The sequence below is a fragment of the Pseudomonas sp. AC112 genome (assembly GCF_979253545.1).
In genome coordinates this window covers 5,172,452-5,626,963 of record NZ_CEEDCM010000001.1, presented here as the reverse complement: position 1 = coordinate 5,626,963, position 454,512 = coordinate 5,172,452, and the positions used below count along the sequence as shown (strand labels likewise).

Annotated in this window: 431 protein-coding genes, 2 tRNA genes and 8 pseudogenes (2 of these 441 only partly in view); 241 read left to right on the top strand and 200 right to left on the bottom strand. The window is 60.2% G+C overall.

From position 1 onward, the window contains the following. The 3 genes from AC0IYN_RS26270 to AC0IYN_RS26260 all read left to right on the top strand — a co-directional run. A protein-coding gene (locus AC0IYN_RS26270; protein WP_078048430.1) for a hypothetical protein crosses the window boundary here: on the top strand, positions 1–228 show its 3' portion. The gene continues 318 nt to the left of window position 1, outside the view; the window shows 228 of its 546 coding nt (coding positions 319–546); its start codon lies beyond the left edge, outside the window; it ends in the stop codon at positions 226–228. Positions 229–313: 85 nt separating this feature from the next. Next, complete coding sequence (locus AC0IYN_RS26265; protein WP_078048431.1) at positions 314–526, top strand: hypothetical protein; 213 nt, start codon at positions 314–316, stop codon at positions 524–526. A gap of 11 nt (positions 527–537) precedes the next feature. Continuing rightward, positions 538–672, top strand: coding sequence for a hypothetical protein (locus tag AC0IYN_RS26260; protein ID WP_256578575.1), 135 nt, complete (start codon positions 538–540; stop codon positions 670–672). Here the strand turns inward: AC0IYN_RS26260 and AC0IYN_RS26255 are convergent. Together AC0IYN_RS26255 and AC0IYN_RS26250 are read right to left on the bottom strand one after the other, a co-directional pair. Further along, positions 663–2,015 carry a cation:proton antiporter gene (locus AC0IYN_RS26255; protein WP_214497035.1) on the bottom strand — a complete coding sequence of 451 codons (1,353 nt, stop codon included), beginning with the start codon at positions 2,013–2,015 and terminating at the stop codon, positions 663–665. The two genes, AC0IYN_RS26260 and AC0IYN_RS26255, sit on opposite strands and share 10 nt — an antisense overlap. Before the next feature lie 58 nt (positions 2,016–2,073). Beyond that, on the bottom strand, positions 2,074–3,000 hold the full coding sequence (locus AC0IYN_RS26250; protein WP_406598913.1) for a LysR family transcriptional regulator: 927 nt from the start codon (positions 2,998–3,000) through the stop codon (positions 2,074–2,076). 113 nt (positions 3,001–3,113) lie between these two features. On the opposite strand from AC0IYN_RS26250, the gene AC0IYN_RS26245 reads away from it, so the two are divergent. The 6 genes from AC0IYN_RS26245 to AC0IYN_RS26220 all read left to right on the top strand — a co-directional run bounded on the left by AC0IYN_RS26245 (position 3,114) and on the right by AC0IYN_RS26220 (position 9,515). Beyond that, the gene (locus AC0IYN_RS26245) at positions 3,114–4,097 is read left to right on the top strand and encodes an aldo/keto reductase (protein ID WP_471844027.1); all 984 of its coding nucleotides are present in this window, start codon (positions 3,114–3,116) and stop codon (positions 4,095–4,097) included. Between the two features lie 138 nt (positions 4,098–4,235). Further along, a complete protein-coding gene (locus AC0IYN_RS26240; RefSeq protein ID WP_471844025.1) occupies positions 4,236–6,230 on the top strand; it encodes an aminotransferase class I/II-fold pyridoxal phosphate-dependent enzyme in 1,995 nt (664 codons plus the stop codon). 25 nt (positions 6,231–6,255) lie between these two features. Then, positions 6,256–7,110: a transporter substrate-binding domain-containing protein gene (locus AC0IYN_RS26235; RefSeq protein ID WP_457239888.1), complete on the top strand. Its 855-nt coding sequence runs from the start codon at positions 6,256–6,258 to the stop codon at positions 7,108–7,110. Next, entirely contained in the window at positions 7,110–7,814 is a 705-nt protein-coding gene (locus AC0IYN_RS26230) for an ABC transporter permease (RefSeq protein WP_078048437.1), read from the top strand. The genes AC0IYN_RS26235 and AC0IYN_RS26230 overlap by 1 nt, the downstream gene beginning before the upstream one ends. A 7-nt stretch (positions 7,815–7,821) precedes the next feature. Next, a complete protein-coding gene (locus AC0IYN_RS26225; RefSeq protein ID WP_099492028.1) occupies positions 7,822–8,520 on the top strand; it encodes an ABC transporter permease in 699 nt (232 codons plus the stop codon). Beyond that, a complete protein-coding gene (locus AC0IYN_RS26220) occupies positions 8,517–9,515 on the top strand; it encodes a DMT family transporter (RefSeq protein ID WP_457266657.1) in 999 nt (332 codons plus the stop codon). Before AC0IYN_RS26225 ends, AC0IYN_RS26220 begins: the two co-directional genes overlap by 4 nt. Here AC0IYN_RS26220 and AC0IYN_RS26215 read toward each other — a convergent pair. Then, positions 9,471–10,010 (bottom strand): annotated as a pseudogene (locus AC0IYN_RS26215) (TetR/AcrR family transcriptional regulator); the annotation flags it as partial. The gene AC0IYN_RS26220 and the pseudogene AC0IYN_RS26215 overlap by 45 nt on opposite strands. A gap of 90 nt (positions 10,011–10,100) precedes the next feature. Between AC0IYN_RS26215 and AC0IYN_RS26210 the strand changes: the two are divergent. Next, the gene (locus tag AC0IYN_RS26210; protein WP_471844021.1) at positions 10,101–11,099 is read left to right on the top strand and encodes a M14 family metallopeptidase; all 999 of its coding nucleotides are present in this window, start codon (positions 10,101–10,103) and stop codon (positions 11,097–11,099) included. Here AC0IYN_RS26210 and AC0IYN_RS26205 read toward each other — a convergent pair. Further along, positions 11,061–11,918, bottom strand: a complete 858-nt coding sequence (locus tag AC0IYN_RS26205; protein WP_457239891.1) for an AraC family transcriptional regulator — start codon at positions 11,916–11,918, stop codon at positions 11,061–11,063. The two genes, AC0IYN_RS26210 and AC0IYN_RS26205, sit on opposite strands and share 39 nt — an antisense overlap. 143 nt (positions 11,919–12,061) lie before the next feature. Here AC0IYN_RS26205 and AC0IYN_RS26200 point away from each other — a divergent pair, with 143 nt between their 5' ends. Further along, positions 12,062–12,859: an alpha/beta fold hydrolase gene (locus AC0IYN_RS26200; protein WP_471844019.1), complete on the top strand. Its 798-nt coding sequence runs from the start codon at positions 12,062–12,064 to the stop codon at positions 12,857–12,859. A 151-nt stretch (positions 12,860–13,010) separates the two neighbouring features. Here the strand turns inward: AC0IYN_RS26200 and AC0IYN_RS26195 are convergent, their stop codons facing one another. Then, on the bottom strand, positions 13,011–13,799 hold the full coding sequence (locus tag AC0IYN_RS26195) for an aldolase (RefSeq protein ID WP_471844017.1): 789 nt from the start codon (positions 13,797–13,799) through the stop codon (positions 13,011–13,013). 3 nt (positions 13,800–13,802) lie between these two features. Further along, the gene (locus tag AC0IYN_RS26190) at positions 13,803–14,507 is read right to left on the bottom strand and encodes a haloacid dehalogenase type II (RefSeq protein WP_471844015.1); all 705 of its coding nucleotides are present in this window, start codon (positions 14,505–14,507) and stop codon (positions 13,803–13,805) included. 115 nt (positions 14,508–14,622) lie between these two features. On the opposite strand from AC0IYN_RS26190, the gene AC0IYN_RS26185 reads away from it, so the two are divergent. Next, the gene (locus tag AC0IYN_RS26185) at positions 14,623–15,468 is read left to right on the top strand and encodes a LysR family transcriptional regulator (protein ID WP_457239895.1); all 846 of its coding nucleotides are present in this window, start codon (positions 14,623–14,625) and stop codon (positions 15,466–15,468) included. Here the strand turns inward: AC0IYN_RS26185 and AC0IYN_RS26180 are convergent. Genes AC0IYN_RS26180 through AC0IYN_RS26170 form a run of 3 tightly spaced genes read right to left on the bottom strand, consistent with a single transcriptional unit; the run spans position 15,454 to position 18,398 of the window. Then, complete coding sequence (locus AC0IYN_RS26180) at positions 15,454–16,683, bottom strand: EAL domain-containing response regulator (RefSeq protein WP_457239896.1); 1,230 nt, start codon at positions 16,681–16,683, stop codon at positions 15,454–15,456. The two genes, AC0IYN_RS26185 and AC0IYN_RS26180, sit on opposite strands and share 15 nt — an antisense overlap. Positions 16,684–16,692: 9 nt before the next feature. After that, positions 16,693–17,076 carry a response regulator gene (locus AC0IYN_RS26175; RefSeq protein WP_406598924.1) on the bottom strand — a complete coding sequence of 128 codons (384 nt, stop codon included), beginning with the start codon at positions 17,074–17,076 and terminating at the stop codon, positions 16,693–16,695. After that, entirely contained in the window at positions 17,061–18,398 is a 1,338-nt protein-coding gene (locus AC0IYN_RS26170) for a sensor histidine kinase (RefSeq protein ID WP_406598925.1), read from the bottom strand. The genes AC0IYN_RS26175 and AC0IYN_RS26170 overlap by 16 nt, the downstream gene beginning before the upstream one ends. A gap of 325 nt (positions 18,399–18,723) precedes the next feature. Between AC0IYN_RS26170 and AC0IYN_RS26165 the strand changes: the two genes are divergently transcribed. The 5 genes from AC0IYN_RS26165 to xylB are packed head-to-tail and all read left to right on the top strand — an operon-like array spanning position 18,724 to position 24,684. Next, complete coding sequence (locus tag AC0IYN_RS26165) at positions 18,724–20,256, top strand: sugar ABC transporter ATP-binding protein (protein ID WP_471844012.1); 1,533 nt, start codon at positions 18,724–18,726, stop codon at positions 20,254–20,256. Further along, entirely contained in the window at positions 20,249–21,226 is a 978-nt protein-coding gene (locus AC0IYN_RS26160; RefSeq protein ID WP_095016223.1) for an ABC transporter permease subunit, read from the top strand. Before AC0IYN_RS26165 ends, AC0IYN_RS26160 begins: the two co-directional genes overlap by 8 nt. A gap of 34 nt (positions 21,227–21,260) precedes the next feature. Beyond that, entirely contained in the window at positions 21,261–22,193 is a 933-nt protein-coding gene (locus tag AC0IYN_RS26155; protein ID WP_457266653.1) for an ABC transporter substrate-binding protein, read from the top strand. 21 nt (positions 22,194–22,214) lie between these two features. After that, positions 22,215–23,216, top strand: coding sequence for a LacI family DNA-binding transcriptional regulator (locus AC0IYN_RS26150; protein ID WP_457247701.1), 1,002 nt, complete (start codon positions 22,215–22,217; stop codon positions 23,214–23,216). Between the two features lie 7 nt (positions 23,217–23,223). Further along, positions 23,224–24,684 carry a xylulokinase gene (gene xylB, locus AC0IYN_RS26145; protein ID WP_471844007.1) on the top strand — a complete coding sequence of 487 codons (1,461 nt, stop codon included), beginning with the start codon at positions 23,224–23,226 and terminating at the stop codon, positions 24,682–24,684. A 475-nt stretch (positions 24,685–25,159) separates the two neighbouring features. Here xylB and AC0IYN_RS26140 read toward each other — a convergent pair whose 3' ends face one another. Together AC0IYN_RS26140 and AC0IYN_RS26135 are read right to left on the bottom strand one after the other, a co-directional pair. Beyond that, positions 25,160–26,011, bottom strand: a complete 852-nt coding sequence (locus AC0IYN_RS26140) for an NmrA family NAD(P)-binding protein (protein ID WP_471844004.1) — start codon at positions 26,009–26,011, stop codon at positions 25,160–25,162. 96 nt (positions 26,012–26,107) lie between these two features. Beyond that, positions 26,108–26,551, bottom strand: coding sequence for an Lrp/AsnC family transcriptional regulator (locus tag AC0IYN_RS26135; RefSeq protein ID WP_078048456.1), 444 nt, complete (start codon positions 26,549–26,551; stop codon positions 26,108–26,110). A gap of 109 nt (positions 26,552–26,660) precedes the next feature. Here AC0IYN_RS26135 and AC0IYN_RS26130 point away from each other — a divergent pair, with 109 nt between their 5' ends. Then, positions 26,661–27,563, top strand: coding sequence for a DMT family transporter (locus AC0IYN_RS26130; protein ID WP_457247698.1), 903 nt, complete (start codon positions 26,661–26,663; stop codon positions 27,561–27,563). Here the strand turns inward: AC0IYN_RS26130 and AC0IYN_RS26125 are convergent. The 3 genes from AC0IYN_RS26125 to fabF all read right to left on the bottom strand — a co-directional run bounded on the left by AC0IYN_RS26125 (position 27,541) and on the right by fabF (position 31,303). Beyond that, positions 27,541–29,520, bottom strand: coding sequence for a peptidase U32 family protein (locus AC0IYN_RS26125; protein ID WP_368945513.1), 1,980 nt, complete (start codon positions 29,518–29,520; stop codon positions 27,541–27,543). The genes AC0IYN_RS26130 and AC0IYN_RS26125 overlap by 23 nt on opposite strands. A gap of 70 nt (positions 29,521–29,590) precedes the next feature. After that, positions 29,591–29,971 carry a RidA family protein gene (locus AC0IYN_RS26120; protein WP_471843999.1) on the bottom strand — a complete coding sequence of 127 codons (381 nt, stop codon included), beginning with the start codon at positions 29,969–29,971 and terminating at the stop codon, positions 29,591–29,593. A 63-nt stretch (positions 29,972–30,034) separates the two neighbouring features. Then, entirely contained in the window at positions 30,035–31,303 is a 1,269-nt protein-coding gene (gene fabF, locus AC0IYN_RS26115; RefSeq protein WP_457238960.1) for a beta-ketoacyl-ACP synthase II, read from the bottom strand. 107 nt (positions 31,304–31,410) lie between these two features. On the opposite strand from fabF, the gene AC0IYN_RS26110 reads away from it, so the two are divergent. From AC0IYN_RS26110 to AC0IYN_RS26100, 3 genes and pseudogenes are all read left to right on the top strand, one after another. Then, positions 31,411–31,899 carry a winged helix-turn-helix transcriptional regulator gene (locus tag AC0IYN_RS26110; protein ID WP_457266648.1) on the top strand — a complete coding sequence of 163 codons (489 nt, stop codon included), beginning with the start codon at positions 31,411–31,413 and terminating at the stop codon, positions 31,897–31,899. A 114-nt stretch (positions 31,900–32,013) separates the two neighbouring features. Further along, a pseudogene (locus tag AC0IYN_RS26105) lies at positions 32,014–32,781 on the top strand (PAS domain-containing protein); the annotation flags it as partial. A gap of 3 nt (positions 32,782–32,784) precedes the next feature. Continuing rightward, entirely contained in the window at positions 32,785–33,369 is a 585-nt protein-coding gene (locus AC0IYN_RS26100; RefSeq protein WP_370737450.1) for a methyl-accepting chemotaxis protein, read from the top strand. A gap of 46 nt (positions 33,370–33,415) precedes the next feature. Here AC0IYN_RS26100 and AC0IYN_RS26095 read toward each other — a convergent pair whose 3' ends face one another. After that, complete coding sequence (locus AC0IYN_RS26095; RefSeq protein ID WP_078048463.1) at positions 33,416–34,738, bottom strand: OprD family porin; 1,323 nt, start codon at positions 34,736–34,738, stop codon at positions 33,416–33,418. Positions 34,739–35,126: 388 nt separating this feature from the next. Between AC0IYN_RS26095 and AC0IYN_RS26090 the strand changes: the two genes are divergently transcribed. Continuing rightward, positions 35,127–36,041: a LysR family transcriptional regulator gene (locus AC0IYN_RS26090; RefSeq protein WP_099492049.1), complete on the top strand. Its 915-nt coding sequence runs from the start codon at positions 35,127–35,129 to the stop codon at positions 36,039–36,041. On the opposite strand, the gene AC0IYN_RS26085 is transcribed toward AC0IYN_RS26090, so the two are convergent. Together AC0IYN_RS26085 and AC0IYN_RS26080 are read right to left on the bottom strand one after the other, a co-directional pair. Beyond that, the gene (locus tag AC0IYN_RS26085) at positions 36,026–36,799 is read right to left on the bottom strand and encodes an SDR family NAD(P)-dependent oxidoreductase (RefSeq protein ID WP_471843994.1); all 774 of its coding nucleotides are present in this window, start codon (positions 36,797–36,799) and stop codon (positions 36,026–36,028) included. The genes AC0IYN_RS26090 and AC0IYN_RS26085 overlap by 16 nt on opposite strands. A gap of 185 nt (positions 36,800–36,984) precedes the next feature. After that, entirely contained in the window at positions 36,985–37,854 is an 870-nt protein-coding gene (locus tag AC0IYN_RS26080; RefSeq protein WP_457238956.1) for an isocitrate lyase/PEP mutase family protein, read from the bottom strand. A gap of 203 nt (positions 37,855–38,057) precedes the next feature. Here AC0IYN_RS26080 and AC0IYN_RS26075 point away from each other — a divergent pair, with 203 nt between their 5' ends. Together AC0IYN_RS26075 and AC0IYN_RS26070 are read left to right on the top strand one after the other, a co-directional pair. Further along, positions 38,058–39,497, top strand: coding sequence for an ATPase domain-containing protein (locus AC0IYN_RS26075; RefSeq protein WP_457238955.1), 1,440 nt, complete (start codon positions 38,058–38,060; stop codon positions 39,495–39,497). 23 nt (positions 39,498–39,520) lie between these two features. Then, a complete protein-coding gene (locus AC0IYN_RS26070; RefSeq protein ID WP_406599692.1) occupies positions 39,521–39,883 on the top strand; it encodes a response regulator in 363 nt (120 codons plus the stop codon). Positions 39,884–39,901: 18 nt separating this feature from the next. Here the strand turns inward: AC0IYN_RS26070 and AC0IYN_RS26065 are convergent, their stop codons facing one another. After that, the gene (locus AC0IYN_RS26065) at positions 39,902–40,033 is read right to left on the bottom strand and encodes a DUF2256 domain-containing protein (protein WP_471843990.1); all 132 of its coding nucleotides are present in this window, start codon (positions 40,031–40,033) and stop codon (positions 39,902–39,904) included. An 85-nt stretch (positions 40,034–40,118) separates the two neighbouring features. Here AC0IYN_RS26065 and AC0IYN_RS26060 point away from each other — a divergent pair, with 85 nt between their 5' ends. Beyond that, complete coding sequence (locus AC0IYN_RS26060) at positions 40,119–40,730, top strand: dTMP kinase (protein WP_457247693.1); 612 nt, start codon at positions 40,119–40,121, stop codon at positions 40,728–40,730. A 617-nt stretch (positions 40,731–41,347) separates the two neighbouring features. Next, positions 41,348–41,431 carry a hypothetical protein gene (locus tag AC0IYN_RS26055; RefSeq protein ID WP_436799978.1) on the top strand — a complete coding sequence of 28 codons (84 nt, stop codon included), beginning with the start codon at positions 41,348–41,350 and terminating at the stop codon, positions 41,429–41,431. A gap of 189 nt (positions 41,432–41,620) precedes the next feature. Here AC0IYN_RS26055 and AC0IYN_RS26050 read toward each other — a convergent pair whose 3' ends face one another. Further along, positions 41,621–42,505: a DUF4238 domain-containing protein gene (locus tag AC0IYN_RS26050; RefSeq protein WP_471843988.1), complete on the bottom strand. Its 885-nt coding sequence runs from the start codon at positions 42,503–42,505 to the stop codon at positions 41,621–41,623. Between the two features lie 264 nt (positions 42,506–42,769). Between AC0IYN_RS26050 and AC0IYN_RS26045 the strand changes: the two genes are divergently transcribed. After that, positions 42,770–43,090, top strand: coding sequence for a hypothetical protein (locus tag AC0IYN_RS26045; protein WP_471843986.1), 321 nt, complete (start codon positions 42,770–42,772; stop codon positions 43,088–43,090). Between the two features lie 530 nt (positions 43,091–43,620). Next, positions 43,621–44,592: a hypothetical protein gene (locus AC0IYN_RS26040; protein WP_471843984.1), complete on the top strand. Its 972-nt coding sequence runs from the start codon at positions 43,621–43,623 to the stop codon at positions 44,590–44,592. Positions 44,593–44,718: 126 nt separating this feature from the next. Here the strand turns inward: AC0IYN_RS26040 and AC0IYN_RS26035 are convergent, their stop codons facing one another. Then, positions 44,719–46,167 carry a hypothetical protein gene (locus AC0IYN_RS26035; protein ID WP_471843982.1) on the bottom strand — a complete coding sequence of 483 codons (1,449 nt, stop codon included), beginning with the start codon at positions 46,165–46,167 and terminating at the stop codon, positions 44,719–44,721. 106 nt (positions 46,168–46,273) lie between these two features. Beyond that, entirely contained in the window at positions 46,274–47,389 is a 1,116-nt protein-coding gene (locus AC0IYN_RS26030) for a HEPN-associated N-terminal domain-containing protein (RefSeq protein WP_471843980.1), read from the bottom strand. A gap of 401 nt (positions 47,390–47,790) precedes the next feature. Here AC0IYN_RS26030 and AC0IYN_RS26025 point away from each other — a divergent pair, with 401 nt between their 5' ends. Both AC0IYN_RS26025 and AC0IYN_RS26020 read left to right on the top strand, forming a co-directional pair. After that, a complete protein-coding gene (locus AC0IYN_RS26025) occupies positions 47,791–49,860 on the top strand; it encodes an ATP-dependent nuclease (protein WP_460154488.1) in 2,070 nt (689 codons plus the stop codon). Next, on the top strand, positions 49,857–51,860 hold the full coding sequence (locus tag AC0IYN_RS26020; protein WP_471843977.1) for a UvrD-helicase domain-containing protein: 2,004 nt from the start codon (positions 49,857–49,859) through the stop codon (positions 51,858–51,860). Before AC0IYN_RS26025 ends, AC0IYN_RS26020 begins: the two co-directional genes overlap by 4 nt. 509 nt (positions 51,861–52,369) lie before the next feature. On the opposite strand, the gene AC0IYN_RS26015 is transcribed toward AC0IYN_RS26020, so the two are convergent. The 7 genes from AC0IYN_RS26015 to AC0IYN_RS25985 form a co-directional block, all read right to left on the bottom strand. Then, a complete protein-coding gene (locus AC0IYN_RS26015; protein WP_471843975.1) occupies positions 52,370–52,900 on the bottom strand; it encodes a hypothetical protein in 531 nt (176 codons plus the stop codon). A gap of 43 nt (positions 52,901–52,943) precedes the next feature. Then, positions 52,944–54,089, bottom strand: a complete 1,146-nt coding sequence (locus AC0IYN_RS26010) for a Shedu immune nuclease family protein (protein WP_471843973.1) — start codon at positions 54,087–54,089, stop codon at positions 52,944–52,946. Then, positions 54,079–56,301 (bottom strand): hypothetical protein, encoded by a 2,223-nt coding sequence (locus AC0IYN_RS26005; protein WP_330512574.1) that lies wholly within the window; start codon positions 56,299–56,301, stop codon positions 54,079–54,081. Before AC0IYN_RS26005 ends, AC0IYN_RS26010 begins: the two co-directional genes overlap by 11 nt. 1 nt (position 56,302) lies before the next feature. After that, the gene (locus tag AC0IYN_RS26000) at positions 56,303–60,502 is read right to left on the bottom strand and encodes a DEAD/DEAH box helicase (protein WP_471843970.1); all 4,200 of its coding nucleotides are present in this window, start codon (positions 60,500–60,502) and stop codon (positions 56,303–56,305) included. After that, positions 60,499–63,285 carry a hypothetical protein gene (locus tag AC0IYN_RS25995; RefSeq protein WP_471843968.1) on the bottom strand — a complete coding sequence of 929 codons (2,787 nt, stop codon included), beginning with the start codon at positions 63,283–63,285 and terminating at the stop codon, positions 60,499–60,501. The genes AC0IYN_RS26000 and AC0IYN_RS25995 overlap by 4 nt, the downstream gene beginning before the upstream one ends. A gap of 53 nt (positions 63,286–63,338) precedes the next feature. After that, on the bottom strand, positions 63,339–65,030 hold the full coding sequence (locus AC0IYN_RS25990; protein WP_198719733.1) for an HsdM family class I SAM-dependent methyltransferase: 1,692 nt from the start codon (positions 65,028–65,030) through the stop codon (positions 63,339–63,341). 564 nt (positions 65,031–65,594) lie between these two features. Continuing rightward, a complete protein-coding gene (locus AC0IYN_RS25985; protein WP_471843965.1) occupies positions 65,595–65,891 on the bottom strand; it encodes a helix-turn-helix domain-containing protein in 297 nt (98 codons plus the stop codon). An 85-nt stretch (positions 65,892–65,976) separates the two neighbouring features. Between AC0IYN_RS25985 and AC0IYN_RS25980 the strand changes: the two genes are divergently transcribed. After that, positions 65,977–66,420: a hypothetical protein gene (locus AC0IYN_RS25980; RefSeq protein ID WP_471843963.1), complete on the top strand. Its 444-nt coding sequence runs from the start codon at positions 65,977–65,979 to the stop codon at positions 66,418–66,420. Between the two features lie 25 nt (positions 66,421–66,445). Here the strand turns inward: AC0IYN_RS25980 and AC0IYN_RS25975 are convergent, their stop codons facing one another. From AC0IYN_RS25975 to AC0IYN_RS25965, 3 genes are all read right to left on the bottom strand, one after another. Continuing rightward, a complete protein-coding gene (locus AC0IYN_RS25975) occupies positions 66,446–67,606 on the bottom strand; it encodes a tyrosine-type recombinase/integrase (protein WP_471843961.1) in 1,161 nt (386 codons plus the stop codon). A gap of 291 nt (positions 67,607–67,897) precedes the next feature. Beyond that, positions 67,898–68,374 (bottom strand): hypothetical protein, encoded by a 477-nt coding sequence (locus AC0IYN_RS25970; protein WP_471843959.1) that lies wholly within the window; start codon positions 68,372–68,374, stop codon positions 67,898–67,900. 149 nt (positions 68,375–68,523) lie between these two features. Next, a complete protein-coding gene (locus AC0IYN_RS25965; RefSeq protein ID WP_406599695.1) occupies positions 68,524–69,273 on the bottom strand; it encodes an SDR family NAD(P)-dependent oxidoreductase in 750 nt (249 codons plus the stop codon). A 106-nt stretch (positions 69,274–69,379) separates the two neighbouring features. Here AC0IYN_RS25965 and AC0IYN_RS25960 point away from each other — a divergent pair, with 106 nt between their 5' ends. Next, positions 69,380–69,739, top strand: coding sequence for a winged helix-turn-helix transcriptional regulator (locus AC0IYN_RS25960; protein ID WP_078048471.1), 360 nt, complete (start codon positions 69,380–69,382; stop codon positions 69,737–69,739). A 60-nt stretch (positions 69,740–69,799) separates the two neighbouring features. Here AC0IYN_RS25960 and AC0IYN_RS25955 read toward each other — a convergent pair whose 3' ends face one another. Together AC0IYN_RS25955 and AC0IYN_RS25950 are read right to left on the bottom strand one after the other, a co-directional pair. Then, positions 69,800–70,525 (bottom strand): methyl-accepting chemotaxis protein, encoded by a 726-nt coding sequence (locus AC0IYN_RS25955; protein ID WP_457238963.1) that lies wholly within the window; start codon positions 70,523–70,525, stop codon positions 69,800–69,802. Between the two features lie 132 nt (positions 70,526–70,657). Beyond that, positions 70,658–70,798 (bottom strand): annotated as a pseudogene (locus AC0IYN_RS25950) (HAMP domain-containing protein); the annotation flags it as partial. Between the two features lie 832 nt (positions 70,799–71,630). Here AC0IYN_RS25950 and AC0IYN_RS25945 point away from each other — a divergent pair. Continuing rightward, complete coding sequence (locus AC0IYN_RS25945) at positions 71,631–72,839, top strand: multidrug effflux MFS transporter (protein ID WP_406599696.1); 1,209 nt, start codon at positions 71,631–71,633, stop codon at positions 72,837–72,839. On the opposite strand, the gene AC0IYN_RS25940 is transcribed toward AC0IYN_RS25945, so the two are convergent. The 8 genes from AC0IYN_RS25940 to AC0IYN_RS25905 form a co-directional block, all read right to left on the bottom strand. After that, positions 72,809–73,117: a DUF971 domain-containing protein gene (locus tag AC0IYN_RS25940; protein ID WP_406599697.1), complete on the bottom strand. Its 309-nt coding sequence runs from the start codon at positions 73,115–73,117 to the stop codon at positions 72,809–72,811. The genes AC0IYN_RS25945 and AC0IYN_RS25940 overlap by 31 nt on opposite strands. Beyond that, complete coding sequence (locus tag AC0IYN_RS25935; protein ID WP_457238952.1) at positions 73,114–74,058, bottom strand: HEAT repeat domain-containing protein; 945 nt, start codon at positions 74,056–74,058, stop codon at positions 73,114–73,116. The genes AC0IYN_RS25940 and AC0IYN_RS25935 overlap by 4 nt, the downstream gene beginning before the upstream one ends. Further along, complete coding sequence (locus AC0IYN_RS25930; RefSeq protein WP_078048476.1) at positions 74,055–74,885, bottom strand: ABC transporter ATP-binding protein; 831 nt, start codon at positions 74,883–74,885, stop codon at positions 74,055–74,057. Before AC0IYN_RS25930 ends, AC0IYN_RS25935 begins: the two co-directional genes overlap by 4 nt. Next, positions 74,885–75,667, bottom strand: coding sequence for an ABC transporter permease (locus tag AC0IYN_RS25925; protein ID WP_406599698.1), 783 nt, complete (start codon positions 75,665–75,667; stop codon positions 74,885–74,887). The genes AC0IYN_RS25930 and AC0IYN_RS25925 overlap by 1 nt, the downstream gene beginning before the upstream one ends. 13 nt (positions 75,668–75,680) lie before the next feature. After that, positions 75,681–77,087, bottom strand: a complete 1,407-nt coding sequence (locus AC0IYN_RS25920; protein ID WP_471843954.1) for an ABC transporter substrate-binding protein — start codon at positions 77,085–77,087, stop codon at positions 75,681–75,683. Positions 77,088–77,207: 120 nt separating this feature from the next. Next, on the bottom strand, positions 77,208–77,453 hold the full coding sequence (locus AC0IYN_RS25915) for a 4Fe-4S dicluster domain-containing protein (protein ID WP_471843952.1): 246 nt from the start codon (positions 77,451–77,453) through the stop codon (positions 77,208–77,210). Between the two features lie 123 nt (positions 77,454–77,576). Next, positions 77,577–79,307, bottom strand: a complete 1,731-nt coding sequence (locus AC0IYN_RS25910) for a fumarate reductase/succinate dehydrogenase flavoprotein subunit (RefSeq protein ID WP_471843950.1) — start codon at positions 79,305–79,307, stop codon at positions 77,577–77,579. Then, on the bottom strand, positions 79,304–80,059 hold the full coding sequence (locus AC0IYN_RS25905) for a GntR family transcriptional regulator (protein ID WP_457238949.1): 756 nt from the start codon (positions 80,057–80,059) through the stop codon (positions 79,304–79,306). Before AC0IYN_RS25905 ends, AC0IYN_RS25910 begins: the two co-directional genes overlap by 4 nt. Before the next feature lie 184 nt (positions 80,060–80,243). On the opposite strand from AC0IYN_RS25905, the gene AC0IYN_RS25900 reads away from it, so the two are divergent. Next, positions 80,244–81,101 carry an SDR family oxidoreductase gene (locus tag AC0IYN_RS25900; RefSeq protein WP_406597545.1) on the top strand — a complete coding sequence of 286 codons (858 nt, stop codon included), beginning with the start codon at positions 80,244–80,246 and terminating at the stop codon, positions 81,099–81,101. A gap of 185 nt (positions 81,102–81,286) precedes the next feature. Here the strand turns inward: AC0IYN_RS25900 and AC0IYN_RS25895 are convergent, their stop codons facing one another. Both AC0IYN_RS25895 and AC0IYN_RS25890 read right to left on the bottom strand, forming a co-directional pair. After that, on the bottom strand, positions 81,287–82,201 hold the full coding sequence (locus AC0IYN_RS25895) for a site-specific integrase (protein ID WP_093513243.1): 915 nt from the start codon (positions 82,199–82,201) through the stop codon (positions 81,287–81,289). A 108-nt stretch (positions 82,202–82,309) separates the two neighbouring features. Next, positions 82,310–83,134: a M949_RS01915 family surface polysaccharide biosynthesis protein gene (locus tag AC0IYN_RS25890; protein WP_078048483.1), complete on the bottom strand. Its 825-nt coding sequence runs from the start codon at positions 83,132–83,134 to the stop codon at positions 82,310–82,312. Between the two features lie 401 nt (positions 83,135–83,535). Between AC0IYN_RS25890 and arnC the strand changes: the two genes are divergently transcribed. The 15 genes from arnC (at position 83,536) to AC0IYN_RS25815 (ending at position 100,753) form a co-directional block, all read left to right on the top strand. After that, entirely contained in the window at positions 83,536–84,561 is a 1,026-nt protein-coding gene (arnC, locus tag AC0IYN_RS25885; protein WP_061436935.1) for an undecaprenyl-phosphate 4-deoxy-4-formamido-L-arabinose transferase, read from the top strand. Between the two features lie 2 nt (positions 84,562–84,563). Beyond that, the gene (gene arnA, locus AC0IYN_RS25880; RefSeq protein ID WP_471843946.1) at positions 84,564–86,555 is read left to right on the top strand and encodes a bifunctional UDP-4-amino-4-deoxy-L-arabinose formyltransferase/UDP-glucuronic acid oxidase ArnA; all 1,992 of its coding nucleotides are present in this window, start codon (positions 84,564–84,566) and stop codon (positions 86,553–86,555) included. After that, positions 86,555–87,439: a 4-deoxy-4-formamido-L-arabinose-phosphoundecaprenol deformylase gene (gene arnD, locus AC0IYN_RS25875; protein WP_100490635.1), complete on the top strand. Its 885-nt coding sequence runs from the start codon at positions 86,555–86,557 to the stop codon at positions 87,437–87,439. Before arnA ends, arnD begins: the two co-directional genes overlap by 1 nt. Continuing rightward, entirely contained in the window at positions 87,436–89,091 is a 1,656-nt protein-coding gene (arnT, locus tag AC0IYN_RS25870) for a lipid IV(A) 4-amino-4-deoxy-L-arabinosyltransferase (protein WP_457238947.1), read from the top strand. Before arnD ends, arnT begins: the two co-directional genes overlap by 4 nt. Continuing rightward, positions 89,088–89,435, top strand: coding sequence for a 4-amino-4-deoxy-L-arabinose-phosphoundecaprenol flippase subunit ArnE (gene arnE, locus AC0IYN_RS25865; protein WP_078048487.1), 348 nt, complete (start codon positions 89,088–89,090; stop codon positions 89,433–89,435). Before arnT ends, arnE begins: the two co-directional genes overlap by 4 nt. Next, entirely contained in the window at positions 89,432–89,833 is a 402-nt protein-coding gene (arnF, locus tag AC0IYN_RS25860; protein ID WP_406597542.1) for a 4-amino-4-deoxy-L-arabinose-phosphoundecaprenol flippase subunit ArnF, read from the top strand. Before arnE ends, arnF begins: the two co-directional genes overlap by 4 nt. Then, complete coding sequence (locus AC0IYN_RS25855) at positions 89,830–91,221, top strand: UDP-glucose dehydrogenase family protein (protein WP_406597541.1); 1,392 nt, start codon at positions 89,830–89,832, stop codon at positions 91,219–91,221. The genes arnF and AC0IYN_RS25855 overlap by 4 nt, the downstream gene beginning before the upstream one ends. Positions 91,222–91,224: 3 nt before the next feature. Further along, entirely contained in the window at positions 91,225–92,847 is a 1,623-nt protein-coding gene (locus AC0IYN_RS25850; protein WP_458375260.1) for an ArnT family glycosyltransferase, read from the top strand. A gap of 168 nt (positions 92,848–93,015) precedes the next feature. Next, positions 93,016–93,252 carry a hypothetical protein gene (locus AC0IYN_RS25845; protein ID WP_406597539.1) on the top strand — a complete coding sequence of 79 codons (237 nt, stop codon included), beginning with the start codon at positions 93,016–93,018 and terminating at the stop codon, positions 93,250–93,252. Between the two features lie 175 nt (positions 93,253–93,427). Continuing rightward, positions 93,428–94,138 (top strand): HPP family protein, encoded by a 711-nt coding sequence (locus tag AC0IYN_RS25840; protein WP_406597538.1) that lies wholly within the window; start codon positions 93,428–93,430, stop codon positions 94,136–94,138. A gap of 157 nt (positions 94,139–94,295) precedes the next feature. Further along, complete coding sequence (locus tag AC0IYN_RS25835) at positions 94,296–95,915, top strand: acyl-CoA dehydrogenase family protein (RefSeq protein ID WP_406597537.1); 1,620 nt, start codon at positions 94,296–94,298, stop codon at positions 95,913–95,915. A 1-nt stretch (position 95,916) separates the two neighbouring features. Beyond that, positions 95,917–97,536: a cytochrome P450 gene (locus tag AC0IYN_RS25830; RefSeq protein WP_406597536.1), complete on the top strand. Its 1,620-nt coding sequence runs from the start codon at positions 95,917–95,919 to the stop codon at positions 97,534–97,536. After that, a complete protein-coding gene (locus tag AC0IYN_RS25825) occupies positions 97,526–98,377 on the top strand; it encodes an alpha/beta hydrolase (protein WP_406597535.1) in 852 nt (283 codons plus the stop codon). The genes AC0IYN_RS25830 and AC0IYN_RS25825 overlap by 11 nt, the downstream gene beginning before the upstream one ends. Positions 98,378–98,494: 117 nt before the next feature. Then, entirely contained in the window at positions 98,495–99,598 is a 1,104-nt protein-coding gene (locus AC0IYN_RS25820; protein WP_471843939.1) for an enoyl-CoA hydratase/isomerase family protein, read from the top strand. 3 nt (positions 99,599–99,601) lie between these two features. Further along, positions 99,602–100,753, top strand: a complete 1,152-nt coding sequence (locus AC0IYN_RS25815) for an acyl-CoA dehydrogenase family protein (RefSeq protein WP_100490632.1) — start codon at positions 99,602–99,604, stop codon at positions 100,751–100,753. A 76-nt stretch (positions 100,754–100,829) separates the two neighbouring features. Here AC0IYN_RS25815 and AC0IYN_RS25810 read toward each other — a convergent pair whose 3' ends face one another. The 4 genes from AC0IYN_RS25810 to AC0IYN_RS25795 are packed head-to-tail and all read right to left on the bottom strand — an operon-like array spanning position 100,830 to position 104,716. After that, positions 100,830–101,603, bottom strand: coding sequence for an enoyl-CoA hydratase (locus AC0IYN_RS25810; protein WP_078048495.1), 774 nt, complete (start codon positions 101,601–101,603; stop codon positions 100,830–100,832). A gap of 11 nt (positions 101,604–101,614) precedes the next feature. Next, entirely contained in the window at positions 101,615–102,742 is a 1,128-nt protein-coding gene (locus AC0IYN_RS25805; RefSeq protein WP_100490631.1) for an acyl-CoA dehydrogenase, read from the bottom strand. Positions 102,743–102,751: 9 nt separating this feature from the next. After that, a complete protein-coding gene (locus AC0IYN_RS25800; protein ID WP_406597533.1) occupies positions 102,752–103,936 on the bottom strand; it encodes an acetyl-CoA C-acyltransferase in 1,185 nt (394 codons plus the stop codon). A gap of 12 nt (positions 103,937–103,948) precedes the next feature. Beyond that, positions 103,949–104,716 (bottom strand): SDR family NAD(P)-dependent oxidoreductase, encoded by a 768-nt coding sequence (locus AC0IYN_RS25795; protein WP_406597532.1) that lies wholly within the window; start codon positions 104,714–104,716, stop codon positions 103,949–103,951. Positions 104,717–104,931: 215 nt separating this feature from the next. Between AC0IYN_RS25795 and AC0IYN_RS25790 the strand changes: the two genes are divergently transcribed. The 4 genes from AC0IYN_RS25790 (at position 104,932) to AC0IYN_RS25775 (ending at position 110,285) form a co-directional block, all read left to right on the top strand. Continuing rightward, the gene (locus tag AC0IYN_RS25790) at positions 104,932–105,825 is read left to right on the top strand and encodes a bestrophin family protein (RefSeq protein WP_406597531.1); all 894 of its coding nucleotides are present in this window, start codon (positions 104,932–104,934) and stop codon (positions 105,823–105,825) included. A 76-nt stretch (positions 105,826–105,901) separates the two neighbouring features. Beyond that, positions 105,902–106,960: a tetratricopeptide repeat protein gene (locus tag AC0IYN_RS25785; RefSeq protein ID WP_406597530.1), complete on the top strand. Its 1,059-nt coding sequence runs from the start codon at positions 105,902–105,904 to the stop codon at positions 106,958–106,960. Between the two features lie 146 nt (positions 106,961–107,106). Continuing rightward, positions 107,107–108,609: an ATPase domain-containing protein gene (locus AC0IYN_RS25780; RefSeq protein WP_471843934.1), complete on the top strand. Its 1,503-nt coding sequence runs from the start codon at positions 107,107–107,109 to the stop codon at positions 108,607–108,609. Next, positions 108,606–110,285, top strand: a complete 1,680-nt coding sequence (locus AC0IYN_RS25775; RefSeq protein ID WP_406597528.1) for an ATP-binding protein — start codon at positions 108,606–108,608, stop codon at positions 110,283–110,285. The genes AC0IYN_RS25780 and AC0IYN_RS25775 overlap by 4 nt, the downstream gene beginning before the upstream one ends. A gap of 37 nt (positions 110,286–110,322) precedes the next feature. Here the strand turns inward: AC0IYN_RS25775 and AC0IYN_RS25770 are convergent, their stop codons facing one another. The 7 genes from AC0IYN_RS25770 to AC0IYN_RS25740 all read right to left on the bottom strand — a co-directional run bounded on the left by AC0IYN_RS25770 (position 110,323) and on the right by AC0IYN_RS25740 (position 125,281). Then, a complete protein-coding gene (locus AC0IYN_RS25770) occupies positions 110,323–114,159 on the bottom strand; it encodes a hypothetical protein (protein ID WP_471843931.1) in 3,837 nt (1,278 codons plus the stop codon). A 117-nt stretch (positions 114,160–114,276) separates the two neighbouring features. Then, the gene (locus tag AC0IYN_RS25765) at positions 114,277–118,560 is read right to left on the bottom strand and encodes a hypothetical protein (RefSeq protein WP_471843929.1); all 4,284 of its coding nucleotides are present in this window, start codon (positions 118,558–118,560) and stop codon (positions 114,277–114,279) included. Between the two features lie 141 nt (positions 118,561–118,701). Continuing rightward, positions 118,702–119,079: a response regulator gene (locus AC0IYN_RS25760; RefSeq protein WP_078048504.1), complete on the bottom strand. Its 378-nt coding sequence runs from the start codon at positions 119,077–119,079 to the stop codon at positions 118,702–118,704. Positions 119,080–119,157: 78 nt separating this feature from the next. Further along, complete coding sequence (locus AC0IYN_RS25755; RefSeq protein ID WP_457267292.1) at positions 119,158–120,351, bottom strand: hybrid sensor histidine kinase/response regulator; 1,194 nt, start codon at positions 120,349–120,351, stop codon at positions 119,158–119,160. After that, positions 120,345–120,950, bottom strand: coding sequence for a chemotaxis protein CheB (locus tag AC0IYN_RS25750; protein WP_406597524.1), 606 nt, complete (start codon positions 120,948–120,950; stop codon positions 120,345–120,347). Before AC0IYN_RS25750 ends, AC0IYN_RS25755 begins: the two co-directional genes overlap by 7 nt. Then, positions 120,947–121,777, bottom strand: a complete 831-nt coding sequence (locus AC0IYN_RS25745) for a CheR family methyltransferase (protein WP_371857052.1) — start codon at positions 121,775–121,777, stop codon at positions 120,947–120,949. Before AC0IYN_RS25745 ends, AC0IYN_RS25750 begins: the two co-directional genes overlap by 4 nt. After that, the gene (locus tag AC0IYN_RS25740) at positions 121,778–125,281 is read right to left on the bottom strand and encodes a response regulator (RefSeq protein ID WP_457267293.1); all 3,504 of its coding nucleotides are present in this window, start codon (positions 125,279–125,281) and stop codon (positions 121,778–121,780) included. Between the two features lie 251 nt (positions 125,282–125,532). On the opposite strand from AC0IYN_RS25740, the gene AC0IYN_RS25735 reads away from it, so the two are divergent. From AC0IYN_RS25735 to AC0IYN_RS25715, 5 genes are all read left to right on the top strand, one after another. Continuing rightward, complete coding sequence (locus AC0IYN_RS25735; protein ID WP_471843923.1) at positions 125,533–129,336, top strand: hypothetical protein; 3,804 nt, start codon at positions 125,533–125,535, stop codon at positions 129,334–129,336. Positions 129,337–129,555: 219 nt separating this feature from the next. Further along, positions 129,556–129,921: a response regulator gene (locus tag AC0IYN_RS25730; protein ID WP_406597521.1), complete on the top strand. Its 366-nt coding sequence runs from the start codon at positions 129,556–129,558 to the stop codon at positions 129,919–129,921. Between the two features lie 328 nt (positions 129,922–130,249). Beyond that, positions 130,250–131,650 carry a DUF1254 domain-containing protein gene (locus AC0IYN_RS25725; protein WP_406597520.1) on the top strand — a complete coding sequence of 467 codons (1,401 nt, stop codon included), beginning with the start codon at positions 130,250–130,252 and terminating at the stop codon, positions 131,648–131,650. A gap of 126 nt (positions 131,651–131,776) precedes the next feature. Beyond that, complete coding sequence (locus AC0IYN_RS25720) at positions 131,777–133,324, top strand: J domain-containing protein (protein ID WP_471843920.1); 1,548 nt, start codon at positions 131,777–131,779, stop codon at positions 133,322–133,324. Next, positions 133,321–134,304 (top strand): DUF3829 domain-containing protein, encoded by a 984-nt coding sequence (locus AC0IYN_RS25715; RefSeq protein ID WP_471843918.1) that lies wholly within the window; start codon positions 133,321–133,323, stop codon positions 134,302–134,304. Before AC0IYN_RS25720 ends, AC0IYN_RS25715 begins: the two co-directional genes overlap by 4 nt. Before the next feature lie 3 nt (positions 134,305–134,307). Here the strand turns inward: AC0IYN_RS25715 and AC0IYN_RS25710 are convergent, their stop codons facing one another. Then, positions 134,308–134,979 carry a DUF3313 domain-containing protein gene (locus AC0IYN_RS25710; protein WP_471843916.1) on the bottom strand — a complete coding sequence of 224 codons (672 nt, stop codon included), beginning with the start codon at positions 134,977–134,979 and terminating at the stop codon, positions 134,308–134,310. A 153-nt stretch (positions 134,980–135,132) separates the two neighbouring features. Further along, positions 135,133–135,627, bottom strand: a complete 495-nt coding sequence (locus AC0IYN_RS25705) for a hypothetical protein (RefSeq protein ID WP_406597516.1) — start codon at positions 135,625–135,627, stop codon at positions 135,133–135,135. 359 nt (positions 135,628–135,986) lie between these two features. Between AC0IYN_RS25705 and ccoN the strand changes: the two genes are divergently transcribed. From ccoN to AC0IYN_RS25690, 3 genes are all read left to right on the top strand, one after another. Beyond that, complete coding sequence (gene ccoN, locus AC0IYN_RS25700) at positions 135,987–137,414, top strand: cytochrome-c oxidase, cbb3-type subunit I (protein ID WP_406597515.1); 1,428 nt, start codon at positions 135,987–135,989, stop codon at positions 137,412–137,414. Between the two features lies 1 nt (position 137,415). Beyond that, on the top strand, positions 137,416–137,625 hold the full coding sequence (locus tag AC0IYN_RS25695; protein WP_457238931.1) for a cbb3-type cytochrome c oxidase subunit 3: 210 nt from the start codon (positions 137,416–137,418) through the stop codon (positions 137,623–137,625). 89 nt (positions 137,626–137,714) lie between these two features. Then, complete coding sequence (locus tag AC0IYN_RS25690) at positions 137,715–138,407, top strand: aspartate/glutamate racemase family protein (RefSeq protein ID WP_457238930.1); 693 nt, start codon at positions 137,715–137,717, stop codon at positions 138,405–138,407. Here the strand turns inward: AC0IYN_RS25690 and AC0IYN_RS25685 are convergent. From AC0IYN_RS25685 to AC0IYN_RS25670, 4 genes are all read right to left on the bottom strand, one after another. After that, a complete protein-coding gene (locus AC0IYN_RS25685; RefSeq protein ID WP_406597512.1) occupies positions 138,404–138,916 on the bottom strand; it encodes a GNAT family N-acetyltransferase in 513 nt (170 codons plus the stop codon). The genes AC0IYN_RS25690 and AC0IYN_RS25685 overlap by 4 nt on opposite strands. Positions 138,917–138,977: 61 nt before the next feature. Further along, positions 138,978–140,042: a DUF1176 domain-containing protein gene (locus tag AC0IYN_RS25680; RefSeq protein ID WP_457267300.1), complete on the bottom strand. Its 1,065-nt coding sequence runs from the start codon at positions 140,040–140,042 to the stop codon at positions 138,978–138,980. 53 nt (positions 140,043–140,095) lie between these two features. Next, a complete protein-coding gene (locus AC0IYN_RS25675; RefSeq protein WP_471843911.1) occupies positions 140,096–141,235 on the bottom strand; it encodes a glycerate kinase in 1,140 nt (379 codons plus the stop codon). A gap of 91 nt (positions 141,236–141,326) precedes the next feature. Beyond that, a complete protein-coding gene (locus AC0IYN_RS25670; protein ID WP_099492093.1) occupies positions 141,327–142,433 on the bottom strand; it encodes a sugar diacid recognition domain-containing protein in 1,107 nt (368 codons plus the stop codon). A 162-nt stretch (positions 142,434–142,595) separates the two neighbouring features. Between AC0IYN_RS25670 and AC0IYN_RS25665 the strand changes: the two genes are divergently transcribed. Then, positions 142,596–143,906 carry an MFS transporter gene (locus AC0IYN_RS25665; RefSeq protein WP_406597509.1) on the top strand — a complete coding sequence of 437 codons (1,311 nt, stop codon included), beginning with the start codon at positions 142,596–142,598 and terminating at the stop codon, positions 143,904–143,906. Between the two features lie 766 nt (positions 143,907–144,672). On the opposite strand, the gene AC0IYN_RS25660 is transcribed toward AC0IYN_RS25665, so the two are convergent. Continuing rightward, complete coding sequence (locus AC0IYN_RS25660; protein ID WP_457248530.1) at positions 144,673–145,377, bottom strand: SDR family oxidoreductase; 705 nt, start codon at positions 145,375–145,377, stop codon at positions 144,673–144,675. A 100-nt stretch (positions 145,378–145,477) separates the two neighbouring features. Here AC0IYN_RS25660 and AC0IYN_RS25655 point away from each other — a divergent pair, with 100 nt between their 5' ends. The 3 genes from AC0IYN_RS25655 (at position 145,478) to rarD (ending at position 148,549) form a co-directional block, all read left to right on the top strand. Next, positions 145,478–146,380: a LysR family transcriptional regulator gene (locus AC0IYN_RS25655; RefSeq protein WP_406597126.1), complete on the top strand. Its 903-nt coding sequence runs from the start codon at positions 145,478–145,480 to the stop codon at positions 146,378–146,380. An 81-nt stretch (positions 146,381–146,461) separates the two neighbouring features. Next, positions 146,462–147,472: an aldo/keto reductase gene (locus AC0IYN_RS25650; RefSeq protein ID WP_406597125.1), complete on the top strand. Its 1,011-nt coding sequence runs from the start codon at positions 146,462–146,464 to the stop codon at positions 147,470–147,472. A 195-nt stretch (positions 147,473–147,667) separates the two neighbouring features. Beyond that, entirely contained in the window at positions 147,668–148,549 is an 882-nt protein-coding gene (gene rarD / locus AC0IYN_RS25645) for an EamA family transporter RarD (protein WP_471843907.1), read from the top strand. A 55-nt stretch (positions 148,550–148,604) separates the two neighbouring features. On the opposite strand, the gene hppD is transcribed toward rarD, so the two are convergent. Next, positions 148,605–149,681 carry a 4-hydroxyphenylpyruvate dioxygenase gene (gene hppD / locus AC0IYN_RS25640; RefSeq protein ID WP_406597123.1) on the bottom strand — a complete coding sequence of 359 codons (1,077 nt, stop codon included), beginning with the start codon at positions 149,679–149,681 and terminating at the stop codon, positions 148,605–148,607. Positions 149,682–149,926: 245 nt separating this feature from the next. Beyond that, positions 149,927–150,850, bottom strand: coding sequence for a DMT family transporter (locus AC0IYN_RS25635; RefSeq protein ID WP_471843904.1), 924 nt, complete (start codon positions 150,848–150,850; stop codon positions 149,927–149,929). Between the two features lie 77 nt (positions 150,851–150,927). Here AC0IYN_RS25635 and AC0IYN_RS25630 point away from each other — a divergent pair, with 77 nt between their 5' ends. The 3 genes from AC0IYN_RS25630 to AC0IYN_RS25620 all read left to right on the top strand — a co-directional run bounded on the left by AC0IYN_RS25630 (position 150,928) and on the right by AC0IYN_RS25620 (position 153,986). Then, positions 150,928–151,797: a LysR family transcriptional regulator gene (locus tag AC0IYN_RS25630; RefSeq protein ID WP_471843902.1), complete on the top strand. Its 870-nt coding sequence runs from the start codon at positions 150,928–150,930 to the stop codon at positions 151,795–151,797. 81 nt (positions 151,798–151,878) lie between these two features. Beyond that, positions 151,879–153,420 carry an EAL domain-containing protein gene (locus tag AC0IYN_RS25625; protein ID WP_471843900.1) on the top strand — a complete coding sequence of 514 codons (1,542 nt, stop codon included), beginning with the start codon at positions 151,879–151,881 and terminating at the stop codon, positions 153,418–153,420. 200 nt (positions 153,421–153,620) lie between these two features. Further along, entirely contained in the window at positions 153,621–153,986 is a 366-nt protein-coding gene (locus AC0IYN_RS25620; RefSeq protein ID WP_406597119.1) for a histone-like nucleoid-structuring protein, MvaT/MvaU family, read from the top strand. A 111-nt stretch (positions 153,987–154,097) separates the two neighbouring features. Here the strand turns inward: AC0IYN_RS25620 and AC0IYN_RS25615 are convergent, their stop codons facing one another. Next, positions 154,098–154,634 carry a DUF4946 domain-containing protein gene (locus tag AC0IYN_RS25615; RefSeq protein WP_406597133.1) on the bottom strand — a complete coding sequence of 179 codons (537 nt, stop codon included), beginning with the start codon at positions 154,632–154,634 and terminating at the stop codon, positions 154,098–154,100. Between the two features lie 196 nt (positions 154,635–154,830). On the opposite strand from AC0IYN_RS25615, the gene gloA reads away from it, so the two are divergent. Beyond that, on the top strand, positions 154,831–155,352 hold the full coding sequence (gene gloA / locus AC0IYN_RS25610; protein ID WP_025856006.1) for a lactoylglutathione lyase: 522 nt from the start codon (positions 154,831–154,833) through the stop codon (positions 155,350–155,352). A gap of 54 nt (positions 155,353–155,406) precedes the next feature. Here gloA and ahpF read toward each other — a convergent pair whose 3' ends face one another. The 3 genes from ahpF to AC0IYN_RS25595 all read right to left on the bottom strand — a co-directional run bounded on the left by ahpF (position 155,407) and on the right by AC0IYN_RS25595 (position 158,741). Next, positions 155,407–156,972: an alkyl hydroperoxide reductase subunit F gene (gene ahpF, locus AC0IYN_RS25605; RefSeq protein WP_078048531.1), complete on the bottom strand. Its 1,566-nt coding sequence runs from the start codon at positions 156,970–156,972 to the stop codon at positions 155,407–155,409. A 128-nt stretch (positions 156,973–157,100) separates the two neighbouring features. Continuing rightward, positions 157,101–157,664, bottom strand: coding sequence for an alkyl hydroperoxide reductase subunit C (gene ahpC / locus AC0IYN_RS25600; protein WP_010210361.1), 564 nt, complete (start codon positions 157,662–157,664; stop codon positions 157,101–157,103). A 144-nt stretch (positions 157,665–157,808) separates the two neighbouring features. After that, positions 157,809–158,741, bottom strand: coding sequence for a site-specific integrase (locus AC0IYN_RS25595; protein WP_406597118.1), 933 nt, complete (start codon positions 158,739–158,741; stop codon positions 157,809–157,811). 170 nt (positions 158,742–158,911) lie between these two features. On the opposite strand from AC0IYN_RS25595, the gene AC0IYN_RS25590 reads away from it, so the two are divergent. Next, positions 158,912–159,919, top strand: a complete 1,008-nt coding sequence (locus AC0IYN_RS25590; RefSeq protein ID WP_471843895.1) for a DNA-binding protein — start codon at positions 158,912–158,914, stop codon at positions 159,917–159,919. Here AC0IYN_RS25590 and gorA read toward each other — a convergent pair whose 3' ends face one another. Then, entirely contained in the window at positions 159,920–161,278 is a 1,359-nt protein-coding gene (gene gorA, locus AC0IYN_RS25585) for a glutathione-disulfide reductase (protein WP_457267266.1), read from the bottom strand. It abuts the gene before it with no gap. Positions 161,279–161,383: 105 nt separating this feature from the next. Then, positions 161,384–162,223 (bottom strand): UTP--glucose-1-phosphate uridylyltransferase GalU, encoded by an 840-nt coding sequence (gene galU, locus AC0IYN_RS25580; RefSeq protein WP_003173830.1) that lies wholly within the window; start codon positions 162,221–162,223, stop codon positions 161,384–161,386. Positions 162,224–162,533: 310 nt separating this feature from the next. On the opposite strand from galU, the gene AC0IYN_RS25575 reads away from it, so the two are divergent. Together AC0IYN_RS25575 and AC0IYN_RS25570 are read left to right on the top strand one after the other, a co-directional pair. Next, entirely contained in the window at positions 162,534–162,719 is a 186-nt protein-coding gene (locus AC0IYN_RS25575; protein WP_029294643.1) for a hypothetical protein, read from the top strand. A 142-nt stretch (positions 162,720–162,861) separates the two neighbouring features. Then, positions 162,862–163,143: a hypothetical protein gene (locus AC0IYN_RS25570; RefSeq protein WP_078048535.1), complete on the top strand. Its 282-nt coding sequence runs from the start codon at positions 162,862–162,864 to the stop codon at positions 163,141–163,143. 9 nt (positions 163,144–163,152) lie between these two features. Here the strand turns inward: AC0IYN_RS25570 and AC0IYN_RS25565 are convergent, their stop codons facing one another. The 4 genes from AC0IYN_RS25565 to AC0IYN_RS25550 all read right to left on the bottom strand — a co-directional run bounded on the left by AC0IYN_RS25565 (position 163,153) and on the right by AC0IYN_RS25550 (position 165,568). Beyond that, a complete protein-coding gene (locus AC0IYN_RS25565; RefSeq protein WP_457248536.1) occupies positions 163,153–163,383 on the bottom strand; it encodes a hypothetical protein in 231 nt (76 codons plus the stop codon). Between the two features lie 75 nt (positions 163,384–163,458). Continuing rightward, complete coding sequence (locus AC0IYN_RS25560; RefSeq protein WP_406597114.1) at positions 163,459–164,382, bottom strand: c-type cytochrome; 924 nt, start codon at positions 164,380–164,382, stop codon at positions 163,459–163,461. Further along, positions 164,379–165,026, bottom strand: coding sequence for a c-type cytochrome (locus AC0IYN_RS25555; RefSeq protein WP_406597113.1), 648 nt, complete (start codon positions 165,024–165,026; stop codon positions 164,379–164,381). The genes AC0IYN_RS25560 and AC0IYN_RS25555 overlap by 4 nt, the downstream gene beginning before the upstream one ends. A 188-nt stretch (positions 165,027–165,214) precedes the next feature. Continuing rightward, positions 165,215–165,568: a hypothetical protein gene (locus tag AC0IYN_RS25550; RefSeq protein ID WP_406597112.1), complete on the bottom strand. Its 354-nt coding sequence runs from the start codon at positions 165,566–165,568 to the stop codon at positions 165,215–165,217. Between the two features lie 212 nt (positions 165,569–165,780). Here AC0IYN_RS25550 and AC0IYN_RS25545 point away from each other — a divergent pair, with 212 nt between their 5' ends. From AC0IYN_RS25545 to ada, 4 genes are all read left to right on the top strand, one after another. After that, on the top strand, positions 165,781–166,083 hold the full coding sequence (locus tag AC0IYN_RS25545) for a DUF1883 domain-containing protein (RefSeq protein WP_003191319.1): 303 nt from the start codon (positions 165,781–165,783) through the stop codon (positions 166,081–166,083). A 25-nt stretch (positions 166,084–166,108) separates the two neighbouring features. Next, positions 166,109–166,276, top strand: coding sequence for a hypothetical protein (locus AC0IYN_RS25540; protein ID WP_406597111.1), 168 nt, complete (start codon positions 166,109–166,111; stop codon positions 166,274–166,276). A 4-nt stretch (positions 166,277–166,280) separates the two neighbouring features. Continuing rightward, positions 166,281–166,946, top strand: a complete 666-nt coding sequence (gene alkB / locus AC0IYN_RS25535) for a DNA oxidative demethylase AlkB (protein ID WP_457248539.1) — start codon at positions 166,281–166,283, stop codon at positions 166,944–166,946. A 75-nt stretch (positions 166,947–167,021) separates the two neighbouring features. Beyond that, entirely contained in the window at positions 167,022–168,074 is a 1,053-nt protein-coding gene (gene ada, locus AC0IYN_RS25530; protein WP_406597110.1) for a bifunctional DNA-binding transcriptional regulator/O6-methylguanine-DNA methyltransferase Ada, read from the top strand. A gap of 78 nt (positions 168,075–168,152) precedes the next feature. Here ada and AC0IYN_RS25525 read toward each other — a convergent pair whose 3' ends face one another. Further along, positions 168,153–168,746, bottom strand: a complete 594-nt coding sequence (locus AC0IYN_RS25525) for a CGNR zinc finger domain-containing protein (RefSeq protein WP_406597109.1) — start codon at positions 168,744–168,746, stop codon at positions 168,153–168,155. A gap of 173 nt (positions 168,747–168,919) precedes the next feature. Between AC0IYN_RS25525 and AC0IYN_RS25520 the strand changes: the two genes are divergently transcribed. From AC0IYN_RS25520 to AC0IYN_RS25485, 8 genes are all read left to right on the top strand, one after another. Next, positions 168,920–169,798: an alpha/beta fold hydrolase gene (locus AC0IYN_RS25520; RefSeq protein ID WP_471843885.1), complete on the top strand. Its 879-nt coding sequence runs from the start codon at positions 168,920–168,922 to the stop codon at positions 169,796–169,798. Positions 169,799–169,907: 109 nt separating this feature from the next. Beyond that, positions 169,908–170,966 (top strand): NAD(P)H-dependent flavin oxidoreductase, encoded by a 1,059-nt coding sequence (locus tag AC0IYN_RS25515; RefSeq protein WP_471843883.1) that lies wholly within the window; start codon positions 169,908–169,910, stop codon positions 170,964–170,966. A gap of 85 nt (positions 170,967–171,051) precedes the next feature. Continuing rightward, positions 171,052–171,843 carry a molybdate ABC transporter substrate-binding protein gene (modA, locus tag AC0IYN_RS25510; RefSeq protein WP_457267275.1) on the top strand — a complete coding sequence of 264 codons (792 nt, stop codon included), beginning with the start codon at positions 171,052–171,054 and terminating at the stop codon, positions 171,841–171,843. Then, a complete protein-coding gene (modB, locus tag AC0IYN_RS25505) occupies positions 171,844–172,524 on the top strand; it encodes a molybdate ABC transporter permease subunit (protein WP_046034197.1) in 681 nt (226 codons plus the stop codon). Between the two features lie 5 nt (positions 172,525–172,529). Next, a complete protein-coding gene (modC, locus tag AC0IYN_RS25500) occupies positions 172,530–173,609 on the top strand; it encodes a molybdenum ABC transporter ATP-binding protein (protein WP_458375285.1) in 1,080 nt (359 codons plus the stop codon). 78 nt (positions 173,610–173,687) lie between these two features. Further along, a complete protein-coding gene (locus AC0IYN_RS25495) occupies positions 173,688–174,725 on the top strand; it encodes a DNA topoisomerase IB (protein ID WP_406597104.1) in 1,038 nt (345 codons plus the stop codon). Between the two features lie 124 nt (positions 174,726–174,849). Beyond that, a complete protein-coding gene (locus AC0IYN_RS25490; RefSeq protein WP_471843879.1) occupies positions 174,850–176,472 on the top strand; it encodes an ABC-F family ATP-binding cassette domain-containing protein in 1,623 nt (540 codons plus the stop codon). Positions 176,473–176,541: 69 nt separating this feature from the next. Further along, positions 176,542–177,246 carry a YoaK family protein gene (locus AC0IYN_RS25485; protein ID WP_078048546.1) on the top strand — a complete coding sequence of 235 codons (705 nt, stop codon included), beginning with the start codon at positions 176,542–176,544 and terminating at the stop codon, positions 177,244–177,246. A 143-nt stretch (positions 177,247–177,389) separates the two neighbouring features. On the opposite strand, the gene AC0IYN_RS25480 is transcribed toward AC0IYN_RS25485, so the two are convergent. The 4 genes from AC0IYN_RS25480 to AC0IYN_RS25465 all read right to left on the bottom strand — a co-directional run bounded on the left by AC0IYN_RS25480 (position 177,390) and on the right by AC0IYN_RS25465 (position 179,206). After that, on the bottom strand, positions 177,390–177,743 hold the full coding sequence (locus AC0IYN_RS25480; protein WP_471843877.1) for a hypothetical protein: 354 nt from the start codon (positions 177,741–177,743) through the stop codon (positions 177,390–177,392). 172 nt (positions 177,744–177,915) lie between these two features. Then, positions 177,916–178,227, bottom strand: coding sequence for an AzlD domain-containing protein (locus AC0IYN_RS25475; protein WP_457239531.1), 312 nt, complete (start codon positions 178,225–178,227; stop codon positions 177,916–177,918). Further along, positions 178,224–178,919, bottom strand: coding sequence for an AzlC family ABC transporter permease (locus tag AC0IYN_RS25470; protein WP_078048548.1), 696 nt, complete (start codon positions 178,917–178,919; stop codon positions 178,224–178,226). The genes AC0IYN_RS25475 and AC0IYN_RS25470 overlap by 4 nt, the downstream gene beginning before the upstream one ends. A gap of 71 nt (positions 178,920–178,990) precedes the next feature. Further along, positions 178,991–179,206, bottom strand: a complete 216-nt coding sequence (locus AC0IYN_RS25465) for a hypothetical protein (protein ID WP_025856028.1) — start codon at positions 179,204–179,206, stop codon at positions 178,991–178,993. A 177-nt stretch (positions 179,207–179,383) separates the two neighbouring features. Here AC0IYN_RS25465 and AC0IYN_RS25460 point away from each other — a divergent pair, with 177 nt between their 5' ends. From AC0IYN_RS25460 to AC0IYN_RS25415, 10 genes are all read left to right on the top strand, one after another. Then, complete coding sequence (locus tag AC0IYN_RS25460; protein ID WP_406597101.1) at positions 179,384–179,740, top strand: metalloregulator ArsR/SmtB family transcription factor; 357 nt, start codon at positions 179,384–179,386, stop codon at positions 179,738–179,740. A gap of 19 nt (positions 179,741–179,759) precedes the next feature. Continuing rightward, positions 179,760–181,043, top strand: coding sequence for an arsenic transporter (locus tag AC0IYN_RS25455; RefSeq protein ID WP_471843875.1), 1,284 nt, complete (start codon positions 179,760–179,762; stop codon positions 181,041–181,043). 13 nt (positions 181,044–181,056) lie between these two features. After that, positions 181,057–181,527 (top strand): arsenate reductase ArsC, encoded by a 471-nt coding sequence (locus tag AC0IYN_RS25450; protein WP_406597099.1) that lies wholly within the window; start codon positions 181,057–181,059, stop codon positions 181,525–181,527. 11 nt (positions 181,528–181,538) lie between these two features. Further along, on the top strand, positions 181,539–182,225 hold the full coding sequence (gene arsH / locus AC0IYN_RS25445) for an arsenical resistance protein ArsH (protein WP_406597098.1): 687 nt from the start codon (positions 181,539–181,541) through the stop codon (positions 182,223–182,225). 50 nt (positions 182,226–182,275) lie between these two features. Then, complete coding sequence (locus AC0IYN_RS25440) at positions 182,276–183,067, top strand: AraC family transcriptional regulator (RefSeq protein WP_471843872.1); 792 nt, start codon at positions 182,276–182,278, stop codon at positions 183,065–183,067. A 74-nt stretch (positions 183,068–183,141) separates the two neighbouring features. Then, positions 183,142–183,753 (top strand): LysE family transporter, encoded by a 612-nt coding sequence (locus AC0IYN_RS25435; protein ID WP_406597096.1) that lies wholly within the window; start codon positions 183,142–183,144, stop codon positions 183,751–183,753. 318 nt (positions 183,754–184,071) lie between these two features. Next, positions 184,072–184,365 (top strand): hypothetical protein, encoded by a 294-nt coding sequence (locus tag AC0IYN_RS25430; RefSeq protein ID WP_471843870.1) that lies wholly within the window; start codon positions 184,072–184,074, stop codon positions 184,363–184,365. Positions 184,366–184,587: 222 nt separating this feature from the next. Then, positions 184,588–187,302, top strand: a complete 2,715-nt coding sequence (gene mgtA, locus AC0IYN_RS25425; protein ID WP_406597095.1) for a magnesium-translocating P-type ATPase — start codon at positions 184,588–184,590, stop codon at positions 187,300–187,302. Positions 187,303–187,367: 65 nt separating this feature from the next. Beyond that, positions 187,368–187,715, top strand: coding sequence for a DUF2493 domain-containing protein (locus AC0IYN_RS25420; RefSeq protein ID WP_406597094.1), 348 nt, complete (start codon positions 187,368–187,370; stop codon positions 187,713–187,715). A gap of 18 nt (positions 187,716–187,733) precedes the next feature. Continuing rightward, complete coding sequence (locus tag AC0IYN_RS25415) at positions 187,734–188,555, top strand: hypothetical protein (protein ID WP_471843868.1); 822 nt, start codon at positions 187,734–187,736, stop codon at positions 188,553–188,555. 604 nt (positions 188,556–189,159) lie between these two features. On the opposite strand, the gene AC0IYN_RS25410 is transcribed toward AC0IYN_RS25415, so the two are convergent. Continuing rightward, positions 189,160–189,858 (bottom strand): tellurite resistance TerB family protein, encoded by a 699-nt coding sequence (locus tag AC0IYN_RS25410; protein ID WP_471843866.1) that lies wholly within the window; start codon positions 189,856–189,858, stop codon positions 189,160–189,162. A gap of 125 nt (positions 189,859–189,983) precedes the next feature. On the opposite strand from AC0IYN_RS25410, the gene AC0IYN_RS25405 reads away from it, so the two are divergent. Further along, on the top strand, positions 189,984–190,511 hold the full coding sequence (locus tag AC0IYN_RS25405) for a DinB family protein (RefSeq protein ID WP_457247609.1): 528 nt from the start codon (positions 189,984–189,986) through the stop codon (positions 190,509–190,511). On the opposite strand, the gene AC0IYN_RS25400 is transcribed toward AC0IYN_RS25405, so the two are convergent. Then, the gene (locus AC0IYN_RS25400; protein ID WP_406597090.1) at positions 190,483–190,956 is read right to left on the bottom strand and encodes a GFA family protein; all 474 of its coding nucleotides are present in this window, start codon (positions 190,954–190,956) and stop codon (positions 190,483–190,485) included. The genes AC0IYN_RS25405 and AC0IYN_RS25400 overlap by 29 nt on opposite strands. 199 nt (positions 190,957–191,155) lie before the next feature. On the opposite strand from AC0IYN_RS25400, the gene AC0IYN_RS25395 reads away from it, so the two are divergent. The 6 genes and pseudogenes from AC0IYN_RS25395 to AC0IYN_RS25370 all read left to right on the top strand — a co-directional run bounded on the left by AC0IYN_RS25395 (position 191,156) and on the right by AC0IYN_RS25370 (position 193,466). Beyond that, positions 191,156–191,437 carry a hypothetical protein gene (locus AC0IYN_RS25395; RefSeq protein ID WP_099492121.1) on the top strand — a complete coding sequence of 94 codons (282 nt, stop codon included), beginning with the start codon at positions 191,156–191,158 and terminating at the stop codon, positions 191,435–191,437. A gap of 264 nt (positions 191,438–191,701) precedes the next feature. Beyond that, positions 191,702–191,788 (top strand) — tRNA-Leu (locus tag AC0IYN_RS25390). Between the two features lie 163 nt (positions 191,789–191,951). Then, positions 191,952–192,246, top strand: a pseudogene (locus tag AC0IYN_RS25385) (Arm DNA-binding domain-containing protein); the annotation flags it as partial. A gap of 97 nt (positions 192,247–192,343) precedes the next feature. Further along, complete coding sequence (locus AC0IYN_RS25380; RefSeq protein ID WP_471843863.1) at positions 192,344–193,087, top strand: hypothetical protein; 744 nt, start codon at positions 192,344–192,346, stop codon at positions 193,085–193,087. Further along, a complete protein-coding gene (locus AC0IYN_RS25375) occupies positions 193,087–193,218 on the top strand; it encodes a hypothetical protein (protein ID WP_457247606.1) in 132 nt (43 codons plus the stop codon). The genes AC0IYN_RS25380 and AC0IYN_RS25375 overlap by 1 nt, the downstream gene beginning before the upstream one ends. Beyond that, positions 193,215–193,466 (top strand): hypothetical protein, encoded by a 252-nt coding sequence (locus tag AC0IYN_RS25370; protein WP_457247605.1) that lies wholly within the window; start codon positions 193,215–193,217, stop codon positions 193,464–193,466. The genes AC0IYN_RS25375 and AC0IYN_RS25370 overlap by 4 nt, the downstream gene beginning before the upstream one ends. Positions 193,467–193,997: 531 nt before the next feature. Here AC0IYN_RS25370 and AC0IYN_RS25365 read toward each other — a convergent pair. Further along, entirely contained in the window at positions 193,998–194,369 is a 372-nt protein-coding gene (locus AC0IYN_RS25365; RefSeq protein ID WP_406597034.1) for a hypothetical protein, read from the bottom strand. 255 nt (positions 194,370–194,624) lie between these two features. Here AC0IYN_RS25365 and AC0IYN_RS25360 point away from each other — a divergent pair, with 255 nt between their 5' ends. Beyond that, complete coding sequence (locus AC0IYN_RS25360; RefSeq protein ID WP_406597033.1) at positions 194,625–195,014, top strand: hypothetical protein; 390 nt, start codon at positions 194,625–194,627, stop codon at positions 195,012–195,014. 535 nt (positions 195,015–195,549) lie between these two features. Here AC0IYN_RS25360 and AC0IYN_RS25355 read toward each other — a convergent pair. Then, positions 195,550–195,912 (bottom strand): hypothetical protein, encoded by a 363-nt coding sequence (locus tag AC0IYN_RS25355; RefSeq protein WP_406597032.1) that lies wholly within the window; start codon positions 195,910–195,912, stop codon positions 195,550–195,552. Between the two features lie 555 nt (positions 195,913–196,467). On the opposite strand from AC0IYN_RS25355, the gene AC0IYN_RS25350 reads away from it, so the two are divergent. Together AC0IYN_RS25350 and AC0IYN_RS25345 are read left to right on the top strand one after the other, a co-directional pair. After that, positions 196,468–197,481 carry an alpha/beta fold hydrolase gene (locus AC0IYN_RS25350; protein WP_406597031.1) on the top strand — a complete coding sequence of 338 codons (1,014 nt, stop codon included), beginning with the start codon at positions 196,468–196,470 and terminating at the stop codon, positions 197,479–197,481. Positions 197,482–197,657: 176 nt separating this feature from the next. Further along, a complete protein-coding gene (locus AC0IYN_RS25345) occupies positions 197,658–197,939 on the top strand; it encodes a hypothetical protein (RefSeq protein WP_099492123.1) in 282 nt (93 codons plus the stop codon). A gap of 98 nt (positions 197,940–198,037) precedes the next feature. Here AC0IYN_RS25345 and AC0IYN_RS25340 read toward each other — a convergent pair whose 3' ends face one another. After that, the gene (locus tag AC0IYN_RS25340; protein WP_406597030.1) at positions 198,038–198,235 is read right to left on the bottom strand and encodes a hypothetical protein; all 198 of its coding nucleotides are present in this window, start codon (positions 198,233–198,235) and stop codon (positions 198,038–198,040) included. A gap of 233 nt (positions 198,236–198,468) precedes the next feature. Here AC0IYN_RS25340 and AC0IYN_RS25335 point away from each other — a divergent pair, with 233 nt between their 5' ends. Then, positions 198,469–199,074, top strand: coding sequence for a cysteine hydrolase family protein (locus tag AC0IYN_RS25335; RefSeq protein ID WP_078048565.1), 606 nt, complete (start codon positions 198,469–198,471; stop codon positions 199,072–199,074). Between the two features lie 59 nt (positions 199,075–199,133). On the opposite strand, the gene AC0IYN_RS25330 is transcribed toward AC0IYN_RS25335, so the two are convergent. From AC0IYN_RS25330 to pstS, 6 genes are all read right to left on the bottom strand, one after another. Continuing rightward, positions 199,134–199,724: a hypothetical protein gene (locus AC0IYN_RS25330; RefSeq protein WP_406597029.1), complete on the bottom strand. Its 591-nt coding sequence runs from the start codon at positions 199,722–199,724 to the stop codon at positions 199,134–199,136. After that, positions 199,724–200,422 carry a hypothetical protein gene (locus tag AC0IYN_RS25325; protein ID WP_078048567.1) on the bottom strand — a complete coding sequence of 233 codons (699 nt, stop codon included), beginning with the start codon at positions 200,420–200,422 and terminating at the stop codon, positions 199,724–199,726. Before AC0IYN_RS25325 ends, AC0IYN_RS25330 begins: the two co-directional genes overlap by 1 nt. Before the next feature lie 29 nt (positions 200,423–200,451). Further along, positions 200,452–201,213 carry a phosphate ABC transporter ATP-binding protein PstB gene (gene pstB / locus AC0IYN_RS25320; protein ID WP_217649954.1) on the bottom strand — a complete coding sequence of 254 codons (762 nt, stop codon included), beginning with the start codon at positions 201,211–201,213 and terminating at the stop codon, positions 200,452–200,454. Positions 201,214–201,289: 76 nt separating this feature from the next. Next, complete coding sequence (pstA, locus tag AC0IYN_RS25315; protein ID WP_078048569.1) at positions 201,290–202,183, bottom strand: phosphate ABC transporter permease PstA; 894 nt, start codon at positions 202,181–202,183, stop codon at positions 201,290–201,292. Further along, positions 202,183–203,148, bottom strand: coding sequence for a phosphate ABC transporter permease subunit PstC (gene pstC / locus AC0IYN_RS25310; protein ID WP_078048570.1), 966 nt, complete (start codon positions 203,146–203,148; stop codon positions 202,183–202,185). The genes pstA and pstC overlap by 1 nt, the downstream gene beginning before the upstream one ends. Before the next feature lie 73 nt (positions 203,149–203,221). Further along, positions 203,222–204,250, bottom strand: a complete 1,029-nt coding sequence (pstS, locus tag AC0IYN_RS25305) for a phosphate ABC transporter substrate-binding protein PstS (protein WP_406597027.1) — start codon at positions 204,248–204,250, stop codon at positions 203,222–203,224. Between the two features lie 186 nt (positions 204,251–204,436). Here pstS and ppk2 point away from each other — a divergent pair, with 186 nt between their 5' ends. Beyond that, positions 204,437–205,354 carry a polyphosphate kinase 2 gene (ppk2, locus tag AC0IYN_RS25300; RefSeq protein ID WP_406597026.1) on the top strand — a complete coding sequence of 306 codons (918 nt, stop codon included), beginning with the start codon at positions 204,437–204,439 and terminating at the stop codon, positions 205,352–205,354. Positions 205,355–205,516: 162 nt separating this feature from the next. Continuing rightward, complete coding sequence (locus tag AC0IYN_RS25295; RefSeq protein ID WP_471843856.1) at positions 205,517–205,966, top strand: hypothetical protein; 450 nt, start codon at positions 205,517–205,519, stop codon at positions 205,964–205,966. A 16-nt stretch (positions 205,967–205,982) separates the two neighbouring features. Here AC0IYN_RS25295 and treS read toward each other — a convergent pair whose 3' ends face one another. The 3 genes from treS to AC0IYN_RS25280 all read right to left on the bottom strand — a co-directional run bounded on the left by treS (position 205,983) and on the right by AC0IYN_RS25280 (position 211,972). Beyond that, the gene (gene treS / locus AC0IYN_RS25290; RefSeq protein WP_406597024.1) at positions 205,983–208,046 is read right to left on the bottom strand and encodes a maltose alpha-D-glucosyltransferase; all 2,064 of its coding nucleotides are present in this window, start codon (positions 208,044–208,046) and stop codon (positions 205,983–205,985) included. A gap of 43 nt (positions 208,047–208,089) precedes the next feature. After that, positions 208,090–211,116 (bottom strand): YobI family P-loop NTPase, encoded by a 3,027-nt coding sequence (locus tag AC0IYN_RS25285; protein WP_471843854.1) that lies wholly within the window; start codon positions 211,114–211,116, stop codon positions 208,090–208,092. An 82-nt stretch (positions 211,117–211,198) separates the two neighbouring features. Then, a complete protein-coding gene (locus tag AC0IYN_RS25280; RefSeq protein WP_457247598.1) occupies positions 211,199–211,972 on the bottom strand; it encodes a PAS domain-containing protein in 774 nt (257 codons plus the stop codon). Between the two features lie 187 nt (positions 211,973–212,159). Here AC0IYN_RS25280 and AC0IYN_RS25275 point away from each other — a divergent pair, with 187 nt between their 5' ends. The 5 genes from AC0IYN_RS25275 to AC0IYN_RS25255 are packed head-to-tail and all read left to right on the top strand — an operon-like array spanning position 212,160 to position 218,584. After that, on the top strand, positions 212,160–213,779 hold the full coding sequence (locus AC0IYN_RS25275) for an APC family permease (RefSeq protein ID WP_406597022.1): 1,620 nt from the start codon (positions 212,160–212,162) through the stop codon (positions 213,777–213,779). 14 nt (positions 213,780–213,793) lie between these two features. Next, positions 213,794–214,720 (top strand): 4-hydroxyproline epimerase, encoded by a 927-nt coding sequence (locus AC0IYN_RS25270; RefSeq protein ID WP_471843850.1) that lies wholly within the window; start codon positions 213,794–213,796, stop codon positions 214,718–214,720. A gap of 42 nt (positions 214,721–214,762) precedes the next feature. After that, positions 214,763–215,710: a dihydrodipicolinate synthase family protein gene (locus AC0IYN_RS25265; protein ID WP_406597020.1), complete on the top strand. Its 948-nt coding sequence runs from the start codon at positions 214,763–214,765 to the stop codon at positions 215,708–215,710. A gap of 60 nt (positions 215,711–215,770) precedes the next feature. Continuing rightward, positions 215,771–217,342, top strand: a complete 1,572-nt coding sequence (locus AC0IYN_RS25260) for an aldehyde dehydrogenase (NADP(+)) (RefSeq protein ID WP_458375300.1) — start codon at positions 215,771–215,773, stop codon at positions 217,340–217,342. A 3-nt stretch (positions 217,343–217,345) separates the two neighbouring features. Further along, positions 217,346–218,584, top strand: coding sequence for an NAD(P)/FAD-dependent oxidoreductase (locus tag AC0IYN_RS25255; RefSeq protein ID WP_406597018.1), 1,239 nt, complete (start codon positions 217,346–217,348; stop codon positions 218,582–218,584). 39 nt (positions 218,585–218,623) lie between these two features. Here AC0IYN_RS25255 and AC0IYN_RS25250 read toward each other — a convergent pair whose 3' ends face one another. The 5 genes from AC0IYN_RS25250 to AC0IYN_RS25230 form a co-directional block, all read right to left on the bottom strand. After that, the gene (locus tag AC0IYN_RS25250) at positions 218,624–219,547 is read right to left on the bottom strand and encodes an ADP-ribosylglycohydrolase family protein (protein WP_406597017.1); all 924 of its coding nucleotides are present in this window, start codon (positions 219,545–219,547) and stop codon (positions 218,624–218,626) included. A gap of 37 nt (positions 219,548–219,584) precedes the next feature. Further along, positions 219,585–220,565, bottom strand: coding sequence for a GlxA family transcriptional regulator (locus AC0IYN_RS25245; RefSeq protein ID WP_471844825.1), 981 nt, complete (start codon positions 220,563–220,565; stop codon positions 219,585–219,587). Positions 220,566–220,911: 346 nt separating this feature from the next. Further along, positions 220,912–221,520, bottom strand: coding sequence for a LysE family translocator (locus tag AC0IYN_RS25240; protein WP_078048582.1), 609 nt, complete (start codon positions 221,518–221,520; stop codon positions 220,912–220,914). A gap of 268 nt (positions 221,521–221,788) precedes the next feature. Next, positions 221,789–221,944, bottom strand: a complete 156-nt coding sequence (locus tag AC0IYN_RS25235; protein ID WP_406597016.1) for a hypothetical protein — start codon at positions 221,942–221,944, stop codon at positions 221,789–221,791. A 123-nt stretch (positions 221,945–222,067) separates the two neighbouring features. Next, positions 222,068–222,532, bottom strand: coding sequence for a hypothetical protein (locus tag AC0IYN_RS25230; protein ID WP_406597134.1), 465 nt, complete (start codon positions 222,530–222,532; stop codon positions 222,068–222,070). An 88-nt stretch (positions 222,533–222,620) separates the two neighbouring features. Here AC0IYN_RS25230 and AC0IYN_RS25225 point away from each other — a divergent pair, with 88 nt between their 5' ends. Further along, positions 222,621–223,232: a phospholipase D family nuclease gene (locus AC0IYN_RS25225; RefSeq protein ID WP_471843845.1), complete on the top strand. Its 612-nt coding sequence runs from the start codon at positions 222,621–222,623 to the stop codon at positions 223,230–223,232. 64 nt (positions 223,233–223,296) lie between these two features. Then, a complete protein-coding gene (locus AC0IYN_RS25220) occupies positions 223,297–224,058 on the top strand; it encodes an SDR family oxidoreductase (protein ID WP_095016381.1) in 762 nt (253 codons plus the stop codon). Positions 224,059–224,072: 14 nt separating this feature from the next. On the opposite strand, the gene AC0IYN_RS25215 is transcribed toward AC0IYN_RS25220, so the two are convergent. Next, positions 224,073–224,786, bottom strand: coding sequence for a CerR family C-terminal domain-containing protein (locus AC0IYN_RS25215; protein WP_406597013.1), 714 nt, complete (start codon positions 224,784–224,786; stop codon positions 224,073–224,075). A gap of 99 nt (positions 224,787–224,885) precedes the next feature. Between AC0IYN_RS25215 and AC0IYN_RS25210 the strand changes: the two genes are divergently transcribed. From AC0IYN_RS25210 to AC0IYN_RS25180, 7 genes are all read left to right on the top strand, one after another. Beyond that, on the top strand, positions 224,886–225,995 hold the full coding sequence (locus AC0IYN_RS25210; protein WP_406597012.1) for an HlyD family secretion protein: 1,110 nt from the start codon (positions 224,886–224,888) through the stop codon (positions 225,993–225,995). Further along, positions 225,988–227,556, top strand: coding sequence for a DHA2 family efflux MFS transporter permease subunit (locus tag AC0IYN_RS25205; protein ID WP_457247593.1), 1,569 nt, complete (start codon positions 225,988–225,990; stop codon positions 227,554–227,556). Before AC0IYN_RS25210 ends, AC0IYN_RS25205 begins: the two co-directional genes overlap by 8 nt. Then, on the top strand, positions 227,556–228,974 hold the full coding sequence (locus AC0IYN_RS25200; RefSeq protein ID WP_471844823.1) for an efflux transporter outer membrane subunit: 1,419 nt from the start codon (positions 227,556–227,558) through the stop codon (positions 228,972–228,974). Before AC0IYN_RS25205 ends, AC0IYN_RS25200 begins: the two co-directional genes overlap by 1 nt. A gap of 39 nt (positions 228,975–229,013) precedes the next feature. Continuing rightward, positions 229,014–229,544: a GNAT family N-acetyltransferase gene (locus tag AC0IYN_RS25195; RefSeq protein WP_457238264.1), complete on the top strand. Its 531-nt coding sequence runs from the start codon at positions 229,014–229,016 to the stop codon at positions 229,542–229,544. Then, complete coding sequence (locus AC0IYN_RS25190; RefSeq protein WP_471843842.1) at positions 229,545–229,817, top strand: hypothetical protein; 273 nt, start codon at positions 229,545–229,547, stop codon at positions 229,815–229,817. A 512-nt stretch (positions 229,818–230,329) separates the two neighbouring features. Further along, the gene (locus AC0IYN_RS25185; RefSeq protein ID WP_177026657.1) at positions 230,330–230,506 is read left to right on the top strand and encodes a DUF3606 domain-containing protein; all 177 of its coding nucleotides are present in this window, start codon (positions 230,330–230,332) and stop codon (positions 230,504–230,506) included. A 124-nt stretch (positions 230,507–230,630) separates the two neighbouring features. Further along, positions 230,631–230,840: a hypothetical protein gene (locus AC0IYN_RS25180; protein WP_137200848.1), complete on the top strand. Its 210-nt coding sequence runs from the start codon at positions 230,631–230,633 to the stop codon at positions 230,838–230,840. A gap of 3 nt (positions 230,841–230,843) precedes the next feature. On the opposite strand, the gene umuC is transcribed toward AC0IYN_RS25180, so the two are convergent. Continuing rightward, positions 230,844–232,118, bottom strand: coding sequence for a translesion error-prone DNA polymerase V subunit UmuC (umuC, locus tag AC0IYN_RS25175; RefSeq protein ID WP_471843839.1), 1,275 nt, complete (start codon positions 232,116–232,118; stop codon positions 230,844–230,846). Then, positions 232,111–232,536, bottom strand: coding sequence for a LexA family protein (locus AC0IYN_RS25170; protein ID WP_242173459.1), 426 nt, complete (start codon positions 232,534–232,536; stop codon positions 232,111–232,113). Before AC0IYN_RS25170 ends, umuC begins: the two co-directional genes overlap by 8 nt. 101 nt (positions 232,537–232,637) lie before the next feature. Between AC0IYN_RS25170 and AC0IYN_RS25165 the strand changes: the two genes are divergently transcribed. Beyond that, positions 232,638–233,381, top strand: a complete 744-nt coding sequence (locus AC0IYN_RS25165) for an SOS response-associated peptidase family protein (RefSeq protein WP_471843837.1) — start codon at positions 232,638–232,640, stop codon at positions 233,379–233,381. Positions 233,382–233,478: 97 nt separating this feature from the next. Here AC0IYN_RS25165 and AC0IYN_RS25160 read toward each other — a convergent pair whose 3' ends face one another. From AC0IYN_RS25160 to AC0IYN_RS25130, 7 genes are all read right to left on the bottom strand, one after another. Then, the gene (locus AC0IYN_RS25160) at positions 233,479–233,994 is read right to left on the bottom strand and encodes a lysis system i-spanin subunit Rz (RefSeq protein ID WP_471843835.1); all 516 of its coding nucleotides are present in this window, start codon (positions 233,992–233,994) and stop codon (positions 233,479–233,481) included. Continuing rightward, a complete protein-coding gene (locus AC0IYN_RS25155) occupies positions 233,991–234,416 on the bottom strand; it encodes a structural protein (protein WP_406597086.1) in 426 nt (141 codons plus the stop codon). Before AC0IYN_RS25155 ends, AC0IYN_RS25160 begins: the two co-directional genes overlap by 4 nt. Positions 234,417–234,474: 58 nt before the next feature. Then, positions 234,475–234,849, bottom strand: a complete 375-nt coding sequence (locus AC0IYN_RS25150) for a hypothetical protein (RefSeq protein ID WP_406597085.1) — start codon at positions 234,847–234,849, stop codon at positions 234,475–234,477. Continuing rightward, positions 234,846–236,258 (bottom strand): hypothetical protein, encoded by a 1,413-nt coding sequence (locus AC0IYN_RS25145; RefSeq protein WP_471843832.1) that lies wholly within the window; start codon positions 236,256–236,258, stop codon positions 234,846–234,848. The genes AC0IYN_RS25150 and AC0IYN_RS25145 overlap by 4 nt, the downstream gene beginning before the upstream one ends. A gap of 994 nt (positions 236,259–237,252) precedes the next feature. Continuing rightward, the gene (locus AC0IYN_RS25140; protein ID WP_471843830.1) at positions 237,253–240,819 is read right to left on the bottom strand and encodes a TipJ family phage tail tip protein; all 3,567 of its coding nucleotides are present in this window, start codon (positions 240,817–240,819) and stop codon (positions 237,253–237,255) included. A gap of 231 nt (positions 240,820–241,050) precedes the next feature. Beyond that, the gene (locus AC0IYN_RS25135; protein WP_471843828.1) at positions 241,051–241,644 is read right to left on the bottom strand and encodes a tail assembly protein; all 594 of its coding nucleotides are present in this window, start codon (positions 241,642–241,644) and stop codon (positions 241,051–241,053) included. A 55-nt stretch (positions 241,645–241,699) separates the two neighbouring features. Further along, entirely contained in the window at positions 241,700–242,122 is a 423-nt protein-coding gene (locus AC0IYN_RS25130; RefSeq protein ID WP_471843826.1) for a hypothetical protein, read from the bottom strand. A 186-nt stretch (positions 242,123–242,308) separates the two neighbouring features. Here AC0IYN_RS25130 and AC0IYN_RS25125 point away from each other — a divergent pair, with 186 nt between their 5' ends. Further along, a complete protein-coding gene (locus tag AC0IYN_RS25125) occupies positions 242,309–243,289 on the top strand; it encodes a hypothetical protein (RefSeq protein ID WP_471843824.1) in 981 nt (326 codons plus the stop codon). Positions 243,290–243,378: 89 nt separating this feature from the next. Here AC0IYN_RS25125 and AC0IYN_RS25120 read toward each other — a convergent pair whose 3' ends face one another. The 14 genes from AC0IYN_RS25120 to AC0IYN_RS25055 all read right to left on the bottom strand — a co-directional run bounded on the left by AC0IYN_RS25120 (position 243,379) and on the right by AC0IYN_RS25055 (position 254,043). Continuing rightward, positions 243,379–244,134 (bottom strand): C40 family peptidase, encoded by a 756-nt coding sequence (locus AC0IYN_RS25120; protein WP_471843822.1) that lies wholly within the window; start codon positions 244,132–244,134, stop codon positions 243,379–243,381. A gap of 2 nt (positions 244,135–244,136) precedes the next feature. Continuing rightward, positions 244,137–244,889, bottom strand: a complete 753-nt coding sequence (locus AC0IYN_RS25115; RefSeq protein ID WP_471843820.1) for a phage minor tail protein L — start codon at positions 244,887–244,889, stop codon at positions 244,137–244,139. Between the two features lie 11 nt (positions 244,890–244,900). After that, on the bottom strand, positions 244,901–245,239 hold the full coding sequence (locus tag AC0IYN_RS25110) for a phage tail protein (RefSeq protein ID WP_099491173.1): 339 nt from the start codon (positions 245,237–245,239) through the stop codon (positions 244,901–244,903). Continuing rightward, positions 245,239–248,316: a phage tail tape measure protein gene (locus AC0IYN_RS25105; RefSeq protein WP_471843818.1), complete on the bottom strand. Its 3,078-nt coding sequence runs from the start codon at positions 248,314–248,316 to the stop codon at positions 245,239–245,241. The genes AC0IYN_RS25110 and AC0IYN_RS25105 overlap by 1 nt, the downstream gene beginning before the upstream one ends. A 27-nt stretch (positions 248,317–248,343) precedes the next feature. Continuing rightward, entirely contained in the window at positions 248,344–248,616 is a 273-nt protein-coding gene (locus AC0IYN_RS25100; RefSeq protein WP_106578038.1) for a DUF1799 domain-containing protein, read from the bottom strand. Positions 248,617–248,663: 47 nt separating this feature from the next. Then, positions 248,664–249,044 carry a phage tail assembly chaperone gene (locus AC0IYN_RS25095; RefSeq protein ID WP_471843815.1) on the bottom strand — a complete coding sequence of 127 codons (381 nt, stop codon included), beginning with the start codon at positions 249,042–249,044 and terminating at the stop codon, positions 248,664–248,666. A gap of 3 nt (positions 249,045–249,047) precedes the next feature. Further along, a complete protein-coding gene (locus AC0IYN_RS25090) occupies positions 249,048–249,704 on the bottom strand; it encodes a phage tail protein (protein WP_063030564.1) in 657 nt (218 codons plus the stop codon). A gap of 72 nt (positions 249,705–249,776) precedes the next feature. Then, the gene (locus tag AC0IYN_RS25085; RefSeq protein WP_471843813.1) at positions 249,777–250,193 is read right to left on the bottom strand and encodes a phage tail terminator-like protein; all 417 of its coding nucleotides are present in this window, start codon (positions 250,191–250,193) and stop codon (positions 249,777–249,779) included. Next, positions 250,190–250,786, bottom strand: coding sequence for a hypothetical protein (locus AC0IYN_RS25080; RefSeq protein ID WP_471843811.1), 597 nt, complete (start codon positions 250,784–250,786; stop codon positions 250,190–250,192). Before AC0IYN_RS25080 ends, AC0IYN_RS25085 begins: the two co-directional genes overlap by 4 nt. Beyond that, on the bottom strand, positions 250,783–251,151 hold the full coding sequence (locus AC0IYN_RS25075) for a hypothetical protein (RefSeq protein ID WP_471843809.1): 369 nt from the start codon (positions 251,149–251,151) through the stop codon (positions 250,783–250,785). Before AC0IYN_RS25075 ends, AC0IYN_RS25080 begins: the two co-directional genes overlap by 4 nt. A 17-nt stretch (positions 251,152–251,168) precedes the next feature. Continuing rightward, positions 251,169–251,672 carry a DnaT-like ssDNA-binding protein gene (locus tag AC0IYN_RS25070; RefSeq protein WP_471843807.1) on the bottom strand — a complete coding sequence of 168 codons (504 nt, stop codon included), beginning with the start codon at positions 251,670–251,672 and terminating at the stop codon, positions 251,169–251,171. A 58-nt stretch (positions 251,673–251,730) separates the two neighbouring features. Beyond that, on the bottom strand, positions 251,731–252,306 hold the full coding sequence (locus AC0IYN_RS25065; RefSeq protein WP_471843805.1) for a hypothetical protein: 576 nt from the start codon (positions 252,304–252,306) through the stop codon (positions 251,731–251,733). A gap of 49 nt (positions 252,307–252,355) precedes the next feature. Next, entirely contained in the window at positions 252,356–253,324 is a 969-nt protein-coding gene (locus AC0IYN_RS25060; RefSeq protein ID WP_471843804.1) for a major capsid protein, read from the bottom strand. An 11-nt stretch (positions 253,325–253,335) separates the two neighbouring features. After that, the gene (locus tag AC0IYN_RS25055; protein WP_471843802.1) at positions 253,336–254,043 is read right to left on the bottom strand and encodes a hypothetical protein; all 708 of its coding nucleotides are present in this window, start codon (positions 254,041–254,043) and stop codon (positions 253,336–253,338) included. Positions 254,044–254,182: 139 nt separating this feature from the next. Here AC0IYN_RS25055 and AC0IYN_RS25050 point away from each other — a divergent pair, with 139 nt between their 5' ends. Further along, complete coding sequence (locus AC0IYN_RS25050; protein WP_471843800.1) at positions 254,183–254,671, top strand: hypothetical protein; 489 nt, start codon at positions 254,183–254,185, stop codon at positions 254,669–254,671. On the opposite strand, the gene AC0IYN_RS25045 is transcribed toward AC0IYN_RS25050, so the two are convergent. Genes AC0IYN_RS25045 through AC0IYN_RS25030 form a run of 4 tightly spaced genes read right to left on the bottom strand, consistent with a single transcriptional unit; the run spans position 254,664 to position 259,197 of the window. Then, entirely contained in the window at positions 254,664–255,752 is a 1,089-nt protein-coding gene (locus AC0IYN_RS25045) for a minor capsid protein (RefSeq protein ID WP_471843797.1), read from the bottom strand. The two genes, AC0IYN_RS25050 and AC0IYN_RS25045, sit on opposite strands and share 8 nt — an antisense overlap. After that, entirely contained in the window at positions 255,727–257,187 is a 1,461-nt protein-coding gene (locus AC0IYN_RS25040; RefSeq protein ID WP_471843794.1) for a DUF4055 domain-containing protein, read from the bottom strand. Before AC0IYN_RS25040 ends, AC0IYN_RS25045 begins: the two co-directional genes overlap by 26 nt. Then, positions 257,187–258,674 (bottom strand): terminase, encoded by a 1,488-nt coding sequence (locus AC0IYN_RS25035; RefSeq protein ID WP_325438230.1) that lies wholly within the window; start codon positions 258,672–258,674, stop codon positions 257,187–257,189. Before AC0IYN_RS25035 ends, AC0IYN_RS25040 begins: the two co-directional genes overlap by 1 nt. 1 nt (position 258,675) lies before the next feature. After that, positions 258,676–259,197: a hypothetical protein gene (locus AC0IYN_RS25030; RefSeq protein ID WP_325438229.1), complete on the bottom strand. Its 522-nt coding sequence runs from the start codon at positions 259,195–259,197 to the stop codon at positions 258,676–258,678. 91 nt (positions 259,198–259,288) lie between these two features. Here AC0IYN_RS25030 and AC0IYN_RS25025 point away from each other — a divergent pair, with 91 nt between their 5' ends. Beyond that, positions 259,289–259,723: a hypothetical protein gene (locus AC0IYN_RS25025; protein ID WP_325438228.1), complete on the top strand. Its 435-nt coding sequence runs from the start codon at positions 259,289–259,291 to the stop codon at positions 259,721–259,723. 92 nt (positions 259,724–259,815) lie between these two features. Here the strand turns inward: AC0IYN_RS25025 and AC0IYN_RS25020 are convergent, their stop codons facing one another. From AC0IYN_RS25020 to AC0IYN_RS24960, 13 genes are all read right to left on the bottom strand, one after another. After that, positions 259,816–260,160 (bottom strand): hypothetical protein, encoded by a 345-nt coding sequence (locus AC0IYN_RS25020; protein WP_471843790.1) that lies wholly within the window; start codon positions 260,158–260,160, stop codon positions 259,816–259,818. Then, positions 260,157–260,495 carry a hypothetical protein gene (locus AC0IYN_RS25015; protein ID WP_003218335.1) on the bottom strand — a complete coding sequence of 113 codons (339 nt, stop codon included), beginning with the start codon at positions 260,493–260,495 and terminating at the stop codon, positions 260,157–260,159. The genes AC0IYN_RS25020 and AC0IYN_RS25015 overlap by 4 nt, the downstream gene beginning before the upstream one ends. Before the next feature lie 146 nt (positions 260,496–260,641). After that, on the bottom strand, positions 260,642–260,947 hold the full coding sequence (locus AC0IYN_RS25010; RefSeq protein WP_471843787.1) for a hypothetical protein: 306 nt from the start codon (positions 260,945–260,947) through the stop codon (positions 260,642–260,644). Positions 260,948–260,953: 6 nt separating this feature from the next. After that, a complete protein-coding gene (locus AC0IYN_RS25005; RefSeq protein WP_471843784.1) occupies positions 260,954–261,142 on the bottom strand; it encodes a zinc finger domain-containing protein in 189 nt (62 codons plus the stop codon). A gap of 121 nt (positions 261,143–261,263) precedes the next feature. Continuing rightward, on the bottom strand, positions 261,264–262,118 hold the full coding sequence (locus tag AC0IYN_RS25000) for a hypothetical protein (RefSeq protein ID WP_471843782.1): 855 nt from the start codon (positions 262,116–262,118) through the stop codon (positions 261,264–261,266). After that, entirely contained in the window at positions 262,115–262,660 is a 546-nt protein-coding gene (locus AC0IYN_RS24995; RefSeq protein WP_471843780.1) for a hypothetical protein, read from the bottom strand. Before AC0IYN_RS24995 ends, AC0IYN_RS25000 begins: the two co-directional genes overlap by 4 nt. Next, a complete protein-coding gene (locus AC0IYN_RS24990; protein WP_471843778.1) occupies positions 262,657–263,232 on the bottom strand; it encodes a recombination protein NinG in 576 nt (191 codons plus the stop codon). Before AC0IYN_RS24990 ends, AC0IYN_RS24995 begins: the two co-directional genes overlap by 4 nt. Beyond that, complete coding sequence (locus AC0IYN_RS24985; protein ID WP_471843776.1) at positions 263,229–263,699, bottom strand: hypothetical protein; 471 nt, start codon at positions 263,697–263,699, stop codon at positions 263,229–263,231. The genes AC0IYN_RS24990 and AC0IYN_RS24985 overlap by 4 nt, the downstream gene beginning before the upstream one ends. Next, a complete protein-coding gene (locus AC0IYN_RS24980) occupies positions 263,696–264,478 on the bottom strand; it encodes a hypothetical protein (protein ID WP_471843774.1) in 783 nt (260 codons plus the stop codon). Before AC0IYN_RS24980 ends, AC0IYN_RS24985 begins: the two co-directional genes overlap by 4 nt. Position 264,479: 1 nt before the next feature. Next, on the bottom strand, positions 264,480–265,457 hold the full coding sequence (locus tag AC0IYN_RS24975) for a phage replication protein (protein WP_471843772.1): 978 nt from the start codon (positions 265,455–265,457) through the stop codon (positions 264,480–264,482). A 1-nt stretch (position 265,458) separates the two neighbouring features. Next, positions 265,459–266,259 carry a Rha family transcriptional regulator gene (locus AC0IYN_RS24970; RefSeq protein ID WP_471843770.1) on the bottom strand — a complete coding sequence of 267 codons (801 nt, stop codon included), beginning with the start codon at positions 266,257–266,259 and terminating at the stop codon, positions 265,459–265,461. A gap of 67 nt (positions 266,260–266,326) precedes the next feature. Next, complete coding sequence (locus AC0IYN_RS24965; RefSeq protein ID WP_192096413.1) at positions 266,327–266,749, bottom strand: phage regulatory CII family protein; 423 nt, start codon at positions 266,747–266,749, stop codon at positions 266,327–266,329. 81 nt (positions 266,750–266,830) lie between these two features. After that, positions 266,831–267,043, bottom strand: a complete 213-nt coding sequence (locus tag AC0IYN_RS24960) for a transcriptional regulator (protein ID WP_178964894.1) — start codon at positions 267,041–267,043, stop codon at positions 266,831–266,833. Between the two features lie 82 nt (positions 267,044–267,125). Between AC0IYN_RS24960 and AC0IYN_RS24955 the strand changes: the two genes are divergently transcribed. From AC0IYN_RS24955 to AC0IYN_RS24875, 17 genes are all read left to right on the top strand, one after another. Further along, complete coding sequence (locus tag AC0IYN_RS24955) at positions 267,126–267,791, top strand: LexA family protein (RefSeq protein WP_192096506.1); 666 nt, start codon at positions 267,126–267,128, stop codon at positions 267,789–267,791. Positions 267,792–267,852: 61 nt separating this feature from the next. After that, entirely contained in the window at positions 267,853–268,371 is a 519-nt protein-coding gene (locus tag AC0IYN_RS24950) for a hypothetical protein (protein ID WP_471843767.1), read from the top strand. After that, positions 268,368–269,123 carry a DUF1828 domain-containing protein gene (locus AC0IYN_RS24945; RefSeq protein WP_471843765.1) on the top strand — a complete coding sequence of 252 codons (756 nt, stop codon included), beginning with the start codon at positions 268,368–268,370 and terminating at the stop codon, positions 269,121–269,123. The genes AC0IYN_RS24950 and AC0IYN_RS24945 overlap by 4 nt, the downstream gene beginning before the upstream one ends. Before the next feature lie 107 nt (positions 269,124–269,230). Further along, a complete protein-coding gene (locus AC0IYN_RS24940) occupies positions 269,231–269,806 on the top strand; it encodes a hypothetical protein (protein ID WP_192096405.1) in 576 nt (191 codons plus the stop codon). 166 nt (positions 269,807–269,972) lie between these two features. Continuing rightward, positions 269,973–270,224: a DUF1654 domain-containing protein gene (locus tag AC0IYN_RS24935; protein ID WP_192096403.1), complete on the top strand. Its 252-nt coding sequence runs from the start codon at positions 269,973–269,975 to the stop codon at positions 270,222–270,224. Between the two features lie 415 nt (positions 270,225–270,639). Further along, positions 270,640–270,840, top strand: a complete 201-nt coding sequence (locus AC0IYN_RS24930) for a hypothetical protein (RefSeq protein WP_471843762.1) — start codon at positions 270,640–270,642, stop codon at positions 270,838–270,840. 797 nt (positions 270,841–271,637) lie between these two features. Next, positions 271,638–271,781: a hypothetical protein gene (locus AC0IYN_RS24925; protein ID WP_471843760.1), complete on the top strand. Its 144-nt coding sequence runs from the start codon at positions 271,638–271,640 to the stop codon at positions 271,779–271,781. 167 nt (positions 271,782–271,948) lie between these two features. After that, entirely contained in the window at positions 271,949–272,212 is a 264-nt protein-coding gene (locus tag AC0IYN_RS24920; protein ID WP_471843758.1) for a hypothetical protein, read from the top strand. 189 nt (positions 272,213–272,401) lie between these two features. After that, positions 272,402–272,686: a hypothetical protein gene (locus AC0IYN_RS24915; RefSeq protein WP_471843756.1), complete on the top strand. Its 285-nt coding sequence runs from the start codon at positions 272,402–272,404 to the stop codon at positions 272,684–272,686. A 19-nt stretch (positions 272,687–272,705) separates the two neighbouring features. Further along, positions 272,706–273,143 (top strand): hypothetical protein, encoded by a 438-nt coding sequence (locus AC0IYN_RS24910; RefSeq protein ID WP_471843754.1) that lies wholly within the window; start codon positions 272,706–272,708, stop codon positions 273,141–273,143. Then, a complete protein-coding gene (locus AC0IYN_RS24905; RefSeq protein ID WP_471843752.1) occupies positions 273,140–273,331 on the top strand; it encodes a hypothetical protein in 192 nt (63 codons plus the stop codon). Before AC0IYN_RS24910 ends, AC0IYN_RS24905 begins: the two co-directional genes overlap by 4 nt. Beyond that, a complete protein-coding gene (locus AC0IYN_RS24900) occupies positions 273,328–273,522 on the top strand; it encodes a hypothetical protein (protein ID WP_463886903.1) in 195 nt (64 codons plus the stop codon). The genes AC0IYN_RS24905 and AC0IYN_RS24900 overlap by 4 nt, the downstream gene beginning before the upstream one ends. A gap of 186 nt (positions 273,523–273,708) precedes the next feature. Beyond that, positions 273,709–274,494, top strand: coding sequence for a phage recombination protein Bet (gene bet / locus AC0IYN_RS24895; RefSeq protein WP_471844820.1), 786 nt, complete (start codon positions 273,709–273,711; stop codon positions 274,492–274,494). Then, entirely contained in the window at positions 274,491–276,116 is a 1,626-nt protein-coding gene (locus tag AC0IYN_RS24890; RefSeq protein WP_471843750.1) for a YqaJ viral recombinase family protein, read from the top strand. The genes bet and AC0IYN_RS24890 overlap by 4 nt, the downstream gene beginning before the upstream one ends. Continuing rightward, positions 276,113–276,355 carry a hypothetical protein gene (locus tag AC0IYN_RS24885; protein ID WP_471843748.1) on the top strand — a complete coding sequence of 81 codons (243 nt, stop codon included), beginning with the start codon at positions 276,113–276,115 and terminating at the stop codon, positions 276,353–276,355. Before AC0IYN_RS24890 ends, AC0IYN_RS24885 begins: the two co-directional genes overlap by 4 nt. Next, positions 276,352–276,822 (top strand): hypothetical protein, encoded by a 471-nt coding sequence (locus AC0IYN_RS24880; RefSeq protein ID WP_471843746.1) that lies wholly within the window; start codon positions 276,352–276,354, stop codon positions 276,820–276,822. Before AC0IYN_RS24885 ends, AC0IYN_RS24880 begins: the two co-directional genes overlap by 4 nt. A 69-nt stretch (positions 276,823–276,891) precedes the next feature. Beyond that, positions 276,892–277,377 carry a hypothetical protein gene (locus AC0IYN_RS24875; protein WP_471843744.1) on the top strand — a complete coding sequence of 162 codons (486 nt, stop codon included), beginning with the start codon at positions 276,892–276,894 and terminating at the stop codon, positions 277,375–277,377. Positions 277,378–277,434: 57 nt separating this feature from the next. On the opposite strand, the gene AC0IYN_RS24870 is transcribed toward AC0IYN_RS24875, so the two are convergent. The 3 genes from AC0IYN_RS24870 to AC0IYN_RS24860 form a co-directional block, all read right to left on the bottom strand. Beyond that, the gene (locus tag AC0IYN_RS24870; protein ID WP_471843742.1) at positions 277,435–277,695 is read right to left on the bottom strand and encodes a hypothetical protein; all 261 of its coding nucleotides are present in this window, start codon (positions 277,693–277,695) and stop codon (positions 277,435–277,437) included. 89 nt (positions 277,696–277,784) lie between these two features. Continuing rightward, a complete protein-coding gene (locus tag AC0IYN_RS24865) occupies positions 277,785–278,015 on the bottom strand; it encodes a hypothetical protein (protein WP_471843740.1) in 231 nt (76 codons plus the stop codon). 114 nt (positions 278,016–278,129) lie between these two features. Next, positions 278,130–278,738, bottom strand: coding sequence for a hypothetical protein (locus AC0IYN_RS24860; RefSeq protein ID WP_471843738.1), 609 nt, complete (start codon positions 278,736–278,738; stop codon positions 278,130–278,132). A 31-nt stretch (positions 278,739–278,769) separates the two neighbouring features. Here AC0IYN_RS24860 and AC0IYN_RS24855 point away from each other — a divergent pair, with 31 nt between their 5' ends. Then, on the top strand, positions 278,770–280,515 hold the full coding sequence (locus tag AC0IYN_RS24855) for a DNA cytosine methyltransferase (RefSeq protein ID WP_471843736.1): 1,746 nt from the start codon (positions 278,770–278,772) through the stop codon (positions 280,513–280,515). Between the two features lie 783 nt (positions 280,516–281,298). Here the strand turns inward: AC0IYN_RS24855 and AC0IYN_RS24850 are convergent. Continuing rightward, positions 281,299–281,517, bottom strand: a complete 219-nt coding sequence (locus AC0IYN_RS24850) for a hypothetical protein (protein ID WP_471843734.1) — start codon at positions 281,515–281,517, stop codon at positions 281,299–281,301. Positions 281,518–282,073: 556 nt separating this feature from the next. Between AC0IYN_RS24850 and AC0IYN_RS24845 the strand changes: the two genes are divergently transcribed. Together AC0IYN_RS24845 and AC0IYN_RS24840 are read left to right on the top strand one after the other, a co-directional pair. Further along, positions 282,074–282,403 (top strand): hypothetical protein, encoded by a 330-nt coding sequence (locus AC0IYN_RS24845; RefSeq protein ID WP_471843732.1) that lies wholly within the window; start codon positions 282,074–282,076, stop codon positions 282,401–282,403. Continuing rightward, positions 282,400–283,050 (top strand): ASCH domain-containing protein, encoded by a 651-nt coding sequence (locus AC0IYN_RS24840; RefSeq protein WP_471843730.1) that lies wholly within the window; start codon positions 282,400–282,402, stop codon positions 283,048–283,050. Before AC0IYN_RS24845 ends, AC0IYN_RS24840 begins: the two co-directional genes overlap by 4 nt. A gap of 301 nt (positions 283,051–283,351) precedes the next feature. On the opposite strand, the gene AC0IYN_RS24835 is transcribed toward AC0IYN_RS24840, so the two are convergent. Continuing rightward, a complete protein-coding gene (locus AC0IYN_RS24835; protein ID WP_471843728.1) occupies positions 283,352–283,543 on the bottom strand; it encodes a hypothetical protein in 192 nt (63 codons plus the stop codon). A 254-nt stretch (positions 283,544–283,797) separates the two neighbouring features. Here AC0IYN_RS24835 and AC0IYN_RS24830 point away from each other — a divergent pair, with 254 nt between their 5' ends. Then, positions 283,798–284,040, top strand: coding sequence for a DUF4224 domain-containing protein (locus AC0IYN_RS24830; protein ID WP_471843725.1), 243 nt, complete (start codon positions 283,798–283,800; stop codon positions 284,038–284,040). A gap of 1 nt (position 284,041) precedes the next feature. Next, positions 284,042–285,091, top strand: coding sequence for a phage integrase (locus AC0IYN_RS24825; RefSeq protein ID WP_471843722.1), 1,050 nt, complete (start codon positions 284,042–284,044; stop codon positions 285,089–285,091). Between the two features lie 100 nt (positions 285,092–285,191). On the opposite strand, the gene AC0IYN_RS24820 is transcribed toward AC0IYN_RS24825, so the two are convergent. Both AC0IYN_RS24820 and pvdQ read right to left on the bottom strand, forming a co-directional pair. Continuing rightward, positions 285,192–285,265 (bottom strand) — tRNA-Cys (locus AC0IYN_RS24820). A gap of 212 nt (positions 285,266–285,477) precedes the next feature. Further along, positions 285,478–287,763 carry a bifunctional acylase PvdQ gene (gene pvdQ / locus AC0IYN_RS24815; protein ID WP_471843719.1) on the bottom strand — a complete coding sequence of 762 codons (2,286 nt, stop codon included), beginning with the start codon at positions 287,761–287,763 and terminating at the stop codon, positions 285,478–285,480. Positions 287,764–288,000: 237 nt separating this feature from the next. Between pvdQ and AC0IYN_RS24810 the strand changes: the two genes are divergently transcribed. Beyond that, complete coding sequence (locus AC0IYN_RS24810) at positions 288,001–288,381, top strand: fe2+ zn2+ uptake regulation protein (protein WP_406597007.1); 381 nt, start codon at positions 288,001–288,003, stop codon at positions 288,379–288,381. 15 nt (positions 288,382–288,396) lie between these two features. Here the strand turns inward: AC0IYN_RS24810 and AC0IYN_RS24805 are convergent, their stop codons facing one another. The 6 genes from AC0IYN_RS24805 to AC0IYN_RS24780 form a co-directional block, all read right to left on the bottom strand. Continuing rightward, on the bottom strand, positions 288,397–288,585 hold the full coding sequence (locus tag AC0IYN_RS24805; protein WP_010210250.1) for a hypothetical protein: 189 nt from the start codon (positions 288,583–288,585) through the stop codon (positions 288,397–288,399). A gap of 122 nt (positions 288,586–288,707) precedes the next feature. Next, positions 288,708–289,454 carry an ABC transporter permease gene (locus tag AC0IYN_RS24800; protein ID WP_457247610.1) on the bottom strand — a complete coding sequence of 249 codons (747 nt, stop codon included), beginning with the start codon at positions 289,452–289,454 and terminating at the stop codon, positions 288,708–288,710. Positions 289,455–289,465: 11 nt separating this feature from the next. After that, positions 289,466–290,665: an ABC transporter substrate-binding protein gene (locus AC0IYN_RS24795; protein ID WP_471843716.1), complete on the bottom strand. Its 1,200-nt coding sequence runs from the start codon at positions 290,663–290,665 to the stop codon at positions 289,466–289,468. Next, entirely contained in the window at positions 290,652–291,455 is an 804-nt protein-coding gene (locus AC0IYN_RS24790) for an ABC transporter ATP-binding protein (protein ID WP_471843714.1), read from the bottom strand. Before AC0IYN_RS24790 ends, AC0IYN_RS24795 begins: the two co-directional genes overlap by 14 nt. Further along, positions 291,452–292,513 (bottom strand): acyl-CoA dehydrogenase family protein, encoded by a 1,062-nt coding sequence (locus tag AC0IYN_RS24785; protein ID WP_471843712.1) that lies wholly within the window; start codon positions 292,511–292,513, stop codon positions 291,452–291,454. Before AC0IYN_RS24785 ends, AC0IYN_RS24790 begins: the two co-directional genes overlap by 4 nt. A gap of 34 nt (positions 292,514–292,547) precedes the next feature. Further along, on the bottom strand, positions 292,548–293,108 hold the full coding sequence (locus AC0IYN_RS24780; RefSeq protein WP_078048611.1) for a carboxymuconolactone decarboxylase family protein: 561 nt from the start codon (positions 293,106–293,108) through the stop codon (positions 292,548–292,550). 102 nt (positions 293,109–293,210) lie between these two features. Here AC0IYN_RS24780 and AC0IYN_RS24775 point away from each other — a divergent pair, with 102 nt between their 5' ends. After that, positions 293,211–294,122, top strand: a complete 912-nt coding sequence (locus AC0IYN_RS24775; protein WP_457247539.1) for an AraC family transcriptional regulator — start codon at positions 293,211–293,213, stop codon at positions 294,120–294,122. 42 nt (positions 294,123–294,164) lie between these two features. Beyond that, complete coding sequence (locus tag AC0IYN_RS24770; RefSeq protein ID WP_457247538.1) at positions 294,165–294,884, top strand: calcium-binding protein; 720 nt, start codon at positions 294,165–294,167, stop codon at positions 294,882–294,884. Positions 294,885–294,908: 24 nt separating this feature from the next. Here AC0IYN_RS24770 and AC0IYN_RS24765 read toward each other — a convergent pair whose 3' ends face one another. Next, positions 294,909–295,826 carry a LysR family transcriptional regulator gene (locus tag AC0IYN_RS24765; RefSeq protein ID WP_471843708.1) on the bottom strand — a complete coding sequence of 306 codons (918 nt, stop codon included), beginning with the start codon at positions 295,824–295,826 and terminating at the stop codon, positions 294,909–294,911. Between the two features lie 119 nt (positions 295,827–295,945). On the opposite strand from AC0IYN_RS24765, the gene AC0IYN_RS24760 reads away from it, so the two are divergent. The 21 genes and pseudogenes from AC0IYN_RS24760 (at position 295,946) to AC0IYN_RS24660 (ending at position 321,905) form a co-directional block, all read left to right on the top strand. Next, positions 295,946–296,941: an aldo/keto reductase gene (locus tag AC0IYN_RS24760; protein WP_471843706.1), complete on the top strand. Its 996-nt coding sequence runs from the start codon at positions 295,946–295,948 to the stop codon at positions 296,939–296,941. 134 nt (positions 296,942–297,075) lie between these two features. Then, positions 297,076–298,209: pseudogene (locus AC0IYN_RS24755) on the top strand (HAMP domain-containing protein); the annotation flags it as partial. Positions 298,210–298,224: 15 nt separating this feature from the next. Then, the gene (locus AC0IYN_RS24750) at positions 298,225–299,070 is read left to right on the top strand and encodes a methyl-accepting chemotaxis protein (RefSeq protein ID WP_370737448.1); all 846 of its coding nucleotides are present in this window, start codon (positions 298,225–298,227) and stop codon (positions 299,068–299,070) included. A gap of 90 nt (positions 299,071–299,160) precedes the next feature. Beyond that, entirely contained in the window at positions 299,161–299,619 is a 459-nt protein-coding gene (locus AC0IYN_RS24745) for an SRPBCC family protein (protein ID WP_078048616.1), read from the top strand. 109 nt (positions 299,620–299,728) lie between these two features. Continuing rightward, positions 299,729–300,175, top strand: coding sequence for a DUF411 domain-containing protein (locus AC0IYN_RS24740; RefSeq protein WP_457238258.1), 447 nt, complete (start codon positions 299,729–299,731; stop codon positions 300,173–300,175). Then, positions 300,172–300,615: a YqaA family protein gene (locus tag AC0IYN_RS24735; RefSeq protein ID WP_406597001.1), complete on the top strand. Its 444-nt coding sequence runs from the start codon at positions 300,172–300,174 to the stop codon at positions 300,613–300,615. The genes AC0IYN_RS24740 and AC0IYN_RS24735 overlap by 4 nt, the downstream gene beginning before the upstream one ends. A 46-nt stretch (positions 300,616–300,661) precedes the next feature. Further along, entirely contained in the window at positions 300,662–301,663 is a 1,002-nt protein-coding gene (locus AC0IYN_RS24730) for an alpha/beta fold hydrolase (RefSeq protein WP_406597000.1), read from the top strand. A 26-nt stretch (positions 301,664–301,689) separates the two neighbouring features. After that, positions 301,690–302,643, top strand: coding sequence for a D-2-hydroxyacid dehydrogenase family protein (locus AC0IYN_RS24725; protein WP_471843702.1), 954 nt, complete (start codon positions 301,690–301,692; stop codon positions 302,641–302,643). Between the two features lie 645 nt (positions 302,644–303,288). Next, positions 303,289–304,842 carry a glycogen synthase GlgA gene (glgA, locus tag AC0IYN_RS24720; RefSeq protein WP_078048621.1) on the top strand — a complete coding sequence of 518 codons (1,554 nt, stop codon included), beginning with the start codon at positions 303,289–303,291 and terminating at the stop codon, positions 304,840–304,842. A 20-nt stretch (positions 304,843–304,862) separates the two neighbouring features. Further along, complete coding sequence (treZ, locus tag AC0IYN_RS24715) at positions 304,863–306,608, top strand: malto-oligosyltrehalose trehalohydrolase (RefSeq protein ID WP_471843699.1); 1,746 nt, start codon at positions 304,863–304,865, stop codon at positions 306,606–306,608. Then, on the top strand, positions 306,605–308,689 hold the full coding sequence (malQ, locus tag AC0IYN_RS24710; protein WP_457266525.1) for a 4-alpha-glucanotransferase: 2,085 nt from the start codon (positions 306,605–306,607) through the stop codon (positions 308,687–308,689). The genes treZ and malQ overlap by 4 nt, the downstream gene beginning before the upstream one ends. Further along, positions 308,686–311,436 (top strand): malto-oligosyltrehalose synthase, encoded by a 2,751-nt coding sequence (locus AC0IYN_RS24705; RefSeq protein WP_471843697.1) that lies wholly within the window; start codon positions 308,686–308,688, stop codon positions 311,434–311,436. Before malQ ends, AC0IYN_RS24705 begins: the two co-directional genes overlap by 4 nt. A gap of 23 nt (positions 311,437–311,459) precedes the next feature. Next, complete coding sequence (locus AC0IYN_RS24700; RefSeq protein ID WP_471843695.1) at positions 311,460–311,732, top strand: DUF2934 domain-containing protein; 273 nt, start codon at positions 311,460–311,462, stop codon at positions 311,730–311,732. A gap of 118 nt (positions 311,733–311,850) precedes the next feature. After that, positions 311,851–314,010, top strand: a complete 2,160-nt coding sequence (glgX, locus tag AC0IYN_RS24695; protein WP_069023686.1) for a glycogen debranching protein GlgX — start codon at positions 311,851–311,853, stop codon at positions 314,008–314,010. A gap of 1 nt (position 314,011) precedes the next feature. After that, positions 314,012–315,010, top strand: a complete 999-nt coding sequence (locus AC0IYN_RS24690; RefSeq protein ID WP_457247532.1) for an acyl-CoA dehydrogenase — start codon at positions 314,012–314,014, stop codon at positions 315,008–315,010. Then, entirely contained in the window at positions 315,007–315,765 is a 759-nt protein-coding gene (locus AC0IYN_RS24685; RefSeq protein WP_457238254.1) for a PIG-L deacetylase family protein, read from the top strand. The genes AC0IYN_RS24690 and AC0IYN_RS24685 overlap by 4 nt, the downstream gene beginning before the upstream one ends. Next, complete coding sequence (locus AC0IYN_RS24680) at positions 315,762–316,361, top strand: SAM-dependent methyltransferase (protein WP_406598778.1); 600 nt, start codon at positions 315,762–315,764, stop codon at positions 316,359–316,361. The genes AC0IYN_RS24685 and AC0IYN_RS24680 overlap by 4 nt, the downstream gene beginning before the upstream one ends. After that, positions 316,358–317,017: a glycosyltransferase family 2 protein gene (locus AC0IYN_RS24675; protein WP_406598779.1), complete on the top strand. Its 660-nt coding sequence runs from the start codon at positions 316,358–316,360 to the stop codon at positions 317,015–317,017. The genes AC0IYN_RS24680 and AC0IYN_RS24675 overlap by 4 nt, the downstream gene beginning before the upstream one ends. Before the next feature lie 180 nt (positions 317,018–317,197). After that, positions 317,198–317,959, top strand: a complete 762-nt coding sequence (locus AC0IYN_RS24670; RefSeq protein ID WP_406598780.1) for a PIG-L deacetylase family protein — start codon at positions 317,198–317,200, stop codon at positions 317,957–317,959. Between the two features lie 247 nt (positions 317,960–318,206). Then, on the top strand, positions 318,207–320,741 hold the full coding sequence (locus tag AC0IYN_RS24665) for an autotransporter family protein (protein ID WP_471843691.1): 2,535 nt from the start codon (positions 318,207–318,209) through the stop codon (positions 320,739–320,741). Between the two features lie 132 nt (positions 320,742–320,873). Continuing rightward, positions 320,874–321,905 carry an alpha/beta fold hydrolase gene (locus AC0IYN_RS24660; RefSeq protein ID WP_471843689.1) on the top strand — a complete coding sequence of 344 codons (1,032 nt, stop codon included), beginning with the start codon at positions 320,874–320,876 and terminating at the stop codon, positions 321,903–321,905. Here the strand turns inward: AC0IYN_RS24660 and AC0IYN_RS24655 are convergent. Further along, a complete protein-coding gene (locus AC0IYN_RS24655; RefSeq protein ID WP_471843687.1) occupies positions 321,883–323,310 on the bottom strand; it encodes an amino acid permease in 1,428 nt (475 codons plus the stop codon). The genes AC0IYN_RS24660 and AC0IYN_RS24655 overlap by 23 nt on opposite strands. 58 nt (positions 323,311–323,368) lie before the next feature. Further along, positions 323,369–324,403 carry a histone deacetylase family protein gene (locus tag AC0IYN_RS24650; protein WP_471843685.1) on the bottom strand — a complete coding sequence of 345 codons (1,035 nt, stop codon included), beginning with the start codon at positions 324,401–324,403 and terminating at the stop codon, positions 323,369–323,371. A gap of 120 nt (positions 324,404–324,523) precedes the next feature. Between AC0IYN_RS24650 and AC0IYN_RS24645 the strand changes: the two genes are divergently transcribed. The 3 genes from AC0IYN_RS24645 to AC0IYN_RS24635 all read left to right on the top strand — a co-directional run bounded on the left by AC0IYN_RS24645 (position 324,524) and on the right by AC0IYN_RS24635 (position 329,024). Then, entirely contained in the window at positions 324,524–325,015 is a 492-nt protein-coding gene (locus tag AC0IYN_RS24645) for an Lrp/AsnC family transcriptional regulator (RefSeq protein ID WP_471843683.1), read from the top strand. A gap of 184 nt (positions 325,016–325,199) precedes the next feature. Next, a complete protein-coding gene (locus tag AC0IYN_RS24640; RefSeq protein WP_471843681.1) occupies positions 325,200–327,362 on the top strand; it encodes a TonB-dependent siderophore receptor in 2,163 nt (720 codons plus the stop codon). Between the two features lie 168 nt (positions 327,363–327,530). Further along, positions 327,531–329,024, top strand: coding sequence for a methyl-accepting chemotaxis protein (locus AC0IYN_RS24635; protein ID WP_458375325.1), 1,494 nt, complete (start codon positions 327,531–327,533; stop codon positions 329,022–329,024). Between the two features lie 24 nt (positions 329,025–329,048). On the opposite strand, the gene AC0IYN_RS24630 is transcribed toward AC0IYN_RS24635, so the two are convergent. Beyond that, on the bottom strand, positions 329,049–329,714 hold the full coding sequence (locus tag AC0IYN_RS24630) for a TIGR02466 family protein (protein WP_406598787.1): 666 nt from the start codon (positions 329,712–329,714) through the stop codon (positions 329,049–329,051). Between the two features lie 264 nt (positions 329,715–329,978). Between AC0IYN_RS24630 and AC0IYN_RS24625 the strand changes: the two genes are divergently transcribed. Both AC0IYN_RS24625 and AC0IYN_RS24620 read left to right on the top strand, forming a co-directional pair. Beyond that, entirely contained in the window at positions 329,979–331,319 is a 1,341-nt protein-coding gene (locus tag AC0IYN_RS24625; RefSeq protein WP_406598788.1) for an MFS transporter, read from the top strand. 314 nt (positions 331,320–331,633) lie between these two features. Next, complete coding sequence (locus tag AC0IYN_RS24620) at positions 331,634–332,086, top strand: thiol-disulfide oxidoreductase DCC family protein (protein ID WP_406598789.1); 453 nt, start codon at positions 331,634–331,636, stop codon at positions 332,084–332,086. A 92-nt stretch (positions 332,087–332,178) separates the two neighbouring features. Here the strand turns inward: AC0IYN_RS24620 and AC0IYN_RS24615 are convergent, their stop codons facing one another. Beyond that, entirely contained in the window at positions 332,179–333,339 is a 1,161-nt protein-coding gene (locus tag AC0IYN_RS24615; RefSeq protein WP_457247526.1) for a saccharopine dehydrogenase family protein, read from the bottom strand. A 71-nt stretch (positions 333,340–333,410) separates the two neighbouring features. After that, a complete protein-coding gene (locus tag AC0IYN_RS24610) occupies positions 333,411–334,178 on the bottom strand; it encodes a pyrroline-5-carboxylate reductase family protein (protein ID WP_457247525.1) in 768 nt (255 codons plus the stop codon). A gap of 129 nt (positions 334,179–334,307) precedes the next feature. On the opposite strand from AC0IYN_RS24610, the gene AC0IYN_RS24605 reads away from it, so the two are divergent. From AC0IYN_RS24605 to AC0IYN_RS24580, 6 genes are all read left to right on the top strand, one after another. After that, on the top strand, positions 334,308–334,661 hold the full coding sequence (locus tag AC0IYN_RS24605; protein WP_457238245.1) for a VOC family protein: 354 nt from the start codon (positions 334,308–334,310) through the stop codon (positions 334,659–334,661). A gap of 69 nt (positions 334,662–334,730) precedes the next feature. Then, entirely contained in the window at positions 334,731–335,291 is a 561-nt protein-coding gene (locus AC0IYN_RS24600; RefSeq protein WP_457247524.1) for an ATP-binding protein, read from the top strand. Positions 335,292–335,458: 167 nt separating this feature from the next. Further along, entirely contained in the window at positions 335,459–336,079 is a 621-nt protein-coding gene (locus AC0IYN_RS24595; RefSeq protein WP_471843676.1) for a LysE family translocator, read from the top strand. A gap of 29 nt (positions 336,080–336,108) precedes the next feature. Further along, positions 336,109–336,828, top strand: a complete 720-nt coding sequence (locus tag AC0IYN_RS24590; protein WP_471843674.1) for an SDR family oxidoreductase — start codon at positions 336,109–336,111, stop codon at positions 336,826–336,828. A 15-nt stretch (positions 336,829–336,843) separates the two neighbouring features. Next, a complete protein-coding gene (locus AC0IYN_RS24585; protein ID WP_406598796.1) occupies positions 336,844–337,236 on the top strand; it encodes an ester cyclase in 393 nt (130 codons plus the stop codon). Positions 337,237–337,270: 34 nt separating this feature from the next. Beyond that, complete coding sequence (locus AC0IYN_RS24580; protein ID WP_406598797.1) at positions 337,271–337,753, top strand: VOC family protein; 483 nt, start codon at positions 337,271–337,273, stop codon at positions 337,751–337,753. On the opposite strand, the gene AC0IYN_RS24575 is transcribed toward AC0IYN_RS24580, so the two are convergent. Beyond that, on the bottom strand, positions 337,750–338,646 hold the full coding sequence (locus AC0IYN_RS24575) for an SGNH/GDSL hydrolase family protein (RefSeq protein ID WP_471843671.1): 897 nt from the start codon (positions 338,644–338,646) through the stop codon (positions 337,750–337,752). The genes AC0IYN_RS24580 and AC0IYN_RS24575 overlap by 4 nt on opposite strands. A gap of 208 nt (positions 338,647–338,854) precedes the next feature. On the opposite strand from AC0IYN_RS24575, the gene AC0IYN_RS24570 reads away from it, so the two are divergent. The 4 genes from AC0IYN_RS24570 (at position 338,855) to AC0IYN_RS24555 (ending at position 344,060) form a co-directional block, all read left to right on the top strand. Continuing rightward, the gene (locus AC0IYN_RS24570) at positions 338,855–340,246 is read left to right on the top strand and encodes a hypothetical protein (protein WP_406598799.1); all 1,392 of its coding nucleotides are present in this window, start codon (positions 338,855–338,857) and stop codon (positions 340,244–340,246) included. A 294-nt stretch (positions 340,247–340,540) separates the two neighbouring features. Further along, positions 340,541–341,404 (top strand): 4-hydroxy-tetrahydrodipicolinate synthase, encoded by an 864-nt coding sequence (dapA, locus tag AC0IYN_RS24565; RefSeq protein WP_457247520.1) that lies wholly within the window; start codon positions 340,541–340,543, stop codon positions 341,402–341,404. Between the two features lie 116 nt (positions 341,405–341,520). After that, positions 341,521–342,897, top strand: a complete 1,377-nt coding sequence (locus AC0IYN_RS24560) for a pyridoxal-phosphate dependent enzyme (RefSeq protein ID WP_406598801.1) — start codon at positions 341,521–341,523, stop codon at positions 342,895–342,897. Then, a complete protein-coding gene (locus tag AC0IYN_RS24555) occupies positions 342,894–344,060 on the top strand; it encodes a cystathionine gamma-synthase (protein WP_457238237.1) in 1,167 nt (388 codons plus the stop codon). Before AC0IYN_RS24560 ends, AC0IYN_RS24555 begins: the two co-directional genes overlap by 4 nt. A 45-nt stretch (positions 344,061–344,105) precedes the next feature. Here AC0IYN_RS24555 and AC0IYN_RS24550 read toward each other — a convergent pair whose 3' ends face one another. Next, the gene (locus tag AC0IYN_RS24550; protein ID WP_457238236.1) at positions 344,106–345,155 is read right to left on the bottom strand and encodes an SDR family oxidoreductase; all 1,050 of its coding nucleotides are present in this window, start codon (positions 345,153–345,155) and stop codon (positions 344,106–344,108) included. 112 nt (positions 345,156–345,267) lie between these two features. Here AC0IYN_RS24550 and AC0IYN_RS24545 point away from each other — a divergent pair, with 112 nt between their 5' ends. After that, positions 345,268–346,185: a LysR family transcriptional regulator gene (locus AC0IYN_RS24545; protein WP_471843667.1), complete on the top strand. Its 918-nt coding sequence runs from the start codon at positions 345,268–345,270 to the stop codon at positions 346,183–346,185. A 53-nt stretch (positions 346,186–346,238) separates the two neighbouring features. Here the strand turns inward: AC0IYN_RS24545 and AC0IYN_RS24540 are convergent, their stop codons facing one another. Further along, the gene (locus AC0IYN_RS24540) at positions 346,239–348,443 is read right to left on the bottom strand and encodes an OsmC domain/YcaO domain-containing protein (protein WP_458375340.1); all 2,205 of its coding nucleotides are present in this window, start codon (positions 348,441–348,443) and stop codon (positions 346,239–346,241) included. A gap of 162 nt (positions 348,444–348,605) precedes the next feature. Here AC0IYN_RS24540 and AC0IYN_RS24535 point away from each other — a divergent pair. Continuing rightward, positions 348,606–348,878: pseudogene (locus AC0IYN_RS24535) on the top strand (PAS domain-containing protein); the annotation flags it as partial. Between the two features lie 318 nt (positions 348,879–349,196). Then, positions 349,197–350,171, top strand: a pseudogene (locus tag AC0IYN_RS24530) (methyl-accepting chemotaxis protein); the annotation flags it as partial. 301 nt (positions 350,172–350,472) lie between these two features. Here the strand turns inward: AC0IYN_RS24530 and AC0IYN_RS24525 are convergent. Further along, entirely contained in the window at positions 350,473–351,129 is a 657-nt protein-coding gene (locus tag AC0IYN_RS24525) for an O-methyltransferase (protein WP_471843664.1), read from the bottom strand. Between the two features lie 111 nt (positions 351,130–351,240). Between AC0IYN_RS24525 and AC0IYN_RS24520 the strand changes: the two genes are divergently transcribed. The 3 genes from AC0IYN_RS24520 (at position 351,241) to AC0IYN_RS24510 (ending at position 353,325) form a co-directional block, all read left to right on the top strand. Further along, positions 351,241–351,873 (top strand): TetR/AcrR family transcriptional regulator, encoded by a 633-nt coding sequence (locus AC0IYN_RS24520; RefSeq protein ID WP_471843662.1) that lies wholly within the window; start codon positions 351,241–351,243, stop codon positions 351,871–351,873. Between the two features lie 28 nt (positions 351,874–351,901). Continuing rightward, complete coding sequence (locus tag AC0IYN_RS24515; protein ID WP_471843660.1) at positions 351,902–352,702, top strand: suppressor of fused domain protein; 801 nt, start codon at positions 351,902–351,904, stop codon at positions 352,700–352,702. A gap of 89 nt (positions 352,703–352,791) precedes the next feature. After that, positions 352,792–353,325, top strand: a complete 534-nt coding sequence (locus tag AC0IYN_RS24510) for an SUKH-4 family immunity protein (RefSeq protein ID WP_471843658.1) — start codon at positions 352,792–352,794, stop codon at positions 353,323–353,325. A 136-nt stretch (positions 353,326–353,461) separates the two neighbouring features. On the opposite strand, the gene AC0IYN_RS24505 is transcribed toward AC0IYN_RS24510, so the two are convergent. After that, the gene (locus AC0IYN_RS24505; protein ID WP_457238282.1) at positions 353,462–354,046 is read right to left on the bottom strand and encodes a DUF6630 family protein; all 585 of its coding nucleotides are present in this window, start codon (positions 354,044–354,046) and stop codon (positions 353,462–353,464) included. A 716-nt stretch (positions 354,047–354,762) separates the two neighbouring features. Continuing rightward, the gene (locus tag AC0IYN_RS24500; RefSeq protein ID WP_457238228.1) at positions 354,763–356,166 is read right to left on the bottom strand and encodes an XAC2610-related protein; all 1,404 of its coding nucleotides are present in this window, start codon (positions 356,164–356,166) and stop codon (positions 354,763–354,765) included. A 128-nt stretch (positions 356,167–356,294) separates the two neighbouring features. On the opposite strand from AC0IYN_RS24500, the gene AC0IYN_RS24495 reads away from it, so the two are divergent. Together AC0IYN_RS24495 and AC0IYN_RS24490 are read left to right on the top strand one after the other, a co-directional pair. Further along, positions 356,295–356,855 carry a cysteine hydrolase family protein gene (locus tag AC0IYN_RS24495; RefSeq protein ID WP_406598812.1) on the top strand — a complete coding sequence of 187 codons (561 nt, stop codon included), beginning with the start codon at positions 356,295–356,297 and terminating at the stop codon, positions 356,853–356,855. Between the two features lie 2 nt (positions 356,856–356,857). Beyond that, positions 356,858–357,943: an NAD(P)/FAD-dependent oxidoreductase gene (locus tag AC0IYN_RS24490; protein WP_471843655.1), complete on the top strand. Its 1,086-nt coding sequence runs from the start codon at positions 356,858–356,860 to the stop codon at positions 357,941–357,943. A gap of 209 nt (positions 357,944–358,152) precedes the next feature. On the opposite strand, the gene AC0IYN_RS24485 is transcribed toward AC0IYN_RS24490, so the two are convergent. Beyond that, the gene (locus AC0IYN_RS24485) at positions 358,153–358,584 is read right to left on the bottom strand and encodes an HIT family protein (RefSeq protein ID WP_471843653.1); all 432 of its coding nucleotides are present in this window, start codon (positions 358,582–358,584) and stop codon (positions 358,153–358,155) included. A 92-nt stretch (positions 358,585–358,676) separates the two neighbouring features. Continuing rightward, positions 358,677–360,176 carry an FAD-dependent oxidoreductase gene (locus AC0IYN_RS24480; protein WP_471843651.1) on the bottom strand — a complete coding sequence of 500 codons (1,500 nt, stop codon included), beginning with the start codon at positions 360,174–360,176 and terminating at the stop codon, positions 358,677–358,679. A gap of 50 nt (positions 360,177–360,226) precedes the next feature. On the opposite strand from AC0IYN_RS24480, the gene AC0IYN_RS24475 reads away from it, so the two are divergent. Beyond that, on the top strand, positions 360,227–360,724 hold the full coding sequence (locus AC0IYN_RS24475) for a MarR family winged helix-turn-helix transcriptional regulator (protein ID WP_406598816.1): 498 nt from the start codon (positions 360,227–360,229) through the stop codon (positions 360,722–360,724). 52 nt (positions 360,725–360,776) lie between these two features. On the opposite strand, the gene nirD is transcribed toward AC0IYN_RS24475, so the two are convergent. Beyond that, complete coding sequence (gene nirD, locus AC0IYN_RS24470; RefSeq protein WP_406598817.1) at positions 360,777–361,139, bottom strand: nitrite reductase small subunit NirD; 363 nt, start codon at positions 361,137–361,139, stop codon at positions 360,777–360,779. Next, on the bottom strand, positions 361,139–363,679 hold the full coding sequence (gene nirB / locus AC0IYN_RS24465) for a nitrite reductase large subunit NirB (RefSeq protein WP_471843649.1): 2,541 nt from the start codon (positions 363,677–363,679) through the stop codon (positions 361,139–361,141). The genes nirD and nirB overlap by 1 nt, the downstream gene beginning before the upstream one ends. 505 nt (positions 363,680–364,184) lie before the next feature. Here nirB and AC0IYN_RS24460 point away from each other — a divergent pair. From AC0IYN_RS24460 to AC0IYN_RS24450, 3 genes and pseudogenes are all read left to right on the top strand, one after another. Further along, complete coding sequence (locus tag AC0IYN_RS24460; RefSeq protein ID WP_471843647.1) at positions 364,185–368,159, top strand: molybdopterin-dependent oxidoreductase; 3,975 nt, start codon at positions 364,185–364,187, stop codon at positions 368,157–368,159. A 138-nt stretch (positions 368,160–368,297) separates the two neighbouring features. Beyond that, positions 368,298–369,392 (top strand): annotated as a pseudogene (locus tag AC0IYN_RS24455) (cache domain-containing protein); the annotation flags it as partial. 87 nt (positions 369,393–369,479) lie between these two features. Then, positions 369,480–370,247, top strand: a complete 768-nt coding sequence (locus AC0IYN_RS24450; RefSeq protein ID WP_371857077.1) for a methyl-accepting chemotaxis protein — start codon at positions 369,480–369,482, stop codon at positions 370,245–370,247. Here AC0IYN_RS24450 and AC0IYN_RS24445 read toward each other — a convergent pair. From AC0IYN_RS24445 to AC0IYN_RS24425, 5 genes are all read right to left on the bottom strand, one after another. Continuing rightward, entirely contained in the window at positions 370,237–371,031 is a 795-nt protein-coding gene (locus tag AC0IYN_RS24445; RefSeq protein WP_471843645.1) for an alpha/beta fold hydrolase, read from the bottom strand. The two genes, AC0IYN_RS24450 and AC0IYN_RS24445, sit on opposite strands and share 11 nt — an antisense overlap. A 78-nt stretch (positions 371,032–371,109) precedes the next feature. Further along, on the bottom strand, positions 371,110–372,012 hold the full coding sequence (locus AC0IYN_RS24440; RefSeq protein ID WP_406598821.1) for a LysR family transcriptional regulator: 903 nt from the start codon (positions 372,010–372,012) through the stop codon (positions 371,110–371,112). 610 nt (positions 372,013–372,622) lie between these two features. Then, positions 372,623–373,417, bottom strand: a complete 795-nt coding sequence (locus AC0IYN_RS24435; RefSeq protein WP_471843643.1) for a nucleotidyltransferase domain-containing protein — start codon at positions 373,415–373,417, stop codon at positions 372,623–372,625. Beyond that, entirely contained in the window at positions 373,414–373,893 is a 480-nt protein-coding gene (locus AC0IYN_RS24430; RefSeq protein WP_471843641.1) for a P-loop nucleotide/nucleoside kinase family protein, read from the bottom strand. Before AC0IYN_RS24430 ends, AC0IYN_RS24435 begins: the two co-directional genes overlap by 4 nt. 48 nt (positions 373,894–373,941) lie before the next feature. After that, on the bottom strand, positions 373,942–374,970 hold the full coding sequence (locus AC0IYN_RS24425) for a UV damage endonuclease UvsE (RefSeq protein ID WP_471843639.1): 1,029 nt from the start codon (positions 374,968–374,970) through the stop codon (positions 373,942–373,944). A gap of 250 nt (positions 374,971–375,220) precedes the next feature. On the opposite strand from AC0IYN_RS24425, the gene AC0IYN_RS24420 reads away from it, so the two are divergent. From AC0IYN_RS24420 to AC0IYN_RS24405, 4 genes are all read left to right on the top strand, one after another. Further along, positions 375,221–375,544 (top strand): hypothetical protein, encoded by a 324-nt coding sequence (locus AC0IYN_RS24420; RefSeq protein ID WP_457238222.1) that lies wholly within the window; start codon positions 375,221–375,223, stop codon positions 375,542–375,544. Between the two features lie 88 nt (positions 375,545–375,632). Further along, entirely contained in the window at positions 375,633–376,058 is a 426-nt protein-coding gene (locus tag AC0IYN_RS24415) for a DUF2231 domain-containing protein (protein ID WP_406599222.1), read from the top strand. Beyond that, the gene (locus tag AC0IYN_RS24410; RefSeq protein ID WP_406599223.1) at positions 376,055–377,347 is read left to right on the top strand and encodes a PQQ-dependent sugar dehydrogenase; all 1,293 of its coding nucleotides are present in this window, start codon (positions 376,055–376,057) and stop codon (positions 377,345–377,347) included. The genes AC0IYN_RS24415 and AC0IYN_RS24410 overlap by 4 nt, the downstream gene beginning before the upstream one ends. 70 nt (positions 377,348–377,417) lie before the next feature. Beyond that, positions 377,418–378,338 (top strand): bifunctional helix-turn-helix transcriptional regulator/GNAT family N-acetyltransferase, encoded by a 921-nt coding sequence (locus tag AC0IYN_RS24405; protein ID WP_248481257.1) that lies wholly within the window; start codon positions 377,418–377,420, stop codon positions 378,336–378,338. Between the two features lie 37 nt (positions 378,339–378,375). Here the strand turns inward: AC0IYN_RS24405 and AC0IYN_RS24400 are convergent, their stop codons facing one another. Both AC0IYN_RS24400 and AC0IYN_RS24395 read right to left on the bottom strand, forming a co-directional pair. Then, on the bottom strand, positions 378,376–379,779 hold the full coding sequence (locus AC0IYN_RS24400; protein ID WP_406599225.1) for an MFS transporter: 1,404 nt from the start codon (positions 379,777–379,779) through the stop codon (positions 378,376–378,378). A 143-nt stretch (positions 379,780–379,922) separates the two neighbouring features. Continuing rightward, positions 379,923–380,453, bottom strand: a complete 531-nt coding sequence (locus tag AC0IYN_RS24395; RefSeq protein ID WP_457238220.1) for a GNAT family N-acetyltransferase — start codon at positions 380,451–380,453, stop codon at positions 379,923–379,925. A gap of 191 nt (positions 380,454–380,644) precedes the next feature. On the opposite strand from AC0IYN_RS24395, the gene proP reads away from it, so the two are divergent. The 3 genes from proP to AC0IYN_RS24380 all read left to right on the top strand — a co-directional run bounded on the left by proP (position 380,645) and on the right by AC0IYN_RS24380 (position 385,417). Then, entirely contained in the window at positions 380,645–382,147 is a 1,503-nt protein-coding gene (proP, locus tag AC0IYN_RS24390; protein WP_406599227.1) for a glycine betaine/L-proline transporter ProP, read from the top strand. Between the two features lie 50 nt (positions 382,148–382,197). Further along, positions 382,198–382,701 carry a GAF domain-containing protein gene (locus AC0IYN_RS24385; RefSeq protein WP_406599228.1) on the top strand — a complete coding sequence of 168 codons (504 nt, stop codon included), beginning with the start codon at positions 382,198–382,200 and terminating at the stop codon, positions 382,699–382,701. A 139-nt stretch (positions 382,702–382,840) separates the two neighbouring features. After that, entirely contained in the window at positions 382,841–385,417 is a 2,577-nt protein-coding gene (locus AC0IYN_RS24380; RefSeq protein WP_471843633.1) for a bifunctional diguanylate cyclase/phosphodiesterase, read from the top strand. A 17-nt stretch (positions 385,418–385,434) separates the two neighbouring features. On the opposite strand, the gene AC0IYN_RS24375 is transcribed toward AC0IYN_RS24380, so the two are convergent. After that, positions 385,435–386,256 carry an AraC family transcriptional regulator gene (locus AC0IYN_RS24375; RefSeq protein ID WP_457238217.1) on the bottom strand — a complete coding sequence of 274 codons (822 nt, stop codon included), beginning with the start codon at positions 386,254–386,256 and terminating at the stop codon, positions 385,435–385,437. A 98-nt stretch (positions 386,257–386,354) separates the two neighbouring features. On the opposite strand from AC0IYN_RS24375, the gene AC0IYN_RS24370 reads away from it, so the two are divergent. Together AC0IYN_RS24370 and AC0IYN_RS24365 are read left to right on the top strand one after the other, a co-directional pair. After that, positions 386,355–387,566 (top strand): MFS transporter, encoded by a 1,212-nt coding sequence (locus tag AC0IYN_RS24370; RefSeq protein ID WP_406599231.1) that lies wholly within the window; start codon positions 386,355–386,357, stop codon positions 387,564–387,566. Positions 387,567–387,675: 109 nt separating this feature from the next. Next, positions 387,676–388,842 carry a GGDEF domain-containing protein gene (locus AC0IYN_RS24365; RefSeq protein WP_457247503.1) on the top strand — a complete coding sequence of 389 codons (1,167 nt, stop codon included), beginning with the start codon at positions 387,676–387,678 and terminating at the stop codon, positions 388,840–388,842. Between the two features lie 561 nt (positions 388,843–389,403). Here the strand turns inward: AC0IYN_RS24365 and AC0IYN_RS24360 are convergent. After that, on the bottom strand, positions 389,404–389,826 hold the full coding sequence (locus AC0IYN_RS24360; protein WP_406599233.1) for an MAPEG family protein: 423 nt from the start codon (positions 389,824–389,826) through the stop codon (positions 389,404–389,406). Further along, positions 389,819–390,124 (bottom strand): DUF2834 domain-containing protein, encoded by a 306-nt coding sequence (locus AC0IYN_RS24355; RefSeq protein ID WP_471843629.1) that lies wholly within the window; start codon positions 390,122–390,124, stop codon positions 389,819–389,821. The genes AC0IYN_RS24360 and AC0IYN_RS24355 overlap by 8 nt, the downstream gene beginning before the upstream one ends. Positions 390,125–390,207: 83 nt before the next feature. On the opposite strand from AC0IYN_RS24355, the gene AC0IYN_RS24350 reads away from it, so the two are divergent. Together AC0IYN_RS24350 and AC0IYN_RS24345 are read left to right on the top strand one after the other, a co-directional pair. Continuing rightward, positions 390,208–390,996 (top strand): helix-turn-helix domain-containing protein, encoded by a 789-nt coding sequence (locus AC0IYN_RS24350; RefSeq protein WP_406599235.1) that lies wholly within the window; start codon positions 390,208–390,210, stop codon positions 390,994–390,996. Positions 390,997–391,051: 55 nt separating this feature from the next. Then, positions 391,052–392,761: an amidase gene (locus tag AC0IYN_RS24345; RefSeq protein WP_471843626.1), complete on the top strand. Its 1,710-nt coding sequence runs from the start codon at positions 391,052–391,054 to the stop codon at positions 392,759–392,761. Between the two features lie 169 nt (positions 392,762–392,930). Here AC0IYN_RS24345 and AC0IYN_RS24340 read toward each other — a convergent pair whose 3' ends face one another. Further along, positions 392,931–393,401, bottom strand: a complete 471-nt coding sequence (locus AC0IYN_RS24340; protein ID WP_078048700.1) for a RidA family protein — start codon at positions 393,399–393,401, stop codon at positions 392,931–392,933. After that, on the bottom strand, positions 393,398–393,616 hold the full coding sequence (locus AC0IYN_RS24335; RefSeq protein ID WP_406599237.1) for a DUF6434 domain-containing protein: 219 nt from the start codon (positions 393,614–393,616) through the stop codon (positions 393,398–393,400). The genes AC0IYN_RS24340 and AC0IYN_RS24335 overlap by 4 nt, the downstream gene beginning before the upstream one ends. 247 nt (positions 393,617–393,863) lie before the next feature. Here AC0IYN_RS24335 and AC0IYN_RS24330 point away from each other — a divergent pair, with 247 nt between their 5' ends. Continuing rightward, positions 393,864–394,295, top strand: coding sequence for a nuclear transport factor 2 family protein (locus AC0IYN_RS24330; RefSeq protein ID WP_016979456.1), 432 nt, complete (start codon positions 393,864–393,866; stop codon positions 394,293–394,295). A 28-nt stretch (positions 394,296–394,323) separates the two neighbouring features. Here AC0IYN_RS24330 and AC0IYN_RS24325 read toward each other — a convergent pair whose 3' ends face one another. Beyond that, entirely contained in the window at positions 394,324–395,649 is a 1,326-nt protein-coding gene (locus AC0IYN_RS24325; protein WP_457248612.1) for an aminotransferase-like domain-containing protein, read from the bottom strand. 91 nt (positions 395,650–395,740) lie between these two features. Between AC0IYN_RS24325 and AC0IYN_RS24320 the strand changes: the two genes are divergently transcribed. Continuing rightward, positions 395,741–396,631 carry a DMT family transporter gene (locus AC0IYN_RS24320; RefSeq protein WP_406599239.1) on the top strand — a complete coding sequence of 297 codons (891 nt, stop codon included), beginning with the start codon at positions 395,741–395,743 and terminating at the stop codon, positions 396,629–396,631. On the opposite strand, the gene AC0IYN_RS24315 is transcribed toward AC0IYN_RS24320, so the two are convergent. Beyond that, positions 396,628–397,194 (bottom strand): YceI family protein, encoded by a 567-nt coding sequence (locus AC0IYN_RS24315; protein WP_406599240.1) that lies wholly within the window; start codon positions 397,192–397,194, stop codon positions 396,628–396,630. The two genes, AC0IYN_RS24320 and AC0IYN_RS24315, sit on opposite strands and share 4 nt — an antisense overlap. A gap of 123 nt (positions 397,195–397,317) precedes the next feature. Here AC0IYN_RS24315 and AC0IYN_RS24310 point away from each other — a divergent pair, with 123 nt between their 5' ends. Both AC0IYN_RS24310 and yghX read left to right on the top strand, forming a co-directional pair. Continuing rightward, the gene (locus AC0IYN_RS24310) at positions 397,318–397,812 is read left to right on the top strand and encodes a PaaI family thioesterase (protein ID WP_406599241.1); all 495 of its coding nucleotides are present in this window, start codon (positions 397,318–397,320) and stop codon (positions 397,810–397,812) included. 44 nt (positions 397,813–397,856) lie between these two features. Continuing rightward, positions 397,857–398,744 (top strand): YghX family hydrolase, encoded by an 888-nt coding sequence (gene yghX / locus AC0IYN_RS24305; protein ID WP_406599242.1) that lies wholly within the window; start codon positions 397,857–397,859, stop codon positions 398,742–398,744. A gap of 63 nt (positions 398,745–398,807) precedes the next feature. Here the strand turns inward: yghX and AC0IYN_RS24300 are convergent, their stop codons facing one another. Together AC0IYN_RS24300 and AC0IYN_RS24295 are read right to left on the bottom strand one after the other, a co-directional pair. After that, a complete protein-coding gene (locus tag AC0IYN_RS24300; protein WP_406599243.1) occupies positions 398,808–399,992 on the bottom strand; it encodes a DUF2252 domain-containing protein in 1,185 nt (394 codons plus the stop codon). Between the two features lie 76 nt (positions 399,993–400,068). Then, complete coding sequence (locus tag AC0IYN_RS24295; RefSeq protein WP_457240252.1) at positions 400,069–400,947, bottom strand: LysR family transcriptional regulator; 879 nt, start codon at positions 400,945–400,947, stop codon at positions 400,069–400,071. A 127-nt stretch (positions 400,948–401,074) separates the two neighbouring features. On the opposite strand from AC0IYN_RS24295, the gene ampC reads away from it, so the two are divergent. Next, complete coding sequence (gene ampC, locus AC0IYN_RS24290) at positions 401,075–402,229, top strand: class C beta-lactamase (protein WP_457240253.1); 1,155 nt, start codon at positions 401,075–401,077, stop codon at positions 402,227–402,229. A gap of 48 nt (positions 402,230–402,277) precedes the next feature. Here ampC and AC0IYN_RS24285 read toward each other — a convergent pair whose 3' ends face one another. Further along, positions 402,278–403,225, bottom strand: a complete 948-nt coding sequence (locus AC0IYN_RS24285; protein ID WP_471843619.1) for a polyprenyl synthetase family protein — start codon at positions 403,223–403,225, stop codon at positions 402,278–402,280. A 298-nt stretch (positions 403,226–403,523) separates the two neighbouring features. On the opposite strand from AC0IYN_RS24285, the gene idi reads away from it, so the two are divergent. After that, positions 403,524–405,071 (top strand): isopentenyl-diphosphate Delta-isomerase, encoded by a 1,548-nt coding sequence (gene idi / locus AC0IYN_RS24280; RefSeq protein WP_406599247.1) that lies wholly within the window; start codon positions 403,524–403,526, stop codon positions 405,069–405,071. Between the two features lie 12 nt (positions 405,072–405,083). Here idi and dctM read toward each other — a convergent pair whose 3' ends face one another. The 8 genes from dctM to AC0IYN_RS24240 form a co-directional block, all read right to left on the bottom strand. Beyond that, positions 405,084–406,364, bottom strand: coding sequence for a C4-dicarboxylate TRAP transporter large permease protein DctM (gene dctM, locus AC0IYN_RS24275; protein ID WP_406599248.1), 1,281 nt, complete (start codon positions 406,362–406,364; stop codon positions 405,084–405,086). After that, positions 406,364–406,996 (bottom strand): TRAP transporter small permease, encoded by a 633-nt coding sequence (locus tag AC0IYN_RS24270; protein WP_406599249.1) that lies wholly within the window; start codon positions 406,994–406,996, stop codon positions 406,364–406,366. The genes dctM and AC0IYN_RS24270 overlap by 1 nt, the downstream gene beginning before the upstream one ends. Before the next feature lie 175 nt (positions 406,997–407,171). After that, positions 407,172–408,155, bottom strand: coding sequence for a TRAP transporter substrate-binding protein (locus AC0IYN_RS24265; RefSeq protein ID WP_078048720.1), 984 nt, complete (start codon positions 408,153–408,155; stop codon positions 407,172–407,174). Positions 408,156–408,394: 239 nt separating this feature from the next. After that, the gene (locus tag AC0IYN_RS24260; RefSeq protein ID WP_406599250.1) at positions 408,395–409,210 is read right to left on the bottom strand and encodes an HpcH/HpaI aldolase/citrate lyase family protein; all 816 of its coding nucleotides are present in this window, start codon (positions 409,208–409,210) and stop codon (positions 408,395–408,397) included. A 123-nt stretch (positions 409,211–409,333) separates the two neighbouring features. Then, entirely contained in the window at positions 409,334–410,527 is a 1,194-nt protein-coding gene (locus tag AC0IYN_RS24255; protein WP_252992442.1) for a CaiB/BaiF CoA transferase family protein, read from the bottom strand. A 9-nt stretch (positions 410,528–410,536) separates the two neighbouring features. Beyond that, complete coding sequence (locus AC0IYN_RS24250; protein WP_471843615.1) at positions 410,537–411,886, bottom strand: MmgE/PrpD family protein; 1,350 nt, start codon at positions 411,884–411,886, stop codon at positions 410,537–410,539. 10 nt (positions 411,887–411,896) lie between these two features. Beyond that, positions 411,897–413,060 (bottom strand): acyl-CoA dehydrogenase family protein, encoded by a 1,164-nt coding sequence (locus AC0IYN_RS24245; RefSeq protein ID WP_078048724.1) that lies wholly within the window; start codon positions 413,058–413,060, stop codon positions 411,897–411,899. Positions 413,061–413,089: 29 nt separating this feature from the next. Beyond that, positions 413,090–413,908, bottom strand: coding sequence for an HTD2 family dehydratase (locus AC0IYN_RS24240; RefSeq protein WP_471843613.1), 819 nt, complete (start codon positions 413,906–413,908; stop codon positions 413,090–413,092). A 226-nt stretch (positions 413,909–414,134) separates the two neighbouring features. Between AC0IYN_RS24240 and AC0IYN_RS24235 the strand changes: the two genes are divergently transcribed. The 4 genes from AC0IYN_RS24235 to AC0IYN_RS24220 all read left to right on the top strand — a co-directional run bounded on the left by AC0IYN_RS24235 (position 414,135) and on the right by AC0IYN_RS24220 (position 418,265). Continuing rightward, positions 414,135–415,025 carry a LysR family transcriptional regulator gene (locus tag AC0IYN_RS24235; protein ID WP_406599253.1) on the top strand — a complete coding sequence of 297 codons (891 nt, stop codon included), beginning with the start codon at positions 414,135–414,137 and terminating at the stop codon, positions 415,023–415,025. A 33-nt stretch (positions 415,026–415,058) separates the two neighbouring features. Further along, complete coding sequence (locus tag AC0IYN_RS24230) at positions 415,059–415,547, top strand: GFA family protein (RefSeq protein WP_406599254.1); 489 nt, start codon at positions 415,059–415,061, stop codon at positions 415,545–415,547. 94 nt (positions 415,548–415,641) lie between these two features. Next, entirely contained in the window at positions 415,642–417,456 is a 1,815-nt protein-coding gene (locus AC0IYN_RS24225) for a serine hydrolase domain-containing protein (RefSeq protein ID WP_457267953.1), read from the top strand. 17 nt (positions 417,457–417,473) lie between these two features. Then, positions 417,474–418,265 carry a MipA/OmpV family protein gene (locus AC0IYN_RS24220; RefSeq protein WP_457240242.1) on the top strand — a complete coding sequence of 264 codons (792 nt, stop codon included), beginning with the start codon at positions 417,474–417,476 and terminating at the stop codon, positions 418,263–418,265. 596 nt (positions 418,266–418,861) lie between these two features. Here AC0IYN_RS24220 and AC0IYN_RS24215 read toward each other — a convergent pair. Further along, complete coding sequence (locus AC0IYN_RS24215) at positions 418,862–420,145, bottom strand: ATP-binding protein (protein ID WP_457240243.1); 1,284 nt, start codon at positions 420,143–420,145, stop codon at positions 418,862–418,864. Next, a complete protein-coding gene (locus tag AC0IYN_RS24210) occupies positions 420,146–420,853 on the bottom strand; it encodes a winged helix-turn-helix domain-containing protein (protein WP_457240244.1) in 708 nt (235 codons plus the stop codon). A 157-nt stretch (positions 420,854–421,010) separates the two neighbouring features. Between AC0IYN_RS24210 and AC0IYN_RS24205 the strand changes: the two genes are divergently transcribed. After that, positions 421,011–422,210, top strand: a complete 1,200-nt coding sequence (locus AC0IYN_RS24205) for an MFS transporter (RefSeq protein WP_471843609.1) — start codon at positions 421,011–421,013, stop codon at positions 422,208–422,210. Here AC0IYN_RS24205 and AC0IYN_RS24200 read toward each other — a convergent pair. Further along, positions 422,166–422,768 (bottom strand): MiaE family protein, encoded by a 603-nt coding sequence (locus tag AC0IYN_RS24200; protein WP_457240246.1) that lies wholly within the window; start codon positions 422,766–422,768, stop codon positions 422,166–422,168. The two genes, AC0IYN_RS24205 and AC0IYN_RS24200, sit on opposite strands and share 45 nt — an antisense overlap. Positions 422,769–422,919: 151 nt before the next feature. Between AC0IYN_RS24200 and AC0IYN_RS24195 the strand changes: the two genes are divergently transcribed. Beyond that, positions 422,920–423,783 carry a universal stress protein gene (locus AC0IYN_RS24195; RefSeq protein WP_457240247.1) on the top strand — a complete coding sequence of 288 codons (864 nt, stop codon included), beginning with the start codon at positions 422,920–422,922 and terminating at the stop codon, positions 423,781–423,783. A 48-nt stretch (positions 423,784–423,831) separates the two neighbouring features. Here the strand turns inward: AC0IYN_RS24195 and AC0IYN_RS24190 are convergent, their stop codons facing one another. Next, positions 423,832–424,302 (bottom strand): DUF1289 domain-containing protein, encoded by a 471-nt coding sequence (locus AC0IYN_RS24190; protein WP_457248619.1) that lies wholly within the window; start codon positions 424,300–424,302, stop codon positions 423,832–423,834. A gap of 397 nt (positions 424,303–424,699) precedes the next feature. On the opposite strand from AC0IYN_RS24190, the gene acnB reads away from it, so the two are divergent. Beyond that, on the top strand, positions 424,700–427,309 hold the full coding sequence (gene acnB / locus AC0IYN_RS24185) for a bifunctional aconitate hydratase 2/2-methylisocitrate dehydratase (protein WP_457240248.1): 2,610 nt from the start codon (positions 424,700–424,702) through the stop codon (positions 427,307–427,309). Positions 427,310–428,197: 888 nt separating this feature from the next. Here the strand turns inward: acnB and AC0IYN_RS24180 are convergent. Next, positions 428,198–429,475 carry a serine/threonine transporter gene (locus AC0IYN_RS24180; RefSeq protein WP_457238769.1) on the bottom strand — a complete coding sequence of 426 codons (1,278 nt, stop codon included), beginning with the start codon at positions 429,473–429,475 and terminating at the stop codon, positions 428,198–428,200. Positions 429,476–429,758: 283 nt separating this feature from the next. Between AC0IYN_RS24180 and AC0IYN_RS24175 the strand changes: the two genes are divergently transcribed. From AC0IYN_RS24175 to AC0IYN_RS24155, 5 genes are all read left to right on the top strand, one after another. Then, positions 429,759–430,352: a TetR/AcrR family transcriptional regulator gene (locus AC0IYN_RS24175; RefSeq protein ID WP_457238770.1), complete on the top strand. Its 594-nt coding sequence runs from the start codon at positions 429,759–429,761 to the stop codon at positions 430,350–430,352. Positions 430,353–430,535: 183 nt separating this feature from the next. Next, a complete protein-coding gene (locus tag AC0IYN_RS24170) occupies positions 430,536–431,060 on the top strand; it encodes a cysteine hydrolase family protein (protein WP_457247962.1) in 525 nt (174 codons plus the stop codon). Positions 431,061–431,113: 53 nt separating this feature from the next. Further along, a complete protein-coding gene (locus AC0IYN_RS24165; RefSeq protein ID WP_471843604.1) occupies positions 431,114–432,067 on the top strand; it encodes a 2-hydroxyacid dehydrogenase in 954 nt (317 codons plus the stop codon). Positions 432,068–432,196: 129 nt separating this feature from the next. Beyond that, positions 432,197–433,264 (top strand): phosphotransferase family protein, encoded by a 1,068-nt coding sequence (locus tag AC0IYN_RS24160; RefSeq protein ID WP_471843602.1) that lies wholly within the window; start codon positions 432,197–432,199, stop codon positions 433,262–433,264. Positions 433,265–433,273: 9 nt separating this feature from the next. Next, a complete protein-coding gene (locus tag AC0IYN_RS24155; protein ID WP_010210056.1) occupies positions 433,274–434,041 on the top strand; it encodes an SDR family oxidoreductase in 768 nt (255 codons plus the stop codon). Here AC0IYN_RS24155 and AC0IYN_RS24150 read toward each other — a convergent pair whose 3' ends face one another. Further along, positions 434,042–434,485: a carboxymuconolactone decarboxylase family protein gene (locus tag AC0IYN_RS24150; RefSeq protein WP_099491571.1), complete on the bottom strand. Its 444-nt coding sequence runs from the start codon at positions 434,483–434,485 to the stop codon at positions 434,042–434,044. 154 nt (positions 434,486–434,639) lie between these two features. Here AC0IYN_RS24150 and pdxR point away from each other — a divergent pair, with 154 nt between their 5' ends. The 3 genes from pdxR to AC0IYN_RS24135 all read left to right on the top strand — a co-directional run bounded on the left by pdxR (position 434,640) and on the right by AC0IYN_RS24135 (position 436,938). Further along, positions 434,640–436,073 (top strand): MocR-like pyridoxine biosynthesis transcription factor PdxR, encoded by a 1,434-nt coding sequence (pdxR, locus tag AC0IYN_RS24145; protein ID WP_457238774.1) that lies wholly within the window; start codon positions 434,640–434,642, stop codon positions 436,071–436,073. A gap of 85 nt (positions 436,074–436,158) precedes the next feature. Further along, positions 436,159–436,440 carry a putative quinol monooxygenase gene (locus AC0IYN_RS24140; protein ID WP_078048743.1) on the top strand — a complete coding sequence of 94 codons (282 nt, stop codon included), beginning with the start codon at positions 436,159–436,161 and terminating at the stop codon, positions 436,438–436,440. A 96-nt stretch (positions 436,441–436,536) separates the two neighbouring features. Continuing rightward, positions 436,537–436,938: a cupin domain-containing protein gene (locus AC0IYN_RS24135; protein WP_406598056.1), complete on the top strand. Its 402-nt coding sequence runs from the start codon at positions 436,537–436,539 to the stop codon at positions 436,936–436,938. A 122-nt stretch (positions 436,939–437,060) separates the two neighbouring features. Here the strand turns inward: AC0IYN_RS24135 and AC0IYN_RS24130 are convergent, their stop codons facing one another. Continuing rightward, positions 437,061–437,690, bottom strand: a complete 630-nt coding sequence (locus AC0IYN_RS24130; protein WP_406598055.1) for a DNA-3-methyladenine glycosylase I — start codon at positions 437,688–437,690, stop codon at positions 437,061–437,063. A 217-nt stretch (positions 437,691–437,907) separates the two neighbouring features. Between AC0IYN_RS24130 and AC0IYN_RS24125 the strand changes: the two genes are divergently transcribed. From AC0IYN_RS24125 to AC0IYN_RS24115, 3 genes are all read left to right on the top strand, one after another. After that, entirely contained in the window at positions 437,908–439,233 is a 1,326-nt protein-coding gene (locus tag AC0IYN_RS24125; protein WP_406598063.1) for a C4-dicarboxylate transporter DctA, read from the top strand. Between the two features lie 168 nt (positions 439,234–439,401). Continuing rightward, on the top strand, positions 439,402–440,103 hold the full coding sequence (locus AC0IYN_RS24120; RefSeq protein WP_406598054.1) for a FadR/GntR family transcriptional regulator: 702 nt from the start codon (positions 439,402–439,404) through the stop codon (positions 440,101–440,103). 17 nt (positions 440,104–440,120) lie between these two features. Beyond that, positions 440,121–440,813, top strand: coding sequence for a GntR family transcriptional regulator (locus AC0IYN_RS24115; RefSeq protein ID WP_078048747.1), 693 nt, complete (start codon positions 440,121–440,123; stop codon positions 440,811–440,813). Between the two features lie 110 nt (positions 440,814–440,923). Here AC0IYN_RS24115 and AC0IYN_RS24110 read toward each other — a convergent pair whose 3' ends face one another. Then, positions 440,924–445,783, bottom strand: a complete 4,860-nt coding sequence (locus AC0IYN_RS24110) for an NAD-glutamate dehydrogenase (RefSeq protein WP_471843598.1) — start codon at positions 445,781–445,783, stop codon at positions 440,924–440,926. Between the two features lie 489 nt (positions 445,784–446,272). Between AC0IYN_RS24110 and AC0IYN_RS24105 the strand changes: the two genes are divergently transcribed. From AC0IYN_RS24105 to AC0IYN_RS24070, 8 genes are all read left to right on the top strand, one after another. Then, complete coding sequence (locus tag AC0IYN_RS24105) at positions 446,273–446,623, top strand: hypothetical protein (RefSeq protein ID WP_406598052.1); 351 nt, start codon at positions 446,273–446,275, stop codon at positions 446,621–446,623. A gap of 305 nt (positions 446,624–446,928) precedes the next feature. After that, positions 446,929–448,566 (top strand): S8 family peptidase, encoded by a 1,638-nt coding sequence (locus tag AC0IYN_RS24100; RefSeq protein ID WP_406598051.1) that lies wholly within the window; start codon positions 446,929–446,931, stop codon positions 448,564–448,566. Between the two features lie 199 nt (positions 448,567–448,765). Beyond that, positions 448,766–449,725, top strand: a complete 960-nt coding sequence (locus tag AC0IYN_RS24095; RefSeq protein WP_003174327.1) for an AAA family ATPase — start codon at positions 448,766–448,768, stop codon at positions 449,723–449,725. A gap of 5 nt (positions 449,726–449,730) precedes the next feature. Continuing rightward, positions 449,731–450,663 carry a DUF58 domain-containing protein gene (locus AC0IYN_RS24090; RefSeq protein ID WP_095016502.1) on the top strand — a complete coding sequence of 311 codons (933 nt, stop codon included), beginning with the start codon at positions 449,731–449,733 and terminating at the stop codon, positions 450,661–450,663. Further along, positions 450,660–451,154: a DUF4381 domain-containing protein gene (locus AC0IYN_RS24085; protein ID WP_025857779.1), complete on the top strand. Its 495-nt coding sequence runs from the start codon at positions 450,660–450,662 to the stop codon at positions 451,152–451,154. The genes AC0IYN_RS24090 and AC0IYN_RS24085 overlap by 4 nt, the downstream gene beginning before the upstream one ends. After that, positions 451,147–452,235 (top strand): vWA domain-containing protein, encoded by a 1,089-nt coding sequence (locus AC0IYN_RS24080; protein WP_078048750.1) that lies wholly within the window; start codon positions 451,147–451,149, stop codon positions 452,233–452,235. The genes AC0IYN_RS24085 and AC0IYN_RS24080 overlap by 8 nt, the downstream gene beginning before the upstream one ends. After that, the gene (locus AC0IYN_RS24075) at positions 452,232–453,971 is read left to right on the top strand and encodes a tetratricopeptide repeat protein (protein ID WP_406598049.1); all 1,740 of its coding nucleotides are present in this window, start codon (positions 452,232–452,234) and stop codon (positions 453,969–453,971) included. The genes AC0IYN_RS24080 and AC0IYN_RS24075 overlap by 4 nt, the downstream gene beginning before the upstream one ends. Next, positions 453,968–454,512 carry the start of a BatD family protein gene (locus tag AC0IYN_RS24070; protein WP_406598048.1) on the top strand. The gene runs 1,096 nt beyond the window's last position, so the window shows 545 of its 1,641 coding nt (coding positions 1–545); its start codon is at positions 453,968–453,970; the stop codon falls past the right edge of the window. The genes AC0IYN_RS24075 and AC0IYN_RS24070 overlap by 4 nt, the downstream gene beginning before the upstream one ends.

The window sequence follows — 454,512 nt, the reverse complement described above, 5'->3', positions numbered from 1 at the left end:
GAAATCATCGACCACTGGCACTACAAGCAGAGCGAACTACTGCGCAGTGAACCGGTGATGGGCATGGCCTACGATGAATCGCCGCTGTTCTCCGAAATGGAGTCGTCCCACAAGGGCTACCGCAAGTCGCTGCTGTTCTCCATGCGGGCACCGTGGCTGTTCATGGTGTTCTGGCTGGTGCTGGGGATCTACGCGTTCTATATCCAGGTCGACAATCCGATCCGGTAAGCAATCGGACGGAACTTCGCCGGTCAGCCCGGCGCCTTACCTTCAGGCCCTGCTGATTTCCCACCGGCCTAAATTGAGGTGACCCATGAGCACAAGCAAAGACCCCCAACTCGATAACCGTAACGATCCGGCCATCGACGGCGGCGAACCGGCCCCGGGTACCGCTGCAGAAGCGCCCAAGGACCCGGTTCCAGCCAAAGACCCCAAGGCCAAGGAAAACGACTACAGTCCAGACTTCAAGCCCGAGCGCGAGCCCAAGCCTGAAACCGATGCTGATATCGACACCCAAGGCGGCTAGAGGAGACGGTCATGTCCAAAGAACTCGACGACGAACTCAACGATCCGGGCAATGAAGACCCGGGTTCCCTGATGGATGATGCAGAAGTGCCGCTCAACGACCTGGATGAGGCGGCAGACGTAGGCAATACCGAGCGTCAAGACTGAGCGTTCGCCTTGGCTCGTCGTTCATACCACACCAGCATCGGCTGGGTACTCAGGCCATGAACGACGATGCTCAGGGCAATCACTGACAAGGTCAGGTTGACCGCCACCGCGCTGCTGGTGCCGATCAAACCGTGGTTGAGCGCGTAGAACAGGTAGTAAATGCTGCCGATCCCGCGAATACCAAACCACCCCATCAGCCCGCGCTGCCGCAGATCGATCAGGCGGCCCCAGGGCATTGCCAGCACGCCCAGCGGGCGGATCACGCAGAACAGCAACGCCGCCACCGGCAGTGCACGCCAATCCCAATGGCTCGCCAGCACGATGCCCAGCACCGTCACCAGGAACACCTCCATTGAACGCTCCACCAGGCTGCCGAATGAGAGCATGTCGCCCATCATCACGCCGGCGGCGATCTGTGTGTCTTTCAGTTCGCTGACATCGCCTTGCAGTGCGCGTTCTGGCTCAACCTCCAGGTGGCCCACCACCGGCAGCGCCAGATGCTCCGAGGGTGTCTGCGAATTCCCGGTGGAGCGGAACTCCGCCTGGCGCAGGCCAAGCCCCGCCGCAAACACCGACAGGAAGCCATAACCGCCCACCGCCTCGGCGACGACATAGGCCAGCGCGATCAGCGCCAGCGTCAGGTAGTCATTGGGCGAGAGCGTGCTGTCACTGTTGGTGATGCGCATCCACAGTGTTACACGGCCAATGCCGCGGCCCATCCAGTAGCCGATCAGCAACCCGGCCGGCACAGCCCAAAGCAGGTTCTTCAACACCCAGCCGCCCAGCCAGTCCCCGTCGAAACCGCCGTGCTGCATGAACAGCAGGGCAAAGATCACAAAGGGGAAGGCCGTGCCGTCGTTCAAACCGGCCTCACCGGACAGGCCAAAACGCAGCGCGTCATAGTCCTGGGCGTTATTGACCTGCACCAGGCCTGCCAGTACCGGATCAGTCGGCGCCAGGATCGCGCCCACCAGCAGCGACACGCCCCACGACAACGCAAACAGGTAATGCAGCGCCAGGCAGATGCCGAGGATGGTCAGCAGCATCACCGGCCCGGCCATGCCAAATGCAATGCGCCAGGTCCGGTGCTTGAGCGGCAGGCGCAGTTTCAACCCGCTGACAAACAGCGAAAATAACACCGCGACTTCCGTCAGGTGTTCCATCCAGCGTGCGGAGTTCTTGATGTCCAAGTGCAGCAGGTCGACGCCCAGCGGGCCGATCCCCACACCCAGCAGCAGGCACACCGCCGAAGTGGTGACTGGCATCCAGCGCAGGTAGGAGGAGGTGAGAGCAAGCGTGAGCAATACGGCGCCCAGAACGGCCATCCATAGAATAAAAGTCATCGAGCGTGTACCGAGGCCGTGGTCTGTTCAGGTTGGAGGACCGTGGCCGGTCACGGGTTCAATGTGATTGGATCAACTGCGAACCGATGGTTTTCAGGCGAATCATGTCCATCAACTGCCGCAACCCCGGCTGCGACTGGCGCCGGCTCGGGTAGTACATGCACAAGGGTTCACCCAGGCAGGCCCAGTCGGACAGCACCTCCACCAAGCGCCCATCCTTGAGTTCCTGCTCGACGCGGTTGGACAGGCAGTAGGCAATGCCCACGCCTTGCAGCGCAGCGTTGACGATGGTCTCGGTGTCGGCCGCGCTGAAGTGGCCAGGCACATCGATACGCTGCTGACGCGCGCCGTTGCCCAACTCCCACTTGAAGGTGGTCTTGTCGCCCAGGTACATGCGGATGCAGGCGTGTTGCAACAGGTCTTTGGGCACCTGGGGCATGCCACGGCGAGCCAGGTAGGCGGGCGAGGCGACCATGATCCAGCGCAACTCACCGGTCAGCGGCACCGCGACCATGTCCTGGGGCACGGTGGCGCCGTAGCGGATACCGGCGTCGTAGCCCTCGGCGATGATGTCGATCATCTGGTCTTGCACGATCAGGTCCAGGCGCAGTTGCGGGTAGGCGGCGCAGAAATCCCCGAGAATTGGCGCCAGCAGCAACATCGCCGCATCCCGTGGCACGTTGAGGCGCAGGCGGCCGATGGGGGCTTCGCGGTACAGCTCCAGGGTGTCGAGGCCGTCCTTGATGGTGGCAAAACCCTGGGTGAGTTTTTCTGCCAGCAGCGAGCCGGCATCGGTGGGTTCCACGGCCCGGCTGGTGCGATACAGCAGCTTTACCCCCAGGCGGGTTTCCAGGTTGCGCATGGTGTGGCTCAACGCCGAAGTGGTCACGCCCAGTTCGTGGGCGGCATGGCGAAAGCTGCGGCGGCGGATGATGGCCATGAACACGTTGAGATCAGCCAATTCGGAACGGTTGAAGGCAGCCATTTCAAGTCTCTTATGCAGGAGTTCGGCTGCATGCGGCGTTGAGCCCGATTCAACCGTGGATGACTTAGAGTAATTGTTTTTCTAAGCATTATTGCCGCCGACAGGATTTTTTTATGCACGTTGAGACCATCAGAATTGCCGGCATCGACCAAGCGGTCTCGCGGATTGCCCTCGGCACCTGGTCCATGGGCGGGCACTTGTGGGGTGGGGCGGACAATGAACAAGCCATCCGCACCCTGCGCCATGCCTTGGCAATCGGTATCAACCTGATCGACACCGCGCCGTTGTACGGCTTTGGCCTGTCCGAAGAACTGATCGGCAAGGCCCTGCGCGGCGTGCGCCACAGTGCGGTGATCGCTACCAAGGCCGGCCTGCAATGGGACAGTGGTAGTACCCGGCGCAACGCCACGGCCCAGCGCATTCGCAAAGAAGTCGAAGACTCCCTGAAACGCCTGGAAACCGACTACATCGACCTGTACCAGATCCACTGGCCCGACCCCTTGGTCGCTCAGGAAGAAACCGCCGAAGAACTGGAGCGCTTGCGCCGCGAAGGCAAGATTCTGGCGGTCGGTGTGAGCAACTATTCCTCCGCGCAAATGGACGATTTCAGCCAGCACACCGCGCTGGCCACGGTGCAGCCGCCCTACAACCTGTTCGAACGCGCCATCGACAGCGAGATCTTGCCGTACGCCAAGCAGCATTCCCTGGTGGTGCTCGCCTACGGCCCGCTGTGCCGGGGCTTGCTCAGTGGCAGCATGCACTCGGCCACACGTTTTGCCGGTGATGACGTGCGCAAGCTCGACCCCAAGTTCAAGGCGCCACGCTTCGACCAATACTTGGCCGCCGTGGCCGCGCTGGACCTGTATGCCCGTGAGTGCCACGGCAAGTCGGTGCTCGCCCTGGCCCTACGCTGGGTACTGGACCAAGGCCCGACCATCGCGCTGTGGGGCGCCCGGCGGCCGGAACAGTTGAAAGGCTACCAGGAAGCCTTCGGCTGGCACCTCACGCCCGAAGACCTGACGCATATCGACCGTATCCTGGCCAGCACGATAAAAGATCCGATCGGCCCGGAATTTATGGCCCCGCCCAAGCGTTAACGACCTCTTTGGACCATAAACGACACGGCCGCAAACTTACCCATTGAACGACTGTTCAGTTTGAACTATGTTGACCGCATCCGCCCGTTTGCCATCCGACGGGTTCGCGCTGTTTCTTCTTGAACGAGAGGCTCTGGCATGCGGTTTTCCCCCTTCGTCGATCGAATTGCAGGGCAGGGCGTCGCCGCCTGGGACATCCACCACGCTGCCTACCAGGCCGCCAGCCAGGGCGAAGACATCATCATCCTCAGCGTCGGCGACCCGGACTTCGCCACGCCAGGATTCATAACCGATGCCGCCGTAAGTGCCCTGCGTGAAGGCGACACCCACTACACCGAGATCCCCGGCCGCCCGGCACTGCGCGACGCCATTGCCGCGCGCTACAGCAAGACCCTGCAACGCCCACTGGATGCCGCCAACGTCATCACCGTCGCCGGTGCGCAGAACGCATTGTTCGTGACATCGCTGTGCCTGTTGCAGGCCGGTGACGAGGTGCTGGTGCTCGACCCGATGTACGTCACCTACGAGGCCACGCTCAAGGCCAGCGGCGCAACGCTGGTGCGTGTGCCGTGCTCGCCGGAGTCGGGTTTTCGCCTGGACGCGCAGTTGCTGGCTGCGGCCATCACACCCCGCACACGGGCGATTTTCTTCTCCAACCCGAACAACCCGACCGGCGTGGTGCTGAACCCGCAGGAGTTGCAAGCCATCGCCGACCTGGCCATCGCCCACGACCTGTGGGTGGTGGTGGATGAGGTCTATGAAAGCCTGGTGTTCGACGGCGAATACCACAGCCTTGCCGCGCTGCCGGGCATGGCCGAGCGCTGCGTGGTGATCGGCAGTTTGTCCAAGTCCCACGCCATGACCGGTTGGCGCATCGGCTGGATCATCGCTGCGCCGCAAATGGTCGCCCATGCTGAAACCCTGGTGTTGAGCATGCTCTACGGGCTGCCCGGCTTTGTAATGGAGGCCGCGACCGCTGCAGTGCTGGCCCATGACCAAGTGACCCAGGGCATGCGCGAGATTTATCGGCGCCGGCGCGACCTGGTGGTGGAGGGGCTCAGTGCTTGCCCAGGCATCAAGGTGCAAGCGCCGCAAGCCGGGATGTTTGTGCTGGTGGATGTGCGTGATACCGGCCTGGGCTCGCTGGATTTCGCCTGGCGCTTGTTTCGCGAAGCCGGGGTGTCGGTGCTGGACGCCGCCGCGTTCGGCGAGCCCGCCCAGGGCTTCGTGCGGTTGTCGTTCACCCTCGGGGAAGCGCGTTTGGCCGAAGCCTGCCAGCGCATCGCGCAGTTCGTCGCCAAGCTGGCCGGTGAGCCGCGTATCGCCGCAGCACCCAGAATCGAGGTGGTGCAACCGGCGCAAGCAAAGAAGATGATCGAGGTCATCGACCTGCATAAACGCTTCGGCAATATCGAGGTGCTCAAGGGCATTTCGCTCACGGCCCACGAAGGCGATGTGATCTCGCTGATCGGCGCCAGTGGATCGGGCAAAAGTACCCTGCTGCGCTGCATCAACATGCTTGAAGTGCCGGACCAGGGCAGCATTCATGTGGACGGCGAGAGCATCAAGCTCAACTACGGCCGCCCTGGCGCACCGCTGGTGGCGGACGCCAAGCAACTGGTGCGCATCCGTTCGACCCTGGGCATGGTGTTCCAGAACTTCAACCTGTGGCCACACCGCACCGTGCTGGAAAACCTTATCGAAGCCCCCACCCAGGTGCTGCGCGAAAGTCGCGCCGAAGCCATCGAACGCGCCGAAGCCTTACTCGACCGCGTCGGCCTGGCCGCCAAACGCAATGAGTACCCGGCGTTCCTTTCCGGTGGCCAGCAACAGCGCGTGGCGATTGCCCGTGCGCTGGCCATGCGGCCCAAAGTCATGCTGTTCGACGAACCCACCTCGGCCCTCGACCCGGAGCTGGTGGGCGAAGTTCTGCGGGTGATCCGCTCCCTGGCCGAGGAAGGCCGCACCATGATCTTGGTCACCCATGAAATGGCATTCGCTCGGGATGTGTCGTCGAAAGTGGCGTTCCTGCACCAAGGCATGATCGAAGAAACCGGCTCGCCGGATGCGGTGTTTATCGACCCACGCAGTGAGCGTTGCCGGCAGTTCGTCAACGCGCATCAAACTCGCTAACTCCAGAAAAAGACGGGGCAAAATCATGAAATCCAAGCGTATGGCAACGTGGTTGAGCAGTGCAGTGTTGATGGTGGTCGCAGGTTTCACCTGGGCGGCGGAAAAGCCCATCGTGTTTGCGGTGGCGGCCGAACCCTATCCGCCCTTTACCGTGAAGGGCGGCAATGGCCAGTGGTCCGGCTTTGAGGTGGACCTGATCCACAAACTCTGCGAAGGCATGAAAGCCGAGTGCCAGATCAAGGAAGTGGCGTGGGACGGCATCATTCCCTCGCTGCTGGCGAAGAAGATCGACGTGATTTTCTCCTCGATGTCGGTGACCGATGAGCGCGAAAAACAGATCGCCTTCAGCCGTGCCTACTACGACTCCCTGCTGGGTGTCGCCGGGCCCAAGGGCAGCGAAGTCGAGATCTCTCCGGCGGGCCTCAAGGGCAAGTTGATCGGCGTGCAGATCTCCACCGTCAGTGCCAATTACCTGAAGAAGTACTACGAAAACATCGCCGACCTTAAGTACTACGACACCCAGGAATCGGCCAACGCCGACCTGATCGCCGGCCGTATCGACTACATGATGGCCGACGACACCGCCATCGCCATGATGGTCAAGACCCCGGAAGCCAGCGGCTTGGCGCACATTGCCAGCGTGCCCTACGACCCGATCATCGGGCGCGGCGTCGGCGCCGGTTTGCGCAAGGAAGACACCGCGCTCAAGGCCCGGCTGGACAAAGCCATCGGCGAGTTGCTGGTGAGCAAGGACTATGATGACCTGTCGCAGCACTATTTCGGCTTGTCGGTGAGCCCGTGCAAACGCGGTGACACCCCGGCGTTTGTCAGCAAGACCTGTGACAGCCCGTACCAACAAGTCGCCCAGAAGAGCGAATGATGTTCGACCTTCTCAGCTTTGGCGAACAAGGGTGGGGCAATGCGCTGCTCAAGGGGTTATGGATGACCCTGCAGATCTCCGCCGGCGCCTTCGCGGTCGGCTTGCTGATTGGCCTGGTGGTGGCGTGCGCCAAGCTCAGTGCGCCGCGCCCCATCGCGCTGCTGATGCGCGGCTACACCACCGTGTTTCGCGCGGTGCCGGAGTTGCTGCTGATCCTGCTGCTGTATTACGCAGGCTCCATGGGCCTCAACGCGTTGATGCTGTGGATGGGCTTCGAGCAAGTGAATATCAGCGGCCCGCTGGTGGCGATCCTGGTGCTGGGCCTGGTACAGGGCGCCTATGCCTCGGAGATTTTCCGCGCGGCGATCCTGGCGATTCCCCACGGCCAGATCGAAGCGGCGCGGGCCTTCGGCCTCAGCGGGCTGGGCCTGTTCCGGCGGGTGACGCTGCCGATCATGGCGCCGTTCGCCCTGGCGGGCATGTCCAACCTGTGGATCAACCTGATCAAGGACAGCGCCTTGATCAGCGTGGTCGGCACCAACGAATTGCTCTATACCGCCAAGCAGGCGGCCGGCTCCACGCGCCAGTACCTGCTGTTCTACCTCACGGCCGCCGCCTTGTATTACCTGGTGACGCTGGCTTCCAACTACCTGTCCGGGCGCCTGGAGCGACGTATCCGTCGCTGGATGCCGGTTGTCGAGTGAGCGGCCCATGCCTGAATGGATAAGTTATTACGCCGGCTTGATCGCCAAGGGGTTGCAGACCACCTTGTCGTTGCTGGTGGTGTCGGCGGTGCTCGGATTTGCCCTGGCGGTGCTGGTCGCGCTGGCGCGGTTGTCGCGGCGCAAGTGGCTGGCGCGCGGGGCGCTGGCCTACACCAGCGTGCTGCGCGGCACGCCGCTGCTGATCCAGATCTACATTTTCTACTACGGCCTGGGCAGCCTGTTCGCGCAGTTCCCGATGATTCGCGGCAGCTTCCTGTGGCCGTACCTGCGCGACGGTTACTGGTACATCGTGTTTGCCCTTGTGCTGTCGGTCGGCGCCTATGTGGGCGAGGTGATTCGCGGAGGCCTGCTGGCCGTGCCCAAGGGTGAAATGGAAGCCGCCTCGGCCTTCGGCATGACCCCGCGCCAGGCGCTGCTACGGGTACGCCTGCCACGGGCGATGCGCCTGTTGCTGCCGACCCTGGCCGGGGAGACGGTGATGCTGCTCAAGTCCACCGCGCTGGCCTCGACCATTGCCGTGGTCGACCTGCTGGGTGCGGCCAACGTGGTGCGCGCGCAGACCCTGCAAATCTACCAGCCATTGCTGCTGGTGGCGGGGGTCTACCTGTGCCTGACCTTCCTGATTGAAGCCGTCTATGCGATTGCCGAACGGCGCGGCACGCCACTGCGCAGGTCGGCCGGATGAAACAGGACCGCTCGCTGCAAGGGATTGCCCTGTGTTCCCTGGCCTACGCATTCCTGGCGTTGCAGGATGCGGTGATCAAATGGCTGGTGGCCGATTACTCGGTGTTCACTATTCTGTTCTGGCGCAGCCTGGTGGTGGTGTTCGCCTGCGTGATTGCGGGGCGCATGGGCCTGTTGCGGCGCGCGTGGACGTCGGTCAGCCGCCGCTTGCTGATCATTCGCGGGCTGTTATCGTTGCTGGCGTGGTTGCTGTACTACACCGCCGCCAAGGACCTGAGCCTGGCGGAAATGACCACGCTGTATTTCTCCGCGCCGATCATGGTCACGCTGCTGGCGGCGCTGATCCTCAAGGAACGCGCCAGTCGCGGCCAGTGGGTCTCGCTGATCATCGGCTTTGTCGGCGTGGTGATCGCCTGTCGCCCCAGCCATCTGCTCGATCCGGTGCCCATCGCGCTGACGTTGGCCGCCGCCTTGTGCTGGGCGTTTACCTATATCCAGTTGCGCCAGGTCGACCCGAGCACCTCGGTACTGGAGCAGATGCTGATCACCAACGTGGTGTTTGTGCTGTGCATGGCCGTGACCTTGCCTTGGACCCATACGCCGTCGCCCACGCCGGCGTGGCTTGGCATGCTGGCGGCAGGCCTGGTGGGCGGTATCGGCCAGTTCCTGTTGTTTGCGAGTTTCCGTCGTGCCACCGCGACGTTGCTGGCGCCGTTCGAATACACCGGGTTGATCTGGGCGTTCCTGCTCTCAAGCCTGGTGTGGGGCACGCTGATGGAGGGTTCGCTGATCGTCGGCGCGGTGTTGATTGCCATCAGCGGCACCCTGGCCATGCTCAGCGCGCGGCACTCGGCGTCACAAGATGTGGTCGGCGCCGAATGCGCCGTGACGCAACCCCTGTACCCAGCAGCGGCAGATGTGCAGGCCGTTGGCGGGGCTGAAGGTGCCGGGGTTGAGGCACCCCTCGAGCCAGAGTCCGTCGAGCATCGCCGATAGGCCAATGGCCGCCAGGTGGCTGTCGTGGATCACCAGGTGTTCGCTGCGGGCCAGGTCGTCCAGCAGTTGTTGGATCAATGCCAGGTAGGCGTGGTAGCTGTTTTCGTGGGACTGGTTCACGTGGGGCGAGTGGCGGATCAGGCTCCAGAACACCACCCACACGCCGAGCAGATCGGGGTCCATGACCCTCGGTGAGAACGAGGCTGTGAGGAAGGCGTCCAGCCGTGCGGCGGCGCCATCCGCCAGCTCGACCTGTTCCCACAGGGCGGTGGTCAGCTCGTTGGCGAGCTTTTGGTAGGTCTCGGCGATCAGCGCGTCGATGCTGCCGAAATGGTGGTTGAGCAACCCCACCGACACCCCGGCTTCGGAAGCGATACGCCGCACGGAAATCCCGGCGTGCCCGTCACGGGCCAGGCAGGTGAGGGTAGCGGCGATCAACAGGTCGCGGCGTTCGTCGGGGTCGGCACGGCGCAGCTTGGAAGGTTCGACAGTCATGGACAGGCCTTTGATGAAACACCACAGCGCTCAGGTTAGTTGAACACGTGTTCAATCTCTACCGATTAATTGATGAGAGGAGGGCAAGGCATGGCAAAAGACCTTTCGTGGCTGGAAACCGGTGACGCCGGCAACGCGCTGCACGTTGGCGCCTGGCGTTTCGACGGTGACGGCAGCGGGCCCAGGGTGCACCTGCAAGCGGGTGTGCATGCGGATGAAATCGCCGGCATGTTGGTCCTGCATCAGTTGTTGCCGCGCTTGCAGGCGTGTCAGCACCAAGGCCGCCTGAAGGGCAGCGTCACGGTGGTGCCCCAGGCCAACCCGTTTGGTATCGGCCAGTTCCGCCAGGGCCGTTTGCTCGGGCGTTTCCATGAAGCCACCGGGCAGAATTTCAACCGTGCCTTCGACCATTCCCTGGCCATGGAACGCCCAGCGAGCAACCTGGCGCAGTGGCAGAAACGCCTGGTGCAACTGGCCGCCGAGGCCGACCTGGTGCTGGACCTGCACACCGATGACGAGGCGTTGCCGTACCTCTACATCCATCGCAGCTTCTGGCCCGACCAAGGCCTGGCGCTGGCGGCGGCGTTGCAAGTGGACCTGGTGATTGTCTGGGACGAGGGCGGCGATGGCTCCTTTGAAGAAACCATCATCAACCATGCATCGCCGCAACTGGCGGCCACCCTTGAGCTGCGCGGGCAAGCAGACGTCAGCGACGCCCTGGCGCAACAGGACGTCGATGGCCTGTGGGCCTGGTTGTGCATCAACGGCGTGATCGATGAGGTGGCGAGCATCGCCGAATGGCCAGGCGACGTGGTCGACATGGGCTGCATGGAAACCCTCCTCGCGCCCTGTGCCGGGGTGCTGGTGTTCGAGAAAGGCTTGGGTGATTACGTCGAAGAAGGGCAGCGTTTCGCGCGCATCATCGGCCGCCCCGGTGACCCCGCCTCGGAAGTGACCCTGCACGCAGCCCAGGCCGGGCGCATGGTCACCGCCCACCGCGAACGCCTGGTAGCCCAGGGCGCGGTGGTTGCCAAGTTCACCGGCACGCGCTTATCCGACAGCTACAGTGGCGGCGTGCTCGACCCGTAGCGGCGCCTGCAATTGCAGCCACTCACGCGGGCTGGTGCCGACCTTGCGCCGAAACGCACGGGCCAGCGCCGAGGGGCTTTCGTAGCCGACTTCATCGGCAATCAGGGCGATGGGCCGGCCTTCGCGCAGGCGTTTCTGCGCCAGGCTCACGCGCCAGCTCAGTACATAGTCGGCTGGGGTCTGGCCGACTACCTTGTGGAAATGCGCGGCAAAACTGGCGCGGGACATGTTCGACTCCACTGCCATTTCCTGCACGGTCCACGGGCGTTCGGGGTGGTTGTGCAGCAGGGTCATGGCCCGTGCCAGGCGCAGGTCTGCCAGGCCCGACATCATGCCGGTGGTCATGCTGTGATAGGCCATCATGTGGCGCAGGAACTGGATCACCATCAGCTCGAACAAACGGTTCATCACCGCCTCGCGGCCACAGTGTTCGGCAAAGGCTTCGCTGAACAGCCAGTCCAGCGTACCGGCGATCATCGGGATCTGCTTGAGCGGCATCACGATGGTGTCGGTCAGCGCTACGGACAACGGGTTATCCAGCCCACCGTCAAAACGCAGGGACGCCGCCACCACCTGGGCACGGTCAGCCTTGGTCGCCAGCAGGCGATGGGGCAGGGGACGCGGCACCAGCACCAGGCTGGGCTCGGGGATACGCAGGGTGGCGTCGGGCATTTCCAGGCTGGCCTGTCCATCCTTGAGCAGATAGACCCGGCCACGCTGCTGCACGTCGCGGGTGTCGAGGGCGCCGTGCAGGGGCCCGCTATGAAAGGTATCGGCACCGATGCCGAAGTGCACCAGCAGTGTGGACAAACGATCCATGACTCACCTGAATTGAAAGAGCGACCTTGTTTAGACGATCTGCGCCATATCGTCGACTATTAGCCTCCATTTGTAAAACATGCTTCGGCATCATGGCCTCACGTTCAACGCCTTGAGCGCCAACCCCAACGGAGCAAACGTCCATGAAAACCTTCAAGTTCTCCCGCGTCGCCGCCCTGATCACCGCTGCACTCGCCCTGGGTGCCAGCACCGCCAGCTTCGCCGCCCCGCAAAAAGCCACGGTGGTGCTGGTGCACGGCGCGTTCGCCGATGCATCCAGCTGGAACGGCGTGATCACCGGTCTCAAGGCCGAGGGCTACCCGGTAGTCGCCGTGGCCAACCCGCTGCGCAGCGTCAAGACCGACTCGGACTATGTGGCCGACATCGTCGAACACACCCCGGGCCCGGTGATTCTGGTCGGCCACTCCTACGGTGGCTCGGTCATCACCAACGCCGTGCATGGCAGCAACAAGGTCAAGGCCCTGGTCTACGTGGCCGCCTTCGCCCCAGAAAAAGGCGAGACCGCGTTCGAACTGTCCGGCCGCTACCCCGGCGGCACCCTGGGCCCGACCCTGGACAAACCCGTGGTCTCCAAGGACGGCGTGACCGACCTGTACATCCAGCAAGACAAATTCAACAGCCAGTTCGCCGCCGACGTGGCAGCCAAGGACGCCCAACTGATGGCCGCCGGCCAACGCCCGATCACCGAGGCTGCCCTGAAGGAACCGTCCGGCGACCCGGCCTGGAAAACCGTACCGTCCTACTTCATATACGGTTCAGCCGACAAAAATATTCCCGAGGCCGCACTTAAATTCATGGCCGACCGCGCGGGCTCCAAGGAAACCGTGGATGTGAAAGGTGCGTCGCACGTGGTGATGGTGTCGAACCCGGCGCGGGTGGTAGCGATCATCAACGACGCGGCCAAGGCCAACGCGCAATAACCCATCACTGTAGACGCTGGCTTGCCGGTGATGCCGGCGGCACGGTGCAACAGGCAGACCGAGTCGATGCCATCGCAGGCCAGCCAGCGCCTACATTTGAACCGAGAACGGCTTGCCATATCGGTTGCTGCCTAACGGATAGGTACCCAGGTCACTGATCAAACCGCGACCCCATCCCCCTCAACCGCCGCATGGCACTGTCCAAATGCGCCCGCGCACTCGCCGGATCACCCTCACGCATCTGCTCATACGCCACCTGCGCCACCGTCGGGTCAATCGGCTTGAGCGCCCGCCCACTTGCCATCGCCTTCAATTGCACTTCAGCCGCGCGCTCCAGGTAGTACAAATCATCCCAAGCCTCGGCAATATTCGGCGCAGCCACCATCACCCCATGATTCTTCAAGAACAGAATATCGGCATTGCCCAACGCCGCCGCAATGCGCTGGCCCTCGCGGTTATCCAGGGCCAAGCCGTTGTAGGCCTCATCCACTGCCGTGCGCCCATAAAACTTCAACGCCGTCTGCCCCAGCCACAGCAAGGGCGGCCCTTGCAGCAGGCACAGCGCGGTGGCGTTGGGCATATGGGTATGAAAGGCGGCCTTGATGCGCGGCTGGCATTGATGCAACGGGGCATGGATATAAAACGCCGTGGCTTCCGGCGTGCCATCGCCGTCGATCACGTTGCCGGCAAAATCACACACCAACAGATGGGATGCCGTGATTTCCTCGAACGCATAGCCGAACGGATTGACGAAAAACAAGTCGTCATGCCCCGGCACCGTCGCCGAAAAGTGATTGCAGATACCTTCTTCCATGCCATGCAGCGCGGCCAGTTGCAGGCACGCGGCAAGCTCCACCCGCGCGTCGATGGCGGCAGGTGTGTCGAGGTTGAAGCGCCCGGCACGCGGGCCCAGGGAGGAGGGCGTGAACGTATGGGCCATGGTTCACCACCCCAGGGACTTGAACAGTTCGGGCACGCCGTCGAGGGTCGGCAAGATGGCATCCGGGGTGTAATCGGCGAGCAATTGCCGGCCGGTGCCACGGTCGATCCACACGCAGCGAAACCCCATGTCCCGCGCGGCGGCGTGGTCCAGGTGCGGGCTGGCGCAGATGTGCACCACCTGGTCGAGGCTCACGCCAAGCTGCCCATGGGCATGGTCGAACAGGCGACGGTCGGGCTTGTAGGCCCCCGCCTGCTGGGCGGTGATGACCCGGTCGATATAGCCGCCCAATTGCGCCACATTGCCGGCGATCACGTCATCGTCGGTATTGGAGACAATACACAGCTTGTAGCCCAGTGTCTTGAGCTGCCTGAGGGTATCCACCACTTCTGGAAACGGAGGCATGGCACTGATGCTGTCGGTGAGGATCGCACCGTCCTGCGCGTTGGCCGGCAGGCCCAGTTCCTCCAAGGCGAGCTGCAAGCCCAGGCCGGCGAGGGTGCGGAAATTGCGGTGCGGCGGGGTTTGCTCCAGGGCGTGTTCGTGGTGGTCGTAGACGCTGATCAGGGTTTCAGGGTCGACCTGATGCGCGCCTTTTTCATCGAGGATCCGGTCGACGGCGGCGCGCAGGCCTTCATCCCATTGGATCAGGGTGCCGTAGCAATCAAAGGTCAGCCACAACGGGCGAGGGGAGTGTTCGAACGGCATGGGGCACCTTTAGCAAAGAGTGGGCGAGCGCTTGAGCATAGGAAACCTGGCAGTCAGTTGGAAATTAAATTAACCTCTGCATCACAGTTGAATTATCGATATGTAGGTCGCCGCCATGTTTGATCTCGAACTCCTGCACACCCTGGTTTGCGTGGTAGATGAAGGCAGCTTTACGCGTGCCGCCGAGCGCGTACACCGCACCCAATCCACCGTGAGCCAGCAGATTCGCAAGCTCGAAGAAAGCGTCGGGCAAGTGCTGTTGGTGCGCGACCGCTCCGGCCAGCAAGTCAGCGCCACCGAGCACGGCGAGTTGCTGACCCATTACGCGCGGCGCCTGTTGAACCTGTCCCGGGAAGCCCGCGACGCCCTGAACACCGAGGCCAGCGTGGTGCCGGTACGCCTGGGCGTGCCCGAAGATTTTGATGCTACGCGCATGGCGTCGGTGCTCTCGGGCTTTGTCCGCGCACGCCCCGAAGCGCGACTGGAGACGGTCAGCGGCATGAGCACCGACCTGCGACGGCAACTGGACAGTGGTGAAATCGACATCGCTTTGGTCAAGCGCGAAGCCGGCAGCGGCGAATGCCATGCCAGTTGGCCGGAGCCACTGGTGTGGGTGTGCGGCCAAAGCCAGGACCTGCAGGCCGAAACCTTGCCCCTGGCGCTGTTCCCCCAAGGCTGCATCTACCGCCAGCGTGCCATCCGCACCCTCGACAAGGCCCGGCGCAGTTGGCGCGTGGCGTTTGGCAGCCATAGCCTCACCGGCATCCAGGCCGCGGTGACGTCCGGGTTGGGGATCAGCATCCTGCCGAAAAGCGCCGTGCTGCCCAGCCACCGGATCTGCACGGAGCTGCCGCCGGTACCGCCCTCGGAACTGGCGCTGGTCAGCGGTGCGCAGCGGTTGAGTGCAACCCACCAAGGGTTGATCGAGTGTTTGCGCGAGGATATTTCAAAGGCTCTCTAAGCGCTCCAGCAACAGGCGCTCCAAGGTGTCCACCGGCAACGGCCGACTGAACAGATACCCCTGGATCTGATCACAGCCGGCCTCTTTCAAGAACGCCAGTTGTGCCTGGGTTTCCACGCCTTCGGCCACCACCCGCAGGTTGAGGCTGTGGGCCAGTTCTATGATGGTGCGGGTGATCGCCGCGTCCTGGGGGTTGCTGGTGACTTCGCGGATAAACGCGATGTCGATCTTCAACGTGTCGATGGGAAACCGCCGCAGGTACGCCAGGCTCGAATAGCCGGTGCCGAAGTCATCGATGGAGATCTTCACACCCATGGCGTGCAAGCGTTGCAGGCTGGCGATGGTGTGCTGGGTGTTTTCCATCAGCGAGCCTTCGGTCAGCTCCACTTCCAGCCAATGCGGCTCGACCCCGGTTTGCGCCAGGGTGTGGGCGATATCGGCAATCAGGTCGCCTTCGATCAATTGATTGCCGGAGACGTTCACCGAGACTTCCACCGCACCGATGGCGCCGCGTTGCCATTCGGCAATCTGCTCGCAGACCTGTTCGATCACCCAGCGCCCCACGGGCACGATCAAGCCGATGTTTTCCAGGATCGGCACAAACACCGCCGGGGACACCGCGCCGTAGTCCGGCCTTTCCCAGCGCAGCAGTGCCTCCAGCGCGCATATGCGGCCAGTGGCAACCTCGACCTTGGGCTGGTAATGCACGCTAAATTCCTCGCGCTCGACCGCCAGGCGCAAGGCGTTTTCCAGATCCTGGCGGGTCAGGTCATGCACGTTCATGCCGGTTTGCTGTGGCGTGAGTTCGCGTGAAGGGTCCGCGCGATCGCCGCGCGCCTTGAGCCGCAACAGGTTGCGCACCCGCAGCCACAACTCGACACGCTCCACCGGTTTGCTGATGAACTCCTCGGCACCGGCCTCCAGCCCGCTGACCCTGGCGCTCGGTTCACTGAGGGCCGACAGCATGATGATCGGTATGCCCGCCGTGGTTTCATCACCTTTGAGCTGGCTGGCGACTTCGTAGCCGTCCATGCCTGGCATCATGATGTCCAGCAGGATCAGGTCGGGTGGCCGTTGCGCCACCAACTGCAAGGCCTCTTCACCACTGCCGGCGGTCAGGGTCTGGTAGCCCTCGTGTTGCAGCAGGGTTTCCAGCAGCTTGCGCACCTGGGGTTCATCATCAACGATCAACAGCGTTGCGGGTTGGCTGGCCATGGAGAGGACTCATAGGAGAGGGCGGATGGGCTGTTGCAGCAAGGTGTCGATCACCTGATACAGCTCTTTGTAGCGCAGTGGCTTGATGATGTAGGCGTCGCAACCGGCCAGCCGGGTTTTTTCGCGGTCTTCTTTCATCGCCATGGCCGTCAAGGCGATGACCGGGATGTGCGCGGTGAGTGGGTCGCGCTTGAGCAGGGCGGTGGCGGCCAGGCCGTCCATGCCCGGCAGCTGGATATCCATCAGGATCAGCGCCGGTTGCTGTTCGCGGGCCAGGGTCAGGCCGGTCTCGGCATCGGGCGCCCACAGTACGCTGTGACCCGCATTCACCAGCAACAGGCGCGCCAGGCGCATGTTGGCTTCATTGTCTTCAACGATCAGGATGCTGGCCATTCGGCCTCCAGGGCGCGGTGCAGCGGCAGCCAGACCACAAACCGCGCGCCCTGGCCTTCGCGGCTGGCCACGGCAACGCTGCCGCCATGCAGGTCGGTCAGGCGCTTGACCATCGCCAGCCCCAGGCCCGTGCCTTCGAATTTGCGTGCCAGGCTGCTGTCGATCTGGCTGAACGCCTTGAACAGCTTGTCCATATCGTCTTCGGCAATGCCGATCCCGGTGTCGCTGACGCTTAGCTCAAGGAATTGTCGATGGGGGCTGGCGGGCAACTCAAAGGTGTACACCGGCCAGTCGCCTGGGATCTGCCCGACCTGTTCGCGGGTTACCTGGCGCACTGTCAGGGTCACTGAGCTGCCGTGCTCGCTGAACTTCACCGCGTTGGCCAGCAGGTTGTAGACGATCTGTTTGGTCTTGCGCAGGTCCAGCGCCAGACAACCGAGGTCCTCGGGGCTTTCCAGCTTCAATTGGATGCGTTGCAGGGCTGCCTTTTCGCGCACGATCAGCAGGCTGTTGGCCAATAAACCCGCCAGTTCCACCGCTTCCAGCTCCAGCGCCATCATCCCGGCCTCGACCTTGGACAGGTCGAGAATGTCATTGATCAACGACAGCAGGTGCTGGCCACTGGTGAAGATGTCGCCGATGTATTCGCGCTGGGTCTCGCTCATGTCGCCAACCAGGCCGTCCTTGAGCGCCTCGGAAAAACCGATCACCGCATTCAAGGGTGTGCGCAGCTCATGGGACATGGTCGCGAGGAACTCGGACTTCATGTGGCTGGCGTGCTCCAGCTCCAGGTTCTTTTCTTCCAGGGCGCGTTCGAAGCCCTTACGCTCGGCTTCCTCCTGCTTGCGCGCGGTATTGTCGGTGCCGATCAGCAGGTAGCCGATGATGGTGTCATGCCGGTTGCGCAGGGCGGTCACCGAGACCATCGCCGACAGGCGACTGCCGTCCTTACGGATGTAGGTCAGCTCGTAGATGTCTTCAATGCCCCGGGAGGCCTTGAATACCAATGCCTCGAAACCCGGCGTGATCGGCGTGTCCAGCTCCAGGCTGAGGGCAGCGGCGCGGGTGATCAGTTCGACAGGGTCGGAGATGTCGGCAGGGGTGATGCGGTTGACCACATCGGCGGCGGCATAGCCGAGCATGCGTTCGGCGCCGACGTTGAAAATCTGGATCACGCCTTTCTCGTCGGTGGCGATGCTGGAGAAGTAGGCACTGTTGAAAATCGCGTCTTGCAGGGCGCCGGTCTTGAGCAGGGTTTTCTGCCGTTTGAATTCGACGATTTTTTCAGCGCGCGACTGCGGTTCGGGTAACGGTGTGTCCATCGCTTGGGCGTTCCGTGACGTTCAGGCCCGCCGTCGTCATTAGGCGAGGGCGCAGAGCATGCTCACAGAAGATCGCTTTGGGGGCGATGAGGAGGAGATGAGATGCTTGGACAATAGCAGAGATTGTGGCGTTTTGATGGCGGGGTGCGGGTTATTTCCCTCCGAACGGATATCTTCGTGCAAATAATCAGGTTTTTCGGATTTACGCTGGATGAAACGTTTCATCTGACGATAAATGGTCAACGCAAGCGCTTGCGTAAGGAAATGTTTCTACATTAGAGTCGGGCCACGCGATTACAAAAATAATAAAACCAGGAGCTCATTCATGAGCCTTGAACCCTTGCTTGAGATGCAGGGCATCAGCAAAACCTTCAACGGTTTGCGCGTGCTCAAGACGGTCGGCCTGAAAGTCTACCCCGGCGAAATCCACGCCTTGATGGGGGAGAACGGCGCCGGCAAATCGACGTTGATGAAGATCCTCTCGGGCGCCTACCAAGCCGATCCCGGCGGTGAAATCCGCATTGCCGGCCAACTCATCCCCACCTTCGACCCCGCCACCGCCAAAGCCCTCGGCATTGCCGTGATCTACCAGGAACTGAGCCTGTGCCCGAACCTGAGCGTGGCCGAGAACATCTACCTGGGCCGCGAACTGCGGCGCGGCTGGACCATCGACCGCAAGGGCATGGAAGCCGGTTGTAGCGAAGTGCTGCAGCGCCTGGGTGCGGAGTTCACCCCGGCAACGCGGGTCAGCAGCCTGTCGATCGCCGAGCGCCAACTGGTGGAAATCGCCCGCGCCTTGCATGCCCACGCCAAGATCCTGGTGATGGACGAACCCACCACGCCCTTGTCATCCCGCGAGACCGACCGTTTGTTCGCGTTGATCAAGCAGCTGCGCAGCCAGGGCCTGGCGATCATCTATATCAGCCATCGCATGGCCGAGATCTATGAGTTGTCCGACCGTGTGTCGGTGCTGCGTGACGGCCAATACATCGGCGAACTGACCCGCGAGGCGCTGTCGGCCGAAGTGCTGGTGAAAATGATGGTGGGCCGCGACCTGTCCGGTTTCTACAAGAAGGAACACGCCGCCTATAACCCCGGCAACGTGGTAATGCGCGTGCGCGACATGGCCGATGGCAAGCGCGTACGACACTGCAGTTTCGACTTGCATGCCGGTGAAGTGTTGGGCATTGCCGGGCTGGTCGGGGCAGGGCGCACCGAACTCGCGCGCCTGATCTTTGCCGCCGACCCACGCACCTCGGGCACCCTGGAAGTGGTCGGCAAGCACGTCACGCACTTGCGCACGCCGGCAGATGCGATTCGCGCCGGCGTCGTCTACCTCACCGAAGACCGCAAGGCCCAGGGCCTGTTCCTGGACATGAGCGTGGCGGACAACATCAATGTCTGCGCCTGCGTACCGGATGCTTATGCCGGCGGTGTGCTGGATCGCGGGCATGCCGCGCAGCGCGCCGCCGACGCGATCAAGTCGCTGTCGATCCGGGTGGCCTCGGGCAAGGTCAATGTGGGTGCCTTGTCCGGCGGGAACCAGCAGAAGGTGCTGTTGGCCCGGCTGCTGGAGGTCAAGCCGCACGTGTTGATCCTCGACGAGCCCACACGCGGCGTCGACATCGGCTCCAAGTCCGAGATCTACCGCATCATCAATCAACTGGCCCAGGCCGGCGTCGGCATCGTGGTGATCTCCAGCGAGCTGCCGGAGATCATCGGCACCTGCGACCGCGTGCTGATCATGCGCGAAGGCCAGTTGGTGGCTGAAGTCGGCGGCGCGTCAGGCCAGGTTATTTCCCAGGAACGCATTATTGACCTCGCCACCGGTGGCGATCAGGTGGTTGCCCATGGCTGAGTTGACTATCGCAACAACAGGTAAGGCTGAACGCGCACGCGAGTTGATGCGCACGGTGGGCATGCTGCCGGTGCTGATCCTGCTGCTGGTGGGCTTTGCCCTGGCCAGCGAGAACTTCCTGACGGTGCAAAACCTGTCGATCATCACCCAGCAGGCCTCGGTGAACGTGGTGCTGGCGGCCGGGATGACTTTTGTGATCCTCACGGCGGGCATCGACCTGTCGGTGGGCGCGATCCTGGCTGCTTCGGCGGTGGTCGCGCTGCAAGCCTCGATGTCGCCGCAGTTCGGCATGTTCGGGATCGCCGCCGGTATCGGCTTTGGCCTGTTGCTGGGCTTGGTCAACGGCGGGTTGATCGCTTTCATGCGCCTGCCGCCGTTTATTGTCACCCTCGGCGCGCTGACGGCCATGCGTGGTCTGGCGCGGCTATTGGCGGATGACAAAACCGTATTCAACCCGGACCTGCCGTTTGCCTTTATCGGCAATGACTCGGTACTCGGCGTGCCCTGGCTGGTGATCATTGCCGTGGCGGTGGTGGCGCTCTCGTGGTTCATCCTGCGGCGAACAGTGATGGGCGTGCAGATCTACTCGGTGGGCGGCAACCCGGAAGCGGCGCGCTTGTCTGGGATCAAAGTGTGGAAGGTGCTGCTGTTTGTCTACGCCATGTCCGGCGCGCTGGCCGGGTTGGGCGCCGTGATGAGCGCGTCGCGGCTGTTCGCTGCCAATGGCCTGCAACTGGGGCAATCCTATGAGTTGGACGCGATTGCGGCAGTGATCCTTGGCGGCACCAGTTTTACCGGCGGCGTCGGCACCATCGGTGGCACGTTGATCGGTGCGCTGATTATCGCCGTGCTCACCAACGGCCTGGTGTTGCTGGGCGTCTCGGACATCTGGCAGTACATCATCAAGGGCATCGTGATCATTGGCGCAGTGGCGCTGGATCGCTACCGCCAGTCCGGTGCGCGGACCTGATTTCACTCCTACAACAATCATAAGAGAGACCCGCATGAACCTAAAACGCATGTTTCCCGTCATTGCCTTGGCTGCCCTGATGTCCCACGTCGTCGAAGCCCGTGAACTGAAGGCGCTCGGCATCAGCATGGGCTCGCTGGGCAACCCGTATTTCGTGACCCTGGCCGACGGCGCCACCGCACGGGCCAAAGAGTTGAACCCCAGCGTCAAGGTCACCTCGGTGTCGGCCGACTATGACCTGAGCAAGCAGTTTTCGCAGATCGATAACTTTATTTCGTCCAAGGTCGACCTGATCCTGATCAACGCCGTCGACCCGTCTGCGATGGCCTCGGCGATCAAGAAGGCCCGTGACGCCGGCATTGTCGTGGTCGCCGTGGATGTGGACGCCAAGGGCGTGAACGCCACCGTGCAGACCGACAACGTCGAGGCCGGCAAGCTGGCGTGCCAGTACCTGGTGGACAAGCTTTCCGGCAAGGGCAATGTGATCATCCAGAACGGCCCGCAAGTCACCGCCGTGACCGACCGTGTCAAAGGCTGCAAGGCGGCACTGGCCGCCGCGCCGGATATCAAGGTGCTGTCCGATGACCAGGACGGCAAAGGCTCCCGCGAAGGCGGACTGAACGTGATGCAGGGCTACCTCACGCGCTTTCCGAAAATCGACGGCCTGTTCGCGATCAACGACCCGCAAGCCATCGGCAGCGACCTGGCGGCCAAGCAGCTCAAGCGCAGCGGCATCATCATCACCTCGGTGGACGGCGCGCCGGACATCGAGAACGCGCTGAAAACCGACTCGCAGATCCAGGCATCGTCCAGCCAGGACCCGTGGGCCATGGCGCAGACCGCAGTGAATGTGGGCAATGACATTCTCAACGACAAACCCCCGGCCGAAGCGGTTACCCTGCTTACGCCAAAATTGATCACCCGTGACAACGTTGCGACGTACAGCGGTTGGTCGAGTAAACATTGATCTAGCCAGAGGAACAGCGTCGTGGTCACCATGGATGACGTGGCAAGCAGGGCGGGGGTGTCGCCGTCGACGGTGTCCCACGTGTTGAACGGCACCCGCAAGGTCAGCCCGGCCACGGTGCAAGCGGTGCAGCAAGCGATCCAGGCATTGGGCTACATCCCCAACACCCTGGCACGCTCGCTGGCCCGTTCGAGCACCAGCACGATTGGCGTGGCGATCTCGGCGCTGTCCAACCATTACTTCAGCGAGACGGTGCACGCGATTGAAACCGAGTGCGCCAAGCACGGCTACATGATGCTGTTTGTCGACACCCACGACGACCCGGTGCAGGAACTGCGGGTGGTCACGGCGCTGCACCATCGGCGGGTCGACGGGATCTTGCTCGCACCGTCCACCGGCTCCAGTGCACTGGAGTACCTGCGAGCCAACGAGGTGCCCACGGTGCTGGTGGACCGCATGATGAGCGAGCAATTCGATCAGGTCGGGGTGGAGAACACACAGTCTACCCAGGCCTTGGTCGCGCACCTGATTGAACACGGGCACCGGCGCATCGGCTTTATCGCAGGGCGAGCGGGGCTGGGGACTACCGATGAGCGCGTCGCCGGTTACCGTGCAGCATTAGCGGCGGCGGGCCTGGCGTTTGACCCGCAGTTGCTGGTCAACGGTGGCTCCAACAGTGAGCCGGCACATGCGGCTACGCGGCAGTTGCTGGCCTTGACGGCGCCGCCCACGGCGATCATGGCGGGCAATAACCTGATGACGCTTGGCGCCATGCATGCCCTGCGCGATGCGCGGATAGACGTGCCGGCGCAGATGGCGCTGGTGGGGTTTGATGATTTTGACTGGGCGGACTTTTTCGTGCCGCGCCTGACCTTGATCGCGCAGCCGGTCCAGGCCCTTGGCGCCCAGGCCGTGAACCTGCTGTTGCAACGCATGGCCTTGCCCGGCGCGCCGACCCACAGCGTGCGCCTGGCGCCGAGCCTGCAAGTGCGTAATTCATGTGGCTGTATTGGACTGGAATGACCCGCGTATGAGCAACCCCGTATCCCTCGGCATCGACCTCGGCACCTCGGAACTCAAGGCCATCCTCATGGACCTCGACGGCACGGTGTTGGCCCATGCCGGCGTGCGCCTGAATGTATCGCGGCGCCACAGCGGCTGGTCTGAACAGGCACCGCAAGACTGGTGGCAGGCGTGCGTGCAGGCGCTGGCCGAATTGCGTGGGCACGAGGCGTTTGCCCGCGTGGCCTGTATTGGCCTGTCCGGGCAGATGCACGGCGCAGTATTGTTGGACGCGGACAACCGCGTGTTATACCCGGCCATCCTGTGGGACGACTCCCGTGCCATCGCCGAGGCCGAGCAGTTGGGCGCAGGCTTTGCCGACGTCACCGGCAGCCTGCCCATGGCCGGCCTGACCGCGCCGAAGCTGCTATGGCTGCAACAGCATGAGCCAGAGGTGTTCAAGGCCATCGATTGTGTGCTGTCGCCCAAGGACTACCTGCGGTTGCGCCTGAGTGGCGAGCGCATCAGCGAGATGTCCGATGCAGCCGGCACCTTGTGGCTGGATGTAGCCCGACGTGAATGGTTCGCCCCCCTATTGCGCGCCACGGGCCTCTCGCCCGCGCAAATGCCCCGGCTGGTCGAAGGCGGCGCCGCAAGTGCCGTGCTGACGGTGCAGGGGTTAGGCTTGTCGCCCTCGGTAGTCATCGCCGGCGGCGGTGGTGATAACCCGGTGGCGGCGGTCGGTATCGGTGCGATCAATGCGGGGGATGGATTTATCACCCTCGGCACCAGCGCCGCCATTGTCGCCATCACCGACCACTCTGCCGGCAACCCGGCGAGCGCGGTGCACAGCTTCTGCCATGCCTTGCCCAACCGCTGGTACACCATGGGCGCCATGCTGGCCGGCGCCAGTTGCCTGCGCTGGGTCACGCGGCTGACAGGCACCCTGGACGAGCAGACATTGCTGGACCAGGTGCAGGCGCAATTACCGATCGAACAGACCGTGCCGCTCAGTACACCCTTGTTCCTGCCGTACCTGGCCGGTGAACGCACCCCCCATAACGACCCGCTGCTGCGCGGTGGCTTCATGGGCCTGGGCCACGACTGCACACCCGCGATGCTCGGTTATGCCGTCATGGAAGGCGTGGGGTTCGGCCTGCTGGACGCACTGCGCGCCGTGCAATCGGCCGGCGCCGACGTGGGCGCGTGCGCACTGGTGGGCGGTGGTGCACGCAGCGGGTATTGGGCCCAGTTGCTGGCGAATATCCTGCAACGCGAAATCTTCACCCTGCACGGCAGTGAACTGAGCGCCTGCATTGGCGCCGCGAAGCTCGGGTTTCTGGCGATTGACCAAGGAGAGGCGCTGGTGCAGGCGGGGATGCCAGTGAAAGCGCGATACGTGCCGGACGCCAGGCAGCAAGCCGTGTTGGAAGCGCGCTACCGCAAATTCCAAGGGCTGCTGGCCGCGGCCAAGGCACTGCACGACTGAGCAAGGATACTTTGCAGGCGGGCTTGCCTGCGAAGGCCTCTCCACACCGAAACCACGATGCGAAGCGAGCCGCTCTTGATCTTGCTTTTGATCCTAGGCGCCCCGTCAAACACGCTGGCCGGAATTCGACAGGGATTTGGGGGGTAAACCGGCAGGGATGCCGGTTTAGCCGCCCCGCGCCATGGATGGCGCGTGGCGGCGGCCCCCCAAATACCTGTCGGATTACGGGCACACCGAGCCTAGGCGAGGTGCCGAGTGTTGGGGCAAGAGCCTTTTGCTTACTTTTGGGCTTTTCAAAAGTGAGCCGCTGTAAGAGCGGAACCATAAGCAGCCGTTACCCAAATAACGGATATGTACACCGCACCACCGCCTTCGCAGGCAAGCCAGCTCCCACATTTTTGGATTGCGGGGGTGACAGTTAGATTGTGGCGGCTGTCAGGTCGCCAGCGGCGCAAGTCCAACACCGTACCCAGAACTATGCAGACACCAGCCCACCCAAGACAGTCAACAGCGTCGTATTACCCTTGAGCACCTGGCCATGCTCAAAACAAATCCACCCCTCATTGAACCCATCCACCATGCGCATACGTGGCATCGGGTTCTGCGCACCGTGCGAACGCAGCAGGGTTTCCCAAGTATCACGCGCAACCACCTCGGCGCGAACGTCGCGGCCCAGCAATTGCGCCAGGGTAAACGCGATATCGTTCGGGCTCACCCATTGGCCCTCAAGCTCCACCACACGGTGACCGGCCCACGCCTGTTGCAATAACTGCGCAGCGACCGTGCCGATATCCGCCGTGGCGACCATTGGCACAGCCTTGTCCAGCGGTTGCAGGAAGCTGTGGATCACCCCGGTTTCACGGGCGGTCGTCACGTCGTACAGCGCGTTCTCCATGAACCAGGCCGGGCGCAGGAAGGTCACGGGGATGTCGAGCGCGCCCAGGGCGTGTTCCATCAAGGTCCGCTGTGTCAGCAGGTTGAGCGGCTCGGCCTGGGCACCGATGGTCGACAGGCACAGCACCTTCTGCGGCGCGGCGGCCTGCAGGGCCTGGGTGACCGCACTGATCACAGTGCGGGCTTCGGGAAAGCCGGGCTGCGGGTCGAAGCCGGGTGGCGGCAGGATGAATACCCCGGTCGCGCCCTTGAACGCGGCGGTCAGCGCCTGGGCGTCTTCCATGTGGGCGAATACCACTTCGCAACCCTGGTCAGCCCAGTAGGCCGCCTTGCCCGCATCGCGCACCACGGCGCGAACGGGTTGGCCTGCCTTGATCAGATTGTGCGCCAGGGCGCCGCCGACTTTGCCTGTGATTCCGGTAATGACATACATGAGCTGCTCACCTGTTGGTCCAAAGAGTGGCGCCAGGATAAAGACCGCCCAGTGATGACAGAATACCTATTCAGGCATTGCGCTGATGACTCGAAATCACGAATCCCCCAGGGGCGGCAAGCGCCGTTTCACCGGGGTTTTCTTGACGATGGCCGTGTTGGTTTCGGCATAGGCGTTGAGTTTATCGAGCAGGCTGTCCAGGTGATCCATGGTGCGCACATGCAGCCGCGCGATAAAGCAGTCGTCGCCGGTGACCTTGTCGCACTCAGTGAATTCCGGGATCGCCTGGATCTGCCGCTCCACCTCATGCAATTTGCCGGGCAACGGGCGGATGCGCACGATGGCCTGGAGCAGATAGCCGAAATGCTTGGGGTCGATGTCGACGGTGTAATGGGTCAACACGCCGCGTTCTTCAAGGCGGCGCAGGCGTTCGCCGACACTGGGTGAGGACAACCCGGTAATCCCGGCCAAGGCCTTGAGGGACAGGCGCGAGTCGTCCATCAAAGCCGCGATCAGTTGCTGGTCGATGGTGTCAATCATGGTGTTCACCTAATAAGTAAAGGCAACCCTGGCCTTTGGCCTTTTTTAGTCGCTGGAGCCGGTCCCAAGCAGATTGCCATAATTGAGCCTCACTTGAGGAGCCTCAAACATGGACACATCCATCCGTCGCGGGTCGTGGGAAATGGTCGCCGCCATGCTGATCTCGGGCACCATTGGCTGGTTTGTACTGGTGTCAGGCGTGTCGGTGATCGAAGTGGTGTTCTGGCGCTGCGTGATCGGCGGGCTGACGCTGTTGCTGGTCTGCGCGTTGCTCGGTTACCTGCGCCTGGACCTGCTCAGTTGGGCCAAGCTGGGCCTGGCGATGCTCAGTGGCGTGGCGATTGTCGGCAACTGGTTGCTGCTGTTCGAATCCTATTCGCGCGCATCTATTGCTATCAGCACGGCGGTGTACAACGTGCAGCCGTTCATGCTGGTGATGCTGGCGGCGGTGTTCCTGGGTGAAAAGATCACCGTGCAGAAACTGGCGTGGCTGAGCGTGGCGTTCCTGGGGATGTTGGCGATTGTGACTGCCCATGGCGATCAACAGACCGGCGACGATTACCTCACAGGCATCGCGTTGGCGTTGGGCGCAGCCTTCCTGTATGCGATTGCGGCGCTGATCATCAAGCGCCTGAAAGCAGTGCCGCCACATTTGATGGCGTTGATCCAGGTGACCACCGGCGCACTGTTACTGGCGCCGCTGGTGCCGTGGAATAGCCTGCCGGTCACGACCAATGCCTGGGCGGCACTGGTGACGCTCGGCGTGGTGCACACTGGCCTGATGTATGTCTTGCTGTACGGCGCGATCCAGAAATTGCCGACAGCCCTGACCGGCGCACTGTCGTTTATTTACCCGATTGCGGCGATCTTCGTCGATTGGATCGCCTTCGGGCATCGCCTGGGCTGGCTGCAATGGCTGGGGGTGGTGGCGATCCTGCTGGCGGCCGCCGGGTTGCAGCGGGGCTGGTGGTGGCCCCGCTCCCAGCGTGTCAGTGCGTACCCTGGAAAATGATGTTTTCCGGGTTGAAATGTTCGACCACGCTGCCCGGCTGCGGCAGGCCGAGGATATGCCCCTTGATCTTGCCCACCACGTGCATCTCGCAGGGTTTGCAGTCGAACTTCAGGGTCAGCACTTCATCGCCGTGGATCAACTGCATCGGCGCGACCTTGGTCTTCACGCCCGTGACCCCCTTGGCCTGTTTAGGGCACAGGTTGAACGAGAAGCGCAGGCAGTGCTTGGTGATCATCACCGGGACTTCGCCGGTTTCTTCGTGGGCTTCGAAGGCAGCGTCGATCAGCTTCACCCCGTGGCGGTGGTAGAAGTCGCGGGCTTTCTGGTTGTAGACGTTGGCCAGGAACGACAGGTGCGCGTCCGGGTATACCGGCGGCGGCGAGGTCTCGGCCTTGCGGCCACCGCGTGGGTGAGCGGCGACGCGGGCAGCGGTCAGCGCCTCGATCACTTCGCGGCGCAGGGCCTTGAGCTGTGAGTTGGGGATGAAGAACGCCTGTGGCGCATCCAGCTGGATATTGGTCGCGTGGTACTCGGTGGTACCCAGTTGGCCGAGCAGGTCGCGCAAGGTGTCCAGCGCCTGTTCCGGCTTGTTGGCCACGCCGAACGGGCCGGGCAGGGTGATGCTGGCGCTGATGCCTTCTTCGCTGGTGGCGGTGACGTCCAACTGCTCTTCGCGCAGACGTGCGGTCCAGGTCAGGCCGATACGGCGCTCGGATGAGGTCTTGAGCAACGCCTGTTGCCAGTTGTGGTCCAGGTTACGGTTCAACGGGTGGTTCGGGCGCAGTTGATGCAGGCCCGCCGGCATTTCATTCGGCTCGACGCGGTAGCGGTAGCGCTTCTCGCCGTCTTCCTCGAACTCGCCTTTAGGCTCGGCGATATTGGCGCGGAAACCCACCACTTCACGCTTGACCAGCACGTTCAGGCCATCGCCGTTGGACAGCGGCTCATGGGTGACCACCTGCAGGTCGCGCTTGCCGGCTTTTTCCACCACACCCACCGGCAGGCCGGTGAAGGTCGGAGTATCGAAGGCGCCGATGTCGACCTTGCGGTCAGTCACGAAATAGTCGGTGCTGCCACGGTGGAAGGTCTTTTCCGGGTCGGGCAGGAAGAAATGCGCGGTGCGGCCGCTGGAAGCGCGGGCCAGGTCCGGGCGGTCTTCAAGGATCTCGTCGAGACGCTGGCGGTAATAGGCGGTGATGTTCTTCACATAGCCCATGTCCTTGTAGCGGCCTTCGATCTTGAACGACCGCACCCCGGCTTCGACCAGCGCGCGAATGTTGGCGCTCTGGTTGTTGTCTTTCATCGACAGCAGGTGCTTTTCAAAGGCCACGACGCGACCTTGATCGTCTTTGAGCGTGTACGGCAGGCGGCAGGCCTGGGAGCAGTCGCCACGGTTGGCGCTGCGGCCGTTCTGCGCGTGGGAGATGTTGCACTGCCCGGAGAACGCCACGCACAGGGCGCCGTGGATGAAGAATTCGATGGCGGCATCGGTTTCGTCGGCGATGGCACGGATCTCTTGCAGGTTCAGCTCACGGGCCAATACCAACTGCGAGAAACCGGCCTGGTCGAGAAACTTGGCGCGGCCCAGGGTACGAATGTCGGTCTGGGTGCTGGCGTGCAGCTCGATGGGCGGAATATCCAGTTCCATCACGCCCAGGTCCTGCACGATCAACGCGTCGACGCCAGCGTCGTAGAGCTGATGGATCAGCTTGCGCGCGGGTTCCAGTTCGTTGTCATGCAAGATGGTGTTGATCGTGGTGAACACGCGCGCGTGGTAACGGCGGGCGAATTCCACCAGTTGAGCGATGTCGCTCACATCGTTGCAGGCGTTATGGCGCGCGCCGAAGCTCGGGCCGCCGATGTACACGGCGTCGGCGCCATGCAGGATAGCCTCGCGCGCGATGGCGACATCGCGGGCAGGGCTGAGCAATTCCAGGTGATGCTTGGGCAAGGACATAGTTTTTTTAGTCAGGCTTGTCACGGTTGAGGCGGGCATTGTAGCTGTGAAATGCCTGACCGGCACCCACTCAGGCCTGAGCGGCCATCGCGGTGACTTCCACGCGCATGCCATCGACCGCCAACGCCGCCACGCCAACTGCCGCGCGCACGGGCCACGGCTTGGCGAAGAAGCGTTTGTAGACCTCGTTAAAGGCAGCGCGGTCGGCCATGTCAGTCAGATAAATGGTCAGGTGCATCACCCGGTCCATGGAGCTGCCGGCCTTTTCCAGGGCGACTTTCAGGGCTTGCAGGGTGCATTCGCTTTGCAGGGTGATGTCGCCCAGTTCCAGGCTGCCATCGGCGCGGGTCGGAATCTGGGTGGACACCAGGATGCCGTTGAAGCCAATCACATCAGAAGAGATCGAGTCGTCATCGGGGTCCGGGGTGTAGTGCAGGTCGTGGTTGGCCATGGGCGCCTCTGGTTGGCAGTTTCAGAAGGCGCCATGGTCCCCGAAAATGACGGTAGGGGCAAACTACGCCCAGCGGCGGAACAGCACGCTGGCATTCACACCGCCAAAACCGAAGCCGTTGGACAGGGCGTATTCAATCGGCATCGGCCGGGCCTGACCGCGCAGCAGGTCCAGGCCGTCGGCGAGGGCGTCGGGGTTTTCCAGGTTGAGCGTGACCGGTGCCACCTGGTCGCGCAGGGCAAGTACGGTAAAGATCGCTTCGATACCGCCCGCCGCCCCGAGCAAATGGCCGGTGGCGGATTTGGTCGAACTGATCGCCGGGCTGCCGCTGGCACCGAAGACCGTCCTGATGGCGGCCAATTCACCTTTGTCACCCACTGGGGTCGAGGTGGCGTGGGCGTTCAGGTACTGCACCTGGTCGGCATCGATACCGGCCTGACGCAAAGCCTGCAGCATCGCGCGGCGTGCGCCGTCGCCGTCTTCCGGGCCAGCGGTCATGTGATAGGCGTCGGCGCTGGTGCCGTACCCCACCAATTCGGCAATCGGCTGTGCACCGCGCGCCAGGGCGTGCTCCAGTTCTTCGATCACCAGGATGCCGGCGCCTTCGCCCATGACAAACCCGTCACGTGCCTGGTCGAATGGTCGCGAAGCCTGCGCCGGGCGGTCATTGAAGTCACTCGACAATGCCCGCGCCGCCGCAAACCCGGCCAGGCTGACGCGATGGATCGCCGCTTCGGCGCCCCCACACACCGCCACATCGACTTCACCGGCACGGATCATCCGTGCCGCGTCGCCAATCGCCTGCACGCCTGCCGCACACGCGGTCACCGGCGCGCCCAAAGGCCCCTTCAAGCCGTAGTTGATCGACACATGCCCAGCGGCCATGTTGCTCAGGAAGGAGGGGATGGTGAACGGTGACAACCGCCGTGGGCCCTTGCTGTCGGTGGTGCGCACCGCATCGGCAATCGCCGGGAAACCGCCGACACCCGAGGCGATGATGGTGGCGGTGCGTTCCTGCGCTTCGGCCGTAACGGGTGCCCAGCCGGCCTGTTTCAAAGCTTCATCTGCCGCCGCCAGGGCGAACAGGATAAAGCGGTCCATCTTGCGCTGCTCCTTGGCCGCCAACAGCCGGTCGGGGTCGAACCCGGCTTGCGGATCCTGTTGCACGCTTTGCACCTGGCCGCCGATGCTCACGGCCAGGTCTCCGATCAGTTCTTCCGGCAGGCGACGAATGCCCGACTGCCCGGCCAGCAGGCGTTGCCAGGTTGACTCCACGTCAGCGCCGAGCGGCGTCAGCGCGCCCATGCCTGTCACAACGATGCGTTTACTCATGATCAATCGACTCCGGTTGCGTTGAGGGAACAGACCCTGTGGACGTTACTATCATCATGAAAGTAACATGGCATCACGTAAATAGGCACCGGCCCAAGGAAACGCCCATGCAACGCAAGTCCCTCACCCGCGACGAATGCCCCATCGCCCGCAGCCTCGACCGGGTAGGGGAGTGGTGGAGCATCCTGATCATGCGCGACGCGCTGCAGGGCCTGCGCCGCTTCGATGAATTTTCCCGCAGCCTGGGCATTGCGCCCAATATGCTCACGCGCCGCCTGAACGCGTTGGTGGAGGCCGGCATGCTGGAGCGCCAGGCCTACAGTGAGCGGCCGCCGCGCTATGAATATGTGCCGACGGCAAAGGGCGAGGATTTCCGCATGGTGCTGATGTCGCTGGTGGCCTGGGGCAACCGCCATTACGCCGAGGAGGGCACCAGTGTGGAGTTGGTAGAGCGTGCGACAGGCACGCCCGTGCAGCCTATTTTGGCGCGTGCCGACGGCCAGCAAGTACCGCTTGATCAGTGCGTGTTGCAGGCCGGCCCGGCGGCGAGTGCCGGCATGCGCGAACGCCTGGCGTTGCTTGATGCAAAGCGCTGATCACGCGGGTATTTGACGCCAGAAAATAATCCTGGGAGGGCGCGTAAAGTCGCGTATTTCCCAGCCGATAGCGAGGCGAGACACAGGGTTCTCCGCACGGCTGAGGGTACGTCCATGTTCAACACAGCACTCAAGACAGCACTGTCGGCCAGGACGGCCGAAGTCACCGAGTACAAAGGACTGATCGCCGCACTGGAACGCTCGATGGCCGTGGTCGAATTCGACCTGAACGGCAAGGTATTGCGGGCCAACGACAACTTCCTCAAGACCCTGGGTTACAGCGCCAGTCAATTGGCCGGTAAATCCCACCGTGATTTTTGCCCGCCGGCGTTGACCGGCAGCCCGGCCTACAGCCAGTTCTGGAGTGATTTGAAGGCCGGCAAGTTTGTGTCCGGCACCTTCAAGCGCGTGGACGGCAACGGCAATACGATCTGGCTGGAGGCCAGTTACAACCCGGTGCTGGATGAGCGCGGCCAGGTATTGAAGGTGGTCAAGTACGCGCTGGACGTGACCAGCAAGATCGAGCAGGAGGCCGCCACCCGCAGCAAACTCACGGCCCTGGACCGAGCGATGGCGGTGATTGAATTCGATTTGAGCGGCCAGGTACTCGACGCCAACGCGAATTTCCTCAACGTGATGGGCTACAGCCTGGCGGAAATCAAAGGCAAACAGCATCGCCTGTTTTGCGAGCCGGCGCTGATCAACAGCCATGAATACGCCGACTTCTGGCGGCGCTTGAACAACGGCGAATTCTTCACGGGCCAATTCAAGCGCCTGGGCAAACATGGGCATGTGGTGTGGCTGGAGGCGAGCTACAACCCGGTGTATGACGGCGACGGCAAGCTGATCAAGATCGTCAAGTTCGCCAGCGACATCACCGAGCGCGTGGAAAAATTCGAAGAAGACTCCCGTGGCGCGTCGCGGGCCTACCATATCTCCTCCGAGACCGAGCGTTTTGCCGAACATGGCACCCAGGTGATCCAGGAGACTGCCAGCGAAATGCGCCGCATCGCCGACAACATCGGCGCTTCTGCACGGCTGGTGGGGCAACTGGGCGATCGTTCCGAGCAGATCACCGCCATCGTCAACACCATTCGCGGGATCGCCGACCAGACCAACCTGTTGGCGCTCAATGCGGCGATCGAGGCAGCGCGCGCGGGGGATCAAGGGCGGGGCTTTGCGGTGGTGGCCGATGAAGTCCGGCAACTGGCCGGGCGCACCAGCCGCTCGACGGCGGAAATTGCCGAGATGATCGGCATGATCCTCTCGGAAACCCGTGACGCGGTGACCAGCATGAACGCCACCCAGGAAGGCGCGCAACGCGGCGTCAGCCTGGCTGATCAGGCCGGCTCGGTGATCCTGCAGATTCGCACCAGCACCAGTGACGCGGTGGAGGCGGTGAGCATGTTTGCGTCGAAGCTGGATGAGTCGGAAGTCATTCCCAAGACCGCCGTGGGTTGGGTGGGCTGATGTAACCCGGTGGTGAGGGAGCTTGCCCCCTCACCACAAAGGCTACTTACAGCAGGGTAAACGGATAGTCGACGATCAACCGCAGCTCATTGAGATCACCATCGCGCTGGTCGGCGTTCGACGCCACGATCGCATCACGCAGGCGCAACGACAGGTTTTTCGCCGGACCGCTCTGGATCACGTACTTGGCTTCCACATCCGTCTCGTGGTGGGCGCCATCGGCACCGTAGTCACCTACGTAGGCGCTGTGGTCCGGTGTGTGGGTACCATTGATGTCCGAGCCGTTGATGTAGCGCGCCATGAAACTCAGCCCCGGCACGCCATAACTGGCCACGTTGAGGTCATAACGGATGCCCCACGACTGCTCGCCCGGGCCGTTGAAGTCGCCCCATTGCACCGAGTTGGCCAGGTACACCGAATCACCGCCTTCGCCCGCACCGTTGTTGCCGGTGCCGATGTAGTCGAACGGCGTGTCGCCATGCACTTTCTGGAACGACAGCGTCAGCGTGTGCGCCTGCAGGAACGAGTAGGCTGCCGCTACCGAGTAGGTGGTGTTGTTGATCGCCCCGGCCTTGGCGCTGCCCGTGTCGAGGGTGCGGTACAGGTTGCCGTCCAGCGCCAGGGACTGGTCATGCGCCAACGCAATCACGTAGTTGAGGTTGGTGTAGTACTGGCGCCAGATGTCTTCCAACTCGCCGGCATACAGCGTGGCGCTCAGGGACGGGGTAAAGGTGTATTTGCCGCCGACAAAGCTTGCGCTGTTGGCGGCGATGTTGGCGTAGGTCGCGTAGATATCGTGGTCATGGTTGCTGGTCATGCCGCTGTTGGTGCTGGTGAAGTGCCCGGCTTCCAGGTCCAGGCCGGCGATTTCGCTGCTGGTCAGGTCGAAACCGGTGGCGGTCTGCGGCAACAGGCGCGTGCCACCGGTGGCGAAGACGGGCGCGGTGGGCTGCATGTCACCGAATTTGAGTTGGGTCTTGGACACTTTGATTTTCACGGCAGCGCCGACCGAGCCGTAGGCGTCTTCGGGATCGCCGTGCCGGTCGGTCGGCAGGTTGCCGGTGCCCGCGTATTCATGGGTGGCATCCAGTTTCAGCCCGCCGTAGGCATAGGCATCCACCCCGAAACCAATGGTGCCCTGGGTAAAGCCCGAGGCGTAGTTGAGCATTGCGCCTTGGGTCCAGTCGCGGTTGTCAGCCCGACCGCCTTCACGGTTGCGGTTCATGTAGTAGTTGCGCAGCAGCCCGGTGATGCTGCTGCCCTCGATAAACCCCTTGGCATCTGCCTGGTCGCTGACGGACTCTGCAAAGGCCATTTGGCTGATACCGGCACACACCGCCAGTGCTAACAGGCTCGACTGTTTAATCATGTTGTGACTTCCCCGGAATAATGAACGCGCGCACAGAAACACCGCACTTATTGGATGGTGCATAACGTTGTATGGGCAGATGTTTGCAGGTGAGCTGTTACGGTTTTTTATTGTGTTCGGCATGCTTGCCGAGGTTGATTCTAAGCCCAGTCTGCGCGGCCTGTAGCGGTCTTCCGGATGAAACTCGATTAATTAAACTTCACGGTATTTAACCCGCCGCGGGTGTAGCGTTGGGCCTGTCTTAGCCGCTCTGCTTGGACAAAATCCTTTGGTTGCCGCCGCAGACTCTGCGGCGGTTTTTTTTGCGCGGGCGGTATTTTCAGTGGGCGGCTTAGTTGAACTCACTTATGCTGCGCAACACTGTTGGCTTAACCCATCGAGACATTGTATGAGCCTGAAATCCACCCACTTGCCGGCGCTGATCGCGTTCGAATGTGTGGCCCGTCATCTGAATTTCGCGCGGGCGGCAGCCGAGATGGAGGTCACGCCCACGGCCATGTCCAAAACCATCAAGCAGCTTGAAGCGCAATTGGGTGTGCGCCTGTTCAACCGCACCACCCGCAGCGTGGCGCTGACCGAGTCCGGCAGCCAGCTGCTCGACACCCTGGCACCGGCACTGGAGCAGATTCGCTTCTCGGTGCAGCAAGTGCACGACACCGCCAGCCGCCCTTACGGCGCGTTGAAGATCAACAGTTCCTACGTGGCCTATGCCTCGCTGATCGAGCCGCATGTGGCGGCATTCCTCACGCAGTACCCGGATATCACCTTGGATATCGCCCTCGATAATGGCTTGAGCGACATCATTGGCGAAGGTTTCGATGCCGGCATTCGCCTGGGCCAGGCCTTGCAGCGCGACATGATCGCCGTGCCGCTGGGCACGTCGCAGCCGATGGTGGCCGTGGCGGCGCCCGCATACCTGGCGCGCTCGGCACCGCTGGACACACCCGAAGACCTGCTGGCCCACGACTGCATCCACCAGCGCCTGAGCAGCCGCGGGCCGTACATGGATTGGACGTTTCGCATCGGCAAGGCCACTGTCGCGATCGAGGTAAAGGGGCGCCTGGTGCTGGATGAAATGCGCACCACCTTGTCGGCTGCGCGCTTGGGTTGCGGCGTGGCCCTGGTGTTCCGCCCGTTTGCCCAGGCGGATATCGCCAGCGGTGCACTGGTGGCGTTGCTGGAACACTACGCGGCGCCCGCCGAGACCTTCCACCTGTATTACGCCAACCGTGCGCAAATGCCCGGAAAGCTCCGGGCATTTATCGACTTCTTCCAAACCCGTAACCGTCAGGCCACCGAGTAGCCGCCATCTGCCAGCAAGGCATGGCCGGACACGTAGCTGGCATCTTCCGACCCTAGGAACGCGACCACCGTCGCCATCTCTTCGGCCGTGCCAAACCGGCTGGCCGGGGTGCTGGCGGCGAAAGCGTGCTGGGCATCCACCGACGGCCAGATCCCGCGATGGTGGAACGGCGTCTCGATCAGGCCCGGGCACAGCGCATTGACCCGCACGCCCTGCTTGAACCATTCGATGGACGCGGTCTTGGTCATACCGACAATGGCGTGCTTGGTGCCGATATACAGCGCGGCATTCTCGAAACCGATCACGCCGCCCATGGACGCGTTATTGATGATGCTGCCAAAACCCTGTTCGAGCATTACCTTGGCTTGGTACTTCATACAGTTGAAAACCCCGCGCACATTCGGCTCGAACACCAGGTCGAAGCGTGCATTGTCCTGTTCGATCAGCGGCGCGAACACGCCTTCGGTGCCGGCATTGTTGAAGGCGATGTCCAGCTTGCCATAGGTGTCCACGGCAAATTTGACCATGGCGATGATGTCGGCTTCGCGGGTCACGTCGACGACGATAGAGGACGCGGTGCCGCCATTGGCAGTGATCTGCGCAACCACTTCGTCCAGCTCGCTCTGACGGCGGGCAGCAGCCACGATCTGCGCGCCGCGCTGGGCCAGGACGACAGCGGCCGCGCGACCAATGCCGGAACTGGCGCCGGTGATCAGCGCGACTTTGCCTTCGAGTTGACGGGTTTTGGAAAGGGTCATGGGAAGCTCCGTTTGTGTGCTGCGCAAGGCGGTGTGCTTGCGCTTTGGAGCACAGGTTACGGAGCATGATTACCACTGATAATCCACGCAAATACACACGAGTTATGTGCTATGGGTTCACAGTGCTCAACGACGCATAATGGCTGGAGGAGGAGGGCGTTGCACCCCTCGTCCCGGCTTGCGTATTACTCTTTGACGTCCATGAACTCTTCAGCCCAGGCCACGTAGTTTTCCGGCAGGGTATAGGTGTGCGTCAACTCGGTAGCACTGAGGTTATCAGTGCTGTGGGTCAACTGGCGCTGGGCACGCAGGCTGTCGTAGGTCGCCTTGATCGCGGCAAAGTAGGCACCATGGCCGGCAACCACCACACGTACACCGAGGCTGGCCAGACGCTTGGCGTCATTGAGCTTGGGGTTGCCATACGTCACCAGCATCAGCGGCACGGTCAGGTTCTCGGCGATCTTCTCCAGGTGCTCGAAGTCAGCCACACCCACCATGCAAATCCCATCGGCACCGGCTTTCTGATACGCCAGGGTGCGCTCGATCACAGCCTCGGTCGGCAACACACCGGCATTGGTGCGGGCAATGATCGACAGCGCTGGATCAACACGGGCTTCCAACGCAGCACGGACTTTGCCGATGCCTTCTTCAATGGAAATCAGGTCGGTGGACTTGCGCCCGAATTGGGCGGGCAGCAACGTGTCTTCAATGGTCAACGCGGCCACACCGGCACGCTCAAGCTCTTCGACAGTGCGCATCACGTTCAGCGCATTACCGTAGCCATGGTCGGCATCGGCAATGAACGGCAACTGGGCCACACGGCCAATACGGGTGGCTTGCTCAACGAACTCACTCAGGGTAATCAACGCGAAATCGGGCGCGGCCAGAACCTGCAACGAAGCAACGGAGCCACCGAGGATACCGACTTCGAAGCCCAGGTCTGCGGCGATACGCGCGGACATCGGGTCAAAGACGGACGCGGTTTCAACGCAGGTTGGGGTAGCAAGCAATTCACGGAATTTGCGGCGCAGGGCTGAGTGAGAAATCTTTGGCATGGGCTTTCCTGGTTCTGGTCATCGTCTTGTGACGATCAATGTCTATTCGTGGTGGAGCGAGATTAACATGCAGAAGAGCGGGGGATGATGACGTTTCAGCATTAGGGGGTATGGAGAGGCGGGAATGGCTCCAGAGCACAAATGGGGTTAGCATTCCGCTTCACTCGGCTTAAACAGCCTGTTTTTCAGATCAGGGTCGTATCGTGGAAAAGCTAAAACGCCTTCAAAGTGGAATCGAAGGGCTAGACGCTCTGCTCAAGGGTGGCCTGGTAGCAGGTGCTTCATACATCATCCAAGGGCGCCCAGGGTCTGGAAAAACGATCCTTGCCAACCAGCTTGGGTTCCATCATGCGAACAATGGAGGAAGGGTTCTGGTCGCCACGCTGCTGGCCGAATCACACGACCGTCTCTTTCAATTCCTTTCGACTCTGAGCTTTTTCGACGCCTCCAAGGTTGGCGCCGAAATCCAATTTGTCAGTGCGTTTGACACGTTGGAAAACGACGGACTGGACGAGGTGGTGAAACTGCTGCGGCGCGAGATAAGCCGTCAAAAGGCCACAGTGATGGTGGTAGACGGCTTGCTCAATGCGCGCTCCAAAGCAGATTCGCACATCGATACCAAGAAATTCATTTCCGAGTTGCAAGGGCACGCCGCTTTCGCAGGTTGCACAGTGCTGTTTCTCACCAGTTCCCGTCTAGACGACGGCAGCCCTGAGCACACCATGGTTGATGGGGTGATTGAGATGGGCGAGGAGCTGTTCGGCACTCGGTCAGTGCGTCGAATTCAGCTTCGTAAAACTCGCGGCAGCTCAGCAATGACCGGTCTTCACGAGTGTGAGATCACCGAAAATGGCTTGGTGGTTTACCCGCGACTCGAAAGTCTCTACAGCCACCCGTCGTCTCCCGACAGCGCCGACATGACCCGTATCGCCAGTGGGATTGAATCACTGGACGACATCTTAGGCGGGGGGCTGCACAGTTCCAGCGTGACTCTGGTAATCGGCCCCTCCGGTATTGGTAAAACCACCCTTGGCCTCAAATTTCTGGCTAAGTCGACTGTGGAAGCGCCGGGCCTGCATTTTGGCTTCTACGAAAGCCCGGAACGGTTGCGACTCAAAGGCCAATCACTCGGTATCGATATAAAAGGCATGGAAGGCAGCGGCGCCTTGAGCATTGCCTGGCAGCCTACTACTGAAGGGTTGCTGGATGGGTTGGGCGCACGACTACTGAGTCTTGTAGAAGAGAAGGGCATCAAGCGCGTGTTTCTCGATAGCCTTAGCGGTATGACGCGAGTCTCGACAAATCCCGCACGGATTACTGACTTCTTCAGTGCACTGATGAACGAGCTGCGATCCAGGGGCGTTACGGTATTTGCCTCCTGGGAAATGCGCGATCTATTTGGCTCCGAGGTCAGCGCACCAAACTCTGACCTGTCTAGCATCGTCGACAACCTGATGCTGATGCGGTTTTCTGAGAATCACTCTGAACTAAGCCGGACGCTATCCATTCTTAAAGTGAGAGACAGCTCTTACGATCCCTCACGATTTGAGGTCGTCATCCGTGATCATGATGTTTTCCTGAAAAAGGCTTCAAGACATGAACCATCGGTCCCCGCTGAGTCATCGCCCGGTTCAATTTCTTAAGCTTTTGTGTGGGTTGAATTAACATGACCACCATCCTGGTCGTCGACGACGAGTATTTGATCGCTGACATCCTTAGCTTCGCGCTGGAGGATGAGGGGTACATGGTCGTAACGGCGAGCAATGGTCGAAAAGGACTCGAGGTTCTCGATAGAGAACGACCTGCTTTGATCATTACCGACTTTATGATGCCGGTCATGGACGGCCTGGAATTCGCCACCGCCATTCGAGCGCTGCCTTCGGCCAATCAATTGCCGATCATCTTGATGAGCGGTGCTCAGGCGCATATCGGAATGCAGAGATCGGATCTTTTTGATGCTGTGTTGCCCAAACCCTTCGACATCGACTTGATCATCGCGGAAGTCAAAAAGCTCCTGGCAGCTGATTAGTCAGCTGCTGGAGCAGGGTCAGCTTTCGCTGCGCCGGCAACGCTCCGAGCAGTAACGCACTTCATCCCAGCAGCGTGCCCATTTCTTCCTCCAAGTGAAGGGAAGTCCACAGGTCACGCAGGTTTTTACGGGAAGCTCACTCTTTTTCACAGATATAACTACCGGCTGGGTCGATCACTCAATCACGTCGACAAGAAGAGGCGTGGTCATCATTATCCTGATCACTGTGTGACGAATGAATATTCCGTTTTTTGTTTCCCTGGATGGACCCAAAGGCACCGGCAAAACTACGCTGTTGGAGGCCGTAACGGCAACGCTGAGGGCGCATAACAAGAAAGTCATCCGACTGTGCGAGAGAAAAAGCGATCCCTACAGAAGGGAAACCATGGCCCTGGTTAACGAACTTGCCAGAAATCCCTCGCGCGACCTGGAATGGGCTGTGTGCGAGCGCTTTGCCGAGAGCCGCAGTTGGATATCCCGGAACGTACTGACTCAGCAGCCGTTGGACAGCATTATCCTGATTGATCGCTGGTATCCGTCCGATGCTGCGTTTCGACACACCATTTCGTTTGCAGAGATTCTCCAGTTGAACCGGGAGCGAGACGTGCGAGTGCCGGATGTGCATGTCGGCGTTGTCACCGCGCCGGATATTTCGTGGGCAAGGGCAGCAGCACGGTCGCGAGGATTGGGCGGTACGGTAATCCAGAAGTATGCAGAGCATGTTGCATGCACGGAGATGTTCGAGCAGGCGGTCGCGGACCATGGCTGGGTGATGTGCCGGAACGAAGGTGCGATTGAAGACGCTGTGAAGCAGGTGGTTGCTGAGATCCGAAAAGTAGCTGGGTGACACGTACTGCGTAATACACCATTTAACAAGTGGGCCAAGTCAGATGTTCATAAGTCGTTCAAGGACCCTAGATTGCTGACTCAATGGTCTCTAAATCAGCGCGACTGTTCATCGATTGGTATACATAGACCTAGCTTTCGCTGTCTTTAGTATCGTCACCCCGACCTCTATCCGCCTATTCAGTGATGGTGGAGTCAGACTCGACGGCGGCACGGGGTGCGCTTGCGTGGTGTTTTGTGACCGAGTACGGTATAGCCTCCATTAGATTTTGTTGCAGCGCCAAAGCTGCATCGACTGAACTATCAGCGGTCATTTGCCTGCTCAGCGGCACACGGACGGCCATTGCATGAGATCGGGGTAGAGCTGGGTGCTATCAAAAGTCGTCTAGGCCTGTCGTGGGAAGCGCTTATGGTTGGAGGGAGAGCTGCGTGGAGGGTGCTAGCTACCCGGCACCAGGGGGACAACGTTGACCCTTTCTTTGAGCCCTTGCCCCCCGTCATTGTCACGGATGGCCGATCGGCCCGGTATGAGCGCGAGATGCTACATGCCCTGGAAACCCCACCCCCGATGTTCTGAATATCGCACTCACAGGTAGCTATGGCGCGGGTAAGAGCAGCGTGCTGAAGACGTTCTTCAGCAATCATCCACAGTTCAACCACACCTATGTATCCCTCGCGACCTTTAACCGGACGCAGCCATAATAGAAACCGCACGTAAGGGTTCTGTGCGGGGCTCAGGGTTTCTGCCAGTCTCCCATTGATTCCGGGAATTTGGTTGAAAACCTTGAGCCCGCAGTTTGACTTCTGTTTAGAGGAGCTCGACTTAAGCTCTCTTGAGAGAACACTCGTCAACAAAAGTCATGCTGAATCGAGACTCTATTGATTGATATTTTAGATTTTGCGGCGAGCAACCTCGCCTTCATCAGAGAAGGCAACCAGTGAATCCTCTGCTTTTCGCGAATTGAAGGCTTCATGTTCAAACATTGGTAGCAAAGCTGACAATTCCTCAACTGAAGACCCCACGATAAATTCTCGGGCCAGCTTGGTCGTCATGGCATTTGTTTGCTCAAATAAACTCCGGGTGCCGCTTATGACTTCAAAGGACTGCTTGCCAGGTGTTTTCGGAGGGATGCCCACCATTAGAAGATTAGGCGCCAATGGTATTGTCAAAAGTTGGGTGTTGGTTCTGTGTAAGGTCATATCAAAAAGCGGCCTGTCGCCTATTATCAACTTTACTTCAGAGTTTATTAAAAAACTAAAGTCCCACCCTTCAAACTGAGAAATTTTTTTCTCATAGAGCGTTTTGAAATACTGCACAACCTCATAGCAAGCTTCGTTTTCAGTAAGGTCAGGTTTCAGCTTTAAGAACAGCTTTTCCTTTAACCCATACTCATAGCTGCTACGGAATCCGAGGGCGACTGCAGCACCAATCAACCCTGAAAACTCACCTTGGCTGATAGCTGAGTCTCCACTTCTGATTTTCCGGGTTACGCTGGCCAAATAGTTCTCTCCTTTAGAAAACCAGTCCTCCAAAGACTCATCACGGTGACCGCCAGCGTTCTCCCGATCATCCACCGGAACGTATCGCCAATCAGTGATTGCGAATCCGGCTTCTCTGCCTACATGCTTCCTCACCTCCGCGCTACCGCACGCAAGCAATAAGTGATGGGGATCACCTTCTTCATCAAGTAGCCAGTTTTTAAGAATGGCTTTGGGCACTGTATGATTGCGTCGCTTAGCAGGCTTACCAGCTTCGTTCGTTTTGATTACATCCATGTCATCACCTAAACTGAATTAGAAGAATAATCGTCTATTATAGACCACGAGATCATGCAGGCTACTTGAAAGATTTTCAAGTAGCGAACTAGTTGCGCGAGTTCGAGGAGAAAGCTCATAGTAATCAGCGCGGACCTTGCAGCCTACAGCTTAGATACCTTCCTGGTATGCAGCACTTATGTTTTCGCCGCTCCAAGTCGTCTCAACGGCTCCAACGCCGGGGCGTAGGATATCAAAGTTTTCGTGACTCAAAAGGAAATTTGTATGATCACTAGAGAAGAAGCAGAAGTCGCTAAAGCTATATGGGAAGAAGCTAAGATCACTCACACACTATCGATTTCAGGGCTTGGCCTATTAAAGCAAAACGCGACCGCAATAATTCATAGCGTTATCGCTTTAGGCTTCAGCCAGGTGGTAGCCGTTAAGGAGTTTGAGAAATACGAAGCTGCCCAACAAACGACGGTGAAAAGTAGCCTCGAAGCGATGATCGCTCGCGAGGAAGAGTATGCCAAGGCTGACAGAGCTTACAAAGCTCAAAAGCAGAGTTCAACGTCCATGCAAATCTTGGCAAGTTTAAAAATTTAGCAATCAGAACGTACTAAAATAATAAGTGGCAGCTTAGTGAGTGCGGCTTTTTGGTAACTACTTACCTACAAGTACTGAGAAAATCCAACAAGCCGAGGCGCTTGCAGCTGATTACGCAAGCTAGAATTTAATATTGATGTGGGCTCACACAAAAAAACGCTGAAGATCTTCATGCCGGAAGCCCGATGACTTTTGAATTTCGCCTTGCTCGCACCTAAATCCAGAGCATCAGGCGAAGCGTCTACCCACACTCTGGCAAATATTTAAACCATCGAGACATTCCGCGAAACGAAAATAAAACCACATCAAGACCCAGTTAGCATAACAAAGTTTAAAACCAATATTATCCGCGAGCACTACCTATGGGCATATTAATTTGTTATGATTTTAGCTGCGGGCCGTTACCCGATCTAAAATTTTTATTCATCAACTTTTATAAGGTGCATAGAGTGGCAGCGCAATGTATTTTCTGTGGAAACTCGCCAGAATCAAGGACAAAAGAGCACATTTATCCGCAGTGGCTGCTAAAAATGACTGGTTTCCACTCTAAGGACACGAGCGTTGGTACGAACTGGGTCACAGGGAAGGAGATTATCTTTCCCGGTAAGAATTACACATTTCCAGCGTGTGACACCTGCAACAATAACTTTAGCGGCTTAGAAGGACGAGTTAAAGGAATCATCGAGCGACTGAGTGAGGACGAAAGCGTCACTGGAGAGGAACTGGAAATTTTGCTCGACTGGTTCGACAAATTAAGAGCTGGCACATGGCTCGGCGTTTCCTACATGAATAAGTCAGTATTTTCCTTGCCGCCAAATCACTACATAAATGAGAGGGTGGGAGTGAAGGATAGATACCTATCCATCACAAATACCTATCTTCCCGAAAAGACCCTTAAATGGTCAGGGGCTAATTCCTTGACATTCATGTCCAGTCCAACAGCGTTGATGGTAAGGATCAACAATCTTGTATTCGTAAGCGCATCTACTGATTTCCTTGTAGCTCACTCTGTTGGCTTTCCTTACCCTGAGTTCGAAGCAGTGTTCCCAGGCACCAACATTTCTAACTGGGGCATAACCCAAGGTACTCAGAAAATTTTGCCCAACTGTTTTGATCGTACTTCATATAGCCCGTCCTATACTTTGAGGCAGCCGATATTTAAAGGAGGAGTTGAGAGCAATCCATCGCTTTATGACACCCCCTACATAACCGATCACTCGCATAACGTGAACGCAGGAACTGGCAAAGTTTTTCTCCAAAAGGATAATGTCACGAGCGTCCTAAGCAGGGATGCTGAAGTAAATTTCGCCATGGAGCATGCAAAATCGATTTTCGGCCATGTGTTTGTGGTTAGGCCAATCTTAGAGCTCCAAATGGAAATGCTGACGAGTAGGTTCAGAAGATTGAGATTCGTAAGCGAAGCTGAAAAACAGAAGCAAATCTCAGCTGTGCAGGAAATAGTCGAATATACCAAAGAGCAAATACGCCAATACCGATACTGAAATGAGCTCACCAACGCTGGGATTCCGATGGTATAGGATTTCCAGCATCCTTGACGGGGGAGGATGATCATGCGGGTCTATTTCAGCACAGGCCAGGCGGCCTGTTCTGACTTGGTCTGAGAGTCCTTAGGACTTAATAATTTGAGACGTATCCGCTTCCTCTTGATGGGGGGATTTGTTCTCAGGAAGGTTAATGTTGAAAATGAACTCCTTTTCCTCTGGATCGGAAAAGTCCTGGAAACTCCATCCTTGAACAGAGTTAAATAGGCAGAAATCCCAATAGTGCTTGAATTCTTCGTCAGTAATGAAGTTGGCCTCTGCCTCATCAAAGGAAGGGATGATGAAGATCATTTTTTGGAAAGTAAATTGAAGCTCCCCGATCGCTAAAGGCAACGTTTTGTCGTTACTAATTCGGCGATAGATTATCAGTTCAGCCGCTTTTGAAAAGCTTGCATAGGATCTCAAAATTGCTATTTTCGGAAGGGCTGTCACTTTGCGCCTACCGGAGACCCATTCCAGGGTTTTTTCGAAGCCAGCTAATTTTTCCGTTTCAATAACGCTCAGTGCAAACTTCACGAGTGCTTTGTATACCTCTTGAAGACTGAGCTTCTCTTTGAACTTAAGTGGAATGTTGGTCGGCGGTCGGTCTTGAGGTGCTTCCTCGCCATCTGGCAGTGTATAGCTGATGGCAAAATCAAGAGCTAAGATCTGCCTAGAAAATTCGTGCGGATCTAAACCTATAATTCCAGGCGCCTCAGTTGAGGGGGCATTGACTGCGGCAAGAATTTTTTCTTTTCGGTCCTTAGATAAGTAAGTTATTTGGAAGTTCTCACCCTTGATTGACGACACTTTGTTATCTTTGTTCTTAACTTTGAAGAAAGTCCCCAGACACCTCAAATAAGTATAAATGTGCCTTTCACACGTCTCGGAAAAATATTTGTTACAAGCGTCGCACTCCTCATGCAAGATAAGAGTTTTGTTCCCTAGAGCCTCCGATATCGCGTGAGCTTCTTGTTTAAATGTTGTTTTGGCTTCTTGGGTCGGATCGCTCTGAGGATGCACTCGGGTGTTCTTGCAGAAGCGGCAAATGCGTTTTTTCTTCGAGCGCTCGCCAATCCAGGTTTTCTTTTCTGGAATTTTACCGTCGAGCTCATAGTGTTCGAAGAAATACCCCATATTTTTATCAAACGCATTTAGAGCTTTATCTACATTTTGCCCGGCATCTGCAGCCATGAGCTCAACGGTCATCAATACCTTTTCTTGATTGGTAAGCCTTGACTTGTAGGGCATATAGAAAAAGTGCTCTCCGTCGGGTATTTTTTCAACGAAAGACTTAATTTTATTGATTCTCGGGTCAGACCCTTTATAAACATCAACAAAAGTTTCAATTCTTTTTCTAAGTGCAGCGGACGAGGTCTGTCTGCATGATATGGAAATCTGACGATTGAGGGGGTCCAAAGACGTGGCAAAGCACAACGAGATATCGCGCTCAAATCCCCCTGTGCCATCTTCGCTATCTGCGCGCCAAAATAGCTCGTGATTTCCACGGAATAAAATAAATTGGTAAAATTTCATAGAGCCCTTTATTTCTGCAAGGGATTGATATTTAACTTCAGTCGAGCCTCAGTGGCCTGTGCTAAATTTAGATATTTATCTATACTAGTTGGAGATCAGGTGAGCCTCAATCAATATTCACATTTTTTGCTTTAATGAATTTCAGAGGTGCCGAAGCTCTTTGTTGAAAAAAATTGAATGCTGGCTCAATATCTTCTATAAAGATGACTAAGTTTCGTTTTCTTGGTGAGGCCACGCTCCCATACATGATCCCATCAAGTTTTCCTTCTGAAAACTCATGCTCCCTCAGATACTCGGTTACGATTTGGGAGGGTACATACTCCGTGTGAACACGATCATCTCGAGCTACAGGTTGCATGATGTCGCTAGCGAAATGGTGCAAAAAAGATAGGTACAGCCTGAGTCGTCTAGGCTCATCGGAAAAGATGCCGGGAACGGGCGGAATCCGCGAAAGGTCAAGTATTCGCAACGGCTCAACCGTTTGGAAATATCCTACTCTACTTGCCCGCGCCTTCACCTCTTTGACGGCTGTCCTGGGATCCAATGCTCCATAAAACATAGGTATACCTGCAGGATTCATGCGGTTGGTTTGGCAAACAGATCGTGGAGGTGGGCCGAAATCTTTTGCCGTAGGTGATGAAAGGTCGAAGCCTGGCCGAGCTCGATAGAGACGAAGCCCTGGAGTCTGAACACGCACCAGGTTCAGTCGCTCTATCAAATCAGTGATCGCATTCAATATTCCTAAGGAGGAAAATGATTCAGCCGATAAATCATCACCGCCTTTTTTATGGAAGAAGAACCTGCGCTCATGCTTAACCAAGGTGCAAAAATTGTCCCAGGCGAAGCACATTGCTTGTTCTTCGTCTAACGTCGCCCAATCAAGCTCACACCAAATTTCGTCAGACACCCTGTAGTTGATCGCCTTCTGGAGATCTCCCTGATAATCCATCGGGAGATCAAGGCCTACTTTCTCAAAAAGAAGCTCGTAAGTAGACCAAGTGCTTCCTTGATAACCGCCTTCTCTGTTATTCCAAGGGAGGTTATCTGCAGCCCGACCGTAGTGCGTTGACAGCACCTGCTCGAACCATTCGCAAAGCTCTCCCAGCGGAGCGGTAGGTGAGGTGAATCCACGGCAAAATCTGCAACCTCTTTTGCCGCTGTATTCGCGGATCCACTGCTTAACATCGGGATCACTGAAGCAGCGCGCGCAGACCGTATCCATTCAGAGTGCTCTCATTCATTGAGTACGCGATTTATGCCAGATTTGATGCCAATTGGCCATGCCTGCTGGGTATAAAATGCACATGCCGCTTACCTAGCACGGTGCTGAGGGTGACCAAAATTTTGTAGAGGGCAAGCAATTGACACGCCGAGCTTCATTGGCGACAGACGAGCGCCCCGACTAGCTTTGAATCGCCCCGGATTCTCTAGAGCTTGACAACCAAAGCAGATTTGATCTGATTCCCACCATCTTGGGCGAGCAGGACTCAACGCGGCCGAATCGAGTAGCCATCGATAGGCTTTCGTGGCATATAGCTACTACATTCAGGGAGGAATGGTTTTAGCCAGGCTGGCGCTGGGCAAACCCTCTCCCTGCCACGGGATCAGGATGGGAGCAGCGCTGTGTACCTTTCGGCTTTGAAAATCAAAAATTTCCGCCAGTTCGGCCATGACAATCATGCGTTGAACATCCAATTTAATGAAGGCGTGACTGCTCTCGTAGGTGAGAACGATGCGGGTAAAACTGCCGTCATCGATGCGATCCGGTACGTTTTGCAGACCCGGGATGCTGAGTACCTTCGATTGCAAATCGAGGACTTCCATATTGCCAGCGATGGCACTCAGGCGGAGACCATCACCCTAAGATGCACCCTGGAAGGCCTAAGCGTGGCGGAACTCGGCGCTTTCGCTGAGTACGTGACGTACACAGGTGGCGTGGGGCGACTGTACGTTCACTGGTCGGCTCGCCGCGTCGTTGCATCGGCCTCCACGCGCAAATGGGTCGATATCTCGGTTCGATCGGGTGAGAACGGGGAAGGCCCGGCTTTGGATGTGGGTGTACGCCAACTGTTAGCCACTGCATACCTGAAACCACTGCGGGACGCTGAGCGGGAAATGTCCCCTGGCCGCAATTCCAGGCTGTCCCAGGTATTGAGCAGTTTCCCTAATATTGATGCGGGCAACTCGTTCGATTCGGCGGCACTGCCGGTTCACCTCTCTGACGCAGAAGCTCTGAGCATTGCCGGCATGGGCGATCTCCTGCGCCACCTTGTGAACCGTCACGGTGCCATCGTCTCCGCTCAGAAGGAGATCAACGAAACTTACCTTCGCCCACTATCCCTCGCTGGCCAACCCCTCACGAGTAGCATCGGCTTTGGGGAAGCCGGGACTGATCCAGCCAAGCTCAAGCAGATCCTGGAGCGATTGGAACTGGGGCTTCTGGATTATGCCACTGGAAAGGCGCGAGGCATCTACGGGCTGGGATCAAACAACGTGTTGTTCATGGCCTGCGAATTACTGCTGCTCGGTAAGGAGCCCGACGGACTTCCGCTGCTCCTTATCGAAGAGCCAGAAGCCCACTTGCATCCACAACGTCAGCTCCAGTTGATGGAGTTTCTCGAAGCAGCGGCGAGACCTTCGGCAGGCTTGAGGCCGGTTCAGGTCATCCTCACCACCCATAGCCCCAACCTGAGCTCGAAAATACCGTTGCAGAATCTGGTGCTGATGCAACGGCAACAGGCCTTCTCGCTCGCACAGAGTCTAACCTGCCTGGCGCCTGATGATTATCGCTTCCTCAGCCGCTTCCTCGACGTCACCAAGGCAGGGCTGTTCTTCGCAAAGGGCTTGCTTGTCGTGGAAGGCGATGCGGAAGCAATCCTGCTGCCTTCGCTTGCTCGACGCTTGGGTAAGGATCTTACCAAGCACGGCGTATCGATCATCAATGTGGGCGGTGTAGGGCTGCGGCGCTACTCAAAAATCTTGCAACGCAAAGATCCTTCAAAAGGCGAGATCACCGTGCCTACGGCATGCATCACTGACATGGACGTGATGCCGGACTGCGCACCCGAGATTACGAGTCTGAAAGGGGTGAAGGGATCGGTCTGGCCAGACAAATCTGACCGGCGCTGGCGCGCCATGAAAGACTTTGGTAGCACACCGGCCGACCTTGAAAAAGGCCTCAAGGAGCATCGTGACAAGAAAACCGAGAGTGATGGGCAATGTGTGCGCACGTTCGTTGCCGACCACTGGACGCTCGAATACGACTTGGCGTTCCAAGGCCTTTCGAAGGAAGTCCATCATGCCGGATACCTGGCCATCAATGAGGAAAAAATCGATGAAAACAAGGAAACCAAGGACAGCCTGCTGAAAAAAGCAGACACGGCCTTCACTAAAATCCAGTCCACCCATACCACCGAGGAAGCTCGATGCTCCGCGATCTACAAGTTGTTTAAAAGGGCCTCCAAAGCGATCGCAGCACAGCACCTGATCGACCTGATTGACCAACGTTTCGAAGCTCGCACCCTGGATGCCATAACGCTGCGCGGGCTGCTGCCCACCTACGTTGTTCACGCGATCGAATATGCGACGGGGGGTTCAGCACTGGCCACGACCTCCAGTTCGGCTCACATCGTGACCGTGCCCACTGCACCGAATTCAGGATCGGCTGACCCGGTGGAGGAGGTCGCCAAATGACACTCAACCAACTGGTTGCCCCCATCACTGACGCCGATGTGGACTGGGTCATGGATCTGATGGGGCTTGAGGCGCTAGACGAGCCTCGTCGAGATTTTCTGAAGTCGATGGATACCGTTGATGTTGCGGCCTGTCCCGGGAGCGGTAAAACGACCTTGGTAGTGGCGAAGCTGGCGATTCTGGCACGCCATTGGAAGAGTCGTATGCAAGGAATCTGCGTGCTATCGCATACCAACGCGGCTCGAGAAGAGATTGAGAAACGGTTAGGCGGCACCGAGGTGGGGCAACGGCTGCTGCGTTTTCCTCACTACATCGACACCATCCATGGTTTCACCGGCAGATTCCTGGCCTCGCCATGGTTACGCTCGAAAGGGATTGCGTTGCAGGCCATTGACGATGAGGCCACGCATAAAGCACGTCGAAGGGAGCTGACGTACCGCGAGCACTTAGGTGCACAAGCCGCCTTCGAGAAGAAATTCAAAAGTATTCACAGCTTGCGGATCAGGTCTGCTGATTTCGACCACCCCCTCGGCGCTGAAGATATTGGTTTTGCCCCACACACGGCCACCTACAAGAGTTTGGTGAAATCGCTCAGTGGCGCAGCCAAGGCTGGCTACTTCTGCTTCGATGAGGTGTTCGTGCTGGGCCACGCCTTACTCGATCAGGAGGCGGGCGTGGGCGCTGCATTACGCGTGCGCTTCCCTTGCGTCTTGATCGATGAAATGCAGGACACCCAACCTGATCAAGCGGGCGTGCTTCAGCGTGTCTTTCCCCACGATGACCCAGACGTCCGAGTCATTCGCGTCGGCGATCCAAACCAGGAAATCTTCGAGAAGAAGACGCCACTGCAGGATCCGTTCCCTGATCCGGGCCGTCAGCTAGAGATCGCCAGCAGCTTCCGCTTTGATCAGGCCATTGCATCGATCGCCAACCCCTTTGCGTATGTCCCCATCACAAATGGTTTAGTAGGATTAAGGGCGCCGTGTACGCCAGACAGTGTCCCCAACACGATCATCGTCTTCCCTGACGAAGATGCGACCCGGGTATTGGATGAGTTCGCAAAACTGGTGCTTAAGCATCTGCCGACGGAATCCCGCAAAGCGGGTGTGTTTGCTGTCGGTGCGGTACACCGGCTTGAGAACTTCAAAGAGAACCAGTACCCAAAAGCCTTGGAGCATTACTGGCCATCCTATCGGTCTGATACGACCAAGACATCGTTCAAGCCTCGCACGTTCGCCGAAGGTGCACACATTGCTCGGCGTTATGCGATGCGAGAGCCTACAGCCGCTTCAGCCGTTGAGCTGCTGGCTTACTGCCTGGCCAATCTGAGCGTATTGGCGTTTCCTAATAGCCCGGTGCAACTGAGAGGCCGACACCACGCTTCAGTCGAAGAGATACTCACAACCAAACCTGAAGCGTTCGCTCAATACCGCGAGTGCATCCAGCAAATTCTGTTCGTGCCATCGGAGGTCACCGAGCATGATTGGATCAAGGTCATTTCACCCAAGCTCTTGCTGCTGGCAGCTGTTCTTCATGATTTTGAGGGCGTAGCAGTTGATCTCCAAGCCTATCTGTACCTCGCTTGGGAGCCTGCACCCGCAGCCACTGAAGCCGGAGAAAGCGGCGGATCACTGATAAACACTTACCGATTCCAGGAGGGCGCCGACGGCGTCGATATCCGGATGTCATCCATTCATTCGGAAAAGGGCAAAACCCATTCTGCGACGCTAATTCTGGAAACCTTCAGGAAGACCCACTTCATTCAAAAGCTCATGCCGTGGCTTGAGGGCCAAAAGGCCGCTGCCAAGAGGCCACCGGACAGTGCTAAGAAAGACATGATGCTGATGTACGTGGGGATGACTCGGCCGACTCACATGCTGTGCCTGGCCATACGTCAGAGTACCTTGGGGGAGGGCGCCACTGGAGAGAAGCGCAGGGCGGCGCTCAAAACAGCCGGATGGTCGATTTTGGAACTGACAGCTCTGGCTCCAGTGCCATAGCTACTCCGTTGCTCCCGTTACGCGAGGGGCAAAAACGCCTTTCGCTATGAATGACTGAGAGCGGGCCGGATCAAATAGAGAAATTTATTAACCCCTGAGTCGCGATTGCCCTTCCAATACAAACGGAAGGGCAATCGGGGGATCAGTCAGGCGTTGCCGCCAACCACTCTCACGAATTCATCCTTGGCATCCTTGTCGAACAGAAATACCCCATGCTTGTGGTGCTCAGTGAGATTGGGGCCGAGTGAACCAAATTACCTGATGATCCCGGCAGAAGGTATTGCGCGCACCTACATCCTCGTAATATTTATCCTCGTTGGTCATCTTGTAGATCAGGCTTAGCCTCTCGGATGACCGCACTTGCGCGATTTCACTCAGTTCATCTGTAGTGGTCAACTAATCCCGGACACGACTGAAAGGGATCGGTTGAACATGATAATCCAATTGCTCAAAAAAACTATGGCATATTGCCACTAATTGCTCGACTATGAAGCGCTCTCTTAACGTGACTATTCCTTACGCGGTGCAACTGTCTGAGTCGGAGATACAGTTTGTGGTTGTACTGAATAGGGTGCGAGGGAGGGAGGGGGAGTTGGTACCTCGTTTCTCAGGAAAGCAGCAGAAATTGCAGCACCTGAACTGACGAGTGCAGCGACCACTGGTACCCAGACTTTCCACCGTTCGGCCCGCGAGGCCTCCTTGTCGTGCAGTTCGACCGCAATTTCGATCAGTTTGTTAACCACAGATGGATGAAGGGGTTCCCTGATCCGCTTCTTGTTTTCTGGTGAATACACAAGAACATAACGTGATACCAGAGACACTCGATCGACGCCGGGCTCTTTTAAACGTACTCTAAAGAGTTCCGGATGATTCTTCGCTACATCAATCCAAGATGTTGCTGAGACTGGAGCGTAGCAGAGCTCTTTTCTAAGTCCCTCTTCACTTCGACTAGTGTTGCGGTGATACGCGAGCACCTGGATGAGTGCAATAACCTCACCTAATCGCCCGCGTTTCAAATACGATGAAAGCTTCCGGCTCATGGTTGTCCCTAAATTACGATGCGTCGTTATATCCCGAAGAATACTATTCGGCCAGGTGCGTCAGAAAAAGCTCCAACTTTCGCAGAAGCTCATCAAAGGTGATTATTTCAACATCCTTGTATGAACATCTAAAAGTCTCAAACGAACGTAGCAGCTTTGACGCGACGGGGAGGGTTCCGGCGATTACCACACAACGGGTATTGTCCGGCCGAGAGTCTGCAAGAGCCTCATCATCACGATGAATCCCCCACGCCGTCTGTAGCGAGTGGCGTTGATACAACACCTGACTGACTGCCCCGCTTAACTCTGAGTCTGGGGCATGAACTCCGCCGCCACGGCGGTACTCTCTTTTCTGTACCAGAGGCGTAGAGGGCCTTTTGATCTCGACAATTGACAGAACCTGACCGGCGCCTCGAAAAAGATAGTCACCTATTTGGGCTCCTGTCCCTCTGATTCCACTGGGCTGAGCATGAAACTGACCGCTTACCAAGTGAACGGGCCCACAAAACAACATCGTCAGTATAAAAATATTCTGATCGAAGAATTTCTGCCATATGTTCTCGCTTAGTTCTTGAGCAAGCATGTCGCGGTATGAGTCGATCATTTGCTGCAGCGAGACCCGCTCGATATCCGCATGCAGTGCCATCAAGGTAAGTGGGTGCTCAACGGCCAGCGCCGGAAGATCCTCTCGCACTTTTACCACCGCACGCCGGCGAACCTCAGCTGCGTCCATAGGACGGTGCGATGGACCAATGCGGTCGAGCCCTGAAGTGAAGTCCAACTCGTTCGTGTTTTCAGACTCCGTTTCTATTTCTGAATTGCTAGGAGCGGGAATCCCCGTCATAACCATCTGCTGTATGCGGGTTGGCGACTGATCACCAGCATGACTGACATGTATTCGATAAAGCCGGGCGCCGTGTAAAAAAGGAGCTAACTCCAACGCAAGAACACGATCACCCACTTGCCATTTGTGTGGTGTTGACTGCACGAACAAAGTGCACGTTTGACCTATCATCAACGTCCGCTCTACCGCCGCAGCTCGTGCCTGCGGAAGTCCCACACGAGTACAAATGGAATGAATATCCAAGGGTACATCTAGCGCGCCTTGACCTGCGGCCTCACATAAGGCGGCGCTGACATCGCAATGTGGGGTGAGTAAATTAAAGGCGTGGAGTAATTCAACTTTCATTGTGTTCGTTAGTCATCTCGAGAAAACCGCGGATGTGCTGTCCCTTGTGCGTCCCATCTTCGCGAGGTGGAGGACCACCCTTCAGTACGGCACGTGACAGTAGCTGATTTTGTGCAACGCACGACGTTTCCGGAATCATGATGCAGTCAGGACAGGCGCCTCCCGCTGCGTCGCAAAGCCGACCAGAGTTGCAGCGATGGATTGAGGCATCTAGGAAACGTCTTAGGAATAGATTGTTTTCGTTCCGCCACAACGATGACAAATTACCCAAGTCCATCGTGGTTCCGTTTCGATAGACTACAAATGCGAGATCGAGAGGAAAGATGTACTCCCCCATGGACCCTAGATCCAATCCTGACAGCTCAGCCACGTTTTTCATAAGTGCATGTGCGTAGGTGTGCAAGAGGGTGTACACGTAGCGGTACGTGGTGGCATCCCCTTCTTTGAGAAGGGAGAAGTAGCGACCAAAAGGTTCTGCCACCTCCAGCAGCTTTCCGCCCAGTTTGACGGGGCTGCTGCTGTCCCACTGGGGCAAATCTGAAACCCCGATGGCCTGTAACCATTTATAAACAACCTCGGGGTCGAGGCGCACATAGAGTGCTTCGTTAGCTTGGGTCATGACATAAATAGGGCGTTTGCCATTATTCAACGGCTCAAAGAGCTTCAATCGAACGGGGACATCCTTGTTGCGCTTGTTCAATATCGGAGTGGCGGAAACACGCGTATACCCATGGGTGAATCGGCACAGGTCAAATTCGCGGATTAAACCCAGATCTGCCATGCCAAGCTTTTTCATCAAGTGCTGGGTTTCGGCTTCCTGTTTGGCCTTAGCGTTCGCCCCTTTTGGCGCTAGGTCATCATCAAGATGGTTGAAGCGCACAAACTTAGCGCGCCCCCCGTCAGGCGGCGCGGAGAGTTTGCCTCTATTCAATGCCTCGTGCTCGACTGCCAGAACGAAGGGGTCGAAGCGGCTAGTGTATTCGCCGCGCGACGCAAGCTGCTGAGTTATGGCTAGAGGAAGATCGACTCGGGGAGGTATGAGTGGTGGGCTGCTGGTTGTCCATCTCGTGACCAGTTTTTTGAGCTCACTGTCCACTACCGCTTTAAGGGACCCATCTCCTGAAACTGCGCTTTCACGCATTAGACAAAGACTCTCGTACGTTTCCCATTCCCCGGTTTTACCGGCAGCCAGCAAAATGGCCTTCATTTCTGCTGGTGTGAGCTCAGCGCCACCAAATCTGAAGAGGGAACCTATGAAGGCGGCAAGTTGATCATCGTTCTGTGGCTCCAGCAGAGTGATCAACTGGTGCTCCGACTCTGGAAACAGAACAAACTGTTCCGACTGTGAATAGTATGCCGACGATGCTCTATACGAGATGGGTTCCATCCGTCGTTCGCCTAGACGGGAACTGGCTTGGTCGCGAAAAAGCTCTGTCGTAAATTTATCTTGCTGACGCCACTCATTTGCCCCTTTGTGCCCGCAAGAAGGTTTAGCACAGTAGAAGTGCCACTTACCGATTCGGGGCGAATCGGTGTTCAGTTTAAATTCATTACCTCCGCAAAGCTGGCATTCTTCACCGGAGAGTCTTGGCGTGTTGTTACGATCATCCCACTCCCAACGACCCGGAGTGACTGGCATCCACTCACCCGACCAATGTACGAAAACCACATCGACCTGCCGCCATTGGCAAGGCCCCTTGGCGTCCACTGATGTACACCGATTGTTTCGCAGTTGGTCCATGTTCTTGGCCATATCGCGAACGGATGTAAAACGTTTAAAAAGGCTGCATTTATTGCAAACGAAGGTCAGAGGTGCCGGTGCGTATTTCATCCGCAGCGGGCTCAAGAATGCCAAGCGATCGGCGCCCAGAGGCGACACAACGCCTCGATTAAGAATCGCTTCTTCGAGACATTGTTGTGGAACGACCGGACGGTCGGCAGTTCCCGCGGCAGACGCCCTTAAGAACCAGCTCTGCCAGATTTCATGCAGCCTCAAAATGATTTGCGATTTCGTGACGCTTTGAATAGGTGCATCATCAGTCGTTGCCGTAAGGTCCGGGATTGAAATACACGAACCCAGTCCACCTTCAAATGTGAAGAACGCGCCAGGGGCATACGCTGATCCAAGTTGACCACGAGATCGTGACATTGTCGGAGCAGTGAGTGTCCTGTCATCGTCATCAGCAGCAAGAAAGCCTTTACGAGTACCCATCTCAATCTCCCGTCCGCGCATCGTCTGCGCTGTCGTTATTTGCTACTCCGTGGCGTACGAAATCCATTACCGCCAAGACCTCATTGGAGAGTTGTACCTTGCCTTCGCTATCGCAATACGAGGCTTGAATGATGCCAGCCTGATCCACGTCGCGTAGCGATGTCATAGGTTTGGAGATCACTTCCGTTTGACTTTTGAAATAACCGTCCAGGAAACCGCTGCCCCACATATGGCTGCTCCAAACATTGACTAGTAGATCGCGAGTCCTCCGGTCAATACGTGCTCGGTAATATTCCTCTCCTTCGGGAGCGAAGGCGCCACGCAACCCCACAGCGAGCTCAATGAAATCGTTGATTTCATTGATAAATGCTTCTCCGCGGAACCTGTATTCTTTACGAATGTTGGGAATAACACTGAAATCCGATGTTTTGGCTTTCTGATCTTCTGGTAGCTGAATCAACTCGCGACTTGGCACCACACCAACCAAATAAGCCTGAAGCAGGCTGGTGAATACACGCTCGATTGCGCGTTCTGCCCATCGGTCGATAGCCGCGGGCTGCACCATACGTTCAAGGAAGCGGTGGAAGATGTCGAACACATGAACTATGTGCCGATCACGACGACGCTGTGGCGTGGGTATCAAGACAACGAACCCAATGTGAGCACGACCCACGCGCGAGGACGCTTGAATGTACTCGGCAATGTCCGAAGGCATGCCTGCAAAAAACATAGAGTTGAACTCGTCGACGTCGACGCCGTGTGAAATGGCTGATGTCGCGATGACTGAGCGCAACTGATCTTGTAGCGGCGGAAAAGGATGCCCTGGATTTACGCGAAGTTGGGCAGTATCCACGACATTTTGAATTTCCCCTTGCTCCACCGAACCGGTGATCAGTCGAGTATCAAGCCCCCTCAGATCCATACCTTCATTGAGGTGTCGCTTGCGGGTTTCCTCCGCCTCCGCAGCCATAATCTGATCACCACCTTTTTTATTGGTGACGTAAGTCAAGGCTATGCGATGCAGGTCAATGAGAGTGGCCAGTTTTGATGCGCAGGCCTGACCTAATGCGTCCTTGTGCAGCGCCTCGAGAGCGCCTCGGGAGACGTGCTCCACGAGCAATTGGCGTGCAGATTGGAAAACTTCTGCGTCATTGCTCGTCAGGTCGTTGAACAGGCGGGTGACGTTGAAATGAAAGCTCGATAAAACCGCAACACTTGTCGTCGTATGCGGCTTTCCGTTGGTCATGAAGGCTGTGTAAACACGGGCTTGGCTGCTCGCCACTTCGATGTCCGGATGCGCTTGACGCTCTACATCCTCCGCTGGAGCGGGTACCGAATAAAATGATTCGTAAAGGGTTGGGCCCGGCTCGGGAAACTGTGTTGCCGGAATCGAGCGTTGGTACAAGTGCTCCAGCTGCCTCTCAGGAGCAGAGACGGTAGCGGACGCGGCGATCACCTTAGCCCGGCGCCTACGCCCTTGTTTATCTGTTGCGACCAAGCCGCTGAGTGGCTTGGACAGGTATTCAAAGACGGCATCGAGTGTGGATTCGAAGAGACCGGCGAAGGTGCCCAGCGATTCATCGAGTAGGTGTGCCTCGTCCTGGATGATAAGGCTGGGGAATGGATCGTGAAAAATGCGTTTTCCAGCCGAATAAGCAGGGTATATCCCCTCCATGCCTTTTGCGTCAGGCCCCGCAGCTAGCTCACGAGGTTCAGGAACGTACAACCGCCCGCTGACCGGATTGATCCAAGGCGCCGCTCCGAACATCGCGTAGATCCGCCGAATGGTTCGAGCTGAATGGCCAATGAGGGCCAGCTTATCGACGGTACCCAAAAGCACGGACGGTGCTAAATCGTAAATGTCTTCATCGACAATGTAGAACGGAAGGGGCCGCCAGTTACCACCGTTTGAATCGCATTGGATATCGGTGCATACGTGGCCCAGTATTTGGTCCCTGTTATCAACAAATAGCCGCAAAGCTGTTTCGCAATTACAGAAAGGGCATTTGGGCAGCTTGCGCCAGGCACGCATGGCAGTGTGATATTTGGCGTCGTTTTTCCGAAGGGCTCGCTCAGCCGCTAGGAATGGAGGTGCAGACGAAATGTTTGGGATGCTCTTCACCCCCTTAGTATTGTGACGGTTAGGAGAGCCGCCGCTGCCGACCCAGAATCCTATGGACAATTGGTTACCACCGTAGCCATGACGATTTCGGACACGCTCAGCATGTGCCAGTACTCGTGCGCACCGCTGGGCCTGTTGGATTGTTAGCAATCGCAACGGGTAGCGAATGAGCGCAGTGACCCCTAACTGCTTACCACGAAGCCGATCAAGCATAAGGTTAAAGGTCAGCAGCCCGAAAAAAGCTTCAGATTTGCCGCCGCCGGTCGCGAAGTAAAGGAGGGTGACAGCGTCGTCTCTGGCTTCGTTGTAGAGGTGCGAATACTCCGGAATTCGCGAGGCCAAAGCAGGAACATTCGCAATGATGAAAGCAAGCTGAAACAAGCGCCACTCATTGTCGTCCTGGCCAAAACGGGCCTGCATGAAGTTCGCCATTGTCTCGTTAGTGGCTAGCCAAGCTTCATAAACAATTGCTTTTGGGTCAGTCTGCGGGCCTCGCTCGCGCCAAGCCGCACGAGATTCCCTCAAGCAATTCAGGCCGGCAGCGATAGTCGCCATCTCTGTGGTCCATTTTCGGATGTCGTGGCGAAACGCCTCTTCCTCGCGTGCAATTCCGGCTACGTCGGAAGCGGATAGGCCATCGGCAGGCGACACTTGCTCGGGTAAATTGTTAAGCCATGTTTGCATGGCTGGCACCAGCGCCTCCAACCCATCAAGTCCATCTGGTTGGGCCAAGGCACGTATTTTTCGCACGACACCAGCAGCGCTCGTGGGAGTGATTCGCGGCTGGATGTAACGAGGCGTCCACGTAGTCTCTAGAGTCCGAATCGCAGGGTCGGATTGTAGTTGCACAACTCCGCAGTTGTGCCCCATGGCTGGATGTGTCAGGTACTTGTTATAGCGATAGGAAGGGTCAATTCGCTCGAGTTTCAACGGATGGTGAAGCGCAGCCGGAAGCTGTATTTGTAGAGAAACGAGGAAGATAGCTTCGTCCGTCTCGTCTACATGCTGAGTCGGCATACTGCTGACGTTTTCAATTGCGAGAAAGAAATTTCGTTTGGAAGGATCGAGCCAGTCTGTATGCAGCTCGAGATCCCAATCTAAGTGAATCTGCGGCAATGTTATTGGTAGCTGAGACGTGCGCGCACTCTGGAGAAATTCCGCCCAATTCGAGTATTGACTGGCGGGTATGCTCAACTGGTGCCGGTACCCCCACGCCTTACCACCAGAGTCCAGATCATCGCTTTCAGCCCAATCCTGCAGCCGCTTGTTCACGGCCTCATTCATACGCAAGGACTGGTTGTCGATGTCTTGCTGAAGAGCTTCAATGGATTTCGCGGTATCGAGTTCCAGTGGTGGTAGCTCCACATCCAATCGCAACCATTTGTGTGGGACCGCCAATGGCTCGAAGTGCTCGTCTTTGATAGGAAGAGCCTCGCTTGAGTTGACGAGCGCTCCCTCCCTCGTGCTATCACTGAGTTCTTCCATTTCAGCTGAAGAAAAATCCTCGGCTTCGGCCGAATCGTGAGAAAAATCCGAGGTCAGCAGATCTCTCGGGATGCCTTTCGCTGCGTAGATTTCCTCAACAATCGTCGACCGGATTGCCGTCCACCCGGGATGCTTATATTTCGAGCTATAAGTGCCTTTGGCTTTCTCCCACGCTTCTTCCAGCCGACGGTTACGTTCAGCCCGAATCTCGTCAACCACAGCCCGGCGCAACATAAAGACAGGACGACAGTTTGGCCTTTTGAGATCCTCTTCACGGGGAAGCACGCGCACGTAGACACATAGCCTCGGGAATACCGTTATCACTGAAGACGCGAGGGCATTGAGTTGCATCTGGACCCCGTGCGACGAAATCCAGATAGGCGATGTCACTTCATCGTCACCGGATTGGTTGCGCTGGGGCAGCAAAAAACCAGAATTTAACAACGTTCTTGGACGAGCTCCGAAGAGATATTGCCCTGTGGAACCTTGGCCGCTGATTTGTGCATACGTCAGATTCAGAAGGCTATCGACGACCGCCTCCTTGAGGGTAGAGGAGATCTTTGCCGGATCGTCACGAAGCGTGGGTTGGCTCATTGCAGCGTTTCCTTAGAAAGTCCGACAAACTCGACGGAGGCAATGCTTTCACGCGCCTTGTCGAAAAGCTGATTCAAAGTCGTTCGCTTGATACTCGAGTTGGCCATAACGGATTCGGGCTGCAGGAGCATGTACGCATAGATGTCGGCGACATGGCGACCATCTAGCCGACGCGAGTTACGTACAGCCGTGATGACGCGCTGCCACTGGTAAGCAGCTTCCAACGGAGACAGTCCGAGCACCGTTGCAAATGCCTTGAAAGTCTCCTCGCGCTGTGGCGCCTGTGGCCGAAGCTGCTCGAACGGGGTGTCGAGTGAGCGTCCTAAATCAATCCACTGGCGCATCGCCTGGGCCCCGGGAAGTTTGGTTTCCAGAAGAGGGTCAAGCTCAAGCATCTGCTCTCGTATTACGCGTACCTTGTCAGAAAGTGAGCCCTGCGCGAATCGCTTAGCGAGGCATTTCTGGATCTGCTCGTGATAACTTCTTAAGGCAGTTTCGAACGTCTTATCCGATTGAATAGGTACGCCCGCTTCACGGAGTACTTGCTCGACCATCTCGCGCAGCTCAGCTGACATGATAAAAACCTTATCACCCACCTCCAGGGAGCCGACTTGGCAAGTCCGAAAGCCTACATCTGCTGCCCGCGGCGAAGCCGGGTCGTAGACGTACATTTCCGATTTCTGATGGCGGAACAGCGTCACGTTGCTGTCAAGTCGGATAACCCAAGATTCGGTTCCATCACCATGCCCCTCAGAGGAAACATTGGATGACAACTCGACACGAAAGGTAGGTAGCACATAGTCGCTAGTGGAAAGGACAGAAGCGTCTTCCGGGAGATCTTTCAGTTTCCTCAAAATGGATTCCATCCGAGGTTTAAAAGATCTGAATTCGGGCATCAGCTCGACGATAGGCTTGAGCGTGGCCCGTAGAAACTGCCCGGCTCGCTGGGTTAGCAAAACCACCGTATGGGAAGGAACACGATCATCGGTCAGCAATAGACGAAGGCAGTCCTCGTTTAATCCAGCACAAACCAGTGTCGAGCCTTGCAGCTCATCAAGGCGTTCTTCGAGGTGAGCGGCACACAACAGTTGTACGCGCCCTTGAAAGGAGTCATATATCAGCCCATCGGGATACTGGTCGTACTCCGCGAGGAAGCGTTCGGCGAGGCGCAGATACAGCGCACTGGTAAACACGATGGCAACCTTACGCTTTGAGCTCTTTGCAGCGTTGGAAACAAGCTCTGCCAACTTATGCGCGAAAGGCGTTGCCTCGTGATAATTGCAGAATAGTTGTGAGCTACGCTGAAGACATTCAAAAAGGGCTGGCCCCTGGTCTCCAACGCCAACGGTACGCTCGAACTCCTGCACGTTACCCAGGTGGTTGAGCCAATCGAAAGCGGCGCGTGTCCGCTGCGACACTTCAATACTTGCCAGATAGTCGGACATATGCCTGACGCCGCAGGGGAGGGCTGCAAGACGAGAAAGGTACGACGCTGCGTCGATTAGTGGTTTGGCAGACTCTTTGCCCCCAGGTGCAGCATTGGCGATACGTACCAGCTTGTTAGCTGATTTGGCCGTATCCGCATCAACGATAAAAACATTGAGTTCCCGCGGAGCGGGATGCAGGGTTTCCTGAGCCAATGGCGCCAATAATCCCGCTCCACCGACAGTACTCGGAACACCCAAAATTTTGAATTCGTGGGGCGTGTGCCATTGACTTGAAGGGTTCCGCTTGCGGTTCTGCTCCCAGAGTTCCTCCTTGATTCTGAAAGCAGCATGGGGCTCATCAGTGATTACAATAACGCCAGGGGGGCGACCTTGAAATACGTCCTCCAGCATTATGCAGAAGCGCGCCAGTTGCTTTTTCCAGCTTTTGGCCTCCATACGAATTGCTCGGGTAGCCTGGACTAGAACGACCTCGGGTGAGCCAAACCGAGCCAGATCTCTGCAGGCGCGTCGAAGCTCGGTCTCTGACATCCGTCCATCAAGTGCAAAGAGGGCATCTGGTGCTGTACGCGGATCACCGATGACTGCGCAGTTCAATTTTAAAGCAGTCGCGAGTTTCCTTCTGAGTTTGGCTCGGATAAGCGCCAAAAGGTGCTCGTCGCAAGATTGCCAACGGTCAAAATCTGGCGTCGCCAAAAAGTGAGGCAGCAGCTCACCAACTGTCGGATTGAATGGGTCGTCTAGGTTTTGAGGAAAATTACTGTCGGATAGGGAAAAGTAAAAGGCGTCTTTGTCTCCCATGGAGCGAGTCACACTTGCGTTGGCGTCGGCGCTTACCTCAAGCAAGTTGTGAGCGATTCGAAGAATGCTTGTCCGATCGAAATGGACGTGATTCAGACCATAAAAGGCATTGCTCTTCACTGGAAAAAGCAAGCCGCGAACTCCTTGTTTGTCGCCCTGATGCCAGCGTACCAACGTAGCCAACGCGTGTACCAGAGGCAGGGTTTTGGGCGCCGCGGGCCATGCCATCACGATGTGTCGTGATCGGTGCTCGGCAGCATGCAGATAAAGATCTGCCAGCGCTAAAAGCGTTGAGGAGGGCGCGCTCGGCTGCAAGCTGCCATCTCGGTACATCGCGATGAGAGCTTCATGTGCACGAGGTACGATGCTAGGAGCGGGCGTTTCTACCGGGACGGTTTGAACCGTTTTACGCGCATGGGTCTTCAGTGCAGGTTTTGCATGGGCGAGAGGTTTTCGTGCCGCGAACAGCTGCGCAAGTTCCTCGCGCCGTCGCTGTTGCGCTTCCATTAAGTCGTTGAGCTTCTTCCGTGATGCCATGTGCCCTGCTTAAGTCGATTGATTTCAGCGTTTAGGCAGCATAAGCGAAAGGTCTACTGCTTTTCCAATGCCTTTCGAGCAGCATTTGCCATGTCTAAGCCTTGTTCGAGGTAGATCCTGAGCCGGCCAGGATCAGGCAGTCGGAGTTGGTTGAGCTCGAACACTGATACGTTGGTCGCTCCAGAGATACAGCGGAAGTACCGATCTACGGTCGGCGTCCCAAGCAACTGCACCAACTGAGCAGGTGTCAATGCAGGTTCAGGGGCTATCTGTTCAAGAATCACGGTGTGGTTTTCACCAACGAATCCGCCATAGGTCTCTATGAGCTGTGTCGGAACAGTTGCGGCAACTAATCGTCGCGGTTGCTCGTTGGATGTCACGCGTTGCAGTAAGACGCTGGGGCGGCGAATGATGGAACGATGGTCTTTTGCCCCCATATTTACAAAACAGCCTTCTTTGTTCGCTTTAGCCGCACCGTTAAAGCGCAAGGAACCGTTAGGTGCAATGTCGCTGGACCAAAGCAGCGGAACCACCGTGTCGCCACGCGCGCCGACAGCCGTTTTCGTCGAGGCGTAGGTTGTGCGTGTGTCGCGGTTCCACACAAACGCGCCGATACGGGGCGCATAACCGTAGTCCACTAAGCCAGCCTTCGATTTTGCTGCGCTTTTAAGCAGTGCGATGTCGCTCTCCAACCGGGGGATTGGCCACGCGGCCCCCATGTTGGGCAAGATGCATAGACCCACGTCAATGTAACTACCGTCTTTTGAAACTAACGACACCTTCGCTTCGGTGCTTGGCGCATGCCCTGTTTTTTCTCGCCGCGCTAACGTCAATGCGGTCTCCTGTTGGACATCCATAAAGACGCCAATACGGTCACCAACCATACCAATACCGAGCAACGTGGTTTGCGTCATCATGTAACTTCTCAGCCTGGAGAAGTTCTGACCAGACAAAAAGCTAGTCGGGGTGACCAGTGCGCAGATGCCACCCGTAGCGAGAAGTTTGATGCACAAGGCAATAAAGAGGGCATACAGATTCGGCTGGCCTTGAACAACGTCTTCAAACTCGTGGACGTACTGACTGACTTCCTCAGCGCGCATCTTTCTAAATGGAGGATTGCATACCACCACATCGAGCTTTTCCCACAGGTGCTTGGTTTGTAGAAGCGAGTCGCCCTGGTAGACCTGAAACACGGGGTAGGTGTCAGTCGCGACAACCTCGTCATGGAGCGCCATCAGCAGGAAGTGCTTTGACAATTCACATAAGGCGGCATCTTGGTCAAATCCCAAAATTCGCTCTTGAATGTGGCTCACTATCTGTTGGGCGCTTGCACCATGTCGGCGAAGCAAATCACGCATGCGCATAGCGATAGGTGCCAAAAACGCAGCGCCGCCACACGCGGGGTCACAAAAACTGCGATTGGAAAAATCGACGCCCTGGGCTGACAGGTCGTCAAGCAAACGCCTCGTTAGCGATGGCGGAGTAAAGAACATCGCCTGCTGCTTTCTGCGCTCGCTTCCCAACAGTTGCGCGTACGCCGAGGAGAACCAGTAGGTCGACTCGATGAAGTCAAGCTTGCTTACAAACGCCACGAACGCGCACACGGCAGGCTCGTTCAAGAGGAGGGTTGCTACGGGTAGACCGGACTGTGGCAATCCCGGAAAACAGTTACTGCACCATTTTGCTAATGCGCTGCCCAGGATCAAGTCCGGCTCTAGCTTCGCCTTTTGCATCACCACACGCATGTCGCGGACTAGGCTGTGAAAGTGAGTTTTAGTAGGGAGAGTCATAGGTGGCACAGGCCTGGTACGCATTTATAGCGCGGAGCGAACAACAATGTGTGAAGGGGCGGGCCGTACATCATTCCTCTCCTTGGAATAGGATAAGTAGCTTGCTTATCGAACAGTGGCATTTTGTCAGGTCATCTATCCCAGATCTACAGAACAAGCTTTATGAGTCAGCTTTGGATTCTTAAGCACTCTGAGTTTTAGAACCTTAGAGGAGCAATCAGCGTGCGCGAATTCTTCAAGAAGAGAGGAGCCGCACTTTTTGCTCAGAGGGAAAATTTCGGGGGGAGAATTCGTTGACGCCTTGATTCAGCCGGTTTTCTCATCACTTCTCTCAAGCGCTGAGCGGATCCTTCAAGCTCCGAGGGTGACGCGAGGCTAAGAGCAAGCATCAACGCATCGCGACGTTTCCGCTTCCCCTCTAAAATTTCACTGAGGCTGCTTTCTGACTGAATAGGTTGCTTCATGGTTGCGGATTCCGCCTTCAGTTCAGTTGGGATATTAGCACAAGCTAGTCGCCCCTTAGTCCTCAGATAACTCTTCGATTTCGGTTGATAGCTCCGCTCGGATACGGGAAAACAGCTTCTCAAGGGAAGTCGGCTGATCCTGAAGCAGATAACAGCCTACGAGTATGGTCAGCGGATGAACGTCCAATACCGATGCCAGTTCGTCTACCTTCTCAATCGTAGGGCTCTTCAGACCGCGCTCTAAGGTGCTGAGATAGGTCCGACTACTCACGTCGGAGAAATCTTCCTGGGAAAGCTTCCTCTCCGATCTCAGCTTTTTCAGGGCCGCACCAAATGCCTGTTTCAGTTCCATATTGCCGACCTCGCAAAAGGAACGATGAAGCCTTCGCGAGCTCTATAGGGCTACAATCTATAGTGTTCACTTTTGGGATGGCGCTATGTTCATCACTCACAAACCAGCAGAGATTTTCCTCAACGCGTACTTGGGTGATGACTCTACCCAGTACTGGCAGTACGTTGAGCAGACCACTCATTGTCCCTGGTTTTACGTCACTGTGGGTCGACAACAAGGCGGTGAAGCGTTGACTAGCATGGTTATGCTTCCCAGCATTTCAGCGCTTGAGAAGCTACTTAATGAACAGGGAGCAGACATCTGGCTGTTGGATGCGCAGTTGGTTTCACCGGCTTATCTGAACGGAAGTGATGGGTGGAAGATGGAGAGGCTGTTAGAGGTGCGCGAAACGGTTGATGATATCAGTGAGGAGGCGGCCTATGTGTATTGCCTGGAAGGAGGGCATATCTACAGCGAGACCGTGGGGTCCAGCACATCCGATTTACAAAATCCTCGTATCATTTTTTCGACCACGCCGGCACCTCGGTGAACATGAGACCCCCATGCTCCAACGGTTAACGGCGTATTCGATACCAGCCACAGACTCGCCGGAGTTCGTCTGTAGCTCGCTCTAGGTCATACCCCCGCGTCTCGACCAGGTATGCCAAGAAGTGGTCAGCAAAGGTGTGACGAAAGTCATGAGCGGATAGTGTAGGCAAAAGTCCCGGATGAGCCAGCTCAATGGTCAGAAACAGCCGATCAAGCACGCTAGATAGGGCGCGAATCGACAGTGGGCGGGCTTGGTCGGAGATGAACAAATAGCGGTAAGGCAGTTTCATCGGTTTACCGTTGCGCACGGGGCGTCGGTTGCCTTGGATATAACGTTCATAGACCTCATACAACTGCGCCGAGATGCCGACCGTACGACCACGTGTTTTCAGTGCAGGCTCTTCGGCGCGCGGGTCGCCTGGATCATGTTCGCGATCATTGATACTGACATAGGCATGCTGAGAACCCTGATTGATATCCGTGGTGTAGAGCTTCAGAAGCTCACCGCGACGGATCCCAGTCTCCAGCAGCAATTCAATCATTAGCCAATTGCGCAACTGCAATCGTTCCGGAAATGGATTCTCCGCGGCGCCCGGGCGAATCAGTGTGCGAATGATCTGGAGTTGCGTAGCTGTCAGGCTGCGGTAACGAGTGTGGTCGGGACGAACATTGATGATATGGCTCTCAAAGCGCCGCTCTATGACGTCGGCGACATCTGCAAATACCACCTCGATGTTAACCAGGGTGGTTGAGTTTTGACGGGCGCGGGGGATGTAACGGGTGACACACCAGGACAGGTATTGCTTCAGCAATCGCAGGTACTGGTCACGGGTACGCGGATCGATCTGCGGAAAAGGTGCCGTTGCAGCGATGCCGATTCGGGCGACCAGATTATCGGCTTGACGGCCGCTTTGGAGCCAGATGGCGTAACCATCCAGCAAAGCCAGAATCGCCTCAAAGTGGCAGGCCAAGATGGCCTCATCGATATCCAGATCTCGGGTTTTGGCATAGGTGTAGAAAGCCTGGATCGCGCGCAGATGCGCCGCAGCAGTATTGTAAGCGCGGTGCCTGAGTTTGAGTTGGACGTAGATGAACGGAACGAGTATGGGCAACGGCGCTGCATTACCAGCTTGCACGAGCAGCGGTACACGCTGACCTGAAGAGAAACGGCACTGAATCAGCTTCATCGGCAGCCACCTCATTCAATGACTTGCCATGAACACGAAGTACATGGCCCGTTGAGAGAGTGGACGCCAGAAGCGTGTTTGTCGAATCAGTGGCTTGGGCAGCTCATGAACATCTATGACATGACCTGCCGTTTAACATAATATACATTATGCGAACCTTCCAAACTATCCGTTAGCAGCTCCGTACGACGCATTTCACTAAGCGGCCTGCAACCAACACCCGCAGGTTCAAAAGCAGCCACCGTCGCCCTCGTTGATCTGTCTTCGTTCGACCAATGGGCAGTCGGACATTTACGACTCGTCAGCGCACTGTTCACCAACACTGTGGTGAAATCGATAACGTTGCCCGTCGTAACGCATTACTGGAAAACAAAAGCCTGGGCCGCCGACCTCGACATCAGGCCACCCATCACTGCCTTTGCTGGCGAGGAACTGAGCGACACCGTTTTCTTCGAGCATGAGTTTCCAATGACCGTCAGCCTGCTGGCTGACTAGATAAAATCCAGTGCCCGCTTGCCCATAACAGTCAGTGCTGCCTTCTGTAATCAACGCGTCCGGACGGCCGTCACCGTTCAGGTCCTTAACCAGCTCCATGGTCGCCGGCGTGTAGCTACCTGTTGTCTCGATTTCGCACTCCGACGTCTCTTGGTTAAATCCAGCAGCGCGGAATGCTTTTAACTGCTCGCTACGCGGTAGTTCATCTGCCAGCGCCGTAGCACTGGTCACGAACCATGCCACCCACAGACCTGATTTAAGCCGTCCCAGCATATAGACCGTCCCTTTATGAAGCCCAATGTGATGTGTCGCGACTGTACCCGCACTAGCGTAAAGGATAAAACGAGAAGTGCTAAAGGATTCGCTACGCGCAATCAGGGGCAGTGCCCGTCAGATTTCAACAGGCAGAACCCCTGTCTGGCTCAAACCTGGGCAAAGCCTCCGTCGACAAACATTTCACTGCCAGTCATGAAGCTGCTCTCATCCGATGCCAGGAACAACGCGGCTGCGGCAACTTCTTCAGGTTTGCCGATACGTCCCAGTGGAACCTGCGCCGTCATGTCGTCGATGATCGCGTCCTTCTGGCCCGTACCCGACAACGCCAAGTCCAGACCCGGTGTCGAGATTGGGCCTGGTGAAAGTACGTTGACGCGAATGCCGGTGCCTTTCAGGTCCAGCGCCCAGCTCCTGGCGAAATTTCGCAGCGCGGCCTTGGTGGCGCTGTATACGCTGAATGCCGGTGTGCCCATTGTGCCGGTGGTCGAACCGGTGAGGATCACTGAGCTGCCAGCGCTCATCAGGGGCAACGCTTTTTGTACGGTGAACAATGTGCCTTTGACGTTGATACCAAAGGTACGGTCGAACGATTCCTCTGTGATCGATCCGATCGGCTGGAAATCTCCCAGGCCTGCGTTGGCGAACAATACGTCAACCCGGCCCTTGGTGGCCTTGACCTGGGTAAAGATGCGCTCCAGGTCGTCAAGGTTTGAAATGTCGCCCTGGATGGCGATGGCTTCAGGCCCGATCAGTTGCAGCGCTTTATCCAGTTCTTCCTGGCGACGTCCTACGATGACTACCTGCGCGCCTTCAGCTGCAAAGCGAATGGCGGTTGCCAAGCCGATGCCGCTGTTGCCACCGGTCACCACTGCGATTTTCCCGTTGAGCCTGCTCATGCTGAACTCCAATGAATTAGGTTGAGGCCCAACTCTAGATCTACGCTATTCTTTTGAATAGTATGCACCTTTAAGTAAGTACCCCCCCCATTGGAGCCAAGCCATCATGGCCAATAACTCATTCAACTGTGGTCTGGAAGCTGCCCTGGCGGTGATTGGCGGCAAATGGAAGCCCCTGGTGCTGTTCAACCTGGCCCAGAATGTTCATCGATATGGTGAATTAAGACGCGCAATTGGCGGTGTGACCGATAAGGTGCTGATCCAGCAGCTCAAGGAGTTGGAGCGCGACGAGATCATTGCCCGTGTGGACTTCCACGAGATACCGCCGAAGGTCGAGTACTCCCTGACACCCTTCGGGCAATCCCTGGCCACGGCCCTGGGCGCGTTGTGCCAATGGGGCACGCAGCATATGCAGACGGTTGAGCGTATCGCCGAACGGCGTACGTCTGCCCTCTCCCAATCTTGAGCCCCCTGCCCTGAATGCCAACTCAACTAAATGACTATTTAGTTGAGTTAAATCAATGCGTTACAATCTAAAGCGATCGACGGACCGTGACAGCTGGCCTGCCAGGCTGGACAACTCGTCTGTTGTCGACGCCGTCTGGCCAATGACCCGGCTATTACTCTCCGACATCCCCGCAATCATCTCCACCTGGTGAGCAATTTCATTGCTGGCCAGGCTCTGCTCCCCGATGGTGCGGGAGATATCGTTGACCATCTCGGTGGTATTCAACGTGGCTTGGAGAATCTCGCGAATTGCTCGCTCCACCTCGGCGGTCACCGCCATGCCCTTATCGACCTGTGCAACGCCCTCCTCCATGCTGGTGACCGCTTCCCGCGTGCTTTGCTGGATGCGCCCCACCATGCTGGCAATCTCCTGGGTCGAAGCACTGGTGCGCCCGGCAAGGCTGCGCACTTCATCGGCGACTACGGCAAAACCGCGCCCCTGCTCGCCAGCGCGGGCGGCCTCGATGGCGGCGTTCAAGGCCAGCAGGTTGGTCTGGTCGGCAATCCCTTTGATCACTTGGATAATGCTGAAAATCGCCTCAGACTCTTTGTCCAGCGTACGGATCACCTGGGCCGATTGCTGCGCGGAACGGGCGATGCCATCCATGTCGCTGACCACTTGGTGAATCACCCGGCCGCCGTCCTTGGCCAGGACTTGTGCCTGGTTGGCCATCTCTGAGGCGCGCCCGGCATGCCGAGTGATTTCCTCGATGCTGGCGGTCATTTCACTCGCGGCAGCGGCCATGGTACTGGCTGCGGCGCTTTGTTGCTGGCTGCTGCCGGCGACTTCATGGCAGCCGTGGCTCAGTTGTTCGCTCATGCCGTTGACGCCGTGGGCGTTGCTGCGCACCACTTCGATCATGCCGCGCAGGTCGCGTTGCATGGTGGCAAGGCTGCGAATCAACGCGCTGGCTTCATCCTTGCGGCGGGGTTCGACAATGGTTTCGCTCAAGTTGCCATGGGCGATACTCTCGGCAATGTGGCTGGCCGTGTGCAGCGGCCCCATGATGCTGAGCATGACCCACCGACCCTGTGCCAACAGTAATAGCAGACTGGCGATCAGCACCACGCCCAAGGTGAGGTTGGCATTGCTGATGCTCTGCCGAGTGCCGACACTGGCCTGCTGGGTGTTGTTTTCGATCTGCTCGCTGAGCGTCGCCATTTGGTCTTCAAGCTGGCTGAATGCCGCGTTGAACGTCCCCAGTTCACCGCGAGCGGCGTCGGGATTGTCGAGTGCCAGGGCGACGATGCGCTCGCCGGTGGCGATGTAGTTATCCAGGCTGGGGCGGATTTTTTCCAGGCTGGCCTTGAGCGCATCGTCCAACGGCAGCTTGAGATTGTCCGCGAGCACCTGGCGAAAATGCTCGGCGTGTTCCTGCAACGAGCTGTTGACCTCCGCTTTGCTGCTGGTGCTCTTGCCCAAGCCCACCAGCATTGCCGACAGCACGTCCGCGCGCAGGGCATCGTGCATCATGTCGGCTTCCATATGGTTACGCAGCACGGTCATGCTGAGTTCGCTGCCATGCACCGCAGTACCCATCCGGGTGTTTCCCAGGTAGCCGGCCAGGCTCATGATCAAGGCTGCCAGCAATCCGGTCGCAATCAACAACATCAAGCGCAGTTTGATCGTCATGCAGGTATCCCCATAGCCTGGACAGGCGGCTGGGAACCCAACCGCTTGAGCGTCTATTACCGTTATCGGCAACAGTTGGCTATTAGTGAAGCCCAAATCAGGGAAACGGTCGCCAAGCCTACGCCGAACGAAAATGTAACAACTGTGTAATCGTCACCTTGTATACCCACGGTCGGCTCACTAAGCTGGCCGGTCACTTGATGGCGCCGGAAATTCCATGTCTCGAAGCATCGCCCACCTCGCCCTCCTCCTGGGCTTGATCACCGCCGTCGGCCCCTTTGCCATCGACATCTACCTGCCCGCCTTGCCGACCCTGGGCGCGAGCCTGCACGCCTCGCCGGCACTGGTGCAGATGAGCCTCACGGTGTTCTTCGTCATCGTTGGCGTGTGCCAGCTGTTCTACGGGCCGATCAGCGATGTGTTCGGGCGCAAGCCGCCGATCTACGCCGGCCTGGTGATTTTCGCGCTGGCCAGTGTCGGCTGCGCCCTGGCGCCGACCATCGAAACCCTGATCGCCTTTCGTGCCCTGCAGGCGTTTGGTGCGTGCGCGGGCATGGTTATTCCCCGCGCCATCGTGCGGGACCTCTACACCGGGCATGAAGCCGCGAAACTCATGGCCTTGCTGATGTTGGTGATGAGTGTCTCACCGATCCTGGCGCCGCTCGCCGGCAGCCTGGTGATCGCGTTGTGGAGCTGGCGTGAAGTGTTTGCCGTGTTGGCGGTGGTGGCCGTGGCGTGCCTGGTGATGACCATCGTGCAACTGCCCGAAACCCATCCGGCCGAGCGCCGTCTGGGCAAGACCCTGGGCAACGCGTTCAGCAGCTACGGCGCGTTGCTGCGTGACCCGGTATTCATCGGGCTGTCAGTGGTATGCGGTTTTGGCCTGGCGACCTTCTTCGTGTTTATCGGCAGTGCGCCGTTCGTGTACATCGAGCATTACGGCCTGACGCCGACGCAATTCAGCCTGGGGTTTGCGCTGAATGCCGCCTCGTTTTTCGCCATGAGTCAACTCACTGCACGCCTCAGCGCACGCTTTGGCCTGGCGCCGCTGATTCGTTGGTCGGTGGTAGCCGTGGCGGCGGTCATGACCGTGCTGGCGGCCACCACGTTGTGGGTCGACAGCCTGGCCTTGACGATGACGCTGCTGTTTATCGGCTTCGGTTTTCTCGGGCTGTTGCTGCCCGCAGCGGGCGTGTTGTCGTTGGAGGATCATGGCGCGGTGGCGGGTTCTGCCTCGGCATTGCTTGGGGCGATCCAGATGATCACCGCCGCCGTGTCCATGACGCTGGTCGGTGTGTTCGCCGATCACACACCCGCGCCGATGTTAATCGGCATCGCACTGTGCGCTGTCGCAGCGATGCTCACCACGCTGTGGACCCTGCGCCGTCTACCGGCTCACTTGGCGAGCGCCCCGCCCTCCTCCTGATCGCTGCCCAATTGCGCCAGGTACGCCCACGGATAAATCCCGCGCTGGTGGCCATCGCTGAACACCAGTTGCACGCCATAACCCTGGGGGTGGACCTCCACCACCCTCACCGCTTCCGACACCATCGGTGGACTGCCCCGTAGCCGAAACGCCCGGCACTGCGAGCAAGGGCATGCACGGCGCAGGCGTGCATGCTCGATCCATTGGGCACCGTCGGCCCATTCCAGGCGCAGGCGGCCGTCGCGGCCTTGGCCAATGGCGTTCGGCGCGGCGGTCATTGCAGCTGCGCCAAGGCTATCCGCACAGCCTTGCGCACTTCCGGGTCGCCATCGTCGGCGGCATCACGCAACGCCGCCAACGCCTGGCGATCGCCCAATTCGCCGAGTGCCAGGGCGGCTTCCTTGCGCAGGTTGCTGATGCTGTGGCCCAGGGTCTGGATCAACGCCTCCAGCGCGGGGAGATAACGCAGGCGGCCAAGGCTGCGCGTCGCCCGCAAGCGAACCTGCCAGTACTCGTCCGCCAGCGCTGCGACCAGTGCATCCCCCGCATTGAGGCTGCCGACTTTGCCCAAGGTGGTTGCGGCTTCCTCCCGTACTTGCCAGGCCGGGTCCAGCAACGCCTGGTGCAACGCCGGTAGAACCTGGTCATCGTTCGCCAAGCCCAGGGCGCCGGTGGCAGCGCGGCGGACTTCGGTGTCGGGATCGCTGCTGGCCAAGGTCGCCAGGGCCTCAAGCGCAGGCAGGTGCTTGAGCCAACCCAGCACGCCCACCGCTTCACGCCGGATACCCGCGTCGGCGTCCGCCAATGCCAGCAAGGCCGCCGGCGCCGCCGCTGCCAGGCGCAGCTCGCGCAATGCGCGGAATATCGCGGTGCGCACGCTCACATCGGCATGCTCGGTCCAAGGCAACAGCAATGCCCCCGCCTCGGCGGTTTTCAATACGCTCAGGCTCTGGGCGGCCGCCTCGCGCACGGGCGGCTCGGCATCTGTGAGCGCCTCGCACAACGCCTGTACCACCTCGGTTTCTTCCCAGGCTTCCAGCAAGGTGGCGGCCTGGGCACGCACGTCCACGGAGGGATCGTTGCGCAGGCTGTCCACCAGCCATTCAAGGCCGTCGGGGTCTTCAAGGTCGGCCAGGTCGATCAGTGCAATGCGGCGCATGCCGGCGTCCGGGGCTTGCAGGCGCGGGCGCAGGGCTTCTATTTCGAGGTTATAGGTCATATGGCAAATCGCGGTGTTGAATGATCGGTGGGCAACCCGAGCGGGTTCAGGCGTGGCAACTGGCGGCCATCTTCATGGTGCAGCAGTTCCAGGCAATGACGCTTGAGGTGAGTGAATTCAGGGGTGGTCATCAGTTCGGTATGGCGCGGCCGTGCAAAGTCCAGCGAGAAGTCTTCGATAATGCGCCCCGGGCGCGGGCTCATTACCAGGATGCGATCGGCCAGGAACAGCGCTTCATCAATATCGTGGGTGACGAACACCACCGTGGTGCGAATGCGCGTCCAGATATCCAGCAGCAAGGCCTGCATCTTCATACGAGTCAGCGCGTCCAGCGCGCCGAACGGCTCGTCCATCAGCAACAAGCGTGGGCGATTGACCAGCACCCGGGCGATTTCCACGCGCTGCTGCATGCCGCCCGACAGTTGGTTCGGCCAACGCTCGGCAAACCCTTCAAGCCCGACCAGGGCCAGGATCTCGTCGGCTGCCGCCAAACGCTCAGCCTTGGCCACGCCGCGCATCTTCAAACCGAACGCGACGTTCTCGCGCACGCTGCGCCACGGGAACAACGTGTGCTGCTGGAACACCATACCGCGCTGTTGGGAGGGGCCGACCACTGGCTGCCCGTCCATCTGCAATGTGCCCTGGCTCGGCACCAGGTGGCCGGCCAACGCGCCAAGCAAGGTCGATTTGCCGCAGCCCGACGGGCCGAGAATGCACACGAATTGTCCCGGCTCGATGCGGCAATCCAGTGCCTTGACTGCCTCGAATGCCTGCGCCTGCTCTCCCAGGACAATGGACAAACCGCTGATTTCAATCCGACCTTCCATCAGGCTTTACCTCGCGAACGGTGCCAAGGGGTGAACACGGCGCCCAGGCGCTTGACCAGCCAGCTGCTGCCCATGCCCAGCACGCCGATCAACAGCATGCCGACCACAATGTCGGCATAGTTCTGGATGGTGTATGACTCCCAGGTGTAATAGCCGATGCCGAACTGTCCGGAGATCATCTCCGCCGTCACCAAGCAGAACCACGACGTACCCATGCCAATGGCCAGGCCGGTGATGATGCTGGGGGCGGCGCCCGGCACTACCACTTCCCGCAGGATCGCGCCCCGCCCGGCCCCCAGGCTGCGTGCCGAAGCAATCAACCGTGGATCGACGCCCTCGACGCCGTGCACGGTATTGAGCAGGATCGGAAACAGCGCACCGGTAAAGGTGATGAACACCATCGACAGCTCCGACGATGGGAACATCAGGATTGCCAACGGTATCCACGCCACCGCCGGAATCGGTCGGATGACTTCCAGGGGGGGCAGCAGCACATCTTCAGCCCATTTCGAACGACCGATAGCGATGCCCAGGCCAACTCCCACCAGCACTGCCGCCAGGTAACCTTCGAACACCCGGGTCAGGCTCGCGCTTAAATGCCGGGCCAGCTTGCCCGAGTCCACCAACCCCAGCGCCGCCTCCAACACGGCGCCTGGGGTGGGTACGTTGGCAAAGGTCACCAGCCACAGGTTCCAGTGGTGGCTGGCAGCGAGTTGCCAGAACAACAGGCATACCAGCAGTGACGCCGTGCGCGGCAACCAGCGATAAGCAGCAGTCGACATGGGCCTATTCCTCTCAGCGACCGACCACGGCCTGGGCACCGGCCGTGGTGAAGTCAAACACCTTGCCGCCCTGGGCATCCGCGAACTGCTGCGCCTGGCCCTTGAGCAGGAATGCACTCAACTTGCCTTGGCGATCACTGGCAAACCACGCCTGGTTGGCGAGCAGCTTGATGCCGCTGTCTTCGGCCTGGGTGTAGACGGCACGCACGTCCTTGCCGTCTTTTTTCAAGCGGGCCAATGCACTGAACGCCGATTCGGCAGACGCATAGTCACGCACCTTGGGCTCGCCTTTCACCCAGATTTGCGCCACGTGTTTCCAGTCGGTGATGGGCTTGCCGGTCAAGGCGTCGTTGGCTTTGAGCGGGGCCTGGGCGTAATTGCCCAGTTGCGCCTGATAGTCCAGGCCGGACGCCTTGAAGGCAGCGCGGATGTACTGGTCATCGATAAAGGTAGTGAGGTCGAGGCCACGGTCGGCTTTTTTCAGTAGCTTGAGGGTGTCGATGGCGGTGCCGACGGCCTGACGGTACTCCGGCTTCCAGCTCAGGTCACGGGTTTGCACGCCAAGCGGGCCGTGGAACAGGTAGTTGACCTCGGCTTCGACGCCGGTGACTTTTTCGATCAGTTCGCTGTATTTCTCCGGTTCCGCCGCCAGCAACTGGTTGGCTTCGATACTCGCACGCAGGTAGGCGACGACCACTTCCGGGTACTGGCGGGCGTAGCTTTCATCCACCAGCGCGCCGTGGAAGGTCGGGGTGTTGGACTGCGAACCGTCATAGATCTTGCGGGCGAAACCCCGGTTGGGGAACAGCTCGGCGAACGGCACGAAGTCGGCATGCGCCTCGATCTTGTTGGCTTGCAGCGCCGAACCCGCCACTTCCGGCGCCTGGGCGATGATGTTCACATCCGTGAGTGGGTCCCAGCCTTGCGCCGCGACGGCACGCAACAGCATGCCGTGGGCGGTGGACGCGAACGGTACCGAAATGCTCTTGCCCTTCAGGTCGGCCAACGACTGGGCGCTGGACTCGGTCGGCACCACAATGCCGTTGCCACTGCCTTTGATATTGCCCGACAACACGCTGATAAACAGGCTGTGCTTGCCTGCGCCCTCAAACGCCACGCCGTTGAAGGCGCCGGGGAAGTCGGCCATGGCGCCGAAGTCGAGTTTGCCGGCCACCATTTCGTTGGTCAGCGGTGCGCCACTGGTGAAGTTTTTCCACTGGATATCGTAGGTGGCGTCCTTGTATTTGCCGTCATGGGGCAAGTACTTGTCCAGCAGGCCCAGCTCGCGGATCAGCAAGCCGCCGGCGGCGCAGTTGATAGTGGTGTCCTGGGTGCCGATGGCGACCCGGATGGTTTCAGCCTGTACCGACAGGCTGATGGAAGCCAGCACCAGGCTGGCGAAGGTTGCGCGCAAGAACATTGGGTGTTTCCCCTCGAATCATGGTTATAGGCATCGTCTCCGCCGCGATCTGGCGCGGTGGGAAACGAGGGGGTACGGCGTTGGCGTCCGGTGTTGGCGGATGGCTTGGAGTCGAAACGCTCAACGCAGCAGGTACGGGATCTCGACCTTGACTGCGCCTGTGGGGCAGTCCTTTTCACACGGCATGCAGTACCAGCATTCGTCGAACGCCATGTACGCCTTCTGCGTTGCGGGATTGATCGCCAACAGGTCCATCGGGCAGACGTCGACGCACACCGTGCAGCCTTTTTCGGCAATGCACTTGTCTTCGTCGATCGTCACCGGCGCGTTGGAGTGAAAAAATATTTCCTGGGGTTGGTAGGCCATTTCACGGTGTCCTAGGCACTTTGTGGTTGTGCTGATTGTTGTGGTGAGCGGGCTTCTGTGGTGAGCGGGCTTGCCACAACAAGCCCGCTCACCACAGAAAGCCCGTTCACTAGAGATTGAGGTTCAGGCAGCATCAGCCCCCACGCGCAGGCGGTCGTAGGCTTGCATTTCTTCGGCGTCCAACGGGATGACGTAGGGCTCCACGGGTTTCTTGAAGCTGACCATCTGGCCGTCATCGCCCTTCTTCAGGTGGCAATGGCAGAACCAGTCGGCGTCATTGCGCTGCGGGTGATCGACGCGATGGTGGTACAGGCCCCAGCGGCTCTCGGCGCGGAACAGCGAAGCGCGGGCGGCCATTTCGGCGCAGTCGCGGATCACGCTGGTTTCCATGGCGCGCATCAGTTCGTGAGGGTTGTGGGCTTTCATCTGGTCGAGGTCGCGCTCGATATCACTGAAGCGCTGCAGGCCGATTTCCATCTTGCGGGTGACCTTGGGCGGCTGCAGATAATCGTTCACGAAACGCCGCAGTTTGTACTCGACCTGCGCCGGCGGCAGGCCGTTTTCGCGGTCCAGCGGCGCATAGACGCGGGCCTGCTCGGCGGCGACCTGCTCGGCATTCACCGCGCTGAAGTCTTTGTCCACCACATACTGGGCGGCGTTGGTACCGGCAAACCAACCGTAGGTAAACGCGCCCAGCATGTAGTTATGCGGCACCGCCGCCATGTCGCCGGCTGAATATAGGCCCTTCACCGACGTCTCCGCGCGCTCGTTCACCCACACGCCAGAGGCCGAATGCCCGCTGCAGAAGCCGATCTCGGAGATGTGCATCTCGACCATGTCGCTGCGGTAATCGGTGCCCCGGTTGGCGTGGAACTGGCCACGGCTCGGGCGCTCGTTGCTGTGCAGGATGGTTTCGATGTTCTGGATGGTTTCCTCGGCCAGGTGGTCAAGCTTGAGAAACACCGGGCCATTGCCGCTTTCGAGTTCCTGATGGAACTCCCACATCATCTGCCCGCTCCAGTAGTCGCACTCGATAAAGCGCTCACCCTTGTTATTGGCGGTGTAGCCACCCAGCGGGCCCGTCACGTAGGCGCAGGCCGGGCCGTTGTAATCCTTGATCAACGGGTTGATCTGGAAGCACTCCAGGTTCGCCAGTTCGGCGCCCGCGTGGTAGGCCATGGCGTAGCCGTCACCGGCATTGGTAGGGTTTTCATAGGTGCCCATCAGGTAGCCCGACGACGGCAAGCCCAGTCGGCCCGCTGCGCCACAACACAGGATCACGGCCTTGGCCTTGATCACCTGGAAGTCGGCGGTGCGACAATCAAAGCCCATCACGCCGTTGACGACGCCTTCGCTGTCAGTCAGCAAGCGCGTGCACACCAGGCGATTGGTGATGGTCACCCGGGCACGCTTGAGCTGACGGTACAGCACTTTCTTGATGTCATGGCCCTCGGGCATCGGCAGCACGTAGGCGCCCATGTGGTGGACCTTCTTCACCGCGTAGTCGCCGGTCTCGTCCTTTTCGAACTTCACCCCCCAGCGGTCCAACTGCTCGATGGTCTCGAAACTATGGGTGGCATAGGCGTACACCGCTGCCTGGTTGACGATGCCGTCGTTGGCGATGGTGATTTCCTTGGTGTACTGCTCAGGCGTCGAGTGACCGGGGATGATCGCGTTGTTCAGCCCGTCCATGCCCATGCTGATCGCACCGCTGCGCTTAACGTTGGCCTTGTCCACCAACAACACGCGCAGGTCGCGGTTGGCTTCCTTGGCCTTGATCGCCGCCATCGGCCCGGCCGTGCCGCCGCCGATCACCACGATGTCGTATTCCAGTTCCAGGGTTTGGCGGCTCACGGGCGGCTTCCTCGTTCACGGTCGATGCGCAGGCGATACTGGAAGGCGTCGCCACGGTAATACAGGTGTTCAAAGTCCACCGGCTGGCCGTCGGCGGTATGGGTCAGGCGCTCGATATGCATGATCGGCGAGCCCGGTTCCACGTTCAGCGCCTGGGTCAGGTCGCTGTCGGCCAGCACCGCGTCGATCGCCACATCGGCATGCCCCAAGTGCAGGCCGCAGTCGTTTTCCAGGATCAGGAAGATGTCGCGGGTGACCAGGTCAGCCTTTTCCAGGCGTTCACCGAGGGGTTGCGGCAGGTAGGTGATTTCCAGCGATACCGGCTCTCGGTTGATCAGGCGCACCCGCTTGATCTGCGCAACCACGGTGCCCTCCTCCACGCCCAGGCGCTCGGCCACCTGCTTGTCGGCCGGCACGAAACGAAAACTGCGCAAGCGGTTGATCACTTCATAACCGCGCTCGGTCATTGACTCGGCCAACCCCTGCAAGGTGCTGACGTTCTGGTAGGCCTTGGGCTTGGACACAAATGTGCCTTTGCCATGAATTTTGTAGATCAAGCCCTCTTTCTGCAGATCGCCCAATGCCTGGCGCACGGTGATGCGGCTGACCTTGAAGCGCGTGCCCAACTCGCTTTCTGAGGGCATTTGAGTGTTGGGCGCGTATTCGCCGTCGAGAATGCGACTGCGCAACAGGTCGCGCAGTTGGGCATGCAGGGGAATGCTGGACAGTGGAGAGAGGCTGGAATCGTTCATCAAGGTCACTTGTCATAACGAGTTATGACGTGATCTTAAGAAGTCTAATGGCGGCGGTGGAAATACCGTTTATGCATAAGCTTAAAGCCAACCACTCGTCGGGCTTCGGCGGCATCCGTTACAACTAACGCCCGGCGGGTAACTACTAACCCCATAGCCCCTTTGCAATGCTATGGAGATTGATATGACCGACTACCCTCGCCCGCCCTTCGCCCCTCAAGCCCAAACTGTGCCAGGTGCGCAGAAAAAAATGGATCCGTACCCCGATTGCGGCGAGAAAAGCTACAAGGGCTCCGGCCGGCTCGCCAACAAAATCGCGCTGATCACCGGGGCCGACAGCGGCATCGGGCGCGCCGTGGCCATCGCCTTTGCCCGTGAAGGCGCCGACGTGGCCATCGCTTATCTGGACGAGCACGAAGACGCCCAGGAAACCGCACGCTGGGTCGAAGAAGCCGGTCGCCAGTGCCTGTTGCTGCCCGGTGACATTGCGCAGAAAAGCGTGTGCCAGTCGTTGGTGAATAAAACCGTCGAGCAGTTCGGCCGCATCGACGTGCTGGTGAACAACGCCGCGTTCCAGATGACCCACGAAACCCTTGAGGAAATCGAGGACGAGGAATGGGTGAAGACCTTCGATATCAACATCACGGCAATGTTTCGCATCTGCAAGGCCGCCTTGCCACACATGAAGGCCGGCAGTTCGATCATCAACACCAGCTCGGTCAACTCCGACATGCCCAAGCCGACGCTGCTGGCCTATGCCGCCACCAAGGGCGCGATCGCTAACTTCACCGGTGGCTTGGCGCAGTTGCTCGGTAGCAAAGGGATTCGGGTCAACAGTGTGGCACCGGGGCCGATCTGGACGCCGCTGATTGTGGCGACCATGCCGGATGAAGATGTGCAGAGCTTCGGCAGCGAAACCCCGCTGGGGCGTCCGGGCCAACCGGTGGAAGTGGCGCCGATCTATGTGCTGTTGGCCTCGGATGAAGCCAGCTACATCTCGGGTTCGCGATATGCGGTGACTGGCGGTAAGCCGATCCTCTAATCCTTGCCCCTGTGGGCTGGCTTGCCTGCGAAGGCGGCCTGACAGCCGGCCTGAGTGGTTGGATCAAAGGCAGGCACGTGTAGGAGCTGGCTTGCCGGCGATTGCATCACCTCGGTACAACTGAGGTTCCGAGGTGGCTGCATCGCGGGCAAGCCCGGCTCCCACAGGGGTTGTGTTGGCCAATCCTACAGATCAAACCGATCCACCGCCCGCCGCCGCTCATTGTCGTCGCGCACGTCATAGCTGGCGGTGGTCTGGATATTGGTGTGGTGTGCCAGTTTCTGCGCAATCGACAGGTCATGCTCCTCGATCACCCGCGTGATGAACGAGCGCCGAAAGTCATGGGGCATGATCTTTACGCCCACCTGCTCGCCGCGCTGGCGGGCGATGTAGTAGATCGCATGCTTGGTGATGCGCTCGCGGGTGATGTGGCTGCCCCGGCGGATGCGGTTGAACAGGAAGCTGTCGTCCTGTTCACCTTCCTTGAGTTGCTCGCGGCGAAATGCCAGCCACGCCTGCAACTTGGCAAACGCCCAGTCCGGCGCGTATTTGATCAGCTCCTTGTTGCCCTTGCCGATCACCCGCAAGCTGCGCTCTTCGAAATTGATCTGAGCCAGGTCGAGGTTGACCGACTCCGACTTGCGCATGCCCGAGCCGTAGAGAATGCCGATTACCGCCGCGTCCCGCAGGCCCTGTGGCCGTGGATCGGCGGCGCAAACTTCCATCATTTCGCGGATCAAGCTGCGCCGCAGGTTACGGCCCTGGCCCAGGCGCGTGCCCGGCGCTGCCTTGACGGTGCGCATGCGCAACAAGTGTTCCTGGCTGATCAGGTTCAGGCGCCAGGCTTCGTTCATCACCCCGCGCACGGCATTCACGTACAGCGAAGAGGTGTTCGGCGCATAGCCGTCCTCACGCAAGGCGGCGACCAGGGCGATCACGTGTTCAGGTTGCAGCAGGTGCCAGTCGATGTCTTCGAGGTTGATGTCTTCGAAGCCCAGGCGGTCGGCCGCATCTTGCAGCACGTAGCGCATGGTCAGCTGGCTGGAGGGCGCCAGGCGGGTGAGGTAAAGGGTCAGCGGGTTGCGGATAGACTCAGTCAAGGGAGATCAGCCTTTGGATTAAATAACTCGAACAAGCCTTTGTTTAATCGAGCTATTTAGAGAATTGGCGAAGGCCGAGTCTACCCCAGGCACGGCCCTCGCACAAAGTCACGGGGCCGTGTCGTCTTCGTCGGTGGGCTCTTGTGGCTGGACCTGGGTCTGGCTCCATTCGCTGTCCTGTTTCTGCATCAGCGCGAACCAGTGCTGGCGCATGAACGTCAGGTACGCGTCCGGCGCCTTCGCAAAGTCCTTCTCGTCGCCATAACAGCCAGGCAGCGGCAACTCGGTGCCCTGCTCCTTGTACTGGCTGACCAGCGCCTGTTGGCCGGCCACGCTGCAATCCTTGGGCAGCGGCATGCCGCGCAAGGCACCGGCCTCTTCGTCCCACCAGGCCGCGCCGAACCGGTCGACCCCGCGCAGGCGGTACTTCTGCGATTTGCCGACATGCATGATCAGCTTGAATTCATTGGGGCTGACATCGCTGGTGCAAGTGCGTGAATAGCCCACGGTAGCCTGGGTGATGCCATCGCCGGCGAGGTCAGTGACCTTGGTCGCGGCCCTGTCAAAACGCAGCGCGGCGTCGAATTCGCAATGCTGCACGTCGTCGTAGAGCATCCACACGCGCTTGGGACGGTTGCCGTCGATCAGGTATTGCGCCGCATACACGAATGCCGATTGGGTGCCGTCATCGTCGCGTTCGCTGACTTGCTCGGCGAGCACCAGCAGGTTCTTGCCTTGCTTGTCGTCCCAGGTGTAGGCCGCGATCTGCTTGCCACGCACTTCCACACCGTCCGGCACCTGGTCGATGCTGGTCAGCGCCACGCCGTCATCGGCCTGGACCGTCGTGACACACGCCACGCTCATCAACAACCCCATCAACGATCCCATCAAAGCAGGCCGCAACTGGCCGCGTAAAAGCTGCACGCTATTCATCCGATCACCCTGGCAAGAGACGGCTTACTTTACCGGCACTTGGGGCGCATTGCAGAGAAGATTCTTCACTAAATTCGATGCACGACGACGGGCTTGCGAGTTGAACCAAAGGCACGACGAACAGTTCCTATTTCGCTTGCAAACTAAGCGTTAGTTACTTAGCTGAACCCTAGCTGTCTACCTGTCAAATAAACGAGTTTTTCATCTGCCTTTCATATCGGTTCCACATTTTTGCGCTTAATCTTTAATGCAGCACTTCATAGCAAACCGCGCTATATCGTCTAACCTCTTGATTACGCTTCACCTTTGGCGCCGTTATTTAACCTGCGGCCTGGACTTTTGCCCAATGATTGCTGCTGTTGCCACGCTCCAAGTTGTTCTAACCCCGAGGTCATGAATCTTTGAAACCCTACCCTATTCATTGTGTGTCGATCGTAATCCCGGTCTACAACGAGCAAGAGAGCCTGCCTGAATTGCTGCGTCGTACGACGGCAGCCTGCAAGCAACTCGCCTACGAATACGAAATCATCCTGGTGGATGACGGTAGCCGCGACAATTCGGCCCAATTGCTGGAAGACGCCGCCGCTGAAGACGGCAGCAACGTGGTGGCGGTGATCCTCAACCGCAATTACGGCCAGCATGCGGCGATCATGGCCGGTTTCGAGCAGTGCCGTGGCGAAGTGGTGATCACCCTTGACGCCGACCTGCAGAACCCGCCGGAAGAAATCCCGCGCCTGGTCGAGCAAGCCGCCCTGGGCTACGACGTGGTTGCCACCGTGCGCAATAATCGCCAGGACTCGGCCTTTCGCCGCTGGCCTTCGCGCCTGATCAACCTGGCCGTGCAACGCTCCACCGGCGTGGCCATGACCGACTACGGCTGCATGCTGCGCGCCTACCGCCGTACCATCGTCGACGCGATGCTCGCCTGCCGCGAACGCAGCACCTTTATCCCGATCCTGGCCAACGGCTTCGCCCGTCACACCACCGAGATCCTGGTGCACCACGCCGAGCGTGAACACGGCGAATCCAAATACAGCGCCATGCGCCTGATCAGCCTGATGTTCGACCTGCTGACCTGCATGACCACCACCCCGCTGCGCCTGCTGTCCATCGTCGGCTTCAGCCTGGCGGCGCTGGGCATGCTGTTTGCCCTGGCGTTGATCGTCATGCGCCTGGCCTTTGGTGCCGACTGGGCAGGCGATGGCTTGTTCGTGCTGTTCGCGGTGCTGTTCGTGTTCACCGGTGGCCAGTTCATCGGCATGGGGCTGCTGGGTGAATACCTGGGCCGCATGTACAGCGACGTGCGTGCCCGCCCGCGCTTCTTTATCGAAAAAGTGCTGCGCAACCAACCGGCAGCACCGGCTCCCGTGGTCGTCGTCGACGGCCTGGTGTCCTCCCATACCTCTACTTCTGCTGATCAGGTCTAAACATGAGTTCAAAAGCTGTTGTATTCGCGTATCACGATATTGGTTGTGCAGGCATCGAAGCGCTGCTCAATACCGGTTACGAAATTGCTGCTGTGTTCACCCATGCCGACGACCCGAAGGAAAACAACTTCTACGGTTCCGTGGCCCAGCTGTGCGCGCGCCACGGTATTGCGGTACACGCGCCGGAAGACGCCAACCACCCGCTGTGGATCGAGCGCATCGCCAAGCTGAGCCCGGACTACATTTTCTCGTTCTACTACCGCAACCTGCTGAGCGAGCCGCTGTTGGCCACTGCGCGCAAAGGCGCGTTCAACCTGCATGGCTCGCTGCTGCCGAAATACCGTGGTCGCGCGCCGGCCAACTGGGTACTGGTCAACGGCGAAACCGAAACCGGCGTGACCCTGCACCGCATGGTCAAGCGTGCCGATGCTGGCGCGATCCTGGCCCAGCAGAAAGTCATCATCGAGCGCAACGACACCGGCCTGACCCTGCACGCCAAACTGCGCGACGCCGCCAGCAACCTGCTGCGCGACGCCCTGCCGCAACTGGCCCAAGGCAAGCTGGCGGAAACCGCCCAGGACGAAAGCCAGGCCACTTACTTCGGTCGCCGCACCGCTGCCGACGGCAAGCTGGAGTGGAAAAAACCGGCTGAAGAACTGTTCAACCTGGTCCGCGCTGTCACCCAACCGTACCCGGGTGCCTTCTGCGCCGTGGGCGAGCACAAGCTGATCGTGTGGCAAGCCGACGTGGTCAAGGGCAACGAAGGCCTGGCGCCAGGCCGTGTGATCAGCGTCAACCCGCTGCGCATCGCCTGCGGTGAAGACTCCCTGGTGATCAAATTCGGCCAGCGCAACGACAACGGCCTGTACCTGGCCGGCCCGTCACTGGCCAACGAGCTGGGCCTGGTCGACGGTTCCGTGCTGCGCGGCGCCGAGTCCGGGCGCAAGCCACGCCGTACCCGCGTGCTGATCCTGGGTGTGAACGGCTTTATCGGTAACCACCTGTCCGAGCGCCTGCTGCGTGACGACCGCTACGAAGTCTACGGCCTGGACATCGGCTCCGACGCCATCGAGCGCCTGCGCAGCCACCCGAACTTCCATTACGTGGAAGGTGACATCAGCATCCACACCGAGTGGATCGAGTACCACATCAAGAAGTGCGACGTGGTCCTGCCGCTGGTGGCCATCGCCACGCCGATCGAATACACCCGCAACCCGCTGCGCGTGTTCGAGCTGGACTTCGAGGAAAACCTCAAGCTGGTGCGCTACTGTGTCAAGTACAACAAGCGCGTGATCTTCCCGTCGACCTCCGAGGTCTATGGCATGTGCCAGGACCAGTACTTCGACGAAGACACCTCCAACCTGGTCGTCGGCCCGGTCAACAAGCAGCGTTGGATCTACTCCGTCTCCAAGCAACTGCTGGACCGCGTGATCTGGGCCTACGGCGCCAAGGGCCTGAACTTCACCCTGTTCCGTCCGTTCAACTGGATGGGCCCGCGCCTGGACCGCCTGGACTCGGCACGTATCGGCAGTTCCCGCGCCATCACCCAGCTGATTTTGAACCTGGTGGAAGGCACGCCGATCCGCCTGTTCGACGGCGGCGAGCAGAAGCGTTGCTTCACTGACATCGCCGACGGCATCGAAGCCCTCGCGCGCATCATTGATAACGACAATGACGCGTGCAACGGCCAGATCATCAACATTGGCAACCCGGAAAACGAAGCCAGCATCCGCCAGTTGGGCGAAGAGCTGCTGCGTCAGTTCGAAGCGCATCCGCTGCGCGGCAACTTCCCGCCATTCGCCGGTTTCCGCGACGTGGAAAGCAAGGCGTTCTACGGCACCGGTTACCAGGACGTGGCGCACCGCAAGCCAAGCATCGAAAACGCCAAGCGCCTGCTGAACTGGGAGCCGACCGTGGAAATGAGCGAAACCATCGGCAATACGCTCGACTTCTTCCTGCGCGAAGCCATGCTTGAAATAGCGGACAATAAGTAATGCAGGCAGGTCTTCGCATCGACGTCGATACCTACCGCGGTACCCGTGAGGGTGTGCCACGGTTGCTCGAGTCTCTGGATGAAGCAGGGGTGAAGGCGACGTTCTTCTTCAGCGTCGGGCCGGACAACATGGGGCGCCACTTGTGGCGCCTGATCCGCCCTCAGTTCCTGTGGAAGATGCTGCGTTCCAACGCTGTGGGCCTGTATGGCCTGGATATCCTGCTGGCGGGCACCGCCTGGCCGGGCAAGCCGATCGGCCGCGACCTGGGGCACTTGATGCGCCAGGCCAAGGCGGCCGGTCATGAGGTCGGCCTGCACGCCTGGGATCACCATGGCTGGCAAGCCAACACCGGGCGTTGGAGCGAAGCGCAGCTGGTCGAGCAGATTCGACGCGGCGTGGAGACCCTGAGCGACATCCTCGGCGAACGTATCGACTGTTCAGCGGCCGCCGGTTGGCGCGCCGATGAACGCGTGGTGCACGCCAAGCAAGGCTTCAATTTTCGCTACAACAGCGATTGCCGGGGCACCAGCCTGTTTCGTCCAACCCTGGCCGACGGCAGCGCGGGCACCCCACAGATTCCGGTGGACCTGCCGACCTTCGACGAAGTCGTCGGGCCGGTGGTGGCTGCCAAAGACTTCAATGGTTTCATCCTCGACCGCTTTGGCGCGTCGAAGCTAAACGTCTACACGATCCACGCAGAAGTAGAAGGGATTCTGATGGCCAATGATTTTCGCCAGTTGCTTGCCCAGGCAGGGCAGCGCGGCATCGACTTCAAACCCTTGGGCGAGTTGTTGCCCGCCGACCTGACCACCCTGCCCCAGCAACACCTGGTGCGCGGCGCCTTGCCTGGGCGTGAGGGTTGGCTCGGAGTGCAACAGGCATGATCCGGCGTTGGGCCTTGCCCCTGCTCCTGTTGGCGTTTGGCGCGTTCTACCTGCTGCCGTTGGCCACCCACGGCCTGTGGATCCCGGATGAAACCCGTTACGCGCAGATCAGCCAGGAAATGCTGCTGACCGGTAAATGGGCGTCGCCGCACTTCATGGGCATCCGCTACTTCGAGAAACCGGCGGCGGGCTACTGGATGATCGCGCTGGGCCAGGCGATCTTCGGGCAGAACCTGTTCGGTGTGCGCTTTGCGTCGGCGTTGAGCACGGGCTTGAGCATCCTGCTGGTGTACCTGGTGTCGCGTCGTTTGTGGAATGACCCGCAGAAGAGCCTGATCAGCACCGTGCTGTACATGAGCTTTGTCAGCGTCGCGGCGCTGGGTGGCTATGCCAACCTCGACCCGCAATTCACTTTCTGGGTCAACCTGACCGGCGTGGCCCTGTGGTTTTGCTTTGACAGCACCACCCGTAATGGACGCCTCGGCGCCTGGGCGTTGTTGGGGTTTGCTTGCGGCATGGGCGTCATGACCAAGGGCTTCCTGGCCTGGCTGCTGCCGGTATTGATCGCCCTGCCCTACGCCATTTGGCAAAAGCGCTTTCGTGAATTACTCGGTTACGGCGTCGTCGCCGTGGTCGTGGCAATCGTCGTGAGCTTGCCATGGGCGCTGGCTGTCCACCTGCAAGAGCCCGACTACTGGAACTTCTTCTTCTGGCACGAGCACATCCAGCGCTTTGCCGGCGACGATGCCCAGCACGCCGAGCCGTTCTGGTATTACCTGCCGCTGCTGGTTGCGTTCTGCCTGCCGTGGGTAGCCCTGTTGCCGTCCACCTTCATACAGGCCTGGCAGGACAAACGCAGTGCAAAAATCGGCTTTGTGTTGCTGTGGCTGCTGATGCCCCTGGCGTTTTTCAGCCTGGCCAAGGGCAAGCTGCCCTCCTACATCATGCCGTGCCTGTTGCCGCTGGCCTTGCTGATGGGCCATACCCTGGCCGACAAACTGGCCCAGGGCCGTGACCGCGCATTGCGTATCAACGGCTGGCTGAACCTGGTCATTGGCGTGGTAGTGCTGCTGGCGCTGAGCTGGTTCCAACTGAAGAAGCCGGTGTACGAGCATGGGCAGGAAACCTTCAGCCTGGTGCTGGTGTTCACCTTTCTGTTCGGCTGGATCCTGGTCAACCTGCTGCAAGCGGCCCAGCCGTTGCGCCTATGGGCGGCGCCGATTCTCGGCAGTTGGCTGATGGTCGCGTTGCTGCCGGCCGCCTTGCCGCACTCGGTGGTGTACAACAAGACGCCTGACGCATTCATCATCGACCACCTCGCCGAATTGCAACCCACCACCGCCCTGCTCAGCAATGACCTGGGTGCGGCGTCGGCGCTGTCGTGGCGCCTGGCGCGGCCGGACGTGACGCTTTACAACACCGTCGGTGAAGTCAAATACGGCCTTGCCTACCCGGATGCCGGCCATCACAAGGTGGACACCACCCAGGTCCAGCAGTGGATGAGCGAAGCGCGTAAAAACGGTGCGGTCGGCGTGGTGATGCGGGTCAAAGGCGACGATGAAATCGCCGAAGTGGCGCTGCTGCCCACCGATGGAAAACGCTATGAGCAAGGCAATATCGTGATCCTGATCTTCCCGCAGGTGACGCCTTGATCACCCTGCTGCTGTTATTGGCCGCGTGCCTGCTGACCTGCATGGGCCAGGTGTCGCAGAAGTTCGCCGTGGAACGCTGGCGCGACCTGCCGGATGGCTGGGCGTTGAAGCTGCGCTCGCCGTGGTTGTGGTCGGCGCTGGTGTGCCTGGGCCTGGGCTTGCTGGTTTGGCTACTGGTGCTGCAGCGCCTGGAGGTGGGCATTGCCTACCCCATGCTCAGCCTGAATTTCGTGCTGGTCACGCTGGTGGCGCGGTTTGTCTTTCATGAGCCCGTCGACGGCCGTCATTGGCTGGGGGTGGCGCTGGTGATCGGCGGTGTCGTGCTGTTGGGGCGCCACGTATGAGCCGGGTGCAAGGGTTTGCGTTGGCCCTGGGCAGCGTCGGCCTGGTGAGTGCCGCCCAACTGGGCATGCGCTGGAGCATGACGCGCTTGCCGCTGCCCAGCGATTGGCTCAGTGCACAGATCAATCTTGGCGCTCTCGGCGTGGTAAGCCTGGCGATCCTGGCCTACGCGCTGTCGATGCTCTGCTGGCTCGGTGCACTCAAGCACTTGCCACTGGGCCGTGCCTATTCGCTGTTGAGCATCAGCTACGCCCTGGTGTACCTGCTGGCGGCCAGCCTGCCGGTGTTCAACGAAGCTTTTTCCGTTTCAAAAACCCTCGGGGTGGCCTTGGTCATCCTCGGTGTGCTGGTTATCAACTCTCGTCGTGCTAGCGCTACAAGTCCCAGGAATGCCCCATGAAAATCAGTGTATTTGGTAGTGGTTACGTCGGTCTGGTACAGGCCACCGTATTAGCCGAAGTCGGTCACGATGTGATCTGCATGGACGTCGATCAGAACAAGGTCAAGCTGCTGCAGCAAGGCCATGTGAGCATTTTCGAGCCGGGGCTGGCGGCCATGGTGAAGGAGAACCTGGAGAGCGGGCGCCTGCACTTCACCTTTGATGAGAAACTGGCCGTTGAACACGGCGAAGTGCTGTTTATCGCCGTGGGCACGCCTTCGGATGAAGACGGTTCGGCGGACCTGAAGTACGTACTGTCGGTGGGCGATGCCGTCGCCCGTCACCGCAAGGAGCCGGTGATCCTGGTGGAGAAGTCCACCGTGCCCGTCGGCACCGGCGACACCCTGCGCGCCCATATCGAAAAAGCCCTGAACCTGGCCGGCCGGCACCTGGAGTTCGATATCGTCTCCAACCCGGAATTCCTCAAGGAAGGCTCGGCCGTGGCCGATTGCCGCCGCCCGGACCGCATCATCATCGGCTGCGAGCGCGAAGAAGTGCGCGACGTGATGCGCGACCTGTACGCGCCGTTCAACCGCAACCATGACCGCATCATCTTCATGGACCTGCGCAGCGCCGAGCTGACCAAATATGCCGCCAACTGCATGCTGGCGACCAAGATCAGCTTTATCAACCAGATCGCCGAGTTGGCCGAGCACCTGGGGGCGGACATCGAGGCCGTACGCCTGGGCATCGGCGCAGACTCACGCATCGGTTACCACTTTATCTACCCTGGCTGCGGCTACGGCGGTTCGTGCTTCCCCAAGGACATGCGCGCCCTGATCCACAGCGCCAAGCAGGCCAACTGCTCCAGCGACTTGCTTGAAGCGGTGGAAGCCATCAACCAGCGTCAGAAGAGCAAGCTGTTCGAACGCATCAATGCATTCTTCAAGGGCGACCTGCGCGGCAAGACCTTTGCCTTGTGGGGCCTGGCGTTCAAGCCCAACACCGACGACATGCGCGATGCACCCAGCCGTGTGCTGATGGAGGCCTTGTGGGCCGCCGGCGCCAACGTGCGCGCCTTCGACCCGGAGGCCATGCAAGAAACCCAGCGTATCTATGGCGATGATCCACGGCTGATGCTGATGGGCACGCCGGAATCCACCCTGGGTGGCGCCGATGCACTGATCGTCTGCACCGAATGGCAACAGTTCAAGGCGCCAGACTTCGACCTGATCCACCAGCGCCTGAAAACCCCGGTGATCTTCGATGGCCGTAACCTCTACGACGGCGAACGCCTGGCGCGCAAAGGCTTCCAGTACTACCCGATTGGCCGTGGCGACTCCTGCCAGTTGCCGATTCCCCAGCAGCAATGGGTGGCTCAAGAGGCAAAACAGGTCGTGGAAGCCTGATACGTGAACAAAGCTCAACCGTCCCTGTTAAGCCCAACGATCCGCCGCCAATCCCTCGGCCTGGGATTGCTGGCATTGTTGCTGTTTATCGCCGGCAGCTGGCACCAGGCGATTATCGGCTTCGACTCCCGCTTCGTGGTGTTCGCCCAGGAGATGCTGCGCCATGGGCCGGGCTTTTTTCCCACCACGTATGGGCAGCCCTATGCCGATTACCTGGCGACCTCGACGCTGTTGACGTGGCTGTTGTCATTGCCTATCGGCCAGGTCACTAGCCTCACGGCCTGGTTGCCCACGGCGATAGCCTCGGCGGTGATCGTCACCCTGGTGTACCGCCTCACGGCGCCCTACTCCCAGCGCTGGGGCCTGCTGAGCATCGCGTTGCTGTTGCTGAGCAGTACCTTTATCAGCGAAACCCGCTCCGTGTCCCTCGACCAGATGCTGGCCGCAATCGCCTTGGCGGTGTTCTACCTGGGCTATGCCCATGACCACTTCGACGCGGGTAAGCGCCTGCACTGGCTGTTCCTCCTCCTGATTGTCGGCTTTGCGGTGCGTGGGCCGATTGGCCTGGTCATTCCGACCGGCGTGCTGTGCAGCTATTACCTGATCAACCGGCAATGGCGCCAGCTGTTCAGCTTCGGCTTGATCGCGCTGGCGCTGCTGGTGGCGTGTGTTGGGCTGTTGCTGTTGATGGCCAAGCTGAGCGGCGGCGAGGCGTTCATGCAGGACGTGATCCGCATGCAGTTCCTTGGCCGGATGGACGGCAGCGAAGGCTCCAGCGGCGTGCTGTATTACTTCACCAGTTCCCTGGGCAACTACGCCATGGCGTATCCGCTGGCCCTGCTGGTGCTATTGGCGATGGTGATCAGCGGGCGGCGTGCGCCGGGGCCGGCGTTGCGACTGGTGTGGTACTGCGCGGCGGCCGGGTTACTGGTGATGCTGGGCCTGTCGATTCCCCAAGCGAAAAAGGCACGCTACGTGCTGCCGATGTTGCCCATGGCAGCGATCATTGCTGCGTATCCGTTTCAGGTAGCACACGGGCGGCTCTTTGCCTGGCTGCGTGGGCTGATGCTGGGAATCTGGACCTTGTTGCCGAGCCTGCTGATCGCCGGCCTGCTGATTGCACGGCCGCGTTATCCGGAGCAATTGAGTCATCTGGGGTGGGTGTTCGGCGTGCTCGGGGTGCTACAGGCCTGCGCGTTGCTGTCATTGCTCAAAACGCACCTGCGCCCGGTCGGACCTGCTATTGCGGCAGTGTTGGCGGTGTGGGGCACTTATATCTTTGTGGTCGAACCCCTGGAGCGCAGTGTCTACGACACCCGCACCTTTACCTTGGAGGTGCACGAGCACGTCATGCAACAACGGGCGCCAGTGGTCCTGCATGGCTTGGGCAAAGACGCCAAGGCGATCAAATACATGGTCAACCTCGATTGCGACCAAGTCCCGCTGTTCACCCAGAAGGCGGCTGACCTCAAGCCCCTTCAGGGACCCGCCTGGCTGGTGATGAGCGAAGCCGATTATGAAGGTTTGCAGGACCCGCGCTTTCGTTCCATCACCCCGACCCTGGCCGGTGAGTTCGACCGTAACCCTTACGTGCTGCTGCACCTGGCCAAAACCCCGCAACCTTGAGCCCAGCACCGGCGCTGCCGGCGCAGAAAACTCCTACATAGCTTTACGTAATGACTGGTGCCATTTCGCTTTCCTGCGCTTAAAACCGGGCTGTAAACTCGGCCCGGTGCGGTATTCATGTACCGCCACAGGTGATGGATTACAACAAGGACGTTGAAGGAGAATGCCGTGCCAGAAGATGTTTCGCTTGATTCCCCCGTTTCCTCGCGCAGTGATCAGGTGCATATCGGATACCTGCCCATGCCCTCGCTGGATCGGTTGATGGGACTGCGCGATGCCCTGGTGGCGTTGAAAGGGCCGTTGGCCAGTGAGCCTGGCCTGCAGGAAAACCTGCAGCGACGCTTTTTGGACGAGCATGTCAATAACCGAGTGCTGGGTAAGGTTCGCTGCGTGCTTTGCGGTTAAACCTTTCACAGTTCATTAATTTTGCATTCAACCCTCATTAATATGCATTGGCGCGACGCTATCAAGGTCGGCACACTGCACGCGTTCCTTCCCCCAAATGTTGGAACTTTCAAAGGGCTTTTCCGGGCAACCAGACAAGCCTTTTTTTTGCCCGCTGTTTATGGATCACCTTTCAATGCTCGCTCGCTGGTTCCCCGCTGCTATCAACACCCGTCCGACTGAATGGAGCCGCGCCGCCATCGGCATGGCCCTGGGCACGCTGTTCAGTGTCTGGTTGTGTTCCCAAGTATTTGGCATGGACGTGGCCCTGCACCTGCTCGGCCCCCTCGGCGCTTCGGCGGTGTTGTTGTTCGCCGTGTCATCCGGTGCCTTGGCGCAGCCTTGGTCGATCATCGGCAGCTACCTGTGCGCGGGCGTCGTGGCGTTGCTGGTGAACCGCGTGCTTGGCCCATCTCTGGGCAGCGCCTGCCTGGCGGCGGGCATGACAGTGGTGCTGATGTGCTGGTTGCGCTGTTTGCACCCGCCGGCCGGTGGCCTGGCCATGACGCTGGTTCTGGCCGACCCCGCCTCCGCCGCCCTGGGCTGGTACGAACTGGGCGCGGTGCTGCTCGGTGCCGGTGCCCTGCTAAGCTGCGCACTGGCTTACAACAACGCCACGCGCACGCGCTATCCCAAAGGCGCAACAGAATCCCCGTCGCCCCCCCTTAATACCCCCACGGCCGCAGGAGACCCTGCAATCACCGCCGCCGATCTGAAACTGGCGCTGGCGCAAATGGAGCAGTTCTACGACGTGGCGCCCACTGAGTTGGAGCAATTGATCCACGCGGCGGAAACTCATGCCCGGCGCCGTAGTATTGGTGAGGTGCTGGCCAGTCGGGTGCCCTGAACAACACACGACGAATGGAGAGCTGCTCGCTTGCTATTGATTCAGTGATGACTAAAGTCAGTTGATCAATCGCAATTGTCTGTTGTTCACCTGAAGTCTGGCCCAGTGTCGTACCAGTAGCGAAGACAAGGAATGTCTGGCTCAGGAGCGACATGTCATGGGCGATACCTTGGAACATCTGTTCAGCACCGCGCTGTTCGAACCCCGGCAACGCCATCATCTCCCGCTCAGGACCTATATGGACCTGAACATCCAGCGCATGCATGCCATTTTCAGCGCAGGCATCCTCAATAATGATTTCTGGCTAGGTCAGCCTCAATCGTCACGGTTCACTGAGCTGTGCGAGCGGATGGGCTGGCTCAGCGCCTTTGACTTTGCGTTGGTCTCGTCGGTGGTGGATCACATGATCGCCGTCGATGCGTTGCTCAATCACGCCAGCCCGCACCAGCTAGGCCGTTACCGCGATGAAGCCATCCGCATGCGCAAAGTCTATGCCTTCGCCTGCACGGAGGTTGCCGTCGGCACCGATGTTCGCAACGTACAAACGCGCGTGACCTACGATCGCCAACACCATCGCTTGATACTCCACTCGCCCTCTCCCGAAGCCTGCAAATGCTGGATTGGTAACGCATTGCACGCCGCACAAGTCTTGATGGTGCTCGCGCGCCTGGAGGTGGACGGTGAAGATCAAGGGCATCACTGGTTCCGCGTGGTTGTGCGCAAACGCGAAAATGGTCGCCTGCTGCCAGGCGTCAGAATGATTGCCTGTGATCCCAAGGGTGGCATTCATGCCAATCAGGTCGCAGCCATACGCTTTTGCAACGTCTCACTGCCAGTCGAGGCGTTACTGCAACGGCATGCGCATTTCACGCGAGACGGTGTTTTTATCAGTGATTTGCCCAAGCAAGAGCGCTTTATCAATGCGTTGGGCACCTTCCTGCAAGAGCGAATGCTGTTTCTCAGTAGCATGTATCAAAGTGCAAGCCTGGCATCCCACCTCAGTTACCGATTTGCACAGCATCGCCGCGTGCAAGCGTCGGGGTCACTCGCGACGTTGTTGGACAATCCATTGGTTTGTCAGCGCCTCTATGCCATCCAACTCAGAGCCGTGGCCCTCAAATACCTGGAACAATCGATTCGCAGACAATTCGAGAGCGCTTGGGCTAAGCCCACACAGCGTAAGAACCTGCATGCGCTCGCGGCCTTGGCCAAGTCTTTCGGGGCGTGGGTGAGTCTGGAAGTGATCGGCCTGTCCCGGGAGCTGTGTGGTTCTCAGGGGTTTCATCACTACAACCAGATCGTCACCCAGCGGATGGACTGCGAAGTCGCCAACACCTTTGCCGGCGATAGCTCTGTCATGGCCTATCAGGTCATGAAGGATGCACTGAACCGTCCCCGGTTCGTGGGCAGTGAACCTGCCAATGCCGCGCAACGCATCGAGGCCAAAATCATCAAGCAGTGTCGACGCAAGGGTGACTTCTGCCATGGCGAGGCCATTGGGGTGACCTATGCGCGGGCACTGGACCAGATCATTCAAGAGGTTGAAGCCGGGTCTTTGTTGGACGCACAGACACTGACCGATTTGGCGCACGTATTTGCGCCGCAATTGCACCCCTGGGGCCTGACCGGCCGGAGCATTGACAGCCAATGCGCAAACCAAGGCCGGATCGAGCATCTGGCCTCATTGCTCAAACCCCCTCAGTTTTTGATCAGCGCTCCGATCGACAGCCCCGATTATGTCCAGGGGTTTACCCATGCACTGTATGAGGAACCGTGAAATGGACCGCCAGCCACCCCCTGACCTGTCAGCCCCAGAGATCATTGCCGATCCTTATCGCGCGTTCGCCTGCCTGCGTGACCATTACCCCGTGCATTGGGACAAGCACTACAACGCCTGGATACTCTCCCGCTATCAGGACGTAAGCGCCGCGCAGGCGGATGCCAGGCGTTTTTCTTCGCAGCGCATGCGCGCGTTGGTCAATGCTCAATTACCCCCTAAAAAACGTAAGGCGCTTGAGCCTTTTATCGAGAAGGCTTCACGCTGGATGTACTCACTGGACCATGAAGCACATGACCGAGGGCGACGTGTACTGGGGACCGCATTTACCCCGCAAACCATTGAAGCGCTGCGTGCAGATATCGTGAAAATTGTCGACGAGCTGTTGGCACAACTCGACCCGAAGCCGGAATTGATGGAGCAGTTGTTCAACCAGATCCCTGCCAGAATCCTCGCGAATATGTATGGAATACCTGCCGAGGAGGCGCTGAAACTCAGGCAGTGGACCGATGCCATGATCTTTTTCATGGTCGGCAGCCCCGATCCAAACTACGGTCCCGAACAAGCGTTACGCGGCATGGAAGACATGTATGCGTATTTCTCCGGCCTGATTGATGCACACCGCCAGCAGCCCCGGGACGACCTGGTGACCCGCGTGATTGCTGCCGGTGATGCCAGCGGGATGGATAAGGAGGACTACCTGGCCCAGCTTGCCTTCGTACTGCTGGCCGGGAACACGACCAGCGCCGACCAGTTGGGTATCACGCTTTTTTACCTGCTCAATCATCCCGACCAATTGGCCGCGCTGAAAGCCGACCCATCCTTGATCAAAGGCGCGATCGAAGAGTCCCTGCGTATCTGCCCGGCGGGGCAATTGAGTCATCGTGTACTGACCGAAGATGTCAAAGTGGGCGATCAAGTCTTGTGCAAGGGCGAGCTGGTGTATTTACTGCGCGCGGCGGCCAATCGTGATCCTGAGCATTTTGCCGAGCCGGATCGCTTCGATATACGACGCACACGGCAAGACCACTTGGCCTTCGGCCGAGGCCCGCACTTCTGCATGGGCTCGAAGTTGTTCAAGCTCGAAGCCGAGATTCTAATCACTCGATTGCTACAGCGCTTTGCCGGTATCACCCTGGATCAAAAAAACCTGCCCGTCTGGCGCAGCAACAGCTTGCAGTTTCGCGGCCTAGCGCGGTTTCCGGCCCTACTGGAGGCTGGCGACACCTTCAAACGCTGCTTCTCGGCAGCCCCCTGGGAGCTGAAGGCCGGTTATTGTCGCGCACTGCGGGTTGGCGAACAGATCACGACGAGTGGAACGGTCGCATTCGGCGATGATGGCAAGCCTTATGCCGTCGGAGACGCCTACCGACAGACCCTGCGCTGCCTGAGCATCATCGAAGACGCCTTGAAGCAACTGGGCACCGACCGTACCCGAATCATTGCGACGCAGATGTACACCCCGAACATGACTCTGTGGCCGCAGATTGCCCAGGCCCACGGCGAGTTCTTCAAAGGCTGCCCACCTACCACCATGCTATTGGGGGTCAACGCACTGATCGCCACGGAGTACCTGGTAGAAATCGCTGCCCAAGCAGTGGCGAAAGAAAGTGACTCCTGAACAGGTACGCCAGGAAATGCGCGACGCCGTGGTGATGGAGGTGCGCAATCGCACACTGGTTATGCGAGGCCGACGTGTACCGGTGAGGGTCTATAAACCTGCGCGGCCTGCTCTCCTGCCCGTGTTGATGTATTTCCACGGCGGTGGTTGGGTGGCCGGCGACCTCGACACACACGACAGTTTTTGCCGGGTGATCAGTGAATGGACGGGCTGTGCGGTCGTGGCGGTGCACTATGCGCGACCTCCGGAGGATCGCTTTCCCAGGGCGGTGGAAGATTGTTATGCCGCGACGGAGTGGGTCGCGCGCAAGGGTGCGAGGTGGGCGCTCGACACCCGGCGCATTGCCGTAGCCGGGGGTGGCTCAGGCGGCGGGCTCGCCGCGGTGGTCTGCCAGATTGCAAGGGACCTGGAAGGCCCCAGCCTCGGGTTTCAACTGCTGCTGTATCCGATGCTCGATTGCTTGGCGCGTTATCCCTCTCGCGAGCAGTTTGCCGAGGGGTTCGGACTGAGCGTCAAGCACGTGGATTGGTACCTGAGCCAGTACGTCCCCTCAGGCGTCCCATTGGCACACCCCTGGTTGTCGCCTGCGCGTGATACTTGTTTTAAAGGCCTGCCGCCGGCGTTGATCCTCACCGCAGGTTGTGACCTGTTGCGCGATGAGGGGCGTGTTTTTGCCCAATGCCTGAGAACGGCCGGCGTACCGGTGCAGTATCAGGAGTACGCCGACATGCGCCACGGTTTTATCAACTACCCCGCTGCCCACCCCAGTGCCAGGCATGCCATTCTGCTGTGTGCCGAAGCATTGGCGGCCCATTTCCAGAGCGCCGGCCTCTCTGCATAAATGCAAAAACGACCTGCATGATTGAAGGTTGTACTGGGCAAATTTGCACTGGTACGATCGCGAGAGGGTTCGTTCGCGAACATCTTGATAAAGAACAATAAAAGCAGGGAGTTATCGATGACTGCTCAGGTTTCAACCGAAGCAAGCCACGCCGGAACACTTCAGGACGAAGTCCTCGCCGAGGTCCGTAACCATATCGGCCACCTCACCCTCAATCGCCCCGCCGGCTTGAATGCCATTACCCTGCAAATGGTCCGCAGCCTGTCTGCCCAGTTGCAGGCCTGGGCAGAGGACCCGAAGGTGTACGCCGTGGTGCTGCGCGGCGCCGGCGATAAAGCCTTTTGTGCCGGCGGCGATATCCGCTCGCTGTATGACAGCTTCAAAAACGGCGACACCCTGCACCAGGACTTCTTCGTCGAGGAATACGCGCTGGACCTGGCCATCCACCATTACCGCAAACCGGTCGTGGCGCTGATGGACGGGTTTGTCCTGGGCGGCGGCATGGGGCTGGTGCAAGGCGCCGACCTGCGCGTGGTCACCGAGCGCAGCCGCCTGGCGATGCCGGAGGTGGCCATCGGTTATTTCCCTGATGTGGGCGGCAGCTACTTCCTGCCGCGTATTCCCGGCGAGCTGGGGATTTACCTGGGCGTGACCGGCGTTCAGATCCGCGCCGCCGATGCGTTGTATTGCGGGCTGGCTGACTGGTACCTCGACAGCCACAAACTCGTCGACCTCGACCAGAAACTCGACGGCCTGCAATGGCACGACTCGCCGCTCAAGGACCTGCAAGGCGTGCTCGCCAAGCTTGCGGTGCAACAATTGCCCGATGCGCCGCTGGCTGCCTTGCGCCCTGCCATTGACCACTTCTTCGCGCTGCCGGATGTACCGAGCATCGTCGAGCAATTGCAGCAAGTCACCGTCGCCGACAGCCACGAATGGGCCCTAAGCACCGCCAGCCTCATGCAAACGCGCTCGCCGCTGGCCATGGCCGTGACCCTGGAGATGCTGCGCCGTGGCCGTCGTCTACCGCTGGAACAGTGTTTTGCCTTGGAGCTGCACTTGGACCGCCAATGGTTCGAACGCGGTGACCTGATCGAAGGTGTCCGCGCGCTGATTATCGATAAAGACAAGTGCCCGCGCTGGAACCCACCGACCCTGCATGGGCTGGCCCTCAGCCACGTGGAGAGCTTCTTTCATCACTTCGAGAAGGTTGCGAGATAAGCCATGCAAGACATTGAATACACAGAAGAACAAGTGATGATTCGCGACATGGCGCGTGACTTCGCCCGTGGAGAAATCGCGCCCCACGCCCAAGCCTGGGAAAAAGCCGGCTGGATCGATGACGCCCTGGTGGCGAAGATGGGTGAGCTGGGCCTGCTGGGCATGGTGGTGCCGGAAGAATGGGGCGGCACCTACGTCGATTACGTCGCCTATGCCCTCGCCGTGGAAGAGATTTCCGCCGGTGACGGGGCCACGGGCGCACTCATGAGTATCCATAATTCAGTGGGTTGCGGGCCAATCCTCAACTACGGCTCAGATGAGCAAAAACAAACCTGGCTGGCCGACCTCGCCAGCGGCCAAGCAATCGGCTGCTTTTGCCTGACCGAACCCCAGGCCGGCTCCGAAGCGCATAACCTGCGCACCCGCGCGGAATTGCGCGACGGCCAGTGGGTACTCAATGGTGCCAAGCAGTTCGTCAGCAACGGCAAGCGCGCCAAACTGGCCATCGTGTTTGCCGTCACCGACCCCGACCTGGGCAAGAAAGGCATTTCCGCGTTCCTGGTGCCCACGACTACCCCAGGGTTTGTGGTGGATCGCACCGAACACAAGATGGGCATCCGCGCCTCGGACACCTGCGCGGTGACCTTGAACCAGTGCACCGTGCCCGAGGCCAACCTGCTCGGTGAACGTGGCAAGGGCCTGGCAATTGCGCTGTCCAACCTCGAAGGCGGCCGCATCGGCATTGCCGCCCAGGCATTGGGCATTGCGCGTGCAGCGTTTGAAGCGGCGCTGGTCTATGCCCGTGATCGTGTGCAGTTCAACCAGGCGATCATCGAACACCAGAGCGTGGCCAACCTGCTGGCCGACATGCAAACCCAACTGAATGCCGCGCGTTTGCTGATCCTGCACGCCGCGCGACTGCGCAGTGCCGGCAAGCCGTGCTTGTCGGAAGCGTCCCAGGCCAAGCTGTTTGCCTCGGAAATGGCCGAGAAGGTTTGCTCGTCGGCGATGCAGATTCACGGCGGGTATGGGTACTTGGAGGATTACCCGGTGGAGCGCTACTACCGGGATGCGCGGATCACGCAGATCTACGAAGGGACCAGCGAGATTCAGCGGATGGTGATTGCCAGGGAGCTCAAGCACTACCAGCTTTAATTGACACAATGCAAAATCAATGTGGGAGCGAGCAAGCCCGCTTCCACATTTGAGCTCTAGTGTTCACACAACCGCGTTACTTGTCCTTGAACTCGGGCGCACGCTTGGCCACAAACGCCGCCATGCCTTCCTTCTGATCCTGCGTCGCGAACGCTGCATGGAACACGCGGCGCTCAAAGCGCACGCCTTCCGACAGGCTGACTTCGAAGGCGCGGTTTACGCTTTCCTTGACCATCATGCTGATGGGCACCGATTTGCCGGCGATCAGGGCCGCGACTTTCAAGGCTTCTTCCAGCAACTCGTCGGCCGGCACGATACGCGCGACGATCCCGCAGCGCTCGGCTTCCACCGCGTCGATAAAGCGCCCGGTCAGGCACATTTCCATGGCCTTGGCCTTGCCCACTGCGCGGGTCAGGCGCTGGGTGCCGCCCATGCCTGGCAGGACGCCGAGGTTGATTTCCGGCTGGCCGAACTTGGCGTTGTCACCGGCCAGGATGAAGTCGCACATCAATGCCAGCTCACAACCGCCGCCCAGGGCGAAGCCGTTGACGGCGGCAATGATCGGCTTGCGGCGGTTGGCCACGCGGTCACTGTCGCTGAACAGGTCGTCGAGGTAGATCTGCGGGTAGGTCAGCTCGGCCATTTCCTTGATGTCGGCGCCGGCGGCGAAGGCTTTTTTCGAGCCGGTCAGCACGATGCAGCCGATTTCAGGGTTGGCTTCCAGGCTGTCCAATGCCTGGTTCAACTCACTGACCAGTTGCGCGTTCAGGGCGTTCAAGGCTTGCGGGCGATTGAGGGTAATCAACCCGACACGGCCCTGCACGTCGAGCAAAATGGTGTCGTAACTCATGTATCGGCTCCTTAGAGATTGCGTGAGATGACCATGCGCTGGATATCGCTGGTGCCTTCGTAAATCTGGCAGACCCGCACGTCGCGGTAGATCCGCTCCAGGGGAAAGTCGTTCAGGTAACCGTAACCGCCGAGGGTTTGCAAGGCGGCCGAACAGACTTTCTCGGCCATTTCCGAGGCAAACAGCTTGGCCATCGAGGCTTCCACCAGCGCCGGCTTGCCGCTGTCGCGCAGGGCGGCGGCGTAATGCACCATCTGCCGGGCGACCGCGATTTGCGTGGCCATGTCGGCCAGGCGGAAAGCCACGGCCTGGTGTTCGATGATGGGTTTGCCGAAGCTTTCGCGCTCGCGGGCATAGTCGCGGGCCGCTTCGAAGGCGGCGCGGGCCATGCCCACCGCTTGCGAGGCGATGCCCACGCGGCCGCCTTCGAGGTTGGCCAAGGCGATCTTGTAGCCTTCGCCCTCCTCCCCCAGCCGATTGGCGACAGGCACCTTCACATCTTCAAACAGCAACTGGCAGGTGTCGGACGCATGCTGGCCGAGTTTGTCCTCGACCCGCGCCACGCTGTAGCCCGGCGAGTCGGTCGGCACGATAAACGCGCTGATCCCGCGTTTGCCCGCTGCCGGGTCGGTCACGGCAAACACAATCACAATCCCGGCGTTCTGCCCGGAGGTGATGAATTGTTTGCAGCCGTTCAACACGTAATGGTCGCCTTCCAGGCGCGCGCGGGTTTTCAGGCTGCTGGCATCGGAGCCGGCCTGGGGTTCGGTGAGCGCGAAGGCGCCGAGCATGGCGCCGCTGGCCAGCGGCTTGAGGAAGTGCTCTTTCTGGTGGTCGCTGCCGAACGTGAGAATCGGCACGCAACCTACCGAGTTGTGTACGCTCATGATGGTCGAGCACGCACCGTCACCGGCGGCGATTTCTTCCAGGGCCATGGCGTAGGCCAGGTAACCGGTGTCGCAACCACCCCACTGTTCCGGCACCAGCATGCCGAAAAAGCCCAGCTCGGCCATTTCACCGATGGCTTCCTTGGGAAAGCGGTGCTCGCGGTCCCATTCGGCGGCAAAGGGCTTCAGGCGCTCCTGGGCAAATTGCCGGGCCGCGTCGCTGATTTGCAGTTGTTCGTCATTGGGCAGCATCTGGGCTCCTTAATACAGGCATTCAACGGCCATAGCCGTGGCTTCACCACCGCCGATGCAAATCGCAGCGACACCACGCTTGAGGCCTTTCTGGCGCAGGGCCGAGAGCAGGGTCACCAGGATCCGCGCACCGGAAGCGCCGATCGGATGACCCAGGGCGCAGGCACCGCCATGGACATTGACCTTGGCATGGGGGATTTCCAGCTTGCTCATGGTGACCAGGCTGACCACGGCAAAGGCTTCGTTGATCTCGAACAGGTCGACCTCGCCCAGGTTCCAGCCGGTCTTGGTCATCAGTTTGCGAATCGCGCCCACTGGCGCCACCGGGAACAGCCCCGGCTCATCGGCAAACGCGGCATGCCCATGGATAACCGCCAAGGGCTTGAGGCCACGTTTTTGCGCCTCGGACTGACGCATCAGCAGCAAGGCCGCCGCGCCGTCGGAAATCGAGCTGGAGTTGGCGGCGGTTACAGTGCCGCCTTCGCGGAAGGCCGGCTTCAGGCTGCTGATCTTGTCGAGCTTGGCCTTGGGCGGCTGTTCGTCATGCTGGATGGTTTTTTGCTCTTTGCCCACGGTGACCTGCACCGGCACGATTTCCGCGGCAAAGCTGCCATGGGTGATCGCCTCTTGTGCACGGGTCAGCGAAGCGATGGCGAAGGCGTCCTGGGCTTCGCGGCTAAAGCCGTTATGCAGGGCACAGTCCTCGGCAAAGGTGCCCATCAGGCGGCCTTTGTCGTAGGCGTCTTCCAGGCCGTCGAGGAACATGTGATCGAGCACCTTGCCGTGGCCCATGCGGTAACCGCTGCGTGCGCGGTCCAGCAGGTACGGCGCGTTGGACATGCTTTCCATGCCCCCGGCGATCACCACGTCGACGCTGCCGGCCAACAGCGAGTCATGGGCCAGGATGGTCGCTTCCATGCCCGAGCCACACATCTTATTGAGGGTGGTGCAACGCGTGGCCTTGTCCAGCCCCGCGCCCAAGGCCGCCTGGCGCGCCGGCGCCTGGCCGAGGCCGGCAGGCAGCACGCAGCCAAACAGCACTTCATCCACGGCGTCAGTGGCGATGCCGGCACGCTCGACGGCGGCGCGAATCGCGGCAGAACCCAGTTGCGGCGCGGTCAGGCCCTTGAGGTCGCCCTGGAACCCGCCCATGGGCGTGCGCACCGCGCTGACAATTACGATTGGATCAGTCATGGGTCATCCTCCTTACTTGGCCGCCATGCGCAAGGCACCGTCGAGACGGATCACCTCACCGTTGAGCATGCTGTTTTCAATGATGTGCCGCACCAGTGCGGCGTATTCGGCAGGTTTGCCCAGACGCGGCGGAAATGGCACGCCGGCGGCCAGGGCGTCGCGCACTTGCGGGGTCATGCCGGCCATCATCGGCGTTTCGAAAATACCCGGGGCGATGGTCATCACACGGATACCAAAGCGGGCCAGCTCGCGCGCGGCCGGCAGTGTGAGGCTGGCGATGGCGCCCTTGGACGCGGAATACGCTGCCTGGCCGATCTGCCCGTCAAACGCGGCTACCGAGGCGGTGTTGATGATCACGCCGCGCTCGCCGTCGGCATTTGCCTCGGTCTCGGCGATGGCAGCGGCCGCCAGGCGCAACAGGTTGAAGCTGCCGATCAGGTTGACATTGATCACCTGGGCAAAGCTCGCCAGAGCGTGAGGGCCGTCCTTGCCGAGGATTTTCTCGCCACGCACCACGCCGGCACAATTGACCAGCCCGTGCAGGCCGCCAAAGGCTGCGACCGTGGCCTGCACAGCGGCTTCGGCAGCGGCTTCCTGGCTGATATCCGCGACGGCACTGCGTGCGTTGTCGCCCAGCTGCTTGGCCTTGGCGGCCACGGCCTCGGCATTCAGGTCGACCAGCATCACCTTGGCGCCGGCGGCGATCAGCATCTCGGCAGTCGCCGCGCCGAGGCCCGATGCGCCACCGCTGACCAGGAAAATCTTGTTTTCAATCTGCATTGTTGTTCCCTTGAACGGTCCGAATCGTCGAAATAGTCGCCCCGCAGCGCGGTAGCGGCAATGGTCAAAGCCTTCAACCTGCCTGACTGTTTTGGCCAGTCATCGACCTCGCCGATCAACCGGTCAGCCCAAGCGATTGGACGCCAGCGATACTTGCTCCTAACCTGAGCGGCTGCACCCCCAAGAAGCCTGCCACCGAAGAAGCCCGCCCCTGAATGATAGTCCGCCCCAAACCCAACCTCCTGGGTATCCTGTTTTCCCTCAAGGGCTCGATCGCCAAGCGCATTGCCCTGCGCAGCCTGCTGGTGACCTTGTTGGCCTCAGTGATCGTGCTGGTGGAAACCCTGCACCCGGCGTATTTCTCCAAGGTCAACGCCACGCCGTTCACCTTGCTCGGCTTGTCGTTGTCGATCTTCATGAGCTTTCGCAACAACGCCTGCTATGACCGCTGGTGGGAAGGTCGCAAGCAATTGGGGCAGATGGTCATCGATGTTCGCTCGCTCATTCGCGAAACCCAGGTGCTCAGCGACCCGGTCGAACGCGCGCACCTGCTGCGCAGCCTGTGTGGCTTCGCCCACGGCCTGATCGCGCGCTTGCGCCACGAGGATGAGGCCCAGGCGATAACGCCCTGGAGCACCTTCCAGGCCAATCACCCCAACCTTCCCGACAACCTGCTGCAACGGGTGGGCGCCAGGTTTTCCGAACTGGCCGGACAAGGCGTGATCAGCGAATGGCGCTACACCCAGCTGGAAGCGCGGTTGGTCAGCCTCAGCCATGTGCAGGCCTCCTGCGAACGGATCAAGAGCACGCCACTGCCCTTCCCATACACCCTGCTGCTGCACCGCACCATTTACCTGTTCTGCATCCTGCTGCCGTTTGCCATGGCCGAGCCGCTGGGCTGGTTGACGCCGGTGTTTACCGCCATCGTCAGCTACACCTTCTTCGGCCTCGATGAAATCGGCGATGACCTTGAGGACCCGTTCGGCTTCGACGAAAACGACCTGCCCTGCAATGCCATCCTGCGTACCCTGGAACGCGAGGTCTTGGCCGCCCTCGGTGCAACCGACCTGCCGCCGCCCCTGGAGCCGATAGAGTACGTGCTCACCTGACGCCGGTTTGACACCTGCCGTGGTCTGGCCGAAGCTGATGGCTTTGTATTAGCTGCCCAAGCTTTCGGACGCCTGCATGTCAAAGTCACGCCGTTACTCCCTCATCGGCCTGTGCGCCCTGTTGTTTATCGTATTGATCACCTGGTATGTCTCCCGCACCACCCCGGTGGCCGTAGCGCCCGCCATTGCCCATGGCTATTCGAAAGCCTTGAAACAGGCGCGCAACGGTGAGCCCGGCGCAGCACGCGTGCTGTATCAGCAACTGGGCCGACCGGACCTGTCGCCCGAGCGCCGCGCGGCGTTGCATGCCGAATTGCCCAACTACCCCAGTCCCCAGGCGTTGAAGCTGGCGGACAAAGACTTGGCCAGCGATTCACCGCGGGTGCGTGAAGCGGCCATCCACAGCATTGTCGGCCTGGTGCCGACCGGCCAGCGCACCCTGCTGCTCGGCCCGGTGCTGGATGACCCCGAGCAGGAAGTACGCTTCGCCGCCGCCAATGCCTTGCTTGGCTTGTCTCCCGATACCCTGGGCCTGTACTTCGGGCCGTTGCAGCAAGTACTGGATGAGTTCGTGAAAAAGCTCAAGGCCCAGCCTGAAACCGCAGAAGGCTGGATTCAACTGGCGCGCCTGTACATCCACAGCGCCCTGTTGCCGGACGCACAAAACGCCCTGGAACAGGCCATGCGCCTGCAACCGGACAACCTGCAAGCCGTCGTCTCGCAGATCGAGCTGCTGGACAAACAGGGCAAGACCGACGAGTCCCGCCAACTGCTGGCGCGCCAACTGGCCGCGCACCCCGAGTCGGCCTACCTGCAACACGCCTTGGGCATGTGGCTGTTGCACCATGGCGAACGTCCGTACGCGCTGCTTGGCCTGTCGAAGGCGGTGGAGCTGGAACCGGACAACCAGGATTATCGCTACGACCTGGCCACCACCCTGCACGCCCAGCAGGAATTGGAAGCCGCCCAGCGCCAACTCGAAGACATCATCCAGCGCCACCCGGCCAACCGAAAGGCGCGGGTCTTGCTGGTCAATTACTGGAAAGAAAGCGGCCAGTTGCAGAACGTTCAGGTGCTATTGGCGCAACTTGAACAGCAGAACCCGGACGATCCCGCCTTGCAGCAAGGCTTGTAGGCTCGCTTACAATTTTTTGTAAAACGGGGTCCAGGCCTCATTTCTCCCGCGACAGGTTGAACCGCCGCAAACCGCTACGGTCAAGAGAACATGGCGCGTCCTAATGGGCGTGCATCCTCTACTCGTATGTGACCTGAGGGCACTTCTTGTCTACATCCACAGCGCAATTATCCGAAAAAGCGGCCACTGGCATTGAAGGTCTTGATGACATTCTTGCTGGCGGACTCTCGCGCAGCCACCTGTTCCTGCTGGAAGGTGAGCCCGGCACCGGCAAGACCACGGTCGCCCTGCACTTTCTGCAAGCAGGCGCCCGGAACGGCGAGCGATCGCTGTACATCACCCTGTCGGAAACCGAACGCGAATTGCGACAAGGCGCCAAGTCCCACTGCTGGGACCTGGATGACAACATTCATATCTTCGAGCTGACGCCACCCGAAAGCCTGCTCAACGCCGACCACCAACAAAGCCTGCTGTATTCCTCCGACCTGGAACTGGGCGAAGCCACCCGGCAGATCTTTGAAGTGGTAGAACGGGTCAAACCGACCCGCGTGGTCATCGACAGCCTCTCGGAAATCCGCCTGTTGGCGCAAAGCTCGCTGCGCTATCGCCGGCAGATCCTGGCGATCAAGCACTACTTCGTGCGCTACGACGCCACCGTCCTGTTGCTGGATGACCTGACCACCGAATCCCTCGACAAGACCGTGCACAGCGTGGCGCATGGCGTGATCCGCCTGGAAGAGCTGACGCCCAACTACGGCGCCGAGCGCCGGCGTGTGCGGGTGGTGAAGTACCGTGGCCAGAAATACCGTGGTGGTTTTCACGACTTCACCATCATGCAGGACGGCGTTCATGTGTTCCCGCGCCTGGTAGCGGCCGAGCATCGTGGCGGCTACCAGCGCGAGACCTTGAGCAGCGGCATTGCCGCGCTGGATGCGCTGATGGGCGGCGGTGTCGAGACTGGCTCCAGCAGCCTCATCCTCGGCCCGGCCGGCACCGGCAAGTCGCTGATCTCGATGATCTTCGCCGCTGCCGCCGTGGCGCGGGGTGAGAAAGCCGCACTGTTTATCTTCGATGAAGAGTTGGGGCTGTTGTTCGAGCGCATGAAAAACATGGGGATCGACCTCGCGGCCCTGCAGGAAACCGGCAACCTGCTGATCGAACAGGTCGATGCCGCCGAACTGTCACCCGGTGAGTTCTCGCACCGCGTGCGCCGTTGCGTGGACGAGCGTGGCATCAAGACTGTGGTGATCGACAGCATCAACGGCTACCAGGCCGCCATGCCCGAAGAAAACGCGCTGATCCTGCACATGCACGAGTTACTGCTGTACCTCAATCGGCGCGGCGCGGCAACGTTCATGACGGTGGCGCAACACGGCCTGGTCGGCGATATGCAGGCCCCCGTCGATATTACTTACCTGGCGGATACGGTCATTCTGCTGCGCTACTTCGAAGCGCTGGGCAAGGTGCGCCGCGCCATCTCGATCATCAAGAAACGCACCGGTACCCACGAAGCCACGATTCGTGAATACCGCATCGGCAGCCAGGGCATGACGGTGGGCGAGCCGCTGGATAATTTCCAGGGCGTGCTGCGCGGCATCCCAACCTACATGGGCGCCGGCAATCCTTTGCTCAAGGATGAGGGCGTGTGACGGGCCTATTTCCAGTCTCCGAGCGTGCAATCGTGCTGGCGCCGATGGGCCGCGATGGCTCGTTGGCGCTGATGATGCTCAATGAAGCCGGGTATGCCGGCATTGTCGCCAGCAACTTGGAGGCACTGTGCGACGCACTGGAAGGCGGCGCCGGGCTGCTGATCATCGCTGCCGAGGCGCTGCGCGGTGTCGATCTGGAACCGCTGTTGGAGTACCTGCACCAGCAGCCGGCCTGGTCGGACCTGCCCATCGTGTTGATGACCCACCACGGCGGCAGCGAGCAAAATGGTTCATCCCACCTCAGCGGCCTGCTCGGCAATGTGACCTTCCTGGAGCGCCCCTTCCACCCGGTGACGCTGATCAGCCTGGTGAGCGCCGCCCTGCGCGGCCGCCGCCGGCAATACGACGCCCGCGACCGCTTGATCGACCTCAGCGAGAGTGAACTGCGCCTGCAACGCACCCTGGAGACGCTTGAGCAACAGGTAGAAGAACGCACGGCGCAACTGCGCAGCAATGAAGAGGCCTTGCGCCAATCCCAGAAAATGGAAGCCGTCGGCCAGTTGACCGGCGGTATCGCCCACGACTTCAACAACATGCTAACCGGCATCATCGGCAGCTTGGAGCTGCTGCGAAGGCGTGTGTCCCGTGGCAAGTTGGACGACCTCGACAGCCTGATCGACCTGGGCGTTACCTCGGCTAACCGTGCCGCCGGCCTCACTCATCGCTTGCTGGCGTTTTCCCGCCGCCAATCGCTGGATTCCAAACCGGTTGAGATCAACCAGCTGGTCACCTCCATGGGCGAGCTGCTGCAACGCAGCATCAATGAAAGCATCAAGTTGGACATGCGCCTGAGCGATCAACTGTGGACGGCCGAGGCGGACCCGAATCAATTGGAAAGCGCCCTGCTCAACCTGGTGATCAATGCCCGGGATGCGATGCCCAATGGCGGCAGCCTGACGGTAGAAACCACCAACCGCCACCTCGACAGCGTGTTCACCGCCGCCTATGGCACCTTGAAACCAGGCGATTATGTGGAACTCAGTGTCAGCGACACCGGCTGCGGTATCCCAGAGAGTGTCATGGGCCGCGTTTTCGATCCTTTTTTCACGACTAAACCCATTGGCCAGGGCACGGGCCTGGGCCTGTCGATGATCTACGGGTTTGCGCGCCAGTCCCATGGTCATGTGACTATCCACAGCGAGGTCGATAAAGGCACCACTGTCAGCCTGTTCCTGCCGCGCTTTATCGGTGAAAGGCTGGCGGACACGGCATCCAACCCGACGTTGTTACCCTTCGCCACTGCTGGGGAAACGGTACTGATCGTCGAAGATGATCCCGCTGTACGGGTTTTGGTCAGTACGGTACTCAAAGAGTTGGGGTATGCCTTCGTCGAGGCCGGCGATGCAACCACTGCGGTGCCTATCATCGAATCCGACCAGCGCATTGACCTGCTGATCAGCGATGTCGGCCTTCCCGGTATGAATGGCCGGCAACTGGCGGAAATTGGTCGACAAATTCGTCCGGACCTAAAAGTGCTGTTCATTACCGGGTACGCGGAGCACGCGGCGGTGCGCGGTGGCTTCCTGGACCCGGGAATGCAGTTGATCACCAAGCCGTTCACCTTCGATCTACTCACGGAGAAAGTGCGGGAAATGATCAGGGGGCGTCTCGAGTGATCAGCCCTGCGCAGACGCGCAGGGGCCGAGTTGTTGTTTAGGATGCTTTAAACTTTATCGGACGATAAAAGAAGGGTATTTCCTTACCTGTCGCGGAGCCTCCGGGTTGACGGGGTCCAACTTTATTGGTGCCGAGAGACAGATTAAACTGCAGTTGTTTGTATACCCTTTGATCGATCTCATTGGCCGAAGCGTGCGGATCCCGAATAGTTAGATCTGCTTTTAATGAGTCCACTGTGTCAGGTATGACGTAGGCGCGAACAGGCCCCTGGAATGCCTTGACATCGCGCTTAATTAACTTACCAAACTGACTTCCAAAAGAATTAACGGACCCGTTAGCGGAATGGCACATCAATAAACGAACATTGTTGAATCTTTCAGGGTCTATGCCTGAAGACTGAAGTAACGCCAATAGATCCTCAGGTGTATTGTGCTTGCCATTATAAAACATTTGCATAGGTTCATTGGTGAGCAGCTGCTTGAAACTCGGATTGACGCCATGCGCGCATACATTGAGCCTCTCGACACCTTTGTAGGTATCTACATAGGTGAAAATACCATCGCCGAGAACCTTGAAATCCTTGAGTTTTCTTCCGAGGTGGATGACATTATTCGTCGCCAGGCTTCTTTCCAGGTGATTGGGCTTTTTTTTTTGTCGCACCACCACCTCGCCGACGTCATCTACAACGCCTGCGGTATCATCAATATACCTGGCTGTCTCTGGGATGAATTCTTCTGCTCCAAGAGGTTTGCCATAACGTCCGTTGTGTAGCGTGTCATAAGGTATCCACTTACCCGAGGCCTCATCGAACTGTGCAGCGATGTTCGATACCTGCTGGCTGTTCCCAGCCCTGTAGGTGCCCACCGCGATATCAGGCTGATTGGACAGTTTTGCCACATTGACGCTGTCGGAAGTCCCCGTCAGTTTCCCGAACCACTGGCGATCATTAGAGAACAGTTTTCTTCCTGCGCGTGCAAAACGCCCCCCGCCACTCAATCCCTGCCAGAACTTGCCTGCGACCAGAGAGGCACCGAATCGTTTGGGCAGTTTAGCCCTATTTAAACCTTTGACCGCGCCACCCGCTTTTCCAAACCCCGCAGTCGTCGCATACATGACGACATCAAAAATGGCATCTGCGGCGGCGTCTTTATAATTGCCATTCGCCAGATTATAGATGGCTGATCCTCCAGGAATCGGAGCCAGTAGGAAAGAGCGAAACAATGTCCGTGTATTCTCCTCTTCATCAAATGTTGTCTCCTCACCCAGGGATGCCTTTATCTGCGCCAGGGAGGAAGGCTCAATGATGGTGTCAGACAGTAACTTGCCCAAATAGAGGCTACGGTCACTGGAGAAGGAATTGGGTAGGCGTGCTGCACTGTCTTCGCGTCCCTGACTATTGGCTTGGTCTTGAGTGGAGTCGAGTTTACGAATCATCTCTGTTGTGTATTTTTTCCCATAAATGCCGACGGATGATTCGACCTCTTCACCTTGCGCGCCCTCACGAATTTTGTCTTGCCAGTCGTCACGCCTGCGTATCGTCTTGTTCTTGGGGTCAAACTCATAGTAGGTCGTTATGCCGTTGCGCCGCGTCTCGACAATCAGTGAGCGATCGTCTGCAGACGAAGAGAACGGACTGGAATACTCAGTTCCCCCTTGGGGCGTGGAGACTTCGGTACGGGATGTATGGCCTCGTTGATAAATCGTCAGATTGCCCCACTCGATATTTTTTCGATCCTCCAGCGGCAAATCGCTAATAAGCTTGCGGGTCATCGTACTCCACGCCTGAGACAAGCAGGTCGCGTATTCATCAAACTGCTCACTGTGTTTTGCCTTTGGGTCTGGCAATGTTGCGATTTTGTTGATAATTGCTTCAGTGATTTTCGGGTTGGTGGAGGCCCAACCAACCGGTAAAGCGCCCTTTTTGGCGAGGTAAAGGTCTAACAGTGAATAGCTGCCCGTAGGGTCTAGGGTGATCGACGAGGTATGGGTGTGACTGTCCGAGCGCGTGACTTGACTGCGAATACTCTTTTCTTCAAAGGGGATTCCATCACCAAAGTGTGCCTTGAGCTGGGCTAACGCTATAGCACGGAGCGTCGGAGGCGGCGTCGTTAGTGCCGAAACACCACTCAAAATCTGTTGTTCCTGCTGGGCAAATTCACTCCTGATTTCGGCCAGTTGTTCAGTCGACACGTCACCGTGTAACGGAATCACGCCCTTTGCCCTGCCCCATCCGACGAGCGCAGGCACTGCGGTGATCGACTGAACCTCTTGATCGTGATCCGTGACCGGGTCAATAGCGTCGAAATCAACAATTTCTTGAAAGCTCATGCGTGAACTGGCGCCAGGGTGAGTCGCCTCGATCCTCCCCACAGCTGCCTTGAGACGGACCCAGTTAGCAGACATATAGGTTATATCCGAGGGGACGTCAGGAACACACAGCTCCGGAGCGACACGGCTAAGCAGAAGCATTGCCGCAACTGAAGCTGCCTCTGGAGTGACCTTGTTAGTCGCCACCAAATGATCAACCAGACGTTGCTTGATCACGGAGAACGGTTGGTCATGGAGCGCCGGTGCGGCGAGATCGAAACCTGCGACGTGGTTGGGTTTCGGGTCAGTCAAACCTTCCACATCCAGGGTGACCGCAAAGACCGTTAACAGTACTTCCCGAGGCGTGGAGTGTTCAAACACGTCCCCCATTCGTTTTTTCAATTCCTCGCCTAACTTTTGACCCTGCACGCTATTCAGGATCCATTGCAAGGTTGCAAGGGGATCACCTTTCTCGAGAACGGAGCGAGGTACGTGGTTGACCAAGGCGCCCAATACATCTGTGCTACCTAACCGAGCCTCGCTATCCAGGCCGGGCAGTGGCGGCTGGTTGTCAGAAATTATACGGAACAGTTCAGCCTGATCCCCAATGAGCATCGGCATAGGCCAAGCCAACGCGCCGGCAAAATTCCGGTCAGCGGGTGCTAGCAACGAAGGTGCTGCCAAGGCCTGGATCAGATTATCCAATTCGTCGACATTTTCGGGTACGTGCCATCCCCCGGCAATGATCAGGTCTTTGAGGGTCGCGTCGGTGTTTTGGGTTTCTCGTTGATAAGAGGAGTCGGGATGCGTGGGTATCCGTGTGTTGAGGTACTCAGTGAGGCGTTCGGGCTGGTGCTGTGGGAACGCCTTAAGCTTGTGCAGCAGCGTGAACCTGTTGATGCTATCGCCTGACTCGAGCTTTTGCTGTTGCAGTATTTCGGGCGATTGCGACCTGACATCAACGTAGGTGTCAGCGTCCAATAGACCAAAGGTTTGATCTTGCTCAAGTTGCGCCGCTCGAGCCAGCGTCTCTTCTTTCCTGTAAGGCAGCAATACCTCACCGTGGAATCGGGCAACGATAAATAACGGTGCCACGAGTGGGTCGGTTGGTACGTCGAAGGAAAAGGGGCCCATCGCCTTCGCGGCGGTCATGAGTGGGCCGGTAGCTTCACGCCAACCTCGGCCTTGTTCCGAACCCTCCAATAAAGTGCGCTTGCCGTTAATGGTCACAGTCAATGTGTCAGCCAGGTGATCCACCGTTATGGCTTGAGAGGTGTCGATATTCTTTGACCTCGCCCACGCCAGGAACACCGGACTTTGAGCGGCGTTGAACAGGCGTTGCCACCACTCGCCGAACCTTGAATCCTTGGGAATATCACCCAGGGTTGCCGTCGCCCTATGGTTCTGTGCTGCTTGCCGTATGGCGCCAGCGTAGGACGCCACCAATTGGCGTTCACCGGACAATTCAGTGTTATTTGAAGCGTGTTGTGCGGATACTTCGACAGAGGCTGGTTGCAGGGCTGTCAAGTGGGTATGGATGTTGAAAGAAATACCGGGTGTTTGCATGAGAAGCCTTCGTAGGACGGACCAATCGAGTAAGCGATGAATTTGGCTCACCGCCTACTCGATGAGTGACCCGAGGGCGTCAGAAGGTTCCGTGATAGAACACTGAATGACGTACGCTCAATCGATTCGGTCGTACACCTCTTTTCTCATGGCCGCGTCCAACACCTGGGGCGGGTGCAGGCCTTCGATCAGGATGAATGTTCCATCCGGCTTTATATCAATGCCGGATGCCGTGGCGATCACCGTTGATTCGGGATGCCGGTTGATGATGTTCAGCAGCGGCTGTTGATCGCCGAGTGTCTGTTTCAGTGAACTTGCCAATCCCTGCGCGCTGCGCGCGCTATCACCGCCGACGAAGATTACCTTGCCACCATTGGCCAACGACGCGTCCAGCTGTTTCAACAGCGGCAGCATCGTCGGGTCGGCGACACCGCCTTGCAGGTGGATCAATGTACGCTTGTGATAGATCCCGTCCTTCAAGTCGCTGAGCACCGCCAATGCTGTGCAATCGCTGATTCCCCGGGTATACAGGATCGAACTGGGATCCAGGCTTTGTGCCGATTCGGTGACCGGAACGTAAACCTTCTCCGGAACCACCGATGAGCCCGCGAGCAACTGCTGGCCCCCCTGGGTCGTGGACGTATCTATAGGCGCCTCGTACAGCTGTTTCACGGGGCGGTCGTGCACGCTCGCGTTGCTCATCCACCCTTCGTCATGGGTACTGACCTTGAACTCGAGCTTGTCAGGGTCGGTGCTGTAGGTGCGATAAGGGGTGGCCGGTTTTTTCTGCGTAAACAGTGCTTGCAGGCCTTCGCTCATGGCGCTTTGGGTGGGGAATGTAGCAAGGCCAAGGTTCGGATCATAAAAAAAGAACTGCTTGTTCACGCCGTCAACTTTTACGCCCGCCATCATCGCGTGACCCGGCGAATCGATCATCAGGGTCGTGGACGATGTGGCGCGGCCCAGCTCGGCGATCAGCTCATCGTGGGACACTTGCCGCACCGGGTTACCGGCGTGGAACACTGCCGGGGTGCTCACCTGCTTCTGTACGTCCTGCAGTGTTTTGGTAAAGGTTACAGAGGCTGGATGAGTCGGCTTTGCGGCGGCGCTGAACATGTTTTCAATCAACGTTTGACCCTTGCCCTGCTCGAGCGCCGAGGCCATGATTTTGGAGAGCGCGGCACATTGGCCTTGGGACAGTGAATCCACCTGACTGAGGTAAAACAGCTGGGGATTGGCGGTGAATGTGCCACCCGCGGCATCAATGAGCGACTGTGCCTGCTTCACCCCATTGAACGCATGCTGCACGGCAAGGCGCTCTCGCTGACGTGCCAGGGCACCGACCTGCGCCGCCGTCAGCCCCTCCGCCTGAGCCAACTTCATGACCTGTTCGGCGCTCAGCCGGGAGGAAAAGCCCTTGATGGTATAAGGGTCCCCCGCGTTGTAGCCGTTGTTGAATGCCGTGCTGGACGGCCCGTTCTTAAGCTTTTGTTCGAGGGCCCTGAAGTTTTCGCGAATGCGCCTGGACGGCTCGGACAAGGCCGGCGCGGCGCCTTGCCAGCTTTCCAATCGCTCGTCAGTGGCCCGAAATGAGGGTGTAAAGTCATCCACCGCGTGCTGTCCGCCTGCAGGGCTGTAAGCGTGCCATTTACCGTTGTGCAACACGGCAGCCCCCTCGACGACTTCCCCGTTGATTTTGTACACCCCCATCGCAGCGGCATCGTAGGTCCGGCTGGCTTTGAACAGGTCATAGTGCCCTGCAGTGCCGCGCACCTGGTTCAACACCGCCTTGAAGCGGCGTGCGGCTGTTCGCCCTGCACCCGCGACGGCATCCTCGACCCCCGGAATCGGGCTCAACACCCCAATAGCGCTACGCCCAAGGATCCGGCCCACACTCCACGCCTTGGCTGCCGCGGAGCCAGCGCCAACTGCTACACGCGCCACCTGCCCGGCCGCTGACGCAATCACGAGGACAAAGCCAAGCGCGTCGAAAAAACCATTTTTAATGATCCCGTCAACATCGCCGCGATTGATTGCTTCAATTGTCCCGTAGAGTGGAATCAGCCCCTTTATAAATTCGCGTATCTTTCGAATCGGCGGTATTTCACTTTCAAAGGTCGTCAGGCCCCTGGTCTCCCTGACGATCTTCTCACGCACCTGATCGTACATATTGTCCCGCACCAGTTGCGCAATACGAAAGGTTCGGTCGCTGTGGTAGGTCTGGGGAACACCCGAAGTGTCGCGTTGTTCGGCGAAGCGCTGCGCGTCCTCCGGTTGGGTCGACACTTTTTCTAGATAGCGTCGATCACGTGGAATGTCGGCATACGTCGTGACCGTGATCTTGTCATCATCAAACGGTCGCGGGTGCAGTTCGTATCGGTATTGGAAGGCCCGATGGCCAACCGGAAAATCTTCCTCAAGGTCAGGCCTGCGGATGATCTTGTGTTGATTGGGATTGACCTCGTAAACCCTGAACTCACCCTCGTGTTCGGCACGGACCAGCAAAGGTTTCTGCGCGTCCGGCTGGCCACGGCGCCAATACGGAGGAGACTTGGATTGATGGTGGATCAATTCCTCACGGTAAACCTCGACCTTGCCATATTCGATGAATTCGCGGTCCTTCAAGGGCAACTGGGTGAGCCTGTATACAATGGCGTCAAACGAGCTGATTTCCAGTTGATCCAGGTGCTCGTTGACCTTCGTCTCAAACTGCTGGTTGAAGTCAGGCAGGTTCAGGGTTTTCGCTTGATTGACGATCTGGGCAATGGGTACACCTGGATCGTTCGACGTCCATCGGGCGATCACGGCTCGGGGTGCAGTGGCGAGTCGAAAGGTATTTCTGTAGGGGATAACTTCAGGCGCATCTAACAACCTACCCTCGACAGCCAGGTCCACCACGGAATAGGGGCCAGGTAAATCCCTGCTTTCGGGTGAGCGATAAATGCATTTCTTTTCATAGTCCGTATCCGCGCCAAAATTTTCTTTGAGCCAATCCAGTGTCATTTGTTTACGATCGGGGATATCGGAACGCTGGATCACAGAGGCCCGGGACAGCCGGCGCACTTCTTCATCGAAGGCCTTGCGTATGCGCGACATTTGCGCGGGAGAGCGGTCGTCAGTCGGGCTGTCAGGAACGATGCCCCGGCAAACCGCCCAGTCGATGATTGCAAGGTCCTGGGCCTGCCGGGCAACGAGTTGATCGGCGCGCGTGACCGGTGCAATGTCATCGAACGCCATGACCTGGGCGTAACTCATGGTCGCGGCGCTGCCAGGTGACTGGGCCTCGATACGCGCGACTGCCGTACACAGGCTGACCCAGCTGTGGGAGCCGAAGACTACGCCGATGGGGATGTCCTTGACCAGGAATTGCGGGGCCTTGCGTGCCAACAGCAGGTGAGCTGCGGCCGGCGCCATGGCTTCGCTGGCGCGGTTGAGGGTCTTGAGATGTTCGGTCAAACCGGCAACGACCGCCGAGGCGGGTTGACCCCAGAAGCGGCTGCCATCCAGGTCAAAACTCGCCACTCGATTGCGCGGCGGCGGTTGTACGCTGCCCAGCACGCTCTCTCGGTCGAGCGAGACTTGCAATCCTGTCAGGAGCCAATCGGTATCGCTGCCGAGCGTGGAGTTCGCGTCAACCTTGGCGCGCAGTACGCGCCCGACCTCCTGGGCGGCGGGAGCGTTGATCAATGCGCTGATCACGCGCTCAGGTTCGGCGGCCTCAGCCTCGCTCAGTTGCAGCGTGGACGTCAGTAAACCAAACAGTTCCGAGTCAGCGGGCAGCTCCAGTGCTTGCACCGGGTGGTAGTACATCGCCAGTAACTGCTCATGAGACGGCGGCTGCGGCCAGGACATTGCGCCACCGTAATCGCCCAATGGTTGAGCCGCGAGGGGAGCTCGTCGGACGTAGCTCAACAGGTTCTTCAACGCGTCGAAGTCGGTCGGCAGGTTCCAGCCGTGATCCTGGATAAACTGCTTGAGGCTGACCTGATCCCTCGCTCCAAGCTTATGGAACTGCGCGTAGGTAGAGTTCGGTTCGACCTCCATTGTGTGGACCTGGAGGAGATTCGCGATACGCTCGTTGAGCTGCTGGTCCACCTGTTCTTGCGTCATCCCCGGAGGGTTCAGGCTTTTCTGCTCTCTGATCAATGGAAGTTGCTGGTCGAGGCCTGTCAGCGCCGCCTGCGTAAAACGATCTATGTTTTTTCTGTCCGGCAATACCGCTTGCCCCTTTGCCTGCACAGACGTGAACGCAGGGGGCCGAATCGCACGTTTGGGGCGTGAAGCGACAGCGGAATCCAGCGCGGGCGTCGCGCTTGCCTGGGTGTTTGTCACAGGTCCGCTGTCCGCGGGGAGTAGCGGGCTCACGGAAAGCTCCGGTGAGCGCATATTCACAGTGATCATCTCGATTTCCGGCCTCAGTAAACTCATCTCGCCTTCAGGGCACTGAAGGCAGGAAGTTGCAATACTGAGTGCAGGAAACGAGGGTCATGAATCCACGGAATGGCGCGTCAAAGCATGACCGTATGTATCAGCGGCAGGACATCACGCGAGTAAGCGCTGGATATGCTCTTGCAGCGTATCCAGGTCAAACGGCTTGGCCAGGATCGGCGCATTGCGCGTGATCGGGCTGTTGCAGTCGAGAATTTCCTGCGGGTAGCCACTGATGAAGATCACTTTCAATTCCGGGCGCAACAGCAGTGCGGGCTCGGCGATCTGAACGCCGGAAATCCCGCCGGGCAAACGGTAATCGGTGACCATCAGGTCCAGGTGCGGCTTGGAGGCAAGGATTTCGAAGGCCTGCTCCCCATCGATCGCCTTCAACACCCGATAGCCCAGGCCCGCCAGGTATTCACCCAGCACAAACATAATGGATTCATCGTCCTCGACGATCAGAACGACATCTTGTGCATCTTCACTCATGGGAAGCCTTTGTCCGGTCAATTGCTGCAATTACGACCATGGGGTCACGCAGAGGTTGCGTCGAGGTGACGATTGATTTCATGTCGACGCCTGCAAGGGCAGGCACACCCTGAACAAGGCGCCCTCGCCTATCTGGCTCTCGACCTCGATAGCGCCACCGTGGGCCGCAACGATCTGCTCGGAAATGAACAGCCCCAGGCCCAGGCCCGCCGCCACTTGGCTGGCGGAAACCCGTTCGAACTGCTGGAAAATGCGCTTCTGGTTGTCTTCACTGATGCCAATACCGTGATCGCGCACTTCCACACGGGCTTCGCCGTGCTCGCTGTACACACGCACTTCAACCGGGCTTTTGGCTCCGTAGCGCAGGGCGTTGGTCAGCAGGTTGGTGACCACCTGCTCGATGCGGAACTCGTCCCAATTGCCCTCTACCGGCCCATCGGCCACCAGCGTCATGGTCGAGTCCGCCGCCGCGACCTGGGGCGCGAAGTTCTCCACGAGATTGCTCACCAACTGTGTCAGGTCGAAACGTGCCGGGCGTATCGACAGTTTACCGGTGCGAATGCGCGACACGTCGAGCATGTCTTCGATCAGGCGGATCAGGCTCTGGATCTGACGTTCATCACGGTCGACCATGGCGTGCATCTTGTCCAGAGTGAACGCGGCAGCGTTGTCGCGGGCCAGGTGCATCTTGCGCAACTGGGTCTCGAGGATCAGCCCGTTGAGGGGCGTGCGCACTTCGTGGGCGACGATCGACATGAAATCGTCACGCATGCGCACGGCCTGCTCCAGTTCGGCCTGGGTGGCCTGCAGGCGCGTCAGCAGCTGTTCCTGCTCGCGACGGCTGCGCTCCAGGGCTTCGACCTGCAGCTTCATGGCCTTGCTTTGGCGGTACAGGTCGACGAACACATTGACCTTGCTCTTCACCGCATGGATATCCAGCGGCTTGTGCAGGAAGTCCACGGCGCCGCTTTCGTAGCCCTTGAAGGCGTAATTGAGTTCGCGGCCGGCGGCGCTGACGAACACAATCGGGATGTTCTTGGTCTTTTCGGTACCGCGCATCAATTCGGCCAACTCGAACCCGTTCATGCCGGGCATCTGCACGTCGAGAATCGCCATGGCGAACTCGTGCTCCAGCAACAGGGACAAGGCCTCGTCGGCGCTCAATGCCTTGAACACCTGGCGGTCCTCGCGCTTGATCAGCGCTTCGAGGGCCAGCAGGTTTTCCGGCAGATCATCGACGATCAGCAGTTTGGCCTGGACAGTACTTAACATGGGGAATATTCCAGGGAAGCCAGCAGTGAGCCAATGCGGCTCAACGTCAGAATGTGGTCGGGTGAATGCAGCGCCAGGGCTGCACGTGGCATGACAGCGACACGTGCCTCAGTGGGTTCTTGCACGACGGTGGTACCACCCTGCTGCTTGACGTGAGCCAGGCCGCGGGCGCCGTCATGGTTGGCACCGGTCAGCAGGATTGCCATCAGGCCTTTGCCGTAGGCATCGGCGGCGGATTCAAACAGGAAATCAATCGCCGGCCGCGAATGGTGCACCCGGTCTTCCTGGCTCAGGGACAGGCTGCGGTCATGCTCCACCGACAGGTGATAACCGGGGCCGGCAAAGTACAGGGTGCCGGGCTTGAGCACTTCCTTGTCCCGCGCCTCCACCACCGGCATGGCAACCCGACGGTCAAATACCTCGGCCAATTGGCTACGGCGTTCGTCCGGCAGGTGTAATACGGTGATGATCGGCAAGCCGAAATCTGCGGGCAATTGGCCAAATATTGTCAGCAGCGCCTCCACGCCACCGGCGGATGCGCCGATGACGATAGCTTCTATGCCCCGGACCGATGCCGGGCTGGCAGACGCTTGGTTCATAGCTTCCGGTAGATCCGTTCCTGTTTGACCAAGGGTTCGAACTGTTTGCCGAACGCGGAGAAATCCAACGTCTCCTTGCTGCCCAGCACCAGGAAGCCGCGATGACACAGCGACTCATGGAACAATCCAAACGCACGATCCTGCAATTTTTTATTGAAATAAATCAATACGTTACGACATGAAATTAACTGAGTTTCTGAGAATACACTATCGGTCGCCAGGCTGTGGTCGGCAAAGGTGACATTCTCGCGCAGCGTCTTATCGAAGATGGCGTAATCGTATGCCGCCGTGTAGTAGTCGGCAAATGAACGTTGCCCACCGGCCTGCTGATAATTGGCGGTGTAGGCGCGCACGTTCTCCAGGGAAAAGATGCCCTGCTTGGCCTTGTCCAGCGACGCCGGGTTGATGTCGGTGGCGTAGATGATCGTACGCTCCAGCAACCCCTCTTCGCGCAGCAGGATAGCCATGGAGTACACCTCCTCGCCCGTGCTGCAGCCGGCGATCCAGATCTTGATCGACGGGTAGGTCTTGAGCAGCGGCACCACTTCCTGGCGGATTGCCAGGAAGTGCGACGGGTCGCGAAACATCTCGCTCACCGGGATCGTCAGGAACTGCAGCAACTGCATGAACGCGGCCGGGTCGTGCAGCACGCGCTCCTGCAAGGCGGAAATGGTCGCGCAGTCAAACTGGCGCAGGGCGTGGGCCACGCGGCGCTTGACCGACGCGCCGGAGTAATCCCGGAAGTCGTAGCTGTACTTGAGGTAAATCGCCTCGATCAACAGGCGCAGCTCAATGTCGCTGCTTTTTTCCAAAAAACTTCGCTCCACTTAAATGCGTTCCATCTTCGGTAGCCATACGCGAATCAGTGAGAACAGACGATCCAGGTCGATCGGTTTGGCCAGGTAATCGTTGGAGCCGGCTGCCAGGCAGCGCTCCTGATCGTCCTTCATGGCCTTGGCCGTGACCGCGATGATCGGCAGTTTCTTCCAGCGCGGGTCCTGGCGGATCAAGGCAGTGGCCTCGTAACCGTCCATTTCCGGCATCATCACGTCCATCAGCACCAGGTCGATATCGTCGACTTCATTGAGTTTGTCGATGGCTTCACGGCCGTTACGCCCGATCACCACCACCGCGCCTTTGTGCTCCAGGGCACTGGTCAGGGCGAAGATGTTACGCACATCGTCGTCCACCAGCAGGATCTTGCGCCCCTCGAAGACCTTGTCGCGGCTGCGGGCGGTCTTGAGCATCTTCTGGCGATCATGGGACAGCTGGGATTCGACTTTGTGCAGAAAGAGTGTGACTTCGTCCAGCAGGCGCTCGGGCGAGCGGGCGCCCTTGATGATGATCGAGCGCGAATACTTGCGCAGTTCGGCCTCTTCATCGCGGGTCAGGTTGCGACCGGTGTAGACGATCACCGGCGGGAACGAGCAGATGTCCTCGGTGGCCATGCGCTTGAGCAACTCGTTGCCGAGCATGTCCGGCAGCTTGAGGTCAATGATCATGCAATCGTAGATATTGGTGCGCAGCAGGTCCAGGGCGGCCTGGGCGTAACCGACGTCGGTGATCTCGATATCATCGTCGCCGATCAGGCGGGCAATGCTGTCACGTTGCAGGTCGTCGTCCTCCACCAGCAGCACGCGCTTGACCTTCTGGGTCAGCTTTGCTTCCAGGCGCGCGAACACGTCCTTGAGTTCTTCGCGGGTGGTGGGCTTCACGGCATAACCGATGGCGCCCATGTGCATGGCGGCTTCCACGCGGTCCTCTACGGAAATCACGTGCACCGGGATATGCCGGGTGTTGGCGTGTTCCTTGAGGCGTTGCAGTACGGTCAGCCCGGAGTGGTCCGGCAGGCGCATGTCCAGCAGGATCGCGTCGGGAATGTACTCCTCGGCCAGGCTGTAGCCTTCGTCGGCGCCATGGGCCACCAGGCAGTTGTAACCCAGCTCGTGGGCCAGGTCGAAGAGGATACGCGCAAAGTTCGGCTCATCCTCCACCACCAGGATGCAGCGCGTGGTGAACGGGGCCTTGTCGCGGTCATCGGCAAAGCGTGGGATCTGGCTGGCATCGGCCACCGGCAGCGGCGACACCTTGACGGGCACCGGAACCGGTGCGGGCGCCACCACCACTTGGCGGGGCTGCTCGATCGGCGCCGCGTCTTCTTCGCGTTCTACATACTGCTCCGGCAATACCAGGGTGAAGACACTGCCCTTGCCTGGCTCGCTGGTCACACTGATGTAGCCACCCAGCAGGGTCGCCAGGTCGCGGGAGATCGACAGGCCCAGGCCAGTGCCGCCATAGCGGCGGTTGGTGGTGCCGTCGGCCTGGCGGAAGGCTTCGAAGATGCTTTCCTGCTGGTCCGGGGCAATGCCGATGCCGGAGTCGCGAACCGTGAAGGCAATGCCCTCCCCCGACGCGCGGGACACCGACAAACTGACCTCACCCTGCTCGGTGAACTTGACCGCGTTGGACAGCAAGTTCTTGAGGATCTGTTCCAGGCGCTGGCGGTCGGTGAACAGCATGGTCGGCGAGCCTGCCTGCACGTCCACCTGGAACCCCAGCTTGCGGTCGGCCGCCAACGGCTCGAACATCCCGCGCAGGCCGTCTACCAGGCGTGCCACGCTGGAGTTTTCCGGACGCACTTCGAGCTTGCCGGCCTCGACCTTGGAAATATCCAAGATGTCATTGATCAGGTTGAGCAGGTCATTGCCGGCGGAATAGATCGACTCGGCAAACTTGACCTGCTCGGCGCTGAGGTTTTCCTGGGGGTTCTCGGCCAGCAACTTGGCCAGGATCAGCGAGCTGTTCAGCGGTGTGCGCAGCTCGTGGGACATGTTGGCGAGGAATTCGGACTTGTATTTGCTGGAGCGTTGCAACTCTTCGGCGCGGTCTTCCAGCTCCAGCTGGGCCTGGTTGAGCTCAATGTTCTTGCGGTCCATGGCGTCGCGTTGCTCGGCCAGGGTCTCGGTCTGCTCGGCCAATTGTTCGTTGGTCTGCTCAAGCTCGGCCTGCTGGGTTTCCAGGTGGGCCTGGGACTCCTTGAGGATGCGCGACTGTTCTTCCAGCTCTTCGTTGGCGGTCTTGAGTTCTTCCTGCTGCACTTGCAGCTCTTCATTGAGCTGCTGGGTCTCGGCCAACACTTCTTGCAGGCGTTGGCGGTAGCGGGCGGCTTCGATGGACGTGCCGATATTGCCGGCGATCAGTTCCAGCAGCTCTTCGTCGCGCTCTTCCAGCGGGCGCAGGAAACCCAGCTCGATCACGCCATTGACGCGGTCATCATCGCTGGTGGGCATGACCAGTACGCTGCGGGTCGGGCCTTCGCCCAGGCCGGAGCTGACCTTGAAGTAATCCACCGGCACGTCGTCCAGGCGAATCAGGCGATCCAGCTGGGCCGCCTGGCCGACAATGCCCTCGTCACTGTAGATCGCTTGCTCGCGCTGTTCCTGCTCGCGGGAGAAACCGTAGGTGGCCACGCGCTTGAGGCCGCCGTGTTCTTCTCGCACGTACAGCGCGGCAACGGCCGAGCCCATGTACTGGGCAAAAAATTGCAGGATATTGCGGCCGAGCATGTTGAGGGTGAGCTGGCCAAGCACTTGTTCGGCCAGTTCGGTCTGGCCATTGCGCAGCCAGGCTTGCTGCTCCAGGCGTCGGGCAATCTTCTGTTGCGACGCGAGGTTTGCGCCGTAACTTTCTGATAAAGCGACCAAATTCTTTCGACCAACGTAAGCCAGGAAACCACTCAAGCCGAGCACAAAGGCCAGGTACAGGGTGACGCTGATCACCGTGGTGCGGGTGACTTCCTCATTTCGGGTGATGCGGAACTGCTGCTCCATCGCCACCGCATCGTCGTATTCCTTGCGGATCTCATCGGTCAGGCGCTTGCCACGGCCGGCCTTGACCGCGCTGCGGTAGTCGCCGCTGGTGCGCTGCATGTCAATCATCGACTGGGCGTACTTGTTCCACTCGGCCTGCAGGGCTTCCAGGCGCTTGAGGCGGTCAACCTGCTGCGGGTTGTCCGCCACCAGGTCCTGCAGGTTGCGCAGGTCGGCAATGATGCGCGGCTTGGCAACCTCATAGGGGTCAAGGAAATGCTCGTCGCCGGTGATCAGGAAACCGCGCATGCCGGTCTCCAGGTCGACCGTCAGTTTGGACGACTCGTTGAGGTTATTGATGACCCGGTCGGTGTGCTCCACCCACTGGATCACCGACAGTAAATAGGTGATCAAAACGACGAAAAACACCGCGCTGAGCACGCCCACACCCAGGGGCAATGCCACGTTTCGGCTCAGGAGGGTACGAAAGCTCTTTTCATCGACGGACGACGCGGGAGTCATGGGCATGCCTTGGCCAAATACGGAAAACCGAGAGTTTGCCCGAATATCAGGCGCCAGGGCTATGTTTTCACGTTGATTTGCAGCAGAAGCCTGATCGTTACGAGAAAAAACAGCCGAGTCATATCGCCTTACAGTCTACCGACGCCACAACCGGAACGTGGATGTCCTACAGTCCCACAGAAAGAGGGTCTTGGGAAAAAGGAGGTTCCGTTATGAGAGACGTCTCCCCTCTTCCTGGTAAAGGTGCCTCAATGACTATCACGTTAGACTCTCGTGCCCGTACGACCTTTGACACTATCTCCTCGCAACAACCCGCACCACTGGCGACCGGAACGCCCGTTTCGAACGACAAAACCCCAGACCAAACGGCATCACTGCCGACCATTGTATTCGTCCCTGAGGCCGTGACCTTCAAGGAAAAGTTGGCCCATAAACGTAACTTGAAGACAATTGGGCAGAAGCTTGAGGACATTGCCCGACTGTTAGGGCCGAATGCCTCCAAAGCGCAAGTGCAAAAAGAACTCAAAGCCACCGTGGTGATCCATCCAGACTCGGCCTTCTACAAAGTGGCGGGCGGCACCACCACGCTTGAGTGTTTTATCAATAGCTACGACAAGTTTTTACCTGACAGCCAACATACGCTCACCGGCCTGGGGGGCGCGTTTGTCCAAAGGTCGCTCGAACATCCCTTGGGTAACCTGGGAGGGGCGTTGAGCTGGCCAGTACCTCTCAGCACAGATGAGCAGCGGCGTTTACGCCTTTTCACGCTGAGTTATGGCGACGCTCCGGACAAGCCTTTGGTCATGCAGACCAAAGGCCTCTTACTGGAGTTTTTAAGGCAACGGGCATCTCTCCCACCTGAAACGCTGCGGGATCCAATCAGTACCGTTAACGCGCTGATCGGTTCGCCCGATGCGCAACGACTGGGCAAAAACCTTCAGGAGCAGATGCAGGGCCTGCCCACCGAAAGCAGCGTCACGGACTACCTTCTCGCGGCACTCAACGTGCAGCTGGACCCTGAATCCATCGCAAATCCACAGCGTAATATCATCGCCGGTTTCGACCTGGCCAGCGCTAAACACCAAGGCATGCCGGCGTCGGTGGTAATTGACGCGTTGAGCACACACCTGGTGAAGGAGAAAAAAACCAGCCCAGAGCTGGCGGGTGCAGCCGCCCACCTGCTGTTGGCAACCCGTGCGCCTGTGTTCCTGATCAAAGACATCCCCGGCAGCGTGACCTATGGTAGCCCGGCCTGGGTCAACCTGGCGGTTGCCGCGGCGACCATAGAAGCCCAGACACCGGGCAAAGTCCCCAACATGAGCTTTGCCGAAGTCATGCTGGCGGCCAGGAGCGCTGGCGTGGCCGACCCGGCCGTCACCGAAGCGGTTAAACGTGAAGCCTTGATCGATTGGGGCGTAGCCAATAGCGTATTAGCAAAAAAGGCCGACGCTGCGTATACAGCCGAGGAGCTGACTACGTTGGTCACGACCTTCAATGCGCGCAATTCCTTGATGACGAGCGCGACACAGGCCTTTGAAAAAGACATACCCTCTCGCAGAGAAGTCGCACTGGCCGAGCTTAAAACACGCTTTCCCGACCACGAAGCAATGTTTGAAGAAAGACTTATCCACGTGTTGACGAAAAGGCGCAATTCCAATGGCGTGGTTGTAGAAACCCCCGTCATAGAAGTAGGCCCACACTCGATGCTGGACATCGCCATGATGGGGCTGACCAATGCCGACCTGCATTTCAGCACTCGCGACAGTCGTGTGCCTCTGGCGACATTGAACGCCAACCCATACTTTGGCGCGCCAGCTAAGTTTGAATCGCAATTCAACGACACAATTCAGGAAAAAAAAGAGGCGGTCAGTACCTCTATCAAACACTTGATTGCTCAACTGCCTGCGCAAGACCGCAAAAAATTTGAATATGGCAAGGTCACTTTCTATCAAACCCACTCTCATCAACTGGGGGCAGGTTTCTTCGCCAAGACGGCTTTTCCCATAGACCAGAAATTACTGGTAAGAACGGAAGTCAACGGGCGTGCCACTGCCTATGAGATCGACTTCAACGCTGGACGTATCCTAGAAGTGCCGGAAGTTTTGGCACAGCCCGACTCTACCCGACATGCCAAACTGGTGTATGAAACGAAGGCGTTCACACCCAAAGCAAGTGCAGCAAACCTGAGTGATGAACAATCATTATCGTCAGATAGCCCGCGCCTGGACAGCTTCAGTTCGGCTCGCACACAGTACATCGCCGACGCCTTTGTCGAGCATATCAACCTCGACGATCCCGCTATCAAGCAACAGGCGCGGGGCATTACCACTGCGGACAAGAATCGCAAGAGAGCCGAAGTCACCAACGATTTCATACTAGACCTGATTCCTTTTCGTTCCGCAATCCAGAGTTTTCGCCAGGGCAACATTGGCAGCGGCCTATTCGATCTTGCCCTGGACGTATTTGGTTTCCTGACCGCTGGCGCAGGCACTGCGGGAAAACTGGCCAAAATCGCCGGCACCGCGGTCTCCACTGCGACCAGAGTGGCGCGGACGGTCAAAACCATCGGCATAGCGACCTTCAGCGCGCTCAACCCATTGGGTGGCGTGGGTGACCTCGCCGTAGGGGGAGCGAAACGTATCGGCAATGGGTTCCAGAAGGTCTCTCAGTGGATCAATACGCTCACGGGCAAGAGCGGTACTTATGATTTGCTCAAGGCTGCGGGCAAAGGCTACGACGCAATGGCCATAGGTTCTATCAAGGTGCTTGATCAGGATGTCCCGGCAGTGGCGGTGTTCAAAGACGGCAAGTGGTACAACTATGACGCCGCCAACACGAAAGCCTATGGTGGGCCACTGAAAGATTTCCAACCTTCCAGACTGACGGCTGGAGGCAAGATCAAGGCAGACACTCCATTGGACGCCAGTAACTGGCTAACCAGCTGGTTCAGCTCACCTGCCGCCAACCCTCATTACGCACGGGATTTTGAAGCCTCCCGTGTCAAGGCCCTGCAAACCGACCTTGCGGGTTTCAACCGCGGATATGACCGCGCGATGCCGCCAAAGATCGCTGATTACTCGCCAAGCTTGTCCGTCAAGGAGATCAAGCAATTATCATTGGCAAGCGAGCGATCCGCTGAGGAAATAGGCAGCCTGGTCCGGCGAATTGAAGATCTGGAAGAGCTTCCAAACAGATTCTTTGCGAAGACTGATAAGGTCAAGCTGAATGACTTTAAAACGTTCGAGAACGGTTATCTCGGGGGCAAGCCCGAATCAGTCACTGGTTACTCACCTACGATGAAAATTGCTGAACTTCAGGAGCTGGCATTACAACCCGGTCGCTCGTCCGCAGAGATTGGCTTTTTAGCCCGGCAGGTCGAAAAACGAACAGTCACCTTCAATTTAGAGCTCGCCAGGAAGTTCGGCGACGAAATGCGCGCGGCGGGTGGCACAGTCATCCACTTGCCCCAAGGCTTCTACCTCAGCCAGGTTCAACCGAATTCACAGGGACAATGTGCGGGGATGGCGCAATTAATGGCCTACGCGATAAAGGAGGGAAAGTCCGCCACGCTGATTGACAACCTCCACATCGCAATGGCCTTCCCCAACCATCCCAATACGCAGGCGTTTCGCAACACTCTGCACCGCTACCATGGAACACTCCGGTACAACTTCCACGTAGACCAGGCCACTCGCGACATGACGCCAGCGGGCATCATTGCTGAACTATCGAACGCCCAGGTTTCAAAACAGCTGCAGATCAGCAATGAGGTCCATGCGATTACAGCCGGCGTGACGGTTAAAGGCACTGAAAAAACCTGGTTTTATTATGATCCAAATCTAGGGATTGCCACCTTTGCGAATGAGGCAGCCATGCGCAAGGGCATCGAGCGTGCCATGAACAGCGGCTCCACCAGTGACCTGTTCAAGCCACGCGCCGAAACGCTCGCTTATAAAGTCTCGGACTTTGATGAATTACCATTGATGAATACCGTAGGCGACATTCAAGGTCCCTTCCGTATGATTTCGCAACCGCTGGTGATCCCCAAACCTTGACTGACACAAAGCGATAGCTGGATGTTCTGACCCGGCACTCACCCTGATGAAATGCCGGGTATTCTCGTCGACTGCCGGCGTCCGGACGCGACATTCCCTTCCAACACCGGCACAATGCAAGCCGGCTTTCGGGAACTTGCCGACATCGCCATGACTCATTAGAAAATGGTCATTCGACAGCGATAGGCCGGCGCCTCCACTTCTTGGGAATTTTTTATTATGTCCGTCACCCCCTCCACCATCCTGATAGTCGAAGACGACGCCATCGTGCGCATGTTGATCGTCGATGTACTCGAAGAACTGGAGTTTGTGGTGCTTGAGGCCGCTGACGCCGAGGAGGCGCTCAAAGTGGTTGAAAATAACCAACAGACCATCGACCTGATGATGACCGACATGGGCCTGCCAGGCATGAGTGGCAAGGAACTGGCAGACCAGGTACGCCAACTGCGCCCTGCCTTGCCCATCCTGTTTGCCAGCGGCTACGCGGAAAACATTGACGTGCCTGCCGGCATGCAGGTGATTGCCAAGCCATTCTCCATCGATCAGTTGCGCGATAAAGTCAAATCGATGCTGCCCGCCGCCTGAGCCCCGCTGCCGCCCAATCAGGGCGGCCACTTGCGACCATCGCCTGCCGAGGGGCTGATACCTGCGCTCCACCGGCACCTGAACCTTCGATTCGAAGAACGACACCCACTAGATTCCCATCGGTGTTGGTGCGGGCAACGCCTGGAAAGCCGGCAGTCATCTCTTCAATGCCTATGTCGAGCTACAGTGGACAGTGGCGAGCCAGGGTAACGGCTCGCACGAGTTCACGGTGTTCGCAGGGATTAACGTGACGTTCGACAAATAAACCGGTTAACTCGGCGTTTTCATCCCACGCCCTTAAAAAAGATCTCTGGAAGGACGCAACAACATGATTGGAAAACCGACGCGCCTGCTGTTGGCGAGCCTCTCGATACTCATGAGTACCGGCGCCTGGGCCGATTTCACCGCAACCCCCAGCGAAGCCCGGGCCATCGCCAAGGAAGCCTATTTGTATGGCTACCCGGTGGTGGAGATGTACAAGACGCTCTACACCCAAGCCGTCGACAAGGGCGGGGCCAACTTCAAGGCGCCGTTCAATCACATCGGCAACACTGCCCAGGTGTTCACGCCCAAGGACACCGCCTTCGTCACCCCGAACTCAGACACGCCCTACTCCTTCGTATGGTTGGACCTGCGCAGCGAGCCCCAGGTGCTGACCCTGCCCAAGATCGACGACAACCGCTACTACTCGGTGCAGTTGATCGACCTCTATACCCAGAACTTCGCCTACCTGGGCACCCGCAGCACCGGCAACAACGGCGGCCACTACATGATCGCCGGTCCCGACTGGAAGGGTCAGCAGCCGGTGGACATCGACCGTGTGGTGTACAGCGAAAGCAATATCGCCTACGCCCTGTACCGCACGCAGCTGTTTGATGAAAAAGACCTGAACAAGGTCAAGCAGATCCAGAGCGGCTACAAAGTGCAGCCGTTGAGCAGCTACGTGAAGCAACCCGCCCCCGCCAAGCCGCCGAAGATCGAATGGCCCAAGCCCATGGCAACCATGACCGAAGGCCCGCAACTGTTTCGCTACCTGAACTTCATGCTGGCCTTCGCCGCACCGCAGGACAGTGAAAAAGACCTGCTGGCGCGGTTTGCCAAGATCGGGATCGCCCCGGGCGCACCGTTCAAGGTCAAGGAATTGACCGCCGAACAACGCAAGGCCCTGGAAGACGGTATCTCGGATGCACGCGCCGAGTTCGCCGCATTCAAGAAGGACAAGATTGACACCCACCAGGTCTCCAGTGGTGAGCTGTTCGGCAGCCGCGACCGCCTGAAAAACAACTACCTGTACCGCTACGCCGGCGCCGACATGGGCATTTTCGGCAACTCCACCGACGAAGCGGCTTATCTCGGCTACTTCGTCGACAGCGAAGGCAAGCCCGCCAACGGCGCGCGCCACAGCTACACCGTGCATTTCGCCAAGGACCAACTGCCACCCGCCGACGCATTCTGGTCACTGACCATGTATGACGCCAAGACCAAACTGCTGGTGCCCAACCATAAGAAACGCTACCTGATCAACTCGCGGATGCTCTCCAGCCTCAAGCGCGACGCCGATGGCGGCCTGACCCTGGCGCTGCAGCACCACGAGCCACCCAAAGCCGAACAAAGCAACTGGTTGCCGGCCCCACCGGGTCCGTTTTATGCCGTGTTGCGCATTTACCTGCCCAAGCCTGAGGTGGGCAACGGTCAATGGAAGCTGCCGCCCCTGACCCCGCTCAAGTAACACCGCGTGCCCGGTCGCGACAGGGATTGACCGGGCATCGACGACTCACGCGCCCTGATGCGCACCTTCCTCAACCTGTGCCAAACCGGTAATGTGCGCGCGATTGTTTAGGGAGTTGCACCGCACATGACTTGCTGGAATGTCCTTGGCCTGCCGCCGGATGCCGATAGCCGCACGATCAAGCGCACCTACGCCGCGCTGCTGAAGCAAACCCGGCCGGATGATGACCCCGAAGGGTTTCAACGCCTGCGCGAAGCCTATGAGGCCGCGCTGGAGTGGCACCAGGGGTTGCAGGAAGCCGACGAGGTGGTCATTGAAACCCGGGGCAACACCCTGGATGAGCAGTATCAGGCGGCAATGGCCGATGGCAGCGCCCTGCACGTTGAAATCCACCTATTGTTGCGCGATATCGAAAACGATCTCAGCCCCGACGAAACCCGCTGGGCGTTTGCAACCTTCAACTGGCTGACGGCCTGGCAGCGCCTGGAACTGCCCGGCGAGCTGATCGAAAAGCTTGAGCGCAAACACCGAGCGGCATTGCAGCAACCCTTGCGCCAGGCCCTGGAGCAAAAGGACGAAGCCGCCTTCCTGGCCGCCTACGCGGCACGCTCGGCGTGCCCCTGGGTGAACAATCACCCGCATGCCGAGTGGTTCAATCAATGGCTGGCGCGGCTGCTGGCGCAGAGTCATTACTGGTCGAGCGCCGTCTTCGAGGCGGTGTGTACCGGCCAGAACTGGCACGGCGGTGCAGATCATGACTGCCCTGCCGGCGACTGGGCGGTGCTGTTGCGGCGTCAACAAGCACCGGCCTTCATCGCGCGCCAGCGTGTCATGGCCAGCGAGCCGCCCTTCAGCCCACAACAACGGGCCGCGCGGTTGCTGCTGGCACCCATGAGCCTGGGCCAGCGCCGCGCATTCGCCCAACGCCTGGACGAGCACGACTGGAAAGCCTGCCAGACGCTCAGTGCCGATATCTACGCCGAGCACGTGGCCGAAGCCGAAGCCATGCCCGGTGGTACCGTGTATTTCTGGCAAGGCTGGGACACGGCCATGGACACCTGGCCGTGGATCGTCGCACTGTTCCTGAGTTGCCTGGTGGGTGTGCTGGTAAACGCCGACCCTCTGGTTGGCAATGTGGTGCCAACCCTGGGCTACGGCATGCTCTGGGCCGTGGGCGCGGTGACCGGCGCCGGGTTGGCCTGGCAGGTCTGGCGGCCCCTGGCCCACCAGTACCGGGTGCTGGATGAGCAACTCAGTGCCCGCCTGCCACGCGCGCTCAGCCCGACGCACTTGCCGTTGCTGCCGATACGCGACCTGGTGCCTGGGCTGATCCTCGCCGCCGCGCTGGGTTATGCGTTCGGGCCCTTTGCCAGCCTGACCCTGGTGGTGGCCTTGGCCGCCATCGGCGTGGCCAAGCGACCGTTCATGGATCACCACACCCCGTGGACCACCCGCCATCCCCGCTGGAGCGCGCTGGGCATGGTGCTGTTCTTCGTCTGCGGGGTTGGGCTGTACGTCGGCTTGGTGCTGCTCGACAACCAGCACCTCGTCACTCGTAACCAGGGCCTGCAACAGTGGACCGAACGCTTGTGCAGCCGCATGCCACGCTCGGCGCCGGAATGCCAGGCCCCTGCCACCCACGCGCAGTGGTATGGCCAGGAGGCCAAGCAATGAATCCGAAATGGTTGTTACCCATCGGCCTGGTGCTGGGCCTGGGATTGCTTGGGGTTGCCGGCGCCACCAAGCCGCTGCAACGCGTGCAGTTCTGGCTGGACCAGCGCGACAGTCCCTACACCGCCACGGCCAGTGCACTGGCACCGATTATTGACTGCGTGAACCGTATCGACCGGGATACGCGCCGGGCCTACTACCGCATGCAATCGCCACAGCCCGAAACGCCCAGCCAGGATAAGTTTGGCGACCGTGACGAACCTGAACCGAGGCTTATCCAGGCGGCCGTCTGCTCGCAGCTGTACACGCTCAAACTGCAGCACCAGCAGCCCGGCAGCCATTTGCTTGAGCTCGCCACGACCTATGCCGACAAGCTGAACTCATTCACGTCCTTGGCCGACATGGTCGAGCCTGTGCAGATCAATGGCATGCCGCTGAACGCGCGGCAAATAGTAGCGCAAGCCATGAACAATAGCCTGAAAGGGCAATTGGACCAGCGGGGCGAAGCCTACCTGAAGGCCTCCGCCGCGTTGCGCAACCTGTTGGAAGAGGAAGACATCCGTGTGCGCCCCGCCCAACTGGCACTGCTGGAATCACGGTTTGGCCGGGACCTGCATTGGCACCTGCTCAACCATATGATCGCGGCCCGCCAGGCAGTGAACCAGATAGACCAGGGCGTGCGCGACGCCAGCCTGACGCCGCAACAACTGCTCAGCCTGATCGATACGCTGCAACAGGCCAGCGACGCCAGCCAGGCCTTCCTGGTAAAAATGCCGCGCGACAAGCGTGAGGAAGAGGCCATTCACCTCTGGTACGCCACCCGCTCCTCCGCCGACGACTACCTCAAGGCAATGCGCACCCTGCACCAGGACTGGCTGGACCACGCCACGCCGCAGCGACTGAGTGACGACTACTTCCTTGTCACCCGTCGCTACGACATCCTGCTCAGCTTCTACAACCGGCCGGCGAGGAACGTGTATTAACCGCTAGTGCTTTTTCAGCTTCAGGTACGACTGATGCAGGTCCGACGCCCAGCCATCGATCACGCCTTTCACGTCGTCGGCCTTCATCACCTGTGAGTCATTGGCCAGTGGCTTACCGGTGCCTTTGCGCACCACCTGGGCAATCACCTTGCCACTTGAACCGTCGAGAAACTGCGCCTCGGTGCCCAGGGTGGTTTCCTGGTCCCGGATGCCGGTGCCAGTGCTCACCGCCGCTGCGACCAGCGCCACCGGGATGAATTCATAGGGCTTGAGGCCTTCGGTCTTGCTGCTCACGGCGGTGATCGCCGCACGCACCACGATCACGCCGGGGCCAGGTCCGTTGGCCAGGGGCAGGGATTTTTCCAGTTCACGCTTGAGCGCCTGGTTGTAATAAGTGTTGATGCCGTTGAGGGTGCTGTCGGGGATTTTCGTGGTGGCCTGGGGTTTGGGGTAGAACTGGGTCGGCTCGATGTACACCGCCGTGTAGCGGCTCAGGTCCAGCTTGGGATCGACCCAGCGCATCACCTCGGCACCCGAGGGGGACTTGGCTTCCTTGAGCTGGCTGTAGTCCGAGAGAAAGCCGGAGTACTCATCCGGTTGAGTGACCTTGCTGGCACAGCCGGTCATGGCGATCGACGCCACGCACAGCGTACTGATCATTAGCCTTAGTTTCATCATTGAACTCCCTGGCGATCATCATCGAGACATGGAGCTGTAGGTATAGCCAATCCTGGCCAATCCGCCTTACTTCCAGCGTCTGTTTGATAGGTCTGCCACCCCTGTAGGCGCCGGCTTGCCTGCGATGATCGTCAACGATAACGCGTAATATCAGCCACGTTCGCGTGGAATCAGGCTTTGCAACTGCGAGGCGAGGAAGTTGGCGTCGAAGCCAAAGGTGTCCGGGTCTTTCAGGCCGTTGGTTTTCTTCCATAGCCAGTCGTTTTTGTCTGCGGGCAACACCAGTGACACGCTGCCATGCCGTGCAGCAGTCAAGCCCATGACCGACACAGAGATCAACCCGCCCGCGCCCATCACATCCGGCACGAATTCAACCGGTTTGCCGGTGATCTGCACGGTCAGTTTTTCGGTCTTGAAGGTCGATGCTTCCACCGGCACGCTCGGGCCATTGGCGACATAGGCCTCGCGGCGCACCTCCAGCAACCCCACCGTCTTCACCGGCTCAAGCCATTGCTCGATCTGCCCGAACAACTCATCGAGTTTTTGCGCCCAGCGGGCGGACTGCACGTCGAATTGCTGCTTTTTATGCGCTTCGCTGTCGGCGTAATGACGAAGCATCTCGCCCAGTTGCTGTACATCGTCCATTGCGGAATTCCTTGGGTGAGCCTGGTTGCGAAGCCTGATCATGGCAGATGCGCTGCCTCTGCGTATGATTAACGCCTGCACGCCTCACGCCGGTTGCCCCACGTACAGCTCTTTATCGACACCCAAGATGCCGATAGGGTTGGCCGCGCGCCAGGGCGCAGCTTCTATGGGGCGACTATGCGCTTGCAGCGCAGTGCATTGAAGATTCAGGTGGGTGGATATAAACCGGATCAGATGGGCCAGAAGCAGCGATTTCAGGCTAAATAAACTGATCCGCAACAATGATGTTTTTCTGAGCCTGTTTTGTTTTACCCACGCTTCCTACAGTGCCGCCACTTGGAACCGTGGGAGGACTGAGCATGAGCACCGCAATAACCGGGCAGGCCTACAACTACAAGGTCGTGCGCCAATTCGTGATCGCTACCATCGTCTGGGGCGTGGTGGGCATGGCCATGGGCGTGTGGATCGCCTCGCAACTGGTCTGGCCCGAGATGAACCTGGACCTGCCCTGGACCACCTTTGGCCGCCTGCGGCCGTTGCACACCAGCCTGGTGATCTTCGGCTTTGCCGGCAGCGCACAGTTTGCCGCCAGCTATTACGCGGTACAGCGCACTTGCCAGGTGCGGTTGTTTTCCGACCGCCTGGCTGCGTTTACCTTCTGGGGCTGGCAGTCAGTCATCCTGATCATGTTGATCAGCTTGCCGCTGGGCTACACCACCACCAAGGAGTACGCCGAGATCGAGTTCACCGGCGCCGTGTGGATGGCCGTCGTGTGGGTGGCGTATGCCATCGTGTTTTTCACCACCGTGGTGCGGCGCAAGACCCGGCATATCTACGTGGGCAACTGGTTTTTCGGCGCGTTCATTCTGGTGATCGCCATGCTGCATGTGGTCAATCACCTGGCGATTCCGGTGGACTGGTTCAAGTCCTACCCGGTGTATGCCGGCGCGACGGATGCCATGGTGCAGTGGTGGTACGGGCATAACGCGGTAGGGTTTTTCCTGACCACAGGCTTTTTGGGGATGATGTACTACTTCGTGCCCAAACAAGTCGGGCGCCCGGTGTACTCCTACCGCCTGTCCATCGTGCACTTCTGGGCGTTGATCACCCTGTACATCTGGGCTGGCCCGCACCATTTGCACTACACCGCGCTGCCGGACTGGGCGCAGTCCCTGGGCATGGCGATGTCGCTGATCCTGCTGGCGCCCAGCTGGGGCGGGATGATCAACGGCATGATGACCTTGTCCGGTGCCTGGCATAAATTGCGCACTGACCCGATCCTGCGTTTCCTGGTGTTGTCGCTGGCGTTCTACGGCATGTCGACGTTCGAGGGCCCGATGATGGCAATCAAGACGGTCAATGCCCTCTCCCACTACACCGACTGGACCATCGGCCACGTCCACGCCGGCGCACTGGGCTGGGTGGCGATGATCACTTTTGGTTCGCTGTACCACATGATCCCCAAAGTATTCGGCCGCGAGCAAATGCACAGCGTGCCGCTGATCAACCTGCACTTCTGGCTGGCGACCATCGGCACGGTGCTGTACATCGCCTCGATGTGGGTCAACGGCATTACCCAGGGCCTGATGTGGCGGGCAGTCAACGATGACGGCACCCTCACCTACTCGTTTGTCGAGGCCTTGCAGGCCAGCCACCCCGGGTTTGTAGTGCGCTTTGCCGGGGGAGTGTTCTTTCTCACCGGGATGCTGCTGATGGCTTACAACACCTGGCGTACGGTGCGGGTCGCAGACCTGAACATGGCCCGGCTTGACGCAAGGATCGCCTGAGATGTGGAGCTTGCTGATGGTGATGTGCCTGTATAGCGCGGTGGAATACTGCCTGCATGGCCAGTGCGACAAGAGCCTGGAGGATGCCAGCCTGATCCCCTTCGCCGATGACCCGGAAGTGGCGCGGCGCGTGGAGTTGGCGACCGGCAAGCAGGTCAACGCGGTGGCGCCGCAAGCGCCGAGGCCAGGCTGGGTCAACCAGGACATGTGAACTGCACCGGTCATTTCGCCGCTAACTGCGTATGACTAATCCACGGCTGGTGCGTAAGGTGAGGCGACTTTCCTTGTCAGGAGTTTCGCATGCGCACCATCGGCCTTATCGGCGGCATGAGCTGGGAATCCAGCGCCGAGTACTACCGCATCATCAACCAGCGCGTGCGCGACCAGCTTGGGCCGCTGCGCTCGGCGCAGCTGTTGATGTACAGCGTGGATTTTGGCCCAGTGGAACAGGCCCAGCACGCCGGTCGCTGGGACGACACCGCGCTGATCCTCGAAGATGCCGCGCGCCGCCTGCAGGCGGGGGGCGCCGAGTGCGTGGTGCTGTGTACCAACACCATGCACCTGGTGGCGCCGCGTATAGAAGCGGCGGTGTCGATTCCGTTCCTGCACATCGCGGATGCAGCCGGTGCGGCGGCCGTGGAAGCCGGCACGCTCACGGTTGGCCTGCTCGGCACCGCGTTCACCATGGAGCAGGATTTCCTTAAATCGCGCCTGGCCGCCCAGGGCCTGACCGTGCTGGTGCCCGAGGCGGACGAACGCCAGGCCGTGCACCGGATCATCTATGAAGAATTGTGTGTCGGCGTGATCAGCGATGCGTCACGCAAGGTGTACCAAGGGGTGATCGAATCCCTGGCCGCACGCGGGGCCCAGGCGATCATCCTGGGTTGCACGGAAATCAGCCTGCTGATCAAGCCCGAACACAGCGACCTGCCGCTGCTGGACACCACCGAGCTGCATGCGCAGGCTGCGGTGGCGTTTGCCTTGCAGGACTAAGCAGACTTGCGCAGGCGGGCCATGCTCACGGTGTCGACAAACCGGCCATCACGCAGGGCGTAATCGCGCAATACGCCTTCGACCTCGAAGCCGAATTTACGGTACAGCGCTTGCGCCGCTTCGTTGTCGGCGTACACCGTGAGTTCTACCCGGCGCAGGTTCATCCAGTTGTCAGCCACGTCCAGCGCGGCCGACAACAGCCGCGAGCCGACGCCCTTGCCCTGCCACGCCGTCGCCACGCCCATGCCGAACGAACCGACGTGGGCCTGACGCACACGCAGGTATTGTTCCAGGCCCAGCTGGCCGATCACCTCACCACCGTGCACAGCCACCAGCTGTAGCCGCCGTTCGTTGTCCTGGACCAGCCTGTTGCGCCACGCCTCCACCGACTGGAAAGGCATTTGCAGCACCTGACGGCACACGGCCGGTTCGTTATAGAGCGCCGCGACACCTTCAAGGTGGGCCTCGGTAAAGCGCTGGATCACGATATGGGGTTCAGGTGTGTGCATTGTGTTTCATCCTTTGAAAGACAAGTGGCCGGCCAGTGTAGGGGGCGTTGCCGCCGGATGGCTAGGGGGCTGTATGGGTCGACCACAACGCCGGCCAATCACCCGAAGCCACCCCGGTGCAGCGCGGCATCATGCGAAACTCGCTGAGCCGCAAGCGCTCGCCGTCAAATACCCAGGACCCTGTGCCGCCGCAGTCACCGATCCCACGCAGCTTATAGAAATAGCTCAGGGTGCCGGTGGCTTCGTCAAACCACACCGAACCCTGAAGCGCGGCGCCATCCAAGGGCAGCGGCTGTATGGCAAGGCTGGTTTCGTCGTAGGGCGCCTGCCGTTTACGGCTGTTGACGTCGTACTCACAGTTGTAGGCTGCACAGTCATAACGCACCACCGTTATTGCCTGTTGCGCCGTCAGCGCCCCAGCCGTTGCCTCGGGTTCTCCCTCCTCCGGCCTAACCGCCTGCAACGCAGCGGCCATCAGGCTCGCCTGCTCCTGGGTGGTCAGGACGGGTGGTGCAATAAACTTGCGCAGTACCGGCGTCGGCATACGCGGTGGCACGTCACTGGCCGCGCCCTTGCCTGTTCGGGCCAGGGCTGTCACGTTTTCCACCCGCCCCTGGACCGCGTCCATCAACAGCAGCGAAGCACTCAGCCCGCTCAGCGACACGTGCGCCTGCTCATCACCCGGCAACTGCAAACGCTGCCCGTTGCGTAGACGCTGCAACCAGCGACGCGCCGCAGCGTCCTCGATCACACCGTAAGACTGCACCTCGGGATCACCGCCCTGGTCGTCCAGCTCGACGTGCAGATCCCGGGTCAACTCCAGACCGAGGGGCTTACCGTCCAGCAGCAAGGTGGAAAGGTCGACATCCTGACCTCGATGATCAAAGCGCAGACGCAAATAGCCCTCTGGCCCAGCTTGATGCCAGAGGTGCAATGTCAGCGAGCTGTAGTCCTCTTCATCCACGCCACTGGGCGCGCTGAGCGCATGACAATTGCGCAGGTTGTCGCAACCGACCACCCACTGCTTGATCTCGCGCAGCAGCGGCACGGTTTCAGCGGGCGTTTGGGCGAAGGTTTGGGCAGCGGCGCTGGTGAGTAACAGGGCCAGGAATGCGGGACGCAGCATCGGGACTCTCCGTGTCAAAAAGGCGCGGATTGTCCCATGTTCGTCCTTGCACGTCAGCGCTTGCTGGCGATGCGCCACACCCGCGCAATATCGGCTGCCCGTTCGCTGAGCAAACGCGGTGCTTCACTGCACGCCTGCTCCAGGCTCATCGGCCCGGATGGCAACGCGAAAGCCGCGTCTACACCATGGGCGTACATCTGCTCGTAACCCTCGCCCAATGTGCCGGCTATCACAATGACGGGCACCTGGTGTTGCTGGGCGATACGCGCCACGCCGAACGGGGTTTTACCACGCAGGGTCTGGGCGTCGAAGCGGCCTTCGCCGGTGATGACCAGGTCGGCGCCACGGACGGCTTCGTCCAGGCCGACCAGTTCGGCTACCACGTCAACGCCGGCACGGAACTGCGCGCCCAGGAAGGCCTTGGCGGCGAAGCCCAGGCCGCCGGCGGCGCCACTGCCGGGTTCGTCGCGTACATCGTTGGGCAAGACGTTAGCGCAGTGATCGGCGAAGTGGCCGAGGGCGGCGTCCAGTTGCTGGACCTGCTCGGGACTCGCGCCTTTTTGCGGGCCGAAAATCGCCGAGGCACCGTGGGGGCCGCACAGCGGGTTGTTGACGTCGGCGGCGATGTCGAAGCGCACTTGGCCCAGGCGTGGGTCGAGTTGATCAAGGTTGATATCGGCCAGGCGCGCCAGGGCCAGGCCGCCAGGTGGCAGCGGTTGCCCCTCGGCGTCGAACAGCCGCACGCCGAGCGCTTGCATCGCGCCAGCGCCGCCATCGTTGGTGGCACTGCCGCCAATCGCCAGGATGATGCGTTCAGCGCCGGCATCCAGGGCCGCGCGAATCAGTTCGCCGGTGCCATAGGTGCTGGTCTTGCACGCATCGCGCTGCCCTGGCGGTACCAACTGCAGGCCGCTGGCCTCGGCCATTTCGATGATTGCGGTGTGGCTGTCGGCCAACCAGCCCCAATGCGCTTCGACCGCTGCACCGAGCGGGCCACGTACGGTCTGGTGACGCAACTGGCCATTGCACGCCGCAAGCACCGACTCCACCGTGCCTTCACCGCCGTCCGCCATCGGGCACTGGATCAATTGTGCATCCGGCCAGACCTGGGCCAACCCGGCGGCAATGGCCTGGGCGACGCCTTCGGCGCTCAGGCTGTCCTTGAACGAGTCGGGGGCGATGATGATTTTCATGGGCTTTCTCCGGTTTTTATAACGCCCATGCTGCCAGCTGGCACCGCCGCTGACGCCGGTCCGATGCACAAGTCCGGATGAGCTTTGTTGTTCATTCCGACAAAGATTGGGGCAACAACTGCACGCCAAGGTACAACGCCAGCATGCCATCCAGGGTCAAAGGGTCGACACCGCTGAGTTCGGCGATACGCTCCATGCGGTAGCGCAGGCTGTTGCGGTGAATGCCCAGGGCATCGGCGCAGGCCTGGCTTTGCCCGTCGTGATCGCACCAACTGCGCAGCGTCGCCAGCAGTTGGCCGTTGCCGTCCTTGGCCAGCACTTTACGCAGGGGGTTGAGCAACTCGTCGAGGGCATCGTCGTTGCGATGGCGCCAGAGCATCACCGGCAGACGATAGCGGTTCAGGGTCAGCAGCCGTGACTGCGGCAACACATCGCGGCCATAAGCAAGCAGATCGCCCACGCGGCGATAGCAACGACGCAGCCCCGCGAGCCCATCCGCCTGGCCACCAACGGCAACGCGCAGGATATTCCAACCGTGGCCTTCAAGTTTTTCCAGCAGCCTTGGGTTGTCGACCTGCACCGCCGCCGGCCGGCACCACAGCAAGGAATATTGCGCCGAGCTGACGCACCAGCTGTCCGGATAACGCGAGGTCAGCCAAGCGCTCAAGGCTTCCGCCGATTGCCCCGCGCCCAGTTCGAACAGGTACGGCGTACGCGCCATCTGCGGCTTTAGCCCCAGTTGTTGGGCCTCGTCCACCAGGCGCGGCGAGTCGCCGGTTTCGGCCAGCAGCAGCGCCAGCAGGTCATCACAGCGCTGGCGCCGCCATTGCTGCTCGGCCTGTTGGTGGCGGTGGCTCACCAGCATTTCGGCGGTCATGCGCACGAGTTCGGCGTAGGTGCGCAGGCCTTCCGGCTCGCCGGTAATACCGAGCACGCCGATCAGGCGGCCGTCATGCAGCAACGGCAGGTTGATCCCCGGCTGCACGCCCTTGAGGTGCTTGGCGGTCTGGCCATCGATTTCCACCACGCGGCCATTGGCGAGCACCAGTTGCGCGCCTTCATGGCGGGTGTTGATACGCTCAGGCTCGCCACTGCCGAGTATCAGGCCCTGGCTGTCCATGACGTTGACGTTGTAGGGCAGGATCGCCATGGTGCGATCGACAATATTCTGCGCCAAGTCATGATCCAGCTCGAACATGGGGCTAATTTCCTAGAAAGCGATGGGTTGTTCATCAGCACAGCGCAATAGCTGCTTCACTGTGCGCAAGCACAAAGACAGCGGCGTGCCAGGTGGTCGAGACTCTTTGGGCGATCAACGTTACCTTCGCATCGCAAAAAATCATAATAAAGAGAGACTCCCATGTCACAGAGCGCCGCCGCCACACTGGCCACCGATGACGATAAAAACGCCATCTACAAGCGCATTACCCTGCGCCTGATCCCCTTCATTTTCATCTGCTATCTGTTCAACTACCTCGACCGGGTAAACGTTGGCTTTGCCAAGTTACAGATGCTCGATGCCTTGAAATTCAGCGAAACCGTGTACGGCCTCGGTGCCGGGATCTTCTTTATCGGCTACGTGCTGTGCGGCGTGCCGAGCAACCTGGCGCTGACCAAGTTCGGTCCACGGCGCTGGATTGCGTTGATGATGATCGTCTGGGGCACGCTGTCCACCTGCCTGCTGTTCGTCACCACGCCGACGCATTTCTACACCCTGCGCTTGTTTACCGGTGCCGCCGAAGCCGGCTTCTTCCCTGGCGTGGTGCTGTACCTCTCGCAGTGGTTCCCGACGTTCCGCCGTGGGCGGATCATGGCGTTATTCATGTCGGCCATCCCGGTGTCCGGCCTGCTGGGCAGCCCGTTCTCCGGCTGGATCCTCAACCACTTCGCGGCCGGCCAAGGCGGCCTTGCCGGTTGGCAGTGGATGTTCCTGCTGCAAGGTATCCCGACCGTGATCCTGGGCGCCCTCGCCTACTTCCTGCTCAGTGACAGCTTTGCCCATGCCAAGTGGCTCAAGCCCCACGAGCGTGCGGTACTGGAAGCCGACCAGGCGACCGACCTGGCCAACAAGCCGAAAACCACCACCGATTCGCTCGCCGAAGTGTTCAAGAACCCGGCGATCTGGGCGTTCGGCCTGATCTACTTCTGCATCCAGAGCGGCGTGTACGCGATCAACTTCTGGCTGCCGTCGATCATCAAGAACCTGGGGTTCAGCGATAACCTGGTGATTGGCTGGCTCAGTGCGATCCCGTATTTGCTGGCGGCGGTGTTCATGTTGCTGGTGGGGCGCTCTGCCGACTTGCGCAAGGAGCGCCGCTGGCACTTGGTGGTGCCGATGTTGATGGGCGCTATCGGCCTGGTGATTGCGGTGAACTTCGCCACCACCCCGGCCATTGCAATCCTCGGCCTGACCATCGCCACCATGGGCGCACTGACCGGCCTGCCGATGTTCTGGCCGGTGCCCACCGCCATGCTCAGTGCCGGCGCGGCGGCCGGTGGCCTGGCGTTGATCAACTCCATGGGCCAGATGGCCGGCTTCCTCAGCCCGTACATCGTCGGCTTTGTGAAGGATGCCACCGGGTCCACGGATATGGCGCTATACCTGCTGGCGGCTGTAATCGTCGCCGGTAGCGCGCTGGCGCTGCGAATGACCCGAACCCTCAAGGCGTAACCCTTGCCTGTAGGAGCCGGCTTGCCGGCGATGAGCAGAGGTGTCTACACAACATAGGTATCTGCACAACTGTGGCAACCACGGTAACCACGGTAACCACGATGCGAAGCGAGTCGCTCTTGATCTTGATGTTGCCTTTGATCTCAGGCGCCCCGTCAAACACGCTGGCCGGAATTCGACAGGGATTTGGGGGGTAAACCGGCAGGGATGCCGGTTTAGCCGCCCCGCGCCATGGATGGCGCGTGGCGGCGGCCCCCCAAATCACTGTCGGATTACGGGCACACCGAGCCTAGGCGAGGTGCCGAGTGTTGGGGCAAGAGCCCTTTGGTTACTTTGGGGCTCTTTTCCAAAGTGACCCGTCGTAAGGGCGGAACCCATACCAGCCGTTACCCAAATAACGGATATGTACCCGATCAGATCCAACATCCAGGTCGGCTGCCAGGCCGCCTTCGCAGGCAAGCCAGCTCCCACATTTGGATTGCGGGGTGACAGTTAGATTGTGGTCGGCAGTTAGGTCGCCATCGCTGGCAAGCCAGCTCCTACAGTTAGATCACAGGGTGACCGTTAGATTGTGATCGCCAATAAGGCCGCCTTCGCGGGCAAGCCCGCTCCCACATTTGGATTACGGGGCAACCGTTAGAGAGCGCTCGTCCATACAAGCGCTGGCGCAAGCAAGCTCCCTCGCCACAGGTCCAGCGCCGTACTCAGAGCTGTGTAGATACCTATGCCCTGAAGGCCTAACCCTCAGCCGACTCCTGCAATTACGTCAGAGCAACCCGCCGCCGTCGATGTCAATCACGGCGCCGGTCATGAAACCATTCTCCATGGCCAGCACATACCCCGCCGCGACCTCCTGCGCCTGACCCACGCGCCCGACCGGCAATGCGCCGCCCGCCTTGGCGAACATCGCCTGGCGCTGTTCTTGCGCCAAGCCTGCATACGCCGGCGTATCGATGACACCCGGGCTGATCACATTGACCCGACGCGGTGCCAGCTCCTTCGCCAACTGCTTGCCCAACGCTTCAGTCGCCGCGTTGATACCGGTCTTGATGAACTGGCCCGGCGCCAATTTACGTCCCAGTTGCCCAGAGGTCAGGCTGATGCTGCCGTGTTCGTCCAGGAATGGCAGTGCCAGTTGAATCGCCCGCAGCGAGCCCCAGAGCTTCACATTGAAATTTTCCTGTGCCTCGTTCAAATCGGTCTCGACCAGCGGCTTGGCGCGCACGCTGGGGCCGGAGGTGTAGACCAGGTGGTCAAAGCGCCCCACGGTCTCGAACAGGCGCTGCAGGGAGGCCGCATCGGTGACATCCACCGGTTCGCTGCGCAGGCCATTTTCCACGCCAGACACCAAGCGCCGCCCGGCCAATACCACCTGCGCGCCCCGATTGGCCGCAGCCTTGGCCACGGCGGCACCGATACCGCTGCTGCCGCCGATCACGATGACGGTTTTGCCATTGAGGGAAGAAGTCATGGGGAAATTCCTGAGTGAGAAAATGAGCGTTCATCTTCACAGCTTGGCAATCGGCGAAAAATCCCGGTAAAACGACAAGATCTTTAAAGGATTTTTACAAATGAGCTCGACCCTCGACCTTGAAGTCTTCGTGCGCACCGCCGACACCGGCAGCCTGTCTGCCGCCGCACGCGGGCTCGGCTTGACCCCGGCCGCCGCCAGTATCGCCCTCAAGCGCCTGGAAACCCGGCTGGGCATTCGCCTGCTGGCACGTTCCACCCGCAGCATGCGCCTGACCGAAGAAGGTCGGCGCTACCTTGAGAGCGTGAGAGTCGCGCTGGAAGCCCTGTCCGAGGGCGAACAGGCGATCAAGCAACAGGGGCAGAGCCTCAGCGGGTTGCTGCAACTGGCGGCGCCCTCGGATTTCGGGCGCAATGTGTTACTGGGCTGGCTGGATGAATTCAAGCTCGAACACCCGAATATCCGCCTGCAATTGCTGCTCAACGACAGCAATGCCGACCTGTTCCGCGACACCGTCGACATCGCCCTGCGGTTTGGCGTGCCAAGGGATTCCAGCCTGGTGGCGCTGCCGGTGGTGCCCGATCACCACCGCATCCCCTGTGCCAGCCCGGCTTACCTGGCTCGCCATGGCACACCCCTCGCTCCGGCTGACCTGGCGCAGCACAACACGCTGCGCTACATGCGCCAGGGCCGCGCCAACAACACTTGGTATTTCCGCCAGGGCACGGTGCTGCAGGAGGTCGAGGTGTCGGGCGATTACCTCAGCGATGACGGTGAAATCGTGCGGCGCTGGGCGTTGGCCGGTCACGGAATCGCCTACAAGGCCAATCTGGACATTGCCCAAGACATCAAGGCCGGTCGACTGGTGCCCTTGCTGCCGGATTGGCAAGGCGAACCCACGCCCTTCAACCTGATGTGCCCCCACCGCCTGCAAGTGTCGGAACGGGTGAAGGTGCTGCATCGGTTTTTACAGGCACGTTGCCAGACCCTGCTGAGCACATGAAGAAACACGCGCAGGGCTTGTCCCAGAGCCTGCGAGTCTGGTATTGCATGGGGCACGTTTCCCTGCCTTGAGGAGTTATCCATGATTTACCGCACATTGGGCCAGTCCGGGTTGAAGGTCAGCGCCTTGACCCTGGGCACCATGATGTTTGGCGAACAGACCAACACCGAGGACTCGCTGCGCATCATCGATAAGGCCTGGGACCAGGGCATCAACTTTATCGACACGGCGGACGTCTACACCGCTGGCCGCTCCGAGGAAATCGTCGGCGAAGCCATCGCCCGCCACCGCGAGGATTGGGTGGTGGCATCCAAGGTGGCCATCGGCCCCACCGACGGCCTGCCCAATCGCAGCGGCTTGAGCCGCAAGCGCATCTTCAATGCACTGGACGCCAGCCTCAGTCGCCTCGATACCGACTACCTGGACATCTACTACCTGCACCGCGAAGACCACAACACACCGCTGGAAGTGACGGTGTCGGCGATTGGCGACCTGATTCGCCAGGGCAAGATCCGCTACTGGGGCCTGTCCAACTACCGTGGCTGGCGCATTGCCGAAGTGATCCGCGTGGCCGAACGCCTGGGTGTCGACAAGCCGGTGATCAGTCAACCGCTGTACAACATCGTCAACCGCCAGGCCGAGGTCGAGCAGATCACGGCGGCAGCGGCCTATGGCTTGGGTGTGGTGCCGTACAGCCCCCTGGCCCGTGGTGTGCTCAGTGGTAAATATGCCCCGGACGTCACCCCCGAAGCGGGCAGCCGCGCGGCGCGCCAGGACAAACGCATCCTGGAAACCGAATGGCGCGTGGAATCGCTGCGCATTGCCCAGCAGATCCAGCAGTACACCCAGGGACGTGGCGTGGGCATCGTGGAATTTGCGATTGCCTGGGTATTGAACAACTCGGCGGTGAGCTCGGCGATCGTCGGGCCGCGTACCGAGGCGCAATGGGATGCCTACATTGGGGCGTTAGCGGTGAAGATCACGGCGGAGGACGAGGCGTTCATCGATTCGCTGGTGACGCCGGGTCACTCGTCGACGCCGGGGTTCAATGATGTGGGGCATTTTGTTTCCGGTCGCATAGCCCACGCTTAAGATTGGAAAACGGGTTGTTAGGCCGTAAAAATCGCCTGTGGTGAGCCCGCTCACCACAGGCTTGAGTCCGAAAGGATCCGATGAAAAATTTTCCTGAGAAACGCCCCAAAACAGCGCAACCCTTCCCCGCCAAAAGCACCATAATCCTCACCTGAAATCCCCTTCTTTGTATCAATGGTTTTTCGCGAGGACAGTGTGTCTAAAGGTGTTGTGTTATCGGTCTTGGCCTCGGTGTTGTTTGCCGTGATGTATTACTTCACATCATTGCTTACGCCACTGAGCGGCCTGGAAATTTTCGGCTGGCGCATGTTGCTTACGGTGCCGTGCATGACCGTCTTCATGATCGTCAGTGGCGAATGGCGGCGCGTGTGGGAACTGGTGCGCATGTTGGCGGACAGCCCGCGCCTGATCGCCGGCGTGTCGCTGTCATCCGCGTTGCTCGGCGTACAGTTGTGGCTGTTCATGTGGGCGCCGCTGAATGGGCGCAGCCTGGATGTGTCGGTGGGTTACTTCCTGTTGCCGCTGACCATGGTGCTGACCGGGCGCCTGGTGTGGGGCGAGCAACTTTCTTACCTGCAGCGTATCGCCGTGTTTTTTGCCGCCCTAGGTGTACTCAACGAGTTGTACCAGGCGGGTGGATTCTCCTGGGCAACGCTGGTGGTGATCATTGGGTACCCGGTTTATTTCATCGTGCGCAAATACCTCAAGACCGACCATCTGGGCGGGCTCTGGCTGGATATGGCGCTGATGCTACCGGTGGCCTGGTGGTTTGTGCAGAGTGGCGAGCAAGGCTTTGCGGTCATGGATGCCCACCCTAAACTGTATGCACTAATCCCGATGCTGGGCCTGATCAGTGCCTCAGCGCTCGTGAGCTATATCATCGCCAGCCGTTTACTGGCGTTCAGTCTGTTTGGCTTGCTCAGTTATGTGGAGCCTGTGTTGCTGCTGGGCGTGGCATTGATCCTGGGGGAAGGGATCAAAGGTGGCGAATGGTTCACCTACATCCCGATCTGGCTGGCGGTGATGGTGCTGGTGTTCGAAGGTTTCAAGCACTTGGTCCGCCAACGCAAAGCCTGATGCGCAGGCGATAAAAAGCCCGGCCGGGGTCACCCTCGGCCGGGCTTTTTTACGTTTAGTCGGCGGTCAGCACACCACGACGCACCTGGTCACGTTCGATGGACTCGAACAACGCCTTGAAGTTGCCCTCGCCAAACCCATCATCGCCCTTGCGCTGGATGAATTCGAAGAACACCGGGCCCATCAGGGTTTCCGAGAAGATTTGCAGCAGAAGACGCTTGTCGCCTTCGACCGAAGAACCGTCCAGCAGAATACCGCGTGCCTGCAGTTGATCCACCGGCTCGCCGTGGTTCGGCAGGCGGCCTTCGAGCATTTCATAGTAGGTGTCCGGCGGCGCGGTCATGAAGCGCATGCCGATCTTCTTCAACGCGTCCCAGGTCTTGACCAGGTCGTCGGTAAGGAACGCTACGTGCTGAATGCCCTCGCCGTTGAACTGCATCAGGAACTCTTCGATCTGCCCCGCGCCCTTTGACGATTCTTCGTTCAGCGGGATGCGGATCATGCCATCCGGGGCACTCATGGCCTTGGAGGTCAGGCCGGTGTATTCGCCCTTGATGTCGAAGTAACGCGCTTCACGGAAGTTGAACAGCTTCTCGTAGAAGTTGGCCCAGTAGACCATGCGGCCGCGATAGACGTTGTGGGTCAGGTGGTCGATGACCTTAAGGCCCGCACCCTGCGGGTTGCGCTCGACGCCTTCGAGGTACACGAAGTCGATATCGTAGATCGAGCTGCCTTCGCCGAAACGGTCGATCAGGTACAGCGGCGCGCCGCCAATGCCTTTGATCGCCGGCAGGTTCAGCTCCATCGGGCCGGTTTCGATGTGGATCGGCTGGGCACCCAGTTCCAGGGCGCGGTTGTAGGCTTTCTGTGAATCCTTGACGCGGAACGCCATGCCGCACACCGACGGGCCGTGTTCTGCCGCAAAGTAGGAGGCGATGCTGTTGGGTTCGTTGTTGAGGATCAGGTTGATCTCGCCCTGGCGGTACAGGTGCACATTCTTGGAGCGGTGGGTCGCGACCTTGGTGAAGCCCATGATCTCGAAGATCGGCTCCAGGGTGCCCGGGGTCGGCGACGCGAATTCGATAAATTCAAAGCCCATCAGGCCCATTGGATTTTCGTATAGATCTGCCATGGTGGCACCTCATCATTCTTGTAATAAATACTGAATTAATTGCGAGCAAGGATGAGGTTGGAGGGCGGCGCACAGGAAAGGCCTCGCACACTGCGGGCGAGGAAGTCACCAAAGATGAGGGGGGAGCCGAGTAGCTTCATGGGGTCATCAGTCTCTGACGGCTTAGGCTTGCGTGAGCGCAAGTCCATATTCTTGTATGCGTAAATCGATTCTACACAGCGTAACAGTGTTTGTCCGTAGTCTTATCAAATCCCCTTTGCCCTGGCAGGCGCAAGGGGTTTGTTGCACAGGTAGATGCCCAGCAGGATCGCCGCTCCGCCAATTAGCATGGGCAGGGTCAGTTGCTCGTCCAGCAGCAAGGCGCCACAGATCACCGCCGTGAGCGGGTTGAGCGCGATAAAGACCCCGGAGCGCGTCGCGCCGATACGCCGGATGCCATCGTAATAGCCGATATAGGCCAGCGCCGAACCCAGCACGCCCAGGTACATAAGGCTCAGTGCCTGGGGCAGATGCAGGCTGACGACGGCCTCAAGGCTGAAGTGGCCCGTGCCCAGCGTGGCGAGGATGAGCATAAGGGTGCCCAGCAGTATCGACCAGGTGACCGTCTGCAGCGGTCCGAGACTCTGGTTCAAACCTCGGGAAAACAGCGAGTAGACGCCCCACCCTGCTACGCACCCGAAGATCAGCACGTCCCCCCGCCAAGCGTTGGCTCCTGCGTTCAACACCTGTGGGTTACGGCTGACGATCACCGTGGCTGCGCCCGCCAAGCACACTGCAATGCCCACGATTTTGCTGGCCCCCAGACGCTCCTTGAACAGCCACCAGGACGCCAGGCCGATCACTGCCGGGTTCAACGCCACTATCAATGAGGCCCGCGACGCGTTGACGTATTGCAACCCGTAGAAAAAACACAGGTTGTAGAAAAAGATGCCGAAAAAACCCAGCACCGCCAACTGCCCCATCTGCCCCAGGCTCGGGCGGGACAAGGGTATGCGCGCAAGTCCCATGAACCCCAGCAAGGCCAGGCTCGCCAGCACAAAACGCAGGCTTGCCGCCAGCAGCGGGTCAAGTGCCCCGCTCAAAAAACGACCGGCGACGAACGTTCCGCCCCAGATCATGGTGACAGCGGCCAACTTCATGTAAGTGATGCGATCCGAGGAAGAATGCACGGGCAGAGGCTCCAATGGCTTGAGGACCCCGGCATTCTTCTGGTAATACAGTGTCATCGTAAAATGAGTGATTACTCATGACCCTGACCCAACTGGAAATATTTTCCCTGGTCGCCGAACTGCAAGGCTTTACCAGCGCCGCCCACCGTCTCGGTATCAGCCAATCGGCGGTCTCCCATGCGATCAAAGGCCTCGAGCAGGAACTGGGGGTGGCATTGTTCCGTCGTCACCAGGCCCAGGTGGAGCTCAGTGACATTGGCCTACAGTTGCTGGGACGCGCCCGGGCAATGCTGGGGTTGGCCAATACCTTGCAGCAGGAAGCGGCTGACGCGCGCGGCATGAAACGCGGGACCCTGCGCATTGGCTCGTTCGGCCCAACCTCCTCGACCTACCTGCTGCCGAAGATCCTCAGCCGGTTTCACCTGGAGTACCCAGGCATCGAAGTGCACGTCGACGAAGGGCCCGACAGACAAGTGACCCAGTGGCTTGATGAACGCCGGATTGATATTGGTTTTGTGGTGCTGGACCAGGAGCGCTTCGACACCTTTGCATTGTTCGAAGACCAGATGGTGGCACTGCTGCCGGTCAATCACAGGCTGGCTGCCCAGGAACAGGTGAGCCTCAAGGACCTGTGCAGCGACCCTTTCGCGCTGACAGAGGCCGGCTCCACCGAGCTGGTGATGCGCCTGTTCAACGAGGCACGGCTGACGCCGAATGTGCGATATCGCTGCTCGCAATTGCTCAGTACCCTGGATACCGTAAGCCGCGCAGAAGCAGTCAGCGTGGTGGCACAGGCTTCGTTGCCGACCGCGGCCGATTCGCGTTACGTGCAGCGCGCGCTGTCGCCCCGTGTGCCGCGTCGGGTCGGCCTGGCGGTACTGGATCGGCGTCAATCTTCGCCGGCGACGCTCGCTTTTATTCGTATTGCACAAGGGCTTGAGTGGTAAACCTGCAGGCTCGGCGAGCTTATTTTGTCCCAGCCAACTATCATCGACCGAATCTGATCCCTGCAGCAGGCCGTTCCCTTCATGCCCCTGACCGTCAACGGCCCGCGTAAACGCGCCACTCGTTACTTGATTACGTCGCTCAGTGCGTTGCTGCCGATCGTGCTCGGGGTGGTCATTCTGCATTGGCAGGCTGAACGCACGCTGGAACAAAGCACGGCGCAGACCGCCCAGGAGGCGGTGCGCCAATTCGACCTGATGCTCGACAACACCGCCCTCGCCGCCCAGGCCTTGCTGCCGTTGGCGGGGCAGCCCTGTGATAACGGCGTACAACTGGCCCTGCGCGAACAAGTCACGCGGCGGCCATTCGTGCGTGCGACCACCTTGTCCTGGCAGAAAAACATCTACTGCAGCTCACTGTTTGGCAGCAACTACGAATCACCGGTCAACCCGGACGACTACGTGGATGGTCGGTTATGGTTGATGAACGGCAACCCGGTAACGCCCGATACCGCGCTGCTGGTTTACCGGCTGGTGGACGGTGACAAGGCTGCCTTTGCGTCGATTGATGGTTACCACCTGACCAACGCCCTGCGCCTGATCAGCCGTTATGCCCACCTGGTATTGCAAGTGGGTCCGAACTGGCTAAGCGGCGATGGCAAGGTGCGTGACACCGCCGTGCCGGTGTTTGCCGTGGCCCATCACCAGTTAGCCTCCGAACGCTATCACTACAGTGTCGAGGCCGGCATGCCGGCCGGTGAGGTGTGGCGCTACATGCAGGCCCGATACCCGGCGGTGTTCAGCCTGGTGCTGTTCTTTGGCGTGCTGGCCGGCGTGCTTGCGCATTGGCTGCAGAAGCGCTCTTCGGCACCAACCCATGAGCTGCAGCGTGCGCTCGGCGCCAATGAATTCATCCCGTATTTCCAGCCAGTCGTGCGAGGTGACACCCGTGAGTGGGCGGGATGCGAAGTACTGATGCGCTGGCAACATCCCAAGGAAGGCCTGGTGCGTCCCGACTTGTTTATCCCCCTGGCCGAACATTCAGGCCTTATTGTGCCGATGACCCGGGCGCTGCTGCGCCAGACCGCCGCGCAACTGGCGCCCCATGCGGCGCGTTTCAGCCCTGGCTTTCACATCGGCGTAAACATCACCGCACGACACTGCCAGGATCTGGCGTTGGTGGATGACTGCCGGGAGTTTCTTGCCGCCTTTGCCGTGGGCCAGGTGACCCTGGTGCTGGAATTGACCGAACGCGAGTTGATCGAGCCCACCGATATCACCCGCCGCCTGTTCGACGCCTTGCATCAACTGGGGGTGATGATTGCCATTGATGACTTTGGTACTGGCCATTCCAGCCTGGGCTACTTGCGTAACTTCAATGTGGACTACTTGAAGATCGACCAGAGTTTTGTCGCCATGATCGGTGCCGATGCATTATCACGGCATATTCTGGACAGCATCATGGAACTGTCCGGCAAGCTCGACTTGGGCATCGTTGCCGAAGGTGTGGAAACCGCTGAACAGTGTGAATACCTGGCCGCACAAGGCGTGGATTTCCTGCAGGGCTACCTCTTCGGAAAGCCTCTACCCTGTGATCAATTTATTAATTCACTGGCCAGCCATTGAATAGCCACACACTACGGGTGTGGAAAGAATGTTATTTAGACAAAAGACATGATTTACTCGTAGCGCATTAACTACTACAATTTTTCCTGCCTGTGCAGAACTCGCGAGACGACTTCTTTTTTCTGGGTCGCCTTAAAGCGCTTGGCTTATAGCTTTGTCTGCAGTTGATATCAGCCAACTACACTATTGGAGTACAGATTTTGTCCAGACTCGCCGAATTTCGCGCAGCAGAAAAAGCCCTTCAAGAGCAGCTTGCCCAGCTGGAATCCCTGAAGAACGACGCCGGCCTGAAGAAAGAAATCGAATTCGAAGAAAAGCTTCAAGCCCTGATGAAGACCTATGGCAAAGGCCTGCGCGACATCATTTCCATCCTTGACCCAAACCCGGGCAAGTCCAGCGCTGCTGCCGTTACCGCACCAAAACAGCGCCGTGCACGCGTGGTCAAGGTTTACCAGAACCCGCACACCGGCGAACTGATCGAAACCAAAGGCGGCAACCACCGCGGCCTCAAGGCCTGGAAAGAACAGTACGGCGCCGCCACTGTAGATTCCTGGCTTCGCGGCTGATTGCATCGCACTAATGAAGAGCCCCGCTTATGCGAGGCTTTTTTATTCAAGGGTTCGAAAGCGAACTTAAATAACGTTTCATTATGTTCAAAATCGGCGCGCACACCACACTTAAAGTTTCAGGCTATCGCGCACTGAACTGACTTCGTCCTTGCTGGCTTCGTAAGCATCAGCCTGCCCTGCGTATGAAAAAACATAAGCCTTATCGGCATCCACCGCGCCCACCAATGTTTGCGAAATCACGTGGCGCCCATTTTCGGTAATCACGCAAGTAGTTTCCAGCGCGTCAAGACGGCTCAATGTTGTAGGGTGCATCTTGCTGCACACACTTTGATAACCGCCCTGGGCAAAATCTTTCTGGATCGACTTGCGCATCTCCAGCAATACACCCTGCAGATTAACCTTGTGCCCTGCTTCAATCGGTGTGCCGGTCAATTCGATAACCATCAAGGTCGCGCCGTTTTCATCATTCTTGATCGCCCGCTGCCGAGACACTGGCTGTGGTGTTACCGGCGCCTCACCGTCGGGCACGACTTCTTCGACTTGCCAGCCGCTGGGCCAATGGATTTCGGGGTCGGCCGCCATCAACAAGGGGCTGGCCAACAACAGACACACCGTACTCAACAGCCGTTTGCGGAATTCAATCATCACGAAAAACACCCAAGGTCCAAGCGCCAAAGTTTGAGCCCCGGCCGCGCTGTGTCGCAAGGCCTGCGTGGGCTTTTTCATTTGGCGCATGGGGCGAGCCTTGCGTATCATGGTCCGGCTGCACGGATGCCAGCCGCAAGCCAAGGAACCGCTCACATCTTAGAGCCGCGTTTGCCCCATTTTTTCTGGAGGGCCCATGAGCCTGCACGAACTGAACACTTTCCCGGGCGTCACCGCCCAGCCTGACACCGCCACCGCCAACTTCGTGTTCAACCACACCATGCTGCGGGTCAAGGACATCACCAAGTCGCTGGACTTCTACACCCGCGTCCTGGGCTTTTCGCTGGTCGAAAAACGTGACTTCCCAGAAGCTGAATTCAGCCTGTACTTCCTGGCCCTGGTGGACAAATCCCAGATCCCCGCTGACGCCGCCGAACGCACCCAATGGATGAAGTCGATCCCGGGCATCCTGGAACTGACCCACAACCACGGCACCGAAAACGACGCCGACTTTGCCTACCACAACGGCAATACCGACCCACGTGGCTTTGGCCACATCTGCATCTCCGTGCCGGATATCGTCGCAGCCTGTGAACGTTTCGAAGCCTTGGGCTGTGATTTCCAGAAGCGCCTGACCGACGGCCGCATGAAGAGCCTGGCCTTCATCAAGGACCCGGATGCGTACTGGGTCGAGATAATCCAGCCCGCACCGCTGTAACAAAAAAAGCCCCATGATCACTCATGGGGCTTTTTCATTTCCGGGGCCCTGGGTTTAGGCCGGAGCGGAGGTACGGATCAGGTGATCGAAAGCACTCAGGGAGGCCTTGGCGCCCTCGCCCACCGCGATCACGATCTGCTTGTACGGCACTGTCGTGACGTCACCGGCGGCAAACACGCCTGGCAGTGATGTCTCGCCACGCGCATCGACAATGATCTCGCCGCGCGGTGTCAACTCCACAGTACCTTTGAGCCAGTCGGTGTTAGGCAGCAAGCCAATCTGTACAAAGATACCTTCCAGGTCGAGGGTCTTGAACTCGCCACTGTCGCGATCCTTGTACGCCAGGCCGGTGACTTTCTGGCCATCGCCTTTCACTTCGCTGGTCAGCGCGCTGGTAATCACGTCAACGTTCGGCAGGCTGTAGAGCTTGCGCTGCAACACGGCGTCGGCGCGCAATTTGCTGTCGAACTCGAGCAAGGTAACGTGGCTGACGATACCCGCCAGGTCAATGGCCGCCTCAACGCCGGAGTTACCGCCGCCGATCACCGCGACACGCTTGCCTTTGAACAACGGACCGTCGCAGTGCGGGCAGAAGCACACGCCCTTGGCCTTGTATTCCTGCTCGCCCGGCACACCCATTTCTCTCCAGCGGGCACCCGTGGCCAGGATCACGGTCTTGGACTTGAGAGTCGCACCGCTTTCGAAGCGAATTTCGTGCAGGTCACCGGTATTTTTCGCCGGGATCAGGCTGCTGGCGCGCTGCAGGTTCATGATGTCCACGTCATACTGGCGTACGTGGGCTTCCAGGGCGCTGGCCAGTTTCGGGCCTTCGGTTTCCTGCACCGAGATGAAGTTCTCGATGGACATGGTGTCCAGCACTTGCCCACCGAAACGCTCGGCAGCGACACCGGTACGGATACCTTTACGTGCCGCGTAGATCGCCGCCGCCGAACCGGCCGGGCCACCGCCGACGACGAGGACATCAAAGGCGTCCTTGGCGCTGATTTTCTCGGCGGCTTTTTCGATACCGCTGGTGTCGAGCTTGGCGAGGATTTCTTCCAGGCCCATGCGGCCCTGGCCGAAGTTCACACCATTGAGGTACACGCTTGGCACCGCCATGATCTGGCGTTCGTCGACTTCAGCCTGGAACAGCGCACCGTCGATGGCGACGTGGCGGATGTTCGGGTTGAGCACGGCCATCAGGTTCAGCGCCTGGACCACGTCCGGGCAGTTCTGGCAGGACAGCGAGAAGTAGGTCTCGAAGCTGAACTCGCCTTTGAGGGCGCGAATCTGTTCAATCACTTCGACACTGGCCTTCGACGGGTGGCCACCGACTTGCAACAGGGCCAGCACCAGCGAAGTGAATTCATGGCCCATGGGGATGCCGGCAAAACGCAGGCTGATATCGGCACCCGGGCGATTGATGGAGAACGAAGGCTTGCGCGCATCATCGCCATCGGTTTTCAGGGTAATCAGCGTAGTGAGACTGACAACGTCCTGCAAAAGAGCAAGCATTTCCTGGGATTTCGCACCGTCGTCGAGGGAGGCGACGATCTCGATCGGCTGGGTGACCCGTTCCAGGTATGACTTCAACTGAGCTTTAAGATTGGCGTCCAACATACGGGCGATTTCCTATTAATTCGGTTTATTGCAGACAAAAAAACGCCCGAGCGAATCTCGCCCGGGCGTTTTTGGGGGCGGATGCAGCTTACTTAAGTGCGGATTCCCGCCCTTGAGACTTCACAGACTTAGATCTTGCCGACCAGGTCCAGGGACGGAGCCAGGGTGGCTTCGCCTTCTTTCCACTTGGCTGGGCACACTTCGCCTGGGTGGGCAGCGACGTATTGAGCAGCCTTGATTTTGCGCAGCAGCTCGGAAGCGTCACGGCCAACACCGCCGTCGTTCAGTTCAACGATCTTGATCTGACCTTCTGGGTTGATCACGAAAGTACCGCGGTCTGCCAGGCCTGCTTCTTCGATCAGTACGTCGAAGTTGCGGGAGATGGTCAGGGTTGGGTCGCCGATCATGGTGTACTGGATCTTGCCGATGGCTGGCGAAGTGTTGTGCCAGGCAGCGTGGGCAAAGTGAGTGTCGGTGGAAACGCTGTAGATTTCGACGCCCAGCTTCTGGAATTCGGCGTAGTTGTCAGCCAGGTCTTCCAGCTCGGTTGGGCAAACGAAGGTGAAGTCGGCTGGGTAGAAGAACACAACGGACCACTTGCCTTTCAGGTCAGCGTCGGACACATCTACGAAGTTGCCGTTTTTGTAGGCGGTAGCTTTGAACGGTTTTACTTGGCTGTTGATGATAGGCATCGTTGACTCTCCGTCAGGTTTGTAAAAAGGGTGAAGAAGTTGATGAAGTGAATCCTACCCACTCTCTCGGTCGATGGCTCATTGGCAAACCTCATGCTGACGATTGGTTTTCCCTATCAGGCGACTGTATTAATAGAAGAAATCTCAAAGCAGCGGCTGGGTTGCCAAGGTCATGCCAAGAAAGGGCGTCGCTTCAACATAGCGCATGGCAGATTTCATGTCGCTCCAGCCGACGTAACTCATCAACGACTTGATATCCCAGCCGCTGCGATGGGCCCAGGTGGCAAAGCCGCGACGCAGTGAGTGGCTGGTGTATTGCTCGGCGGGTATGCCGGCGCGCTCCAGCGCCTGGCGCAGCAGCGGGATGACGCTGTTGGGGTGCAGGCCCTCCTCTCCCAGGTTGCCCCAGCGATCAATGCCACGGAATACCGGCCCGCGCACCAGCGCCGAAGCGCTGAGCCATTCGCTGTAGGCTTGCACTGGGCACAGGCGCAGCAACGCCGGGGTGTGGTAGGTCTTGCCGAGGTTGTCGCGGTCGCTTTTGCTGCGTGGCAGGTACAGGCTGATGCCGGCGCCGGGCGTCGCCTGCACCTGTTCGATCTCGAGGCGGCACAGTTCATCGCTACGAAAGCCGCGCCAGAAACCCAGCAGGATCAGCGCCATGTCGCGCTTGGCGCGCAGCAACCGAGGCTGATCCTGTGCCTGCGCCGCCTCTTTCGCCTCTCTCTCAAGAGATGTCACCACTTGCTCCAGCTGCTTGAGCTGCAAAGGCTCGGCCTGCTTCTCCTGAGCCGGGTGCACAGCACGAATGCCCTTGAGCACCTTGCGCACCACCGGCGCCTTGGTCGGGTCGGGAAACCCCTGGCTCGTGTGCCACTGCGCCAACGCCGAGAGCCGCAGCTTCAAGGTGTTCACGGCCAGTACCCCGGCGTGAGCAACCAGATACCGCGCCACGCTGTCGCTGGTCGCGGGCAGGAACCCGCCCCAACTCACTTCGAAGTGCTCGATGGCCGCGCGATAGCTACGCCGCGTGTTATCGCGGGTGGCGGCGTTGAGGTAACGGTCCAGATCGCTCATCGGAGGCCTATTCGTACTGCTGGTAGGTGCTTTCGCGGATTAAACGCGTATGACACGGGATAATACGCCAATATCCCATCTGTTAAATGATGAATTTAAACAGTTTTTTATTCGTGTTACAGTACGTATATACATACCACGTACCACACTACGAAATCGACGGAGACCCCATGGCTCGTGGCGGCATCAATAAAGCAGTAGTTCAAACGGCACGCCTGGCGATCCTCGCCCGTGGCGAAAACCCCAGCATCGACGCTGTACGCATCGAAATGGGCAACACCGGTTCGAAAACCACGATTCATCGCTATTTGAAAGAGCTGGACGACAGCGAAACCCGCGTCACCATCACTGAGGCGCCGATCGACGACGAACTTGGCGAACTGGTCGCACGCCTGGCTCAGCGCCTGAAAGACAAGGCCCAGGAGCCAATCGACCTGGCCCTGGCACAGTTCGAACAGCAAAAAGCCGCCCTGCTCGCCCAGATAGAAGCGCTCGAAGACGCTCACGGCCAGCTCAAGCAACAGCTTGATATCCAGGCCGCAGCCCTGGCAGAAGAAAGCGCTGCCCTGCAAACCGCCAGCACCAGCCTGCAGACCGAGCAAACCCGTAACGCCGGGCTGAGCCAGGCATGCAGCGATTACGAATTACGGATCAACGACAAGGACGAACAGATTCGTTCGCTGGAAGAAAAGCACCTGCACGCCAGGGAGGCCCTGGAGCATTACCGCACGGCAATCAAGGAGCAGCGCGAGCAGGAACAGCGCCGCCACGAAGGCCAGTTGCAGCAGGTCCAGGCCGAATTGCGCCAGGTACAGCAAAGCGCCATGGTGCGTCAGGATGAGATCACCCAACTGCATCGCGACAACGAACGCCTGCTGATCGAGCATCGGGTGACAGCGAAGGAGTTGGCCGCCCTGCAGGAACAGTCCCGCAAGGATCAGGCCCAGCAACTCAAGCTGAGCGAACAGGTCAGCCTGATAGACAGCGAGCGCACCTTGCTTCAGGAACGCCTACGGGTGGCCGTGATGGAAAGCCAGTCACGCCAGGAAGCGCTGACCGAACACCAGCGCGACAACAAGCACCTGGAACTGGAGTTGATCAAGGCCCAGGCCAGTATCGAGGCATTGCGCCTGGCGGCCGCCGTTGCAGCGGCGCCAGAGGCAAGCCCCAACGGCTGATCAGCCTGCCACGGGCGTGCGCATGGTGACGAACTCTTCCGCCGCCGTGGGGTGCACGCCGATGGTTTCATCGAAATGCTGCTTGGTCGCGCCCGCCTTGAGCGCGATCGCCAGGCCTTGCACGATTTCACCTGCGTCCGGCCCCACCATGTGGCAACCCAGCACTTTGTCAGTGTCAGCGTCGACCACCAGCTTCATCAGGGTTTTTTCCTGGCACTCGGTCAGGGTCAGCTTCATCGGCCGGAAGCGGCTTTCAAAAATCTGAACCTTGTGACCCTTCTCTTTTGCCTCTTCTTCAGTCAGACCCACGGTGCCAATGTTCGGCAGGCTGAATACCGCCGTCGGGATCATCGCGTAATCCACCGGGCGATACTGTTCGGGCTTGAACAGTCGACGCGCCACGGCCATGCCTTCAGCCAGGGCAACCGGTGTCAGCTGCACACGACCGATCACATCGCCGATGGCGAGGATGGATGAATCGGCGGTCTGGTACTGGTCATCCACCTCAACGAAGCCGCGCTTGTCGAGTTTGACGCCGGTGTTCTCCAGCCCCAGGTTGTCCAGCATCGGACGACGCCCGGTGGCGTAGAACACACAGTCGGCTTCCAGCACGCGGCCGTCTTTCAACGTCGCCTTGAGGCTGCCGTCGGCTTGCTTGTCGATGCGCTCGATGTCGGCATTGAATTGCAGGTCCAGGCCACGCTTGGTCAGCTCTTCCTTCAGGTGCGTGCGCACCGAGCCGTCGAAGCCGCGCAGGAACAGATCGCCGCGATACAGCAGGGTTGTCTGTGCACCCAGGCCGTGGAAGATCCCGGCGAACTCGACGGCAATATAACCACCGCCGACAACCAGCACGCGCTTAGGCAACTCCTTGAGGAAGAACGCTTCATTGGAACCAATCGCGTGTTCACGCCCTGGAATCTCTGGAATCTGCGGCCAGCCACCCGTAGCGATCAGGATGTGCTTGGCAGTGAAACGCTCACCATTGATCTCGACCTGATGCGGATCAACCAGGCGCGCGTGACCTTCATGCAGGGTCACACCGCTGTTGACCAAGAGGTTGCGGTAGATGCCATTGAGACGGTTGATCTCGCGGTCCTTGTTGGCGATCAGGGTGGGCCAATCAAAATTCGCCTCGCCCAGCGACCAACCAAAACCGCTGGCTTGCTCAAAGTCTTCGGCAAAATGTGCGCCGTACACCAGCAGCTTTTTCGGCACGCAACCAACGTTGACGCAGGTGCCACCCAGGTAGCGGCTTTCCGCAACGGCCACCTTGGCACCAAAGCCTGCGGCAAAACGCGCCGCACGAACACCGCCAGAACCGGCGCCAATTACATACAGGTCAAAATCGTAGGCCATTTCACTCTCCTCGGCAGGACATCAGCATACCGACTTACATGGGGCTGAAAAACGAAAAAGCCACCCGAAGGTGGCTTTTTTGGAACAGGCTGCTTACCCCGTGGATCAGTAAGCCTTGCCAGTCTTGTAGAAATGCTCGTAGCAGAAGTTGGTCGCCTCGATGTAGCCTTCAGCGCCGCCGCAGTCGAAACGCTGGCCCTTGAACTTGTAGGCAATGACGCAACCGTCTTTGGCTTGCTTGAGCAGGGCGTCGGTGATCTGGATCTCGCCGCCTTTGCCTGGCTCGGTTTCTTCGATCAACTTGAAGATATCCGGGGTCAGGATGTAACGACCGATGATCGCCAGGTTCGAAGGTGCGTCTTCCGGTGCCGGTTTTTCAACCATGTCACGTACGCGGATCAGGCCATCACCAATGTCATCACCGGCAATAACGCCGTACTTGTTGGTTTCGGTCGGGTTCACTTCCATCACTGCAACGATGGTGCAGCGATATTTCTGGTAGAGCTTGACCATCTGGGTCAGCACACCGTCGCCTTCCAGGTTCACACACAGGTCATCCGCCAGGACCACGGCGAACGGCTCGTCGCCGATCAGTGGGCGACCGGTCAGGATGGCGTGGCCGAGGCCTTTCATCTGGGTCTGACGGGTGTAGGAGAACGAGCACTCGTCGAGCAGTTTGCGGATACCGACCAGGTATTTTTCCTTGTCGGTGCCCTTGATCTGGTTTTCCAGCTCATAGCTGATGTCGAAGTGGTCTTCCAGCGCGCGCTTACCGCGACCGGTCACGATGGAGATTTCGTTCAGACCGGCATCCAGTGCCTCTTCGACGCCGTACTGAATCAGTGGCTTGTTCACCACCGGCAGCATCTCTTTGGGCATGGCCTTGGTCGCTGGCAAGAAGCGAGTGCCGTAACCGGCTGCTGGGAACAAGCATTTCTTGATCATATGGGTCCTTACAAAGGGCTGTGCGTACGGAATTCGGCGCAGTCTAATCAGGCCGCAGTCACCTTACAATGGGTCCTGCTGGCGTTGCGATGTCATCATAGAGAAAAAATGTCAGCGTAAGTTCCGCTCAAGTTGCACAGCGGTTTATCCCTGGCATGGCAAAAAATGCCTGCACCTCAGTATTTCCAAGGTCTGCAACCTTTTTAACACGCTTTCGGGCCCAGAACACTGACCTGGAATAACTTGCGCGGCCCCGCGACATTTGGCGCTATCATTAGGCCCTTGAACCAGACCACGAGATACTTGATAGATGTCAGAACCAAAAGGCGTGAACGGCTACCTGATCACCAAGCGAGCGGACGGTTGGCACTTGATCAACTTCCACGGCGACAGCGTCGCAGGCGCATTCGCGACCGAAAGCCAGGCTATCGCCGTGGCTGAAGTGTTTGTGGACGAAGCAGGCCATGCGTCGAGCAAGCGGCCCAAGGGCAAGTAAGCTTCAGCGCGCTGTGCAAAAAGCCCCGGTGAACGGGGCTTTTTTGTGTTTGTCTGTACGTAGATGGCAGTTCGCTATAATCTCGCCGAAACGCCCCACGACAGTGTCAGCGCCCCTCCAACACCCTTTATGATGAACACACATGAACAAGATTCTGGCACTGACTGCGGTACTGGCGATTGCCGGCTGCACCACCACCTCTGACGTCTACCTGAAAAACGGTGAACAAGGCCTGACCATCGACTGCTCGGGCGAAGCCAATTCCTGGGCCAGCTGTTACGAGAAGGCTGACGCCTCTTGCGCAGGCACCGGCTACCGTATCGTCGGCACCGAAGGCACGCCCTCGCTCAAGGAAAGTGAAAAGACCCTGGGCCAGGACGTCGGCAACTTCAAGAGCCGCAGCGTGGTGGTGGTCTGCAAGTAAGCGTTACACCTACAGCTGAATATCGGCAAACTTGATGCCCAGCCCTCGGATGGTCTCTACCAGGTCATCCAGTCGCGGGAACGACTCGACTTCGTCCTGATCGTCCACCAGGAAAAAACTGCGACCGCCGCTTTTCTTGAAGAAGACGATCCATTCGTCCAGGTCGGCGGGGTTCTGGATGATGTGAGTGGCCGATATCTGGCCTTCGGCCTGGCGAGCCCTGACGTGTTCACGCTTCATAAAAGACTTCCCAAAAAAGACAAATGCCGCACAAACCGAGAGTTTGCGCGGCATTTTTACATATTCGGTGAGAGTTTAACGGATGCCCTGCCCGATCAGCACGCCGTCTACGGTTTGGCCGTAGAGATTGACACCGTCATTGGCGTGGAATTTGACCCGGGTCTTCTCTACGGAACCCTCGACCAGGCGTGGATCCTGCGGCCTTTCATGGCTATTGACGTAGGCGGCAACATCCCAGGCTTGCTGATCGCTCAAGCTGCCACCCTTGCCCAGCGGCATGTTGTGCTTGATGAAGGACGCCGCCGTATTGATGCGATGCATGCCGGCACCCCAGTTGTAGGAGTCCTTACCCCACAAGGGCGGCATCACATAGCTATCGCCGACCTTTTGGCCCTGCCCCTCAGCGCCATGGCAAACCGCGCATTGCCCTTTGTACACCTGGGCACCTTGGGAAAGGTCGTAGCCCTTGGCGGGTTGCGCCACATCGGGGTAGCCCCGGCCCGGCAATTCCACGCCCAGCGGTGCCTTGCTGGCCAGCCAATACGCATACACCGAGAGCGCGGTGATTTCGGGGCTGTCAGCGGTCGGTGGCGTACCGCCGTTCATGCTGAACTGGAAACATCCCTGTAACCGCTCGGCAAAGGTGTTGACCTTGTCGTTCTTCTTTCGATACGCCGGGTACATCGGGTAGGCAGCCCACAGCGGCGCTGAATTGGCCAGCCGGCCCTGATCCAGATGGCAATTACTGCAATTGAGGCCGTTACCGACAAACTTCGGCGCCAGACGCTTGGTATCCACAAACAGTGCGTAGCCCTGCTTGACCAACTTGCCGTAGGCATTCTCCGGCAGCTCGCTCTCTTGAGGCGGCTGGAATTGACTGACTGCAGCGTGACCGGTGGCGGGTTGCAGTTGCGACTGGTCTTCCATGGCAATCGTGGCGGCATGAGCATGCGACAGACCCAGCGCCGCCACAGCCAAGGCAAACGTAAACGGGCTCATGGCTTGGCCTCCATTTTCAACGCCGCGAAGTACTCGGCAACTTCCTGCACTTGCGTCGGAGTAAGGGATTTTGCGATGTGGCCCATCAAGTCATTCGGGTCATTGTGACGGGTACCGTTTTGCCAGGCCGTCAACTGGGCTGCCAGGTAGCTGGCGGGTTGACCGGCCAGCGGTGGAAACGCGTCGCCGACACCCGTTCCGCTAGGGCCATGGCAACTGGCGCAGGCGGGAATTTGGCGTTCCCACGCGCCCTGCTGCGCGAGTTTTTGCGCAGCGTTGATCGGCATCTCGCTACGCTGGATTGCTTGGGGGACGGGGCCAGGCATCGCTTCCAGCGCCTGGCTGACCGCGTCGATTTCAGCCTCGGTGAGGGCGCTCGCCAAAGGTTGCATCACCGGATTGGCGCGACTGCCGCGCTTGAAGTCTTCCAACTGTTTACGCACATACAGCGCCGGCAAACCCGCCAACCGGGGGAAACCCGCTGCGGCGAGCCCTGCGCCATCGGCACCATGGCAGGCTACGCAAGGCAGGGCACCGGGTTGCGAGCCGCCCTCGGTAAAGATCTTCTTCCCATCCAGTGCGTGGGCACTGCCCAACAGCAGCATCAGCGCACTGCCCATCAGTACTCGGTCCAGGGACATCATCACGACTCCATTTTTATAGTTATATGCTTAGATGTTTATGGCATAAACCATACAAATGGTATGGGAATGATCCCATCGCGACAACTCTTTAAACACAGTTTAAACGCCGCACAAAAAAAGCCCGGCCCCACTACTGTGGGGCCAGGCTTTTTTATCGGATTCGACGTTGCAGGGCGAAACAGGCCTTATCAGCCGGAAATACACTCTTCGCCAGCCTTCTTCACGTCACCCGGACGGATCGGCACATTGGACATGCTCTCGTAGAGCTTGATGCTGCTGCCACTGGAACGTTCATCAATTTCGAAAATCGCCGAAGGATCGGCTGAAAATTTTTGCGGTACGATTACCTGCACGCCACCGTCCTTATGCGGTTCGATCTGCGGCGGCCGGCGGGTTGCGGACAACTTTTTTACCACGCACGCAGCGTATTCCTGTGGTTTCTTCCCGGAAATGACCGCCAAGGTCGGCGGGGTCTGCTTGATATCTGCAACCGAAGCACACCCACCAATCGCCAGGGCCAGAACCAACACACTCCACTTCATACAAAACCTCCGATAAAGACCCTACGACAGCGGCAATGGTATTTTTCTCCCGCCAACGTAGGATTTATCCCTGATAACTCGGTAAATAACTGTTTTAAATTGTCGACGTCGTTGAAGACGGGCCGATAATAAACGCGCTGGGGCTGATAAACTCCATCTTAACCTACGTATCGTTCTGATTTTTCAGAAAAAGCCCTTCTGGAGACACCCTCATGAAATTCATCCACCAGCGCGAGCACCTCAACGAGGGAGACATTGTCGTCATCGAATGCTCGCAGACTTGTAATATCCGCCTGATGAGCGACGCGAATTTTCGCAGCTTCAAGAACGGCGGCCGCCACACGTACCATGGCGGCGCCTTTGACAAATTCCCGGCCAAAATCACCGCACCGAGCACCGGCTTCTGGAACATCACCCTGGATGTGGTTACACGTCGCGCCATCAGCGTGACCCGCAAACCCGCGCTGTCCCACAAGATCCGCATTGTGCGTCGTACCAGTTCCAAACTGAGCTGACCCGAACACCCCACAGGAAATCATCGTGACCGCTACCACCAAATACGTGATCAAGTACAAGCTCAACGGCGAACGCCGCTTTGAGTTCGCCCAACTGCAGACCAACAACGTAGAAGAAGCCAAGCAAGCGCTGGCGAAGATTCACGATGCCAGTGACGAAATCACCGACATCACCGTGAGCAAGGCGCTGTAAGCCAATGCCTGGCCCCACCGCCGACCTGTTCGCCGATGATGCCTTGCAGCAACCTGCAGGGCGCGAGCAAATCGGCGAACAGTCCTACGTATTAAGGGGTTACGCCCTGCCCTGGATTGAGCGCCTTCTGCCGGAACTGCGCCAAGTGCTGGCTCAATCACCGTTTCGGCAGATGGTCACGCCCGGTGGCTTTACCATGTCGGCCGCATTAAGCAGCTGCGGCGACCTGGGCTGGACCACCGACACCTCCGGCTATCGCTACTCGCCACTCGACCCGCGCACCCAGCAGCCGTGGCCGAATATGCCGGAGGTCTTGCGCCAGTTGGCTAACATGGCGGCGGCAGAAGCCGGCTTTGTCGACTTTGCGCCCGACGCCTGCCTGATCAACCGATATGTGCCAGGTGCAAAAATGTCCCTGCACCAGGACAAGAACGAGCGTCGCTACAGCGAACCGGTGGTGTCGGTGTCCCTCGGTTTGCCGGCGATTTTCCTGTTTGGCGGGCATGCGCGCAGTGACAAGACGCGCAAAGTCTCGCTGTTCCATGGCGACGTGGTGGTCTGGGGCGGCGTGGATCGCCTGCGCTTTCACGGCGTGATGCCGATCAAGGAAGGCGTGCACCCGATCATGGGCCCGCAACGCATCAACCTGACCTTTCGCACCGCCGGCTGATTTGACCGCAAGCTTCCGAGTGCCAGGTCTTCGCGGCACGACTAATCTGGCCATGATCCGTCAAGAGTGCCGACCATGACTACCGAACAAGACCCCCGCTGGGCAGCCATTCTCGCCCGTGACCCCAAGGCTGATACGCTGTTCGTCTACGGCGTGAAGACCACCGGCGTGTACTGCCGCCCCAGCAGTGCCTCGCGCTTGCCGCGCCCGGAAAATATCGAATTTTTCGACACCCCGGCGCAGGCCGAAGCCGCAGGTTACCGCGCCAGCAAACGCGCGGCAGGTGACCAGACCCAGCTCGCAGCACAGCATGCGCAATTGGTGGCCGACGCCTGTCGCCATATCGAGCAGGCCGACACCCCGCCCAGCCTGAATGCGCTTGCGCTGCAAGCCAACCTGAGCCCCTTCCATTTTCATCGCGTGTTCAAAGCCGTTACCGGCCTGACCCCCAAGGGCTACGCCAGCGCCCATCGCTCACGCAAGGTGCGCGATAGCCTCAAGGCTTCGCACTCGGTGACTGATGCGCTGTATGACGCAGGCTTCAATTCCAACAGCCGCTTTTATGAGTCGGCCAATCAACTGCTCGGCATGACGCCCAGCGACTACAAGGCCGGTGGCACCAACAACGCGATCCTGTTCGCCGTCGGGCAGTGCTCCCTGGGTGCGATCCTGGTGGCACAAAGCGCCCGTGGCGTGTGCGCGATTCTGCTGGGGGATGACCCGGACCGGTTGGTGCGCGACCTGCAGGATCAGTTTCCCAAGGCTGAACTGGTGGGCGCCGACCAGCGATTTGAACAACGGGTGGCGCAAGTCGTGGGGTTTATCGAAGCGCCGGCGCTCGGCCTGGACCTGCCGCTGGACCTGCGCGGCACGGCGTTTCAGGAACGCGTTTGGCAAGCCTTGCGGGAAATTCCACCGGGGAGCACGGCCAGCTACGCACAGATTGCCGAACGTATCGGCGCGCCGACGTCTTTTCGTGCCGTGGCCCAGGCCTGTGGCGCCAACAGCCTGGCGGTGGCAATCCCTTGCCATCGCGTGGTGCGCAGTAATGGCGAGCTGTCGGGCTATCGCTGGGGCGTGGAACGCAAACAGCAGTTACTCGCCCGCGAGCAGGCGTCGAAGACCTAGCGTATACCGATGTGGATCAGCGCCAGGTACGGATTGCCTCGACGTACTGCATCCTGATGCTCTGCAAAGCCCTCTCCTTTAAAGCTTCAGTTTGCGTTTACGAAACTCAGCGACCTTATGCCGATTGCCACACAGCGCCATGCTGCACCAGCGACGCTTATGAGCCTTGGTCCGATCATAAAACCACAAGATGCATTCCGGATGCTCGCAGCGACGGATCAAATTGAAATCCCCCTCCACCAATAACGTGGCGGCAGCCTCGGCTATCGGCGCCAGGAACTGTTCCGCTGTTTGCTGCTTGCGTTGACGCTCGAGCCGGGGCGCCTCAGTGGCCGGCCAGACCAGTTGCGGATGGCTGACGGCCTTGCGCAAGAAGGTGTTAAGCGCCGCAGGGTTGCCCGGTTGCCGGGCTTTACGGGCAGCGACAAGGTCGCGGATCACTTCACGCAGTTCTCGCGCAGCGCTGAGTAAAGCACTGGGTTCAAATCCAGGCATGCTGTCCTGCTCAAACCACTCTACGCGCGTCAACCAGGCGGCTACGTCGGCATCGGTTTGCCAGAAATCCCACGGCACCCCGTCGATATTCGCCAGGGTATTGAGCATATCCAGTACCGGGTCATCGGCCAGGACGTAGGGTTCCAAGGGGGCGGCAGTCGGCGGGGAAACAGTCATGGTCAATCCTCTGGTGAGCGCTGGCATCGTAACCCCTATCTCACTTATTGGGTAGTTACACACGACGAAAAGCTAACCTGAATAATTTATTTGACAGGTTACTCTTTTAAGCGCAGTTTTTGAAATCAGTAACCCGTAAATCAACCCAATCAAGTTACAAAGGTACTCTGATCATGACCACTCAAGCCCCCGTCGTTCATTACCGCCACGTCGAAGTCGACGGCGTTCGCCTGTTTTACCGCGAGGCTGGCGATCCGTCGGCACCGGTCATGTTGCTGCTGCACGGCTTCCCCAGTTCGTCCCACATGTACCGAGACCTGATTCCCCTGCTGGCAACGCGCTATCGAGTGATCGCCCCGGATTTACCGGGCTTCGGCTTTACCGAGGTGCCGGCCGAGCGCGATTACCACTACAGCTTCGATAACCTGGCAATCACGATCGGGCATTTTGTCGATGCGCTGGCACTGAGCCGCTACGCCCTGTACGTCTTCGACTACGGCGCGCCGGTGGGTCTGCGCCTGGCAGTGGCTCACCCGGAACGGGTCAGCGCGCTGGTGTCGCAGAATGGCAATGCCTACCTGGAAGGCCTTGGGGATGCCTGGGGACCGATCCGTGCCTATTGGGCCGAGCCGAGCCAGGCCAACCGAGAGGTGATCCGCAACGCCGTGATCAGCCTGGAAGGCACGCGCTACCAGTACCTGCACGGCGTGCATCAGCCCGAGTGCGTGGCCCCGGAATCCTACATGCTCGATGTACTGCTCATGCAGCGTCCCGGCAACGATGAGATCCAGTTGGACCTGTTTCTCGACTACCGCAACAACCTGACGCTGTACCCAGCGTTCCAGGCGTTCTTCCAGGCCAGGCAAGTGCCGACACTGGTGATCTGGGGCCAGAATGATCCGTTCTTTATCCCGCCGGGTGCCCATGCCTATAAAACCGACAACCCCAATGCTGTCGTAGAACTGCTGGACACCGGCCACTTCGCCCTGGAAACCCACGCGGCGCATATCGCCGAGCGGATACACGCGGTGCTGGGCAACGCCATCCAATGATGGCGCACCACGAAACCACGCTGTCGTCCAGTGAATAAAACAGACTGGCCGGGTGCCAAGGGCCCTGTTAAAACAGCGTAAAGCCTCATTAACGCTGGAGAAGCACCCCATGAGCACCTGGCCAGACACTCGCCTTCTCGACCTATTGGGCATTGATGTGCCGATCATCCAGGCCCCCATGGCCGTCGGCACCACCACGGCCATGGTCATTGCCGCCAACCAGGCGGGCGCGCTGGGCTCATTGCCGGCCGCGGCGCTGAGCATCGAGCAACTGCGCGACGCGCTGACCACCATCCGCCAGGCCAGCCCGCGCCCGATCAACGTCAATTTCTTCTGCCATCAACCACCCGCGCCGGACGCCGCGCGCGATCGACGCTGGAAGGCGTTGCTGGAACCCTACTACCGCGAGTTGGGTGCCGACTATGACGCGCCAACCCCGGTGTCCAACCGCGAACCGTTCAACGAAGCAGCGTGCCAGGTAGTCGAAGCATTCCGCCCCGAGGTCGTCAGCTTTCACTTTGGCTTGCCGGAAAAATCCCTGCTGGACCGGGTAAAGGCCACCGGTGCCAAAGTGCTGTCTTCGGCCACTACAGTGGAAGAAGCCATCTGGCTGGAACAGCACGGCTGCGATGCAATCATCGCCATGGGCAGTGAAGCGGGCGGGCATCGCGGCTTGTTCCTCAGCGATGACCTCAACACCCAGATCGGCTTGTTCGCCCTGCTGCCGCAAGTCGTCGACGCCGTCAGTGTGCCGGTGATTGCGGCCGGTGGGATCGGGGATGCGCGTGGGATTGTCGCGGCCTTTGCCTTGGGCGCCTCGGCGGTACAGATCGGTACGGCTTATTTGTTTACGCCCGAAGCCAACGTCACTGCGTCCCACCACTACGCACTGCGGCATGCCCAGGCCAGCGAGACCGCGTTGACCAACCTGTTCACCGGTCGCCCGGCGCGGGGCATCGTCAACCGGGTGATGCGTGAGCTGGGTGCGATCAACCCGGCTGCGCCCGCCTTCCCAACCTCCGGCGGCGCGCTGATCCCGCTCAAGGCCAAGGATGAAGCGGGCTTCAGCAACCTGTGGTCCGGCCAGGCACTGCGCCTGGGCAAAGACATCAGCACCTATGAACTGACACGTGAACTGGCGGAACAGGCGCTGGCCAAGTTCAACTAGAACCCTTACCCAAGGCAACTTTGCACTGTACCGGCAATGGCCAACCGCTATATATTCCCATACATAGCGGTTGAGCCTTCTACCTATAACAAGCCGTACACCTCAAAGGAGCTGCTTCATGACGATTCACGCCTCACGCCTGGCCATCCTGGTCGCTGCCCTGGCTTTTGGTTCGGCGCATGCCGATGAAGTCCAGGTGGCCGTGGCTGCCAACTTCACCGCACCGATCCAGGCGATTGCCGCCGACTTCGAAAAAGACACCGGCCATAAACTGGTCGCTGCCTACGGTGCCACCGGCCAGTTCTACACCCAGATCAAGAACGGCGCGCCGTTCGAAGTGTTCCTGAGCGCCGACGACACCACCCCGCAGAAGCTTGAAACCGAAGGCGACACCGTCAAGGGTTCGCGCTTCACCTACGCCGTCGGCACCCTGGCGCTGTGGTCGGCCAAAGAAGGTTACGTCGACGCCAAAGGCGAAGTGCTGAAGAAAAACGACTACAAGCACCTGTCGATCGCCAACCCCAAAGCCGCGCCTTACGGCCTCGCCGCCACCCAGGTGTTGGCCAAGGAAGGGCTGACCGAGAAGGTCAAGGACAAGATCGTCGAAGGCCAGAACATCACCCAGGCCTACCAGTTCGTTTCCACCGGCAACGCCGAGCTGGGCTTTGTCGCCTTGTCGCAGATCTACAAGGATGGCAAGGTCACCAGCGGTTCGGCGTGGATTGTCCCAGCCTCGATGCACGACCCGATCAAACAAGACGCGGTGATCCTCAACAAGGGCAAGGACAGTGCGGCTGCCAAAGCCTTGGTCGAGTACCTGAAAGGTCCTAAAGCCGCGGCTGTTATCAAGTCCTACGGTTACGAGCTGGCCCAGTAAATGCCGTTATCGAGTGCCGATTTTTCCGCTATCTGGTTGACCATCAAACTGGCCTCACTGACCACCGTCATCCTGCTGGTCATCGGCACTCCGATTGCCCTGTGGCTGTCGCGCACCCGTTCCTGGTGGCGCGGCCCCATCGGCGCGGTCGTCGCCTTGCCGTTGGTGTTGCCGCCCACGGTGATCGGCTTCTACCTGCTGTTGACCATGGGCCCCAATGGCTACTTCGGCCAGTTCACCCAATGGCTGGGCCTGGGCACCCTCACCTTCAGCTTCGCCGGGCTGGTGATTGGCTCGGTGATCTATTCCATGCCGTTTGTGGTGCAGCCGTTGCAAAACGCCTTCTCCGCCATCGGCACACGCCCGCTGGAAGTGGCCGCGACCTTGCGCGCCAACCCGTGGGATACCTTTTTCAGCGTAATCCTGCCGCTGGCGCGGCCAGGGTTTATCACCGCTTCCATCCTGGGTTTTGCGCACACCGTCGGTGAGTTTGGCGTGGTGCTGATGATCGGCGGCAATATCCCGGACAAGACCCGGGTGGTGTCCGTACAGATCTACGACCATGTAGAAGCCATGGAATATGCCCAGGCCCATTGGCTGGCCGGCGCCATGGTGGTGTTCGCGTTCCTGGTGTTGCTGGCACTCTACTCCAGCCGTAAAACCAAGATGGGCTGGAGCTGATGTCGATGATTGATGTACGCCTGCACCTCACCTATTCGAGCTTCGCCCTCGATGTGGACCTGCACCTGCCTGGGCGCGGCGTGACCGCACTGTATGGGCATTCCGGCTCCGGCAAGACCACCTGCCTGCGCTGTATCGCCGGCCTGGAGCGGGCCGAGGACGGTTTTATCCAGATCAACGATGAAGTCTGGCAAGACAGCCGCCAGGGCGTGTTTGTGCCTGCGCATAAACGTGCGCTGGGGTATGTGTTTCAAGAGGCCAGCCTGTTCCCGCATCTGTCGGTGCGGGCCAACCTGGAGTTCGGCCTCATGCGCATTGCGCGCCAACAGCGCCGTGTGGACATGGCACAAGCCACCGAATTATTGGGCATTGGCCACCTGCTCGACCGCCATCCCCAGCACCTTTCCGGCGGCGAGCGCCAGCGTATCGGCATCGCCCGCGCGCTGCTCACCAGCCCGAGCTTGTTGTTGATGGACGAACCCCTGGCAGCCCTCGACAGCAAGCGCAAAGGCGAGATCCTGCCGTACCTCGAACGCCTGCACGATGAGCTGGACATCCCGGTGCTGTATGTGAGCCATGCCCAGGATGAAGTGGCACGCCTGGCCGATCACATCGTGTTGCTCAGCGATGGCAAGGCCCTGGCCAGCGGCCCCATCGGCGAAACCCTGGCGCGGCTCGACCTGCCGATGGCGCTGGGCGACGACGCGGGTGTGGTCATCAACGGCACGGTGAGCGCCTACGACGATCACTACCAGTTGCTCAGCCTGCAATTGCCTGCCAGTGCCCTGCACATGCGCGTCGCCCACGCTCCGCTGGCACTTGGCAAGGCCCTGCGCATCAAGGTGCAGGCGCGTGATGTCAGCCTCAGTCTGCAAGCCGAGGAACACAGCAGCATCCTCAACCGCCTGCCGGTGACGGTCACCCAGGAGATCTCCGCAGACAACAGTGCGCATGTGCTGGTGCGTCTGGACGCTGGAGGCACGCCGTTGCTGGCACGCATCACGCGTTTCTCCCGCGACCAACTGCAATTGCACCCCGGCCAGACGCTGTGGGCGCAGATCAAGGCGGTCGCCGTGCTGGCGTGAGTAACCTTTTGGCACGACCGCAAACGGCTGCGGTCAATCAGACATACCGGCCTGATTTGCTGCCAAGGAACCCGCCTCATGTCCGACTCTGCGCTGCCCCGCGACCTGCATTACGTTGACGACACCCAGCCCGGCATCCGCCGCAAGACGGTGCGCGGCAAGTTCCAGTACTTCGACCCCAAGGGCGTGCGCATCACCGACGCCGATGAAATCAAGCGCCTTAACGCCTTGGCGGTCCCTCCCGCCTACACCGACGTGTGGATCTGCGCCGACCCGCGTGGCCACTTGCAAGCCACGGGTCGCGACGCACGCGGGCGCAAGCAGTACCGCTATCACGCGCGCTGGCGCGAGGTGCGCGACAGCGACAAATACTCGCGCCTGCAGGAGTTCGGCAACGCCCTGCCGAAATTGCGTAAACAGCTTGAAGCGAAAATCGCCGAACCCGGCTTCACCCGTGACAAAGTCTTGGCCACGGTGGTGATGCTGCTGGACGCCACGCTGATCCGCGTCGGCAACACCCAGTATGCGCGGGACAACAAATCCTACGGGCTGACCACCCTGCGCACCCGCCATGTGGATGTAAAGGGCAGCGAGATCCAGTTCCAGTTCCGCGGCAAGAGCGGCGTCGAGCACCAGATCAGCGTCAAGGACCGGCGCCTGGCCACGGTGGTCAAACGCTGCCTGGAATTGCCGGGGCAGAACCTGTTCCAGTACCTGGACGAAGACGGCGAGCGGCACACCGTCAGCTCCCAGGACGTGAACGACTACCTGCACAGCCTCACCGGTGCAGACTTCACCGCCAAGGACTACCGCACCTGGGCCGGCACCGCGATGGCACTGGCCGTGTTGCGGGAATTGGAATGGCAGCCCGAGTCCGATGCCAAACGCCACGTCGTGGCGATGGTCAAGGACGTCGCCAAGCAGCTTGGCAATACCCCGGCGGTGTGCCGCAAATGCTACATCCACCCGGCCGTGCTGGAGCATTTCAGCCTGGGTGAACTGTCCAAGCTGCCCAAGCCAAGGCTGCGCAAAGGGCTCAAGGCCGAAGAAGTGGCCTTGGCGATGTTCCTTGAGCAACTGGCGGAAAACTTGCCGAAGAAAGCCAAGGCGGGTTAGGCTCTGACTCCCTTCTGACGCACGGGACGACCGCCGACGTGAACAACTAAGCCTTCCAAAATGTACCTGCAACGAGCCGCCTGGCGCGCTTGTTGGCCTGTTCGACATTTTTTTGGAGGTGCTGATGACTGACGTCAACCGGCTGCCCGTGCTTGTTTCCCTGCAACATGTATCCTTCCAGTTCGCCAATGGCGAGACCCTGCTGGATGATGTGTCCCTGTCCATCGACCACACCCCCACTGGCATTGTCGGGCGCAACGGACGTGGCAAAAGTATCCTGGCCAAACTGATTGCCGGGTTGCTCTCGCCTTCCTCCGGGACGCTCAATGGTGCCTCGCGTGTCACTTACGTACCGCAGAGCGTCGAGGTGGCACCTGGGGACACCGTAGCTGATCTCACCGGCACCCTGCCGATCCTGTCAGCCCTTGAACGCATGGCCCAAGGCACTGCACAGGTCGATGACCTTGCGTTGATCGACGACCGCTGGGACCTGGCGGAGCGACTGCGCGGCGCCCTGGATACAGCCGGCCTGGAAACACTCACTGCGCAAACGCCGGCCGGGCAACTCAGCGGCGGCCAATTGGCGCGTGTCGTGATCATCGGCGCGCTGTTGGCAGCGCCCCAACTGCTGGTGCTGGACGAACCCACCAACCATCTCGACAGCAATGGTCGAATGTGGCTGCTGCGCATGCTCGGCGATTGGCGTGGCGGCCTGGTGGTGGTCAGTCATGACCGGCAATTGCTCAATGCCATGGCGCGCATCATTGAACTGTCGCCGCTCGGCGTACACGTGTATGGCGGCAACTACGCGGCCTATCGGCACCAGCGCGACGCTGAACAACAGGCCGCCCATGCCGCGCTGGAACACGCACGCCTGGCGCGCAGTCGTGAACGGCGGCGCCTGCAAAAGGACCATGACAGCCTGCAACGCAACGCGGCCCGTTCGCGCAAACATGCCGAGACGGCCAATGTCGACCGTTTTACCAAAGCGCGCTGGAAAGGCGCCGCCACGGAAATCGTCAGCACCGTGCGCAGCGCGCACTGGCAGCACAAACATGAACTGGATGCCCAGGTGCGCGAGGCCTACGAACGGATCGTGGATGAGACCCCGACGCTATTGGCACTGCCCGCGTCGTCCGTGCCCAACGGTCGCCAGGTGCTGTCCCTGGTTGACGCCCACTTGCCGTGGCTACCGTCGACGCACCTGAACGTCCACCTTGCCGGCCCGGTGCGGGTGGCTGTGCGTGGGCCGAACGGTTGCGGCAAGTCCACGCTGCTCAAGGTGTTGGCGGGAGAATGGCGACTGGTCAGCGGCGAATGCAGCGTGCAGGTGCCCAGTGCCTATATCGATCAGCATCTTGCGCTGCTCGACGACCAACGCTCCCTCGTCGAACAGCTCAACCTACTCGACACACCACTGGCCGAAGCCGAACTGCGCACACGCCTGGCCTTGTTGCAACTGGATGCCTTGCGCGTGACCCAACCCGTCGGCCAACTCAGTGGCGGTGAGCGTTTGAAGGCCGCGATGGCCATCGCCCTGTGGCGCGAAGTGCCGGCGCAACTGCTGCTACTGGACGAGCCAACCAACCATCTGGACCTGGAATCGGTGATGGCTTTTGAGCAGGCGTTGCAAGGGTTTACCGGTGCGATGCTGGTGGTGTCCCATGACGCGGCGTTTGTACAGGCGATCCGGCCGACGCACTACCTGGACTGGCATCCTGCAGGTTGGTGCCTGGAGCGTGCCTGAGGTCATTGCATGCGCGCTGAAAGCGTCCTACGGTAGTGGCCGGATAATGTCACCGAGGAACCCGGCCCTATGCTGCCTTCGCCCCGCAAGCCCTACGCCAATGCTGCACTGGCCCATCGACAGCGCTGGCGCGGCCGTGTCGGGTTGATGCTGGTGGCCAGCCTGTCGGTGCTGGCGGGCATGACCGATGCCATCGGCTTCATGGCGAGCGGCGACTTTGTTTCGTTCATGAGCGGCAACACTACGCGCCTGGCGGTGGCGATCAGCGCGGGTGACTTGGGCCTGACCGGGCGCCTGTTGTTGCTGGTCGCAACATTTGTGCTGGGCAATGCGTTGGGCGTGGTGGTCAGCCGGCTCAGCCGTCGCCATGCCCTGCCCTTGCTGTTGTGTATCGCTGCTTTGTTGTGCGGTGCGGCGTGGCTGCCTTTCGCGGACACCTTGGCTGCGCTGCTGGCAGCGATCATTGCGATGGGGATGCTGAACGCGGCGGTGGAAGAGGTAAACGGTCTGCCCGTGGGGCTGACTTACGTCACGGGGGCGCTTTCGCGTTTTGGTCGTGGGCTGGGGCGCTGGCTGCTCGGCGAGCGCCGCAGTGGCTGGCGCGTGCAGTTGATCCCGTGGGCCGGGATGTTCGTGGGCGCAGTGATCGGCGCACTGTTGGAGCAGCAGATGGGCTTGAAGGCGTTGCTGGTCAGTGGGGTATTGGCGGGATTGCTGGGGCTGATATCCCTGAAAATCCCCCGCCGCTGGCACCTGGGTTACATGCCGCGCTGAACAAAGGGGATGCTCGCCCGACGTTTAGGCCTCGACGTCCGTGTACTGGTAAAGAGCCATCATGTCGGGCGAGCGGGTGCATCATAAGCTAATGCGTCGCGGCTGTCGTGCCAGGCATTTCCTAAAACGACTTAGGCAATGGACTACAGGCAGGTCGCGAGTGCGGCCAAACGACGCTTGGCCGGCATGTTGTCTTCTGCGGCGTAATACTTGATGGAAGAACCGGCACCCGCGCTTTGCACATCAACAAAGTAATCGCCAGCGGTGGTGTACACGGTGTAACCGCCCGCCTCAATCGGTTCCTTGAAGCCGCCGGCATCAACGCCGAATACGCTTTCGTCCTGCCAGCCGAACTGCACGCATTCGGCAACGACCAGGGTGGGCTTGTCCGAAGCCAGGGTTTTGTAAGGCACACCGGTGCGCGCTTCTTTCATCTTCGAACCCGCGCAACCGGCCAGGGCCGCCAGTACCAGTGCGCCAATTACCACCTTGTGCATGCCATTGCTCCATTGGAAAAAAACGCGACTGTACCATTGCCGCGTGCCGGACTGACGGCTGCATGAACTTTGTTTCACGGTAAAGGGCGCAAGCGCCGCCTATAGTGGCCACGCTCATTTTTAGAAGTCTCCCTTCGGCCCGCCCTCCCGCGGGCTTTTTTTCGCCTGGGTTTTAGAGCAGCCAGCGAAACAAATAGAACAACGCCATGCTCAGCAGCACAGTCATCAGCACATTGCGCGTCCAGAACATCAACGCCACCGCACTGATGCCTGCCAGCAGGTATGGGTTGGCCGGGCTCAGGTTCAGTTGATGATCCGCCAGGAAAATAATCGGCCCGCAAATCGCCGTGAGCATGCCCGGTACGGCGAACCCAAGGAACTCCCGCGCGCCACGATTGAGGCGCACCGGCAAGCGCGGCTCAATAAACAGGTAACGGTTGAAAAAGACCACCAGGCCCATCGCCACAATCATGATGTAGATCATTGCTGCCCTACTCCCAGTCGCTTGCAGGCATAACCCGCGCTCATGCCCAGCACGCCGGACACCACCACCGCCGATTCCCAATGCAGGAAACTCAGCCACACCGAAAACACCAGTGACACCGCCACGCAGACCACAGTGGGGACGTCACGCACCACCGGGGTGATCAGCGCGATAAAGGTGGCGGCGATGGAAAACTCCAGGCCCAGTTGGTCAAGACCGGGGATGCTCTTGCCGAGCACGATGCCGGCCAGGGTGAACAGGTTCCAGGCGATATAGAACGTCAGCCCCACACCCAGCGCATACCAGCGGTTGAAGGTCTCACGGTCGTAGTGGCTGACCAGTGCGAAGAATTCGTCGGTGAGCAGAAAGCCCAGGCTCATGCGCCAGCGGGTCTTGAGCGGCGACACAATCGGACGCAGGTGCATGCCGTAGAGCAAATGCTGGGAGGTCAGCAGCAAGGTGGTCAGTACGATGGAAATCAGGCTGGCGCCGCTCTTGACCATACCAATGGCGACCAGTTGCGCCGCACCGGCAAACACGATGGCGGACAACCCCTGGGCTTCCAACGGGCTGAACTGCGCATCGATGGCCATGGACCCGGCCAGCAGTCCCCACGGCGCACAGGCCAGGGACAAGGGAATAACGGCAATGGCGCCGCGAGCGAAGGCGTAATGAGGTAAGGCGGTAGGCATGGAAACGGCTCATCGACAGACAGTCGACAAGCATGCCAGCGCAACAAGGGGCTTGTCTTGAACGATCTTGCTCAGGCGAGCCGGACTGACACCTGCTCCACCGAATCACGCGCTTCGCGCAGTTCGTGGGCATCCTGGTTGAGCCGGTGAATGGTATTGAGCAGGCGTTGGCGCAGCACTTCATCGCCGAGTTTTTCAACGGCGCGCATCAGGTCGAACGCCGCGGTTTCGTTATTTTCCGCGACGGAATCCAGGGTCTTGCGCAGGTTGCGAGTGGCACGGGTCACGCGGGTTCTTCCTTCATCAGCTATGGGCAGGCACTTTAGGACATTCGTGTTTCATTTTAATTTCAATCACTTGTGGCGGATTTCACGGCCTTTGATCCATATCAATTGAAACGAGGTTTGACTGATACATATGGATATCCGTATATTCGAAAAACCATATATACACAGGCCTTGGCCATGTCAGACCTCATCTCCCCACCCACCCTCTTCAAATGCCTGGCCGACGCCACCCGCGCACGCCTGACATTACTGATCCTGCGTGAAGGCGAACTTTGCGTGTGCGAACTGATCCATGCCTTGGATGACAGCCAGCCCAAGATCTCCCGCCATCTGGCGCAACTGCGCAGTTGCGGGCTGCTGCTGGATCGTCGTCAGGGTCAATGGATCTACTACCGCATCAACCCGGCATTGCCCGAGTGGGTGACCGACGTGCTGCATACCACCCTACAAGCCAACCAGCCATGGTTGCACAACGACGCGCAGCGTCTGGATGCAATGGGCGACAGACCACAACGGGCCAGCACCTGCTGCTGAGCCATCGGAGCGTTTATTCATGCTTGTCGCAATTGCCATTTTCATCTTCACCATCGTATTGGTCATCTGGCAGCCCAAGGGTCTGGGTGTGGGCTGGAGTGCCACGATGGGCGCGATCCTGGCCCTCGCCTGCGGCGTGATCAGCCTGGCTGACATTCCGGTGGTGTGGCACATCATCTGGAATGCCACCGGGACCTTTGTCGCGCTGATCATCATCAGCCTGTTACTGGACGAAGCCGGCTTCTTTGCCTGGACCGCCCTGCATGTGGCGCGCTGGGGGCGCGGGCGCGGCCGGCGATTGTTTGCCTACATGGTGCTGCTGGGTGCGCTGGTGTCGGCGCTGTTCGCAAACGATGGCGCGGCACTGATCCTGACGCCGATCGTGATGTCGATGCTGCTGGCCCTGCGCTTTTCCCCGGCGGCGACCCTGGCGTTCGTCATGGGCGCGGGCTTTATCGCCGACACGGCGAGCCTGCCGCTGGTGGTGTCGAACCTGGTCAATATCGTCTCGGCGGATTACTTCAAGATCGGCTTTAACGAATACGCCGCCGTGATGGTGCCGGTGAATTTCGTCAGCGTTGCGGCCACACTGGCAGTGCTGCTGTGGTTCTTCCGTCGTGATATCCCGCACACCTACGACCCCACCGACCTCGAAGACCCCGCCAGCGCCATCCACGACCGCGCCACCTTCCGCGCCGGCTGGTGGGTGCTGGGCATCCTGTTGGTCGGCTGCTTTGCCCTGGAGCCGCTGGGCATTCCCATCAGCGCGATTTCCGCTGTGTGCGCCGTGCTCCTGCTGGTGATCGCCGCCAAGGGCCACAAGATTTCCACGCGAAAAGTACTGCAGGAAGCGCCGTGGCAGATCGTGATCTTTTCCCTCGGCATGTACCTGGTGGTCTACGGCTTGCGTAACGCCGGCCTCACCACCTACCTGGCGACCTGGCTCGATACCTTCGCCACTTACGGCGTGTGGGGCGCAGCCATGGGCACCGGCGTGCTGACGGCCCTGCTGTCTTCGGCAATGAACAACCTGCCGACGGTATTGATCGGCGCGCTGTCGATCGAGTCCAGCCATGCCGTGGGCGTGGTCAAGGACGCGATGATCTACGCCAACGTGATCGGCAGTGACCTGGGCCCGAAAATCACCCCCATCGGCAGCCTGGCCACCTTGCTGTGGCTGCACATCCTGGCGCGCAAGGGCATCGCCATCACCTGGGGCTACTACTTCAAGGTCGGCATCGTGCTGACCCTGCCGGTGCTGTTGATCACCCTCGCCGCCCTCGCCTTGCGCCTGAGCCTCTAACGGAGATACCTCGATGAAAGTCCTGTTCATGTGCACCGCCAACAGTTGCCGCAGCATCTTGTCCGAAGCGGTGTTCAACCACCTGGCGCCGGAGGGTTTCGAAGCGATCAGCTCCGGCAGCTTTCCCAAGGGCCAGGTCCTGCCGCGCAGCCTCAGCACGTTGCAGGCCGCCGGCATCAGCACCGAAGGCCTGTACAGCAAAGGCAACGACGCGTTCGAAGGCAGCCCGCCGGACGTGGTGATTACCGTGTGCGACAAGGCGGCCGGCGAAGCTTGCCCAGTGTATTTCGGGCCAGCGGTAAAGGCGCACTGGGGGTTGGAAGACCCTTCGGATGTGCAGGGTGACGATGCACACGTGCAGGCGGCATTCGACGCCACGCTGAAGACCATTGCCACTCGGTGCCGGGCGTTTTTCATCCTGCCGTTTGCCGAGCTCAGCCCAACTGAACTCAAGGCAGCACTCGCTCGAATTGCCGAGCTGTAATCGGAGGCCCTATGACCACCCTGCCCAACCTGGACCTGTCCCTGTTCCCATCAAAACCGGACGGTTCAGCCCAACCACCGCGCATCCTGCTGCTCTACGGCTCGACCCGCGAACGCTCGTTCAGCCGCCTGCTGGTGGAAGAAGCCGCACGCCTGTTGCAGCACTTCGGTGCGCAAACGCGCATCTTCAACCCCAGCGGTTTGCCACTGCCGGATGACGCACCCAGCGATCACCCCAAGGTACAGGAACTGCTGGAACTGATGCAGTGGTCCGAAGGCCAGGTATGGTGCTCGCCCGAGCGCCACGGTTCGATGTCAGCGGTGTTCAAGGCGCAGCTCGACTGGGTGCCGCTGGCCCTTGGCGCCGTGCGCCCGACCCAGGGTAAAACCCTGGCGGTGATGCAGGTGTCCGGCGGGTCCCAGTCCTTCAATACGGTCAACCAGTTGCGCGTGCTGGGGCGCTGGATGCGCATGTTCACCATCCCCAATCAATCCTCGGTGCCCAAGGCGTTCATGGAGTTCGACGATCAGGACCGCATGAAGCCCTCTGCCCTGTACGACCGCGTGGTCGATGTGATGGAGGAACTGGTGAAGTTCACCCTGCTGCTGCGCGAGCGCCCGGACCTGGTGGACCGCTATTCGGAGCGCAAGGAAAGCGCCGACGAACTCTCGCACCGCGTCAATCAACGGTCGATCTGAGCTCGCCTGCCAGCGTATGCTCGTGCCTGTCTCCTGACTGAGTTGAATCGATGAGCGCCGTGCGACACGCCTGGTTGGGCCACTATGAAATCAGCAGCACCGCCTGCACCGGCCTGACCTTTGCCCGCCATAGTCATGATGAATGCGTGATCGGCGTGAACCTGCTGGGCGAAGAAAAAGTCTGGCTCGACCGTCGGGAGTTCTACGCCGGTCCCGGCTCCATCACCTTGTACAACCCCGGCCAGATTCAGGGCGGCGGCGCGGCAGACGGCGCGCCCTGGCACTTTGTAAGCCTGTACGCCACCGCGGATCAATTGGCGACGGACCTTGGGCTGGCGCACCTGGAGTTTGATCGTTCACTGTGCTTCCAACCCGACCTTGCGCTGCGACTGGCGATGGCGATCAAGGGCGCGTTGAGTACCGACACGCTGGTTCGCGAACTGAATGAAGAGGCGTTGGTGCTACTGTTGGGGGAAGTCGTGGATATCAGCGGTGTGCGTCTGCCAGGCAGCACCTGCACCGGCAAGCCTCTGATCAGTCGCGCCCAGGAACTGCTTTCCGAGCAACTGCATCAACCCCTGACGCTGGACCACCTTGGCGCCGAGGTGGGCCTCTCCAAATTCCACCTGCTGCGCGCCTTCCAGAAAGAAACCGGGCTGACGCCCCGTGAGTGGGCCATGCAACTGCGCACGCGCCGCGCCAAGGGCCTATTGCGCAACGGCATGGCCGCTTCCGACGTCGCCCACCACCTGGGCTTTGCCGATCAAAGCCACCTCAATCGACACTTTCGCTCCGCCTACGGCATCACCCCGGGTCTCTATCAAAGCGCTGTTAAACGCTGAACAGCGCAATCTGGTCCAAGACACCACCTCGGCTCATCCTCACACTGCCTGCCATCTCTTGAAGGAAAGTGGGCATGCTGACGATCTTTTTCTACGCACTGGTATTCGGTTTTGTGTTCTGTCTCTCACCCGGCGCGGTGTTGGCAGAGACTTTGCGCCGTGGCTTGCTGCACGGCTTCACACCGGCCTTGCTGGTGCAGTTCGGTTCACTGGTGGGCGATGCAGTGTGGGCGATAATCGGCCTGACTGGCATCGCTTTGCTGATCCAGCATGACGCCGTGCGCGTGCCATTGACGGTGGTGTGCGCGCTTTACCTGGCTTGGCTCGGCATTCGCAGCCTGTTCGACGCCTGGAAGCTTCCTGAGTCAGACGATGCACCCGCCAGCACCCGGCAAAATGCGCTGGCGGTTGGCGCAGCGATTTCACTGGCCAACCCGAAAAATATCGTCTACTGGGGCGCGTTGGGCAGCGCGCTGTCAGGCATCGTCGGCACCACGCCCAGCCTCGGGCAGACGCTGATGTTCTTTGCCGGGTTCATGTTGGCGTCGGTGCTGTCGTGCTTTCTGCTCGCGGGGCTGGTCAATTTGTTGCGCCAGAACGCGTCACCGTTGTGGCAACGTATCAGTTATGGCACTTGTGGCGTGGTATTGATCTATCTGGCAGTTTTGGCCGCACAGGGTATATGAAGTTATATATCCGCTAACTTCCGAGTGCCTCTTGTCTGAATGAACTCTGAACGCCGGACAATTTAATTAATCATGCGTTGACATTTTTTAGCCTTCTGAGTAGATTGCCCGTGCCCGCAACTGGGGCCTTTTTTAAACCTCACAAAAGAAGCCAATGGACACAGTATCTAGTCGCTGTCCGAGCACCGCTTACGCGGGCATCGGGCGCCAAACCCAGAATATGACAGGACTCGCTTCCCCGGTCCGGTAAGCTGCGCTAGAGCTCGATGCTCCACCGTAACTGCCTCGCCGGTCGCCCGTCCGGTCCCGAGGTGTGTTATGACCTTGCTAACCCTTGCTTTGCCCGATGTACGCACCCTGGCCGCCGCCCTGCGCGCCAAGCTGTGCCGCGAGCCTGTTGGCTTTTCACCAACTCGTTCAGCCTTTGCTGCACCCTCCCCCCAAGTGCGCCCGGCCCCTCCGCTGGCGCACTGGCGTGTCTGCCCTGCCACCGGCCACCTGGTGCAGCAGTGGGATCACGCCGACCCTCAAGACCCACAAAGACCGCAGGTTTCCAGACTGGCCCAAGACGGCCTGCTGCTCGGTCTTTACCTGAGCGCTCGCGCCGCCTGAACCGGCTGGAAACAGCAACTTCCCCATTAAACCCTGGAGTTCTTTATGAACACTTCCAGTTGTAACTCGCTGCACGCGTTTTAACTAACGCCGCAGTAAACGTTATGTAAGCACCTTATTTAAACCGATCGCGAAGTTAGCGACTCGGCATGCTTTCGCTCGCCTGTTTGCAGGTAAGTACCGGGTATGTTTTGTCGAAAATTGGCGACAGGAGTACACACAATGAGCGCCGTAAAAAACCCGCCGCTGCACAAAAAGAATGGCACCGACGCCGACACCAAGCTGTCGATGCGTGCCGCCCGCGAAGCCCATAACGGCCTGTCGGCCACCCTGGCCAACGTGCGTGCCACCCAGGACGGCCTGACCGAACTGGATGCCAGCGCCCGCCTGCAACGCGAAGGCTATAACGAAGTTGCCCATGACAAGCCACCTCACGCCATCGTCCAGTTCCTGCAGGCACTGAACAACCCGTTCATCTATGTGCTGCTGACCCTGGGCGGCATCAGCTTCTTCACCGATTGCTGGCTGCCGATGCAGGAAGGTGAAGACGCCGACCCAACCAAAGTCATCATCATCATGACCATGGTGCTGCTCAGCAGCCTGCTGCGCTTCTGGCAGGAGCACCGCTCGGCCAAGTCCGCCGAAGCGCTGAAAGCCATGGTGCGCACCACGGCGACCGTGCTGCGCCGTGAGCAAGTCGGCTCGCAACCCGCCCTGCGCGAAGTGCCGATGCGCGATCTGGTAGCGGGCGACATCGTGCAGCTGTCGGCCGGTGACATGATCCCCGCCGATATCCGCCTGATCGAGTCCCGCGACCTGTTCATCAGCCAAGCCGTGCTGACCGGCGAAGCCTTGCCGGTGGAGAAGTACGACACCCTCGGTGATGTCACGCACAAATCTGCCGGGCCGGTGGCTGCCGACCAAGGCAACCTGCTGGACCTGCCGAATATCTGCTTCATGGGCACCAACGTGGTCAGCGGCCGTGCCAAGGCCGTGGTGGTGGCCACCGGGCCACGCACCTACTTCGGCTCCCTGGCCAAGGCGATTGTCGGCTCGCGGGTGCAAACCGCCTTTGATCGCGGGGTGAACAGCGTCAGCTGGTTGCTGATCCGCTTTATGCTGGTGATGGTGCCGATCGTGTTCTTCCTCAATGGTTTCTCCAAAGGCGACTGGGGCGATGCGTTCCTGTTCGCACTGGCGGTTGCCGTCGGCCTCACCCCGGAAATGCTGCCGATGATCGTCAGCGCCAACCTGGCCAAGGGCGCCACCGCCATGGCCAAGCGCAAAGTGGTGGTCAAGCGTCTCAACGCGATCCAGAACTTCGGCTCGATGGACGTGCTGTGCACCGACAAGACCGGCACCCTGACCCAGGACAAGATCATCCTCGAACATCACGTCAACGCCTTCGGCCAGCGTGATGAGGCGGTGCTGTCCCTGGCCTGGCTCAACAGCTACCACCAGAGCGGCATGAAAAACCTGATGGACCAGGCCGTGGTGCAGTTTGCAGAGCAGAACCCCAAGTTCAAGCTGCCGTTCGCCTACAGCAAGGTCGATGAGTTGCCGTTCGACTTTGTCCGCCGTCGCCTGTCGATCGTGGTCAAGGATGCCGCCGACGACCAACTGTTGGTGTGCAAAGGCGCCGTGGAAGAAATGCTGAGCATCTCCACGCATATGATGGAGGCTGGCGCTGCCGTGCCGCTGGATGAGCGTCGCCGTGAAGAATTGCTGGCGATTGCCAACGACTACAACGAAGACGGTTTCCGCGTGTTGGTGGTGGCCACCCGTCACATCCCTAAATCGATGGCGCGCCAGCAGTACACCACGGCCGATGAGCGCAACCTGGTGATCCAGGGCTTCCTGACCTTCCTCGATCCACCGAAGGAAACCGCAGGCCCGGCGATTGCAGCGCTGCAACAGATCGGTGTGGCGGTCAAGGTACTGACCGGCGACAACGCCGTAGTCACCAGTAAGATCTGCCGCCAGGTCGGCCTTGATCCAGGCCAGCCGCTGCTGGGTGCTGAAATCGAAGCGATGGATGACGCCACCCTGCTGCGCCGCGTCGAAGAGCGCACCGTGTTTGCCAAGCTGACGCCGCTGCAGAAATCCCGGGTGCTCAAGGCGCTGCAAGCCAATGGGCATACCGTAGGCTTCCTCGGTGACGGCATCAATGACGCGCCGGCGCTGCGCGATGCCGACGTGGGTATCTCGGTGGACAGCGGTACCGACATAGCCAAGGAGTCGGCCGACATCATCCTGCTGGAAAAAAGCCTGATGGTGCTGGAAGAAGGTGTACTCAAGGGCCGTGAAACCTTCGGCAATATCATGAAGTACCTGAACATGACCGCCAGCTCCAACTTCGGCAACGTGTTCTCGGTGCTGGTAGCCAGTGCGTTCATTCCGTTCCTGCCGATGCTGTCGATCCACCTGCTGCTGCAGAACCTGATGTACGACATCTCCCAGCTGGCGCTGCCGTGGGACAAGATGGACAAGGAATACCTGGCCAAGCCGCGTAAGTGGGATGCGAAAAACATCGGCCGATTCATGATCTGGATCGGGCCGACCTCGTCGATCTTCGACATCACTACCTTTGCGCTGATGTGGTACGTGTTCGCGGCCAACAGCGTGGAAATGCAAACCCTGTTCCAGTCCGGCTGGTTTATCGAGGGCCTGCTCTCGCAAACCCTGGTCGTGCACATGCTGCGCACCCGCAAGATCCCGTTCTTCCAGAGCACCGCCGCCTGGCCCGTGTTGATGATGACCTGCGTGGTGATCGTGCTGGGGATCTACGTACCGTTCTCGCCGCTGGGCACGCTGGTGGGCTTGCAACCGCTGCCGATGGCGTACTTCCCATGGCTGGTGGGCACCTTGCTCAGCTACTGCTGCGTCGCCCAACTGATGAAAACGATCTACATCCGCCGCTTCAAGCAGTGGTACTGATCTCCCCCGCCGTTTAAACGGTGGCGGTCGCCCGGCCGCCACCGTGCAACACAAGGAATCACCTTATGCGCGTCTTGATCTGTGCAGGTCGTCATTACGCCGACACCAAAATGTCCCGCCAAGTGCTGGACGCTTACCACCGCCTGCGCCCGGTGCAGGTTTTGATCCACGGCGGCAACCAATTCCTCGGCAGCGACGTCGAGGACTGGGCGCGGGAACTGGGCATCGATGTGGTGCGCTACCCGCCCAACTGGCAACGCCACGGCAAGCAGGCTGAACGCCAGCGCAACCATTTCATGCTGACCGATAGCCGCCCCGACGTGGTCATCGCCCTACCGGGCGGGGACGACACCTGCGAACTGGTCTGCCAGGCCAAAGCCAGCGGCATTTCGGTGCTGACCGTAGAAAGCTGAATTCAAGCGAGGTGCATCATGCACAAAAAACACACGCCCCAACGCCAGGACGGGTTTGCCAAATACCGTGCCCGCCACTATCGAGGCGCACGCCACACCTTACTGTTGTTGCCGGCCGCCAAACGTCGTGCACTGCAACGCAACTTGATCTTTATCGGGCTGACCCTGGGCATTCTGTTGGCGATTGCCTTGCTGTCGAAGGCCAACGCGGCCGGCGGTGCCTATGTGGTCGACGACGGCGCGATCAACGCGCCAGGCGAATGCAACGTCGATGCCTGGTACACCGCCAACCGACACAATGGCAGTACCCACAGTGAAACGCTGTCACCGGCCTGCACGTTCGCCGCAATGCCCTCGGTACAATGGGGCGCGGCGGTGTCGCGCGCCGCCCATTCGGGCCAGGGCGAAACGCAGGTCAACCCGCAGCTCAAGGCCCAGGTGTGGTCACGGGAAGACTTGGGGCTGGAAATGGCCTTGGCAGCCGGCGCGCATTTTGCGCTGGACCGCCGGCACGGTTTTGAGGGTGCCGATTTCAATGTCCCGCTGACCTGGCAGCCGTTGGAGGCCCTGCGACTGAACCTGAACGCCGGCTGGTCGCATGCCTATAACGACGGCGACCAACAACATCACCTGACCTGGGGCAGTGGCGTTGAGTACCAGGTGGCACCGGTGTTGACGCTGATCGCCGAGCGTTACGGCCAGGAAGGCGGCGATCAGGCGTGGCAGGCCGGGCCGAGGTTTCACTTGGGCGAGTTTGTCGACGTCGACTTGGTGGTTGGGCGCAGCCTGATCGGCGAGCGTGCGCAGTGGTTGACCTCCGGTGCTACGTTGCGTTTCTAGCGGCTTGGCAGCACCTGTGTGCTGGTTTGCCTGCAAAAGCGGCCTGACAGCCGACCACAAACTAACTGTCGCCCCGCGATTCAAATGTGGGAGCTGGCTTGCCTGCGAAGGCGGCCTGACAGCCGACCTGGATGTTGGATCTGATCGGGTACATATCCGTTATTTAGGTAAAGGCTTCTATTGGTTCCGCCCTTACGGCGGGTCACTTTGGAAAAGAGCCCCAAAGTAACCAAAGGGCTCTTGCCCCAACACTCGGCACCTCGCCTAGGCTCGGTGTGCCCGTAATCCGACAGGTATTTGGGGGGCCGCCGCCACGCGCCATCCATGGCGCGGGGCGGCGGCCCCCCAAATCCCTGTCGAATTCCGGCCAGCGTGTTTGACGGGGCGCCTAAGGTCAAAAGCGAGATCAAAAGCCAGATCAAGATCACGATCAAGAGCGGCTCGCTTCGCATCGTGGGTACGGGGTGGGTACGCGGTTTTGTAGGAGCTGGCTTGCCAGCGATGGCGATCGTTCATTCAACGACAGGGTTGGATGTTTGTCCGCCTTCGCAGGCAAGCCAGCTCCCACATTCGTCCCGGTTTCATCTGGACGCTCTCATTTCAATCAGGCCTTGGCCTGTTGTTCCAGGTGCAGCTGCAATTGCGGGTCGATCTGCAGCTGCCCCGCCAGGTCGTCGAGGTAATTGCGCTCGGCATCCTGTTGATCATCCACCAGCATCACACTGGCCAGATAGACTTCCGCTGCCACGGCAGGGTCGCTGGCAAATTCGGCGAAATCCGCGGCATCCAGGGGTTTGGCGACTTCGGCGTCAAGCCATTGCTGCAGTTGCGGATCGTCGGTATGCCGGCCCAGCTCACTGGAAATCAGTTGCTGCTCTTTTTCATCGATGCGCCCATCCGCTTTGGCGGCAGCGATCAAGGCGCGTAATACGGCATGGCTATGGGCCTCGGCGGCGGGGCCGTCAAGCTGGTCGACGGTCTGGAAGGCTTGCTGCGGCGCACTGGCTTGCTGGCGCTGCCAGGCTTGGTAGGCCTGGAAGGCCGCCATGCCCAAGGATGCCAACGCCGCGTAGTTCATGCCGCTGGAACGCCCCTGGGCAGGACGACCATTGGCGGCACCACCCAACATGCCGCCCAGGCCTCCCAGCAGACCACCTAAACCACCCAAACCGCCACCCGCCGACGCATTGCCAGTGCTGGTGCCTTTCAACAGGCCGCCGAGCAGCCCACCCAGACCGCCTGAGGAAGCACCGCCCCCTTGCCCGGCACGCAAGAGTTGCTCGAGTAAATCGCTGGTGTTCATGGTGTCACCCTCCCAGGGTGCAGTATTGGCGTCTAACAACCATAGCCCGCTACTGCCGGAACACCATGACCGCCGGGCGGGCACGGCCTATCATGACGACACCGTGCCTTCGAGAGAAAACCCAAGTGAACCGCATTGAGCACATCGGATTGATGGCCAGCTACAACCAGTGGATGAACCGCAAGCTCTACGACGCGGCCAGCACGCTGTCGGACGCGCAATTGTCGATGGACCGACAGGCTTTTTTCGGCTCGATACTCGGCACGCTCAACCATTTGGCCTTGGGCGACACGGTCTGGCTCAAGCGGTTTGCCCAGCATCCGGTAGGCTACCCGGCACTGGCTCCGTTGAGTGCCATCGCCACACCGGTCGACCTGAAGCAGCTGGCGTTTGCCAATATCCGCGAGCTTGCCACCCGGCGTGCCTGGCTGGACCAGCTCATCATCGACTGGGCCCAGAGCGTGCAAGAATCCGACTTGGATCATCGCCTGCACTACCACAACATGCGCGGTACCGCGGCCGATAAAGACTTCTTCAGCCTGCTGGTGCATTTCTTCAATCACCAGACCCACCACCGGGGCCAGGCAACCACCTTGCTGACCCAGGCGGGGCTGGATGTGGGGACTACGGATTTACTGGCGCTGATTGACTGAACTCGGCATACGCCTGCAGCAAGCGCGCAAACGCTTGGGGCTCGGGCAACTGTTCAAAACTTTCAACCGCCAGCGTGGAGACCCAGGGCAGTTTTTCGCGGGTCCAGGTCTCCATGAACGGCACGTAACTGTTCGCGTTATCCAGCAAGGTGGCGCGCACATTGACGAATTCATCGATGCCATGAGGGCGCGTGAACAGCCAGCTCATGCAGTGCGGGCAAAAGTAGTGGCGGTCTGCGCCGTGCAGGCCGCCAATCACCGGGCAACCCTGGGTGACCGTGAACGCGCTGGCGGGAATCAACGCGCTCAGGGAAAACGCGCTGGAGGACATCTTCTGGCAACCGGTGCAATGGCACGCCATGGTCATCACCGGGGCGGCACTCACGCTGAAACGCACACGCTCACAGCGACAGCTGCCTTCATGTGGGGGGGTGTCGACGCTCATCATGGCTTCCTTTTTATTGATGGGGTGCGTGGCAGGTTAACGTCCCGCCCCAGGGTTGAACAGGCTTGCAAAACAAAACCGAACCCTGTCTCGCTGCAGGGGTCGAAATCCCAGGTGCCGGGATTTATTACACCCCCCGCCCTCCCCGCGCGCATTGTGGGTCTACCGATGCGCGTACCCCCAAGAAGGAGACGCTTACATGGTCATTCACTTCAAGGTCGCAGGACACTTAGCCTGTGGCCACCACGGCACCAACCTCCCTTCCAGCACCGAGCTGAACCGAGTCAAGTGCCGCACCTGCCGCAACACCGAAGCCTACAAGGAAGCGCGCCGCACCCAGCGCAACGCCGCCCGCCGCGCCAACCGCAAAGCCAAGACCCATACCGCAATTGATTGGCGCAGTGCCTGGACACAACGCCTGACCGACCTGCCTGGCTTGCAGCGCCTGCCACGTGGCTTCAGTGGGCAGCCATTCGTTTAGGCCATTGATGCACATTGACCCGAAGTGAGGGCACTTGCGCCCTCACCCCCAAACTGTCTTGTAGGAGCGATGTCGCATTGGCCTGTGAAGCCAAGCACATTTGCGCGGGACAATAGGCATTCTCCGATCTACCGCTGAAAACCTTTCTAGATCACTGATCTAGCAAGGTTTTTCGTCGGCCTCGGAATGCAACAAAGCCACCGTTCGACCTTGCGCCTAAGCGCCTGGATCTATATATTCCCAACCCTGCAACAACGCGCTGCCGCCCGAATGGCGAAACTGGTAGACGCATGGGACTTAAAATCCCCCGCTCGTAAGGGCGTCCCGGTTCGATTCCGGGTTCGGGCACCATCTTTTGTTCTACTGACGGCCATAAATGTCCGTAGAGTCCTTTAAAACTCGCCATTTGGCGAGTTTTTTTTGTTCATCTCATTCCGTCGGTTTCCAAGTGATTCCGGCGCTTTTAAGGGTAAGATTTGGGGTACAGGTCAGTTCGATAATTGGTAGAACCCTTATGTCGCGCACTACAACTCCGCTTTCTGATGCAGCTTGTCACACAGCCAAGCCGCGAGAATGCGCCTATAACCTATAAACTTTTCGATGGTGAAGGTCTCTATCTCTTAGTGCAGGCCAACGGTCGGAAAGTTTGGCGCATGCGATACGTCAAACCTGATGGCAAGGAGGGCCTAACCTCTTTCGGCAATTATTCTGTGATCAGCCTGATGGATGCGCGGGCCAAATGGTTAGAAGTCAAGAGACTCCTGGCGCAAGGCATTAACCTCGTACAAAACAAGCGGAATGGGTCCAGCTCAAAGTCCGTCAACTGACGGTAGCCATCCGCATCGCGATGCAGACAAACCCCAGTGTGTTTCCCACTTTCTTTTTCTCTGCACGTTTGCGAAGCTCATGCAGAAAATGCGCATCACGGCCCAGTGCAATCACTTAAGCGCATTCATGCGCAACCCTGGCAGCCGCTTCCACAATGTAATGACGGCGGTTATGGTCCAAACTGATGAACACATCATCCGGCAGGTTGCCAACTGCATTCCCAACCTGGAATACCTGGAAAAGAACATCATCACCAACGAGCAGCACTACTTCTTCGACGTCTGCTTCCCCGACACATCCCGCAGCTGCAAGGCGCCCGTGGCCCCCAACGCCATCGCAGCCCCTAGAAACTCCGCCCGCGTACTGCTGGAGCAAACCCCTGATGACAATTTCGAAGGTGGCGAACCGGTTCTGGCCAGCCTGCGCGACAAATGGCGCAACGACGAACACCGCCCGGTGCGGGTCGTGCGCAGCCTGCCCTTCGTAGGCTACGACGAAACCACCGGCCTCTACTGCTACCCCACCTTCGGCTTTCACCAAGGCAAGGAACTGCCGGTGAACGACCACGGCTTCATCGACATCGCCGGCAACGGTATCAAGACCTCCCTGGCCAATTTCAAAATTGAGCGCGGTCAGGACTTCGATCCTGAAAGGTTCGAGGACTTCCTGGCGGTGAACGGGCTTAACGGGCTGGCAATCTTGTTCTGGTGGACGGCCACCTACTTCGTGCAGCAGATCGGTGAACAGCAGATATCCTTTTCCTTTTTGGAATTCATTGGCCAACCCGGGGCAGGCAAAGCCTCATCGCCGGCATGTTCTTGATGAGCCTGATCCACCATCACTACCGGCTTAAACTCACCGACTTGCGCGGCCTGGATCTCAAACTCTTTGAGGACTGCATCAGCATGCTGCGCTTGGACTACCTCACCCATGTGGGGAGCCGCAAACCATGACCCTGCACTACTGCGCCAACGCCCTGATAGGCACCTTCTGCCTGCCCACCCGCTACGTCGAAAGCTGCCGCGCCGAAGACCTCGCAGAACTGGCCGCCGCCGATCACTGGCGCGCCCACCCGGAGAGCCGTCCGACATTCATCACCGTCGTGCACCTGCACAATGTCGAAGGCCGCGACCTGGGTTTATTTGAAGTGCGCTGCGAACGTAAGCCCGTATTCACGGCCAGCCCGTTGCAGCAAGGCTGAAAAGAGACGGTGCTGATGGTTCGCACCTCCCCGACACCTGCCCCCACAAAAGGAGCAACATCATGCAAGCACGGCACCTCCGCAGCAGCGGGCACAAGGCTACTACGGTGCGAGGACACCACCACGGATAAGCGGCGAATAGCACACCTCCCCACCCGACAGCGTACCGGTACCTGCTGCCTACGAATCGACGGTGAACTGGTGTTCGTGCCAGAAGAGCAACCGAAGCAAGCCCGTCAACAACTGGGCCTGCGATCCGACGCCCACACTACACCCCCACCTTATCTTGTAAGCACATCTCGCTTCGACACTACAATGCTCAGGAGCGCAGTGTGATGAACGCACGAGACTGCGCGCCAAAACAGAATGCCTCGAGTATCGAGGCATTCTGTTTTTAAGGCTCACCCACACTATGTATAGTGATCAAGACACATCCAACGAAAACCTCAGAAACAACTTACACTTGAATAAAAATTTATTCCCTAACACCCATGGCATTCTCTTGAGCACATCGAATATAAGGATTAATATTCAATAAACAGGCTCACCATAAGCATAAGTACCAAATCCACCGCACTTCCCACACTTACAGCCGTACCCGTGCCACTGTGTCGAAGCACTAGTGGTAGCAGTGCCACTACTCGCGCCTGATGACCCGGACCCAACAGGTACTGAAGGGGATGGAGAATCACCTAAAAATCCCCTTCCTTGAATTAGAACCGGACTGGCAATATCAATATCTTGACGCCGAACTTCTTTGACTCTGGGCGTGCCATCTGAAGCATCATTAATAAAAATTTTTTCCCTATCCACATTGTCGACCACTCCATTTACAACAGTTCCATTTTTCAGCACAAGCCTATGACAAGTGCCTTTGGCGAAATCCATTATTGATTCAGACATGACAATTCTCCGTCCAGAAGATAACAATTTAAATTCATGTAGAACTTGCCGTTCACAGATGAAACACTAGAGCACTCAACCCTCAATAAGAACTGTTAAACATAACAGTTTTTTATAACAAATTACAATAATCTGAATTTCAAATCGAAATAACAAGGGTGAAAATTAATTAGCGAAGCAGTTTCTGTTGGTGCTTTTCAAAAATTAAATATCGCCACTTGACCCTTCGGATTTTTCTGTCCCTAAAGAAAAGCTGTGCGCTTCTTCACGTCTGCCTTATCAGGAAAGATTGCGACGAACTGCCAAGACACCTCAGGAAACTATTCCCATATCACCAGTTGGGCTGGAAGCTTCCATAAATCCCGAGTGATTGAGCCACCGCCCCAGCCCAAGCCAATGGCAAAGCCGCTACCAAAGCTGCAGGAACCCGGCTTCTACATCGTGCTTAAAAGCATCACAGCGGATCAGTTGAAGACCACGTTCTTCTCTTCACCAAGCCCCGGCGTACTCGAACAGTTCGAATCGTTGAACCCCGGCCTCGGCGAGGCTAAAGCAGGTTCCAAGATCGTGCTCAGCGATCCGAACAAACTTTCAATGCACTCGTCAGGAAGCGTTACTCGTCACAGCCGCAGCCCAGACCAATAAAGCTCTAGAGCCCCTTAGCGCAGATGAGGCTGACTTCATGCAGCGTTACCGTGAGGAAATCCAAAGCTTTCTGGCCCTACGATCGACTGCCACAGGCGTGAGCGTGGCCATGTTTCCCGCGAATCTAGACGACATCAAAAATGTCCTTCGGGAAATCGAGGCACTGCACCAGAGAGCGTTCGTCAAAGACGGCCATCTATGATCACCGAAGTTTTTCAGCGCGCGTAAACGCTTGCTTGCACAACTCGATAACTACCTGAAATCCCTTGTCTGCAAAGGTGTTGGTCTGCCCGATCATCCCAACCTCAAATCCGCGCTCGGCATTTCAAACCGCAGTTTGGTACATCGGTGGACACGGGCCGGCGCTCCTGGGCAAATACCTGGCTACGCCACCAACATAGAAGGAGTTGCCAAGGCTGCTAAAGTCATGAAGTACGGTGGCTGGGTGGCACAGCGATAGGTGGCGGGGCCTCGTATTTGAAGGTGCAAAACGTAAATGCCGCAGGCAATGCAGAGGCGTGTGAAAAGGTCAAATTTACTGAGCCCGGTAGCTTCGTCGGGGGTGTCGGTGGTCTTGCGCGAGCTTACTAGCCGCCAATGCTCTGAATTCGTCCAGGTTGAACACGGGTGCAAAGAGCTTTTTGAACAGGGGCTTGGCCAGCGTCTGAGCCACACCCTGTGCCCCAGCAATCTGTTTGTCGAGTGCCTGAATTTGCGCGTCGACATCGACGATTTCGGGCACAGCAATGAACTGATCAACCGTCAGTTTTGTACGAAACCCTGCCAGAGCAGCTTCGGCGACGCTTACCTTGCCAGCGCAAGCGCGCTGCGCATCGCTGTGTTTTTGATACTCCGAACGCAGGGCAACAGCTGCATTGCCAAGCGCCAGCTCAAGCAAGGACGCTCGCTGCGCAGACCGTCATCAGCGCCGCCAACGTGGACTTTCCTCGGGCGTTGTCAGCATAAATAAGTGTCACTTTTTCCAGATCAAGGGCCTTGGGCCCCTCCCTCTTGATGACTCCCCGTCCTAGAGCCTAGTCAAAATGTTTTTTGGGCATCGAAATCTCCAATGCCCCAATATTCGGACATACGGTACCCCATGAAATTACTCATGAAACAGCCAGATTTCCCGGTTTTTTTCCATGAGACCGCGTGGTTCCAAACACGCCAAGTGTCTTCATGAAAAGGATATTTTTAGGGATACAGTCCTAAATACGTCGAACATAGGTTTTCGATTCCGGGTTCGGGCACCATCTTTTGTTTCACTGACAGCCAGTAAAGCCCGTGAAACCCTTTAAAACCCCTTGGCGGGTTTTTTCGTTTCTGGCATTCCATCGGCTTTCTGCTGAGTCCAAGGTTAGGCTTTCGGGTGGAAGACAGAGTGCTAAAAAGTAGTACGCTTATGCCGCCTACCGCCTCGCGTCTATCTACCGGCGTAGCCTGAGGAGATCCTTTGTCCACTCTCACACTGACGTCGCACATCTTCAGCACACCCCGCCATACGACGCACTATCTGGCGTTGGGCCCGGTCGATGGGCCGTTGATGATATTCCTGCACGGTTGGCCGGAGATAAGCCTGATCTGGCGCGCGCAGATGGAAGCCTTCGCTGCCGAAGGCTGGCATTGCATTGCACCGGACATGCGCGGCTATGGTCGCTCTTCTGCGCCAGCAGACGTCGATGCGTACACCCTTGAAAATATCGTGGCGGACATGGCAGCACTGCATGACCATCTCGGTGGCCTGCCCGCCATTTGGGTGGGCCACGATTGGGGCAGTGTCGTAGCGGGCGAATTGGTCGCTCATGAGCCGCAGCGCAGCCGCGGCGTTGTGCTGGTATCGGTGCCCTACTTCCCGACGACGAACGCGTTGCCGACGCTGGTCCCGCTGGTTGATCGCGCGATCTATCCAGAGGACCTGTACCCAGACGGTCAATGGGACTATTACCGCTACTACAACAAGCACTTTGCGTCCGCTGTCGCTGACCTGGATGCGGATAAAGCTGCCTCGTTGGCGTCGATTTATCGGCGAGGCGACCCTGCAAGCATCGCCAAGGTTGCATCCAATGCCGAAGTGACCCGCAAAGGTGGGCGGTTTGGCCAAGCGCACCAGGCCCCACCCACTCAACCAGACCTCGCGCTCTGGCCCGCGGCGGACTTCGCTGTACTGGTCCAGACGTTCGAGACGCATGGTTTCCGCGCGCCCTGCGCATGGTATTTGAACGACGCTGCCAACGTCGATTATGCCAATCGGTCACTCAAGGGCGGCCGCCTGTCGTTGCCCGTTCTGTTCGTGAACGGCGATTACGACCCGATGAATACCATCAAGGGCAATCAGTTGGGCGAGCCGATGCGCGCGGCCTGCGCAGACCTCACCGTGACCAGCCTACCCGGCGGGCATTGGTTGCCGGTGGAGTGCAAGGCGGAACTGGTTGAGGCCATCAGTGCTTGGTTAAAGGCAAAAGGCTAGCAGCGTTGCACTGTTTTCGGGTGATCTGGAACCTGAATCGGGGTGGACGCGAGGGAACGATCTGAAGCCCGGCACCCTCTATTCATCAGCAGCCAACTGCCCAGGCCGCACCCGTTGCCTTCTCCAGACACCCCATGCGGATGAGTCCGCGACCCACCCAGAAAAGGTCAGCCTTCATGTCTTACGATTACCAGGGTATTGCCAGCGTCATCACTGCATCCCGTCACATGGGTACGCACTCGGACGAACTGCTCAATGAGGCAGTGAATATTCAACTGACCAGCAGCGGCAAGCCGACCATCGCGCGCCTGAGTTTCGACGCCCCCCTTCAATGGCCCGCCCACCCCAACGCTGTGGTGGTCAACTTGCCGGACGGTACGTCGGTCGGCGGTGTGATCGCCGAGATCGAAAAATCAGCCGATGGCCCTGGCTGGGTGACGTTTACCGTAGATGACTGAGCCGCCGAAGGCCGCCGTCGCTGAACGCTGAAGAGCAGTCGCCCTGCAGATACAAAAATCCCGACGCAAAGGTCGGGATTTTTGTATCCGCCGGCTTATCAGTTGTCGGGATGCTCGCTCGCGACCGAGTCGGCAGCATCCACGTCAGACATGTCTTCTTCGAGCGGTGCCTCGTCGTCCGCCGGGAGCGGGATATTATCCTCGTCACGCTTTGGATCATGCCCGGTCTCGTTGTCTGTGCCGCGGGTTACGTCCTGCTGTGAAATGTTCCCAGGGGCGTTTTCATTGATGTCCATACTGGCTCTCCACTCTGACGCTCGGGTTATCCGCGCTTATTCGTCAGAGGCGTCACGGCAGCCGGAGTGCCCAGCATTAGACGAATGGTGCGATATAAAACACAACGTCAAACCCGTGGTGGCAGGGGTAACGCGCCAGAGGTGTCTGCCTTTCCCAACTCGATAGCATGAAGGGGGCTATGCTGGAGCGACACGCCGAACCCCCGCAGTAATGACCCTATCGGAGACCCGACATGAATCCAAACGCCACCGCCCTTGTCCTGATCGAGTTCCAGAACGACTTCACCACGCCAGGGGGCGTGTTCCATGACGCCGTCAAAGAGGTGATGCACCAGTCCGACATGCTGGCCAACACCGCGACCACGGTGCAACAGGCGCGCAAGTTGGGCGTCAAGATCATTCACCTGCCGATCCAGTTCGCCGATGGCTACCCCGAGCTGACCACGCGTGACTATGGGATTCTCAAGGGCGTTGCCGACGGCAGCGCGTTTCGCGCAGGCAGTTGGGGGGCCGAGATCACCGATGCAATTACCCGTGAAACCGGCGACATCCTGGTGGAGGGCAAGCGCGGGCTGGATGGGTTTGCGACCACGGGACTGGACTTGGTGCTGCGCAACAACGGGATCCACAACCTGGTGGTGGCAGGGTTTCTGACCAACTGCTGTGTCGAGGGCACCGTGCGCTCTGGCTACGAGAAGGGTTACAACGTCGTGACCTTGACCGACTGCACGGCGACCTTCACCGAGGAGCAGCAAAAGGCTGCCGAGAACTTCACCTTGCCAATGTTTTCCCAGGCGCTGCGGCATACCGAGTTCCTGGGCGCTTTGAGCGCCAAGTAGGCAAAAAAAGGGCGACTGATCAATCAGTCGCCCCTTTTGCTGTATGCCTGCTATTGCGCTCAACCGTTCAACGTCAGCCCCGGATAAGCCCGCACCGGCACCTTGTGGCGCTGCGGTTGTTGGCGTGCAAGCTGGGCCTGGACCTGTGCGACGGCATCCAGCACACGCTGTGCCCATTGCTCGTCTTGCGGGTCCACAACCACCACACGAAAACCGTGATCGACGCCTTCAAGCTGCACACCCTCGGAGTCATCGACATGCAGGTCAATGTCGAAGGCCGGTGGGAATTTCGATGGCGTGCTGGTCAGCCCACGCTCGGTAAGGGCCTGGTTATGCCGCACGCTGTTGACCACGCCATCGACGTGGATGCCATACAACAGCAACCAGCGCCGGATGTAGGACGGGGTGCGACCGGACGAGGTGTAGACCCAGACGCTACAGCCCTGGCGACGCAGTTCGCGGGTCAGGGAGCGGGTGCCGCTGCGCAGCGGTTCACCCAGCCAACGGTGCACACAGGCCGGCAAGCGGCTGTGTTCGGTCGCGCTGTGGTGCAGTTGGCAGGCCAACGTGTCATCGATATCGAATGAAATACGGATGCGCTGACGCTTGAACACACGCGTGATTGTGTCGAGCACTGAAAACCTTCCCATCATTGGCCCCCCTGGTAGGCGGGCGCTGGTGCGTCGCGGAGGAAAAAACCCATGGGGTCAGGGGCCTTATCTTCCAGGAACGCCGCATATTTTTTCTTGATCTTGGGCAATTCGTACAACGCCATGACGCCGTGCTTGGCCGAGTTGCGTATGACCGAGGACGGGTTGAAATAGCCCTCGGCGTTGTCCAGCGTCAACACGAAAGGCGCCAACCCCTCGCGCATCAGCAAGTAACTGACGATCAACGACCCACTGCGGTGGTTGCCTTCAATGAACAACTGCGGCTTGCTGAGGACGCGCACATAGACACCGGCGGCGCGCTTCCACACTGATTCGTTGTGGTGCTTGCAGTACCAGTTGTACAGGTCCTTGATGCCGCCCTCGACATTGTTGAAAAAATGCACTTCGGTGGCAGCCAGGTGCTGGGCATATTCCCGCCTGCGTACCGGGTCTGTACCGCAGAGCACGGTGGCATTGATCTCCAGCATCAGGTTCAACTGCTGGAGGTCGAACAGGTCGACACCGCGCGCCACATAGTCGTCAATCAGCGCATAGCCTTCAAGAACATTCTGCAGCACTTCGTCTGTCAGTGGGTCGCGTGGCTCGGTGAAGTCCCGGCTGAGCTGGGCAAAACGGCCCTGTACCTCACGCAGTGCGCGTTCGATCGCGAGCAAATCAAGACGACGTGTTGCAGTCATTGGCAATCCTGGAAACGGTGGAAGGCGGATCAGCTGAATTTGCCGCTGATGTAGTCCCCGGTCATTTGTTCGCGCGGGTTTTCGAAGATCTGGGTGGTCGCGCCCATTTCCACCAGGTAACCGGTGCGGGTGCCCTGGGAGATGTCCACCGAGAAAAACGCGGTGGTGTCGGCCACACGAATCGCCTGCTGCATGTTGTGCGTCACCAGGGCGATGGTGTAGTCCTTTTTCAGCTCGACCATCAGTTCCTCGACCCGGCGCGTGGCAATCGGGTCCAGGGCCGAGCAAGGTTCGTCCAGCAACAGCACTTCCGGCTCGGTGGCGATGGCACGGGCGATGCACAGGCGTTGCTGCTGACCGCCAGAGAGCGACAGGCCGCTGACCTTGAGCTTGTCCTTGACCTCATCCCACAGCGCCGCGCCTTGCAGGGCGTGCTTGACGCGATCGCCAAGGTCGCCCTTGTAGCGGTTCAGGCGCAGGCCAAAGGCCACGTTGTCAAAGATGCTCATCGAGAACGGGTTCGGCTGTTGGAACACCATGCCGATGTAACGGCGCACGACCACAGGGTCAACGCCCTTGCCGTAGACGTCCTGGCCAAGGAAGTGCACATGGCCTTCGAAACGGAAGCCCTTCACCAGGTCGTTCATGCGGTTGAGGCTGCGCAGCACGGTGGATTTGCCGCAGCCGGAGGGGCCGATGAAGCCGGTGATCTTGTTCTTTTCGATCGGCACATGGCTGTCACGCACCGCCATGAAGTTGCCATAGAAAATCTTGTCCAGCTTGCAGTCCATGACCACAGGCGACTGGGTGATAAACGGAGCGGCTACTTGCGCAGATGACATGTTCAAAATTCAGGTGCTCCCGTTCTTAGTACTTGGGCTTGCCGAAAATACGGCTCACGATATTCACAACCAGCACGATCATTACCAGCACCAACGAGGCCGCCCAGGCGAGCTCGAGCTGGTTGTCGAAAGGCATGCCGGAGAAGTTGTAAATCAGCACGGCCAGGGACGCCGTCGGATTCATGACTGCAAGGCTGCCGTCGTGGTAGATCCAGTAGTTACTGAACAGCGCGGTGAACAACAGCGGCGCGGTTTCGCCGGCAGCGCGTGCCACGGCGAGCATGACGCCCGTCAGGATCGCGGGCATGCCGGTGGGCAAGACGATTTTCCAGATCACCTGCGAACGGGTGCAGCCCATGCCATAGGCCGCGTCCTTCATGATCTTGGGCACCATCTTCATCGACTCTTCAGCCGTCAGCACCACGATAGGCAACATCAGTACAGCCAGCGCCACGCCACCGGCGGGTGCCGAGTACGTGCCGGTGGTCATGACCACCAGGGCGTAGGCGAACACGCCGGCCAGGATCGAGGGCAAGCCAGTGAGCATCTTGGCGGCAAAGCGCGAGGCGTTCGCCAGCTTGCTGTCCGGACCCAGTTCCGCGAGGAAGATCGCCGCCAGGATGCCGACCGGCACGGCGATGGCGGCGGCAATACCGACCATCACGAAGGTGCCGGCCATGGCGTTGCCGAAGCCACCGCCGGTCTCGAAGCCGGTGGGTGGCAGCTCGGTGAACACTTCCAGGCTCAGGCGCGCGCCGCCACGGGTGATCAGCATGTAGAGCACGGAAATCAGCGGCACACTGGCCAGCAGCGCGCCGAACCACACCAGGGTGGTCAGCACCAGGCTGCGCAGGGCACGCCCTTCAAACCGGCGCTGCAGGCTTGGCATGGCGGTGATTGGAGACGAGAGGTCAGTCATTACTTGGTACCCCGCTGGGCGTAGACCATGATCATCGAACCGATGATGTTCACCAGCAGCGTGATGAACATCAGCACCAGTGCGGCGTACATCAACACTTCGATCTCGTTCGGGCCGGCTTCGGGAAAGTTCAGCGCCAACAAGGCCGCCAGGGTATTGGCCGGGGCGAACAGCGAGAGGGAAATGTTGTTGGCGTTACCCACCAGCATGGCCAGGGCCATGGTTTCACCCAAGGCGCGGCCCAGGCCCAGCACCAGCGATCCGAAGATGCCAGTGGCGGCGGACGGCACCATCACCTTGAGAATCGCTTCCCAGTGAGTGGTGCCCATGCCGTAGGCGGCTTGCTTGGTTTTCATCGGGACACCCGTGAGGGCGTCCTGGGACACGGCAGCAATGGTCGGCAGAATCATGATGGCCAGCACCAGTGCAGCTGGTAACAGGCCCGGCCCGCTGAGGGACGTGCCGAAAAAAGGAATCCAGCCGAGTTCGCTGTTCAGCCACGCGGTGAGCGGGCGGATGGCCGGGATAACCACATAAATGCCCCAGAGGCCGTAGACCACGCTGGGGATGGCTGCGAGCAATTCGACGATGGTGCGAAACACCGCCGCCAATTTGGCTGGCAGGAAATCCTGGGTGAGGAAAATAGCCATGCTGACGCCAAAAAAGCCTGCGATCAGCAACGCAATCAGGGCGCTGTACAGCGTGCCCCAAATCGCGGGCAGGATCCCGTACTTGCCTTGGTTAACGTCCCAGACACTGCCGAACAGCACGTCAAAGCCGTGCTTTTCCATACCGGGAAGTGCCTTGCGCCCTACTTCGAAGACCAGCGCGAAAACCAGCGCCAGCACCAGCACTACGCCTATGCGTGCAAGTGCACGGAAGGTGCGGTCAACCACAAAGTCCTTCGTGGACGGCGGCTGGCACGCAGAATCCGGGTTAACCGGTACGACAAAAGGTGTGTTCATTGGCTAATTCCGGAACAAGGGGGGAACGCTCCCGGCATGGCTGACAGCCCATGCTGGGAGCGGCCTGGCGGCCTTACTGGATGTTGGCGGAAGCTTTGCGAACCTGGTCGACAACCGATGGAGGCAGTGGGATGTAGCCCATCGAGTCGGCGATTTTCTGACCTTCGGTCAGGCTGTACTCGACCATGTCACGCATGGCTTTGGCTTTGGCTGGGTTGCCGTTGTCCTTGCGGAAGATCATCCAGGTGTAGGAAGTGATCGGGTAGGACTTGGCGCCATCCGGGTCCGGCAGCCAGGCCACCAGGCTTTCCGGCATTTTCACCGCGGCCAGGGCTTCGGCGCCGCTCTCGGCGTTCGGTACCACGTACTTGCCGGCCTTGTTCTGCAGCTGGGCAAAGTCAACCTTGGCGAGTTTGGCAAAGCCGTACTCGATGTAGCCAATCGCGCCTGGGGTCTGGCGTACGGTGGCGGTCACGCCATCGTTCTTCGGCGATTTGATGAACTTGTCGCTGGCGGGCCAGTTGACGGTGTTGCCTTCGCCCAGGTCTTTCTGGAACTCAGGGTTGATCGCAGCCAAGTGCTTGGTGAACACAGCGGTGGTGCCGCTGGAGTCTGCACGCACTACAACAGTGATCGGCATGTCAGGCAGTTTCAGGCCCGGGTTGGCGGCGGCGATCTTTGGATCGTTCCACTTGGTGATCTTGCCCAGGAAGATGTTGGAGTACACATCGCGTGGCAATTTGAGTTCTTTAGGATTGCCCGGCAGGTTGAACGCCAACACGATTTCACCGGCAGTCATCGGAAGCAGTTGCGCGCCTTCGGCAACCTTGGCGATGTCTTCGTCTTTCATGGCCGAGTCGCTGGCGGCGAAGTCGACGGTTTTGTTCAGGAAGTCCTGTACACCCGCACCGCTACCTTTGGATTGGTAATCAACGGTGACACCCTCGGTTTTCTTGCTGAAATCCTTGAACCAGGTGAGGTAGATCGGGGCTGGGAAACTCGCACCGGAACCGGTGAGGCGGATGCTTTCGGCAGCAAACACCGAGGTGGCACTGAGAGAAACCGCAACGGCGAGTGCAGCAGACTTCATCAGACGTTTCATTCAGGAAAATCCTTGTGAATTACGGGCTCGGGAACTCTGCAACAATCTTGTTACGGTTTTATGAACGTGGAATGGCAAAACGCCTTGTTGTCCCCCTCTCCCACCGCAATCGCGCGATTTGATGTCATTGGTTAGTAACAAAATGCGACTAAGACTTTGCCATCTCCCACCACGCGAGTTCCGCCCATGTCCTCAATCGAAGACACCTTGATGCAGCGCATCCACCGTGAGTTGCTGGATCACAGTGACGAAGAGCTGGAACTGGAATTATCCGAAGACGGGCATGACCTGAACGCACTGTTTGATGAGCACGTTGGAGAAAGCCGCGAGAAAGCCGCACGGCGGGTGTATTTCAGCGAACTGTTCCGCCTGCAGGGCGAATTGGTGAAGTTGCAAAGCTGGGTGGTGAAGACCGGCCACAAGGTGGTGATCCTGTTCGAAGGGCGTGATGCTGCCGGCAAGGGCGGTGTGATCAAGCGCATTACCCAGCGCCTGAACCCCAGGGTCTGCCGCGTTGCCGCCCTGCCCGCGCCGAATGACCGCGAGCAGACCCAGTGGTATTTCCAGCGCTACGTCTCGCACCTGCCGGCCGCCGGTGAAATCGTACTGTTCGACCGCAGTTGGTACAACCGCGCCGGTGTCGAGCAGGTCATGGGGTTTTGCAACGAGGACCAGTACGAAGAGTTCTTCCGCACGGTGCCGGAGTTCGAACGAATGCTCGCCCGCTCCGGTATCCAACTGATCAAGTACTGGTTTTCGATTTCCGACCAGGAACAGCACCTGCGTTTTCTCAGTCGCATCCACGACCCCCTCAAGCAATGGAAACTCAGCCCCATGGACTTGGAGTCGCGCCGGCGCTGGGAAGCCTATACCAAGGCCAAGGAAATCATGCTCGAACGCACCCACATCGCCGAAGCGCCGTGGTGGGTGGTGCAAGCCGATGACAAGAAGAAGGCCCGCCTCAACTGCATCCACCACTTGCTCGGGCAGATGCCGTATGAAGAGGTCGAGCTGCCGGTGATCGAGCTGCCGCAGCGCGTCAGGCAGGAAGACTATTCGCGCAGCCCGACGCCGCCGGAACTCATTGTGCCGCAGCGCTACTGATCCCCCAGTGCAGGCAGGCGGCATCTCGCATCCGGATGTTCGCCCGCCTGCCTGTTTTTTTCAGACCCGTCTTAAATCATCCTGTGCCTGACAGCGATACGCTGGCCCCTTCCCACCCCCTCTGTGGAACGCGCCCGGCGCACAGCTGACAGGTACCCCGCCATGATCGACAAACACCTGCGGATCCTCATCGTGGATTCCCTTCATGCCCATGTCGTGCAGATCGAAAAAATGCTCAACCGCATGGGCCATCACTGTATCGCCACCGCCAGCAGCGACCGGGAAGGCCGGCAATTGAGCCGTGCCGGGCTGAGGCGTTTCGATGTGCTGTTGGCCGCTGATCACATGGTGCGCAAGCCCGACGTGGGAGGGGCGGCGTTTGACGCCTACGCCATCGCGAACGTGTTTATCTATGGCCGGCCTGCCGACAGCGAACAGGTCAGCCTGGCCAGCCACGGTGAGCGTTACTGGCGCTGCGGCTTGCCGGAATACCTGGTGCTGGAATGGTTCATGGCCCGCTCCAGGCGCAGCCTGCCGCAGGCTTGCGACAACCCTTCGCGAGTGCCTTGCACGGAGTCACCCGGTTACTTTGCACTGCCAGGCGCAAGGTGACCGGGCTCCGGCGGGGTCAGAGGGGGGCGCTGCTGACGACCCTCAGCGCCAACCCTTCATACGCATCCAGCGTGATGGTGAACTCACCCTCTGCCGTCAGGTCACCCTCGACCCGTTCATTGATGATGTCCACCACCATCCCCGCCGCGATATCCGGCAGGTTCAGGGTCTCGGTGATCGGCGTGGCGCCGAAGTTCAGCGCGGTAATTTGTATGCCTTTGCCGGCGGGCAATTCGTGGACCATCACCAGCAACCCTGGGTTTTGCACTTCCGGCACTTGGATCTGGCGGCTGGCGGCAATGTCGTAGGCACGGCGTACCGCGAGGATTTTCTGCAATTGCGAGGCAAACGACTCGGGGTCCTGTAATTGGCTGTTGAGGCTGCCATACAGGCTTTTCGAGCGCGGCATATGGCCGGCGGATAATTCGGCGTCCGGGTTCAGGTCGACCAGGTCATAGGCGCCACGATGAATCCAGCGCGTGTCGCCATCCTGCATCAAGTGTTCGACCTCTTCGGCCGCCAGCGGCAGCGCGCCCACCAGGTCCCAGCCCGACAAGGCAAACACCCCTGGTTGCATGGCGTTGTACATCACCAGCAGCAAATGGATCTGGCGAATCTGCCGGATGTCCGCGGGGGTGATCGCGTCCAGGTCCCGAATGCCCAGGGCGGCCGTGATGATACTGGCCGTGGTGCAGGACACGCCGTTGGTCACGAACTTGAGGTTGTACGGCGCATGCTCGCCAGCCAGGCGCTCGTACATCTGCTCGCGGATGTGCTCGCGCAGGATGTTGCCGGGAAAGGTCTGGCCCTGGTACAGGAAGGTGTCGTGGGCATGCAAGGTCCAGAAGTGCACCAGTTCGAGGGTCAGTTCATCGTGGTTCTGCAACGCGTGGATCAGCGAGCCGGGGTCGATGCCCTGGCGGTGCATTTCACGCAGCATCAGGCGCAGGAACTCGGCGTCGCCCATCAGCAACGCGTGCTGGTACGCAGGGCGGGTGATGAAGTCGTAGGACAGGTCGGCACCGCCGTGTGACATGGACGCGATGTCATCCACGGTGAGGTTCAATTCCTGGAAGCTGAAACCGCCCGCCTTGCGAATCGCCCCGCCCAGCAACTGGTTGCCGGTGATCGACAGCGGATGGCTCTCGGACCAGGCCGTACCGTCCAACTTGCGCTCCACGCCGAGGAAACCATTGGCGTCCAGGCGCAGGATCTTCGCGCCCATCACGTCGATGGCATGCAGCGCATCGCCAATGATCATCTGCTGCGCGGCGAAAGTCGGGTCCAGCCAATTCAACGACGGCTGGCCTTCCTTGAAATAATGCAGGTACACCCAGCGGCGCGGCTTGCCGTCCACGCCCAGCACCACGTCCGTCGCACTCCAGTCGGTTTCCTTGACGCCGGGTTCGAAGAAGATCACCCGTTGCAACTGGCCGACGATGTAGTGTTTGTCGCGCAATGCATCGACCTGCGCCGGGCTGAGGTTCTGCGCGTCGCGGCCCTCAGCAACGTCGGGCAGCAACGGCCAGTCTTCTTCGCGGATTTCCACCATGTGGTAAAGGCCGGGATAGTCCTCGTACGCCATCTCGGCCAGGCGGAAGTCCGCGCCCTTGCCGGTGTGGGACGGGATCACATCGTCGATGATCACCGCGTTGTGCGCCGCCGCCATGCGTGTCAACGCCTGCAACTGTGCCTCGGTGCCCAGCTGCGGGTCGATCTCGAAGCTGATGCGGTCGAAATTGCCGTCGATGGTCGGCGTGTGCTGCATGCCGCTCAGGCCGCCGGACTTCTTCAGCGGGCCATTGTGGATGCCCTGGATGCCGATCTTCGACAAGGCGTGCCACAGCGCCTCATCGCCCAGCGCCTCCAACACCGTGCCGCCTTCGCGGGTCACGATCGAGGCCGGGTAGGCGGTGAACCACACCGACGACAGCGCCGAAGCATCACGGGGCCGGGTCTGCGCGTAAGGCTGCTGCCACAACCGGCCTTGGCCCGAATAGAGCTTGGCCCGCTGGCGTGCCGCGTGCAGCATCGATTGTTCCACCAGCCAGTTCACATGGTTGTTTTCAGCCGCGGTCATATGCCTGTTACCTGTTGTCGTGAATGAGCCCGACGCGGAGGTATCAGGTATCGGTAACACCGGTCGTAGTCATATGAGGCGTATGGGCGCTATTCGTTGCATCGAATTCAAGCTTACGTCGCTCAAAACGCTCAGCCTCAGGTTGGCTGGCTTTATTTTGGACAATGCTACTGATTTCCTCCGTGTAGGGCAGGAAGGTGGAAGCAACAAGCATCCCCCAGCGCACGTCGGGGATGTCACTCAAGATATCAATCGATTTCAGGGTGGTGGTAGACAGCAACAGCTTGAGCGTGTCATTGCGTAGTACCGGGTCCTGAAGCAGATATAGCTGTAGTTCGTGATTGTGCTCGGGATGAAGCGTCCAGAGCGTGTCGGCCAAGGCCTCTGCGTTACGCTCAATGAACGTGCTCAAAACTGCCCTTTCGGGCTTATTGCTGTACCCAACCTTGGGCAGTGCGAAAATACTCTGGCGAGGGCTGAACAGAGGGATAGCTCGAAAATACGTCCAGGCTGCCTGCGATTTGCCACTGATCCTTTCAGCATTTAATAAAAGCGACCAGATAGCTTCGGGCGTGCCTTCCAGTGCCGTCAATGGACACACTGTGTGTTCAAGCAATGAGGCAACCTGATCTGGCTTGTCCACCGCTGCGGTAAGCAACTTTGCCAGGGACTCAGCGGACTCATCCAACACTTCGCTTTGGCTGAGCAATGCCTCGATAAGCGTATGCGAGGCGTGAACCAACAGCTTTTCCATACCGTCCAACTCCAGGGCCAATAGCCGGCGGTAGGTGATCCGTTCGTTATTGCCTGACGCTGTTTCAAACGTTGAACAAATCAGGCGAAGCATATCCAGTCGAGGTTCGACAAACCCCAGACTCACTAACTGCTTGAGGTCATCTGAGCGGGTTGTATCGCTGAGGTTATGAAACAGAACAGGTAGTTCATGCAACCATTTCCAGGCACCTTCGCTCTGTGCAAGCAGTGGGACTAAATCGGTAACGTCCGGCAGTTCTTGAACACTGTGCAGAATGCCCCTGCCGCCCTCTCCCAATGCGGCGACCTGATCGGGGCTCAAGCTGCTGAAAATGGTGCAAAGCAAAGCCTTTCTTGGCCCGCTCGGCACCGATATCGCCAGCCGCTCTAACAACATGGGATTTGTCTCGTAGATAGCCTGAATTAAGACGGGTGCATGCGTGCTCAGCAAAAGTGAATCGACCATCTCGGCAAATCGGTCCATGCATTGAGGAGCCGCGTTGAGGATCGTAGCCAGTTTTCCAGCGTGGGGTCCTTCATCCGAAGCGCTGCTTTGGCTGCATAGGTATTCAACCAATCCGGAGATCAAGCCGCGGCCTTCTTCCAGGGAATCATGCTCAAGTTTGCCAAGCACCCTCGCAGGGTCGTTGACCACGGTCATAACCTGCAGAGAATCGCCTCGGCGTAAGGCCAGGATCAGGTTCTTGTCATTTTGCGTCAGTGCCCCTTCATAGAAAAAACTCAGGTAATCGTTGTAGTCAATATCGAAAAAGCCGGCACGCATCAGCTCAATGACGCCTTCGAGCCCCTTAAGGTCCCGGGCCAAAACGTCCTCGTACCCCGAATTTACGGCGTCTCTGAACGCCATTCGCAGGGCACGCACACTCTTAGTTTTCAGCGATTCGAGTTCTTGCTCAAAAAGGGCAGGCTCCATCTTCGATTCGCGGTCCTGCAAATGCAAGATTGCGGTCCTGGCGCCCCGTGCCTGCCCAACCCGCCACTCACCGAACCCAGTGATCACCGAATAGATCGCCCCACGCCGCTTGATCAGTTCGGCAAATGCCTCCGGGTACAAGTTGCGCACGACCACCATCGCAAACAGCTTGTTCGCATCAAGAACCACGCCACGATCGCCGAGCAGGCTGGAGAAAATATCAAACTCATTGACGATATTCTTGATCAGCCTCATCTCATCAATGTACTCGCACACAGTCTCGATCAACCCGCGATCAAGACGCCCGATCACAGGTTTAAAGCGCTCTGCCCGCAACAAGTCCATCATCTTTTCCCCGGAGTTTTCCGAGCTTACGACGGGTATCACGGGTATGACCAGGTCGAAAAATTTGGTCTTTTCACCCACTGAGAACAACTCATCGCGAATGGCATAGATGAAATGCACGGGGCGCTTGATTTGTGGGGACTGCCTGATCGTAAAGTTGATTTCGCGCAGCCGGAAAAACACATCCTGAATACCAAACCGGTCGAGATCCTCAATCACCACCACGTCGATATCGCTGCGTTCAAAACAGTAGATAATTTCGTCGACGTTCTTGTGCAGTACGGACCCATGATGAGTCGCTTCCAACTTCCCGCCTTTCAGCGTCAACCCATCAATGCTGAAGAGCGAGAGGTACTTCAACACAGAGTGAAGAATGTACAGGCTCGACGCACCCGCAATAATCAAAGCGAACCAATCGGGGAAGCGCATGAGTGCTGGAACAAGCCAATCGGGGTCGACTTTCGGGAGCATGTTGACGGAGGGCAGATACATCCGCAGAACGCTGACGATCAGAAATGCCAAGAACACCGTGTGCAGCGCAATACTGGAATTGGAAGCTTGTACGATGCGCTTCAATCGCGTTTTTGGCAGTTTTTTCGCAGGGACGGCATATAACAGTTGTTGAACGATTGTTTCTTCAATGCGCGACATCAGATCTGATTCTGCTTCGCGTCCTACTGGACTTTCCTGCGTGAAGGTCGCCAGTGAAACCAGAATATGCTTGAACTCTGGGTGACGATCAAAAAAGGTTCTGATAACGCTGCTCTTGCCTGCACCATACCCGCCCGTGAGCGCAATATTACGAACTTGCTCATTGCGCAGCGCGTGCAGAAACACACTCGCATAGCGATCCGCTTGACTGTCCTCAAGCAATACAGGTGTCAGAGGTTCAAAAGCCCCGTCACTTTTGAGAATGGCCTTGTCGGCGTTCCACGTTTTGAGAAAGGCGTTGAAACTGCGTTTAAGCCTGCACACTAATCCTTGAGTCACTGAGTCATCCTGTTTTGCAATTAACGGTGCGGTGTGAATGCGCGCCATGATAGCTGATCGCCACCCAGCAGTCCCACCCGGTTTATCGAAGGCAAAGAACCTATTTTCAAACAGCAACCGGTTGGATGGATTACTCGCCCGCGCCGCCCGTCGCCTGCCGATACTGCCTCGGCGTAAACCCCGTCGACGCCTTGAACTGGCGGGTAAACGCGCTGTGGTCTGTATACCCGCACTGCAACGCCACTTCGGTGATCGGCAGGTCGGTGTGCAGCAAGCGGTGGGCATGCTCCAGCCGCACTTTCTGGATCATCTGCCGTGGCGTGAGGTGGAACACGCGCTTGCAATAACGCTCCAGTTGCGCCACGGAAATCCCGGCAATGCGCGTCAGTTCACTTAGGGTGACACGACGGTTGAAGTGCGCGCGGATGTGCGCGTCCACGGCGGCCAGGCGCTGGTACGCCGGGTGGCTTTCGCTGGCGGTCTGCAGGTCAACCGAGATACCGGCCAGGCCAATGATCGTGCCCGAATGGTTGTACAGCGGCCACTTGTGGGTCAAACACCAGCCGGGTTCGCGGGTGCCGTACAGGTGCAGTTCCAGCTGATCTTCCAGCACAAAGCCCTGCTCCAGCACGCGCCGGTCCTGCTCGGTGTAGCCCGGCCCCAGTTGCGCGGGAAAGACTTCGGCACTGGTCTTGCCCAGCAGCGGTTGCAGCTGCTTGAGCCCGCAGCGCTGCACCAGGGTGCGGTTGGCGAGCACATAGCGGGCCTGGGTGTCCTTGATGAAAACCGCCGCATTGGGGATCACATCGAGCATCGGCAATAGCTGCGCGACACTGCCCAATAACTGTTCGATGTCTTTGGGGTTGCTCCCTTGGCAAAGGGTCGCAAACGCGCTCTGCATCATGACGATTGATCCCCATTGTTGGCCTGGACGGGTAGCAGATTGCACGATGCCCGGCACCCTGTCGAGCCACCAAAACTGTGCTGATTTCGTCATCGATGCCAGCAAAAAACATCAATCGCGCCGCCGTTCATGAGTTCACTGTATGGCCACTGCATGCCTATCCAATAACTCACAAGAAGGCGACGCTATGTCAGCTCAAGGCAAGTTCAAGAAACAGCTTTCCCTGATGGACCTGACCTTTATCGGGTTGGGTGCCATCTTCGGTTCGGGCTGGTTGTTCGCAGCCAGCCACGTATCCGCAATCGCAGGCCCGGCGGGCATTGTTTCCTGGCTCATCGGTGGTTTCGCGGTACTGCTGCTGGGCATTGTGTACTGCGAACTGGGCGCCGCATTGCCGCGTGCCGGCGGCGTGGTGCGCTACCCGGTCTACTCCCATGGCCCGCTGTTGGGCTACCTGATGGGCTTCATTACCCTGATCGCGTTTTCCAGCCTGGTGGCTATCGAAGTGGTCGCCTCGCGCCAATACGCCGCGGCATGGTTTCCCGAGCTGACCAAGGCCGGCTCCAGTGACCCGACCACCCTGGGTTGGCTCGTGCAATTCGCCCTGCTGTGCCTGTTCTTCGTGCTCAATTACCGCAGCGTGAAAACCTTCGCCATCGCCAACAACCTGGTGAGCGTGTTCAAGTTCATCGTGCCATTGCTGGTGATCGGTGTGCTGTTCACCTTCTTCAAACCGGCGAACTTCCAGGTGCAGGGTTTCGCGCCGTTTGGCCTGTCGGGCATTGAGATGGCGGTGTCGGCCGGCGGGGTGATTTTCGCCTACCTGGGGCTGACGCCGATCATCTCGGTGGCCAGCGAAGTGAAGAACCCGCAACGTACGATTCCAATTGCCTTGATCCTTTCGGTGTTGTTGTCGACCGCAATCTACGTGCTGCTGCAAACCGCCTTCCTCGGTGGCGTGCCCACGGAAATGCTTGCCAATGGCTGGGCCGGGATCAGCAAGGAACTCGCGCTGCCCTATCGTGATATCGCCCTGGCGCTGGGCGTTGGCTGGTTGGCCTATCTGGTGGTGGCCGACGCCGTGATCTCCCCCAGTGGCTGCGGCAATATCTACATGAACGCCACGCCCCGTGTGGTGTATGGCTGGGCGCAGACCGGCACATTTTTCAAGATTTTCACGCGTATCGATGAGAAGTCCGGCATTCCACGGCCCGCGCTGTGGCTGACCTTTGGCCTGTCGGTGTTCTGGACCCTGCCGTTCCCGTCCTGGGAAGCACTGATCAACGTGGTGTCGGCGGCGCTGATCCTCAGCTACGCCGTTGCCCCGGTCACCGTCGCCGCACTGCGCCGCAACGCACCACAGATGGCGCGGCCGTTCCGGGTCAAGGGCATGGCGGTGCTCGGCCCGCTGTCGTTCATCATCGCGGCGCTGATCGTGTACTGGTCTGGCTGGGGCACCGTTTCCTGGTTGCTCGGACTGCAAATCCTGATGTTCGTGGTGTACCTGCTGTGCGCCCGCTGGGTGCCGACCGCACACATCAACCTCAAGCAGCAAGTGCGCTCGTCTGCCTGGCTGATCGGCTTCTACGCAGTGACCATCCTGCTGTCCAAGCTCGGTAGTTTTGGCGGCATCGGCGTGATCAGCCACCCGCTCGACACGATTGTCGTCGCCGCTTGCGCACTCGGCATTTACTACTGGGGCGCCGCCACGGGCGTGCCGGCTCACCTGGTACGACTGGAACACGAAGCCGATGAAAGCGAAGCGGTCGACGAACCTCACGCGCCGCTGACACCCGCGACTTACTGATTCAGGAGCCTTTTATGAAGCGACTGCATGTGATCGATTCCCACACCGGCGGCGAACCGACGCGCCTCGTCATGAGCGGTTTCCCGGCGCTGAACGGCGCCACGATTGCCGATCAACTGCACAGCCTGCGTACTGAGCATGATCAATGGCGCCGCGCCTGCCTGCTGGAGCCTCGCGGCAATGACGTACTGGTGGGCGCGCTGTATTGCGAACCCGTTACGCCAGGCGCGATCTGTGGCGTGATCTTCTTCAACAACGCCGGTTACCTCGGCATGTGCGGCCACGGCACCATCGGTCTGGTTGCGTCGCTGCACCACTTGGGGCGTATCCAGCCCGGCGTGCACACGATCGACACGCCCGTTGGCCCGGTGGCGGCCACGCTGCACGAAGACGGCAGCGTAACCCTGCGCAATGTGCCCGCCTATCGCCTGCGCCAGAAGGTGCCGGTGGAAGTGCCGGGGCATGGCGTGGCCTACGGCGATATCGCCTGGGGCGGCAACTGGTTTTTCCTGGTGTCGGACCATGGCCAACGCTTGCAGATGGACAACGTCGATGCGCTTACCGACTACACCTGGGCGATGCTCAAGGCCTTTGAAGAGCAAGGCATTCACGGTGCAGACGGTGCACTGATCGACCACATCGAGTTGTTCGCCGATGACGACCTTGCCGACAGCCGCAACTTCGTGATGTGCCCCGGTAAAGCCTACGACCGCTCGCCCTGCGGCACCGGCACCAGCGCCAAGCTGGCCTGCCTGGCCGCCGATGAAAAACTCCAGCCGGGTGAAACCTGGACCCAAGCCAGCATCACCGGTAGCCAATTCGAAGGCCGCTACGAATGGGACGGCGAGCATATCCGCCCCTTCATCACTGGCAGCGCCTACATGACCGCCGACAGCACCTTGCTGATCGACGAGCGTGACCCTTTTGCCTGGGGCATCTGAGCCCTTCCCTGTTTGTACTGAACGTTCCAAGGAGTTAGAACAATGAGCGACAACATCTTCACCGGCTGCATCCCCGCCCTGATGACCCCGTGCACCGCCGAGCGCAAGCCGGACTTCGACGCCCTGGTCGCCAAAGGCCGCGAGCTGATCGATATCGGCATGAGTGCCGTGGTGTATTGCGGTTCCATGGGCGACTGGCCGTTGCTCACCGAGGCCGAACGCCAGGAAGGCGTGGCACGCCTGGTGGCCGCCGGTGTGCCGACCATCGTTGGCACCGGCGCGGTCAACAGCCGCGAAGCCGTGGCCCATGCTGCCCACGCGGCCAAGGTCGGCGCCCATGGCTTGATGGTGATTCCGCGCGTGCTGTCCCGTGGCGCCTCCGCTACCGCGCAGAAGGCGCACTTCTCGGCGATCCTCAAGGCCGCGCCAAACCTGCCAGCGGTGATCTACAACAGCCCCTACTACGGCTTCGCCACCCGCGCCGAGTTGTTCTTCGAACTGCGTCGCGAACACCCGAACCTGATCGGCTTCAAGGAATTCGGCGGCGGTGCCGACCTGCGCTACGCCGCCGAACACATCACCTCCCAGGACGATAACGTGACCTTGATGGTCGGCGTCGACACCCAGGTGGTGCATGGCTTCGTCAACTGCAACGCCACCGGCGCGATTACCGGCATTGGCAACGCGCTGCCCCGGGAAGTGTTGCAATTGGTGGCCTTGAGCAAAAAAGCCGCCAAAGGCGACGCCAAGGCCCGTCGCCAGGCCCGAGAACTGGAAGCCGCGCTGGCGGTGCTGTCGTCCTTCGATGAGGGCTGCGACCTGGTGCTGTATTACAAGCATTTGATGGTGCTCAACGGTGATGAAGGCTACGCCCTGCACTTCAATGAAACCGACGCGCTCAGCGACGCGCAACGTCGTTACGCCGAAAACCAGTACGCGCTGTTCCGCCAGTGGTATGCCAACTGGTCGGCGGAACAGAACGTCGCCTGACCCCTTGCGCGCCGCTGCGGTTCTCGCAGCGGTCAACCTCTTTTCTACCAGGACGACCCCATGACTCTGACGGGCAAAATGCTGATCGGTCAGCACGCCACTACCGGCAATCGCGAAGCGATCCGGGCGATCAATCCCGCGACCGACACCCCCCTGGAACCGGCCTATCCGGGCGGCGACGGCGAACAAGTGGCCCAGGCGTGCGCCCTGGCGTGGGCGGCGTTTGATGGGTACCGCGAGACCTCGCTGGAGGTTCGAGCCACATTCCTTGAGACCATCGCCGCGCAAATCGAAGCCCTGGGTGATGAGCTGATCGAACGTGCCGTCGCCGAAACCGGCCTGCCCCACGCGCGCATTCAAGGCGAACGCGGGCGTACTTGCGGGCAACTGCGCACCTTCGCGCGCACCGTACGCGCCGGGGAATGGCTGGATGTGCGGGTGGACCCTGCACAGCCGCAACGTCAGCCGCTGCCTCGCCCAGACCTGCGCCAGCGCCATATCGCGCTGGGCCCGGTGGCCGTGTTTGGTGCGAGCAACTTCCCCCTGGCGTTTTCCGTGGCGGGTGGCGATACCGCCTCCGCGCTGGCCGCCGGTTGCCCGGTGGTGGTCAAGGCCCATGGCGCGCATCCAGGCACCAGTGAACTGGTGGGCCGGGCGGTGGCGCAAGCCGTTCAGGCCTGTGGTTTGCCCGAGGGCGTGTTTTCGTTGCTGTACGGTTCAGGTCGCGAGGTGGGGATTGCGTTGGTCACCGATCCGCGCATCAAGGCAGTTGGCTTTACCGGCTCGCGCAGCGGTGGCGTGGCGTTGACCCAGGCGGCGCAGGCACGGGTCGAGCCGATTCCGGTGTATGCGGAAATGAGCTCAATCAACCCGGTTTACTTGTTCCCAGCCGCGTTGGACGCGCGCGGCGAAGCGTTGGCAAAAGGCTTCGTGGCGTCGCTGACCCAAGGCGCCGGGCAGTTTTGCACCAACCCTGGGTTGGTGATCGCGGTCCAAGGGCCTGCGCTGGATCGCTTCATCAGCACGGCCAGTGAATCACTGCCCAACTGTGCAGCGCAGACCATGCTGACCCCCGGTATTTTCAGCGCCTTCGACGCTGGCGTGGCCGTACTGACAGAACACGCCAAGGTGGCGGCAAAAGGGTTGCCAGCAGAAGGCCCCAACCGGGGCCAGGCCCACTTGTTCGTGACTCAGGCCCAAGCGTTTCTAGCGAATGAACACCTGCAAGCCGAAGTCTTCGGCGCCGCTTCATTGATCGTCGTATGTGCCAACGACGAGGAGATGCTCCAGGTTTCCGAACACCTGGAAGGCCAACTGACCGCCACCCTGCAGATGGATGACGACGATCTGCCAAGCGCCAAAGCCCTGTTGCCGGTGCTTGAGCGCAAGGCCGGTCGCCTGCTGGTCAACGGCTGGCCGACGGGTGTGGAAGTCTGTGATGCCATGGTTCATGGCGGGCCCTTTCCCGCCACATCGGATTCGCGCAGCACGTCGGTGGGCACGGCGGCGATCCAGCGGTTTTTGCGCCCCGTGTGTTATCAAGACTTCCCCGATGCACTGTTGCCTGCCGCGCTCCAGCACGGCAACCCGTTGCTGCTGCGGCGCTTGCTCGACGGCCAGAGGGAGGCGTAGGCCATGTCAGATCCGGATATCGTCGTGGTCGGCGCCGGCATCATCGGCGTCGCCTGTGCCCTGCAACTGGCGCGTCAGGGGCGCCAAGTGCTGGTGGTCGACCAGCAGGAACCCGGTATGGGCGCGTCGTACGGCAACGCCGGGCATCTGGCGACCGAGCAAGTGTTTCCCATCGCCGACCTGTCGATCCTCAAGCGCTTGCCCGGCATGCTGCTGGACCCCATGGGCCCGCTGCGCCTGGATTGGAAATACCTGCCGCGCGCGCTGCCCTGGTTCCTGCGCCTGCTGCTCAACCTGCGTCCGGCGAGCTACCAGCGCACGGTCGCCGGGATCCGCACGCTCAACGAAGGCAGCCTGGGCGCGTGGCAGCGTTTGCTGCACAGCATTGGGCGCCCGACGTTGCTGCGCAAGGATGGCTCGTTGCTGGTGTATGAACAGGCCCACTCACGCCCCGCCCTGGAGGCCCTGCAACAGCGCATGCAACAACAGCAGGTGCCTGTGGACTACTGGTCCGGCGAGGCCATACGCCAAGCCGCACCGCAATTGAGCGACAACCTCCAGGGCGGGCTGTTTTTTCCCGGCACCGGGCACTTTCTCGATCCTTATCAGGTGGTGTGCGAACTGGTCCAGGCCGCCAAGGCCAGCGGCGTGCAATTCCTCAAGCGCCGGGTACTGGATGGGCGCGTTGAAGGAGACGGCGTCTCCCTGACGACCGACCAGGGCCATTTGATGGCGAGCCAGGTGCTGATCGCCTGTGGCGCCCACTCGGCCGCGCTCACCGCCGCACTCACCGGCAAACAAGTGCCACTGGACACGGAACGCGGCTATCACCTGATGCTGCCCCACGAGCAGCATCGCCTGCCGTTTGCCGTCACCTCCCTGGAACGAAAATTCATCATGACCCCCATGAGCGACGGCCTGCGCCTGGCCGGCACCGTGGAGTTCGCTGGCCTCAAGGCCCCGCCGAACATGGCACGTGCCTGGCAGTTGCACCGGCTGAGCAAAGGGTTGTTCCGCGAGGACTTGAGTGCGCGGGATGCAACGACGTGGATGGGGTTTCGGCCGTCCCTGCCGGACTCGCTGCCGATTATCGATCGGGTGTGCGAAGGGAAAGTGTTGCTTGCGTTCGGGCACCAGCATTTGGGGTTGACGCAGGCGGCGGTGACGGCGGAGTGGGTCGGTGAGCTGGCGAGTACGAAGCCGACACAGCCGTTGGCACCTTATCGCCTGGATCGGTTCTGAACCACGCAGACCGCCTCACCACTAAGGGGGGCGGAATGCTTACTCCACAATGGTTTCTTCCGCCGCAGCATTGAAGATGGCCTCGGCCATTTCCTCAATTTCATCACGCATGCATAGCTTCTCCAACCAGCCCGTCGGAATGCCTTGCACGCCATAGAACGCACCCGCCAACTGACCAACGATGGCGGCAGTGGTGTCAGCGTCGTCACCCAGGTTCACGGCCGCCAACACAGCATCGGCGAAGCTGTCCGTGTGCTGCACACACCACAGCGCCGCCTCCAATGAGGCGACGGCGTAACCGGAACCGGTGATCTGCTCGCGGGGCTTGTTGGCATATGCCCCTTGGGCAATTGCCACGACCTTTGGCGCAGTCAGGTCGGCGCAGGGGATGCTGAGCAGGTGCGCCTTGGCCGCCCCGTTCAAGGCGTTACACATTGCCCGTGCCAGCACCACGCAGCATTCGATTGCCTCCTGGGCGCCATGGGTCGTACGGGAGCCCTGACGGCAAAAGTCGTCGACGCTGTGCAGGTCGGGGAAGTAAAACAGCACCAGCGGTGCAAGGCGCATCATCGAACCGTTGCCCGCAGAAAAAGGGTCGGTTGACCCTGCGAACGGGTCGCCGTTTTTCTCAAACGCCCCCAGCGCCGTGCGCACGGTCATGCCGATGTCGAAGCAATCACCCGTGGAGCTCAGGTAGCCCCACTTCCACCAGTTCAGGTAGCGCCCCATCTGGTCGGCCGCATCGAACCCCCCTTTGCGCAGTAGGCTTTCAGCCAGGCACAGCGCCATTGAGGTGTCGTCCGTCCATTGGCCGGGCTTCAGGCTGAACGGCCCTCCCCCGACCATGTCCGTGACCGGTGGGAACGTGCCGCGAGGCATGAACTCGACAGTGGTGCCTACCGCATCGCCACACGCCAGGCCGAGCAAGCTGCCGCGATAACGATCCAAAAGTGTGAGAGACATGGGTCTTCCTTGAAAAGGTATTGAGTCAGCCATCACTCTACTTGACCAAGCGCTTCTCCTTGGAGGGGCGATATCCGAAATACGAGCTGTAACACTTGCTGAAATGACTCGGCGACACAAACCCACAGGCCACCAGCACCTCCACCTGTGACAACTCGGTGTGTTGCAACAGCCGCCGCGCCTCGGTCACCCGCAGTTCCATGTAGTAGCGCTGCGGGGTGGTGCCCAGTTGCTCCTTGAACAAGCGCTCCAACTGGCGCCGCGAGCGGCCGGCGTAGACGGCCAACTGGTCCAGCTCCAGGGGTTCTTCGAGGTTGGCGTCCATCAGCTTCACCACTTCACGCAAGGGCGCGCTGACGCTGACGTTTTCGGTGGGCTTGATGCGCCGGTAGCGGGATTCTTCGAAGGCCAGGATGTCTTCGATGCCCTCAACCAGGGCCTTGTCATGCAGGCCCTTGATCCAGTCCAGCGCCATATGGAACGCGCCCGACGGGCTCGACGCCGTCAGGCGGTCGCGGTCGATCACATAGGGCTCGCTGGTGACGTGGGTGGCCTTGGACACTTCCGCCAGCGCCGGGCGATGTTCGGGGTGGATGGCGCAGCGGTAACCCTGCAACAGCCCGGCGCGGCCGAGGAACCACGAACCGTTCCACAACCCTGCGAGGCAAATGCCATGTTCGGCGGCGCTGCGCAGCAGGTGGATGAAGTCTTCACTGGCCTTGAGTTCGGTACGGAAACCGCCGCAGATCACCAGCAGTTCCAAGTCTTGCAGCGCTGCCACGTCGAGGCGTGCATCGGGGCGGATCACCAGGCCCAGGTCGCTGATGACTTCGCCATCGCCCCAGCCGAAGGTGCGCGTGGCGAACAGGTCTGGACGCAGCAGGTTGGCGGTGACGAGGGTGTCGAGGGTCTGTGTGAACGCGGGCAGGGAGAAGTGTTCGAGCAACAGGAAGCCAACGCGGGTGACCGACGCCGGCTGCAGGGTTTCGTTGAGGTAGCGCAGGTTCTTGCCCTTCATGCCACCGCTGAATTGACGTCTTTCCATCGAGGGTCGGCCCACTGTTGTTATTGATGCACTGGGCGCCATCTTAGGGGCAAACGCGTTGCCTGTCTCAGGCACTGAGCCTGAAAAAACCGTAACCCTTCAAAGCCCCCGGCAGAACAGCCGCAAGCGTATCTGATACGGTTTTTTCTTTGCCATCTGCATCTGTATCGAAAAGCCGCCTGGACGGACAATAGCGCCATCCCCACCCCCTTCCCTTCGGAGGCCTTATGACCAAGATGGCACTTTTCCTGTTCGGCTTTTTGATACTCACCATCGGCATCGGCCTGCTGGCAACCATCTCACCGGTTTGAAGCGGCCCTCAGCTGACAAACAGCATCGGGTACAGTGACAGCACCAGCAACGCCGCCATCGACCAATTGAACAGCCGCAACCAGCGGGGTTCACGCAACACGTTGCGCAAGCCGCTGCCACAGCCGACCCACACGCACACGCTGGGCAGGTTGACCACGGCAAACACCAGTGCAATCACCAGCACATTGGTGACGTAGCCTTCAGCCGGCGTATAGGTGGTGATTGCTCCCAGCGCCATGATCCAGGCCTTGGGGTTCACCCACTGGAACGCCGCCGCGCCGAGGAAGGTCATGGGCTTGCCATGCGCGTCATTGCTGTCGGACATACCGCCCGCCGTCGCGATCTTCCACGCCAGGTACAGCAAGTACGCCGCCCCCACATAACGCAACAGCGTGTAGGCCCATGGGAAGACCTTGAACACCTCGCCCAGTCCCAGGCCGACCGAGATCACCAACAGCATGAAGCCGATACTGATCCCCAGGGCATGGGGCATCGAGCGGCGGAAGCCGAAGTTCACGCCCGAGGCGAGCAACATGGTGTTATTGGGCCCCGGTGTGATCGAAGACACAAAGGCAAACAGTACAAAGGCTGACAACAGGCTGGTAGACATGATCATGAAGCGGCATCCGAACGGGGTGGTATGCCTGCGACAGTAGAGGGTTAACGACCGCCCTGCCCCGTACAGCCATGGGCAGATTGAGGCATACACTTTTTTACCAAGGCTTTCACAAACCTTTCACAGATGACGGCCTATGGTGAATCCAGCTCCTAATGAACATCCTTTTAGCCCGCGCTCCCCACGCGGGCTTTTCTTTGCCTGGGGTTTATCGCAGGCAAAAAAAGAGGCAAGCCCTTCATCACGGCTTGCCTCCAGTTTCTACCCGTCAGCGCGGGCCGCCACCACCGCCAGGGCCGCCGCCCTGACCGTGCCCACCACCATGACCACCGCCGCCACCGGGTGGCATGAACATCCAGCAGCCCGACAAGGTCGACAACAGCGCGACAACCACTGCCGCCTTGGTTACATAACTCAACTTCATGACCACACTCTCTTACTTGACGAGATTGACTTCTCGCTGGGTATGACGGTGCAAACTCAAGTGCGTCACGGCTATCGTGTAACCTGATGGTAGGGTTTGTATGCGTGTCGGTACAACGTTCCGTCAGTTCTGCGGCCGTTGTTTGGTCGAGTCCAGTTCGGCTTTTTTGGCCGTGCTGATTTCGGTGATTTGCGCCGACTTGGCGATCGCAAAATCGAATGTATCCTGCATCTTGGCAATGGCATCGGTGGCGGTGCCTTTGAGCCCACCGTTGGCTGCCCAGTCGAAGTTCCACACGCCCGACAGGTTATCGGCGCCGGCTACGTCGTGGGTTTCGATGGCGGTGAACACATCGGGGTGACGCTCCATGTACTTGGCAGCATCGGACACCTCGGCAGGCACTTTGCCCGAGGCATTGTTGGCCAACTGGGTCAGCTCCTGCTTGGTGATGGCCGACTTGTCGGTCTGGCGCATATAGTCGGCAATCACTTTGCTGGACTTGGCAATGTTCAACTTGTCATCGAACGCCGAAGGTGACGCTTTAGGCGTGTTTGCCCCGCTGCCGGCGGGCGTTACGGTAGTAGACATCGGCGCTGCTCCCCTGAAGGTACGAATGAAATCGTCGTGCTGACGATAGCCTGGCGCCGACGTTAGCATGGGCAATGGGCCATTAATCATGCGCTTCACAACAATTCACAAGGCGCAGCGGATTTCGCTAACGGGTCGCTCAATCACGCCCATGAATCCTCCAGGAACCCCGGATATGAAACCATTGCGCTGCGCTGTATTGATTGCCCTATTGGCGATTCCCGCCTTGTCGCTGGCGGCGCCCAATGTTCAAGTGGGGTTCTCACCGGAAGGCTCGGCTCGCGAGTTGGTGCTGCAGACCATTGACAGCGCCCAACACAGCATCCAGATGCTTGCCTATGCATTCCAGGCGCCCGACATCATGCAGGCACTGGTCAACGCGAGTAAGCGCGGGGTCGTCGTGCGCGTTGTCATCGATAAAAAACGCAACCTGGGCAAAGCCAGCAAGAAAGCCATGGATTTTGTCAGCCGCAACGGCGTGGAACTGCGCACCAGTGATCACTTCCACCTGCAGCATGACAAAACGATCATCGTCGATGGCACCACCGTCGAAACCGGGTCATTCAACTACGCCGCCTCGGCTGAAACGATGAACTCAGAAAATGTGCTGATCCTTCGCGACATGCCTGACGTTGTGCGCCACTATACGGCGCACTGGCAGTCGAGATGGGCGCTGGGCGTGCCCTACGCAGTGCAGTGACTCGGGCACCTGCGCACACGTTCTTTATCGGCTGATCTTTCGGCCCTCAGAAAAGGTTCAAGGCATGCATACCGTCTCTTCAGCACCCGTCATCCTGATCACCGGCGGCAGCCGCGGCGTCGGCGCGGCAACAGCGCGCCTGGCGGCAGCGCAAGGCTACGACGTGGCCATCAGCTACATCAGCAACGAGGCTGCCGCCCTTGGCGTGGTGGCCGATGTACAAGCGCTGGGACGCCGCGCCTTGGCGATACGCGCCGACAGTGCAGACCCCGAACAGGTCGCGCAATTGTTCGCCGCCATCGATGAAGCGTTCGGCCGCATTGACGTGCTGGTCAATAACGCCGCGATCATTGCGCTGCAATCGCGCTTTGAAGACCTCGACTTTGAGCGTATGCAGCGCATCTTCGCGATCAATGCCATCGGCCCGATGCTGTGCGCGCAGCAGGCGGTGAAACGCATGTCGCTGCGCCACAACGGCCAGGGCGGCAGCGTGATCAATGTGTCCTCGGGCGCTGCCCGGCTCGGCAGCCCCAACGAGTATGTGGACTACGCTGCCTCCAAGGGTGCCCTGGAGACATTCACCATCGGCCTGTCCAAGGAAGTCGCGCGTGAAGGCATCCGCGTCAACTGCGTCCGCCCGGGGCATATCTACACCGAGATGCACGCCAGCGGCGGCGAGCCCGGCCGTGTGGATCGGGTCAAGGAGAGCATTCCGATGGGCCGTGGCGGCGAGCCCGAAGAGGTGGCGCGCGCCATACTCTGGCTGGCCGGTTCAGAGGCATCGTTTATTACCGGGACCTTCCTGGATGTGACGGGCGGCAAGTAAGCGGTAACCGCCGATCAGCGGGAAGTCTGCTGGCCCCTGTGCCGGGCCAGCCCTTCCAGGGTGAACCGCGCCTGCATCAGCACCACGTCCCGCACCAGCTCCATTTCCTTCTGGTTCACTTCGCGCCACTTCAAGGCTTCCAGCAGCTTGGGCTTCTGCACCCGGAAGGCCAGCCCCTGGGTGAACAGCGCCATTGAATGGATCACTGTGCGTTCGTCCTCTACCGCAAAGCCCGCCAGGCGTGCGATCAACAGGCGAATCACCCGGCCGATGCGTGCCTTGAAGCGCTCCTCGAACGCCATCGTTGCACTCGCAGGACACAGGCCCGCCTGGTGACGGTCCATGAACGCACGCCAAACCGTGGTTTGCGGGCTGTCCTGGATGGTGGAGACCACGGTGCCCAGAATGCCCAACGAGGCGTCGATCAACGCGTTGTCGTCTGAACCGGCATCCGCCAGCGCGCTTTCCGCCGCCTCCACGGACGGTGACATTTTGCGCCACAGCAGCGCGATCAAATGCTCGACACACGCCAGGTACACGCCTTCCTTGCCATCGAAGTAGTACTGGATCGCAGGCGCGTTGACGCCGGCAGCGGTGGCGATGTCACGGGTGGAGGCGCCATCGTAGCCCCGCGCACCAAACACCTCGACGGCGGCCTCGATGATACGGGCGCGGGTTTCTTCGCCGCGCTGGTAGCCACCCTCGGCGGCAGGTTTGTGTCGTGCCATGTGCAGCTCCATTCGAATACCGGACCAAAATATACCAGTTGACAAAAATTCGCGAAAAAAGGAATTTATTCCACCTGTTATAAATCTGGAGTGACATCGATGTCGGCTGCACCTCCCTCCCCTCAGGTCATGCCTGAAGAAACCGTCAACGTTCAACGCGGTAAAGCCCGACGCATCCTGCTCAGCCTGGCCGGCGTTGCTCTATTGGTCGGCGTGTCATGGGCCGCCTGGTGGTGGATCACCGGGCGTTTTATCGAGAGCACCGACGACGCCTACCTGCAAGCCGACAGCATCAGCGTGGCCCCCAAGATCAATGGCTACGTGGCCGAAGTACTGGTGAGCGACAACCAGAACGTCAAGCGCGGCGACGTGCTGGTGCGCTTGGATGCGCGCAAATACCAGGCGGTGAGTGACGAAGCATCCGCGACCATTGCCGCACGCAACGCTGACTACGCCAAGGCCCAGGCCGACCTGGTGCAGCAGGACTCGACCATCGCCGAAGCCCGTGCCCAGTTGCAGGGCGCCGAAGCCGATGCGCGGCATGCGCAGACCGAAGTCGCCCGCTACGCGCCACTGGCCCGCTCCGGCGCCGAACCGGAAGAACGCCTGGCCCAACTGAACAACCAACTGGCACAAGCGCGCAGCACGGTGGCGGCCAAACAGGCGGCGCTGCGCTCCAGCCAGACCCGCTACGGCACGCTCCAGGCCCAGCTCAAGCAAGCCCAGGCGCAACTGGGCGTGGCCAAGGCCAGCGAGGCGCAAAGCCAATTGGACGTGGACGACGCCGTGATCCGCAGCCCGCTCGATGGTCGCGTGGCCGACCGGGGCGTGCGCGTAGGCCAGTACGTGCAACCCGGCACCCGGTTGCTGACAGTGGTGCCGATCAGCGCGATCTACCTGACCGCCAACTACAAGGAAACCCAGATCGGTGGCATGCGCCCCGGCCAGGCCGTCACCGTGCACGTGGACGCCCTGCCCGGCCGCGACCTGCAAGGTCACATCGACAGCCTGGCCCCCGGCACCGGCGCGCAGTTCGCCTTGCTGCCGCCGTCGAACGCCACCGGCAACTTCACCAAGATCGTGCAGCGCGTACCGGTGCGCATCGCCCTGGACGTGCCGGACGACCTGCGGGCCGCGTTGATGCCTGGCCTGTCGGCCACCGTCGAAGTCGACACCCGCACCCACGCTGCGGACGCCAACCATGGCTGAGGCGATCATGGCCGGGGTGGCCGCCGAGAAACCGCGCAACGCCTCGCTGACCGACTGGATCGCCGTCGCCGCCGGGGCATTGGGCGCATTGCTGGCCACCCTGGATGTGTCGATCACCAACTCGGCCTTGCCACAGATCCAGGGCCAGATAGGCGCCACCGGCACCGAAGGCACCTGGATCGCTACCGGCTACCTGATGTCGGAAATCGTCATGATCCCCCTCGCTGCCTGGCTGACCCGGGTGTTCGGCCTGCGCCGGTTCCTGATCGGCACCGCGTTGATGTTCACCCTGTTCTCGATGTTCTGCGGCCTGTCCACCAGCCTCGGCGCGATGATCGCCGGCCGCATCGGCCAGGGCTTCGCCGGTGGCGCGATGATCCCCACCGCCCAGACCATCGTGCGCACGCGCCTGCCACCGCATCAACTCGCCATTGGCACCACGATGTTCGGCATGACTGTGATCCTCGGCCCGTTGCTCGGCCCAGTGATCGGCGGCTGGCTGACGGAAAACATCAACTGGCGCTGGTGCTTCTTTCTCAACCTGCCCATCAGCATCGCGCTGATTACCCTGCTGATCACCGGCCTGCCCAGCGAGCGCATGAACCTGCAACGCTTTATCAGCGCGGACTGGCTGGGCATTCTGGGGCTGGCCATGGGTTTGAGTTCGCTGACCGTGGTACTCGAAGAAGGCCAGCGCGAGCACTGGTTTGATTCGCTGTTGATCGTGTGGCTGAGCATCGCCACGGTCACCGGCTTTTTCCTGATTGCCCTAGGGCAGTTCCGTTCCGGCACGCCGATCCTGCGCCTGCAACTGGTGCTCAACAAAAGCTTCGGCAGCGTGCTGCTGATTGGCACGGCGGTGGGGGCTGGCCTGTATGGCACGGCATACCTGGTGCCGCAGTTCCTCGGTATTTTGTCCGGCTACAACGCGCAACAGTCCGGCTCGATCATGTTGTTGTCGGGCATTCCTGCATTCCTGCTGATGCCGATCCTGCCCAGGATGCTCGGCCGCTATGACCTGCGCTGGATGGTCGGCGCGGGCCTGTTGCTGTATTGGGCCAGTTGCTTTGTAGACACCCAGCTGACCGCCGACAGCGTCGGCCATGACTTCGTGTGGTCGCAGTTGTTGCGTGGCTTCGGGCAGATCCTGGTGATGATGCCCCTCAGCCAGTTGTCCATGCGCTCGGTCGACACCAAGGACGCCGGCGATGCGGCCGGGCTCTACAACATGTCGCGTAACCTCGGCGGCACCATCGGCCTCGCGTTGCTCGGCGTTTTGATGGACCGACGCAGCCACTTCCATGACGACAGGCTGCGTGAAGGCATCCTGGCCAACAGCCAACTCGCCCAGGACCACATGACCAGCAACACCGCCAGCTACCTCGCACAAACCGGCGATGCCTCCAGCGCCCCGTTGCAGGCGATGGCCCAGTTGGCCAATGACATCGCGCGGCAAGCGTCAGTGATGGCCTATAACGACTCGTTTTATGTACTGGGACTCGCAATGCTGGCGTGCCTGCCCCTGATCTTCATCCTCAAAAAGCGCACGGTACAGCCATGATTCTTGCTCGCTCTCTGCTCCCGCTCCTGACCGTCGGCCTGCTGTCCGCCTGCACCGTAGGCCCGGATTACCAAGGCGCGCCCGATACCGCGCCCAAAACCCTGGCCGCCGGGCGCTTGCCCCATGCCGACAGCCAAGCCCCCAACACGCCGGCTGTGGCGCAGTGGTGGCGAACACTGAATGACCCACAACTCAACGAGCTGGTGGACATGGCATTCAAAAACAGCCCGGATATCGCCACCGCCCAGGCACGCTTGATGCAATCCCGCGCGAGCCTCAGCGGTGCGCGTGCCGACGCCATGCCCAAAGTCACCGGCGACGCGGCGATGCTAAAACTGCGCTCCCCCGATACCTCCGCACTCGGTGGCGGTGGTGGCGGCCGAGGCCCGCTGACGCTCTACCTCGCCGGCTTCGATGCCAGCTGGGAAGCCGACCTTTTCGGCGGCACGCGCCGCGCTGTCGAAGCGGCGCAGGCCGAAGCCGATGCGGCCCAGGCACAACTGGCCGACGCCCAGGTGCAACTGGCGGCCGAAGTGGTGCAGGCCTACACCGACCTGCGCGACCAGCAAGCGCGACTGGCCTTGGTCGACGCCAGTGTCGACATCGAAAACCAGGCTCTTGACCTGACCCAGCAACGCCGCAGTCGCGGCGTGGCCTCACAGCTGCAACTCGAACAAGTCCTGACCCAGGCTGAAAATACCCAGGCCCAACGCCTGCCCTTGCAAGCCGCCATCGTTGAATCCCTGGATCAGCTCGGTCTGCTCTGCGGCCAGGAACCCGGTGAACTGGACAGCCGCCTCGCCACCGCCAAGGCCCTGCCCGCCATCCCCGGCGTGGTGCCCGTGGCCGACCCCGCCGCCCTGCTAAAGGCCCGCCCCGACATCCGCGTCGCCGAACGTAAACTGGCCTCCAGCAACGCACAAATAGGCGAAAAAACCGCAGACTGGTTTCCCAAGCTGAGCCTGATGGGCGACCTGTCATTCTCCGCCGGCGACCCCGGCCACCTCGCCCGCAAAGACAACGGCACCTGGCTGATCCTGCCGCGACTGACCTGGAACGCCCTGGACTTCGGGCGCGTCGCCGCCAGCGTCAAAGGCGCCGAAGCCGGCCACGATGAAGCGCTCGCACAATACAAAAGCGTAGTGCTGAGTGCGCTACGCGACGCCGACGTGGCCTTGGCACGCTACGGCCATCAACGCCAGAACGTGGCGCTGCTGCGCAATGTGGAAGCCTCCGCGCTGCGTGCGGCAGACCTGACCCGCCAGCGCTACCGAGCCGGCACCGCCAGTACGCTGGACTGGCTGGACGCGGAGCGCACGCGCTACCAGGCCCAGGAAAGCCGGATTTCGGGGGATGCTGAACTGCTGAAGGATTTTGCTTCGCTGCACAAGGCGTTGGGGCTGGGCTGGGCGTTGTGACACACTTCTTCGCCATGCGCCGCCTGACTCGAGGAAACCATGCTCCGTATTCATCAAGCGACTCACGCCGACATCGAAGCCCTGCGCGAAGTGGGCTGCACCACCTATCGAGAACACTTCGCCCCCATCTGGTCGCCCGCCGGTTTGCAGGCCTTTCTCGACCGCGACTTTTCCCACGATGCCCTGCGCCGATCGCTGGCGCTGTCCGACAGCCAATTATGGCTGCTTGCATCGGACGACAGCGCGCAGGTCGTAGGCCTGGCTAAGATCAACTGGTCAGCGCCCGCCCCGGTAACCGGAGAAACGGGTGCAGAACTGCGCAAAATCTACTTTCTGAAAGCCGCCGCAGGGCGGGGGTACGGAAAACAATTCATGCAATTCATCTGCGAACGGGCGCTACAGCGCGGCGAACGGATGGTGTGGCTGACAGTGCTCAAATCCAATCCAGACGCCCGACGTTTCTATGAGGCGTTTGGGTTCAAGCAGATCGGGGAAATCCCGTTCAAGACGGATTTGGCCGACATTGGAATGGATGTGATGAGGCTCGAACTGAAGCCGCTGGGGGAATGAATGGACGAGTTGATACAAGGGCTGGACGGCCCCAGGACCGCACAGCAGGAATTGTTTTACGACCTGGAGGATGCGGCGGCGGTGATTGGGTGGGCGGTGGTTCAGTTGACGGCGCTGGCGGGTAGCGGCAGGACGCCGGACGAGGCGGTAGCGATGATGAAAATAGGCACCTTGTTGGCGGCGCAACAGGAAAGAATGCGCGTGTATGCCGAAGAAGTCAGGACACAGCGCATCACACGGTCAGAGGCCGATAGCACGGTAGGCACTCGTTGAAGCGTTGATAAAGCAGCACATTTGCGGATGCCTGTCCTCGCCTATGAAGTCAACAACTCGGGACAAACCATAGAAACAGTGAACAACTACTTTCCCGCCAGACGCTGTCAATCTCCACAGTCAGCTCGACGATTTGGCGATCAATGAATACGTTGAACGTACACAACGTACAGGCAATAAAAAACCCCGTAGACGTTAATCTACGGGGTTTTCAAGAGTGGAGGCCGAGGTCGGAATCGAACCGGCGTAGGCGGATTTGCAATCCGTACGTGAAACGCAAGCGGGCTGCGGCTTGCAGCCACTTTCACTTCCGAAACCTAGAAGAACTTTATGCCTTGGAGACCGCGTAGAATGCGGGTCGTGCTTTTTGTTTCGGAACTGTTTTTGCCCCTCCTCCGGCGTTCTGCCGAATGAAATCCCCTCCTGTAAACTCAATCGAACTACCACTACTTTCATATGCTCTACCGGGAGTCGCCTGGACGCTTCCAGGCTAACCCGCAGGGAGTGGAAATATGTCTGACGATCTGAAAAACCGTGGCCCTCAGGACCGTGCGCGAGTTAATACCTCCGAACCTTGGGAGGTAAAGCATTGGACCAAAGAGTTCGGCGTGACGGAGCAACAGCTCAAGGAGGCCGTGAAGGCTGTTGGTCCGATGGTTACCGACGTCCGCAAGAAACTTGGAAAATAGCAGCAGTCTCGCCCCGTGCTCTCACGGGGCGAACTCTTTACTCCATCTCCCGGCGTTCCGCCGACTCAAATCAAATACCCTATTTCATCGCCTGCTACGCTGTTCAATCTACGGAGGAACAGCTATGCCCAATTCAGACCTACTCCCTTCCCTGCTCTCAAAACTGTACGAAAACCAGCTGGCCCTTGAGGCTTCCATCATGGAGCTATCGAACTGGGTTGAGCAGCGTGGCTCCGCCGAGGTCGCAGAAAATATCCGGGGTGCGCTGCACACCATCGACGGCAACGAAGAGTTCATCAAATTGACGCTCGCAGTTCTCATGGCGCCGGAGTAATCGCTACTTGCAGGCCACTGACCAGAGCTGGTCCAGCTTGGTGGTGTAGCTCTGGCTCATCATTTCCCGGCGCATGCCCCAGTCTGGGTTCGTTGGCACGCTGGCAGACCGCAGCGTTCCCCTTCCCCACCTTTCATTGATCTGGTCCAGCACCGACATTACCCGCGTCGCTTCTGCCGGCTGCGAAACCGCGAACAGATCATCGGTGTACTCGCCAGGCTGGCAGAGGTTTAGCAGCATTACCTCGGCTTTGCTGTACTTGAATCCTGGCCGGAAAATACAGTCGAGCGCATCAACGGCGGCTTTGGTGAGTAGCCGAACGTCATCGGTTGGATAAGGCATGTCCACTACCACCCCGTTCGCATATTTCGCCTCGTCTGGGTTGAACATGCCGGTGCGTATGCACACTCGTACCTTCTTGCAGAGGGAGTTCTGCGCCCGGAGCTTTTCCGAGGCTCGCATCATGTAGGTGGCCACCGCCTCTTTGATCGGGGCAAGCTCGGTAAGACGCATGCCGAACATTCGGCTGCAGCAAATCTCTTGCTTCGGTGGATCGGGTTCGTCCAGTTCCAGACACGAGGTGCCGGCCAGCTCGCGCGCCGTCTTCTCGATGACAACGCTGAATTTCTTACGAAGCGTCCAAGGATCGGCTTTGGCCAGGTCCATTGCGGACTTAATGCCCAGGGCGTCGAGGTGGAGCTTCATTTTGCGGCCCACGCCCCACACCTCAGATACATCCGTGTTGCGCAAAACCCAATCACGCTTCATCGGGTCGGCGATGTTTACCACTCCCCCGGTTTGAGCCTGCAAGCGTTTCGCCGTATGGTTCGCAAGCTTGGCCAGGGTCTTCGTATTGGCAATGCCGACACCTACGGGAATGCCGGTGCAACGAAGTACTTGGGCACGGATCTGCCTGCCGAGCGCGTCAAGTTCACCAATCCCAGTGAGGTCGGCGAAGGCTTCGTCGATGCTGTAGATCTCTACGGCGGGCACCATGCTCTCGATCAGCGTCATGACCCGCTCACTCATGTCCCCGTACAGGGCGTAATTTGAGGAAAACGGGACAATGCCGTGTTGCTCGAGCTTGTGCTTGATCTGGAAGTACGGCTCGCCCATCTTGATGAACGGCTTCGCGTCGTAGCTTCGGGCGATGACACAGCCGTCGTTGTTGCTGAGCACCACGATAGGCGTTTTGGCTAGGTCGGGCCGAAACACTCGCTCGCAACTGGCATAGAAGCTGTTGCAGTCGATCAGCGCGAATACTGGGGGATTAGACATGGCTGCGCACGGTGCTGGTGATCACACCCCAGATAGACAGCTCGTCACCTTCCAGCACGTAGCGTGCTGGGTACTTCGGGTTTTCGGATAGCAAGATCACTTCCTTGCCACGCTTGCACAGTCGCTTGCACATAGGGTCATTGTTGAGCAACGCCACCACGATATGGCCGTGGGCCGGCTCAATGGAGCGGTCCACCACTGCCAGATCACCCTCGAATATTCCGGCGCCCTGCATGCTTTCGCCCGTGATCATCACCAGGTAGACGTGCGGAGCTCTGATGTTGAGTACTTCATCCAGGGAAATATGCTGCTCAATATGATCGGCCGCAGGGGACGGAAAGCCGGCCGGTACGTGAAACGAGCAGAGCGGCAGTTTTGCGCCGCCGCTGGCGATTGGACCCAGGATGTTGAAGCTCATGACAATGCCTTGTTCAAATACTGTACGAATATACAGTTAACTTTGTACGAGGCTTGCGGTCAATTTCTCTGTAGGGGATTTCGACGGGCGGAGGTGTGGCTATGTGCGGTCGATTCGTGCAGTACGAGGGGATGGCGATCTATATCGAGGAGCTGAGCCCTCAGATCGAGCTGTTCAGTGGCTACGACGCCGAGCCAATAAACCGGTTCAATGTCGCGCCGTCGACGCGTGTGCAACTGCTGCACAGCAAAGAGGATGGTTTGCACATTGATGCTGTGCATTGGGGATGGGCGCCATTCTGGGCGAAGGGAAAGCGGCCCGATCCGATAAACGCTCGGGTCGAGACCGTGACTACCGGGAAGTTCTTTAAACAGCTTTGGCCGACTGGCCGGGCAATCGTACCAAGTGAAGGCTGGTACGAATGGGTCAAAGACCCAAACGATCCGAAAAAGAAGCAGCCCTACTTCATCAGATTGAAAACCAGAAAGCCCATGTTTTTTGGCGCCTTGGCCCAGGTACACCCAGGCCTCGACCCGCACGAAGGTGACGGCTTCGTCATCATCACCGCTGCCAGCGATCAGGGCATGGTCGACATACATGACCGCCGGCCATTGGTGCTTATCCCTGAGCACGCCAATGAATGGCTCGATCCTGACCTCTCGCCGGCGCGCGCCGAGGAAATCGCGAAAGAGCTGTGCCAGCCGACCGAACAGTTTGAGTGGTTCCCTGTTGGTAAAGCCGTCGGCAACGTCAGGAACCAAGGTCCAGAGCTCATAGATCCAGACTTATCGGCTAAAAAACCACATGACGATCACGACCGCCGTGACCCAGCCGAGAGTAAGTAGAAATGAAAGGCCTGCAAGCCGCTTGTCCATGGTCCCCCTTTTCTGTTGACTAGGCGATCGCTATACGAACGCCAGCCTTAAGGGTAGTTCAGTATGCTCAATGGACAACTGCCCTGACGTATGCCTGGCACGCCCGCAGCGCGATCAGTCCTTGGTCGCCGGCGTCAGTGATGGCGATAATTCGTTGAGCATGCGCTGGGTCAAGTTGGGCTCGACGGGCTGCATGAACCACGCCGGCGGCGCCGGGGGCGGCAGGCACGTTGCAGCCACCGGCTGGATCCTCGGCAAGGAGGACTGACAGCCGGACATCAGCAGTAGCAAGCTGGTCACGCAGGCGAGCCTGGTTGCGCTGAGCATCGGATAATTCCTTGGTGTGTTGTTGGTCCTGGCCGGAGAGCTTGTGCTCTAGGGCCAGCCGTTTGTCTTGCTCGGCGCGCGCCTGGGCAGAGGCAGCATTGCTGATCGCTGCCAAATCATCCTTGTGCAGGCCTGCCTGCTCGGCGAGCTTCTTTCCCATGCGCCAGTCCTGAACCTGCCAGGCGCCGCCGGCTGCCCCGACCATCAACACCAGGATCAACACCACCAGGCCGGTCAGCTTCTGCCAAGAAGTCATGCCAGCGCCCGCCGCACGCCTTCAGCTAGAACGGCGTCGGGATAGGCATAGCCTGCGTTCTCATGGTGGATGATCGCCTTGACGAAGCCAGCCATAACCGCCGGCTTGGCCAGATCCACCTCAGCGCCTGGCCGAGTGCCGGTGTTCGCCTCAACAGCGCGCACGTACGCCGCAGTGTCGTTTTCCACCGAGGGCGCCCAACGGTTGATGATCGCCTTCACGGTCTTCAGTCCATGCTTGCGCTGGTATGTCAGCAGGAGCTTGCCCAGGGCGCGGATACCGTTCTCCGGTGTATCGAATCGCGCGAAGCGTTTCTCAATAGAAGGGTCTGACGCGAGCTGGCCTTGCCATTGATTGGCCGGGTTGTAGTCGATGTTGCCGGGGTTGCGGTTGCGTACCCCACGGGTTTCAGTGATCGGCATGCTTTTCTCCAGGCAAAAAAATACCCGCTCATGGCGGGTGGCGGTGTTCGGGTGGTGATCAGCTCGGCGCCACTGGGCGCTTGCTGCTATCAGGGAAGTCGGGGTTGGTGTCAGTCCACTTGCGCAGAGCCAGCCAATACCTCTGCCACTGCTGAGCGGTGCCTGGGATATCTCCCTCGCCGTACTCGATGGCGGTAACGTTCTGCTGGGCAATCGGCATTTGCGCGTCACGCCAGGATGACTCGATTGGAATGAGCTTTGCGTTGAGCGTTTCCTGGGTAATCGCCCAGGTGCCATCAGCCTGCGCAGTGTAATCCCCGGTGTTCTCATCGTCCGGCCGGACGGCAAGCATTTCAATCCAACCTTCAGGAGCGCCGCTCCCGGCCTCATCCACCATTTGCAGATTCGAACCGACCAAGGCGTAATACTTCATCCTTTCACCCTCCATACTTTGATCCGGGCCGGAGCAGAAGTCAGGGTGCTTGAGTTGTACGACCCCCCGCCAAAAGCGCTACCAGAGGCGACACCTATTCCACCAGTAGCTGTAATTATTTCGTCCACTGCTCCGCCCCTCCTCGGAGTGGATAGCGTGCCAGAGCCCCCACTTTGTCCGTTTGAGAACCATCCAGGAGTCTCCCAGATCCCGGAGATCAGCAACTCCACGTGACAAATAATTGGAAACCCCGGAAAAGGATTTGGGCTGGCATACCGAGAACCAATCGATACCGATGCCGGGCTAGCTGCACTTCCGCCATTTGGATACACGTACGTAAAGGCTATATCGGCAGCAGATGAGTTAGTCCAGCTGCCCCATACGCCTTCAGTTTTGAATCTGGTAAAGCTGCCGTAAGCTGGAATAATGCCCCGCCAAACCTGAATTGCATCACCGCTGGTGCTCCAGGTTCTGGTTTCCAAAAAACCCTGATTCTTTGAGTCCGCTCCCACATAAGGGGCCCCGGTCCAGACTGCAGGAGTCCAATAGTTGCCATTAGGCACAACGGCGTTTGCGTCATCCCCGGGAAGCCTTACACCTGCAGTTCCGCCCGTTCCGAACGCGCCTACAACCATCACCCTTCCTGCAGTAGGATCTGACAGCGAGGTCATAAGCTCGGCAGTTGCCGCTGACTTCAATCCCAATGCAGATCTTGCGTCTGATGGATTTTTCGAACCTGTCCCGCCCTGCGCGACACTCAGAGCGGTCGTCAATGCAGAAAGGGAGGTAATGTCACTGTTCGCGCCACTTGCAGCCTTGCCTTCCGTGACCTCCTCAGCGCGATCTGCGGAGTCTTTAGCCGCAGCCGCTGAAGCTGCCGCCGCTTGCTCCGACTGAACAATAGAATCACGCGCTGTCTCGGACCGATCGGCAGCCGCACCGGACGCCTGGGCCGAGTTCTGGCTCTGCTGAGCGGCCAGTTGCGCGGCGTTTTTGTTGTCACTCGAAGCCTCAGCGGCAGCGGTTGCGATGCCCGCCTGTTCAGTGGCCACAACCTTCGACTGCCCTGCTGACTGTGCCGCCTCGGTCGCAGCCGCAACCTGCTCCTGCATGTCGGCGACACCGCTGGCGATCACCTGTGTGGCTGCCCGCAAGGCATCAGCCGAATCTTTGACGTATCCCTGCATTGGCGCCAGCGAGTAACCGCCAGCGGCCTCGGCCACGCCTTGGTAGTTGGGTGCGATGGATATCGCCGTATCGCTGGCAATGTTGGTTACTTCGTACCACTCACCATCAGGCCCGCGGAACGCATCACCGACGCGAGCGTTCGCGATGAAGGACGTCCCAGTTCCGAGCACGGCATTGCTGCCAGGTGTCACAGCAACTGTGCCTGTTTTGTACCAGGTCATATAGATCCCCTAAGAGATAGGTTTTGCAAAAACCACGGGTGTATAGAGAGTAGTTTGAATATCCACACCAATTACTTGCATAACTAATCTATTGTTTTCATATTGCCAGACTGCATATTGGTTGCCCTGCCGGGTAGAACTTCCAGCCACGTCCATCGCAATATTATTTAGAAGCATAAAATCCCCTGTACTCAGGGGAGTATTTGCAGTCCAACTAAGCCTATAAACGCCTTGGCTTGTCTGCTCAGACCCCAGGTAGCTCCAGCTGGAAATAGTTCTAGTGAACTGCGCGCAAGCGGTCCCGTTATCAAATAGCAATCTTTCACCGCCATCCCAAAGCCGAAGCCCGAACTTAGCCAGGGGTGCAGATTGGAATGCTGCACAAAACCAACTCCCAGAAGTGCCTACGCCGGCAATGCCTGTGAAAGAGAACCCAGTCCATGCGCCCGGACTACCAGACAGTTTACAAAAGCAGAGAGTGTTTGATTGGGCCGGCCTCACGAATACCAATGGTGGTTCTGCGGATGTTATGGTGAAGGGGAATCCAACACTCGCTCCACCACTCCCACCATAGGTCCCTCTGGCCAGGACAACCAAGCGCGCGAACTCAGAGTCCAATACAACAGTATCGCCGCTATTTGTGAAAGTTAGTCCATAGGACATTATCGAGCCCTCATAACAAGAAGCCTCTGAGGGGTCCCAAAACCCATAGGGCCATTGGTGTTTGGTTGCCCAAAGTAGACAGTAACGCCCCCTGAGTTAACTATGGGGATGTACTGAATGGCTGTGCCACTTTGCCCATCAGTGCGATAGTCTGTTACCGGAACAAAGACAGCAGTATGTATTGACGGGTTAACTCCTGGTATAGATATGAACCTTGTTCTATCTTCCCCAGCGACCCTAGTAATCACCGCCGAGTATGTGACCATTACGGTAAAAGAATTCTCATCTAACTCAAGGGCGTTATTGGCACCCCATATTCTTAGCCCTCCTATCATGCTGTAAGATCCCCAAGCTGAACGCGCTTTACGCCGTTTTCGTCGTACACCTTAATTGCGCGATTGGTCATTGTCAGGCGACCGCCACCTGGTGAAGGGCCGTTGAACTCCAAGTTCCCGGCCTTATCCAACCGCCACCCTTGAACGCCGGCAACATAGTTATCGGACTGCAACGCCTGACCGATCTTCAGCATGGTGATGCTGCCGTCCTGGATGAATGCCGAGCGCATGAAGACCTGACCGTTTTGCACAGTGAAAGGTGTGAAGACTTGCCCGCCCGCCAGCGTGCCGACGATGGCGAACCGGTCCGCGCTCACCAAAAACTGGCTTTGAACAACGCCGTCCTCTTCCTCGATGCCGAGTGCTATCCCGGCGGTGACCAGTTGACCGTCCGAGTTGACCTGCATCTTCACGGACCACATCGTCGACAGCTTGCCGTCAGTGTCGGCTTGGGCCTTGCTCACGGTCTGGATGTCAGCAGAGTTGTCGTCGATCTTGACGCCGATCTGCTGGATAGCCTGGGCCGTCGCCTCTCGGTCGGTGACCACGACGCTTTCCAACTCAGTCACGGAGCCACTGACCTCACCCACCTCGGCGGTAAGCTCGGTCTGGCGTTGCACCATGGCCGCGTTCTGCGAGGCGCGCGTCTTCACTTCCTGCGCGAAACTCGCCGAGGCGCTGTAGCCCTGGAGCGCGTCAGCGAGATCACCCTCGCCGGTATCGTCCCGGTACCCTGACTGCAAGGCCTGAAGGCTAGACGCCTGGGCCGTGACCACGCCGTCCAGCTCGGTGATGCTGGTGGTGTTGATCTCGACCTGACGCGCCAGGCCATTAGCAGTGACCAGCACCTGGCCGACGTCCACCCAGTAACCGGCGTTCGGCGGCGAGGTATCCACCGGCACCAACTGTGTGGCCTGGTAGATACGCTTCCCCACCACCACCAGGTCACCCTTGAGGTAGACCGATTCATGGTCGTATGCCGACAGCCCATCGAGCGCATCAATCTGCGCCTGCAGGCCTGGGATTTTGTCGATCTCATCCGTGATGTCCTTGCCGAGCTCTGTCCGTCCGACTTGGCCGGCGATCAGGTCCAGCACAGGATCCGCATCGGCGCTGGCCATCCCCATTACACCGTTGCCGACTGGATAGAACGGCCCTATATTCCCGGTCCGGTCAACCAGGCGCGCCCAGAAGAAGAACTGCGCGCCAGCCTTGAGGGCCTGCATGCTGTAGTCCGACTGGGGATAGGTCAGGTCGGTCAGCTTGGTGGCCGACGCCAAATCATTCGCCTGCCCATACCAAAACTCCGTCCGCTGGGTATCTTCTGCACCTGGAGGGAAACCGACTTTCAAACCGATGCCGAACAGTTCGCTGGTGGTGTTCAGGAACGCCACCGCCGGCGGCAAGCCGACCTTCCCTTCCAGGTTAGTCAGGTTGGAATTCTTCCAGATAGACGAGATCTCGAATGCGCTCACCGAGCGAACCCTGGCCAGGTAGGCGCCTGAGTAGATCCCCGCCACGTCCACGCTTGTCGTGCCCGTGCGCTGCAGCTTGATCCAGTTGCCGCTGTCCTTGCGCCACTCCACGTCATAGGCGACCGCGCCATTCACGGCAGGCCAGGAAATGTTCATGGTGCTGATCGCCAGGCCCTGGTCCACGGAGTAGTTCGACGTTATGTCGACGCTCGCCGGGGCAGGAACAACGGTGATTGGCACAACACTGATAGGGCGCTCTTCCAGGCGGGCACCGGTGTCGATGTGATCGAACTTGCTTGGGTCGTACTGGACCGCCGAGATTTCGAACACGCCAGGCTCTGGCCGAGCAACGCTCACCACGCGATAAAGCGGGATGGCCAGGTCGTCAGCGTCCAGCGCCCACACCAATTCGCGCTCAGGCGGCACGGAGTAAGCCACGGTCACCGTGACTTGCCGGCCACTGACCAGTTGCACGGTGCGGCCCTCGCACTTACCGTCGGGTAGGTTGAGGATAAGCCGGTCGCCGGGCTTGGCCTGGGTGTCGCGGTCTAGGGTGATGACCTTTCCGTTCACCGCCGAGATACGACCGCCCACTGGCCGACCGGCCAGCAGCTCGTCGGCGATCGGGATCACGTAGCCAGGCAGCGGGATGCGCCCGTCGAGGCCGACCTTGAAGGTAACCGCCCGATCCTTGGAGTTTGTGAGCAGCGCCCACTTGCCCCGGCGCTGGGCCTCGGATTCGCGGGTGCAGCCAATAGCGCTGATCTCCAGCGGGTTGTCGCCGTAGCGTCGCTGCAACTTGGCATCGGTCACAGCTGTGACATCGGTATCGAAGTTATTCCCCGGGTTGTCGTAGCTGATCAGCGCCCGCGTGTAGCGGGTGCGCTCCGATGCGCTCGAGTAGGTGAACTTGCCATCGATGACATTCGCCCGCGTGTAGGCAAAGTCGAAATCGGTGGCGCGCGGCATATCCGCCAGGGTAAAGACCTGGCCCTGGGCCCAGTAGGTCATGCCCCGGTAGATCGTCGAGATATCACGCAGCAGCGACCAGGCGTCGGCCTTGCTCTGCAGGTTCAGGTTGCAAATGAAGCGCGGCTCCTGGCCACCCTTCCCGTCCGGTACCAGTTGGTCGCAGTACTGCGAGATGCGGTATAACTCCCACTTGTCCACCATCCACGGCTTGATGCGACGGCCCAGGCCGAAACGGTCGTTCGTGGTGATGCCGTAAGTGTGCCAAACAGGGTTGTCGGTCCAGGCTTCCTTGAAGGTTCCGTCCCAGATACCTGTGTAGGTGCGCGACCTGGTGTCGTAGTTGCTCGGCACCTGCCATTTCCGGCCATCGCATTCGATCGTCACTGCCGGGATGCTGCGGAACTGCTCAGCAGAAAACTCGATGTAAAGCAGCGCGGTGTTCGGGTACCGGATCTTGGCGTCGATCACCTCGGTGAAGCCGGCAATCTGCATGGTGTCGGAGATTTTGTTGTTGTTCTGGTTTGCAGTCAGTCGAGTGATCCGCAGAAGCCACCCGGTTGTCGCGCGCGGCAGATTGATGCGTCGAGTTCTCTCGTACAGGCTGGTGGTCTTGCCGGACACCGCCTCGTTCAAAACCTCCTGGTATGTGCCCCCATCCGTTGCGAGTTCGACTTTATACCCAATCGTGTAACCGTTGATATTGCCGCCGGAATCCACCGATTGGAGCGCTGGCCAGGCAAAGCGCACACGTACAGCCGAGAGCTGGGTATTAGTGATTGCTCGAACCCACGGCGTGCCGCTGCGCAGCTCCGTGCTGATGGTTGTTTCGTTCTCGACCGATGGGATGCCCTGGATATAGGACTGGTCCACAGCCCCGCTGCGCCACTCCCACTTCACGTTCGGGAAGTTCATGTTCCCCTGCGGGTCTCGCAGCGGCGTATTGTCGAGAAAGATGTCCTTGGCGGTCGGAGCACCGTCAAACTCACCCTCACCCACCGCAATGAGCATTTTCGCAATGGCGACGGAGCGCAGGCTGTCTGGTGCCTCGGTTGGGGTTTTAGGCTTCTCGGAACCGCCCTTGGCGCCATAAACATCGATCTTGCGTGCTGCGCCCATGCTTTTCTCCAGGCATAAAAAAACCGCCTCTTGGGCGGTCGCTGTGTTCTCTGAGTTACTCTTTGCAGGCTGCTAGCCTGTGCCGCCCCTCTTCAAATCCAGGGTCGCTTCCGAAGGTGTCCTCCACGTAAGGGGATTCGGTTATTCGCCATCCGTTAGCGCGAAGGACAACAATTGCCGCAATCTCTTCTGGGCTCAAACCGTTTTCATCTAAATCAACCATTGGCAACCTCACATCTGGTCTTCGGCGTAAATGGCGGCACTGATGATCGCTCCACCCCAGCGCCGACGGCCGGCACACAGCGAGACAGGATTGCCGGAGGCAGTGGTGTTCTTTGCGCTGCCGAAGGCGTAGCCAGGAGTGTTCTCAGGCGCCGCGCTGGTTTTGAGGCCGCCGGCCTGGGGGCTGAGCATCTGGATAACGCCGCCGGCGACGAGCCCGATACCTGCACCAATGAGCGGCGTACCGAAAGGGGTGGCAGAGAAGATGACACCGACCACGATCAGGATCGCACCGACAATCGTTTGAAGAATGCCACCACGCTTGCTACCCACCACCACGGGGGCAATGCGAATATCGCCGCTGCCGTTGTAGGTCAGCTCCTTCTCGCCGACGTTTCGCTTATCGCGGAACACTGCAAACTCAAGACCGCGTGACTTTGCATTCGACAGGAAGCGTTCAAAGCCCGGAATCTGGACGCAAAGGGCTTTGATCGCCTCCGCGGGGGACTTCACGGCAAGCCTGAACGACTTCCCGAACTGCCGGAGCTGGCCGTGCAGGCGAATCGTTGTCATGGGTTGGTAATTGATAGCTGACGCCTGCATCGTTTTCTCCGGGCAATAAAAAACCGCCCGGAGGCGGTTTCAAGGTTTTCTTGATTCAGTTGTAATCGACATAGGGCCCTATGTAGAAACCAGCCATGTCGCCGCTGATCCTGTACAGACTTTCCTTGCCTGGCTGCACAGTCGCCGCGATAGTGCGGATCGCCGCTCCTGCGCATAGGCCAGATCCCGCCAGCCCGGCACCGAGATTCGGTGATCCTGGCGGGAGATAAAAGGTAGCCCGCTGGCCTGTGCCGATTTTTGCCGCTTTGCGCCCATCTACATAGACGACGATATCGCAGCCCGATCCAACGGCGCCGGAGTCGCGAACAACCGTAATTTTGCCGCTTTCGCCAGATGGTTTGGACTGGAAGGCATAGACCTCATCCGCCGGCACCGGCTTGGCGTCTCGCACTGAAATCGCCGTGGAGGCGCACCCCACCAGCATCGCCACCGCTACCGCCGCTATCAAAATCCGCATGTCGTTCCCTCTTAAGTTTGGCGGGACTGTAGCACTGGGGGCGGAAGCAAAAAAGCTCAGCCTGGGACTGGGCTCGGCTTGCCGACTGCCTCAGTCCAGCGCATGAAGAAGAATTCTTCCAGGGGGCGCAAAACCTTCTACTCTATTAGGCAGAACAAGCACCAGATAAGACCAGACATAGGACTCATGGGTGCTCCATACACTTTAAACCTCTACAACTATTTTCTTAAATATCTGCCTGAAGTTATCGGGGCAAATATTGAAATCTCGAACTTAACGGCACAAGGAGATTCCGTGCTTTCATCACTAGTATTTCAACGAACTGCCATATCTGTGATCGGCATGTTAAGCGCTGCAGCAGCCCAGGCAGGCTCGTACAACTTAACCTCAGATACGTGGTTACAGGGCATTCTATTTCAAGCTGGCTCTAACCTTACAACGCTTGAGATCAACGGCGCCCCCACACCCGAGCGAGGAATTCTCGCCCAACAATATACTGCAAACGATGTGACGTGGGAAAAGGGAAAAGGTATTACATTCGACAGTCGGATGAACGTTAATGAAGGCACGGTCGCTACTGGCACTTATGGTAGATATGAGCTTTCACCGGGACAACAACTCAACTTTTACGCCAACGGCACACCAATTCAGGCAATTTTTAATATACCTTTGTCGCTCGCACAGTACTCTTTCTCGATCCCCGCACAAGCGCCTGTTAAATTTTACCAGAATGGCTCAATCAGATCAGCCCAGACAATTAACCCAGTCGCCTTTACGACAAATCAGGGGATGAAAAAATATAACCTTGCACCTGGTGATTACCAGTTTTGGCCAGCTCCTGACGCAGATCGGTCTACGGGATTCCTAAAAATTGGCGCTGTGAAGCAAGCCAAGCTTCAGGGTAATCACGTCCATCTTTTAGAGATATTCCCTACAGGCACCACTGTAGGTTTCGACGGCGCTGGAAATCTAAACTTACTACAGTGTCCCACCACGTGCAGTTACAAACTCATACCCATGAATGGCGGCGGTTTAGTGGAAATTTTACCGCAAGGAAACTTCACCCTTGCAGGATCTCAGCCCGTAACGGTAGGAGGTAAAACCTACCCAGCAGGGCAAAAACTGTTACTTAGCCCAGATGCGACAGTGATATTACCGTCTCCGTAGTCAACGGGCGCTTCATTCAAGCAGGAGTGCCTTGCAGTCGATAAACCTAAGGAGGAGCGCAATGTCCATCCGCGCAAGTCGAATCGTAGTTATGATGCACGCTTATGTCTGAGAATCAGGCGTGTTCGGTCATGCCAGGGGCCGCCGTAGACGATGATCTCGGACGGCCTGCCGTATAGGTGGTGCAGGAGGAATGGCCCAGGCCCGAAGGTACCCGACTCTTCGCCAGGAAGTGCCGGATCAGTACCCAGGTAAATCCCGGCGTGGTTCGGGTGGACTGTACGGCCAACCTGCATAACAATCATGTCGCCGCGCTGTGGTCGGTCAACGCGTACAAAGCCAGCTGACTCGTAGTGCTGCTCGTAGAGGCTTGCGTTCTCTGCACTCTCCCACCAGCCGTCGATGCGCTGGAAGGCCTCGAACTCAATCCCCCACTCCCGCTGATACCAATCAGCGCAAACCTGCCAGCAATCCCAGGCCCCATGCACAAACGGGCGTTTGAGCAGCGGCGTGCTGCCCGTGGGCGTGATCGTGCGCATGTCGCCCTCGGGCCAGGACAGAATGTGCCAGGGCAAGGCCGTGGCCTCGCACATGGCCAAGTCATGCGGTGACGGCCTGCTGGTGGCGTCCGGGTGCGAGTGAACGATGCCGATCACCTCGCCAAGGTCTTCCGCCGCAGCGTAGTCCTCGGGATCAAGACGGAACTCTTCGTTCGGCTCGGTGGCGATGTTCCGACACGGGAAGTACTTCTGCGCCCGGCCGACCGCCAGCAGCAGGCCGCAGCATTCGCGCGGATATTCCGCCGTCGCGTGCGCCTGGATGGCCGCGATGATGTGCTTACGCATGGTCAGCTCCGGGCTATCAGGGAAACTGCAGGGAAACCGCCGAAGGCGAGTTCGTTGTTTTCGCCGAAGCGTTTCTTGCAGGACGACAAACAGCCTTTGCACTGGTCCTGGGCCGGGTCATCCGTGGGGTTGTCCTCATCATCGAACATGGCAGCGCCGGTGTAGCCGCAGTCCGGCCCCCGGTAACCATTGGTCATGGCCCAGTGGCAAAACGTCGTCATCTGACGCCCGGGCAGGCCGTGGTTATCGATCTCGCCCGGCGAAGACAGCTCCCAGACCACTACTGCGTCATCCTCAACGGTTTTCTGATCGATGTACCAAATCTCCAGACCTTCCTGTGTGGGGTCTGCAGTCGGATTGCCTTCCGGAAAATTGATCGCGTCCAGGTATTTCGGAGACGTGTCCCGAACGGTGAGCTTGAACTTGAGCATGTCCTCGAAGGCCAGGCAAAGCGCAGTGACGCGCCCGTTGACGTTGCCGGCGGCGAAAGTCGGCCGAGAGGCGGTGCCGTCGCTGCTCGAAGAAATACCCTCAATCTGCACCGGCCAAGCCGCGTACTCCTGGCCCTGCCAGATGATCGACTTGGCCGGCAGGTCCTCTTCGGATCTTTCGTAGGCCAGCAATTCCTCTGGCGTGTGCGGGATGGCGTGACCGTGGAAACGCAGGTAATCAGCGCCGTACTCGGTCCCATCAATTTCAAACAGGCGAATCTCGCCGCCGGGCTCCAGTTTCTGGATGTCCGTGATCAGTGCCATGGGCGGTTATCTCAGGGATGAAAGGTTTGCTGGAAAGTCGCGGTGATGGCGTAGACCTGGCCGCCACGGTGCACTGGCTTGTAGCCGTTGCACTTGTATAGGCCAAGCTCACCCAGGGGCGGCTCCCAGAGGAAGCCCTTAGCCCCCTTGTGGCGGTCGAGGAAGTCCATGATGTCCTTGATACGCCCCTTCAACCCCGTGAAGGTTACGGGCCAGGATTGGGACCGGTTGTTGAGGCCATCCTCGACGGACTGCTCGTAGCCATCGCCAAACTGCTTGGAGCGAACGCGCTGGGCAATATCGCCCTCAGCGCCCTTCTCTGTCGCCCAGGTGAATCGTTCGATAGCCATCATCGCCCCTTGATTGCGTTGTTGATCACGCCACCCTGGCGCATATCCTTAGAGCGCAGTTCCTGATATTTCTGCTCTACGAACGTCGCCAGCTCCTTGCCGAAGAGGTCATAGCCAGGCGCGTCAGCGGTTGACGATGCGTTTCCGTCGCCGTCGATATGTACCTCGACATTGATCTGCGTTCCGCCAGCCCCGCCGCCGCCCATTGCCATAACCCCAAGCTTGCCGCTCGACGTCCGGGTCAGCGGCATGATTGCCTCTTCCCCGGCCTCACCCATAACGCCGGTCTTGCCGTTGGCCATGCCAAACGCCGTGGGTTTGCTGACGATGGAGTTCGTGAATGCACCGCCGTCGGCGAACATCTGCACACCGCCCGACCACGCGCCGCCCTTGGCTTGCGGGAAGTAGGTGTTGGAGTAGCCGGCCGAAGAGGCGCCGAGGTTTGACGATGTGGCGCCAGCAGACCCGGCAGCCAGTCCATTGCCGCCGCCAGCAGCACTACCTCCGAGGTAGCTTGCCGCCGCGCCCACGAGACTGCCCAGCAATGCGGAGCTGGCTTGGCGGGTCGCGATGCGCGCCATGTCGGCCAGGATCGATTTGGCGAAATCCGAGAACGAAGCCTTACCGGTCATGGCAAAGTTGACGATGGAATCCTCCATGGAACTGAAGGCGTTGCCGAACAGGCTTTTGGTTTGCCCGGCGATGTTGCGCGCCGAATCCAGGTAGTTATCCCAGGCTGCCGTTGCGCCCTTCGTCCAATCGCCCTGGGCATTCTCCACATCCGCATAGTTCTGCCGGATCTGGTCGGTGGCGGCCTTGTTCGCATCGGCAAGCGCCTGCGACTTCCGCTTGAACTCTTCCTCCGACATGTTGCGCGACGGATCAGACTTCTGGTTGGCCAGCTCCAGCGACTGCTGAGCAAACCGGTCTTGCTGGCTATTCAGTTCGCCGCTGAGCGCGTTTTGGCGATCGCCCTGCCCCACGCCGAGCACTGCGCGCTGGCCCGCCAGTTCCAAAGCCCGCTGTTGCTGACCCAGCGCCTGCACGTAAGTGCTGATAGCCCGTTCCTGCTTGGCGAGCCGCCCGGCTTCATTGGTTGCCAGAACTTCAAGCTGGCTGTCCGCGTCTTTCTGCGCCTTCACCATCCCTGCGCGCGCGCCAGCGATTTTCTGGTCCAACTGGATGCTTTGAGCGGCCGACGTTGTCTTCTTGCCCTTGGCGGCTTCCAGCGCGGCAATCTCAGCCTCGTAGGCTGCAGTCGTCTGGTCCAGTTGGTTGCCGATCAGCGCCTGGCGCCGCAGCAGATAGTCCTCCTCAGACAGCAAGCCGGCCTTCTGCGCTGCCTCCAGTTCCTTCTGATAGTTTTTGTAGGTGTCGGTGATGGCCGCCAGGTCGTTCTTGGCGTTGTTGAAGCCGGTCAAGTCGACTTGGGTGCCGGCTGCTTTCGGGTCCTTGTTCTTCTCGGCGATGTTGGCCAGGCCTTTGGCGACAGCCGCAGGGGTGACGTTTTCGTCGTTCGGGTTGGCTTTCCGCAGCGCCTCAACGTCGCGCAGGTACTCCTTCTGCAGCTTGTTGCGCTTCTCTAGAGGCGTGAGATTTGCGTCGTTCTGAGCTTTCAGGCGAATTGCCGCCTCAAGACCTGCCTTCTGAGTCTCACCCTCAAGCTGATGAGCAGATCCAATCGCCCGTTCGGTATCCAGTTGCTGCTTGCGGAATGTCAGCTCCTGCTCAATGTCCGCGATGCGCTGCTTGGCGTCGCCGTCCTCGAAACCAGTGCCCACCGTCGATTTCAGATAAGCGAGCTTCTGAGTCAGATCAGTGATCTGCTTTTGAGCGCTCTCTGCACGGCCGATATCACTCAGCGCGTCCAGGGTCTTTTTGGTCTCGTCGCCGACACCTTTCCACGCCCGCTCCCACAGACTTAGGTTCTGGATGATCTGGCTAGATCGGTCTTTGATCGTGTCTGCGTAGGTGTCGGTCAGCAGCTTGGTAGCGCCGATCGTGTCGCCCTGCTCCTTCAGCGCAACGATCTGCGAGTAAACCGAAGCTGTCAGGAAGTGGTATTGGTCGTTAAGCGACTTGGCGGCAGCTACCGGGTCGTCTGCGATCTTCACAAATTCGGCGATGGTTGAATCGACTGACTTTCCGGTCGCCTTCTCCATCTCCAGTGCTGCTTCGGTGATCTCCTGGAAGCTGCCGCTCGCGATCTTGCCTGATCCAGCCAATTGGGCCAGAGCCGAGGCAGCCGCGCCTGTGGTGCCCACGGTTGCACTGACCTGACGCGCTACATCGGCGAGCTGGCCAGCGCTTGTACCTGCGTAATTTCCGGTCAAGATCAGCGATTTGTTGTAGTTGTCCTGCTCCTCGCTGCCCTTGTAGTAGGCATATGCGAGGCCGCCAACAGCAGCCGTTGCAAGCGCCATCGGCCCCAGGATTGCGAGCAACCCGGCGGCGCCCGCTCCAGCGCCGGCACCCAGTTGAGCAACCGCACGCACACCGCTACCCCAGTCGCCCGAGGAGAGAGCATTGCCCAACTGAACGACGTTTTCTTGAGCCTGACGGGTGCCGAGGCGCAGCTTGTCGAAGCCCGTGGTGGTCCTTTCGAGTTTGGCGTAGTCCTTGTCGATCTTGCTCAAGGCAGCGTTGTACTGATCCTGGCTGATGCGGCCGGCGTCCAGGTGTTTGCCCAGTTGCTCGACCTGCGTATCTAGCTTCGCCAGTGCAGCACGGGCCGGGTCGATGGCACCCAGAAGGCTATTCAGGGCCTTTTGCTCGTCCATGGCGGACTTGGCCAGGGCTACCTGCTGCTTGTCGAGCTGCGCCGAGATCTTCGCTGCCTCGGCCTCGCCATAGGCGCCGGTCTTGGTCAGCTTAGCGAGAGCGTCACGCTGCTTTGCCAGGTCCTGGGTGGTTTTGACGCTGGTGGACAGCGACTTTTCCAGCGCCTGCATTTCGTTCATCAGCGAAACAGCGGACTGCTCAGCCCGGCCGCCAGCCTTCGCCATTTCATCCAGGCTCGTTTTCGCCTGGATTGCATCGGCCGAGTCGATCTTGACGCCGAGTTCTGCAATGTTCATCGACTCACCTTGAATAAGTGCCCGTGGTTACGGGCTGTTTTCCCTTTCCTCCGCCATAACGCGCAGGGCTTCGCCTTCCAGCACCTGAAGGTCAGGGAAGATTTCAGCGAGTTTCTTTTTCTTGATGCCGAGGAACCCGGCCACGTCGCGGATGCAGTTGTAGTCGAGACCGATCGCGCCACCGGCGCCCGCTCGCCACTGAGTCGACATTCGGTTGAACAGGAAGAACGCCGGCCAGTTACAGGGCCAGACCTCGGTCACCTCTTCAAGGTCTCCCGGGGTGAGCCCGAACAGGCCCATCAGTTCAGCAGGTGCCGTCGGCGCGTAGAGTGCGCGGGCGGCGTCCGTCAGTTTCCCAAGCGGGCCTGATTGAATGCGCTCTGGTAGGCATTCACGACCGCCTCAGCAGCGCCCTGGCAGGACGTCACCAGCGCACGAATGCTCTTGTCGTCGAACTTGTCGTCGAAACCCCAGCCGACCACCAGATCCTTAATCTGCTGCGACTGCTGCTCGGTGTCAGCGGCAACGATTTCGGAAAGCGTTGGGCTTTCGCCCAGGGCGGTCCGAGATTCATCGCGCTTCAGGTTCCACTCATCAAACAGAGCGGCAAGCCCCAGGCGATCCCGATACTTGAAGGTGAACTCGATTTTCTCGGGCTCACCCCCAACGATAGGGATCGACACGAGGGCCTTGAACGTCGGGTTCTGGGCGATTCTGATCTTTGCCATTGGTTACGCCACCGCAGTCAGGTAACGGGTCGGCTCGGCCTGCAGCGCCAGGTTGACGGTGCGCGTCAACAGGTTGTTGCGGGAGACCGCCGGCTGCTTGGAGAACGACGTGTAGGTGCCGTAAAGCAGGGTGTCATTGCCGGGCAGGTTGAGGCGCGCTGCTTCAATCTGCTTGCCGGCGTCAGCTTTCAGCAGAACGCTGTTGAATGCCTGCGCCGGGTCGTCAGCGATGGTCAGCACCATGCTTGCCGCCGATTTATCGGTGGGAATCTGTTTGCCCTGGTCATCCTCGAGGAACACCACATCCAGGTAGTTCTGTTCGCCGCCGGAGAAGGCAACGTCGGAGATCTGCGGGATCTGCACCCAGGTCAGCACTTTGCGCATAGTGCCTGCACCGCCTGCTGCCGGGAAAACCTGAGTATCGGTGGTGTCGATACCTTCCAGGGTGATAGCCGTCGCGGTGGCCGCCTTCACGCGTACAACCTTGCTATCCAGCTTGCTCCAGCCGGACGTGAGCAGAACGATATCGCCGGCGGCAATGGTGCCGCCGACTACAGTAGCCACCGCCTCGCTCGCATTGCTGATTGCAGCAAACGCCAGTGCCGCGCCGTAGGTTGCGGCGTGCTGGAAGGTGCCGCCGTTCGGGAGTTTGTAGCCCATGGGTATTTCCTCTTTGCAGATATGAAAAAACCCGCTCATTGGCGGGTTTGTGGCTTTGCCCAATGGGCGGGATCAGCTGGTGTCAGCTCGGTATAAGAACGAAACCGGGACGGTGTAGGTGGAATCGCCGGTGATGCCGGGGCCTGGATCGACTGGCGACATGGTCACCACGGTGACCAAGCCCTTCGTGTCCCTGGCGTATAGCGGGAACAGATCGGTCAGTTCTGCTGCGATAGGATTGGTCTTGGCCTTGCCGGTGCCGGCTGGCGCAATGATGCTCACCTGGAACGCTCCGATGAACAGCCGGTGATCGCCGCCGAGCGTGTTACTCGCGGTATCGCCGGGAATGGTGAAGGCTCGTAGGTAGGTCTCGCCGTCTGCCGGCGCGTAGGCCGTGTTCTCGAAAACGATCTTTAGCTTCTCCAACCTGGCAGCGTTCCAGGCGATCAGCTTTGCCTCGTAGATCGAGGCGATGATTGCGTGACTCATACCTGGTTGTTCCTGATGGCCTCCAGCACGATCTGCTGAAAGCGAGCCACGGTTACCCGGACCATACCGCCGGGGGCCTGGGTCGAATGGCCGAACTCCAGCGGGATCGCGTAGGGCAAGTTGTTAATGATGTAGGCCATCTGGCCTGCGGTGAAGTCGCTCATCGCAGCAACCAGCGCCGCTGTGGTTTCGGCGCCACTGGGGTCCACCTCGTCGAAAGTGACGTTCTCGACCACTCCCAGCGAGATGTGCCAGTTAGCGCGGAAGCGGCCGCCGACGTAGCCTTCGGGAGCCATGACATCCATGCCGTCGTTGAGCTTGCGGCCTTTCTTGAGCCGGCCAGCATTGGTGAGGTTGGCCGGATCACTGCGGAGCGCACTGTTGTGATCGTCGACGGCCTTGTTGTATTGGGTGGCGACAGCGTTCTGTGCCCAGATCTCTGGGTTGCCCACCGGGGACATGCGAATCAGGCTGCTGCCGACCTCGATGATTATTTCACGCACGCTGGCATCAATGGCTTCACCAGTCTGAGCGGCGAACTCGGCCAGGCTCAGGGCGAAGCTGCCGGACTGTCCGGCGCCTGCCCGGCTCACGACCGCACCTGCAACTCATGCAGGATCGGCGTGCCGGCGGGGTTCACCTCTTTCAGCGGCGGCACGATTGACCAGGTGCGACCCTGAGCAACCACTTTGTCGAGCAGACCAGGCACCCACGCCAATCCCTGCGCGGCGATCTTTAGCTTCTTGTCGCCCTGACGGATAAGGCTGTTGTTCTGAAATTCTTGGCCGGTGAAGTCGAGCAGGATGCCCTGGGCGGTTTGCTCGACTGCTGCCCCCGGCGCTTCCCCGCCCGTCTCCGGGTCATACTCGCCCGGCTCGGTCTTGCTGATGGTCACAGGCTGGCCGAACTCTGTGATCATCTCCAGAGCCATCAAGGCCATTTCGTCGTAAAAGGCCATGATGGTCTCCATTACAGCTATGCGCGCACTGCGAAAAGCCCGCGCTTTTGTAGGTAGTCGGCAAACTGCGTAGCACTCGGCCGGTCCGGCGCCGCCGGCAACAGCCGACCGCTGGTGTTGGAAATCGTGGCGTATTCGCGAGTCACCGCCCCTTCGACGCGCTCCAGTGTTACTGCACCCTTGCGCTTGTCGATTGGGTCGATGTCGTCCTGATGGATCTCGGCGGCCAGGGCCATCTGGCCGTACTGGATCCGCGCCGGCAGGTAGTTGTCTGGCTTGATCTGGCAGTCCAGCTCAACACCCCGACGCGGCCAGGCCAGCGCCTGCTCGCTGCTCATCTTGCGGCCTTTCCAGGTCTTGCCATCCATCGCCAAGGTAGCCCGGCGCAGCAAAGCTTCCTGCTCAGGCACGCCCGCCGGGATGACCGTGCCGAACTTCACGGCATACAGGGCCAGGTCCTCGGCGCTCGCATAGCTTTCGGCGTCAGGTTTGCCGGTGCCGTCCTCGATGATGAGTGTCATGCGTCAACTCGCTGGTATGGTTTGAGATCGGCCACCGGGTCACCGGCAGCCAGCATTATCACGCCTTGGGCAGATCAGCGACGAGCTTTTCCAAGGATTCTTTCGAGGCGTTGGCCCGGTATGGCACCTTCGCTTCGTCGAGCTTGGCCTTCAGGTCGGCGATTTCCTTCGCTTCGGTATCCACCTGACCGGCTTTGTCGGCCCGCTGGAGAAGATCGTCTACCTGCAGTTGCAGAGTTTTCACCTTCTCAACTTCGCCGTCACGCTCACGGATGAGGCTTTCAACGCCCGCATTTACCGCCTCGAACACCTGAAACAGGCGATCAGCGATAGGTCCGAGCTCACCTTCTGGGCGCAGCAGTTCTTGGTCAGCGAATGACTCGACGATCAGGCCGACAGATTCGAGTTCGGCGCGGAAGGCGTCGATATCGATGCTGGAACTGCCACCATCAATCAGCAGCACCTTCGGCACTTCCTTGACCGTCACGTCAGGCACGTCGTCGGCAGCATCTTCGCGGCTTTGGGTAACGCTCGCGTCGACGATGCGAAGGCCATTCGCCTTGGCCAGCGCCTTCACGTCTTCCTGGTACTGGTGGAATGGACCAGGCAGATACCAGATGTTTTTGTTGCTCATGATCATGTCCTCGCCAAGCCGGGCACTGGGCCCGACTCAGCTGTCAGGGTTACTTGGAGGCGTCACCGATCAGAGCCACACCGGCGGAGTGCTTGATGCTGGTGGCGGTCTTGTCCCAGTTGGTACCGGTCGCCAGTTCGGCGTCGGTTGGCGACTTGCCGCCGGTGGTGGTGTCCCAGGTGTAGCCCTTCAGGCCGAGGCCGAAGGTGTAGTCGGTCTGGAGCGTGGTTTCGATACGCTCCTTGCCGTTGGTGGTCTGGACGTTGCTGATGATGTCGCGGCCGTCATGGACCAGCGCAGCGCCTTGCACTAGGGACAGGATGATTTCCTTGTTCGGAGTGCCGGCCTGCATCAGCGCCGGGGCATCCGTCACAACGGAGATCTTGCCGAGGATGTCCACGACGCGGACGTTGCCCGCCTGGAACAGCTGCTGCTGGTTCGCCAGGTTCTGGCCGACCAACTTGTGGTAGCTGGTGCCCTGCATCACCTGGGTTACCAGGTTCTGGCTTGCGTCGCCGAACTTCGCGTGGGCGTTGTTCAGGCCGGCGTAGGTGATGCCAGCGGTAGCCGACACATCGTTGACGGCAGCAGCCTGGGCGGTGATAGCAGCAACCAGGGCGGCGATCGCGGTGTTCAACTGGTCCTTCAGCAGGATTTCAGCGAACGCGCGGCTGGCGACTTCGATGCCTTGCGCGGTTGGGCGCTCCAGCCAGGTCATTTGCGACGGCTCGTAGCGGATCGGACCGAAGCCGCCGGCTACCTTCACCGAAGTGTTCTTCAGTTCAGTCAGGTCGGTTGCAGCGACAGTAGCGTTCGCGCTGTAGCGATCCACACGGCGCTGGGCAGCGGCCAGAGTCTGGAAGAACGACTCTTGGAGGAAGTCACCAGTGAAGCCGTCCGGGGACAGCACGATTGCACCACGGCTGGCGGCGTTGAAAGCGGCGAGATACTGATCCAGCGTCTCGAGAGTCGCCGGCATGATGTATTCGTTGAAAACCTGCATTTGCGACAGGGACATGAGTTATTTCCTTACGATTGTGGGAGATCCGGGAACCGGCTCGCGATTGCGGCCGTACGTTCCTCTTTGGTGCCGCCGATTTTTCCTTTTGCGGCCCCGCCGCCACCTCCAGCACCAGCAGCCCCGCCGCCAGATGCCTTGCTACCCGCGATCAACGGCGCGAAGGCCGTGTCGTTTGCGAATTCTGCTTTCAGCTCATCCAGCGTTGCTGCGGAGAGCTTGCCCTGCTGGTCGAGGACGACCACAACAGGCTTCCCGTCGCGCTGCTCGACGCTCAGACGGCGCTCGATGTGCGGCAACAGGGCTTTGGCGCTGCCTGGGATTGCCAGGGCAGACGCGATGTCAGTAGCGGTACGGCCGACAGTCAGATCCCGGATCTGAGTGCTCAGCGTTCCACGCTCCTGTTCCAGCATGCCGTTCAGCTCTGCTTCGCGGCGGTTGTACTTTTCGGACCAGGACTTTTCGAGCTCTTCAACGTTGCCGGACTTGCGAGCGGCTTCTTCACGCTCCAGTCGGGCCTGTTCTTCGGCGTCTTTGCGAGCCTTCTCAGCGGCTTTCTTCTCGCCCAGCAGCTCATCAACCTTGGCCTTCAAGCCGGATACATCTTCTTGCTGCGGCAGACCTTCAATGCCGAGTACGAACTTGCCGTCCTTCTCGGTGTAAAGAGCGCGCACGACTTCATCTACCCCTTCAAGGGTATCCAGTTGGAATTTCAGCATTGGTTGTCTCCCAGAGACGTAGGTGCAGGCCCTGCCTGCTGATGTAGATGTAATCGCCCCGTATTTCTAACAAGCACGACTACGTGATAACGTCTGCGCGCCAAAACTGACGCTGTTAATACGAGAAGGACATCAAGGTATGGGTAGTTTTTTTGGAACAGTCATTGGAGCGTTCATTGCACTGGTAGGGGTCTGGCTGAGTGGAGAGGTCTCTTTAAAGAACTCAATGCAGGCATCGTATGCTGCAGAACAAGCGGCCTGTAGAGCGCGCGTGGACAGGACGGAGTTGAAAGTTCGGGATAGCGCAGCACTTTTTCAAAAGGCCCGGGCCGCTATTATTTCTTCTCCCATAGTTACTGACCTGACTCCTGCTGAGAGAGCGTCACGGATTGAAGCAGTCGCTAGTGCTGGATATGCGTTAAGCGCCTACTCTTCACCGAATTTTGGTGCGCAGTCAGTCGAAGTGGCCGACCTATTGATATCTCAGTACAGGAATGTGATCGCCGAAAAACAGGTACTTTCACTGACCGATAAATATCTGAAAAAAAATGGCGAGTGGATCGAAAACTACAATCTTGAAATGTCGGGATTAGCAGACCGCCGTCAAGAATGCAGCAGAGCTAAATAAAACCTGCTCTTTCAAACGCTAGCGGCTCAAGAGCCTTCATCTGCACGAGGGTCAACGGTGCAAAGTTGCGATCAAGCTGCAGTTCGGCGAAGCGTTCAACACTCAGGCCGCCTTCGCGAAATAGCTTGGCGCGGACCGGGCCGATGGCCTTGTCCTGAAACGCTGCTGGCTGCTGCTGGAGCCAGTTGTAATAACTGAGTTCTGCCCTCACCTGCTGGGCTCCGCCATCGCCGATGGATGCCCGCGTGGCGTCCTTGGCGAACAAGGCGCTGAAGCGCGTCACCGCGACCACCGTCGAGCGGCAGTTGATGTGGATCGGAGGTCTTGGCCCCTCAGTCAGCTTGAACCGTTGCTTATCCAGCGTCCGGCACTGGCTGGTGGTCTTCGAATCCAGGGTGCTGACCCACTCCACCGACTGCACGACGTCGGCGTTCTCCTTCAGCGTCTCCATGCGCGCCTGGGTGGCGACGTGCTGCACTGCCGTCCGCACGATGGCGCCAGCGTTGCGGTTGGTAGTGGCTAGGATGCCGTCGTTGTACTGGAGCGCCTTGGTGCCGCGAATATTCTTGATGATCTGGAAGTTCGTCTGGCCTTCGAAGAAGCCCTGCCTGATCGCGCCTGTGAGGCGTTGCCGCTCCGTTGCGGCGAATCCATCAATGAACGACTTGAGCAGCTTCCCGCCGTCAGCGCCGCGCACACTGAGCGGATTGGTGAGGATTGCCGCCCTGATTGCCGCCGCACCTGGCACCGCCGCGTCGAAGGTCACACCCACCGGTGCCGCCCGGGTCAGGCTGGTCGCTTCAAACTCGGCCTCGTAGTTGGCGATGTCTACCAGGTCGAGGTTCAGCTTCTCGCTGTACCGGTCGAAGATACCCAGCAGCAGGCTATCAACCTCGCTCAGCAGCCGCTCCAGGCGGGCAACGGTGTAGTCCGTCAGGTCCGCCCGCGTCAGCCGCTCACGAATCGAGCGGTCGATCTCCTTGAGGAAGGGAGCGAACTTCGCAACCTCCCCTGATTTCAACTGCTCCAGGAACACGGCATGCCGGATGGTGGCGTCAAGGATTGCTTGGTTTGCCGCCATTCGGAATCACCTCGTCGTCATCCAGGTCAGGCCCAGTGCTTTGCGCTTCCAGCTCGCCCCGGATTTCATCGTCCGTCTTCTCCGGATTGATCACGCCGCGGTCGCGCAGGTACTGCCAGAAGTCGCCCTCAGGCAGCTTGCCGCCCTGAACCGCATTGAACAGTGCAGCCAGAATCGTCGCGTCCAGAGTGATCTGGCTGAAGTCCTGGTTGAGCTTGTAGATGGTTTCGCCTGGAGCGTTGACGAACTCGGCCATCCAGACCAGGCACTGGCTGTACGCCTCGCTGACGTTACTCACCACTAGGGAGAGAACGCTGTGTTCAGCAGCGCTATCGTTGTCAGCCTGGGTTGCGGTCTTCACCGCGCTACCACGCTCAATCAACCGGGCACCGAGCGAAACCATGTCCTCTTTCTTGGCGTCCATGGCCTCTTTCACGAGCGTGTTCGGTTCAGGCTGAGCAAAGCCGCACGATCCGTTGACAGGAAGCGTCAGCGGCGCCCTGGAGCCAACGTAAATGCCATTGGCTTCAAGGTGGTCGCGCCAGGCTTCGTCCAGGCCAGATATCCAGAACTGTGGCTGCCCGGAAAACCAGACCGAGTCCTCGTAGTCCGCACTGTTGCAGTAATGGCCGATGTTCAGCACGGCCATGTCGTACAGTGGCGAGTCATCGATGGTGGTGTCGTTGTTCTCGCTGCCGAGAAACTGAAAGGGAATCACGCGCCATGGTTGCCCAGCACCATTGAGCGGGGTGAATGGCGGAATGACCATCGCGGTTCCGCTTGAGCTTTCCTGCCATAGTTCCTGGGTATACACGCCTGCCACGTCCAGGCGCAGCACGCGGTACTGCACGACCTTTTCGCTACCGAAGCCATCATCAGTGTCGATGTCCGCCTCTTCACGCAATACAACCAGGCTTAGCAGGTGCTGGCCGCCGACCTTGCGGGTCTTCCAGTTCCTGATTGATTCGGCTGGGTAGCTCGCAACGTTCGCACGGGCGCGCCCAGCCTGCTCGTCTGCCTTGCTCACCGTACCGGCCTGCACCGCGGCGTAGTCCACCAGCAAGCCGTGCCGACCAACCTCAAGCAGATGCCCGATGACCGACTGAGACTGCTGGTAAACGCTCACGCCCTGCCCGTCGACGTCCGTGGCCACGTAATCAAGCGCGCCGGGGACGGTAAGCGTTGGCCAGGTGCGGAACACCGCGCCAACAAGGCTGTGTTTCGTGCGCCCCGTGGCGTTGTAGTACACGGCCCGCTGTTTGTACGACTTGTACCGCTCAAGGTTTTCAGGGCTGGTGTCGTGCTTGTTGGGCCTGGGCAAATACACATCGCCGCGCCCCTTTACCGTCTCGGAGCCCTTGCACACGTCGCGCACCAGCCGCCAACGGGACTGTGCCGCGTCGTATTCCGGGCGGGTGTATGTGACGTCTGCCATTAGCGTGCGAATCCCATTTTGATTGATTTAACCGGCTTCCTGGCGCTCTTGGCGACAGCGAAGTACCGGAATGCATCGGAGCCGTGAGACGTCCAGTCATGCAACGGCTTGTCTTTCCAGCAGCCCTTCTTGTCGTCCCACTCCTTGCGATAGTTCTCAAGGCAGGCGATGCCTTCTTCGCACTTCGATTCGTCGAAGGCGCACTTGGACAAAATTTCACGGGCCTGCTCGATGCCGTCATCCACCCCGATCTTCGGGACAACATGGAACGTCATCCGGTAAACCTGACCATCGATCTCGTAACCCTCTCGGGCAATGTCCTTGCGCGTCTTCGCATCGCTGCCGAACTCACGATTTTCGATATCGTGCGGTCCCCAGTGCTCGGAGTACGTGTATCCCTTGTCCTTGAGCACCTTCATGTAGTGCCGCAGGCCTTCGCCTGAGTTCTCGTAGTAATCGATGACGTGGTATTGCTCACCGACCTGGCGCACAAACCAAATGGCGGTAGAGTCGCTCACTCCGATGTCCCAAATGGTCATCACCGGCAGGTGGCTGTTGTCGGGCAGAGTGCCGATGCGCTGAGCGGCATACAGTTTGGTGAACTGCTGCGCGTAGTAGGCACCCTCGACCGACTGCTGGAAGGCTTCGACGGGGATCGACGGGTATTCCCGCTTCATGTCGTCGCCGAGCGTCTTTTCCTTGGCTGCGTACCAGGCGCGCTGGCCTGGGTGGGTGTCGATGCCATGCTTGGCGAACAGCTCGTTGAAGTAGTCGGTCAAGCGCTGCGGGATGACTACATCTGTCGGGTCAAGCCAGTAGGCCTTGTTCTTCCACCAGGAGAAGAAAAAAAACTTCCAGTCCAGCTTGCCGAGCGGTGCGCCGGACAGCTGCTGCTTCTCAGCACTCTGCGAGTAATCGAAGAAGTAGCCAGCCCGGCCTTCCGCTGTGGATTCGATCGTGACAAAGCAATCGGTGGCCACCGCTTCAAAGGCACCGGTAACAATCTCGCGTGCCTTGTGCGGAAACTTGGCGCAGATTTTCCCAAATTCGGAAACGTGCAGGTAACGCAGCGTGCCACCCCGGAACGAGGTGCTGACGTAAAGCGAACCGCCCTTGCTGAAGACCAGCTCGCCTGCGGCGTCATTGCTCGCAGGGTTGGCGGCGCGTATCTCCTTCGGCAGGTTGTCGTAGGCGTACTTCACTTTTTCCCGGAAAAGACGCTTGGCGTCGTTCAGGGTGTGAGCGATCAGCGCGCACTTGGCTGACTCGAACAGAGCCGCGTCGAGCTGGATGATGCAGCACTCAGTGGTGAAGCCGAGCTGCCGGGCCTTCAGGATGATGTTCCGAGTGTGCATCCCGTCGAAGTATTCGATCTGCTCGTCCGTCATCCGGAAGCGGACTTTCTTGCCCGCTTTGTCGGTGATGAAGTAGAGATTGTTCAGCCGCCAACGCTTATCCCGGAGCAGCTTCATGTGCTCGGGCTTCATGTCAGGCGTCCTTCGATAATTCGTCCATCATTGCGGCCAAGGCGTCGACTGTCTTGTCGCCCTCTTCCGTGTCGAGGTTGAATGCTTGGCGCTCGCCCTTGATCACCTTGAGCTGAGCGTCGACGCCTGCATTGAGTGAGCGAGCGAAGTCTCCATGGTTATCTTCTGAAACAGTCACGCTGGAGAGAAATGTGCTGAGCTTGCTCGCAATGCCCCGCCACTGGGCCAGACCAGATCGATGGGCAAGCACTACAGCTGCAGCTTGATCGGATGCCTCCTCGATAATCTCGGCATCAGTGACCAGTTTCTTCTGGTCACCATCCGTGGTCACCGCCCTGGTCACCTTGTCCTTTACCGCGCTTCGAACCTTGCTGGTCAGGTCTCGCTGCCAGCCTTCCTTCTCGGCACGCTTCATGATCGTGTTGTGCGCTACTCCATGCTCTGAAGCAATGGCGCGCAGGGAAAGCAGGCCGGCCCGGTAGGCGCGTTCGATTGCCTCCCAGTCGGGTTGCTTAGTTGTCATAAATTGTCTCAGGTAAGCCTAAAGGCGGGATTGAAATAGTGGCGCTTTGCCGGTATTGGTAAGTCTTAATCACAAAGGACTCAACAAGACCATGGACCTAATCCAATACTGCTTTGATGTTTTCAACAAAGAACAGCTACAAAGAAACAACGGGGTAGCCTGCACAAAAGAAAATATTGTCGGGATGCTTTGGCTCATCGGAAAGCCGATGAAACTTCCAAGCACCAAACATCTTGAAGCTCTTACCCTGTCAGAAGATGGGGCCTTTTCTAATCAGAATTTCGCTGATGTGATTGCCTTGATCTTTGAAGTGATCGTGGAGGAAAACGCTAATCCGAGCCTTTGGGGTATAAAAGGTCCAGGCGGCATTGAAGGGGAAATCGCTACTACCATCCGGATATTTGCTTACGGGCCAGCTGGCGTGCTGACTGAAAATCTGGCCGATGGCGTGAAGGAAGTCACATTCAAGGAAGCGAAGGCTAAACTCCTAAATTTCCTAAAAAAATCTCGGAATCTCTTTTTTTAGAGCCTAGAACCCAAGAATCAAAGTAGCCGAAACCACGACTAAAACTCGTGCAGAAATAAACTTTATTGCTTATTTCAGCCGAGCTACTAAGCCTACGATTTGCGCCGCTCGACACCGTTCGGCGCCTTTTCACTATACAGACAGTGCTCGCAGTTCAGCGTCCGGCACAGCCAGACCTTTACCCGCTGCCAGTACGTGACCATGAAGATGTGGCGGGCACCGGCCAAGGCCAGGGCGACATGCAGCGTTAGGCAGGCGGTGGTCGGGCCGAAGAAGATGTTCTGGCTACGCACCGACACGACGAAACCGGTAATGGCGATCGTGGTGTAGATCAGCTTCCCGAGAATGCCGTCCCTCACCTTCCCGCTCAGTACGCACCAGGCTGCCCACAGCGCTATAAGGCCGCAGGCGATGGAGTTGATCAGTTCAAGATTCATGGTGGATTGCCTCCCCCGAACCGCTGACGAATAAGCGCCCAGAGGTCAGCGGATTTGATGGCTCGATTGATGGCCGCCAGGAGCGAGCCGCCGAAGGCACCCAGCAGGAAGCCAATACCAGCGACGATCTTTGGCTCTGTCACGCCCAAGTAAGTGCTGACCATGCTCGTGAGGTAGATCGAACAGGCCATGCCGGTGATGAGGAAGATCATCCAGGCACGCCAGTCGTTCAGGTCGTCCTTGTGCCACCAGCTGGCGATCACAGCCCCAACGAGGCCCGCGATCAGTAATTCGAACCTGTCGATCTTGTCGAGCAGGCGCTGTAGATACTCCATGCGCTCGACTCCGTGGGGCATGTCTGGAATAGGTCAGCCCCAGCAGCACTCCCAGCTTTGAGCGAAGGGTGTGGTGGGGCTTTAAATGAAAAAGCCCCGCGCGATCGCAGGGCTTAATTTGCTACATGGACAAGATCAACTGCCGGTCAGGGCAGTACATCATAAGTCACGTAAAGGGATGAGTCGCTGTTACCCGGCGCATACCAGAGCCCCTGACCGGCAGGGATCAGAATCTCGAATGGAACCTGGCCCTGAACCGCGCAAACGACAGGAGAGGTTTTCAGCGTCTCATAAACTGGCGCGACAGTGCCCGTGTATAGTCGGCCTCCGTTATTGATGCACGTGCGGATCACGATGCCCGTGGTGTTCTGGGCTGGCGAGATCATTGGCCGAACATAGGCATCGAAGCCGATGAGGTTGATGAATTTCGCGCCTGCTTTTACTTGGTCCATATCTATTTACCTTTGAGTCGAATGATTTTTCGCGGAGGGTTCCGCTTTCATGTCGCTCAAAGGCGATTGCTCGAGGCTCGTGGCCTTCACATGATTCAACGTCCCGCACCGGGAACATTTGATCTGGAGCTCTGTAAACCCACCCGTACGGGCGAGAAGTCTTTTGCAGTTACCGCATCTGAATTCTTTCAACATCTGCAAATTCCTTTTGCTGAATCGCCCTTTCCGTGGGCAATAAAAAACCCGCTTTTGGCGGGCTGTGTTATTGCTTTTTATCAAATCGCTAAGGCGCTATTGAGTCCCTCGACTCATGGAATTATCTGCCGAGAGCAGGCTTCCAAAGAGGAGCAACCTTGAGTGGTCCAATCTTTTGATAACTCATGTCCGTCAACGTTTTAACGTCTCGAATTGAGAAAGTATGACCAATATCCCCATTCTGCAATTTTGACGTTAGTACCTTATCTCCATAGAACCCTAGGACAACCTCATCCTTGGTGCGCCAGTAGTAAGTCTCAAGCTCAGCATTTTTTGCACCGTAAGCGGACACCATCCAACCTAAAACGAAGACGACGATCATCAGCGCAGGACACCATTGAGCGATTCGCCAAAACTTCTGGTCTTTTGTTTCTAATGGTTTCGAGTCTTCTTCTGACTCATTACCCATCTCCGGCGGCGCAGGAGGACCTTTTATCAATAAAAAAAGTATCGCAATGGCAGCAACGCAAACCCAAAATATCTTCCAGGCTGAGCCGTTAACCAAAGTAATAAGCAACAGAGCGAAAAGTCCAACGATATGCAAAACCGCATATGCTCGATGAATGCCTTTCAACCATAAGAACCTGACGGAAAGAGCCGCCACTGCAACCATCGGAATCACCGATGGGTACGCTTTGAGTATCACATCGGAAAAGCCAAAAGACCCTAACTGCAGGAAGTCAACTGGTGCGTTGAAATATCCCAATCTCCCGATTTCATAGAGCGCCAGTACGCCATAGGAAAATGGGCCCAACACTGCAATCAGTGAGACTAAAGTAGTGAATACTGATACCTCGAATTTTTTCGCGCTCACAAAAAAGCCCAACTTTGGCGGTTGGGCTTTTAGTTCACCCCTAAACACGCGCAGGAATGACAGGATGGGTTGATAATGGCTCAGTGGAGCAATCGTGGTCAAGCAACTTTTGTCTCGATGAGTCCTTCTGCATCCAGCAATGTTTGTGCACACACCAAAGCCTCATCCACTTCACGCTCCAGCGCCTTACGAATATCACGCCTCCAGCGCTCCTGAGTCTTGATCGGGTGCGGCTCGTTCGACCAGTTGTCCATCTCGTACCAGCCGGCCGGCAGGACGCTCGTGGAGCGCTTGCCGTCCACTCCTGGCAACCGAGGAAGCGCCCATGTCACCACGGCGCAGTGCAGGAAACGCTCCGGAGCCGGCGAGCGCATCAACCGAGTCAATTCGGAAATGGCTGCATGCTTGCGCTCGGTATGCGTTGAGAACTTCGCCACCAGTGCGCGCCAATGCTCAGTAGACAGCGATTTATGTAGGCGTCCGAACACCCAGCAGTCAGTCAGGAATGCAGCCTCCTTACCGACGATCTCCCCCTTCTGCTTGGCGCACTGCACCTTCGGCTCAAAGTCGCAGCCGCCGGCGGAGGTGATGGTCTCGGCCGCAAGGGCGCGAACTACTGCTGAAACAACGTTGCGATAGGTCATGCTGCAGCCCTCTTGAGTTCACGGGTTTTGGCTCGGTAGTCGGCCTTGATGGCCTGCAACTGCTCGATGGTATGGCGCTGGGGATCATGAGGTCCTTCCAGCCAATCCACTTTGTCGGCGCCGATACGGCGCACCAACTCCAGCCGGTAGTTCACGATGTCGCCCGATTTATGGTTGTTGCACGGCGCACACTGGCGCCACACGTTCAGCGGCTCGAAGCGAAGCTCTGGGTTGCCACCGACAGTGCGGTAGTGCCCGGCGTGCCATTGGCCGTTGTGGTGCCGGCCGCAACTTACGCACGGCAGGCCGATATCCCGCTCGCGAATCCAGGCATTGAAGGCGGCCTGCGCCTCTTTCATGTGCTGGGCGCGCGACTTGATCTTCACCTTTGCCGCGCGCAACTCCTTGCGGCCGATATCGGCCAGCGACTTGCGCGCCTTCGCCTGGTTCACGTCCTTGATGGCCAGGCCGCACTTCGGGCTACATACCGCCTGGCCCAGGCGCTGCGGCGGGAAGCTGATGCCGCATGCTGGGTTCTTGCACTTCTTCGGTTTGGGTTGCTTGGCGATCATGCAGCCTCCTTGCTGAGTAGATCAGTGAAAACCACACCTTGGCCTGTGAAATAGGCGGCGATGCGGTCGGTGTAATTGATGCCCCGTGCGCGGTTGAACAGGCTGGTCACCGGGAAGCCGTCAGGTCCGAACAAATGACACTCCCCCATCATGGCCAGCTTCGTTTCGTAGGGCAGATGGCGCATGACCCGGTACCACTCGGCCTGAAAGCCTGCGTCCTCGTTCAGCAGGATCTGCACGCCGAAGTGCAGCTTGCAATAACGCCGGGCGTCAGCCGCGTCGCCGATCTGGGTCATTTCGGCGATGCGCTTGTACATCCCGAACCACAACCGATTTTGGTCAAGCGTGCGGTCCTTGCCCGGGCGCAGGGAGACCACCACGAACTTCTTGTCGCGGTACATAGCGCTCAACTTGGTGATAGCCTCAGAGAGCTTGGCCTGGCAGTTCACGCTGATCTTGTCGGTCATGGCGCCGCCCTCTTCGCTTCCAGTTCCTGAGCTTGCTTGATGAGCAGCGCCCTGCGATCCGCCAACTCATTTGCCGCGTAAATCCGCATTTCGGTTTTCCGTTCGGCACTGGCCTTGCGCATTTCCAGCATCGATTTTTTCACCAGTTCCAACTTCTGCCGAAGCTGGGGCTCTGGCCGTGTGACGGTGCCAGTGAGCAAGCCGGCGATGGCGCGACCGTCCTCAGTGATCGGCTCGACGCTCAGGTCCGTCAGGTACTTCTGGGCGTGTTCGCGCGGGATTCTCTTCAGCTCCATTGCCTTGGTCACAGCCTGCACACGACGGGTTGCGTCGAAGCCCACGGACACGTGCCAGTTGACCGGTTTCGTATCCTCGCGGGCCTGCCCTACGAAACGCTGGTAGGCATCGATGAACGCCATGCGCGCACCGATCTTGTCACCGCCATCCAAGATGGGTTTCGCGGCTGCCAGGGCCAGCTGGATTTCATCGGTCAGCACCACTGTTTCAAATTCGTCGTTGGTGGTCATGGCGATGGCCCAGGCCTCGTCCTTGCCCGGGCGCCCGTCGGAGGACTGGACGCGTTGCAGGATGTCAGCCATTGCCAGCTTGCCCTTCACCTCGAAGCGGCAAGCCTTCAACGCGGCTTTGACGACAGGCACCGGGTAGGCGCAAAGGTCTTCGGCTATCATCGCGGCGGTGCCGGGGTTCATTTCCTGGCCCATGGCCTCGGCGGTGGCGCAGATGGCAGCGGCCAGCCCGGCGACCTGCTGGTCGTTCATTTCAGAGGTATTCATTGCGGTCACCTGCTTGGCGTTTGGCCAGGACTATCTGGGCGGCCTGCTCCGCTGCGGAGTGGTTTGCTTCGGTCCGCTCCATCTGGCGGGCGGTTGTGCCGTTGATGCGCTGCCCGGTCACCCACTGGGTGTGATAGCTCTCGGCGTTGGCCAGCAGCTCGTTGAGGCTATGGCACTTACGCAGCACAGCGGCGTCGCTGGTTTTCAGGAAATGGGCGGCAACATGGTGAGCGACATCGGCGCCGAGGCGGTCAACCAGTTGGCCGAGTTGGCCGCCGACCTTGGCATTCCACACCGGCCAGGCGCTGTATCGTTTGCGGTAAGCCATGGCGTAGTTCGCCCAGACCTTGAAGGTTTTGCAGGTCTGGTCTTTGGGGCCAGGCATGTCGGCGGGGATCTCGACCCGTGGGGTGTCGGTGCGATCAACAACCAGCACCAAGCCGCGGGACTGAGCCGGCTTGCCGGTGGCGTCCTGCAAGTCCTGACTGGTGTCCTGATTGGTACCCTGATGATTGGTATCCTGATTTGTCGGAGATTTATCCGACCCTTTCCCGGATTTTTTTCCGACCTTGCTCGGAGATTTATCCGAGGTAGATCGGATTTTTTTCCGACCCTTATTGTTTGGTGGGGTCGGATATTTTTCCGACCCGTCGAGCTTCTGGTTCCACTCGACGGCCTTCTCTGTGAGGCGGAAAAGGGTGATGTTCGAGGTGCTGGAAAGCTCAATCAAACCGGCCTCTTCCAGGGCCTTCAGCATGCGATAAGCAGTATCCGGCTTATCAGTGAGCAGCGGCAGCTCCTCGATGATCTTGGCCTTGCTCAGCGCGAAGAAGATCCCGTCATCAGTCTTGATTGGCTTGGTCCAACTCGGGCAGCCGTAGACGAAGGCGAACAGCAGGGCCTGCTGAGAATTCAGCCCCCACTCCAGCGCCTTCACCTGGTTAATCGTGACGGTGTATTGCATGTCAGGCCTTCCCGACCTTAGCGGCCAATTCGAGGAAGCGATCCACGTACCAATGAGGCTGCGTCTCGCGGGGGCATTGAGGGCTGGTGAGGTTCTTGCCGTAGGCCATGCCCTTCTCGGTCACGGACCAGAAGTCGACCATTTCCTGCCTGGAGTTTTTGCGCTGAAGAACCTTGAGGAAGCCGTGAGCCTCAAGTGCAAGGTTGAAGGCGCGGGCGGTGCTGGCGATGGCGTGTTCTTTGATAAGGGCGGTGACTGCCTTGGTCGGCATCGAAGACCCGCCAGCGGCATCTGGTGCGGCGTCAACTGCGTAGCCTGGGAGGAATTTCGGATCCAGGCCATTGTTCTGGGCGATCTTGGTGAGCATTGCCATCTGGCAGGACGGTGCAGGCTTCAGCAGGCGCGTGAAGCACTCCATGATGGCGATCTCGCCGATTACCTTGGTGCCGGTGAGCTGGGCCTGTTCGCGAGCCCCCTGCTGCTGTTCCAGTTCGCGCCAGCGGCGAATCACTGCGAGCCGCATTTTTGCGCTGTACCCTGTAAGCAGGGTGTCAGTGAGTTCGCGATTCAGTTCAAAGCATGGGAGAGACCGGCCAGTACTGTCTTGGTACTGAGCCGAACAATCGGCCCAGTCAATTTCCAGTTCCTTGAGCATTGAGCGGATGTCCGCCAGCACATGCTTGTGCGCCTTGCCTGTGAGCTTGGCGATCTCGCGGGACGACATAGTCCGCGCCACGTTTTCAGATTGCGAAAAATGTGGCGCAAGATTTGTAGGGGTATTGATATGTGACTGGGTTTGCATATAATCGGCCTCACATAGTGTTATCGAATCAGCCACCCTCGTCCGGTGGCTTTTTTGTGCCTGTAATTCAGGCTGCCTTTACCGACGCATCCATCACGTCAAGGCTCTGCCGAACGTGATTGATCTCCTGGCGGATCAGGCTCTTTTCGAAAGTGCTGACGTGGTTGTCGTCCAGTGCTTCGTGCACTGCGATCGTCAGGTCGGCGACTTCCTTGCCCACGTTGATCAGTGACTTGGTGAGCGCTTGCGGCTCCGGTGCCGACTTCGATACCAGGTCAAAGCCGAACTCATTGGCCAGGGCCAGCAATGGGCGCATGTCGCCGGTGTGCAGCAAGATCCCGAACAGATGCTCCACGGTCAGGTGATGAGCCTCGTTGTCCGGGTTCGCGCGCTGAAGCAGGCCGACATGCGCAACACCCATCTTTGCCGCCAGTACCTTTGCCTCGTTGTCCAGAACAGCGCTCTGGCATGCCCGCAGAAAATCTTCCATTCGTAAAACCTCAACTTTGTTTCCGTGGCGCCCTGCCAGTGGGTAGGCGAAACTTTGTTCCTGGATCGACAGACAGGGATGTCACGCCGCGGATTGAGCCACCTTCTGGCGCATGCATAGCTCGCGGGCTGTGATTTTTCCACCGGTCAACTCTTCTGCCTTGAAAGCCTTTTCGGCGCGCATCGGATGAATCCCGGCAACCCAGTACGAAACTGCGGCTTGAGAAACGTCGAGCGCTAAAGCGGTTTTGGTTTGCCCGCCGAAGAAGTCGACGAGCCTTTCGATAGGGGTCATGTGAGAGCCCTCCTGATAAGCCTGCTTATATCCTAAGTAGAAGCAGGCTTATTTGCAAGCCAATAAGGGAACTTATAAATTCATGTGCATGAGCACACTTGCAGAACGACTAAAAGAAGCGCGAAAGCACGCCAATCTGACCCAGGCAAAACTGGCGGCAGTTTCCGGCGTCGAGCAACCACTGATCTCCCAATTAGAGACGGGGAAAAATCTTCAGAGCGCGCACCTTCCAAAGATCGCCCACATATGCGGCGTCAGTGCGATTTGGCTTTCGGACAACATTGGCCCGATGATTGCGGAAACGAGAGAAGACTCGAACGTATCTTTGGCTGCGCAACCTTCCCAAAGCTACCGTTATCCGGTGATCAGCTGGGTTTCGGCCGGCTCCTGGGCTGAGGCTGTTGAGCCGTACCCTGCAGGCGTTTCAGATCGATACGAATTTTCTGAATACAACTCGAAGGGCCAGGCGTTCTGGCTTGAGGTGAAGGGCGACTCTATGACGGCGCAATCCGGCATGAGCATTCCAGAAGGCACCCTGATTCTGGTTGATACCGAGGCGGAAGCTGCACCCGGCAAGCTGGTGGTGGCTAAGCTGCCCGACAGCAACGAGGCGACCTTTAAGAAGCTTGTGAACGATGGGGGAAAGCTTTATTTGAAGCCGCTCAATCCGTCCTGGCGCATCGAGCCGTTCACTGAAGACTGCAGGATCGTGGGCGTGGTTGTGCAGGCGCTGCAGAAGTTTTATTGAGAACAAGCAGATCGCCTGGGATTTATGGCGCTGGCAAACGATGCATGGAGCAGGATTCTAGATGGCGCAGCCCAAGACTATCCCGTATGACGACGCGATGCTGGCTATACAGGCGCAAAAGCACTGGCCCAAGGGGCTTCGCTTCGACTGGAAATCGTCCTCAACTAAGCGCTTCCCTGCGCCATACAGCTTTCGTGCTGCGTTAGCACTTGATGATGAGCAGACCAAGTACGCCGAGGACTGGTTTGTGGAACTGTACTTTAAAAAAAGCTTGGTCCCTGGCGTCCGAGATACGATCTCCATCACTTTCATCGTCAACAGAGCCCGAGTAGTGGCTGTTGATGACAATGGGCACGGCTCTCACCTTAACAAGGTTGGGGTCGATCTCCCCTACTATCAGGTAGCAGTGGATTTCCCGCACCTACACATCCCCATACCGGAAAGCAGCTACGGGTATGCTGAACCGCTGAATAGCACTACTGTCCAAGAGCTGTGGGGTCTATTCTTGGCAAAAGCGAACATCAACGGAGCCCCAAGAATAGAGCTTCCCGAATCAGGACAAATGGGTTTGAACGTATGAACTGCACATTAATCAGCAGCCGACTTGGCTTTAAGTGCAAGCCAGTCACGGACGACGTCTTCTATATTGAATCGCCACTCACCCTGGCATTCGACGGAAATTTGATTGGCGCATACGTTCAGAATTTAGGCAACGGCAATGTCAGAATAAGCGATAACGCTGACACTCTTTTTGCTGCCATCACTCATGGCGTCAAGCCTACTGCCGCTAAGGGCAGGAAGATGGCAGAGCTTGTAGAAATGAGCGGCCTTGAGCTGTCGGATGACGGTGAGATATTTAAATCGTGTAGCGAAGACCAGCTAGCCTACTACCTGGCTAGATTTATAGAAGCGGCAGAACATGTAGGTTTTGCTTGTAACAAGCTCCGGCCTTCGCCTATATCGCGATTTGATCGGGTCGTGGAGACAGCGCTCCGCTCTGCTTACGCTGGGGACCTGAAAACAGATTTTCACATCGTCGGCGCAAGTGGCCACCAACTCACCCTTCCGTTTGCAATAACTGGCCCGGATCGCGATACAACCTTGATCCAGACGATACCAACCAAAAACGGGAAGGTGGATTGGAGTTTGGTGTATCGGGCAGTAGGGAAAATGCTCGATATAAAGAATGCGCACGGGGATACGCATCGCAAGGTTGTCTTAGAACCAGGTGATGAGGACGACAATCGTAAGGCAGCCACAGCCCTTGCAGACGCGGCTGAGGTTGTCATCTACACCGGGTCAAATCACCTAATTCAGGCGTTTGCAGCTTAACCAGAGCCCGGCCAACTGCCGGGCTTGTTGCATCTCTCCCCCTCTACTGCCAATGGTGGCGGTACGCCACGAATGGTAAAGTGCGAGCTCAATTACGGAGGGGTCCAATGAAAGGATTTGGGACGTTTGCACTCATCGTCGGTGTCTGCTGGCTGATCTTCGCGGTGAGCATGGATGTGTCTGTGCCGACTGGCGCCGGTGGACGGGTGAACAACCTGGGCCTCATGGCGGACCGCCAGGTGCACACGATTGTCGGCGGAGTGATTGCGCTCGCAGGCCTGCTCATGGTTTTGCTGGGCGGCAAAAGCGCACCTGCTGCTGCCCAGATAGAGAAAGACACGCGACCTTGCCCTTTGTGTGCCGAGAGCATCAAGACTGCTGCGGTCAAGTGCAAGCACTGTGGCGCCGATGTTGAGCCAGTAGCCGCCCCGCGCCTTAAAAATGGATGGGTCGCATCAACTGCCTGCCGTGACGAAGAAGAACAGCAGCGAACCATTGAAGCCATTACCAGTACCGGGCTTCCGGTTGTTTCAATGATTGGCCTAGCTGTGGGTGCCGGCCCATTTGAAACGAAGGAAGAAGCCAAGCAAGCCCTGGTCACGATGCGCGACGGCCCAAGGCTGTTCAGCGAGATCATCTATAGAGACTCGGTGAGCGGAAAGTATCCCCCCATTACCGACTGACAGCCGAGAGCCACTAGAGCCCGCCAAGTGCGGGCTTTTTCATGCCCGGCAAAAAGCCCCCGCCATCTTAAATATGCATTTGTGCATGAAACTTCTCGCCACCCTATTGCCAATATATGCCAGCACCAATACTGTATGCACATACAGTTGCCGCAAGGAGCGAAGCATGATCGAGGCCCCCTACCCCACACCGAAACCGAGAAATTCCTACGAGCTCGTTGGCCGCCGCCTGCAAGGCTTGATCGCCTCTCCGCGGGTACAGCGGATTCAGTTGATCGAGGTTTCCAGGCGCGACGATGAAAGCCCTGAAGCCTGGCACCAGGTCATCCAGGATATCGGCGACACCGCCGGCATAAGGATCGAGCATCTGGATGACGGCGCCGTCAGGATCGGCTGGCGCGAGTACTGCGACTCATAAAAGAGCCCGCCGTTGAGCGGGCTTTTTATCGCCCGCATGAAAAAATATAAGCATCCTTATTGACGCATAAAATAAGTGAGCTTATATTTAACTCACCGCAGCGACACACAGCCACTGCGAAGGGCCTCACCGCCCGCCGCTCTTTGGTTTCACCCCTTGCCGGATCACCACCGGCCCAGTTTCAAAGGCAGCGATGAACCGGCCTAAACGGTTCAGAGGGTTGGCAACTGACCCGGGCGTGCAGCGTAAAGCGCCAAGAACAGTTATCCAGCGGGAGAACAAGCCGAAAGGCCCGCGGCTGGAAGAACATTTGATTCAAGCCGGTGACCGACGCCAGTAGCGGGTCACGGCGGAAAGCATCACTGAGCAGCCTTCTCGCGAGGGCTGCTTGGGATGACAACCAGGAGCAAACGAAATGCCAACGAAGCGCGGAAGCGAAATCCAGATAGGTGACGTGATCTACCTCGGCCTGGGCGCTCGCACTGGGCGGGTCACCGACTTCAGGGCGCACCCAAGGCTTGCGGAGATGCACCCAGGCCTGACGGCAAGGGTTGCGGTAACTGATCGCGGCTCGATCACGATCATCGACCAACAGCCGGTCAGCGTCCCTACTTGAAGCTTTCACTGGCAGGCCTTTGCAAGAGGGCCTGACGGGAAAACAACCGAGGGCAGCAACATGCGCACCAGACAGTACTACCTCACCCACGATTGCCCGCAATGCGGTGCGAAAGATGCCAAGGACGAATGGGGCGGCGCACGCATGTGGAGCACGTCCTGGGGACACTGCTTCAGCTGTTGCAGCGAAGAATGCGGGTTGGAATTGGCCAAAACAGTAATACCCGATCAAGAAACCAAGAAGGGCCGCAAGCGACTGAAGTCACTTTGGGAAAAATTGGCCGCACAGGCTGAGCATGGATTAACTGGAGAGCCGTACCCGGGCTACCCATGGCGGTAATCGCAAGAACAACCAGCGCCACGACAGCCTGTCGTTAACTGCCCGAGGCCCTGGTACTCCCCAGCACCAGGCTGTATCGGAGTGTGATCTGAATGCGCAGGCTGATGCGCAATAACTGACTGGCACCCATACCGACATTGCTTCCAGTCGGACAGGAGCGTGGCGATCACGGCTCAGGCTCTGATCAAGGTCAGGACAATCGAACGCCGGAGACCAGCACCGGCCAGATCACACCCCGATGCAGATGAATGCCCAGGCTGATGGGCAAGTGTAAGACCTGAGGGATCGCGGGAATCGTGGCCGGTAGAGTGAGTAAGCGCCCAGATGGCCACGGCGAGTCCAAGAATAAGCGGCTGAAACCTTCGCCCCGGTGAAACTCCGGTGTCACTAAGGCCGCGAATAGTCATGCCGGGATCAGCTCCGGTCATCTGCATCACCCAAACCAACCGGAGATCACCATGCTCCTACTGTTCCTGATCGGCGCAGCGCTCAGCCATGCGCGGCCAGAACCGCCAACTGATGGCGGCCTGCCAACCGGTCCACTGCGCTTCCATCGTGAGCGCTGGCGTTCTCGACCGGGGCTCTCGGCGTTCTGGCGCTGACGGTCCCGCCCAAAAACCTGACAACTACTGCATCCGAAAGCCCGGACGTCCAACCGGGCTTTCTTTATCCCACCTCTATTACGTCAGCACTCACCCCGCGCCCATCGGCAACCAGCGGGAGGCATGAGTGTTGACGAATACAGGTGAACCAGCGAATGGAGAGAGTCATGAGCATTCAAGACGGAGGCCCAGCCTTCCCGGTCGCGGATTACGACCACATGGTTTTTGAGCCTAAGACAGTCGCCGAAACGAAGCGTGATTTGTCTGGCATGAGCCTGCGCGACTACTTCGCGGCCAAGGCCCTGGCCGCAATGATCAGCAATACCGTTCGAAGCGTCGATCTTGGCGTCAGCTACCCCCAAAACAACGCCAACTTCGCCCTGGCGTCTTACGCCGTGGCCGACGCCATGCTCGCCGCCCGATCCGCCTAACCCCTAACACTGGAGGTCGCCATGCTCAAGCGTCGGAAGGTTGTCGGCTTTCCACAAGCCACTGGCGACCACGAAAAGCAAGGATGGTACTGCAAGCTGTCTTGCGGCCACTCAACAGTAACCAGCGGTAAGGGATGGCGAAGACCGAAGACGGCGCGCTGCCCTCTGTGCCCATAACTGGAGGTCGCCATGAGCGATTGGAATGACATCGCCAGCGCGCCGATGGATGGCACCGATGTGCTGCTCGCTTCAATCGGGCAGACGTTTGACGGCGTGCCAGTTCCGCCCCGCGTGACACTTGGTCACTACACAGTTGGCGACGAACTGCTTCGGGATGCAGGTGACTGCGGCGGTGCTTGTCGCTGCCCAGAGTACGAAGAAATCGCCCCGTTTTGGATGTCGTGGGATGGCGGATTCACCGAAGAAAACCCGCCGACTCACTGGCAGCCAATCCCCGCCCCTCCCACCGAATAACGTCACCCTGGAGGCGACCATGAACGCAGCATTGAAGATATGCCAGGAGCGTTACGACGCTCAGTTGCCTCCAGAGATCGGCGAGGTGAGCGCAGAACAGGAGTGGCTGGAACACTCAGCCGAACAGTTGGTGTGCGGCATGGACATCAAGTGGAAGCGCCGCTACGGCCAGCCGCAGGTGGTTACGTTCGACCGGTTCTGCACGGTGTTGCAGGGCCACCTGAACCAGCGCCAGATCGACGGCCTGGACCAGCGTGATTCGTTTGCCCGCCTCCTGCTGTCGGCAATGCTCGGTGGCCAGGGTGATGCCCGGTCCCATGCCGCAGACCTGCTGGGCCAGCAGCGGCCGATTGAAGCCGTCGAGAAGATCGCTGTAGCGCTGTTGAGGCCCTACGCCGAAGACGCAGTAGCTGCGGAACAGGAAGAGCGCGAAGACGATGCGGATGCCGACCTATGAGCCCGCACATCCTGATTGATGAGGCTCTGGAAGCTTTGGAGCATCCCTCCAGTGAGCCGGGCGCGCAGGTGGTCGTGCAACGAATGATCACGAACATGCTCACCGGCAACGCCGTCACCGTCGAAGAATTCAACCACTACTGCCAGCGCCTGCTGAAAATCACCAGGCGCCGCAAGGAGGCTGCATGACCACACCAATCGTGAAATCGCTGGTCGACGAGCAGCTCGACGACATCGAGCGCCGCATCGCCATCCTCGGCTTCGGCCTCCCCTTCAACGAGCTGATCGGTCGCAAACGTGAAGACCTGGTTCGGGACCTGCCACAGCGCCTGGCGCCGACAATGAAGGGCGGACGGATTGCGGTGAGGGTTCGGCCGTGACCACGCACCAACGCACCCGGCGCCTACTCATCTGGCGAGGCTCTTTCTCTGCCCTCTCCGTCTGCACCTTCCTGATGTTGCTCAGCGCCCTAGCTGATCGAATCACTCAATAAACAACACCTTCAATCGCTGCGAGCATCGCGGCAGGGAGTCACCGTGTCCGCAGTAATTAAACACGCCGAGCACATGCCGGCGATCTCCGAGGATGCGCTTGTCGAGGTACTGAGCGGGAGCTTGTACCCAGGCGCCGCGCATAACTCTGTCGTGATGGTGCTGGCGTACTGCAAGGCGGCTCAACTTGATCCGATGCTTAAGCCGGTGCACATCGTCCCGATTTACCAGAAGGGCCGCGGCATGGTCGATGTGGTGATGCCTGGTATCGGCCTGTACCGCATCCAGGCAGCGCGCACAGGTCAATACGCAGGGATCAGCGATCCCGAATACGGGCCGTCGATCACTGCGAAGCTGGCCGGTGTCGACGTAACTTACCCGGAGTGGTGCCGGGTCACCGTCAAGCGCCAAATGTCGAACGGACTTGTTGCCGAGTTCACCGCCAACGAGCGTTGGCTCGAAAACTACGCTACTGCGAGCAAGGACAGCGCTGCGCCCAACTCTATGTGGAAGCGCCGCGCATTTGCACAGCTTGCCAAATGCGCCGAAGCGCAGGCCTTGCGCAAAGCATTCCCTGAAGTCGGGTCCGCCCCTACGGCTGACGAGATGGAAGGAAAGTCGTTCGAGGAGCCCGCCAAAGACGTCTCGCCGGCGCGGCCGGCTCCACTAGAACCAGACGCCAAGCCTGCCTATCCCGACGAACTGCTGGCTGAAAACATCGAGAAGTGGCAGCCGCTGATCGACGCCGGCCGTACCAGTCCTGAGCACATTATTTCCAATGTCATCAGCAAGTACTCATTGCGCGATGACCAGATCGAAACCATCACCAACCTCAAAGCCCTCGATGGAGACGCAGCATGAAAATTCACAACGTAGCTCAAGGCTCCGCCGAGTGGCTTGCCCTCCGCGCCCAGTTCCGCACCGCCTCCGAAGCCCCAGCAATGATGGGCGCCTCGAAGTACCAAACCCGGACCGATCTGCTGGCGGCCAAGAAGACCGGCATCACGCCGGACGTCACGCCCTCTCAGCAGTTTATCTTCGACAAAGGCCACGCTACCGAAGCTTTGGCCCGCCCACTGGCTGAAGCACTGATCGGCGAAGAGCTGTATCCGATCGTTGCCACCGAGGGCAACTTGCTGGCCTCCATGGACGGCGCCACGATGCTCGGCGAGACCCTGTTCGAGCACAAGCTGTGGAATGAGTCGGTCGTGGCCCAGGTGATAGCCGGCGACCTGGCTCCGCACTACTACTGGCAGCTTGAACAGCAACTGCTGGTGAGCGGCGCTGAGCGGGTCATCTTTGTTTGCTCGGACGGTACGCCGGAGAACTTCGTGCACATGGAGTACCGGGCTGTCGCCGGGCGCGCGGCCCAGTTGATCGAAGGCTGGAAACAGTTTGAGGCAGACCTGGCCAACTTCGAGATGGCCGACGCACCTTCAATCGTCGTCGGCAAGGCACCTGATGAGCTGCCAGCCCTGCGCATCGAGCTGACCGGCATGGTCACAGCCAGCAACCTGAGGGTGTTTGAAGATTCGGCCCTGGCCGTCATCGACTCGGTGAAAACCACGCTCTCCACCGACCAAGACTTCGCCGACGCCAAGAAGGCGGTCAAATGGTGCGGAGATGTTGAAGAGGCTGTCGCCGTCGCCAAGAAGCAGGCCCTGTCGCAGACCCAAAGCATCGACGAGCTGTTTTCATCGCTGGATCGCATCAGCGCTCATGCCCGCGAGACGCGCCTGAAAGTCGACAAGCTGGTGAAGGCCCAGGAGCTGCTGGTGAAGACCAACATCAAGCAAAAAGCCGAGCTGGCGCTGGCGGATCATATCGCCGCCATCAACAAGACGCTGGGTAAAGTCACGCTGCCTCATATCGTTTCGGACTTCGCCGGCGCCATGAAGAGCAAGCGGACCATCGCCAGTCTCCAGGACGCAGTAGATACCGAACTGGCCCGGGCGAAGATCGATGCAAGCCAGGCAGCCGACGGCATCCGCTTGAACCTGACCAGTCTGGCAGAGCTCGCCGTTGATCATGCCTTCCTGTTCAGCGACGTGCAGCAGCTGGTGACCAAGGCCAACGATGACCTGGTAACGCTGATCAAATTCCGCATCTCCGAACACCAGCAGGCGGAGCAGGCAAAGGCCGACGCGAAGCGCATCGCCGAGCAGGAAGCCCAGCGACTGGCAGCCATCAAGCCTGAGCCAGTCGTGGAGAAAGCGGCGACACCCGAGCCAGTCCGCGCCACGCCAGCTCAGACAGCGGCACCCGTCGCCCAGGCTACAAAGCCAGTAAAGAGCCACGTGGTCGAGCAGGTAGAGCTGCAGGCCAGCGTGACGGACTTCGAGGCACTGATCAAAGCGGTGGCATATGGTCAGGCGCCGGTCACTCTGCTTTTGGTCAACTGGGAAGCGCTCGACGCGATGGTCGCAGCGCAGGGTGCAAACTTCAGCATGGCCGGGGTGACACTCGGCAAGGCGGCAGCATGATCAGCAACCTCAGATCTGATATCGAGTTTCGGCGCGAGAAAGCGCTGGAACTTTCCAGCCAGGTACATCAGCACCTGGCTGCCGGCGGTAAATACAGCATCGGCGATAGCCCGGCGATCAATCCGGAGCCGGCCAAGCGCTCGGAAATTATCGACCCAGCGACCATTCTCAAGCGCCGCAAGCCGCCCATCACCCGGGCCGAGCGTGAAGCGCTGCGCAAACTCGCGGAGGCATTATGAGCAAGCGCAAACCGCATAACCTGCAGGCGCGCATTGCCCGGTCGTGCCGCTCGCTGCTGGCAACCAATCACGTCGCAGTGGTCAACATAGACCCCAGCGGCCGCCAGGGCATGATCAACTACAAGTCGCTGAAGAACATCGCACCAGGGAAGATTGGCCAGGCCGTCTGCGGTATACCGCACCGGTGGACGATCTACCTCAGCGCCCTCTGCATCGACGCCCGCGGCGACCGCTACAGCAAGTCAGTGGAGGTGGCGCCCGATGGCGTTTACCTCTCCGACCATCTGGAAGACGTAATCGAGCATTGCTACAAGAACCTGCGCGACGAGGCGAATCAAAGTCAGATGGTGGCTTCGGGCTGGATTGCCATTCCCGAATCGATGTCGCTGGACGAGGCGCACGCCGCGCGGATCTTCGAAGCGGTCGGCGCCTGGCACCAGGTGAAGGTCGATTCATGCGCCGCATAGCCCGCACCCAGCAACGCAAACGTCAAACCTGGCTCGCACTGCCGGCCAGCGGAATAGAAGAGGTAGGCCATGGCTGTGACCCAGGAAGAACGAACAGCCAGGCTTGCCGAGAAGCGGCAGGAACTGGGCGAGCAGGAGTTGCGGCACACGGCCCCGTACGGCACCCGGCAGATGCTCGACGAGCTGATGCTCTGGCATGAAATCAAAGAGGTCAGTGAGGCGGTGCAACTGCTGGTGCTAAATGGCCGTCCCGAGGATCTACCGCCGGCACCGCCGAAGGTTAAAGGTCCGACGGACATCATCCGTCACTACTTCCGCCAGGGCATGCGTGACCGGCTGGCAGCGCTCACGGCCGAACTGGGTGAGACGAGGGATCGGGCGACGATCTGGCGACTGATCGCTCATGCCCACTCGCTGGGTGCCGTTAAGTCCGCCCCGCTATTCAAAATTAAGCGCCACGATTACGAGATATCCGAAACCGTGGCGCGCAAATTACGGCAAGCAGGCTTTGCCGAATCACTGCAGATGAACGCCGAAGACGACGGCGACGAATAACCCACCCTACTCGCTGCATCCGGTAACCGGAGGGCCCATATATAGGCGGTAATGACCTCAGCTTCTGATAGGCATGTCATCGGCTAAGAATTTGGCAGCGTTCTTTAAGCGGGTCACTGCATCTTCGAGGCTGCTCCAGTCGACAGTGACCTGATCCATCTGGGCATAGGCGAATGGCTCTTGCCTTGTAATGTTCAACCGCGCAGCACTGGGTATTTCAGCCACATTTTCCCAGGCGAACACGATAGAAATATCGAATCCGCCGTACTGATAAATAACGTTCCTAGGATCCTGCAAGTCAAATTCGACATCACTCACGCGCTATTTCCTTGATCTGACTGTAAATCGGTCACCCGTGATAACCCAACCAAACCTAAATAGCCACCACCGGTAACAGAGGGCGGCGCCTACCCAATATCGCGATCAACCCAATGCTTGGCAAGCCAGGCTGGAATCAACAGCGTTCGCGATGCATCCAACTTTGAGCTGGCATCTGGTGAGCGTTCGATTTCAGCGCCGAAGTAAGCAATCCAGCTTCCGTCAGGCTGCAACACTAACTCCGTCAAGTACGTGCCGACTTCAGCCACGGTCAGTCCACTTTGCTCGGCTAGCAGCTTATTAGAAGGTTTTCTGTCCACTCTTTCCTCCTTGATCCGGCTCCATGCCGGTCTCCCGTAATACTCCAACCCAAACCAAATTGCCACCACCGGTCACGGAGGGCGGCGCCTGACTGGATAAATGTTCGCCGATGCCTATCTAGTCTTACCGACATCTCTCTTAATGTCAGTCCACGCATCTTCCAGCTCAATTCTAAGAAGTGACTTCAAATTATTAATATTATCAATTACAGGCTGACTGTCATCTCCCAGTTTCATCGCGAAAAGCATTTGCGCAGTTACTTCATCTAAATCTCTAATTTTTGTTGCGTCCTCGTCATCCCTTGTTAGAAGCAACTCAAACTTCAGCCCTAACGAATTTACTTGCCTGTAAGCCTGAAAATGTTCTCCTGAATTATAAAACTCCGGATCCATTTCAGTTTTTACGGCCATGTCCAGCATAGCCATCAGATATTCTGACCCGCACGCTCGGAGCTCGCTCATCCATTGATTTCTAAAGCTACTGAGGTTCGCTTTAATCTGATTTTTTTGCACTCTTACCGTGAGCCAAGCAACAATTATTGCTACCACTACACCAGCAATTGAAGGTGAAACGGTTGCCCAATCGGTATCTGACTGAGTGAATACATAAATTGGCTGCTCTTTTGATCCAAATTGAGTTTTAACCTTAAGATCATCGGTTAAACGATGGCCGCTAAAACTTAGCCCCTGCGCGTTTAGCTCGAACTTATCAAATACTTCCATCACGCCTCCTTTTTGGCGAAGGATACAACATATGGCCATCACCTACGGCTCGATCTGCTCCGGCATTGAGGCGGCAACGCTTGCGTGGAAGCCACTCGGCATGCGCGCCACTTGGTTCGCCGAGACCGAAGCTTTCCCCAGCGCGGTGCTGGCCCATCACTACCCTGTCGTGCCAAACCATGGCGACATGACCAAGCTGGCCGCCCTGGTGCTGGCTGGAAAGATCCCGGCGCCGGACGTACTGGTCGGCGGCACGCCATGCCAGGCCTTCTCGGTGGCTGGTATGCGCGAAGGCCTCACCGACCCGCGCGGCGCCCTCACTATTAAATACGTGGAGCTTGCAGATGCAGTTGACTATGTTCGAGCCGTCAACGGAAAACCCGCCAGCGTCATCGTCTGGGAAAACGTCCCCGGCGTCCTCAGCGACAAAGGGAACGCCTTCGGATGCTTTCTTGGCGCGCTTGCTGGGGAAGACTGCGAGCTGCAGCCTCCAGGGAAAAAATGGCAGGACGCTGGTTGTGTGTATGGACCCAAAAGAACAATCGCGTGGCGGGTCCTGGACGCCCAATATTTCGGCCTGGCCCAACGACGCCGTCGTGTGTTCGTTGTCGCAAGTGCTCGAGGCGGGTTCGATCCCACCGAGGTACTTTTTGAGCGAGAAGGCGTGCGCCGGGATACTGCGCCGCGCCGAGGCCAGGGGCAGGACGTTACCGGAACAGCTCCTTTCGGCCCTGCGCTCCAGTGCGGAGAAGGATGCGAGTATGTCTTCCCTGAGCAGTTAGGCGCCTATGGCTGCCCGAGCTGCGAAGGCGACTTCGGGCCAGCGGTATCAATATTCGGCGGCATCCCAGCCTTCGGGGCCGGCCGCATGTCCGGCTCTATCGAGAAGGCAGGCACCCTCACCCATCACGAAGGCCGCAACGATCTGGACAGCGAGACGTTCTTCATTCAACCCGATGTGATCGGGGCACTGACAAGCCACGCCTACAGCGGAGGTGCAGGAGGAAGGCCTGAGGGTGCAGCGGCTGGGCACTTCTTGGCGGTAGCCGGTGCGCTACGCAGCACAGATGGCGGCGCCGATGTCGACCACGCACAGGCAGGGCATTTGATCGCAGGTACACTCAATGCCAACGGCAAGGCGGCTGGCAGCGCGACCAGCCAGGATGCCGAGTCTGGCCTTCTTGTGGTGCATGGCACGCAAGACCCGGGCGTCAGCGACAAAGTTGCCTTTGCCCTGGGCAGGAACAACGGACAGGAAAACGCAGTACTGGCTTTCTCCTGCAAGGATCACGGAGCTGACGCGGGAGAGATTGCCCCAACGTTGCGCGCTATGAATCATTCGGAAAGCCACGCCAACGCCGGCGGCCAGGTGGCCGTCTGTATCACTGGCGACATCACCCATACGCTGAAGGCCGAAGGGTTCGACGGCAGCGAGGACGGCACCGGGCGCGGTCAGCCAATCGTTCCCGCTTACTCCACCAAGCTACATCACACGGCAGCTTCCGGCGCTGGAAAGTGGCACGAGGAATACACCGCCTCTCTGGACGCCTGCAGCCCGCCGCCAGCGCTACTCGCGCCCACCCAGGTTCGGCGACTGTTTCCAGTCGAGTGCGAACGCCTCCAAGGCATGGCCGACGACTACACGCTGATCCCCTGGCGCGGCAAGCCTGCAAGCGAATGCCCAGACGGCCCCCGCTACAAGGCGATCGGTAACAGCAAGGCCGTCACCGTGGTTCGATGGATTGGCCGGCGACTATTGCGTCAATTGGCGAGCTGATCAGCAGGCGCCAGGCGGTATGCCGTCTTTGTTGAAGTCCTTCAGGCGCTCCCGCTCTTCCTCGGTGGAATGCGCCGGGGTTTCTTGCTCGGGCTCTTTCTTCTTTTCTTCACTCATCGCTATGTCCTCTGGGTGGTAGCTGTTTCGGCACCTGGCGGAATCGGCAGTTCAAATCAATCCACTCCACCGCCCGGGCATGGCCCGGCAAGGACACCAACGTCTAAGGAAGCGCGCAATTCCCTACTGGAGACCGCTTAGACGTAAACAAGCCGGGTGACAATATTCGAATCGATTATTGGGGTGATGTAACTATCTTGTTGATCGGCTATCCATCGTCGTGCCAGGTAGATATCGAACACCCAAGAATGCTGCTTAAGAAGCTCGATTGCTGTGCTGGTAATCTTGTAGCGTCCACAGGCTGAGCACGGATACTCCTCGATGTCCGGCAGTTCGATTGGCGCAACGTTATTTCCGCATATGTAGCAGCTCATAATTACCCTCCCCCGGTAATCACTGAACTCTAACTGCTCTGTTACTCCCTTCCAATACCGCGCATGGATTGGCAAGGGTTCCTAATGAAACTAATTTACCTCAGCGCGCCAAGACCGGCCTGGGGGACCTCAACATTCCGGCATTCGCCAAAATGACCGACAGCCCGGCAGCGCGCGACGTGACATTGCAGCCCCGATGGACTGGACCATTCAAAGGGCGCCCGCACGATCCTCCCGATCTCCGAACGCCTCGGAATGACGTTTGTGAATGCCCATGACCGAGTAACGGCCGCTACTGAACCGGCGGCGTCACATTGTCTAAAAGGCTTTCGGGGGAGTTAAGAAAGGAGTTCCATGCCTCAAAGGCATGATGGTGACGCAGAGTAGCAGCGTCCCAAATGGCCCCTGCGACCTCCTTCGATGAAACCAGCATCATCATTGTGCTAGTAGCGGCATCAAGCTCAATAAGGAGATGGTGTGATTTGAATCTGAAGTCATCGATTCCGCTCATCAGTTCGCCTTGCGACAGGTCTAGCCGGAAACTCCGTGTTGTACCCGTCTAACTGAGGACTAAGCGTTAGTGATAAACGTTCCATGTCGTCGACCAGCTACCGTTTCGATTGCTTGGATCCCGCTCTGGGGAGCTTCTCGGCCTTGCGGATAGAAATTGACCGCAGAGCGTTTGGGGCATTAAGTCTCGCTATATCGAGCCCCCTAGCCAGAGCTGCTGTCATTGTCTCCCCGGGTATTGACTCAGGGGCCTCCTCAAAAAGCATCTTTTCATCCACCCCGTAAACGCCAATAAACAACTCGGTTCTTCCGAGAAGCGACATTCGCACCTGGACGTTCAGCAAGGTGCCGTCTGCCTGCCGCTCATCTACGGATCGAGTATGAAGAGCAGGGTCCGCCCAGTCCCAGAAAACCTTGCCTCTGTTTCTCATCTGTATCGCTCTGATATTTAGGCGGCGATTATGCGGCTTGAACGAATCTGAACGAAATACCGAGCAAGAAATATTTATTCACCCTCCTCCTTCAACTTCAGCCGCTATAGCGGCAAGGACGAAGTCATGCCTGAAGAAATCAAGTTGATCCAGCCAGCCCCGGTCGTGCGCGATGAGTACGGCATGTTCGCTCACCCCGATATGCCCGACTTCGACGAGGGCGACGGTGATAAGTGCAAGGCCTGGATCGCTGAACGGGGCTTGCAGGTGAAGATGGTGTCGCTCGAATACCACAGCGACGAAGCGGTCTCTGAGCGCTATTTCGAAGCCGGCGACCCGGATTGCAGTTACTGGGAGCCGGACCGGCCTGATGGCGAAGGCTGGTTCTGCCTGGCAATTCACGACACTGACGACGGCCCAGTCTGCTGGTGGGCGCGCCGGGAGGTGACGCCGTGAGCCAGATCAAAGAACGCCCCATCCTGTTCTCGGCGCCGATGGTGCGCGCCATCCTGGAAGGCCGGAAGACGGTCACGCGCCGGGCAATCAAAGTTCAGCCACATATCGATGCCAGTGGAAATTTCTGCGTAGGCAGCTCCAACTACGGCCAGGACGGTTACGGCAAACCTGTTACCAAGCACTTCGTCAACGGCTGCTGCCCCTTTGGCAAGCCCGGCGACCGGCTGTGGGTGCGCGAGACGTTCGCTTTTGCGGATAAGTCCGGCTCCCACGGCGCTGCACCTGATGACCACTGGCGCCCGGCCCGGCCAGGAATGGAGCCGGAAATTTATCGGTGTTGGTATCGCGCGTCGGATGGGCACACCGCCGACGGCTTCTGGAAACCATCCATCCACATGCCGCGCTGGGCCAGCCGCATCCTGCTGGAGATCTCCGACGTGCGCGTCGAGCGGTTGCAGGACATCAGCCGCGCCGATATCCGGGCGGAAGGCCTGCAATGTCCGCCAGAGCTGGCAAGCGATGACGTTTCACCGAATTACCGAGACTGGTACCCGGCGGCCTGGCGGGAGTTGTGGGAGTCCACTGGTGGCGACTGGGACTCCAACCCGTGGGTCTGGGTGGTCGAGTTCAAGCGGGTGACGCCATAATCGCCACCCTCTGGTTCGCCTACGTCTTCATCTACGCGTGACTGGGCGAGGATGTGACCGATGGACCAAGGCGTTGAGTTACTAGCCCAGAGGAAGGGAGTTGTTTAACTCGCAGCTAACTACTTCGATCCATCGAATCACTGCCCACGGCTCAAAGGGCGCGCTCAAATGACTTGATAGAGCGCCAGTCGGATTAGCATTTCAACAGTACATACCTGAAATACATGCGCGACATGTCAGGTCTAGCACAACAATCGATCCCATGCCGGATCGATTCAAACATGCCTTCCGGTGAACTACATCAAGGTAGCTGACTGTCGACCCATCGCTCAGCAGCAGCGATGGCCTCATCGAGCGCGGCTGGGTAGTCCGGCCAGGGCCCGGTCAGTTCAGCGGCAACCTCGCCCAACCCATCAATTGACGCTGGCTCGATGATCTTGGCGGCAACCGGTGCATCGTCGTTCGGACGTTGCCAGTTGAACTTGAGAAACATCGTGTGACCCCGATACGCATGGGCAATTGGAACATCGAGGCAGTGTGACACGCGCCCTCCTGAAGACCTGATGAGTTGAACAAACTTGTACACCCTTACCTGCGCCGCAGGAATCCAGGCACAACGCCATTACTCCATTCCCCTACATGACTGCCAGTGAGCGGTAGCCTCACTTTCTGCCGCCATGCGCGGCAAGGACATTCAATGGACACCATCGACATTGCGCGGCCATATGTGGTCGGCGGGAGGTAACTATGCAAGCAGAGATCCTGTCGGACGAAGAGCTCGCCGACCTTACAGGCTACAAACACCGGGCCCATCAGCGGAAGTGGCTGAAGGACCGCAATTGGGTATTCATCGAAAGCCGCGGTGGCCGCCCCCTGGTAGGTCGAATGTTTGCCCGCATGAAGCTGGGCATGGTCAATGCGACGCTCTCCGATCAAAACCCTCCGCCGGCAAGACCGGCCTGGACGCCTGATTTTTCAAGAGTGAACTGATATGCGCCCCCGCAAGACAGAGAACAGGGACTTGCCGCCAGGGATGGTTCGGCGCAAGCGCCCACGCAAAAATGGGACAGTATGGGTGGGTTACTACTACCGGGACGCCAACGGAAAAGAACTGTCGCTTGGAGGCGATCTCGACAAGGCCAGGCTTAAGTGGGCAGAACTTGAAGCAAAGGCAAAGCCGGCTGATCTGAAACTCATGAGGGGGATTTTTGACAGGTATGAGCGGGATATTATCCCGAAGAAGGCGCAACGCACTCAGAAAGACAACAAGGCTGAATTAAAGCATTTGCGCAAGGGCTTTGAAGGCGCGCCTATCGACGCGATAACCCCGTCTATGGTTGCGCAATATCGCGATGCAAGGACGGCAAAGACGCGGGCCAATCGAGAGATTGCTCTGCTGTCCCATGTATTCAACATGGCTCGAGAGTGGGGTTTCACTGAGCGGGAAAATCCCTGTGCAGGCGTGCGCAAAAACAAGGAGAAGGTTCGCGATTACTACGCCAATGACATGGTTTGGGCGGCGGTTTACGGAGAGGCCCCGCAGGAGCTGAAGGATGCGATGGACCTGGCTTATCTGACCGGCCAACGCCCGGCTGACGTTATCGCGATGAAGAAGGGAGACGTGGAGGGAGATTTCTTAACGGTCCAACAAGGCAAGACCAGCAAGCGATTAAGGATTCAGATGCAGACTGACGGCGTGAAAAACAGCCTAGGTCTGCTTATCGACAACATCACCGCCAGGAACAAGCATCACATCTCACAGCACTTCGTGCTCAGCAAGACGGGGATGCGAGTTTCGCAGCAGATGTTACGTAACAGGTGGGATGATGCCCGCGAAAAGGCAGTAACTCTTGCGGCAAACGAGGGCCGTGACGGCGACGCTGAAAAGATTCGGCAATTCCAGTTTAAGGACATCCGCCCAAAAGCCGCGTCAGAGATTACAGATATCGCCGATGCAAGTTTGCTCCTCGGCCACTCAGAACAGGAGATAACCAAGCGTGTCTATCGACGCATCGGGGCAGTCGCCCAGCCTTCCAAATGAAATAGTTTCGGAACTCCACCCCCTAAAGTTTCGGAACTCCTGCACTTTCTCGAGAGCAATAAAAAACCCCGTAGACGTTAATCTGCGGGGTTTTCAAGAGTGGAGGCCGAGGTCGGAATCGAACCGGCGTAGGCGGATTTGCAATCCGCTGCATAACCATTTTGCTACTCGGCCTCAAACGATCAATGTCCCAACTGCTGACACTCACCGCATAAAAACTTGAGTGGGCTGTATAACCCTGCCTCTACTCTAACTCATTGAATACATTGAAGTTTTTAATGCTTCGTTGCGTTCGATGGGCGCCATTATGTACGTATTTACGTATGCGTGCAACCCCTTGATTTCAAAAATATTTCGTATTGGCATCAAGGGGTTGCGCGCCGGCCCTACTCCTTGATGCGCAGTTGTTGGTACTGCGGGTCGGCCTTGATTTGGGCTTCGGTGAAGGGCAATGGGCTGAGTTTTTTCTGGGAGAACGCTTGGGTCTGGTCCTTGGAATGCGCGGAAGCCGGGTTAGTGGACTCGGAGAATGCGAGGACGCCCTGGGCATGCGGGCCTTGGTCGTCGAAGGTGACGATTTGCAGGTAGCTGGTGCCACTGACCACTTCGCGCTTGCCGTCGGCGCGGGGCACGGTTTGCATGGCGTTGTAGATCCCAAGTGCCTGCGGGCCGCCATGGATCGGGGTTTGGCCGGAAACCTGGAGGTCGCCCCATTTACTGTTGGCGTTCAGGCCGAGTTTGGCGACGTCGGCCGTCGAAGCCAACATGGCGTCGCGCAGGGCTTTGGCGACATCCGCGCGGTCGATGGCCAGGCCGCGTGGGGTGGTGAGGGGCTGGGCCGGGTCGAAGGCGACACGCCAGGCGTCGGGGATCTGCTGCAAGTGCTCCACCAGGTTGATGAAGTGCACCAGGCCAATGCCGCTGTCGAGGTTGGCGCGCTGGTCCCAGTGTTTCAGGCTGCTGCACAGCGGTTGCAGGGTTGCGGCGTCGGCACCGAGGTGTTTGGCGCAGAACTGCAGTAGGTCGGGCAGGACTTGGCCGGCCAGGTACACCTCGTTGTCCATCACCATGTTTTGCAGGTCGGTGACGCTGATCGGTTTTGTCAACGATTGCAGGCGCTGCAGGGCGAAACGCGCGCGCGGGCCGAGGCCGATGTGGTCTTGGCTGATCACCGGGGAGAACCCGGTGAGCGGCGCTTCGGGGTTGGCCAGCCACGCCGAGTCGTTGGAGTGCTGGACGTAGTCGGTGCGTTGCAGTTGCGGCAACTGGTCAGCCGCGAAGATGCCGGGCTGGGCGGCGCGCGGGTCGATGTCCCAGGCACAGGCACTGCGGGCGCCGTCGAGCATGATCAGTTGCAGGCCGGCACGCGGGTCGCTGCACTGCGCCAGTTTGGTCGCACTGACGTTGGGCACCACCGACTGGTTCATGTACAGGCTCTGGCCCTGGTCATCGGCGGCCAGGGTGTTGACCCACGGGATGCCTTGCAGGGTGTGCACCGAGGTCTTCAGCTCTTCGAGGCTGGAGGCGCGGTTCATCGCGTACCACTGTTGCAGCACGCGGTCGTTGCCCAGGTTGGCGTCACGCAGGCTGAAGGCGAAATGGCTGTCCCAGTCGAGTTTGCCCGGCCATTGCACCACCGGACCGAATTGCGAGCTGTACACCGTGCGCGACTGGTCCTTGAGGCTGCCATCCGCCTGTTTGACCTGCACGGTCAGCGTGGTTTTATCCAACGGCACCGATTTGCCGTCGAGCAAGTAGCGCGTGGGATCCTTGGGGTCCAGGGTCAGGCGATAGAGCGTGAAGTGCTTGGACGTATCCACCGTGTGGGTCCACGCCACATGCGTGTTAAAGCCGATATTGATCACCGGCAGGCCCGGCAACGCAGCGCCCATCACATCCAACTGACCGGGGATGCTCAGGTGCATCTGATAAAAACGCATGCCCCCCACCCAAGGGAAATGCGGATTGGCCAGCAGCATGCCGCGCCCATTGAACGAGCGATCACGCCCCACCGCCACCGCATTGCTGCCGCGATCAAAGGCGAAGCGCTGCTGGTTGGCGGCGGCAAGCTCAAAAGCCTTGGTGTTGGTTTCCACACTCGCGGTCGTTTGAGGCGGCGTCGCGCCGACCAGGGCTTCGGCGAATTGCCCTACGCCACCTTCTACCAAAAGCCGACGGGTCAATTTGACCAAATCCGCCGCCACCAGTGGTCGCACCCAGGCCGCCTGGCATTGTGCGGGAGCGCCCTGCTCTTTCAGGTAACGATTGTAGCCGGCCACGTAACCTTCGATACGCTGTTGGATCTGCGGGCTCTGCGCTTTCCAGAATGCGGAGACCGATTCCGGCGTATTGAGCCACGTGAAAAACACATCACTGGCCAGGTTATTGCGCTCTTCCAGGGTCGCCTGCTCAGGGCCGAAATACTTCGCGCGCTGGCCATTCACCGTGACCACTTCGTTGGCGAGCAGGCAAAGGTTGTCCTGGGCGTAGGCGTAGCCGATGCCAAAGCCCAGGCCACGCTCATCATTGGCGCGTATATGCGGTACGCCGTAACTGGTACGACGGATGTCCGCCGACGCTTGCGTTACGTGTTCCCGCGCCGAGGCGGCCAGGCTCAACCCCAGCAACACCCCAACCACACACCCCCTGGACAACCCATTGGAAATAATCACGCAGACTCCACCGTCAGATTTAACCGCCTCACAAGGGGCAATAACCCCACCGTAAGAACGCAAACCACCGGGAATAATTTAGCGCGTGGGCACGTTAATTCAGGACGGCGCAGTTGTGACAAAACCGATACCGACAAAATTTCTACATCCGGCACTTCATGATTTTGCACGCTCGTTCGTCTTAATAAGTAAGAGCGCTCATTTTTTCCTGATCAGGCTCTGATAAGGAGTTTTTGCATGTACAACCCGCAAGTGCCCACGGATGGACATTCATCGGCTGCCGAGGCCAATTTTGGCAACGGCACACAAGCGTTCGGTAAAGCGCCCGAACAACAAGGCAACCAGCGTATTCGCCATCTGCTCAAGTGTTTTGGCTTGCGCACCAGCCTGATCCGGCTGAAGGTCATCGACGCCCTGCTCACCGCTGCCGACAACCAGCGTACCCTCGGCGTGCGCGGTGTGCACAGCCATTTGCTGGAGCTGGGCATTCCGCTGTCGTTTCTGAGCGTGCGCGAAGTGCTCAAGCGCCTGTGCAGCGAGGGCGTGATCACCCTCAATGCGGATAAAAGCTACAGCCTCCATGAAGAGGCTGCCAAGGTGCTCGACGGTCGCGCCTGAGGGGCGACCTGTTGCTTAGAGCTTGACCTTGCGGCGCATGATGCCGTTGATCACCACCACGACCACTGCGACAGCGATGGCGATAGTCTGGAATGTCTTCTCACTGATAACCCCGGTGTTCTGCAAGTAGGACAGGCCAAACATCGTCGCCAGTACGGCCAGGGCAATCAGAATCGAATATTTCAAACGCTGCTTTTGTGTCATGACGGGTTCCTGAACATGAAGAATGTAGCCACTGTGAATCGCCGAACCTGCCCGCCACATCAGCACGAGCCTGTCAGACAGGCGCTCATGTTACAGGCGATGAAAAACTTTGGCTCGGCCAATCAGCCGGCATGCACCCAACGCCGGTGCAACCAGCGCGCAAACGCATCCAGGGCAAAGCCCAACAGCCCGATCAGCAGCACCATCGCCATCAGCTCCGAATAGGCCAGGCGATCACGGGTGTCGAGGATGTAATACCCCAGCCCGGCGCTGACCCCGAGCATCTCGCACGGCACCAACACGATCCACACGATACCAATGGCCAGGCGCACACCCGTCAGCACATGCCCGACGACACCGGGAATGATCACCCGGCGCAAGGTTTCCCAGCGGGTCGCACTCAAGCTACTGCTCAACTGCAACCAGCGCGGGTCCAATTGGCGTACCCCTGCGGCGGTGTTGAGCATGATCGGCCACACGGCGGCAAACGCCAGCAGGAAATAGATCGGCAGGTCCCCTACCCCCATCAGCATCACCACGATGGGCATCCACGACAACGGCGAGATCATGCGCAGGAACTGGAAAGACGGCGTGGTCGCCGCCTCCAGGCTGCGCGAACTGCCGACGAGCAAGCCCAACGGAACGCCGATCAACAAGGCCAGGAACAGCCCGACAACAATGCGCTTTAGGCTCACCGCGATGTGCAGGTACAGCTCACCGCGCCCGAGCAATTCCCACAGGCTGCCGAAGGTGGCCCCCAGGGAAAAGCGTGCCGACAAACCCTCGGCATCGCCAAACACCTTCACCCCCAGCCACCACAGCAGCAGCAACCCCGCCAGACCACTCAACCCGAGCAACCAGCCCGGGATTTCACGGTTTTTCAAACGCCGATCTCCTCATGTCGCGCATAGCCGTCCGGCAAGCCAAAGGTCTGCATGCCGCCCACGGCCTCGATAGCGTTGCGCACAAAACGGTCATCCACCAAGTCCTTGGCGACGAACACCGGATCAAGGTCGGCAAGGAATTTCTTGTCACCCTCGATCAGGGTGTCCTTCAGGCGGCGCACCAGTTCCTCGGTGTAGCTCGGGAAGGGATAAGGCTGGAAGTCGATGCGGTGCTCATCCCAGTTCCCATGCTGGATCGCACCGTCGGCCAGGTAGGCAGCACGGTCAGCGGCGGCAGGCGCCAGCACCTTGCTCAACACCGGCTCGGCATGCGGGGTGTAGCGGTTCGGGCCATCCTTGGACAACAGCTTCACCGCCTCTTCACGGTTGTCGCGGGTCCAGACCTGCGCCTTGACGATGGCATTCACCACCTTTTGCGACCACTCCGGGCGGTTGGCCAGGTCGTGCTCGTGCATGAACACCACGCAGCACGCATGGTTGCGCCACACGTCGCCGGTAAAGCGCTGCACCCGGCCGACCTTGAGGTTTTCCGCCAGGGCATTGAACGGCTCAGCGACGATGTAGCCGTCGATGCGCTTGCTGGCCAGGGCCGGTGGCATGTCCGACGGAGGCAGCACGATCAGGTTGACCTCATTGGCCGCAATCGCGCTGCCCGCCGCTCGCGCGACTGGGGTCAGGCCGTTGTCGCGGAACAGTTGCTGCACCACCACGTTATGGATCGAATACCAGAACGGAATGGCCACCGATTTGCCGCCCAGTTGCTTCACATCAGTAATGCTCGGCGCCACGGTCAAGCCCGATCCGCCCACATGGTTCCAGGCCACCACTTTGGCCGGCACCTTGCTGCCATACCGCGCCCATACGGTCATCGGTGACAACAGGTGAATCACGTTGACCTGGCCCGAGATAAAAGCCTCGATCACCTGCGCCCAACTGCGCAGCAGCACCGGGCGCTCGGCCTTGATGCCTTCGGCTTCGAACAGGCCATTGTTGTGCGCCACCAGCAGCGGCGTGGCGTCGGTGATCGGCAGGTAGCCGATGCGTACCGGTGCATCCGGCTCGCTGGCGGCGCGGGCTTGCAGGCTGCTCAACAGCGGTAAGGCGCCGGCGGCACTCAGCACCGCCGAGAGTTTGAGAAAGTCGCGGCGCGAGTGGGTCAGGTCATCCAGGCACATGGGCAGGCTCCAGCAGGTCAAGGGGGTTGGGTTGAGGGCGGCTCGCCTGCCGTAGGGTTTTAAGAATGTCGATGCGCAACGCGCCGATGGCTTCGACCTGTTCCTCCCGTGGTTGCGGCAGGTCGATCAGCCACTCGCCCAACGTCCGCGCCGGGCGGTTACCCAGTAGCAGGATGCGGTCGGACAGCAACAGCGCTTCATCAATGTCATGGGTGATCAACACCGCTGCCGAACCCTGCTCGCGGTTGACCTTGAGCAGCAGATGCTGCATGTCGGCGCGGGTCACTTCGTCCAGGGCGCCGAAAGGTTCATCCAGCAATAGCACCTGGGGTTGGCGCGCCAGGCAACGGGCCAGCGCCGTACGCTGGGCCATGCCGCCGGAAAGCTGCGCCGGGAAGTGCTGGCGCGCATGTTCCAGGCCGACGGCGGCGATGGCGTGATCAACGCGGCGGCGACGTTCGGGGTGGCTCAATTGCGGCTGCCGAGCGAAGTCGAGGCCGAAGGCGACGTTTTTTTCCAGGCTCAGCCAGGGCAACAGGCTGGGGTCCTGGAAGGCCACGGCCACGCGCGGATGGGGGCCGTTCAATGGTGCGCCCAACACCCGCACGCTGCCGCCCTGCGGGGCCTGCAGACCGGCAAGCACCCGTAACAGACTGGACTTGCCAACACCGCTGGGGCCAAGGATCGACACCACTTCACCGGGTTGCAAGTGCAGGTCAAAGCCCTGCAGCACCGGGCCGCTGGCATACCCCAGGCAAATCCCCTGGGCGCTCAGGACGGCACTGTTCATAGGTTGCCCTGGCGCTGCAACTCGGTGCGCAATTGCACCAGGCTTGGGGTCACGATCGGCACAAACGCTGACTCGCGCCAACGTCGCGCGAAACCACTGCCGTGGGCCGTGAGGTAGGCCTTGCCGCCGCTGGCTTGCAATTCCAGTTGCACAGCGCTGGCGGCTGTCTCGGCCAGGGCGATGCGCAGCTTGAACAACGGCACCGGCTCGGCCGCAAACCGCCCGGCCAGCAGGCCGTTCTTGAGGTCGGTGACCAGGTGATCCAGGGTCACGCGCAAGGTTTCCAGTTCTTCGCGCAACACCGTGCGGGTCGCGCCCAGATGGTTGGCCACCTCCGCCAATGAGCGGCGGGCCAAGCCAATGGACAGGCCACACTGCAAGCCCAGGAACGCCGGGCGCACCGCCGGCAGGAACTTGCGCGCATCCTCATGCAGCAGCCAATCGCGGCTCAACGCCACGCCTTCCAAGCCGAGGGCGGCAGTATTGCTGGACTGCAAGCCGAGCAGTTCCAGGTCACTGGAGCGCTGCAGCCCGGCCACCGAATCGGGGATGGCCAGGATAAACGGCGCGCCACCCGCAGCATGTTCAATGGCAGCGGCGGCGACAAAGCCGCTCTTGCGCAGGTTGGTCACCCAGTGCAGGCGGCCGTTGAGGGTCCAGCCGTCGTCGGTGGGTTCGGCGCTGATCTGCAGGGTCTCGATGCCCGACAAAAACTTCATTGCATTGGACAAGCCCGTCGCACCCGCCAACCGGCCACTAAGCAAGTCCGGCAGCAGCCGCTCGCGCAGTTTCGCATTGGGGCTTTGCAGCAGGTATTCGATGAACGATCGCTGGCCCCAGCACACGAATGCCGCCGCCAGGGAATGGCTGGCGACATTGGCGATGGCCTCCACCGCGCCCGCCACATCACCGCCCAGGCCACCCAGTTGAGACGGCACGCCGATGCGCAATACGTTGGCCTCTGCCAGCCGTGGCAGCACTTCCTGTGGGTCGCAACTGCCCACATCCAAGGCCTGCGCCTGGATGTCGAGCCAACGGCTCAAGATGGGGTCAAGCATTCAAGTCTCTCCTTGTGCAGCGGGTGGGCCAGGTTCAGCGTGCGGGTTTTTCCCAGCGGTATTGCGCCAGTTCCGGGTTCAACGGGGTACGGGCAAACACGTTAGCGAAGTTGCACAGGGTTGCCAGGCTGACGCCCAAAATGACTTCCAGGGCCTGGCCGTCGGAGTAACCGGCAGCGCGGAAGGCATCAAAGCCTGCATCGCTGACATCGCCACGGGTGGCAATCACTTCGCGGGTGAAGGCGGCGAGTGTTTCATAGCGGGCATTGGGCAGTTCGCCGCGTTGGCGCAGGGCGTCGATGACCTCTTCCGGCAACTTGGCTTTGTTGCGCGCCACGGCGGTGTGGCCGGCCACACAGAAATCGCAGCCATGGGTGGTGGCGGCAATCAGCTGCACCACCTCGCGATCGGCCAGGCTCAGCTCGGCCTTGGCGTTGAGGCCTGACACGGTGATGTAGGTTTCCAGCGCCGCCGGGGCGTTAGCCAATACCGCCAGCAGGTTGGGGATGAAGCCCGAGCCTTTCAGCGCGTTTTCGAGGAAGGGCTTGGCCGCTTCCGGCGCGGTTTCGGGGGTGAGCAACGGGACACGGGACATGGAGTGGACTCCTGATGGGTTCGTGTACCCAGTCTGTTGGTTATAAAAAATCGCCTCAATAGTCTAAAGTAGCGATTACTTGCTCTTGAGTCTTTCCATTAGATGAATTCGTCCAGTGCACTTGTCGATTGGTTATTAGACAGCCTCGAACTCGACACCAGCCTGTTCCATGTCGGCCGTTACTGCGGCGATTGGCATGCGAGCACCCACGGCCTGGCGAGCGCCAGTTTTCACTTGGTGGTGCAAGGCCAATGCTGGCTGCACATCGAGGGCGACAGCACGCCCCATCAGCTGGAAAACGGCGATGCCCTGTTCCTGTTGCGGGACCTGGCCTATCGTCTGTCCGGCGAACCGACTGCAGCGGGCGCCCAGGAATGCCCCCGCGTGCCGATGGTGCCCCTGGACCGCGCAGCCGACGACGGCGTTGGCCTGGTGTGTGGGTTCTTTCATTTCCAGTCCGGCTTGTCCGCGATGATCGTCGACACCCTGCCCGCCTGGATCATTCTGCGCGCAGGCGACCCCTCACTGACCGCCGCACGCAACCTGTTCGAACTGATCCTGCAAGAGTGCGAACGCGTGCCCGCGCCCTCTTCTGCCTTGCTCGAACGGCTTTGCCATCTGCTGTTTCTGTACGTGCTGCGCCAACAGGTGCTGGATAACACCGAACTCGGCGGCCTGGCTGCACTGGGCCGGCAGCCAGCGTTTGCCCACCTGCTGGAGCAATTGATCGCCCACCCGGCCGATGCCTGGACCCTGGAGAGCATGGCCGCGTGCACCGGGCTGTCGCGCTCGGCGTTTTTCAAGCGTTTCAATGAACTGTGCGGGCAGTCGCCGGGGCAGGTGCTGTTGATGATGCGCATGCGCCATGCCTGCCAGCTGTTCAAGCAGGATCAGACGGTGGCGGATGTGTCATTGGCGGTGGGTTATCAGTCGGTGGCGGCGTTTACCCGAGCGTTTCACAAAGTGACCGGGCAGCAGCCTGGGGCGTATCGCAGGACGCAGGTGCAGAATTGAGTCGCTAAGCTGGAAGATTCGCCGACTGCGGTCATAAGAAGCTTGCAGATTAACACCCGCAACGGGAATGACAGCGTCACCATCAGCCCTGATGTGAATAACCCAGCCACGATTGATGGTGGTGACGGGAACGATGCCCTGACCGCTGGCGGTGGCAAAACCCGCCTACTGGGTGGTGCTGGCAACGACACCCTTCGCCTCGGCAGCAACACTGGCTACGCGCAAGGCAATGACGGCGACGACATCCTCATCGGAGGCTCCGGCAAGGCAGTCATGTATGGCAACAATGGCAATGATCAGCTGTATGCCGGCGCCGGCCCCGTGAGCAAGCAAAGCTACTTGGATGGCGGAAGTGGCGACGACCGCCTCTATGCTGGCAACGGACATACAATTCTCCATGGCGGCAAGGGCAACGACCAATTGGTAGGGTATGACCGAACGACTTTTTATACCGGCAAAGGCAAAGACCAGATCATCAACAATAGGCGTGGCGATCAGATATACGCAAAAGCGGGTGATGCCTACGACTCCTCCCAAGGCTCCGCATTTACCAAGGTGAAGACCAGCAACGCCGGTGATGCAGGCTTTAAAGTCGTTGGTCGCCCTGAGTTCAAGCAGCGTGTCGCCGATGATTTCGAGTTCTTGCGCAGTTCGCCTACCGGGCAAAAGATGCTTGAGGACATGGACAGGGAAGCTGCAAACGCTGGCGGGAAAGTCACCGTCCGAGAAGAACGCGAACGCGGCAACGGCTACCTTTCCTGAACACCCTGCTAATGCGCGCCAGACTCACGTCTGGCGTTGCAATGGGCTGTCCGGATGGGTGCACACCTCCACCAGCCAATCGATAAACACCCGCACCCGCTGGGACAGTTGGCGATGGGGTGGATACAACGCAGTGAGCGCCATGGCGGGGGGTGCAAGACGTGACAGCACTTCCACCAACGTGCCTTGGGCCAGTTGCCGCGTGGCGTGATAGTACGGCGCCTGAATCAAGCCATAGCCAGCTTCACACGCGGCGAAATAACCGTCGGAGCTGCTGACCGCAATCACCTTATCCAGGTTGATCTCGCGCAATTCACTGCCCACCTGGAACTCCAGGCCAAAGCGTTTGCCGCTGGTACGGGAGACATACTCGACCATCCGATGGCCAGCCAGGTCGTCCAGCGTTTCGGGCACGCCGAAGCGTTCGAGGTAATCACGGCTGGCCAGGGTCACCTGGTTCATCATCGCCAATGGCCGGGCTACCAGCGACTCATCGAGTGCCTGACCGCCGCGCAGCACACAGTCCACACCCTCGCGAATCAGGTCTACCGTGCGATCGTTCAGGCTGATCTCTAGATCAATCTGGGGGTAACGCGCCGTGAAGGTGGGCAAGGCCGGAATCACGATCAAGCGCCCGATGCCCGAGGGCATATCAATGCTCAAGGTGCCACGCGGGTTCTGGCGTTGCGTAGAAAACACCGCCTCGGTTTCCTCAAGGTCCGACAGTAATTGCACACAGCGCTGGTAGTACGCCGCGCCATCGAGTGTCGGGCTGACCTGCCGCGTGGTGCGCTGCAACAGTTGCACGCCCAGGTGCGCCTCCAATTGCTTGATCAATACCGTGACCGAGGCGCGCGGCAGTTGCAGGCTGTCAGCGGCTTTGGCAAAGCCGCGCAACTCGACGATCCGAGTGAACACGCGCATCGCATTGAAACGGTCCAAGGGCGATTTCCTCAGCGGGATTATTTAGAAAATACGAACAGTGATAGTGCTTTTAGCCGGTTTATCTCGATTTTGTCGAGCGTGACAATGAAGGCCTTCCCACCCCAGGAGCTGAACCCATGCACACCCGTCAACTCGGCACACACGGTCCACGCGTCTCAGCCATCGGCCTCGGCTGCATGGGCATGAGCGATTTCTACACGCCCGGCAGCGACACCCGCGAGGCCATCGCCACCTTGCACCGTGCGCTGGAGCTGGGCGTCAACTTCCTCGACACCGCCGACATTTATGGCCCGCACACCAACGAACAACTGATCGGCCAAGCCATCGCCGGCAAACGTGACCAGGTGTTCCTGGCGAGCAAGTTCGGTATCGTGCGCGACCCGGCCAACCCTGCCTTGCGTGGCGTGAACGGCCGCCCTGAATACATCCGCAACGCCATCGACGGCACCCTGCGCCGCCTGGGGGTAGAGACCCTGGACCTGTACTACCAGCACCGTATCGACCCGCAGGTCGCTATCGAAGAAACCGTCGGCGCCATGGCCGAGCTGGTGCACCAGGGCAAAGTGCGGTACCTGGGCCTCAGCGAAGCCTCCGCCGCCACCCTGGAGCGTGCCCATCGGGTGCACCCGATCAGCGCCCTGCAAAGCGAGTACTCCTTGTGGAGCCGCGACCAGGAACACAACGGCTGCCTCGCCACCTGCCAGCGCCTGGGCATCGCCTTTGTGCCCTACAGCCCGCTGGGCCGCGGCTTCCTGACCGGCGCACTGAAAAGCCCGGACGATTTCGGAGCCGACGACTACCGTCGCTTCAGCCCGCGCTTCCAGGGCGAAAACTTCGGTAAGAACCTGGCGTTGGTGAAGCAGGTGCAAGCCCTGGCCGCCGACAAAGGCGTAAGTGCCGGGCAACTGGCGCTGGCCTGGGTGCTGGCGCAAGGCGACTTCATCATTCCGATCCCGGGTACCAAGCAGCGCAAATACCTGGAAGAAAACGTGGCGGCGCTGTCGATCCACCTCAGCCCGGCCGAGTTGGCGGCACTGGAGGCGATCTTCCCGGCCGAGGCTACCGCTGGCCTGCGCTACCCGGAGGCGGTGATGGCCATGCTGGATATCTGAGTCAACAGAGCGCCCTCACCCGGCGCTCTTTTTTCTTGTACGAACGTACCTAAAGCTCCGCTTCTCCAAGCCGATAGCCCTACGAAGCTCTAACAAAGCCGCGTCGATAATAAACGCTTCGTAAGGACGACCCCATGCCCCCACTGCGCTCCATCCAAGCCCGCTATACCCTGTTCCTGGTGCTGTTCGTCCTGGTGTTATTTGTGTTGACGGTGGTGGGTATCGGCCAGTTGGTCGCCCCCACGCTGCGCCACACCGAAGAACAGGTGGTGCTCAACCGCATCGCTGAAGTGGCCGAACAGATCCAGGGCGAGCTGAACAAAGTTCAGTCCCAGCAACGCACCATCACCCAGACCATCCCCTTGCTCGACAGCGATGCCATCGACAAAGTCCTGCCGGGCCTGGTCGATCAATATGGCGAACTGAAAGTCTTCGGTGGCGGGATCTGGCCGCTGCCCAACCAGCGCACACCGGGGCGCAACAAGCACAGCACGTTCTGGCACCGTGACGCGTCGGGCAAGCTGGCGGTAAATACCTTCTGGAACAGCGACCCTGCACCCAACTATTACGACCAGAGCTGGTACAAGGGCGGCCTCGCCTCACCGCGCGGCCAATGTGCCTGGGCCGCCGCCTACAAGGACGACGCCAGCCAGGAGCCACGCACCAACTGCGCCATGGCCATCCAGCGCGACGGCGTGCCCTATGGCGTCGCCACCATCGACGTGACCCTGGGCTTCTTCAATGACCTGGTGGCCAGCAAAGAAAAAGACATCGGCGGGCAAATGCTGATCGTCGAAGGCGACGGCAAAATCATCAGCAACAGCTCGCGCATCAGCGGCCCGGTGGTGTTGAAGAACATCAGCGAACTCACCGGCAGCTCGGCGTTCGCCGGCCAGGTCAGCAAAGCCCTGGCCCACCGCGACCAGGCGCTGCAACGCAGTGAGTTCGACAACCTGGGTGTGGCCAGCACCTTCTACATGCGCCCCATCGAAGGCACGCCGTGGTTTCTCGCCACTGCCCTGCCCACCTCGCTCATCACCGCCCAGCGCGATGACGTGCTCGGTACCCTGGCCTTGCTGCAAATCCCCATGGTGTTGCTGCTGGTGCTGCTCGCGGCGTATGCGATCCGCCAACTGGTGCAGCGCATGAAGTCGCTGAAAACCAATATCGACGCGCTGTCGGCCGGCGATGCCGACCTGACCCGACGCATCACCATCCGCGCCGAAGACGAACTGGGCGCCATTGGCCACTCGGTCAACCGTTTTATCGTCTACTTGCAGAACATGATCGGCGAAGTCACCCAAGCCACCGGTGCCATGTCGTCGAGCCTTGAGCAGCTGCAACGCACCTCGGCGCACACCAACCAGATCCTAGTGCGACATGCTTCGGAGACCGATCAGACGGTCACCGCCATCACCGAAATGAGCTCCACCGCCGACACCGTGGCGCAAAACGCCGCTGAAACCGCCGCGTTCACCCAGCGCGCCAACGAGCACGCCGACCGTTCCCGCGTGGTCGTGGGCGAAGCGTCCAATAGCGTCAGCGCCTTGATCGGCGAAGTGTCGAGCGCCACTCACAGCGTGGAAAACATGCGCCAGGATGCGGCGCGCATCACCGAAACCCTCGGCGTGATCGGCGCGATTGCCGGCCAGACCAACCTGCTGGCCCTCAACGCCGCGATCGAAGCCGCGCGTGCCGGCGAGCAAGGCCGTGGGTTTGCGGTGGTTGCCGATGAAGTCCGCGCGCTTGCGGCACGCACCCAGGCCAGCACCTCGCAGATCAACGAGATGCTGACGCGCCTGACCGCCGGGGTGAGTTCCTCGGTCGCGGCCATGGAAAACACCCAGGCCAGTTGTCAGTCCGCTGCGGATGCCACGGCACGGGTGAATACCGGGCTGGATGAGATGGCGGGTTCCGTCAGCCATATCAACAACCTCAGCACCCAGATCGCCACGGCCGCCGAGCAACAGAGTGCGGTGACCGAGGAGATCAACCGCAGCATGGTGCAGATCCGACAAATGGTCGAAGAGCTGGTACAGAGCGGCCACGCCACTGAAACCAATACCCAAAGCCTGCTGGATGCGAATGGCCGGGTGATTGCCTTGATGGGTCGATTCAAGGTGCGGTGATAAACGGCTGAAACACTCCCGTGCAATGTGCGGGAGTGGGACTATTCTGACAGTTCGAAGTGCTTAGAACTGCCACACAGGAGGTGTGCCATGCGCGCAGCCGAGCAATCGGTCCGCTTGGAGCGGATCAGTCAGGAACGCTTTATCCAAGCCCCTATCGACGCCGTTTACGACTACGTGACCCAGCCGGATCGCTGGCACGAATGGCACCCCACCTCCCTCAGCGCCGACACCGGCACCACTGGCTCACTCCCGGCAGGCGCGCGTTTTACCGAGTTCATCGACCTGCTCGGTGTGCGTGTCCCCATGAGTTACCGCGTACAAATCGCCCGACGCCCCGGCGAGTTCAAGACCGTGTTCACCTCCCTGGCCGTCGATGGCTCGATCCACTACTTCCTGTTGCCCCATCAGGGCGGCACGCTGTTCAAGCGCGTGTTGACCTATGAAACCGAGCTGCAGCTGGCGACCTTGCATGAACGCATGATCGAACTGTCGGCGATTGCCCTCGGCCAGCTCAAACACCGCCTGGAAAACCCGCCCTTCGTATAATCTTGAAACATTACCGCGCCACCTGCTGACCTGTGGGAGCTGGCTTGCCTGCGATGACGTCGTCATGATCGCCGCCATCCCAACGGCCACCTCCCGTACGCGAGATCCTATGAACACCACATTGCGCCTGGTCCTGCTGTCAGCCCTGTTCACCACCTCCCTGGCGCAAGCCGCCGAGTTGATCCCTATCGACGTGCACCGTGATGCCAACTGCGGCTGCTGCAAAAAGTGGATCAGCCACCTGGAAAGCAACGGTTTCAAGGTCAATGACCACGTCGAAGCCGACATGAGCGCCGTCAAGCAACGCCTGGGCGTGGCGCCGCGCCTGGGCTCGTGCCACACCGCCGTGATCGATGGCAAATTTGTCGAAGGCCATGTGCCCGCCGAACAGGTGCTGGCCTTGCGTAAACGTGACGACCTGCTGGGCGTCGCCGCACCGGGCATGCCCATGGGCTCGCCGGGCATGGAAGTAGAGGGTCGCAGCGAGGCCTATCAAGTTATCGGCCTGACCCGTGAAGGCAAGGATGTGGTGGTGGCCGAATACCCGGCGCAATGATCGCAGGCTACCTGGGGCTGTTCTTCGCGGCGTTTGGCGCCGCGACCTTGCTGCCGCTGCAATCGGAAGCGGTGCTGGTCGGCCTGCTGCTCAGCGGGCATTACAGCCTGTGGCTGTTGCTGGGTGTTGCGACACTCGGCAACGTGCTGGGTTCGGTGGTGAACTGGTGGCTGGGGCGCTGGGTTGAACACTTCAAGGATCGACGCTGGTTTCCCGTCAACGATCGGCAGTTGGAAAAAGCGCGTAACCATTACCAGCGCTGGGGGCATTGGACGTTGTTGCTCAGCTGGGTGCCGGTCATCGGCGACCCGCTGACGCTGGTGGCCGGCGTGATGCGCGAGCCGTTGTGGCGATTTCTGTTGCTGGTGACCCTGGCCAAAAGCCTGCGCTATGGCGTGCTGGCGGCCGTGACCTTGCAGTGGGTGTTAATCCCCACTTAATCCCCTCGCAACAGCATCCGAGCCACCCTTCTCGGAGCCCTCGCCAATGCCTCTGATCCGCGCTTTTTGTATCGCCGGCCTGCTCACGGCCACTGCCTCGCCGGTGTTTGCCGCGACCTACGGACCCGAACTGCAAGGCTTTGAATACCCCTACCCGCTCAAGCATTTCGCGTTTCAATCCCAAGGCAAATCCCTGCAAATGGGCTACATGGACGTACCAGCCAAAGGCACGCCCAACGGCCGCAGCGTGGTGCTGATGCACGGCAAGAACTTCTGCGGCGCAACCTGGGAGGGCTCGATCAAGGCCCTCAGCGACGCCGGTTACCGGGTGATCGCGCCGGACCAGATCGGTTTCTGCACCTCCAGCAAACCCGACCACTATCAATACAGCTTCCAGCAATTGGCGAACAACACCCACCAACTGTTGGAAAAGCTCGGCATTCAAAAGGCCACCCTGCTGGGCCATTCCACCGGCGGCATGCTCGCCACCCGTTACGCCCTGATGTACCCGGAACAAACCGAACAACTGGCGATGGTCAACCCCATCGGCCTGGAAGACTGGAAAGCCTTGGGCGTGCCCTCGCTGACCGTCGACCAGTGGTACGAACGCGAGTTGAAAGTCAGCGCCGAGGGCATTCGCAAGTACCAACTCACTACCTATTACGTCGGGCGCTGGAAGCCCGAATACGAGCGTTGGGTAGACATGTACGCCGGCCTGAGCAACGGCCCGGGGCATACGCGAGTCGCATGGAACTCAGCGTTGATTTACGACATGATCTTCACCCAGCCGGTGTACTACGAATTCAAGCACCTCCAAATGCCTACGCTGCTGCTGATCGGCACCGCCGATAACACCGCCATTGGCAAGGATGTCGCGCCGCCGGCGGTAAAGGCCAAGCTCGGCGACTATGCCGTGCTGGGCAAGCAGGTGGCTCGGTTGATCCCTCATGCGACGCTGGTGGAATTCCCGGGCCTGGGGCATGCGCCGCAGATGGAGGAGCCGGAACAGTTTCATAAAGCGCTGTTGCAGGGGTTGAACGCCCTTTAATCCAACCTTTTTCGAGGCATTCGTGAATGTCGGTACAGATCGCAGTCATTGATGATTGGCAGGACGTGGCCAGAGGCGTGGTGGATTGGTCAGTCCTTGAGGCGGTGGGCCAGGTGCACTTCCTGCACGACTACCCGGCGGATACCGCCACGATGATCGAGCGTTTGCAGGGGTTCGAGGTGATTTGCGTGATGCGCGAACGCTCCACCTTCGACAAGGCACTTCTGCAAAGGCTGCCCAAGCTCAAGCTGCTGGTGACGGGCGGCATGCGCAACGCCGCGATTGATATTCCCGCCGCCGAAGCCCTGGGCATTCAGGTGTGCGGCACCGACAGCTATAAACACGCCGCGCCGGAACTGACCTGGGCGTTGATCATGGCCTCCACCCGCAACCTGGTGGAGGAAGCCAATTCCTTGCGTGCCGGTCACTGGCAAGTGGGCCTCGGCGGTGATCTGCATGGCAAGACCCTGGGGATTCTCGGCCTGGGCAGCATTGGCCAGAAAGTCGCACAATTCGCCCAAGCGTTTGGCATGCAGGTGATTGCCTGGAGTGAAAACCTCACGCCGGAACGCGCGGCCGAGTCCGGCGTAACCTGGGTCAGCAAGCAAGCACTGTTCGAACAGGCAGACATCCTCACCGTGCACCTGGTGCTCAGCGACCGCAGCCGTGGGCTGGTGGATGCCCAGGCGTTGGGCTGGATGAAACCGAGCGCTCGCTTGGTCAACACCGCACGTGGCCCCATCGTCGATGAGCAGGCGCTGGTGCAGGCGCTGGAAAGCGGCCGGCTGGCCGGGGCGGCACTGGACGTGTATGCCGAAGAGCCGCTGCCTGCGGATCATCCGTTTCGCCGCCTGCCGAATGTACTGGCCACCCCGCATGTCGGCTATGTGAGTGAGCAGAATTACCGGCAGTTCTATTCACAAATGATTGAAGACATTCAGGCCTGGGCCAACGGTGCGCCCATTCGGGTGCTTGGCTGACGCACCAATAAAGGGCAAGACCACTTCCGGGCGCACGAATACATCAGGCTGAACCAGCTTGTTATTCATGGTGAGCGGGCCTGCTGTGGTGAACGGGGCTTGCTGTGGTGAGCGGGCTTGCCCCGCGCTGGGCTGCGAAGCAGCCCCAAACCAGACAACCGCGATCTATAGGGTGCACTGGCATAGCCCATTTGGGAGCGCTTCGCACTCCAGCGCGGGGCAAGCCCGCTCACCACAGAGAGCCAGTTCACTACAACAATCCGGCTCTCCCCGTAAATCTCCGAACCAACGCCGCCGCCTAATAACCAGACCTGTTTTTGTTAAAAGTATTTTGTCCTACAAAAAAACCCTGAAAACCCTACAGGCTCTAGGATCTGTCCTAGACTCATGACCGATGGGTCCGTTCCAAAACAAAAACCCCGCAAAAAATCGAAACTTTCGAACTCTGCCGTAGGTCCAGTTTTAAGGTAAGGCGAGCGCACGTGGTTCACACCTCGATGCCCGTCCATCCAATCTTTTTAGGCTTACCGTGCAACTGGCATACGCCTTGCCAGTTTGTACAGTGCTTGTGCGCCTGGCCGCAGGATGCGGTCATCGGAGCTAATGGCAGCGGGCCATTAGCCGACCAACATGTGGGAGAGAACTATGATCAGTGCCGCTGTAGATATTCAGGGAGAGCGTGTCAGTCAACCGGTAGGGGGGCCTCTGTTGGCCGACCTGCCCACCACTGTGCGGCCGATCGTGAGTCAGAATCCTAATCGCAAGAAAGTCCTGTTCGTGACCTCGGAATTTGCCGACCTGGTGAAAACCGGCGGCCTGGGCGATGTGTCTGCGGCCCTGCCCCGCGCCATGGCCCACCTGCACGATGTGCGGGTGCTGATCCCGGGTTACCCGCAGGTGATGGAAAGCGACAACCCGATCCATATCATCGGTGAGCTGGGTGGCCACGCCGCGCTGCCGCCGTGCAAGATCGGGCGCATGGACCTCAAGGACGGCCTGGTCATCTATGTGCTGATCTGCCCCGAGCTCTATGAGCGCGAAGGCACGCCGTACGGTGCCAACAACGGTCGCGACTGGCCGGATAACCATATCCGTTTCGCCCGCCTGGGCCTGGCCGCCGCCGACATGGCCGCCAACCTCGCACAGATCCACTGGTGCCCGGACCTGGTGCACGCCCACGACTGGCCCGCTGGCCTGGCCCCGGCCTATATGCACTGGCGTGGGTCACGCACCCCAACCTTGTTCACCATCCACAACTTGGCGTACCAGGGCGTGGTCAGCCTGGCATCCACGCCGGAGCTGGGCATTCCACCGCACGCCCTGCAACAGGAAGGCATGGAGTTCTACGGCAAGATGTCGTTCCTCAAGGCGGGCATGGCGTACTCCAGCCATATCACCACGGTGAGCGCCACTTACGCCCAGGAAATCACCACCCCCGAATTCGGCTGCGGCCTGGACGGCTTTTTGGCCAGCAAGACCCAGCAAGGCTTGCTCAGCGGCATTCCCAACGGCATTGAAGACAGTTGGGAAACCTCTACCGACCCGCACCTGACGCACAACTTCAATATCGGCGACTGGGAAGGCAAGGCCGTGAACGCCGCGCAAGTGCGCAACCTGTTCGGCCTGCACGACTCGACGGGCCCGCTGTTCGCCGTGGTTTCGCGACTGGTGTTCCAGAAAGGCCTGGACCTCACCGAAGCCGTGGCCAGCTTTATCGTCGAGCAAGGCGGCCAGATCGCGATCATCGGTCGCGGCGAGCCGGAAGAAGAAAACGCCATGCGTGAATTGGCGCTGCGCTTCCCGGGCCAGATTGGTGTACGCATCGGCTTTAACGAGACCGACGCCCGTCGCATGTTCGCCGGCAGCGATTTCCTGTTGATGCCGTCGCGCTACGAGCCCTGTGGCCTGAGCCAGATGTACGCCCAGCGCTTCGGCTCGCTGCCTGTGGCACGCAACACCGGCGGCCTGGCGGACACCATCGAAAACGGCGTGACGGGTTTTCTGTTCAATGAATCCACGGTCGACAGTTATAAAGAAGCCTTGAGCCGCGCGTTCAAGGTGTTTGCCTTCCCTGGCTTGCTCAACGCCATGCGCTGCCGGGCGATGACACAGCCTTTCAACTGGAGCCAGGCGGTGGAACCCTACGCCGAACTGTATGAGCAACTGGTGGCTAAAGCACTGGGGAAATCCGCTAAATAATCAAAGGGAGGTTTTTGTAGATGCCGTTACGGACTCTGGAAACCTGGCCCCACGGCGCAATCATGTTGGACGCGCAACACACGCGTTTTGCCTTGTGGGCGCCAGACGCGTTTTATGTCAGCGTTGAATTGGAAAACGGCAAGTCCGTCGCCATGCTGCCCCAGGCAGATGGCTGGTTTGAAACTGAAATAGCGTGCCCGGCGGGCACGCGCTACCGCTTCAATATCGATGGGGAAATGGATGTACCCGACCCTGCCTCCAGGGCCCAGGCCGCGGATGTACACGGTTGGAGCCTGGTGGTCGACCCTCTCGCCTATCAATGGCGCCACAGCAATTGGCAGGGCCGTCCCTGGCACGAAGCCGTCATCTATGAACTGCACGTCGGCGCAATGGGCGGTTACGCCGAAATCGAAAAACACCTGCCACGCCTGGCCGAGCTCGGGATTACCGCGATTGAGTTCATGCCGTTGGCGCAATTCCCCGGCGATCGCAACTGGGGTTATGACGGGGTCTTGCCCTACGCCCCCCAAGCCTCCTATGGCACGCCCGAACAGCTCAAGCACCTGATCGACAGCGCCCACGAACATGGCATGGCGGTGATCCTCGACGTGGTCTACAACCACTTCGGGCCCGACGGCAATTACCTGGGCCAGTACGCCAAGGGCTTCTTCCAGGAAGACGTGCACACGCCATGGGGCGCGGGTATCGACTTCGATCGGCGTGAAGTGCGGGACTTTTTCCTCGATAACGCGCTGATGTGGTTGCTCGAATACCGCTTCGACGGCCTGCGCCTGGACGCCGTACACGCCATTGACAACCCGGACTTCCTCAAGGAGCTGGCGCACCGCGTTCGCGAACAAGTGGACACGGGTCGCCACGTCTGGCTGATGCTGGAAAACGAGCTCAACCAGGCCAGCCTCCTGCAGCACGATTTCGACGCGCAATGGAATGACGACTTCCACAACGTCTTGCATGTGCTGCTGACCGGCGAAACCGACGCGTATTACAGCGATTTCGCCGAAGCGCCTACCGCCAAATTGGCCCGCTGCCTGGGCGAAGGCTTTATCTACCAGGGGCACACCACTCGGCATGGCCATGAACGTGGCGAACCCAGCGGCTACTTGCCCCCGACCGCCTTCGTGGCGTTCCTGCAAAACCACGATCAAATCGGCAACCGCGCCCTGGGCGAGCGCCTGCATCAACTCTGCTCGCCGCAAGCGCTCAAGGCGGCGACCGCCCTGCTGCTGCTGTCGCCAATGATCCCGCTAATGTTCATGGGCGATGAAGTCAACGCTGCGCAGCCGTTCCTGTTTTTCACCGACCACCATGGCGAACTGGCAGAAGCGGTGCGCGAAGGCCGGCGCAATGAGTTCAAGGATTTCGCGGCATTCCAGGACCCGGAGCGACGTGAGCGCATCCCCGATCCCAATGCCCTGCCCACCTTTGCGCAGACAACGCCTAGCTTTGACGCAAACGAACACACCCAGCTCTACCGCCAGCTACTGAGCCTGCGCCACCGCCACCTCGTGCCCCATTTGCCTGGCAGCATGGCCTTGGGCGCCGAAGTGTTGGCCGAGGGTGCCGTTTGCGCCCGTTGGCGCCTGGGCAATGGCAGCGTGTTGCAGATCGACCTCAACCTGAGCGACGCGCCCCTGGATCACCCAGCGACGGCGCCGGTTCTTTTTCAAACGCCTGCCGATGCCGGCGCACACCTGCCGCCGTACAGCGCACGTGTCACCCTATCCCCTGTTGGAGAGCACCCTTGAGCGAAGCGAACCTGGAAATCCTCGCCAGCCGAGCGGGCCTGGCCGTCGATTGGATCGACGCAAACGGCCGCCCGCAACGTGTGAAACCCGACGCCTTGCGCGCCGTTCTCAAAGGCCTGGGCCACCCGGCCGATACCGATGCCGAGATCGACGCCAGCCTGCTCGACCTGGAGCGAGTACAACAAGACAAACACCTGCCGCCCCTGCTGACCATCGACAGCGGCGAAGGCCTGGACCTGGCCCGCTACTTCGAACCGGACACCCCGTGCCGGGTCAGCCTCGAAGATGGCGACACCCTGGAACTGCGGCTCGATGGCGACGCCGTTATGCCCGGTGTCATTGCCCTGGGCTATCACCAGGTCCACATTGCCGACCAGAGCTTCACCCTGGCCGTTGCTCCGACCCACTGCTACAGCGTGGCAGAAGCCGTCGACACCCAACCTGCCCGTGCCTGGGGCCTCAGCGCCCAACTGTACAGCCTGCGTCGCCTAGGCGATGGTGGCTTCGGCGACACCCTGGCCCTGGAGCACCTGGCCCGTTCGGCGGCCGAACGTGGCGCCGATGCGTTGGCGATCAGCCCGATGCACGCGATGTTCAGCGCCGACACCGGGCGCTACAGCCCGTATTCGCCCTCCAGCCGGTTGTTCCTCAACAGCTTGTACGCCTCGCCGGGCTGCATCCTCGGTGAGCGCGAAGTGCGCAATGCCATCGAGGCAACAGGGCTCGCGGACGCGCTGCACGATCTGGAGCAACACACCCTGATTGACTGGCCGACTGCGGCCAAGGCCAAGCAGCGCTTGCTGCGTGCGCTGTATGAAGACTTCCGCCACGGCCACCACCCGCAACACGCCGACTTCCAGAGTTTCCGCCAGGCCGGCGGTGAAGCCCTGGAGAACCACTGCCGCTTCGAAGCTGTGCAAGCAGCCCGCGCCGCGGCAGGTGAAGACCTTGACTGGCGCCACTGGCCTGAAGCCTGGCGCACCCCGCAGAGCCCGGCGCTGGCGCAGTTCGCCGAAGACAATCGCGATGAAATCGGCTTCTTCGCCTTCAGCCAATGGCTGATCGCGCGCTGCCTTGAGCGCGCGCAACAAGCCGCGCGCGGCAGCGGCATGGGCGTCGGCCTGATCGCCGACCTGGCCGTGGGCGCCGACGGTGGCGGCAGCCAGGCCTGGAGCCGCCAGGATGAACTGCTCGCGGACCTGACCGTGGGTGCCCCGCCGGACATTCTCAACCGCGCCGGCCAGGGCTGGGGCATTTCCGCGTTCTCCCCCGAAGGCCTCAAGCGCCATGGCTTTCGCGCCTTTATCGAGATGCTGCGCGCCAACTTTGCCCATGCCGGCGGCTTGCGCATTGACCACGTGATGGGCCTGCAACGCCTGTGGGTGATCCCCATGGACGCCTCGCCCAGGGAAGGCGCCTACCTGTATTACCCGGTAGACGACCTGCTGCGCCTGCTGGCGCTGGAGTCGCACCGCCACCAGGCCATCGTGCTCGGTGAAGACCTGGGCACGGTGCCGGATGGCCTGCGCGAAAAACTCATCGCGCGTTCGATCCTGGGCATGCGCGTGCTGTTGTTCGAGCAAAACCACGACGGCCAGTTCCGGCCGATCCTCGACTGGCCCGACAACGCCCTGGCGACCACCAGCACCCACGACCTGCCGACGCTCAACGGCTGGTGGCACAGCCGTGACATCGACTGGAACATCCAGCTCGGCCTGATCGATGCGCCCACCGTGGAGCAATGGAGCGAACACCGCCTGCGCGAGCGCCAGGCCCTGCGCCAGGCCTTGAGCCAGGACCCGCAGAACTTCGTCGAAGAAATCCGCAATGAAACCGACCATATGATCGACGCCAGCGTGCGCTACCTCGGCCACACCCGCGCCCCCCTGGTGCTGCTGCCGCTGGAGGACGCCCTTGGCATCGAAGAGCAGGCCAACCTGCCCGGCACCACCGACACCCACCCTAATTGGCGCCGTCGCCTGGCGGGTGAGGCCTCGAGCCTGCTCGACAATGCCGGCGCCGCCCGCCGCCTCGAACTGTTGGCCGTCGCGCGCAACCAAGCCTATGAGCGTGACCGATGAAAGCACTGCCCCTGCGCGCTACCCAGCGCCTGCAATTCCATAAAGGTTTTACCCTCGATGACGCGGTGCCCCTGGTGCCGTATTTCGCCCGGTTGGGCATCAGTCACCTGTATGCCTCGCCGCTGCTCAGCGCCCGTGCCGGCTCCATGCACGGCTACGATGTGGTCGACCCCACCAGCGTCAACCCGGAACTCGGCGGCGAGCCGGCCCTGCGCCGCCTGGTCGCCGCGCTGCGTGAACACGAGATGGGCCTGATCCTCGATATCGTCTCCAACCATATGGCCGTCGGCGGTGCCGACAACCCCTGGTGGCTGGACCTGCTGGAATGGGGGCGCCTGAGCCCCTACAGCGAATTCTTCGATATCCAGTGGCATTCGCCCGACCCGCTGCTCAAGGGCCAGCTGTTGATGCCGTTCCTTGGCAGCGACTACGGCGAAGCGCTGCAGACCGGCACCCTGACCCTGCAGTTCGATGCCGCCCACGGCACGTTCTACGTTGAGCATTACGAACACCGTTTCCCGATCTGTCCCAAGGACTACGCGGCGATCCTCGGCAGCGATGAGCTGCTTAAACCCCTGGCCGAGCGCTTCAGTGCCCTCGCCTACCAGGACGACGCCTACCATGAGGCGGCCTGGCTCAAGCAAGCGCTGGCGGAACGCGCCACCGAAGTGTTACCCGCGATCGAGGCGCGGTTGAGTGCGTTCGACGGGCGCCAGCCGGAAGGCTTCAACCGCCTGCACCAGTTGCTGGAACAGCAAGCCTATCGCCTGGCCAGCTGGCGCACGGCCGCGGACGATATCAACTGGCGGCGCTTCTTTGATGTCAACGAACTCGGTGGCCTGCGCGTCGAGCGCACGGCGGTGTTTGAAGCCACCCATGGCAAGATTTTCGAACTGATCAGCGAAGGCCTGGTGGACGGCCTGCGCATCGACCATATCGACGGCCTGGCCGACCCGCGCGGTTACTGCCGCAAGCTGCGCCGCCGCGTGGATTCGCTGTCGCCGGAGCGGCATTTGCCGATCTTTGTCGAGAAGATCCTCGGCGAAGGCGAAACCCTGCGTGAAGACTGGCAAGTGGACGGCACCACCGGCTACGAATTCATGGACCAGCTCTCGCTGCTGCAACATCACCCGGAAGGCTTCGAGCCCTTGGCCGAGTTATGGACCCGTCACAGCGAACGGCCTTCGGCGTTCATCGAGGAAGCTCGGCTGGCACGCCAGCAGATCCTCAACGGTTCCCTCGGCGGCGACTTTGAAAGCGTGGCCCAGGCCCTGCTGCAAGTAGCCCGCGACGATGTGATGACCCGCGACCTGACCCTCGGCGCCATCCGCCGGGCCCTGCAGGAACTGATCGTGCACTTCCCGGTGTACCGCACCTACATCAGCGCGCGCGGCCGTAGTGCTGCCGACGACAAGGTGTTCCAGCAGGCCATGGACGGCGCACGCACCACCCTCGGCGAAGGCGACTGGCCGGTGCTCGAACACCTGGAAAAATGGCTCGGCGGCCAGCCTTGGCGCAACCGCCCGGTGGGCCGCGAGCGCAAGATCCTCAAGCACGCGTGCGTGCGCTTCCAGCAACTGACCTCGCCCGCCGCCGCCAAGGCGGTGGAAGACACCGCGTTCTATCGCTCAGCGGTATTGCTGTCGCGCAATGACGTGGGCTTCAGCACCGAGCAGTTGAGCGCCCCGTTGGCCGAGTTTCATGCGATCAACCAACACCGCCTGCAGACCTTCCCCGACAACCTGCTGGCCACCGCCACCCACGACCACAAGCGCGGTGAAGACACGCGCGCGCGCCTGGCCGTGCTGAGTGAGTGCGCGCCCTGGTACGCCGAGCAGGTGAACCACTGGCGCACCCTCGCCGCGCCCTTGCGGGTGGAGGCCAATACACCGTCTGCCGGCGATGAATTGATCCTCTACCAAGTCTTGCTCGGCAGTTGGCCGCTGGATCAGGGCGCTGACTTCGACGGCTATCAGCAACGCCTGTGGCAGTGGCAACAAAAGGCCCTGCGCGAGGCCAAATTGCAGAGCAGCTGGAGCGCACCCAACGACGCGTATGAGCAAGGTGTCGAAGCCTTCCTGTCGCGGCTATTGCTCAGCGACGAAGGCCAGGTACTGCGCAGTGCCATCGGCGACGCCGCCCAGTCGATCGCCCCGGCCGGTGCCCTCAACGGCCTGGCGCAATCCTTGCTTCGCATCACCGTGCCGGGTGTGCCGGACCTGTACCAGGGCGATGAGTTCTGGGACTTCAGCCTGGTGGACCCAGACAACCGTCGCCCGGTGGATTTCAACGCGCGGCAACAGGCGCTGGACACCCCACCGGATACCGGCGAACTGCTGTTCAACTGGCGTGACGGGCGCATCAAGCAGGCGTTGATCGCTCAGGTACTGGCCTTGCGCAAAGCCCACCCTGAGCTGTTCCGCAGCGGCACCTACACGCCGCTGGAAGTGGTCGGCACACACGCCGAACGGGTGGTCGCGTTCTGTCGCGAACATCAGGGTAAACGCTTGCTGGTGGTGGTGCCGCGCTGGTCGCACCCCCTGCTTGAAAACGGTGTGTATCCACAGATCAATGCGCAGGTTTGGGGCGATACACGGGTGAAATTACCGTTCGCCGCGACAACTCAAAACTGGAAGGGACTTTTTCATACAGGCGCAGTCACACCAGACAAGGAGCTGTTGATCAGCACTGCCCTGGGGGATTTCCCGGTCAATGTCTTTATCAATCCTGATGATCAAGAGAGCTGAAATTTTCTGTGAGGAGCATTGTGATGAGTACTGAAGACAAACGCATTCGCGAACTGGCGCATCAGATCTGGGAGTCTGAAGGTAAACCCCATGGCGAGGACGCGCGGCACTGGGAGATGGCGCGCAAACTGGCCGAAGCCGAAGCGCTGACGCCGAGCAAGCCCAAGGCCGCAGCCAAGCCCAAGCCAGGCGCGCCCAAGCCCCCGGCGAAAGCCAAGCCGTCCGCACCGGCGGCGAGTAAACCTGCGCCACCGGCCTCGAAGAAACCGCCGGCACCGAAAAAACCCAAGCCTTGACCCAAGCCTCTTGCCGGCGCCGTCGGCAAGAGGTGATTTCATTTTCCAGATTGTCAGCTGAATTCTCGTCAGCACGGCCGCGTTCGGCCTGAAAAAAGACCTTTGCAGGAGCAACTCAATGAGCAAACCCGATAAAACCCCATCGACGCCGGGCAACGAGCCGTCGCGGATTCGTGAAGGTTTGCCCTTCCCGCTTGGCGCCACCTGGGACGGACTGGGCGTCAACTTTGCACTGTTCTCGGCCAACGCCACCAAGGTGGAGCTGTGCCTATTCGACGACTCTGGCGAAGTCGAACTGGAGCGTATCGAACTCCCCGAATACACCGACGAAACCTTCCACGGCTACCTGCCCGACGCCCACCCCGGGCTGATTTACGGCTACCGCGTGTACGGTGCGTATGATCCGGCCAACGGCCACCGCTTCAACCACAACAAATTGCTGATCGACCCGTATGCCAAGCAGTTGGTGGGCGAACTCAAATGGTCCGAGGCGCTGTTCGGCTACACCATCGGCCACCCGGATGACGACCTCAGCTTCGACGAGCGCGACAGCGCGCCCTTCGTGCCTAAATGCAAAGTGATCGACCCGGCGCACACCTGGGGCAATGACCAACCGGTACGCGTGCCGTGGGACCGTACAATCATCTACGAGACCCACCTGCGCGGCATCAGCATGCGCCACCCTTCGGTCGCCGAATCCGTACGCGGTACTTGCGCCGGGCTGATGGAAGATGACGTGCTCAAGCACATCCGCCAGCTGGGTATCTCGTCGGTGGAGTTATTGCCAGTGCATGCCTTTGTCAATGACCAGCACCTGCTGGAAAAAGGCATGACCAACTACTGGGGCTACAACAGCATCGCGTTTTTTGCCCCCGACCCGCGCTACCTGGCCAGCGGCAAGATCGCCGAGTTCAAGGAGATGGTCGCGCACCTGCACGAAGCCAAGCTCGAAGTGATCCTGGACGTGGTCTACAACCACACCGCCGAAGGCAACGAACGCGGGCCGACCCTGTCGATGCGTGGCATCGACAACGCCTCGTACTACCGCTTGATGCCGGATGACAAACGCTTCTACATCAACGACTCCGGCACCGGTAACACGCTGGACTTGAGCCACCCGTGCGTGCTGCAAATGGTGACCGACTCCCTGCGTTACTGGGCGACGGAAATGCACGTCGACGGCTTCCGCTTTGACCTGGCAACTATCCTCGGCCGCTACCGCGACGGCTTTGACGAGCGCCACAGCTTCCTCGTGGCTTGCCGCCAGGACCCAGTGCTGCGCCAGTTGAAAATGATCGCTGAGCCCTGGGACTGTGGCCCTGGCGGTTATCAGGTGGGCAACTTTCCGCCGGGCTGGGTGGAGTGGAACGACCGTTTCCGCGACACCGTGCGCGCATTCTGGAAAGGCGACGATAGCCAGTTGGCTGACTTCGCCGCCCGCATGACCGCCTCCGGCGAGATGTTCAACCACCGTGGCCGTCGCCCGTACAGCTCGGTGAACTTCATCACCGCACACGACGGTTTCACCCTGCACGACCTGGTCTCCTACAACGACAAGCACAACGAAGCCAACGACGAAAACAACCAGGACGGCAGCAACAACAACCTGTCCTGGAACCACGGTGTCGAAGGCCCGACCGACGATCCGGAAATCAACGCACTGCGCCTGCGCCAGATGCGTAACTTCTTCGCCACGCTGCTGCTGTCCCAAGGCACGCCGATGCTGGTGGCCGGCGACGAGTTTGCACGCACCCAGCACGGCAACAACAACGCCTACTGCCAGGACAGTGAGATCGGTTGGATCAACTGGGACCTGGACGAAGACGGCAAGGCGCTGCTCAAGTTTGTGAAACGCTTGATCAAGCTGCGCCTTGCCTACCCGATCCTGCGTCGTGGGCGCTTCCTGGTGGGCGACTACAACGAAGACATCGGCGTGAAGGACGTCACCTGGCTGGCGCCGGATGGCAACGAAATGACCACCGAACAGTGGCAAGACAGCCATGGTCGCTGCCTGGGCATGTTGATGGATGGCCGCGCCCAAGAGACAGGTATTCGCCGCCCAGGCGCCGATGCCACGTTGCTGCTGGTGGTCAATGCGCACCACGACATGGTCAATTTCCGCCTGCCGTCGGTACCGGAGGGTGAATTCTGGACCTGCATGCTCGACACCAACGAGCCTGCCGTGCGCGGCCAGGAACGCTTTGACTTTGATCACGAGTACGCAGTGACTGGCCGTTCGTTGCTACTGTTTGAACTGCAGCGCGAAGACGAGGTGTGAGATGGCTTTGCATGGATTCCTTCAGGGCTTCCGGGGCTATGCGGACACGCAAGCCCTGGGCGCGGCCCTGAGGGCACTTCAGGAGGAAGGCCTGGACCAACTGCCCTTGCCGGGCAGCGGCCAGACATTGGCGCGGTTCAGCGGCTTGGCGCAGGTGGCAGGGCATGACCTGCGCCTGTGCAAGCTGTTCGAAGGCCACACCGACGCCCTGGCAATCATCGCTGAGCTCAACAGCCCCCTGCCGCCCTTGGGCAGTACGTGGGGCATGTGGGCTGCCGAGCCTCCCACCGCCAAGGTGCGCGTGTACCGGGAGGGCCACCGCTTGAAGGTGCAGGGACGCAAGGCCTGGTGTTCCGGCGCAGCGGTGGTCAGCCATGGGTTGCTGACCGCCTGGGACGAAGAGGATCGCCAGCAACTGGTGGCGGTGCACATGGATCAACCTGGCATCACCGTCACCGACGAGGGCTGGAACGCCGTGGGCATGGCCGCCACCGGCAGCGTTGAAGTGGTATTTGACGAGGCCTGGGGCCTGGCGGTAGGCGGTCCCGGGGATTACCTCGCCCGCCCCGGTTTCTGGCAAGGCGGCATTGGTATCGCTGCGTGCTGGTATGGCGCGGCGCAACGCCTGGCGGAAGTCTTGCGCGAGCAATGCAGCAAGCGCCCCGAACCCCATGCCCTCGCCCACTTGGGTGCGGTCGACAGCGTCTTGAACAGTGCCGCATGCGTACTGCGCGCCAGCGCAGAACAGGTTGACCTCGAACCCAGGGCCAATGCCAGAGAGTTGGCTCAACAGACACGTGCCTGCATCGAAGACACCGTCGAACAGGTAATACGCCACGTCGGCCGTGCGGTCGGTGCCGGGCCTTATTGCAAGGACCCGCACTTCGCCCAATTGATGGCCGACCTGCCGGTGTATATGCGCCAGAGTCATGCCGAGCGCGACCTTGCCGGCCTCGGCGAGCTCGTCGCCGGCGAACCCACAGGGAGGTGGCAACTATGAAACCCAACCCGATCGTGGGCCAGGGCACGCCTCTGCATCACTGGCAGGCTTCGCCCAAAATGGCCGAACTGGCCTTTATCAGCGTCGAGCAGTTAGTGCCCGAAGGCCATCGTGCGGTGATCATCGCGCCGCACCCGGATGACGAGGTGCTGGGCTGTGGGGGCCTGATGCAAGGCCTGGCCGCACTGGGCAGGCCGATCCAGTTGATATCCGTGACCGACGGCAGTGCCAGTCACCCCGGTTCCCGGCGTTGGCCGGTGGAGCGTTTGAGCGTGGTGCGTCCCCAGGAGTCAGCCCAGGCCTTGCATCGTCTCGGCGTGCCCCTGCATAGCTTGAAATGGTTGCGCGCGGGATTTGCCGACAGTCAAGTGGCCGCGCGAGAGGAGGAACTCACCGCGTTTATCCAGCGCCACCTCAAGCCCAACGATGTGGTGTTCACCACTTGGCGTGAAGACGGGCATTGCGACCATGAGGCCGTCGGCCGCGCCAGCGCCAAGGCCTCACAGGCGGTGGGTGCGACCCTGTATGAGCTGCCGGTGTGGACCTGGCACTGGGCAACGCCCGAAAACAGCCTGGTGCCCTGGCACCGCGCGCGCAAGCTCCCGCTGAGCTGCGAAGCCGTGGCCCGCAAGCGCCACGCCATCCATGCTTTCGCCAGTCAGTTGGAGGGCGACCCGCAGATCGGCTTGCCCCCGGTGCTCGCGCCCTATGTGGTGGAGCGTCTGTTGCAACCCTTTGAAGTGGTATTCGTATGAGTGTGGCCACGCCTTACTTCGACCAGCTGTTCGCCGAGAACGATGACCCCTGGGCCTTTCGCCAACGCTGGTATGAACGGCGCAAACGCGCGATGACCCTGGCAATGCTCACGCGCCCTCGCTACGCCTCGGTATTTGAACCCGGTTGCGCCAACGGCGAGCTGAGCTTCGAGCTGGCGCCGCGCTGCGATCGCCTGCTGTGCTGCGACACCGCTTCGGCCGCCGTGGCCCTGGCGCGCAGTCGTCTGCTGGGCTTCCCCTATGCCGACGTGCAACAAAGCCGCTTGCCCGAGCAGTGGCCGACCGGCCAATTCGAGCTGATCGTATTGAGCGAGTTGTGCTACTACCTTGACGCCGATGACCTGTGCGAGCTGGTCGATAGAGCCCGCGCCTCGCTGACCGCCAATGGCCAGGTCCTGGCCTGCCACTGGCGACCGCCGATCGAAGGTTGCCCGCAAACAGCCGAGCAGGTGCACACCCTGCTCCATGAGCGCCTGGACCTGCCACGCGTCGCCAGCCATCACGAACATGACTTCCTTCTTGACCTGTGGAGCCGCGACGGCACCTCGGTTGCCACCCTCGAGGGCCTGCGATGATCGGCATTCTGATCCCGGTACACAACGAAGAGGCGTTGCTGGGCGACTGCCTGGAAGCGGCACTGATCGCGGCCAGCCACCCCGGGTTATTGGGGGAAGACGTCAACATCCTGGTGATACTCGACAGTTGCAGTGACGCCAGTGCCGCCATCGCCCAGGCCTACCCCGTGCAGTGCCTGGAAGCCCAGGCACGCAACGTGGGACACGTGCGCGGTGTAGGCGCGCGGCACCTGCTCAATCAGGGGGCGCGCTGGATCTCCTGCACCGACGCCGACAGCCGGGTAGCCCCGGATTGGCTGGTGGCGCAGTTGGCGCTGGGGGTGGACGCGGTGTGCGGCACCGTCACCGTGGATGCGTGGAGCGAAGGGTTCGACCCCGCCGCCCAGATTCGTTACCAACAAGGCTACGAGGCGCGTGACGGTCATCGGCATATCCACGGGGCTAACCTTGGGGTGAGCGCCGGCGCCTACGTGCGCGCTGGCGGCTTTGAACCCCTGGCCTGCCATGAGGACGTGCAATTGGTGCGCAACCTGGAACTGTGCGGCGCTTCAATTGCCTGGAGCCACGCCCCGCAGGTGATCACCAGTGCGCGCCTGGACGCCCGCGCACAAGGCGGCTTCGGCGATTACCTGAAGAGCCTGATGCTCGCGACGTGAAAAAAACGGCATTACAGAATGTAAAACCAGCCAATCCTTGTCTATGCTGATGACGCCTTGCTGGTGTTCCAAGGTTGGAGTGCCATGCAGCCACCGCGGCGGAGCCTGTGGTGGATACAAGAGAGTCGTCCCGTCAACGGGGCACGACCCAGCATCAATCGACAAGGATGTGACACCCCCATGAAGCTTGCTTCCTTAAGCGACGGCCGTCGCGGCCCGGCGCAAATCTGGAACAGCGCCCCGCAACTGGCGCAGATCCCGCCCATCGCTCCTTCATCACTGGTGCCGCCTGGCGCCCGCGTGGTGATTATTGCCCCTCATCCCGGCGACGAAGTACTGGCCTGCGGCGGCTTGCTGCAATTGCTCAGTACGCTGGAGCACCCCTTGCAACTGATCTCCATTACCGATGGCAGTGCCAGCCACCCAGGGTCTAACGTGTGGCCGGCGGCCCGCTTGAGCGTGGTGCGGCCCCAGGAAAGTGTCGAGGCCCTGCGCCGCCTGGGTATGCCGTTGCACAGTTTGAAGTGGATCCGTGGCGGTTTCTGCGACAACGCCCTCACCGCCCGCGAGCCGCAGCTGAGTCAATTTATCGCGCGCTACCTACAGCCTGGCGACGTGGTGTTCAGCACCTGGCGCAACGACGGCAATGACGACCACGACGCGGTCGGCCGGGCCAGCGCCAACGCCTGCCACCTGGTGGGCGCGCAGTTGTATGAATTGCCGATCTGGGCCTGGCACTGGCCGGCCCGCGAAGGTGCGATCATCCCCTGGCAACGGGCGCGCAAGGTGCGCCTGGACACCTGGACGGTGGCGCGCAAACTCCACGCCGCCCATGCCTATGCCAGCCAACTGGCCGGTGACCCTGAGATCGGCCTGGCACCCATGCTGGCCCAGGTGCTGCTGGAGCGGATGCGCGAGCCTTACGAGATCGTGCTGGCGTAGCACCCACTCGTCTATACCTGTTATTTCTGACAGTAGCGGCCTGCCGAATGTGTGGCTATGGTGGAAAAAGCGCTGCACGGGTTCATGTGCAGTCGAGAAAGCCATGCCAACCCTTTGCATTGGCCGGTGTTTTCAGAAAAGGGTAACCTGCTGTCCCTGATCCGTATCGCGCGACACGTTGTCATGGTCTGACCCGCGCCTGCCTGTGCAGGTGCCGGGACACCTATCCCTCGAATGAGGATGGATCATGCGCGTACGCACACTCTCCTGGTTGTACCCGGTCGTCGTGGCGGTGTTGCCGCTGGCCTCTTACGGGGCCTGCGCCATCAACAGCACCGCCGGCGATGACACTTCCACTTGCGACAGTGCCACAACGTCGGGTTTTACCGACACGGCAGGCAATAACACCCTCAATATCACCGCGACAGGCCGGGTCACCGGGAACGTGACCTTCGGAACCGGGAACGATCTGGTGGATGTGAACGGGCCGAGTGCGGGGATCGATGGGAACATCGACCAGGGTGACGGCGCGAATATATTCCGGCTCAACGTGGGGAGCATTACCGGCTCCGTCACTCAGGGAGCGGGCGCTGATGTGGTGCAGATCAGCGGCGGTCAGGCCGGTGCCATCCGCCAAGGGGCGGGTATCGACAACTTTGCCATGAGCGGAGGAGAAATCGCCTCGCTTGAACAAGGCGATGGCCTGGACGACTTTTTCATGAATGCCGGTCGGATCATCGGCGCATTCGAGGACGGTGACCGCGCCAGGATGACGGGCGGCAGCATTGGCCGCGTCGACATGAAGCTCGATAACAACATTTTTAATATGTCCGGCGGCCAAATCATCGGCAACCTGGTGACCGGCTTTGGCAACGACACCATCCTGATCTCGGGCACCTCGTATGTGGGCGGCAATATCAGCGTCAGCGGCGGCGACGATCAGGTGACCGTGTCGGGCGGCGAGGTGAACGGGCAGATACTGCTCAGTTTCGGTAATGACAAATTCAACTGGTCAGGCGGGAACCTGCATTCGTTCGTGCTGATGGGTGCAGGTGACGATAACGCCTCGCTGCAGAACCTGGTCGGCTCACAATTGGCGGCGGCGCAGCTGATTGATGGCGGCCTGGGCGTCGATACCCTGACCCTGGACAATACCAAGGCCGGGGACCCGAGCCTGTTGACCAACTGGGAAACCGTGCAGATGGACAACGGCTCCGAGCTGACCCTGGGCGGCACACTCAAGCTGGGTGACAGTGCAACCGGTACCGGCACACTGAGCCTGGACGGTACGAGCACACTATTGGCCAGCACGGGCCTGGTCGAAGCCTTTACCCCTGGCCAGTTGGTGACCGTCAACAACAGCGGCACGATCGATATGACCACGGGCAGTTCCAGCACCAGCGACACGTTGACCATCCGGGGCAATTACACTGGCAACGGCGGGCGGCTTGCGCTGCAAAGCGTGCTGGGAGGCGATGGTTCACCCAGCGACAAACTGGTGATCGACCAAGGGACATTCGGCGGCACTACGGCAATCAGCGTGACCAACCTGGGGGGCGCCGGCGCAGCGACGTTGCAGGACGGTATTCAAGTGGTGCAGGCACTCAATGGCGCCAGTGGCAGCGCCGGTTCCTTCAACCTGGCAGGCCCGGCGTCCGCCGGTGCGTTCGACTACCGCCTGTTCAAGGGCGGTGTATCGGCGAACACGACAGAGAACTACTACCTGCGCTCGACGGTGCCGGTGCAGCCTCCTGGCCCGGTGATTATCGTGCCCTTGCCCAGTCCCGGCGAGGCGCCCTTGCCCGATAACCCAGGCAACACGCCAATTCCTATCTACCGTCAGGAAGTGCCGATTTACGCGGCTATTTTTCCGGCGGCTGACCAGATCGTGCGGAACACGCTGGGCACTTATCACGAGCGCATGGGTGACCAGAGCCAGCAACAGGCTGGCGATGGACGCGCGGCTTGGGGCCGGGTCTACGGCGGTAGCAGTCGTCAGGGTTTCGCCGGAACGGTGAGCCCGACGCTGGACAGCAGCGTCATGGGTTTCCAGGTCGGTAGTGATGTTTATGTCAGCACCAACGGTAGTGGCCAGACCCAACACGCAGGCTTCTTCGTCGGCCATAGCACCCTGAAAGGCAACGTCAAAGGCTTCAACGGTGGCTGGCAGGACCTGGACGCCGGCAAGACCACCCTGCGTGGTGACAGCCTGGGTTTTTACTGGACTTTCATCGGGGCCAATCAAGCGTATGTGGACCTGGTGTTGATGGGCACTCGCTTCAATGGCAACAACGAATCGGACCGTGGCGTGAAGATGAAAACCCGCGGGCGTAATGTCACTGCCTCCGCGGAAGTCGGCTGGCCGCTGCAGGTCACTCAGAGATGGATCGTCGAGCCCCAGGTTCAAGTGATCGGGGGCAAGACCCGGCTCGACAGCCAGAACGACGGTATTTCCGACGTCAAGTATGACGCCGACACCAGTGTCACTTCCCGCCTGGGTGTAAGGCTGCGTGGTGACTACCACGTCGGTGGCCGGCCCTTGCAGCCCTATGTGCGCGCCAACGTCTGGCACGCCAGCGCGGGGGACAACCGTGTGATCTACAACGATGCCACCCGTATCGACACCGAGCAGAAATCCACCACGATGGAGGTCAGCCTGGGGGCCACCTTACAGGTTGCCAAAGACGTGAGCCTGTACGGCGAACTCGGTTACGACCGCAATCTGGACAGCAACACCTTCAACGGCCGCGCAGGCACATTGGGGGTAAGGATGGCCTTCTAGGTTTGTATCGCAGTGTGTACAGAGCCCACTGCGATACACCGTCTTTAATTGCGCGAGTTTCCTGAAACAGGCCAGATACAGCCAGGGGTTCAACTGAGCATCCAGCACACATCCCGCCGCAGGAGGCTCGCCATGCACTCTCAGTTGATTCGCCGCACTCACCCCCTTTTCCTGGCCGTTGCCCTGGCGCAATTCGGCATCCTGGGCATGGCCCACGCCGAAATGCCCGAGGCACCGACCAAGGCCGTCGTCGCCAGCACGCAAACCGCGTTCGGTGCCCTCAAGCACGTCAACGCCGGGCTGCTTGATGTGGCCTACGCCGAAGTGGGCCCGGCTACCGGCTCGGTGGTGATCCTGCTGCACGGCTGGCCCTACGACATCGACAGCTACGCCCAGGTCGCGCCATTGCTGGCGGCCAAGGGTTATCGCGTGCTGATCCCCTATGCCCGGGGTTATGGCGACACGCGATTTCTTTCGGACAAGACCCTGCGCAACGGCCAGCCGGCAGCGCTGGCCAGTGACGTGATCGACTTCATGGACGCGCTGAAGATCAAGCAAGCCGTGCTCGGCGGCTACGACTGGGGCGCTCGCTCGGCGGACATCGTCTCGGCGCTGTGGCCGGAACGGGTCAAGGCGCTGGTGTCGGTCAGCGGCTACCTGATCGGCAACCAGGCGGCGGGCAAGAACCCACTGCCGCCTAAAGCCGAACTGCAGTGGTGGTACCAGTTTTACTTCGCCACCGAGCGCGGCGCAGCGGGCTATCAGAAAAACACCCACGACTTCGCCAAGCTGATCTGGCAACTGGCGTCGCCGCAGTGGAAGTTCGATGACGCCACGTTCGACCGCAGCGCCAAAGGCCTGGAGAACCCGGACCACGTGGCGATCACCCTGTACAACTACCGCTGGCGCCTGGGCCTGGTACAAGGCGAGACGAAGTACGACCCACTGGAACAGAAACTCGCCCTGGCGCCATCCATCAGCGTGCCGACCATTACCCTGGAAGGCGACGCCAACGGCGCCCCGCACCCGCAGCCTGAGGACTACGCCAAGCGCTTTACCGGCCAATATGCGTTCCGCCTGATCACCGGTGGCGTTGGCCACAACCTGCCACAGGAAGCACCGGAGGCGTTTGCCAAGGCGGTCATTGATGCGGATCACCTGTGACCGAGTGCGTCGCCTTCGCCCAATGGGCGCCCTGATAGCGTGAAAATTGATAGGCAATCGCCAGCCAGATAAACCAGGCCGGCATCACGCACAGCGCCAGACGTGTATCCGGCCGCAACGCCAGCAGGCCCAGCACAAACGCGAGAAACGCCAGGGAGAACCAGGCCATCGGCACGCCGCCGGGCATCTTGTAGACGGATTTGGCGTGCAGGTCCGGGCGTTTCTTGCGGTAGGCGATGTAGGACGCGAGGATGGTCGACCAGGTAAAAATCACCAGGATCGCCGACACCGTCGACACGATGGTGAAGGCGGTCATCACCTCCGGCACCACAAACAGCAACACCAGCCCCAGCAGCATCAGCAAGGAGGTAAAAGCCAGGCTGATAAACGGCACGCTGTTGTTCGACAGTCGCCGGAAGATACCCGGCGCATCACCCAGGTCGGCCAACCCGAACAACATACGACTGGCAGAAAATACCCCGCTGTTGGCAGACGACGCTGCCGACGTCAGCACCACGAAATTCACGATACCCGCCGCAGCCGGAAACCCCGCCACCAGGAACAACTCGACAAACGGGCTCTTGCTCGGCGACACCTGCTGCCATGACGTCACCGCGATGATGCACGCCAGGGCGAGCACATAGAACAGGATGATGCGCAGCGGGATCGAGTTGATCGCCTTGGGCAGCGTCTTCTCCGGCGCGCGGGTTTCAGCGGCGGCCGTGCCGATCAGCTCGGTGCCGGCAAAGGAAAAGATCGCCATCTGGAACCCGGCGAAAAAGCCGAACACGCCATTGGGAAACGCCGCCTGTTTATCCAGCAAGTGGGTCAACGACGCGGTGACTCCGGTGGGCGAGACAAACGAACTGGCGATCAGCACCCCACTCACGCCAATCAAGGTCACCACGGCGATGATCTTGATGATCGCGAACCAGAACTCCACTTCGCCGAACAGCCTGACCGTCAGCACATTCAACGCGAACAGCGTCAACAACATGCCCACCGCCGGCATCCAAGCCGGCACATCGGGGAACCAGTACTGGAAAAAACCGCCAACCACCACCGCGTCTCCCACCACGGCCACGCTCCAGCTCAACCAGTACGACCAGCCGAGAAAGAACGCGGCGCGTGGCCCCAGATAAGCACCGGCAAAGTCGGCGAAGCTCTTGAAGTTGAGGTTCGACAGCAGCAGCTCGCCCATGGCGCGCATGACGAAATACACGCAGAGCCCGATGATCATGTAGATCAGGATGATCGAGGTGCCAGACAGCGCGATGATCTTGCCGGAGCCCATGAACAGGCCGGTGCCGATCGCCCCGCCCATGGCCATCAACTGGATGTGGCGGTTGCTCAGGGTGCGTTGCAACGCAGGCTTTTCATAAAACCCGGACGTGGTTGTTTTCATCACAAAACCTCTTGTTATGTTTTTGAGTTTTGGCAGAAAAAAAGTTGAGCGATCGTTGTTATTGGCGGTTGCTTTCGAACCCGTGCAGCACGTTGACGGCATTGATGCCGATCTCATCGACCATGTAGCCGCCTTCCATCACGAACAACGTGGGCACGCCGACGCTGGCGATGATGGCGCCCATGCCGAGGAAGTCCTGGCTGTCGAGAAGGAAGTGGCTGATGGGGTCGTCCTTGAAGGTGTCGACGCCCAGGGAGATCACCAGCACCTCGGGGGCGAATTGGCGCAGTTGCTGGCAGGCGTCGGTCAGGGCGGTTTGGTAGCGGGCCCAGGTGGTGTTTTTCGGCAATGGGTAATTCAGGTTGAAGCCCTCTCCTGCGCCTGCACCGCGTTCACCGCTGGCGCCGGAAAAATACGGGTAGGACACCGACGGGTCGCCGTGCAGGGAAATGAACATCACGTCCGGACGGTCGTAGAAAATAGTCTGCGTGCCGTTGCCATGGTGAAAGTCCACATCCAGCACCGCCACGCGCTTGGCGCCCTGGGTGATGGCGCGCTGCGCGGCAATCGCGGCGTTGTTGAGGTAGCAATAACCGCCCATGTACTCGCGGGCGGCGTGATGGCCTGGTGGGCGGCACAGGGCAAAGGCGCTGTCGTGGCCTTCATCGAGCAGCGCCAGGCCGGTCAACGCGATGTCGGCGCTGGTTTTGACGGCCTCCCAGGTGGTGCGGGTGATCGGTGAGCCGGCGTCCATCGCAAAGAAACCAAGCTTGCCATCGATGAATTCGGGCACCTGTTGGTTGGCCAGGTCGCGTACCGGCCACACCAGGGGCAATGCGTCATGACTGCGGCCGATGGCGGTCCACTCGGCCCAGGCCGTTTCGAGGAATGCCACGTAGCGCTCACTGTGGGCGGCGACGTAGCAGGCTCGGTCAAAACGGCGCGGCGTGATGATATCGCCCAGGCCTACCTGCCTGACGCGGTCACGCACGGTGTCGGCGCGGCTCGGTTGTTCGAACGAGGGCTTGAGCACACCGTCCTTGAGTTCGGTGCCATGGTGCAAACGGTGGGCTTCGCTGAAAACGGTCAACATGGGGGGCATCCGCCAGTAAAAGACAGGCTCTATTTTGTTCGGGCGGCGGCGGGCTTTCTTTGCTTTTATTTACGGCGCTGTTAGGTTTATCGGGAATTCTTTCCTACGCAGCCGACGATTATGAAAAATAAATCCAAACAGGTCGTTCTTGATGACACCGATCTCGCCATCCTCGCCCTGCTGCAGGCAGACGCCAGTATTTCCAATGCGCAGCTCAGTGAACGCCTGTCTCTGAGCCTCACGCCCTGTTGGCGCCGACGCAAACGCCTGGAAGAAGAAGGTGTGATCAAGGACTACCAGGCCAACCTGGACCGCAAGCTGCTCGGACTGGACATCATGGCATTCGTGCATGTGCGTTTTGCGATCCACACCGACCACGCGCCCGACGCCTTCGAGGCGGTGGTAAAAGAACTGCCGCAGGTGTTGTCGTGCCACAAGATCACCGGGGATGCCGATTATTTGCTGCAGGTGCTGGCGGAAGATCTGGACAGCTACAGCGAGTTCGTCGAGAGCGTGTTGCGGCGGCAGTTGGGGATTGCGTCGATACAGTCGAGCCTGGCGTTGCGTGAGGTGAAGGCGACGAGCCGGGTGGCGATTGCCAAGCGCGAATGATCGGTGCGGCGGCGGCCAGTGTTTGGAGGGGCTGTGGCCAAATGCCGCCATCCAGATGTGAAAAATTCGTTAACTAATGATCTCCAAAGGCTTTTTCCCACAGATTTGTTCTGGCACACTAATACGAATAATTATCAACATCTTTATTATTCGCTAGGGACGGCGTTCGGGGAGAGTCAGTTCCATGTCAGTGCAACAACACGGCGGCAAAGGTTTTTCACTCAATTTGATGGCCTTGGCCGTCTGTCTTGCAAGCTCAGCGGCGGTGTCTGCCGCTGATGCCCAGGCACCCGCCACCACGCTTGAACTGGGGGCCACGCAAATCTCCGGCGACGAGCAATTGGGCGAAACCACCGAAGGCACGCAGTCCTATACCACCGGCGCGATGAAAACGGCGACCAAGCTGCCATTGACCCTGCGTGAAACCCCGCAAGCCGTCACGGTCATTACGCGCCAGCGTATGGATGACCAGGCGATGACCAGCATCAATGATGTGGTCAAGGCCACACCTGGGTTGTTCCTGAATTTCTCCAGCGGTCCTGGTCGACAGTCCTATACATCGCGCGGTTTCGACATCGACAACCTGATGTACGACGGCATTCCCAGCGGCTACAACGGCGTTACAGTGGGCGCCCAGCCAAACCTGGCGATGTTCGATCGCGTTGAGATCGTGCGGGGTGCCACCGGTTTGGTAACCGGCGCGGGCAACCCTTCGGCGGCCATCAACCTGGTGCGCAAACGGCCACTGGACGAGCAGAAAGTCACCCTCACCGGCGCCGCCGGCAGCTGGGACGACTACCGTGGCGAACTCGACGCCTCCAGCCCCCTCAACGACAGCGGCACGTGGCGCGGTCGGGTCGTCACCTCTTACCGTGATGCCAACAGCTTCATCGACAACGCCCAGGATTATCACGGGCTGTTCTACGCCGTCACCGAAGCAGACTTGAGCGAAGACACCAACCTGACCCTCGGTTTCTCCAACCAGAAAGACAAGACCAATTACTTCTGGGGCTCGTCGATGGTCGGCCAGGATGGCCATCACCTGAACCTGCCGCGCTCCTACAACCCCGGCACCGATTGGGAAAACAAGGATCAGGAGATCAACACGGTATTCGCCGAACTGCGTCAGCAATTGGCTTATGACTGGAAACTGCAGGTCAACGCCAACTACGCCGAGCAAAACGCATTGTTCTCCGGCTCCTACCAGTCACGCTGGGTCAACAACACACTGGCACGCACGGTCTACCAGGCGGCTTACGATGAAAACCAGGCCGGTATTGACGCGTTTGCCAGCGGCCCCTTCCAGGCGTTCGGACGTACCCATGAACTGGTCGTTGGCGCCAGCCGACGCATCTACGACATGACCACCCACAACTACAGCCCCTACAACCTGAACTGGCCGCTCACGGCGGGCAAACCAGACTTCGTCCACACCACCAATGACCGTGACGTCACGACTCAGGACGGGTTCTACGTCACCACGCGCCTGAATCTGGCTGACCCTTTGAAGCTGATCCTCGGCGGGCGCCTGGACTGGTATGACTACGACGCCCACGGCAGCAATGACGGCGACTACAAGGTGACTCGCAACCTCACCCGCTACGCCGGCCTGATCTACGACCTGGACGACCATCACTCGGTCTACGTCAGCTACAGCGATATCTTCACCCCCCAGAGTGAAAAGGACACCTCCGGCACTCCGCTCAAGCCAATCGTCGGCAAGAACTATGAAGTGGGTATCAAGGGTGAATACCTGGGTGGCGCGCTGAACGCGAGCGTGGCGCTGTTCCGCGTCGACCAGGAAAACCGTGCCGTGGGCGTGACAGTGGCTAACTGCCCGCAGGCCTCCTGCTCTGTAGCCTCCGGCGAGATTCGCAGCCAGGGTATCGACTTCGAACTGCAAGGCGCCTTGACCGAGAACTGGCAGGTCGGCGGTGGCTACACTTACGCACGCACACACACCATCAAGGACGAAGCCAACCCGCAGAACGTCAACAAGCAGTTCGACACTGACACGCCGGAACACCTGTTCAAACTGACCACCAACTATCACTTCCAGGGTTCGCTGGAAAAACTCCGCGTGGGTGGCAACGTCTCCTGGCAGAGCCGCATGTACAACGACTTCAAAGTCGCAGATGGCAGCACCTACCGTCTCCAGCAAGGCGCCTACGCCGTCACCGACCTGATGGCCGGTTACCAGGTCAACCAGCACCTGGACCTACAGCTCAATGCCAATAACATCTTCGACCGCCGCTACTACCAGTCCATCTCCAACTCTGTGAGCTATGGCGGTGATTCCTACGGCAGCCCACGCAATATGATGCTGACGGCCAAGTACAGCTTCTGATTCTCCTCCCGATAAACGGCTACCCGCTTGGGTAGCCGCTCCTAAAGTCCCGCCTCTTGTTGCCGATACACGTTTGGCATCACTGAATCCCATAAAAACCAAAAAATCCCTGATTCGCTCCACCCTGCCCTCGCTTTGTCTCGGCCAGACCACATGGAGTAAGTGTGAATGCCCACTCGCGCGCGTTTTTTCGAGCACTACCGCAAAGCCGACCGCATCATGCTGGCGTTGGTCTGGCTGATGTTCCTGTTTTCCCTGGGCCTGGCGTTCTGGCACGACACCTTGATACAGGCCGTGATAGTCGGCGGTGGCACCAGCGTGGTGCTGACCGCGCTTTACCGCGCCATCGGTGGCACCCGTGTAATGCGCTGCGCGCTCGGCGCGGGCTTGATGGTCATGGCGGCATTGCATATCAACCAGGCCCAGGGCGTGATCGAATCGCACTTCGGCATCTTCGCGTTGCTGGCAGTGCTGACCTTTTACCGTGACTGGCTACCGATCCTGGTCGCCGCCGCCACCATCGCCGTGCACCACGTGGTGTTCCATGCCCTGCAACATCAAGGTTTCCCGGTGTTTGTCATGGAGCACCACGGCGGCTGGACCATGGTGTTCGTGCATGCCTTCTACGTGGTGATGGAGACCGTCGCCCTGCTCTACCTGGCTGTGCACAGCCAGGCCGAGGCGGTCGAGAGCCAGGAAATGCTTGAGAAGATGCTCGCCGTCACCTCACAGTTCACGGCACAAACCGCCCAAGGCGAAGGCAAGGTGCATGTCTCCCTGGCCAAGCGTTTCGACCACTTCCTGCAGCAGATCACCCACCTGATCGACGGCGTCGCCCGTGACTCCCACGGCCTCGGCCAACTCGGCCAGGCACTGGCCAGCGCCAGCGGCACCCTGGAAAAAGGCGCGCGCCACCAACTGGCGGAAATCACCCAGATGACCGGTTCGATGCAACGCATGGAACACGCCATGGGGCACATCGCCGTGCACGTCGAGCAAGCGGTGGATCACGCTGGCAAGGCCAGCCAACAGATCCTGCGCGGCCAGGAAAGCGTCGGCCGCGCCCAGCAGGAAATCACCCAGCTGGCGTCACGCCTCAACGGCACCCACGAGACGGTGCAAGGCCTGGCCGTGCAAACCGAACAGATCGGCACCGTGCTCGAAGTGATCAGCAGTATCGCCAACCAGACCAACTTGCTGGCCCTCAATGCCGCCATCGAAGCCGCCCGCGCCGGTGAGCAAGGCCGTGGCTTCGCCGTGGTCGCCGACGAAGTACGCAACCTGGCGCAACGCACGGCAGTGTCCACCCAAGAAATCAAAACCATCATCGAAGGCCTGCAACACGGCAGTCGCCAGGCGGTGCAAGCCATGCACGACAGCCGCCAAGGCGTCGAGCGCTGCGTGGAAGACAGCCAGGTGGCCGTCGACATGCTGCGCGCAGTGGGCAACGACATCGCCCACATCGACGACCTCAATGGCCGGATCGTGACCACCACCCGCGAGCAGACCTCGGCGAACCTGGAGATTGTCGGGCGCCTGCAGTCGGTGCAGAGCATTGCGCAAAGCACCGCCGACAACGTGGAAACCCTGGCACGCAGCAGCGAGCAATTGCCGCCGATTGCGGTGCGCCTGGATGCGTTGGGGAGGAGGTTTCATCCCTAGGCTGGGTGGGCGTCGCCCGTGCAATCACACGCCAAAGTTGAACGCGATGGAGATCCGTGGCCTTGTGCCGTCGTAACGCCGTACCGCGTGCATCAGCCAGGACGGAAACATGACGAGTGTCCCGCTGGTAGCCACGCATGTGCTGCTGAACCCGGCCGTCAGGCAATCTTCAACGCGCATTCGCAGCGACGGGTTGTAGGTCGATGCAATCATCCCGCGCGGGTCGATGAATTCCAGGTCACCGCCGACGGCTGCATCGTCCTCCCTGCCGCCAGTGTCGACCCAGTAAACACCCGACCAAAAGGCGCCGGGATGCCCATGCAGCGCGTTGCTATGTCCCGCTTCATTCACATTGACCCACGCATTGAGTTTCCACTCGAAACCGGGCTCGACGAACCCAAGGTCCGCGTGGTGAACCGCCGTCAGCTGGGTCGCGAACTCAGTCGCAAACTGCACTAACGCCAGGCAGGCTTCCCCGCCCCACTGCGAAAAATCATCGGCCGACTGCCAACCGCCGTCATTGCTGCGCTGCGCACCGAGCCTATCGGTCGCCCTCCGTGCTGCGACGATCGCCCTGAGTTCAGCGTTGAGTCGTTGCGCGTCGGGATACTGGACACTCGCCAGCGGGGTTGCGAATAGCCGCCTGATGGTTATCAACTCAGGGTCCAACCGAATATTGCTCGACTGCATGGAGGGCTCATCACGTTCTGTCAATTTCAACAAACCTTATCGAACTCAAAGCGTTAGCGATGTAAACCATTGTTAAAGTGTTAGGGAGAACTGCACAGCCCGCCGGCTGCGCACGTTTTCCGCTTGCCCGACCTGGCCCAATTCCTGCGTCTGTCATTACAACCAAGTCGCTACTGACTACGCGGACGACTCTTTTGGGCGCTGCCGCCCAGCCGCCTGCCCCGATAATCGGTCATCCCCCCAGCTATCCCGAGGCCTTCCCCCATGACGAGCCCCTCCACCGAACAGGTCAGCCCCCAAACCCTGCGCAAGGTCATCATCGCCGCCGGCATCGGCAACTTCGTCGAATGGTTTGACTTCGCCGTCTACGGTTTCCTCGCCACCACCATCGCCCAGCAATTCTTCCCCAGCGGCGATGCCAGCGCGGCGTTGCTGAAGACCTTCGCGGTGTTTGCCGTGGCCTTCGCCTTCCGGCCCCTGGGCGGTATTTTCTTCGGCATGCTTGGCGATCGCATCGGCCGCAAACGCACGCTGGCCATGACGATCCTGCTGATGGCCGGCGCTACAACCTTGATTGGCCTGTTGCCCACCTACGCCGCCATTGGGGTGGCGGCGCCGATTCTGCTGTCGCTGATCCGTTGTGCCCAGGGCTTCTCCGCCGGCGGTGAATACGCCGGGGCCTGTGCCTACCTGATGGAGCATGCGCCGAGTGACAAACGCGCCTGGTACGGCAGCTTTGTACCGGTGTCGACGTTTTCCGCCTTCGCTGCCGCCGCCGTAGTGGCGTACGCCCTTGAGGCGTCGTTATCTGCCGAAGCCATGGGCAGTTGGGGCTGGCGCCTGCCGTTCCTGATCGCCGCGCCGTTGGGCCTGGTAGGGCTTTATCTGCGCTGGAAGCTGGACGAGACGCCCGCATTCCAGGCCGTGAAGCAGGAACACACAGTCGCCCACTCGCCACTCAAGGAAACCTTGCGCAACCATGGTGCAGCGATCTGCTGCCTGGGCGCTTTTGTGTCACTCACGGCGCTGTCGTTTTATATGTTCACCACCTACTTCGCGACGTACCTGCAGGTGGCGGGAGGGTTGAATCGAGCGATGGCGTTGCTGGTGTCGCTGATCGCGCTGATTTTCGCAGCGGCGATTTGCCCGCTGGCGGGGTGGTATTCGGACCGCGTGGGGCGTCGTGTCACGGTGATGACCGCGTGCGTGCTGTTGATTGTGGTGGTGTACCCGTCGTTCCTGATGGCCAGTTCCGGATCGTTTGCGGCATCCATTGTCGGCGTGATGCTACTGGCGGTAGGCGCGGTGTTGTGCGGCGTGGTCACGGCGGCGTTGCTCTCGGAGACTTTCCCGACGCGCACGCGCTACACCGCCTCGGCGATTACCTACAACATGGCGTACACCCTCTTCGGCGGCACCGCCCCGCTGGTGGCGACCTGGTTGATCAGCACCACAGGAAGCAACCTGTCACCGGCGTTTTACCTGATCGCGGTGGCGCTGCTGGCGTTGGCTGGCGGATTGGCGCTGCCGGAGACGTCAAGGATTTCCCTGCATGACGTAGGCACGGAGCCAAAAGACGCCGAACCGTTGCTTTCGCGGCATTGACCTGTAGAGCTGTTGCGAACGCGGTGGGCCAGGCAAAAAAACGCCGCCAGTGCCACCGCCTTCGCAGCCTCGCCAGGGCTTGACAGCTCCCACAGTTGAAAATCGTCACGACTTGAATTGCGCCAGCAAGCACACCCCACCCCCCACCCACACCACCGCCCCCCCTGTAGGAGCTGGCTTGCCAGCGATGGCGGCGTATCAAGCAACAAAAACACTGGCAATCCACCCCCTTCGTTACCGCGCAGGAGCCCACAGCGCCCCCACCACCGAAGACAGGTATGATCATCAGCCACACACCGCCTGGCCCCTCGCCCATGCCCGCCTCCCAAACCCGCCCTACCCCCGCGCCATTGCTCAGCCCCGGTGAGACCGTGGTGTTGTTCGACGGCGTGTGCAAGCTGTGCAACGGTTGGGCAAGGTTCCTGATTCGGCATGACCACCAACGCCGCGTGCGGCTGGCGGCGGTGCAATCCGCCGAGGGCCAGGCGTTGTTGGCCTGGGCGGGTTTGCCCCTGGATCAGTTCGACACCCTCTTGGTCATTCGCGATCATCGCTACTGGTTGCGTTCAGACGCGGTGTTCGAAATCATCGCGCAGTTGCCCGGCGCATGGCGTGCATTGCTGCTGTTACGCGCTATCCCGCGCGCGCTGCGGGATTGGGCTTACGACCGCGTCGCGCGCAATCGCTATCGGATGTTCGGCCAGTACGACACTTGCCTGTTGCCGCATCCCGACCATGAGCAGCGTTTTTTGAAGGCACCGCAATGAATGTCTTGGTGCGCATCAACTGAATTGCCCGCGGCGTGGCGCTGCCGGGGCTGCAGGTGCGATGCTCAGCGAGGCATTTAACCCCGCGTCGCTCAATGTGGCCGGGCTGGCGCTGTGTGCAGTGGCTTGGCAGGCCCGTCAGAGAACCGCACGGCCAGGCTCAGGTTCGCCGGGTCATTGATGGCGGCCATGTATTCGTCGACGGTAATTTCACCTACGCACGGCCGAGCACCGGGTTCGGGCACGTAGCCCTGGGCCATTTTGATGGCCAGGGCCACGGCGGCGCAGCTGGGAATTTCCGGGCCTTTGTCATTCAAGGCCGTGAGTTGCACCGCCAATGACAAAGGTTGGCCGTCGGGTCCCAAGCCCTCTACGTCGATGTACATCGCGCTTTTGCCGTCGCCAAACCGTTCGAACCAGGTGCCCAGCCGGTGCAGCCGAGCAGCCCAGGGGGCAGGGTCACGCACGATCCCCAGCCGTATCGCCTGGGCCAGAAAGCAGTTGGCGATACCTCCCAGTTTGAGCCCGGCTCCCGCCTTGAAGCGCAAGGTGTGGGCACCATAACGGTTGGCGAAGATATCCATGTCCGGCACGTCCACATTGGCCAGCACCCGCGTGCCGAGCTGGGGCAGCTTGCGCAGTGTCAGGTCCTGCCAGCCCAGCACTTCATGCACCTGGCCATTCCTGAGCTGCTTGATCGGTTTGCCTGCATAGGCAAGCACACCTTCGATCGTCGACAGCCCCGGCATCTTGGCCGACGAAGAAATACCATGCTCGATGGCGTCGATGCGCGAAAAGCGAGCCCGGTATTGATCGATGATGGCAGACGAAAGCGTCGGCACTGAACTGCAGCCACTGAGGATGGCCACACCCACCTGCTTGGCTTGCACATCCAGCACGCCGACGCCATTGACGAAGGTGCGGCAGTCGGACAAGTCGCAGTAGTTCACGCCTGCATCGATACAGCGTTGGGCGACGGCGTAGGATTGCCCTTGAAACGGGCCACCGGTATGGATGACCAATTGGATGTTCATCGACTGCAAAACGGACGCGAATCCGGCGCCCATGGCATCGCCGCACCAGCCTTCGCACACTGTGCCGGACTGTGCGTTCAACTCATCGAGTTTACCTTGCAACTTATGCGGATTGCGGCCCGAGAGCACCAACGCAATGCCCGGCGCCTGCGCCAAATGCCGGCAAACGATGCTGCCAAAGTTGCCGTAGCCACCGATCACCATCACTCTGAATGTCATTCCATCCGTCCCTGAAAAATCGGTCGTACGCCGCTGAGACCGCCAACGATACTCGATTTCTTCAGCGCGCCCTACGCCCCTTTATGCAGCCGACCGAGCACCTCATCAAAGGCCTGTGCCCATGCCTGCGTCGCGCCGTTCTCCCTGAGCACGTCCAGCCCGGCCGCCGTATACGTCCCAGGCGTGGCAATGGCATTCCCCAGCGCTTCAAGACTGGCCAGCGGTTGGTGCCGAGCACTGGCCAGGCAGTCCTGCATATTCCCCAGCACCAGCTGCGCCGCCTGTTCATGGGGCAGGCCCTTGTCGACAAACCAGCGCTGAAGATCGTTGAGAAAGAAATAGAACCAGCCGTTCATGCAGGCCGCTACGGTCGCCAACTCGAATGCGTCCTCCTGCTCCAGCACGATCAACGAGCCCAGTACACCCAGCAGCGCTTCATGGGGCTCGCCACCCGGCGTGACCACCACAGTGGACTGGTTGATCTGGGCGGCATAGGACAGCATCGCCCGCACCGCGCGCGCCTGCGGGAAGTGGTGCTGCAACGCGTCCAGCTTCACACCGGCCACCAACGACACCAGCGTCTGCCGGGGCTTGAGGCGGACTTCCCTGGACAACTGCTCCACCACATCCGGGCGCACGCCGAGGAACAATACGTCCGCTTCATCGACGACCTGCTGATTGTCGGCCATCACGTCACACGCCCACTCCGCACGCAACTGTTGTGCACGGTCGTGGTTGCGCGCAGACAGCAGCACCCGCCCGGCAAACCCGCTGCGACGCAGGCCAATCACAACTTTTTCCGTCAGCTCACCGACGCCCAGGATTCCGATGTTCAGCACTGTAGTTGCTCCTTTGATTCTGTGTCCGACTGCATCATAAGCCTAGATAGCCCACTCGGACTCACGCGTTCACGATGGCGTTTGCCTACGTTACACTCGCGGCCCTGAACATCAGCCAAGGAGCCAGGCATGAGCACTCGCGGCACAGACCGACAAATCGACAACATCGAATTCAACGTGGGTGATATTGCCCGCAGCAAAGCCTTCTACGGTGGCGCATTCGGCTGGACATTCGTCGACTACGGCCCCACCTATACCGAATTCAGCGACGGCCGCCTGACCGGAGGTTTTACCACCGGGGAACCCGTCCGACCGGGTGGGCCATTGGTGATTGTGTATGCGGATCATCTCGATGACACGCAGCAACGGCTCAAGGCCCTGGGGGCCGTCATCACCCGCGAGACGTTTTCGTTTCCGGGTGGAAGTCGGTTCCACTTCAGGGACCTGGATGGATATGAATTGGCGGTCTGGACGGCTGAATAGGCCACACTTAAGTGCTGCCCGCACCGGTAAGGTGAACGTCAAACCGCCTTATAGTCATGGAGGAGAAACATGCGGATCTACATCACCGGCGCTTCCTGCGCGGGCGTGACCACTTTGGGTCGACACCTCGCCATGCAACTCGGCGTGCGCCAGGTGGATGTCGACGATTACTACTGGATGCCCACCAACCCGCCTTTCACCACCAAGCGGCCTCCCAACGAGCGCGTGTCACTGATGCAGCAAGCACTTGGCGATGCCGGGTGGGTGCTGAGCGGGTCTTGCATGGTGTGGGGAGATGCGCTGATCGCGGACGCCGAACTGATCGTATTCGTTGCGACCCCTACCCCCGTTCGCCTTGAACGGCTCGCAGCACGTGAAACCCAGCGATTTGGCGACCGGATCGAGCCCGGTGGCGATATGCATGAGATACACGTGGCATTCAGGGAATGGGCTTCGCAGTATGACGATCCGAATTTTTCAGGGCGCAACCGAGCGTGGCATGAGGCGTGGTTGTCACGGCAGACGGCGCCGGTCCTGCGGATTGATGGGATGGTCACGGCTGAACAGAGGGTTGCCGATGTCCTTCAAGCGCTGTCGCACACCTGCCCTCTGAACTTCCTCAAAAAATGATGCCAATTTGACTGCTCGCTGACCCTAAAGCGTTGATTGACGAAAATCGCGAGGGCCGGCTGTTCTACACCGCCCGCGCGTTGGTGTCATCGCAGCACCAACGCGCACATTGTCCAACCGCCCCACTCCGCCTTATCCTCACACCTCCACGCACACCCGGAGCTGCCATGGACCTCGCCACCCTCGCCCTCTTCCTCCCTGCCTGCTTCGCCCTCAACATGGCGCCGGGCCCGAACAACCTGCTGTCCGTGAGCAACGCCACGCGCTACGGCTACCGCACTTCCTGCCTGGCCGGTTTCGGCCGCCTGCTGGCGTTCGCCGGCATGATCGCCCTCGCCTCGGCCGGGTTGGCGGTGGTGCTGCAGACGTCGGAGTTGTTGTTCTACGGGATCAAGATCCTGGGGGCGGCGTATCTGTTCTACCTGGCGTTTCAGTTGTGGCGGGCCAATCCCGAGGCTGAGGCGGCTGTGGCGGCGAAGAAGGTGGGGTTGTGGGCGTTGGCGCGGCAGGAGTTTTTGGTGGCGGCGGGCAACCCGAAAGCCATCCTGATCTTCACCGCCTTCCTGCCGCAATTCGTGGTGCCCGGCCAGCCGATCACGCCGCAGTTCGCGCTGCTGGGCGCGATGTTCCTGGTGCTGGAATGGATCGCCATCAGCGCCTACGCCTACATGGGCCTGCATATGCGTCGCTGGTTTGCCGAGCCTCGCGGCAAGCGGATTTTCAATCGCTGCTGCGCGGGGTTATTGTCGGCGGCGGCGTCGGTGTTGTTGATGGCGCGCAGGGCCTGATCAACTTCAAACAGTCAAGGAGACACACAATGAAAACCATGGTGGTAGGCGCAAGCAAGGGTTTGGGCAAAGCCCTGATCGAAGGGCTCGGGGAGTCGGGGGATACGCTGATCGGTGTGTCCCGCACCCGCCCCGAACAGTTGCAGCACAAGGCCGGCGTCGAGGTGCAGTGGATCGAGGCCAACCTCGCCAAACCGGCCCAGGCGGCGCAGGTCATCGCCGAGGCGATTGCCGACACCGGCCTGGACACGCTGGTCTACAACCTGGGCATCTGGGAAGAATTTGCCTTCGACCCGGCCTACAACTTCCTGGCCGATGGCGATGAGCAGATTGAAGCCATCGTCACCTGCAACATCACCTCTACCCTGCTGCTGATCAAGCGCCTGTTGCCGATGCTGCTCAAGAGCAAAAACCCCAGGATCATCCTCACCGGTTCCACCTCCGGCCTGCCGCAAAGTGGTCGTCCGGAAGTGGCCTTCGGGGCGTCCAAGTTCGCCTTGCGCGGGATCGCCGATGCGCTGAGGGAAGGTTATCGCCAGCAGCGCCTGGCGGTGACGTGCCTGAACCTTGGCTATCTGAATACCGAGGACCCCTTGAGCACTCCGCGCGAGCAGGCCGAGCAGCGTGATGAGGGCCACTCGATTCCCGTGCACGATGTGGTGCAGGTGGTCCGCATGACGTTGAGCCTGTCCTCGGCCAGTTTCGTCAAGGACATCACCTTGCCGGCGATACTGGATGAGCGCTTTTAACCCAGGAGCACAGGCATGACCCGAGATGACCTCGCCAGGTTTTACCAAGGCTATATCGACTGCCTGAACCACCAGGACTGGGACCGCCTGGGTCATTACGTGCACGCGCAGGTGACCTATAACGCCGAAGTGGTCGGCCTCGCCGGCTACCGCGCGATGCTGGAGCGGGATTTTCGCGAGATACCGGACCTGGTGTTCCATATCCAGTTGCTGGTGGCCGACCCACCCACCGTGGCCAGTCGTTTGAACTTCAAGGTCACGCCCCGGGGCGAATTCTTCGGACTGCCGATCAATGGGCGCCAGGTGAGGTTCGACGAGCATGTGTTTTATGAAGTGGTCGATGGCAAATTCGCCCACGTCTGGTCGGTGATCGACACAGCGGCCATCGCCCAAAAACTGGCCGTCTAGACTCCACGTACCCATTCACACGTGGAGCCCGATCATGACCCGCAAAAACACCCTCTGCCTCTGGTACAACGGCACCGCCCTGGAGGCCGCGACCTTCTACGCCATGACCTTCCCGGACAGCCAGGTGAATGCCGTCCACCTGGCACCTGGTGATTACCCCTCCGGCAAACAGGGCGATGTATTGACTGTGGACTTCACCGTGTTGGGCATCCCCTGCATTGGCCTCAACGGCGGGCCGATCTTCCCGCACACCGAGGCGTTTTCGTTCCAGGTGGCCACCGATGACCAGGCGGAAACCGACCGTTACTGGAACGCCATCGTCGGCAATGGCGGCCAGGAAAGCGCCTGCGGCTGGTGCAAGGACAAATGGGGGGTGTCGTGGCAGATCAGCCCCCGCGTGCTGACCGATGCCGTGACCCACCCGGACCCGGCGACAGCCAAACGCGCCTTCGAGGCGATGATGACCATGAAAAAGATCGACATCGCTGCCATTGAAGCGGCGGTCGCGGCAGGTTAAGGCAACGCCTCAAGCATCGCCTTGGCCGCCAGTGCATGCACCTTGCGAGTGGGGTGCCATTCGTCCCAGTAGTAATGGGTATCAGGGTCGGCGCACACCGGTTTCACCTGCGGGTAGGTGGCCTGGCACGGCGTGTCGAAGTCGGTGAAACCATTGTCCGCCGGGTTGGCGCGCAGTCTGTCGCTGAAGGCCAGATGATCGAAGTAGCTCACCTTCGCCGTCCCGATCTGCGCCAGCACTGCCGGAAGTTGCTGCGCGAGCAACTGCTGGTACTTTTTCGCGTTGTCGACCTGATTACCCTGCACCACGGCAGGCACATGGCTCAGGTCCGTGGTGCCCACGACCATGATGTGCCTGGCGCCTGCTGCAACCAACTGTTCGGTGGCGCTGCGGATATTCGCCACGCTGGCTTCGCTCAAGGCCTCGACTGTTTCAGGATGGGCGAAGTCGGCCCATTCAAAAAAATCGTTGGCCGAGATGAAGATGAAATACAGCGCCTTGGGGTCGGCCTTGTAGGCCTTGGCGGCCTGCAAATGCTCAGTGACCTGGCCCAGTACGCCAGTGTCGCGCGACGGCATCATCCACGTGTAGTAGTTGCCATGGCCACTCTTGGCGCCGCCCACCGCATAGTCGGTCAGGGGGATGTTCAACGCCTGTGCCAGGCCTTCGACGGCGGTGGGGCCATTGCTCCAGCGTCCCTTCCAATACAGGGGGCCTGGCAGTGCCTGGGCCTCCTTGACCTTCTGCGCGGCGAGGCGGGTGGTGAGTGCCTCACCCGCGCCATTGTCGGAGTAGCTGTCGCCGAAGGCATACAAATGATCGTAGGTCGAACCGCCAAAGGCGGTCGAGGCGGACAGGATCAACAGAGCGGCCAGACACGCACGTCGGATCATCGAGGTTCTCCCGGAATATCTGCACAGCCTACCGCCTCGTTGCAACCACGGCAGAACAATTGCGACCCGCACATATCCGGCGGCGGCCACCCCATGGCTGTACACAGGCAGCCATCCTCGTTAGGCTTGCGGCCCGCAACATCCGGTTAAAGATTCAGCTATACCCGCCGTCACCCTTACATCCCTGAATGGACTCAACGAGGCTCCCGTGCGCTTTATCACTCCCCTTTTGCTGATCGGTGGCATTGCCACCCTGTCCGGTTGCGCCACCCAGAAAGCCCAGGTCGATCAAATGTTCACCCTGGCCCTCGCGCAACCCCTGGTGGAAAACAGCATCGTGCGCGAAGGCGATTCGCTGAGCTTCGAGCTGCTGATGCCGCCCATTCCCAATGGCGTGCGCCGCACGATGCAAGTTGAAGCCGCGTGTGCGTCACCGAAGGTCTACCTGCTGTACCTGGATGCTGTGCGCCGGATGTACCCGGCCAGCATTGATCGCTATGCGTCCGCGCAGACGTTGTCGCCACAACAGTATGCAACCCTGGCTGCCAACCCGACCTTCGTGCGCGCCTGCGCCGAGACACCCAAGCCCGACTGGCGCCTGGTGCAGACCAATGAGCGTGACAACCAGGTCCTGATCGACGCCAACAGCATCAAGACCGTCAACGGCGAAACGCGCTTCTGGGCCGCCTTCGATAACCCGACGGTGCTCAACGACCTGCCCTACAACGCGCCCTACGCGCAAAAACGCGAACACTTTTCGGTAGCCTGCAAAGCCGGCACCTACATGCAACTGGCCGGCTACGACATGGATGCCAACAACCGCGTCAGCGACGGCCGTGTCGACAGTTCCCCCACGCCACAGAACATCGCTGGCAGCAATGCCGACTATGCGTTGCTGTTCAATAACGTCTGCGTCAACCCGGAAAAAATCGCCGCGCTGCCGGCGTTCAAGCCACGCCTGAAGGCTCCAGCTACCATCGCCCTGACGTCGGTGCAGCCAGCCGTACTGGCGGCCATCACGCAGCTGAACCTGGACAAGCCCGCCCGTTCGTTCAAGTACGTACAGTTGGTCGGCACCAGCAACTACCGTGGCAAGACCAGCGATAACAAAAGTACCCAGTTCATCAGCCAGGATGCGCCGAGCGGCCAACTGGCCCTGGCGACCCGTGGCGACGGTTATGAGAGCCAGGCCGTGAGCTGGCGCAACCTGCTCCACCTGGTGTCGAAAGCCACCTACGGCGGTTCGGGCATGGCCGAGAGCTCGACCCTGACCCAACTGAGCTTCACCGGCAACTGGAAGGCCTTGCCCGTGGGTGAGACGGTGACTTATGCGTCCACGCGTTCCAGCCTCAACAGCCTGATCGGCAGCAGCACCAATGCGCAAACCACTCGCTGCCAGGTCGAGCGTGAGTTGCCGGCCAGCGAACTCAACGCGAAACTGGCGGGCAGCGCCAAGGCGTTGTCCTGCCGTGTTGACGACGACAAGTACAAGCGCGTGAGCCACCTGTACTTCCTGACCGACTACGCTTACTTCTTTGAATCGAGCACCGACAAGAACGAGTTTTTCTACTCCGACTCGCGTATCGATAAATTCGAATAAGCACCGTTGACACACTCTGCAATATTCCATGAAGATGGAGGCCTTATTCAGGGTGTGTCAGCGAATGTCCACAATGTCCTCCGTTAACCTTTGCGCCATTGGCTTGATTGCCAAGGCGCAAGGTTGCGTTGCGCACGCCCTCAAATCGAAGAAACAGTCGCTCATGTGACCGGGGCGCGCTGTCCCGTCAGATGAGCTGACAGGACATTGAGCGCGACGGTCTCCCCCTCCTTTGCACAATTGCCCTTGCCCTTCTGACGGTGACTCCAGCGGTCAACTATCAGGAGAAAGTGCATGTCAGCGTTTCAAGGTATCTGGGTTCCCGTGGTCACGCCGTTCCATGACGGCGCCATCGACTTTATCGGCCTGCGCCGGCTGGTCAGCCACCTGCTGGAAAAGCACGTGGCCGGGATCATGGTCTGCACCACCACCGGGGAGGCCGCGTCGCTGAGCCGTCAGGAACAACTGGCAGTGCTCGACGCAGTGTTGCAGTTGGTGCCGGCGCACCGCGTGGTGATGGGCCTGGCGGGCAACAACCAAATTGAGTTGCTCGAGTTCCAGGGTGAAATCCTGCAACGCCCGGTGGCGGGGTTGCTGGTGCCCGCACCAAGTTACATCCGCCCGTCCCAGGCCGGCCTGGAAGCGTTCTTCCTTACAGTGGCGGATGCCTCCAGTGTGCCGGTCATCCTCTACGACATCCCCTACCGCACCGGCGCAACCTTCGAGCAGGCCACGCTGCTGAACATCATCGCTCACGAACGCATCGTCGCGATCAAGGACTGTGGCGGCAACCTGGGCAATACCCTCGCGTTGTTGGCCAGTGGTGCGGTGGACGTGCTGTGTGGCGAAGACCTGCACATATTCAACGCGCTGTGCCTTGGCGCGACAGGCGCCATCGCGGCCTCGGCCCACCTGCATACCGAGGAATTTGTGGCGCTGTGCCAGCAAGTGCGCGACAACCAGCTCGCCGAAGCGCGAGCGACGTTCTTCCGGTTGCAGCCGCTGATCCACACGATGTTCATGGAACCCAACCCGGCGCCGGTCAAAGCCGCGCTGGCCTTGCAGGGTTTGATCGGCAGCGAGTTGCGCGCGCCGATGCAGGCCGCCAGCGCCAGCGTCGTCACGCGCTTGCAGCAGGTGCTGAACCCGCCCGGCTAATGCGCCAAAAACAGACAGCCAACGGACCGTCCGGTTGCGACCGGACCGATCCCGGCCTATCGTCGAACCCACGCTTTGCCTTTTGCTGTCCATCCCATCCGTATTCAGGTGACGACATGCCCAGCCTTCCCCGCCCCGCTGTCCTCGAACTGATCGGCAACACGCCGTTGGTTCGGGTCAGCCGTTTCGATACCGGCCCCTGCACGCTGTTCCTCAAGCTTGAATCCCAAAACCCCGGCGGTTCCATCAAGGACCGTATCGGCCTGGCGATGATCGACGCCGCCGAACGCGACGGCCGCCTGCGCCCCGGTGGCACCATTATCGAAGCCACCGCTGGCAATACCGGCCTGGGCCTGGCGCTGGTCGGCCGGGCCAAGGGCTACCGCGTGGTGCTGGTGGTGCCCGATAAGATGTCCACCGAAAAGGTGCTGCACCTCAAGGCCATGGGCGCCGAGGTGCACATCACCCGCTCCGACGTCGGCAAAGGCCACCCCGAGTATTATCAGGACGTGGCGGCGCGCCTGGCCAAGGACATCCCCGGTTCGTTCTTCGCCGACCAGTTCAACAACCCCGCCAACCCCCTGGCCCACGAAACCAGCACCGCGCCTGAGATCTGGGCGCAAACCCAGCACGATGTCGATGCGATTGTGGTAGGTGTCGGCTCAGCCGGCACCCTTACCGGGCTGACGCGTTTCTTCAAGCGTGTGCAGCCGGCGCTGGCCATGGTGCTGGCCGATCCGGTGGGTTCGGTGATGGCCGAATACAGCCGCAGCGGCCGCCTGGAAACGCCAGGGTCTTGGGCAGTGGAAGGCATTGGCGAAGACTTCATCCCCTCGATTGCCGACCTCTCCAGCGTGCGCCATGCCTATTCCATCAGCGATGAAGAAAGCTTCGATCACGCCCGGCAGTTGCTCAAGGCCGAGGGCATCCTGGGTGGTTCCTCCACCGGCACGTTGCTCGCCGCCGCCCTGCGCTACTGCCGTGAACAGACCGAGCCCAAGCGCGTGGTCACCTTTGTTTGCGACACCGGTACGCGCTACCTGTCGAAGGTCTACAACGACCAATGGATGAACGACGCGGGGCTGTTGCAATACAAGCACTACGGCGACCTGCGCGACCTGATCGCGCGGCGCTTCGAAGACGGCCGCGTGATCAGCGTGAGCCCCGACGACACCCTGCTCACGGCGTTCCAGCGCATGCGCCTGGCCGACGTCTCGCAACTGCCGGTGCTGGTGGACGGTCAAGAACTGGTGGGGGTGATCGATGAGTCCGACATCCTGCTGGGCCTGCACCATGACGCCGCAGACTTCAAGATGATTGTCGCCAGCGCCATGACCAACACCTTGCAAACCCTGGCCCCCAGCGCCAGCCTGGCGGAACTGCAGGCGGAGCTGGATCGCGGCCTGGTTGCGATTATTGCCGACGATTCAGGCTTCCACGGCCTGATCACCCGCGTCGACCTGCTTAACCACCTACGGAGATCCCTTGCATGAGTCAGTCCGATAAAAGCGCGTTTGCCACTCGTGTGATCCACGCCGGGCAATTCCCCGACCCAACCACGGGCGCGCTGATGCCGCCGATCTATGCCAACTCCACCTACCTGCAAGACAGCCCCGGCGTGCACAAGGGCTTCGACTACGGCCGCTCCCACAACCCCACGCGCTTCGCCTTGGAACGCTGTGTGGCCGACCTCGAAGGTGGCAGCCAGGCGTTTGCGTTTGCGTCCGGGCTGGCGGCGATTTCCACCGTGTTGGAGCTGCTCGACGCCGGCGCCCATATCGTCTCCGGCAATGACCTGTACGGCGGCACCTTCCGCCTGTTCGACAAAGTGCGCCAACGCAGCGCCGGGCACCGCTTCAGCTTTGTCGACCTGAGTGACCTGTCGGCGTTTGAAGCAAGCCTGCAGGACGACACACGCATGGTCTGGGTCGAAACCCCGAGCAACCCGCTGCTGAGCCTCACCGACCTCAGCGCCATCGCGCGTATCTGCCGCGATCGAGGCATCATCTGCGTGGCCGACAACACCTTCGCCAGCCCATGGATCCAGCGTCCGCTGGAACTGGGCTTCGATGTGGTGGTGCACTCCACCACCAAATACCTCAACGGCCACTCCGATGTGATTGGCGGCATTGCCATCGTCGGCGACAACCCCGAGCTGGCTGAACGCCTGGGCTTCCTGCAGAACTCGGTCGGCGCCATCGCGGGGCCCTTCGACGCGTTCCTCACCCTGCGCGGCGTGAAAACCCTGGCCCTGCGCATGGAACGCCATTGCAGCAATGCCCTCGACCTGGCGACTTGGCTGGAACAGCAACCGCAAGTGGCGCGGGTTTACTACCCAGGCCTCACGTCTCACCCGCAGCATGAACTGGCGCGCAAACAGATGCGCGGGTTTGGCGGGATGATTTCGATTGACCTGAACAGCGACCTGGCCGGCGCGACGCGCTTCCTGGAAAACGTCAAGATCTTCGCCCTGGCCGAAAGCCTCGGCGGCGTGGAAAGCCTGATCGAACACCCGGCGATCATGACCCACGCGAGCATCCCGGCGGCCACGCGCACTCAGTTGGGGATTGGAGATGGGTTGGTACGGTTGTCGGTGGGGGTAGAGGACGTAGAAGACCTGCGCGCCGATCTGGCCCAGGCGCTGGCGCGAATCTGACCCAAATGGCCGCCGGCACACCGGTGCCGGCGACCATGGAGCGCCCTAGGGAATCACACGTTGCTGTCTAAGGCTGTCGAGTGCATTGAACAGCGACTGTTTCGAGTCAACCCTTTCGGTGAAGCCGTACCGGTAGAGCTTGTTGGTGTCCGAAATAATGTCGGTCTCGGTATGGAAAATGAAATCACCGAACGCCCACCCCACGAGCTTTTCCAGGTCCGGCTGAATCAACTGGTCACGCTCGGCGATCTCGCGCCATAGCGCAGCCTTGTCGCGCATATGCCGTGCCAGCGTCAGCGGTACCGGGTGCGCCGTTTGCAGGCCCAGATGCGCGGCGGCGTCCTGCCACATCCGCTCCCAGCGGAAGACATCGCCATTGGCGACGTTGAATGCCTCGCCCCCGGCGTTCTCGCTGAGGGCGGCCCAGACGCTCGCGCGCGCCAGCAAACCGGCATCGGTGAATTGCAGCAACTGCCCATAGGCTTTGTCCGTGCCCGGATAACGCAGCGGAATGTCCAGTGCGCGGGACAGCGCGGCGAACACGCCGATCACCAGGGCGATGTTCATCGGGTTGCCATGGATGTCCCCCACCACCAGGTCAGGGCGCAACGCCACATAATCCCAGCGACTGCGCTCGGCCCGCTGGCGCAACTGTGCTTCCTGGGCGAGATACAGGTTGGGCGGCATATGCCCCGGGTCGCTCTCCAGCGCCGGCGTAAGCACCTTGGCTCCCAGGTGTGAGCCATAGATCTTGAAACCCTGATAGATCACTACCCGCTGCAACGCGGTGTTGGCTTGCTCAAGTCCGTCCAGCACATTGGCGAGCATTTGCGCATTGCGCTCGGCCTCTACCGCCAGGTCAGGGTCCGGGCTGAACGCGGCATAGAATACATGGGTAGTGTCGCGCGCAGCTTGCACCGCGGCGGCCACGGCTTGCGCGTCGGTCAGGTCCGCCAGCAACGTTTCGGTGCCTGCCGCAGGCCGTCGATCCAGCGCCCGAACCTGCCAACCCTCGCGTTTGAGTTCCTGTGCAACGGCATTGCCGATGATGCCGTTGGCGCCGACAACCAGCGCGGTTTTTCGATTCAAGCTCATCCAGTTCTCCTTCCCCTGCTGTAGATGTGCAAGGGTCGAAGCAGATGATGCCGGCGACAAGACCTGTGATATAGACTGCCATCACGATTGGCTTATATGACTTTAATTCACAATGGCACGATGGGACATCAACCGACTGGCGGAAATGGAAGTGTTCGTCCGTGTGATCGAGCTGGGTAATTTCTCTGCCGCTGCACGGGACTTTCGCCTGACACCCTCGGCCGTCAGCAAATTGCTGACCCGCCTGGAAACCCGCCTTCAAGCGCGCTTGCTCAATCGCACCACGCGGCGCCTCACGCCGACGCCGGAAGGCCACGCCTTCTACGAGCAATGCGTGAGGATTCTCGCGGACGTGGAGAATGCCGAGCGCAACACGTCCGGCATAGGCGAGCCACGGGGAAGCCTGCGGGTCAGTGCCAGTGTGCCATTCGCCCAGAGTGTATTGCTGCCGCTACTGGCGGGCTTTCTGGCGCGTTACCCCGGCATCACCGTGGATATTGTGTTGACCGACCATGTGGTGAACCTGGTCGAGGAACGCACGGACGTCGCCATCCGCCACGGCCCGCTGGAAAACTCGCGCCTGGTGGCCAGGAAGCTCGGTGAGTCGCGGATGATCATCGTCGCCTCGCCCGCTTACGCTGCGCGCCACGGCCTGCCGTCTGTACCGCAAGAGGTGATTGGCCACAACCACCTGGACTTTGGCTACACCCGCACCTTGAAGGGCTGGCCGTTTATCGTCGACGGTGCACAGTGGCTGACCGCGCCGCAAGGCAACCTGACCGCCAGCGACGGCGAAGCGCTGCGGCAGTTGGCGCTGGCCGGCATTGGCCTGGCGCGCCTGGATGAGTTCCAGGTGGTGGATGACATTGCGGCAGGCAGATTGCTGCCGGTGCTACAGGCCTTCAACCCCGGCGACCTTGACCCGGTGCACGCGGTGTTCCTGGGCCAGGGCGCACAGATGCCGCTGCGCGTGCGGGTGTTCCTCGATTACCTGGTCGCCAACGTCCGACTCAAACGCCTGGCCCGCTGAATGCCAGCCATGAAAAAAGCACCCGGGGGTGCTTTTTTTGGGGGCGGGAAGAATCAGCGCGACGCGGCGGTCACACTGGCCCGTGCGCTATGCAGCTTCTTGTAGCTCTCGATCAAGCGCAAGTGCCGGTCCAGCCCGTCCAGCTTCATGCTGGTCGGCGTCAGGCCATAGAAGCGCACATCGCCTTTCACCGAGCCAATCACCGCGTCCATGCGCTCATCACCGAACATGCGGCGGAAGTTGGCTTCGTAATCCGCCAGGTCCAGGTCGTCGTCCAGTTCCATCTCCAGCACCGCATTCATCGCCTGGTAGAACAGGCCACGCTCGGCGGTGTTGTCGTTGTACTGCAGGAACATCTCCACGCACTCCTTGGCCTCTTCGTATTGCCGCAAGGCCAGGAAGATCAGCAGCTTCAATTCCAGGATGGTCAGCTGACCCCAAGCGGTGTTGTCGTCGAACTCGATGCCGATCAGGGTGGTGATATCGGTGTAGTCATCCAGCTCGCTTTCAATCAGCCGCTCGACCAAAGCCTGCAGTTCTTCCTCATTGAGGCGGTGCAGATTGAGGATATCCTCACGGAAAAACAGCGCCTTGTTGGTGTTGTCCCAGATCAGGTCATCCACCGGGTAGATTTCCGAATAGTCCGGCACCAGGATGCGGCACGCGGTAGCGCCGAGGTGCTCGTACACCGCCATATAGGATTCTTTACCCATGCCTTCAAGGATGCCGAACAGGGTCGCGGCTTCCTGGGCATTCGAGTCTTCGCCTGCGCCGGTGAAGTCCCACTCGACGAACTCGTAGTCCGACTGCGAGCTGAAGAAGCGCCACGACACCACGCCACTGGAGTCGATGAAGTGCTCGACAAAGTTGTTCGGCTCAGTCACTGCCTGGCCTTCGAAGGTGGGCTGCGGCAAGTCGTTCAAGCCTTCGAAACTGCGGCCTTGCAGCAGTTCGGTGAGGCTGCGCTCCAGCGCCACTTCCAGGCTGGGGTGTGCGCCGAACGAGGCAAACACGCCGCCGGTGCGCGGGTTCATCAGGGTCACGCACATCACCGGGAATTCACCGCCCAGGGACGCGTCCTTGACCAGCACCGGGAAACCCTGGGCTTCCAGACCCTGGATACCGGCCAGGATGCTCGGGTACTTGGCCAGCACCTCGGCGGGTACATCCGGCAAGGCGAACTCACCTTCGATGATTTCCCGCTTCACCGCGCGTTCGAAGATCTCCGACAGGCACTGCACCTGGGCTTCCGCCAGGGTGTTGCCCGCGCTCATGCCGTTGCTGAGGTAGAGGTTTTCGATCAGGTTGGACGGGAAGTACACCACCTCGCCATCCGACTGGCGCACGAACGGCAGCGAAACAATGCCGCGCTCTTCATTGCCCGAGTTGGTGTCGAACAGGTGCGAACCGCGCAGTTCGCCGTCGCGGTTGTAGACCTTGAGGCAGTACGCATCGAGGATTTCGCTCGGCAGTTCGTCGTTGGCGCCGGGCTGGAACCAGCGCTCATCCGGATAATGCACGAACGGCGCGTTCGCCAGTTCCTCACCCCAGAATTGGTCGTTGTAGAAGAAGTTGCAATTGAGCCGCTCGATGAACTCACCCAACGCCGACGCCAACGCGCCCTCCTTGGTTGCGCCCTTGCCGTTGGTGAAACACATCGGCGAATGTGCATCGCGGATATGCAGCGACCACACGTTGGGCACGATATTGCGCCACGAAGCGATCTCGATCTTCATGCCCAGGCCCGCGAGAATTCCGGACATGTTGGCGATGGTCTGTTCCAGTGGCAGGTCTTTGCCGGCGATGTAGGTGCCGCCCTCTGAGGTCGAGTTCGGCATCAGCAAGGCCTGGGCATCGGCGTCGAGGTTCTCGACTTCTTCGATGACAAACTCAGGCCCGGCCTGCACCACTTTCTTCACAGTGCAACGGTCGATGGAACGCAAAATGCCCTGGCGATCCTTCTCGGAGATATCCGCCGGCAACTCCACCTGGATCTTGAAGATCTGGTTATAGCGGTTTTCCGGGTCGACAATATTGTTCTGCGACAGGCGAATATTGTCGGTGGGGATATTGCGCGTCTGGCAATACAACTTCACGAAGTACGCCGCGCACAACGCCGACGACGCCAGGAAGTAATCGAACGGCCCCGGTGCCGAGCCATCGCCTTTGTAGCGGATGGGCTGGTCGGCAATCACCGTGAAGTCATCGAACTTGGCTTCAAGCCGGAGGTTGTCGAGAAAGTTGACCTTGATTTCCATGGGGGCACACCAGAATAACGGCTAAACAAAAATGGCCGCCATTATGAGGTTTTTCGGCAGGAAGTTTCAGGCTTTTGACCAGTGGCTGGCGAATTGGCCAATGTGCATTAACCTTTTCGCACATGGCGCCGATGGACTGAGGGCAACCAGGGAGTAGTCGGAATGCGCAATAACCAGCCCGTAACACAGCGTGAGATTTCCCTCGCGCCTTCGCAAAAACTCATCTCCGCCACGGATGTCCGAGGTGTCATCACTTACTGCAATGACGCCTTTGTCGAGATCAGCGGCTTTGAACGCGCCGACCTGATCGGCGCTCCGCAGAATATCGTACGTCACCCCGATGTGCCGCCCGCCGTGTTTGCGCACATGTGGAGTGCGCTCAAACAAGGCCTGCCCTGGATGGGCATCGTCAAGAACCGCTCGAAAAACGGCGACCATTATTGGGTCAACGCCTATGTCACGCCGATCTTCGACGGCAGCAAGGTGGTGGGTTTCGAATCGGTGCGGGTCAAACCCACTGCCGATGAGATCCGCCGTGCCCAGGCCCTTTACCACCGCATCAGCCAGGGTAAGCCGGGCGTGCCACGCCAGGATGCCTGGCTGCCTGCCGCGATCAGTTGCGTGCCGTATGTGGCCACCGGGTTGGCCGGCAGCCTCGCCGGCCTGTTCCTCAGTGCACCGCTGGCGATTGCGGTGGCCGTCGTAGTCGCGGTGCCAGTGGGCGTGCTTTGCTCGCGCGTGCGCCAAGGCAGCACACTGCGCCTGTTGCAGGGGGTGGAACCCTCGACCTCTGACGCCTTGATCGCGCAGATGTACAGCGACGCAAGCGGGCCCCAGGCACGCTTGGAAACCGCGTTCCTGAGCCAAAACGCGCGCCTGAAGACCTGCCTGACGCGTTTGCAGGACAGTGCCGAACAGTTGAGTGCCCTGGCCGGGCAATCCGATCAGTTGGCCACCGCCAGCTCCAAGGGCCTGGACCGCCAGCGCGTCGAAACCGAACAGGTCTCGGCCGCCGTCAACCAGATGGCCGCCACCACCCAGGAAGTCGCCAGCCACGTGCAGCGCACCGCCGACGCCACCCAGCAAGCCAATGTGCTGACCGGGCGCGGCCGTGAAGTGGCACGGGACACCCGCGAGGCGATCGAACGCTTGTCCAGCGTGGTCAGCGAAACCGGCGTGACCGTGGCGCAACTGGCGCGCGACAGTGACGAAATCGGCAGCGTGGTGGACGTGATCAAAGGCATTGCCGACCAGACCAACCTGCTGGCCCTCAACGCCGCCATCGAAGCCGCACGGGCGGGCGAGCAAGGCCGTGGTTTTGCCGTGGTGGCCGACGAAGTGCGCCAACTGGCACAGCGCACGTCGCAGTCCACTACCCAGATCCATGGGCTGATTACCCAACTGCAGGCGTCCTCTAGCAACGCAGTGCAAAGCATGGAGCACGGCCAGCGCCAGGCCCAGGAAGGCGTGGCCTGGGTACTTGAAGCCGACCAGGCGCTGGTGGGCATCAGCGAGGCCGTGTCGCATATCACCGACATGACCACCCAGATCGCCGCCGCCACCGAGGAACAGAGCGCGGTGGCCGAAGAGATCAGCCGCAACATCACCACCATCGCCGAACTGGCCGACCAGACCTCGATACAAGCCCATCAATCCACGGACCTGAGCAAGGAACTGACGAACACCGCGTCCACCCAATATGCGTTGGTCGAGCGCTTCAATCGCTGAGCCTGCACTGAACTGCGGGTGAGCGGGCTTGCTGTGGTGAGCCCGCTTCTTGTGGCAAGCCCACTTACTGTGGCAAGCCCGCTTCTTCTGGTAAGCCCACTTGCTGTGGTGAGCGGGCTTGCCCCGCTCACCACGAAGAACCCGGCTGCCTGGTCTGCGCCCACGTGATACGCCGCTTGGCCCAGGCCCTCCTCCGGCACATGCCCATACACCCGCACCGCATCGGCGCGATACACACCGCTTCGGAGCCCACCCAACCGGTGGCTCCCGTGACAAATACGTGCATGAGTTGACTCCTCGATTACCCCAGGCGTATTGAAAGTTCGATGTCATCGGCAAATGGAACGGACAGGTAGCCGTTCTCGGGGGCGCGTACGTAGGCCAGGTATTCAGGGCAGTAGTCGGTGTTGTCGGCCACCACCAAAGCGCCGGTGCGCAGGTGGCTTTCCACCAGGTTCAGTACATCGCCATAGAGTGTCTTGGCACCGTCCAGCAGCAGCAGATCGACGCTGTCCGGCAGGTCGCTGGCCAGGGTCACCAACGCATCGCCTTCGCGGATGTGGATCAAGTCACTCACGCCGCCCTGGCTAAAGTGCTCCCGCGCCAGGGCCACCTTCGAGGCTTCGAATTCGCTGCCGATCAGCACCCCGCCGCCGTTGTCACGCAGTGCGGCAGCCAAGTGCAAGGTGGACAGCCCGAACGAGGTGCCAAACTCCACGATCGCCCGCGCCTTGCTGCTGCGCGCCAGCATGTAGAGCAGCTTGCCGGTATCCTGCGACACCGGCAGCCACAGGTCCTTGAGCATTGAATACAGCGTCACGTATTCGGTCTTGCTGTGCATCAGCCGGTCGCGTTCTTCCTTCGATACCGTGCTCATCACCGGGCTGGTGGCGGCGCTGGCTTGGGCATACAGGCGTTCAATCAGTGGCGCCAAAGGCGCGGTGGTCAGGCTGGACATAATTGATTTCCGTAGAGTTGGGGCTAAGATGCGACTAATTCGTCGCATTAAAAGTATGCGAGTGATTCGTCGCGTTCGCTATTCGCATTCGCCCTGCTTCCGGAGCCCTGCATGACCAGCCGCCAGACCCCGCGTATTTCCACGCGCAAACAGCCACAACAGGCGCGCTCTACCGAGTTGGTGGCGGCGATCCTCGAAGCGGCTATTCAGGTTTTGGCCAAGGAAGGCGCCACCCGTTTCACCACCGCAAGGGTCGCGGAAAAGGCCGGCGTGAGTGTGGGCTCGGTGTACCAGTACTTTCCAAACAAGGCGGCGATCCTGTTCAGGTTGCAGAGTGATGAGTGGCAGCAGACCACCCAGATGCTGCGCGACATTCTGGAGAAACACGATGAGGCACCGCTGGACCGCCTGCGCACGTTGGTGCACGCCTTTATCCGATCCGAATGCGAAGAAGCGCAGATGCGCGGGGCGTTAAGCGACGCGGCGCCGCTCTATCGCGATGCGCCGGAGGCCCTGGAAGTGCGGGCTGCCGGACGGCAGGCGTTCAAGGCGTTCATGCTGGAGTTGCTGCCCGACGTGTCGATCGACACGCGTACATTGGCCAGTGATCTGATCCTGACCACCCTCAGTTCAGTCGGCAAAGAGTTTTCCAACAGCCCACGCACCATGGAAGAAATCGCTGTTTATGCCGACGGTATGACTGATATGTTTCGCGCCTATGTGATCGCGCTCAACCCTCCATAAAGCGCCCCCTCCCAGCAAAGGACTGCCCATGAACTTCCTCAAGAAACTCTTCGGCTCAACGAAAAAACCGGCTGCGCTCGCCCCGACGCCCACCGCAACGCAATCGCCGGAGCCCGACGCCGCCAACCAGGCCGCCCGCCTGGCCAGCGCCGAATGCCTGGACCGACACTGGCAGTCGGTGGGCACCGTCGAGAAAGACGTGCTCGCCTACCTGATCAGCCCCAGCCTCACCGGCGGTCCCTACTGGCCGTCGACCCGCCAGGCTTATCGCGTGGTACGCCGGGGCGACAGCATCGTGCTGGCAACCGACGGCCTATCCGACCCTTTCGACGACGCCGAAGGCCTTGGCAATGGCTTCGAAATGGAACTGTTCCTGGAAACCGCCGACATCCCCGAACACGCCCGAGGCACACTCGGTGACGTCGACCCACTGCGCCACAGTTGGGCATTCGAACTGCTCGAACACGTCGCCAAGACCGTCGCCAACGCCGGCGGCATCACCCACCAGTTGGAGAACCACGGCGTACTCTCCCTGGAACTGCCCGGCTTCAGCCAATCGCACCTGATGAGCGACCAACTGCCCAGCCTGTTCGTCACCGCCGACGACGCCGCCGGCGTCCTGCTGGGCGGCCCCGCCCCGGACTTCCCGACCCGCCTCGACGACATGCCGCTCTCACCGGTGCAACTGGTGCCCGTGGTGCTGATCACGGCGGCGGAACTTGAATACGTGCGCACAGGTGGCCGCGCGGCGCGGGAGGACTTGGTGGCAAGGTTGCAGGCGGCGGGGGTTGGGCATGTAAGTCGAGTGGGTCGGGAGAGTGTGGTTTAGGTGTGTGCCAACTCCCAGCTGGAATTTGACCCTGTGCAAGCCGCTCGCTTAGGTGAGCGAAACCGACATCCACTTAACTGTCAGGCCTCATGAACGACATAGCCAAAAACTTCAAAGATCGATTCGTTGCATCTCTGCCACAGCTTCCTGCCGACCTCGACCTTCATCTGGATGAGTTCGTCTTGTTTGACGCTGAGTCCCTTCCCACCCGACTTGCAAGGGAAGACTCAAGCCTTCTGGCGGCACAGGGGTTACCGCGTGATGCCGCGCCGTTTCTTTCGTTCTATGCCTATTCACAGCCCGAAATTGAGTCACGGGTGCACATTTTCGGCTTATCCGATTCGTATTTCCCTATCGGTCACAATGGCTCTGGCGACGTTATTGCTATTGATGTGGACAGCCGGCACGTCATCCTCTTCAACCACGACAGCTACAACGAGAGCGTTTTCATAAATTCTTCTCTGGTGCAATTTGCTGAGAGTCTTTGTGTCTATCAAGAGCACCTCAACAAGGAGGCCATGGCTAATTGTCTCGACGCCATTGCAATCATAGATGCGAGAGCAGTCGATCTCGGGTCTATGTGGCAAGTCGAGGTGAGCTCGGAGCTGGCAGATAAATCCTAACGGATGCCAAGACCTTTCTGATTTCTGCCTACGCCCTGGCGAAAGACAAATCGAATGGTGACTGCGAAAACGGAACGATAGCAGTCATTTACCGCACTGATTCAGGTGCCGCGCATGCCTAAGCCGGTCTCCATCGCTAGAAGTTCTCAAGACTGACGTGGATTCCAGCTCGTCCAGCCAACTCAGTAATGGCTTCCAACCGATCAGTGTCAACAATGACACCGTCGTAGTTTTCACCTCCGGAGTCCAGGTGAAGATAACGTTTGCCTAGCGGGGCCAACCACTGATCAAAGTTGTGGAGTATCTCTGGCATTGATAAAGCGGCTTCCCGCACATAGACATAGGGCTCTTTCAAACCACTGGCTCTGACCAGATAGGGCGCTTGATACTCAAATACGTCATCGTCCTTCCAATCCAGGCTTAGGAGAACGAGGTGTTCAAGTTTTTGTCCCTTTGAGTCATTCAGGAACCCCTCCGTGAGGGCGCTGGGTGCGTCATCTCCCATTGCGTATCTACGCATGACACGCCTGACAAGCCTGGCGCCTTCTTTTTCCGGGATGACCGCGACCAGTGCCTGAGCAAAAGCCTCAAGTGCTTTTTTTTGACCGGAATCGCTTCGCTCGGGGCGCAGTTCCTTCATGATTGCTGAAGCGCTGAGGTTGGTCTCCTCGGGTGGAGGCATGGTGAAGCGCCCACCAAAAAGTTTATCTAGAATGCCCATGTCAGTCCCTGTATGACGGAGAGGAAAACCATTTGGTTTGAACAGCCTCAAGTGGAGCGAAATATCCAATAATGGTCCGGGCAACTGAATGCAGGCCATCAAAATTTCATTGGAAAAGCGGGTCAACCATGAAGACAACACGGGCGGCAATTCTTCTACTACTCACCGCCGCCGCATGCCTGAACGGCTGCTATGACTACCGCAGTGGCAAACATTGGAACGTCACTGACCACAGCGATTGGCAGCCCGTTTCCAGCGTTGAATGGGTCAATCGGTCCTGTCATTCACCCGCCACGATCTCAACGGTAAAGGCAAGTGAAGGTTACGCCCATGCACTATTCCTTATTCCGCTAGGGTTTGGGGGGGCAGCTGACAATCCAGCAACCACCTCACTGTTCGTCACCGGAGAAGGTTTGACTGGCCACTGTAATAACACAGCATTGGTCGTATCAGTGAATGGGCGCACCCGTAATGACACGACAATTTCAGCCTGTTCAAAAAACCAAGACTGCTGCGCAGTATCCGTCCCGGTTAGCCGCGATGACATGGAGACGTTGCAAGTTGCAATCAACAACGTCGGCGCGTCATGCAGCTATGCCCCACTGTTGCTTAATACCGGGCGGCACGTTTGCCTGCGTGAAACTCGATTTGGCGGGTCGAAAGGATGTGACTACTGAAGCCTGTGGATCATGACCGTTAAGCCTCGACGACGGGACTCACGGCTGCTTGCGATACATCCCCGTCAAGTAATCATCACTGTCCGGCGCCGAGTTATGCTCGATCACCGCGAAGTTTTTCACCAACTGTATGTGGTACGGCCCGGTCCGTGGCGTCGCCATAGGCTCGCGTACGATGATCAGGTTTTCGGTCTCCATCGGCACACTATGGTGGGCGACCACGATCTGTTTCCCGCTCTTGACCTCTTTCAATGTCAGGGTCAGTTCCGCCACTTCCCTGCCCTGCGCATCTCGCTCTGGCAGGATGTTGAGTTCCAGGTCGCCGTCACGCCCGAGGAAGTCATCGCGCATCTGGTAATGGCCGTTGCGCTGGTCGCGCTCAAGGTCGGTGAGCAGGTCATCGTCGGGTTCACTGTCGGTTGCGTGCAGCAAAATCGCCAGTTCGGGGTGCTCGCCCTTGGCACTGCTGACCCAGGTGCCGGTGTAGTCATAGGGCGCCTCGGTGTCGCGGGTGATACGCCAGATACCAGTCTGGTGGCCGTCGTCCGTGTATTCGTGCAGGTACACGAAGGGTTTGTCGTCGTAGTCGCTCTGGTCGCCCACCAGTTTGATCGGCTGGCCGTTGCCACTTTTGGTGTAGCGCAATTCGCCGATGAGTACCGCTCCCTGCTGTTGGTACCAGATGTCCACCGGGATCTTGCCGTTGAGGGTGCCGGTGAGTCTCTGCACATCTTCGTGGGTCGGGCCTTCGAGGCGCTGGGTTTCCTGCCATTGGCCATCCTTCAATGCGCCGGTAGTGAGCAGGGTGTAGCCGCTGGGCATGCTGGAGTTTTCGCCGAACTCGGTGGGCTGGACCTGCTCTTCGGTGGAGGTGCTGAGGCGGACCAACTCGCCATCGCGCATTTTCCAGTGGCTCATGCGAGTCCAGCAGCAGTCCCGGTCGACCTGCGACAGCAGGATGCCGTCGTCGGGGATCAGTGAGAACATGCCACTGGTGGTCTCCTTGGCCAGGTCGGTCAAGGGCTGGTTGAGCACCCATTGCCGGCTCTGTGGGGTTTGCACGTACACATCGAACATCGGCTTGTAGGCCTGTTCGAGATCGGTGCCGTTGCGAATCGCCAGGTCGAGGCGGCCGTCCAGATCGAAGTCGGCGAAGTACAACAGGCTGAAGGGCCCGAGCAGCCAACCGTTGTCCTGGCCATTGCTGTCCACCGGCACATTCGCGGCGGGAGTCTTGAATTGCTGGAGGGTTTCGAGGGTGTGCTTGTCGCGCACGGTGATGAGGGCGGGCACCAGTTGATTGGGGTGGTCGGGTGCCTCGGGGAACAGCACCTCGACCAGGTATTGGTCACTGCGGTCGACCACCGAAAATGAACGCGGTTCAGCCAAGACCGGGGCCGCCAGGGCCAGGGAAAGGCACACACCACCAAGTATCGAGCGCATCCAACGCATCCTTGCTGAAATTCGAGGGCGGCAGTGTAAATGGAAACGGTGCGGGCTTCGAACAAATCGCTGTCTGGGCACACAGGTTGGCTGATATGTTTCAAGCCTCACGAACACAGGGAATCGCCATGCCAACGTTAGCCAGCAATGCCGCACTGCTGATCATCGACATGCAGCAAGGCATGAACCAGCCGAAGCTGGGGCGACGCAACAACCCGGACGCCGAGGTGCAGATGCAGCGCCTGCTGAATGCGTGGCGGCAGTCCAACCGGCCGGTCGTGCACATCCGGCACATATCCCGCGCACCCGACTCGGTGTTCTGGCCCGGCCAGCCGGGGTGCGAGTTCCAGCCGGCGCTGCAACCGCTGGCCCATGAGCATGTGGTGGAAAAGAACGTCCCGGATGCGTTCACCGCCACAGGGCTGGAGCGCTGGTTGCACGCGCGCTCGATCCGGCAACTGGTGGTCGTCGGCGTGATCACCAACAACTCCGTCGAGGCCACGGCGCGTTCGGGTGGCAACCTGGGTTTTGCAGTAACGGTGGTTTCGGACGCCTGCTACACCTTCGATCAAACCGATTTGTCCGGGCGCCTGTGGCCGGCCGAGGACGTGCATGCGATGTCGTTGAGCAACCTGGCGATGGACTATGCCGGGGTTGTCACGGCCCACGAAATCCTGGGCGGCCTGTGAATATGTCAACGGCGACCGGCAAGCGCATTGTTGTGATCGGCGCGGGCATCGTTGGCGCATCGCTGGCCTATCATCTGGCGCGCAAAGGCGCGCAAGTCACCGTTGTCGAGGGGCAAGGCATTGCGTCCGGCGTGACAGCCACCTCCTTCGCCTGGCTCAACACATCACGTAAGGCGCCCGACCCGATCGCAGCCTTGCGCAGTGTCGCCCTCGGCGATTACCGCCGCCTGCAAAACGAACTGCCCGACCTGGCGATACAGTGGACCGGGTCCCTGAGTTACGGCGCCGGCACAGATGAAGCCCTGCCTGATTCAAGCCACGGGAGCGCGGCAACCCAGGTGACACGTTGCCAGGTCGTCGAACTTGAGCCGAACTTGAATGATCCTCCTGAGCAGGCGCTGTTCAAGGCCGAAGAAGGTGCGCTGGACGCGGTACACACCACCCACGTGCTGATTGCCGGCGCCATGGCCCAGGGCGCTAAGGTACTGACACAGGCCCGCGTGCTCGGCTTCACGACACTCAACGGCCAGGTGACCGGTGTTGACACCACACTGGGCGCCCTCGATGCCGATGTCGTGGTCATCGCCGCCGGAACCGGCACCAAGGCGCTAACGGCGATGTTGGGCACGCCCCTGCCAGTGGAAGCCTCACCGTCCATCTTTATTCGTTACGCGGCACAACCCGGCGTTGTACGCACCCTGATCTCCAACACCCACATGGAAGTGCGGCAGAAAGCCGACGGCGCCCTGCTGGTGGCGGAAGACTACCGCAGCGACGCGCCGCACGATCACCCGTCATTGATCGCCCTGCAAACGGCCCAGGCCATCGAGGGTCAACTCCGTGGCATTGGCCCACTGGGGCCGGCAATCGCCCAGGTGGGGCTTCGTCCCTGTCCAGTGGATGGCACGCCGATCATTGGCTACCTGCCCACCGTGGGTGGCGTCTATGTGTGTGCCATGCACCCGGGCGTGGTACTGGCGCCGGTCGTGGGCAGGCTGGCGAGTGAAGAAATCATTGATGGCACCGTCTGCACTGCACTGGAGCCGTGCCGTCCGGGGCGATTCGTTCAAGTATCGCAGGGCATTTGAACGGGGCTCACCTGAGTCGTGCGGCCTTTGATTCGCGCATTGCGTTAGGCCTTTCTTGAATGGGGGGTGTGATGCGCTTGCAGATACGCTTTCAACAAGAGCGTGGTCTGTTGCTCCAGCGCCGCTTCAAAGGCCGGTGGCGCGTTACCTTCCAGCAGGGTGCGGACCGGGCCGACGATGGCACTGAGCGAGATCGCGGGCTGATCGCGTCAGGCGTTCAATAATTTCGCAATGGCCTTACGCAGCTCTCCATGCGGGTCTTCTGCGTAAGGTTGCGCGTTTTTCCAGTCATAAAACCAGGCGGGCATCCGGCGCTTGTCGTCCGGCTCCGAGGCGTAGCGCGGGAAGAGATGGCAGTGCAACTCCGGCTCTGAATTGCCCAGGATCTCGTAGTTCATGCGCAGTGCACCGGTGGCCTGCAACACCGCGTCGCCAAGGCGCGCCATGTCCAACAGGTAGGTGGTACGCGCCTGGGTATCCAGGTCATTGAGGCTGGCAACCACCGGGTCCGGCAGCAACAGGCAGTAGCCGGGCAGGAACTGTACATCGCCCATCACCGCCCAGCCCGAGGCCATGCGGCAGATGACCTTGTCGTTGGTGCCGCTGCGAGCCTGTGCCACGCGTTCGGTGATAAGTGCCATGCAAAATCCTTGATCACAGTGAAGTCCAGGCCGCATCTTAACGCGACTTCAAACACTGGAAGCACCAACGCAGTGATCGAAGTACAGCGAGTTCAGCCGTGCGCGCGCTGCAAAACCCGTTGAAGGTAAGCGTCCAGGACCTCGATATTCGCTGACGAACCCATCGCGCCGATATACCCATCAGGGCGCACCAGCACCCACTCGCCAATCGCCAGGCCATAGGCACGTTGAAAGTGGCCCTGGTCGTCAATGATGTCACCCTCAGGCCCAACACTATGGACATGCACCCCAGGCCGGGCAGGCACTGAATCACGCATTACGCCATAACCCAGCAGCGTCCAGTGCGTGCCCTTGAACAAATGGAACAGCCGCAACGCCTGCCCAGCGGCACCTCGGACCGGCGCGTCGGGCGCTCGGTCGCCCGCGGCAACGCCATTACGCGCGGGGTGCTGCAACGCCAGCGAAGACGCGGGGTAGCCGATGTCCAGTTGATGCACTTCCCTGCCCCGCCGCAGCTCGCCGCTCTTCATCTCGCCCAGCAGCTTGGTAGACAAGCCCAGTACGGAGGCGGCGACCGGCCGGCGTTCTTCTTCGTAGGACTCGAGCAAGGCATCAGACGCGCCCTGCACCACCGCCGCCAGCTTCCAGCCGAGGTTATAGGCGTCCTGCACGCTGGTATTGAGCCCCTGGCCACCGGTGGGCGGATGGATATGCGCGGCGTCGCCCACCAGCAACACCCGGCCCAGGCGGTAGTGATCGGCCAGGCGCGCATTCATGGTGTAGGCCGATGACCAGGCCACGCTGTGCACCTGGATGTCGGTGCGACCGGTGCGTTGGGCGATCAGTGCGGTGAGCCCTTCGGCGCTGAACTCGATGTCGCCCTCTGCCGGGACCGGCCCTTGAAGCTGGAACAGGTCGGTGCCGGCCAGCGGGCATATCGCAATCTGGCGCTGCATATCCCCTTCGCCAAAGCGGTGCCAGGCCTCACGCGTCAGGCCGGTAAGCACCGCATCCGCCACCAGGGCGCGCACGCCCAGGGTCTTGCCGGGAAAGCCGATCGCCAGGGCATGCCGGACAAAGCTGCGACCGCCATCGGCACCCACCAGCCAGCGGGCACGCATGCGCTCTTCGCCGCCCTTTCCGGCCAGCCGTGCGGTGACACCGTCGGCGTCCTGGTCGAAGCCGACCAGCTCACAACCAAACTCAGGTGCGTGACCGAGCTCAAGCAGGCGCTCACGCATCACCTGTTCCGTCAGAAACTGCGGGACCATCAACGGTTGTTGGTAGGGCTCAGCCGGTGTCGGCGCCGTGGATTCGGTGAATTCAGCCTCGCTGTAGCTGCCATCGTCGCGGTAGCGCCGGTCAGTCGGATAGACTCCACCCACGGCCATCAACCGGTCGAGAATCCCCAGGTCTTCAAAGACTTCCTGGGACCTGGGCTGGATGCCCTTGCCACGCGAGCCGTGGAAAGGCTGCTGGTTTTTTTCGATCAGCCGGAAGGTGATGCCCCTTCTCGCCAGGTCGATCGCCAAGGTCAGGCCGGCGGCACCGGCACCGCAAATCAGTACATCGACAGCGAATTGCGCTTTCATACTGGATCACCTATATGTGCAATACGCACATATTAAGAGAGGCGAACACCGTGTCAATTAAAAATGTGCAAAGCGCACATATATCCGCCCAACTGCGTGACCTGCATGGCTCATTGGTTGAGATCGTAGGGGTGATGAACCGCCCGCAACGCGACGAGGCAATGGTACGCGAGGCCGGGATTTCCCTGGATCGTGCCCTGTTTCCGTTGCTGGTGCTGGTGGAGCGGTTGGGTCCGATTGGCGTGGTCGAACTGGCCGACCGCGTGGGCCGCGACTACACCACGGTGAGTCGGCAGGTGGCGAAGCTGGAAAGCCTGGGCCTGGTCTTGCGCCAGGCAAGCGCACTCGACCGCCGCGTACGCGAGTCGGTGATTACCGAGAAAGGCAAGGCCATGACTGACCGCGTCGATGACGCGCGGGAGCGGATGGGTGTGTCGATCTTCTCCACCTGGGAGGAAGGCGATTTCGACAATCTGGTGCGGTTGATGCGCAAGTTTGCCGAGGATATCAAAGATGACTCGGCGCGTGCGACGAAGGGTATTTCCTAAGGCCATGCACGTTTCCTGTGGCAAGCGGGGCAAGCCCGCTTGCCACACAGCATCAATCCAATGCCAGTTCCACCACCCCGCCGTTCAACCGCACCGGCCATACCCGCAAACGCTGGTCCGGCGTCTCCAGGCACTGCCCGTCTTCCAGGCGGTAATGTTGCTTGTAGATCGGCGCCGCCACCACCACGTCGCCCTTGATACTGCCGATCAAGCCGCGACCGATCACATTGGCCCCGGATTCCGGGTCGTGGTTGTCGATGGCATACAGGGTCTGGTCCTGCGCCCCCGGCAGGTAGAACAGCGCGACTTGCGCGCCGTCCAACCACACCACCACGCCGGAGTTGCTCACCAGGTCGGCCTCGCTGCACACGCTTTTCCAGGTGGCCAGGTTGCGTTGGGTCGTGGGCTGGCTCATCAGGCAATCTCCTCGGTGACGGGAATCAGGTTGAGTTCGGCGGCCATGATCGGCCGGCGCTGGCCGCGTTCCTGGACAAAGTGGATGTCCGGGTCGGGGCGTTTGTCGTTGACGAAGGTGCGGAAGCGCTTGAGTTTTTCCGGGTCTTTGAGGGCGTTGGCCCACTCGCACTCGTAGCGATCGACCACGAGTTGCATCTGCGCTTCCAACTCGGCACCCAGGCCCAGGCTGTCGTGCAGGATCACGTCCTTGAGGAAGTCCAGGCCGCCGTCCAGGCTCTCGCGCCATACCGACGTGCGCTGCAACTTGTCGGCCGTGCGGATGTAGAACATCAGGAAACGGTCGATGTAGCGGATCAGCGTGGCGTCATCCAGATCGGTGGCGAACAGCTCCGCATGGCGTGGGCGCATGCCGCCGTTACCGGCGATGTAGAGGTTCCAGCCCTTCTCTGTGGCGATCACACCCACGTCCTTGCTCTGGGCTTCGGCGCACTCGCGGGTGCAGCCAGACACCGCGAACTTGAGCTTGTGCGGCGAGCGCAGGCCCTTGTAGCGGTCCTCGATCAGCAGCGCCATTTTCACGCTGTCTTGCACGCCGTAGCGGCACCAGGTGCTGCCCACGCAGGACTTCACCGTACGCGTGGACTTGCCATACGCGTGCCCCGTCTCGAACCCCGCCGCGATCAGTTCGGCCCAGATATCCGGCAGCTCGTGCAGTTGCGCGCCAAACAGGTCGATGCGCTGGCCACCGGTGATCTTGGTGTAAAGGTCGTATTTCTTCGCCACTTCGCCGATCACAATGAGCTTGTCCGCGGTGATCTCACCCCCCGGAATACGCGGCACCACCGAGTAGGTGCCGTTTTTCTGCATGTTGGCCATGAACGTATCGTTGGTGTCCTGCAACGGCACCAGGGACGCATCCATGATCGGCTGGTTCCAGCACGACGCCAGGATCGAGCCCACCGCCGGCTTGCACACGTCGCAGCCGGTGTGGCCACGGCCGTGTCTGGCCAGCAGCTCGTCAAAAGTGATGATGCCCTCCACGCGCACCAGGGCGTACAGCTCCTGCCGCGTGTAGGCGAAGTGTTCGCACAGGCTCTTGTCGACGCTGACGCCACGGGCGATCAGCTCATGCTCGAACACTTGCTTGAGCAAGCCTGCGCAGCCACCGCAACCGGTGCATGCTTTTGTTTGGGATTTAAGTAGGCCGAGGTCGCTGCAGCCGCTGTCGATGGCCGAGCAGATCGCGCCCTTGGTCACGTTGTGGCAGGAGCAGACGGTGGCCGATTCCGGCAACGCGCCGGGGCCCAGGGTCGGCGCGCCGCTGGAGGATGGCAGGATCAGGCTGGCCGGCTCGGACGGCAACGCGATGCCGTTCTGCATGTATTGCAGCAAGGTGTCGTAGTAGCTGTTGTCGCCCACCAGCACGGCGCCGATCACCTGCTTGCCCGCAGCATCCACTACCAGGCGGCGGTAGCTGGCGCTGGCTTCGTCGATAAATTGGTAGCTGCGCGCGCCGGGCGTGTGGGCATGAGCGTCGCCAATGGAGCCTACGTCCACGCCGAGCAGCTTGAGTTTGGTGGACATGTCCGCGCCCACAAACGGCTCGGCGGTCTGCCCGCAGAGCAGCGCGGCGACACCTCGGGCCATCTGGTAGCCCGGCGCGACCAAGCCGAACAGGCTGCCGTTCCAGGAGGCGCACTCGCCAATCGCGTAGATGTTCGGGTCGATGCTCAGGCATTCGTCATTGATCACCACACCGCCACGCGGGCCGATGTCCAGGCCGGCCTGGCGGGCCAGTGCATCCTGGGCGCGGATACCGGCAGAGAACACGATCAAGTCGGTTTCGAGGTATTCGCCATTGGCGAAGTTCATGCGGTAGCGGTAGTGCTCGCCCGCACTGATCGACTGGGTAGCGCGCGACAGATGCACCCCCACGCCCAGCCGTTCGATCTGCGCCTTGAGCGCCAGGCCGCCAAAGTCGTCCAGTTGCACCGGCATCAAACGTGGCGCGAACTCCACCACGTGAGCTTCAAGGCCCAGGCTCTTCAACGCGTTGGCGGCTTCCAGGCCCAGCAGGCCACCGCCCACTACCACGCCGCGTCGCGCATTCGCGGCCGCCTTGCGAATCGCGTCCAGGTCTTCAAGGGTGCGATACACCAGCCGCGAATCGCCTTCGGCGCCTTCGATCGGCGGCACGAACGGATAGGAACCGGTGGCCAGCACCAGCTTGTCATAGGCAACGCAACCGTTGGCGGTGATCACCTCGCAGCGCACGCGGTCGATCTCCAGCACCGGCACGCCGAGGTGCAGGGTCACGCCCGGCACCTGGTACAGCGAAGCCTCGGACAAGGCCAGCGACTCGGCATCACGGCCGGTGAAATACTCGGACAGATGCACCCGGTCATAGGCGCGCATCGGCTCCTCGCTGAACACATGCAAGCGGTAGTGATCCAGCGCGCCACGCTCGATCAGTTGCGCCACACAGTGGTGGCCGACCATGCCATTGCCGACGACGATCAAGGTTTTGAGATGGTTCATAGTAAGCACCCGTCAAGCTCATCACGGTTTTAAAAAAAGCAAAAAAAAACGCCTGAAACCTTGCGGTTCCAGGCGTCTTTGCCTGTTCTTATGCGGGTTCGGATCGGGCGACTGCGCCGGATTCACCGCTGTGCCCCAGGGTGTCGATCGTCGTTGACCGAGGTGGGTTAAGGGGGAGCTTGCAGGGTCTGTGCCAAGCTGTCTGAAAACCCGTTGCAGTGGAGGCTATCGTCGCTTAGCCCCACCAAACACCTTTTTCAGCGCCTCCAACTGGTGCGCTCCGCTTCATAAGCGTGCACACCTGAGTCGTCTTCTGTGGTGAGCGGGCTTGTCCCGCGCCGAGGGCGCCCCGGTATCAGGGGCGGTTGCAAAACCTGGCGCGTGACTTGCTAATAACACTTTAACCAAGCAGTCAACGCTGACTGCCCTCACGACAAAGGCGCCGTGTAATCCCCGTTTTCAACGGAGGGTTGCAAGGCGCCTTTTTTGTTTACATGGGTTCCAGATGACCAACCAAAGCATCCGCAGTGTCTGTCCTTATTGTGGCGTGGGCTGTGGCATCGTCATGCAGGTCGAGCACAATAAAGTGGTCAAGGTGATCGGCGACAAGGCCCATCCCACCAACTTCGGGCGCCTGTGCACCAAAGGCACCACCTGCGGGCAAGCCATCGCCGACTCTGGGCGCATGGAGAACGCCTATGTGCGCCAGGCCCGCGAGCAAGACCCCGTGCGCCTCGCCATGGACAAGGCCATCAGCGAAACCGCGCGGCGCTTGCGCCACGTGCTCGACACGCACGGGCCGGACGCGCTGGCCTTCTACGTATCGGGCCAGATGTCGCTGGAATCCCAGTACCTGATCAACAAATTGGCCAAGGGCTTCGTGCGCACCGCCAACATCGAGTCCAACTCCCGCCTGTGCATGGCCAGCGCGGGCAGCGGCTACAAGCTGTCCCTCGGCGCGGACGGCCCGCCCGGCTCCTATGAAGACTTCGACCGCGCCGACCTGTTCTTCGTGATCGGCGCGAATATGGCTGACTGTCACCCGATCCTGTTCCTGCGCATGATGGACCGGGTCAAGGCCGGAGCGAAGCTGATCGTGGTCGACCCTCGGCGCAGCGCCACGGCGGACAAGGCCAACCTGTTCCTGCCGATCAAACCCGGCACCGACCTGGCCCTGCTCAATGGCCTGCTGCATCTGTTGGTCAAAAACGGGCATACCGACCCCGAGTTTATTGCCGCGTTCACCGACGGCTGGGAAGTGATGCCCGCGTTCCTTGAGGACTATTCGCCACAGCGTGTCGCGGACATCACTGGCCTTGCCGAAGCCGACATTCGCCAAGCCGCCGACTGGATCGGCCAGGCCGCCGAATGGATGAGCTGCTGGACCATGGGCCTCAACCAGAGCACCCACGGCACCTGGCACACCAACGCCCTGTGCAACCTGCACCTGGCCACTGGCGCCATCTGCCGTCCGGGCAGCGGGCCGTTTTCCCTCACGGGTCAACCCAACGCCATGGGCGGGCGCGAAATGGGTTACATGGGGCCGGGCCTGCCGGGGCAGCGCTCGGTGCTGGTCGAGACCGACCGCGCCTTTATCGAGGACCTGTGGCAGATCCCCCACGACAGCCTGCCGCGCCAGGCTGGCAGCGGCACCGTGGCGATGTTCGAGCAAATGGCTGCCGGGCAGATCAAGGCCTGCTGGATCATCTGCACCAACCCGGTGGCCAGCGTGCCTAACCGGCAGACCGTGATCAAAGGCCTGCAAACCGCAGAACTGGTGATCACCCAGGATGCTTTTCTCGACACCGAGACCAACCGCTACGCCGACATTCTGTTGCCCGGCGCGCTGTGGGCCGAGGCCGAAGGGGTGATGATCAACTCCGAACGCAACCTGAGCCTGATGCAAAAGGCCGTGGATGCGCCCGGCGAGACCCTGCCCGACTGGCAGATCATCGCCAGGGTCGCCTGTGAAATGGGCTTTGCCGATGCGTTCACCTATGCATCCGCCGCCGACGTGTTTGAAGAAATCAAACGCGCCTGGAACCCCAAGACCGGCTACGACCTGCGTGGCGCGAGCTACCCGCGCCTGCGTGAGAAGCCGCTGCAATGGCCTTGCGCGTCGGAGGATGGCGCGGACCGCAACCCGATCCGCTACCTGGACACAGGCACCCTCGCCTTCGCCACCGAAAACGGCAAAGCCCAGTTCTTCGCCCGCCCCCATATGCCACCCGCAGAAATGCCGGAAGACGCGTTCCCCTTTGTGCTCAACACCGGCCGCGTGCAGCACCAATGGCACACCCTGACGAAGACCGGCAAGGTCGCCACCCTGAACAAACTCAACCCTGGCCCCTTTGTGGAACTGCACCCCGAAGACGCGAGCCGATTGGGTATCAAGGACAAGGATCGAGTCGAGATACGCTCCCGGCGCGGCCGCGCCATGCTGCCCGCCGTGGTCACCGACCGTGTGCGGCCAGGTAATTGTTTTGCGCCGTTCCACTGGAACGATGTATTCGGTGAAAACCTGGCAATCAACGCGGTAACCAACGACGCGGTGGACCCGATCTCCTTACAGCCGGAATTCAAGTACTGCGCCGTCGCCCTGGCCCGCGTCGAGCTGATCGACCACCAATTCCTCGACCGCCCTTCCCCCGTAGCAGAGGACACCGCCATGTCGCGCCTCGACGCCTTCGCCGAAATCGCCGGCATCCGCAACCTACCCGCGCCACCCTTGAGCGAGAATGAGCGCACCTACCTCGCCGGCTTTCTAAGCGGCCTGCAGTCCAACGCCGCACGCCAGGCGGTCGGCGTGCCGACCATGCCCGCCAATGCACCGCTGGCCGATGCCGCGCGGCTGTGGCTGAACGGCTTGCTCGGCGGTTTGTTCAGCCATACGCAATCCCTCGCAGCGCCCTCCCCAGCCGTCACTTTATTGTGGGCCTCGCAAACCGGCAACGCCGAAGCCTTGGCCGAGCGTTTTGCCAAGCGGCTGCGCGACGCGGGCATTGCCGTGGAACTGAGCGCGATGTCGGATTTCCCGGCGAGCAAACTGGCGAGCACCCACACCCTGGCGCTGATCAGCAGCACCTTTGGCGACGGCGACCCACCGGACAATGGCGAAGGTTTCTGGCACAGCCTCAACACCGCCGAGACGCGCCTGGAGTCGCTGCGCTTTGCGGTGCTGGCCCTGGGCGATCCCAACTACGACCAGTTCTGCAACCACGGCAAGCAACTCGACCAACGCCTGTTGGAACTGGGCGCCACCCGTCTGCTGGAGCGCGTCGACTGCGACACCGAATTCGAAGCGCTGGCCGATGCGTGGTTGGTGCGTTTCCAGCAAGCCCTCGCCCCGACAAAGCCCGTCGCGCCCGCCACGCCCGCCGGTAAAACCAAATTGTACGGCTCACGCTTGCTGCTCAACCGGCACCTGAACCCGCTAAGTCCCCACAAGGAAACCCGTCAGTTCGCCCTGGACCTGGCCGGCTCCGGGCTGACCTACGAAGCCGGCGATGCGCTGGGCGTGCGGCCGCGCAACTGCCCCGAACTGGTCAACGAACTGCTCGACCTCACCCGCCTGAACGCCCATACCAGCGTGAACATCGACACCTTCGGCGATGTGCCGCTGCAACAGGCCTTGACCCAGCACTTCGAAATCGCCCGGCCCAGCAGCGACACCCTGGCCTTCATCGCCGAGCGCAGCGCCAACCCAGGCCTCAAGCAGTTGCTCAACCTCGAACACAAGGCCGAACTGAATAACTGGCTGTGGGGCCGGCAACTGGCGGACGTGCTGCACGAATACCCCATCGAGTGTTCAGCGGACGAGCTGCTGGGCACGCTCAAGCGCCTGCAGCCGCGTCTGTATTCGATCGCATCGAGTGCCAAGGCCTATCCGCACGAAATCCACCTGACCGTGGCCGCCGTGCGCTATGGCAAACGCAAAGGCGTGTCCTCGACCTTCCTGGCCGACCGTGTCGGTGACGGTGAAGTGCCGTTGTTCGTGCAGCCGTCCAAGCACTTTCGCACCCCCAGTGACGGCGAGGTGCCGATGATCATGATCGGCCCCGGCACGGGGGTCGCACCGTTTCGCGCGTTTCTGCAGGAACGCCGGGCGCTGGGTCATCAGGGCCGCAACTGGCTATTCTTCGGCGAACAGCACGCTGCCACTGATTTCTACTATCAGGATGAACTGCAAGGCCTGCAGCGCGACGGCCTGCTCACCCACCTGAGCCTGGCGTTTTCCCGCGACCAGGCACAGAAGGTCTACGTGCAGGATCGCATTCGCGAGCAAGGCGCCGAACTGTGGCGCTGGTTGCAGGACGGCGCCAAGCTGTACATCTGCGGCGATGCCAGCCATATGGCCAAGGACGTCGACCAGGCCCTGCGCCAAGTGGCGCAAACCCACGGCGGGCTTGGCGTTGAGGGTGCCGTCGAATACTGGCGACAGTTGAGCGAGCAGAAGCGTTATCTGCGTGATGTGTATTGATTGGATACAGAACAATATGCAGTTTGTATTGTGTACAAAAAACCCTAAAGGTTTGTGGAAGCCGGGCCGAAACAGCAGTGATAGCAAATCGCCGTAATCCTGCTCAGGTGCGCGACGATTTGGCCGCCCTTCACGCTGATGGTCGTCTCGATGAAAATAAAAAATAAGCTGGTACTGGCATTTGTCTCTGTAGCGTTTATTCCGGTGAGCCTGGTGGCCGTGATTTCGGTCATGAACACCCGGACCCAGGCGGTGGATCAATTCATCGATGGCAGCACCCGGGAAATCCGCCAGATCGATGGCAACATCCGCCAGTTCTTCGACGGCACGTTGCAAAACGTCGATCAAATGGCCACCGATCCTGTATACACATCGGTGAACACGCTGAAGAACTACCAGCCCGCCGACGCGGCCAGCCAGCCGATGCCGGCAGAGGCGCAAGCAGTGATCGACCGCTTCGCGCGTTTTGGCGCCACACACCCGGCGGCGGCGATCCTGTCCATCGGCCTGGAAGACGGCACCTACGCCAAATGGCCGGATGACCCGCAACTGGCCAAATACGACCCCCGCACCCGCCCCTGGTACAAGGCGGCCATGGCCAGCCCCGGCAAGACCGTGCGCACGCCGGCTTACTACTACGACAAAGACGACGTGGCGCTGGTGGGCACTGCGCGGGCGCTGCTGGACAACGGCAAGGCCAAGGGCGTGTTCGTGGTCAGCGTGTCGTTGAAGAATCTCACCGAGCTGGTCAAGAGCATCAAGCTGGGCGAAAGCGGCTACGTGATGTTGATCGAAGACGGTGTGGTGCTGGTGGACCCGCGCGATGCGGCCCACAGTTTCAAGCCGCTCAAGGACTTGGGCGCACCCTATGCGCAATTGGCCGACACGCCGCAAGGCCCCACCGAGGTGGTGATCGACGGCGTGCGCTACATGGCCAACGTGTGGACCTCCCCCGGCCTCGGCTGGCGCTACATCGGGTTGATCGAACACCGTGAAGTCATGGCCGAAGCCACGCGCATGACCTACCTCACTGCGATTATCGTCGGCGTGCTGGTACTGATCTTCGGCCTGATCGCGGCGGCGTTTTCCAAGGTCATCGTCAAGCCCATCGGCCAGGTCAGCACCGGCCTGCAGTCCATCGCCCAGGGCGAAGGCGACTTGCGCCACGAATTGCAGGTACAGGGCAAGGATGAAACCGCCGAATTGGCCGGCTGGTTCAACAAGTTTCTCGCGGCGATCCGCCAACTGATCCAGCATATCGGCGCGGCCTCGGCCAATTTGCAGAACGCCTCCAAGGTCAACAGCGAGGTGGCGCACAACATGAACGAGGCGGCCGGACGCCAGCGAGAGGCGGTTGAATTGGTCTCCACCGCGTTCAATGAAATGGTGGCCACCGCCAACGAAGTCGCGCGTTCATGCAGCGGTGCCGCAGAGTCCGCCGAGAACGGGCACCGTCGCGTGGCCGAGGGCAAGCAGCAGATCGAAGTCACCACCGACAACGTCAATCGCCTGGGGCGCCGCCTTACCGAGTCATCCCAGGCCATGGTCGAACTGGAAGCCGGCAGCCGCAGCATCAACCAGATCCTTGGCACCATCCGCGCGATTGCCGAACAGACCAACCTCTTGGCACTCAACGCCGCCATCGAGGCCGCCCGCGCCGGTGACCAGGGCCGTGGCTTCGCGGTGGTGGCCGATGAAGTACGCGCCCTGGCCAAGCGCACGTCCGACTCCACCGGTGAGATCGAGCAACTGCTCGGCACCCTGGAAAACAAGACCCAGGAAGTCACCCAGAAGATGGGCAGTTGCCTGGACTTGTCGCGGGCCAGCGTGTCGTCCATCGAAAGCGCGCGGGACAGCTTTGAAGGCATCCAGACGTCGGTCAACGAAATCCGCGACCAGAACCTGCAGATTTCCGCCGCCGCCGAGGAACAACACAGCGTGGCCGAGGAGATCAACCGGCATATCCAGCAGATCTACGACGAGGCGCGGCTCGTGGAAAGCCTGGCTAATTCGGCACAGGACGACTCCGGGCGGTTGTCGAATTTGTCGGATGAGCTGAATGGCTTGGTGGGGCGATTCAAGTCCTGAGAAAGTCAGCGATTTGCTGCCACATCGCGCCAGGGTTGGAATACATCGGGAAGTGCCCGCACTCTGCAATCGGCGCCAGCCGCACGCCGTGGGCCTGGATGTGCGGCAGGTAGGACAGCCCGGCGTTCTGCTCGCCGTACATGAACATTTTCGGGCAGGGCAACCCGAGGAGCCTGCCCATCAGGTCGGCGTTATCGGAAAGCTCGACCATCGACTGGAAAATTCCGCGCACGGCGCCCGCCCGTACCTTATGGCGCAGGCTCGCCGAATACAGCGCGCTGGCGTACGCGGGGGCCTGGCGGGTGCGTTCGATGAAGGCACTGAAAAACGCTTCGGGGTCTTCTGTCGGGTAGTCGACGATCTGCCGGCTGAGGAAGCAGTCTTCGGGGGCGATATTGCCTTCGATGTCGGTGAAGCTCAGCACCCGGCCCGGAAAACGGTGCGCCAGCATCAAGGCTGTCAGGCCACCCATGGAATGGCCGACCAGGTGGAAACGGTCGATCTGGAAGTGCTCGAGCACCTGTAGCGCGGTGTCCAGCAGGAGCGGGATGTTGATGTGTGCAAGTTCAGCACACTGGCTTTCACCACAACCGGGAGCGTCGTAGGCGACAAAGGCATGCCCGTCGAATGCCGGGTGCAGGACGATATCCGCGTAGTCTTCCTTGGTCGAACCGAACCCGTGCAGGAACACGATGGGGGCACGCGCGCCACCGCGATGGATCGCAGCGATGTTCAGTGAGGTGCCGGCCACCGTCAGCGGAATAAATGAGTGAACGAACGACATGCTGGGGTTCCTTGGCCACAAAGGGCGCCACTGTCGGGGCTCAGTCGCGTGGTGTAAATAACGGAGAGCGAAAGGCTTTCATACGCTAATCGTATGGGCCTGGAAGTGTGCGACCAACTCGGTCACCAGCGGGTTGAGCCGCTCACTGTTCCAGGCCACCGCCGTGGTCACGACATTGAGCTTCTGGGTGAGTGGCCGCAACACGACATTGTCCGGCGCGAGTTTCTTCAAGGCGGCTGGCACCAGCGCGATGCCCTGGCCGCAGCTGACAAAGGCTATCTGCGAAGCCACGGAGCGCACCTCATGCAACACCCGTGGCGAGAATCCACTGGCACGGCAGGTGGCGATCAGGTTATCGAAATACACCGGGCTGACCTTGCGCGAAAACATCACCAACGGCTCGCTGGCCAGGCTCGACAGGCTGATGCGCGTGCGCGCGGCCAAAGGGTGGTGGCTGGGCAAGGCCACCATCAAGCGGTCTGCCCGCAACGGCAGCGACTGAATCGCCGGGCCCAGGTCGCCGTCCAGCCGGGCAAAGGCCAGGTCGATATCGCCTGCTTCCAGCGCCGGCACCGCTTCAACGCTGTCGATCTCGCGCACCGACACGGTGAGGTGCGGGTATTGCTGCTTGAGTTGGTCGATAATGCGCGGCAGCACATCAAACATCGCGGTGGAAATCGCGCCGATGGTCAGCATCCCCGACTGCCCCGCCACCGCCTCCTCCACCGCCAGCTCCAGGCGCTCCAACTGCTCGGCGAACTTGCGCACTGCGGGCAGTATCGCCGCCCCCACCGGCGTCAACCTAGCCCCGCGCCGCGAACGCTCGAAAAGCGTGACCTTGAGCGCCTGCTCCAGCACCTGGATCTGCTCGCTCAGCGGCGGCTGCGACATCCCCAGGCGCTTGGCGGCACGGCCGAAATTCTGCTCTTCGGCGACAGCAAGGAACAGCCAGAGGTGGCGAATAAGGCGAAAATTGATCATGGGCGATCCATAGGCTTGGCGTATGAAAGGGAGAGGTTAAGCTCAATATACCTATAGTACGCTGGCTTGCCAGCGATGGCGGTGTGCCCGTCACTGGAAATATTGACTGATCTACCGCTATCGCCGGCAAGCCGGCTCCTACAGGGGATTGGTTGTGTTGGCAGGATTTGGGGGGGCCTGCTGGCGCAATCTCAGATGTGAAAAAATTAACTGTAAGTGCTATCCCCAACGCTAACCACGATGCGAAGCGAGCCGCTCTTGATCGTGACCTTGATCTGGCTTTTGATCTTAGGCGCCCCATCAAACACGCTGGCCGGAATTCGACAGGGATTTGGGGGGTAAACCGGCAGGGATGCCGGTTTAGCCGCCCCGCGCCATGGAGGGCGCGTGGCGGCGGCCCCCCAAATCCCTGTCGGATTACGGGCACACCGAGCCTAAGCGAGGTGCCGAGTGTTGGGGCAAGAGCCTTTTGCTTACTTTTGGGCTTTTCAAAAGTGAGCCGCCGTAAGGGCGGAACCATAAGCGGCCGTTACCTAAATAACGGATATGTACTCAGACTGATCCAACATCCTGGTCGGCTGCCAGTCCGCCCTCGCCGGCAAGCCGGCGCCTACAGAGGAACCGCCGTATGGCTCCGCTGTAAAACCATCCACCCCAGAAACGCTTGAAGCCGAGCCAAGAACCTTTCACTGTCAGCACTCGGGTTTCGAGCCTCAAACAGAAAAAACGCCACCTGCGTCACCTGCATCGGATACCTCTGCACGAACAGCGCAACATGCTCCTCCAATGTCTGCGGCCAAGTCGCCCCCTCTACCCCACACACTATCTGGGTCGACCTGATCAGCTTGCGTGACGCTTCGCGCTGCAGGCGCAGCCGCTCGTGTTCGGTGTCGGCACGCGCAATGCGGCTGAGGTAGGCGCTCAGCACCGCTTCAAAGTCACCATTCACGGCCAAGGCGATGTCCAGTGACGGCCGAAACCGCTCGAACTGCACCGCCAGATCATTGCCCCATACGCACCGGCAATGGTGCTTGAGCCAGAACCCCCAACGATGTTTATTCTCAACAGCCAGTACCTGCGCGCGGCTGCCGATATCGAAATCGACCTTGGTGACTGACGGGTGCCGCAGCGCCAGATCGCACCGAATCCATTCCAACCGCTCCAGGCTCGCAGCGGTAGGCGGCTCGCTCAGCACCAGCGTGAGATCAAGATCGGACACACCCGGCAGCGCATCGCCGCGCGCGACACTGCCGTAGACATAAATGCCGTCAACCCCCAAGCCTGGCTGCGAAAGCAGGCCGCAGGCATCCTCAAGCAACGGCTGAAATTCACGCTGCACGGAGACGTCGGGAACCCTGAGGATAAAGCCCTCGGCGTCCACACCCGTGGATTGCGATGCACTCATGGGCGATGCCTCTCGATCACCAGGCCTTCTGCCTCAGTCGGCACGCAGAAATGCCGGGTGATCAAATCGAACTCGGCATCAGTGGCGGCGAAGTCATGCTCACCCTGGGCATTGCGCGCGTGCAGCCGGGCCCGGCAGGTGGCGTCGTCCAGTTCAAGGTAATGCAGGCAGTGCCGGACGTTGGCGACGTGTGCCAAGCCCAGCAGCCATTCGCGGTTAGCCAAGGTGTTGGCAGGGAAATCCAGTACCACGTTGGCACCCGACTGCAGCACGTTGATCACCAATGGGCCCAGTACGCCGCGTATTCGCTGGGCACAACGGCTGTAGTCGGCAATGGAGCGGATTTCACCGGGGTAAAGCGTGGCAAGCCAGTGGTCTTCGCTGAGTACAATGGCCGCGTGCTCGGTGGCCAGGGTCTTGGCGAGCGTGGACTTGCCGGAGGCGATCTTGCCGCAGAGCAAATGCAGGGTTGGCATGGCAAGGTTCCTTATGTGAGGCCAGCCAGCATGCACGCTGGGGGTTGATCACACAACGCGCCGCTGCCAGTGCGCGTAGAACGCCAGGGCCGCGACGTTCTTGTCCTTGGCTTCGAGCATGATGTCGAAGCGGTCGAGAAACTGCAGCGCGTAATCGTTGGTCCAGCGGTTCCACATTTGCGCGCTGTGGGCGTAGAGGTCGCGCTTGGACACCACCTGCAACAGCGCGTCCATTTCCAGCTTGTGCTCGGCGTCGAACCCCAGTTCCTGCAGGCTCTCCTGGGGTTGGGAGTAGTGCATGGTCGGGCGAACGCCGCGCCAGCTTTCGATCACACGGGCGACCCGTTCCGAGTGGGGATCGATGTAGTCGTTTTCATTGATCCAGCAGTGGTGGATGTCCAGCACCACTGGCGCCAGGTCCGCGACTTGCAGGCAGTGGTCCAAACCGTAGGTCTTCTCGTCGTTCTCGAAGGTAATGCAGTTGCGCGCCACTTCCGACAGACGCGCCCACACCGCGCGGGTACCCGCCACGCCAAGGCGACCGGCGATATGCACGTTGCACTTGAGGTCCTGGAAGCGTCGGCCGTAGCCCATCATGCGGATCATGTTGGCGTGGTATTCGAATTCGGCCAGGCTGTTTTCCACCACGCCAGGGTTCTCCGACCCCAACACACAGTACTGGCCGGGGTGGAATGATAGGCGGATATCCGCAGCGCGCGCCAAGTCACCGATCGCGGCAAACCCCTCGACCAACTGATGCTCGATGGCCGGGTCCTTGTACACCGCGGCGATTTTCGGGTGGCTGTAGAACGGCAACAGATCGCTGCTCAGGCGCAGCATGCGCAAGGTTGGCGGCAATTCGGCGACATACGACAACAGGCGCAATTGGGCCGCCAGGTTGTGGGTGACCACTTCCACCAATTTGTCGCGGGCCACTTGGGGCGTGACGCTGTCCATCCAACGCAACGTGGTGGTGCGCGGGTTGAAGGGGCCTTCGATCAGCTTCAAGGCGCTGGCCGACAGCAGGCGTTCGGGATGCTTGTACTGGCACGCGAAGCCGATTCGAGGGTGGGTCATGGAGAGGCCTGAAGGTGAACAATCGTGGGGATTATAAGAGCTTAGGTGGGTAACACCGCCAGGGGTTCACTCTGGAAAATAAGTTGAATCCTGGTTTTCGCAGGCAGTCACCTATAAGGACAACAGCGAGACGACAACGCAACGGAGGTGGCGATGAACCTTGCAATGACACTCTTCAGCCTGTTTGCCGGATGGATGGCGATTGTGTTTTCGATGATGTGGGGCGTACTGCGGGTAGTACGCTGGCACCATGATTAGCACGCCAGATGGGCGCTACTTTGTGGTCAAGGGCCAACTCTGGCGCTGCACCAACCCGGCGCTGGACGAAGACACCCGCCAGCGCCTGGTCAATGCATTGATGGACGCGCGCCGTGCCGTCAAAGCGGCCAAGGCCTCGGGTGACCCGCAACAACTGAGGGTGGCGCGACACCAGGTGCACAGTGCCAAGGTCGACCTTGGCGAACGCGGCCCCGTCTGGTGGAGCGATGGCAGCCCGGACTTCAATCGCTGTCAGGTTGCCAATACGCCTTATGCACAATGGTTTGAAAAACATCTGGATATGAAACCCCAGTGAACTTTCCCGCGAACGTCACGCTCCTTTCCTATGCGAAGTCATTGCGCCCTGAATCCAGGAGCGCTGAACGATAAGGAGCCGCCCCCCCATGACTACCCTCCCCGCCTACTACGCAACACGGCCAGGCCCGCTGCATGCACTCTTGCTGGCTGGCAGCGTACCGTTGTTTCTGGGTGCCCTGCTCAGCGACGTTGCCTACGGCCAGACCTATCAGATTCAATGGGCCAACTTCGCTTCCTGGCTGATTGCCGGCGCCTTGGTGTTCAGTGGGTTCGCGCTGTTGTTCGCGCTGGTCAACCTGCTTCGTGCGCGGCGTAAATCCGGGCGACCGGCCGCTTACTTCCTGTTGCTGCTGGCGGCCTGGGTACTGGGTTTGGTCAATGCCTTCCAGCATGCCAAGGATGCGTACGCCATGATGCCCGCCGGCCTGGTGCTGTCGGTGATCGTTACGCTGCTGGCACTGGTGGCTGCGTGGATCGGCCTGACTGACCTGCGTTCGGGAGATGCCAAATGAAAACGTCCAGCACCCTGACCCTGTTGAGCGCCGCCCTGTTGCTGACCGCCTGCGGTGGCGAAGGCGACAAGACCCAGGCCCGCGGCCCTGACCCGAAACTGCCGGAGCAGCAAAGCAGCCTGCTGCCGAGCATGAAGATTGCCGAACCGGTGCCGTGGGGCGAGCAAAAACCCAGGGTTCCGGAAGGCTACAGCGTGACCGCCATCGCCACCGACCTGGCCATCCCGCGCCAGACCCTGGTGCTGCCCAACGGCGACATCCTCGTCGCTGAAGGCCGTGGCGGCAGTGCGGCCAAGCTCAAGCCCAAGGACGTGATCGCCAGCCTGATCAAGGCCGAAGGCAACACCAAGGTCAAGAGTGGCAACCGCCTGACCTTGCTGCGTGACGCCGATGGCGACGGCACCTACGAACTCAAGACGGTGTTTGCCGACAACCTCAACGCGCCGTACGGGCTGGCGTTTGCCAACGGCAAACTCTACGTGGCCAATCAGGATGCGCTGGTGAGCTTCGACTACGCCGACGGCCAGACCAAGGCCAGCGGCCCACCGAGCAAAGTCACCGACCTGCCGGCGCAAATCAACCATCACTGGACCAAATCCCTGGCCGTGAGCGCTGACGGCAGCCAGCTCTACGTGGGCATCGGCTCCAACAGCAACGTCACTGAACGCGGCATGGAAGTGGAGATCGACCGCGCAATGGTCTGGCAGATCGATGCCGCCACCGGCGCGCACAAGCCTTACGCCACCGGCCTGCGCAACCCGACGGCACTGACCATCCAGCCGGACACCGGGCAACTGTGGACGGTGGTCAACGAACGCGACGAACTGGGCCCGGACCTGGTACCGGACTACCTCACCTCAGTGCGTGAAGGTGCCTTCTATGGCTGGCCCTACAGCTATTGGGGCCAGAACGTCGACCCGCGTGCACAGCCGCAGAACCCGGCCAAGGTCGCCGCCGCGATCAAGCCGGATTACAGCCTGGGCTCCCACGTGGCGGCCCTCGGCGTGGACTTTTCCATCCCGCAAATGGGCGAGAAATTTGCCGATGGCGTGTTTGTCGGCGAGCACGGCAGTTGGAACCGTGACAACCCGGTGGGCTACAAGGTGATCTTCGTGCCGTTCAGCAATGGCAAGCCGTCCGGTGAGCCCATCGACTTCGCCACCGGCTTCCGCGGTGACGATGGCAAGACCCGTGGGCGCCCCGTGGGTGTGACGGTGGACCCCAAAGGCGCACTGATCATTGCGGATGACCTGGCCAATACCGTGTGGCGGGTGACGCGCAACCGCTAAGCAAACTGTTTGACATGGTTGCCTGAAGCAACAATATAATTGCTTAAGGCAACCATTCGAGCATTCCAGCATGTCCACCCCTCTGCTTGTCGAGCGCGCCGGCATCGTGCGTGGTTTCAATCGTTTCTACACCCATCAAATCGGCGTGTTGCAGGAACACCTGCTACAAAGCGATTACTCGCTCACCGAAATCCGCGTGATGTACGAGCTGTCTACCCGTGGCGACCTCACCAGCGCTGACCTGTGCCAAATGCTCAGCCTGGACGCCGGTTATCTGAGCCGGCTGGTGGGCGGGCTGGAAAAACGCGGCCTGATCCAGAAAGTCCGCTCCGTGACCGACGCCCGTGCGGTGCAGTTGCACCTCACCGATCACGGCCGCGACGTGCTGGCACCTCTGGAGCAGCAAACCCAGGACGAAGTCATCACCCTGCTCGACAGCCTGCCCGAACCCCAGCAACGCCAGCTCACCGAAGCCATGAAGCGCATCCAGGCCCTGCTGCAAGGCACGGCGCCCAGCTATCTGCTACGCGATCCACAACCCGGCGACATGGGCGTGGTAGTGCAGCAACAGACCGCGTTGTATGCCCGTGAATATGGTTGGAACTGGGAGTTCGAAGCATTAGTAGCGGAGACGGTCGCCAAGTACCTGAGGGCGTTTGATCCAACCTGCGAGCGTTGCTGGATCGCGGAAAAGGACGGCGAAGTGGTGGGCTCGGTGTTCGTTATCCGCCACGGCGAAACCACAGCCCAACTGCGCATGCTCTACGTGGACGCCAGTGCGCGCGGCATGGGCATCGGCCAACGGCTGGTGGATGAGTGTGTGCGCTTTGCCCGGCAGGTCGGCTACCAACGCATGCAACTGTGGACGGTGGACATCCTCGGCGATGCACGCAAGCTGTATCAGAAGGCCGGGTTCGCGTTGGTCGAGGAAGAAACGATAGACAGCTTTGGCAAATCCCTGGTCAGCCAGACCTGGGCGCTCACGCTTTAAAGTGTTCCCGCGCCGTTGCGGCGCGGGACATAAGACCTTACAGGTCAGTGATTTCCTTGTGACGCGGCACCAGCGTCTTCATCACGCTCCAGGCCACCAGGTAGGCCAACGCACAGATCGCAAACATGATCATGTAGCCGGTGTGAATGTCGCCGACGGACTTATAGTAGTCGAACACCCAACCGCCGATCTTGGTCATTACCACGCCACCCAGGCCGCCGGCCATGCCGCCGATACCGACCACCGAGGCCACGGTTTTCTGCGGGAACATGTCCGACACGGTGGTGAAGATGTTGCACGACCACGCCTGGTGCGCGGAGGCTCCCACGCCGATCAACAGCACCGGCACCCAGAAGCTGATATAGCCGAAGGGTTGCGCCAGCAACACCACGAGTGGAAACAGCGCGATCACCAGCATGGCTTTCATGCGGCCATCGTAGGGCGCATCGCCGCGTGCCATGAAGTAGCTGGGGAACCAGCCGCCACCGATGCTGCCGACCATGGTCATGCTGTAGAGCACCGCCAGCGGCATCACGATATCGGCGCCTTTCATGCCGTATTGCGCCGACAGGTAGGTGGGCAGCCAGAACAGGAAGAACCACCACACGCCGTCGGTCATGAACTTACCAAAGGCAAAGGCCCAGGTCTGGCGATAGGTGAGCAACTTGAACCAGGAGACTTTCTTCTGCACCGCGCCCGCCGCTGCCGGGGTGAAGGGCTCCACGGTCTGGTCGCTGCGGATGTACGCCAGTTCGGCGGGCGACAGGCGTTTTTGCTCATCGGGCTTCTTGTAGAGCGCAATCCACACCGCGACCCACACAAAACCCAACGCACCAATCACGATAAACGCCGCTTCCCAGCCCCAGAGCCCCGCGATCAACGGCACGCAGATCGGCGCCAGGATCGCGCCCACGTTGGCGCCGGAGTTGAAGATACCCGTGGCCAAGGAGCGTTCTTTCTTGGGGAAGTACTCGGCGGTGGCCTTGATCGCAATCGGGAAGTTACCCGCTTCGCCAATCGCCAATACCGCGCGGGACAGCATGAAGCCGGCAATCGACACCGGAATCACCGCCAGGCCTATCGCCCCGCTGATGGCGGCGATGCCCTCGCCCATCGGCACCGAGAACGCATGCATGACAGCGCCCGTCGACCAGATACCGATCGCCACCACATAAGCCGCCTTGGTGCCGATCTTGTCGACAAAGCGCCCGGCGAACAGCATGGAGATCGCGTAGACAAACTGGAACACCGCCGCGATGTTGGCGTAATCGGTGTTACTCCAGCCAAATTGCGTGGACAACTGAGGGGCCAAGAGGCTGAGCACCTGGCGGTCGAGGTAGTTGACGGTAGTCGCGAAGAACAGCATCGCGCAGATGGTCCAGCGATAGTTGCCTACAGCTTGGCCAACGCGGTGAGCGTTGATGGGCTCGTTCAAGTTCATGGCATCACTTTTTATTTTTGTTAGGTAGGACATATGTAACGTCATATGTCGTCGTACAACTGCGACTTTTATAGCGGGACGCCTTTACGCTGTCAATCTCCAAGATTGCCGTTTATCCAGGTATTTAACGCGTATGTGAAATGTCAGGCAGAAGCAGTTGTAGGATGACAAACCCGAAACACCCGACTCGGCGCCTTGCCCGGTACATCGTCCAGTACACCGAACGGTTGCATGCCAAGCTTTTCCAATACCCGGATCGATGCCGCGTGGTCCGGCCGCACCAGCCCGAACACGTCGGGCAGGCCAAGGGTTTCGAACGCCAGGGCCAGCGCGTCTTGGCCCAATTCAGTGGCATAGCCCTGCCCCCAAGCCTCCACCGCAAAGCGATAACCAAGGTTGATGCGCCGTTCGGTCAGGTAGTTGAGTGGCGCGATGCCGCCAAAGCCAATGATGTGCTCCGGCGCCTCACGCCGTGCAATCGCCCACCAGCCATAGCCTTGCTCGGCCCACTGCGCGAGCCAGTGATCCAGCAGGCGTTGCGCAACCTCGAGGCTGGCCATGGGGCCCGCCGGGTTGAACAGGTTCGTCTGCGGGTCGCCGAAGATCGCGAACAATCGCTGCACGTCGCTGGACTGTGGCGGGCGGTAGACAAGACGCGATGAAGTGACCGGCATTCGAATGACTCCTCCTTCACTGAAATGAGCGGGCCGCTTCACAGCCCAGCGCGGGGCAAGCCCGCTCACTACAAAGAATGCAAAAAAAGCAAATTAGTGGTGAATTATTTCATGTCCGCTTGTATCTGAACTGACAGAGCGGTGCCATCGCTGCGATGGCACCTCCCCTGTTCTGCTTTAGAGTGCCCCGCATGAAATTACGTAAGAAAAGCGTCAAGCCCATCGGATTGAAAGACATCACCATCGTCGACGACACCAAAGTGCGCAAGGCGATCACCGCCGCCGCACTGGGTAATGCCATGGAATGGTTCGACTTTGGCGTCTACGGCTTTGTCGCCTATGTGCTCGGCAAGGTGTTCTTCCCCGACGCCTCGCCCAGCGTACAAATGATCGCTGCACTCGGTACGTTCTCGGTGCCCTTCCTGATCCGTCCCCTGGGCGGTCTGTTCTTCGGTGCATTGGGCGATAAGTACGGGCGACAAAAAGTCCTCGCCGCCACCATCGTAATCATGTCCCTTAGCACCTTCGCCATCGGCTTGATCCCCTCCTATGCCTCCATTGGCATCTGGGCGCCGATCCTGCTGTTGCTGTGCAAGATGGCCCAGGGTTTCTCGGTCGGTGGCGAATACACCGGCGCGTCGATCTTCGTGGCCGAATATGCCCCGGACCGCAAGCGCGGTTTCCTCGGCAGCTGGCTGGACTTCGGCTCCATCGCCGGTTTCGTGCTGGGCGCCGGTGTGGTGGTGCTGATTTCCAGCGTCGTGGGCGAGGCCGATTTTGAAGCGTGGGGCTGGCGCCTGCCGTTCTTCCTCGCCCTGCCCCTGGGCATCATCGGCCTGTACCTGCGCCATGCCCTGGAAGAAACCCCCGCGTTCCAGCAACACATGGACAAGCTCGAACAAGGCGACCGCGAAGGCCTGACCCACGGCCCCAAGGTCTCGTTCAAGGAAGTCGCGACCAAGCACTGGCGCAGCCTGCTGACCTGCATCGGCATCGTGGCGGCGACCAACGTGACCTACTACATGTTGCTCACCTACATGCCGAGCTACCTGTCGCACAACCTGCACTACAAAGAAAACAGCGGCGTGCTGATTATCATCGCGATCATGGTCGGCATGCTGTTCGTGCAGCCGTTCATTGGTTTCATCAGTGACAAGATCGGCCGCAAGCCCTTCATCATCGCGGGCAGTATCGGCCTGCTGTTCTTGTCCATCCCGGCGTTCATGCTGATCACCAGCGGCAAGATCGGGCTGATCTTCGCTGGCTTGCTGATCCTGGCGGTGATCCTCAACTTCTTCATCGGCGTGATGGCGTCGACGCTGCCGGCGATGTTCCCCACTCACCTGCGCTACAGCGCGTTGGCCAGTGCGTTCAACGTCTCGGTGCTGATTGCCGGCCTTACCCCGACCGCCGTAGCCTGGCTGGTGGAAAGCACCAACGACCTGTACATGCCCGCCTACTACCTGATGGTGTTTGCCGTGGTCGGCCTGATCACCGGCCTGACCATGAAGGAAACTGCCAACAAGCCACTGCGCGGCGCAGCACCGGCCGCGTCGGACATGGAAGAAGCCAAGGAATTGCTGCAGGAGCATCACGACAATATCGAGCAGAAGATCGAAGACATCGATGCCGAGATTGCCGAATTGGAAGCCAAGCGCAAGAATCTCGTCGAGCAGCATCCGCGCATCAACTAACGCCTGAAAGCGCGGGGTGGCCCAGGCCACCCCGCTACTGGAGTGTCCTCATGGTTCCAAGCGTCACCGCACCACAGTCCTTGCTCAGCGCCGATGAACGCGCTGCCATCGCCGAAATAGAAGCTACCACCAGCATCCTGCAACTGGTCACCCGCCTGACCGGCATGCGCTTTGCCGGCATCGCCAAATTCACCGACTTGGAATGGGTAGTCTGCTCGGTGCACGACACCGTGGACCTGGGCATCCATGTCGACGACGTGCTCGACCTCGAAACCACCCTGTGCAGCGAGTTCTGCATCAACCCGCAGACCCTGTTTATCCCCCAGATCAGCCAGAACGGCCGCTTCGCCGCCCGCCCGGTGGTCAAGCAATACGCCATCGAGAGTTACGCCGGGGCGCCGATCTTCTTGCCCGACGGTCGCCTGTTTGGCGCTCTGTGTGCGCTGGACTCTCGGGCGATGCTGTTCGAGGACCCCAACCTGCCGGAAACCCTGAGCCTGTTTGCGCGACTGATTGGGTGCATATTCTTCGCTAACCTGACGTCCGACCGCTGATCCCAGCCTGGGCCATCGGCGATTTACATTCGCCTGCCCAGGTAAGTGGAGCGCCTCCCTTCTCGACGGTCTAAGTTTTTCGCCGGGGCGGCCGATAGCAAGACATACCCTGACTTGCAGCGACGCCCTGCGGGAAACAATGCCCAACTCTCTCGCTCCTATCGTTCGTTCGCTCTCCGACCGCACCAGCCTGTCGCTGGCACGCACATCGTTGTTCAAGTTCATCGCGTTGCTGACCGTGGTCTTTGCGGCGGCCACATACTCGCTGGTTTACCTCGCCCGCGATCTTGACCGTTCCGAACAGGCTGAGAGCGCCTTCTACACGCGCAAAGCCGTGGATTCCCTGGAAAAGTCGCTGCGCGTGACCGTCAAGGACTACGCGTTCTGGAGCGATGCCTACAAACACCTGCATGTGAAGGTGGACACTGACTGGGCGTTCGCGCGGGGTAATGTGGGGGCCACGCTGTATCAGGATTTCGGCTTCCAGGGCCTGTTTGTGGTCAACCCTCTCAACCGCACGGTTTACGCGGTGGTCGATGGGGCGCTGGAACAGGTCGAACTCACCGCCTGGCTGGGCCAACCCATCGACGACATTCTGGAAAAGGCGCGCGCCGGGGCAGATGACGAAAAACCGGTCACGGCCTTTATCAACGTGCATGGCAGCCCGGCACTGGTAGCCGCCGCCGCGATCACACCGGGCACCGACCCCACGGTCATGACGGATGGCCGGCCACCGTCGGTGCTGATCTTCATCGACATCCTCAATACCGCCAAGCTGGCCGTGATCGGCAACGACTTCGGCGTGGAACAACTGCACATCGCCACCCCTGACGAAATCGGCAAGACCTTGCTCTACCCCTTGGGCGACAACGGTGCCGCCGGCAGCCTGCACTGGGAACCCGCGCGGCCCGGTCTGCGGCTGATGGGCGTGGGGCTGCCGTTGTTAGGCCTGGCGGCCTTGCTGGTGTGCCTGATGAGCTGGGTCATTTCACGCCGCACCACCGCCGCCGCGCTGGCCCTTGATGCCAGCCATTCGTCGCTGCAAAACAGCCAGATTGCACTGGCCACCAGCGAAGCACGCTTTCGCGATGTGGTGGAGGCCAGCTCCGACTGGGTGTGGGAAATCGATGCCGGTTGGCGTTTTACTTACCTGTCGGAGCGCTTCGAAAACGTCACCGGACTGGCCCGGCACACCTGGATCGGCGCCACGATGAACGACCTGCTGGAGACCGACGGCGGCCTGCTGTCGCAATGGCTGAGTATGCCAGGCCGACGTCCCGATATCAGCGTGCAATGCCGCTATCGCGATGCCGACAGACAGGAACGCACCACGCGCCTGTCTGCGCGGCAGATGCCCTGCGGCGGGTTCCGAGGCACGGCAACCGATGTGACCGAAGAGGTCGAAGCCCGGCGGCGCATCGAGTTCCTGTCCCAACACGACGCCCTCACCGGGTTGCCCAATCGCACGCGCCTGCAAGCGTTCCTCGACGGCAAGTTGAAGGCGCTGGCCACGTCGGGGCGACCGTTAGTCATGCTCAGCCTGGACCTGGACCGCTTCAAGCCGGTCAATGACCTCCTCGGCCACGCCGCTGGCGACCGCGTGCTCAATGCCGTCTCAGGCCGCCTGGCGGCCTGTGTGCGCCATGGGGACCTGGTCGCCCGAGTGGGCGGTGACGAGTTCGTGTTGATTCTCACCGAGGCAGGCACCCAGGGGGAAGTCGAGGGGTTGTGCAGGCGGTTGATCGATTCGATCGAGCAGGCCATCCGCATCGACGAACAGGAAGTGTTCATCAGCGCCAGCATCGGCATTGCCCTCGCGCCCAACGACGCCATCGAGGTCACCGAGTTGCTGCGTTATGCCGATATTGCGCTGTACGAGGCCAAATCCGCCGGTCGCAACACCTGGCGTTTTTATTCCGGGGAAATGAATACCCGCATCATTGAGCGTCGCCGTCTGGAAAGTGACCTGCGCTATGCGATCAAGCACGGGGAGCTGCGCCTGCACTTCCAACCGCGCTACCGCATCGCCGATGGGCAGATGGTGGGTGCCGAAGCACTGGTTCGCTGGCAGCATCCGGACCGTGGCCTGATTGCACCGGACACCTTCATCGCGATTGCCGAGGAGTCGGGGTTGATACTCTCGCTGAGCGACTGGGTACTGAAAACCGCCTGTGCCTGTGCCGCCGCCTGGCCGGATCACTTGTTTGTGTCGGTGAACCTCTCACCCACCGAATTCAAGCGCGGCGACCTGGTGGAGCGCATACGGCGAGCCCTGGACAGCGCCGCCATCCACCCCACGCGGGTGGAACTGGAAATCACCGAAAGCGTGATGCTCGAAGATGCCGTCGGCGCACTGGCAATCATGCATACCCTGAAGCAACTGGGCATCCGCATCGCCATGGATGACTTCGGGACCGGCTATTCCTCCCTGAGCTATTTGCGCGAATTCCCGTTCGACGGCCTCAAGATTGATCGCACGTTCCTGAGCCGGCTTGAGCAAAGTGAAGACGACAAGGCCATCATCCAGGCCATCGTCGGCTTGGGGCGCGCGTTGTCGTTGACCGTCACGGCCGAGGGCATTGAGACGGCTGAACACCTGGCAATGCTCAAGGCGGTGGACTGCGAGGAAGGCCAGGGCTACTTTCTCAGCCACCCGCTGGATCTCGAGGCGTTCAACGGCCTGTTGGACGTGCACGCCGGCCTGGTGCAGTCATAACGCGCGGCTGACCGGCCCTACCGGAAAAAATGACTCGGCGTCTTGCCAAACTGTTTCTTGAACATGCTGGTAAACGCACTGGGGCTTTCATAGCCCAGTTCCAGGGCGATATCGATCACCTTCTCGCCCACCGCAATACGTTCCAGCGCCAGCAACAGCCGTGCCTGCTGGCGCCATTGGCCGAAGGTCATGCCGGTTTCCTTGCGGAACAGGCGCTGGATGGTTTTCTGGTCGAGGTTCAGGCGCTCGCCCCAGTGTGCCACGGTGGAGGCGTCGCTCGGGTCTTCCTGCAGCGCCAGGCTGATGCGCTGCAGGCGCGGGTCGGCGGGCTGGGGCAACGAGAGTGGCAACGCCGGCAGGATGGCGAGTTCGTCGAGGATCAGGTGCATGATCCGCGCATCCCGCGAGTCCTCGGCATACGGTGGCTTGAGGCTGACCGACGCCTTGATCAGCTCGCTCAATAAAGGTGAGATGCTGACCGTCTTCGGCTCGCCGGGCATGTTCGGGAAGCGATCCGGGCGCACGAACACGCTGCGCATTTTCAGCGTGCCCACGCAACGCAGGGAATGCACCTGCCCGGCGGGCATCCAGATTCCGCGATTGGGCGGCACTGTCCATTGGTTCAACGCCGAGTACACCACCATCACGCCTTCGATGGCGTAGAGCAGTTGGTGTTTCTCGTGGCTGTGTTCGGGAATCACCCAGTTTTCCGGGTAGTCAGTGGCAGAACTGATGACCGCCCAAGCGCCTTCATTGATTTCCTGCAAGAATTCATTGAGTGGTTTGATCATTTCGCCCTTTTTGCGATGGTTGTCGCCCGAATTACGCGAGACAGGCATTCTTGACGAATCTAGCATGAACGCCGAATCATTTTGTAATGGATGGTGACCTTAAGAAGTCACCGCCTCTGATTAGCTGCCTTGTATGGAATGCCTGCATGTCGACCCTCACTGCGTCACCCGCCGCTGCAACCACTACACCCCAGGCCAGCCCCTTGGTCATGCGCATCCTCGGCGCCTGCGCCCTGGCGCATTTGATCAATGACCTGATCCAGGCCGTGCTGCCGTCGATCTACCCGATGCTCAAGGCCAACTACGGCCTGTCGTTTACCCAGGTGGGCCTGATCACCCTGACCTTCCAACTGACCGCCTCGCTGCTACAACCCTGGATCGGCTACCACACCGACCGTCATCCCAAGCCGTGGTTGCTGCCGGCGGGCATGGTGTGCACCTTGATCGGCATCCTGATGCTGGCGTTTGTCGGCACCTTCCCGGCGATTCTGCTGGCGGCAGGGCTGGTGGGCGTTGGCTCGTCAACCTTCCACCCGGAAACCTCGCGCGTCGCCCGCCTGGCGTCCGGCGGTCGCTACGGCCTGGCGCAATCGACGTTCCAAGTGGGCGGCAACACCGGCAGCGCCTTGGGCCCGTTGCTCGCGGCTGCGATCATCATTCCCTACGGCCAGGGCAATATCGCCTGGTTCGGGCTGTTCGCAGTGTTTGCGATCCTGGTGCTCTACGGCTTGAGCCGCTGGTACCGCCACCACCTCAGCCTGTTCAAGCTCAAGCAAGGCGGCAAAGCCACCCACGGGCTGTCCAAAGGCCGTGTGACCTTTGCCCTGGTGGTGCTCGCCGTGCTGGTGTTCTCCAAATACTGGTACATGACCAGCCTCACCAGCTACTTCACGTTCTACCTGATCGAGAAATTCCAGCTGTCGGTCGCAAGCTCGCAGATGTACTTGTTCCTGTTCTTGGGCGCCGTGGCAGTCGGCACCTTTGCGGGCGGCCCGATCGGCGACAAGATCGGCCGTAAGAAAGTCATCTGGTTCTCCATCCTCGGTGCCGCGCCGTTCACCCTGGCCCTGCCCTACGTCGACCTGTTCTGGACGGCGGTGTTGAGCGTGGTGATCGGCTTTATCATCGCGTCGGCCTTCTCGGCCATCGTGGTGTATGCCCAGGAACTGGTGCCTGGCAACGTGGGCATGATCGCCGGGATCTTCTTCGGCCTGATGTTCGGTTTCAGCGGGATTGGTGCGGCGTTGCTCGGTTTGCTCGCCGATACCCACGGTATCGAGTACGTGTACACCCTGTGCTCGTTCCTGCCGTTGGTGGGCATCCTCACGGTCTTGCTGCCCACGACCAAGGGCGCCTGACCTGCCGATCATCGCCTGGCCGTGTGCCATCACGATGAACGCTCTGAAAAACCTGCGTGTGCGCTTACAATCCCGGTTCTGAACGCACACCAGGCAGACCCGGCAAGAAATGACGCTCGACCCTCCTACGATTTTGGCACTTACCGTTGCCCTGGCCGCCGCTGCCGCCCTGTACCTGGCCGTTGAATGGCGCAGTGTGCGCGAACCTTCGCTGCTGTACTGGAGCGCCGGCTTCGCCACCATCACGGTCGGCTCCACCCTCGCGCTGCTGCGCCTCAATGGCTTCTTGATGATTGGCATCTGGTTCGCCAATGGCTTGCTGGTGACTGCGCACTTTCTGTTTTTGCTCGGCGTGGCGCGGTTCACCCAGGTGCGCCTGTCGCCGCTGTGGCTGCTGATGCTGGTGGTCTGGCTGGGCATGTTGATGCTGCCGGCCGATCTGCCGTGGTCCAAAGCCATGCTGGGCGTGCAGTCGCTGCTGGTGGCACTGCCGACCTTGCGCGCCAGCTTCCTGCTACGGCCCCACGGCAAATCCTTGAGCATCGGCGCGGTGCAGTTGCGCTATGTACTGCTGATCCACGGGGCGTTCTATGTGGCCAAGGCGCTGTCGGTGCTGGTCCCCGGCACCTTGATCGACCTCGCCGCCTTCAAGGGCGAGATCATTCAGGTCTCCCTGGTGGAAGGCGCCATGGCGATCATGCTGATTGCATTGTCGATGACCGGCTCCGAACGCTACCGCCGCGAACAACAGATCGCCCGCCTTGCCGCCCGCGACCCGCTGACCGCGCTGTACAACCGCCGCGCCCTCGACCTGCGCGCACCGCGTCTGCTGGCCCAGGTCTCGCCGGCGCAACCGGGTGCGCTGCTGCTGATCGACATCGACAACTTCAAATCAGTCAACGACCTCCACGGCCATACCGCCGGCGACCGCTTGCTGATCGCCTTGAGCGAAATGATCCGCGGCGTGGTGCCCCAGGGTGCGCTGGCGGCACGCCTGGGCGGGGATGAATTCGTGATCCTGCTCAACCCGGCCTCCACCGAACAGATCGTCGAACTGGGCAGCAGCCTGCGCGACCAGTTTCACCAACTGGCCTCGCAAACCTTCAACACGCCGGCGCCGGTGACCCTGAGCATCGGCGCCAACCTGTTCGATCAACCGCCGCCAAGCCTGGCGGCGTTGATTGAGCAAGGCGATACCACGTTGTATGAGTCCAAGCGGGGTGGGCGGGACAGCATCCGCCTTGTCGACCGCACGGGTTCAAGTTCCTACGGCTGAAGGTCGTAACTGACCGCCACGCTACGCCCAGTCCTCACCGATTCCAACGCACAGTTCGCCCTGTAGATTCTGGTGACGATCTATCAGGCAGACCGAGTCGACGCCATCGCCGGCAAGCCAGCTCCTACAAAACCGCGTATCCACCACGTACCCACCGCGTACCCACGATGCGAAGCGAGCCGCTCTTGATCTTGATCTCGCTTTTGATCTTGATGCTAGGCGCCCCGTCAAACACGCTGGCCGGAATTCGACAGGGATTTGGGGGGTAAACCGGCAGGGATGCCGGTTTAGCCGCCCCGCGCCATGGATGGCGCGTGGCGGCGGCCCCCCAAATACCTGTCGGATTACGGGCACACCGAGCCTAGGCGAGGTGCCGAGTGTTGGGGCAAGAGCCTTTTGCTTACTTTTGGGCTTTTCAAAAGTGAGCCGCCGTAAGGGCGGAACCCATACCAGCCGTTACCCAAATAACGGATATGTACCCGATCAGATCCAACATCCAGGTCGGCTACCAGGCCGCCTTCGCGAGCAAGCCCGCTCCCACACCGATCTACGGTGCAGCACTCACACCAACCCACCCGCCACCAACCCACCCAACCCGAACAGACACACCGTACCCGCCGCATAGGCAAGCGTGCGCCAGGGCTGCCACCCGCCCAGATACAGCAGCGTATGCGCCACGCGCGCCAAGGTAAAACCACCGAACAGCCCGGCAGTCACCCCGCTGGGCGTGCCCAACACCACACACAACCCGCCCATCACAAAAAACAGCGGAATATTCTCCAGGTCATTCGCCCACGCCTTGCCCGCCCTCACCACCTGCGGCAGTTCCTCTGCCTGCGCCGCGCAGTTGAAGAACGCCGCATCCTCCCGGTTGGTAAACGCCCGCGCCCGTAGCCGAAAGCCTCCCTGATAACAGGAAATCGCAAACATCTTCAGGCACAGCAACAGCACGCACAGTGCGTAGACCTGCAGAAGCTCACTCATCTGGGCCACCCCGCACCACCAGATAAAGCAACGGCCCCACCGACACAAACACCGCCGTGAGCAAAAAATACGGCACCACTGACGCCACCGACCGACCGCGACGCTGCGTGTCCCGGTACATCCACACGCACCCCAGCACTGCCATCAGGTACAGGTCGATCACCACTTGCGCGGTGTCCGGCCGTGACAGCAGTTCCCGTCCAAAGGCCAGCAGCGACTGCTCAGCCGTGAGCATCGTCGCCAGGGTGTACAGCGAAAACCCGAGCAAACCAGCCAGGGCAATATAGGGTCTTTTCATGGTCGCGTCCTTGAGGTGATAAAGGCCCACGTTAGTGATAGGGTTCGGGCCCTCGCAATGACCTCGGAGGTCATGATCCCGCCATGGACACCCCTGCTACCGCCGGCGAACACCTGCGCCAACTGCGCAGGCACGCCAAGCTGAGCCAGCTCGACCTGGCCTTGATCACTGGCGTTTCCCAGCGTCACCTCAGTTGCATCGAAACCAGCCGGGCCAAGCCGAGCCCAGGGACCTTGCATAACCTGCTGACAGCACTGGAAGCACCGCTGGATCGCTGCAACCAAGTGTTCCTCGCCGCTGGATACGCGCCACGCTACAGCGCCACCCCGCTCGCCTCCCCCGCCATGGCCGCGATCCGCGAAGCAGTCAGCCATGTATTGCACGCCAACAATCCCGCCCCGGCCATCCTGTTGGGCAGCCAATGGGAAGTGCTGGCGGCGAATGCCAGCACCGGCGTGCTGTTCGCACTGGTGGGCATAGCGCCGGATGCCGCCGACGGCGTGAACCTGCTGACCACGCTGCTGCAGCCCGGTGGCCTGGGCGATCACTTGATCAATGCCGATGAGATCCGCACCCTGGCCTGGCAGCGCGCCACCCGTGAGGCGCTGGGCAATACCGGCTTGGCCACGCTGCTGGCGAGCTTGCCCACACCGGCCAGCACCGAACCGCCTGAACAGTTGCCGCCGCTGGTGCTGACGCGCATTCGCTCAAGCCATGGCGAGCTGAGTTTTCTGTCCACCTTCACCACCTTCGGCATGCCGCAGGATATCACCCTCACCTCCCTGCGGATCGAACATCTGATTCCCGCCGACGAGGCCACCTGGCAGGTGATGCGCGGCGCCTACGCGAGTTATGCGGCGCTGGTTTTGTGAAATATCTGTACGTAGACTTCCGCCATACCCCCCACTTGAAGGCGGCGAAAAAAACGTGATGCAAGTTACCGAAGTCTCCATTGCCCAGTTGCGCGCTGCGCTTGAATCCGGCCAGACCACGGCCGTTGAACTGGTCCAGGCCTACCTGGCGCGAATCGATGCCTACGACGGTCCGCAGACCGCCACCGCCTTGAACGCCGTCGTGGTGCGCAACCCCGAAGCCCTGAAGGAAGCCGAGGCGTCCGATGCACGCCGGGCCAAAGGCGAAACCCTGGGTCCCTTGGACGGCATTCCCTACACCGCCAAAGACAGCTACCTGGTCAAGGGCCTGACGGCGGCATCCGGCAGCCCGGCGTTTGCCAACCTGGTCGCCCAACGCGATGCATTCACCATCGAGCGCCTGCGCGGCGGTGGCGCCATCTGCCTGGGCAAGACCAATATGCCGCCGATGGCCAATGGCGGCATGCAGCGTGGCGTGTATGGCCGCGCGGAAAGCCCGTATAACGCCGATTACCTGACCGCGCCCTTTGCCTCCGGCTCGTCCAATGGTGCCGGCACCGCCACGGCAGCGAGCTTCGCAGCGTTTGGCCTGGCCGAAGAAACCTGGTCGAGCGGCCGTGGCCCGGCATCCAACAATGGCCTGTGCGCCTACACTCCGTCTCGCGGGGTAATTTCGGTGCGCGGCAACTGGCCGCTTACGCCGACCATGGACGTGGTGGTGCCTTACGCGCGCACCATGGCCGACCTGCTGGAAATCCTCGACGTGGTGGTGGCCGAAGACCCGGACACCCGTGGCGACCTGTGGCGCCTGCAGCCCTGGGTGCCGATCCCGAGCGTCGCCTCAGTGCGTCCTGCTGCCTACGCTGAACTGGCGGTGCCCGCCGCCTCCCTCGCTGGCAAGCGCTTTGGCGTGCCGCGCATGTACATCAATGCCGACCCCGACGCCGGCACCAGCGAAAAGCCGGGCATTGGCGGCCCGACCGGGCAGAAGATCAACACCCGCGCCAGCGTGATCGACCTGTGGGAAGACGCACGCCAAGCGTTGGTTGCGGCCGGTGCCGAAGTCATCGACGTGGACTTCCCGCTGGTGTCCAACTGCGAAGGCGACCGCCCTGGCGCGCCCACCGTGTTTACCCGTGGCCTGGTGTCCAAGGAATTCCTGCACGATGAACTGTGGGAGCTGTCGGCCTGGGCCTTTGATGACTTCCTGCGTGCCAACAATGACCCGGCCCTCAACCGCCTGGCGGATGTGGACGGCCCGAAAATCTTCCCCCACGACCCCGGCACCCTGCCCAACCGTGAGGACGACCTGGCTGCGGGCATGGACGAATACGTGCGCATGGCCGAACGCGGCATCACCCCGTGGAACGAGATCAGCACGGTCCCCGATGGCCTGCGCGGTTTGGAACAGACCCGCCGCATCGACCTGGAAGACTGGATGGACACGCTCGGTCTCGACGCCGTGTTGTTCCCGACCGTGGCTGACGTAGGCCCGGCGGATGCCGACGTGAATGAAGCGTCGGCTGACATCGCCTGGAGCAACGGCATCTGGGTGGCCAACGGCAACCTCGCCATCCGCCACCTGGGCGTACCGACCGTCACTGTGCCGATGGGCGTGATGGCGGATATTGGCATGCCGGTGGGCCTGACGTTTGCCGGACGGGCGTATGACGATTCGGCGTTGCTGCGGTTTGCGTCGGCGTACGAATCGACCGGCAGCAAGCGCCTGGTTCCGCCACGTACGCCGCCGCTGGCAGCAGGCTAAACGCGGTCAAACATGTGGGAGCGGGCTTGCTCGCGAATACGGTCCATCAGCCACAAATAGGCTGACTGATCCACCGCTTTCGCGAGCAAGCCCGCTCCCACACTTTCGCCTGTATTTCAAATCAGGCGATGTGGAGCACGGCAATCAACAGGATTACCGCATCGATGGCTCAGCCGTGCGCCACTGCAATCATGTCGATCTCCACCGCCGCCGATTTCGGCAACTGCATCACGCCAATCGACGTACGCGTGTGCACCCCGGCGGCGCCCAAAATCTCGTGCAGCAAGTCCGACGCGCCGTTGGCCACTTCACTCTGCTGATCAAAATCCTCGGCACTGCGCACATACACGGTAATGCGCAGGATTGCCTTGACCTGGTCCAGCGAACCCAAGGCCTGCTTGAGCAAACCCAGGCAGCGCAATGCACTGATACCGGCGGCGATTTGCGCCTGGGCCAAGGTCAAGGTGTCTCCGACCTTGCCCGGCAGCACGATGGCATCGCCGACCCGGGGAATCTGGCCACTGATGTACAGGTGGTTGGCGTCCCGGACCAGTGGCGTGTAGTTGCCACCGACTTTGAATTCATCCAGCTGATAGCCGAGACGTTGCTGGGCGGCCTGGTATTTTTCGTCGGGTGTCATGGGCGTGAATCCTCGTTTCGGCGTTGCCACTCATCCACCACGTCGCCCAGGGTCTTGGGCACTTCGTTGCGGATCCAGGCCATGAACGGCCGGTCGAACGTGAACCCTGGGCCGCAGTGTTCACGCATGAAGCGGCGGACGTTTTGAGTGCTTTTGTAGTGTGGGGTTACCGGAGTGGCGCGGGTGAGCGTGTCGCTGTGCCAGTCAAAATCCATTTTGTCTCTCGGGCAGTGTCAGGTTTCGGCAGTAGCATAGCGATGCGCTACTTGCACAGGAAGCGAGGCATGATTAGATCGTGGTGTTGAGACATCGTATAAGTTTGCATGTGCTCCATAACGCCTTAAAGCCTAATCTTTTCAAGATATTTCGAAATTTCACTTTCCTTCCCCACCCGAAATATTGCATGGTTGTACGACGACTGAAACTGTCGTGCCAGCCCCCAACAACAATAAGGAAACACCCATGCAAAACGTCAAAGTGCTGATCGGTTTTCTGTGCCTGTTCACCGGTTATGTCGCAGCAGCCCCTGCCCCTGCCGAAAAGGATGTGGCCCAAGCGGTCGACCAACTGACCCAAGCCATGCTTCACCTGGACCTCAAGCAGCTTCACGCGCTGACCGCGGACAAGCTCACCTACGGCCACTCCAGCGGCAAGGTGCAGAACAAAGATCAATTCATCGCTGACCTGGAAACCCACACCAGCGCGTTCAAGACCCTGGAAATGCAAAACCAGACCATCACCCTGCAAGGCGACACCGCCCTGGTGCGCAACCACTTCCACGCCCTGGCGGTGAACAGCGGTGTCGAAGTGCCGACGGATATCGACAACTTCCAGGTGTGGCAGAAGCAGAAAGGCAAGTGGCTGCTGATCGGTCGCCAGGCCTACAAGTACTGATGCCCGCAGGTGAGCCGCTGAACCCGGCTCACCACGCCACCACCTTGCGCACTTTCAGCAATGCCTCATGCAGCGCCGGCATGGTCACCGAGCCCAAGGCCAGGCGCAATGCATGCGGAACATGGGCCGAGACGGCAAACGGCTCGGCGGTGGACACGGAGATCCCGTCGCGCTGCAAGGTCATGGCGACCTGATCGGCTCGCGCGTCTTCCGCCAGCGGCAGCCACAAGAAATACGATGAAGGATGACTGCTGTAGGCCAGCCCTTTGAGCACCTGCGCGGCCAGGGCCTGGCGGGCCTGGGCATCTTCGCGCTTTTGCGCTTCCAACTGGGCGACGGTGCCGTCCTCGAGCCAGGCCACGGCCATGGCGCTCATCACACCGGGCACATTCCAGGTGGTGGCCATGATCGTTCGCTCCAAGGTTTTCACCCATTCCTTGGGCGCGGCGACAAACCCCACACGCAGGCCGGTCGCGACACTTTTCGACAGCCCACCCACATACACCGTGCGTTCCGGCGCCAAGGTCGCCACGGGCGGCGGTGCGTCTTCGGCCAGGAACGCATAGGCCGCGTCCTCAATGATCATCAGGTTGTGCTGGCGGGCGATGGCGGCGAGTTGCTCGCGTTGGTCCCTGACCATCACCCAGCCGAGGGGATTGTGCAGGGTCGGCATGCTGTACACCGCACGCACCGGACGTCGGCGACACAGAGTTTGCAAAGCATCCAAATCCGGCCCTGCGGGCGTCACCGGGATCGCGACAATTTCCAGGTGCAGGGTCTCGGCGAGCACCTTGAAGCCCGAGTAGGTCAACGCATCCACCGCGATCACATCCCCGGGCTTGAGCAACGCCATCATCGTCACCGCCAAGCCATGCTGGGCACCGCTGACCAGCAGCACCTGGTCGGCCTCCACGCTCAATCCTCGGCTGAGCAAATGCCGTGCGAATGCAGCACGTTCATGCTGGCGCCCGGCGTGGGGCTGGTAACGCAGCAGGGCTTCGAGGTCGCCGGACAACGCCAACTGGCGTAACGCCGTGCGCAGCAGGTCGGCCTGGCCCGGCAACGAGGGGTAATTGAAGTTGAGGTCGAGCATCCCCGCCGCCACCGTCATCTGCCCACTGCCCTGCCCCGGTGGCAGCGAGATTTCGCGCACAAAGGTGCCACGCCCGGTCTCACCACTGACCAGCCCCATGGCCTCCAATTCGGTATAGACCCGACTGGCGGTGACCAGCGCCAGGCCCTGCTCGGCAGCTAACTGGCGGTGAGTCGGCAAGCGCGTACCGGGCGGCATTTTTCCACTGCGGATGTCTGCGGCGAACCGGTCGACCAGGGACTTATAGCGGGCGCGAGGCATAGGGATGTATCCATGACAATTCTTTGATTGTCTTGATGCTCGCCCCTAGGATGGCTCGCATGCAACCCTCTCTTTCTTCGGGCACACCCTCATGGAACGTACCTCTCGCCTCAACACCCTGGACACGGGCACCCAAGGCTGGATCAACGGCTTTATCGGCGTGGTGATTTTCAGCGGCTCACTGCCGGCGACGCGCCTGGCAGTGATGGAATTCGACCCGGTGTTCCTGACTATGATCCGCGCCGCCATCGCGGCCGGTTTGGGCGGAGTGCTGCTGTGGCTGTTCAAGGAAAAACGCCCCGCACGCCCTCAGTGGATGTCGCTGGCGGTCGTCGCCCTTGGCGTGGTGATCGGCTTTCCGCTGCTCACTGCCCTGGCGCTGCAATACGTGACCTCGGCCCACTCCATCGTGTTTATCGGCTTGCTGCCACTGGCCACTGCGGTCTTTGGCGTGCTGCGCGGCGGCGAACACCCGCGCCCGGTGTTCTGGCTGTTCTCGGTTCTCGGCAGCGCGCTGGTGATGGGTTATGCCTTCGCCCAGGGCCTGAGCGCCGCGCCGGCCGGCGACGTACTGATGCTGCTGGCGGTATTGGCCTGCGGCCTGGGCTACGCCGAAGGCGCCAAGTTGTCGCGCAGCCTCGGCGGCTGGCAGGTGATCTGTTGGGCGCTGGTGGTGTCGCTGCCCGTGGTGCTGCCCTTGAGCCTGGTCCTGGCGCCGAGGACCTTCACCGGCATCAGCCTGCCGGCCTGGCTGAGCCTGGGCTATGTGTCGCTGTTCAGCATGCTCATCGGCTTCGTGTTCTGGTACCGCGGCCTGGCCCAGGGCGGCATCGCCGCCGTCGGTCAATTGCAGTTGCTGCAACCGTTTTTCGGCCTGGCACTGGCGGCGGGCCTGCTGCATGAACAGGTCAGCCTGGGCATGGTGTTGGTGACGGTGGCGGTGATCGGCTGCGTGGCCGGTGCAAAGAAGTTCGCGCGTTAACGCTGCGGCGCAACCATCTTGAACTTGATGTTGATGTCGTTGGACACCACGCTGTTGCCGGCCCACTCGCCCTCGCCAATCTTGAAGTCGCCGCGCTTGAGGATGAACTCACCGTCGAACACACCAATGCCACCTTGCTCCTTGAGCACCACGTCAACGTCCACCGGGCGCGTGGTGCCCTTGATGGTCAGGTGGCCGCTGATCATGTAGCGGTTGTCCCCCAGGGCCTTGACGCCGGTGGATTCGTACACGCCCACCGGGTAGGTCGCGGTATCGAACCAGGACGCGCGCTGCAGTTCGTCGTTGGCGTCCGGGCTGCCGGCGTCGATGCTGGCGAGCTGGATCTTGAGCAAAGCATGCCCGGCTTCCGGCTGCTGCGTGTCGAAGGTCAAGGTGCCCTCGAAGTCGCTGAAGGTGCCGTATACGCGCTGCCCCAATTGTTTGTAGGTAAAGCTGATCTGGCTGGCGGTGCGGTTGACGTCCTTGTACTCCGCCGCCTGGACGCTGGCGCCATAGGCAAGGATCAAGGCCAGTACGGCGACCGGGGACATTCGTCGTTTCATGTAGCGCTCCGCGAGAGGTAAGAACACAGGTACTGAGCTAACACGCCACACCAGGGATTTATTCCCATTCGGCGCCTGTCCTGCTAAACAGAGTAGTCGCACACGCATCTATAAGGACTCTGCATGCACGCCCCTTCACTCCAGGACATCACCGCGCCGGAAGGCATTTGCTACGGCTGCGGCGGCAGCAACCCCCACGGCTTGCATATCAAGAGCCGTTGGGACACGGACGGCATCCACCTCGTCGCCGAGCACTTGCCCGAAGCCCAATACAGCGGCTGGCCCGACCTGGTCTACGGTGGCCTGATCGCCATGTTGGTGGACTGCCATTCCAACTGGACCGCCATGGCCTACCACTACCGCGCCGAACAGCGCGAACCCGGCAGCCTGCCGCGCATCGACTGCGTCACCGGCAACCTGGGCATCAAATTCATCAAGCCGACGCCCATGGGCGTCACCCTCACCCTGCGCGCACGGGTCGAGGGCGATGTGGGGCGCAAGACCCGCGTGATTTGCGAGGTGTACGCCGGTGACGTGCTCACCGCAGTGGGTGATTCGATCTTCGTGCGTGTCGACACCGGCCAACTGGCCGCCGCCGCCCATGGCCGTGAGGGCTGATCCTGGTCTACATTGACTGCCACCGCTAATCGAGGACTGCACCGATGACTCGTCTCACCGCGAAAGACTTTGCCCCCGAACTGCTGGAACTCTATGACGGCTACGCCCACGGCAAGATCAACCGCCGCGAATTTCTCGACCGCGCGGCGCTGTTCACCTTTGGGGGCCTCACCGCCTCCGCCCTGCTGGCGGCGCTGAGCCCCAACTACGCGCTGGCCGAACAAGTGAAATTCACCGACCCGGACATCGTCGCCGACTACATCACCTACCCCTCGCCCACAGGCAACGGCACCGTGCGCGGCTACCTCGTGCGCCCGGCCAAGGCCACCGGTAAGTTGCCCGCAGTGGTGGTGGTTCACGAAAACCGCGGCCTCAACCCTTATATCGAAGACGTCGCCCGACGCCTGGCCAAGGCCGGCTTCATCGCCCTGGCGCCCGACGGCCTGACCTCGGTCGGCGGCTACCCCGGCAACGATGAAAAAGGCGTGGAACTGCAGCAGAAAGTCGACCCTACCAAGCTGATGAACGACTTCTTCGCCGCCATCGAATGGCTGATGCACCACGACAGCAGCACCGGCAAAGTCGGCATCACCGGCTTCTGCTACGGCGGTGGCGTGACCAATGCGGCAGCCGTGGCCTACCCGGAACTGGGCGCGGCGGTGTCGTTCTATGGGCGTCAGCCAGAGGCCAAGGATGTGGCGCGCATCAAGGCGCCGATCATGCTGCACTACGGTGAGCTGGACACGCGGATCAATGAAGGGTGGCCGGCGTACGAGAAGGCGTTGAAGGCAGCCGGTACGACCTATGAGGCGTATATCTACAAGGGCGCCAACCATGGTTTCCATAATGATTCGACGCCGCGTTATGACGAAGCGGCGGCGAATCTGGCGTGGGAGAGGACACTCGACTGGTTCCATAAATATTTGGCCTAGACACCCATTAAATGTGGGAGCTGGCTTGCCTGCTCCCACATTGGATCGACTTCGTTCTCGAGGTCAGTGTTCCAAGGCATAACGCCGGCAATGGTTGAGGTAGCCTTGCTCATGGCTCCCCACCAGTTGCACCACGCTGGTCCACAACCAGGACGGTGCATCCAGTTGCTTGGAACGGTTCTCCTGCAACACCGCCATCCAGTCCTTGCGCGTATCGCGGTCCATCTGCCGCGCATGGGCGATACCCACCACGCGCGCCAGGTAGCCGGCGGCGTGCATGGCGTCTGTCTCGCTCAACTCATCCAGCTCCAGTTTCATGTCCTGGGGCAGCAGTTCGCGGATAAAGAACCCGTGATCCAGAAAACGCGTCGCCACCATCCGCTCACCCAGGCCGGGTGACAACTGGCGCGCGCCTTCCACCACACGACGACCGTTGTCCCTGGGCATCTTCGCCCGTGCCGCACGGGGCGCAGCGGCGCCGACGGCTTCCTTGATATCGATCAGGCAATATTCCTGGTCGTCCTTGTCGCCCACGCCGAGCAAGACGGCATAGCGCAGCAGGCCGAGCGAACTGCAACCCTTGACCCAATAGGCCGAGTCCAGCAGTTCGACCTTGGCGTCCTTGGGCCGGCCCTTGAGCGAGGTGACCAACTGGTGGATTTCATCCGAGGCACACAGGGTTTCCAGCGCCGCTTTTTCGGCCCGTGACAACGACCAGAAATGCTTGCCCAGTGGGATGGTTGGCCGGGCGCTTTCGATGCGCTCGCGCGCCAGGTTTTTCCAGGTGCGCTCCACGGCGCTGCGCATGCCCGCCTTGACCTGGGACGGACGCGGCGGTACCTGGTCGGGCTTGTCTTTGAACGCCTGTTCGTAGCCCACCATCATTTCTTCGAGCATGCGTGCGGTGGTGACGCCGGGCAGGTCCGAGCCGCGCGCGGCGGTGGCCAGGGACAGGGCCAGACGTACAAGGTCGTGGGTAGGGTTGCCGATCACGGCCTGGTCGAGGTCGCGGATGTGCATATCGATGCGGCCCTTGGTGTCGCCGGTAGGCCCCAGGTTGCCGGCGTGGCAGTCGCCGCAGATCCAGATCGCCGGGCCGTGGGGCAAGCGGCGGCCGGTCTGGCTGTGTAGCCACTCGTAGAACTGCACGGTGCTGCCGCGTACGTAGGCGTGGGCAGAACGCGCCATCTTCAGGTTGCGCAATTGGGTCAGGTGGGGCATGCGGGCGGAGGGGCGCGGTGTTTTCATGGAATAACTCAGTGCAGGTGTTGCGGTAGAGCGCTGGCCTCCGGTAAATGTTTCATCATGTTTCAAAAAAACACATTTAGTCGTGCGTCGCCCGCTCCCGCAACCAGCCCTTGAATGCCAACATAGCCGAGGTCTCAGCCCGCGATTGCAGGCGGGTCAGCCAGTAGCCGCCGGTGGTAATGCCGACGTCGAACGGTTGGCGGATGATGTCGCTCTCCAGTTGCCGCGAGAACATCATCGCCGGTGCCAACGCGACGCCCATGCCTTGCAAGGCTGCCTCCATCATCGCCAACGATGAATCGAACACGATGCTGCGCGGCACCAGGGTATCGGCGGGCAACCCGGCGGCCTGGAACCACAGGCTCCACTCATCGGCGCGGTAGGAGCGCAGCAAAGTATGCTTCAACAGGTCGGCGGGTGCCTGCAGTTGCTCGGCTAGTTGTGGCACGCAGAGCACCGTCAGCGGCGCCTCCAGCAGTTCGCAGGCGTCCGTGCCGTGCCAGGCACCTGCGCCAAAGCGAATCGCATAGTCCAGGCCCTCGGCGGCAACGTCGACGCGGTTGTTGTGGGTGGACAGGCGCAGGTCGATAAAGGGGTAACGGCGTTGGAAGTCCGTCAGACGCGGCAGCAACCAGCCGACCGCGAAGGTGCCGACAGCCCCCACGGTGAGAACCTCGCGGTAGTGCCCCCCCTCGAACTGGCCGAGCGTATGGGCGATGCGGTCGAAGGACTCACGCAACACCGGCAATAAGGTTTCCCCTTCGCGCGTCAGCATGAGGCCCCGTGGCAGGCGCTTGAATAATGTGACATTAAGTTGCGCCTCCAGGCTTTTCACCTGGTGGCTGACCGCCGCCTGGGTCACGCACAACTCGATGGCCGCCCGGGTAAAGCTCAGGTGGCGGGCGGAAGCCTCGAACGCGCGCAAGGCATTGAGGGGCAAATGGGAACGCAGCATGCTATACCCTAGATTTTCTAATGGCTGGTGCAAGATATGATCGTTTGATCGCGGCCAGCAAACTGCCTACATTTGCCCCGCCTGCGCAGGCTATCTATTTAATCGATCACCTCATGGAAGCGACATCATGCCCCAACTTTCTCTGTTTGGAGTGCGTAATTTAACCGCCCTGGCCGTATTGCTAGCGGCCGGCAACTGCCTGGCGGCCACCGACCTACAAGCCGTGGTAGACGCCAGCGTAAAACCGTTGATGCACCAACAGGCGATTCCGGGCCTGGCGGTCGCCGTGGTCCAGAACGGCAAGGTGCAATACTTTAACTACGGCACGGCTTCAAAAGAAACCCAGCAACCGGTCAGCGAAAACACCCTGTTCGAGATCGGCTCGGTGAGCAAAACCTTCACCGCCACCCTCGGCGGCTATGCCCAAGCGACCGGCAAGCTCAAGCTGTCGGATACCGCCAGCCAGCACCTGCCCGCGTTGGCCGGCAGCGCTTTCGACAAGATCAGCCTGGTGCAACTGGCGACCTACACCCCTGGCGGCCTGCCCCTGCAGTTCCCGGACGCGGCCGACAGCCCTGAGACCATGCTCGGCTACTTCCAGCATTGGAAACCGGTCTACGCGCCAGGGACGCAACGCCTGTATTCCAACCCGAGCATCGGGCTGTTCGGCTATCTGTCGGCGCAAAGCCTTGGCCAACCGTTCAACGTGGCCATGGAGAAAACCCTGCTGCCCAAGCTGGGCTTGACCAATACCCACGTCAGCGTGCCCGCCGACAAGTCCGACCTGTATGCCCAGGGCTATGACAAGAACCTGAAGCCCATACGCGTCAGCCCCGGCGCACTCGACAGCGAAGCCTATGGCATCAAGACCAGCGCCCAGGACATGGCCCACTACGTGATGGTGAACATGCACCCGCAAACCCTGGAAAAGCCGCTGCAGCAGGCGATTGCCACCACCCACGCGGGTTACTACACCGTGAACGGCATGACCCAAGGCCTGGGTTGGGAACGCTACCCTTACCCGATCAAACTGCAAGCCCTGCTGGAGGGCAACTCCACGCCAATGGCAATGGAGCCGCACAAGGTCACTTGGCTGACACCGGCACAGCCGCAACCGGCGAACGTGCTGTACAACAAAACCGGCTCAACCGGCGGTTTTGGCGCGTACGTGGTGTATGTGCCGAGCAAGGACATGGGCGTAGTGATGTTGGCGAACAAGAATTACCCGAATGCTGAACGGGTCAAGGTGGCGCATGCGATCTTGAGTGCGATGGATCACTAGCGGCAAGCCTGTTCCCGACCGTCGCGGACACACGTGGCCGCGACGGCGTTAAGCGAGCACGCGCTTGTAGTAATTGTCATCCGGGCCAGGCTGGAAATGCAGGGAACTTAAAAACTCCTCCAGCATTTTGATATTGACCGCACCCTTGCACTGCCTCACAGCCTCTAAGTAACTGAGAAGCTGTGCATAGGTTGCCTCCATCAGCGCCAGGGCGGCGTCAAATACACCGGCCTCACCGAAGTCCTGAATAATTTGTCTTTTCTGATCCGCCGTTAACGCGCCCTTCACCAATGGCCTGTTAGCCAAGATCATTAGAAACGACTTTGGGCCACCTTCCAGATCCATTGCAAAGCCTTTCTTCTCAAAATGAGGGATATGATTAATGTCGCAGTAATCATTGACGTAGCGATAATAGACACCCAAGAGGTTCATCATCGACTTAAGTATGCTATAGGTGTCAACATCCTGCGCCCTTAAACACTGACACGCGTTTAATAAAAACATGAAAAAACAACCCGTGTTGGCTTGAGCAATGCACCCATACTCTTCCAGGGAGGGCAACGCTTCACCTGCACTTAGTTGAGCATCCAAGTACTGACCCACATGCAGGCACTCAAGACTCTCTATGCCAGCGCGAACAATATTCATATCATTTAGCTCAGCGAGCATTCTCAGCCCGTCCAAGTAACCGTACATTCCTGAGACCAGCGCAACTTCTGAGCCATATTGCTTCCACACCGTTGGAATGCCTCGGCGCAAACTGTCCCCGTCGAGCAGGTCGTCATGAATCAATGAAGACAGGTTCATTCGCTCTATGGCAGCGCACAGCACGTGGGTTTGTGCGCAAGGCACGCCGTACAGCGCGCAGAGCGCCCACGCAAGCTCCGTTCGCACGAGCTTTCCAGGTGTGCGTTCTTGATACAAGAAAGGCTCAGCCCACTGGGTTTCGGCACTCAAGTACCAAGCATTTTCAAATGACAAGCAGGAATTGACCATCTTCACGGCCTCGGTGGCTGACGGGTATGAGAACGTCCATTCTCACTTTTTACACAGTGTTTTCTTCACGCGTAAAAGACCATCAACACAACACAGGCCACTGCTTTGCGTGGGCAACATTGCTACTCACTCAACGCTAGCAATGTTATGAGCACACCAACAAACTTTAACGAAATTAAAACTCCCGATATAAAAAACAAAAGGCATAAACCCTTCGCTGCAAATCCCTATAAAAAATATGCCTGCCGCCCCATTCAGCACTATAAGTTATCTTACAGCCCTGCCCGATGACTGAATAATGGAAGATCTACTCATACTCGTTGACCTTAACAATCAGCAGATAGGCACTGCCGGAAAACTGCGCGCGCACCAAAAAGGCTTGCTGCACCGTGCGTTCTCGATCTTCTTGTTCGACCGGGAGGCTCGCGTACTCCTTCAACAAAGAGCGGACGGCAAGTACCACTCCCCTGGACTGTGGAGTAATACCTGCTGCGGGCATCCACGACTGGGCGAGAAGACGGTAGATGCGGCAAAACGTCGACTGATGGAAGAGATGGGGCTGGCTTGTGAATTGGCCGAGCGCTTTACATTCACCTACCAAGCACAGGTGTCGCAAGCGCTGATGGAGTACGAATACGATCATGTCTTCGTGGGTATCAGTGACGCAACGCCCAATCCTGCCCCTGATGAAGCCAAGGCCTGGCGTTGGGTACACCCTCTCGACTTGCAGGATGAGCTGGAGAACGCACCCGATACCTTCACCATTTGGTTTCGCACAATGATCGAGCGTTACGGGTTAAATGAGATAGCCAAGTGGGCAGGTTCATCGGAACACGCGCCCTCACCCTCATTAACGCATAGCATCCCGCCGTCGGTTGATCCCTTCCATTTACCCCGCTGGCTTGAAACAGCTACGTACCCCCTGAGCCCCTTTACGGATCAGGTCCAACAGCACACTCGTCAATGGCTCAAGTCCATGGGGTTGGAAGACAGCCCCGAAACCACCCGCCGATTGGACATATACGTTCCCGGCAAATATGCCGGTTACATGTGGAGTGCTGCTCCCCTTGAGATACTGATCATTCTTTCTGACCTTTTGGGGTGGTTCTGCTGCCAGGACAACCTTGCCGACGAAGACTGCAATAATCCTGAAGGCCTTGAACGCTTGATTCGTGGCGTTTACACCACTGCCTTCACACGCGACACCACCAACCGAGAGCCCTTGGCGCGTGCGCTGGCAGATATCATCCGGCGCGCGTCACGCCTGATGCCGCCACTCTGGAAACAGCGCGTTGGCGAGCAATACTCAACGTACCTGATGCCCTCTACTACCGCGTTGATGCACCGCATCAACCACACACAGCCGGGTGTGGAAGGTTATGAAACGCTCTGGCAAAACGGCGGCGGTTTTCAAGTCTGTCTCGAGTTCATCTACCTGGTGCAAAACATCCAATTATCGTCGTCGCTTTACTACAGCCAACCCTGGCAGGAACTGCGCAGCCTGACTTTGAACTTGCTGAAGGCCGTTAACGACTTGCTGTCGTTTCGGATCATGGAAAACCCTGATGAAGACATCTACAACCTGCTCACTCACCTGAGGCACACCCAAGGCCTTAGCGCGGGGCAAGCCGCGAGCCAAGTGTCGCAACGTATTGACCAGTGGGCCACACATTTCGCACGGGCTCAGGCCGCGCTGCCCGAGCGCCTGGCAGCGTTGGGCTATGAAGAACGGGCTCAGGAGCAAGCGATGATCTGCGCCCAAGCCATGCATGATCTATGGCGCGGCAACATCGCCTGGCACCTGGCAGTGCCGCGCTATCGAGAAATACGCTTCAAGGGCGAGTAATCAGCGCTGCCTTTACATCCCCAACCAGTGCGGCAACGCCAGCGAGATAAACGGCAAGTAAGTCACCATAATCAGGAACACCAGCAGGATCATCAGCCACGGCAACGCCGCGCGGATGGTCTGCCCCAGCGTCAAACCGGTCACCGCCGAGGTCACGAACAGGTTCAACCCCACCGGCGGGTGCACCAGGCCGATTTCCATATTGACCACCATCACAATCCCCAAGTGAATCGGGTCAATGCCCAACTTCATCGCGATCGGGAAGAAGATCGGTGCCAGGATCAACACGATGGCTGACGGCTCCATAAAGCTGCCCGCCACCAGCAACACGATGTTGACCATGATCAAAAAGCCAATCGGCGTGAGGCCTTCGGAGATCACCCAGGCGGTGATTTCCTGCGGGATCTGTTCAGTCGTCAGCACGTGGGCAAACAGCATGGCGTTGGCGATGATAAACATCAGCATGATCGCCAGGCGCCCGGACTCCAGCAGCACCTTGGGGCAATCGCGCAGCTTCATGTCCTTGTAGACGAACAACGCGACAAACGCCGAGTACACCGCCGCCACCGCTGCCGCTTCGGTCGGGGTGAACATGCCGCTGTAGATCCCGCCGAGGATGATCACCAGCAACAACAGGCCCCAGAAGGCACGGCGTGCGCAGGTCAGCCACTCGCGGAAGGTCGCCCGTGGCTGGGCCGGCAGCTTCTTGATGCGCGCAACGATGTAGATCGCGATCATCAACATCAGCCCCAGCAGCAAGCCCGGAATTACGCCGGCCATGAACAGCTTGCCCACCGACGTTTCCGTCGCGGCCGAGTACACCACCATCACAATCGACGGCGGAATCAGGATGCCCAGCGTGCCCGCGTTACAGATGATTCCGGCGCCGAATTCCTTCGGGTAACCGGAACGCACCATGCCCGCCACGGCAATCGAGCCCACCGCCGCCACCGTCGCCGGTGACGACCCCGACAGCGCCGCAAACAGCATGCACGCCAGCACCGCGGCAATCGCCAGGCCACCGCGAATATGCCCGACACAGGCGTTGGCGAAGTCGATCAGGCGTTGCGCCACGCCACCGGTGGTCATGAACGCGCCGGACAGCAGGAAGAACGGAATCGCCAAAAAGGTGTAGGCGTCGGAGGTCTCGAACAGCTTGATCGCCAGGGAGCTCACCGAGTCCTGGCTGAACATCAGGATCGACACCGCACCGGACAGGCCCAGGGAAATCGCGATGGGCACGCCCAGGAACATGAACACGAATAACAGCAAAAACAGACAGAGCACGGCCATCAGTGACGCTCCTCATGGCTGCCGGCCAACTTGCTGGCCTCACCGGCCTCGTCGGCCAGCCCCAACCCGACCTGACGGTGGGTAAAGATGCGGTAGAAAATTTCCAGGTAACGGATAAACACCATGGCGAAACCGATGGGCACGATGATCACGATATCGCCCACATCAACGCCGTACTGGTCGAGGTCTTCGGCGCCGATGTGCGCGCCCATCACCGCACTCACCCACTTGTAGCTGGCGACCATGAACAGCCCGGCGTAGGCCAGGCAGCACAGGCACGCGAGCATGCCGAGCACGCGCTGCACCGGGCGCTTGGTCAGCTTGACCAGTGCGTCCACGCCAAGGTGGCCGGCGGTGCGCACACCGTAGGAAATACCGAAGAAAATCAGCCAACCGAACATGGCCTTGGTCAGCGCCACGCTCCAGGTCATGTCCTGGGCCCAGGTCATGGTGTGGTCGCCCAGGGCATTGAAGAAATTGCTGCTCAAGGCCCACTTGTCGGCCAGGGAAAAGAACAGTGTGTAGATGTTGTTGAGCATGACGTAGACGAATGTCACCAGGGTCATGGCGGCCAGCAGGAAGGCGATAAAACCTTCCTCCAGGTGCTCCCAGACGCGCCTTAGCGTTTGCATGGCAAAACCTCGCGAAACTGGACGGGGGTATTCACAACAAGTCACTGACGAAACCGGATCAATGTGGGAGCTGGCTTGCCTGCGATGCGGGCAACTCGGTCTTTCAGGAACACCGAGGTGGTGCCATCGCGGGCAAGCCCGCTCCCACAGGCGTCGGGTTTGTTTCAGCAATCAATTACTGATTGGAGGCGTCTGCCGCCTTGATCAGGTCAGCGCCGATCTCACCCTCGAACTTCTGCCACACCGGGCGCATGGCTTCGCGCCACAGCTGGCGTTGCTCCGGGGTCAGTTCGATGATTTCGCTGGTCTTGGCGTCGACGATCTTCTGCTTGGCCGACTGGTTCAGCGCCTCGGCCTGTTTGTTCACCTCGACGGTGACCTCGACCATGATCTGGTCCAGAGTGGTGCGGATATCCGGCGGCAGGCCGTTCCAGAACTTGGCGTTGGTGATCACCATGTAGTCGATCAGGCCATGGTTGGACTCGGTGAAGTACTTCTGCACCTCGTTGACCTTCTGGCTTTCATAGTTCGACCAGGTGTTCTCGGTGCCGTTGACGGTGCCGGTCTGCAGACCTTGGTAGACCTCGGCAAAGCTCATCTTGCGCGGGTTGGCGCGGATCGCCTTGAACTGCTCTTCGAGCACGCTGGAAGCCTGCACGCGGAACTTCAGGCCACGGGCGTCCTTGGGCTCATGCAGCGCCTTGTTCGACGAGAGTTGCTTGAGGCCGTTGTGCCAATAGGCCAGGCCAAGGATGTTCTTGTCCTGCATCGACGTCAGCAGGTCTTTGCCCTGGGCGGCCTGGAAGCGGTCGACGGCGGCCAGGTCGTTGAACAGGAACGGCAGGTCATAGATCTGCACTTGCTTGGTGTACTGCTCGAACTTGGCCAGGGACGGCGCCAGCATCTGCACATCGCCCAGCAGTAGCGCTTCCATTTCCTTACCGTCGCCGAACAGCGACGAGTTCGGGTACACCTCGACCTTGACCTTGCCCGGCAGGCGCTCCTCGGCGAGCTTCTTGAACAGCAGCGCACCCTGGCCCTTGGGGGTGTTTTCGGCGACCACATGGGCGAACTTGATGACAATCGGGTCCGCCGCCTGGGCCAGGCCTGCGGCAAACAAGGTGGCGGCGCACAGCAGCGCCCGTGAAAACTTGAGCATGGGAAATCACCTTCTTATTGTTGTGTTGTAGGGCAAGGTGCCTGATGTCGCGCGTGTAGTGAATTTCGATTTTTTGATACCTGCGTTCGGTCTGGACGAACGCCACTCTGAGCTACAACAGCGATCCAATGTGGGAGCGGGCTTGCTCGCGAATGCGGAGCGTCAGTCAATTTATAGGTACCTGATAGACCGCATTCGCGAGCAAGCCCGCTCCCACATTTTTAATTCGGTTTCTCCAGCTAGATAGAGGCGGCCAACAGCCGTTGCGCGCGCAGCAACACCGGCGCATCCACCATCTGCCCATCGATCTGGTAGGCGCCTGCCCCATGGGCGCCGGCATCCACCACGCGTTGGGCCCAGGCCAGGTCCGCAGCGCTCGGCGCCAGCGCTTCATGGATCACCGCCACCTGCTTGGGATGGATGCACAGGGCCCCCGCAAAGCCCATTTCATAGGCATGCCGGATCGAACGGCGCAGGCCTTCGGGGTCGTCGATGGCCGGGTGTACGCCGTCCAAGGGTGCGACCAGGCCCGCCGCGCGGGAATGCACGATCAGCGCCAGGCGCGCCTGGTCCAGGGCGAACTGCGCGGCCGGGGAATTGCTGCTCAAGTTCAGGTCCAGGGCCAGGTCCAACCCTCCAAACGACAGGCGCTGCACCTGCGGCGCATGGGCGATTTCGGCCACGGCCAACAAGCCGCGCGCACTCTCGATGATCGGCCAGATGACTTTGCCGGTGGCGGCCACCACGGCGACCTGGGCCGCGCTTTCAACTTTCGGCAGCAACACGCCCGCCACGTTGGGATGGGCTTTACAGAACGCCACATCCTCGAAATGCTCGGCATGGTCCGGCGCATTGATGCGCACCCACACCTGGGCGTTGGGGTTGGCCGTCAGGAACGCCCCAAGGTTGTCCCGCGCCTGGCGCTTGAGCGGTTCTTCGACCGCGTCTTCAAAATCCACGATCACTGCGTCGGCACCACTGGCCAAGGCTTTGGAGAATCGCTCCGGTCGGCTACCGGGCACAAACAGCGCAGAGCGCACAAGAGGGTTTGGCATCACACAATTCCTTATTGTCACACCCGATGCAGGAGCTGGCTTGCCAGCGATGAGGCCCTTGAAATCAGTGCATGCTCAAGGCCGCCATCGCCGGCAAGCCGGTTCCTACAACGGGGTGCGGGGTCAGATAACGCCGCGGGTTTTCAGGTTCTCGATGGCTTCGGCGCTGAAGCCGAGCCGGTCGAGAATGGCTTGGCTGTGCTGCCCCAACGCGGGCACGGCGTCCATGCGCGGGGTAAACGCGGCATTGCGGGCCGGTGGCAGCAGTGACGGCAACGGCCCCGCCGGGCTATCGACTTCACGCCAGCTGTCGCGGGCCTTGAGTTGCGGGTGGTCCCACACGCCTTGCATATCGTTGACACGCGCACTGGCGATCTGCGCGTCTTCCAGGCGCTGGATCACCGCTTCGGCGTCAAGCTGGGCAAAGCTGTCGACGATGATCTGGCGCAGCACCTCGCGGTTGGCCGAGCGTTTGAAGTTGGCGGAGAAACGCTCATCCGTCGCCAATGCCGGTGTGAGCAGCACCTTGTCGCAGAATGCCGCCCACTCGCGCTCGTTTTGCAGGCCCAGCATCACCGTGCCGCCGTCGCCGGTGGGAAACGGCCCATAGGGATAAATCGTCGAATGCGCAGCCCCGGCGCGCGGTGGCTGGGGGGCGCCGTCGAACGCGTAGTACATCGGGTAGCCCATCCACTCCACCAGGCTTTCCAGCATGCTCACGTCGATGCGGCTGCCCTTGCCCGTCTTGCCACGCAACAGCAGCGCCGAGAGGATGCCGCTGTAGGCGTACATGCCCGCCGAGATGTCGGCGATGGAGCAACCGGCCTTGGCCATCTGGTCTTCGCCGGGGCCGCCGGTCACCGAGAGAAAACCGCCCTCGCTCTGGATCAGCAGGTCGTAGGCCTTCTTTTTCTCGTAGGGCCCGCCTTCGCCGTAACCGGAGATATCGCAGACGATCAGGCGCGGAAAGCGCGCATGCAAGGCCTCGAACGACAGGCCCATGCGGGCCGCGGCACCCGGCGCCAAGTTCTGCACCAGCACATCGGCGTCCGCCAGCAGCGTGTCAAGAATATCGCCCGCCGCGTCTTGCTTGAGGTCAAGCGTAAGGCTTTCCTTGGAGCGGTTGGTCCATACGAAATGCGAAGCCAGGCCGCGCACGCGCTCGTCGTAGCCACGGGCAAAGTCGCCGGCACCCGGGCGCTCGACCTTGATCACACGGGCGCCCAGGTCCGCCAACTGACGGGTGCAGAATGGCGCGGCAATCGCGTGTTCCAGGCTGACAACGGTGATGCCGTCCAACGGTCGTTGATGAGTCATGACAGTTCCTCAAAGCCAGCCGGCCATGGACGCGGCGTTGCGCAAGTCCCAGACCTTTTCGATCAATCCTTCGGCCTGGGCCGAGGTGCGTGCGCCGCTGAACCGGGTGAGGCGCTGGAATTTCTCCGCCAATTGTTCGCGGCTCAGGGTGTTGCCCGGATCCCCCTTCGGCTCGTCGATGGCGCCGTGCAGCGTGCGGCCATCGAGGGTGGTGACGGTGACGCGGCCGAGCCAGCGTTGTGGGTAGGCGCGGTCGACGTCGGGGTCGAGGGTCATGCTGACCTTGTCGCGAAAGCGCGAGACGGCCGGGTCGGTCAGTGCCCGCTGATGAAATTCCGTGAGTCCGGCCTTGCCATGCACAGCGATCAGGCCCAGCACCGTGCCCATGGAAAACTTGGCCTGGTGCACGCTGGTCGGTACGCTCACCCGCCCCAGCACATCGATGGCGCCCTGGTGCACGCGCGTTTCCACCTGGGCGATATCGGCGGCGGCAAGGCCTTCGCGCTGCATCAGATCCAACAACGCATCGGCGGCAGGATGGGTGTGGCGGCACGATGCGTGGAACTTGAACGAGGTTTCCAGCAGCGCCCAGCGGCTGCCGAGGTCGGCAGACAACCGGCTCGGCTCGGCATCACTGGACATGCCTGCCGCCAAGCCCTGGTCGCCTTCAAGGATATTGCGCGCGCCGGTCAGCCCATCCGCCGTCAGGTAAGCGGCGAGCAAACCGTCTGCTGCGGCCTTGGCCGTGTGCAGTTGCTTGGAGTCGGCGGCGTCGCGCAAGAACTCCCACAGCCCGGCGGCCTGGGTGCCGGCGCTGCCAAGCAGGTTGATGAACTGCTCTTCGTTGAAATCCAACAACTTGCCCACGGCCACTGCCGCCGCCAACGTGCCAACGGTCGCGGTGGTGTGAAAGATGCGGTAGTGGGAGCGGCCCATGAATTCGCCGATACGGATACCGGCCTCATAGCCGGCCACCGAGGCCAGCAGCAAATCGCGACCGGATCTGCCGAGGTCCTGAGCCGCCGCCAGCGCCGCGGGGAACACCACGGTCGCCGGGTGCAATACGGAGCTGTTGTGCAGATCATCCTGTTCCACCAGGTGGGACGAAGCGCCGTTGACCAGCGCGACAAAATACGCGCTGGTGCTGGCGCCATTGACGATCACCTGCGCTGGGCCGCTGCCCGGGCCCATCTTCTGTGCATAGCGCTCGAACAATGGAATCGGGTGCGCGCCTTGGCTCGCCAGCGCCGACGCCAGCCAATCCAGATACAGGTCTTCGGTGCGCGCCAGCACCTCTTCAGGCAGTTGCGTGTAGTTCAACTCGGCAAGGAACCGACACAAGGCTTGGGTATGGCTCATGGTCGCGCCCTCAGAAGCTGCGTGGCAGTTCGAGCAAATGCTCGGCCACGTAGGACAGGATCAGGTTGGTGGAGATCGGCGCCACTTGGTACAGGCGCGTCTCGCGGAATTTGCGCTCCACGTCATATTCACAGGCAAACCCGAAGCCGCCGTGGGTTTGCAGGCAGGCATTGGCCGCTTCCCAGGACGCCTTGGCCGCCAGGTACTTGGCCATATTCGCGCTCGCCCCGGCATTCTTGCCGCTGTCGTATTCCTCGCAGGCGCGCCAGCGCATCAGGTCCGCCGCTTCGATCTCGATATGCGCCTCGGCAATCGGGAACTGCACGCCCTGGTTCTGCCCGATGGGCCGGCCAAACACCACGCGGTCGCGGGCATAGGCGCTGGCCTTTTCAATGAACCAGCGACCGTCGCCGATGCATTCGGCGGCGATCAGCGTGCGTTCGGCGTTGAGGCCATCGAGGATGTATTTGAAGCCTTTGCCCTCCTCGCCGATCAGGCTGTCCAGCGGCAACTCCAGGTTGTCGAAGAACAGCTCGTTGGTCTCGTGGTTGACCATGTTGGCGATGGGCTGCACGGTGAGGCCGTTGCCGATGGCTTCGCGCAAGTCCACCAGGAAAATCGACATGCCTTCGGACTTTTTCTTCACCTCGGCCAGTGGCGTGGTGCGCGCCAGCAGGATCATCAGGTCGGAATGCTGCACCCGCGAGATCCAGACTTTCTGGCCGTTGATCACGTATTTGTCGCCACGCTTGATCGCGGTGGTCTTGATCTTGGTGGTGTCGGTACCGGTGGTGGGCTCGGTCACGCCCATGGACTGCAGGCGCAATTCGCCGCTGGCGAGCTTGGGCAGGTAGAAGCTTTTCTGCGCTTCGCTGCCATGGCGCAGCAAGGTGAACATGTTGTACATCTGGCCGTGCACGGTGCCGGAGTTGCCGCCGCAACGGTTCACTTCTTCGAGGATCACCGAGGCCTCGGCCAGGCCCAGGCCGGAGCCGCCGTACGCTTCGGGGATCATCGCCGACAGCCAGCCGGCGTCAGTCAGCGCCTTGACGAAGGCTTCGGGAAAGCCTTTCTCTTCATCGATCTTGCGCCAGTAGGCTGCATCGAATTCTGCGCACAAGGCGCGCACGCCTTCGCGGATGGCATTGAGTTCTTCATTGTCATTGGGGTTCATGTAACGGCTCTCCGCCTGTTGTTCTTGGATTATTCGAAATGCACGTGGGCTTGCTGCGCCAGGCCATCGGCGTTGCCGGCCCACAGCTGTGCCACACCGGCTTCGGTCACGCGGCCTCCCACGTCAAAGGGTTGCGGCGCAATCAACGGGCGCACGCCGCGGTAGGCAAAACGGCGCAGGGTGGCGTCGGGGTGGGCACGGCAAAATGCGCGCAGGCTCAGGGTGGCGATCAGCGGCCCGTGCACCACCAGGCCTGAATAGCCTTCGGTGCCGGTCACATAGGGGTAGTCGTAGTGAATGCGGTGACCGTTGAACGTCACGGCGCTGTAGCGAAACAGCAGGGTTGACGTGGGTTCGACCGTTTCTCGCCATTCGCCCGGCTCCAGCGCCTCACCACTGCCTGGCTTGGGCGGTGTGGGTTCGCGGTAGACGATGTCCTGTTCTTCACGGATCGCTAGGCGGCCCTCCTGGGAGTAGTCGTGGCGCACGGTGACGAACAGCAGCGAGCCGGTGCGCCCGGTCTTTTCTTCCACGTGGGTGATGGTCGACACGCGGGTTGCCACCTCTCCGGCACGCAGCGCATGAATGAACTCAATACGCCCGCCGGCCCACATGCGATTGCGGTTGTCGGCCGGCGGCAGGAAGCCGCCACGGGCCGGGTGACCGTCGGTGCCCAGGGCGGCTTCCGGCAGCGGGTCCTGGAAGAAACACCACTGCCACAGCGGCGGTATGGCCGCGCCATCCGCGGGCACGGCCTCGCCGAAGGTGGCGGCAATGCGTTTGAGCAGGTTATGGCTGAGGTGGTCGTGGGCGGTCTCGCTTTGGCCGATCCAATCGGTGGCGCTCATCGGGTGCAGGTCCTCGGGCAGTGAGTGTCTGCCCCGGATCATGCAAGCGCGTGCCCGTTCTGAGAATTTGCATTTCAATAATCCAGCGTTCGGTTATGCTGAACGCCGTGCTCTATTACAACCCTATTCCCTGGGGCTGGGTTGCCCGCGATAGCGGTGTGTCAAGATGACCGCTATCGCCGGCAAGCCGGCTCCCACAGGTCTTGAGAAAGTCTGGGAGTCTTGCATGCACTTCGATCTGGCCGACCTGCGCCTGTTTATCCATATCGCCGAATCCCCCAGCCTGACCCAGGGCGCCAAGCGCGCGTTCCTCTCGCCGGCCGCCGCCAGTGCGCGGATCAAGGCCCTCGAAGGCCAGCTCGACACGCGCCTGCTGTACCGCGACAGCCGTGGCGTGGAAATCACCCCGGCCGGCGAGCGCTTGCTGCACCATGCACGGCTGATCATGCGCCAGGTCGACTACCTCAAGAGCGAATTCACCCAGTACGGCGTGGACTCGGCCGGGCACATCCGCATCTTCGCCAACACCACGGCGGTCACCGAATTCTTGCCGGAAGTGCTGGCGGGGTTCCTGTCGCAACGGCCCGGCGTGACCGTCGACCTGCAGGAGCGCCTGTCCCGCGACATCGTACGCGGCGTGCTCGATGGCACCAGCGACATGGGCATTATTGCCGGGCCTGTGGAAGCGGCGGGGTTGCAGGTGCTGCATTTCAGCACGGATGAATTGGTGTTGATGGTGCCGGTCGGCCACCCGCTGGCGGAGCAAGCCTCAGTCACGCTCGATCAGACCCTCGCCTACCAGCATATCGGCCTGCACGAAGGCAGCACCTTGCTGAGCTTCTTGCGCGAACACGTCGAGCGGCTGGGCAAGCATTTGTCGCTGCGCATCCAGGTCTCGAGCTTCGAGGCGATTTGCCGGATGGTCGAAGCCGGCGTGGGCATTGGCATTATTCCGGAGTCCGCCGCTGTGCGTCACAGCCGCACCATGCAATTGGTGGCGGTGAAGCTGGACGAACCCTGGGCGATTCGCGAGCGCAGCATCCTGGTGCGGGAGCTGGAGGCGTTGCCCGGTACCATTCGTGCGTTGATCGCCACGTTGATGCCGCAAAGCGCCTAAGCTGATCAGTCACCTTGCCAAAGGAGTCAGCCCATGCAGCTTGAAGGATCCTGCCATTGCGGCGCCGTGACGTTCAGCCTCGACAGCGCCCACCCCTACCCGTACCAGCGTTGCTACTGCTCGATCTGTCGCAAGACCCAGGGCGGTGGCGGTTATGCGATCAACCTCGCCGGCGATACCCAAAGCCTGAAGGTGCGCGGGCGCAAACTCATTTCGATCTACCACGCCAGGCTCAAGCCCGATGGCGCCAGCCGTGCCCACGCAAGCACTGCCGAACGGCACTTCTGTTCGCAATGCGGCAGCGCCTTGTGGTTGTTCAGCCCGGAGTGGCCGGCGTTGATCCACCCGTTTGCCTCGGCCATCGACACGCCCTTACCAGTGCCGCCGGAGCATACGCACCTGATGCTGGGGTCGAAGGCGCCGTGGGTGGAGGTCACGGTGCGCAAGGGTGACCTACAGTTCGATGAGTACCCCGAAGAGTCCATCGCCCAATGGCATGAACGTAACGGCCTGACCCGTTAACAGTCTTTGACAGTTTCTCGACAAAGCTGCCAAAGACCTCTGGGCATTGCGCCCCTAGCATTCGAGCATCCAAACCACCTGCCGGGTGCTCTTCATGCTTCGCACATTGCGCGGTATTCCGTTGCTCGGTTGCCTGTTGGGCAGCCTTGGCTGTCACGGGCAACCCCCTGCCCCGCCGCCGATCCCCAAGGGCGACTACAGCGCGATCATCCGCTACCTGCAAGCCCGGATTCCCCGCGACATGGCCCAGGCCAATGTGCCCGGCTTGTCGATTGCCCTGGTCAACGGCCAGGAGTTGATCTGGGCCCGTGGGTTCGGCATGGCCGACAAAGCCCTGGGCCTGCCGGTAACGCCGAACACCGCCTTCCGCGCCGGTGCGATCTCCAAGCTGCTCACCGCCAGCGCGGCCCTGCAACTGGTTGAACAGCAGCGGCTGGCACTGGATGCCCCGATCCAGCAGACCTTGCGCGAGTTCTATGTGCGCTCGCGCTTCCACACCGACCAGCAGGCCGCTGACCGTGACATCACCTTGCGGCGCCTGCTCAGCCATCAATCCGGCTTGCCCAGTGAGCACCTGCGCGACCTGCGCAATAGCTTCGCCATGGGGCAGATGCCCATGCGCGTGTCCGGCGTTTGGCTGAGCACACCGCCTGGCACGCAGGTGGCGTATTCCAACCTGGGTTATGCGCTGGTGGGCGCGGCCATCGAGCGCAGCAGTGGCAAGGACTTTGAAACCCAGCTGCAACACAGTCTGCTCAAGCCACTGGAGATGCACCACACGAGTTTTGTCGGCACCGCCGCGCAAGTAGGCTATCGCGCCCAGGGCTATCAGGAGGGCATCGCCAGCACCGATGCACAGGTGCGCGACCTGGCCGCCGGTGGCGTGTGGGCCAGCCCCAAGGACCTCAGCCATTACGTGCAGATGCTGTTCGCCGAAGGCCTGTACAAGGGCAATCGGGTGATGGCCCGTCGTTCCATCGATGAAATGTTCACCCAGCAGAACACCGGCAACGCCCTCGACTTCGATTGCCAGATCGGCCTGGCGTGGTTCCTGGCGCCGTGCGGTGACGAGCCGATCGGCCCTGGGATTCGCACCTACCAGCACAGCGGCGGCGGCGATGACTTTGCCGCGCAACTGACCGTGCTGCCCGACCAGCAACTGGCGGTGATCATCATGGCCAACGACAGCAATGCCGAAGACCTGGTCGCCACACTGGCCACCGACACCCTGCGCCTGATGCTCCAGGCCCATACCGGCGAGCCCGTGTGCAGCGACGACTGCCAGGCGCCCCGCCATGGGCTCAAGTTGCGCCAGGTGCCGGCCGCCATCGACCGCCAGCGCCTGGCCGGGTTCTACGCGACTGCCTGGGGCGTGTTCCGCATTCGCGATGACGCCAATCGGCTGCACGGCGAACTCGCCGGCTATGACTTCGAGCTGCTGCGTGACGATCACGGCTGGCTGCGTGCGCAAAAAAGGGTCCTGGGTTTCTGGCTCAAGGACCTCGGTGAGCTCGGCCGCATACAACTCGACGTGATCACCGTGCAAGGCCGGCAGATGCTCACCGCGCGCAGCCACGGGCAGCGCATCGCCATCGGTGAACGGATCCAGCCACCGCCGCTGCCCATGGCCTGGGCCGACACCGTCGGCACTTACCAAGTGCTCAACACCCATGAACCCGACGCGCCGTTGAGCGGCATCAGCGTGCGCCTGGAAGACGGCTTCCTGGTGATCCGCGGCCAACTGCATGACGAACCGCTGACCGACTACATCCTGCTGCCCGTGGACAACGCCCACGCCGTACTCGCCGGCAACGGCTATGGCCTGGGCGACACCGTCAGCCGCCAAGTCAACGGCCTGAGCGCCTCGGGCTACTCCTTCAAACGCACCCATCCACCCCTGAGTTTCTGACCCCCATGAAAACCCTGATGCCCTCCAAACACCTCTGCCTGTCCATCACCTCACTGTGCTTGATCGCAAGCGCCAACCCAGTGCTGGCCGAGGACTGGACCTACACCCTCAAGGCCGGCGTGGCCAACCTGCCACGCTACAGCGGCAGCGACGAGCGCATGACCGCGCCTATGGTCGGCGGCGCCGTCGTCAGCCCCTGGGGCATCTTCCTCGACACCGACAAAGGCCTGGGCTGGGGCTACGAAGGCAATGCCTTGAGCTTCAGTGCCTACGTCGGCGCCAGCGCCTCACGCAAGGACAAGAACGAGTCAATGCACGCCGGCTCCAAGCGCCTCAAGGGCATGGGCGAAATCAAGTCACGCCCGCAAGTGGGCGTGAGTGCCAGCTACAACCTCGGCGGCGCAATTGCCGGCGCCACCCTGGAACACGCACTCAAGGAAGATGACCACAAAGACAGTGGCAAGGCGTTCACCCATTTGGAACTGAGCCTGGGCACGAACCTTTACGAAGGCCGCTACGGCTCCGTGGATGCCAGCCTCAGCAGCCATTTTGGCGACCGCGACTACCTGCAGACCTGGTACGGCGTCACCACCGGCCAAGCCGCCCGCAGCCGCTTCAAAGCCTACAAGGCTGGCGCCGGCAACATCAGCAACGGCCTGAACCTGTCGTGGAGCCTGCCCATCAGCGAACACACCCAGTTCTCGACCTTGCTGGACGTGCAATACCTGGCGGACGAAGCCGGCAAGAGCCCCATCGTGGAGCGACGGTTACAGACGTCAGTGATGGGCGTTTTGGAATACACCTTCTGACCTGATAACCCAATCAAACACTGTAGGCGCTGGCTTGCCAGCGATAGCGGATAAACATTCACCCTGTCCTTGAATGAACGATCGCCATCGCTGGCAAGCCAGCTCCTACAAAAGCGCGTCCCCACCACGTACCCACCGCGTACCCACCGGTACCCACGATGCGAAGCGAGCCGCTCTTGATCTTGCTTTTGATCTTGATCCTAGGCGCCCCGTCAAACACGCTGGCCGGAATTCGACAGGGATTTGGGGGGTAAACCGGCAGGGATGCCGGTTTAGCCGCCCCGCGCCATGGATGGCGCGTGGCGGCGGCCCCCCAAATCACTGTCGGATTACGGGCACACCGAGCCTAGGCGAGGTGCCGAGTGTTGGGGCAAGAGCCCTTTGGTTACTTTGGGGCTCTTTTCCAAAGTGACCCGCCGTAAGGGCGGAACCATTAGCAGCCGTTACCCAAGTAACGGATATGTACCCGGTCAGATCCAACATCTAGGTCAGCAGTTAGGCCGCCATCGCCGGCAAGCCAGCTCCTACAGTTAGATCGCGGGGCAACAGTTAGAGCGTGGTCGGCAGTCAGGCGGCCTTCGCAGCAAGCCAGCTGCCTACAGTGACTCGGCATACGCCCAAGTCATCCGAAACGACGCCCCACCCCATTCCGAATCCAGCACCTGCACCTGGCCGCCATGCCACTGCGACACCCGCTGCACCAACGCCAAGCCCAGCCCAAAGCCACCCGTGCGACGATCACGGCTAGCGTCCAAACGCATAAAGGGCTGGAAGATCTTCGCACGGCCTTCCTCCGGCACACCCGGCCCGTCGTCACACACCCGCACTTCATAGCCACTGCCAAACTTGACCAACGACACTTCGACGCGGCGGTCGGCATAGCGAATAGCATTGCGCAACAGGTTGATCACCGCACGCGCCATAAAGCGCGGTTCGATCTGGATAAAATCCACCTCGCACGTGCGCAACGACAGCTGGATACCCGCCGCCTCCGCCTCCAGGGCCACGCTGCCAATCACACTGTCGAGCCAGCTGTGGGCCTCGATGCGCTCGCGGGTGACCTGGGTGGCGCCGCGCTCCAGGCTGGCGTAGGTGAGCAGTTCGGACACCATTTCTTCCAGCTCACCCAGGTCGGCATACATGTCGGCGATCAATTCGCCGCGCTGACGCGGGTCGGTTTGTTGCTTGAGCTGGTCGAGTTCGAACGACAGCCGCGCAATCGGCGTGCGCAGTTCGTGGGACACGGCATTGGTGAGTTCGCGCTGGTTGGCGATCAGGCTTTCGATGCGCTCGGCCATCTGGTTGAAGTGCCCAGCCAGCTCGCGCACGGTGGAGCGGCGTGGCAGCAGGATGCGCGAACTCAGGTCGTTGTCACCGAACCGTTGCGCCGCCAGGCGAATATGCTCCAAGTCACGCCAGTGCGGGCGCACCCAGAAATACAGCACGACCGCCAGGCTCAGCCCCAGCAGGCTGTAGGCCCACAGGTACAGCCATTTGGGTTCTTCGGGCAGCTTGATATTAAGCAGTTGCGGGCCGCCATCGATATTGGCGATGAACTCCATGAAGTCGCCGCGCACCACCAGTTGCCCAGTTGCCAGCAACTGTTGCTCACGTTGATCCAGGGCCAAGTCATCACGCTGGACCAGCTTCAGGCGCAGGCCGTAATGCGGTTGCAGCTCGCTCAGGCGCGCCTGGCGGGCATCGCCGAGCAAGGGCCGCAACTGTTCGACCAAGCCGTAGGCCGGCCCGCGCAAGGCTTCGCGGTTATAGGTTTCGTTGGCTTCGGGCAGTAACTCATCGAAGGTGTAGTTGACCAGCCAGATCGCCCCCGCCAGGCCCAGCGCCAGGATGATGTACAGGCGGATGTAGAGCCGCAGCATCTAGACCTCCCACGCGAACGGGTTGAACAGGTAGCCCTTGCCCCAGATGGTCTTGATGCACACCGGCTCGCGCGGGTTGTCGTTGAGTTTGCCGCGCAGCTTGCTGATGTACACATCGACGCTGCGGTTGAGGCCGTCGAATGCGATGCCGCGCATGCGATTGAGGATGTCATCGCGGGACAGGATCGTCCCCGAGTTGCTCGCCAACAGCCACAGCAACTCGAACTCCATGGTGGTGAGGTCGATGGTGTCCTCGCCCAGGCTGACCACCCGGCAACTGCGATCGATGGCCAGCCGCCCGAAGGCCAGCGACCCGCGCACGGTCGGCTCCGGGGCCTGGCGCCGTTGCAGGGCGCGCAGGCGGGCCAGCAGAACCGGCGGCTTGATCGGCTTGATCACATAGTCGTCGGCCCCGGACTCCAGGCCGAGGATATGGTCCAGGTCGTCTTCCTTGGCCGTGAGGATCACGATCGGCGTATCGGACACTGCGCGAATCCCTCGGCACACATGCAGGCCGCTCTGGCCGGGCAGCATCAGGTCGAGCACGACGATCTTCGGCTTGAAGTCCAGGAACGCGGCCAGGGCTTCGTCGCCCCGGTGCTCCACGCGCACCTCGAAACCATGCTGCGACAGGAAGTGCGCAATCAGCCCCGCCAGTTTTTCGTCGTCCTCAACGAGCAACACCTTGCCCAGCCCCAGGTTTTCCATAAGTTCTCAGTGTGCAGACGCGGATTGAAGAGCGGGCATTATAGGTGGCAAGCTGGGCAACTAAAGTAGCTGGCCAGCACCGGCCGACGAAGCTTCATGCTTTTAAGAGTTTTTAACAAATAACCTGCAATCTTTAACGCCATGTACAGGGAGTTGTATGCGCAAGGATTACCTGGCGTTTTTTGTTTCGCTGTTCCTGTCGCGGCTGGCGGACCAGATTCTGCTGTTTATCGTGCCGTTGATCGTATTCCAGACCACCCAGAGCGTTGCATGGGCCGGGCTGGCGTTCTTTGTCGAGTCGCTGCCCCGCTACCTGGCGTTCCCGGTGTGCGGCGCGTTGTGCGACAAGTTCGCGCCGGTGCGCATCCTGCATATCAGCCAGGTTTACCGCGCGCTGGCGTGTGTGCTGGCGGTCGCCTTGTATGGCGTGTTTGACGGTATCTATTGGATTGTGCTGCTCTCGGCCCTGTGCGGGGTGCTGACGACCCAGGGCATCATGGCGCGGGAAGTGCTGATGCCGCATATCTTCGAGCAGTACAGCTATGCCAAGACCCTCTCCTATTCGCAGATCGCCGACCAGAGCGGGCTGGTGCTGGGGCCCCTGGTGGCGGCGCTGATGCTTGAAGTATGGGCCTGGCACTGGGTAGTGCTGGGGGTGGCCGGGCTGTTCTTACTGGCAGACCAGGCGATGCGGATATGGCAACGCTCCAGCACGGTCAGCCTGGAGACCTTCGAGCAGCATCGGGATATCTGGCTGCGTCCGCTGAAGATTGCCTTTGGCCATATCCGCAGCCTGCCGGAGTTGAAACGGGTCATTACCTTGGCTGTGGGCGTGAACCTGATCATCGGCGTCACGCTGGCCACGTCTGCGGCGATGGTGACCGGCCAGTTTGCACAGGACAAGGACACCTACGCCCTGCTGCAGGCAGCCGGCGCACTGGTGACGATCGGGATTCTGTTTTACCTGGCGCGGGCGGGCCTGCCCTTGAAGGTGCTGGGCGGCGTGTCGTATTCGATGATCGGCGTGGGTGCAGTGATCATGGCGGTCAGCCCCGGCGTGTGGTTGTACGTTGTGGGTTTCCTGCTGGTCACCGGCTTTGACAAGATGTTCAACGTCTACCTGCGCAGCACCCGTCAGCGCGTGATCCCCGTGCAGGACTTTGGCAAGACCGTGGGCGTGATCACCCTGCTCAACAACCTGCCGCAACCCTTGGCAGGCCTGGCAGTTGCGCTGCTGGCGGCGCCGTTGGGCACGCAGTCGGTGATCCTGCTGCTGGCCGGAATCACCGCGTTGCTAGGCGTGGCCGTCGCCTCAGGCTGGCACGCCACTGTGAAAGCGGAACTCGATGTCGGGTGACTCGATCAGTTCCTGCTCCGCCGCCCTCACCCGCTCGATAACCTGGGCGATGTCCTTGGCCTCACCGTACTGGTACGCCAACTTCAGGTAGCCCTGGAAGTGCCGGGCCTCGCTTTTCAACAGGCCAAAGTAAAACTTGCCGAGTTCTTCGTCCAAATGCGGCACCAGCGCTTCGAAACGCTCGCAACTGCGCGCTTCGATAAAAGCGCCGACCACCAGGGTGTCTACCAGTTTCACCGGCTCGTGGCTGCGCACCACTTTACGCAAGCCGGAGGCATAACGCCCGGCGTGCAGTTGGCGCAGTTCGACCTTGCGCTTTTTCATCAGGCGCATGACTTGTTCATGGTGCACCAGCTCTTCGCGGGCCAGGCGCGACATCATGTTGATCAGGTCCACATGGCTGTAGTACTTGGCGATCAGGCTCAAGGCGGTGCTGGCGGCTTTGAATTCGCAGTTCTTGTGGTCGATCAGCAGGGTGTCCTGATCGGCCAGCGCGGCCTGGACCCAGGCATCAGGGGTGCGGCAACCGAGGAATTCGTGGATTTCTGGCAGGTTCATCGGGCTCACGGGCAAAAGGATCACAAAAGGCCGGCGATTATACCGACCCCGCCGCAGACCACCAGCCGCTGGCCTTGATGTGCATCAACATGACGGCTGCCGGGCAGCAACTATAGTTGTTCCAACCCCCGCCGTTTTGGAGATCCCGATCATGCAAGCCATCCGCAGCATCCTGGTGGTCATCGAGCCCGAGCATTCGGAAAGCCTGGCCCTCAAGCGTGCCAAGCTGATCGCCGGGGTCACCGGCGCGCACCTGCATTTGCTGGTCTGCGACAAGAAGCACGAGCACTCAGCGCTGTTGGCCCTGCTGAAGTCGGGCTTGCAGGAAGACGGCTACAGCGTCAGCACCGAGCAGGCGTGGAATGACAGCCTGCATGAAACCATAATCGACGTGCAGCAAGCCGAAGGCTGTGGGCTGGTGATCAAACAGCATTTTCCAGACAGCCCGCTGAAAAAAGCCCTGCTCACGCCCGCCGACTGGAAATTGCTGCGCTACTGCCCGACGGCAGTGCTGCTGGTGAAGACGGCGACGCCGTGGATGGGCGGCGTGATCCTCGCGGCGATCGATGTGGGCAACACCGATGGCGAGCACCGCTCACTGCACAATTCGATCATTGACCATGGCTTTGATATCGCCAGCCTGGCCAAGGCGCAGTTGCACGTGATCAGCGCCCATCCGTCGCCGATGTTGTCGGCAGCGGACCCGACGTTCCAGCTCAGGGAAACCATCGAGGCGCGCTACCGCGAGCAATGCAAGGCGTTCCAGGCCGAGTTCGATGTGGACGACTCGCACCTGCATATCGAGGAAGGCCCGGCGGACGTACTCATCCCCTTCGCGGCGCATAAGTGGCAGGCGGCGGTGACGATCATCGGCACCGTGGCGCGCACCGGCATTTCCGGGGCGCTGATCGGCAATACGGCGGAGGTGATACTGGATGCCGTGGAGAGTGACGTGCTGGTGCTCAAGCCACAGACGCTGATGGATCACCTGGAAGAACTGGCTACCAAGCCCTGACAGCAAACCTTCCGGCAATGAAGATCTCCCCCATTTGGATGTGTGTTGTTAGCCTGCAAACACATCCTTGAGGAAACCCGGCGCGATATAGCGCTGGTAATGCGCCTCGGACAGGATAAAGAACTCCCGATCAATGGCATCGCGCAGGTCCGGCAAGGGCCAGTCGCGGAACTCCGGGAGCAGCACCATGCCGTAGGCCTCCAGGTTATTGATCACCCGTGCCCCACGCGCGATCAACTGGTAGGCCCAGCAGTACTCGGACTGATGCGGCACGAAGCGGATCTTGCGCTGTTCCAGCTGGCCGCGCAGGGTCTTGGGGTCGAAAACCTCCAGTTTGCCGGCCATTACCTGCACCAACAGCTGCTCCAAGCGCAGCCAGACCGCACGTTTTTCCTCTTCGTTATAGCCATTCCACTGGATCACTTCGTGGTGGAAACGCTTGCAGCCACGGCACACGAGATCGCCATAGACCGTGGAGCACAGGCCGACGCAGGGGGTCTTGATGGTTTGGTTGGACATGGGCAACGGCACGCAAATCAGCGAAACAATGCGCCATGTTAGCCCTTTGTCTAACCTTCATCACCCTGCAAACTTGGCGAGGCAACTTACCTTTAGAAATTTTTTGCCGTAGAATCATCCGGCCTTGTAAGGCGCCAATAATCCGCTGGAAGCTGTTTTCAAAGCGTCACGAGCACAGTCGTTCCTTCAGAACGGTGTTGGCGATGGTCAATGACTCGGTAGGTCAATGCCCTCGCCAACCCTCATCAGCTCCGTTCTGCAGGCGTAAAACTTTGAAAGCAGCTTCTGTGAGGAATGCCGGCAGCGCTGGCTTTGCGGCCCAAAAAGCCCCCGAGCGCATGCGTGCCGTTCATTTCTGGATGAGCGTCCCGTGGGACCACTGATGAGGGTAATAACTGTGCTTGAAGCCTACCGCAAACATATCGAAGAGCGTGCAGCCCTGGGTATTGTTCCCCAGCCGCTTAACGCCGAACAAACCGCAGGCCTGGTCGAGCTGCTGAAAAATCCTCCGGCTGGCGAAGAAGAATTCCTCGTTGACCTGATCACCAACCGCATTCCACCAGGCGTTGACGAAGCTGCCTACGTCAAGGCCGGTTTCCTGTCTGCCCTGGCCAAGGGCGAAGCCACTTCCCCCCTGATCGACAAGAAACGCGCCGTTGAACTGCTTGGCACCATGCAAGGCGGCTACAACATCGTGACCCTGGTCGAGCTGCTGGACGACGCCACACTGGCACCTGTCGCCGCTGCCCAACTCAAGCACACCCTGCTGATGTTCGATGCGTTCCACGACGTGGCGGAAAAAGCCCGTAACGGCAACGAGCACGCCAAAGCCGTGATCCAGTCCTGGGCTGACGGCGAGTGGTTCCGCAACCGCCCTACCCTGGCTGACAAGATCAGCCTGCGCGTCTTCAAGGTCACTGGCGAAACCAACACCGACGACCTGTCCCCTGCTCCCGATGCCTGGTCCCGTCCTGACATCCCGCTGCACGCCCTGGCCATGCTGAAAATGGCCCGTGAAGGCATCGTGCCGGACGAGCAAGGCAAGACCGGCCCGATGAAGCAGATCGAAGAAATGCGCGGCCAAGGTTTCCCGATCGCCTACGTCGGTGACGTGGTCGGTACTGGTTCCTCGCGTAAATCCGCGACCAACTCTGTGCTGTGGTTCTTCGGCGACGACGTTCCGTACGTGCCGAACAAGCGCGCTGGCGGCTTCTGCTTCGGCAGCAAGATCGCTCCAATCTTCTACAACACCATGGAAGATGCGGGCGCACTGCCCATCGAGTTCGACGTCACCAACATGAACATGGGCGACGTGATCGACCTGTACCCGCACGCTGGCAAAGTCTGCAAGCACGGTACCGACGAAGTCATCACAACCTTCGAAATGAAGACCCCGGTGCTGTTGGACGAAGTCCGCGCCGGTGGCCGTATCCCGCTGATCATCGGTCGCGGCCTGACCGACAAGGCGCGTGCCGAACTGGGCCTGGGCCCTACCGACCTGTTCAAGCTGCCTGAAGCGCCTGTCGACACCGGCAAAGGCTTCACCCTGGCACAGAAAATGGTCGGCAAGGCGTGCGGTCTGCCAGAAGGCAAAGGCGTTCGTCCTGGCACCTACTGCGAACCGAAGATGACCACCGTCGGTTCCCAGGACACCACCGGTCCTATGACCCGTGATGAACTGAAAGACCTGGCGTGCCTGGGCTTCTCGACCGACCTGGTGATGCAGTCGTTCTGCCACACCGCGGCCTATCCAAAGCCGATCGACGTGACCACCCACCACACCCTGCCTGACTTCATCATGACTCGCGGCGGTGTATCGCTGCGTCCAGGCGACGGCATCATCCACAGCTGGCTGAACCGCATGCTGCTGCCGGATACCGTCGGCACCGGTGGTGACTCCCACACCCGTTTCCCGATGGGCATCTCGTTCCCGGCCGGTTCTGGCCTGGTCGCGTTCGCTGCAGCCACTGGCGTTATGCCATTGGACATGCCGGAATCGATCCTGGTGCGCTTCAAAGGCAAGATGAAACCTGGCATCACCCTGCGTGACCTGGTTCATGCCATTCCTTACTACGCGATCCAATCGGGTCTGCTGACTGTAGAGAAGAAAGGCAAGAAAAACGCCTTCTCCGGCCGCATCCTGGAAATCGAAGGCCTGAACGACCTGACGCTGGAACAGGCTTTCGAGCTGTCCGACGCCTCGGCTGAACGTTCGGCTGCCGGTTGCACCATCAAGCTGTCGAAAGAGTCGATCACCGAGTACCTGAACTCCAACATCACCCTGCTGCGGTGGATGATCGGTGAAGGTTACGGCGACCCACGCACCCTGGAACGTCGCGCCCAAGCGATGGAAGCCTGGGTCAAGAACCCTGAGCTGATGGAAGCCGATGCCGACGCGGAATACGCTGAAATCATCGAGATCGACCTGGCCGAGATCAACGAGCCGATCCTCTGCGCACCGAACGACCCGGACGATGCCCGTCTGCTGTCGAGCGTTGCCGGCGAGAAGATCGACGAAGTGTTCATTGGTTCGTGCATGACCAACATCGGTCACTTCCGCGCGGCCGGTAAGCTGCTGGAGCAGGTCAAGGGCCAGCTGCCAACTCGTCTGTGGCTGTCGCCGCCGACCAAGATGGACGCTCACCAGTTGACCGAGGAAGGCTACTACGGCATCTACGGCAAGGCTGGCGCGCGCATGGAAATGCCGGGCTGCTCGCTGTGCATGGGTAACCAGGCACGCGTAGAGCCGAACTCGACCGTGGTGTCGACGTCGACCCGTAACTTCCCTAACCGACTGGGTGACGGCGCTAACGTCTACCTGGCTTCGGCTGAGCTGGCGGCAGTGGCTTCTACCCTGGGTCGCCTGCCGACTGTCGAGGAGTACATGGGCTACGCGGCGAAACTGGACACCATGGCCAGTGACGTTTATCGCTACCTGAACTTCGACCAGATTGCTGAGTTCCGCAAGATCGCAGCTAGCGCCAACATTCCGGTGATTCAAGCCTAAGGTGTTGATGTGAAGAGGCGCCGCGTATCGTGAGGTACGCGGCGTTTTTTTATGCCTGGGATATGGGTGAGACTGGGTACATATCCGTTATTTGGGTAACGGCTGGTATTGGTTCCGCCCTTACGGCGGGTCACTTTTGGAAAAGAGCCCCAAAAGTAACCAAAAGGGCTCTTGCCCCAACACTCGGCACCTCGCTCACGCTCGGTGTGCCCGTAATCCGACAGTGATTTGGGGGGCCGCCGCCACGCGCCATCCATGGCGCGGGGCGGCTAAACCGGCATCCCTGCCGGTTTACCCCCCAAATCCCTGCCGAATTCCGGCCAGCGTGTTTGACGGGGCGCCTAAGATCAAAATCAAGATCAAAAGCAAGAGCACAGCGGCCTGACAGCCGGCTTGAGTGGTGTAGAGCAAAGGCAGAAGCAAACGCGGCCCACTGTAGGAGCCGGCTTGCCGGCGATGGTCGTTAACGGTGATGGGGGTACATCTGGATAAACGCGGCGATCTCACGTTTTTCGCCGGCAAGCCGGCTCCTACAGGGACCGCGTATCCACGATGCGAAGCGAGTCGCTCTTGATCTTGATCTGAGGCGCCCCGTCAAACACGCTGGCCGAACGCAGGCTTTGGAGCGTGGGTAACCCGGCAGGACGCCGGGTTAGCCGCGCTGGGCCAAGGATGGCCCATCGCGGCGGCCCACGCTACAAAGCCGGAGTGAGGGCACACCGAGCCTAAGCGAGGTGCCGAGTGTTGGGGCGGAGCGTTTTTGGTTACTTTTGGCGCTCTTCCAAAAGTGACCCGCTGTAAGAGCGGAACCATAAGCCGCCGTTACCGCAGCAACGGATATACACACCGGAACACAGCTATCGCAGTCAAGCCAGCTCCCGAACAGCCTCAAGCAAAAAACGAATAAACCACCGCACTGATCGCCACCAACCCCACCGCCGTGACAAACACATTGGACGCCTGCCCACGGTACTTGGCCATAGCCGGCACCTTACGGATGGCATACATCGGCATCAGAAACAGGATCGAAGCAATGATCGGACCACCCAGCGCCTCAATCATCCCGAGAATGCTTGGGTTCAACGTCGCCACGATCCAGCACACCACCAGCATGAACGCAGCCGTCATGCGGTCCAGACGCTTGGCGCTCGGACGACGACCGGTCTTCAGCACCAACCCCTTGAGGCCTTCACTCGCACCGATGTAATGCCCCAGGAACGACTTGGCAATCGCCACAAACGCGATCAACGGCGCGGCAAACTCGATGGTCGGGTTATTGAAGTGGTTGGCCAGGTACGACAGGATCGACAGGTTCTGCGCCTTCGCTTCGGCCAACTGCGCCGGCGACAGGGTCAGCACGCAGCTGAACACGAAGAACAGCACCATCGCCACCATCAGCAGATGCGCGCGAGACAGGATCTGCGAGCTGCGTTCATCAGCGTGGACGCCGTACTGGCGCTTCTGGTCCACCGCAAAGGCCGAGATGATCGGCGAATGGTTGAACGAGAACACCATCACCGGAATCGCCAGCCACAGGGTATTGAGCAGCGCGGACGGCGCCGGCACCACGCTGGCGGTGCTGAGGATGCCGCCGTTCCAGTGCGGGATCAGGTACACCGCCAGGAACAGCAAGGCGACGATAAACGGATACACCATCAGGCTCATGGCCTTGACGATCACTTGCTCACCGCAACGCACCACGGCCAGCAGGCCGAGGATCAGCACGAACGACAGGATCGCCCGTGGCGGCGGCATGATGTGCAGCTGGTGCTCCATGAAGCTGCCGACCGTGTTGGTCAACGCCACGCTGTAGATCAGCAGGATCGGGAAGATTGCAAAGAAGTACAGCAGCGTGATCAGCGCACCGGCCGTGATGCCGAAGTGTTCTTCCACTACGTCGGTAATGTCGGAGCCTTCACGGCCGGACAAAACGAAGCGGGTCAGGCCACGGTGAGCGAAGAAGGTCATCGGGAAGGCCAGCAGTGCGAGGATCACCAGTGGCCAGAAGCCTCCCAGGCCCGCGTTGATCGGCAAGAACAGCGTGCCGGCGCCAATGGCGGTGCCGAACAGGCCAAGCATCCAGGTGGTGTCCTGGCGGCTCCAGCTCGTGAGGGTTGCAGGTGTCGTTGCATAGCGTTCGTCGACGCTATTGGCCTGATCATTCATCCGGTCGGATCTCCGCATTTACACGGCCGGGACGAGTCAGAAAAACCTGACAGGCAGCGCCCCGACCATAGAAGGGGCCGGATTGTCCGGGATTCTTCTGAATAAGCAAAGACTTAGCTGAGGAACGGTGGTGCGGTGCAGGCACGCAGGGGCACCTGTACACAGCGGGTTTCGCGGCGTGCGGCAGAATGTCGAATATACATTCCCGCACAAATCTATTTTAGAATCGCGCTCGATCCTGTAGTTTTCACCCTGCGTCCGCCGTTATCCAGAGAGCCCCGCCATGCCTCGCGTTTCCCGCAAACAAGCTGAACTCAACCGCGAAATCATCGTCGAGGCCGCCACGCATCTGTTCCGCGAACGCGGACTGCACGGTATCAGCCTGTCGGACGTGATGGCCGCCGCCGGCCTGACCCACGGTGGCTTTTACGGGCATTTCGCCTCCAAGGAAGCCCTGGCCACCGAGGCCTGCCAACAGGCGTTCGAGGTTGCGAACCTGGGCTGGCAGGCCAAGATCGACCGCAGCGAAGACCAACAGGCCGCCCGCCAGGCGGTGCTGGGGCCTTATTTGACCGCCTCCCACCGTGACAATCCCGGCGACGGCTGCCCGGTGTCGGCCTTTGCCCCGGACATGTGCCATGAACCCGCCGAGACGGCTTTGCAGCACACCTTTATAGAAGGCGTGGAAAAGTCGCTGGAGATCTTCGCGCAGCTGGAGGACGGAGATCGTCAAACCCTGCTGGCCCAATACGCGATGATGGTCGGCGCAGTAACCCTGGCGCGTGCGACACGGGGCAATAGCCTGTCGGATGAATTCCTGGTGGCTGCACGAAATGCCCTTTTGCCCGTTGACAGCCCTTCGCCCGTCCCAGCATGATCGGGCCATGAACGTTATCCAGCTCGCCCTCACCCGTACCACCACCACGACCGCTTACGGCGGGTCGCGCGGTGGCTGTGGGTGCATGAGCTAGACACTTCACAGATTCAACCCAAGGCCCCGCCAGCAATGGACGGGGCCTTTTTATTGCTCCGCCCGCTGGCACACACAAGGAGCAACACCATGGCTGACGCCCTGCTGATCATCGACATGCAAAACGGCCTATACGATGGCCCGGAAAAGCCCTTCGAGCGCGAACGCGTACTGGCCACACTCAACCATCTGATCGGACGCGCGCGCGCTGCCGGCGCCCCGATCTTCGTGGCCCGCCACACCGGCCCGGCAGGGTCGCCGATTGAAGCCGGTAGCCCGCTCTGGCAGCTGTGCCCTGCGCTGCAGGTGGACGAATCCCGCGACCACCTGTTCAACAAGACCCGCCCCAGTTGCTTCCTCGGCACGGAGCTGGAGCAGCAGTTGAGAGCGGCGCAGGTCAAGGAGTTGGTGATCGCCGGCATGAAAACCCAGTTCTGCATCGACACCACCTGCCGGGTCGCCGTGGAACTGGGTTTTTCCGTGGTACTGCCAGAAGACGGCCATAGCTGCATGGACACACCGGCGCTGAAGGCCAAGGCAATTATCGAGCATCACAATGCGACCCTGGCCGGAGCGTTTGTGAAGCTCACAAGCGCCGTCGAGATCCGCTTTTGAGCGATCAAATACGGCATACTCCTCCCCTCAAACCCTTCAGGAAGAGCCTTCCGATGACCGCCACTGTTCTGGTCCTGGTTGAAACCATCAACGAATACCTGCCCATCATCGAGAGCAATGACTTTCATGTGATCCTGGCGCCGACACCGGCCGAACGCGCTGAAGCGATCAAGGCCCATGGCAGCCAGATCAAGGCGGTGCTGACCCGTGGTCCGCTGGGTTTGTACGCCGAGGAAATCGCCGCGCTGCCCCTGCTGGAGATCATCTGCGTGATTGGTGCCGGCTACGAGCACGTCGACCTGCAGGCCGCCAGCAATCGCGGGATCGTCGTCACCAATGGCGCCGGGGTGAATGCGCCGTCGGTGGCCGATCACGCCATGGCGTTGCTGCTGGCGCTGGTGCGCGGCATCCCGCAGACCGACGCCGCCGTGCGCCGCAGTGAATGGCCGAAAGTGATGCGTCCGTCCCTGGGCGGCAAGCAACTGGGCATTCTTGGGCTGGGTGCCGTCGGCCTGGAAATCGCCAAGCGCGCGTCCCTGGGCTTCGCCATGGAGGTGAGTTACCACAACCGCCAGCCACGCGATGATGTGGACTACACCTACTGCGCAACTGCGGTGGAACTGGCGCGCACCTCGGACTTCCTGATCCTGGCCACACCCGGCGGCGCCAGCACCCGTCACCTGATCGACCGCCACGCTCTGGATGCCCTGGGGCCCAATGGCTACCTGGTGAACATCGGCCGTGGCAGCGTGGTAGTCACCGCCGATCTGGTGGCCGCCCTGGAGCAGCGCCGCATCGGGGGCGCGGCACTGGATGTGTTCGATGACGAGCCCAAGGTGCCCGACGCTCTCAAGACGCTCAGCAACACCGTGCTGACCTCCCACGTCGCCGGCCTGTCGCCGGAAGCCGCCCACGACACCGTGCAGCGCGTGGCCGACAACCTGGTGGAATACTTCGCCGGCCGCCCAGTCCTCACGCCGGTCGCCCTGCCCCCGCCCACTAAATGACCGATCAGGCACGCTGATTATCGTCCAACACGCTAACCTATTAAGCCGCCCCGACCTTGTCGCTGGGCGGCTGTGAGCATTAGATTAGGAAATAGTCCGAGGCCTTTAGAATAAGCAGAAGGGATAAGCATGGCGCTGAACGACCAATCCACCCAGATTCGCCCTGGCGAAGAGCTTGATGCCAGCCTGATCGATCCCTACCTCAAGGCCCATATCCCGGGCCTGACCGGCACGCCCACGATCAGCCAGTTTCCCGGTGGCGCGTCCAACCTGACCTATCTGCTGGAATACCCGGGCCAGGAATTCGTGCTGCGTCGCCCACCTTTCGGCCACAAGGCCAAGTCCGCCCATGACATGGGTCGCGAATACCGCATTCTCAATCAGCTCAAAGACGGCTTCCCGTATTGCCCCAAGGCCTATGTGCATTGCACGGATGAGTCGGTGATCGGCGCCGAGTTCTACGTGATGGAGCGCGTCAACGGCATCATCCTGCGCTCCGACCTGCCGGCCGAGCTGGGCCTGGACGCGACCAAGACCGAGGCGCTGTGCAAAAGCTTCATCGATAAGTTCGTGGAGCTGCACCAGGTGGACTACAGCGCCTGCGGCCTGGCCGACCTGGGCAAGCCCGAGGGCTACGTGGAGCGCCAGATCCGTGGCTGGAGCGACCGCTACGAAAAAGCCCTGACCCCCGATGCCCCGCGCTGGGAAGCCGTACGCGCCTGGCTCAATGACAAGATGCCCGCCGACCATCCGACGTCGAGCATCGTGCACAACGACTACCGCTTCGATAACGTGATCCTCGACCCGCACAACCCGATGCAGATCATCGGTGTGCTGGACTGGGAGCTGACCACCCTCGGCGACCCGCTGATGGACCTGGGCAACACCCTCGCCTACTGGATCGAAGCGGCAGACCCGGCGCCGGTGCAACTGATGCGCCGCCAGCCGAGCAACGCGCCCGGCATGCTCACCCGCCGTGAGTTCGTTGACTACTACGCCGAGCGCTCGGGCATTCAGATCGACAATTTCGACTTCTACTACACCTACGGCCTGTTCCGCCTGGCCGGCATTGTGCAGCAGATCTACTACCGCTTCTTCCATGGCCAGACCCAGGACAAACGCTTTGCGCAGTTCATTCACATGAACACGCTGCTGGAGCAGATGAGCCTGAACGTCATCAGCAAATCGTCCCTTTAAGGAACCGCTATGTCCAAGACCCACCTGTTCGACCTCGACGGCAAGATCGCATTCGTTTCCGGCGCCAGCCGTGGCATCGGCGAGGCCATCGCCAAGTTGCTCGCCCAGCAAGGCGCTCACGTGATCGTCTCCAGCCGCAAGCTGGAAGGCTGCCAGCACGTGGCCGACGCGATCATCGCCGACGGCGGCAAAGCGACTGCCGTGGCCTGCCACATCGGTGAAATGGAGCAGATTACCCAGGTATTCGCCGGTATCCGCGAGCAGTTCGGGCGCCTGGATATCCTGGTCAACAACGCCGCGACCAACCCACAGTTCTGCAACGTGCTGGACACCGATCTCGGTGCGTTCCAAAAGACCGTTGACGTGAACATCCGTGGCTACTTCTTCATGTCCGTGGAAGCCGGCAAGCTGATGCGCGAGAACGGCGGTGGCAGCATCATCAACGTCGCGTCGATCAACGGGATTTCCCCGGGTGTATTCCAGGGCATCTACTCGGTGACCAAGGCCGCCGTGATCAACATGACCAAGGTATTCGCCAAGGAATGCGCGGCGTTCGGCATTCGTTGCAACGCCCTGCTGCCCGGCTTGACCGACACCAAGTTCGCCTCGGCGCTGGTGAAGAATGACGCGATCCTGAAAATGGCGCTGGCGCAGATCCCGCTCAAGCGCGTGGCCGACCCGAGCGAAATGGCCGGCGCGGTGCTGTTCCTGGCCAGCGATGCATCGAGCTACACCACCGGTGTGTCGCTGAACGTGGACGGTGGTTTCCTGTCCTGATCAAGCATTCGGCGGTTGTTGCCGAAAGCTCACTGCCAGGCGGTTCCAGCCACTGATGCTGGACACCGCCATGGTCAGGTCGACCAGTTCCTGCTCGCTGAACTCCACCCGCACGGCGGCGAACAGTTCATCCGACACCACCGAGGTCGGCAGTGTCGCGACCGACTCGCTCCAGGCCAATGCAGCCTTTTCCCGCGCCGTGAAGAACGGCGAATCCCGCCAGACGCATAACGCGAACAAACGTCGCTCGGTCTCGCCGCGTTGACGTGCCGCCATCGAGTGCATGTCCGTGCAGAACCCACAGTGGTTGAGCTGCGAGACACGGATCTTGATCAGTTCCAGCAAGGGTTTTTCGATGGACAGGCCAAAGGTCGTGGCCTCCAGCATCAGCATGCCCTTGAGTGCTTGCGGGGAGGCGGTGTAGTAATCCAGGCGAGGTTCCATGGGGCGTTTCTCTGGCGACGAATGCAATGACAGCCCAGCCTAGAGTCCGCCACGCATAAGCCCTATAGCCAATCGGCCGGTTTATGCACAGACCATTTTGAGCCCGCCACGCACGCGCGTAATCTGGGTGCAGATTAATGCTCCGGGATAAGACATGGAACTGCACGTTGTGATCAACGGCCGCAAGGATCTGGCCGAACAGCTCTACCAACAGTTGCGCGAAGCCATTGGGTCCGGGCGCCTGGCCGCCGGTGCGCAACTGCCGCCCAGCCGCCTGCTCGCCGAGCAACTGGGCGTGTCGCGCAAGACCGTGTCGGACACCTACGCCACCCTCACCTACGAAGGCTTGCTGATCGGCAAGACGGGCCGTGGCACCTTCGTCAACGCCCGCGCGCCGCAGTCCGAACGCCTGCAGAGCGCCACCGACCTGGCCTGCGCCGCGAACCTGGCGAAGTGGCAATCACTGCCCTCCCCCATGCGACATCCCACCCGCGACAGCACGCTGCGCTACGAATTTATCGGTGGCGCCACCAGCCGCAACCAGTTCCCCCAGGATGAATGGCGACGCTGCACCCAGGATGCCCTGCGGCGCATCGCCCAGAACAGTGGCTTCTACAGTCAGCCCGAAGGCCTGCCGGCATTGCGCAGTGCCATCGCCGGGCATATCGCGTTTTCGCGCGGGGTCAACTGCCGTGACAGCGACATCGTGGTCACCAACGGCGCGCAACAGGCGCTGGACCTGATCGCCCGCGTGGTCCTCGAACCCGGCAGCATCGTCGCCATGGAAGACCCCGGCTACAGCCCCGCGCGCCAGCTGTTCATGGCGATGGGCGCGAGCGTCGCGAGCGTGCCGGTGGATGAACACGGCATACAGGTGGACCTGATCCCCGACGGCACGCGGCTGATCTACGTGACGCCTTCCCACCAATTCCCACTCGGCATGCCCATGAGCGTGCCGCGCCGTGAAGCCTTGCTGACGCGGGCTTTCGAGCTGGGCGCGATCATCATCGAGGACGACTACGACAGCGAATTCCGCTACGAAGGCCGGCCCACCGACTCGCTGCAAAGCATGGACACCCGCGGCGTGGTCACCTACGTCGGCACCTTCTCGAAAACCTTGCTGCCCGAGTTGCGCCTGGGCTATGCGGTGCTGCCGCCGGCCATTTATGGCGCAGTGCTCAAGGCCAAGCAACTCACCGACCAGCACAGCTCGACGCTGCCGCAATGGGCCTTGGCCAAGTTCATCAGCGAGGGCTACCTGCTCAAGCATATCCGCCGCTGCCACACGGTCTACGCCGGGCGCCGTGAACGCATCCTGCAGCGTTTGGCAGGTGACCTGTCGTCATGGTTCGAAGCGGTGCCTACCGTGGCCGGGTTTCACATGGCCGCGCTGTGCAAAGGACCGGTGAACATCCCGTTGCTCATGGAACTGGCGCGCCAGGTGGAAGTGGGCTTGTACCCCCTGGACGTGTTCTTCCACGATGCGCCAGTCCGCCCAGGCCTGATCATTGGCTTCGGCGCCATCGAGACCCTGGATATCGACCCGGCGCTGGACAAGGTCCGCGATATCCTCCAGCAGATTGGCTAGTGGATTTTCCAGCGGATTGGTCATTGGTCCTGTCACTCCCAGGCACTAGCCTGTGCACTGACACCCGACCTCGGAGACCCTCGTCATGCCAGCCTGTGCCTGCAACACTGTCCATGTCCGCGCGGCGGCCGGGCGTTCAAGTGAACTGGGCGAGCGCCTTCAGCAGATAGCCAACGCCGTGCGCACCGCCCCCGGCTGCCTGGACTACGCCGTGCAACGCGACCCGCTGGACCCCGACCTCTGGACCGTCAGCGGCCGTTGGACCAGTGCCGAACAGCTCGTCGCGCACTTCCGATTGCCGGCCCTGCAAGGGTTTATCGAATTGACCGGCGAACACCTGGCGCGCCGCCTGGATTTCGACCACTGAGGCATTGGTCTCCTGCTCTTTGCCGGGATTGGTCATTGGTCACCCAGGCACGGCGGCGTAGGGTGAAGAGGTCTGGAACTACTCGGAAACTTCGCCATGAAACGACTGCTCGCCGCCTCGCTGATGCTCGCCTCGCTCAGTGCCTTTGCCCATGAACCGGTGTACAACCAGGAATCGATCAAGGTGCTGCAAGAACATGCCTTGACCAACGTCCCCGGCAAGAAAACCATCATGCTCACCGTCGACTACGCCCCCGGCCAGGCCACCGTACCCCACAGCCACACCGGCACCGCAGTGGCCTACGTACTGGAAGGCGCGATCACCTCGCGGGTGAATGATGAGCAAGCAAAAACCTACAAGGTCGGTGAATCGTTCTACGAACCGGCAGGTTCGCGGCACTTCGAATCGAGCAATGCCAGCCAGACCAAACCGGCCAAGTTGCTGGTGGTAATCGTCCTGGATGACAAGGCTGAGGTGCTTACCCCCCTTCCAAAATAACCAACCCTTGTAGGAGCCCGCGTGCCGGCGATCACGGTGGTTCAGCCAACACATCCGTGCCTGATAGACCGCTATCGCCGGCAAGCCGGCTCCTACAGGTTCAAGCGAGTAGCGTCAGTGACTCAGGGGCGTTTGAACTGGCCGCGCAGGCTTTCGATCTGCTCGCGACAGGCGCAACCCTCAAGGTGATCATTGACCATCCCCATCGCCTGCATCAACGCGTACATCGTGGTCGGCCCCACGAACGTCCAACCGCGCTTCTTCAAGGCTTTGGACAACCGCACCGACGCCGCTGACGTTGGATTCCCCGTCCAATACGCCAGGTCCACCACAGCCGGACGCTCCTCATCCCCTGGCTCAAACGCCCATAACCAGCGCGCCAGCGAACCGGTCTCATCCACCAACTCACACGCCCGGCGCGCATTGTTGATGGTCGAGACGATCTTGGCCCGATTGCGCACGATGCCCGGGTCCTGCATCAGCCGCGCGATTTCCGCCTCGCCATACTGCGCCACCCGGCGAAAATCAAACCCGTCGAACGCCGCGCGGAACTGCTCGCGCTTACGCAAAATGGTGATCCAGGCCATGCCGGCCTGAAATCCCTCCAGGCAGATCTTCTCGTACAGCTGGATATCGTCCGCCACCGGCACGCCCCACTCCGCGTCGTGGTAACGCGGGTATTCCGGCGCTGCTGTGCGCCAGGTGCAGTGGGTGTGCCCGGTTTCGTCAGTGGTCAGTCCTGGTACGTCCATCCATCACCTCATGTGCCGAGCGGCGGATGATAAGCGAAAAAAATTCCAACCCGCCAACCGCTCAAGCATCGCCCTTACCGACCAACTGGTCAGACCGGGACCTGTCAACCGTCAAATAATTGCTTGTGATTTCAAAAATACCGGGCGTAGACTGGGCCCGCACTGGACTTACCGGTATGACCACAACAATTAAGCCCTGGAACCACCAGGGCACCGAATAGAGATCCCTCCCATGCTCAGATGGTGCTCGCGTTCGATTTTCCTGCAAGTCGTGATTGGCCTGATGCTCGGCATAATCTGCGGCCTGGCCCTTCCCGAATTCTCCTCGCAACTCAAACCCCTGGGTGACGGCTTTATCAAGCTGATCAAGATGCTGATCGGCCTGATCGTATTCTGCGTGGTGGTCAGTGGCATCTCCGGCGCCGGCGATTTGAAGAAAGTCGGGCGTATTGGCCTCAAGTCGGTGATCTACTTTGAGGTCCTGACCACCGTCGCGCTGGTGATCGGCCTGGTCATGGCCTTCAGCACCGGTATCGGCCAAGGCGCCAATATCCACCTGGAGCAGTTGTCGTCGGCGGGCCTGAATGAACTGGCCGACAAGGGCCAGCACATCCGTGGCACCAGCCAGTTCCTGATGGACCTGATCCCCAACTCGGTGATCGGCGCCTTTGCCGATAATAACGTGTTGCAAGTGCTGCTGTTCTCGGTGCTGTTCGGCAGTGCGCTGAACCTGGTCGGTGAAGCGGCGTCGGGCATCTCACGCCTGATCAACGAACTGAGCCACGTCATCTTCCGCATCATGGGCATGATCGTGCGCCTGGCGCCCATCGGTGTATTCGGTGCGATCGCCTTTACCACCAGCACTTACGGGCTGGATTCCCTGCAACACCTGGGCAGCCTGGTGGGCCTGTTTTACCTGACGTGCTTTGCCTTCGTCGGGCTGATCCTCGGCCTGGTAATGCGCTTGTCGGGCCTGCGCATGCTGCCGCTGCTCAAATACCTGCGCGAAGAGCTGCTGATCGTGATGGGCACCGCCTCCTCCGACGCCGTGCTGCCACAGATCATGCGTAAACTCGAACACCTGGGCATTGGCAGCTCCACCGTGGGCCTGGTGATTCCGACAGGGTATTCGTTCAACCTCGACGGGTTCTCCATCTACCTGACCCTGGCCATCGTCTTTATCGCCAACGCCACCGGCACACCGCTGTCGATGACCGACCTGCTGACCATCCTGCTGGTGTCGTTGATTACCTCCAAAGGCGCCCACGGCATACCCGGCTCGGCCCTGGTGATTCTGGCGGCGACGCTCACGGCGATCCCGGCGATTCCGGTGGTGGGCCTGGTGCTGGTGCTGGCGGTGGATTGGTTCATGGGCATCGGTCGCGCATTGACTAACCTGATCGGCAACTGTGTGGCGACCGTGGCCATTGCGCGCTGGGAGAAAGATATCGATATCCAGCGTGCCAACAAAGTGCTCGACGGCCAGCAAGGGTATGCCTTCCAGGCCAAGAAACCAGTATTGCCCGCGCACCAAGAGTTCTGACCGATTTCATGAGCGACACCGTTCAAATGTGGGAGTGGGCTTGCTCGCGAAAGCACTGGGTCAGTCACAGATGTATTGACTGAATAACCGCATCGCGAGCAAGCCCGCTCCCACAGTTAAGAGTCGCCATGCTCGCTAATGTATTCGCAACATAAAGGAGAGGTAGACGTGATCAGCACCTCAACCGTCGTCAATTCAGTCGTAGAAAAACTGCGCGCCGCCTTGGCGCGGGGTCAGTGGCGCCGGGGCGAAATGCTCCCCGGCCAGCGTGAACTGGCCGAACAGATGGGCATCAGCCGGCCCAGCCTGCGTGAAGCGGTGATCGTGCTGGAGACCCTCGGCCTGGTGCGCTCAATGCCTGGCAAAGGCGTGGTCGTGCTGGAAACCAGCGTCAGCGAGGCACAGTCCAGTGACGCCGTGGCCGACGCCAGCCTGGAAGATATCCTGCAACTGCGCTACACCCTCGAACCCTTCATTGTCGGCCTGGTAGCCCAGTCCATCAGCAGCAAGGAAGTCGGCCAACTGCGCCTGACCCTGATGGACATGCGCGAAGCCCTCGACGCCGGTGATGCCGAAGCGGGCATGAACGCCTACATCGGGTTCCACGAAGAACTGTTCGCCCTCACCTCCAACCCGATCTTCCAGAACGTGGTGCAACAGACCAGCAACGCCCTCAAGCAAAGCGCCCAGGTACTGCGCAACTCCCCCGAACACCTGGCCGAACGCCTGCAGGAAAACGACGCCGTGGTGCGCGCCATCCGCAACAAGAACAGCGCCCTGGCCAGTGCCGAGATGCGTCGGCACATTCTTCAGGAAGGCCTGCGCATGGGGATTCGCTTGAACATTCCGGATGACCATCTGGGTAGCTGAATGACTGGAGACTGGCCATGACCGCTCACGCGCTGCAACGCGACCCCATACTCCCTGCCCTGCGCCTGGTCGCCGGCAGGAAGCCTTCGGTGGATGACATCTACCCGCGGCTGTTCGACGCCATTCTCGAGCAACGCATTGCGCCCTCCAGCCGTTTTACCGAAGAAGGCCTGGGCGAAACCTTCGGCGTGAGCCGCAGCGTGATCCGGCGGGTGCTGGCCAAGCTGTCCCATCAGCAAGTGATCATCCTGCGCCCCAATCAACGGGCCCAGGTGGCGGCGCCGGATGCGCAGCAAGCCCGGCAGATTCTGGAAGCGCGCAGGATGACCGAAGTCACTGTGGTGCAGTTGGCCTGCGCCCAGGCAACGCCCCTGCAAATACGCCAGTTGCGCGAGCTGATTGCCCGCGAGCGCGACTGTATCGAGCGAGATCAGCGTGGGCCGGCGATTCGGTTGTCCGGGGAATTCCATCTGCAACTGGCCGCCATGGCGGGCAATGCTCCCCTGGCGCAGTTCCTCAACAGCCTGGTGCCGTTGACGTCGTTGATCATTGCCCAGTACGAAGCGAAAGCCTGCACGTATTGCGCGTGGCAGGAGCATGTGGCGATTGTGGAGGCGGTGGAGCGGCGTGACTCAACGACCGCGGTGAACCTCATGATGCAGCACTTGGATCATCTGGAAAGCAAACTAGTAAAACACCACTGCACCTAAGTGAATGAAGATCAAAATGTGCCCTTCAGTGTTTGATAAATAGAGTTCCAACAAAAAGCCCCCGCATCTCACGATACGGGGGCTTTTGTTTTACCGAGGGAGTACGCCGGTTACAGCACCGACTGTCCACTCAACGCCAGGTCCAGCAGCTCGCGGTTGGCCACCGCGTACATGGCGTAGTCCGTGCCGACCGCAGCACGGATTTCCACCATCATCGCCACCCAACGCTCAGCCATGTCCTTGTGCTGCTCAAGCCACAGGGCCACACGGGCTTCCATGTCTTGAGGCGCATCGGCCATTTGCAGGACGGAGATGGTAATCGCGCGTTGCTGCCAGTCCACGTCGTCGCGGAAGGCTTCGCGGGCCTGGGCCTGCCAGTTGTTGGCCACCGGCAAGTCGCTGATCTGCTGCAGGTACCACGGCAGGTCCAGGGCGCTGCCGACGGCGAAGTAGGCCTTGGCCACTTCGGCGGCGTCATGCCCGGTGACGTCAGCGGCTTCGATGATCGGCAGCAAGGTGTACAGGTGGGTAGTGCCTGCAACCATGCGCGCCAGCAGCTCCGGCACACCGGCTTCGGTGTAGGCCTGGTAGCGGTTCTGCCAGCCTTCGCGGGTCGGGCCTTCCAGCAGTTCGTCGAGCTTGAGGCCCAACGCGGCCAAGTGCGGACCGAAGTGTGCGGTGTCACGGCCAGCGTCCTGCTCGTTGCGACGGCTGCGCAGGAACCAGCGCGTGGCACGACGACCCAGGCGCATCAGCTCGTCCATCAACTGCAATTGCACGTCAGCGGAGACCTGGTGGTCCAGGGCTTCGATCTGACGGAACCAGTGCGGGAGGTGGAAGATGTCGCGCACGATCACATAGGCGCCCGCCACGTTCGCGGGGCTCATGCCGGTCGACTCTTTGAGTCGCTGCACGAAGGTGATGCCCATGTGGTTGACCAGGTCGTTGGCGATCTGGGTGCTGACGATTTCGCGCTTCAGGCGGTGACGACGCATGGCCTCGGAGAACTTGGCCACCAGGCTCGGCGGGAACGCGGTCTCCATGTCACGGGTCAGGTATTCGTCATCCGGTACCAGCGACTTGAGCAGCGCTTCCTTGAGGTCGATCTTGCTGTACGAGATCAGCACCGACAGCTCCGGACGGGTCAGGCCCTTGCCATTCGCGGCGCGCTCGGTGAGCTGCTCCTCGGTCGGCAGGTACTCGATGGCGCGGTCCAGCTTGCCACGGCCTTCCAGGTCGCTCATCAGGCGCTTGTACTCGGCGGCACGCTCGTAGGCACGGCGCGCAGCCAGGGACAGGGCCTGGGTCTGCTTGTAGTTGTTGCCCAGCACCAGGTGGCCGACTTCGTCGGTCATGCTCGCCAGCAACTGGTTGCGTTGCTTGTCGGTCATGTCACCGGCCTGCACCACTTCGTTGAGCAGGATCTTGATGTTCACTTCGTGGTCGGAGCAGTCCACGCCACCGGCGTTGTCGATGAAGTCGGTGTTGGAACCGCCGCCATTGAGGCCGAACTCGACACGACCCAGCTGGGTCATGCCGAGGTTACCGCCCTCGCCCACCACCTTGCAGCGCAACTCGTTACCGTTGACGCGCAGCGCGTCGTTGGCCTTGTCGCCCACATCGGCGTGGCTTTCAGTGCTGGCCTTGACGTAAGTGCCAATACCGCCGTTCCACAACAGGTCAACCGGTGCCTTGAGCAAGGCGTTCAGCAGCTCGGTCGGGGTCAGCTTGTCGGCCGAGATGTCGAAGCGTTCTTTCATCTGTGGCGAGATGGCAATGCTCTTCGCGCTGCGCGAGAAGATACCGCCGCCTTCGGACATGATGCTGGTGTCGTAGTCGGTCCAGGCCGAACGCGGCAGCTCGAACATGCGCTGGCGCTCGACGAAGCTGGTGGCCGGGTTCGGGTTTGGATCGATGAAGATATGCAGGTGGTTGAAGGCCGCGACCAGTTGCAGCTTGTCGGACATCAACAGGCCGTTACCGAACACGTCACCGGCCATGTCGCCGACGCCCACCACGGTGATGCTGTCTTCCTGCACGTTGATGCCGCGCTCACGGAAGTGACGCTGCACACCGACCCACGCGCCCTTGGCGGTGATGCCCATTTTCTTGTGATCGTAACCGGCGGAACCACCGGAAGCGAACGCATCGCCCAGCCAGAAGCCGTAGTCGATGGCGATGCCGTTGGCGATGTCGGAGAAGGTCGCAGTGCCCTTGTCCGCTGCTACCACCAGGTACGGGTCATCGTCGTCATGGCGCACGACGTTGGCCGGTGGCACCAGGGCGCCGTCTTTCAGGTTGTCGGTGATATCCAACAGGCCGGAAATGAAGATGCGGTAGCAGGCGATGCCCTCGGCCGCGATCTCGTCCCGGCTGCCGCCCAATGGCAGGCGACGCGGCAGGAAACCGCCCTTCGCACCCACGGGCACGATGACCGAGTTTTTCACTTGCTGGGCTTTTACCAGGCCAAGCACTTCGGTACGGAAGTCTTCTTCACGGTCGGACCAGCGCAGGCCGCCGCGCGCGACGTTGCCGAAACGCAGGTGCACGCCTTCGACGCGTGGCGAGTACACAAAGATTTCAAACTTCGGCACAGGCTTGGGCAGTTCAGGGATCGCATGCGGGTTGAACTTGAAGCTGAAGTACGACTTGTTCTGGCTGTTGGCGTCGGTCTGGTAGAAGTTGGTGCGCAGGGTGGCCTTGATCAGGTCCAGGTAGCGACGCAGGATGCGGTCTTCGTTGAGCACCTGAACATCGTCCAGGGCCGTGAGAATCGCTTGTTCCAGGCGTTGCTGCTTGTCTTCCAGGTCTTCGCTGGTGAGCTTGCGCGCCAGGTAGAAGCGGGTTTTGAACAACCGGGTCAACTCGCGGGCGATGTCGGTGTGGTTGTTCAGGGTGCTGGCGATGTAACCCAGGTCGAAGCCCAGGCGGATCTGCTTCAGGTAACGGGCGTAGGCACGCAGCAGCGCGACGTCGCGCCACGGCAGGCCGGCGGTCAGTACCAGGCGGTTGAACGCATCGTTCTCGGCGTCGCCATGCACGATGTGCACGAATGCGTCTTGCAGGGTGTCGTTGAGCTGCTGGATATCCAGGTTCACGCCTTCGGCGGCGATGAACGCGAAGTCATGGATCCAGAACTCACGGCCATTGGCGTGACGCAGGCGGTACGGGAACTCGCCCAGCACACGCAGGCCGAGGTTTTCCAGGATCGGCAGCACGTCGGAGAGCGCCAGCGGGGTGTCAGCGTGGTAGAGCTTGCAATGCAGCTCGCGTTGGCCGGAGACCTGGCCCAGCGGCTGGTAGAAGCTCATCACCAGCGGGTTGGCTTCGGTGAGGCTCAGCAGGTGCTGCATGTCGACCACGGCCGAATGCGCGGCAAAGCGCTCGCGGTAGCCGGCCGGGAAGCCTTTCGGGAAATCGGCCAGCACGTTGGTGCCGTGGGCTTCGCCGAAGCTTTCGACGACGAGGCTGGAATAGTCGTCCTGCCAGCTGCGGCAGGCCTGCACCACTTCTTTTTCCAGTTGCAGCGGGTCGATGTCCAGGCGGTTCTTCGGGTCAACCCGCAGGATCAGCTGTACACGGGCCAGCACGGATTCGGAGAAGAAGGTCCAGAATTCGCAATCCGAGGCCTTCAGGCGATCCATCAACACTTGCTGGATCTTCTGGCGCACTTCGGTGGAATAGATGTCGCGCGGCACGTAGGCCAGGCAGTAGCAGAAACGACCGTACGGGTCTTTGCGCAGGAACACGCGGATCTTGTTGCGTTCCTGGATCTGCACGATCGACATCACGGTGCTGAACAGTTCGTCGACCGGGGTCTGGAACAGGTCATCACGGGGCAGCACTTCGACGACCTGGGCAAGCTCCTTGCCCAGGTGAGCCTTGGGCTGGAAGCCGGAGCGGCGTTCGATTTCCGCGACCTTGCGGCGGATGTACGGAATGACCCGCACGCTTTCGCCATACACCGAGGAGGTGTAAAGGCCCATGAAACGGTGTTCCTTGATGACTTTGCCGTCGGCGTCGATCTCACGGATCGACACATAGTCCGGGTAGGCTGGGCGGTGCACGCGGCTTGGGTGCGCCGCCTTGGCAAACGACAGCACGGTCGGCTCACGCAGGTAAGCCACGGCATAGTCTTCGATGCGCAGGTCGTCGGCGGTGAGGCCGGCGCGCAGCAGCTTGGTCAGACCGAGGAAGGAATCGGCGTCATATTCAATATGACCGCCGTCTGCCTCGTCACGTACCACGAACTCTTCATAGCCGAGGAAGGTGAAGTGGTTGCCCACCAGCCATTCCAGGAAGTTCTTGATCTCGGCTTTTTCTTCGCCGTCGATGACAAACTGGCTGGCGTCGATACCGGCCAGCAGGTCCTGGACCTTGGCTTTCATCGGTTCGAAATCAGCCACCGCCACGCGCACTTCGCCCAGCACCTGCTCCAGCTCTTTGCTCAGCACGTTCAGTTCGGCGGCGTTGGCGCAACGGTCGATTTCCAGGTACATCAGCGATTCTTGCTGGATGCCTTCGCCCTGGGTGCCCTTGGGCAGGATTTCCAGCAGCTCGCCCTTGGCGCCACGGCGTACGCTGAGCACGGTGGTCTGCAGGGTGTGGATGCTGTAGCCACGGCGGTTCAGTTCGGTACGGACCGAATCCACCAAGAATGGCAGGTCATGGTGCAGCACTTCGACCGCAGTGTGGGTCGACTGCCAGCCATGACGTTCGTAATCGGGGTTGTAGACCCGCACTTGCGGTTGGGTGTGATCAAAGCGCTCAAGCAGGCGCCAGGCAGACAGGGTGCAACCGGCCAGGTCGGAAAGGCGACGCTGGGTCAGTTCGTCCAGGGAAATAATGCCGAAAAATTGCTCAGCGAACAGCGCCACTTGTGGCAGTGCCTGTTCACTGATGTGCTGCGCCAGTGCCGCTTGCAGTTGATGCTGGAAGTCGGCCTTGCTGGCTGCGGTGAAGAACGCCATCTGTGGTACTCCGCTTGGGCTTGTTATTGATGAAAGCGTCGCGTGTTATCCCCTTGCGGGGAGACCGTCAGCGCTGTTCGCGGGTCAGGATAGAAGCACCATAAACGAATCAGCGTGACAGGTGGGTGAAGCTGGACAAGACAGTGAGGTCACATACAACTTCCATAAGATGCACTCCTGGCCGGGTGACGGTACGACGGGCAGGTCAGGCGCCCGGCACGTGCACATCCGTTGTGCAGCTTAACGAGTGTTGGAAGACCGCTGCTTGCGGTGCTGCGACATATTCGGTCATCGGTAAGCTGGGGCCGGGTTGCGACTTGGGCAACCCACGGGTCACGTGATAAAAACGGGTAAATTTCGGATTTATCCGTGCGAGTTATGACTCATTTAAGCCAGCAGGTCATACACTGCCTCTGACACAGGAAGCAGCGCAAAATGCTCCACAGTGGCACAATTGGCCGTCGCGCTCTTACCCAGACAGGATTTCCCATGCAATTGACTACCGCCCACCTCATTGCCACCCCGTGTGACGACGAAGAAGACAACATGGCCATGCTTTGCTGCCACAGCGACAAGGGCGAGATGTTCATGCTCACCCGTTACCCGGACGAAAATGAAGTGGAATTGACCTGGGATTACGAGCCTTCAACGCTTGACGGGTTGAAAGTCACCCTCAGCGCCACCCGACTGCTGGTTGAAATTGCGGCGGCGGACGCCGATGCATTGAAGGGCGATGATCACCTGGACATTACCCACCACACCGCAGCATCGGACCTGGCAGAAGTGGAACAGACCTTGCAAAACATTCTCAAGGGCACCGGGACTTACGTGCGGGCATGAACCGTACATCGTCACTGTGAATTCTGACAGTAGTCAACCGGGATAAATGGGTTTTAGCTGCTTGCATTCAAAGGCAAACGCCAGAGGGTGCCAGCTTGAAACCATTGAGGTATGGATTATGTGTCATAGGACTGTGTATCAGCCCACTGTGGTCGCTACCGGCCAGTGCGGCCGCGACCAGCCATGAGCGCCTGTTTATCAGGACTGTGGAGGAAATCCCCAATACCGTCCTGCACAGCGCCACGCTTGATCCCCAGTCGCCCTTGGGTGAACTCAAGCGGTTGGCGCCAGGCATGAGACCTCTGGTGGACACCGCCAAGGTACCCACCCAGGAAGATCTCCGTGCGTTGCAACGCCATCGACTGACGCGCTATTTCATCATCGATACCCACCAATCAAGCCCAGCGCAAGCAGACGCTCTGGCAGAGCAGTTGAAGCAAAACCCTCTTGTCGAATACGCGGAGTTCGAACCGCGGGCAGAGGGCATGCACCAGGACAATGGCCAACCGGATGCCTCGGTGAGTCGGCAGTCGATCCCCGACTACACCCCGCGTCAATACTACCTGCAGGGTCCCCAGCCGGTGCCGCCTTATAAGATCGGCGGAGTGAATGCGGTGGAGGCCCGGTCCATACCCGGTGCCAAGGGCGCGGGCATCCAAGTGATTTCCTCGGAAATAGACCACTGGGCCTACGATCACGTCGATCTGCCCCCGCCCAACATTGAGAAATCGGAGGGTGCTAACGTCGACGAACACGACACCGCCAGCGTCGGCATCATCGCCTCCAAAGAAAACAATTTTGGCACCACAGGCATCGTGCCCGACGCTAGGGTCGGTTATCTGGAATGGGACCCCGAATGGTTACTGCAAATGGCGCAACAACTGGCAAGCGGGGCCGTCATGCAACTGGGTGTGCAGTACGATTACTCACCGATCAACAAAATAGGCTGCATTGAAGATTGCTTGATGCCCCTGGAGTACAACACGCCGACGCGCGACATTATTGCCTATACGGTCAAAGAGCGCGGCATCCATGTCGTACTGGCTGCCGGCAATGGCAACATCAACCTGGATCACCCTGGCTTCGATGGCGAATTTGATCGCAATCGCTTTGACTCCGGCGCCCTGTACGCGGGCGCCGTAGACCCTAAGACCGGGCTCCGGGCGAGCTATTCGAATTATGGCAAGCGTGTCGACCTGTTCAGCTGGGGTGCAAATGTCACGACCACCTATTGGAGTGAAGAGAACCCCACCACCCTGTATACCCACACGTACGCTGGCACCTCCTCGGCCAACCCGATCATTGCAGGGGTTATCGCCGCTCTGCTGGGTGCAGCCCACGCCCATGGCCTGGGCATCAGGCCGCCCTGGGAAATAAACGCCCTGCTCGTCGCCACAGGTAGGCCGCAAATCAATGGCAATGACAATGAAATCGGGGTGCAACCGAACGTCACTGCGGCCATCAAGAAAATGCTCGCCGACAACACCGACCTGCCGCCTGCTGGCCGCCTGGCCCTGCCGGAAGAAGTCAAATCCGACGACACCTTCGAGGCACGGGTCTACGCGGAGTCGCCCAGCCAAAAGCCACTGACCTATCACTGGGACTCGGCAGGCTTCATACCGCCTGAAGGCACGGGCGACAGACTCTCACTCAGGGCGCCCCTCGTAGACGCCGACGTGCAAATGTCAATCGCCGCCACGGTATCCGACGGCACCCACGCCATCACGCTGAGGGAAACGATCACCATCAAGGCACAACCCGGCCAGGGTAACTGCGGCAACACGCTCGCATGGGATGCAGGCAAAACGTATTCGACCTCCGGTGAAACGGTGTCCTACAAGGGTATGGTGTATAAGCAAAATTACTGGAGTATCAACAAGCCCCCCGATGAATATTCCGCCGACTATGGCAAGGAATGGTTCACAGGCACCCCCTGCCCTTGATAACGCTTGGGTCGCCGTGTTCGACTGCCAACGGCCTTTCCCCTCCAGCGTCCTGGCAATAAAAGCCAGGACGCGCCCAACGCCGTGCACATCGCGCAAAATCCCGTTAGTCGCCGACCCTCTCGATGCTTTAAAGTAAGCCCCCCAGGCCAAGGCATTTATCCAAGGCCCCGGCTCATCTCTCCAGGAACCGTCATCGATGGAACATCGTGAAGCGCTGCTTGCGCTGCGAACCTTTCTTTCTACGCAGATTCTCGGCCAGGAAAAACTCATCGATCGCCTGCTGATCGCGCTGCTCGCCGACGGCCATATGCTGGTGGAAGGCGCACCGGGCCTGGCCAAGACCAAGGCCATCAAAGAGCTGGCCGAAGGCATCGAAGCGCAGTTCCATCGCATCCAGTTCACCCCCGACCTGCTGCCCGCCGACATCACCGGCACAGAGATCTATCGCCCGGAAACCGGCAGCTTTGTGTTCCAACAGGGGCCGATCTTCCACAATCTGGTGCTGGCGGACGAAATCAACCGTGCGCCGGCCAAGGTGCAATCGGCGCTGCTGGAAGCCATGGCGGAGCGCCAGGTCAGCGTCGGGCGCAGCACCTACGACCTGTCGCCACTGTTCCTGGTGATGGCCACGCAAAACCCCATCGAGCAGGAAGGCACCTACCCGCTGCCAGAAGCCCAGCTCGACCGTTTCCTGATGCACGTCAAGATCGGCTTCCCCGACGCCGCCGTCGAGCGACGCATCCTGCAACAAGCCCGTGGCGAAGCGCTCAACGGCGAAACCAAGCCAGAGCGGCGTGTCAGCCAGCAGGCGATCTTCGCCGCGCGCAAGGAAATCCTCGGCCTGTACATGGCCGACGCCGTGGAGGAATACCTGGTGCAACTGGTGATGGCCACGCGCACCCCGGCCAAGTTCGACCCGGAGATGGCCGAGTGGATCGCCTACGGCGCCAGCCCGCGCGGGTCCATCGCCCTCGACCGCTGCGCGCGGGCACATGCCTGGCTCGCCGGTCGCGACTTCGTCAGCCCGGAAGACATCCAGGCGGTGCTGTTCGACGTGCTGCGCCATCGCATCATCCTGTCGTTCGAGGCCGAAGCCGCCGGCATTGACCAGGACCGGGTGGTGCAGCGCATTCTCGACGTCGTTGCCGTCGCTTGAAACCCATGAACGCCGGTGATGGGATCCGCGTCACGCTCAGCGAATTGATCGAGATGCGCCATCGCGTGCGCGAAGTGCAGCTGTTTTCCACGCCGAGCCAGCGCAGCCCGCTGATCGGCCTGCACCACTCCAAGCTGCGCGGGCGCGGCGTCGACTTCGACCAGGTGCGCGTGTACCAGGCTGGCGATGACGTGCGCACCATCGACTGGCGCGTGACGGCGCGCACCCAGGAACCGCACACCAAGCTGTTCCATGAAGAACGCGAGCGACCGATCTTCATCATGGTGGAGCAAAGCTGCCGGCTGTTTTTCGGCTCCGGACAGATGTTCAAGTCGGTGCTGGCGGCCCAGGCGGCCAGCCTGATCGGCTGGGCTGCGCTGGGGCACAACGACCGCGTGGGCGGGCTGGTGTTTGGCGACAACGAGCACTACGAAATCAAGCCGCGCCGCAGCAAGCAAAGTCTGCTGCAGTTGCTCAACCGCCTGGTGCGCGTGAACCAGAGCCTGAGCACCGAGAGCCGCCCCGAAGCCGACGCCCTCGGCATGGCCTTGCGCCGTGGCCGCGAGGTGTTGCGCCCTGGCAGCCTGGTGATTGTGATCTGCGATGAACGCGCGCTGACCGAAGGTGCCGAGCAACAGCTGAGCCTGCTGTCGCGGCATTGCGATTTGTTGCTGCTACCGATTTCCGATCCACTCGACCACGCCCTGCCCGCCGCCGGGCTGCTGCGTTTTGCCGAACGCGGCGCCCAGCTGGAACTGGACACGCTCAACTTCGATTTGCGCCAGGCCTACAAGGCCCAGGCCGAAGCGCGCATTGCCCGTTGGGAGCTGCTCGCGCAGAAACTGCGCGTACTGCTGATGCCCTTGAGCACCCAGAGCGAAATGGTCGAGCAACTGCGCGAATACCTCAACCCGCAACGCCCGGTTAAAAAACAATGAGCAGCCTTGACCAACTGCAGCCACTGATCGCCCCGCCCGCCATCGGTTTCTGGCCGCCTGCGCCGGGCTGGTGGCTGTTGCTGCTGGTGATTCCGTTGCTTGGGTGGGGCCTGTGGTGGCTGCGGCGTTTCCTGCCGACCCGTCGCCCCATCGCCCGCGCCGAACAACCGCTGGACCCGCTGCGCATCGCCGCCCTGGCGGAACTGGCGCTGATGCCCAAACCCTACGATGGCGCCCCGGCCGGCGCCTGGCTGCAGCAACTCAATGGCCTGCTCAAGCGCCTGTGCCGCAACGACTACCCCTACAGCCAGAGCCACACCCTCAACGGCCGCAAATGGCTGGCCTTTCTCGACAACCGCTGCCCCGCCGCCGGCCTCACGCGCTGGATGGTGTTGGTGGAAGGCGCCTATAAGCCCGAATGCAAACTCGACGACAAGGCAATCGCCGGCCTGACCCAAGCGGTCGATACCTGGATTCGCAAACATGTTTGAGTTCGCCTGGCCGTGGATCTTTGCCCTGTTGCCTCTGCCCTGGCTGATGCGCCTGGTGCTGCCAGCCGCCGACAGTGGCGAGCCCGCGTTGAAAGTCAGCTACCTCAGCGACCTCGAAGGCCTGGCCCGTCGCCGTGCGCGCGTCAACCTGCCGGGCTGGCGCCAGCAAGCACCGTTCGTGGTGCTGTGGTTGCTGCTGTTGACTGCCGCCGCGCGCCCGGAATGGCTCGGCGAGCCGCTGCCGATTGCCGCCAGTGGCCGCGATTTGCTGGTGGCGGTAGACGTGTCCGGTTCCATGGATTTCCCTGACATGAACTGGCAAGACGAAGACGTGAGTCGCTTGAGCCTGGTCAAACACCTGCTCGGCGACTTCCTCGAAGGCCGCGAAGGTGATCGCGTCGGCTTGATCCTGTTCGGCAGCCAGGCCTACCTGCAAGCACCGCTGACCTTCGACCGCCGCACCGTACGCACCTGGCTGGACGAAGCGCGCATCGGCATTGCCGGCAAGAACACCGCGATTGGCGACGCCATCGGCCTGGCCCTCAAGCGCCTGCGCCAGCGCCCGGCGCAGAGCCGCGTGCTGATCCTCGTCACCGATGGCGCCAACAATGCCGGGCAGATCGACCCACTCACGGCGGCGCGCCTGGCTGCCGAAGAAGGCGTCAAGATCTACCCGATCGGCATCGGCGCCGACCCCGAGCAAACCGGCTCGCTGGGCATCCTCGGCGTCAACCCGAGCCTGGACCTCGACGAGCCTGCACTCAAGGCCATCGCTGAAGCCACTGGCGGCCAATACTTCCGCGCCCGCGATGGCGAAGAACTGCAAACCATCAAGGCAACGCTCGACAAACTCGAACCCGTCGAGCAACAACCCACCCAGGCACGCCCGGCCCTGGCGCTGTACAGCGCGCCGCTGGCCCTGGCGTTGGTGCTGAGCATGTTGCTGGTGATCCAGGAGCGCTGGCCGAACAACGCCTTGCAGCGGCTGTTCAACCGGCTCTCAAGCAAGGGGATTTTCCTGCAGCAACACCCGGAATGGCGCCAGCGCCTCAAGCGCCTGCGTTTGCGGAGGCGTCGATGATCGACCTGTGGCCGCACTGGTTCCGTCCTTGGTGGTTGTTGCTGCTGCCGTTGCTCGGCTGGTTGCTGTGGCACCTGTGGCACCGGCAAAAACGCGCCGGGCGCTGGCAGATGATCCTGCCGCCGGCCTTCCACGCCGTGTTGCTCAGCGGTGGCAGCGGGCGTGAGAGCAAAACGCCGTGGGTGGTGCTCGGCATTGCCTGGCTACTGGCGGTACTGGCGTTGCTCGGCCCCAGTTGGCAACGCGTTGAACAGTCCAGTCAGAAGCCATCCGACCCATTGGTGGTGCTGCTGGAGCTGACCCCGGAAATGCTCGCCACTGACAGCCCGCCCAATCGCCTGGAGCAGGCACGGCGCAAGCTGTATGACCTGTTGCAGGCGCGCACCGACGCGCAAACCGCCATCGTCGTGTATGCCGGCAGTGCCCACACCCTGGTGCCGCTGTCGGACGACCTGGCCACCAGCCGCAATCTGCTGGAGGCCTTGCGCCCGTCGATCATGCCCGAGGCCGGCCATCGCGCCGACCTGGCCGTCGAGAAAGCCCTGGGCCTGCTCAAGCAAGGCGGGCTCGGCCAGGGACGCCTGTTGCTGATCGGTTCCTCGCTGTCCAAACAGGAACGCCAGGGCATCCGCCTGCTGCTGCAAAGCGGCCAGGCGCCGAGCTTGTCGATTCTTGGCATCGGCAGCCGTGAGGGCACCCCAGTGACCCAGGAAAGCGGCGAGTTCCTCAAGGACGAACAAGGCGCGATCCTGGTGCCACGCCTGGACAGCCCGACCCTCAAGGCCTTCGCCAGCGAAATGGGCGGCCGTTACCGCGCTGCGCGCCTGGACGACAAGGACCTGCGCCAGCTCGGCGTGCTGGACCCACCGCAAACCTTGCGCAACGACGGCCAACTGCTGCACCTCGACACCTGGGCCGACCAGGGTTACTGGCTGCTCCTGCCGCTGTTGCTGCTGGCCGCCTGCGCTGGCCGGCGCGGCTGGTTGTTCTGCCTGCCGCTGTTGCTGTTGACTGCACCGCAACCCAGCTACGCCTTTGGCCTGCAGGACCTGTGGCTGCGTCCGGATCAACAAGGCCAATATCTGTTGAAGAAAAAACGTCCTGCCGAAGCCGCCGAACACTTTGAAGACCCACAGTGGCAAGGCGTGGCGCTGTACGAGGCCGGCAACTATGCCGAGGCTATCAAGCGTTTCGCCGAAGGCAATGACGCCTACTCCCACTACAATCGTGGGAATGCCCTGGCCAAGTCCGGTGAACTGGAAGCGGCGATCGACGCCTACGAGCAAGCGCTCGAAGCCCAGCCCGACCTGCAACCGGCACTGAAAAACAAGGCACTGGTGGAAACCCTGATGCAGGAACGGGCCGAGCCTGAGCCCACTAAACCGGCAAAAAACGAGGATGACGAAACCACCCAACCCGGCCAAACTGCGCAACCGGGCGCCACTGGGCAAAACGCCACGGGTGGCGAGCAGTCGTCACAAGGCCAGGGCGAAGCTGGCACTGGCGACACCCAGACGGGCAACACGCCGCAAACCGCGGGCAATGAAGTGCCGGGCAGCGAGCTGGGCGACGAACAGACCACCACCCCGCCGCTGCGCCCCAATGATGCCAGCCTCGACGGTGAACACCGCCAGGCCCTGGAGCAATGGCTGCGGGAGATCCCGGACAACCCCGGTGAACTGCTGCGCCGCAAATTCTGGTACGAACAGCAACAACATCAGGACAAGACTCGATGAGCCGCCGCACCACCCTACTGCTCCTGCTCGCCTTGTCGGCAGGCCACGCCCAGGCGGCGAACCTGACCGCCAGCGTTGACCGCAGCCGCCTCAACTCCGGGGAAACGGTGGAACTGACGGTGGAATCCAGCGATGTCACCCAGTTCGGCAAGCCAGACCTTGCGCCCCTGGACGCGCAGTTCGAAGTCAGCGGCACCCGCCAGATCAACCAGCTCACCACGTTAGGTGGCGATAACCACGCCACCACACGCTGGATCATCACCCTGCTGCCCAAGGAAAACGGCACGGTGGTCATCCCACCCCTGCAGGTGGGCGAGTACAAGACCCAGCCGATCAGCCTGCAAGTCATGGAGACCGCCAGCCAGAACACCGCCGCCGAGCTGGCGCCGGTGTTTGTCGAGGCCAACCTCGACCAGACCAGCGTCTACGTGCAGGCCCAGGCACTGTTGACGGTGCGCGTGTACCACTCGGTGTCGCTGTATGACGACAGCAGCCTCACACCCTTGCAGATTGCCGATGCACGCGTGGAGCAGTTGGGCGA

Coding starts and splice junctions, on each gene's coding strand:
- AC0IYN_RS26265 (WP_078048431.1), top strand. CDS start 314: ATGAGCACAAGCAAAGACCCCCAACTCGATAACCGTAACGATCCGGCC.
- AC0IYN_RS26260 (WP_256578575.1), top strand. CDS start 538: ATGTCCAAAGAACTCGACGACGAACTCAACGATCCGGGCAATGAAGAC.
- AC0IYN_RS26255 (WP_214497035.1), bottom strand. CDS start 2,015: ATGACTTTTATTCTATGGATGGCCGTTCTGGGCGCCGTATTGCTCACG.
- AC0IYN_RS26250 (WP_406598913.1), bottom strand. CDS start 3,000: ATGGCTGCCTTCAACCGTTCCGAATTGGCTGATCTCAACGTGTTCATG.
- AC0IYN_RS26245 (WP_471844027.1), top strand. CDS start 3,114: ATGCACGTTGAGACCATCAGAATTGCCGGCATCGACCAAGCGGTCTCG.
- AC0IYN_RS26240 (WP_471844025.1), top strand. CDS start 4,236: ATGCGGTTTTCCCCCTTCGTCGATCGAATTGCAGGGCAGGGCGTCGCC.
- AC0IYN_RS26235 (WP_457239888.1), top strand. CDS start 6,256: ATGAAATCCAAGCGTATGGCAACGTGGTTGAGCAGTGCAGTGTTGATG.
- AC0IYN_RS26230 (WP_078048437.1), top strand. CDS start 7,110: ATGTTCGACCTTCTCAGCTTTGGCGAACAAGGGTGGGGCAATGCGCTG.
- AC0IYN_RS26225 (WP_099492028.1), top strand. CDS start 7,822: ATGCCTGAATGGATAAGTTATTACGCCGGCTTGATCGCCAAGGGGTTG.
- AC0IYN_RS26220 (WP_457266657.1), top strand. CDS start 8,517: ATGAAACAGGACCGCTCGCTGCAAGGGATTGCCCTGTGTTCCCTGGCC.
- AC0IYN_RS26210 (WP_471844021.1), top strand. CDS start 10,101: ATGGCAAAAGACCTTTCGTGGCTGGAAACCGGTGACGCCGGCAACGCG.
- AC0IYN_RS26205 (WP_457239891.1), bottom strand. CDS start 11,918: ATGGATCGTTTGTCCACACTGCTGGTGCACTTCGGCATCGGTGCCGAT.
- AC0IYN_RS26200 (WP_471844019.1), top strand. CDS start 12,062: ATGAAAACCTTCAAGTTCTCCCGCGTCGCCGCCCTGATCACCGCTGCA.
- AC0IYN_RS26195 (WP_471844017.1), bottom strand. CDS start 13,799: ATGGCCCATACGTTCACGCCCTCCTCCCTGGGCCCGCGTGCCGGGCGC.
- AC0IYN_RS26190 (WP_471844015.1), bottom strand. CDS start 14,507: ATGCCGTTCGAACACTCCCCTCGCCCGTTGTGGCTGACCTTTGATTGC.
- AC0IYN_RS26185 (WP_457239895.1), top strand. CDS start 14,623: ATGTTTGATCTCGAACTCCTGCACACCCTGGTTTGCGTGGTAGATGAA.
- AC0IYN_RS26180 (WP_457239896.1), bottom strand. CDS start 16,683: ATGGCCAGCCAACCCGCAACGCTGTTGATCGTTGATGATGAACCCCAG.
- AC0IYN_RS26175 (WP_406598924.1), bottom strand. CDS start 17,076: ATGGCCAGCATCCTGATCGTTGAAGACAATGAAGCCAACATGCGCCTG.
- AC0IYN_RS26170 (WP_406598925.1), bottom strand. CDS start 18,398: ATGGACACACCGTTACCCGAACCGCAGTCGCGCGCTGAAAAAATCGTC.
- AC0IYN_RS26165 (WP_471844012.1), top strand. CDS start 18,724: ATGAGCCTTGAACCCTTGCTTGAGATGCAGGGCATCAGCAAAACCTTC.
- AC0IYN_RS26160 (WP_095016223.1), top strand. CDS start 20,249: ATGGCTGAGTTGACTATCGCAACAACAGGTAAGGCTGAACGCGCACGC.
- AC0IYN_RS26155 (WP_457266653.1), top strand. CDS start 21,261: ATGAACCTAAAACGCATGTTTCCCGTCATTGCCTTGGCTGCCCTGATG.
- xylB (WP_471844007.1), top strand. CDS start 23,224: ATGAGCAACCCCGTATCCCTCGGCATCGACCTCGGCACCTCGGAACTC.
- AC0IYN_RS26140 (WP_471844004.1), bottom strand. CDS start 26,011: ATGTATGTCATTACCGGAATCACAGGCAAAGTCGGCGGCGCCCTGGCG.
- AC0IYN_RS26135 (WP_078048456.1), bottom strand. CDS start 26,551: ATGATTGACACCATCGACCAGCAACTGATCGCGGCTTTGATGGACGAC.
- AC0IYN_RS26130 (WP_457247698.1), top strand. CDS start 26,661: ATGGACACATCCATCCGTCGCGGGTCGTGGGAAATGGTCGCCGCCATG.
- AC0IYN_RS26125 (WP_368945513.1), bottom strand. CDS start 29,520: ATGTCCTTGCCCAAGCATCACCTGGAATTGCTCAGCCCTGCCCGCGAT.
- AC0IYN_RS26120 (WP_471843999.1), bottom strand. CDS start 29,971: ATGGCCAACCACGACCTGCACTACACCCCGGACCCCGATGACGACTCG.
- fabF (WP_457238960.1), bottom strand. CDS start 31,303: ATGAGTAAACGCATCGTTGTGACAGGCATGGGCGCGCTGACGCCGCTC.
- AC0IYN_RS26110 (WP_457266648.1), top strand. CDS start 31,411: ATGCAACGCAAGTCCCTCACCCGCGACGAATGCCCCATCGCCCGCAGC.
- AC0IYN_RS26095 (WP_078048463.1), bottom strand. CDS start 34,738: ATGATTAAACAGTCGAGCCTGTTAGCACTGGCGGTGTGTGCCGGTATC.
- AC0IYN_RS26090 (WP_099492049.1), top strand. CDS start 35,127: ATGAGCCTGAAATCCACCCACTTGCCGGCGCTGATCGCGTTCGAATGT.
- AC0IYN_RS26085 (WP_471843994.1), bottom strand. CDS start 36,799: ATGACCCTTTCCAAAACCCGTCAACTCGAAGGCAAAGTCGCGCTGATC.
- AC0IYN_RS26080 (WP_457238956.1), bottom strand. CDS start 37,854: ATGCCAAAGATTTCTCACTCAGCCCTGCGCCGCAAATTCCGTGAATTG.
- AC0IYN_RS26070 (WP_406599692.1), top strand. CDS start 39,521: ATGACCACCATCCTGGTCGTCGACGACGAGTATTTGATCGCTGACATC.
- AC0IYN_RS26060 (WP_457247693.1), top strand. CDS start 40,119: ATGAATATTCCGTTTTTTGTTTCCCTGGATGGACCCAAAGGCACCGGC.
- AC0IYN_RS26050 (WP_471843988.1), bottom strand. CDS start 42,505: ATGGATGTAATCAAAACGAACGAAGCTGGTAAGCCTGCTAAGCGACGC.
- AC0IYN_RS26045 (WP_471843986.1), top strand. CDS start 42,770: ATGATCACTAGAGAAGAAGCAGAAGTCGCTAAAGCTATATGGGAAGAA.
- AC0IYN_RS26040 (WP_471843984.1), top strand. CDS start 43,621: ATGACTGGTTTCCACTCTAAGGACACGAGCGTTGGTACGAACTGGGTC.
- AC0IYN_RS26035 (WP_471843982.1), bottom strand. CDS start 46,167: ATGAAATTTTACCAATTTATTTTATTCCGTGGAAATCACGAGCTATTT.
- AC0IYN_RS26030 (WP_471843980.1), bottom strand. CDS start 47,389: ATGGATACGGTCTGCGCGCGCTGCTTCAGTGATCCCGATGTTAAGCAG.
- AC0IYN_RS26020 (WP_471843977.1), top strand. CDS start 49,857: ATGACACTCAACCAACTGGTTGCCCCCATCACTGACGCCGATGTGGAC.
- AC0IYN_RS26015 (WP_471843975.1), bottom strand. CDS start 52,900: ATGAGCCGGAAGCTTTCATCGTATTTGAAACGCGGGCGATTAGGTGAG.
- AC0IYN_RS26010 (WP_471843973.1), bottom strand. CDS start 54,089: ATGAAAGTTGAATTACTCCACGCCTTTAATTTACTCACCCCACATTGC.
- AC0IYN_RS26005 (WP_330512574.1), bottom strand. CDS start 56,301: ATGGGTACTCGTAAAGGCTTTCTTGCTGCTGATGACGATGACAGGACA.
- AC0IYN_RS26000 (WP_471843970.1), bottom strand. CDS start 60,502: ATGAGCCAACCCACGCTTCGTGACGATCCGGCAAAGATCTCCTCTACC.
- AC0IYN_RS25995 (WP_471843968.1), bottom strand. CDS start 63,285: ATGGCATCACGGAAGAAGCTCAACGACTTAATGGAAGCGCAACAGCGA.
- AC0IYN_RS25990 (WP_198719733.1), bottom strand. CDS start 65,030: ATGCGTGTGGTGATGCAAAAGGCGAAGCTAGAGCCGGACTTGATCCTG.
- AC0IYN_RS25985 (WP_471843965.1), bottom strand. CDS start 65,891: ATGGAACTGAAACAGGCATTTGGTGCGGCCCTGAAAAAGCTGAGATCG.
- AC0IYN_RS25980 (WP_471843963.1), top strand. CDS start 65,977: ATGTTCATCACTCACAAACCAGCAGAGATTTTCCTCAACGCGTACTTG.
- AC0IYN_RS25975 (WP_471843961.1), bottom strand. CDS start 67,606: ATGAAGCTGATTCAGTGCCGTTTCTCTTCAGGTCAGCGTGTACCGCTG.
- AC0IYN_RS25970 (WP_471843959.1), bottom strand. CDS start 68,374: ATGCTGGGACGGCTTAAATCAGGTCTGTGGGTGGCATGGTTCGTGACC.
- AC0IYN_RS25965 (WP_406599695.1), bottom strand. CDS start 69,273: ATGAGCAGGCTCAACGGGAAAATCGCAGTGGTGACCGGTGGCAACAGC.
- AC0IYN_RS25960 (WP_078048471.1), top strand. CDS start 69,380: ATGGCCAATAACTCATTCAACTGTGGTCTGGAAGCTGCCCTGGCGGTG.
- AC0IYN_RS25955 (WP_457238963.1), bottom strand. CDS start 70,525: ATGGCCGCTGCCGCGAGTGAAATGACCGCCAGCATCGAGGAAATCACT.
- AC0IYN_RS25945 (WP_406599696.1), top strand. CDS start 71,631: ATGTCTCGAAGCATCGCCCACCTCGCCCTCCTCCTGGGCTTGATCACC.
- AC0IYN_RS25940 (WP_406599697.1), bottom strand. CDS start 73,117: ATGACCGCCGCGCCGAACGCCATTGGCCAAGGCCGCGACGGCCGCCTG.
- AC0IYN_RS25935 (WP_457238952.1), bottom strand. CDS start 74,058: ATGACCTATAACCTCGAAATAGAAGCCCTGCGCCCGCGCCTGCAAGCC.
- AC0IYN_RS25930 (WP_078048476.1), bottom strand. CDS start 74,885: ATGGAAGGTCGGATTGAAATCAGCGGTTTGTCCATTGTCCTGGGAGAG.
- AC0IYN_RS25925 (WP_406599698.1), bottom strand. CDS start 75,667: ATGTCGACTGCTGCTTATCGCTGGTTGCCGCGCACGGCGTCACTGCTG.
- AC0IYN_RS25920 (WP_471843954.1), bottom strand. CDS start 77,087: ATGTTCTTGCGCGCAACCTTCGCCAGCCTGGTGCTGGCTTCCATCAGC.
- AC0IYN_RS25915 (WP_471843952.1), bottom strand. CDS start 77,453: ATGGCCTACCAACCCCAGGAAATATTTTTTCACTCCAACGCGCCGGTG.
- AC0IYN_RS25905 (WP_457238949.1), bottom strand. CDS start 80,059: ATGAACGATTCCAGCCTCTCTCCACTGTCCAGCATTCCCCTGCATGCC.
- AC0IYN_RS25900 (WP_406597545.1), top strand. CDS start 80,244: ATGACCGACTACCCTCGCCCGCCCTTCGCCCCTCAAGCCCAAACTGTG.
- AC0IYN_RS25890 (WP_078048483.1), bottom strand. CDS start 83,134: ATGAATAGCGTGCAGCTTTTACGCGGCCAGTTGCGGCCTGCTTTGATG.
- arnA (WP_471843946.1), top strand. CDS start 84,564: ATGAGTTCAAAAGCTGTTGTATTCGCGTATCACGATATTGGTTGTGCA.
- arnD (WP_100490635.1), top strand. CDS start 86,555: ATGCAGGCAGGTCTTCGCATCGACGTCGATACCTACCGCGGTACCCGT.
- arnT (WP_457238947.1), top strand. CDS start 87,436: ATGATCCGGCGTTGGGCCTTGCCCCTGCTCCTGTTGGCGTTTGGCGCG.
- arnF (WP_406597542.1), top strand. CDS start 89,432: ATGAGCCGGGTGCAAGGGTTTGCGTTGGCCCTGGGCAGCGTCGGCCTG.
- AC0IYN_RS25855 (WP_406597541.1), top strand. CDS start 89,830: ATGAAAATCAGTGTATTTGGTAGTGGTTACGTCGGTCTGGTACAGGCC.
- AC0IYN_RS25840 (WP_406597538.1), top strand. CDS start 93,428: ATGCTCGCTCGCTGGTTCCCCGCTGCTATCAACACCCGTCCGACTGAA.
- AC0IYN_RS25835 (WP_406597537.1), top strand. CDS start 94,296: ATGGGCGATACCTTGGAACATCTGTTCAGCACCGCGCTGTTCGAACCC.
- AC0IYN_RS25830 (WP_406597536.1), top strand. CDS start 95,917: ATGGACCGCCAGCCACCCCCTGACCTGTCAGCCCCAGAGATCATTGCC.
- AC0IYN_RS25820 (WP_471843939.1), top strand. CDS start 98,495: ATGACTGCTCAGGTTTCAACCGAAGCAAGCCACGCCGGAACACTTCAG.
- AC0IYN_RS25815 (WP_100490632.1), top strand. CDS start 99,602: ATGCAAGACATTGAATACACAGAAGAACAAGTGATGATTCGCGACATG.
- AC0IYN_RS25810 (WP_078048495.1), bottom strand. CDS start 101,603: ATGAGTTACGACACCATTTTGCTCGACGTGCAGGGCCGTGTCGGGTTG.
- AC0IYN_RS25805 (WP_100490631.1), bottom strand. CDS start 102,742: ATGCTGCCCAATGACGAACAACTGCAAATCAGCGACGCGGCCCGGCAA.
- AC0IYN_RS25800 (WP_406597533.1), bottom strand. CDS start 103,936: ATGACTGATCCAATCGTAATTGTCAGCGCGGTGCGCACGCCCATGGGC.
- AC0IYN_RS25795 (WP_406597532.1), bottom strand. CDS start 104,716: ATGCAGATTGAAAACAAGATTTTCCTGGTCAGCGGTGGCGCATCGGGC.
- AC0IYN_RS25790 (WP_406597531.1), top strand. CDS start 104,932: ATGATAGTCCGCCCCAAACCCAACCTCCTGGGTATCCTGTTTTCCCTC.
- AC0IYN_RS25785 (WP_406597530.1), top strand. CDS start 105,902: ATGTCAAAGTCACGCCGTTACTCCCTCATCGGCCTGTGCGCCCTGTTG.
- AC0IYN_RS25770 (WP_471843931.1), bottom strand. CDS start 114,159: ATGCAAACACCCGGTATTTCTTTCAACATCCATACCCACTTGACAGCC.
- AC0IYN_RS25765 (WP_471843929.1), bottom strand. CDS start 118,560: ATGATCACTGTGAATATGCGCTCACCGGAGCTTTCCGTGAGCCCGCTA.
- AC0IYN_RS25760 (WP_078048504.1), bottom strand. CDS start 119,079: ATGAGTGAAGATGCACAAGATGTCGTTCTGATCGTCGAGGACGATGAA.
- AC0IYN_RS25755 (WP_457267292.1), bottom strand. CDS start 120,351: ATGTTAAGTACTGTCCAGGCCAAACTGCTGATCGTCGATGATCTGCCG.
- AC0IYN_RS25750 (WP_406597524.1), bottom strand. CDS start 120,950: ATGAACCAAGCGTCTGCCAGCCCGGCATCGGTCCGGGGCATAGAAGCT.
- AC0IYN_RS25740 (WP_457267293.1), bottom strand. CDS start 125,281: ATGACTCCCGCGTCGTCCGTCGATGAAAAGAGCTTTCGTACCCTCCTG.
- AC0IYN_RS25735 (WP_471843923.1), top strand. CDS start 125,533: ATGACTATCACGTTAGACTCTCGTGCCCGTACGACCTTTGACACTATC.
- AC0IYN_RS25730 (WP_406597521.1), top strand. CDS start 129,556: ATGTCCGTCACCCCCTCCACCATCCTGATAGTCGAAGACGACGCCATC.
- AC0IYN_RS25725 (WP_406597520.1), top strand. CDS start 130,250: ATGATTGGAAAACCGACGCGCCTGCTGTTGGCGAGCCTCTCGATACTC.
- AC0IYN_RS25720 (WP_471843920.1), top strand. CDS start 131,777: ATGACTTGCTGGAATGTCCTTGGCCTGCCGCCGGATGCCGATAGCCGC.
- AC0IYN_RS25715 (WP_471843918.1), top strand. CDS start 133,321: ATGAATCCGAAATGGTTGTTACCCATCGGCCTGGTGCTGGGCCTGGGA.
- AC0IYN_RS25710 (WP_471843916.1), bottom strand. CDS start 134,979: ATGAAACTAAGGCTAATGATCAGTACGCTGTGCGTGGCGTCGATCGCC.
- AC0IYN_RS25705 (WP_406597516.1), bottom strand. CDS start 135,627: ATGGACGATGTACAGCAACTGGGCGAGATGCTTCGTCATTACGCCGAC.
- ccoN (WP_406597515.1), top strand. CDS start 135,987: ATGAGCACCGCAATAACCGGGCAGGCCTACAACTACAAGGTCGTGCGC.
- AC0IYN_RS25695 (WP_457238931.1), top strand. CDS start 137,416: ATGTGGAGCTTGCTGATGGTGATGTGCCTGTATAGCGCGGTGGAATAC.
- AC0IYN_RS25690 (WP_457238930.1), top strand. CDS start 137,715: ATGCGCACCATCGGCCTTATCGGCGGCATGAGCTGGGAATCCAGCGCC.
- AC0IYN_RS25685 (WP_406597512.1), bottom strand. CDS start 138,916: ATGCACACACCTGAACCCCATATCGTGATCCAGCGCTTTACCGAGGCC.
- AC0IYN_RS25680 (WP_457267300.1), bottom strand. CDS start 140,042: ATGCTGCGTCCCGCATTCCTGGCCCTGTTACTCACCAGCGCCGCTGCC.
- AC0IYN_RS25675 (WP_471843911.1), bottom strand. CDS start 141,235: ATGAAAATCATCATCGCCCCCGACTCGTTCAAGGACAGCCTGAGCGCC.
- AC0IYN_RS25670 (WP_099492093.1), bottom strand. CDS start 142,433: ATGTTCGAGCTGGATCATGACTTGGCGCAGAATATTGTCGATCGCACC.
- AC0IYN_RS25665 (WP_406597509.1), top strand. CDS start 142,596: ATGTCACAGAGCGCCGCCGCCACACTGGCCACCGATGACGATAAAAAC.
- AC0IYN_RS25660 (WP_457248530.1), bottom strand. CDS start 145,377: ATGACTTCTTCCCTCAATGGCAAAACCGTCATCGTGATCGGCGGCAGC.
- AC0IYN_RS25655 (WP_406597126.1), top strand. CDS start 145,478: ATGAGCTCGACCCTCGACCTTGAAGTCTTCGTGCGCACCGCCGACACC.
- AC0IYN_RS25650 (WP_406597125.1), top strand. CDS start 146,462: ATGATTTACCGCACATTGGGCCAGTCCGGGTTGAAGGTCAGCGCCTTG.
- hppD (WP_406597123.1), bottom strand. CDS start 149,681: ATGGCAGATCTATACGAAAATCCAATGGGCCTGATGGGCTTTGAATTT.
- AC0IYN_RS25630 (WP_471843902.1), top strand. CDS start 150,928: ATGACCCTGACCCAACTGGAAATATTTTCCCTGGTCGCCGAACTGCAA.
- AC0IYN_RS25625 (WP_471843900.1), top strand. CDS start 151,879: ATGCCCCTGACCGTCAACGGCCCGCGTAAACGCGCCACTCGTTACTTG.
- AC0IYN_RS25615 (WP_406597133.1), bottom strand. CDS start 154,634: ATGATTGAATTCCGCAAACGGCTGTTGAGTACGGTGTGTCTGTTGTTG.
- gloA (WP_025856006.1), top strand. CDS start 154,831: ATGAGCCTGCACGAACTGAACACTTTCCCGGGCGTCACCGCCCAGCCT.
- ahpF (WP_078048531.1), bottom strand. CDS start 156,972: ATGTTGGACGCCAATCTTAAAGCTCAGTTGAAGTCATACCTGGAACGG.
- ahpC (WP_010210361.1), bottom strand. CDS start 157,664: ATGCCTATCATCAACAGCCAAGTAAAACCGTTCAAAGCTACCGCCTAC.
- AC0IYN_RS25595 (WP_406597118.1), bottom strand. CDS start 158,741: ATGAGCGATCTGGACCGTTACCTCAACGCCGCCACCCGCGATAACACG.
- AC0IYN_RS25590 (WP_471843895.1), top strand. CDS start 158,912: ATGGCTCGTGGCGGCATCAATAAAGCAGTAGTTCAAACGGCACGCCTG.
- gorA (WP_457267266.1), bottom strand. CDS start 161,278: ATGGCCTACGATTTTGACCTGTATGTAATTGGCGCCGGTTCTGGCGGT.
- galU (WP_003173830.1), bottom strand. CDS start 162,223: ATGATCAAGAAATGCTTGTTCCCAGCAGCCGGTTACGGCACTCGCTTC.
- AC0IYN_RS25575 (WP_029294643.1), top strand. CDS start 162,534: ATGTCAGAACCAAAAGGCGTGAACGGCTACCTGATCACCAAGCGAGCG.
- AC0IYN_RS25570 (WP_078048535.1), top strand. CDS start 162,862: ATGAACAAGATTCTGGCACTGACTGCGGTACTGGCGATTGCCGGCTGC.
- AC0IYN_RS25565 (WP_457248536.1), bottom strand. CDS start 163,383: ATGAAGCGTGAACACGTCAGGGCTCGCCAGGCCGAAGGCCAGATATCG.
- AC0IYN_RS25560 (WP_406597114.1), bottom strand. CDS start 164,382: ATGAGCCCGTTTACGTTTGCCTTGGCTGTGGCGGCGCTGGGTCTGTCG.
- AC0IYN_RS25555 (WP_406597113.1), bottom strand. CDS start 165,026: ATGATGTCCCTGGACCGAGTACTGATGGGCAGTGCGCTGATGCTGCTG.
- AC0IYN_RS25550 (WP_406597112.1), bottom strand. CDS start 165,568: ATGAAGTGGAGTGTGTTGGTTCTGGCCCTGGCGATTGGTGGGTGTGCT.
- AC0IYN_RS25545 (WP_003191319.1), top strand. CDS start 165,781: ATGAAATTCATCCACCAGCGCGAGCACCTCAACGAGGGAGACATTGTC.
- alkB (WP_457248539.1), top strand. CDS start 166,281: ATGCCTGGCCCCACCGCCGACCTGTTCGCCGATGATGCCTTGCAGCAA.
- ada (WP_406597110.1), top strand. CDS start 167,022: ATGACTACCGAACAAGACCCCCGCTGGGCAGCCATTCTCGCCCGTGAC.
- AC0IYN_RS25525 (WP_406597109.1), bottom strand. CDS start 168,746: ATGACTGTTTCCCCGCCGACTGCCGCCCCCTTGGAACCCTACGTCCTG.
- AC0IYN_RS25520 (WP_471843885.1), top strand. CDS start 168,920: ATGACCACTCAAGCCCCCGTCGTTCATTACCGCCACGTCGAAGTCGAC.
- AC0IYN_RS25515 (WP_471843883.1), top strand. CDS start 169,908: ATGAGCACCTGGCCAGACACTCGCCTTCTCGACCTATTGGGCATTGAT.
- modB (WP_046034197.1), top strand. CDS start 171,844: ATGCCGTTATCGAGTGCCGATTTTTCCGCTATCTGGTTGACCATCAAA.
- modC (WP_458375285.1), top strand. CDS start 172,530: ATGATTGATGTACGCCTGCACCTCACCTATTCGAGCTTCGCCCTCGAT.
- AC0IYN_RS25495 (WP_406597104.1), top strand. CDS start 173,688: ATGTCCGACTCTGCGCTGCCCCGCGACCTGCATTACGTTGACGACACC.
- AC0IYN_RS25490 (WP_471843879.1), top strand. CDS start 174,850: ATGACTGACGTCAACCGGCTGCCCGTGCTTGTTTCCCTGCAACATGTA.
- AC0IYN_RS25485 (WP_078048546.1), top strand. CDS start 176,542: ATGCTGCCTTCGCCCCGCAAGCCCTACGCCAATGCTGCACTGGCCCAT.
- AC0IYN_RS25480 (WP_471843877.1), bottom strand. CDS start 177,743: ATGCACAAGGTGGTAATTGGCGCACTGGTACTGGCGGCCCTGGCCGGT.
- AC0IYN_RS25475 (WP_457239531.1), bottom strand. CDS start 178,227: ATGATCTACATCATGATTGTGGCGATGGGCCTGGTGGTCTTTTTCAAC.
- AC0IYN_RS25470 (WP_078048548.1), bottom strand. CDS start 178,919: ATGCCTACCGCCTTACCTCATTACGCCTTCGCTCGCGGCGCCATTGCC.
- AC0IYN_RS25460 (WP_406597101.1), top strand. CDS start 179,384: ATGTCAGACCTCATCTCCCCACCCACCCTCTTCAAATGCCTGGCCGAC.
- AC0IYN_RS25455 (WP_471843875.1), top strand. CDS start 179,760: ATGCTTGTCGCAATTGCCATTTTCATCTTCACCATCGTATTGGTCATC.
- AC0IYN_RS25450 (WP_406597099.1), top strand. CDS start 181,057: ATGAAAGTCCTGTTCATGTGCACCGCCAACAGTTGCCGCAGCATCTTG.
- arsH (WP_406597098.1), top strand. CDS start 181,539: ATGACCACCCTGCCCAACCTGGACCTGTCCCTGTTCCCATCAAAACCG.
- AC0IYN_RS25440 (WP_471843872.1), top strand. CDS start 182,276: ATGAGCGCCGTGCGACACGCCTGGTTGGGCCACTATGAAATCAGCAGC.
- AC0IYN_RS25435 (WP_406597096.1), top strand. CDS start 183,142: ATGCTGACGATCTTTTTCTACGCACTGGTATTCGGTTTTGTGTTCTGT.
- AC0IYN_RS25430 (WP_471843870.1), top strand. CDS start 184,072: ATGACCTTGCTAACCCTTGCTTTGCCCGATGTACGCACCCTGGCCGCC.
- mgtA (WP_406597095.1), top strand. CDS start 184,588: ATGAGCGCCGTAAAAAACCCGCCGCTGCACAAAAAGAATGGCACCGAC.
- AC0IYN_RS25420 (WP_406597094.1), top strand. CDS start 187,368: ATGCGCGTCTTGATCTGTGCAGGTCGTCATTACGCCGACACCAAAATG.
- AC0IYN_RS25415 (WP_471843868.1), top strand. CDS start 187,734: ATGCACAAAAAACACACGCCCCAACGCCAGGACGGGTTTGCCAAATAC.
- AC0IYN_RS25410 (WP_471843866.1), bottom strand. CDS start 189,858: ATGAACACCAGCGATTTACTCGAGCAACTCTTGCGTGCCGGGCAAGGG.
- AC0IYN_RS25400 (WP_406597090.1), bottom strand. CDS start 190,956: ATGAGCGTCGACACCCCCCCACATGAAGGCAGCTGTCGCTGTGAGCGT.
- AC0IYN_RS25395 (WP_099492121.1), top strand. CDS start 191,156: ATGGTCATTCACTTCAAGGTCGCAGGACACTTAGCCTGTGGCCACCAC.
- AC0IYN_RS25380 (WP_471843863.1), top strand. CDS start 192,344: ATGCAGAAAATGCGCATCACGGCCCAGTGCAATCACTTAAGCGCATTC.
- AC0IYN_RS25375 (WP_457247606.1), top strand. CDS start 193,087: ATGAGCCTGATCCACCATCACTACCGGCTTAAACTCACCGACTTGCGC.
- AC0IYN_RS25370 (WP_457247605.1), top strand. CDS start 193,215: ATGACCCTGCACTACTGCGCCAACGCCCTGATAGGCACCTTCTGCCTG.
- AC0IYN_RS25365 (WP_406597034.1), bottom strand. CDS start 194,369: ATGTCTGAATCAATAATGGATTTCGCCAAAGGCACTTGTCATAGGCTT.
- AC0IYN_RS25345 (WP_099492123.1), top strand. CDS start 197,658: ATGTCTTACGATTACCAGGGTATTGCCAGCGTCATCACTGCATCCCGT.
- AC0IYN_RS25340 (WP_406597030.1), bottom strand. CDS start 198,235: ATGGACATCAATGAAAACGCCCCTGGGAACATTTCACAGCAGGACGTA.
- AC0IYN_RS25335 (WP_078048565.1), top strand. CDS start 198,469: ATGAATCCAAACGCCACCGCCCTTGTCCTGATCGAGTTCCAGAACGAC.
- AC0IYN_RS25330 (WP_406597029.1), bottom strand. CDS start 199,724: ATGGGAAGGTTTTCAGTGCTCGACACAATCACGCGTGTGTTCAAGCGT.
- AC0IYN_RS25325 (WP_078048567.1), bottom strand. CDS start 200,422: ATGACTGCAACACGTCGTCTTGATTTGCTCGCGATCGAACGCGCACTG.
- pstB (WP_217649954.1), bottom strand. CDS start 201,213: ATGGACTGCAAGCTGGACAAGATTTTCTATGGCAACTTCATGGCGGTG.
- pstA (WP_078048569.1), bottom strand. CDS start 202,183: ATGACTGACCTCTCGTCTCCAATCACCGCCATGCCAAGCCTGCAGCGC.
- pstC (WP_078048570.1), bottom strand. CDS start 203,148: ATGAACACACCTTTTGTCGTACCGGTTAACCCGGATTCTGCGTGCCAG.
- pstS (WP_406597027.1), bottom strand. CDS start 204,250: ATGAAACGTCTGATGAAGTCTGCTGCACTCGCCGTTGCGGTTTCTCTC.
- ppk2 (WP_406597026.1), top strand. CDS start 204,437: ATGTCCTCAATCGAAGACACCTTGATGCAGCGCATCCACCGTGAGTTG.
- AC0IYN_RS25295 (WP_471843856.1), top strand. CDS start 205,517: ATGATCGACAAACACCTGCGGATCCTCATCGTGGATTCCCTTCATGCC.
- treS (WP_406597024.1), bottom strand. CDS start 208,046: ATGACCGCGGCTGAAAACAACCATGTGAACTGGCTGGTGGAACAATCG.
- AC0IYN_RS25285 (WP_471843854.1), bottom strand. CDS start 211,116: ATGGCGCGCATTCACACCGCACCGTTAATTGCAAAACAGGATGACTCA.
- AC0IYN_RS25280 (WP_457247598.1), bottom strand. CDS start 211,972: ATGATGCAGAGCGCGTTTGCGACCCTTTGCCAAGGGAGCAACCCCAAA.
- AC0IYN_RS25275 (WP_406597022.1), top strand. CDS start 212,160: ATGTCAGCTCAAGGCAAGTTCAAGAAACAGCTTTCCCTGATGGACCTG.
- AC0IYN_RS25270 (WP_471843850.1), top strand. CDS start 213,794: ATGAAGCGACTGCATGTGATCGATTCCCACACCGGCGGCGAACCGACG.
- AC0IYN_RS25265 (WP_406597020.1), top strand. CDS start 214,763: ATGAGCGACAACATCTTCACCGGCTGCATCCCCGCCCTGATGACCCCG.
- AC0IYN_RS25260 (WP_458375300.1), top strand. CDS start 215,771: ATGACTCTGACGGGCAAAATGCTGATCGGTCAGCACGCCACTACCGGC.
- AC0IYN_RS25255 (WP_406597018.1), top strand. CDS start 217,346: ATGTCAGATCCGGATATCGTCGTGGTCGGCGCCGGCATCATCGGCGTC.
- AC0IYN_RS25250 (WP_406597017.1), bottom strand. CDS start 219,547: ATGTCTCTCACACTTTTGGATCGTTATCGCGGCAGCTTGCTCGGCCTG.
- AC0IYN_RS25245 (WP_471844825.1), bottom strand. CDS start 220,565: ATGAAGGGCAAGAACCTGCGCTACCTCAACGAAACCCTGCAGCCGGCG.
- AC0IYN_RS25240 (WP_078048582.1), bottom strand. CDS start 221,520: ATGATCATGTCTACCAGCCTGTTGTCAGCCTTTGTACTGTTTGCCTTT.
- AC0IYN_RS25235 (WP_406597016.1), bottom strand. CDS start 221,944: ATGAAGTTGAGTTATGTAACCAAGGCGGCAGTGGTTGTCGCGCTGTTG.
- AC0IYN_RS25230 (WP_406597134.1), bottom strand. CDS start 222,532: ATGTCTACTACCGTAACGCCCGCCGGCAGCGGGGCAAACACGCCTAAA.
- AC0IYN_RS25225 (WP_471843845.1), top strand. CDS start 222,621: ATGCGCTTCACAACAATTCACAAGGCGCAGCGGATTTCGCTAACGGGT.
- AC0IYN_RS25220 (WP_095016381.1), top strand. CDS start 223,297: ATGCATACCGTCTCTTCAGCACCCGTCATCCTGATCACCGGCGGCAGC.
- AC0IYN_RS25215 (WP_406597013.1), bottom strand. CDS start 224,786: ATGGCACGACACAAACCTGCCGCCGAGGGTGGCTACCAGCGCGGCGAA.
- AC0IYN_RS25210 (WP_406597012.1), top strand. CDS start 224,886: ATGTCGGCTGCACCTCCCTCCCCTCAGGTCATGCCTGAAGAAACCGTC.
- AC0IYN_RS25205 (WP_457247593.1), top strand. CDS start 225,988: ATGGCTGAGGCGATCATGGCCGGGGTGGCCGCCGAGAAACCGCGCAAC.
- AC0IYN_RS25195 (WP_457238264.1), top strand. CDS start 229,014: ATGCTCCGTATTCATCAAGCGACTCACGCCGACATCGAAGCCCTGCGC.
- AC0IYN_RS25190 (WP_471843842.1), top strand. CDS start 229,545: ATGGACGAGTTGATACAAGGGCTGGACGGCCCCAGGACCGCACAGCAG.
- AC0IYN_RS25185 (WP_177026657.1), top strand. CDS start 230,330: ATGTCTGACGATCTGAAAAACCGTGGCCCTCAGGACCGTGCGCGAGTT.
- AC0IYN_RS25180 (WP_137200848.1), top strand. CDS start 230,631: ATGCCCAATTCAGACCTACTCCCTTCCCTGCTCTCAAAACTGTACGAA.
- umuC (WP_471843839.1), bottom strand. CDS start 232,118: ATGTCTAATCCCCCAGTATTCGCGCTGATCGACTGCAACAGCTTCTAT.
- AC0IYN_RS25170 (WP_242173459.1), bottom strand. CDS start 232,536: ATGAGCTTCAACATCCTGGGTCCAATCGCCAGCGGCGGCGCAAAACTG.
- AC0IYN_RS25165 (WP_471843837.1), top strand. CDS start 232,638: ATGTGCGGTCGATTCGTGCAGTACGAGGGGATGGCGATCTATATCGAG.
- AC0IYN_RS25160 (WP_471843835.1), bottom strand. CDS start 233,994: ATGACTTCTTGGCAGAAGCTGACCGGCCTGGTGGTGTTGATCCTGGTG.
- AC0IYN_RS25155 (WP_406597086.1), bottom strand. CDS start 234,416: ATGCCGATCACTGAAACCCGTGGGGTACGCAACCGCAACCCCGGCAAC.
- AC0IYN_RS25150 (WP_406597085.1), bottom strand. CDS start 234,849: ATGAAGTATTACGCCTTGGTCGGTTCGAATCTGCAAATGGTGGATGAG.
- AC0IYN_RS25145 (WP_471843832.1), bottom strand. CDS start 236,258: ATGACCTGGTACAAAACAGGCACAGTTGCTGTGACACCTGGCAGCAAT.
- AC0IYN_RS25140 (WP_471843830.1), bottom strand. CDS start 240,819: ATGGGCGCAGCACGCAAGATCGATGTTTATGGCGCCAAGGGCGGTTCC.
- AC0IYN_RS25135 (WP_471843828.1), bottom strand. CDS start 241,644: ATGCAGGCGTCAGCTATCAATTACCAACCCATGACAACGATTCGCCTG.
- AC0IYN_RS25130 (WP_471843826.1), bottom strand. CDS start 242,122: ATGCGGATTTTGATAGCGGCGGTAGCGGTGGCGATGCTGGTGGGGTGC.
- AC0IYN_RS25125 (WP_471843824.1), top strand. CDS start 242,309: ATGGGTGCTCCATACACTTTAAACCTCTACAACTATTTTCTTAAATAT.
- AC0IYN_RS25120 (WP_471843822.1), bottom strand. CDS start 244,134: ATGCGTAAGCACATCATCGCGGCCATCCAGGCGCACGCGACGGCGGAA.
- AC0IYN_RS25115 (WP_471843820.1), bottom strand. CDS start 244,889: ATGGCACTGATCACGGACATCCAGAAACTGGAGCCCGGCGGCGAGATT.
- AC0IYN_RS25110 (WP_099491173.1), bottom strand. CDS start 245,239: ATGGCTATCGAACGATTCACCTGGGCGACAGAGAAGGGCGCTGAGGGC.
- AC0IYN_RS25105 (WP_471843818.1), bottom strand. CDS start 248,316: ATGAACATTGCAGAACTCGGCGTCAAGATCGACTCGGCCGATGCAATC.
- AC0IYN_RS25100 (WP_106578038.1), bottom strand. CDS start 248,616: ATGGGCCTGTTCGGGCTCACCCCGGGAGACCTTGAAGAGGTGACCGAG.
- AC0IYN_RS25095 (WP_471843815.1), bottom strand. CDS start 249,044: ATGGCAAAGATCAGAATCGCCCAGAACCCGACGTTCAAGGCCCTCGTG.
- AC0IYN_RS25090 (WP_063030564.1), bottom strand. CDS start 249,704: ATGGGCTACAAACTCCCGAACGGCGGCACCTTCCAGCACGCCGCAACC.
- AC0IYN_RS25085 (WP_471843813.1), bottom strand. CDS start 250,193: ATGAGTCACGCAATCATCGCCTCGATCTACGAGGCAAAGCTGATCGCC.
- AC0IYN_RS25075 (WP_471843809.1), bottom strand. CDS start 251,151: ATGGCCTTTTACGACGAAATGGCCTTGATGGCTCTGGAGATGATCACA.
- AC0IYN_RS25070 (WP_471843807.1), bottom strand. CDS start 251,672: ATGACACTCATCATCGAGGACGGCACCGGCAAACCTGACGCCGAAAGC.
- AC0IYN_RS25065 (WP_471843805.1), bottom strand. CDS start 252,306: ATGAGCAACAAAAACATCTGGTATCTGCCTGGTCCATTCCACCAGTAC.
- AC0IYN_RS25060 (WP_471843804.1), bottom strand. CDS start 253,324: ATGTCCCTGTCGCAAATGCAGGTTTTCAACGAATACATCATGCCGGCG.
- AC0IYN_RS25055 (WP_471843802.1), bottom strand. CDS start 254,043: ATGCTGAAATTCCAACTGGATACCCTTGAAGGGGTAGATGAAGTCGTG.
- AC0IYN_RS25050 (WP_471843800.1), top strand. CDS start 254,183: ATGGGTAGTTTTTTTGGAACAGTCATTGGAGCGTTCATTGCACTGGTA.
- AC0IYN_RS25045 (WP_471843797.1), bottom strand. CDS start 255,752: ATGGCGGCAAACCAAGCAATCCTTGACGCCACCATCCGGCATGCCGTG.
- AC0IYN_RS25040 (WP_471843794.1), bottom strand. CDS start 257,187: ATGGCAGACGTCACATACACCCGCCCGGAATACGACGCGGCACAGTCC.
- AC0IYN_RS25035 (WP_325438230.1), bottom strand. CDS start 258,674: ATGAAGCCCGAGCACATGAAGCTGCTCCGGGATAAGCGTTGGCGGCTG.
- AC0IYN_RS25030 (WP_325438229.1), bottom strand. CDS start 259,197: ATGACAACTAAGCAACCCGACTGGGAGGCAATCGAACGCGCCTACCGG.
- AC0IYN_RS25025 (WP_325438228.1), top strand. CDS start 259,289: ATGGACCTAATCCAATACTGCTTTGATGTTTTCAACAAAGAACAGCTA.
- AC0IYN_RS25020 (WP_471843790.1), bottom strand. CDS start 260,160: ATGAATCTTGAACTGATCAACTCCATCGCCTGCGGCCTTATAGCGCTG.
- AC0IYN_RS25015 (WP_003218335.1), bottom strand. CDS start 260,495: ATGGAGTATCTACAGCGCCTGCTCGACAAGATCGACAGGTTCGAATTA.
- AC0IYN_RS25010 (WP_471843787.1), bottom strand. CDS start 260,947: ATGGACCAAGTAAAAGCAGGCGCGAAATTCATCAACCTCATCGGCTTC.
- AC0IYN_RS25005 (WP_471843784.1), bottom strand. CDS start 261,142: ATGTTGAAAGAATTCAGATGCGGTAACTGCAAAAGACTTCTCGCCCGT.
- AC0IYN_RS24995 (WP_471843780.1), bottom strand. CDS start 262,660: ATGACCTATCGCAACGTTGTTTCAGCAGTAGTTCGCGCCCTTGCGGCC.
- AC0IYN_RS24990 (WP_471843778.1), bottom strand. CDS start 263,232: ATGATCGCCAAGCAACCCAAACCGAAGAAGTGCAAGAACCCAGCATGC.
- AC0IYN_RS24985 (WP_471843776.1), bottom strand. CDS start 263,699: ATGACCGACAAGATCAGCGTGAACTGCCAGGCCAAGCTCTCTGAGGCT.
- AC0IYN_RS24980 (WP_471843774.1), bottom strand. CDS start 264,478: ATGAACGACCAGCAGGTCGCCGGGCTGGCCGCTGCCATCTGCGCCACC.
- AC0IYN_RS24975 (WP_471843772.1), bottom strand. CDS start 265,457: ATGCAATACACCGTCACGATTAACCAGGTGAAGGCGCTGGAGTGGGGG.
- AC0IYN_RS24970 (WP_471843770.1), bottom strand. CDS start 266,259: ATGCAAACCCAGTCACATATCAATACCCCTACAAATCTTGCGCCACAT.
- AC0IYN_RS24965 (WP_192096413.1), bottom strand. CDS start 266,749: ATGGAAGATTTTCTGCGGGCATGCCAGAGCGCTGTTCTGGACAACGAG.
- AC0IYN_RS24960 (WP_178964894.1), bottom strand. CDS start 267,043: ATGACCCCTATCGAAAGGCTCGTCGACTTCTTCGGCGGGCAAACCAAA.
- AC0IYN_RS24955 (WP_192096506.1), top strand. CDS start 267,126: ATGTGCATGAGCACACTTGCAGAACGACTAAAAGAAGCGCGAAAGCAC.
- AC0IYN_RS24950 (WP_471843767.1), top strand. CDS start 267,853: ATGGCGCAGCCCAAGACTATCCCGTATGACGACGCGATGCTGGCTATA.
- AC0IYN_RS24945 (WP_471843765.1), top strand. CDS start 268,368: ATGAACTGCACATTAATCAGCAGCCGACTTGGCTTTAAGTGCAAGCCA.
- AC0IYN_RS24940 (WP_192096405.1), top strand. CDS start 269,231: ATGAAAGGATTTGGGACGTTTGCACTCATCGTCGGTGTCTGCTGGCTG.
- AC0IYN_RS24935 (WP_192096403.1), top strand. CDS start 269,973: ATGATCGAGGCCCCCTACCCCACACCGAAACCGAGAAATTCCTACGAG.
- AC0IYN_RS24930 (WP_471843762.1), top strand. CDS start 270,640: ATGCCAACGAAGCGCGGAAGCGAAATCCAGATAGGTGACGTGATCTAC.
- AC0IYN_RS24925 (WP_471843760.1), top strand. CDS start 271,638: ATGCTCCTACTGTTCCTGATCGGCGCAGCGCTCAGCCATGCGCGGCCA.
- AC0IYN_RS24920 (WP_471843758.1), top strand. CDS start 271,949: ATGAGCATTCAAGACGGAGGCCCAGCCTTCCCGGTCGCGGATTACGAC.
- AC0IYN_RS24915 (WP_471843756.1), top strand. CDS start 272,402: ATGAGCGATTGGAATGACATCGCCAGCGCGCCGATGGATGGCACCGAT.
- AC0IYN_RS24910 (WP_471843754.1), top strand. CDS start 272,706: ATGAACGCAGCATTGAAGATATGCCAGGAGCGTTACGACGCTCAGTTG.
- AC0IYN_RS24905 (WP_471843752.1), top strand. CDS start 273,140: ATGAGCCCGCACATCCTGATTGATGAGGCTCTGGAAGCTTTGGAGCAT.
- AC0IYN_RS24900 (WP_463886903.1), top strand. CDS start 273,328: ATGACCACACCAATCGTGAAATCGCTGGTCGACGAGCAGCTCGACGAC.
- bet (WP_471844820.1), top strand. CDS start 273,709: ATGCCGGCGATCTCCGAGGATGCGCTTGTCGAGGTACTGAGCGGGAGC.
- AC0IYN_RS24890 (WP_471843750.1), top strand. CDS start 274,491: ATGAAAATTCACAACGTAGCTCAAGGCTCCGCCGAGTGGCTTGCCCTC.
- AC0IYN_RS24885 (WP_471843748.1), top strand. CDS start 276,113: ATGATCAGCAACCTCAGATCTGATATCGAGTTTCGGCGCGAGAAAGCG.
- AC0IYN_RS24880 (WP_471843746.1), top strand. CDS start 276,352: ATGAGCAAGCGCAAACCGCATAACCTGCAGGCGCGCATTGCCCGGTCG.
- AC0IYN_RS24875 (WP_471843744.1), top strand. CDS start 276,892: ATGGCTGTGACCCAGGAAGAACGAACAGCCAGGCTTGCCGAGAAGCGG.
- AC0IYN_RS24860 (WP_471843738.1), bottom strand. CDS start 278,738: ATGGAAGTATTTGATAAGTTCGAGCTAAACGCGCAGGGGCTAAGTTTT.
- AC0IYN_RS24855 (WP_471843736.1), top strand. CDS start 278,770: ATGGCCATCACCTACGGCTCGATCTGCTCCGGCATTGAGGCGGCAACG.
- AC0IYN_RS24850 (WP_471843734.1), bottom strand. CDS start 281,517: ATGAGCGGAATCGATGACTTCAGATTCAAATCACACCATCTCCTTATT.
- AC0IYN_RS24845 (WP_471843732.1), top strand. CDS start 282,074: ATGCCTGAAGAAATCAAGTTGATCCAGCCAGCCCCGGTCGTGCGCGAT.
- AC0IYN_RS24835 (WP_471843728.1), bottom strand. CDS start 283,543: ATGTTTCTCAAGTTCAACTGGCAACGTCCGAACGACGATGCACCGGTT.
- AC0IYN_RS24830 (WP_471843725.1), top strand. CDS start 283,798: ATGCAAGCAGAGATCCTGTCGGACGAAGAGCTCGCCGACCTTACAGGC.
- AC0IYN_RS24825 (WP_471843722.1), top strand. CDS start 284,042: ATGCGCCCCCGCAAGACAGAGAACAGGGACTTGCCGCCAGGGATGGTT.
- AC0IYN_RS24810 (WP_406597007.1), top strand. CDS start 288,001: ATGTACAACCCGCAAGTGCCCACGGATGGACATTCATCGGCTGCCGAG.
- AC0IYN_RS24805 (WP_010210250.1), bottom strand. CDS start 288,585: ATGACACAAAAGCAGCGTTTGAAATATTCGATTCTGATTGCCCTGGCC.
- AC0IYN_RS24795 (WP_471843716.1), bottom strand. CDS start 290,665: ATGTGCCTGGATGACCTGACCCACTCGCGCCGCGACTTTCTCAAACTC.
- AC0IYN_RS24790 (WP_471843714.1), bottom strand. CDS start 291,455: ATGAACAGTGCCGTCCTGAGCGCCCAGGGGATTTGCCTGGGGTATGCC.
- AC0IYN_RS24785 (WP_471843712.1), bottom strand. CDS start 292,513: ATGCTTGACCCCATCTTGAGCCGTTGGCTCGACATCCAGGCGCAGGCC.
- AC0IYN_RS24780 (WP_078048611.1), bottom strand. CDS start 293,108: ATGTCCCGTGTCCCGTTGCTCACCCCCGAAACCGCGCCGGAAGCGGCC.
- AC0IYN_RS24775 (WP_457247539.1), top strand. CDS start 293,211: ATGAATTCGTCCAGTGCACTTGTCGATTGGTTATTAGACAGCCTCGAA.
- AC0IYN_RS24760 (WP_471843706.1), top strand. CDS start 295,946: ATGCACACCCGTCAACTCGGCACACACGGTCCACGCGTCTCAGCCATC.
- AC0IYN_RS24750 (WP_370737448.1), top strand. CDS start 298,225: ATGATCGGCGAAGTCACCCAAGCCACCGGTGCCATGTCGTCGAGCCTT.
- AC0IYN_RS24745 (WP_078048616.1), top strand. CDS start 299,161: ATGCGCGCAGCCGAGCAATCGGTCCGCTTGGAGCGGATCAGTCAGGAA.
- AC0IYN_RS24740 (WP_457238258.1), top strand. CDS start 299,729: ATGAACACCACATTGCGCCTGGTCCTGCTGTCAGCCCTGTTCACCACC.
- AC0IYN_RS24735 (WP_406597001.1), top strand. CDS start 300,172: ATGATCGCAGGCTACCTGGGGCTGTTCTTCGCGGCGTTTGGCGCCGCG.
- AC0IYN_RS24730 (WP_406597000.1), top strand. CDS start 300,662: ATGCCTCTGATCCGCGCTTTTTGTATCGCCGGCCTGCTCACGGCCACT.
- AC0IYN_RS24725 (WP_471843702.1), top strand. CDS start 301,690: ATGTCGGTACAGATCGCAGTCATTGATGATTGGCAGGACGTGGCCAGA.
- glgA (WP_078048621.1), top strand. CDS start 303,289: ATGATCAGTGCCGCTGTAGATATTCAGGGAGAGCGTGTCAGTCAACCG.
- treZ (WP_471843699.1), top strand. CDS start 304,863: ATGCCGTTACGGACTCTGGAAACCTGGCCCCACGGCGCAATCATGTTG.
- AC0IYN_RS24705 (WP_471843697.1), top strand. CDS start 308,686: ATGAAAGCACTGCCCCTGCGCGCTACCCAGCGCCTGCAATTCCATAAA.
- AC0IYN_RS24700 (WP_471843695.1), top strand. CDS start 311,460: ATGAGTACTGAAGACAAACGCATTCGCGAACTGGCGCATCAGATCTGG.
- glgX (WP_069023686.1), top strand. CDS start 311,851: ATGAGCAAACCCGATAAAACCCCATCGACGCCGGGCAACGAGCCGTCG.
- AC0IYN_RS24690 (WP_457247532.1), top strand. CDS start 314,012: ATGGCTTTGCATGGATTCCTTCAGGGCTTCCGGGGCTATGCGGACACG.
- AC0IYN_RS24685 (WP_457238254.1), top strand. CDS start 315,007: ATGAAACCCAACCCGATCGTGGGCCAGGGCACGCCTCTGCATCACTGG.
- AC0IYN_RS24680 (WP_406598778.1), top strand. CDS start 315,762: ATGAGTGTGGCCACGCCTTACTTCGACCAGCTGTTCGCCGAGAACGAT.
- AC0IYN_RS24675 (WP_406598779.1), top strand. CDS start 316,358: ATGATCGGCATTCTGATCCCGGTACACAACGAAGAGGCGTTGCTGGGC.
- AC0IYN_RS24670 (WP_406598780.1), top strand. CDS start 317,198: ATGAAGCTTGCTTCCTTAAGCGACGGCCGTCGCGGCCCGGCGCAAATC.
- AC0IYN_RS24665 (WP_471843691.1), top strand. CDS start 318,207: ATGCGCGTACGCACACTCTCCTGGTTGTACCCGGTCGTCGTGGCGGTG.
- AC0IYN_RS24660 (WP_471843689.1), top strand. CDS start 320,874: ATGCACTCTCAGTTGATTCGCCGCACTCACCCCCTTTTCCTGGCCGTT.
- AC0IYN_RS24655 (WP_471843687.1), bottom strand. CDS start 323,310: ATGAAAACAACCACGTCCGGGTTTTATGAAAAGCCTGCGTTGCAACGC.
- AC0IYN_RS24650 (WP_471843685.1), bottom strand. CDS start 324,403: ATGTTGACCGTTTTCAGCGAAGCCCACCGTTTGCACCATGGCACCGAA.
- AC0IYN_RS24645 (WP_471843683.1), top strand. CDS start 324,524: ATGAAAAATAAATCCAAACAGGTCGTTCTTGATGACACCGATCTCGCC.
- AC0IYN_RS24640 (WP_471843681.1), top strand. CDS start 325,200: ATGTCAGTGCAACAACACGGCGGCAAAGGTTTTTCACTCAATTTGATG.
- AC0IYN_RS24635 (WP_458375325.1), top strand. CDS start 327,531: ATGCCCACTCGCGCGCGTTTTTTCGAGCACTACCGCAAAGCCGACCGC.
- AC0IYN_RS24630 (WP_406598787.1), bottom strand. CDS start 329,714: ATGCAGTCGAGCAATATTCGGTTGGACCCTGAGTTGATAACCATCAGG.
- AC0IYN_RS24625 (WP_406598788.1), top strand. CDS start 329,979: ATGACGAGCCCCTCCACCGAACAGGTCAGCCCCCAAACCCTGCGCAAG.
- AC0IYN_RS24620 (WP_406598789.1), top strand. CDS start 331,634: ATGCCCGCCTCCCAAACCCGCCCTACCCCCGCGCCATTGCTCAGCCCC.
- AC0IYN_RS24615 (WP_457247526.1), bottom strand. CDS start 333,339: ATGACATTCAGAGTGATGGTGATCGGTGGCTACGGCAACTTTGGCAGC.
- AC0IYN_RS24605 (WP_457238245.1), top strand. CDS start 334,308: ATGAGCACTCGCGGCACAGACCGACAAATCGACAACATCGAATTCAAC.
- AC0IYN_RS24600 (WP_457247524.1), top strand. CDS start 334,731: ATGCGGATCTACATCACCGGCGCTTCCTGCGCGGGCGTGACCACTTTG.
- AC0IYN_RS24595 (WP_471843676.1), top strand. CDS start 335,459: ATGGACCTCGCCACCCTCGCCCTCTTCCTCCCTGCCTGCTTCGCCCTC.
- AC0IYN_RS24590 (WP_471843674.1), top strand. CDS start 336,109: ATGAAAACCATGGTGGTAGGCGCAAGCAAGGGTTTGGGCAAAGCCCTG.
- AC0IYN_RS24585 (WP_406598796.1), top strand. CDS start 336,844: ATGACCCGAGATGACCTCGCCAGGTTTTACCAAGGCTATATCGACTGC.
- AC0IYN_RS24580 (WP_406598797.1), top strand. CDS start 337,271: ATGACCCGCAAAAACACCCTCTGCCTCTGGTACAACGGCACCGCCCTG.
- AC0IYN_RS24575 (WP_471843671.1), bottom strand. CDS start 338,646: ATGATCCGACGTGCGTGTCTGGCCGCTCTGTTGATCCTGTCCGCCTCG.
- dapA (WP_457247520.1), top strand. CDS start 340,541: ATGTCAGCGTTTCAAGGTATCTGGGTTCCCGTGGTCACGCCGTTCCAT.
- AC0IYN_RS24560 (WP_406598801.1), top strand. CDS start 341,521: ATGCCCAGCCTTCCCCGCCCCGCTGTCCTCGAACTGATCGGCAACACG.
- AC0IYN_RS24555 (WP_457238237.1), top strand. CDS start 342,894: ATGAGTCAGTCCGATAAAAGCGCGTTTGCCACTCGTGTGATCCACGCC.
- AC0IYN_RS24550 (WP_457238236.1), bottom strand. CDS start 345,155: ATGAGCTTGAATCGAAAAACCGCGCTGGTTGTCGGCGCCAACGGCATC.
- AC0IYN_RS24545 (WP_471843667.1), top strand. CDS start 345,268: ATGGCACGATGGGACATCAACCGACTGGCGGAAATGGAAGTGTTCGTC.
- AC0IYN_RS24540 (WP_458375340.1), bottom strand. CDS start 348,443: ATGGAAATCAAGGTCAACTTTCTCGACAACCTCCGGCTTGAAGCCAAG.
- AC0IYN_RS24525 (WP_471843664.1), bottom strand. CDS start 351,129: ATGTCCAGCCTGACCACCGCGCCTTTGGCGCCACTGATTGAACGCCTG.
- AC0IYN_RS24520 (WP_471843662.1), top strand. CDS start 351,241: ATGACCAGCCGCCAGACCCCGCGTATTTCCACGCGCAAACAGCCACAA.
- AC0IYN_RS24515 (WP_471843660.1), top strand. CDS start 351,902: ATGAACTTCCTCAAGAAACTCTTCGGCTCAACGAAAAAACCGGCTGCG.
- AC0IYN_RS24510 (WP_471843658.1), top strand. CDS start 352,792: ATGAACGACATAGCCAAAAACTTCAAAGATCGATTCGTTGCATCTCTG.
- AC0IYN_RS24505 (WP_457238282.1), bottom strand. CDS start 354,046: ATGGGCATTCTAGATAAACTTTTTGGTGGGCGCTTCACCATGCCTCCA.
- AC0IYN_RS24500 (WP_457238228.1), bottom strand. CDS start 356,166: ATGCGCTCGATACTTGGTGGTGTGTGCCTTTCCCTGGCCCTGGCGGCC.
- AC0IYN_RS24495 (WP_406598812.1), top strand. CDS start 356,295: ATGCCAACGTTAGCCAGCAATGCCGCACTGCTGATCATCGACATGCAG.
- AC0IYN_RS24490 (WP_471843655.1), top strand. CDS start 356,858: ATGTCAACGGCGACCGGCAAGCGCATTGTTGTGATCGGCGCGGGCATC.
- AC0IYN_RS24485 (WP_471843653.1), bottom strand. CDS start 358,584: ATGGCACTTATCACCGAACGCGTGGCACAGGCTCGCAGCGGCACCAAC.
- AC0IYN_RS24480 (WP_471843651.1), bottom strand. CDS start 360,176: ATGAAAGCGCAATTCGCTGTCGATGTACTGATTTGCGGTGCCGGTGCC.
- nirD (WP_406598817.1), bottom strand. CDS start 361,139: ATGAGCCAGCCCACGACCCAACGCAACCTGGCCACCTGGAAAAGCGTG.
- nirB (WP_471843649.1), bottom strand. CDS start 363,679: ATGAACCATCTCAAAACCTTGATCGTCGTCGGCAATGGCATGGTCGGC.
- AC0IYN_RS24460 (WP_471843647.1), top strand. CDS start 364,185: ATGACCAACCAAAGCATCCGCAGTGTCTGTCCTTATTGTGGCGTGGGC.
- AC0IYN_RS24450 (WP_371857077.1), top strand. CDS start 369,480: ATGAACGAGGCGGCCGGACGCCAGCGAGAGGCGGTTGAATTGGTCTCC.
- AC0IYN_RS24445 (WP_471843645.1), bottom strand. CDS start 371,031: ATGTCGTTCGTTCACTCATTTATTCCGCTGACGGTGGCCGGCACCTCA.
- AC0IYN_RS24440 (WP_406598821.1), bottom strand. CDS start 372,012: ATGATCAATTTTCGCCTTATTCGCCACCTCTGGCTGTTCCTTGCTGTC.
- AC0IYN_RS24435 (WP_471843643.1), bottom strand. CDS start 373,417: ATGAGTGCATCGCAATCCACGGGTGTGGACGCCGAGGGCTTTATCCTC.
- AC0IYN_RS24430 (WP_471843641.1), bottom strand. CDS start 373,893: ATGCCAACCCTGCATTTGCTCTGCGGCAAGATCGCCTCCGGCAAGTCC.
- AC0IYN_RS24425 (WP_471843639.1), bottom strand. CDS start 374,970: ATGACCCACCCTCGAATCGGCTTCGCGTGCCAGTACAAGCATCCCGAA.
- AC0IYN_RS24420 (WP_457238222.1), top strand. CDS start 375,221: ATGATTAGCACGCCAGATGGGCGCTACTTTGTGGTCAAGGGCCAACTC.
- AC0IYN_RS24415 (WP_406599222.1), top strand. CDS start 375,633: ATGACTACCCTCCCCGCCTACTACGCAACACGGCCAGGCCCGCTGCAT.
- AC0IYN_RS24410 (WP_406599223.1), top strand. CDS start 376,055: ATGAAAACGTCCAGCACCCTGACCCTGTTGAGCGCCGCCCTGTTGCTG.
- AC0IYN_RS24405 (WP_248481257.1), top strand. CDS start 377,418: ATGTCCACCCCTCTGCTTGTCGAGCGCGCCGGCATCGTGCGTGGTTTC.
- AC0IYN_RS24400 (WP_406599225.1), bottom strand. CDS start 379,779: ATGAACTTGAACGAGCCCATCAACGCTCACCGCGTTGGCCAAGCTGTA.
- AC0IYN_RS24395 (WP_457238220.1), bottom strand. CDS start 380,453: ATGCCGGTCACTTCATCGCGTCTTGTCTACCGCCCGCCACAGTCCAGC.
- proP (WP_406599227.1), top strand. CDS start 380,645: ATGAAATTACGTAAGAAAAGCGTCAAGCCCATCGGATTGAAAGACATC.
- AC0IYN_RS24385 (WP_406599228.1), top strand. CDS start 382,198: ATGGTTCCAAGCGTCACCGCACCACAGTCCTTGCTCAGCGCCGATGAA.
- AC0IYN_RS24380 (WP_471843633.1), top strand. CDS start 382,841: ATGCCCAACTCTCTCGCTCCTATCGTTCGTTCGCTCTCCGACCGCACC.
- AC0IYN_RS24375 (WP_457238217.1), bottom strand. CDS start 386,256: ATGCCTGTCTCGCGTAATTCGGGCGACAACCATCGCAAAAAGGGCGAA.
- AC0IYN_RS24370 (WP_406599231.1), top strand. CDS start 386,355: ATGTCGACCCTCACTGCGTCACCCGCCGCTGCAACCACTACACCCCAG.
- AC0IYN_RS24365 (WP_457247503.1), top strand. CDS start 387,676: ATGACGCTCGACCCTCCTACGATTTTGGCACTTACCGTTGCCCTGGCC.
- AC0IYN_RS24360 (WP_406599233.1), bottom strand. CDS start 389,826: ATGAGTGAGCTTCTGCAGGTCTACGCACTGTGCGTGCTGTTGCTGTGC.
- AC0IYN_RS24355 (WP_471843629.1), bottom strand. CDS start 390,124: ATGAAAAGACCCTATATTGCCCTGGCTGGTTTGCTCGGGTTTTCGCTG.
- AC0IYN_RS24350 (WP_406599235.1), top strand. CDS start 390,208: ATGGACACCCCTGCTACCGCCGGCGAACACCTGCGCCAACTGCGCAGG.
- AC0IYN_RS24340 (WP_078048700.1), bottom strand. CDS start 393,401: ATGACACCCGACGAAAAATACCAGGCCGCCCAGCAACGTCTCGGCTAT.
- AC0IYN_RS24335 (WP_406599237.1), bottom strand. CDS start 393,616: ATGGATTTTGACTGGCACAGCGACACGCTCACCCGCGCCACTCCGGTA.
- AC0IYN_RS24330 (WP_016979456.1), top strand. CDS start 393,864: ATGCAAAACGTCAAAGTGCTGATCGGTTTTCTGTGCCTGTTCACCGGT.
- AC0IYN_RS24325 (WP_457248612.1), bottom strand. CDS start 395,649: ATGCCTCGCGCCCGCTATAAGTCCCTGGTCGACCGGTTCGCCGCAGAC.
- AC0IYN_RS24320 (WP_406599239.1), top strand. CDS start 395,741: ATGGAACGTACCTCTCGCCTCAACACCCTGGACACGGGCACCCAAGGC.
- AC0IYN_RS24315 (WP_406599240.1), bottom strand. CDS start 397,194: ATGAAACGACGAATGTCCCCGGTCGCCGTACTGGCCTTGATCCTTGCC.
- AC0IYN_RS24310 (WP_406599241.1), top strand. CDS start 397,318: ATGCACGCCCCTTCACTCCAGGACATCACCGCGCCGGAAGGCATTTGC.
- yghX (WP_406599242.1), top strand. CDS start 397,857: ATGACTCGTCTCACCGCGAAAGACTTTGCCCCCGAACTGCTGGAACTC.
- AC0IYN_RS24300 (WP_406599243.1), bottom strand. CDS start 399,992: ATGAAAACACCGCGCCCCTCCGCCCGCATGCCCCACCTGACCCAATTG.
- AC0IYN_RS24295 (WP_457240252.1), bottom strand. CDS start 400,947: ATGCTGCGTTCCCATTTGCCCCTCAATGCCTTGCGCGCGTTCGAGGCT.
- ampC (WP_457240253.1), top strand. CDS start 401,075: ATGCCCCAACTTTCTCTGTTTGGAGTGCGTAATTTAACCGCCCTGGCC.
- AC0IYN_RS24285 (WP_471843619.1), bottom strand. CDS start 403,225: ATGGTCAATTCCTGCTTGTCATTTGAAAATGCTTGGTACTTGAGTGCC.
- idi (WP_406599247.1), top strand. CDS start 403,524: ATGGAAGATCTACTCATACTCGTTGACCTTAACAATCAGCAGATAGGC.
- dctM (WP_406599248.1), bottom strand. CDS start 406,364: ATGGCCGTGCTCTGTCTGTTTTTGCTGTTATTCGTGTTCATGTTCCTG.
- AC0IYN_RS24270 (WP_406599249.1), bottom strand. CDS start 406,996: ATGCAAACGCTAAGGCGCGTCTGGGAGCACCTGGAGGAAGGTTTTATC.
- AC0IYN_RS24265 (WP_078048720.1), bottom strand. CDS start 408,155: ATGCTCAAGTTTTCACGGGCGCTGCTGTGCGCCGCCACCTTGTTTGCC.
- AC0IYN_RS24260 (WP_406599250.1), bottom strand. CDS start 409,210: ATGCCAAACCCTCTTGTGCGCTCTGCGCTGTTTGTGCCCGGTAGCCGA.
- AC0IYN_RS24255 (WP_252992442.1), bottom strand. CDS start 410,527: ATGACTCATCAACGACCGTTGGACGGCATCACCGTTGTCAGCCTGGAA.
- AC0IYN_RS24250 (WP_471843615.1), bottom strand. CDS start 411,886: ATGAGCCATACCCAAGCCTTGTGTCGGTTCCTTGCCGAGTTGAACTAC.
- AC0IYN_RS24245 (WP_078048724.1), bottom strand. CDS start 413,060: ATGAACCCCAATGACAATGAAGAACTCAATGCCATCCGCGAAGGCGTG.
- AC0IYN_RS24240 (WP_471843613.1), bottom strand. CDS start 413,908: ATGAGCGCCACCGATTGGATCGGCCAAAGCGAGACCGCCCACGACCAC.
- AC0IYN_RS24235 (WP_406599253.1), top strand. CDS start 414,135: ATGCACTTCGATCTGGCCGACCTGCGCCTGTTTATCCATATCGCCGAA.
- AC0IYN_RS24230 (WP_406599254.1), top strand. CDS start 415,059: ATGCAGCTTGAAGGATCCTGCCATTGCGGCGCCGTGACGTTCAGCCTC.
- AC0IYN_RS24225 (WP_457267953.1), top strand. CDS start 415,642: ATGCTTCGCACATTGCGCGGTATTCCGTTGCTCGGTTGCCTGTTGGGC.
- AC0IYN_RS24220 (WP_457240242.1), top strand. CDS start 417,474: ATGCCCTCCAAACACCTCTGCCTGTCCATCACCTCACTGTGCTTGATC.
- AC0IYN_RS24215 (WP_457240243.1), bottom strand. CDS start 420,145: ATGCTGCGGCTCTACATCCGCCTGTACATCATCCTGGCGCTGGGCCTG.
- AC0IYN_RS24210 (WP_457240244.1), bottom strand. CDS start 420,853: ATGGAAAACCTGGGGCTGGGCAAGGTGTTGCTCGTTGAGGACGACGAA.
- AC0IYN_RS24205 (WP_471843609.1), top strand. CDS start 421,011: ATGCGCAAGGATTACCTGGCGTTTTTTGTTTCGCTGTTCCTGTCGCGG.
- AC0IYN_RS24200 (WP_457240246.1), bottom strand. CDS start 422,768: ATGAACCTGCCAGAAATCCACGAATTCCTCGGTTGCCGCACCCCTGAT.
- AC0IYN_RS24195 (WP_457240247.1), top strand. CDS start 422,920: ATGCAAGCCATCCGCAGCATCCTGGTGGTCATCGAGCCCGAGCATTCG.
- AC0IYN_RS24190 (WP_457248619.1), bottom strand. CDS start 424,302: ATGTCCAACCAAACCATCAAGACCCCCTGCGTCGGCCTGTGCTCCACG.
- AC0IYN_RS24180 (WP_457238769.1), bottom strand. CDS start 429,475: ATGAATGATCAGGCCAATAGCGTCGACGAACGCTATGCAACGACACCT.
- AC0IYN_RS24175 (WP_457238770.1), top strand. CDS start 429,759: ATGCCTCGCGTTTCCCGCAAACAAGCTGAACTCAACCGCGAAATCATC.
- AC0IYN_RS24170 (WP_457247962.1), top strand. CDS start 430,536: ATGGCTGACGCCCTGCTGATCATCGACATGCAAAACGGCCTATACGAT.
- AC0IYN_RS24165 (WP_471843604.1), top strand. CDS start 431,114: ATGACCGCCACTGTTCTGGTCCTGGTTGAAACCATCAACGAATACCTG.
- AC0IYN_RS24160 (WP_471843602.1), top strand. CDS start 432,197: ATGGCGCTGAACGACCAATCCACCCAGATTCGCCCTGGCGAAGAGCTT.
- AC0IYN_RS24155 (WP_010210056.1), top strand. CDS start 433,274: ATGTCCAAGACCCACCTGTTCGACCTCGACGGCAAGATCGCATTCGTT.
- AC0IYN_RS24150 (WP_099491571.1), bottom strand. CDS start 434,485: ATGGAACCTCGCCTGGATTACTACACCGCCTCCCCGCAAGCACTCAAG.
- pdxR (WP_457238774.1), top strand. CDS start 434,640: ATGGAACTGCACGTTGTGATCAACGGCCGCAAGGATCTGGCCGAACAG.
- AC0IYN_RS24140 (WP_078048743.1), top strand. CDS start 436,159: ATGCCAGCCTGTGCCTGCAACACTGTCCATGTCCGCGCGGCGGCCGGG.
- AC0IYN_RS24135 (WP_406598056.1), top strand. CDS start 436,537: ATGAAACGACTGCTCGCCGCCTCGCTGATGCTCGCCTCGCTCAGTGCC.
- AC0IYN_RS24130 (WP_406598055.1), bottom strand. CDS start 437,690: ATGGACGTACCAGGACTGACCACTGACGAAACCGGGCACACCCACTGC.
- AC0IYN_RS24115 (WP_078048747.1), top strand. CDS start 440,121: ATGACCGCTCACGCGCTGCAACGCGACCCCATACTCCCTGCCCTGCGC.
- AC0IYN_RS24110 (WP_471843598.1), bottom strand. CDS start 445,783: ATGGCGTTCTTCACCGCAGCCAGCAAGGCCGACTTCCAGCATCAACTG.
- AC0IYN_RS24105 (WP_406598052.1), top strand. CDS start 446,273: ATGCAATTGACTACCGCCCACCTCATTGCCACCCCGTGTGACGACGAA.
- AC0IYN_RS24095 (WP_003174327.1), top strand. CDS start 448,766: ATGGAACATCGTGAAGCGCTGCTTGCGCTGCGAACCTTTCTTTCTACG.
- AC0IYN_RS24090 (WP_095016502.1), top strand. CDS start 449,731: ATGAACGCCGGTGATGGGATCCGCGTCACGCTCAGCGAATTGATCGAG.
- AC0IYN_RS24085 (WP_025857779.1), top strand. CDS start 450,660: ATGAGCAGCCTTGACCAACTGCAGCCACTGATCGCCCCGCCCGCCATC.
- AC0IYN_RS24080 (WP_078048750.1), top strand. CDS start 451,147: ATGTTTGAGTTCGCCTGGCCGTGGATCTTTGCCCTGTTGCCTCTGCCC.
- AC0IYN_RS24075 (WP_406598049.1), top strand. CDS start 452,232: ATGATCGACCTGTGGCCGCACTGGTTCCGTCCTTGGTGGTTGTTGCTG.